Annotated in this window: 379 protein-coding genes, 2 tRNA genes, 3 rRNA genes and 1 other RNA gene (2 of these 385 running past the window's edge); 127 read left to right on the forward strand and 258 right to left on the reverse strand. The window is 75.4% G+C overall.

Translation table 11 applies throughout. The features are described 5' to 3' along the window. On the forward strand, positions 1-415 hold the 3' end of the coding sequence (locus tag E5225_RS17755) for an NYN domain-containing protein (protein WP_208543831.1). The gene continues 980 nt to the left of window position 1, outside the view; the window shows 415 of its 1,395 coding nt (coding positions 981-1,395); its start codon lies beyond the left edge, outside the window; it ends in the stop codon at positions 413-415. Positions 416-528: 113 nt separating this feature from the next. Here E5225_RS17755 and E5225_RS11690 read toward each other — a convergent pair whose 3' ends face one another. The 7 genes from E5225_RS11690 to E5225_RS11720 form a co-directional block, all read right to left on the reverse strand. Then, a complete protein-coding gene (locus E5225_RS11690) occupies positions 529-948 on the reverse strand; it encodes a DUF5684 domain-containing protein (RefSeq protein ID WP_135971850.1) in 420 nt (139 codons plus the stop codon). Positions 949-1,042: 94 nt separating this feature from the next. Further along, positions 1,043-1,780, reverse strand: a complete 738-nt coding sequence (locus tag E5225_RS11695; protein WP_135971851.1) for an alpha/beta fold hydrolase — start codon at positions 1,778-1,780, stop codon at positions 1,043-1,045. Positions 1,781-1,854: 74 nt separating this feature from the next. After that, a complete protein-coding gene (locus E5225_RS11700; RefSeq protein ID WP_135971852.1) occupies positions 1,855-2,922 on the reverse strand; it encodes an LLM class flavin-dependent oxidoreductase in 1,068 nt (355 codons plus the stop codon). Positions 2,923-2,935: 13 nt separating this feature from the next. Beyond that, positions 2,936-4,096: a 23S rRNA (uracil(747)-C(5))-methyltransferase RlmC gene (gene rlmC / locus E5225_RS11705; RefSeq protein WP_135971853.1), complete on the reverse strand. Its 1,161-nt coding sequence runs from the start codon at positions 4,094-4,096 to the stop codon at positions 2,936-2,938. 92 nt (positions 4,097-4,188) lie between these two features. Beyond that, positions 4,189-4,884, reverse strand: a complete 696-nt coding sequence (locus tag E5225_RS11710; protein ID WP_135971854.1) for a DUF3618 domain-containing protein — start codon at positions 4,882-4,884, stop codon at positions 4,189-4,191. After that, positions 4,881-5,378, reverse strand: coding sequence for a phage holin family protein (locus E5225_RS11715; RefSeq protein WP_135971855.1), 498 nt, complete (start codon positions 5,376-5,378; stop codon positions 4,881-4,883). Before E5225_RS11715 ends, E5225_RS11710 begins: the two co-directional genes overlap by 4 nt. Then, a complete protein-coding gene (locus E5225_RS11720) occupies positions 5,375-6,340 on the reverse strand; it encodes a hypothetical protein (RefSeq protein ID WP_135971856.1) in 966 nt (321 codons plus the stop codon). Before E5225_RS11720 ends, E5225_RS11715 begins: the two co-directional genes overlap by 4 nt. A 406-nt stretch (positions 6,341-6,746) precedes the next feature. Between E5225_RS11720 and E5225_RS17955 the strand changes: the two genes are divergently transcribed. Next, positions 6,747-7,223, forward strand: a complete 477-nt coding sequence (locus tag E5225_RS17955) for a DoxX family protein (protein ID WP_135971857.1) — start codon at positions 6,747-6,749, stop codon at positions 7,221-7,223. A 20-nt stretch (positions 7,224-7,243) separates the two neighbouring features. Here E5225_RS17955 and E5225_RS11730 read toward each other — a convergent pair whose 3' ends face one another. After that, positions 7,244-7,732, reverse strand: a complete 489-nt coding sequence (locus E5225_RS11730) for an SRPBCC family protein (RefSeq protein ID WP_135971858.1) — start codon at positions 7,730-7,732, stop codon at positions 7,244-7,246. Next, complete coding sequence (locus E5225_RS11735) at positions 7,729-8,133, reverse strand: ArsR/SmtB family transcription factor (RefSeq protein ID WP_135971859.1); 405 nt, start codon at positions 8,131-8,133, stop codon at positions 7,729-7,731. Before E5225_RS11735 ends, E5225_RS11730 begins: the two co-directional genes overlap by 4 nt. Before the next feature lie 122 nt (positions 8,134-8,255). On the opposite strand from E5225_RS11735, the gene dinB reads away from it, so the two are divergent. Beyond that, the gene (gene dinB, locus E5225_RS11740) at positions 8,256-9,452 is read left to right on the forward strand and encodes a DNA polymerase IV (protein WP_208012429.1); all 1,197 of its coding nucleotides are present in this window, start codon (positions 8,256-8,258) and stop codon (positions 9,450-9,452) included. A gap of 40 nt (positions 9,453-9,492) precedes the next feature. On the opposite strand, the gene E5225_RS11745 is transcribed toward dinB, so the two are convergent. From E5225_RS11745 to E5225_RS11780, 8 genes are all read right to left on the reverse strand, one after another. Then, positions 9,493-10,086 carry a GNAT family N-acetyltransferase gene (locus tag E5225_RS11745; protein ID WP_135971861.1) on the reverse strand — a complete coding sequence of 198 codons (594 nt, stop codon included), beginning with the start codon at positions 10,084-10,086 and terminating at the stop codon, positions 9,493-9,495. A 47-nt stretch (positions 10,087-10,133) separates the two neighbouring features. After that, the gene (locus tag E5225_RS11750; RefSeq protein WP_243738021.1) at positions 10,134-11,966 is read right to left on the reverse strand and encodes a sensor histidine kinase; all 1,833 of its coding nucleotides are present in this window, start codon (positions 11,964-11,966) and stop codon (positions 10,134-10,136) included. Then, positions 11,963-12,166, reverse strand: a complete 204-nt coding sequence (locus E5225_RS11755) for a hypothetical protein (RefSeq protein WP_135971862.1) — start codon at positions 12,164-12,166, stop codon at positions 11,963-11,965. The genes E5225_RS11750 and E5225_RS11755 overlap by 4 nt, the downstream gene beginning before the upstream one ends. Continuing rightward, positions 12,163-13,650, reverse strand: coding sequence for a glycosyltransferase family 2 protein (locus E5225_RS11760; protein ID WP_135971863.1), 1,488 nt, complete (start codon positions 13,648-13,650; stop codon positions 12,163-12,165). Before E5225_RS11760 ends, E5225_RS11755 begins: the two co-directional genes overlap by 4 nt. After that, a complete protein-coding gene (locus E5225_RS11765; protein WP_243738023.1) occupies positions 13,647-14,405 on the reverse strand; it encodes a PHP domain-containing protein in 759 nt (252 codons plus the stop codon). Before E5225_RS11765 ends, E5225_RS11760 begins: the two co-directional genes overlap by 4 nt. Continuing rightward, entirely contained in the window at positions 14,402-15,370 is a 969-nt protein-coding gene (locus E5225_RS11770) for an ATP-grasp domain-containing protein (RefSeq protein WP_135971864.1), read from the reverse strand. The genes E5225_RS11765 and E5225_RS11770 overlap by 4 nt, the downstream gene beginning before the upstream one ends. Next, a complete protein-coding gene (locus E5225_RS11775; RefSeq protein WP_135971865.1) occupies positions 15,367-16,437 on the reverse strand; it encodes a response regulator in 1,071 nt (356 codons plus the stop codon). Before E5225_RS11775 ends, E5225_RS11770 begins: the two co-directional genes overlap by 4 nt. Positions 16,438-16,620: 183 nt before the next feature. Beyond that, positions 16,621-18,027, reverse strand: coding sequence for a dicarboxylate/amino acid:cation symporter (locus E5225_RS11780; RefSeq protein ID WP_243738041.1), 1,407 nt, complete (start codon positions 18,025-18,027; stop codon positions 16,621-16,623). A 551-nt stretch (positions 18,028-18,578) separates the two neighbouring features. Between E5225_RS11780 and E5225_RS11785 the strand changes: the two genes are divergently transcribed. Then, positions 18,579-19,451 (forward strand): alpha/beta fold hydrolase, encoded by an 873-nt coding sequence (locus E5225_RS11785; RefSeq protein ID WP_135971867.1) that lies wholly within the window; start codon positions 18,579-18,581, stop codon positions 19,449-19,451. A 62-nt stretch (positions 19,452-19,513) separates the two neighbouring features. On the opposite strand, the gene E5225_RS11790 is transcribed toward E5225_RS11785, so the two are convergent. The 5 genes from E5225_RS11790 to E5225_RS11810 all read right to left on the reverse strand — a co-directional run bounded on the left by E5225_RS11790 (position 19,514) and on the right by E5225_RS11810 (position 27,357). Continuing rightward, the gene (locus tag E5225_RS11790) at positions 19,514-20,020 is read right to left on the reverse strand and encodes an FBP domain-containing protein (protein ID WP_135971868.1); all 507 of its coding nucleotides are present in this window, start codon (positions 20,018-20,020) and stop codon (positions 19,514-19,516) included. A 499-nt stretch (positions 20,021-20,519) separates the two neighbouring features. Further along, the gene (locus E5225_RS11795; RefSeq protein ID WP_425267379.1) at positions 20,520-21,977 is read right to left on the reverse strand and encodes a DEAD/DEAH box helicase; all 1,458 of its coding nucleotides are present in this window, start codon (positions 21,975-21,977) and stop codon (positions 20,520-20,522) included. 210 nt (positions 21,978-22,187) lie between these two features. Then, on the reverse strand, positions 22,188-25,811 hold the full coding sequence (uca, locus tag E5225_RS11800) for an urea carboxylase (protein WP_135971870.1): 3,624 nt from the start codon (positions 25,809-25,811) through the stop codon (positions 22,188-22,190). Beyond that, positions 25,811-26,494 (reverse strand): urea amidolyase associated protein UAAP2, encoded by a 684-nt coding sequence (locus E5225_RS11805; protein ID WP_135971871.1) that lies wholly within the window; start codon positions 26,492-26,494, stop codon positions 25,811-25,813. The genes uca and E5225_RS11805 overlap by 1 nt, the downstream gene beginning before the upstream one ends. Next, positions 26,491-27,357 (reverse strand): urea amidolyase associated protein UAAP1, encoded by an 867-nt coding sequence (locus E5225_RS11810; RefSeq protein ID WP_135971872.1) that lies wholly within the window; start codon positions 27,355-27,357, stop codon positions 26,491-26,493. Before E5225_RS11810 ends, E5225_RS11805 begins: the two co-directional genes overlap by 4 nt. A 149-nt stretch (positions 27,358-27,506) precedes the next feature. Here E5225_RS11810 and E5225_RS11815 point away from each other — a divergent pair, with 149 nt between their 5' ends. Further along, entirely contained in the window at positions 27,507-28,178 is a 672-nt protein-coding gene (locus E5225_RS11815; protein ID WP_135971873.1) for a TetR/AcrR family transcriptional regulator, read from the forward strand. A gap of 171 nt (positions 28,179-28,349) precedes the next feature. Then, on the forward strand, positions 28,350-29,876 hold the full coding sequence (locus tag E5225_RS11820; RefSeq protein ID WP_135971874.1) for a high affinity choline transporter 1: 1,527 nt from the start codon (positions 28,350-28,352) through the stop codon (positions 29,874-29,876). Between the two features lie 7 nt (positions 29,877-29,883). Here the strand turns inward: E5225_RS11820 and E5225_RS11825 are convergent, their stop codons facing one another. Together E5225_RS11825 and E5225_RS11830 are read right to left on the reverse strand one after the other, a co-directional pair. Further along, the gene (locus E5225_RS11825) at positions 29,884-30,498 is read right to left on the reverse strand and encodes a nucleoside/nucleotide kinase family protein (protein WP_135971875.1); all 615 of its coding nucleotides are present in this window, start codon (positions 30,496-30,498) and stop codon (positions 29,884-29,886) included. Positions 30,499-30,643: 145 nt separating this feature from the next. Further along, a complete protein-coding gene (locus E5225_RS11830) occupies positions 30,644-33,178 on the reverse strand; it encodes an MMPL family transporter (RefSeq protein WP_135971876.1) in 2,535 nt (844 codons plus the stop codon). A gap of 167 nt (positions 33,179-33,345) precedes the next feature. Between E5225_RS11830 and E5225_RS11835 the strand changes: the two genes are divergently transcribed. The 5 genes from E5225_RS11835 (at position 33,346) to pxpA (ending at position 38,553) form a co-directional block, all read left to right on the forward strand. Continuing rightward, the gene (locus E5225_RS11835; RefSeq protein ID WP_135971877.1) at positions 33,346-33,996 is read left to right on the forward strand and encodes a TetR/AcrR family transcriptional regulator; all 651 of its coding nucleotides are present in this window, start codon (positions 33,346-33,348) and stop codon (positions 33,994-33,996) included. Positions 33,997-34,164: 168 nt separating this feature from the next. Further along, positions 34,165-34,824, forward strand: coding sequence for a GntR family transcriptional regulator (locus tag E5225_RS11840; protein ID WP_135971878.1), 660 nt, complete (start codon positions 34,165-34,167; stop codon positions 34,822-34,824). Positions 34,825-34,925: 101 nt separating this feature from the next. Next, complete coding sequence (locus E5225_RS11845) at positions 34,926-36,260, forward strand: cytosine permease (RefSeq protein ID WP_135971879.1); 1,335 nt, start codon at positions 34,926-34,928, stop codon at positions 36,258-36,260. A 71-nt stretch (positions 36,261-36,331) separates the two neighbouring features. Further along, positions 36,332-37,810 carry an amidase gene (locus E5225_RS11850; protein WP_208012430.1) on the forward strand — a complete coding sequence of 493 codons (1,479 nt, stop codon included), beginning with the start codon at positions 36,332-36,334 and terminating at the stop codon, positions 37,808-37,810. Further along, positions 37,807-38,553 (forward strand): 5-oxoprolinase subunit PxpA, encoded by a 747-nt coding sequence (gene pxpA / locus E5225_RS11855; RefSeq protein WP_135971880.1) that lies wholly within the window; start codon positions 37,807-37,809, stop codon positions 38,551-38,553. Before E5225_RS11850 ends, pxpA begins: the two co-directional genes overlap by 4 nt. Before the next feature lie 150 nt (positions 38,554-38,703). On the opposite strand, the gene gad is transcribed toward pxpA, so the two are convergent. The 4 genes from gad to E5225_RS11875 form a co-directional block, all read right to left on the reverse strand. Further along, positions 38,704-40,110: a glutamate decarboxylase gene (gene gad / locus E5225_RS11860; RefSeq protein ID WP_135971881.1), complete on the reverse strand. Its 1,407-nt coding sequence runs from the start codon at positions 40,108-40,110 to the stop codon at positions 38,704-38,706. Between the two features lie 716 nt (positions 40,111-40,826). Next, positions 40,827-42,074: a BaiN/RdsA family NAD(P)/FAD-dependent oxidoreductase gene (locus E5225_RS11865; RefSeq protein WP_135971882.1), complete on the reverse strand. Its 1,248-nt coding sequence runs from the start codon at positions 42,072-42,074 to the stop codon at positions 40,827-40,829. 185 nt (positions 42,075-42,259) lie between these two features. Continuing rightward, positions 42,260-42,626, reverse strand: a transfer-messenger RNA (tmRNA) gene (gene ssrA / locus E5225_RS11870). A gap of 185 nt (positions 42,627-42,811) precedes the next feature. After that, a complete protein-coding gene (locus E5225_RS11875; RefSeq protein ID WP_135971883.1) occupies positions 42,812-43,447 on the reverse strand; it encodes a hypothetical protein in 636 nt (211 codons plus the stop codon). A gap of 287 nt (positions 43,448-43,734) precedes the next feature. Here E5225_RS11875 and E5225_RS11880 point away from each other — a divergent pair, with 287 nt between their 5' ends. Beyond that, entirely contained in the window at positions 43,735-44,799 is a 1,065-nt protein-coding gene (locus E5225_RS11880) for an ATP-dependent DNA ligase (RefSeq protein WP_135971884.1), read from the forward strand. A gap of 92 nt (positions 44,800-44,891) precedes the next feature. Here E5225_RS11880 and E5225_RS11885 read toward each other — a convergent pair whose 3' ends face one another. Further along, positions 44,892-45,140, reverse strand: a complete 249-nt coding sequence (locus tag E5225_RS11885; RefSeq protein ID WP_135971976.1) for a DUF6480 family protein — start codon at positions 45,138-45,140, stop codon at positions 44,892-44,894. Between the two features lie 438 nt (positions 45,141-45,578). On the opposite strand from E5225_RS11885, the gene E5225_RS11890 reads away from it, so the two are divergent. Next, positions 45,579-46,910: an NAD(P)/FAD-dependent oxidoreductase gene (locus E5225_RS11890; RefSeq protein WP_135971885.1), complete on the forward strand. Its 1,332-nt coding sequence runs from the start codon at positions 45,579-45,581 to the stop codon at positions 46,908-46,910. Between the two features lie 10 nt (positions 46,911-46,920). Here the strand turns inward: E5225_RS11890 and E5225_RS11895 are convergent, their stop codons facing one another. The 6 genes from E5225_RS11895 to prfB form a co-directional block, all read right to left on the reverse strand. Continuing rightward, on the reverse strand, positions 46,921-48,885 hold the full coding sequence (locus E5225_RS11895; protein WP_243738024.1) for a DUF2207 domain-containing protein: 1,965 nt from the start codon (positions 48,883-48,885) through the stop codon (positions 46,921-46,923). Continuing rightward, positions 48,882-49,355: an SsrA-binding protein SmpB gene (gene smpB / locus E5225_RS11900; protein ID WP_135971886.1), complete on the reverse strand. Its 474-nt coding sequence runs from the start codon at positions 49,353-49,355 to the stop codon at positions 48,882-48,884. The genes E5225_RS11895 and smpB overlap by 4 nt, the downstream gene beginning before the upstream one ends. Before the next feature lie 218 nt (positions 49,356-49,573). Continuing rightward, positions 49,574-51,043 (reverse strand): M23 family metallopeptidase, encoded by a 1,470-nt coding sequence (locus E5225_RS11905; protein WP_135971887.1) that lies wholly within the window; start codon positions 51,041-51,043, stop codon positions 49,574-49,576. Position 51,044: 1 nt separating this feature from the next. After that, positions 51,045-51,959, reverse strand: a complete 915-nt coding sequence (gene ftsX, locus E5225_RS11910) for a permease-like cell division protein FtsX (RefSeq protein WP_135971888.1) — start codon at positions 51,957-51,959, stop codon at positions 51,045-51,047. 9 nt (positions 51,960-51,968) lie between these two features. After that, positions 51,969-52,658: a cell division ATP-binding protein FtsE gene (gene ftsE, locus E5225_RS11915; protein WP_135971889.1), complete on the reverse strand. Its 690-nt coding sequence runs from the start codon at positions 52,656-52,658 to the stop codon at positions 51,969-51,971. A 184-nt stretch (positions 52,659-52,842) separates the two neighbouring features. Further along, positions 52,843-53,964, reverse strand: coding sequence for a peptide chain release factor 2 (gene prfB / locus E5225_RS11920; protein WP_135971890.1), 1,122 nt, complete (start codon positions 53,962-53,964; stop codon positions 52,843-52,845). 268 nt (positions 53,965-54,232) lie between these two features. On the opposite strand from prfB, the gene E5225_RS11925 reads away from it, so the two are divergent. Both E5225_RS11925 and E5225_RS11930 read left to right on the forward strand, forming a co-directional pair. After that, entirely contained in the window at positions 54,233-54,541 is a 309-nt protein-coding gene (locus tag E5225_RS11925) for a hypothetical protein (RefSeq protein WP_135971891.1), read from the forward strand. A gap of 96 nt (positions 54,542-54,637) precedes the next feature. Then, complete coding sequence (locus E5225_RS11930) at positions 54,638-55,711, forward strand: LacI family DNA-binding transcriptional regulator (RefSeq protein ID WP_244243663.1); 1,074 nt, start codon at positions 54,638-54,640, stop codon at positions 55,709-55,711. Positions 55,712-55,720: 9 nt separating this feature from the next. Here the strand turns inward: E5225_RS11930 and E5225_RS11935 are convergent, their stop codons facing one another. The 8 genes from E5225_RS11935 to E5225_RS17555 all read right to left on the reverse strand — a co-directional run bounded on the left by E5225_RS11935 (position 55,721) and on the right by E5225_RS17555 (position 60,938). Then, positions 55,721-56,215, reverse strand: coding sequence for a pilus assembly protein TadG-related protein (locus E5225_RS11935; protein ID WP_243738025.1), 495 nt, complete (start codon positions 56,213-56,215; stop codon positions 55,721-55,723). Next, complete coding sequence (locus tag E5225_RS11940) at positions 56,212-56,709, reverse strand: pilus assembly protein (protein WP_425267380.1); 498 nt, start codon at positions 56,707-56,709, stop codon at positions 56,212-56,214. Before E5225_RS11940 ends, E5225_RS11935 begins: the two co-directional genes overlap by 4 nt. Beyond that, positions 56,706-57,053 carry a TadE/TadG family type IV pilus assembly protein gene (locus E5225_RS11945; protein ID WP_243738026.1) on the reverse strand — a complete coding sequence of 116 codons (348 nt, stop codon included), beginning with the start codon at positions 57,051-57,053 and terminating at the stop codon, positions 56,706-56,708. The genes E5225_RS11940 and E5225_RS11945 overlap by 4 nt, the downstream gene beginning before the upstream one ends. A 23-nt stretch (positions 57,054-57,076) precedes the next feature. Further along, positions 57,077-57,286 (reverse strand): hypothetical protein, encoded by a 210-nt coding sequence (locus tag E5225_RS11950; RefSeq protein ID WP_135971893.1) that lies wholly within the window; start codon positions 57,284-57,286, stop codon positions 57,077-57,079. A 57-nt stretch (positions 57,287-57,343) separates the two neighbouring features. Continuing rightward, positions 57,344-58,273 (reverse strand): type II secretion system F family protein, encoded by a 930-nt coding sequence (locus E5225_RS11955; protein ID WP_135971894.1) that lies wholly within the window; start codon positions 58,271-58,273, stop codon positions 57,344-57,346. Beyond that, a complete protein-coding gene (locus tag E5225_RS11960; protein ID WP_135971895.1) occupies positions 58,270-59,130 on the reverse strand; it encodes a type II secretion system F family protein in 861 nt (286 codons plus the stop codon). Before E5225_RS11960 ends, E5225_RS11955 begins: the two co-directional genes overlap by 4 nt. Before the next feature lie 2 nt (positions 59,131-59,132). Continuing rightward, entirely contained in the window at positions 59,133-60,356 is a 1,224-nt protein-coding gene (locus tag E5225_RS11965; RefSeq protein WP_135971897.1) for a TadA family conjugal transfer-associated ATPase, read from the reverse strand. 117 nt (positions 60,357-60,473) lie between these two features. After that, complete coding sequence (locus E5225_RS17555) at positions 60,474-60,938, reverse strand: hypothetical protein (protein WP_166435857.1); 465 nt, start codon at positions 60,936-60,938, stop codon at positions 60,474-60,476. 133 nt (positions 60,939-61,071) lie between these two features. Here E5225_RS17555 and E5225_RS11975 point away from each other — a divergent pair, with 133 nt between their 5' ends. After that, positions 61,072-61,980: an aldose 1-epimerase family protein gene (locus tag E5225_RS11975; protein ID WP_243738027.1), complete on the forward strand. Its 909-nt coding sequence runs from the start codon at positions 61,072-61,074 to the stop codon at positions 61,978-61,980. Between the two features lie 99 nt (positions 61,981-62,079). Here E5225_RS11975 and E5225_RS11980 read toward each other — a convergent pair whose 3' ends face one another. From E5225_RS11980 to E5225_RS11990, 3 genes are all read right to left on the reverse strand, one after another. Continuing rightward, positions 62,080-62,952: a M15 family metallopeptidase gene (locus E5225_RS11980; protein ID WP_135971900.1), complete on the reverse strand. Its 873-nt coding sequence runs from the start codon at positions 62,950-62,952 to the stop codon at positions 62,080-62,082. 186 nt (positions 62,953-63,138) lie between these two features. Continuing rightward, the gene (locus tag E5225_RS11985) at positions 63,139-64,182 is read right to left on the reverse strand and encodes a hemolysin family protein (protein WP_135971901.1); all 1,044 of its coding nucleotides are present in this window, start codon (positions 64,180-64,182) and stop codon (positions 63,139-63,141) included. Next, on the reverse strand, positions 64,182-65,501 hold the full coding sequence (locus tag E5225_RS11990) for a hemolysin family protein (protein WP_135971903.1): 1,320 nt from the start codon (positions 65,499-65,501) through the stop codon (positions 64,182-64,184). The genes E5225_RS11985 and E5225_RS11990 overlap by 1 nt, the downstream gene beginning before the upstream one ends. 311 nt (positions 65,502-65,812) lie before the next feature. On the opposite strand from E5225_RS11990, the gene E5225_RS11995 reads away from it, so the two are divergent. The 3 genes from E5225_RS11995 to E5225_RS12005 all read left to right on the forward strand — a co-directional run bounded on the left by E5225_RS11995 (position 65,813) and on the right by E5225_RS12005 (position 71,787). Beyond that, positions 65,813-66,580: a response regulator transcription factor gene (locus E5225_RS11995; protein ID WP_135971904.1), complete on the forward strand. Its 768-nt coding sequence runs from the start codon at positions 65,813-65,815 to the stop codon at positions 66,578-66,580. Beyond that, complete coding sequence (locus E5225_RS12000; protein ID WP_135971905.1) at positions 66,577-67,680, forward strand: HAMP domain-containing sensor histidine kinase; 1,104 nt, start codon at positions 66,577-66,579, stop codon at positions 67,678-67,680. Before E5225_RS11995 ends, E5225_RS12000 begins: the two co-directional genes overlap by 4 nt. Positions 67,681-67,893: 213 nt before the next feature. Next, positions 67,894-71,787 carry a multifunctional oxoglutarate decarboxylase/oxoglutarate dehydrogenase thiamine pyrophosphate-binding subunit/dihydrolipoyllysine-residue succinyltransferase subunit gene (locus E5225_RS12005; RefSeq protein ID WP_135971907.1) on the forward strand — a complete coding sequence of 1,298 codons (3,894 nt, stop codon included), beginning with the start codon at positions 67,894-67,896 and terminating at the stop codon, positions 71,785-71,787. Positions 71,788-71,893: 106 nt separating this feature from the next. Here E5225_RS12005 and E5225_RS12010 read toward each other — a convergent pair whose 3' ends face one another. After that, complete coding sequence (locus E5225_RS12010; RefSeq protein ID WP_135971909.1) at positions 71,894-72,946, reverse strand: GlxA family transcriptional regulator; 1,053 nt, start codon at positions 72,944-72,946, stop codon at positions 71,894-71,896. Positions 72,947-73,039: 93 nt separating this feature from the next. Here E5225_RS12010 and E5225_RS17560 point away from each other — a divergent pair, with 93 nt between their 5' ends. Continuing rightward, positions 73,040-73,213 carry a hypothetical protein gene (locus tag E5225_RS17560; protein ID WP_166435858.1) on the forward strand — a complete coding sequence of 58 codons (174 nt, stop codon included), beginning with the start codon at positions 73,040-73,042 and terminating at the stop codon, positions 73,211-73,213. Between the two features lie 119 nt (positions 73,214-73,332). Next, positions 73,333-73,929 (forward strand): GDSL-type esterase/lipase family protein, encoded by a 597-nt coding sequence (locus E5225_RS12015; RefSeq protein ID WP_135971910.1) that lies wholly within the window; start codon positions 73,333-73,335, stop codon positions 73,927-73,929. Between the two features lie 21 nt (positions 73,930-73,950). Here E5225_RS12015 and E5225_RS12020 read toward each other — a convergent pair whose 3' ends face one another. Beyond that, positions 73,951-75,036, reverse strand: a complete 1,086-nt coding sequence (locus E5225_RS12020) for a type IV pilus twitching motility protein PilT (protein ID WP_135971912.1) — start codon at positions 75,034-75,036, stop codon at positions 73,951-73,953. Positions 75,037-75,181: 145 nt separating this feature from the next. Here E5225_RS12020 and E5225_RS18280 point away from each other — a divergent pair, with 145 nt between their 5' ends. After that, a complete protein-coding gene (locus tag E5225_RS18280) occupies positions 75,182-75,256 on the forward strand; it encodes a 50S ribosomal protein bL37 (RefSeq protein WP_099052597.1) in 75 nt (24 codons plus the stop codon). A 118-nt stretch (positions 75,257-75,374) separates the two neighbouring features. Here E5225_RS18280 and rsrA read toward each other — a convergent pair whose 3' ends face one another. Then, entirely contained in the window at positions 75,375-75,692 is a 318-nt protein-coding gene (rsrA, locus tag E5225_RS12025; protein ID WP_135971913.1) for a mycothiol system anti-sigma-R factor, read from the reverse strand. Next, positions 75,689-76,414: a sigma-70 family RNA polymerase sigma factor gene (locus tag E5225_RS12030; protein WP_243738029.1), complete on the reverse strand. Its 726-nt coding sequence runs from the start codon at positions 76,412-76,414 to the stop codon at positions 75,689-75,691. Before E5225_RS12030 ends, rsrA begins: the two co-directional genes overlap by 4 nt. A gap of 229 nt (positions 76,415-76,643) precedes the next feature. Between E5225_RS12030 and E5225_RS12035 the strand changes: the two genes are divergently transcribed. The 4 genes from E5225_RS12035 to E5225_RS12050 all read left to right on the forward strand — a co-directional run bounded on the left by E5225_RS12035 (position 76,644) and on the right by E5225_RS12050 (position 80,532). Continuing rightward, entirely contained in the window at positions 76,644-77,189 is a 546-nt protein-coding gene (locus tag E5225_RS12035) for a DoxX family membrane protein (RefSeq protein WP_135971916.1), read from the forward strand. Between the two features lie 65 nt (positions 77,190-77,254). Further along, positions 77,255-78,565, forward strand: coding sequence for a 3-phosphoshikimate 1-carboxyvinyltransferase (gene aroA, locus E5225_RS12040; protein WP_135971917.1), 1,311 nt, complete (start codon positions 77,255-77,257; stop codon positions 78,563-78,565). Next, complete coding sequence (rsgA, locus tag E5225_RS12045) at positions 78,565-79,638, forward strand: ribosome small subunit-dependent GTPase A (RefSeq protein WP_135971919.1); 1,074 nt, start codon at positions 78,565-78,567, stop codon at positions 79,636-79,638. The genes aroA and rsgA overlap by 1 nt, the downstream gene beginning before the upstream one ends. 81 nt (positions 79,639-79,719) lie before the next feature. Next, the gene (locus E5225_RS12050; RefSeq protein WP_135971920.1) at positions 79,720-80,532 is read left to right on the forward strand and encodes an inositol monophosphatase family protein; all 813 of its coding nucleotides are present in this window, start codon (positions 79,720-79,722) and stop codon (positions 80,530-80,532) included. 12 nt (positions 80,533-80,544) lie between these two features. Here the strand turns inward: E5225_RS12050 and E5225_RS12055 are convergent, their stop codons facing one another. From E5225_RS12055 to E5225_RS12070, 4 genes are all read right to left on the reverse strand, one after another. After that, the gene (locus E5225_RS12055) at positions 80,545-81,318 is read right to left on the reverse strand and encodes an HAD family hydrolase (RefSeq protein ID WP_135971921.1); all 774 of its coding nucleotides are present in this window, start codon (positions 81,316-81,318) and stop codon (positions 80,545-80,547) included. Then, positions 81,315-82,814, reverse strand: a complete 1,500-nt coding sequence (gene gltX, locus E5225_RS12060; RefSeq protein ID WP_135971922.1) for a glutamate--tRNA ligase — start codon at positions 82,812-82,814, stop codon at positions 81,315-81,317. The genes E5225_RS12055 and gltX overlap by 4 nt, the downstream gene beginning before the upstream one ends. A gap of 35 nt (positions 82,815-82,849) precedes the next feature. Beyond that, a complete protein-coding gene (locus E5225_RS12065; RefSeq protein ID WP_135971923.1) occupies positions 82,850-84,313 on the reverse strand; it encodes an alanine/glycine:cation symporter family protein in 1,464 nt (487 codons plus the stop codon). A gap of 107 nt (positions 84,314-84,420) precedes the next feature. After that, a complete protein-coding gene (locus E5225_RS12070; RefSeq protein WP_135971924.1) occupies positions 84,421-85,203 on the reverse strand; it encodes a fumarylacetoacetate hydrolase family protein in 783 nt (260 codons plus the stop codon). A 137-nt stretch (positions 85,204-85,340) separates the two neighbouring features. Between E5225_RS12070 and E5225_RS12075 the strand changes: the two genes are divergently transcribed. Then, positions 85,341-86,405 (forward strand): GNAT family N-acetyltransferase, encoded by a 1,065-nt coding sequence (locus tag E5225_RS12075; RefSeq protein ID WP_135971925.1) that lies wholly within the window; start codon positions 85,341-85,343, stop codon positions 86,403-86,405. Between the two features lie 37 nt (positions 86,406-86,442). On the opposite strand, the gene E5225_RS12080 is transcribed toward E5225_RS12075, so the two are convergent. Continuing rightward, complete coding sequence (locus E5225_RS12080) at positions 86,443-87,258, reverse strand: methyltransferase domain-containing protein (protein ID WP_135971926.1); 816 nt, start codon at positions 87,256-87,258, stop codon at positions 86,443-86,445. A gap of 144 nt (positions 87,259-87,402) precedes the next feature. On the opposite strand from E5225_RS12080, the gene E5225_RS12085 reads away from it, so the two are divergent. Further along, positions 87,403-88,548 carry a heparan-alpha-glucosaminide N-acetyltransferase domain-containing protein gene (locus E5225_RS12085; protein ID WP_243738030.1) on the forward strand — a complete coding sequence of 382 codons (1,146 nt, stop codon included), beginning with the start codon at positions 87,403-87,405 and terminating at the stop codon, positions 88,546-88,548. On the opposite strand, the gene E5225_RS12090 is transcribed toward E5225_RS12085, so the two are convergent. Further along, positions 88,497-89,144, reverse strand: coding sequence for a pyridoxine/pyridoxamine 5'-phosphate oxidase (locus E5225_RS12090; protein ID WP_243738031.1), 648 nt, complete (start codon positions 89,142-89,144; stop codon positions 88,497-88,499). The genes E5225_RS12085 and E5225_RS12090 overlap by 52 nt on opposite strands. Positions 89,145-89,248: 104 nt before the next feature. Here E5225_RS12090 and E5225_RS12095 point away from each other — a divergent pair, with 104 nt between their 5' ends. After that, positions 89,249-90,157 (forward strand): 3-methyladenine DNA glycosylase, encoded by a 909-nt coding sequence (locus E5225_RS12095; protein WP_135971929.1) that lies wholly within the window; start codon positions 89,249-89,251, stop codon positions 90,155-90,157. A gap of 8 nt (positions 90,158-90,165) precedes the next feature. On the opposite strand, the gene E5225_RS12100 is transcribed toward E5225_RS12095, so the two are convergent. From E5225_RS12100 to E5225_RS12120, 5 genes are all read right to left on the reverse strand, one after another. Then, positions 90,166-90,870 (reverse strand): alpha/beta hydrolase, encoded by a 705-nt coding sequence (locus E5225_RS12100; RefSeq protein WP_243738043.1) that lies wholly within the window; start codon positions 90,868-90,870, stop codon positions 90,166-90,168. 83 nt (positions 90,871-90,953) lie between these two features. Beyond that, the gene (gene rnhA / locus E5225_RS12105; protein WP_135971982.1) at positions 90,954-91,385 is read right to left on the reverse strand and encodes a ribonuclease HI; all 432 of its coding nucleotides are present in this window, start codon (positions 91,383-91,385) and stop codon (positions 90,954-90,956) included. A gap of 73 nt (positions 91,386-91,458) precedes the next feature. Continuing rightward, on the reverse strand, positions 91,459-91,848 hold the full coding sequence (locus E5225_RS12110) for a type II toxin-antitoxin system VapC family toxin (protein ID WP_243738033.1): 390 nt from the start codon (positions 91,846-91,848) through the stop codon (positions 91,459-91,461). Then, entirely contained in the window at positions 91,845-92,066 is a 222-nt protein-coding gene (locus tag E5225_RS12115; protein WP_135971930.1) for a type II toxin-antitoxin system Phd/YefM family antitoxin, read from the reverse strand. Before E5225_RS12115 ends, E5225_RS12110 begins: the two co-directional genes overlap by 4 nt. 54 nt (positions 92,067-92,120) lie before the next feature. Further along, positions 92,121-93,818 carry an AMP-binding protein gene (locus E5225_RS12120; protein ID WP_135971931.1) on the reverse strand — a complete coding sequence of 566 codons (1,698 nt, stop codon included), beginning with the start codon at positions 93,816-93,818 and terminating at the stop codon, positions 92,121-92,123. Positions 93,819-93,906: 88 nt separating this feature from the next. On the opposite strand from E5225_RS12120, the gene E5225_RS12125 reads away from it, so the two are divergent. From E5225_RS12125 to ybaK, 4 genes are all read left to right on the forward strand, one after another. After that, positions 93,907-94,713 carry an aminoglycoside 3'-phosphotransferase gene (locus E5225_RS12125; RefSeq protein WP_135971932.1) on the forward strand — a complete coding sequence of 269 codons (807 nt, stop codon included), beginning with the start codon at positions 93,907-93,909 and terminating at the stop codon, positions 94,711-94,713. 58 nt (positions 94,714-94,771) lie between these two features. Then, positions 94,772-97,354 carry a DEAD/DEAH box helicase gene (locus tag E5225_RS12130; protein WP_135971933.1) on the forward strand — a complete coding sequence of 861 codons (2,583 nt, stop codon included), beginning with the start codon at positions 94,772-94,774 and terminating at the stop codon, positions 97,352-97,354. An 86-nt stretch (positions 97,355-97,440) separates the two neighbouring features. Continuing rightward, complete coding sequence (locus E5225_RS12135) at positions 97,441-98,037, forward strand: VIT1/CCC1 transporter family protein (protein WP_135971934.1); 597 nt, start codon at positions 97,441-97,443, stop codon at positions 98,035-98,037. 34 nt (positions 98,038-98,071) lie between these two features. Next, a complete protein-coding gene (gene ybaK, locus E5225_RS12140; RefSeq protein WP_135971935.1) occupies positions 98,072-98,569 on the forward strand; it encodes a Cys-tRNA(Pro) deacylase in 498 nt (165 codons plus the stop codon). Between the two features lie 4 nt (positions 98,570-98,573). Here ybaK and E5225_RS12145 read toward each other — a convergent pair whose 3' ends face one another. Together E5225_RS12145 and E5225_RS12150 are read right to left on the reverse strand one after the other, a co-directional pair. Then, positions 98,574-98,972 (reverse strand): YccF domain-containing protein, encoded by a 399-nt coding sequence (locus tag E5225_RS12145; RefSeq protein ID WP_135971936.1) that lies wholly within the window; start codon positions 98,970-98,972, stop codon positions 98,574-98,576. A gap of 100 nt (positions 98,973-99,072) precedes the next feature. Next, positions 99,073-99,627 (reverse strand): YqgE/AlgH family protein, encoded by a 555-nt coding sequence (locus E5225_RS12150; protein WP_135971937.1) that lies wholly within the window; start codon positions 99,625-99,627, stop codon positions 99,073-99,075. Between the two features lie 36 nt (positions 99,628-99,663). Between E5225_RS12150 and E5225_RS12155 the strand changes: the two genes are divergently transcribed. Genes E5225_RS12155 through E5225_RS12165 form a run of 3 tightly spaced genes read left to right on the forward strand, consistent with a single transcriptional unit; the run spans position 99,664 to position 101,227 of the window. Then, positions 99,664-100,464: a YggS family pyridoxal phosphate-dependent enzyme gene (locus E5225_RS12155; RefSeq protein WP_135971938.1), complete on the forward strand. Its 801-nt coding sequence runs from the start codon at positions 99,664-99,666 to the stop codon at positions 100,462-100,464. A 59-nt stretch (positions 100,465-100,523) separates the two neighbouring features. Then, entirely contained in the window at positions 100,524-100,907 is a 384-nt protein-coding gene (locus E5225_RS12160) for a YidH family protein (protein ID WP_135971939.1), read from the forward strand. Further along, a complete protein-coding gene (locus tag E5225_RS12165) occupies positions 100,904-101,227 on the forward strand; it encodes a DUF202 domain-containing protein (RefSeq protein WP_135971940.1) in 324 nt (107 codons plus the stop codon). Before E5225_RS12160 ends, E5225_RS12165 begins: the two co-directional genes overlap by 4 nt. Before the next feature lie 77 nt (positions 101,228-101,304). Here E5225_RS12165 and lplB read toward each other — a convergent pair whose 3' ends face one another. The 3 genes from lplB to cimA form a co-directional block, all read right to left on the reverse strand. Beyond that, on the reverse strand, positions 101,305-102,387 hold the full coding sequence (gene lplB, locus E5225_RS12170; RefSeq protein WP_135971941.1) for a lipoate-protein ligase small subunit: 1,083 nt from the start codon (positions 102,385-102,387) through the stop codon (positions 101,305-101,307). Between the two features lie 64 nt (positions 102,388-102,451). Further along, complete coding sequence (locus tag E5225_RS12175; RefSeq protein ID WP_135971942.1) at positions 102,452-103,354, reverse strand: sensor domain-containing protein; 903 nt, start codon at positions 103,352-103,354, stop codon at positions 102,452-102,454. A gap of 133 nt (positions 103,355-103,487) precedes the next feature. Next, the gene (cimA, locus tag E5225_RS12180; protein ID WP_135971943.1) at positions 103,488-105,101 is read right to left on the reverse strand and encodes a citramalate synthase; all 1,614 of its coding nucleotides are present in this window, start codon (positions 105,099-105,101) and stop codon (positions 103,488-103,490) included. A 401-nt stretch (positions 105,102-105,502) separates the two neighbouring features. Between cimA and E5225_RS12185 the strand changes: the two genes are divergently transcribed. Continuing rightward, the gene (locus E5225_RS12185; RefSeq protein ID WP_166435860.1) at positions 105,503-106,159 is read left to right on the forward strand and encodes a DUF6069 family protein; all 657 of its coding nucleotides are present in this window, start codon (positions 105,503-105,505) and stop codon (positions 106,157-106,159) included. Between the two features lie 78 nt (positions 106,160-106,237). Here the strand turns inward: E5225_RS12185 and E5225_RS12190 are convergent, their stop codons facing one another. The 7 genes from E5225_RS12190 to E5225_RS12220 all read right to left on the reverse strand — a co-directional run bounded on the left by E5225_RS12190 (position 106,238) and on the right by E5225_RS12220 (position 114,027). Further along, complete coding sequence (locus E5225_RS12190) at positions 106,238-107,371, reverse strand: branched-chain amino acid aminotransferase (protein WP_135971944.1); 1,134 nt, start codon at positions 107,369-107,371, stop codon at positions 106,238-106,240. A 160-nt stretch (positions 107,372-107,531) separates the two neighbouring features. Next, positions 107,532-108,590, reverse strand: coding sequence for a 3-isopropylmalate dehydrogenase (locus tag E5225_RS12195; RefSeq protein ID WP_135971945.1), 1,059 nt, complete (start codon positions 108,588-108,590; stop codon positions 107,532-107,534). A gap of 87 nt (positions 108,591-108,677) precedes the next feature. After that, on the reverse strand, positions 108,678-109,202 hold the full coding sequence (locus E5225_RS12200) for an ASCH domain-containing protein (protein ID WP_135971946.1): 525 nt from the start codon (positions 109,200-109,202) through the stop codon (positions 108,678-108,680). A 144-nt stretch (positions 109,203-109,346) separates the two neighbouring features. Continuing rightward, positions 109,347-110,375 (reverse strand): ketol-acid reductoisomerase, encoded by a 1,029-nt coding sequence (gene ilvC, locus E5225_RS12205; RefSeq protein WP_135971947.1) that lies wholly within the window; start codon positions 110,373-110,375, stop codon positions 109,347-109,349. A gap of 63 nt (positions 110,376-110,438) precedes the next feature. Then, on the reverse strand, positions 110,439-110,963 hold the full coding sequence (gene ilvN, locus E5225_RS12210; RefSeq protein WP_135971948.1) for an acetolactate synthase small subunit: 525 nt from the start codon (positions 110,961-110,963) through the stop codon (positions 110,439-110,441). A 13-nt stretch (positions 110,964-110,976) separates the two neighbouring features. Beyond that, a complete protein-coding gene (locus E5225_RS12215; protein ID WP_135971985.1) occupies positions 110,977-112,836 on the reverse strand; it encodes an acetolactate synthase large subunit in 1,860 nt (619 codons plus the stop codon). 306 nt (positions 112,837-113,142) lie between these two features. Then, on the reverse strand, positions 113,143-114,027 hold the full coding sequence (locus E5225_RS12220) for a UbiA family prenyltransferase (RefSeq protein WP_243738034.1): 885 nt from the start codon (positions 114,025-114,027) through the stop codon (positions 113,143-113,145). A 67-nt stretch (positions 114,028-114,094) separates the two neighbouring features. On the opposite strand from E5225_RS12220, the gene E5225_RS12225 reads away from it, so the two are divergent. The 5 genes from E5225_RS12225 to E5225_RS12245 all read left to right on the forward strand — a co-directional run bounded on the left by E5225_RS12225 (position 114,095) and on the right by E5225_RS12245 (position 118,376). Then, on the forward strand, positions 114,095-115,171 hold the full coding sequence (locus E5225_RS12225; protein WP_135971949.1) for a type III polyketide synthase: 1,077 nt from the start codon (positions 114,095-114,097) through the stop codon (positions 115,169-115,171). 40 nt (positions 115,172-115,211) lie between these two features. Beyond that, a complete protein-coding gene (locus E5225_RS12230) occupies positions 115,212-115,736 on the forward strand; it encodes an isoprenylcysteine carboxyl methyltransferase family protein (RefSeq protein WP_135971950.1) in 525 nt (174 codons plus the stop codon). Positions 115,737-115,741: 5 nt separating this feature from the next. Next, a complete protein-coding gene (locus E5225_RS12235) occupies positions 115,742-116,776 on the forward strand; it encodes an NAD(P)/FAD-dependent oxidoreductase (RefSeq protein WP_135971951.1) in 1,035 nt (344 codons plus the stop codon). Positions 116,777-116,958: 182 nt separating this feature from the next. Then, positions 116,959-117,591 carry an AMIN-like domain-containing (lipo)protein gene (locus tag E5225_RS12240; RefSeq protein WP_135971952.1) on the forward strand — a complete coding sequence of 211 codons (633 nt, stop codon included), beginning with the start codon at positions 116,959-116,961 and terminating at the stop codon, positions 117,589-117,591. Between the two features lie 98 nt (positions 117,592-117,689). After that, the gene (locus E5225_RS12245) at positions 117,690-118,376 is read left to right on the forward strand and encodes an AMIN-like domain-containing (lipo)protein (protein WP_135971953.1); all 687 of its coding nucleotides are present in this window, start codon (positions 117,690-117,692) and stop codon (positions 118,374-118,376) included. 22 nt (positions 118,377-118,398) lie between these two features. Here the strand turns inward: E5225_RS12245 and E5225_RS12250 are convergent, their stop codons facing one another. The 7 genes from E5225_RS12250 to E5225_RS12280 all read right to left on the reverse strand — a co-directional run bounded on the left by E5225_RS12250 (position 118,399) and on the right by E5225_RS12280 (position 129,757). Further along, positions 118,399-120,141: a glycoside hydrolase family 13 protein gene (locus tag E5225_RS12250; RefSeq protein ID WP_135971954.1), complete on the reverse strand. Its 1,743-nt coding sequence runs from the start codon at positions 120,139-120,141 to the stop codon at positions 118,399-118,401. 96 nt (positions 120,142-120,237) lie between these two features. Further along, a complete protein-coding gene (ilvD, locus tag E5225_RS12255; RefSeq protein ID WP_135971955.1) occupies positions 120,238-121,956 on the reverse strand; it encodes a dihydroxy-acid dehydratase in 1,719 nt (572 codons plus the stop codon). A gap of 43 nt (positions 121,957-121,999) precedes the next feature. Beyond that, positions 122,000-123,862 carry a dihydroxy-acid dehydratase gene (ilvD, locus tag E5225_RS12260; RefSeq protein ID WP_135971956.1) on the reverse strand — a complete coding sequence of 621 codons (1,863 nt, stop codon included), beginning with the start codon at positions 123,860-123,862 and terminating at the stop codon, positions 122,000-122,002. 215 nt (positions 123,863-124,077) lie between these two features. After that, entirely contained in the window at positions 124,078-126,360 is a 2,283-nt protein-coding gene (locus tag E5225_RS12265; RefSeq protein ID WP_481752980.1) for a beta-xylosidase/alpha-l-arabinosidase, read from the reverse strand. 156 nt (positions 126,361-126,516) lie between these two features. Next, a complete protein-coding gene (locus E5225_RS12270) occupies positions 126,517-127,398 on the reverse strand; it encodes a carbohydrate ABC transporter permease (protein WP_135971957.1) in 882 nt (293 codons plus the stop codon). Beyond that, positions 127,395-128,447: a carbohydrate ABC transporter permease gene (locus E5225_RS12275; protein ID WP_243738036.1), complete on the reverse strand. Its 1,053-nt coding sequence runs from the start codon at positions 128,445-128,447 to the stop codon at positions 127,395-127,397. The genes E5225_RS12270 and E5225_RS12275 overlap by 4 nt, the downstream gene beginning before the upstream one ends. A gap of 5 nt (positions 128,448-128,452) precedes the next feature. After that, the gene (locus tag E5225_RS12280) at positions 128,453-129,757 is read right to left on the reverse strand and encodes an ABC transporter substrate-binding protein (protein WP_135971958.1); all 1,305 of its coding nucleotides are present in this window, start codon (positions 129,755-129,757) and stop codon (positions 128,453-128,455) included. 141 nt (positions 129,758-129,898) lie between these two features. Between E5225_RS12280 and E5225_RS12285 the strand changes: the two genes are divergently transcribed. Beyond that, complete coding sequence (locus E5225_RS12285; RefSeq protein ID WP_135971989.1) at positions 129,899-130,879, forward strand: LacI family DNA-binding transcriptional regulator; 981 nt, start codon at positions 129,899-129,901, stop codon at positions 130,877-130,879. A gap of 22 nt (positions 130,880-130,901) precedes the next feature. Here E5225_RS12285 and E5225_RS12290 read toward each other — a convergent pair whose 3' ends face one another. The 22 genes from E5225_RS12290 to E5225_RS12395 form a co-directional block, all read right to left on the reverse strand. Beyond that, positions 130,902-132,434, reverse strand: coding sequence for a peptide MFS transporter (locus E5225_RS12290; protein WP_243738037.1), 1,533 nt, complete (start codon positions 132,432-132,434; stop codon positions 130,902-130,904). A 111-nt stretch (positions 132,435-132,545) separates the two neighbouring features. Next, positions 132,546-133,487, reverse strand: coding sequence for a 2-hydroxyacid dehydrogenase (locus E5225_RS12295; RefSeq protein WP_135971960.1), 942 nt, complete (start codon positions 133,485-133,487; stop codon positions 132,546-132,548). Positions 133,488-133,557: 70 nt separating this feature from the next. Further along, the gene (locus tag E5225_RS12300; protein WP_135971961.1) at positions 133,558-134,103 is read right to left on the reverse strand and encodes a GNAT family N-acetyltransferase; all 546 of its coding nucleotides are present in this window, start codon (positions 134,101-134,103) and stop codon (positions 133,558-133,560) included. A 154-nt stretch (positions 134,104-134,257) separates the two neighbouring features. Further along, positions 134,258-135,769 carry an Asp-tRNA(Asn)/Glu-tRNA(Gln) amidotransferase subunit GatB gene (gene gatB, locus E5225_RS12305; protein ID WP_135971962.1) on the reverse strand — a complete coding sequence of 504 codons (1,512 nt, stop codon included), beginning with the start codon at positions 135,767-135,769 and terminating at the stop codon, positions 134,258-134,260. Then, positions 135,769-137,298 carry an Asp-tRNA(Asn)/Glu-tRNA(Gln) amidotransferase subunit GatA gene (gene gatA, locus E5225_RS12310; protein WP_243738039.1) on the reverse strand — a complete coding sequence of 510 codons (1,530 nt, stop codon included), beginning with the start codon at positions 137,296-137,298 and terminating at the stop codon, positions 135,769-135,771. Before gatA ends, gatB begins: the two co-directional genes overlap by 1 nt. Next, positions 137,295-137,594: an Asp-tRNA(Asn)/Glu-tRNA(Gln) amidotransferase subunit GatC gene (gatC, locus tag E5225_RS12315; protein WP_135971963.1), complete on the reverse strand. Its 300-nt coding sequence runs from the start codon at positions 137,592-137,594 to the stop codon at positions 137,295-137,297. Before gatC ends, gatA begins: the two co-directional genes overlap by 4 nt. Before the next feature lie 45 nt (positions 137,595-137,639). After that, positions 137,640-138,062, reverse strand: coding sequence for a pilus assembly protein CpaE (locus E5225_RS12320; RefSeq protein ID WP_135971964.1), 423 nt, complete (start codon positions 138,060-138,062; stop codon positions 137,640-137,642). A gap of 61 nt (positions 138,063-138,123) precedes the next feature. Beyond that, positions 138,124-139,449, reverse strand: coding sequence for a GNAT family N-acetyltransferase (locus E5225_RS12325; RefSeq protein WP_135971965.1), 1,326 nt, complete (start codon positions 139,447-139,449; stop codon positions 138,124-138,126). Positions 139,450-139,482: 33 nt separating this feature from the next. Beyond that, entirely contained in the window at positions 139,483-140,442 is a 960-nt protein-coding gene (locus tag E5225_RS12330) for a hypothetical protein (protein ID WP_135971966.1), read from the reverse strand. Continuing rightward, positions 140,439-141,137 (reverse strand): hypothetical protein, encoded by a 699-nt coding sequence (locus tag E5225_RS12335; protein WP_135971967.1) that lies wholly within the window; start codon positions 141,135-141,137, stop codon positions 140,439-140,441. The genes E5225_RS12330 and E5225_RS12335 overlap by 4 nt, the downstream gene beginning before the upstream one ends. Beyond that, a complete protein-coding gene (locus E5225_RS12340) occupies positions 141,134-142,789 on the reverse strand; it encodes a hypothetical protein (RefSeq protein WP_135971968.1) in 1,656 nt (551 codons plus the stop codon). Before E5225_RS12340 ends, E5225_RS12335 begins: the two co-directional genes overlap by 4 nt. After that, positions 142,786-143,121: a hypothetical protein gene (locus tag E5225_RS12345; RefSeq protein WP_135971969.1), complete on the reverse strand. Its 336-nt coding sequence runs from the start codon at positions 143,119-143,121 to the stop codon at positions 142,786-142,788. The genes E5225_RS12340 and E5225_RS12345 overlap by 4 nt, the downstream gene beginning before the upstream one ends. A gap of 46 nt (positions 143,122-143,167) precedes the next feature. Continuing rightward, positions 143,168-143,590 carry a YbaB/EbfC family nucleoid-associated protein gene (locus E5225_RS12350; protein WP_135971970.1) on the reverse strand — a complete coding sequence of 141 codons (423 nt, stop codon included), beginning with the start codon at positions 143,588-143,590 and terminating at the stop codon, positions 143,168-143,170. A gap of 113 nt (positions 143,591-143,703) precedes the next feature. Next, positions 143,704-146,082: an NAD-dependent DNA ligase LigA gene (ligA, locus tag E5225_RS12355; protein WP_424945111.1), complete on the reverse strand. Its 2,379-nt coding sequence runs from the start codon at positions 146,080-146,082 to the stop codon at positions 143,704-143,706. A gap of 108 nt (positions 146,083-146,190) precedes the next feature. Further along, positions 146,191-150,096 (reverse strand): type VII secretion protein EccCa, encoded by a 3,906-nt coding sequence (eccCa, locus tag E5225_RS12360; RefSeq protein WP_243738040.1) that lies wholly within the window; start codon positions 150,094-150,096, stop codon positions 146,191-146,193. 49 nt (positions 150,097-150,145) lie between these two features. Continuing rightward, the gene (locus E5225_RS12365) at positions 150,146-151,459 is read right to left on the reverse strand and encodes an FHA domain-containing protein (RefSeq protein WP_136225434.1); all 1,314 of its coding nucleotides are present in this window, start codon (positions 151,457-151,459) and stop codon (positions 150,146-150,148) included. Continuing rightward, entirely contained in the window at positions 151,456-152,814 is a 1,359-nt protein-coding gene (locus tag E5225_RS12370) for a hypothetical protein (RefSeq protein ID WP_135975617.1), read from the reverse strand. The genes E5225_RS12365 and E5225_RS12370 overlap by 4 nt, the downstream gene beginning before the upstream one ends. A gap of 239 nt (positions 152,815-153,053) precedes the next feature. Continuing rightward, complete coding sequence (locus E5225_RS12375; protein ID WP_136225436.1) at positions 153,054-154,556, reverse strand: hypothetical protein; 1,503 nt, start codon at positions 154,554-154,556, stop codon at positions 153,054-153,056. Between the two features lie 67 nt (positions 154,557-154,623). Further along, positions 154,624-156,048: a S8 family peptidase gene (locus E5225_RS12380; RefSeq protein WP_135975223.1), complete on the reverse strand. Its 1,425-nt coding sequence runs from the start codon at positions 156,046-156,048 to the stop codon at positions 154,624-154,626. After that, a complete protein-coding gene (locus E5225_RS12385) occupies positions 156,048-156,464 on the reverse strand; it encodes a hypothetical protein (RefSeq protein ID WP_135975225.1) in 417 nt (138 codons plus the stop codon). The genes E5225_RS12380 and E5225_RS12385 overlap by 1 nt, the downstream gene beginning before the upstream one ends. A 117-nt stretch (positions 156,465-156,581) precedes the next feature. Next, positions 156,582-156,878 (reverse strand): WXG100 family type VII secretion target, encoded by a 297-nt coding sequence (locus tag E5225_RS12390; protein ID WP_135975227.1) that lies wholly within the window; start codon positions 156,876-156,878, stop codon positions 156,582-156,584. A gap of 28 nt (positions 156,879-156,906) precedes the next feature. Beyond that, positions 156,907-157,221: a WXG100 family type VII secretion target gene (locus E5225_RS12395; RefSeq protein WP_135975229.1), complete on the reverse strand. Its 315-nt coding sequence runs from the start codon at positions 157,219-157,221 to the stop codon at positions 156,907-156,909. Positions 157,222-157,501: 280 nt separating this feature from the next. Here E5225_RS12395 and eccD point away from each other — a divergent pair, with 280 nt between their 5' ends. Genes eccD through E5225_RS12410 form a run of 3 tightly spaced genes read left to right on the forward strand, consistent with a single transcriptional unit; the run spans position 157,502 to position 161,592 of the window. Then, complete coding sequence (gene eccD / locus E5225_RS12400; protein WP_135975231.1) at positions 157,502-158,836, forward strand: type VII secretion integral membrane protein EccD; 1,335 nt, start codon at positions 157,502-157,504, stop codon at positions 158,834-158,836. Positions 158,837-158,839: 3 nt separating this feature from the next. After that, entirely contained in the window at positions 158,840-160,222 is a 1,383-nt protein-coding gene (gene eccB, locus E5225_RS12405; RefSeq protein ID WP_135975233.1) for a type VII secretion protein EccB, read from the forward strand. Then, a complete protein-coding gene (locus E5225_RS12410) occupies positions 160,219-161,592 on the forward strand; it encodes a S8 family serine peptidase (protein ID WP_135975235.1) in 1,374 nt (457 codons plus the stop codon). The genes eccB and E5225_RS12410 overlap by 4 nt, the downstream gene beginning before the upstream one ends. Before the next feature lie 42 nt (positions 161,593-161,634). On the opposite strand, the gene E5225_RS12415 is transcribed toward E5225_RS12410, so the two are convergent. The 12 genes from E5225_RS12415 to E5225_RS12470 all read right to left on the reverse strand — a co-directional run bounded on the left by E5225_RS12415 (position 161,635) and on the right by E5225_RS12470 (position 180,502). Beyond that, positions 161,635-162,390, reverse strand: a complete 756-nt coding sequence (locus tag E5225_RS12415) for a hypothetical protein (RefSeq protein WP_136225438.1) — start codon at positions 162,388-162,390, stop codon at positions 161,635-161,637. Next, positions 162,387-163,208: a PP2C family protein-serine/threonine phosphatase gene (locus E5225_RS12420; protein WP_136225440.1), complete on the reverse strand. Its 822-nt coding sequence runs from the start codon at positions 163,206-163,208 to the stop codon at positions 162,387-162,389. Before E5225_RS12420 ends, E5225_RS12415 begins: the two co-directional genes overlap by 4 nt. Next, on the reverse strand, positions 163,205-164,476 hold the full coding sequence (locus E5225_RS17565) for an FHA domain-containing protein (RefSeq protein WP_167306020.1): 1,272 nt from the start codon (positions 164,474-164,476) through the stop codon (positions 163,205-163,207). The genes E5225_RS12420 and E5225_RS17565 overlap by 4 nt, the downstream gene beginning before the upstream one ends. Next, positions 164,473-167,034, reverse strand: a complete 2,562-nt coding sequence (locus E5225_RS12430) for a cytochrome d ubiquinol oxidase subunit II (protein ID WP_136225442.1) — start codon at positions 167,032-167,034, stop codon at positions 164,473-164,475. Before E5225_RS12430 ends, E5225_RS17565 begins: the two co-directional genes overlap by 4 nt. Continuing rightward, complete coding sequence (locus E5225_RS12435) at positions 167,031-168,413, reverse strand: DUF58 domain-containing protein (protein ID WP_135975157.1); 1,383 nt, start codon at positions 168,411-168,413, stop codon at positions 167,031-167,033. The genes E5225_RS12430 and E5225_RS12435 overlap by 4 nt, the downstream gene beginning before the upstream one ends. Position 168,414: 1 nt before the next feature. Further along, the gene (locus E5225_RS12440) at positions 168,415-169,380 is read right to left on the reverse strand and encodes an AAA family ATPase (RefSeq protein ID WP_135975158.1); all 966 of its coding nucleotides are present in this window, start codon (positions 169,378-169,380) and stop codon (positions 168,415-168,417) included. Between the two features lie 32 nt (positions 169,381-169,412). Beyond that, positions 169,413-175,475 carry an Ig-like domain-containing protein gene (locus E5225_RS12445; RefSeq protein WP_135975160.1) on the reverse strand — a complete coding sequence of 2,021 codons (6,063 nt, stop codon included), beginning with the start codon at positions 175,473-175,475 and terminating at the stop codon, positions 169,413-169,415. Further along, positions 175,472-176,608, reverse strand: a complete 1,137-nt coding sequence (locus E5225_RS12450) for a serine/threonine-protein kinase (protein ID WP_135975162.1) — start codon at positions 176,606-176,608, stop codon at positions 175,472-175,474. The genes E5225_RS12445 and E5225_RS12450 overlap by 4 nt, the downstream gene beginning before the upstream one ends. A gap of 183 nt (positions 176,609-176,791) precedes the next feature. Further along, complete coding sequence (locus tag E5225_RS12455) at positions 176,792-177,196, reverse strand: hypothetical protein (RefSeq protein ID WP_135975163.1); 405 nt, start codon at positions 177,194-177,196, stop codon at positions 176,792-176,794. Next, positions 177,193-178,212: a uroporphyrinogen decarboxylase/cobalamine-independent methonine synthase family protein gene (locus E5225_RS12460; RefSeq protein WP_136225444.1), complete on the reverse strand. Its 1,020-nt coding sequence runs from the start codon at positions 178,210-178,212 to the stop codon at positions 177,193-177,195. Before E5225_RS12460 ends, E5225_RS12455 begins: the two co-directional genes overlap by 4 nt. After that, complete coding sequence (gene mnmA / locus E5225_RS12465) at positions 178,209-179,348, reverse strand: tRNA 2-thiouridine(34) synthase MnmA (protein WP_135973831.1); 1,140 nt, start codon at positions 179,346-179,348, stop codon at positions 178,209-178,211. The genes E5225_RS12460 and mnmA overlap by 4 nt, the downstream gene beginning before the upstream one ends. Next, complete coding sequence (locus tag E5225_RS12470; protein ID WP_243738271.1) at positions 179,348-180,502, reverse strand: cysteine desulfurase family protein; 1,155 nt, start codon at positions 180,500-180,502, stop codon at positions 179,348-179,350. Before E5225_RS12470 ends, mnmA begins: the two co-directional genes overlap by 1 nt. A gap of 214 nt (positions 180,503-180,716) precedes the next feature. Between E5225_RS12470 and E5225_RS12475 the strand changes: the two genes are divergently transcribed. Further along, positions 180,717-181,706, forward strand: coding sequence for a phosphotransferase (locus tag E5225_RS12475; RefSeq protein WP_135973829.1), 990 nt, complete (start codon positions 180,717-180,719; stop codon positions 181,704-181,706). A 36-nt stretch (positions 181,707-181,742) separates the two neighbouring features. Here E5225_RS12475 and E5225_RS12480 read toward each other — a convergent pair whose 3' ends face one another. Beyond that, positions 181,743-182,723 (reverse strand): electron transfer flavoprotein subunit alpha/FixB family protein, encoded by a 981-nt coding sequence (locus E5225_RS12480; protein ID WP_135973828.1) that lies wholly within the window; start codon positions 182,721-182,723, stop codon positions 181,743-181,745. Positions 182,724-182,841: 118 nt separating this feature from the next. Beyond that, positions 182,842-183,636 (reverse strand): electron transfer flavoprotein subunit beta/FixA family protein, encoded by a 795-nt coding sequence (locus tag E5225_RS12485; protein WP_135973827.1) that lies wholly within the window; start codon positions 183,634-183,636, stop codon positions 182,842-182,844. A 154-nt stretch (positions 183,637-183,790) separates the two neighbouring features. On the opposite strand from E5225_RS12485, the gene glgX reads away from it, so the two are divergent. Beyond that, on the forward strand, positions 183,791-186,022 hold the full coding sequence (gene glgX, locus E5225_RS12490; RefSeq protein WP_135973826.1) for a glycogen debranching protein GlgX: 2,232 nt from the start codon (positions 183,791-183,793) through the stop codon (positions 186,020-186,022). A gap of 15 nt (positions 186,023-186,037) precedes the next feature. After that, positions 186,038-187,690, forward strand: a complete 1,653-nt coding sequence (locus tag E5225_RS12495; RefSeq protein ID WP_135973825.1) for an FAD-binding dehydrogenase — start codon at positions 186,038-186,040, stop codon at positions 187,688-187,690. Positions 187,691-187,704: 14 nt separating this feature from the next. Here the strand turns inward: E5225_RS12495 and glgP are convergent, their stop codons facing one another. Next, on the reverse strand, positions 187,705-190,275 hold the full coding sequence (gene glgP / locus E5225_RS12500; RefSeq protein WP_135973824.1) for an alpha-glucan family phosphorylase: 2,571 nt from the start codon (positions 190,273-190,275) through the stop codon (positions 187,705-187,707). A gap of 467 nt (positions 190,276-190,742) precedes the next feature. On the opposite strand from glgP, the gene E5225_RS12505 reads away from it, so the two are divergent. The 3 genes from E5225_RS12505 to E5225_RS12515 all read left to right on the forward strand — a co-directional run bounded on the left by E5225_RS12505 (position 190,743) and on the right by E5225_RS12515 (position 195,921). Next, entirely contained in the window at positions 190,743-192,749 is a 2,007-nt protein-coding gene (locus tag E5225_RS12505) for an alpha-1,4-glucan--maltose-1-phosphate maltosyltransferase (RefSeq protein ID WP_135973835.1), read from the forward strand. A gap of 209 nt (positions 192,750-192,958) precedes the next feature. Next, positions 192,959-194,620 carry a maltose alpha-D-glucosyltransferase gene (gene treS / locus E5225_RS12510; protein ID WP_243738270.1) on the forward strand — a complete coding sequence of 554 codons (1,662 nt, stop codon included), beginning with the start codon at positions 192,959-192,961 and terminating at the stop codon, positions 194,618-194,620. Next, positions 194,617-195,921: a phosphotransferase gene (locus E5225_RS12515; protein ID WP_135973823.1), complete on the forward strand. Its 1,305-nt coding sequence runs from the start codon at positions 194,617-194,619 to the stop codon at positions 195,919-195,921. The genes treS and E5225_RS12515 overlap by 4 nt, the downstream gene beginning before the upstream one ends. A gap of 25 nt (positions 195,922-195,946) precedes the next feature. Here the strand turns inward: E5225_RS12515 and E5225_RS12520 are convergent, their stop codons facing one another. Continuing rightward, positions 195,947-197,188 carry an ROK family transcriptional regulator gene (locus E5225_RS12520; protein WP_135973822.1) on the reverse strand — a complete coding sequence of 414 codons (1,242 nt, stop codon included), beginning with the start codon at positions 197,186-197,188 and terminating at the stop codon, positions 195,947-195,949. Between the two features lie 225 nt (positions 197,189-197,413). On the opposite strand from E5225_RS12520, the gene E5225_RS12525 reads away from it, so the two are divergent. Genes E5225_RS12525 through E5225_RS12535 form a run of 3 tightly spaced genes read left to right on the forward strand, consistent with a single transcriptional unit; the run spans position 197,414 to position 200,543 of the window. Next, positions 197,414-198,739 carry an ABC transporter substrate-binding protein gene (locus E5225_RS12525; RefSeq protein ID WP_135973821.1) on the forward strand — a complete coding sequence of 442 codons (1,326 nt, stop codon included), beginning with the start codon at positions 197,414-197,416 and terminating at the stop codon, positions 198,737-198,739. Positions 198,740-198,750: 11 nt separating this feature from the next. Further along, on the forward strand, positions 198,751-199,725 hold the full coding sequence (locus E5225_RS12530) for a carbohydrate ABC transporter permease (RefSeq protein WP_135973820.1): 975 nt from the start codon (positions 198,751-198,753) through the stop codon (positions 199,723-199,725). Next, positions 199,722-200,543 (forward strand): carbohydrate ABC transporter permease, encoded by an 822-nt coding sequence (locus E5225_RS12535; RefSeq protein ID WP_135973819.1) that lies wholly within the window; start codon positions 199,722-199,724, stop codon positions 200,541-200,543. The genes E5225_RS12530 and E5225_RS12535 overlap by 4 nt, the downstream gene beginning before the upstream one ends. Positions 200,544-200,610: 67 nt before the next feature. On the opposite strand, the gene E5225_RS12540 is transcribed toward E5225_RS12535, so the two are convergent. Then, entirely contained in the window at positions 200,611-202,791 is a 2,181-nt protein-coding gene (locus E5225_RS12540; RefSeq protein ID WP_135973818.1) for an alpha-galactosidase, read from the reverse strand. 256 nt (positions 202,792-203,047) lie between these two features. On the opposite strand from E5225_RS12540, the gene E5225_RS12545 reads away from it, so the two are divergent. The 3 genes from E5225_RS12545 to glgB all read left to right on the forward strand — a co-directional run bounded on the left by E5225_RS12545 (position 203,048) and on the right by glgB (position 208,775). Then, complete coding sequence (locus E5225_RS12545) at positions 203,048-205,591, forward strand: glycoside hydrolase family 2 protein (protein WP_135973817.1); 2,544 nt, start codon at positions 203,048-203,050, stop codon at positions 205,589-205,591. A gap of 63 nt (positions 205,592-205,654) precedes the next feature. After that, on the forward strand, positions 205,655-206,503 hold the full coding sequence (locus tag E5225_RS12550) for a LacI family DNA-binding transcriptional regulator (protein ID WP_243738269.1): 849 nt from the start codon (positions 205,655-205,657) through the stop codon (positions 206,501-206,503). A gap of 85 nt (positions 206,504-206,588) precedes the next feature. After that, entirely contained in the window at positions 206,589-208,775 is a 2,187-nt protein-coding gene (glgB, locus tag E5225_RS12555) for a 1,4-alpha-glucan branching protein GlgB (protein WP_135973816.1), read from the forward strand. A gap of 427 nt (positions 208,776-209,202) precedes the next feature. On the opposite strand, the gene rrf is transcribed toward glgB, so the two are convergent. The 6 genes from rrf to E5225_RS12585 form a co-directional block, all read right to left on the reverse strand. Then, positions 209,203-209,319: ribosomal RNA gene (gene rrf / locus E5225_RS12560) — 5S ribosomal RNA — on the reverse strand. Positions 209,320-209,421: 102 nt separating this feature from the next. Continuing rightward, a 23S ribosomal RNA gene (locus E5225_RS12565) occupies positions 209,422-212,526 on the reverse strand. Positions 212,527-213,019: 493 nt separating this feature from the next. Beyond that, a 16S ribosomal RNA gene (locus E5225_RS12570) occupies positions 213,020-214,539 on the reverse strand. The 16S, 23S and 5S rRNA genes sit together here, the layout of an rRNA operon. Before the next feature lie 820 nt (positions 214,540-215,359). After that, positions 215,360-216,301, reverse strand: coding sequence for a tetratricopeptide repeat protein (locus E5225_RS12575; protein WP_135975594.1), 942 nt, complete (start codon positions 216,299-216,301; stop codon positions 215,360-215,362). A gap of 124 nt (positions 216,302-216,425) precedes the next feature. Then, the gene (locus E5225_RS12580; protein WP_208012655.1) at positions 216,426-217,445 is read right to left on the reverse strand and encodes a DUF8094 domain-containing protein; all 1,020 of its coding nucleotides are present in this window, start codon (positions 217,443-217,445) and stop codon (positions 216,426-216,428) included. Then, positions 217,442-219,403 carry a hypothetical protein gene (locus tag E5225_RS12585; RefSeq protein WP_136225446.1) on the reverse strand — a complete coding sequence of 654 codons (1,962 nt, stop codon included), beginning with the start codon at positions 219,401-219,403 and terminating at the stop codon, positions 217,442-217,444. The genes E5225_RS12580 and E5225_RS12585 overlap by 4 nt, the downstream gene beginning before the upstream one ends. 276 nt (positions 219,404-219,679) lie before the next feature. Between E5225_RS12585 and E5225_RS12590 the strand changes: the two genes are divergently transcribed. After that, positions 219,680-221,854 carry a hypothetical protein gene (locus E5225_RS12590; RefSeq protein ID WP_243738424.1) on the forward strand — a complete coding sequence of 725 codons (2,175 nt, stop codon included), beginning with the start codon at positions 219,680-219,682 and terminating at the stop codon, positions 221,852-221,854. A gap of 6 nt (positions 221,855-221,860) precedes the next feature. Next, entirely contained in the window at positions 221,861-222,322 is a 462-nt protein-coding gene (locus E5225_RS12595; protein WP_136225448.1) for a hypothetical protein, read from the forward strand. Positions 222,323-222,358: 36 nt separating this feature from the next. Here the strand turns inward: E5225_RS12595 and E5225_RS12600 are convergent, their stop codons facing one another. The 5 genes from E5225_RS12600 to E5225_RS12620 form a co-directional block, all read right to left on the reverse strand. Further along, positions 222,359-223,108, reverse strand: a complete 750-nt coding sequence (locus E5225_RS12600) for an alpha/beta hydrolase (RefSeq protein ID WP_135974180.1) — start codon at positions 223,106-223,108, stop codon at positions 222,359-222,361. Between the two features lie 92 nt (positions 223,109-223,200). Further along, positions 223,201-224,070: an HAD family hydrolase gene (locus E5225_RS12605; RefSeq protein ID WP_135974181.1), complete on the reverse strand. Its 870-nt coding sequence runs from the start codon at positions 224,068-224,070 to the stop codon at positions 223,201-223,203. Then, on the reverse strand, positions 224,067-224,369 hold the full coding sequence (locus E5225_RS12610; protein WP_135974182.1) for a hypothetical protein: 303 nt from the start codon (positions 224,367-224,369) through the stop codon (positions 224,067-224,069). The genes E5225_RS12605 and E5225_RS12610 overlap by 4 nt, the downstream gene beginning before the upstream one ends. Positions 224,370-224,471: 102 nt before the next feature. Next, the gene (locus E5225_RS12615) at positions 224,472-225,920 is read right to left on the reverse strand and encodes a GH1 family beta-glucosidase (protein WP_135974183.1); all 1,449 of its coding nucleotides are present in this window, start codon (positions 225,918-225,920) and stop codon (positions 224,472-224,474) included. 162 nt (positions 225,921-226,082) lie between these two features. After that, positions 226,083-228,104, reverse strand: coding sequence for a beta-galactosidase (locus E5225_RS12620; RefSeq protein WP_135974184.1), 2,022 nt, complete (start codon positions 228,102-228,104; stop codon positions 226,083-226,085). A 261-nt stretch (positions 228,105-228,365) separates the two neighbouring features. Here E5225_RS12620 and E5225_RS12625 point away from each other — a divergent pair, with 261 nt between their 5' ends. Next, a complete protein-coding gene (locus E5225_RS12625) occupies positions 228,366-229,373 on the forward strand; it encodes a LacI family DNA-binding transcriptional regulator (protein WP_135974185.1) in 1,008 nt (335 codons plus the stop codon). 64 nt (positions 229,374-229,437) lie between these two features. On the opposite strand, the gene E5225_RS12630 is transcribed toward E5225_RS12625, so the two are convergent. The 24 genes from E5225_RS12630 to argS form a co-directional block, all read right to left on the reverse strand. Beyond that, a complete protein-coding gene (locus E5225_RS12630; protein ID WP_135974201.1) occupies positions 229,438-230,664 on the reverse strand; it encodes an N-acetylglucosamine-6-phosphate deacetylase in 1,227 nt (408 codons plus the stop codon). A gap of 62 nt (positions 230,665-230,726) precedes the next feature. Beyond that, entirely contained in the window at positions 230,727-231,308 is a 582-nt protein-coding gene (locus E5225_RS12635) for a DUF1990 family protein (protein WP_135974186.1), read from the reverse strand. An 88-nt stretch (positions 231,309-231,396) separates the two neighbouring features. Next, the gene (gene nucS, locus E5225_RS12640) at positions 231,397-232,092 is read right to left on the reverse strand and encodes an endonuclease NucS (RefSeq protein WP_135974187.1); all 696 of its coding nucleotides are present in this window, start codon (positions 232,090-232,092) and stop codon (positions 231,397-231,399) included. A 96-nt stretch (positions 232,093-232,188) separates the two neighbouring features. Further along, a complete protein-coding gene (locus tag E5225_RS12645; protein ID WP_166435994.1) occupies positions 232,189-232,623 on the reverse strand; it encodes a DUF2550 family protein in 435 nt (144 codons plus the stop codon). 23 nt (positions 232,624-232,646) lie between these two features. Beyond that, complete coding sequence (locus tag E5225_RS12650; RefSeq protein WP_135974189.1) at positions 232,647-232,931, reverse strand: F0F1 ATP synthase subunit epsilon; 285 nt, start codon at positions 232,929-232,931, stop codon at positions 232,647-232,649. A 44-nt stretch (positions 232,932-232,975) separates the two neighbouring features. Then, positions 232,976-234,457, reverse strand: coding sequence for a F0F1 ATP synthase subunit beta (gene atpD, locus E5225_RS12655; RefSeq protein ID WP_135974190.1), 1,482 nt, complete (start codon positions 234,455-234,457; stop codon positions 232,976-232,978). Between the two features lie 78 nt (positions 234,458-234,535). After that, positions 234,536-235,432 (reverse strand): F0F1 ATP synthase subunit gamma, encoded by an 897-nt coding sequence (locus E5225_RS12660; protein ID WP_135974191.1) that lies wholly within the window; start codon positions 235,430-235,432, stop codon positions 234,536-234,538. A gap of 1 nt (position 235,433) precedes the next feature. Continuing rightward, positions 235,434-237,062: a F0F1 ATP synthase subunit alpha gene (gene atpA / locus E5225_RS12665; protein WP_135974192.1), complete on the reverse strand. Its 1,629-nt coding sequence runs from the start codon at positions 237,060-237,062 to the stop codon at positions 235,434-235,436. A gap of 70 nt (positions 237,063-237,132) precedes the next feature. Continuing rightward, positions 237,133-237,945: a F0F1 ATP synthase subunit delta gene (locus E5225_RS12670; RefSeq protein ID WP_135974193.1), complete on the reverse strand. Its 813-nt coding sequence runs from the start codon at positions 237,943-237,945 to the stop codon at positions 237,133-237,135. Then, positions 237,945-238,526 carry a F0F1 ATP synthase subunit B gene (locus E5225_RS12675; protein WP_135974194.1) on the reverse strand — a complete coding sequence of 194 codons (582 nt, stop codon included), beginning with the start codon at positions 238,524-238,526 and terminating at the stop codon, positions 237,945-237,947. The genes E5225_RS12670 and E5225_RS12675 overlap by 1 nt, the downstream gene beginning before the upstream one ends. After that, the gene (gene atpE / locus E5225_RS12680) at positions 238,523-238,753 is read right to left on the reverse strand and encodes an ATP synthase F0 subunit C (RefSeq protein ID WP_135974202.1); all 231 of its coding nucleotides are present in this window, start codon (positions 238,751-238,753) and stop codon (positions 238,523-238,525) included. Before atpE ends, E5225_RS12675 begins: the two co-directional genes overlap by 4 nt. Before the next feature lie 103 nt (positions 238,754-238,856). Beyond that, a complete protein-coding gene (gene atpB, locus E5225_RS12685; RefSeq protein ID WP_135974203.1) occupies positions 238,857-239,642 on the reverse strand; it encodes a F0F1 ATP synthase subunit A in 786 nt (261 codons plus the stop codon). A 161-nt stretch (positions 239,643-239,803) separates the two neighbouring features. After that, positions 239,804-240,283: a Cg1360 family ATP-synthase-associated protein gene (locus E5225_RS12690; RefSeq protein WP_243738320.1), complete on the reverse strand. Its 480-nt coding sequence runs from the start codon at positions 240,281-240,283 to the stop codon at positions 239,804-239,806. Then, entirely contained in the window at positions 240,280-241,392 is a 1,113-nt protein-coding gene (locus E5225_RS12695) for a glycosyltransferase family 4 protein (protein WP_135974195.1), read from the reverse strand. Before E5225_RS12695 ends, E5225_RS12690 begins: the two co-directional genes overlap by 4 nt. Further along, on the reverse strand, positions 241,389-242,162 hold the full coding sequence (locus E5225_RS12700) for an L-threonylcarbamoyladenylate synthase (protein ID WP_135974196.1): 774 nt from the start codon (positions 242,160-242,162) through the stop codon (positions 241,389-241,391). Before E5225_RS12700 ends, E5225_RS12695 begins: the two co-directional genes overlap by 4 nt. Beyond that, positions 242,159-243,076 carry a peptide chain release factor N(5)-glutamine methyltransferase gene (gene prmC / locus E5225_RS12705; protein ID WP_135974197.1) on the reverse strand — a complete coding sequence of 306 codons (918 nt, stop codon included), beginning with the start codon at positions 243,074-243,076 and terminating at the stop codon, positions 242,159-242,161. Before prmC ends, E5225_RS12700 begins: the two co-directional genes overlap by 4 nt. Next, positions 243,073-244,164, reverse strand: a complete 1,092-nt coding sequence (gene prfA, locus E5225_RS12710; RefSeq protein ID WP_135974198.1) for a peptide chain release factor 1 — start codon at positions 244,162-244,164, stop codon at positions 243,073-243,075. The genes prmC and prfA overlap by 4 nt, the downstream gene beginning before the upstream one ends. Positions 244,165-244,333: 169 nt before the next feature. After that, positions 244,334-244,549 (reverse strand): 50S ribosomal protein L31, encoded by a 216-nt coding sequence (gene rpmE / locus E5225_RS12715; RefSeq protein ID WP_135974199.1) that lies wholly within the window; start codon positions 244,547-244,549, stop codon positions 244,334-244,336. Positions 244,550-244,743: 194 nt separating this feature from the next. Further along, positions 244,744-246,900 (reverse strand): transcription termination factor Rho, encoded by a 2,157-nt coding sequence (rho, locus tag E5225_RS12720; protein ID WP_136225449.1) that lies wholly within the window; start codon positions 246,898-246,900, stop codon positions 244,744-244,746. Between the two features lie 351 nt (positions 246,901-247,251). Then, on the reverse strand, positions 247,252-248,247 hold the full coding sequence (gene thrB / locus E5225_RS12725) for a homoserine kinase (RefSeq protein ID WP_136225451.1): 996 nt from the start codon (positions 248,245-248,247) through the stop codon (positions 247,252-247,254). Between the two features lie 3 nt (positions 248,248-248,250). After that, positions 248,251-249,342, reverse strand: a complete 1,092-nt coding sequence (gene thrC / locus E5225_RS12730; RefSeq protein ID WP_135973788.1) for a threonine synthase — start codon at positions 249,340-249,342, stop codon at positions 248,251-248,253. 47 nt (positions 249,343-249,389) lie between these two features. After that, positions 249,390-250,712 carry a homoserine dehydrogenase gene (locus tag E5225_RS12735; protein ID WP_135973789.1) on the reverse strand — a complete coding sequence of 441 codons (1,323 nt, stop codon included), beginning with the start codon at positions 250,710-250,712 and terminating at the stop codon, positions 249,390-249,392. A 140-nt stretch (positions 250,713-250,852) separates the two neighbouring features. Next, positions 250,853-252,238, reverse strand: a complete 1,386-nt coding sequence (gene lysA, locus E5225_RS12740; protein WP_135973790.1) for a diaminopimelate decarboxylase — start codon at positions 252,236-252,238, stop codon at positions 250,853-250,855. Continuing rightward, on the reverse strand, positions 252,235-253,914 hold the full coding sequence (argS, locus tag E5225_RS12745) for an arginine--tRNA ligase (protein ID WP_135973791.1): 1,680 nt from the start codon (positions 253,912-253,914) through the stop codon (positions 252,235-252,237). The genes lysA and argS overlap by 4 nt, the downstream gene beginning before the upstream one ends. 220 nt (positions 253,915-254,134) lie before the next feature. Between argS and E5225_RS12750 the strand changes: the two genes are divergently transcribed. Together E5225_RS12750 and E5225_RS12755 are read left to right on the forward strand one after the other, a co-directional pair. After that, on the forward strand, positions 254,135-254,788 hold the full coding sequence (locus tag E5225_RS12750; protein ID WP_135973792.1) for a FadR/GntR family transcriptional regulator: 654 nt from the start codon (positions 254,135-254,137) through the stop codon (positions 254,786-254,788). Between the two features lie 84 nt (positions 254,789-254,872). Further along, a tRNA-Arg gene (locus E5225_RS12755) sits at positions 254,873-254,948 on the forward strand. 90 nt (positions 254,949-255,038) lie between these two features. On the opposite strand, the gene E5225_RS12760 is transcribed toward E5225_RS12755, so the two are convergent. After that, positions 255,039-255,986 carry a ribose-phosphate diphosphokinase gene (locus tag E5225_RS12760; protein ID WP_135973793.1) on the reverse strand — a complete coding sequence of 316 codons (948 nt, stop codon included), beginning with the start codon at positions 255,984-255,986 and terminating at the stop codon, positions 255,039-255,041. 116 nt (positions 255,987-256,102) lie between these two features. Between E5225_RS12760 and E5225_RS12765 the strand changes: the two genes are divergently transcribed. After that, positions 256,103-257,365, forward strand: a complete 1,263-nt coding sequence (locus tag E5225_RS12765; protein ID WP_243738263.1) for an MFS transporter — start codon at positions 256,103-256,105, stop codon at positions 257,363-257,365. A 43-nt stretch (positions 257,366-257,408) separates the two neighbouring features. Here the strand turns inward: E5225_RS12765 and E5225_RS12770 are convergent, their stop codons facing one another. The 3 genes from E5225_RS12770 to E5225_RS12780 all read right to left on the reverse strand — a co-directional run bounded on the left by E5225_RS12770 (position 257,409) and on the right by E5225_RS12780 (position 261,017). Next, positions 257,409-258,080, reverse strand: a complete 672-nt coding sequence (locus E5225_RS12770) for a VOC family protein (RefSeq protein ID WP_135973794.1) — start codon at positions 258,078-258,080, stop codon at positions 257,409-257,411. Positions 258,081-258,177: 97 nt separating this feature from the next. Continuing rightward, positions 258,178-259,767 (reverse strand): SPFH domain-containing protein, encoded by a 1,590-nt coding sequence (locus tag E5225_RS18135; protein WP_135973795.1) that lies wholly within the window; start codon positions 259,765-259,767, stop codon positions 258,178-258,180. A 224-nt stretch (positions 259,768-259,991) separates the two neighbouring features. After that, positions 259,992-261,017, reverse strand: a complete 1,026-nt coding sequence (locus E5225_RS12780) for a serine hydrolase domain-containing protein (RefSeq protein ID WP_243738264.1) — start codon at positions 261,015-261,017, stop codon at positions 259,992-259,994. 224 nt (positions 261,018-261,241) lie between these two features. On the opposite strand from E5225_RS12780, the gene adhE reads away from it, so the two are divergent. From adhE to E5225_RS12800, 4 genes are all read left to right on the forward strand, one after another. Continuing rightward, the gene (gene adhE / locus E5225_RS12785; protein WP_208012555.1) at positions 261,242-264,001 is read left to right on the forward strand and encodes a bifunctional acetaldehyde-CoA/alcohol dehydrogenase; all 2,760 of its coding nucleotides are present in this window, start codon (positions 261,242-261,244) and stop codon (positions 263,999-264,001) included. A gap of 298 nt (positions 264,002-264,299) precedes the next feature. After that, entirely contained in the window at positions 264,300-264,848 is a 549-nt protein-coding gene (locus E5225_RS12790) for a hypothetical protein (protein ID WP_135973796.1), read from the forward strand. Positions 264,849-264,938: 90 nt separating this feature from the next. Then, positions 264,939-265,064, forward strand: coding sequence for a molybdopterin oxidoreductase (locus E5225_RS12795; protein ID WP_135973797.1), 126 nt, complete (start codon positions 264,939-264,941; stop codon positions 265,062-265,064). 26 nt (positions 265,065-265,090) lie between these two features. Further along, positions 265,091-266,329 carry a pyridoxal phosphate-dependent aminotransferase gene (locus E5225_RS12800; protein ID WP_135973798.1) on the forward strand — a complete coding sequence of 413 codons (1,239 nt, stop codon included), beginning with the start codon at positions 265,091-265,093 and terminating at the stop codon, positions 266,327-266,329. Positions 266,330-266,383: 54 nt separating this feature from the next. Here the strand turns inward: E5225_RS12800 and E5225_RS12805 are convergent, their stop codons facing one another. Next, positions 266,384-267,688 carry a multidrug effflux MFS transporter gene (locus E5225_RS12805; protein WP_166435974.1) on the reverse strand — a complete coding sequence of 435 codons (1,305 nt, stop codon included), beginning with the start codon at positions 267,686-267,688 and terminating at the stop codon, positions 266,384-266,386. 141 nt (positions 267,689-267,829) lie between these two features. Here E5225_RS12805 and E5225_RS12810 point away from each other — a divergent pair, with 141 nt between their 5' ends. Next, a complete protein-coding gene (locus tag E5225_RS12810; protein WP_135973800.1) occupies positions 267,830-268,588 on the forward strand; it encodes an SOS response-associated peptidase in 759 nt (252 codons plus the stop codon). A gap of 44 nt (positions 268,589-268,632) precedes the next feature. Here E5225_RS12810 and E5225_RS12815 read toward each other — a convergent pair whose 3' ends face one another. Together E5225_RS12815 and E5225_RS12820 are read right to left on the reverse strand one after the other, a co-directional pair. Continuing rightward, positions 268,633-269,838, reverse strand: coding sequence for an adenylate/guanylate cyclase domain-containing protein (locus E5225_RS12815; RefSeq protein WP_135973801.1), 1,206 nt, complete (start codon positions 269,836-269,838; stop codon positions 268,633-268,635). A gap of 88 nt (positions 269,839-269,926) precedes the next feature. Further along, the gene (locus tag E5225_RS12820; RefSeq protein ID WP_208012556.1) at positions 269,927-270,793 is read right to left on the reverse strand and encodes a biotin--[acetyl-CoA-carboxylase] ligase; all 867 of its coding nucleotides are present in this window, start codon (positions 270,791-270,793) and stop codon (positions 269,927-269,929) included. 146 nt (positions 270,794-270,939) lie between these two features. Between E5225_RS12820 and E5225_RS12825 the strand changes: the two genes are divergently transcribed. From E5225_RS12825 to E5225_RS12840, 4 genes are all read left to right on the forward strand, one after another. Then, complete coding sequence (locus tag E5225_RS12825; protein ID WP_135973802.1) at positions 270,940-272,535, forward strand: acyl-CoA carboxylase subunit beta; 1,596 nt, start codon at positions 270,940-270,942, stop codon at positions 272,533-272,535. Continuing rightward, a complete protein-coding gene (locus E5225_RS12830) occupies positions 272,532-273,077 on the forward strand; it encodes a hypothetical protein (RefSeq protein WP_341765663.1) in 546 nt (181 codons plus the stop codon). Before E5225_RS12825 ends, E5225_RS12830 begins: the two co-directional genes overlap by 4 nt. Beyond that, complete coding sequence (locus E5225_RS12835; protein ID WP_135973803.1) at positions 273,074-273,349, forward strand: acyl-CoA carboxylase subunit epsilon; 276 nt, start codon at positions 273,074-273,076, stop codon at positions 273,347-273,349. Before E5225_RS12830 ends, E5225_RS12835 begins: the two co-directional genes overlap by 4 nt. Positions 273,350-273,435: 86 nt before the next feature. Further along, positions 273,436-275,145, forward strand: a complete 1,710-nt coding sequence (locus E5225_RS12840) for a DUF885 domain-containing protein (RefSeq protein ID WP_135973804.1) — start codon at positions 273,436-273,438, stop codon at positions 275,143-275,145. 18 nt (positions 275,146-275,163) lie between these two features. Here E5225_RS12840 and E5225_RS12845 read toward each other — a convergent pair whose 3' ends face one another. From E5225_RS12845 to E5225_RS12860, 4 genes are all read right to left on the reverse strand, one after another. Further along, entirely contained in the window at positions 275,164-275,889 is a 726-nt protein-coding gene (locus E5225_RS12845; protein WP_243738265.1) for a vitamin K epoxide reductase family protein, read from the reverse strand. 133 nt (positions 275,890-276,022) lie between these two features. Continuing rightward, entirely contained in the window at positions 276,023-276,358 is a 336-nt protein-coding gene (locus E5225_RS12850) for a YnfA family protein (protein ID WP_135973806.1), read from the reverse strand. A 49-nt stretch (positions 276,359-276,407) separates the two neighbouring features. Beyond that, positions 276,408-276,875 (reverse strand): SRPBCC domain-containing protein, encoded by a 468-nt coding sequence (locus tag E5225_RS12855; RefSeq protein ID WP_135973807.1) that lies wholly within the window; start codon positions 276,873-276,875, stop codon positions 276,408-276,410. Next, positions 276,872-277,201 (reverse strand): ArsR/SmtB family transcription factor, encoded by a 330-nt coding sequence (locus tag E5225_RS12860; protein ID WP_135973808.1) that lies wholly within the window; start codon positions 277,199-277,201, stop codon positions 276,872-276,874. The genes E5225_RS12855 and E5225_RS12860 overlap by 4 nt, the downstream gene beginning before the upstream one ends. An 84-nt stretch (positions 277,202-277,285) precedes the next feature. Here E5225_RS12860 and E5225_RS12865 point away from each other — a divergent pair, with 84 nt between their 5' ends. The 4 genes from E5225_RS12865 to E5225_RS12880 all read left to right on the forward strand — a co-directional run bounded on the left by E5225_RS12865 (position 277,286) and on the right by E5225_RS12880 (position 281,912). After that, positions 277,286-277,966: a Maf family protein gene (locus E5225_RS12865; protein ID WP_135973809.1), complete on the forward strand. Its 681-nt coding sequence runs from the start codon at positions 277,286-277,288 to the stop codon at positions 277,964-277,966. Between the two features lie 187 nt (positions 277,967-278,153). Then, positions 278,154-279,977, forward strand: coding sequence for an ATP-binding protein (locus E5225_RS12870; RefSeq protein WP_244243664.1), 1,824 nt, complete (start codon positions 278,154-278,156; stop codon positions 279,975-279,977). 17 nt (positions 279,978-279,994) lie between these two features. After that, positions 279,995-280,501, forward strand: coding sequence for an NUDIX hydrolase (locus E5225_RS12875; RefSeq protein ID WP_243738406.1), 507 nt, complete (start codon positions 279,995-279,997; stop codon positions 280,499-280,501). 112 nt (positions 280,502-280,613) lie between these two features. Then, entirely contained in the window at positions 280,614-281,912 is a 1,299-nt protein-coding gene (locus tag E5225_RS12880; RefSeq protein WP_135975358.1) for a hypothetical protein, read from the forward strand. A 63-nt stretch (positions 281,913-281,975) separates the two neighbouring features. Here the strand turns inward: E5225_RS12880 and E5225_RS12885 are convergent, their stop codons facing one another. Next, complete coding sequence (locus E5225_RS12885; RefSeq protein WP_243738407.1) at positions 281,976-283,472, reverse strand: NAD(P)H-quinone dehydrogenase; 1,497 nt, start codon at positions 283,470-283,472, stop codon at positions 281,976-281,978. Between the two features lie 157 nt (positions 283,473-283,629). Between E5225_RS12885 and E5225_RS12890 the strand changes: the two genes are divergently transcribed. Next, positions 283,630-284,520: a purine-nucleoside phosphorylase gene (locus E5225_RS12890; RefSeq protein ID WP_135975355.1), complete on the forward strand. Its 891-nt coding sequence runs from the start codon at positions 283,630-283,632 to the stop codon at positions 284,518-284,520. 193 nt (positions 284,521-284,713) lie between these two features. Beyond that, positions 284,714-286,576, forward strand: coding sequence for a phospho-sugar mutase (locus E5225_RS12895; RefSeq protein ID WP_135975359.1), 1,863 nt, complete (start codon positions 284,714-284,716; stop codon positions 286,574-286,576). 39 nt (positions 286,577-286,615) lie between these two features. Here E5225_RS12895 and E5225_RS12900 read toward each other — a convergent pair whose 3' ends face one another. The 12 genes from E5225_RS12900 to E5225_RS12955 all read right to left on the reverse strand — a co-directional run bounded on the left by E5225_RS12900 (position 286,616) and on the right by E5225_RS12955 (position 301,583). Continuing rightward, complete coding sequence (locus E5225_RS12900) at positions 286,616-289,132, reverse strand: DUF6055 domain-containing protein (protein ID WP_136225454.1); 2,517 nt, start codon at positions 289,130-289,132, stop codon at positions 286,616-286,618. A gap of 251 nt (positions 289,133-289,383) precedes the next feature. Continuing rightward, the gene (deoC, locus tag E5225_RS12905; RefSeq protein ID WP_135974289.1) at positions 289,384-290,103 is read right to left on the reverse strand and encodes a deoxyribose-phosphate aldolase; all 720 of its coding nucleotides are present in this window, start codon (positions 290,101-290,103) and stop codon (positions 289,384-289,386) included. Beyond that, positions 290,100-291,233, reverse strand: coding sequence for an adenosine deaminase (locus tag E5225_RS12910; RefSeq protein ID WP_135974290.1), 1,134 nt, complete (start codon positions 291,231-291,233; stop codon positions 290,100-290,102). The genes deoC and E5225_RS12910 overlap by 4 nt, the downstream gene beginning before the upstream one ends. A 22-nt stretch (positions 291,234-291,255) precedes the next feature. Next, the gene (locus E5225_RS12915; protein ID WP_135974291.1) at positions 291,256-291,501 is read right to left on the reverse strand and encodes a hypothetical protein; all 246 of its coding nucleotides are present in this window, start codon (positions 291,499-291,501) and stop codon (positions 291,256-291,258) included. Positions 291,502-291,580: 79 nt separating this feature from the next. Further along, positions 291,581-292,876 carry a thymidine phosphorylase gene (locus E5225_RS12920; RefSeq protein ID WP_135974292.1) on the reverse strand — a complete coding sequence of 432 codons (1,296 nt, stop codon included), beginning with the start codon at positions 292,874-292,876 and terminating at the stop codon, positions 291,581-291,583. Then, positions 292,873-293,346, reverse strand: a complete 474-nt coding sequence (locus E5225_RS17765; RefSeq protein WP_279536560.1) for a cytidine deaminase — start codon at positions 293,344-293,346, stop codon at positions 292,873-292,875. The genes E5225_RS12920 and E5225_RS17765 overlap by 4 nt, the downstream gene beginning before the upstream one ends. Beyond that, complete coding sequence (locus E5225_RS17770; protein WP_135974294.1) at positions 293,343-294,632, reverse strand: ABC transporter permease; 1,290 nt, start codon at positions 294,630-294,632, stop codon at positions 293,343-293,345. The genes E5225_RS17765 and E5225_RS17770 overlap by 4 nt, the downstream gene beginning before the upstream one ends. Further along, on the reverse strand, positions 294,629-295,882 hold the full coding sequence (locus E5225_RS12935; RefSeq protein WP_135974295.1) for an ABC transporter permease: 1,254 nt from the start codon (positions 295,880-295,882) through the stop codon (positions 294,629-294,631). Before E5225_RS12935 ends, E5225_RS17770 begins: the two co-directional genes overlap by 4 nt. Further along, the gene (locus tag E5225_RS12940; RefSeq protein ID WP_135974296.1) at positions 295,879-297,507 is read right to left on the reverse strand and encodes an ABC transporter ATP-binding protein; all 1,629 of its coding nucleotides are present in this window, start codon (positions 297,505-297,507) and stop codon (positions 295,879-295,881) included. Before E5225_RS12940 ends, E5225_RS12935 begins: the two co-directional genes overlap by 4 nt. Before the next feature lie 187 nt (positions 297,508-297,694). After that, positions 297,695-298,804 carry a BMP family lipoprotein gene (locus E5225_RS12945; protein ID WP_243738331.1) on the reverse strand — a complete coding sequence of 370 codons (1,110 nt, stop codon included), beginning with the start codon at positions 298,802-298,804 and terminating at the stop codon, positions 297,695-297,697. A gap of 251 nt (positions 298,805-299,055) precedes the next feature. Next, positions 299,056-300,282, reverse strand: a complete 1,227-nt coding sequence (locus tag E5225_RS12950; RefSeq protein WP_424945143.1) for an amidohydrolase — start codon at positions 300,280-300,282, stop codon at positions 299,056-299,058. 176 nt (positions 300,283-300,458) lie between these two features. Continuing rightward, positions 300,459-301,583, reverse strand: coding sequence for a mannose-1-phosphate guanylyltransferase (locus E5225_RS12955; RefSeq protein ID WP_135974297.1), 1,125 nt, complete (start codon positions 301,581-301,583; stop codon positions 300,459-300,461). 243 nt (positions 301,584-301,826) lie between these two features. Here E5225_RS12955 and sdhC point away from each other — a divergent pair, with 243 nt between their 5' ends. The 5 genes from sdhC to E5225_RS12980 are packed head-to-tail and all read left to right on the forward strand — an operon-like array spanning position 301,827 to position 306,249. After that, complete coding sequence (sdhC, locus tag E5225_RS12960; protein WP_135974298.1) at positions 301,827-302,225, forward strand: succinate dehydrogenase, cytochrome b556 subunit; 399 nt, start codon at positions 301,827-301,829, stop codon at positions 302,223-302,225. Between the two features lie 2 nt (positions 302,226-302,227). Next, entirely contained in the window at positions 302,228-302,686 is a 459-nt protein-coding gene (gene sdhD, locus E5225_RS12965; protein ID WP_135974299.1) for a succinate dehydrogenase, hydrophobic membrane anchor protein, read from the forward strand. A gap of 41 nt (positions 302,687-302,727) precedes the next feature. Beyond that, complete coding sequence (sdhA, locus tag E5225_RS12970; protein ID WP_135974300.1) at positions 302,728-304,566, forward strand: succinate dehydrogenase flavoprotein subunit; 1,839 nt, start codon at positions 302,728-302,730, stop codon at positions 304,564-304,566. Further along, positions 304,566-305,351: a succinate dehydrogenase iron-sulfur subunit gene (locus E5225_RS12975; protein WP_135974301.1), complete on the forward strand. Its 786-nt coding sequence runs from the start codon at positions 304,566-304,568 to the stop codon at positions 305,349-305,351. Before sdhA ends, E5225_RS12975 begins: the two co-directional genes overlap by 1 nt. Then, a complete protein-coding gene (locus tag E5225_RS12980; RefSeq protein ID WP_243738332.1) occupies positions 305,341-306,249 on the forward strand; it encodes a phosphotransferase in 909 nt (302 codons plus the stop codon). Before E5225_RS12975 ends, E5225_RS12980 begins: the two co-directional genes overlap by 11 nt. Here the strand turns inward: E5225_RS12980 and E5225_RS12985 are convergent. The 7 genes from E5225_RS12985 to sigE all read right to left on the reverse strand — a co-directional run bounded on the left by E5225_RS12985 (position 306,168) and on the right by sigE (position 312,565). Continuing rightward, a complete protein-coding gene (locus E5225_RS12985; RefSeq protein ID WP_135974302.1) occupies positions 306,168-307,253 on the reverse strand; it encodes a YihY/virulence factor BrkB family protein in 1,086 nt (361 codons plus the stop codon). The two genes, E5225_RS12980 and E5225_RS12985, sit on opposite strands and share 82 nt — an antisense overlap. Before the next feature lie 9 nt (positions 307,254-307,262). Beyond that, complete coding sequence (locus E5225_RS12990) at positions 307,263-307,862, reverse strand: 2'-5' RNA ligase family protein (protein WP_135974303.1); 600 nt, start codon at positions 307,860-307,862, stop codon at positions 307,263-307,265. Then, positions 307,859-308,920, reverse strand: coding sequence for a tryptophan--tRNA ligase (gene trpS / locus E5225_RS12995; RefSeq protein WP_135974304.1), 1,062 nt, complete (start codon positions 308,918-308,920; stop codon positions 307,859-307,861). The genes E5225_RS12990 and trpS (E5225_RS12995) overlap by 4 nt, the downstream gene beginning before the upstream one ends. A gap of 142 nt (positions 308,921-309,062) precedes the next feature. Further along, positions 309,063-309,458 (reverse strand): twin-arginine translocase TatA/TatE family subunit, encoded by a 396-nt coding sequence (locus E5225_RS13000; RefSeq protein ID WP_136225456.1) that lies wholly within the window; start codon positions 309,456-309,458, stop codon positions 309,063-309,065. 79 nt (positions 309,459-309,537) lie between these two features. Next, the gene (locus E5225_RS13005) at positions 309,538-311,028 is read right to left on the reverse strand and encodes a S1C family serine protease (protein WP_244243665.1); all 1,491 of its coding nucleotides are present in this window, start codon (positions 311,026-311,028) and stop codon (positions 309,538-309,540) included. Next, a complete protein-coding gene (locus E5225_RS13010) occupies positions 311,025-311,957 on the reverse strand; it encodes a zf-HC2 domain-containing protein (protein ID WP_135973186.1) in 933 nt (310 codons plus the stop codon). The genes E5225_RS13005 and E5225_RS13010 overlap by 4 nt, the downstream gene beginning before the upstream one ends. Further along, entirely contained in the window at positions 311,954-312,565 is a 612-nt protein-coding gene (gene sigE, locus E5225_RS13015; RefSeq protein ID WP_135973187.1) for an RNA polymerase sigma factor SigE, read from the reverse strand. The genes E5225_RS13010 and sigE overlap by 4 nt, the downstream gene beginning before the upstream one ends. A gap of 276 nt (positions 312,566-312,841) precedes the next feature. On the opposite strand from sigE, the gene E5225_RS13020 reads away from it, so the two are divergent. Then, positions 312,842-313,474 carry an O-methyltransferase gene (locus tag E5225_RS13020; protein WP_135973218.1) on the forward strand — a complete coding sequence of 211 codons (633 nt, stop codon included), beginning with the start codon at positions 312,842-312,844 and terminating at the stop codon, positions 313,472-313,474. Positions 313,475-313,531: 57 nt separating this feature from the next. Here E5225_RS13020 and E5225_RS13025 read toward each other — a convergent pair whose 3' ends face one another. The 6 genes from E5225_RS13025 to dapE form a co-directional block, all read right to left on the reverse strand. Next, positions 313,532-315,067, reverse strand: coding sequence for a leucyl aminopeptidase family protein (locus E5225_RS13025; RefSeq protein ID WP_135973219.1), 1,536 nt, complete (start codon positions 315,065-315,067; stop codon positions 313,532-313,534). 124 nt (positions 315,068-315,191) lie between these two features. Continuing rightward, complete coding sequence (locus tag E5225_RS13030) at positions 315,192-315,359, reverse strand: DUF3117 domain-containing protein (protein ID WP_013772033.1); 168 nt, start codon at positions 315,357-315,359, stop codon at positions 315,192-315,194. A 205-nt stretch (positions 315,360-315,564) separates the two neighbouring features. Next, positions 315,565-316,905: a hypothetical protein gene (locus E5225_RS13035; RefSeq protein ID WP_208012521.1), complete on the reverse strand. Its 1,341-nt coding sequence runs from the start codon at positions 316,903-316,905 to the stop codon at positions 315,565-315,567. Further along, on the reverse strand, positions 316,902-317,879 hold the full coding sequence (folP, locus tag E5225_RS13040) for a dihydropteroate synthase (protein WP_424945131.1): 978 nt from the start codon (positions 317,877-317,879) through the stop codon (positions 316,902-316,904). Before folP ends, E5225_RS13035 begins: the two co-directional genes overlap by 4 nt. Further along, positions 317,873-318,748: an LOG family protein gene (locus E5225_RS13045; RefSeq protein WP_135973188.1), complete on the reverse strand. Its 876-nt coding sequence runs from the start codon at positions 318,746-318,748 to the stop codon at positions 317,873-317,875. The genes folP and E5225_RS13045 overlap by 7 nt, the downstream gene beginning before the upstream one ends. A gap of 69 nt (positions 318,749-318,817) precedes the next feature. Then, complete coding sequence (gene dapE / locus E5225_RS13050; protein ID WP_135973189.1) at positions 318,818-319,930, reverse strand: succinyl-diaminopimelate desuccinylase; 1,113 nt, start codon at positions 319,928-319,930, stop codon at positions 318,818-318,820. Between the two features lie 119 nt (positions 319,931-320,049). On the opposite strand from dapE, the gene dapD reads away from it, so the two are divergent. Beyond that, the gene (dapD, locus tag E5225_RS13055) at positions 320,050-321,018 is read left to right on the forward strand and encodes a 2,3,4,5-tetrahydropyridine-2,6-dicarboxylate N-succinyltransferase (RefSeq protein ID WP_135973190.1); all 969 of its coding nucleotides are present in this window, start codon (positions 320,050-320,052) and stop codon (positions 321,016-321,018) included. Between the two features lie 59 nt (positions 321,019-321,077). Further along, positions 321,078-321,935, forward strand: coding sequence for a hypothetical protein (locus E5225_RS13060; protein WP_135973191.1), 858 nt, complete (start codon positions 321,078-321,080; stop codon positions 321,933-321,935). Between the two features lie 113 nt (positions 321,936-322,048). On the opposite strand, the gene E5225_RS13065 is transcribed toward E5225_RS13060, so the two are convergent. The 3 genes from E5225_RS13065 to fdxA all read right to left on the reverse strand — a co-directional run bounded on the left by E5225_RS13065 (position 322,049) and on the right by fdxA (position 325,081). Then, positions 322,049-323,359, reverse strand: a complete 1,311-nt coding sequence (locus tag E5225_RS13065) for a citrate synthase (RefSeq protein WP_135973192.1) — start codon at positions 323,357-323,359, stop codon at positions 322,049-322,051. 205 nt (positions 323,360-323,564) lie between these two features. Further along, positions 323,565-324,713, reverse strand: a complete 1,149-nt coding sequence (gene dapC, locus E5225_RS13070) for a succinyldiaminopimelate transaminase (protein ID WP_135973193.1) — start codon at positions 324,711-324,713, stop codon at positions 323,565-323,567. A gap of 41 nt (positions 324,714-324,754) precedes the next feature. Next, the gene (gene fdxA / locus E5225_RS13075; RefSeq protein ID WP_135973194.1) at positions 324,755-325,081 is read right to left on the reverse strand and encodes a ferredoxin; all 327 of its coding nucleotides are present in this window, start codon (positions 325,079-325,081) and stop codon (positions 324,755-324,757) included. Between the two features lie 103 nt (positions 325,082-325,184). Between fdxA and E5225_RS13080 the strand changes: the two genes are divergently transcribed. Continuing rightward, a complete protein-coding gene (locus tag E5225_RS13080; protein WP_135973195.1) occupies positions 325,185-325,481 on the forward strand; it encodes a hypothetical protein in 297 nt (98 codons plus the stop codon). A 75-nt stretch (positions 325,482-325,556) separates the two neighbouring features. Here the strand turns inward: E5225_RS13080 and E5225_RS13085 are convergent, their stop codons facing one another. The 7 genes from E5225_RS13085 to E5225_RS18140 all read right to left on the reverse strand — a co-directional run bounded on the left by E5225_RS13085 (position 325,557) and on the right by E5225_RS18140 (position 337,410). Then, positions 325,557-329,213: a VanW family protein gene (locus tag E5225_RS13085; RefSeq protein WP_135973196.1), complete on the reverse strand. Its 3,657-nt coding sequence runs from the start codon at positions 329,211-329,213 to the stop codon at positions 325,557-325,559. 134 nt (positions 329,214-329,347) lie between these two features. Beyond that, a complete protein-coding gene (locus tag E5225_RS13090; RefSeq protein WP_243738185.1) occupies positions 329,348-329,920 on the reverse strand; it encodes a flavin reductase family protein in 573 nt (190 codons plus the stop codon). A gap of 23 nt (positions 329,921-329,943) precedes the next feature. Further along, positions 329,944-330,336: a hypothetical protein gene (locus E5225_RS13095; RefSeq protein WP_135973197.1), complete on the reverse strand. Its 393-nt coding sequence runs from the start codon at positions 330,334-330,336 to the stop codon at positions 329,944-329,946. A gap of 5 nt (positions 330,337-330,341) precedes the next feature. Then, positions 330,342-331,310 carry an N-acetyl-1-D-myo-inositol-2-amino-2-deoxy-alpha-D-glucopyranoside deacetylase gene (gene mshB, locus E5225_RS13100; protein WP_135973198.1) on the reverse strand — a complete coding sequence of 323 codons (969 nt, stop codon included), beginning with the start codon at positions 331,308-331,310 and terminating at the stop codon, positions 330,342-330,344. Then, positions 331,307-333,238, reverse strand: coding sequence for a translational GTPase TypA (gene typA / locus E5225_RS13105; RefSeq protein WP_135973199.1), 1,932 nt, complete (start codon positions 333,236-333,238; stop codon positions 331,307-331,309). Before typA ends, mshB begins: the two co-directional genes overlap by 4 nt. Positions 333,239-333,382: 144 nt before the next feature. Next, positions 333,383-335,296 carry an ABC transporter substrate-binding protein gene (locus E5225_RS13110; protein ID WP_166435941.1) on the reverse strand — a complete coding sequence of 638 codons (1,914 nt, stop codon included), beginning with the start codon at positions 335,294-335,296 and terminating at the stop codon, positions 333,383-333,385. A 269-nt stretch (positions 335,297-335,565) separates the two neighbouring features. Continuing rightward, entirely contained in the window at positions 335,566-337,410 is a 1,845-nt protein-coding gene (locus E5225_RS18140) for an ABC transporter ATP-binding protein (RefSeq protein WP_135973201.1), read from the reverse strand. Positions 337,411-337,488: 78 nt separating this feature from the next. On the opposite strand from E5225_RS18140, the gene E5225_RS13120 reads away from it, so the two are divergent. Further along, a complete protein-coding gene (locus E5225_RS13120; protein WP_135973202.1) occupies positions 337,489-338,112 on the forward strand; it encodes a hypothetical protein in 624 nt (207 codons plus the stop codon). 17 nt (positions 338,113-338,129) lie between these two features. On the opposite strand, the gene E5225_RS13125 is transcribed toward E5225_RS13120, so the two are convergent. The 6 genes from E5225_RS13125 to E5225_RS13150 all read right to left on the reverse strand — a co-directional run bounded on the left by E5225_RS13125 (position 338,130) and on the right by E5225_RS13150 (position 346,668). Next, positions 338,130-339,224 (reverse strand): ABC transporter permease, encoded by a 1,095-nt coding sequence (locus tag E5225_RS13125; protein WP_135973203.1) that lies wholly within the window; start codon positions 339,222-339,224, stop codon positions 338,130-338,132. Then, positions 339,221-340,741, reverse strand: coding sequence for an ABC transporter permease (locus tag E5225_RS13130; RefSeq protein WP_135973204.1), 1,521 nt, complete (start codon positions 340,739-340,741; stop codon positions 339,221-339,223). Before E5225_RS13130 ends, E5225_RS13125 begins: the two co-directional genes overlap by 4 nt. Before the next feature lie 199 nt (positions 340,742-340,940). After that, positions 340,941-342,806, reverse strand: coding sequence for an ABC transporter family substrate-binding protein (locus E5225_RS13135; RefSeq protein WP_135973205.1), 1,866 nt, complete (start codon positions 342,804-342,806; stop codon positions 340,941-340,943). Between the two features lie 274 nt (positions 342,807-343,080). Next, on the reverse strand, positions 343,081-344,166 hold the full coding sequence (ychF, locus tag E5225_RS13140; protein WP_135973206.1) for a redox-regulated ATPase YchF: 1,086 nt from the start codon (positions 344,164-344,166) through the stop codon (positions 343,081-343,083). 73 nt (positions 344,167-344,239) lie between these two features. Beyond that, positions 344,240-345,799, reverse strand: coding sequence for a hypothetical protein (locus E5225_RS13145; protein ID WP_135973207.1), 1,560 nt, complete (start codon positions 345,797-345,799; stop codon positions 344,240-344,242). Beyond that, positions 345,775-346,668, reverse strand: coding sequence for an ABC transporter ATP-binding protein (locus E5225_RS13150; protein ID WP_135973208.1), 894 nt, complete (start codon positions 346,666-346,668; stop codon positions 345,775-345,777). Before E5225_RS13150 ends, E5225_RS13145 begins: the two co-directional genes overlap by 25 nt. A gap of 140 nt (positions 346,669-346,808) precedes the next feature. On the opposite strand from E5225_RS13150, the gene E5225_RS13155 reads away from it, so the two are divergent. Beyond that, the gene (locus E5225_RS13155) at positions 346,809-348,149 is read left to right on the forward strand and encodes a DNA recombination protein RmuC (RefSeq protein ID WP_243738186.1); all 1,341 of its coding nucleotides are present in this window, start codon (positions 346,809-346,811) and stop codon (positions 348,147-348,149) included. 66 nt (positions 348,150-348,215) lie between these two features. Here E5225_RS13155 and E5225_RS13160 read toward each other — a convergent pair whose 3' ends face one another. Further along, positions 348,216-349,253, reverse strand: coding sequence for a 4-hydroxy-3-methylbut-2-enyl diphosphate reductase (locus E5225_RS13160; RefSeq protein ID WP_135973209.1), 1,038 nt, complete (start codon positions 349,251-349,253; stop codon positions 348,216-348,218). A gap of 151 nt (positions 349,254-349,404) precedes the next feature. On the opposite strand from E5225_RS13160, the gene xseA reads away from it, so the two are divergent. The 4 genes from xseA to E5225_RS13180 all read left to right on the forward strand — a co-directional run bounded on the left by xseA (position 349,405) and on the right by E5225_RS13180 (position 352,896). Continuing rightward, a complete protein-coding gene (gene xseA / locus E5225_RS13165; protein ID WP_135973210.1) occupies positions 349,405-350,697 on the forward strand; it encodes an exodeoxyribonuclease VII large subunit in 1,293 nt (430 codons plus the stop codon). A gap of 176 nt (positions 350,698-350,873) precedes the next feature. Beyond that, entirely contained in the window at positions 350,874-351,203 is a 330-nt protein-coding gene (locus E5225_RS13170) for an exodeoxyribonuclease VII small subunit (protein ID WP_135973211.1), read from the forward strand. Further along, on the forward strand, positions 351,200-352,234 hold the full coding sequence (locus E5225_RS13175; RefSeq protein ID WP_135973212.1) for a carbohydrate kinase family protein: 1,035 nt from the start codon (positions 351,200-351,202) through the stop codon (positions 352,232-352,234). Before E5225_RS13170 ends, E5225_RS13175 begins: the two co-directional genes overlap by 4 nt. Then, the gene (locus E5225_RS13180; protein ID WP_135973213.1) at positions 352,231-352,896 is read left to right on the forward strand and encodes a carbonic anhydrase; all 666 of its coding nucleotides are present in this window, start codon (positions 352,231-352,233) and stop codon (positions 352,894-352,896) included. Before E5225_RS13175 ends, E5225_RS13180 begins: the two co-directional genes overlap by 4 nt. Positions 352,897-352,973: 77 nt before the next feature. On the opposite strand, the gene E5225_RS13185 is transcribed toward E5225_RS13180, so the two are convergent. The 4 genes from E5225_RS13185 to E5225_RS13200 are packed head-to-tail and all read right to left on the reverse strand — an operon-like array spanning position 352,974 to position 357,379. Further along, positions 352,974-354,251, reverse strand: a complete 1,278-nt coding sequence (locus tag E5225_RS13185; RefSeq protein WP_135973214.1) for an ABC transporter ATP-binding protein — start codon at positions 354,249-354,251, stop codon at positions 352,974-352,976. A gap of 34 nt (positions 354,252-354,285) precedes the next feature. After that, positions 354,286-355,122 carry a carbohydrate ABC transporter permease gene (locus tag E5225_RS13190; protein WP_135973215.1) on the reverse strand — a complete coding sequence of 279 codons (837 nt, stop codon included), beginning with the start codon at positions 355,120-355,122 and terminating at the stop codon, positions 354,286-354,288. Then, complete coding sequence (locus tag E5225_RS13195; RefSeq protein WP_243738187.1) at positions 355,122-356,096, reverse strand: carbohydrate ABC transporter permease; 975 nt, start codon at positions 356,094-356,096, stop codon at positions 355,122-355,124. The genes E5225_RS13190 and E5225_RS13195 overlap by 1 nt, the downstream gene beginning before the upstream one ends. Further along, the gene (locus E5225_RS13200; protein ID WP_135973216.1) at positions 356,093-357,379 is read right to left on the reverse strand and encodes an extracellular solute-binding protein; all 1,287 of its coding nucleotides are present in this window, start codon (positions 357,377-357,379) and stop codon (positions 356,093-356,095) included. Before E5225_RS13200 ends, E5225_RS13195 begins: the two co-directional genes overlap by 4 nt. A gap of 104 nt (positions 357,380-357,483) precedes the next feature. Here E5225_RS13200 and E5225_RS13205 point away from each other — a divergent pair, with 104 nt between their 5' ends. From E5225_RS13205 to E5225_RS13235, 7 genes are all read left to right on the forward strand, one after another. After that, positions 357,484-358,971 (forward strand): class II fumarate hydratase, encoded by a 1,488-nt coding sequence (locus E5225_RS13205; protein WP_166435942.1) that lies wholly within the window; start codon positions 357,484-357,486, stop codon positions 358,969-358,971. A 201-nt stretch (positions 358,972-359,172) separates the two neighbouring features. Further along, a complete protein-coding gene (locus tag E5225_RS13210; protein ID WP_135973217.1) occupies positions 359,173-362,487 on the forward strand; it encodes an FtsX-like permease family protein in 3,315 nt (1,104 codons plus the stop codon). Further along, positions 362,484-365,270 carry an FtsX-like permease family protein gene (locus tag E5225_RS13215; protein ID WP_136225458.1) on the forward strand — a complete coding sequence of 929 codons (2,787 nt, stop codon included), beginning with the start codon at positions 362,484-362,486 and terminating at the stop codon, positions 365,268-365,270. The genes E5225_RS13210 and E5225_RS13215 overlap by 4 nt, the downstream gene beginning before the upstream one ends. A gap of 232 nt (positions 365,271-365,502) precedes the next feature. Beyond that, positions 365,503-368,796 (forward strand): FtsX-like permease family protein, encoded by a 3,294-nt coding sequence (locus tag E5225_RS13220; RefSeq protein ID WP_135975443.1) that lies wholly within the window; start codon positions 365,503-365,505, stop codon positions 368,794-368,796. Beyond that, on the forward strand, positions 368,793-371,567 hold the full coding sequence (locus E5225_RS13225) for an FtsX-like permease family protein (RefSeq protein WP_136225460.1): 2,775 nt from the start codon (positions 368,793-368,795) through the stop codon (positions 371,565-371,567). The genes E5225_RS13220 and E5225_RS13225 overlap by 4 nt, the downstream gene beginning before the upstream one ends. A gap of 25 nt (positions 371,568-371,592) precedes the next feature. Continuing rightward, positions 371,593-372,576 carry an ABC transporter ATP-binding protein gene (locus E5225_RS13230; protein WP_135973580.1) on the forward strand — a complete coding sequence of 328 codons (984 nt, stop codon included), beginning with the start codon at positions 371,593-371,595 and terminating at the stop codon, positions 372,574-372,576. Continuing rightward, complete coding sequence (locus E5225_RS13235) at positions 372,573-373,295, forward strand: ABC transporter ATP-binding protein (protein WP_135973581.1); 723 nt, start codon at positions 372,573-372,575, stop codon at positions 373,293-373,295. Before E5225_RS13230 ends, E5225_RS13235 begins: the two co-directional genes overlap by 4 nt. A 63-nt stretch (positions 373,296-373,358) precedes the next feature. Here E5225_RS13235 and phoH2 read toward each other — a convergent pair whose 3' ends face one another. Together phoH2 and E5225_RS13245 are read right to left on the reverse strand one after the other, a co-directional pair. Beyond that, the gene (gene phoH2 / locus E5225_RS13240; protein WP_243738236.1) at positions 373,359-374,648 is read right to left on the reverse strand and encodes an RNA 5'-3' helicase PhoH2; all 1,290 of its coding nucleotides are present in this window, start codon (positions 374,646-374,648) and stop codon (positions 373,359-373,361) included. Positions 374,649-375,128: 480 nt separating this feature from the next. Continuing rightward, a complete protein-coding gene (locus E5225_RS13245) occupies positions 375,129-375,890 on the reverse strand; it encodes an isoprenyl transferase (RefSeq protein ID WP_135973583.1) in 762 nt (253 codons plus the stop codon). A 157-nt stretch (positions 375,891-376,047) separates the two neighbouring features. On the opposite strand from E5225_RS13245, the gene trhA reads away from it, so the two are divergent. Then, positions 376,048-376,803, forward strand: coding sequence for a PAQR family membrane homeostasis protein TrhA (gene trhA / locus E5225_RS13250; protein ID WP_135973584.1), 756 nt, complete (start codon positions 376,048-376,050; stop codon positions 376,801-376,803). 43 nt (positions 376,804-376,846) lie between these two features. On the opposite strand, the gene trpS (E5225_RS13255) is transcribed toward trhA, so the two are convergent. The 4 genes from trpS (E5225_RS13255) to mca all read right to left on the reverse strand — a co-directional run bounded on the left by trpS (E5225_RS13255) (position 376,847) and on the right by mca (position 380,399). Further along, entirely contained in the window at positions 376,847-378,019 is a 1,173-nt protein-coding gene (gene trpS / locus E5225_RS13255) for a tryptophan--tRNA ligase (protein WP_135973585.1), read from the reverse strand. 258 nt (positions 378,020-378,277) lie between these two features. Next, positions 378,278-379,120 (reverse strand): carbon-nitrogen hydrolase family protein, encoded by an 843-nt coding sequence (locus E5225_RS13260; protein ID WP_135973586.1) that lies wholly within the window; start codon positions 379,118-379,120, stop codon positions 378,278-378,280. Beyond that, a complete protein-coding gene (locus E5225_RS13265; RefSeq protein WP_135973587.1) occupies positions 379,117-379,515 on the reverse strand; it encodes a hypothetical protein in 399 nt (132 codons plus the stop codon). The genes E5225_RS13260 and E5225_RS13265 overlap by 4 nt, the downstream gene beginning before the upstream one ends. Beyond that, entirely contained in the window at positions 379,512-380,399 is an 888-nt protein-coding gene (gene mca / locus E5225_RS13270; RefSeq protein ID WP_243738234.1) for a mycothiol conjugate amidase Mca, read from the reverse strand. Before mca ends, E5225_RS13265 begins: the two co-directional genes overlap by 4 nt. 100 nt (positions 380,400-380,499) lie before the next feature. Here mca and E5225_RS13275 point away from each other — a divergent pair, with 100 nt between their 5' ends. Continuing rightward, positions 380,500-380,904, forward strand: coding sequence for a DUF4307 domain-containing protein (locus E5225_RS13275; RefSeq protein WP_135973588.1), 405 nt, complete (start codon positions 380,500-380,502; stop codon positions 380,902-380,904). A gap of 244 nt (positions 380,905-381,148) precedes the next feature. Then, complete coding sequence (greA, locus tag E5225_RS13280) at positions 381,149-381,634, forward strand: transcription elongation factor GreA (RefSeq protein ID WP_135973589.1); 486 nt, start codon at positions 381,149-381,151, stop codon at positions 381,632-381,634. A gap of 73 nt (positions 381,635-381,707) precedes the next feature. On the opposite strand, the gene ilvA is transcribed toward greA, so the two are convergent. From ilvA to E5225_RS13295, 3 genes are read right to left on the reverse strand one after another with little or no spacing between them, the layout of a single operon-like run. Next, positions 381,708-382,913 carry a threonine ammonia-lyase gene (gene ilvA, locus E5225_RS13285; RefSeq protein ID WP_135973590.1) on the reverse strand — a complete coding sequence of 402 codons (1,206 nt, stop codon included), beginning with the start codon at positions 382,911-382,913 and terminating at the stop codon, positions 381,708-381,710. Next, a complete protein-coding gene (locus tag E5225_RS13290; RefSeq protein WP_424945136.1) occupies positions 382,910-384,214 on the reverse strand; it encodes an AI-2E family transporter in 1,305 nt (434 codons plus the stop codon). Before E5225_RS13290 ends, ilvA begins: the two co-directional genes overlap by 4 nt. Then, positions 384,211-385,488 (reverse strand): cystathionine gamma-synthase, encoded by a 1,278-nt coding sequence (locus E5225_RS13295; protein ID WP_135973591.1) that lies wholly within the window; start codon positions 385,486-385,488, stop codon positions 384,211-384,213. Before E5225_RS13295 ends, E5225_RS13290 begins: the two co-directional genes overlap by 4 nt. A 98-nt stretch (positions 385,489-385,586) precedes the next feature. On the opposite strand from E5225_RS13295, the gene msrA reads away from it, so the two are divergent. Then, a complete protein-coding gene (gene msrA / locus E5225_RS13300; RefSeq protein ID WP_135973592.1) occupies positions 385,587-386,264 on the forward strand; it encodes a peptide-methionine (S)-S-oxide reductase MsrA in 678 nt (225 codons plus the stop codon). 128 nt (positions 386,265-386,392) lie between these two features. Beyond that, positions 386,393-387,949, forward strand: a complete 1,557-nt coding sequence (locus E5225_RS13305) for an ATP-dependent DNA ligase (RefSeq protein ID WP_135973611.1) — start codon at positions 386,393-386,395, stop codon at positions 387,947-387,949. Positions 387,950-388,001: 52 nt separating this feature from the next. Here E5225_RS13305 and E5225_RS13310 read toward each other — a convergent pair whose 3' ends face one another. Genes E5225_RS13310 through E5225_RS13325 form a run of 4 tightly spaced genes read right to left on the reverse strand, consistent with a single transcriptional unit; the run spans position 388,002 to position 391,154 of the window. After that, positions 388,002-388,553: a hypothetical protein gene (locus E5225_RS13310; protein WP_135973593.1), complete on the reverse strand. Its 552-nt coding sequence runs from the start codon at positions 388,551-388,553 to the stop codon at positions 388,002-388,004. 8 nt (positions 388,554-388,561) lie between these two features. After that, a complete protein-coding gene (locus E5225_RS13315; protein ID WP_135973594.1) occupies positions 388,562-390,331 on the reverse strand; it encodes an alpha/beta hydrolase in 1,770 nt (589 codons plus the stop codon). Further along, complete coding sequence (locus tag E5225_RS13320) at positions 390,328-390,630, reverse strand: hypothetical protein (RefSeq protein WP_135973595.1); 303 nt, start codon at positions 390,628-390,630, stop codon at positions 390,328-390,330. Before E5225_RS13320 ends, E5225_RS13315 begins: the two co-directional genes overlap by 4 nt. Further along, entirely contained in the window at positions 390,627-391,154 is a 528-nt protein-coding gene (locus tag E5225_RS13325) for a hypothetical protein (protein ID WP_135973596.1), read from the reverse strand. Before E5225_RS13325 ends, E5225_RS13320 begins: the two co-directional genes overlap by 4 nt. Positions 391,155-391,228: 74 nt before the next feature. On the opposite strand from E5225_RS13325, the gene E5225_RS13330 reads away from it, so the two are divergent. The 3 genes from E5225_RS13330 (at position 391,229) to E5225_RS13340 (ending at position 394,551) form a co-directional block, all read left to right on the forward strand. Beyond that, complete coding sequence (locus tag E5225_RS13330; RefSeq protein WP_135973597.1) at positions 391,229-392,275, forward strand: DUF2776 family protein; 1,047 nt, start codon at positions 391,229-391,231, stop codon at positions 392,273-392,275. 204 nt (positions 392,276-392,479) lie between these two features. Further along, the gene (locus E5225_RS13335) at positions 392,480-393,229 is read left to right on the forward strand and encodes a CPBP family glutamic-type intramembrane protease (RefSeq protein ID WP_243738238.1); all 750 of its coding nucleotides are present in this window, start codon (positions 392,480-392,482) and stop codon (positions 393,227-393,229) included. A gap of 44 nt (positions 393,230-393,273) precedes the next feature. Further along, positions 393,274-394,551 (forward strand): FAD-binding protein, encoded by a 1,278-nt coding sequence (locus E5225_RS13340; protein ID WP_135973598.1) that lies wholly within the window; start codon positions 393,274-393,276, stop codon positions 394,549-394,551. A gap of 52 nt (positions 394,552-394,603) precedes the next feature. Here E5225_RS13340 and E5225_RS17570 read toward each other — a convergent pair whose 3' ends face one another. The 3 genes from E5225_RS17570 to E5225_RS13350 all read right to left on the reverse strand — a co-directional run bounded on the left by E5225_RS17570 (position 394,604) and on the right by E5225_RS13350 (position 396,321). Beyond that, entirely contained in the window at positions 394,604-394,774 is a 171-nt protein-coding gene (locus E5225_RS17570) for a hypothetical protein (RefSeq protein WP_166435960.1), read from the reverse strand. A 95-nt stretch (positions 394,775-394,869) separates the two neighbouring features. Beyond that, the gene (locus E5225_RS13345; protein WP_208012542.1) at positions 394,870-395,805 is read right to left on the reverse strand and encodes a transglutaminase domain-containing protein; all 936 of its coding nucleotides are present in this window, start codon (positions 395,803-395,805) and stop codon (positions 394,870-394,872) included. 111 nt (positions 395,806-395,916) lie between these two features. Then, positions 395,917-396,321 (reverse strand): FKBP-type peptidyl-prolyl cis-trans isomerase, encoded by a 405-nt coding sequence (locus tag E5225_RS13350; protein ID WP_135973599.1) that lies wholly within the window; start codon positions 396,319-396,321, stop codon positions 395,917-395,919. A 102-nt stretch (positions 396,322-396,423) separates the two neighbouring features. Between E5225_RS13350 and E5225_RS13355 the strand changes: the two genes are divergently transcribed. Both E5225_RS13355 and E5225_RS13360 read left to right on the forward strand, forming a co-directional pair. Further along, a complete protein-coding gene (locus E5225_RS13355; protein ID WP_135973600.1) occupies positions 396,424-397,290 on the forward strand; it encodes an alpha/beta fold hydrolase in 867 nt (288 codons plus the stop codon). Beyond that, positions 397,291-397,905: a TetR-like C-terminal domain-containing protein gene (locus E5225_RS13360; RefSeq protein ID WP_208012543.1), complete on the forward strand. Its 615-nt coding sequence runs from the start codon at positions 397,291-397,293 to the stop codon at positions 397,903-397,905. Between the two features lie 20 nt (positions 397,906-397,925). On the opposite strand, the gene E5225_RS13365 is transcribed toward E5225_RS13360, so the two are convergent. From E5225_RS13365 to E5225_RS13375, 3 genes are all read right to left on the reverse strand, one after another. Then, on the reverse strand, positions 397,926-398,921 hold the full coding sequence (locus tag E5225_RS13365; RefSeq protein ID WP_135973601.1) for an acetylxylan esterase: 996 nt from the start codon (positions 398,919-398,921) through the stop codon (positions 397,926-397,928). 165 nt (positions 398,922-399,086) lie between these two features. After that, positions 399,087-400,493 (reverse strand): cystathionine beta-synthase, encoded by a 1,407-nt coding sequence (locus E5225_RS13370; RefSeq protein ID WP_135973602.1) that lies wholly within the window; start codon positions 400,491-400,493, stop codon positions 399,087-399,089. Positions 400,494-400,619: 126 nt separating this feature from the next. Further along, positions 400,620-401,465 (reverse strand): Bax inhibitor-1/YccA family protein, encoded by an 846-nt coding sequence (locus tag E5225_RS13375; protein ID WP_135973603.1) that lies wholly within the window; start codon positions 401,463-401,465, stop codon positions 400,620-400,622. Between the two features lie 215 nt (positions 401,466-401,680). On the opposite strand from E5225_RS13375, the gene E5225_RS13380 reads away from it, so the two are divergent. Next, a complete protein-coding gene (locus tag E5225_RS13380; RefSeq protein ID WP_135973604.1) occupies positions 401,681-402,625 on the forward strand; it encodes an ATP-binding cassette domain-containing protein in 945 nt (314 codons plus the stop codon). After that, the gene (locus E5225_RS13385) at positions 402,622-403,491 is read left to right on the forward strand and encodes an ABC transporter permease subunit (protein ID WP_135973605.1); all 870 of its coding nucleotides are present in this window, start codon (positions 402,622-402,624) and stop codon (positions 403,489-403,491) included. The genes E5225_RS13380 and E5225_RS13385 overlap by 4 nt, the downstream gene beginning before the upstream one ends. A 115-nt stretch (positions 403,492-403,606) precedes the next feature. Here the strand turns inward: E5225_RS13385 and E5225_RS13390 are convergent, their stop codons facing one another. Further along, positions 403,607-406,768: an efflux RND transporter permease subunit gene (locus E5225_RS13390; protein ID WP_135973606.1), complete on the reverse strand. Its 3,162-nt coding sequence runs from the start codon at positions 406,766-406,768 to the stop codon at positions 403,607-403,609. Positions 406,769-406,962: 194 nt separating this feature from the next. Between E5225_RS13390 and E5225_RS13395 the strand changes: the two genes are divergently transcribed. After that, on the forward strand, positions 406,963-407,856 hold the full coding sequence (locus E5225_RS13395) for a siderophore-interacting protein (protein WP_341765649.1): 894 nt from the start codon (positions 406,963-406,965) through the stop codon (positions 407,854-407,856). 34 nt (positions 407,857-407,890) lie between these two features. Here the strand turns inward: E5225_RS13395 and E5225_RS13400 are convergent, their stop codons facing one another. The 4 genes from E5225_RS13400 to E5225_RS13415 all read right to left on the reverse strand — a co-directional run bounded on the left by E5225_RS13400 (position 407,891) and on the right by E5225_RS13415 (position 411,681). Then, positions 407,891-408,649, reverse strand: a complete 759-nt coding sequence (locus E5225_RS13400) for an iron ABC transporter ATP-binding protein (protein WP_135973608.1) — start codon at positions 408,647-408,649, stop codon at positions 407,891-407,893. Beyond that, positions 408,646-409,653 carry an iron chelate uptake ABC transporter family permease subunit gene (locus E5225_RS13405; RefSeq protein ID WP_243738235.1) on the reverse strand — a complete coding sequence of 336 codons (1,008 nt, stop codon included), beginning with the start codon at positions 409,651-409,653 and terminating at the stop codon, positions 408,646-408,648. Before E5225_RS13405 ends, E5225_RS13400 begins: the two co-directional genes overlap by 4 nt. Then, the gene (locus E5225_RS13410) at positions 409,643-410,602 is read right to left on the reverse strand and encodes an ABC transporter permease (protein ID WP_166435961.1); all 960 of its coding nucleotides are present in this window, start codon (positions 410,600-410,602) and stop codon (positions 409,643-409,645) included. Before E5225_RS13410 ends, E5225_RS13405 begins: the two co-directional genes overlap by 11 nt. A gap of 113 nt (positions 410,603-410,715) precedes the next feature. Then, entirely contained in the window at positions 410,716-411,681 is a 966-nt protein-coding gene (locus E5225_RS13415; protein ID WP_135974761.1) for a siderophore ABC transporter substrate-binding protein, read from the reverse strand. A gap of 269 nt (positions 411,682-411,950) precedes the next feature. On the opposite strand from E5225_RS13415, the gene E5225_RS13420 reads away from it, so the two are divergent. The 4 genes from E5225_RS13420 to E5225_RS17990 all read left to right on the forward strand — a co-directional run bounded on the left by E5225_RS13420 (position 411,951) and on the right by E5225_RS17990 (position 413,505). Next, entirely contained in the window at positions 411,951-412,361 is a 411-nt protein-coding gene (locus tag E5225_RS13420; protein WP_135974759.1) for a PLD nuclease N-terminal domain-containing protein, read from the forward strand. Between the two features lie 148 nt (positions 412,362-412,509). Beyond that, the gene (locus E5225_RS13425) at positions 412,510-412,875 is read left to right on the forward strand and encodes a VOC family protein (protein WP_135974757.1); all 366 of its coding nucleotides are present in this window, start codon (positions 412,510-412,512) and stop codon (positions 412,873-412,875) included. 61 nt (positions 412,876-412,936) lie between these two features. Continuing rightward, positions 412,937-413,140 carry a ribbon-helix-helix protein, CopG family gene (locus tag E5225_RS13430; RefSeq protein WP_208012613.1) on the forward strand — a complete coding sequence of 68 codons (204 nt, stop codon included), beginning with the start codon at positions 412,937-412,939 and terminating at the stop codon, positions 413,138-413,140. A 167-nt stretch (positions 413,141-413,307) separates the two neighbouring features. Next, positions 413,308-413,505 (forward strand): hypothetical protein, encoded by a 198-nt coding sequence (locus E5225_RS17990; protein WP_244243700.1) that lies wholly within the window; start codon positions 413,308-413,310, stop codon positions 413,503-413,505. 139 nt (positions 413,506-413,644) lie between these two features. On the opposite strand, the gene E5225_RS13440 is transcribed toward E5225_RS17990, so the two are convergent. Beyond that, positions 413,645-414,664 carry a LacI family DNA-binding transcriptional regulator gene (locus E5225_RS13440; RefSeq protein WP_135974755.1) on the reverse strand — a complete coding sequence of 340 codons (1,020 nt, stop codon included), beginning with the start codon at positions 414,662-414,664 and terminating at the stop codon, positions 413,645-413,647. A gap of 265 nt (positions 414,665-414,929) precedes the next feature. Here E5225_RS13440 and E5225_RS13445 point away from each other — a divergent pair, with 265 nt between their 5' ends. The 4 genes from E5225_RS13445 to E5225_RS13460 all read left to right on the forward strand — a co-directional run bounded on the left by E5225_RS13445 (position 414,930) and on the right by E5225_RS13460 (position 420,026). Further along, positions 414,930-416,225, forward strand: a complete 1,296-nt coding sequence (locus E5225_RS13445; protein WP_135974753.1) for a sugar ABC transporter substrate-binding protein — start codon at positions 414,930-414,932, stop codon at positions 416,223-416,225. Between the two features lie 59 nt (positions 416,226-416,284). Then, positions 416,285-417,223: a carbohydrate ABC transporter permease gene (locus E5225_RS13450; protein ID WP_135974751.1), complete on the forward strand. Its 939-nt coding sequence runs from the start codon at positions 416,285-416,287 to the stop codon at positions 417,221-417,223. Continuing rightward, positions 417,223-418,041: a carbohydrate ABC transporter permease gene (locus E5225_RS13455; RefSeq protein ID WP_135974749.1), complete on the forward strand. Its 819-nt coding sequence runs from the start codon at positions 417,223-417,225 to the stop codon at positions 418,039-418,041. Before E5225_RS13450 ends, E5225_RS13455 begins: the two co-directional genes overlap by 1 nt. 62 nt (positions 418,042-418,103) lie before the next feature. Further along, positions 418,104-420,026 (forward strand): glycoside hydrolase family 127 protein, encoded by a 1,923-nt coding sequence (locus E5225_RS13460; protein ID WP_135974747.1) that lies wholly within the window; start codon positions 418,104-418,106, stop codon positions 420,024-420,026. Positions 420,027-420,147: 121 nt separating this feature from the next. Here the strand turns inward: E5225_RS13460 and E5225_RS13465 are convergent, their stop codons facing one another. The 11 genes from E5225_RS13465 to eno form a co-directional block, all read right to left on the reverse strand. Beyond that, positions 420,148-422,406: a DUF6055 domain-containing protein gene (locus tag E5225_RS13465; RefSeq protein WP_135974746.1), complete on the reverse strand. Its 2,259-nt coding sequence runs from the start codon at positions 422,404-422,406 to the stop codon at positions 420,148-420,150. A gap of 131 nt (positions 422,407-422,537) precedes the next feature. Further along, positions 422,538-422,611: transfer RNA gene (locus tag E5225_RS13470), tRNA-Leu, on the reverse strand. A gap of 116 nt (positions 422,612-422,727) precedes the next feature. Continuing rightward, a complete protein-coding gene (locus tag E5225_RS13475; RefSeq protein ID WP_135974744.1) occupies positions 422,728-424,257 on the reverse strand; it encodes an NAD(P)/FAD-dependent oxidoreductase in 1,530 nt (509 codons plus the stop codon). A gap of 85 nt (positions 424,258-424,342) precedes the next feature. Further along, positions 424,343-425,755: a hemolysin family protein gene (locus E5225_RS13480; protein WP_135974742.1), complete on the reverse strand. Its 1,413-nt coding sequence runs from the start codon at positions 425,753-425,755 to the stop codon at positions 424,343-424,345. A gap of 253 nt (positions 425,756-426,008) precedes the next feature. After that, complete coding sequence (locus tag E5225_RS13485; protein WP_166436029.1) at positions 426,009-426,467, reverse strand: ricin-type beta-trefoil lectin domain protein; 459 nt, start codon at positions 426,465-426,467, stop codon at positions 426,009-426,011. Positions 426,468-426,624: 157 nt separating this feature from the next. After that, positions 426,625-427,866, reverse strand: coding sequence for a hypothetical protein (locus E5225_RS13490; protein ID WP_136225462.1), 1,242 nt, complete (start codon positions 427,864-427,866; stop codon positions 426,625-426,627). After that, a complete protein-coding gene (locus E5225_RS13495) occupies positions 427,863-428,192 on the reverse strand; it encodes a PadR family transcriptional regulator (protein WP_135975567.1) in 330 nt (109 codons plus the stop codon). Before E5225_RS13495 ends, E5225_RS13490 begins: the two co-directional genes overlap by 4 nt. A 555-nt stretch (positions 428,193-428,747) precedes the next feature. Next, on the reverse strand, positions 428,748-429,701 hold the full coding sequence (locus E5225_RS13500) for a Ppx/GppA phosphatase family protein (protein WP_135975565.1): 954 nt from the start codon (positions 429,699-429,701) through the stop codon (positions 428,748-428,750). A 68-nt stretch (positions 429,702-429,769) separates the two neighbouring features. Beyond that, positions 429,770-430,249, reverse strand: coding sequence for a DUF501 domain-containing protein (locus E5225_RS13505; RefSeq protein ID WP_243738423.1), 480 nt, complete (start codon positions 430,247-430,249; stop codon positions 429,770-429,772). 215 nt (positions 430,250-430,464) lie between these two features. After that, positions 430,465-430,968 (reverse strand): FtsB family cell division protein, encoded by a 504-nt coding sequence (locus E5225_RS13510; protein ID WP_136225464.1) that lies wholly within the window; start codon positions 430,966-430,968, stop codon positions 430,465-430,467. A 551-nt stretch (positions 430,969-431,519) separates the two neighbouring features. Beyond that, positions 431,520-432,800 (reverse strand): phosphopyruvate hydratase, encoded by a 1,281-nt coding sequence (gene eno / locus E5225_RS13515; RefSeq protein ID WP_135974891.1) that lies wholly within the window; start codon positions 432,798-432,800, stop codon positions 431,520-431,522. A gap of 129 nt (positions 432,801-432,929) precedes the next feature. On the opposite strand from eno, the gene E5225_RS13520 reads away from it, so the two are divergent. Further along, positions 432,930-433,832, forward strand: a complete 903-nt coding sequence (locus E5225_RS13520) for a putative protein N(5)-glutamine methyltransferase (protein ID WP_135974889.1) — start codon at positions 432,930-432,932, stop codon at positions 433,830-433,832. Between the two features lie 77 nt (positions 433,833-433,909). Here E5225_RS13520 and E5225_RS13525 read toward each other — a convergent pair whose 3' ends face one another. The 7 genes from E5225_RS13525 to mfd all read right to left on the reverse strand — a co-directional run bounded on the left by E5225_RS13525 (position 433,910) and on the right by mfd (position 445,531). Then, positions 433,910-435,997: an endo-1,4-beta-xylanase gene (locus E5225_RS13525; RefSeq protein WP_135974887.1), complete on the reverse strand. Its 2,088-nt coding sequence runs from the start codon at positions 435,995-435,997 to the stop codon at positions 433,910-433,912. A 108-nt stretch (positions 435,998-436,105) separates the two neighbouring features. Then, entirely contained in the window at positions 436,106-437,500 is a 1,395-nt protein-coding gene (pntB, locus tag E5225_RS13530) for a Re/Si-specific NAD(P)(+) transhydrogenase subunit beta (RefSeq protein WP_135974885.1), read from the reverse strand. 4 nt (positions 437,501-437,504) lie between these two features. Continuing rightward, entirely contained in the window at positions 437,505-439,070 is a 1,566-nt protein-coding gene (locus tag E5225_RS13535; protein WP_135974883.1) for a Re/Si-specific NAD(P)(+) transhydrogenase subunit alpha, read from the reverse strand. A 103-nt stretch (positions 439,071-439,173) separates the two neighbouring features. Continuing rightward, positions 439,174-440,382 carry a MazG nucleotide pyrophosphohydrolase domain-containing protein gene (locus E5225_RS17995; protein ID WP_243738375.1) on the reverse strand — a complete coding sequence of 403 codons (1,209 nt, stop codon included), beginning with the start codon at positions 440,380-440,382 and terminating at the stop codon, positions 439,174-439,176. After that, positions 440,379-440,954, reverse strand: a complete 576-nt coding sequence (locus tag E5225_RS13545; RefSeq protein ID WP_135974881.1) for a SurA N-terminal domain-containing protein — start codon at positions 440,952-440,954, stop codon at positions 440,379-440,381. The genes E5225_RS17995 and E5225_RS13545 overlap by 4 nt, the downstream gene beginning before the upstream one ends. A gap of 207 nt (positions 440,955-441,161) precedes the next feature. Then, on the reverse strand, positions 441,162-441,785 hold the full coding sequence (locus tag E5225_RS13550; protein ID WP_135974879.1) for a dihydrofolate reductase family protein: 624 nt from the start codon (positions 441,783-441,785) through the stop codon (positions 441,162-441,164). A 113-nt stretch (positions 441,786-441,898) separates the two neighbouring features. Further along, entirely contained in the window at positions 441,899-445,531 is a 3,633-nt protein-coding gene (mfd, locus tag E5225_RS13555; RefSeq protein WP_136225466.1) for a transcription-repair coupling factor, read from the reverse strand. A gap of 882 nt (positions 445,532-446,413) precedes the next feature. On the opposite strand from mfd, the gene E5225_RS13560 reads away from it, so the two are divergent. The 3 genes from E5225_RS13560 (at position 446,414) to E5225_RS13570 (ending at position 451,957) form a co-directional block, all read left to right on the forward strand. Next, the gene (locus E5225_RS13560; protein WP_135973257.1) at positions 446,414-448,783 is read left to right on the forward strand and encodes a right-handed parallel beta-helix repeat-containing protein; all 2,370 of its coding nucleotides are present in this window, start codon (positions 446,414-446,416) and stop codon (positions 448,781-448,783) included. A 244-nt stretch (positions 448,784-449,027) separates the two neighbouring features. Next, positions 449,028-450,830: a tyrosine-protein kinase domain-containing protein gene (locus tag E5225_RS13565; protein ID WP_135973256.1), complete on the forward strand. Its 1,803-nt coding sequence runs from the start codon at positions 449,028-449,030 to the stop codon at positions 450,828-450,830. Beyond that, on the forward strand, positions 450,827-451,957 hold the full coding sequence (locus tag E5225_RS13570; protein WP_135973255.1) for a glycosyltransferase family 4 protein: 1,131 nt from the start codon (positions 450,827-450,829) through the stop codon (positions 451,955-451,957). The genes E5225_RS13565 and E5225_RS13570 overlap by 4 nt, the downstream gene beginning before the upstream one ends. On the opposite strand, the gene E5225_RS13575 is transcribed toward E5225_RS13570, so the two are convergent. The 3 genes from E5225_RS13575 to E5225_RS13585 all read right to left on the reverse strand — a co-directional run bounded on the left by E5225_RS13575 (position 451,915) and on the right by E5225_RS13585 (position 460,062). Beyond that, entirely contained in the window at positions 451,915-453,183 is a 1,269-nt protein-coding gene (locus E5225_RS13575) for a hypothetical protein (protein WP_135973254.1), read from the reverse strand. The genes E5225_RS13570 and E5225_RS13575 overlap by 43 nt on opposite strands. Positions 453,184-453,335: 152 nt before the next feature. Then, positions 453,336-459,203 (reverse strand): PKD domain-containing protein, encoded by a 5,868-nt coding sequence (locus tag E5225_RS13580; protein WP_135973253.1) that lies wholly within the window; start codon positions 459,201-459,203, stop codon positions 453,336-453,338. Positions 459,204-459,354: 151 nt separating this feature from the next. Next, complete coding sequence (locus E5225_RS13585) at positions 459,355-460,062, reverse strand: hypothetical protein (protein ID WP_135973252.1); 708 nt, start codon at positions 460,060-460,062, stop codon at positions 459,355-459,357. 179 nt (positions 460,063-460,241) lie between these two features. On the opposite strand from E5225_RS13585, the gene E5225_RS13590 reads away from it, so the two are divergent. Next, positions 460,242-461,373, forward strand: partial view of a glycosyltransferase gene (locus E5225_RS13590; RefSeq protein ID WP_135973251.1) — the 5' portion only. It continues 167 nt past the right edge of the window; the window shows 1,132 of its 1,299 coding nt (coding positions 1-1,132); its start codon is at positions 460,242-460,244; the stop codon falls past the right edge of the window.

The following is a 461,373-nucleotide window of genomic DNA, read 5'->3' on the forward strand; positions in this document are numbered from 1 at the left end:
CGGCGAGGCGGACCTGCCGGGAGCGGTGGCCGACACCGACCCGACCGACCTGCAGCGCCAGGTCATCGCCGTGACGGACACCCCCGGCCTGAGCCAGGCCCAGTACCGCGTGCTGCTCGAGACGCTCGCGCACGACGTGACGGCGCACCCGTTCGACCGCGTGACGACGTCGCGCCGGGTGCACGAGGCCTGCCAGCAGGCGGGCGCGAAGGTCGGCCGGTCGACCGTGAACTTCGTCATCTCGGGCGTGCTGTACGTGGGGCTGTCCCTGACGGAGCCGCGCACCCCGCGGGACGTCGCGCGCGCCTGGTCGGACAACGTCATCGGCCTGTGCCGCGGCGCGCGCATGGAGCTGACCTCGGGGGACGCCGCGGCGATCCGCTCGTGGGTCGGCGGCGGCCTCGCGGACGCCTGAGCACGCCTGAGCACGCCTGAGCACGCCTGACGAGCGCTGCGCACGAGGACAGCACGACGACGGCCCGGCCGCCCGACAGGGCGACCGGGCCGTCGTGTGCCGGTGCGGTGGCGTCAGGCAGCGACGGGCGGGGCCACACGCTCGCCCGCGGCCGGCCCCCGGTACGTGCTGCCGTCGAGCCACAGGACGTAGAGGAAGACGAAGGGCAGCAGCACGAGCCCGACGGTGAAGCCGGTGCCGTGGCCGAAGGACGTGGACAGGTCGTTCCACAGGATGACGGCGACGACGACGTTCACGACGGGCACGAGCATGAGCAGGACCCACCAGAGCGGGCGCCCGGCGATCTTGAGCAGCACGATCGTGTTCAGGATGGGCACGAAGCCCTTCCACCCCGCCTCGCCGGCCTTGGTGAAGATGCCGTAGAGAGGCAGGCCCATGATGACGATGCCGAGGACGAGGCCGATGAGGGAGCCGACGCCGGCGCCGGCCGCGACGGCGGCGGGGTCGGTCGTGGTGGTGAGCGCGGTGAGCATGGCGCGAAACGTAACGGCCACGGTCGCGTCCGCGCCGGTCGGCGTCCGGATCGGTCCCTCGATCGGCGTAGCCGGGCACCCGACCGCCGCCGCGTCAGCGCAGGAAGCCCTCCACCAGCGCCGCGAGCTCGCGCGGGCGCCGGGTCGGCAGGAAGTGCCCCGCGCGCGGCACGACCGCCAGGCGCGCGTCCGGGAGGGAGTCCACCAGGAGCGCGGTGTGCTCGGGACGGACGGCGTCGCGCTCCCCCACGACCACCAGCACGGGCACGGTCACGCGCACCAGGTCGGCGGGGTCGATCTGCGGGTGCTCCGTCATGAGCGCCGTCCGCTCGGCCACCGCCCCCAGCGCGGGCACGACCCGGGACAGCCCGCGCAGGAGCCGTTCCGCCACCACCGTGGCGCGCAGCGTGGCCGCGGTCAGACCGGCCGGGAACAGGTTCGCGCCCACGGCGACGAGCCGCCCGACCAGCCCGGGCCGGCGCAGCGCCAGCTCGAAGGCCACGTTCGCGCCGTCGCTGAAGCCCAGCACGTCGACGTCGCGCAGCCCGAGCAGGTCGAGCACGACGGCGACGTCGTCCGCCATCGACGCGATGGACAGGGGCCCGCCGCCACGCAGGGAGCGCCCGTGGGCCCGCGAGTCGAGACCCACGAGCGTGCGCCCCCGGCCCAGCAGCGGCACGAGGCGGTCGAACACGTGGTGGTCCTCCGCGTTGCCGTGCAGCAGCACGAGCGGGCGGCCCGACCCGCGCGTGACCACCCAGAGCGGACCGACGCGCCCGCCGGGCGCGGCGAGGTCGCGCAGGGACGGTCGGGGCGCGCCGGGCTCGGTCATCCTGGCAGGCTAACGCCGCCCGACCAGGGCCGGCGGGGCGCCGCTCGCGTCCACCGCGACCCCCGTCGGCCGACTCAGCGCAGCGCCTCGGCGAGCAGGCGCAGCGTGTCCTCGCGCGCCGGGGCGCGGTCGGCCGGGGTGTCGCGGAACGCACCCGTGACGGGCGAGACCATGAGCTCGTCGGTGCCGAGGTGGGCCGCGAGGTCGCGCACCTGCGCCGCCGCGGACGCCGGGTCGCCGATGATCCACGACGCGGTCTGCGCCGCGAGCAGCTCGTCGGCGGCTGCCGGCAGCGGGCTCGCCTCGGCGTCCTCGACGAGCTCCTGCGGTGCCAGGGTCTGGCCCGCGCGCAGGCGCCACATCGTGCGGACCTGCGGCAGGGCGAGCCGGCGGGCCTCGTCCTCGGTGGCGGCGACCGCGACGTTCGCGACCGCGATGGTGCGGGGCTCGGCGAGCTCCTCCGACGGCACGAACGTCGACCGGTACAGCGCGACGGCCTCGCCCGTGCCGCGGCCGGCGAAGTGGTGGGCGAACACGTACGGCAGGCCGAGCCGCCCGGCGAGCTGCGCCGAGTACGAGGACGACCCGAGCAGCCACAGCTGGGGCGCCGACGTGGCGAGCGGCGTCGCGCGCAGCGGGTACGTGCCCGAGCCGACGCGGACCTCGACGCCGCCGGGCCGCACGAGCGCGCGCAGGGTCGCGACGTCGTCGTCGAAGGTGTCGACCGCGTCGGCGGACTGCCCGCGCCGCAGCAGGTGGCTGGTCACCGGGTCCGACCCGGGCGCGCGCCCGATGCCGACGTCGACGCGCCCCGGGTACGCCGCCTCGAGGAGGGCGACCTGCTCGGCGACGACCAGCGGCGAGTGGTTCGGCAGCATGACACCGCCCGAGCCGACCCGGATGCGCGACGTCGCGGCGGCGATGAGCGCCATGAGCAGCGGCGGGTTGGTCGCGGCCACGGCCGGCATGTTGTGGTGCTCGGCGACCCAGTACCGGCGCGCCCCCACCTCGTCCGCGACGCGGGCCAGCGCGAGCGTGGCGGCCAGCGCGTCGGCGGTGGTCTGGTCGGAGCGGACGGGGACGAGGTCGAGCACGGAGAGAGCGGTCACGTGCGTGCCAACCCCCGGGGCCCGCCCCGGCATTCCGGGACGTGCGTCACGGCGCGGCGGACGTCCCCGGTCCGGCGCCGTCCCCGTCGCGCTCGAGCAGCGTCAGGACCTCGTAGTGGCCGGTGTGCGGGAACATGTCGAGCACCTGCGCCCGGCGCGGTCGCAGCGACGGCATCGCGGCGAGGTCCCGCGCGAGCGAGCCGGCGTGGCACGAGGAGTACAGGACGCGCCGCACCCCCGACGCCTCGAGCCACCGGCTCAGCGGCTCACCCAGCCCGCGCCGCGGCGGGTTGACGACGACGAGGTCGGGGACGTCCCGCGACGCGAGCGCGAAGCCCGTGGCGTCACCGGCGAGGAACCGCGTGCCCGGCAGCCCGGCCTCGCGCGCGGACTGCTCCGCGCTCGCGACGGCCTCCGCGCTCGTCTCGACCCCGACCACCGTGCGCCCGGGGCGCGCCAGGTGCAGCGCGAACCCGCCGACGCCGCAGTACAGGTCCCACACGGTGCGGGGGTCGAGCTCGTCCGCCCACGCGGTGGCCTGCCGGTACAGCGCCGCGGCGACGTCCGTGTTGGTCTGGAAGAAGCTGCGGGGCCGCAGGTGCAGGTCGAGGCCGTTGACGCGCATGCGCAGGGTGTCGCGCTCGGTCAGCACCTCCTCGCGCTCGCCCTCGAGCACCGCCGCGTGCGCGGGCTGGACGTTCACCGACGCCACCGCGAGCGCGGGCACCTCGGCACGCAGCCACGGCAGGTGCTTGCGCACGCGCGCCAGCGCCTCGGTGCTGCGCAGCACGAGGCGGACCATGAGCTCGCCGTCCGGGCTGACGGTGACGAGCAGGTGCTTGAGCTCCCCGCGGCGGGTGGGCACGTCGTACGGCGCGAGGCCCGCGCGCGTGACGAACGCGGCGAGGGGCGCGAACGCGTCCGACAGGGCCGCGGGGTAGAGCGGGCAGCCCTGCAGGTCCACGCCGTGACCGTGCGGGTCGAGGATCCCGAGCGTCGGCGCGTCGGGGGTGCCGGCGACCACCATCTTGGCCTTGTTGCGGAAGCCCGCCTCGGCGCTCGTGACCGGCGGCAGCCACGTCAGCCCGCCCCGGTCCCCCAGCAGGACGCGCACGCGGCGGTCCTTGTCGGCGACCTGCGCCGGGTACGGCTGCGGCAGGAGCGTGCACGAGCCGCACACGCCCGCGTCGTAGTAGGCGCAGCGCACGGGTCCAGGGTAGGCGCCCGGGGGCGCGCACACGGCGCGGCGGCCCGGTCCTGGTGGACCGGGCCGCCGCGCCGTGACGTGCGGGAGGAGCGTCAGTAGCCCTGGGGGCTGTACGCCTGGCTCCCCTGGTCCTCGTCCTGGCCGGAGCCGCCCTGGACGCGCTCGCGCGCACCCTGGGCGTCGTCCTTGACCGAGGCCACCTCGTCCTGGCTGACGTCCTTGACCGACTGGACGCCCTCCGTCGCGCGCTCCTTGAGCGCACCGGCCGCCTCCTGCGCGGGCTCCCGCAGGTTCTCGGCGGCCTCCTGGGCGGCGCCCTTCACCGCGGGCGCGAGGTCCTGCGCCTTGTCCTTGACCGCCGAGGCGGCCTGCGTCTCCCGCTGGCTGGCGGGCAGCAGGGAGCCGACGATCCAGCCGATGCCGAAGGCGACGAGCCCGGCGGCGAGCGGGTTGCCCGCGGCCGCCTCCCTGGCACGGGCGGGGGCGGCCGCAGCCGCGTCCCGCACGTTCCCGGGGGCGCCCGCGATGGTGCCACCGACGGACGAGCCCGCCGACGACGCCGAGTCCTTGACGCCGTGCGCCTTGTCCGAGACCGACTGGCCCGCGTCGCTGACCGTGCCCATGACCCGCTCCTTCACGTCGGCGAGCCGACCCTTGACCTCGTCGGCCTTGCGGTGCGCGACCGTCTTGGGGTTGACGCTGTCCGTCAGCTGGTCGACGTTGGCGGAGAGGTCCGCGCGGGTGCGCTCGATGTCGGCGCGGATCTGGTCCGGGTCGCTCGTGCTCATCGGTTCTTCTCCTCGTGTCCTCGGGCGGCGTTGGGGATCTTCTTCAGGGTCTCGGCCGTGCGCGGAGCGCCACGGACCTCCTTGACCTGCTTCTGCCCGCGCTTGACCAGCACGTACGCGACGACTCCCCACAGGATCGCCACGACGAGGGCCGACCAGCCCCGGTTGATGAGCGCGCCGAGCGCCCACCACAGGGAGATCGACACGAACACCAGCGCGAGCTGGGCCGCGACGAGCGCGCCGCCGAACATCCCGGCACCCGCCCCGGCCTTCTTCGCCTCCTCGGTGAGCTCGACCTTGGCGAGCTCGACCTCCTGGCGGAACAGCGTCGACAGGTCCTCGGTGATCTCGCTGAGGAGCGTGCCGATCGACGGACGGTCGTCCGCGTCGGGGGCTGCCTCCGTCGCGCCGACCGGCGTGCTCGCCGGGAAGCCGGCCGACCCCGCGGCGCCGGGGGCGCCGAGGGGGTCGGTGGCCCCGTAGCCGGTGGTCATCGCTGGTCCTCCCGCTCGACGCCGGTCCACGGCTCACCCGTCGCGGTACCGCCCACGCCGGGCTGGTCGTCCGGGATGCCGCCGGGCGTCGTCTGCACGGGTGCGGGGCCGCCGACGGTCTCGTCGGACGCGGCGCCCTCCCCGTAGACGGCGCGCGACGCGGCGAGGTACTCGGGCTCCTCGGCGGCGGGCGTGGGCGTCCCCCACGCCCCCTCGGTGCCGACGGTCGAGGCGTCGTCCGCGACGGACCCGGTCGGCAGCGTGCCGCCCAGGTCGTCGTCGGCCGTCGTCGCCGCACCCGCGTAGCCGGCACCCGTGGCGTAGCCGGCACCCGTCGCGTAGCCGGCGTCCGTGGCGTAGCCGGCGTCCGTGGCGTAGCCGCCCGTCGTGGTGACGTCGGTCGTGGTGCCCGTGGTCGTCGAGTCGGTGCCGGAGGCCGCGCTCAGACCGCGCGTCAGGCGACCGGCCAGGAGGCCCGCACCGGCCGCGACGGCCAGGAAGACGCCCGGCCGGCGGCGTGCGAAGTCGGAGACGGCCGTGAGCAGGTCGGCCGGCTCGCGGTCCTCGAGCCAGGACGCGGCGGTGCCGGTCCGGTCGGCGAGCTCGCGGGCGAGCCCCGTGGCGAGGCCGCCGCCCTGGGCGTTGTCCGCCATGGTGCTGAGCTCGTCGCCGAGCCCACGCAGGCCCTCGGCGAGCCGCTGCTGCTGCGCGCCGGCCTGGCCGCTCACCTCGGTGCGTGCCTGGTCGAGGAGGGTGCGGGCCTGCTCCTTGGCCTCGGCCGTCACCTGGCGTACCTGGTCCTTGGCCTCGTGCGCCACGGTGCGGCCGCTCTCGGCTGCGCTCTGGGCGACGCCTGCCGCCTCCTGCTGCGCCGCCTGAGCGGTCTCCTTGGCGGTCTGCGTGGCCGATCCCGTGCCGCTGCTTGCGCCGCCGGCCTGGCCGGCTGCGTAGTCGGTGCTCATGTCGTCGTCCTCTCACCACGGGTGCGCGTGCACCCGTCGGACCGCTGGGGTCGTTCGATCCGTCCCGCTGCGACCAGGGGGGGCCGGCGCGGCGACCGGGAGGTCGCCGTGCGGGACGGATGTGCTGATGGCCGTGTTCTCGACCTGTCGACGCGGGGACCGCGCCGTCCTCCGGGGTGCGCACCCCGGCCATGCATCCGGCCCACGGGATGCGCATCACCGTGGCCGGCGTCGTAGTGCGACGCTAGGCACACCGTCCAGGTCTCGCCACCGGAACGGGTCCGTCCGTACCGAAGCGGACGGCGCCGGGACCGGCCGGAGGGCCACCGCCCGGGCGCTCGCCGGGCGCGCCGGCTCCCGCGCCCCTACGGTCGTAGCCGGACGTCCGTCGAGACCGGGAGGCGCCGTGCCAGACCGCCGATCCGCGAGGACGAGCGCCACGCGCGACCCCGCCGCACCCGGCCGGGACGACCCGGCCCGGACCGTCGGACGCGTGCTGCTGGGCGCGGTGCTCGCGCTGGCGGGCACGGGCCACCTGACGTTCGCACGCCAGGACTTCCAGGCGCAGGTGCCCGCGTGGGTGCCCCTGGACCCGGACGTGACGGTCGTGGCGTCGGGCGTCGTCGAGGTGGCCCTCGGGACGGCGCTGGTCGTGGCGCCGCGGCGCTGGCGGCCGCTCGTCGGCGGGGTCGTCGCCGCCTTCTTCGTCGCGGTCTTCCCGGGCAACGTCTCCCAGTACGTCACCGGCACCGACGCCTTCGGGCTCGACTCGGACGCGCGGCGCCTCGCGCGGCTGCCGTTCCAGCCGCTGCTCGTGGTGTGGGCGCTGTGGTCGACCGGTGCGTGGCGCGCCTTCCGCGGGTGGCGGCGCGCGCGACGCTGAGCCGACGGCCGGCCCGCGCGTCAGGCCGCGGCGAGCGCCGCGTCGATCTGCCCGAACGCCTGCGCCATCCCCTCGGCCATGCCGGTGGCGAGCATCTGCTCCATCACGTCCGCGCCGGCGAACTGCGTCGTCACGGTCATCGTCGTGCCGGCCCCGGCGGGCTCCAGCGTGACGACCATCCGCATGGCGGGGACCGTGGTCGTCGGCTCGCCGTCGTCGTCCGCGAACGCGTCGTCGAGCTCGAGCCGGTGCGGTGCGTCCACCGCGACGAACCGCCAGTGGCCACGGGCGACCTCCCCCGCCGGGCCGGTCATGTGGTACTTCGCCACGCCGCCCGGACGCAGGTCGTGGCTGTCGAACGTGGCGGGCCAGGTCGGCGGTCCCCACCAGCGCTCGAGCCGGCGCGGGTCGGCCCACAGGTCCCAGGCGCGCTCGGGCGGGGCGGCGAGGTCGGCGACGAGGGTGAGCGTCAGCGCCTCGGGGTCGGTGGTCGTGCGGGTGACGGTCATGCGGGGACTCCGTCCGGTGCGGCGGGAGGTGCGGGAGCGTCGGGCGGTGTCCCACCGTCCGGGTCGAGCTCGGCGAGGACGGCCGCCATGCGGTCGGCCCGTCCGCGCCAGAGCTCCTCGAGGGCCGCCAGCAGGCGCGCCGCCCGGCGCAGGGCGTCCACGTGCCCGTGGACGATCTGCTCGCGCCCGCGCCGCTGCTTCACGACGAGGTGCGCGCGCTCCAGGACGGCCACGTGCTTCTGGACCGCCGCGAAGCTCATGGCGTAGTGGGCCGCGAGCGCCGAGACCGACGCCTCCTGCACGAGCACGCGGCGCACGATGTCGCGCCGGGTCGCGTCCGCGAGGGCGTGGAAGAGCAGGTCGGTCTGCTCGTCCTCGCACGGTAACTCATCTACAACCATGTGGTTGTACGTTACGCGCGCGGCGCACGCGGGACAAGGCGACGTCATGCCGGCTGCGGACCCGGCGCGCGCGTCGGGCCTCGACCAGGGCCCGTGTCGGTGGCAGGGTCGAACATGTGTTCGTGCCCGAGCCGCGCGCCGCGATCCTCCACGCCGACCTCGACGCGTTCTACGCGTCGGTCGAGCAGCGTGACGACCCGCGCCTGCGCGGGCGCCCCGTCGCGGTCGGCGGCGGGGTCGTGCTCGCCGCGTCGTACGAGGCGAAGCGGCGCGGGGTGCGCACGGCCATGGGCGGGCGGGCCGCGCGCATCGCGTGCCCCGACCTGATCGTGGTGCCGCCCCGGTTCGAGGCCTACGTCGAGGCCAGCCGCGCGGTCTTCGAGGTGTTCCACGACACGACCCCGGCCGTGCAGGGCGTGTCGATCGACGAGGCGTTCCTCGACGTCGGAGGCCTGCACCGCCTCGACGCGACACCGCCCGTGGACGTCGCCGCGCGGCTGCGCGACCGCGTGCGGGACGAGGTCGGCCTGCCGATCACCGTGGGGGTCGCCCGCACGCCGTTCCTGGCGAAGGTGGCCAGCCGCGTCGCCAAGCCGGACGGCCTGCTGCTCGTGCCGCCCGACGGGGAGGACGCGTTCCTGCACCCCCTGCCGGTCGAGCTGCTGTGGGGCGTCGGCGACGTCACCGCGGGCCGGCTGCGCGCCTACGGGCTGCACACGGCCGGTGACGTGGCCGCGCTGCCGGAACCGGTCCTCGTCGGCGTGCTGGGGCCGGCGGCCGGGCGCCACCTGCACGCGGTCGTGCACGGGCGCACGCCCGAGCGGGTGGTCACCGACCGGCGGCGGTCCTCGATCGGCGCGCAGCGCGCGCTCGGCCACGGTCCGCACTCCCCCACGTTCGTGCGCTCCGCGCTGCTGGGTCTCGTCGACCGGGTCGCGCGGCGCATGCGCGGCGCGCACCGGACGGCGCGCACGGTCGTGCTGCGGCTGCGCTTCGACGACTACACGCGGGCGACGCGCTCGCACTCCTTCGCGCACGCCACCGACTCGGGCGAGCAGCTCGCCGCGGCCGCGACGGCGCTGCTCGACGACGCGGCCGGGCTCGTGCGCGAGCGCGGGCTCACGCTGGTCGGGGTCGCGCTGACGAACCTCGGCTCGGACGCGGCCGTGCAGGACACGCTGCCCCTCGAGCACGCCGACCGCTCCGCCCTCGACACCGCGGCCGACGCGGTCGCGCAGCGGTTCGGCAGCGGTGCGGTGGTGCGGGCGAGCCTGCTGCGGTCGGGCGACGGGGTCGCGGTGCCCCTGCTCCCCGACTGACGGCCGACCGCGCGCCGGCGAGGGCGCACGGGGCGCAGGCTCAGGTCCCGCCGTCGGTGGTGCCCGCGGGCACGCCGAGCTCGCGGCGCATGAGCCACCGCTCGCGGTGCCCGCTGTGCGCAGCCGTGGGTGCGGCGCGGTGGAACCCGGCCGCCTCGAACAGCTCGACGGTGCCCACGTAGCCCGAGACGACGTCGAGGCGCGTGCCCCCGGTCTCGGCCGGATACCCCTCGACCACCTGCGCGCCGTGCGCCCGCGCGTGCTCCACCGCGCCGGCGAGCAGCACGTGCATGAGTCCCCGCCGCCGGTACGGCGGCCGCACGACGAAGCACACCACGCTCCACGCGTCGCGCTCGTCGAGGAACGGGATGGTGCGTGAGCGCATGAGCCGGCGGTAGGTGCTGCGCGGCGCGACCGAGCACCACCCCGCGACCTCGTCGTCGACGTACGCGAGCACACCCGGTCCGGGCTCGGCGGCGCACAGCGCCCGCACGGCCGCGGGCCGCTCGAGGTTCGGCACGCGGGAGTCCCGGTAGGACATGCACCAGCACCCGCCCGCGTCGGGCCGGCGCGTGCCGACGACGGCGGCGAGGTCGTCGAACCGGCCGACGGCCGGGCGGACGTCCGGGGTCATGTCGTCACCCTAGGCGCGCGCACCGACACCGTCCCGGGCGGCACCCGTCAGCGGTCGCCGGGCGGCACCGCCGGCAGCGACACGACGAACGTCGTGCCCTCGCCGACCGTGCTCTGCACGTCCAGCTCCCCGCCGTGGGCGTCGATCACCGCCTTGGTGATCGACAGGCCCAGCCCGACGCCCGGGATCGCGCGACGCGCGGCGTTCGACGCGCGGAAGAACCGCGCGGTGAGGTCGCCGAGCTCGTCCGCCGGGATGCCGATGCCGGTGTCGGAGACGGCCAGGAGGGCACCGCCGTCCGGCAGCGGCGCCACCTCGACCCGCACCGAGCCACCCGGGGGCGTGAACTTCACGGCGTTGGACACGAGGTTGTCGACGGCCTGCCCGAGCCGCACGGGGTCGGCCACGAGCGGGGCGTCCTGCACGGCCGGGACGAGCGTCACGCCGGCCTGCTCGGCGGCCGGTGCGGCGGAGGCGAGCGACGCGCGCGCCACCGCACCGAGGTCGGTCGGCTGGGGCGTGATGGCGAACGTCCCCGCGTCGACCTGCGCGGACAGCAGGAGGTCGCTGACGAGCCGCAGCTGGCGCCGGGCGTTGCGCTCGACCACCTGGAGGTACTCGCGCTGCTCGTCGCTGAGGGGCTCCGTGCCGTCGAGGAGCAGCTCGAGGTAGCCCAGCACCGACGTGAGCGGCGTGCGCAGCTCGTGGCTGACCAGGCCGAGGAACTGGTCCTTGAGCAGCGCGGCCTCGCGCTCGGCCGTGACGTCGGTCGCCACGACCACGTACCCGCTCACCGACCCGTCGGGCTCCACCCGGCGCGTCACCGCGAGGCGGACGATGACGGTGGTGCGGTCGCCGCGCACGTACGTCCAGTCGCGCACGTCGGCGCTGCCGGCGCGGGCGGGCGCCACGAGCGCCTCGACCAGCTCGCGCTGCTCGGCCAGCGCGTCGCTGCCGCCGCGCGGCGGCGAGCCGCGGTGGCGCGGACGCCGCTCGTCGATCTCGGCCCGCACGTGGAAGTCGGTGAGGTGCATGCGGCCGACGACCTCGCCCTGCGCGTACCCGAGCAGGCGCTCCGCACCGGGGTTGAAGACCTCGACGCGCCCCTCCCGGTCCGTCGCGATGATCGCCTGCTCGGTGGCCGAGTCGATGACGGAGATCAGCTGGTCACGTGCGGCGCGCCGCGTGCTCGCCACCCGCTGCAGCGCCACCGCCGACTCGCGCGTGCGCTCCAGCAGCTCGGTCTGCGCGACCTGCAGCCCCTCGAGGCGGGCGCTGTACGCACGCTGCCGCTCGGTCGTCTCGTGCACGAACACGCTGATGGCGAGCGCGCTCGCGGCGACGAGGAAGCTGCGCAGCACGACGACGTCCTGGTCGACGGTCGGGTCCAGCCACGACGAGGCCGCCACGGTGGCGGCGGTCGCGAGCGTGGCCACCAGGATGCGGGCCCGGCCGGGGCGCGCGCTGAGGGTGATGACCGGCAGGTAGACGAGGGCGGCGTACGGCGAGCCGAGCCCGCCCGTGCCCATGCGCAGCGCCGCGACGGCGGCGATCTGCAGCAGCGGCAGCACGTCCTGGGCGCTGGGCCGCAGGCGCCGCCACGGCACGACGAGCGCGAGCACGAGGGACGCCAAGGTCAGCCCGCCCGCGACGACGACGGGCGCCACGGCGGTGACGTCGATGCCGGGCAGCCCGAGCGTCACGGCCGCCGCGGCGGACAGCACGGCGAACGGCAGCTGCCGTTCGAGGACGGTGCCGTCCGGCCAGAGCCGTCGGGTGAGCGCGCGCGGGAGGGGCGAGGCCGACGGCGCGCGGTCCGCTGCGACCCTGCCGCCCGGCGGGAGCGCGTGACCCGTGGTCAGCGGGGCGCGGTCCGTCACCGCGTCACGGCCTGGAGCACGACCGCGACCGCGGTGACCGCCGCGCCGGACGCCGACGCGACGACGACCCACCGCTCGGAGCGCCGGTTGGCGTCGATCTCGTCCCGGAGCGCCTCGGGGGTCAGCGTGGCCCACCGTCGGGTGCGCGGGGCGGCCGGCTCCTGCGCCCCGGCGTCCGGCGTGGGCGTCGGCGCGCTCACGCCGCCACCTTCCCCGTCTTGACGGTCTTCTCCCACACCATCGCGGCGCCCCGCCACTCCTGGACGTAGGCGTCGAGCGTGATGGCGCACAGCAGGGGCCCGTAGCCGACGACGTACAGCAGCGGGCGGGACAGCCACCCCACCGCGCGCCGACCCTCGAGGGCGCGCACGACCCGTGCCATGACCATCGAGACCGCGGGCCAGGAGTACAGCAGCAGGAGCCACGCCTCCCGCCCGTCCGGGCTGAGGCGCAGCCCGAACCAGCCGGGCACCACGACCTCCCAGAACTGCGGGAACCCCGCCGCGACGATGAGGACGAGCGCACCGAGGCCGGGGAACGTGAGCCCCTCCAGCCACGACCGCCGCGCGGTCTCGAGGTCGACGAGCAGCGCCGTGACCGTGAGGTACACGTACGCGGCGATGCCGACCCACCACAGGTTGCCGAACAGGCGCCCGGCCAGGGCCGGTTCCACGAGGTGCAGGCCGACCAGCCCGACCGACGACAGGATCAGCGTGAACGGCAGCACGTACGTCGAGAACCACACGAGCCCGAAGCCGAACGACCCGAGGCGGTGCGTGCGCGACGGACGGAACCACACCTTGCGGAACCGCTTGGTGACCTGCACGTTCCCGCGTCCCCAGCGGGCGCGCTGCTTCCACAGCGCCCGGACGGAGTCGGGCTCCTCGGCGAGCACGACCGCGGAGCCGTCGAACACGACGCGCCGCCCGTCGAGCTGCGTGAGGAACGTCGTCACGGTGTCCTCGGCGAGCGTGGTGGTGTCGATCCGCCCGCCGAGCGCCTCGAGGTTCGTGCGCGTGTGCAGCTGTGCGCCGCCCGCGAGGCACGCGAGCGCGCCGATGACGTTCTGCGCGCGGCGCGCGCACGCCTGGGCGGTCACGTACTCGTACCCGATGTACCGCGCCACGCCGCCGGGGCGCCGGCTGCCCTCCCGGATGTAGGCGGTCACCGCACCGATGGTCGGGTCGGCGAGGTGGCGGGTCATGCGGCGCAGCGCGTCGGGCCGGAAGATGACGTCGGCGTCCGTGATGAGCAGCGCCTGCATCCAGTCGTCGGCGAGCACCTCCCGGATGCCGTGGTTGAGCGTGTGCGCCTTGCCCTGGCCGCCCTGCGCGCGGCGCAGGTGGATGACGCGGCCCGGGTAGCGCTCGGCCTCGGCGCGCACCACGTCGGGCGTGTCGTCGGTGCTGGCGTCGTCGATGACGTACACGCGCAGCCGCTCGGGCGGGTACTGCAGCCGCATCAGCCGCTCGATCGACGCGTGCAGGACCGCGCCCTCGTTCCAGGCGGGGATGAGGACGGCCACGTTCGGCAGGTACGGCGCGGCCTCGCCCAGGTGGTTGCGCCACGCGTGCACGGGCAGCAGCGCGTACTGGTAGAGGCCACCGATCGCCGGGAAGACCCCGGCCATGACGCACGCGACGAGCAGGACGACGAGCGCGTCGTGGAGCAGGTCGCCGGTCATGCGGCGCCCCCGCCGAGCGGTGCCGGTGCGAGCGTGCGGTAGACGCCCACGTCGCCGGCGACGTGCGCGTCGGTGGACGCGACGAGCAGGACGCCGGCCCGTTCCCACCGCGCCCGCACGCGCGGGCCGGGGCACGCCCACTTCTCGTTCACCTCGGCGGGGGTGCCGGTGGCGACGAGGACGGCCGCGAGCGCGTCGAGCAGGTCGTCGGGCACGTCGTCCTCGGTGAGCCCCACCTTGGGGAGCACGGAGAAGGGGTGCGCGAGCTGGGCGCGCCCGGTGCGCTCCACGGCGCGCGCGGTCGCCGTGACGAGCATCTCGACGACGTCCCCGGGGCGCAGCGCGCCGGCGTGGAGCCGCTCGCGGACCGTGCGCGGGCTCCACGGCCCATCCGGACCGGGGAGCTGGTGGTCGGCGAGCAGGACGCGGTCGGGGCCGTCGGGCGTGCCGAGCGCGGCGAGGACGGAGGCGGGGGCGTCGACGCGTCCCGCGACGTCGAGCACCTTCGCCTCGACGCCGGTGAGCACCTCGAGCCCGTCGACCGGCGGCAGCGAGCGGACGGCCGCGAGCATGTCCGGCACGTGGGTCGACGTCACCCGCACGTGGTCGACCATGCGCACCCGCCGCAGCCCGGCGCGCCGCGCGGCGGCGAGGTTCTCCGCGGGCGTGGAGACCGCGTCGTCGGAGAACGTCGAGTGGACGTGGTGGTCCTCGTCGAGCGCGGGCACGGCGACGGGACCGGCGGCGGCTCTCACCGCCGCCCCAGGACGTCCTCGACGGGCAGGAACACGTCCTCGAGGTAACGGACGTTCGCGATCGCGCGGTGCGCCACCCGGTCCGGGACGGGCCGCCCGAGGACGGCGTCGAGCACGAGCGACGGCATGTCGACGCCGGACGCGATCGTGAGCGGCATGGCGCCGGGGAACCGCGGGTTGACCTCGAGCAGCGCGGGCGCACCGTCCGCGTCGCGCTTGAGCTGCACGTTCGCGACCGAGGTCAGCCCGACGGCGCGGGCGACGGCCGACGCGGTCTCCACGAGCTCGTCGTCGTGCAGCGTGACGCCGGCGACGGCCACGCCCGAGTCGACCCGCATCCGGGCCCGCGGGACGGCCGCGACGACGTGGCCGTCGGGCGCCGCGAGCACGTCGACCGAGTACTCGTCGCCCGGCAGGAGCTCCTGCACGAGGAGGTCCTCCTCGGCGTGCACGGCGTCGAGCTCGGTGGCCGAGCGGACCGTGCGGACCCCGCGCGAGCCCGCGCCGCGGCGGGGCTTGACGATGACGGGGAACTGCCACCCGCCCAGCGCCTGCGGTGTGCCGAGCAGCTCGGTCCGCGGCACGCGCACCGTCCCCCGGCACGCGGCCGCCAGGGCGAGCTTGTCGAGGCACGTCTCGATCGTCGCGAGCGACGGCGACGCCAGCAGCGTGCCCGCCGCGGCGAGCTCGTCCCGCACGGCGGCGAGCCGCGGGAGCTCCACGTCGACGGTCGGGAACAGCACGTCGACACCCTCGTCGCGGCACAGGGCCCGCACGACGTCGACGAAGTCGTCGGCGCGGCCGGCCGGGACGAGGCGCCGGTTCCCGGCCTGCACGAGGTAGAGCCCGCTGGCCCAGCGGTCCATGTCCGCCGCGACGACGTCGACGTCGCCACGGCGCAGCAGGGAGCGGATGACCGCGACGCCCGCCGGTCCGCCGGCTCCCGTGACCAGCACCCGAGTCATGCCACCACCCCGTCGTCGTGCTGCTGTGCGCGTGCGGCGGGTGCCGCCGCGCGGCCCGTGCCGCCGACCGCGGTCGCGGCGCGCACCGTCTCCAGCGGCTCGGCGTACGCACCCGCGCCGAACCGCGACCAGTACCGAGCCGTGGCCCGCACGACGTCGGGGGCCATGTAGTCGCGGTGCGCCTGCGACGCGAACGCGGCGAGCATCTCGAGCTTGGCGTCGAGGAACCCGTCGACGGGCACGAACCGGTCCGGGCGGTAGTCGATCGTCCCGGACGGGCTCTGGAAGCAGGCCAGCGACGGCACCTGCCGCGTCGCGACCGCGACGGCCTCGTGCACGGCCCGGTGGTCCTGGTGCCGGTCGTTGCGGGAGTGCGTGTAGCAGATCGTGGGTGCCACGTCGGCGACGGTCCGCTCGACGACCTCGATGAGCCCGTCGGCCTGCGCCATGCGCGTGTCCGGGAAGTCGTGCAGGAACAGCCGCGCGCCGATGACGGCGGAGGCGGCCAGCGCCTCGCGACGTCGCGCGTCCGCGTCCCCGCCGACCGCGCCGCCGGACATGGTCAGGACGACCACCGTGTCGCCGGCCGCGCGGTGCGACGCGAGCGTCGCACCGATGCCGATCTCGACGTCGTCGGGGTGCGCACCGACGGCGAGCACGACGGCGCCGGAGGACACGGTCGCGCGGCGGCGGCCCTCGGCGGCCAGGGCGGTCACCCGCTCGAGGAGCACGGCCGCGGCGAGGGGCTTGACGAGGAACTCGTCGGCGTCGCGCCGCAGCGCCTCGACCGCGTAGTCGACGCTCGCGAAGGCCGTCATGACCGCGACCGGCACGCCCGGCGCGCGGGACCGGAGCTCGACGAGCAGCTCCAGGCCGCTCATGCCCGGCATCTGGATGTCGGTCACGACCGCGTCGAACGTGCGCTGCGCGACCTCGGCCAACGCGGACACCGGGTCGTGCACGACGGTCACGGACATGCCGCCGCGCCGGCTCAGCACCGTGCGCACGTACTGCGCGGTGTCGACGTCGTCCTCGACGACGAGCACCTCGTACTGCTCCCCCGCCACCCTGGCTCCCCCCACCGGCTGGCGCAACGCTAACCCGCCCGAGCGGCCGCGGCACACCGCGCCCGTCCGGCGCGCACGCCTCTGACCAGGCACTTCGGGACGTTCGGGGACGAGGCGGGCACGCCGCGCACGCCCCGGCGCCGCGGGTGCGGCGGCCGGGGCGCGCGGTCGAGGCCGGGCGCGTCAGGGGCGCAGGCCCGCTGACTCCTCCCGCGCCGGGACGGTCGCGTCGGTGACGTCGGTCGTGGCCCGCTCGTCGCGTGCCTCGGCGACCTCGTCGCGGAACAGGTCCTCCGCCGACCCCGACTCGTACCTCGCCACGTCGAGGATCCCCTCCCGCTTGGCGACGATCGCCGGCACCAGCGCCTGTCCGGCGACGTTCACCGCCGTCCGGCCCATGTCGAGGATCGGGTCGATCGCCAGCAGCAGGCCGACGCCGGCCAGCGGCAGGCCCAGCGTCGACAGCGTCAGGGTCAGCATCACGACGGCCCCGGTGAGCCCCGCCGTCGCGGCGGAGCCGACCACCGACACGAACGCGATGAGCAGGTAATCCAGGACGGACAGGTCGACGCCGAACAGCTGCGCGACCGTGATGGCGGAGATCGCGGGGTAGATCGAGGCGCAGCCGTCCATCTTGGTCGTGGCGCCCAGCGGCACGGCGAACGCCGCGTACGAGCCGGGGACCCCGAGGTTCCGCTCCGTGACGCGCTGCGTCACGGGCAGCGTCCCGATCGACGAGCGCGACACGAACGCGAGCTGGATCGCCGGCCAGGCGCCGCGGAAGAACGCGCCGACCCGCAGGCCGTTGGCGCGCAGCAGCACCGGGTAGACGACGAGGAGGACGACCACGAGGCCCGTGTAGACCGCGACGGCGAACGTCGCGAGCGGCCCGAGCAGGTCCCAGCCGTAGGTGGCGACGGCGCGCCCGATGAGGCCCAGCGTCCCGAGCGGCGCCAGGCGGATGACCCACCACAGCACCTTCTGCACGACCGCGAGCGCCGAGCGGCTGAACGCGAGGAACGGCTCGGCCGCCGTGCCGGTGCGCAGCGCGGCGATGCCCACGACCAGCGCGATCACGACGATCTGGAGCACGTTGAAGTCGATCGACGTGTCGGCGCTCAGCGCGCCGTCGGCCCCCGCCTCGACGCTCGTCTCGCCGCCGAGGCCCAGGAAGTTGCCCGGGATCAGGCCGTTGAGGAAGTCGAGCCAGCTGCCGGTGGTGCCGGGCTCGACGGCCTCGTCGGTGCTCAGCGTCGTGCGGGCACCGGGCCGGAAGACCAGGCCGAGCGTGATGCCGACGGCCACCGAGATCGCCGCGGTGATCGCGAACCACAGCAGGGTCTGGCCGGCGAGGCGCGCCGCGTTCGTCACCTGCCGCAGGTTCGCGATGGACGCCACGATCGCCAGGAACACGAGCGGCGGGACGATCGCGCGCAGGAGCGTGACGAACGCGGAGCCGATCTCGCTCAGCGTGGTGGTCAGCCAGTTGGCGTCGCCCTCGGCGTTGACGGGGCCCATGCGCAGGGCGATCCAGCCGAGCAGGACGCCGAGGCCGAGACCGAGGAGCACCTGGACGGTGAAGGACGGCATCCGCAGGCGACGCCTCGGCTGCGCGGACGTGGTGGTGGGGCTGGAGGACACGGTGGGGCGCCTTTCGAGCGGGCGCGCGACGGCGCCGGTCGGCATGCGTGCCCGGTCTCGGCACGCGGCGTGCGGGGCGCCCGGGGCGGGCGCGTGGCTGTCCGGTCGCGCCGGACGGCGTCGGCCGAGCGCGCGGCTCGGCGCCGTTCAGCGCGGGAGATCAGCGCGGGAGGTCAGCGCGGGAAGGCGCGACAGAGCGCGCTGGCGACCCGGCGCAGGTCGACGGCGCGGCGCTCGATCGCGTGCCACGTGCTCACGTGGGTGTTCCCCCGGTCCGTCGTGACGGGCCGCACTGCCGTGGCCCCGTCCAGTGCCAACAGCGTCCCACCGGCGCGCATTCCGTGCGGCCGGGGCGGCCGGGCCGGCGGTCCCCGACGGGGCGCGTCCTGGTGTGCCCGCCCGCCCCGCTCCGCCCCTCCCGATGAGTTGGCGGCGGCGCGCGGGTCGGACGCAGGTGGACGCACGACGCGTCGAGCGATGCACCCACGAAGGAGCCACCCATGACCGAGACCGCCACCCACCGCATCCTCGAGGTGCCCGGCGCACGCATCGCGTACGACGTCCGTGGCCCCCTCCCCACGGCGGGTGAGCCGCCGCTCGTCCTCATCGGCCAGCCGATGGACGCGTCCGGCTTCGGCACGCTGGCCTCGCACTTCCCCGACCGCACGGTCGTCACGTACGACCCGCGGGGCCTGGGCCGCAGCACGCGCAGCGACGGGACCACGACGCAGGACCCGCGCCAGCAGGCGGCGGACCTGCACGCGCTGGTCGCGGAGCTCGGCGGCGGCCCGGTCGACCTGTTCGGGTCGAGCGGCGGCGCCGTGACCGCGCTCGCGTGGGTGACGGAGCACCCGGGCGACGTGCGCACCCTCGTGGCGCACGAGCCGCCGCTCCTGGGCGTGCTGCCCGACGCGGAGCACGCCCGCGCGGCGAGCGCACGCGTCGACGCGGCGTACCAGGCGCACGGCTGGGGCCACGGCATGGCCGCGTTCATCGCGCTGACGTCGTGGCAGGGCGAGTTCCCCGCCGACTTCCTCACGGAGCTGCCCGACCCCGCGGCGTTCGGCATGCCGGCCGAGGACGACGGGGGCCGCGACGACCCGCTGCTGTCGGGCGCCGCCGCGGCCGTGACGGCGTACGAGCCGGACGTGGCGCGGCTGCGGGCCACGTCGACCCGCGTCGTGCTCGCCGCGGGCATCGAGAGCCGCGACATCATCACGTGGCGCACGACGCACGCCCTCGCCGACCGGCTGGGCACCGACGTCGCCGTCTTCCCGAGCAACCACGGCGGGTTCCTCGGCGACGAGTTCGGCATGCCCGGCCAGCCCGAGGCGTTCGCGACGCGCCTGCGCGAGGTGCTCGCGGAGGGCTGACGCCCCACCGCACCGGGCCCGCCGCAGCACGGCGACGGGCCCGGCGGGCGTGCCGTGCGCCGTCAGCGCGTGCTGAGCACCTCGCCCACGAACCGCGCGGACCGCTCGCGCAGCCCGGCGACCCGGCGCGCGACGATCTCCTCGCGCACGGACTCGACGTCCGAGCCGGCCTCCGTGCGCGTCGGCGGGCGCCGCACGTTCGCGGAGCACAGGAAGTCGGTGCAGATCAGCGTGCCGATGGTGTTGCCGCGCCGGCCGGACGCGCCGCCGCGGCGGGCGACGTACAGCGTGACGTCCTCGGTGACGACGACGTCCTCGCACCACGCGCACACGGCGCGGCGTCGCACGCGTGCGGTGCGCTCACCGGAGCGCAGCAGCACGCCGGTCGGCTCGGCGTCGACCTCCAGGACGACGTACGCGGACAGGGGCGCCTTGCGGTCGCGCCAGCCCAGGTAGTCGAGACGGTCCCAGTCCAGGGCGTCCAGGTCGGGCAGGGTCGCCTGGGTGGCCTCGCGGCGGCTGGCGTTGACGAACGAGCTGCGGATCTGCTTCTCGGTCAGGGGGTGCATGTCGGGCTCGGCTTCCGTGGGTGCGGGCAGCCGCCGAGGGCCGCGGGCCTGCGTGCGCAGACCGACGGGCGCGCGGGTGCGCTGTCCGGAGGCAGCGCCGGGCCGGCGGTTCGGCGGCGGGGACGGACGTGCCGCGTCCGCTCCCCCGACGCGCCCGGGCCGTGCCGACGGCCGACGGCGGCACGCAGGTGCTGCCGCGGTCGGCGCCGTCACCGTGGCGGCGTGCGCGGCGGAGCCGTCGTCACGTCACCGCGGGAGGCGGTGGGTCCGGGGTGTCAGGGGCGCGCGACGCGATCGCGCGCGGACACCGAGCAGGCCTGCACGGCCACCTCGCGCTCCGCGGTCTCGTCCCGCACGTCTCGCTCCCGGTTCTCGGTCCTGCCCGTGCCGTCCGGCGAACGTGAGGGACGCGCGGACCGGACGAGTGTACGCCGCACGCACCGCGGCCCCTCCCGGAGCACTCCGGGAGGGGCCGCGAACGTGCGGTTCTGCGCTGAGGTCAGCGGCTGCGGCGCGAGCCGGCGCGGCTGCCCATCGACATGCCGACGGCTCCACCGCGCGACGCGGGCGCGCCCTCGCGGCGACGGCCGCCGTCAGCGCCCTGCCCGCCACCCGCGGTGCCGGCGCGACGGGCGTCTCCGCCCGGACGGCCACCGGTGCGCGCACCACCGGAGGTCGCGCCACCGGAGGTCGCGCCACCACCGCGGCGGCCACGACCGCCCGCGGCACCGCCGCCGCCACCGCCCCGGCGACCGGACGACGTCCGGACCGGCTCGGCGACGACGGGCGCCGGAGTGACGTGGGCGGCCTGCTCGCCGACCAGCGCCGTGAGCGCGGGGTCGCCGGCACGCACGCGGCGGGGCGTCACCTTGATGCCGGCGAGGCGCGTGAGCGTGCGGACCTCGGACTCCTCCTGCGGGAGGACCAGGGTCGCGACCGCGCCCTCGGACCCGGCGCGGGCCGTGCGGCCCGAACGGTGCAGGTACGCCTTGTGCTCGGCCGGCGGGTCGACGTGGACGACCAGCTCGACCTCGTCGACGTGGATGCCGCGGGCCGCGATGTCCGTCGCGACGAGCACCCGCACGCCGCCGTTGGAGAACGCCTCGAGGTTGCGCTCGCGCGCACCCTGGCTGAGGTTGCCGTGCAGGTCGACCGCGGGCACGCCCGCCGCCGTCAGCTGCTTGGCGAGCTTCTTGGCCTGGTGCTTCGTCCGCATGAACAGCACGCGACGGCCGGTGCCGGACGCGAGCTGGTGGACGACGTCCTTCTTGGCGTCGACGCCGTCGACGAGGAACACGTGGTGCGTCATCGCCGAGACGGGCGACTCGGCGCTGTCCACGGCGTGCCGCAGCGGGTTGCGCAGGAACCGCTGGACGATCAGGTCCACGCCGTTGTCGAGCGTGGCGGAGAAGAGCATCCGCTGCCCGTTCGGGTCGGTCGCGGCCAGGATCCGCTTGACGCCCGGGAGGAAGCCGAGGTCGGCCATGTGGTCGGCCTCGTCGAGCACGGTGATCTTGATCGCGGCGAGCGAGACGACGCCCTGCTTCATCAGGTCCTCGAGGCGGCCCGGGCAGGCGACGACGATGTCGACGCCGGCCTTGAGGACCGACTCCTGGGGACGCTGCGAGACGCCGCCGAAGATGGTGGTGACGTGCAGGCCGGCGGCCTTGGCCAGCGGCTCGAGCGTCGCGGCGATCTGCGACGCGAGCTCACGCGTCGGGGCCAGCACGAGCCCGCTGGGGCGGCCCGGCACGCGGCGCACGCCCTGCACGCCGGCGACGAGGCCGGCCAGGCGGGCGACGAGCGGCAGGCTGAACGCGAGCGTCTTGCCGGAGCCGGTGCGGCCGCGGCCGAGGACGTCGCGACCCGCGAGCGTGTCGGGCAGCGTCGCGGTCTGGATGGGGAAGGCGTCCGTCAGGCCACCTTGGGCGAGGGAACGGACGAGGACCTCGGGCACGCCGAGGGAGGAGAAAGTAGGCACAGGTTGGTCGCCTTTCGCGGCGTTCGTGGGGGCGTCCGCCAGCACCACGAGCCGGGACGCGGGCCTGCTCCCGAGTCGTTACCGGGGCGGGGCCGTGACCAGTGTGCCTCATGTTCGACCTGGACGCACCGACGACTCGCTCACACCACGGCCCCGCACCGGGCGGCGAGTGGGCGCGGGCCCGCCTCACGCGGCGTCCTCGCCCCGCGCGGTCCCCCACGCCGCGTCGTCCTGCTCGAGCACGACCAGCACGCTGCCGGGGCCGACCTGGGCGCCCGGCGAGGCGACCACCTCCCGCACCCGGCCGGCGGCCGGGGCCACGACCGGTGCCTCCATCTTCATCGCCTCGACGGCCAGGAGCGTCTGCCCCGCCTCGACCGTGTCCCCGGGACGCACGTCGACGCGGACGACGTTGGCGGCGAACGACGCCTCGACGGCCGTGCACCCCTCCGGCACCACGACCTGCGGCTCGGCGGGCGGCGCGGCGACGTCGTGGACGCGGTCGAGCTCCCCCGCCGCCGCCCACGCGTCGCGCTCCGCCCGGAACGCCGCGGCCTGCTGCTCGCGGAACCGCGCGATCGACGCCGCGTTCTCGGCCAGGAACCGCTCGTGGTCGGCGAGGACGAACTCCCCCTCCTCGACGCGCAGCGCCAGCCGCCCCGCCGCCATGTCGGCGCGCATCTCGAGGAGCTCGTCGGGCGCGACCTCGTACCAGCGGATGCGGTCGAAGAACCGCAGCAGCCACGGCGTGCCGGCCTCGAACGCGCCGCGCTGGCGCAGCGTCGACCACACGGGCACCGTCCGGCCGACGAACTGGTAGCCGCCCGGCCCCTCCATGCCGTAGATGCACAGGTAGGCACCGCCGATGCCGACGGCGTTCTGCGGCGTCCACGTGCGGGCCGGGTTGTACTTCGTGGTGACGAGCCGGTGGCGCGGGTCCAGCGGGGTGGCGACGGGCGCGCCGAGGTAGACGTCGCCCAGACCCAGCACGAGGTACTCGGCGTCGAACACCGTGCGGTGCACGTCCTGCACCGACGCGAGCCCGTTGACGCGGCGGATGAACTCGATGTTCCACGGGCACCAGGGCGCGTCGTCCCGCACGCCGTTCATGTACCGCTCGATCGCCTCGCGCGTCGACGGGTCGTCCCACGACAGGGGCAGGTGCACCGTGCGGCTCGGCACGCGCAGGTCGTGCGTGGGCGGCAGGGCGTCGTCCGCGGCGCGCACGACGTCGACGAGGGTGGCGACGCTCGTGACGGCCGGGTCGAGGTGCACCTGGAGGGACCGGATGCCCGGCGTGAGCTCGACGACGCCGGCGAGGTCCCCCGCGTCGACGCGCGCCTGGAGCGCCGTCATGAGGGCGTGCACGCGGATGCGGACGCCGAGGTCGAGGCGCATGGGCCCGTACTCGGCGAGGACGTTGGCGTCCCCGCTGCGCCGCAGCGTGAGCTCGGGCACGTCGTCGGTCGCGGCGCGGCGCGCGAGGATGCCGCCGTCGGTCACGGGGGCGCGGTCGGGGACCGCGTCGGTGAGCGGGGCGTCGGCGAGGCGCGCGGCCTGCGCGTCGGTGACGGGCACGAAGCGCACGGTGTCGCCCGGGCGCAGCTGCCCGAGCTTCCACAGGTGCCCGGTCGCGACGGTCGCCGGGCACGTGAACCCGCCGAGGCTCGGCCCGTCCGGCCCGAGCAGGATCGGCAGGTCGCCCGTGTAGTCGACCGCGCCGACGGCGTACGGCGTGTCGTGGATGTTCGACGGGTGCAGACCCGCCTCGCCGCCGTCGGGGCGGGCCCACCGCGGCCGCGGCCCGACGAGCCGCACGCCCGTGCGCGCGGAGTTGAAGTGCACCTCCCAGTCCGCGGCGTGGAACGCCTCGACGTCCTCGGGCAGGAAGAACTCGGGGGCGGCGTGCGGGCCCTCGAGCGCCGCGAGCTCCCACCGGTCGCCGATCGCCGGGCGCTCGGCCGGCGGCACGGGGGCGACGTCGTGCGGCACCGCCGGCGTCGCGAGCGGGACGAGGTCGCCCGTGCGCAGGGCGCGGCCCGTGACGCCGCCGATCTCGCCGAGGTCGAACGTGCTGGCCGAGCCGAGCACCGGGACGACGTCGAGCCCGCCCTCCACCAGCAGGTACGTGCGCATGCCCGCGGTCGCGGTGCCGATGCTCAGCACGGCGCCGGCGGGGACCTCGACCGGCTCCCACAGCGGCACGGGCGTCCCGTCGACGTCGACCGGTGCCGGCGCCCCCGTGACCACGACGCGCGCGGCGGTGCGGAAGCGCAGCGCCGGGCCCGTCATCGTGCACTCCAGGCCCGGGGCGCCCGGGGGGTTGCCCAGCGCCCGGTTGCCGGCCGCGAACGACCACGTGTCCATCGGCCCCGACGGCGGGATGCCCACCGGCCACAGCCCCACGCGGCCCGGCAGGTCCTGCACGGTCGTCAGCATGCCGGGGCGCAGCACCTCGAACCGCGGCGTGGCGTCGACCAGGCCGTCGAGCGTGCGCGTGCTGTGCGCGGCCGCGGCGACGTCCGCGTGGGCGGCGGCCACCCGCAGCAGGCCGAGGTTCGTCGCGACGCCGTCGACGCGCGTGGCCGCGAGCGCCGCGCGCAGGCCCGCCCACGCCGCCTCCCGGTCCGGCCCGTGCACGACGACCTTGGCCAGCAGGGGGTCGTAGTGCGTGCTGACCTGCGTGCCGACCTCGAGCCACGTGTCGACGCGCACGCCGTCGGGCAGCGCGAGGTGCGTGACGGTGCCGGCGCTGGGCACGCCCCCGAGGTCCGTGTTCTCGGCGTACACGCGTGCCTCGACCGCGGCGCCCACCAGCGCGGCCGGCGCCTCGTCGAGCACCGCGCGCTCCCCCTGCGCGAGCCGCAGCATCCAGGCGACGAGGTCGATGCCGTGCACGGCCTCGGTGACCGGGTGCTCGACCTGCAGACGCGTGTTCACCTCGAGGAACGCGGCCTCCTCGCGGTCGGGGTCGTAGACGTACTCGACCGTCCCGGCCGAGCGGTAGCCCACCGACGCGCACAGGTCCCGGGCCGCGTCGGTGATGCGGGTGCGCACGGCGTCGGGCAGGCCCGGGGTCGGCGTCTCCTCGACGACCTTCTGGTTGCGCCGCTGCAGCGTGCAGTCGCGGTCACCGAGCGTCACGACCCGCCCCGCGCCGTCGCCGAAGACCTGCACCTCGACGTGCCGGGCCCGCGCGACCAGCCGCTCCAGGAACACGGCGCCCGACGCGAACGCCGCGCCCGCGACCCGCCGGACGTCGTCCCACGCGCCCCGCAGGTCGTCGGGGCCGTGGCACGCGCGCATGCCGATGCCACCACCGCCGGCCGTCGCCTTGAGCATGACGGGGTACCCGACGGCGTCGGCGGCGGCGAGCGCCTCGTCGAGCGAGCCGAGCAGGTCGGTGCCCGGCAGCAGGGGCACGCCCGCGGCGTGCGCGGCGGCGCGCGCGGTGTGCTTGGCGCCGAAGACCTCGAGCTGCTCGGGCGTCGGGCCGACGAACACGAGCCCCGCGGCCTCGCAGGCGCGCGCGAACCCGGCGTTCTCCGAGAGGAAGCCGTACCCGGGGTGCACCGCGCCGGCGCCGCTCGCGAGCGCCGCGCGCACGACGCGGTCCACGTCGAGGTAGCTCTCCGCCGCGGGTGGCGGGCCGAGCAGGACGGCCTCGTCGGCGAGCTCGGTGTGCAGGGCGCCGCGGTCGGCCTCGGAGAAGACGGCGACGGTGCGCAGGCCCAGGTCGCGCGCGCTGCGCAGGATCCGCACGGCGATCTCGCCGCGGTTCGCGACGAGCAGGGTGTCGAAGCGTGCCATCACGCGGCTCCCTCGTCCGCGCCGGCGTCCTCGCCCGACCACACGACCATCTCGGCGCGGCTCGGGTCGAACCCGTTGCACGGGTTGTTCACCTGGGGGCAGTTCGAGACGACGACGAGCACGTCGCGCTCGGCGCGCACGCTCACGCGCAGGCCGGGCGCGGAGATCCCGTCCACGATGCCGAGCGCGCCGTCGGCGTCGACCGGCACGTTCATGAACCAGTTGACGTTCGACACCTGGTCGCGCTTACCCATCCCGTACCGCGACAGCTCGGCGAGGAAGTTGTCCGCGCAGGCGTGCTGCGCCCACGTGTGGTGGCCGTAGCGCAGCGCGTTCGACTCCTTCGAGCAGGCCCCGCCGAGCGTGTCGTGGCGCTCCACGTCGTCGTCGACGACCGTCAGGAGCGCGTCGCCGTCCGCCGTGCGCAGCACCGAGCCCCGCACGAGGAACACCGACCCCTGCTCCGCGAGCGTGGCCTGCGCGCTGTAGGCGTTCGCGGTGTCGTGCGCGTCGTAGGCGAGGAAGTCGACGGCCTGGTTGCCGTCGACGTCGACGACCGTCAGCACCTGCCCCCGTCGCAGCACGTGCGACCAGGGCGAGCGGGGCGCGACGGTCTCGCGGTGCAGCACGCGGCCGAAGGTGTGGCGCCCGGCAGCGCTCGCCGGGCTCGTCGTCGTGGTCATGCGATCCCCCGGGCGGTGAGGTGGTCGGTGGTGGCGAGGAAGGCGCGGCGACCCTCGGGCGTGGCGTCCCAGAGCGGGTCGGACGGCGCGGTCGGGGCGCCGCGCCAGGCGACGACGTCGACGGGGCCGCAGCTCCAGCGCTCGCGCGGGTCCAGCGGGTGCGCGGTGGCGGCCAGCAGCAGCACCGCGGGCATCTCGAGGCGGAGCACGACGCTCGCACCCGGCCCCGCGGAGCCGGTCGGCTCGGCCGTGCCGTCGGGCGCCACGCGCACGCCCTGGAAGAACGTCACGCACGGCGGCACGTCGCGCCGCGACAGCCCCTGCTTGGCCGCGGCGAGGACCAGCAGCTCGCGGCCGGCGGGCGACCCGCCGTGCGGGCCGGCGTCGCCGTACCGGCGCTCGTTGCGCGCGCGTGACGACGTGCCGAACACGGCGTCGTGGTGGCCGGACGTGTCCTCGACGACCGTCGCGAGCACGCGGCCCTGGTCCGACAGCAGCAGCTGCCCCACGCCCGTGTAGACCTGCCACTGCACCTTGACGGTGTCGGCCACGTTGAGGCGCTCGTGCGTCCGACCGGCGCTGTGCAGGACGACCGCGACGCTCGCGTCGCCGGTGACGTCCGTGAGGCGCACGTGCGTGCCGCGGGCGAGCTCGCGGTGGGCGTACCCGCCACCCGCGACCCGCTCCGCCCAGACGAGGTCGTCCGCCCCGGGGCCGACGGGCAGACCGCCCGCGAGCGCGGCGGCGGGGACGGCGGACGCGGGCAGCCACGGCCGCTCGGCGACGACCGTGCCCTCCTGCGCGCGGGCGTGGGCGCGGGCGCCCGCGGTGGTCGACGTCCCGGCCTCGCTCGTGGCGCTCATGCGCTCACCCCTTTTTCTGTCGGTGGACAGAAAGGAGCGAACACCGGTGCCGTGACGTCCCGATGTGCGCGGTGTTGCGCGGCTGTTACCGATGGCACGGGCGTCGTGCGCGGAGGTCCGCGCGGGCACGGCTGCTAGCGTCGGCGCCCATGCCCCGCCGCACCGGACGCCCGCGGACCGCGGGCGACTCCCCCACCGGCCTCGGCACGCGCGAGGACATCCTGCACGCGGGGGCGCGCCTGTTCTGCACGGTCGGGTACGGCAGCACCAGCACGCACGCGCTCGCCGAGGTCGCCGGCGTGCGGCAGGCCACGCTCTACCACCACTTCCCCGGCAAGCACGCGGTGCTGCTCGAGCTGCTGCTGGGCACGGTGCAGCCGTCCCTCGACGCCGCCCGTGCGCTCCTGCGCCGCGACGAGCCGGCCCCCGCCCGCCTGTGGGCGCTCGCGGCCGGCGACGTCCGGCTGCTGTGCGCGGGCGAGGACAACCTCGGCGCGCTGTACCTGCTCCCCGAGCTCGACGACGAGCGGTTCGCCGCCTTCCACGCCCGGCGCACCGAGCTGGAGGCCGCCTACCGCGAGCTCGTGGCCGCGTGCGGCGTGGCCCCGGACGACGTCGTGCGCACCGCCGCGCTCGTGCTCGGCCTGGTCGAGAGCGTCATCCTGCAGCGACGGCGCTCACCCGCCACGCTCGACGCGCGCACACCGGACGCCGTCGCCGACGCCGCGCTGGCCCTCGTCGGCCTCGAGCCGGCGCACCGTGCGGCGCACGCGGCGGCGGGGCGTCGCCTGACGGCGACCGCGGACGTCGCCGCGGGCTGAGCCCGCTGCCGCCCGCACGACGGGCGTGGACACCGTGCGCGACCGCCTTAACACGATCGTTTCGTGCGGGACGCGGGCCGGTCACACCCGCGCGGATGAATACGGGTCGAACGACAGAAACGCCGCGCTCGCCCGCCACCCGATCTCCGCCGCATCCCGCCGGGAGCCCTCATGATCATCGCTGGAGTGGGTCTGACCGTCCTGGTCGTCCTCGTCGTCGGCGTCGCCGTGGCCCGCAAGGTCGACGGGGACAGCGCCAACTACCTCGTGGCCGGGCGGCGCCTCGGCGTGCCGCTCGTCGCCGTCTCCCTCACCGCGGCGGCCGTCGACTCCAACGCCACGGTCGGCAACACCGACCTGACCTCCCAGTTCGGCTTCTGGTCGGGCGCCTCGCTCGCCCTCGGGCTGAGCATCTGCCTGCTGCTCACCGGCCTGTTCCTGGCCAAGCCGATCAACCGCATGAAGCTGTTCACGCTCGGCGACTACTTCCGCATCCGGTACGGACGGCCCACGGAGGTCGTGGCGTCGGTCGTCATGCTGCTCTCGTTCGTCACGCTGCTCGCGGGCAACCTCGTCGCGTGCGGGTTCCTCCTCGAGCGGTTCGCGCGCATCCCGTACGCCTGGGGCGTGCTCCTGTCGGTCCTCCTCGTGCTCGCGTACACGGTCGCCGGCGGGCTGTTCTCCGACGCCTACACGGCCGTGATCCAGACGGCCATCACGCTGGTCGCCGCGGTGAGCCTGCTCGCGTGGGTCGCCCTGAGCTTCGGGATCGTCGTGCCCGCGGGCATGGGCCCGTTCGACCTGGGCCAGCTGACCGACAGCGCGCAGGGAGCCCCCGTCAACTGGGCGACGCTCGTCTCGCTCGGCATCGGCGACATCGTCGCGATCGACTTCATGCAGCGCATCTTCGGGGCGAAGAGCCCCGAGGTCGCCCAGCGCTCCTGCTTCGCGGCGGCCGGCTTCACCGCCGTGATCGGCACCGTCTTCGCCCTGGTCGCGCTCACGGCGTCGGCCGTCCTCGGCATCACGACCGCCGACGGGCCCGTCCTCTACACGCTCCTCGCCGAGCACGCGCCGCCCCTCTTGGCGGTGGTGGTGCTGTCGGGCATCGTGGCCGCGTCGTTCTCGACCGCGTCCGGCGCGATCCTCGCCACGTCCGCGATCGCCGTGCGCAACCTGTGGGGCCGCCGGCGCATCGTCGTCGGGGGCGCCGACCCCCTGCTGCGCTGGACGCGGCTGGCCATGGTCCCGATCTGCGCGCTCGGCGCCCTGCTGGCGATCCGCGTCTCGCAGACCGGCATCCTGCTCACCCTCGCGTTCGACCTCATGCTCGCGTGCCTCGCGGCGCCGTTCGTGCTCGGGGTGTTCTGGCGGCGTCCCGGTGCGGTCGCGGCCCTGACCGCGGCCGGCGTCGGGCTCGTCGTCCGGCTGACGCTCCTCGCGCTCACCCCCACGCTCTACGGCGTGCCCAACGACCTGCTGTACGTGCCGAACACCCTGGTGGGCCCCGGGTTCGACGGGTGGGCCACGCTCGTCGCGGCGGTCGTGGGGATCGGCACGTACGTGCTGGTCGGGTGGCTGCGCCCGCGGCCCGCCGACGAGCGCGCGTCCGAGGCCGAGCAGCTCGCGGCGCTCGACCGCGAGCTCGCCGACGTGGAGCAGGGCACCGCACCCGCGGCGGCGGGAGCGGCCGCGTGACCGCGCGTCAGCGCTCGACCAGCGCCGGGTGGCGCGGGTCGTCGACGCGCGCCACGACGTCCGCGACGTCCTGCGGCGCCACCTCGTCCTCGTAGCGGGCGAAGGCGGGCAGCTGCCAGGCACGCTCGTCCCCGAGGCGCCGCGCGAGCGTCGCGGGACGCACGGTGAGGTGCACGGTCAGCTCGGCGTCGAACCACCGGCCCAGCAGCAGCTCCCCGTCGACCACCAGCACGGCCCGCTCCGGCGCGGCCGCGTAGGGCGCGCGGGTCGCGCGGTCGCGCCCGGCGTCCCACAGGCTCGGCAGGTAGCGGCCCTCGGCGGCGAACGGGTCGAGCACCTCGCGCGCGAGCGCACCGGCGTCGAGCCGGTCCTCCAGGTACGCGTCCGGGTCCTCGCGCCCGAGCTCGTACCGCACGGACGCGGGCCGCAGGAAGTCGTCGGCGTGCACGCGCGCGACGGCACGGCCCGCCGCGCGCAGCGGCTCGACCAATGCGTCCGCGAGGTTCCCAGGGGCCAACGGCGCCGCGCCGTCGACGAGCACGCGCCGGCGTCCCTCCCCCGCGAGCACCAGCGCGACGACGTGGTCGACGAGCGCGGACGGGCTGACGGGGCGGACGCGCACGGCACCCACCCCATCACGCGCGCCCCCGCCGGCGCCCGCCGGCCGCACCGTCAGCCGCGCCGACGGGCGGATTGACGGCCGAACGGCTGAGGGCACGGCACCGCGCCTCGTGGCGTGGTGCCGTGCCCTCGCGGCGGCGCGGTCGTCAGCCGGCCCGCGTGGTCTCCGGCTCCCCGGCCGAGACCGGGTGGTCACGCTCGAGCTTGGCGCCCTCGACGTCGACGTCCGGCAGCAGCCGGTCGAGCCAGCGCGGCAGCCACCACGCCTTCTCGCCGGCGAGGTGCAGCACCGCCGGGACGATCGTCATGCGGACGACGAACGCGTCGACGAGCACGCCGAACGCGAGCGCGAAGCCCATCGGCCGGATCACGGCGATGTGCGAGAACACGAAGCCGGCGAAGACGGACACCATGATGATCGCGGCCGCGGTGACGACCGCGCGGCCCGCACGGACGCCCTCGGCCACCGACTGCCGCGCCGTCGCGCCGTGCGCGTACGCCTCACGCACGCCGGACGTGAGGAACAGCTGGTAGTCCATCGCGAGGCCGAACAGGATCCCGATGACGATGGTCGGCAGGAAGCTGATGACCGGGCCCGGGTCGTGCACGCCGAACAGGTTGCCGAGCCAGCCCCACTGGAACACGGCCGTGACCGCGCCGAACGTCGCGAGCAGCGAGAGCACGAACCCGAGCGTCGCGACGACCGGCACGAGGATCGAGCGGAACACCATGACGAGGATGACGAGCGAGAGCCCGACGACGAGCGCGAGGTAGCCGGGCAGGGCGTCGCTGAGCTTCTCGGAGACGTCGATGTTCGCGCTCGCGACGCCGGCCACGGAGAACTCCGCCTCCGGCTCGTCGAGCGTCAGCGCCCGCACGGTCTGCACGAGCTCCTCGGTGGACACGTCGTTGGGGCCGCCCTCGGGCAGCACCTGGAAAGCGAGCACGGTGCGGTCCTCGTTGGCGCCGATCGGCGCGACCGCGCGCACGTCGTCGAGGTCGGCGACGGCCGTGCCGACCTCGGCCTGCACGACCGGCAGCTCGTCCTCGGACACGCCCGCCGGCAGGTCCGCCACGACGAGCAGCGGCCCGTTGGCGCCCTCGCCGAACTCCTCGGCCGTGGTCATGTACGCGCGGTACTGCGTGGTGTCCGTGGCCTCCTGCGACCCGTCGGGCAGGCCGAGCCGCATGGACGCCGCCGGCAGCGCGGCGACGAGCAGCACGGCCGCGCCGAGCAGCAGCGACAGGACCGCACGCGGCGTCGACATCGGACGGACGGCGACGTGGTGCTCGCCGCCCGTCGTCGTGCGCTGCCTGCGGGGCAGCACGCGCGTGCCCGCCAGCCCGAGCAGCGCGGGGGTCAGCGTCACGGCGAGCAGCACCGCGACGGCCACGCTCGCCGCCGCGGCGGTGCCCATGAGGCCGAGGAAGGGGACGCCGGTGACGTTGAGCGCGAGCAGCGCGATCAGCACGGTGCTCCCCGCGAACACCACCGCGTTGCCCGACGTGCCCGTGGCGAGCCCGACGGACTCGATGACGGACATGCCGCGGCGCAGCTGCTGGCGGTGCCGGTTGAGCAGGAACAGCGAGTAGTCGATGCCGACCGCGAGGCCGAGCATGAGGCCGAGGACGGGCGTGACCGACGACATCTCGACCACGCTGGAGAACGCGAGCGTGCCGAGCGCCGCCACACCCACGCCGATCAGCGCGTTCAGCAGCGGCAGCCCCGCCGCGACGACCGAGCCGAGCATGACGAGCAGCACCACGACGGCCACGGCGACGCCGACCGCCTCCGACGCGCCGCCGAGGACGGGCACGCCCGACGCGAGCTCGTTCGAGAACGCGACCTCGACGCCCTCCGGGGCGGCGTCCTGGACGGCCGCGATGACGGCGTCCTTCGTCTCCGGCGTGACGTCGAACTGCGGGTCCTCGAACACGACGGTCGCGAGCGCGGCCGACCCGTCCTCGGAGACCTGCCGCAGCTCCGTGGCCAGGTCGAGCAGCGTGCGTCCGGCCTCGAGCTGCGGCTCCTGGCTCTCCAGCGCCTCGCGGCCCGCGTCGAGCTCCGCCTGCCCCGCCTCGAGCTGGGCACGCCCCGCGTCGAGCTGGGCCTGCTGCGCGTCGAGCTGGGCCCGGCCGGCGGCCAGCGCCGGCTCCGGCACGCCCTGTGCGGCGCTCGCGTCGAGCTGCGTCCGGGCTGCGTCGAGCTGCGCCTGGCCCGTGTCGAGCTGGGTGCGGCTCGCGTCGAGCTGCGCCTGACCGGCGGCCAGCTCGGCACGCCCCTGCTCCACCTGCTCGGCACCGGCGGCGAGCTCCTGCGCCTGCTCCTCCCGCTGCGCCTCGGTGGCGAACGGGTCCACAGCCGCCTCGACGCCGTCGACCTCCGCCGCGTCGGCCAGCGCCGCCGCGACGCCTTCCCGCTGCGCGTCGTCGAACGCCTCGCCGTCCTCGGTGGAGAACACGACCGTCCCGGTGCCGCCGCTCGTGTCGGGCAGCTCCTCCTGGAGGCGCTGGGTGAGCCGGTCCGTCGCGGTGCCCGGGATGCTGACGGTCGAGACGAGCGTCCCGCCGAGGCCGACGTAGGCGCCCGCCGCCACCAGCAGCGCGACCAGCCAGACCGCGATCACGCGCCACGGGTGCCGTGCCGACGACCGGCCGAGCCGGTAGAGCAGTCCTGCCATGGGGGGTCTCCCTGGGGTGGAGCGGGGGCCGCGCTGCGCGGCGTACGGCGGCCGGAGCCGGTACCGGTCATCGGGATCGTAGGTGCTGAACTTGATGCCTGGCATCCGGATCCGGGGAATGGCGCCGTGTGAAGTTGATCGCTCCTATCAGGGGTAGCGTGCCGCCCATGACGGACGACGCGGACGGCGCGGCGGCGCGCACCCTGCGCCGCGACGCGCAGCGCAACCGCGAGCGGATCGTCGAGGCGGCGCAGGCGCTCTACGCCGAGCGCGGCCTGGCAGTCGGGTTCAACGAGATCGCGCACCGGGCCGGCGTCGGCGTCGGGACCGTCTACAACCGCTTCCCCGACAAGGACGAGCTGATCCGGGCGGCCCTGCAGCAGCCCGCGCTCGAGGTGCTGCGCGTGGCCGAGCACGCGCGCGGCGCCGAGCGCGCGTCGGACGGCCTCGTCCTGCTGCTCGACCAGATCGCCGTGCTGCTCGCCGCGAACCTCGGCCTGCGGGACATCGCGCTCACGTTCGACGAGCACACCGTGCCCGAGCCCGGCCACGCCATCGCCACGGTGATCGCCGACCTGCTCGCGCGCGCGGCCGCCGAGGGCGACCTGCGCGACGGCGTGACGATCCACGACCTCGTCGTCGTGCTGTGGATGGTCACCGAGGTCGCCCGGCACTCCCCCCGCCACCCGGCCCTGTACCGGCGGTACCTGCAGCTGCTCACCGACGGCATGACCACCGGGGGCCCGCCGCTCGACGTGCCGTCCGCACCCGACGCGACCGGGCCCCTGTCCCAGCACTGGGCGGCCCGCGGCCGCTGACGCGGCGTTGCCGTGCGCGCCCCGCGGACCTCCGCGAGCACCTGCCGCGACGTGCGCCGGCCGGCCGGGCCGTCCGGCGTAACGTCCCCGCAACACCCAGCACGTCTGCGCGTCACGCGCCCCACCTACTGTGATCACAGATCACAGATCACGGATCCGGAGGGGCGCATGGACGAGAAGTTTCGCGGGGTGATCGACGTCCCGACCGTGGCCGACGAGGTGTACAGGCGCCTGCGTGCGGCGATCACGTCGGGTCACCTGGCGCCTGGCGCCCTGATCTCGCTGCGGCAGGTCGCCCAGGCGTACGGCGTCAGCACGATGCCGGTGCGGGACGCCGTGAACACGCTCCGCGCCGACGGCCTCGTCGTCGTGGAACGTCGCAGCGTGACCGTGACCCGGCTGCACGCGGAGGAGATCCACGAGATCTTCCAGATCCGGCTGCGCCTCGAGCAGCTGGCCTCGCAGTGGGCCCTGGACAACGTCACCGACGAGGACGTCGCCGACCTGACGGAGATCCTCGACCGGATGGCAGGCGGTGCGGTCGACGTCGCCCGCTGGCGGCAGCTCAACCAGGAGTTCCACCGCAGGTTCTACGACTGCTCGCGCAGCGCGCACCTGCTCGAGCTGCTGCAGAACATCTGGGACAAGGTCGAGCCGTACATGGCGATCTACGCCTCGACGGTCGACGACTTCCGGGAAGCCGACCGCCAGCACCGGCTCATGCTCCGGCACATCCGGGCCCGGGACCTGTCCGCCCTGCTCGTGGAGCTCTCCGAGCACCTCGAGCACACCGAGGCGACCGTCGTCGCCGCACTGCGCGCGGGCTGACCCGCCCGCCGACCACCACCGCCGTGCCCTCCAGGGACGGTCCCCCACCGGGACCGGCCCCGGTCCCGCACACCCTCCGACCGAGCGACCGAGGAGTTCCCATGCCCGACGACGAGCGCCCTGCCGGTGCCACCAGCACGGTGACGCCCGCGGACCCGACCGCGACCACCCCCACCGCACCGGCGGTCCACGCGGACGCCGAGTTCGAGAACGCTCCTGTGCCCGCCGACCGTCGCCGCGGCGTGCTGTCGGTGTCCGCCGTCTGGGCAGGGTTCCCCCTGATCCTGACCAGCGCGCTGACCGGCGCCACCCTCGTGAACGGCCTCGGCTTCCAGCGCGGGGCCCTGGCCATGGTGCTGGGCAACCTCCTGCTGTTCGTCTACGTCGGAACGCTCGGCGCACTGAGCGCACGCACGGGCCACAACTTCTCGCTGCAGGCGTCCCGCACGCTGGGGAGCAAGGGCTACGTCGCGGCGTCCGGCCTGCTCTCGACGCTCGTGCTCGGCTGGTTCGCCGTGCAGACCGGCCTGGTGGGCTCGAGCGTGACCGAGCAGTTCGACGTGAGCGGGGTGCTCGTCACCGTGGTGGCCGGCGCGCTGTTCACCGTGGGGACGCTCGCGGGCATCCGTGCGCTCACCGTGATCGGCGCGATCTCCGTCCCGCTGTTCCTCGTGCTCGGGGTGGTCGCCACGATGCGCGCCGCGACCGACGGCGGCGCCGTGTGGAACTACGCCGGCACGGGTGACGCCCTCGCCCTCGGCGCCGGCGTGAGCCTGGTCTTCGCGCTGTTCGCCGACTCCGGCACGATGGCCGCCGACTTCAACCGCTGGTCGCGCAGCCCGCGCCAGGCGTGGGTCTCGGTGGCGACCGCGTTCCCGGTCGGCTGCCTCGTGGCGATGCTGCTGGGCGGGGTCGTCGCGGCTGCCACGGCGGGTGCCGGCGACACGTTCGGAGTCCTGACCGGGATGGGCGGCGCCATGCCGGCGATCGCCGTCGTGCTGCTGTTCGTCAACCTCGGCTCGGTCTGCATGCACTGCCTGTACAACGCCGCGGTGGGCTGGTCGAACCTGACCCGGCGGACCATGCGCCAGGCCACGGTCGTGCTGGGCGCGCTGGGCATCGTGCTCGCCGTCGCCGGCATCGCGGACCACTTCGTCGACTGGCTCAACCTGCTCGGCGTCATCGTGCCGCCGATCGGCGCGGTGCTGATCGTCGACCAGGCGCTGCTCGCCGCCCGGCGGCGCGTGCCGCCCGACGCCGCCTCGCCGGCCGTGCGCTGGCAGGCGTTCGCGGCCTGGGGTGTCGGCTCGCTGTGCGCCCTGCTCGCGCAGTACCTGGCGCCGGGCCTCTCGGCCGTCGTCGTCGGCCTCGTCACCGCGGGCCTCGGTTACGCACTGATCACCCGCGCGACCACCCCCACGACGACGGCGGCCTGAGCCGCACGTCCCGCACCCCACCCGGGCGGCCCCGCGCGGCCGCCTCCGCACCGACGAGAGACGAGATCATCGTGTTCGACGAGCTGACCATCGACGCCTACCACCGGGCGCTGCGCGACCGCACCACCACCGCCACCGCGCTCGTGCAGTGGTACCTGGACCGGATCGAGGCCCACGACCGGTCGGGCGCCGCGCTGAACTCGGTCGTCACCGTCAACCCCGAGGCCCTCGCGCGGGCCGCGGAGCTCGACGCGGAGCTGGCCCGGACCGACGAGCTCTCCGGACCGCTGCACGGCGTGCCCGTGCTCGTGAAGGACCAGGCCGAGACTGCTGGGCTCCGCACCACCTTCGGGTCCAAGCTCTTCGCCGACTACGTGCCGGAGCAGGACGCGACGCTGGTCACGCGGCTCAAGGAGGCCGGCGCGATCGTGCTCGGCAAGACCACGATGTGCGACTTCGCCGCCGGCTGGTTCTCGTCGTCGTCGATGACGGGCCACACGAAGAACGCGTACGACTCCGAGCGCGACTCCGGCGGTTCCAGCGCCGGCAGCGGCACGGCGACGAGCGCGAACCTCTGCCTCGTGGCGATCGGCGAGGACACGGGCGGGTCGATCCGCATCCCGACGTCGTTCAACAACGTCGTCGGGATGCGGGTCACCACCGGGCTCGTGCCGCGCACCGGCTTCTCACCCCTGGTCAAGTTCCAGGACACCGCGGGCCCGGTCGCCCGCACGGTGACGGACGCCGCCCGCCTGCTCGACGTGCTGGTCGGCTACGACCCGGCCGACGAGTACACCGTGGCGGCGACACTGGCACCGGACGCCGGGCGGTACCACGAGTCGCTCGCGTCGGCCCCGGAGCTGGCGTCGTTCAGGCTCGGCGTCCTGGAGTCCGCCTTCGGGTCCGACGACGACCCCGAGTCCCGCCCGGTCAACGTGGTGCTGCGCGGCGCGCTGGAGCGCGCCGCCGACGCCGGTGCCACGGTGCGCCGGGGCCTGGCGATCGATGACCTGCCGGGGTGGGTCGCCCGCACGTCGGCGTACAGCCGCGTCGCCCGCGCCGACATCACCCGGTTCCTGGAGTCGCGGCCGACGGCGCCGGCGTCGAGCTTCGCAGCGGTCTACGAGTCGGGGGTCTTCCACCCGGAGAACGACCTGTTCCACGACATCGCGACCGGCCCCGAGCACGCGGACGACGACCCGGCGGCGCTGGCTGCCCGCGTGGCGCAGGACGCGTTCCGCCGCGCCGTCCTGCGGCTGTTCGCCGAGGACGACCTCGACGTCCTGGTCTACCCGACGGTCCAGGTCGTGCCGCCGACAACCGCGCAGCTGGCCGACGGCACCTACACCGCGCTGCGGTTCCCCACCAACACGGTGATCGCCTCGCAGACGTCCCTGCCGGCCATCACCGTGCCCGCCGGCTTCACGGCCGAGGGCCTGCCCGTGGGCCTGGAGGTCCTGGGCCGACCCTTCAGCGAGGCGCGCCTGCTGCAGGTCGCGCTGCGCCTGGAGGAGCTGTTCGCCGCCCGCCGTGCCCCCGCGCTGGCATGACCCGCCGGATCGACCTGAACTGCGACCTCGGCGAGAGCTTCGGGATCTACCGGCACGGGGCGGACGAGGAGATGATGCCGCTGATCACGTCGGCCAACGTCGCCTGCGGCTTCCACGCCGGGGACCCGGTGGTCATGCACGACGCGGTCGCGTCGGCGGCGGCGCACGGCGTGGCCGTGGGGGCGCACGTGGGCCTGCCGGACCGGCTCGGTTTCGGCCGCCGGTACATGCAGCTGTCCGCCCGGGAGGCGTACGCCTCCACGGTCTACCAGCTCGGCGCGCTCGGAGGGTTCCTCGCCGCGGCGGCCGTGCGGATGCAGCACGTCAAGCCGCACGGCGCGCTCTACATGATGGCGGCTGAGGACGCCGACGTGGCCGACGCCGTCGCTGCGGCCACCGCCGCCTACGACGCACGGCTGGCCGTCTACACGCTGCCGGGCTCGCAGCTCGCGGTCCGCGCGCAGGCCTACGGCCTGGCCGTCGTCGAGGAGTTCTTCGCCGACCGCCCGTACGGGCCCGACGGGGTCCAGATGTTCGGCTGGACGTACGACCAGCTCGGTGGACCGGCCGGCACGGCGGACCGCGTCGCGGCCATGCTCGCGGATCCCGCGGCGGGGTCGGTCGAGACGGTGTGCGTGCACAGCGACACGGACGACGCGCCCGCACTGGTCCGCGCGGTGCGGGACCGCCTCCACCGCGAGGGGGTCACCATCGGACGCGCAGGCACCCCGGACGCGGGCTGACCGACGGTGCCGACGAGGGCCGCACCCCACCCGGGGCGCGGTCCTCGTCGGTGGGCGTGCGCCGGCCGACCGGCCGGGCCGTCCCGGCAGCCGTGGGCCGTGCGGTGACGACGGCCCGGGCCCGAGGGATGCCGCACCGCGCGAACGCCCTCAGTGGTGGAACCCCGAGCGCCGGCGCTCGGCCGGCATCGGGCCGGTGAGCGCGTCGAGGTACTCCACCTCGCCGGCGAGGTCGGCGAGGAACGCCGACGCCAGGTCGCGGCTCAACCCGTTGCGCACGACGACGCGTTGCACGGTCAGGTCCGTCAGGTCGTCGGGCATGGGGTACGCGGGCACCAGCCAGCCCTTCGTCCGCAGCCGCTCCGACAGGTGGTACAGGTCCCAGTTCTCCGTGTAGCCGTCGCGCAGGTGCCAGGCGAACACGGGGATGTCGGACCCGTCGTTCCACAGCTCGAACGCCGGCATCTTCGCGATCTCGCCCGAGAGGTACAGCGCGACGTCGCGCGACGCCCGTTGCACGGCCTCGTAGCCCGTCCGTCCGAGGCGGATGAAGAGGTAGTACTGCAGCAGCACCTGCACGCCCGGCCGCGAGAAGTTCAGGGCGAACGTGGGCATGTCACCACCGAGGTAGGACACGCGGAAGACGAGCTCCTCCGGGAGCGACTCCACGTCCCGCCACACGACCCAGCCCAGCCCCGGGTAGACCAGCCCGTACTTGTGCCCGGACGTGTTGATCGACGCGACCCGCTCCACCCGGAAGTCCCACTCGAGGTCCGGCTGCACGAACGGCGCGATCATGGCCCCCGAGGCACCGTCCACGTGGATCGGCACGTCGACGCCGGTCGACTCCTGGACCCGGTCGAGAGCCGCGGCGATCTGCGCCACCGGCTCGTACATCCCCGTGTACGTGACGCCCATGATCGCCACGACGCCGATCGTGTTCTCGTCGACGTACTTCTCCAGCTCGTGGCCGTCCAGGACCTTGTGCTCGAGCGAGATCGGCACGTACCGCGGCTCGACCTCGAAGTAGTTGCAGAACTTCTCCCAGCACACCTGCACGGCGCTCGACAGCACCAGGTTCGGCCGGTCCGCAGCCTTGCCCGCGGCCCGCCGTGCCAGCTGCCACCGACGCTTGAGCGCGAGGCCACCGAGCATGGCGGCCTCCGACGAGCCGATGGTCGACGTCCCGATGGCACGCTCGGGGTCGGGCGCGTGCCACAGGTCCGCGAGCATGGTCCAGCACCGCGTCTCGACCGCGGCGGTCTGCGGGTACTCGTCCTTGTCGATCATGTTCTTGTCCGCGGCCTCGAGGTAGAGGCGGGACGCGTACTCGTCCATCCAGGTGCCGACGAACGTCGCGAGGTTGAGCCGCGCGTTGCCGTCGAGCATCGCCTCGTCGTGGACGATCTGGTACGCGGTCGACGGCAGCGACTCGTCGTCGGGCATCCGGAACTTCGGCACCGAGGTGGCCTCACCCGGCCTGGCGAAGACGGGGTTGACCTCGACGACGTCGGGCTCCCCCCTGCGGCGTGCGGCCCTGCGCGTGTTCGTGACCATGGTGCCCCCTCGGCTACCAGCGGCCCGGCCCCCCCGGGACGTCCACCCTCACGCTAGGCGCGCGTGTGATCTGGCGCGCACCGCCGGGGGCCGCGCCCGCGGGGGCGATGCCCTCACGCCATCCGCCACCGCACGGCGAAGCGGCAGGCACACACGCAGAAGGCCGCCGTCCCGAGGGACTGCGGCCTTCTGACCAGGGGTGGGGTGTTCGTGGATCCCTATCCCTACAGGTCAGGGCACCCGTTCTACGAGAACCATCTTCGACTTGCACCCTCGCGTCGTGAGATCAGCACCGGGACACTCTGGACACGCTTTCCCGGCTCCACCCGAACGACGGTGAGAAGACCCGTGCACCGGGTCCCCGCACGGGCAGGTCTCACGTAGGGAATCCGGGCGCGCCGGGGTGAAGTCGAGTGACCTACCCAGGCAGGCAAGGCCGGTCTTGTCCTCCCAGTCCTCTGGCGGTGCCGCTTCAGGAGCTCCTGGACGTCCCACCCCGCCAGAGCGCGCTCGCGGACGCCGTCACCTCCGCGGTGGTCGCCGGGCGGCCGAGCACCTGCCGTACCGCAGGTCCACGACGCGGTCGACGTGCGCCGGGAGTACACGATGTCGTAGACCGCCGTGGGGCGGCCGTTCGAGCCGATACGGGCGACGCCCGGGCTCACCCCGGAGACCGACGCCGCCCGGGGCTGTCGGCCTGACGGCGCCGACCGCCGTCAGACGTGCGCGGGGCCGTCGAGCCCGTGTCCCGACGGCGCCGTCCCGAGCCGCGCCAGCGCACCCCGGGCCGCGACGACACCCGTGCTGAACGACGCCTGCAGCAGGTAGCCGCCGGTCGGCGCCTCCCAGTCGAGCATCTCCCCGGCGACGAACGTGCCCGGCAGGGCGCGCAGCATCAGCGCCTCGTCAACCTGGGACCACGCGATGCCGCCCGCGGTCGAGATCGCCTTCTCGATCGGCATGGTGGCCGTCACCACGACCGGCACGGCCTTGATCCGCTGCGCCATCCCGGAGGACGGCAGGGTACCCGCGTCGGCCTCGCGCAGCAGCCCGATCGCGGCAGGGTCCAGTCCGACCGTGCGGCGCAGCCAGGACGAGCCCGAGTCCTTGGGGCGGCGGCGCCCGAGCCGTTCGTCGAGCTGGGCGACGGTCAGGTCCGGCCGCAGGTCGATCTCGACGACGCAGCGACCGTCCGTGTCGAGCGCCTCGCGGATCGCGGCGCCGATGGCGTAGACCGGGCCGCCCTCGAGGCCGGTGCGGGTGAGCATCGCGTCCCCGCGGCCCCGTGCCGGGCGCCCGCGGACGGTGAGCGCGACGTTCTTCAGCGGCGTGCCGGCGAACCGCTGCGCGAGCACATCCGTCCATCCCACCCGGACGCCGACGTTGGCCGCTCGCAGCGGCGTGACCGCGATCCCGCGGTCCATGAACGGCCCGGCCCAGCCGCCGTCGGCGCCCAGCCGCGGCCAGGACGCGCCACCGAGGGCGAACACCGTCACATCACCGCCGACCTCGACAGTCGTGCCATCAGCGCCGGTGAACAGCGACGCACCGTCGTCGGACCATCCGTCCCACCGCTGCCGCTTCTCGATCCGCACCCCGAGGTCGGTCAGGCGTGCGAGCCACGCGCGCATGAGGGGCGTCGCCCGGAACGAGCGTGGGAAGACCCGCCCGCTCGTCCCGACGACCGTCGGCTCCCCCAGCCCTGCGCACCATGTGCGCAGGTCCTCCGGGCCGAACACGTCGAGCATCGGCCGCAGCCGGGGCGCCGACTCGCCGTACCGCTCGGCGAACGCGTCCCGCCCCTCGGTGTGCGTGATGTTCAGACCGCCGTGGCCGGCCAGCAGGAACTTGCGTCCCACCGACGGCATGCGGTCGTGCACCGTGACGTCCACGCCCGTACGTGCCAGCACCTCGGCGGCGATGAGCCCCGCCGGCCCGCCGCCGACGACGGTCGCGGTGCTCATCGGCGGGAACGTCCGCGTCCGTGGTGTGTCGGCACCGGGCGAACCTAGCCGACCGGCGGACGACAGCCGTCACCCCGGGGGCGTCACCGACACGCATGCCCTGGACAGCACTGAGGCCCGACCCAGGACGGGACGGGCCTCAGCACAATCTACGAAGAGCGCCTTCGCGTTCTACGAAGACCTCGGGGTGGAGGTGGCGGGAATCGAACCCGCGTCCGGTGGCGAAAAACCAGGTCTTCTCCGGGTGCAGTCCGCTAGGGAGTTTCTCGGCCCCCACGCTCACGCGGACAAGCCGTGGACGGGCCCAGTCGGCTAAGAGTCCCGCCCGCCCCACCGACGAGGACGGACAGCAGTGGCTCTCTAGATGACGCCAGGAACTAAGCCGAGAGCATGCTTAGGCTGACGGACTTCGGAGCTCGCTCAGGCGGCGAGGGCGAAGTCGGTGCGCTGAGTATCGGCACCTATAAGTTGCACGGATCGTTTACGAGATAACCGTGCGTCCTCGACCCGCTTCTCCTGGATCGACGACCACCGTCGAAACCGATCACCCCCAGGGGTGTGTTCACTTGTCAACCACCGTCCCGCTCCCCGTGGGGGCGGACCGGCGGGCTCCAGCGTACGGCACAACCTCGGAGCGGTCTCGCTGATTCCGCCGGGCGTGACGGCCCCACGCTCGGAGGGTGGGGTCGTGGCGGGAGGCCGGCACGGGCGTGCCACGCCCGGCCGGCCCTCGCGCGTCACTCGGTCGGGGTCTGCGGCGCGGCGTCGTCCTCCGGGGTCGCGTCCGGGGTGGCCTCGCCCTGGCCGGAGCGGTCCTGCCGCGCGTCGCCACGCTCCGGACGCTCCTGCGTCGAGTCGTCGTCCTGGCCGTCCTGGCCGTCCTGGCCCCCGCGCTCCGGCGCAGCGCCCTGGCCGTCGGACCGACCGGGGCCGGGCCGGCCGTCCTGCTGCCACCCGTCCTCGCCGTGCCGCCCGTGCGGGCCACCCCGGTCGAAGCCGTCGGGCCCGCGGACGTCACCGTCCTCCTGAGCCACACCGGGACGCGCGTCCGCGTCGTCCCCCTGCCCGTTCGCCAGCGCCACCGCGCCGCCGCCGAGCAGCAGGCCGACGACCAGCGCGCCGGCACCGATGCCGGCCGCGACACCGGCCTTCACCGGCCGCTCGCGGCGCGGGACACGCGCCTCCTTCGCGGCCGGGCCGTCGGCCGAGGGCTGCGCCATCGCCGGCGCGTACGGAGCCTGCCCGTACGTCCCGGCGGCGGGCGCCTCGCCCCGCGCCGCGGGCCGCGGGCCCGACTGCCCGGTGGGCGGCAACGGCTGCGTCGGGGCCTCCGCGGGCCGCTGCCTGGGGGTCTTCCCCTTCTGCTCGTCCATGGTCTCCTCCTCGTCGGGTGCCCCTCGGCTCCCGTCGTCGGGGACCACTCCACCCCGCCGACCTCAGCGCAGGCTGGGACGCACCCAGGTCCGCGCTGTGAATCCGGCGGCGCCGATCACTGCAGTCTCGACGTACTCACTCGGCGCGGTCCGGTGTGCGGAGCCCGTCGAGGCCCCCGAGATCGGGCCCTGCGCCAGGCGGCCGGCCTCGACGCGATGGCGCCGCGAGCACCCCGCCCGCCGTGCGTCGCGCTGACACGCGGCCCTGCAGCCGACACGATGGCCCGATGGACCTGCCCGTGATGCCGCCCGTCGCGCCGATGCTCGCGAAGTCGGTCAAGGAGATCCCCGACGTGGGGCACGTGGAGCCCAAGTGGGACGGCTTCCGCACGATCGTGTTCCGCGACGGCGACGACGTGGAGCTGGGCAGCCGCAACGAGAAGCCGATGACCCGGTACTTCCCCGAGCTCGTGGAGGCCCTGAAGGCGAACCTGCCCGAGCGGTGCGTCGTCGACGGGGAGATCGTCGTGGTCACCGGCGACCAGCTCGACTTCGACGCGCTGCAGCAGCGCATCCACCCGGCGGCCTCGCGCGTGCGGCTTCTCGCGGAGCAGACGCCGGCGTCCTTCGTCGCGTTCGACCTGCTCGCGCTCGGTGACGAGGACCTCACGCGCACGCCGTTCCGCGAGCGCCGCGCGCGGCTCGTCGAGGCGCTGGCGGGTGCGCGCCCGCCCGTCCACGTGACACGCGCGACGGGCGACATGGCCGAGGCGCAGCGCTGGTTCACGCAGTTCGAGGGCGCAGGGCTCGACGGCGTGGTCGCCAAGCCGCTCGACGCGCCCTACCAGCCGGACAAGCGCGCGATGTTCAAGATCAAGCACGAGCGCACGGCGGACTGCGTGGTCGCCGGGTTCCGGTGGCACAAGTCCGGTGACGTCGTCGGGTCGCTGCTGCTCGGGCTGTGGTCGGACGACGGGCACCTGCAGCACGTCGGCGTGAGCGCGTCGTTCCCGATGGCGCGGCGCAAGACCCTCCTCGACGACCTCGCGCCGTACCGCGACGTCGACCTCGCCGACCACCCGTGGGGCTCGTGGGCCGACCAGTCGGCGCACGCCGACCGCCGCATGCCCGGCGCCGTCAGCCGGTGGAACGCCACGAAGGACCTGTCGTTCGTGCCGCTGCGCCCCGAGCTCGTCGTCGAGGTCGCGTACGACCACATGGAGGGCGACCGGTTCCGGCACACCGCCCAGTTCCGGCGCTGGCGCACCGACCGCGACCCGCGCTCGTGCACGTACGCCCAGCTCGACGAGCCGGTGCGGTACGACCTCGCGGACGTCCTCGGCCCGGCGTGACGTGACCGCCCCCGGCGCGTCGGAGCGCGTCGGGCGCGACCTGCGCGGCTACGTCGCGTTCTCGTCGGACGTCGCGGTGCGCTGAGCCGGCGTCAGTCGAGCAGACCCACCGCGTAGCCGATGAAGAAGAGCGCGCACAGCGCGACCACCGCGCCGACCCCGGCGTAGACGAGCCAGTTGGAGCCGGTCGAGCCGACCTTCGGCTGGTGCGCGGACAGGCCCGCCGTCGCCGAGGACTCCCCCGGCGGCGTGTCACCGGGCGCGACGCCGCCACCGGGCTCGAGACCCGGCGTGTCGGCGGGCTCGGGATCGGGCGTGCTGGCTCCGGGCGACTGGCTCATGCGTTCCCTCTCGTCGGGCGTGCTCGTCCCACCGTGGTGCGGCGGGCGCCGCTCGGCAACCCGAGCCGCCGGACGCGACGCGGCTCCCCCACGCCCGGACCAGGCCTCCGGGGTGAACAGCTCCGCGTCGAGGGCGACGGCGGTGTCGAGGGTGACGTACCCACGCTCCTCGAACAGCGCGGTGATGCGGTCCCCCTCGACGACCCACCTCTCGTCCGGACCGCTCCGGCGGCGGCCCCGCACCTTCTGCCGATCTGCACCCGGTTCCGCCCGCCCAGAGGAAGGCCCCGTCCGGCCGACGCGTCGAGCGCCGACCGGCTCCGGACGGGCCGTGGCCGGCGAGCGGGCACACCCCGGCGCACGTACGGTCGAGGCGTCCCCCACGCGTGCGTCCCCCACCCACGGACCGCGCCCCACGCCGCCCCACCGGAGGCCCGCATGAGCTCGTCCCGCCCGCACGACGTCGTGGTGGTCGGTTCGGGCTTCGGCGGGCTGTTCACGACGCGCGCGCTCGCGTCGGTGCCGGGCGTGCGCGTCACGGTGATCAGCGGGACCAACCACCACCTGTTCCAGCCGCTGCTCTACCAGGTGGCGACGGGCGTGCTCTCCTCGGGCGAGGTGGCCCCGGCGACGCGTGACGTGCTGCGCCGCCAGCGCAACGCCCGGGTCCTGCTCGGCGTCGTCGAGGACGTCGACCTCGACGCCCGGGAGGTCGTGCACAGCTCACCCGCCGGCGTGACCCGTACGCGCTACGACAGCCTCGTCGTCGCCGCGGGCGCCGGGCAGTCGTACTTCGGTCACGACGAGTTCGCCGAGCACGCGCCGGGCATGAAGAGCCTCGACGACGCGCTCGAGATCCGCGGGCGCATCTACGGCGCGTTCGAGCTGGCCGAGGTGACGCGCGACGAGGCCGCCGTGGAGCGCCTGCTCACGTTCGTGGTCGTGGGCGCCGGACCGACGGGGGTCGAGATGGCCGGCCAGGTCGCCGAGCTCGCGCACCGCGTGCTGCCGGGGCAGTTCCGCCACGTCGACCCGCGCCGCACGCGCGTGCTGCTGGTCGACCCCGTGGACCACGTGCTGCCGGGCTTCCCCGAGCGGCTGAGCGAGGCGGCGACGCGCGAGCTCGAGGCGCAGGGGGTCGAGATCCGGACCGGCTGGAAGGTGGTCGACGTCGACGCCGAGGCCGTCGAGATCGAGGACGGCGACGGAGGGCGGCAGCGGGTGCCGGCCTCCTGCAAGATCTGGGCCGCCGGGGTGCAGGGTGCGCCCATCGGCCGCGTGCTTGCCGAGCGCGCGGGCGTCGAGACCGACCGGTCCGGCCGTGTGCCCGTGGAGGCCGACTGCACGCTGCCGGGGCACCCGGAGGTGTTCGTCGTCGGCGACCTCATGCGGATGGACGGGCTGCCGGGGGTCGCACAGGTCGCCATGCAGAGCGGGCAGCACGCCGCCGACCAGATCCGCCGCCGCGTCGACGGGCGGCCCACCGGGCAGCCGTTCGCGTACCGGGACAAGGGCAGCATGGCGACGGTGTCCCGCTTCTTCGCCGTCGCGCAGGTCGGCCCCGTGCAGACCTCGGGCTTCGTCGCCTGGCTGCTGTGGCTGGGCGTCCACCTGGTCTACCTCGTCGGCTTCAAGAACCGCCTGACGACGCTGCTGCACTGGGCGGTGTCGTTCGTCGGCCGCGGCCGGGCCGAGCGGGCCGCGACGTGGCAGCAGGTCGTCGGCCGCAACGCGGTGCGTCAGGACGCCGGCGCGTCGTTCGCACCGTGACCCGCGGCGGTCACCAGCCGCCGCCACCGCCGCCGCCGACCCCGCCGCCGGCGGACCCGCCGCTGAACCCGGAGCCGCCGGACGAGCCGGGCGTCGGGGCGCTGATCGCCTCGGTCGCCACCTGCTCGAACCGGTCCACGGCCCCCGCGAAGCCGGTCCCCCAGAAGTAGGGCCCCGCCGCCCACGTGCCGACGTACCAGCCCGGCTCGTCCACCACGCGGCCCTGTGCCGCGAGGTCCGCGAACACGCGCGCCCACCGGTCGGCCAGCCCGAACACGATCGCGTACGGCAGGTAGCGCGAGAACAGGTCCTCGCCCTCCTCGAACCGCAGCTGCTCGGCCTCCGCGGTGGCGAGGTAGCGGCGGAACCCGAGGGTCTGCGCGAGCACCGCGGTGCCGTCGGGCGTGCGCGCGGGGGCCGCCCCGGACAGCGCCAGCACGAGGACGCCCACCAGCGCGACCGCGACCGGCACGAGCGCGAGGCCCGGCACCTGCGACGCGGCGCCGACGACGAACGCCGCGCCGATGCCCGTGACCAGCAGCGCCACCCCGACCACGGCCCACGCCGTGCGCACGGCCTTCGGGTTCGCGCGGAACCAGCGCTTCTCGGTCACGTGCGCGTAGAGGCCGTCCTGGACCTTCGCCATGGCCGACGCGAACGTCGTGCGCAGGTCGGACAGCCGGACCTCGTCGCGCCCCTCGAAGAGCTCCCCGAGCAGGGTCGTCTCGAAGGGCAGCAGCCCCTCGGTGTCCCGGCGCAGCCGGATGAGGTTCCAGTCCTCCGGCTTCGCCTCGGGGTCCGTCCGCGGCACCTCCTCGATCCGCAGCCACCCGCGCACCGCGAGGTCGATGACGGTCGCGGTGACGTCGACCGGGTCGGCCTTCTCGTCGACCAGCGTGCCGATCTCGCCCGGGCGCGTCCCCTCCGGCGGCGTGAACTGCACCGCGACGGCGTCCCGGCGGTCCCGGGGCCCCGTCGCGGCCTCCTGGCCGGCGGCCGGCCGCAGCCCGGGCGTGAGGCCGAGGTACGCGCGGTCGCGGCCGGTGCGCCGCACGCGCGCCACGGCGAGGAACGACCCGAGCGCCAGGACGCCCGCCGCGACCCCGCCGCCCACGCTCAGCGGCCGCACGGGCGCGAAGGGGTCGAGCTTCTCGCGCAGGATCGGGTCGGCGCCCGCGAACGTGCCGCCGGGCCAGCCCGTGACGGTCGTGACGCGGTCGCCGACCGGGACGACGTCCTGGACGAACGTCGCGGACGTCCCGTCGGCCTCGGCCGCGGTGCACGGCGTCGTCGCGCCCTCCGGTCCGGCGAAGCAGGCCACGCCCTCGACGGCCGCGGGCCCCGACACCGCGACCCGCACGTCCGAGACCGGCACCTCCCAGCCGCCGCCGATGACGTCCCAGTACAGCTCGTCGCCGGTGTGCTGCGCGTTGGCGGGGTTCAGCCACCCGCGCACGCTGAACGCCACCCGGTACGTCTGCACGCCCGACACGTCGTCGACGTCCTCGTCGCCGATGCGCAGCACCATCGCGCTGCCCTCGTCCTCGCGGTCGAGGTCCGCGGGCGCCCCGGTGGGGCTCTCGACGCTGACGTCGTCGTACTCGAAGACGCGGTCGAGCTCGTCGTCGTACGGCACGCGCGTCGGGTAGGTCAGGTACGGGCCGTGCCCGGGCTCGTCGCCGAAGTCGAAGTCGAGCTCGATCTCCACGCGGACGGACCCGTCGGTGGCGACGTCGGCCTGCGCGTCGTACCGCGTGATCTCCCGGCCGGATGTCAGGTCGCCCGGCGTCGTACGCACGGCCGACGTGGCGGGCGGCGGCGCGAGCAGGATGACGCCGACGGCCAGGACGAGCGCGAGCGCGACCACCGCGAGGCGTCGCAGCGCGCCCGTCAGGGTGCGGACCTCCGCACGCACGTCGTCCCGGCCGCGCGGAGGCACCCCCGCCGGCCGCTGGGCCGCGTCGTGGGGCGTCACCGGTCGCGCTTCTCCCGGATCGCGCGCTGCGCCTCGAGGTTGTCCTGCCGCTCGCGCAGCGTCTGGCGCTTGTCGTACTCGCGCTTGCCGCGGGCGAGGGCGATCTCGATCTTCGCGCGCCCGTCGAGGAAGTACAGGGCGAGCGGCACGACCGTCTGCCCCTTCTCGCGCGTCTTGGACTCGAGCCGGTCGATCTCGTCGCGGTGCAGCAGCAGCTTGCGCTTGCGCCGCGGCGCGTGGTTCGTCCACGTGCCCTGCGAGTACTCGGGGATGTGCACGCCGTGCAGCCAGGCCTCGTGCCCCTCGATCTCCACCCAGCCGTCGATGAGCGAGGCGCGCCCGGCACGCAGGGCCTTCACCTCGGTGCCGGACAGGACCATGCCGGCCTCGAAGACGTCCTCGATCAGGTAGTCGTGCCGCGCCTTGCGGTTGGCGGCGACCATGGTGCGTCCGGTCGTCGCCTTGGCCACGGCTCGGCCCTCCTCGTGTCTGCTGGGGTCGTGTCTGCTCGGTCGTGTCTGCTCGGTCGTGTCTGCTCGGTCGTGTCTGCTCGGTCGTGTCTGCTCGGTCGTGTCTGCGGGGGTGCTGCGGCGGATGCGAGCCGGGCACGGGCCCGCCGCTCGACCGGCGTGCCGCACGAGCGTACCCGCGGGCACCGACGCACCCCAGGCGAATGCGGGTGCGGGCGTCAGAGCCCGAGGTAGGGCCGCGGGTTCTGCGCCGCTCCGTTGACGTACACCTCGAAGTGGAGGTGGCACGCGGCGGACGTCCCCGTGTTCCCCGCGTAGCCGAGCAGCTGCCCCGCGGAGACGTTCGACCCGGCGCCCACGACGAACGACGACATGTGGTTGTAGCTCGACATGAGGGACGAGCCGTTGACCCAGCCGTGGTCGATCATGACCTGGTTGCCGTACCCGCTGCGGTAGCGGGCCCACTGCACGCTGCCCGAGCGCCCCGCGTACACGGGCTCGCCGCAGCGGTCGCGCAGGTCGATGCCGGCGTGCATGCGGTGGTAGCCGAGCACCGGGTGCAGGCGCATCCCGTACTCGGACGTCACGTAGAGCGGGCTGTGCGCGGTGGGGTTGGCGAACATCGCGCCCGGCTTCGCACCGCCCGGCTGGGGGCTGGTGCCGCCGCCTCCGCCGCCACCTCCACCGCCGCCGCCCGTGCTGGGCCGGCCGGCGGCCGCGGCGGCGGCCGCCGCCGCGGCGCGCTCGGCCTCGACCCGGGCACGCTCGGCCCGCTGCTGCTCGACGATCTGCGCGAGCTCGGACGCCACCGCCTGCCGCTCGGCGTCGACGGCCGCCGCCTGCGCGGCGGCCTCCGCCTTCTGCGACTCGATGACGGCCTTCTTGGCCTGCTGCTCGGCGAGCAGCCGCTCGACCTCCGCCTTCGCCACCTCGGCCGCGGCCTGCGCCTGCTGCGCCTCGGCGAGCTTCTGGTCGGCCGCCGCCTTGATCTCGGAGACCTTGTCGCGCACGGCCGTCTGCCGGGCCTGCGCGTTCTTGTTCTTGGCGACGATCTCCTGCAGCTCGTCGAGCACCTGCGACTGCGTGCGCATGGCGGTGGAGACCATGCCGTAGCGCTCGACGAAGTCCTGCGAGCTCTCGGCGTCGAGCATGACGCTCATGCCCGACACGTCGCGGCCGCCCTTGTACGCCTCACGTGCCATCTGACCGATGGCGGCACGGATCTCGACCTCGCGGGCGTCGTCGACGACGATCTGCTCCGCGATCGCCGCCTCCTCGTCCTCCGCCGCGGCGAGGCGGGCCGCCTGCAGGTCGGCCTCGCGCTGCGCCGCCTGCGCCGCGGCCACGGCCGCGTCGAGCGCGGCCTGGGCCTGCGGCAGCTGCGCCTCCACCGCGGCCAGCTCCTCGACGGCCGCCCGCAGCGCGCCGTCGAGCTCGTCCATCGCCTCGGCGAGGTCCGCGGCACGCTGCTCCGCCGCGGACGCGCGCTGCTCGGCGGCCGCGCGGCGGTTCGACAGGTCGTCGGCGACCGCTGGCCCCGCGACGCCGAGCAACGTCGGCACGGCCACGGCGAGGGCCGCGAGCGCGGCGACGAGCGGACCGCCGCGGCCGCGTGCGCGCAGGGCGGCGAGGCGGCCGCCGATGCCGGTGCCGGCCGTGCGGGCGGTGCGGTCGGTGCGTCGTCGCATGTCAGACCTTCGTGTAGCGGCTCAGGGTGACGAGGGACGAGATCGCGGCGAGCACGACGGCCACCACGAGCAGGAGCGGCGCGATGCCGAGCACGTCCGCGGTGCTGACGTACGGCACCCACGTCACGGTCTGGCCCAGCCAGTCCGTCACGAGGTACTCGACGCCGAACCACAGCGCGGCGACGGACAGCGCACCACCGACGAGCGCCGCGAGTGCCCCCTCCAGCATGAACGGCAGCTGGATGAACAGGGTCGACGCACCCACGAGCCGCATGATGCCGGTCTCGCGGCGCCGGCTCAGCGCCGACAGCCGGATCGTGGTCGTGATGAGCAGGACCGCCGCGAGCAGCATGATCGCGGCGATGCCGCCCGCGGCCCACGTCGCGCGGTCGAGCACGAGGAAGAGGTTGTCGAACAGGCGGCGCTGGTCCTCGACGTCCTCGACGCCGGGCCGGCCGGAGACCACGTCCGCGACCACCTGGTACTGCTCGGGGTCGGTGAGCTTGATGCGGTACGAGGCGTTCATGTCGTCCACCGTCGCGGCCGACGCCCAGAACTGGTCGCCGAACTGCCGCTGGAACGACTCGTAGGCCGCCTCCTTGGTCTCGGTGAAGACCTCCTCGATGTACGGCGCGACCTCCGGCGCCTCGAGCGCGCCGAGGATGTCCTGGCGCTGCTCCTCGGTCACCTCGCCCGCGGCGCACGTGCGCTCGGCGGAGTTCGCGGGGCAGAGGAAGACGGACACCTCGACCTTGTCGTACCAGTCGTCCTTCATCTTCCCGATCTGCGTCTGCAGCAGGGCAGCGGCGCCGAGGAAGGTGAGGCAGACGAACGTGACGAGCACGACGGAGATGGTCATCGAGAGGTTCCGGCGCAGGCCGATGCCGATCTCGGACAGGATGAACTGGGCGCGCACGGCGGCCTCCTAGCGGTCCGAGCCGTAGACGCCGCGCGACTGGTCGCGCACCATCTCGCCCGTGCTCAGCTCGACCACGCGCTTGCGCATCTGGTCGACGATCTCGTCGTCGTGCGTCGCCATCACGACCGTGGTGCCGGTGCGGTTGATGCGGTCGAGCAGGCGCATGATCCCCAGGGAGGTCGTCGGGTCGAGGTTGCCGGTGGGCTCGTCGGCCAGCAGGATCGACGGCCGGTTGACGAACGCGCGCGCGATCGCGACGCGCTGCTGCTCACCGCCGGACAGCTCGTGCGGGCGGCGCTTCTCCTTGCCGGCGAGGCCGACCATGTCGAGCACGTCGGGCACCGTGGTGAGGATGTGGTGCCGCGGCTTGCCGATCACCTGCAGCGCGAAGGCGACGTTCTCGAACACCGACTTGTTCGGGAGCAGGCGGAAGTCCTGGAACACCGCGCCGATCTGGCGGCGCAGGTGCGGGACCTTCCAGCTCGACAGCGAGCCGAGCTCCTTGCCGGCGACGAACACCCGCCCGGCGGACGCCCGCTCCTCGCGCATCACGAGCCGCAGGAACGTCGACTTGCCGGAGCCGGACGCACCCACGAGGAACACGAACTCGCCCCGCTCGACGTCGAGCGACACGCGGTCGAGCGCGGGGCGGGCGCCCCGGGCGTAGACCTTCGTCACGTTCTCGAAGCGGATCACGGCACGAACCTCGTCCTCGGTCGGGCCGGCCGCGGGCGCGACGGGCCACCCGCAGGGTCGCGGGCCTCATCGAGGGTAGGAACCCCGCCCCGGCACCCGGGGCAGGACACGCCGCCCGCGGGCCGGCGAATCGGTACGCCCGTCCGGGTGGTGCCCGGCTCGTCCCGGATCGTCCCGGGACGCCTCACGCGTCGGCGGGTGCGACCTGCTGACCGCGGCGCCAGCGGACGCCGGCCTCGATGAAGTCGTCGATGTCCCCGTCGAACACGGCGGCCGGGTTGCCGACCTCGTGCTCGGTGCGCAGGTCCTTGACCATCTGGTACGGCTGCAGGACGTAGGAGCGCATCTGGTCGCCCCAGCTCGCCTTGATGTCGCCGGCCATCTCCTTCTTCGTGGCGCGCTCCTCCTCCTGGCGCTGCAGGAGCAGGCGGGACTGCAGGACGCGCAGTGCGGCGGCGCGGTTCTGGATCTGCGACTTCTCGTTCTGCATGGACACGACGATGCCGGTGGGGATGTGCGTCATGCGGACCGCGGAGTCGGTCGTGTTGACGGACTGCCCGCCGGGGCCCGACGACCGGAAGACGTCGACCTTGATCTCCGACTCCGGGATCTCGATGGAGTCGGTCTGCTCGATCAGCGGGATGACCTCGACCGCGGCGAACGACGTCTGCCGGCGGCCCTGGTTGTCGAACGGCGAGATGCGCACGAGGCGGTGGGTCCCGGCCTCGACGGACAGGTGCCCGAACGCGTACGGCGCCTTGACCTCGAAGGTCGCGGACTTCAGGCCGGCCTCCTCCGCGTAGGAGGTGTCGAGCACGGACGTCGCGTAGCCGTGCCGCTCGGCCCAGCGCAGGTACATGCGCATGAGCATCTCGGCGAAGTCGGCGGCGTCGACGCCCCCGGCGCCGGCGCGGATGGTGACGACGGCGTCGCGCTGGTCGTACTTGCCGGCCAGCAGCGTGCGCACCTCGAGCTCGCCCATGTCCTTGCGGATGCCGACGAGCTCGGCCTCCGCCTCCGCGAGCGTGTCGGCGTCGTCCTCCTCGGCGGCCATCTGGACGAGAGTCTCGAGGTCGTCGATGCGCGAGCGCAGGCGGTTGACCCGGTCCAGCTCGGCCTGCGAGGACGACAGGGCGCTGGTGACCTTCTGCGCCGCGTCGGGGTCGTCCCACAGGTCCGGGGCGGACGCCTGCTCGGAGAGCTCGGCGATCTTCGCCCGGAGCGTGGCCGGGTCGCTCACCGACTGGATGGAGTCCAGCGTGGTGCGCAGGTCACGGAGCTCGGCGGGGAAGTCGGTGGTGGCCACGACCGTCCAGGGTACCCGGTGCGCACGCCCCGATCGGCGCCCGGGCGAGCCCCGGCGCGGGGCTCGGGCCGCTGCGGCGACGGCATCCGGGCGGGTCGCGGGTGTCGACATCCGGGGGTCGCGTACGTCGAGGAGGCGTGCCGGGGTGCCGGGCAGCCGGTGCCAGCGGCGGCCGTCCCGATCGTCCGGACGGTCGGCGCGATTTATCTCTTGACCGGTCCAGGTGGGGCCTGTCACTGTACTGGTACAGCACTCTGGAGCGGTACAGATGACACGAGACGAGGAGACGACCATGGACGCGACGGGCATGGGCGTAGGGGCACTGGGGGTCCGGTTGACGCAGGTGCACGCGGAGAGCGCGCGGCCGTGGGCGCCGGAGGTGCCCGAGTCCGCGTACGAGCGGCGGGTGGCGCACCGGGCGGCCCGCCGCGCCGAGCGGGTGCTGCAGCGGGCGCAGGCGCCCGTGCGGGTGGGGACGCCGCGACGGGTGACGGCCGGCGTCCTGCACCGCCTGGCCGACGCCATCGCGCCGGCCGAGCCCGGCGGTGCGCACGGCGCGGGCCGGCCGGTGCGCTGACGTGGCCACCGCCTCTCGCGCGCGCCGGGCCGCCCCGTGACCGCGGAGACCTACGCTGGGACGCATGACGTGCCGGACGGGGTCGCCGTGGGACGAGTGACGCTGCAGACCGTGGCCGACCGGGTCGGCGTGAGCCGCATGACCGTGTCGAACGCGTTCTCGCGGCCGGACCAGCTCTCGCCGGCGCTGCGCGAGAAGATCCTGGCGGCGGCGGCCGCGCTCGGGTACGTGGGGCCCGACCCCGCGGCCCGGGCGCTGGCCCGCCGCAGCTCGGGTGCCGTGGGGGTCGTGCTCACGGACTCCCTGGGCGAGGCGTTCCTCGACCCGGTCGCGGCGGCGTTCTTCGGCTCGCTCGCCGAGTCGCTGGCACCCACCGGCCTGGCGGTCTCGCTCATCCCGGCGGAGAACGTCGGCGGCCACGTCCCGGCGCGGGACCTGCCGTTGGACGCGGCGGTGATCTACGCGTGCGCGGGCGACACCGAGGCGGTCGAGTGGCTGCACAAGCGGCGCCTCCCCCTGGTGTTCGTCGACCAGGAGCCGCTGCCCGGCAGTGCGGGCGTGCTCCTCGACGACCGTGCGGGCGGCCGGCTCGCCGTCGAGCACCTGCTCGCGCTCGGCCACCGCGACGTCGCCGTGCTGACGATGAACAGCGACCGCACGGGTCCCGGCTGGGCCCCGGACCCGCGCGCACCCGGCTCCAACCACGTCTCGCACGAGCGCGTGGCCGGCGCCCTCGACGCGCTCGAGGCCGCAGGGCTGGCGGGCCGTGTGTACGAGGTCGTCGACAACCACGACGAGCTGATCGTCCCGGGCGTCGCGGACCTCGTGGCGAGCCCCGACCGGCCGACGGCGGTCGTCTGCTTCTCCGACCTCATGGCGGCGCACCTGGTGCGCGCCGCGCAGGCGGCCGGGCTCACGGTGCCTGACGACCTCTCGGTGGTCGGCTTCGACGACAGCGTGCACGCACAGACGGTGCGCCCCGCCCTGACGACGGTCCGCCAGGACTTCGCCTCGAAGGGACGGCTGGCGGCGAAGGCGCTCACCGAGGCGGTCGCCCGCGCACGGGAGGCCTCCGACGACGCGGCCGAGGAGCGCACCCCGCCGATCGAGCGGATCCCGGTCGACCTGGTCCTGCGGGACAGCACCGCTCCCCCGCGTCCGCGGGGCTGACGTCGCCCGTCACGAGGCCCGCGCGACCGACTCCGCCTCGAGCGCGATCCCGTCCGACCACGGTGCCAGCAGCCACGTCGGCAGGGCGGGCCGGGTCACCGCCCCGAGCCGCACGACGACGGACCGGCCGTCGGGCGTCGACGCCCCGAGTACGGCCACCCCGTCCCACCGCGCCGCCTCCTCGGGGTGCGCGGCGAGGTAGTCCTCGACGGCGGACCGCACGCTCGCGTCGGTGAGGGGCACGCCGGCGGGTCCGCGCGCGGCGGCGCCGGCGAAGTACCGGTCGTCGGCGACCTCGTCGGCGGCCGCGAGCGCGGCCAGGTCGGCGAGCGCGAGCAGCCGCTTGCGGTCGAGGTGCACGCCCGTGGCGGACACCGTGACCGTGACGAGGAGCAGTGCCAGCACCGCCAGCCCGAGGGCGAGCACCGTGACCTGCCCGTCGTCGCCCGACGCCCGACGGCGCCGCGGCACCGTGCCGCGGCGCCCCTCGCGCCCGGACGTCACGGCGCGACCACGCGGTACGCGTCCACCGCGGCTGTGCGCTCGGCGCGCACCGGCACCTCGAGCGGCACGACGTCGCGGACGAACGCGGGCACGAACGGCAACGGGACCCGCACCTGCACCGTCGCGGTGACCTCGGCGCCGGGCTGCAGGCACGAGGCGGCGGAGCAGCCCACGGCGAGCGCGGCCGACGCGTCGTCGTCGAAGTCCTGGTCGCGCAGCGCGACGCCGACGGCCGTCACGGCCCGCGCCTCCCCCGTCGACGCGTCGGGGGCGGCCACGTAGACGCGCGCCGCCTCGCGCGCCGCCCCCTCGGCCGCGAACGTCGCCGCCTGCAACCGGCCGAGCACGAGCACGAGGTACACGACGGGGACCAGGAGGACGAGCGCGACGCCGAGGAACTCGACGAGCGCGCTCCCGGCGTCGGACGCACCCGCCTGCACGCGTCGGCGCACGGCTGCCCGTGCCCGGGCGACCGCGCGCCGGACCGACCTCACGGCGCCTCGACGGGCGCGTGCCCGTCGACCTCGAGGGTGCCCGCGGGCCCCAGCAGCCCGACGAGCGGGAGCGGCGCCCGGACGGTCACGCGCACGAGGGCGAGGCCGTCCGCGTCCACGCGGTGCGCACTGACGTCCCGCGCGTACGCGTCCGACAGGGACGCACGCAGGAGCGCGACGGTCCGTGCCGCCGCGTCGCCCGGCTCCCGACCGAGGTGTGCCCCGTACCTCGCCCCCTCGGCGGCGGCGTCGATGCAGGTGGCGCGGACGTGCTGGACGATCGCCAGCTGCAGCACCGCCATGAACAGGACGACGACGAGCCCGCCCACGAGGACGAAGTCCACGACGGCCGACCCGCGGTCGCCGGTCAGCCGGCGCTGGGCGTCACGGAGCGGATCGCGGTCTCGAAGAGCTCGGTCAGCGCGTTGCCGGCCACGAACCACAGCACCGAGACGATGCCGGCGGTCATGAGCGTGATGAGCACCCACCCCGGCACGTCGCCCCGGTCCGGCTCGTCCGTCATCGCGAGCAGCCGTCGCTGCACCCGCACCGCGCAGGCGTGCGCCCACCCCGTCATCGTGCACTCCCGTCGTCGCGGGACGGCCCGGTGGCCGCCCCTGCACCGTTGCGCGGGTCACAGACCGACCCGCAGGACCACCACGCTGGGGAAGACGGCGAACAGGACGGTCACCGGGAGGATGAGGAACACCACCGGGATCATCATGAGCACCTCCTTGCGCCCACCGGTCTGCATGAGCGCGCGCCGCCCCTCCTCGCGCACGTCCTGCGCCTGGGCGCGCAGCACGTCGGCCAGCGGGGACCCCCGCTCGACCGCGACCGCGACGCCCTCCGCGAAGCGGGCGAGCGCGGGCATCCCCGTGCGGTCGGCGAGACCGTGCAGCGCCGTCGTGAGCGGTGCGCCGGCGCGCGCCTCCGCGAGCGTGCGCGCCAGCTCGTCGGTGAGCTCCCCGCGCGTCTGCCGCACGACCCGCTCGAGCGCACCGACAGCGCCCTCGCCGGCGCTCACCGCGAGCGCGAGCAGCTCGGTGACGGTCGGCATCTGCGCGAGCATCCGCTCCTCGCGTCGCCGCACCTGGCGGCCGAGCAGCCAGTCGGGCACGAGCACACCCGTGAAGCCGACGACGAGCACGAGCGCCAGCAGCGCCGGCGCCGCACCGCCGCGGCTCGCCGCGAGCGCCAGGGCGAGCACCAGACCGACCGCGAGCCCGAGCGCGCCCCACACGACCTGCTGCGCGCGGAACTGCTCCACGCTCTCGCGTCGTCCCGCGCGCTCGAGGCGACCGCGCAGCTGCGCCGCGGGGGACCCGATGCGCGCCAGCAGACGCACGGCGTCGCCGAGGAACGGGGCGACGAGCCGGTCGAGCGTCCCCCACGGCCCGCGTGCGGCCGGCGCGCGCAGCAGCGCGGAGGTGCCGCGCACCCGCAGATACGGGGCGACCCGCTGGTCGAGCGTGGTCCGGCGCGAGCCGAGGCGCCACACCACGAGGGCGAGCCCCGTCCCGCCGACGAGGCCGACGAGCGCCCCGAGCACCGCGGGGCTCACCGCAGCACCCTCGGGTCGTCGGGCAGCCGCGCGACGCGGAGCATCAGCCGGTACGCCACCACGGTGGCGACGCCGCCGGCGAGCAGCACGAGAGCGCCGGCCGTGGAGTCGTACGCCCGCAGCGCCTCGGGGCGGGTCGCCAGCATCGCGAGCACCGCCCACGGAGCGGCGACCGCGAGCCGCGCGGCGTACACGGTCCAGCTCTGCCGCGCCTCGATCTCGCCGCGGGTCCGCAGGTCGTCGCGGAGGAACGAGGACAGGGTGCGCAGGAGCCGCCCGAGGTCCGTCCCGCCGACGTCACGCGTGAGCCGCAGCGCCGCCACCACGCGATCCGCCACGGGGTCGGCGAGCCGCTCCTTCAACGCGTCGAGGCTGTCCGCGAAGCGGCCGGTCGCGCGGTAGTCCTCGGCGAACGCCCGGAACGGCGCCCGGAGCTCGGCGGGGCCGCGGTCGCCCACCTGCGCGACGGCCTCCGGCAGCGAGAGCCCGGCGCGCACGCCCGAGGCGAGGTGGTCGACGACGTCCGGCCACAGCGCCCGCGTGCTCGCGAGACGTCGTCGTGCGCGGCCGCGCACGAGCGCCCACGGCGCGGCGGCGCCGAAGGCGCCGAAGCACGCGGCGACGGCCGGCACCGGCACCACGAGCAGGGCGACGGCGCCGACCAGCAGCCCGACGAGGACGCTGACCGCCACGAGCCCGCCCGGGGTCACACCGGTGACCTCCGCCTGCGTCAGCGTGTCGCGGACGGTCTGCGACCACGCCACCGCCCGGTCGCCGCCGCGGTCCCGGACCGGCCAGAACGACCACCACACCGACGCGAGGCCGGCCCCGAGCAGCAGTCCCGCGACGACGCCCACGATCAGCCCTTCCGCAGGAGGGCGACGACGTCGACGCCCGCGCGCGCGAACCGCTCGACGTGCGGCGGGAACCCGTCCGCGCGCACGAGCACGCCGTCGCGCGTGGTGAACACGTCGGCGGTCTCGACGACGCCCGCCTCCACACGCCCGGGCACCGCGACCACCTCACGGGTCCGCCGCCGCCCGTGGCGGTCGAGCTCCAGGTGCACGACGAGGTCCACGGCCGACGCGACGGTCGGGAGCACGAACCGGTCGGTGATGTTCTCCCCCGCGAGCAGCGGCAGCGTGCACAGCTTGACGAGCGCCTCCCGCGCGGAGCTGGCGTGGATGGTGCACATCGCCGGCACGCCCGCGTTCAGGGCGATGAGCAGGTCGAGCGCCTCCGCCTCCCGCACCTCGCCGACGAGGATGCGGTCCGGGCGCATGCGCAGCGCCTCCTTCACGAGGCGGCGCAGGGGGATCTCGCCCGTGCCCTCGAGATTCGGCTGCCGGCACTGCATGGCGACCCAGTCGCGCACGGCCGGCCGCAGCTCGAAGACCTCCTCGCAGGTGATCACGCGCTCGCGCGGCGGGATCGCCCCCGCCAGCGCGTTGAGCATCGTCGTCTTGCCGGCCTGGGTCGCCCCCGACACCAGCACGTTCAGCCCCGCCCGTACCGCCGCCCGGAGGAAGGCCGCTGCCTGCGGCGTCAGCGAGCCGAGCCCCACGACGTCGTCGAGGCTGGTCGCCCGCACGACGTACTTGCGGATGTTGACGCTCCAGTGCCGCCGGGTCACGTCGGGGATCACGGCGTGCAGCCGCTCCCCGCCGGGCAGCGACGCGTCGACGAACGGTGAGGACAGGTCGAGGCGCCGGCCCGAGACCTTGAGCATCCGCTCGACGAGGTCGTGCACCTGCTCCTCGGTGAGGATCGTCGTCGTCAGCTCCGGCTCGCCGCGGCGGGCGACGAACACCTGCGAGGGGTTGTTGATCCAGATCTCCTCGACCTCGTCGTCGTCGAGGTACCGCTGCAGCGGCCCGAGTCCCGCGACCGCGTCGAGCACGGCCTTGTGCGCGGCGGCGGCGTCGGGCAGCCGCGGCACGGCGCCGAGCAGCGACCGTTCGTCGTAGTCGGCCATCACCGCCTGCACGAGCTGGTGCACGCCGGCGCGGTCCCGCACGGGGTCGACGCCACGCCGGCGGATCAGCTCGCGCACCTCGCCCTCGAGGATCGCCACCCCGTCCATGCCTCACCCCGCGCCACGATGTCGGTTTCGTCCGGTTCGAGGCGTTACGGTAGGGCATGACGGTGCGCGCCGGCGCGCACCGTCCACAGGGTGCGCCGGACCCCGGCGGCGGCGGGCCTAGGAGCCGATGGACCCCAGCGTCCACCCGTCGAGGCGGTCGAGGCGCACGCGCCACAGGCCCAGCCACGTCCCCGACGGGACCAGGACCGCGTCCTTGAGGTTGACGTACCCGAAGGCCGGTTCGGCGCCGCTCTCGCGCGCCGCCACCTCGCGCTCCCTGCCGTCCGCGTCGACCGTGCGCAGGCCGTCCGCGACGTCGTCGCCCACGGGGCTCGGCAGCACCTCGCGGAACTCCTCGCCGAGCAGGTGGACCCACGTCTCCTGCGGGACCGCGATGCCGGCGACCACGGTGCCGCTGCACGAGAGCGTCAGGGGGATCTCGTTGCGGGAGTCGCCGCCCAGGAACACGCGGGCGAGGTACTCGAAGAACGGGTCGGGCGGGTCGGTCCGGGGCGTCGGCGCACCGTCGGCGCCGCGTGCGTTCGTGCTCACCTCCGGCACGGGGGCATCAGAAGCCGTCATGCTCGCGAACATAGGGCACGAGCGGGCCGGACGCCGGGGAAGGGGCGGGGGCGCGTCGCCACCCGGTGCGCCACGGCGGCCGCGACCGCGGTCGCGGCGCGTGGTCCCGCGCGCCCCCCGCTACGGTGGACGGGTGACCAGCCCCTACCCCACCGGTGACCAGCACGAGCTGCGCCTCGGCGCGCAGGTCGCCGTCATCACGTCCGTCGGCGCGAGCATCCGCGAGTACCGGGTGGGCGACCGTGACGTCGTCCTGCCGTTCGCCGCCGAGTCCCTCGCCCCCGCGTTCTCGGGCGCGGTGCTGGCGCCGTGGCCCAACCGCATCCGCGACGGCGTCTACGCCTACCGCGGGACCACCTACCAGCTGCACCTCAGCGAGCCGCCGCGCGGCGTCGCCATCCACGGCCTGGTCGCGTACGCGCGGTTCGACGTCGTGGAGCGGTCGGACGACGCCGTCACGCTGCGCCACGACCTCGTGCCCACACCGGGCTACCCGTGGTCGCTGCGGATCGAGCAGACGTACCGCCTGACGGATCGCGGCCTCGACGTCACGACCGTCGCCACGAACCTCGGTGACGACGTCGCGCCGTACGGCGTCGGGTACCACCCGTGGCTCTCCCCCGGCCCCGGCACGGTCGACGAGTGCACGCTCCAGGTGGACGCCGCGCGCCACGTCGACGTCGACAACCGTCTGCTGCCCACCGTCACGGAGCCCGTCGCGGGCGTGTTCGACCTGCGCCAGCCGAAGCCGCTCAAGGGCGTCCAGCTCGACGACGCGTGGGTCGAGCCGATCCGCGACGCCGACGGCCTCTCCTGGGTCCGGCTGACCGGCTCCGACGGCCGGACGGTCGCCATGTGGGCGGACGCGACCCTGCCGGCGTGGCAGGTCTGCACCGGTGACGGCCTCGAGGGCATCCAGCGCGGCGGGGTCGCCGCCGAGCCGATGTCCTGCATCGCCGACGCCTTCCGCACCGGCGACCTGCTCGTCGAGCTCGAGGGCGGTGGCACGCACGAGGCCCACTGGGGCCTCGGCCTGATCTGACGCGTCGCCCCGACACGCGAGGGCCGGCGGTGCACCTGCACCGCCGGCCCTCGTCACGTCTGCCCTCGTCACTTCTTCCCGGGTCACCGGGCGGAGGCGTCAGCCGTAGTACTCGCCGTCCGCCTTCACGCCCTTGATGTACTCCCAGTGCCACGGCTCGTACGGGCCCGAGCCGCCGCGCTTCGCCCACGTCGGGTTCTCCCACCCGTAGATCGGCGCGTTGTCGTTCATCCAGGCGAAGCGCGTGCTGTTGTCCTGCAGCCCGCACAGGTCGAGCGCGAGGCCCCACCCGTGGTTGCTCTTGCCGGGCGTGGCCGCGAGGCCGCCCTTCTGCGCCTTCACGGACTTCTGCTGCGCGAGCGTCCGGTAGCCGGAGGTCAGGCAGATGTCCGTGCCGAACCGGGCGACGTACGCCGTGTTGAGCTCCGCGAGCGCGACCGCGGCGTCGGCGCGGATCTGCGTGCGCCCGTCCCAGAGCTCGCACAGGTCGTCGGTCGAGAGCTGGCCGTTCGCGCCGGAGGGGCGGGCCACGCCGTCGCAGCCGGGCAGCACCGAGCGCTCGGCGGCACGGGACACGTCCATCGCGGCACGCAGGCGGGCCGAGCCGTCGGCGGAGACGAGCGACGTGGGCGGCAGGTCCGAGAGCGGCAGCGCCGTGAGGGCCGTGACCGTGGAGGGGTGGTGCACCTCGGTCGTGGTGGCGCCGAGGACCATCTCGCCGCGCTCCAGGCCCTGCGTGACCGGCACGACGAGCGTCACGCCGGCGAGCGCGGCCAGCACGGCGAGGCGTCCGACCACGGTCGTGGACCGGCGCCGGGCCGGCGACGCACCACCGTGCGCGGCGACCGGGAGGACCTCGACCACGTCCTGCGCGGCCGGGACCTCGACGCGGCGCGAGCGCGGCCGGGCCGCGTCCGTCTCACGAAGGGAACGACGGGTCCGGGGAGTCGGCTCCATTGCGTGCGACTCCACGACACCTCCGCTGCGACCCTGCTGTCGACTCGTTCCTGGCGGAGCGGTCACGGAACCATAACGGCCCCTGTGACAGCGCGTCCAGGGCCCCCGCCACCGCCCACGCCGTGGCATAACCGGACAGAACGCCCGACACGCCGCACGACACGCCGCGAGCGCCGGACGTACGTCACACCGGTGCGCGTCCTACGGGATCTGCCCGCGCTGCATCGCGTCCCGGACCTCGCCGACCAGCTCCTCGAGGATGTCCTCCAGGAAGACCACGCCCACCGCCTGCCCGTCGACGTCCACGCGCGCCAGGTGCGACCCCGACCGCTGCATCGCGGCGAGCGCCGTCTCCACTTCGTCGTCGGGGCCGACCACCGCGAGCGTGCGCACGCGCCACGTCGGCACCGGCAGGGTGCGCGAGACGTCGTCGGCGTAGAGCACGTCCTTGATGTGCAGGTACCCGGTCGGCGCCCCCGCGGCGTCCGCGACGGCGAACCGGCTGAACCCGGTCCGCGCGACGAGGTGCTCGATGTCGTCCGGGGTCGACCCCTCCCCCACGGTGACGAGGTCGCCGACGGGCACCATGACCTGCGCCGCCGTGCGGTCCGAGAACTCGATCGCGCCCGCGAGCAGACCCTGCTCGTCCGCGAGCAGACCCTGCGCCTGCGACTGCTCGACGATGTGCTGCACCTCCTCCGCGGTGTACGCGGAGGCGACCTCGTCCTGCGGCTCCACGCGGAACAGGCGCAGGACGTGGTTCGCGAGCCAGTTCAGCCCGGAGATCACGGGACGCACCACGCGGGCGACCCACACGAGCGCGGGGCCGAACAGCAGCACCGCGCGGTCCGGGCCGGCGACCGCGAGGTTCTTGGGGACCATCTCGCCGAGCACCACGTGCAGGTACACGACGACGAGCAGCGCCACCACGAAGGCGATCGGGTGCGTGAGCGTGTCCGGCACGCCGAGCGCGTGCAGCGGGTCCTCGATCAGGTGGGCGATCGCCGGCTCGGCGACCAGGCCGAGGCTGGTCGAGCACACGGTGATGCCGAGCTGCGCGGCCGCGAGCATGAGCGACACGTGCTCCATGGCCCACAGCACGGTCACGGCGCGCTTGTCGCCCGCCTCGGCCAGCGGCTCGATCGCGGAGCGGCGGGCCGACATGAGCGCGAACTCGGCACCGACGAAGAACGCGTTCGCGGCCAGCAGCACGACCGCGAGGAGGAGCGCGAGGGAGCTGTCCATCAGGCGTCCGCCTCCTCGGTGTCGGCGACCTCGACCCGCACGCGCTCGACGCGCCGGCCGTCCATCCGCTCCACGTGCAGCCGCACGGCGCCCTCCACGACCTCGTCACCCTCCGCGGGGATGCGCCCCAGCCGCGCCATCAGCAGGCCGCCGAGCGTCTCGTAGGGGCCGTCGTCGGGGACGCGCAGCCCCGTGGCCTCGCGCAGCTCGTCGGGGCGGGTGACGCCCGGCAGGACCCACGCACCGTCCGCGCGGCGCGCGGCGGTGCTGCGCGTGCGGTCGTGCTCGTCCGCGACCTCGCCGACGAGCTCCTCGACGACGTCCTCGAGCGTGACGACCCCGGAGGTGCCGCCGTACTCGTCGACCACGACCGCCATCTGCAGGCCCTGCGCGCGCAGCTCGACCAGCAGCGGGCCGAGCCGGACGGTCTCCGGCACGCGCGGCGCCTCGACCATGAGGGCGGCCGCGGGCACCTCGGACCGGCGGTCGTGCGGGACGGCCATCGCCTTGCGCAGGTGCACCAGCCCGACGACGTCGTCCGTCGAGTCCCCGATCACCGGGAACCGCGAGTGCCCCGTGTGCCGGGCGAGGGCCATCACGTCGGCCGCGGTGTCGTCGTCGCGGCGCACGACGACCATGCGCGTCCGGTCGGTCATGACGTCGACCGCCGTGAGCGTCGTGAAGTCGATCGAGTTGGTCAGCAGCGTCGCGGTCGACGCGTCGAGCGTGCCCTGCTCGGCGGAGCGGCGGACCAGCGACGCCAGCTCGGCCGGGGACCGGGCGCCGGACAGCTCCTCGCGGGGCTCGACGCCGACGCGGCGCAGCAGCGCGTTGGCCGTGCCGTTCGTCATCGCGATGACGGCGCGCAGGGCGGTCGTGAACCCGAGCTGCAGGGGCGCGACGAGCCGGGCGGTGCGCAGCGGCGCGGCGATCGCGAAGTTCTTCGGCACGAGCTCGCCGAACAGCATCGAGAAGCCGTTGACGAGCAGCACCGCGAGCGCGCCGGCGACGGCCCCCGCGACCGCGCGACCCAACCCCGACGACTCGAGCGGCACGCCGAGCAGCCGCACGACCGCCGGCTGGGTGGTGTAGCCGAGCAGGACCGTCGTCACCGTGATGCCCACCTGGGCGCCCGACAGCTGGGTCGAGAGGCGGCGCAGGGACCGGACCACGGCGCGTCCGCGCGCGTCGTCCTGCCCCTCCTGCTGCTCGACGAGCGTCGGGTCGAGCGTGACGAGGGAGAACTCCGCGGCGACGAAGACGGCGGTGCCGACCGTGAGCAGCACGCCCAGGCCGACGAGCAGCCAGTCGGTCAGCACGTGCGCCTCCGGGGGGACGCGGCACCGGTCCGGACGGCGCTTGCGGGCGCTGCGTCACGGGAGGCGGTGCGGGGCGCCGCGCAGGCGTGCGCGCGGACGGGCGGAGGGTGGCCGGCGCGGACGCGTCCCGTCCCCGACCCGGCGGACCGGGGCGTCCGCGACGCCCGGGGACGACCCGGAGCGGTACGGACGAGGTGGGGGGCGACGCGATGCCGGCAGCGACTTGAGCTGCTCATGGTGGCGACCATCCTACGGATGCGCGGGCGCCTCGCCCCACGGGAACCGGTCCGGCGGTGTGCCACGCTGGCCCCATGGGCAACAGCGGGCAGCAGCCGGGCTCCACCACGGTCCTGGTGGTCGAGGACGAGCCGGCGATCGCGCAGGCCATCGTGCACCGCCTGTCGGCGGAGGGCTGGCACGTCGAGTCGGTCGGGGACGGGTACGGCGGGGTGGCGGCGGCGGCTCGCCTGCAGCCCGACGTGGTGGTCCTCGACGTGATGCTCCCGGGCATCGACGGGCTGGAGGTCTGCCGCCAGATCCAGGCGGAGCGCCCCGTGCCCGTCCTCATGCTCACGGCGCGCGACGACGAGACCGACATGCTCGTCGGCCTGGGCGTCGGCGCCGACGACTACATGACCAAGCCCTTCTCGATGCGCGAGCTGGTGGCACGCACGAAGGTGCTGCTGCGCCGCACCGAGCGCGCCGCGCGCGCCGCCGAGCTGGCCGTCGTGCAGCAGCCCGACCCGCCGCTCGTCGCGGGCGACGTGACGATCGACCGCGCGCAGCGGCGCGTGCTGCGCGGCGAGCGGGAGGTGCACCTGACGCCCACCGAGTTCGACCTGCTGCTCACGCTCGCCCAGACGCCGCGCACGGTCCTGACGCGCGAGAAGCTCCTCGCCGACGTGTGGGACTGGGTCGACGCGAGCGGGACGCGCACGGTCGACTCGCACATCAAGGCGTTGCGCCGCAAGCTCGGCGCCGACCTCATCCGCACGGTGCACGGCGTCGGCTACGCGTTCGAGCCCGCGGGCGACGCCGACGGCACGGACGACCGGGCCGGCGGCCCGTCGGGCGCGTGAGCGAGCCGTCCGGCCCCGCGGCGCGCCACGCCCGGGACGGCGCCCGGGGCTGGCAGCTGCCCGACGTGCGCCCGCTCGACCGCCTGCGCAGCATCAAGATCAAGCTCGGCGTGCTCGTGGCCGCCACGGTGACGCTCGCCGCGGTCATCATCTGGCTCGGCTACGGGCAGGCCCTCGGCCCGAGCCGCACCCTGCCGATCGCCATCGTGCTCTCCCTCGTGCTGACCCAGCTCCTCGCGCGCGGCATGACGTCGCCGCTGCGCGAGATGACGGCGGCGGCGCGCGCGATGGCGGCGGGCGACTACAGCCGCCGCGTGCGCTCGACGAGCCGCGACGAGGTCGGCCAGCTCGCCGACGCGTTCAACACGATGGCCGACGACCTGCAGCAGCTCGACACGTTCCGGCGCGAGCTCGTCGCGAACGTCTCGCACGAGCTGCGGACCCCCGTCACGGCGCTGCAGGCCCAGCTCGAGAACATGGTCGACGGCGTCAGCGAGCCCGACCCGGCGACGCTGCAGACGGCGCTCGCGCAGACCGAGCGGCTGTCCCGGCTGGTGTCGTCGCTGCTCGACCTGTCGCGGGTCGAGGCCGGCGCGGTACCGCTGCGCCTGGAGGAGGTCGAGCTGTCGTCCCTGCTGGGCGAGGCCGCCGAGGAGGCGAGCCTCGTGGGCGCCCAGAAGCAGCTGACGTTCGCGGTCGACGTGGACCCGCCGGACCTCACGGTGCCGGCCGATCCCGAGCGCCTGCACCAGGTGGTCGCGAACCTCCTGCACAACGCGGCGCGGCACTCCCCGCCGGACGACGAGATCCGCATCGAGGCCCGTCGCGCCGGCGGCGACGTCCTGATCGACGTGGTGGACCACGGCCCCGGCATCGCACGGGAGCAGCGTGCGCACGTGTTCGAGCGGTTCGTGCGCGGCAACACCCCCGCACGCACGGGCCAGGGGTCGACGGGCGGGACCGGCCTGGGCCTGTCGATCGTCCGCTGGGCCGTCGAGCTGCACGGCGGCCACGTGGAGGTCGCCGACACCCCGACGGGCTGCACGATGCGGGTGACGCTGCCCTCGGTCCCGACCGGCGCGGGGCCCGCCCGGCGCTGAGGGACGGCCCCCGGCCCGTGCTTGAGCCCCGGCGGAACCGCGCTTTGGGTGCCGTTGACCGGGGCGCCGCGCCCGGGTGAAGACGTCGCGCAGATCGCCCTGGGCGGACGTCCGCCACTCGGTCGGCGGCGCCGGGAGCACGTAGTGTTGCCATCAACAGAACTGGCGACGGCGCGGTCCCGGTACCGCGCACCGGAAGTGGGCGATCCCAGCGTGACCCAGAAGGCGCAGTCCGACCCCACCCGTGCCGACTTCGGTGCGAACGAGTGGCTCGTGGACGAGCTGTACGAGCAGTACCAGAAGGACCGGAACGCGGTGGACCCCGCGTGGTGGGACTTCTTCGAGGGCTACCAGCCGGGGACCCCGTCGCCGGCCGGCGAGGGCCGTCCCACCACCGCACCTGCCACGGCGCCCACCGGCGCGACGGCGAGCACGGCGACCCCGGCCACGGCGACTCCGGCCACGGTGACGGTGGCCACGGCGACGGCAGCCACGGGGACGAGCGCGCCGGTGGCCCCGGCGCCCGCCCCGGCCGCCACCAACGGCGCCCCGACGACGCCCCGGCAGGCGAGCGGGCCGGCGCCCGAGCCGAAGGCCGTCGCCGTCGAGGACCCGTCCCCCGCGGCGCCGCCGAAGGCGCCCACGGCCGCTCCCTCCCCGGTCGCCACGGCGCAGCCGGCGACCGCCCCGTACGCGGCCGTCGCCGCCCGCCGCGCCGACGAGCCGGTCGAGGCCGTGGACGACGTGCAGAAGCTGCGCGGCCCCGCCGCCCGCGTGGTCACGAACATGGAGTCCTCGCTCGAGGTGCCGACGGCCACGTCGGTGCGCGCGGTGCCGGCCAAGCTCATGGTCGACAACCGCATCGTCATCAACAACCACCTCAGCCGCGGCCGCGGCGGGAAGGTGTCGTTCACCCACCTCATCGGGTTCGCCCTGGTCGAGGCGCTCGGCGAGATGCCCGCGATGAACGCCGCCTACACGCTGATGGACGGCAAGCCGGGCATCCTGCAGCCCGCGCACGTGAACCTCGGCCTCGCGATCGACCTCGCCAAGCCCGACGGCTCGCGCCAGCTGCTCGTGCCGTCCATCAAGAAGGCCGAGACGCTCGACTTCGCGCAGTTCTGGACGGCCTACGAGGACGTCGTGCGCCGCGCGCGCGCCAACAAGCTGGCGGTCGACGACTTCGCCGGCACGACGATCTCGCTCACCAACCCCGGCACGATCGGCACGGTGCACTCGGTGCCGCGCCTCATGCAGGGCCAGGGCACGATCGTCGGCGTCGGCGCGATGGACTACCCCGCGGAGTTCGCCGGCACGTCGGCCGAGCAGCTCAACCGTATGGGCGTCTCCAAGGTCCTGACGATCACGTCGACCTACGACCACCGCATCATCCAGGGCGCCCAGTCGGGCGACTTCCTGCGGATCCTCGGCCGCAAGCTGCTCGGTGAGGACGGGTTCTACGACCGCGTCTTCGCCTCGCTGCGCGTGCCGTACGAGCCGGTGCGCTGGGTGCGCGACGCGGACCACGACCCGGACGCCGAGGCCATCAAGCCGGCCCGCATCGCCGAGCTGATCCACGCCTACCGCTCGCGCGGGCACCTCATGGCGGACACCGACCCGCTCGCCTACCGCCAGCGCAAGCACCCGGACCTGGACGTGCAGAACCACGGCCTGACGCTGTGGGACCTGGACCGCACGTTCCCCACCGGCGGCTTCACGGGCAAGAACCGCGCCACGCTGCGCGACGTGCTCGGCCTGCTGCGCGACTCGTACTGCCGCACGGTCGGCGTCGAGTACATGCACCTGCAGGACCCGCGCCAGCGCCGGTGGCTGCAGGAGCGGCTCGAGTCCGGCTACGCCCGCACGCCGCGGGAGGACCAGCTGCGCATCCTGCGCCGGCTCAACGCGGCCGAGGCGTTCGAGACATTCCTGCAGACGAAGTACGTCGGGCAGAAGCGCTTCTCGCTCGAGGGCGGCGAGTCGCTCATCCCGCTGCTCGACGCGGTGCTGTCCAAGGCCGCGAACGGCGGGCTCGACGAGGTCGGCATCGGCATGGCGCACCGCGGGCGCCTCAACGTGCTCTCGAACATCGCCGGCAAGTCCTACGGCCAGATCTTCAGCGAGTTCGAGGGCAACCAGGACCCGAAGTCGGTGCAGGGCTCGGGCGACGTGAAGTACCACCTGGGCACCGAGGGCCGGTTCACGGCGGAGTCGGGCGCCACCACGGCGGTCTACCTCGCGGCGAACCCGTCGCACCTCGAGGCGGTCGACCCCGTGCTCGAGGGCGTCGTGCGGGCCAAGCAGGACCGCATCGACCTGGGCGGCGACGGCTTCTCCGTGCTGCCGATCCTCATCCACGGCGACGCGGCGTTCGCCGGCCAGGGCGTCGTCTTCGAGACGCTCAACCTCGCGCAGCTGCGCGGGTACCGCACGGGCGGCACGATCCACGTGATCGTCAACAACCAGGTCGGGTTCACGACCGGTCCGTCGTCGTCGCGCTCGTCGCAGTACGCCACGGACGTGGTCAAGGGCCTGCAGGTGCCCGTCTTCCACGTCAACGGGGACGACCCCGAGGCGTGCGTGCGCGTCGCGGAGCTGGCCTTCGAGTACCGCGAGCAGTTCGCGCGCGACGTCGTCATCGACATGGTCTGCTACCGCCGTCGCGGTCACAACGAGGGCGACGACCCGTCGATGACGCAGCCGCTCATGTACAACCTCATCGAGGCGAAGCGCTCGGTGCGCAAGCTCTACACCGAGACGCTCGTGGCGCGCGGCGACATCACGCTCGAGGAGGCCGAGCAGGTCCTGCGCGACTACCAGGCGCAGCTCGAGCGGGTCTTCACCGAGACGCGCGAGGACGGCTGGACGCCGCCGCAGACCGACGTCGAGACCGTCGCCGGGCTCGAGCGGCCGGAGTCGCAGCAGGAGGACGCCGGCGTCATGGTCGGCTGGAAGACGGCGGTGCCGTCGTCCGTCCTCGAGCGCATCGGCCAGGCGCACGTGCGGGCGCCCGAGGGCTTCACGATCCACCCGAAGCTCGCGCAGATGCTCGCCAAGCGCGAGCAGATGAGCCGCGACGGCGGGATCGACTGGGGCTTCGGGGAGATCCTCGCGTTCGGCTCGCTGCTGATCGAGGGCACGCCGGTCCGGCTCGCCGGGCAGGACTCCCGCCGCGGCACGTTCGTGCAGCGCCACGCGGTGCTGCACGACCGCGAGACGGGCGCCGAGTGGACCCCGCTGCTGTACCTGTCCGGCGACCAGGCGAAGTTCTGGGTGTACGACTCCTCGCTGTCGGAGTACGCCGCCGTCGGGTTCGAGTACGGCTACTCGGTCGAGCGTCCCGACGCGCTGGTGCTGTGGGAGGCGCAGTTCGGCGACTTCGTCAACGGCGCCCAGACCGTCATCGACGAGTTCCTCTCGTCGGCCGAGCAGAAGTGGGGCCAGCGCTCGTCCGTCGTCATGCTGCTCCCCCACGGGTACGAGGGGCAGGGGCCGGACCACTCGTCGGCGCGCATCGAGCGCTTCCTGCAGCTCGCGGCCGAGGACAACATGACGATCGCGCAGCCGTCGAACCCCGCGTCGTACTTCCACCTGCTGCGCCGCCAGGCGTACCAGCGCCCGCGGCGCCCGCTCGTCGTCTTCACGCCCAAGTCGATGCTGCGCCTCAAGGCCGCGACGTCGGGCGTGGAGGACTTCACGACCGGCACGTTCCGCACGGTGGTGCCGGACGAGCTCGCCGCCGCCAAGGCGGACCAGGTCAGCCGCGTGCTGCTCTGCTCGGGCAAGATCTACTGGGACCTGCTCGCGCACCGCGTCTCCTCGGGCGACCAGCAGACGGCGATCCTCCGGTTCGAGCAGCTGTACCCGCTCGAGCCCGAGGCGATCCGCGAGGCGCTCGCACCGTTCGACGGCGCCGAGCTCGTGTGGGTCCAGGACGAGCCGCGGAACCAGGGCCCGTGGACGTACATGTCCTCGCACCTGCCGCAGGTGGTCGAGCGCCCGCTGCGGGTCGTCTCGCGCCCGGAGTCGGCGTCCCCGGCGGCCGGCTCGGCCAAGAAGCACGCGGCCGAGCAGAAGGAGCTCGTGGAGACGGCCTTCCGCCGCTGACCTGCAGCCGCGCGCACGCACCCGACGCCCCGGCCTCCGCCCCTGCGGACGCCGGGGCGTCGCGCGTCGGGGGCCGTGCGTGCGGGGCGCGGCCCGGATCCCGGCGTCAGGCGCCGACGAGCGTCCCGGACGTCCCCGCGGCCGCCTCCTGGGTGAGTGCCGCGGCGCGCGCGAGGGCCGCGCCGTGGGCGGCCGTCGCGTCGTCGGGCCGGTCGTCGCGGCACGCGAACCGGCGGCGGTACGCCTGCGGGCTCGTGCCGAGCGTCCGCGCGAAGTGGTGGCGCAGCAGCGCGGCCGACCCGAGGCCGCACAGGCGCGCCACCTCGTCGACGGGGACGTCGGTGCGCTCGAGCAGCTCCTGCGCGCGTGCGACGCGCTGGCGGGCGACCCAGGCGGCGGGCGTCGTCCCCGTCTCGGCGCGGAACCGCCGCGCGAAGGTCCGCTCCGACATCAGGGCGCGCGCGGCCAGGGCGGGCACCGCCAGGTCGCCGTCGAGGTGCGCGGTCATCCAGGTGAGCAGCGGCGCGAGCGTGTCCGCCTCGGGCAGCGGGGTGTCGATGTACTGCGCCTGGCCGCCGTCGCGCTGCGGCGGGACGATCATCCGTCGTGCGACCGCGGTCGCCGCCGCGCCGCCGAGCTCGCGGCGCACGAGGTGCAGGCACGCGTCGATGCCCGCCGCGGTGCCCGCGCTCGTGATCACCCGGCCGTCCTCGACGAACAGCACCGACGGGTCCACGGTGGCGGTCGGGAAGCGCGCCGCGAGGTCCTCGGCGTGCATCCAGTGGGTCGTGCAGCGCCGGCCGTCGAGCAGGCCGGCCTCCCCCAGGGCGAACGCCCCGCCGCAGATGCTCAGCACCCACGCGCCGCGATCGTGCGCGTCGCGCAGGGCCTGAAGCACGTCCGCGCCGACCGGCCCCGCCCCGCGGTACGCCGGGACGACCACCAGGTCGACGTCCCGCGTCGCCTCGAGCCCGTGCTCGACGACGAGGGAGAAACCTGCTCCCGTCGGGGTCGCGACCCCGGGCGTCGGGCCGCAGACCCGGAAGTCGAACGTGGGGCCGCCGGTGTCGGAGCGGTCGATGCCGAACACCTCGCACGCGGTCCCCAGCTCGAAGGGGGAGGCGTCGGGGAGCGCGAGGACGGCGACGGAGCGGAGCACGGTCCCAGCGTCGCATGCGGCTGGCAGGATGTCGACGCCCATCGGCTTCTCCGCCACTCGTGGCGAGTGCCGCACGAGCGGAGGATCTCCGCCATGGACATCGTCTCGCTCGCCCTGCCCGTCCTCGCACTGGCGGGCTGGCTCGCGTGGCTGCGGCACGCCGTGGCGCGCGACGGCCTCGGCGACGGCCGCCCGCCCGCCTCGCACGAGCCCTGGGACGACCGCCGGGGCGGCTGGCCGTCCGCTCCCCTGCGCACCCCGCGCTGAGCCCGCCCGCGGCCGGACACGCGGAGCGACGCAGCGCGCACGTCGCGCGGCGCCTTGCTGCGAGACTGTCCCGGAGCGTCGGCACGGGCCGCCGCCGGACGAGCGCAGGAGGACGGGACGTGGGTGAGCTGCCGCTCCGCCTCGCGGTCATCGGCGACGAGCTGGTCGCGGGCGCCGGGGACCCCCGGTGCCTGGGCTGGGTCGGCCGGGTCGCCGCGCGCACGCCCGCGCCGGACCCCGTCACGGTGCTCACCCTGGCGGTGCCGGGCGAGAACAGCACCGAGCTCGGGGTGCGCTGGGACGCCGAGGTGTCGCGGCGGCTGTCCCCCGAGGCGGACAACCGGCTGGTCGTGGGGGTCGGCCGCGCCGACGTGACCGCCGGCCTGTCGCTCGCGCGCAGCCGGCTCAACCTCGCCAACGTCCTCGACGTCGCGGACCAGCGGCGGATGCCGGCGTTCGTCGTGGGCCCGCCGCCGGGCGCACCCGAGGACGGCGACAAGATCGCCGAGCTGTCCGCGGCGCTCGGCGACGTCGCGGCGCGCCGCCGCGTGCCCTACGTCGACATGTACTCGCCGCTCGCCGCGCACGACCAGTGGCTCGCCGACATGGCGACGTCCCGCGGGCACCTGCCCGGGCAGGCGGGGTACGGGCTGATGGCGTGGCTCGTGCTGCACACCGGCTGGCACGCCTGGCTCGGCCTGCCCGACGACGCCTGAGCGCCGGCGGGCGGGCGGGGCTCAGCCGACCAGACCCGCCGAGCGCAGCTCGAGCGTGAGGTCGTGCGGGTTCGACGCCGCCGCGAGCGCGTCCTCGTACGTCACCACCGCGTCCCGCACGAGCGTGAACAGGTGCTGGTCGAACGTCTGCATCTTGTAGAAGTCGCCCTCCTTGATCAGCTCGGCCAGCGGCGGGTTCTCCTGCGGCTCGACGATCGCCTCCGCCGTGCGGCCGGTGTTCACCATGACCTCGATCGCGGAGACGCGACCCGTGCCGTCGGCGCGGCGCAGCAGACGCTGCGAGACGATGCCGCGCAGCGCCTGCGCGAGCGCGATCCGGACCTGCTTCTGCTCGTGCGGCGGGAAGAAGTCGACGATGCGGTTGACCGTCTCCGCCGCGTCGATGGTGTGCAGCGTCGACAGCACGAGGTGGCCGGTCTCCGCCGCGGACAGCGCCGCACGGACCGTCTCGACGTCACGCATCTCCCCGACCAGGATGACGTCCGGGTCCTGCCGCATCGCCGCGCGCAGCGCGACCGTGAAGTTGTCGGTGTCCTGGCGGACCTCGCGCTGGGAGACGATCGCCTTCTTGTCGGCGTGCAGGATCTCGATCGGGTCCTCGATCGTGACGATGTTGACCTCGCGCAGCGTGTTGATCAGGTCGACCATCGACGCGAGCGTCGTGGTCTTGCCCGACCCCGTCGGGCCCGTGACCAGGACGAGCCCGCGCGGCTCGAGCGCGAGCTCGCCGATCACCTCGGGCAGGCCGAGCTCGCTCATCGCCTGCGCGCCGATCGCCACCCGACGGAAGACGAGGCCGAACGTGCCGCGCGCCTGGTACGCGTTGACCCGGAACCGCCCGACACCCGGAAGCGAGTAGGCGAAGTCCGCCTCCTTGGTGGTGCGGAACGTGTCCACGAGGTCGTCCGGGAGCACCTCCTCGAGCATCCGCTCGGTGTCGGCGGGACGCAGGTCGGGCGCCTGCAGGCGGCGCAGGCGGCCGTCGACGCGCACCCGCGGCGCCGAGCCGACCTTGCAGTGCAGGTCGGAGCCCTGGGTGCTCGCCAGCGCGTGCAGGAACGGGATCACGGACTGGGTCTCTGCCACGCGGAGTAGATCGGCCCGCGGGGCCGCGCACTTGAGCCGCGACCCCGTGGCCGACGGCACGCGCCGGGTCCGCGGTGTGGGACGATGGGGCGACCCATGGTGCGTGCACGCGTGCGCGCGCCCGCACGACGCGAGGAGATCACCGATGAGCAAGCGTGGCCGCAAGCGCCGCTCGCGCAAGGGCAATGCCGCGAACCACGGCAAGCGTCCCAACGCCTGAGCGGTCGACGCCCCGACGTACGAGGGCCCCGGAGCACGTGCTCCGGGGCCCTCGTCGTCTCTCGTCCCGCGGCTCTCGCCCCGCGTCGCTCGGCGGCGCGGTCAGGCCTGTCGGCCCGTCACGCCTCCGGGCCGGCGGCCTCGCGCAGGCGCAGCACGCTGATCTGCTCGTGGATCCGCACCCGCAGCGTGGCGGGCGCCTCCTCCTGGCAGCAGCGCCGCACGAGCTCCTTGATCACGACCTCGACCTGCTCCTCCTCGAGGCACGGCGTGCACTCCGCGAGGTGGGCCGCGATGCGGTCGCGGTCGAGCTCGTCGACCTCGGCGTCCACGTACTCCCACAGGCGCGCGACCGCCTCGGAGCACCGCATGTCGCCGCTCGCGCAGGGGTCGGCCGGCAGCGGGGCGCCGCGGCGCTCGTCCTCGAAGGCGCTCATCGTCCGGCCTCCGGTCCCGTCGGAGCCGCGCCGGCGAGGCCGCGCCCGCGCGCGTAGCCGGAGAGGAGCTCGCGCAGCTGCGCGCGGCCACGGTGCAGTCGGGACATCACCGTCCCGATCGGCGTCCCCATGATCTCGGCGATCTCCTTGTAGGCGAACCCCTCGACGTCCGCGAGGTACACCGCGATGCGGAAGTCCTCGGGGATGCTCTGCAGGGCGTCCTTCACGTCGGAGTCGGGCAGGTGGTCGAGCGCCTCGGCCTCCGCGGAGCGCAGACCGCGGGACGTGTGCGACTCCGCCCGCGCGAGCTGCCAGTCCTCGATCTCCTCCGACCGCGACTGCTGCGGCTCGCGCTGCTTCTTGCGGTAGGAGTTGATGTACGTGTTCGTCAGGATCCGGTACAGCCACGCCTTGAGGTTCGTGCCCGGCCGGTACTGGTGGAACGCGGCGAACGCCTTCGTGAACGTCTCCTGGACGAGGTCCTCGGCGTCGGCCGGGTTGCGCGTCATGCGCAGGGCAGCGCCGTAGAGCTGGTCCAGGTGGACCAGCGCCTCGGCCTCGAACCGGTCGGTGCGGGCTGCGTCGCCCTCGGCCTCGGGGGCGCGGGTGGTCCCTCCGCCGTCGGTCGCTGCGGAGCTGTTCCCTGCCGAGTCGGTCCGTACGGAACCGGCCTGTGCGTGGCCGGTCCGTGCCGAGTCGGTCGCTGCGGTGTCCTCGCTCATCACCCACGAGCCTAGTGGTCCGGGCTGGGGGGCACCTGGGAGGCCGGCGAACGCCGGACCGGCCGCCGGCGGGCAGAGCCCGACGGAGGCGGGGGCCGCCGCACGGACCTGGAGGAGGACGGTCATGCCCGGCTCAACGCCGTCCGCCGTCCCGGGCATTCCCGCCGCGCCGAGCGGCCGCGCCCGGGCTAGCGTGAGGGCGACCGCCCGTCCGCGTCCGGAGGAACCCGTGCTGCTGCGCCGTGCCGCCCGCCCCATGTTCGCCACCTGGTTCGTCTCGCAGGGCCTCGACGCGCTGCGGCACCCGCAGGGCCACGCCCGCATCGTGCGCGACGCGCTCGACGGGGTGCGGTCGCGCGTGCCCGACCAGGCCCGCGCCGCGCTGCCCGGACCGGTCGGCGCCGCGGTCGAGGGTCGGCTCACGGACCCGCAGCTCGCGACGGCCGCGCGCGTGCACGGCGCCGCGCTCCTGGTCGCCGGCGCCGCGCTCGCCGTCGGGCGTGCACCGCGGACCGCGGCGCTCGCCCTCGCGGGGCTGACGCTGCCGATCGTGCTCGTCAACCTGCCCCTCGGGCGCAAGCGCTCGGAGGAGGAGGAGCGGGAGCGCACCGCGCGCCTCGTCCGGGCGGTCGGGTTCACCGGCGGGGCGCTCATCGCCGGCGTCGACCTCGAGGGCCGGCCCGGCGTCGGCTGGCGCGTCCAGCACGCGCGCGCCGACCGCGCGGCGATGCGCCAGGCCCGCGCCCGCTGGGCCGCCAAGCACGCCGACGCGTAGCCGCGCCGCCGGCGCCGGTCGGACCCGCCCGACGGACGTCCGCGCCCGCCGATAGCCTGGCCGCCATGACCACCACCTCCGCCGCGCCGCACCTCTGGGCCGCACCGTCCGCGACCGGCCCGCTCGACGCGACGGTGGAGGTCCCCGGCTCGAAGTCGCTGTCGAACCGGTACCTGGTGCTCGCGGCGCTCGGCGACTCCCCCAGCCGCCTGCGGGGTGTGCTCGCGAGCCGCGACACGCAGCTCATGGCCGCGGCGCTGCGCTCGCTCGGCGCCCGGGTCGAGGAGGACGGGTCCGACTGGACCGTCACCCCCGGTCCGGTGCGCGGCGGCGTGGACGTCGCGTGCGGCCTGGCCGGCACGGTCATGCGGTTCCTGCCGCCGGTGGCGGCCCTGGCCGACGGCCCCGTGCGCTTCGACGGCGACCCGCAGGCGCGCGTGCGGCCGATGGGGCCCGTGCTGTCCGCGCTGGAGCAGCTCGGCGTGCGCGTCGAGTGGCACGGCGAGCCGGGCTTCCTGCCGTTCACCGTGCACGGCCGGGGCGGGCTCGCGGGCGGCTCGGTCGACGTCGACTCGTCGGGCTCCAGCCAGTTCGTGTCCGGCCTGCTGCTGACCGGCGCGCGCTGCACCGACGGTCTCACCGTCCGCCACACGGGTGCGACCCTGCCGAGCCTGCCGCACATCGCGATGACCGTGGAGGTGCTGCGGGCCGCCGGGGTCGTGGTCGACGACTCCGCGCCCGCGACGTGGCGCGTCGAGCCCGGCGCCATCGCCGGCCGCGACGTCCGCGTGGAGCCGGACCTGTCCAACGCCGCGCCGTTCCTGTGCGCCGCGCTCGTCGCCGGCGGCACGGTGCGGGTGCCGGGGTGGCCGTCGAGCACGACCCAGCCCGGGGCGCTCGTGCCCGGCATCCTCGAGCGCATGGGCGGCACGGCGTCGCTCGACGGCGACGTGCTGACCGTGACGGGCACCGGGACGGTCCACGGCGTCGACCTCGACCTGCACGCCGCGGGGGAGCTCGCGCCGACGATCGCGGCGCTCGCCGCGCTCGCCGACTCCCCCACGCGGCTGCGGGGCATCGCGCACCTGCGGGGTCACGAGACCGACCGGCTGGCCGCGCTGGCGGCCGAGATCACGCGCGTCGGCGGGCACGCGGAGCAGACCGAGGACGGCCTCGTCGTCACCCCCGGCCCGCTCACGGGCGCCGCGTGGCGCTCGTACGCGGACCACCGCATGGCCACCGCGGGCGCGCTGGTCGGGCTCCGCGTCCCGGGCGTGGCGGTCGAGGACGTCGCGACGACGTCGAAGACGCTGCCCGACTTCGTCGGCATGTGGTCGCACATGCTCGCGGGGTCGCGCGCGGGGGCCCCCGCCTGATGGCGGAGCGGCGCTACGACGAGCGGGACGTGCGGATCCGTCCCGGTCGGGGGTCGCGGCCGCGCACCAAGCAGCGGCCCGCCCACGAGGACGCCCGCAGCGCCATGGTGGTCGCCGTCGACCGCGGGCGGTACACCGTCCTGGTCGAGCCGGGCACGCCGGACGAGACGCGCGTGCTGGCGATGAAGGCGCGCGAGCTCGGCCGCCAGCGCGTGGTGCCGGGTGACCGGGTGGACGTCGTCGGCGACACCTCGGGCGGCAGGGACACGCTCGCCCGCATCGTGCGGATCGGCGAGCGGCGCACGGTGCTGCGGCGCACGGCCGACGACACCGACGCGGTCGAGCGGGTCATCGTCGCGAACGCCGACCGGCTCGTCGTCGTCACGGCCCTCGCGGACCCGGAGCCGCGCACCCGCATGATCGACCGCTGCGTCGTCGCCGCCTACGACGCGGGCATGGACGTGCTGCTCGCGCTCACGAAGGCGGATCTCGCGCCGCCCGACGAGCTCGTCGCGCTGTACGCCCCGATCGGCGTCGAGGTGGTCGTGACCCGGCGCGCCGAGGACCCCGTGACGGGTGAGCGCACGATCACCGGGCTCGACGAGCTGCGCGCCGCGCTCGACGGGCGCCTGTCCGTGCTGGTCGGGCACTCGGGCGTGGGCAAGTCGACCCTCGTCAACGCGCTGGTGCCGGACGCGCACCGGGCCACCGGCGTCGTCAACGACGTGACCGGGCGCGGGCGGCACACGTCGACGTCGGCCGTCGCGCTGGAGCTGCCGGGCACGTCCACGCCGACCTGGGTGGTGGACACCCCGGGCGTGCGGTCGTTCGGTCTCGCGCACGTGGAGCCGGAGCGGCTGGTGCGCGCCTTCCCCGACCTCGCCGCGGTCGCGCGCGAGTGCCCGCGCGGCTGCACCCACCTCGCCGGCTCCCCCGACTGCGGGCTCGACGACTGGGTCGCGGCCGCCCCCGACGACGTCGTCCGCGCCGCCCGCGCGGCGCGCGTCGACTCGTTCCGGCGCCTGCTCGTGAGCAGGCTCGGCGCCCCCGAGCCGGAGGAGCCGACGCGCTGACCCCGGCGCGCGGCGGCGCGCCCCGGCCGGCGGGTCGCCGCACCGGTACGGTGGCGCGCGACCACCGACGAAGGAGCACGCATGGCGACCGCGTACGACGACGACCTGCGCCTGGCCCACGTGATCACCGACCAGGTCGACTCCGTGACGATGGCGCGGTTCAAGGCGCTGGACCTGCGCGTGGAGACGAAGCCGGACCTGACGCCCGTCTCCGACGCCGACCGCGCCGCGGAGGAGCTCGTCCGCACCGGCCTGTCGCGCCTGCGGTCGCGGGACGCCGTGCACGGCGAGGAGATGGCGGACACGGGGCACGGACCCCGCCGGTGGATCGTGGACCCGATCGACGGGACGAAGAACTTCGTGCGCGGGGTGCCCGTGTGGGCCACGCTGCTCGCGCTCATGGACGGCGACGAGGTCGTGCTCGGCGTGGTGAGCGCGCCGGCGCTGGGCAAGCGCTGGTGGGCCGCGAAGGGCACGGGCGCCTGGACGGGCCGGTCGCTGGCCGCGGCGACGCGCCTGCACGTGTCGTCGGTCGCACGGCTCGAGGACGCGTCCCTGTCCTACTCCAGCCTCACCGGCTGGGAGGAGGAGGGACGGCTGCAGCCGTTCCTCGACCTGACGCGGCGGGTGTGGCGCACCCGGGCGTACGGCGACTTCTGGTCCTACGTGCTGGTCGCCGAGGGTGCGGTCGACGTCGCGACCGAGCCCGAGCTGGCGCTGCACGACATGGCGGCGCTCGTGCCGATCGTCACGGAGGCGGGCGGGCGGTTCACCTCCGTCGACGGGGTCCCCGGACCGGGCGGCGGCAACGCCCTCGCGACGAACGGCCTGCTGCACGACGAGGTGCTGGCGGCGCTGGCGGCCCGCACACCGGTCGACGCCGAGGGCGCCTGACCGCCGTCCCGCTCAGAGCCCGAGCACGCCCGGCAGGGCCGCCAGCGACGTGACGACGTGCACGCCGGCGGCCCGCGCGGCCGCGAGGTCCTCGTCGCTCACCGGGACGCGGCGCACGCCCGGCCGGTCGAGCCACACCCCGACGAGACCCGCCGCGACGGCGGCGCGCGCGTCGACGTCCAGCTCGTCGCCGACGTAGGCGGTGCGGGCCGGGTCCGTGCCGAGCCGCCGGCACGCCTCGACGAACACGCGCGCGTCGGGCTTGCCGACGCCCAGCGTGTCCACGCCCACGAGCACCCGGAGGTGGGCGTCGAGCCCCGCGCGCACCAGCTTGTCCGTCTGGTACGCCGAGGCGGCGTTGGTCAGGGCGCCGACGACGACCCCGGCGTCGAGCAGCGCGCGCAGCCCCGCGACGGCGTCCTCGTGGGCCACCCAGCCGGCGCGGAACGCCGCGTCGAAGCGCGCGTCCCAGGCGTCGTACGCGACGTCGTCGAGCACCGGCCCGCCGAACGCGGCGTGCAGCTCGTTGGCGCGCGCCATCCGCTGCGTGCGGTGGTCCACCTCGCCGCGCGTGTATGCGCGGTAGTGGCCGTTGACGTCCGCCCGCCACGCCGCGAGGGCCGCGTCGACCGTGGCGTCGTCGACGTCCCCGACGTACGCCGCGAGCGTGTCCGCGATGGCCGCGCGGAACGCCGCGCGCGTGTCGACGAGCGTGTCGTCGATGTCGAGGAGCACGCCGTCGACGAGCCGCTCCCCCGCCGTGCCGGCCGGCCGGGCGCCCGTCACGCGTCGAGCGTGGCGCGCAGCCGGGCGATGCGTGCGAGCGTCGCGTCCTTGCCGAGGATCTCCATCGACTCGAACAGGGGCGGCGAGACGCGGCGGCCGGTGAGCGCCACGCGCAGCGGCGTGTACGCGAACCGCGGCTTGATGCCGAGCCCGTCGACCAGCGCCTCCTGCAGCGCGGCCTGCGTCGCGTCGGTCGTGAAGCCGTCGGCGGGCAGGTCGGCGAGGACGCGGGCGGCCGCGTCCAGCACGTCGCCGGCCTCCGGCCGCAGTGCGCCGCGCGCGTCCTCGGCGACCTCGAGCGCGTCGTCGGTGACGAACAGGAAGCCCAGCATGCCGACCGCCTCGCCGAGCAGCGTCATGCGCTCCTGCACGAGGGGCGCGGCCGCGTCGAGCAGCGCACGGTGCTCGTCCGACAGGTCCGCGTAGGTGGCGGCGGGGACCAGGCCGGCGGCGTGCAGGTACGGCACGAGGCGGGCGCGGAAGTCCTCGGGCGCGAGCAGTCGCACGTGCGCGGCGTTGATCGCCTCGGCCTTCTTGACGTCGAAGCGCGCGGGGTTCGGGTTGACGTCCGCGACGTCGAACGCGGCGACCATCTCCTCGACGGAGAACACGTCGCGGTCGGGCGCGATGGACCAGCCCAGCAGGGCGAGGTAGTTGAGCAGGCCCTCGGGCGTGAAGCCCCGGGCGCGGTGCAGGAAGAGGTTCGACTCCGGGTCCCGCTTCGAGAGCTTCTTGTTGCCCTCGCCCATGACGTAGGGCAGGTGACCGAACTGCGGCATCACCGTGGCCACGCCGAGGTCGAGCAGCGCCCGGTAGAGCACGACCTGGCGGGGCGTCGACGACAGCAGGTCCTCGCCGCGCAGCACGTGGGTGATGCCCATCAGCGCGTCGTCGACCGGGTTGACCAGGGTGTACAGCGGGTGGCCGTTGCCGCGGACGATGACGAAGTCCGGCACGGACCCCGCCTTGAACGTCACGTCGCCCCGGACGAGGTCCGTGAACGTCACGTCCTCGTCCGGCATGCGCAGGCGCAGGACCGGCTCGCGGCCCTCGGCGCGGTACGCGGCCTTCTGCTCGTCGGTCAGGGCGCGGTCGTAGCCGTCGTAGCCGAGCTTGGGGTCGCGTCCCGCCGCGCGGTGGCGGGCCTCGACCTCCTCCGGCGTCGAGAACGACTCGTACGCGTACCCGCCCTCGACCAGCCGGCGGGTGACGTCCCGGTACAGGTCGTAGCGCTGCGACTGCCGGTACGGCTCGTACGGGCCGCCGACCTCGACGCCCTCGTCCCAGTCCAGCCCGAGCCAGCGCAGCGCGTCGAGCAGCTGCTCGTAGCTCTCCTGCGAGTCGCGTGACGGGTCGGTGTCCTCGATCCGGAACACGAACGTGCCGCCGACGTGCCGGGCGTACGCCCAGTTGAACAGCGCCGTGCGGATCAGCCCCACGTGCGGCGTGCCGGTCGGCGAGGGGCAGAAGCGGACGCGGACGGCACTGCTGGGCACGGGTCACCTCGGGGTCGGGACGGGTGGGATCCTCCTCAGCCTAGCGAGCGCGGGACCTGCACCCCGTCCCGGACGCCCGCCCCCCAGACGTCGCCGGGCACGTCACCGGGCAGCAGCGCGTTGCCCTGCCCGACGAACCGCGCGTCGGTGCCGCCGGCGCGCGCCGCCCGGTAGTCCGCGAGCGCGCCGAGCGCCCACCGGGACAGCAGCAGGATCGCGACGAGGTTCACCATCGCCATCAGCGCCATCGCGATGTCGGCGACCGCCCACACGGTCGTCAGCGCGAGCAGCGAGCCGAGGCCCACCGCCGCGAGGACGAGCGTGCGCAGCGCCGTGAGCGCACGCCCGTGGACGCCGAGGAACGTGAGGTTGACCTCGGCGTACGCGTAGTTGCCGAGCACCGAGGAGAACGCGAACGTGAACACGACGACGCTCATCAGCCACGTCGTCCACCCGCCGAGCTCGTGCGCGACGGCGGCGGCGGTCAGCGCCGCGCCGGCGCTCGCCCCCGTCTCGCCCGGCGAGTAGACGTCCGGACCGGCGAGCAGGACGAGCATCGCGGTCGCCGAGCACACGAGCATCGTGTCGACGAACACGCCGAGCGACTGGATGAGCCCCTGCTTGACGGGGTGCGACACGGTCGCCGTCGCGGCCGCGTTGGGCGCCGACCCCATCCCCGCCTCGTTCGAGAACAGGCCGCGCTTGGTGCCGTTGAGGACCGCGGCGAGGACGCCGCCGCCCGTGCCCGCGAGCGCGCTGTCGAGCCCGAACGCACCGCGCAGGATCTGCGCGAACGCGTCGGGCACGGCACCCAGGTTCAGCACGACGACGACGAGCGCGACCAGCAGGTACAGCGCCGCCATGAGCGGCAGCGCGACCTCCGCCACCCGGGCCACCCGGCGGACCCCGCCGAAGAGGACCGGTGCCGCGAGGACCACGAGCGCCACGGCCGTCCACGCGACCGGCAGGCTGTGCCCGGACGCCAGCGTCTCCGCGATCGTGTTGGCCTGGACCATGTTGAAGGCGAAGCCGAAGGTCACGACGAGCAGCACCGCGAAGACGACGCCCCACCGGCGCGAGCCGAGCCCGCGCTCGATGTAGTACGCCGGCCCGCCGCGGTACGAGCCGTCGTCGGCGCGCACCTTGAACACCTGCGCGAGCGTCGCCTCGACGAACGCCGTCGCCATGCCGATCAGCGCGACGACCCACATCCAGAAGATCGCGCCGGGGCCGCCCAGCGTCAGGGCCACCGCGACGCCCGCGATGTTGCCCGTGCCGACGCGCGACGCGAGCCCGACGGCGAACGCCTGGAACGACGAGATGCCCCCGGCGGCGTCGTGCCGCGACGACAGCACCTGGCGCAGCATCGCCGGGAAGAGCCGCACCTGCACGAACCCCGTGCGCAACGTGAACCAGAGCCCCACGCCGACGAGCAGGTAGACGAGCCAGTACGAGTAGAGCGCGTTCGTCAGCCAGTCGATGCCGACCTGCAGGTCCATGCGCAGCCCCCCGGTACGCCGATCAGCCGAGCGTAGGAGCCTCGGCCGCGCGCCGCACCGGCTGGTGCCGCGGGCCCGTCGGGTCGCGGGTCAGCCGGGGTGCCCGGTCAGCGGCGGACGACCGGGTTGCGCAGCACGCCGATGTCCTCGACCTCGACCTCGACGACGTCGCGGTGGTCGATCGGCCCCACGCCCGCGGGCGTGCCCGTGAGGATGACGTCCCCCGGCAGCAGCGTGAACACCTCGGACGCGTAGGAGATCAGGAACGCGGTGTCGAAGATCATCTGCGACGTGCGCCCGTCCTGGCGGGTCTCGCCGTTGACGCGCGCGGACACGCGCAGGTCGTCCACGTCGAGCCCCGGCACGACCCACGGGCCGATCGGGCACGACGTGTCGAAGCCCTTGCCGCGCGTCCACTGCGCGTCCGACTTCTGCACGTCGCGTCCCGTCACGTCGTTCGCGACCGTGAAGCCGAAGACGTGGTCGAGGGCACGGTCCGGCGTCACGTCCTTCGTCACCTTGCCGATGACGACGGCGAGCTCGGCCTCGTGCTCGACGCGCTCGGTCCAGTCGGGCAGGACGATCGGGTCGTCGGGGCCGATGACGGAGGTGTTCGGCTTGAGGAACAGCAGGGGCGCCGTCGGCACCTCGTTGCCCAGCTCGGCGGCGTGCGCCGCGTAGTTGCGGCCGACGCCGACGATCTTCGAGCGCGGGATGACCGGGGCGAGCAGGCGGACGCCGTCGCCGTCGAGCCGGACCCGCTCGCCGGTCGGCTGCACGGGTGTGTAGATGGGGTCGCCGGTGATGACGACGAGCTCCTCGTGGCCGGGGTCGCCCTCCACGAGGGCGTAGCGGGGGTCGGAGCCGGTGGTGAACCTCGCGATGCGCACGGCCCCAGCCTAGGCGCGCGTCGGCGGCGCGCCCGGGCACGGCGCCGACGCCGCACCGTGCGAGGGGGCCGGGTGACGGGCAGCGTCACACCCGCCCGACGTGCTTTCACGGCGCGCCGCGCCGACGATAGGGGGCGATGTCCTCCTCTCCCCGCCTGCCCGCGCCCGCCGACCCGCCGCTCGAGGGGCTCCCTCCCGGCTGGACCGCGCGTCCCGCGGACGCGGCCGACGCGCCCGCGCTGCACGCGCTCCTCGGGCGGCACGAGGCCGCCGCCACCGGGGCCGCGTCGAGCCACCGCAGCGCCGTGGACGCCGTGCTCACGGACGGGGCCGCCACCCACCGGCACGTCCTCGCCCTCGACGAGCGGCGGGAGGTGCGGGCCTGGGCGTCGGCGCAGGACCGCGCCGAGGGACGGGTCCTCGTCCAGGTGCTCGTCGACCCGGCGCTGGACGACGCGACGGCCGACGCGGTCGCCGCCGCCGCCTTCGACTGGGCCGACGCCGCCGCACGGCACGTCGCCGCCGGCCGGGGCCTGACCGTGACGCAGGTGGACAGCGGGGCCTTCGCGACGGACGACCGTCAGCAGCGGTGGTTGCGCGCGGCCGGCTACGCCCAGGTGCGCACGTGGCTGCAGATGACCCGCCCGACCGTCCCGGCGGACGCCGACCCCGCGCCGGGTGCGTCGCCGGAGCGGGTCCGCGTCCGGCGGGTCCGCCGGGGCGACGACGGCATGCCCGACGGGGCCGACCTCCTCGCGGTGCACGTGGTGCTCGAGGAGTCGTTCACCGACCACTTCAACTACCGTCCCGAGCGGTTCGACGAGCTCGTCTCGCGGCTGCGGGCGGACCCGGGCCACCGCTGGGACCACTGGTGGCTCGCCGAGTCCGTCGACGCCGGCGAGCCGTCACGACCGGTGGGCGCGCTCGTCGCCAGCGTCTCCCCCGGCCGCGACGGCGCACCGGACGGCACGTACGTCGCGTACCTCGGCGTCCTGCGCAGCGCCCGCGGGCGGGGCGCCGCCCGGGGGCTGCTGGGGGCGGCGATCGCGGACGCGGCCGCACGCGGGCGGTCGTACGTCGCGCTCGAGGTCGACGCCGACTCGCCCACCGGTGCGGACGCGCTGTACCGCTCGCTCGGCTTCGGCACGTCCGTCGTCACGCAGTCCTGGCACCGCGACGTGCGGGTGGACGACCTGCCGTAGCGCGGGCGGTCGGGCGCGGGCGGTCGGGCGCGGGCGGTCAGGCGCGGGCGACGACCTCGCCGTGCAGGATCGAGAACCAGCCGTCCTCCTGGTTGCCCCACGCGTGCCACGCGTCGGCGAGCTGCTCGAGCCCGACCTCGTCGGCCAGGCCGTGCTCGATGGCCTGCGCGGCGAAGTGCGAGCGCACGCAGCGGTCGGCCCAGAGGTCCGCCCACCACACGCGGTCGTGGGGCGTCGCGTAGCACCAGGCGCTCGCCGTCGGGTCGATGCCGGCCGGGTCGAAGCCGGCCTCGCGCACCCAGGACAGGAGCTTGCGGCCCGCGTCCGCGTCGGCGTGGTTGGCCGCCGTGACCTCCTGGTAGAGCGTGAGCCAGTCGTCGAGCCCGTCGGACTGCGGGTACCAGGCCATGCCGTCGTAGTCGGCGTCCCGCACCGCGACCACACCACCCGGCTTCGCGACGCGGCGCATCTCCCGCAGCGCGGCGACGGGGTCGGACAGGTGCTGCAGCACCTGGTGGGCGTGCACGACGTCGAACGTGTCGTCCGGGAAGTCGAGCGCGTACGCGTCGCCCACCTGGAACGTGACGTTCGGCGTGCCCGCCTCGGCCGCCGCCTTCGCGGCCGCCTCGATGACGGCCGAGGACATGTCGACGCCGACGACCTCGCCCGGCGCGACGCGGCCGGCGAGGTCGATCGTCACCGTGCCGGGGCCGCAGCCCACGTCGAGCAGGGCCTGCCCGGGGGCGAGGTGGGGCAGCAGGTACGCCGCCGAGTTCTCCGCTGTCCGCCACCGGTGCGAGCGCAGGACGCTCTCGTGGTGGCCGTGCGTGTAGACGTCGGATCGCGAGGTCACACGTCACTGTAGATCGGAACAACCGTCCAGTTCACCTGCCGGGACGACGCCATCCGAATGGTGGTCCGTGAGTCGGCCGCACCGCACGGGCTGGCCGCCCGCCCCCGCCGCCGGCCCGCGCCCGCCCGCGCCGGGACGCCTAGCATGCGCAAGGTGCGACGCATCGTGGGGCTGGACACCGCCCGCGGCCTGGCCGTGCTCGGCATGGTCGCCGCGCACGTCGGCCCCGACGACACGTGGCGGACCGTGCCACCCGGCGGGTTCGCCCAGCTCGCCGACGGGCGGCCGTCGGCGGTGTTCGTCGTGCTCGCCGGTGTCGGTCTCGCGCTGCTGTCCGGCGGGGACCGGCCGGTGACGGGCACGCGGCTCGTGCAGGCGCGGCTGCGGATCCTGGTCCGGGCGGCGCTGCTCGTGGTCCTCGGCGCGGTGCTCGTGGAGCTCGGCACGCCTGTCGTCGTCATCCTCGTCGTCTACGGCGCGATGTTCGCCGCGGGGACGCTCGCGCTGCGCTGGTCGCGCCCGGTGCTGGCCGCGGCGGCCGTCGCCGTCGCGGTGGTCGGCCCCGTCGTGCGCCCGTGGTTCGACGCGTTCCCGGTCGTCGCCGAGCGGCCCGTCGACCCGATGACCGTGCTCATCGGGCACTACTACCCCGCGATCGTCTGGATGTCCTACGTGCTCACCGGCCTGGCCGGCGGGCGCAGCGACCTGCGCTCCCCGCGCGTCCACGCGTGGCTCGCCGCGCTCGGGCTCGGGCTCGTCGTCGTGGGCCACGGCGGTGCGGCGGCGGTCACCGCGGCGCTCGGCCGGTCCACCGAGCTCACGACGGCGGAGCCGCACTCGTCGTCACCGTTCGAGATCGCGGGCAACACCGGCACGGCCCTGCTCGTGCTCGCCGTGTGCCTGGCGGTCGGGCTGCGGTGGCCGCGCGCGCTCGCCCCCGTGTCGGCGACGGGCGCGCTCGCGCTCACCGCGTACTCCGGGCACCTGCTCGTCATCGCCGCGCTCGGCACGGATGTCGTCTGGGCGCCGACCACCGCGTCGTGGCTGTGGTTCACGGGCGTCATCGTGGTGGCGTGCTGGGCGTGGCGGGCGTGGGTCGGCCGTGGGCCCCTGGAGTGGGTGCTGCACGCCGTGTCGACCCGCGCGGCCGACGTCGCGCCCGACGCCCTCCCCCCGCGCACGGACGCCCCCCGGGAGGCCGCGCCGCCGTCGCCGGGCGCCACCGACGTCCCGGTGCCTCAGGGCCAGACGAGCGAACGCGCCCATGACCCGTCACCCGAGCGCCGGTAGACGAGCCGGACGTGCGCCCGGTCGGCGCTGCCCTGCCAGAACTCGACGACCTCCGGCACGACGACCCACGCCTGCCACTCGGGCAGCACGAACCCCGGCTCGGCGTCGGTCCGCCGGCGGGCGGCCGCCATCGACGCCCGCAGGCCGGCGACCGACCCCAGCGGCTCCCCCGGCCGCACGCCGAGCGCCGCGGCGCGTGACGCCGGCGAACGGGCCAGGTAGTCCGCGGCGGACACCTCGGGCCCCAGGTACCGCGCGGCGCCCGCGACCCGCACCTGCCGCACGACCGGCTGCCACCAGAACGTGAGCGCCGCCCGCGGGTTCGCCGCGAGGTCGCGGGCCTTGCCGCTGCGTGCGTCCGTCGCGAACGCGAACCCGTCGGGCCCGACGTCCTTGAGCACGAGCACGCGGGCCGACGGCCGGCCGTCGGCGTCGGCGGTCGCGAGCGTGACCGCGTGCGGCTCGGGCACGCGGGCGTCGACGGCGGCGGCGAACCAGTCGGCGAACAACGTCAGGGGGTCGTCCGGCGCCGTGCCGGGCTCGAACGGCAGGACGTCGCCCGAGAGGGCCGGCAGGGACCGCAGCAGCTCGCGCACGGCGCCACTGTGCCGCGGCGGGACGCGGGACGCCATCACCCGCCCCGCCCCCGAGGCGCCCGTCGCCCTGCGGAGCCCGGGGCAGCGCGACCTACCCTGGTGCGGTGAGCACGACGACCCCCGCGACCGCACCGGCGGACGTCGTCGTGCTGCCCCCGGCGACGTGGCGCGCCGCGGCGGACGCCCACGCGGCCCGCGCCGACGCCCTCACCGCCGGGCACCGCGCGCGCCGGTCCCGCCACGAACGGCACGCGATCGAGGACTTCCTCTACGAGTACTACCCGACCCGGCCCGCGCAGCTGCGCCGCTGGCACCCCGGCGTGGGCGTCGCGCTCGCACCGGACGCCGACGGCCCGGCGCCGCACACCGCGTGGCGGTGGTACCGCACCGGCGACGACGGGACGGTGACGCTCGACGTGCCGGCCTTCCTCGCCGCGCGCGGGGACGCCGTCCGGTTCGTCGCCGGGCTCGTCGGCGCGACCGCGTCCCGGCCGACGGCGACCGGCTGCTTCGGGCTGCACGAGTGGGCGATGGTCTACCGCGAGGACGACGGCGAGCACCGGCACCCGCTCCCCCTGCGGCTCGGGCGCGCGGGCACCGACGCGGTCGTCGAGGGCCACCGCATCCGCTGCACGCACGTCGACGCGTTCCGCTTCTTCACGCCCGCCGCGGTGCCGCGCAACACGCTGCAGCCCACCCGCGCGACCCAGGTCGCGCTGGAGCAGCCGGGGTGCCTGCACGCCAACATGGACGTCTACAAGTGGTGCCTCAAGCTGGGCCCCGCGGTGCCGGGCGACCTGGTGCTCGACGCGTTCGAGCTCGCCCGCGAGATCCGGCTCGTCGACATGCGGGCGTCGCCGTACGACGTGCGCGGCTACGACCTCGACCCGATCGCGATCGAGACACCGGACGGCAAGGCCGACTACGTGCGCCGGCAGCGCGCCTTCGCGGTGCGCGCCAACGCCCTGCGCTCCCGCCTGCTCGCGGTGTGCGAGGCGCTGCCCGCGGCCTGACGTCCGGTTCAGGCGTCCGGCGCCCGCCAGCCCAGCTGCGTGAGCCACGCCGCGCAGGCGTCGGCCCAGCGGGCGACGTGCACGTCGTCCGTCGCCAGGCCGAGGCCGTGCCGGCCGGTCGGGTACACGTGCAGCTCGGCGGGCACGCCGACCGCCCACAGGGCCTGCGCGTACCGGACGGCGTGGGACACGGGTACCGCGTCGTCGTCGGCGGTGTGCCACACGAAGGCCGGGGGCGTCGCCGCCGTCACCCGGCGGTCCGCCGAGAGTGCGGCCCGCGCGTCGGCGTCGGCGCCCGTGCCGAGGAGCGCGTCGACCGAGCCCACGTGGGGCTCGGCGACCAGCGAGACCACCGGGTAGCAGAGCACGGTCGCGTCGGGGCGCGCGCCGGCGTCCTCGACCGTCGACAGCGTCGCGGCGAGGTGCCCGCCGGCCGAGAACCCGAGGACGCCGACGCGCCCCGCGTCCACGTCGAGGCCGGTCCCGCCCGCGCGCACCCAGCGGACCGCGGCCGCGGCGGCGTCGAGCGGCGCCGGGTGCAGCGGACCGGTCGCGCCCTCGGGGGCCACCGGGTAGGGCAGCACGACCGCGTGGAGCCCCAGCCCGGCGAGCCACCGCGCCACCGGCTCGGCCTCGTGGTCGGCCGTCATGCGGTAGCCGCCGCCCGGCAGGACCAGTACGAGCGGGCGGGGCCCGTCCCCGTCCGCCGCCACGACGGTGACCCGGCCCGCGAGCGCGGCCGGGAGCGTGGCGTCGGCGTCGCGCGGCGCGCCGCCAGGGCGCGCGGCCTCCCGCGTCACAGCGCGCCCGCCCGCACGGCGTCGACACCCTTGTTGGCGAGCCCGTCGGCGCGCTCGTTGCCGGGGTCGCCGGCGTGCCCCTTCACCCACACCCACGTGACGTGGTGCCGGGCCACCTCGGCGTCGAGCGCCTGCCACAGCTCCTGGTTCTTCACGGGCTTCTTGTCCCCCGTCCGCCAGCCGTTGCGCTTCCACCCGGCCAGCCACTTCGTGAGCCCGTTCATGACGTACGTCGAGTCGACGTGCAGGCGCACGGCGGAGGGTCGCTTGAGCGCGCGCAGGCCCTCGATGACGGCCGTGAGCTCCATGCGGTTGTTGGTCGTCAGCTCCTCGCCGCCGAACAGCTCGCGCTCGTGCGGGCCGGAGCGCATCCACGCGCCCCAGCCGCCCACCCCGGGGTTGCCCTTGCAGGCGCCGTCGGTCCACATCTCCACGCGGGGCAGGTCGTCCGTCGTCGGCTCGTCGTCGCTCACGCGCACACGGTACGGCGGCGGTGCGCCGTCACCACGTCAGCACGGCGGCGCGACCGTAGGCGCGCACCCGCGCGTCGACCGTCACGAGGGTGGCGTTCTCGACGACGGCCTGCGCGACCAGCAGGCGGTCGAACGGGTCGCGGTGGTCCCACCCCAGCCGCCCGGCCAGCAGCGCGTGGTCGGCACCGACGGGCAGCTCGGTGCCGCCGATCTCCGCCACCCGGCGCGCCCAGACGTCGACGAGGTCGCCGACGTCGAGCCTCCCGAGCCGCTGCTTCGTGGCCACCTCGAGCGCGGAGGCCGCCGAGACGAGCAGGGTGACGCCGGGGTCGGCGAGGTCGGCACGGACCGGCTCCGGCACCCGCTCGGCGTCACCCAGCAGCCACAGCAGGACGTGCGTGTCGAGCAGGTACCTCACTCCCAGGCCGCCAGCTCGTCCTCGTCCAGCGGTGCGTCGAAGGACGCGGGCACCTCGAGCCGCATGACGCCGAAGCGCCGCCGTGGCGGCTGTACCGGCACGAGGCGCACCACCGGGCGGCCCGCGCGCGCGATGACGACGTCCTCGCCGTCCTCCGCCCGGGCGATGAGGTCCGACAGGCGCGCCTTGGCGTCCTGCACGTTCATCGTGGTGGTCACGGGCTGATCGTATCCGGCCCGGTCCACCTGGACCAGGCCAGTCGGACCAGCGACTCAGCCGTGCCGGCGCAGGACCGTCTCGCGCACCACGCGGCGTAGGACCTTGCCCACCTGCGAGCGCGGCAGCTCGGTCATCACGACGAGCCGGCGCGGGAGGGCGTAGCGGGCGAGGCGGGTCTCGCACCAGGCGCGGACGGCGGCGAGGTCGACGCCCGTCGCCCCCTCGTCGAGCACCACGGCGGCGACGACGCTCTCGCCCAGGTCGCCGGCCGGCTCGCCGACGACGGCGACGTCCTGGACGCCCGGCATGCCGCGCAGGTGGTCCTCGACCTGTGACGGGTACACCTTGAAGCCGCCGGTCACGATCATCTCCTTCATGCGGTCGACCAGGACGACGAAGCCGTCCTCCTCGACCTGCACGACGTCACCCGTGCGCAGCCAGCCGTCGGGCAGGAGCTGGTGCGCCGTCTCCTCGGGACGGTTCCAGTACCCGGCGAAGACCTGCGGCCCGGAGATGAGGAGCTCGCCGCGCTCGCCGGGTGCGACCTCGCGCGTGGGGTCCTCCTGGTCGACGACGCGCACGCGCGTGGACGGGAACGGCAGCCCGAGCGCCCCGGGGCGCCGGTCCGCGGTCATGGGGTTCCCGAGCGCCACGGGGGACGTCTCGGTCATGCCGTAGCCCTCGATGACGAGCCCCTGCGTGACGCGCTCCCAGCGCTCGGCCGTCGCGCGCGGCAGCGCCATCGCGCCGCTGATCGCGTACCGGAACGACGTGAGGTCGGCCCCGGACTCCTCGGCCGCCGCGGCGAGCCGGTCCAGCATCGGCGGGACGGCGGGCAGGAAGGTGCCGGGGCGCCGCTTCTGCGCGGCGAGGACCCGCACCGGGTCGAAGCTCGGCAGCACGACCAGCGTCGCGGCGATGCGCGTCGCGTACGTCAGGCACAGCGTCAGCCCGAACGCGTGGAAGAACGGCAGCACGGCGTAGACGACCTCGGTGCCCGGCCGGGCCTTCGTCCACGCCTGGCCCTGGATGGCGTTGGCCAGCAGGTTCCGGTGCAGGAGCACGGCCCCCTTGGGCGTGCCGGTCGTGCCGCCGGTGTACTGCAGCAGCGCGACGTCGCCCGAGGCGGGGCCGGGCACGGAGGCGTCGAGCGGGCGCGCCGCGCGCACGAGCCGGTGCCAGTGCGGCACGTCGGCGGGCACGGGCCCGCGCATCGCCGCGCGCGTGCGGCGGGCGGACGGCACGGGCAGGCTCAGCGCCAGGCGCGCGACGGCCCGCAGGTCGGCGCTGAGGTCGACCGCGACGACGTGCTGCAGGGCCGTGCGGTCACGCGCCTCGAGCACCCGCGGCACGGCCTGCTCCCACACGACCGCGACCGTGGCGCCGCTGTCGGCGAGCTGGTGCGCGAGCTCGTCCGCGGTGTACGTCGGGTTGTGCTCGACGACCACGGCACCGAGCCGGAGCACGGCCCAGAAGGCGACGAGGTGGGTCGTGCAGTTGGGCAGCACGAGGGCGACGCGGTCGCCGGGGCCGACGCCGAGGTCGCGCAGCACGGCGGCGCCGCGGGCGGCCTGGTCGGCGATCTCGGACCACGTGGTGGTGCGGCCGAGGAAGTCGACGGCGATGCGGTCGGGGTGCTCGCGCGCGGTGCGCTCGAGCGTGGCGGTCAGGGGCTCGTCGGGCACGTCGACGTCCCGGGGGACGCCGTCCGGCCAGGCGGCGGGCAGGGGCGCGTCGGTGGGGCTCGTCACGGCTCCAGGCTAACTTACGGCCCCGTAGGTTACCTGCCCGTAGGTCCCACCCCGGCGGGAGCAGGACGCACCGTGCGACGATCACGCGGTGCCCGAGCAGTACGTCCCCGCCGCCGAGGTCCCCACCGGCCCCGTCGAGGTGCCCGCGGCCGTCGCCCGGATCGCCGGCGCGGCTCCCGTGGTGCCGGTGTGGGTCAACGAGCTCGGCGGGCTGACGTTCCGCGTGGGCCGCGACCGGTACGTCAAGTGGGTGGCCGCCGGCACGCGCGGCCTCGACCTGGCCGCCGAGGCCGAGCGCCTCGCGTGGGCCGCGCCGTTCACGTCCGTCCCCCGCGTGCTCGCGAGCGGCGCCGACGACGCCGGCTCGTGGCTCGTCACCGCCGCCCTCGACGGGCGCAGCGCCGTGGACCCGTACTGGCTCGCCCGGCCGGTCGAGGCGGCCACCGCGATCGGCCGCGGGCTGCGTGCGCTCCACGACGCCCTGCCCGTGGGCTCCTGCCCGTACGCGTGGTCGGTGCGGGACCGGCTCGGGCGCGCCCTGGAGAACCTCGACGCGGGCGACACGCCCGCGTCGTGGGCGCCGGAGCACCGGGCGATGACCGCCGCCGAGGCGCGGTACCGGCTCACCGACCCGCCCGACGCCGACGTGCTCGTGGTGTGCCACGCCGACGCGTGCGCACCCAACACGCTCCTCGCCGACGACGGCTCGGTCACGGGTCACGTCGACCTCGGCCGGCTGGGCGTCGCCGACCGGTGGGCGGACCTCGCGGTCGCCGCGTGGAGCGTCGACTGGAACCACGGCCCCGGGTACGACCACCACGTCTACGCCGGGTACGGCGTCGAGCCGGACCCCGAGCGCATCGCCTACTACCGCCTGCTGTGGGACGCCTCCTGACGCTCGCCGGCGCGCTGCCGCGGGACTCCACCGCGCTGCCTCGTGGGAGAATCGCCCGGTGCCCGACGCCCCCACCCTGACCGCCCGCCTGCCCCGGGGCGAGGCGGCGCACGACCCCGACGCCCTCTACGAGGCGTTCACCGGGTGGGCCGCCGACCAGGGCCTGCGCCTGTACCCCCACCAGGAGGAGGCGCTGCTCGAGCTCGTCTCGGATGCGCACGTGATCCTCTCGACCCCCACGGGTTCGGGGAAGTCCCTCGCCGCCGTGGCGGCGCACGCGGTGGCCCTCGCGCAGGGCCGCCGGTCCTTCTACACCGCGCCGATCAAGGCCCTGGTCAGCGAGAAGTTCTTCGCCCTCGTCGAGGTCTTCGGGTCCGAGAACGTCGGCATGATGACGGGCGACACGGCGGTCAACGCGCACGCGCCGATCGTGTGCTGCACGGCCGAGATCCTCGCGAACCTCGCGCTGCGCGACGGACCGGACACCGACGCCGGCCTCGTCGTCATGGACGAGTTCCACTACTACGCCGACCCGCAGCGGGGCTGGGCGTGGCAGGTGCCGCTGCTCGAGCTGCCGCGCACGCAGTTCCTGCTCATGTCGGCGACCCTGGGCGACGTCACGTTCTTCGAGGAGGACCTGCGTCGGCGCACCGGGCGCGAGGTGGCGGTCGTCGCGAACGCCGAGCGGCCCGTGCCCCTCACGTTCTCCTACGTGGTGGAGCCGCTGCACGAGCTGCTCGACGAGCTCGTGCAGACGCAGCGCGCACCCGTGTACGTCGTGCACTTCACGCAGAAGGAGGCGGTGGAGCGCGCGCAGTCCCTGATGTCGACGACGCTCGCGAGCCGCGCCCAGCGCGACGCGATCGCCGCCGAGCTGGGCGGCTTCCGGTTCGGCCCCGGCTTCGGCCGCACCCTCTCGCGCCTGCTGCGCCACGGCGTCGGCGTGCACCACGCGGGCATGCTGCCCAAGTACCGCCGGGTCGTGGAGCGGCTGACGCAGAAGGGCCTGCTGCCGGTGGTGTGCGGCACCGACACCCTCGGCGTCGGCATCAACGTGCCGATCCGCACGGTCGTGCTCACGTCGCTCGTGAAGTACGACGGGACGCGCATGCGGCACCTCAGCGCGCGCGAGTTCCACCAGATCGCGGGCCGGGCCGGCCGCGCCGGGTTCGACACCGTCGGCGAGGTCGTCGTCATGGCGCCCGAGCACGTGATCGAGAACCGCAAGGCGCTCCTCAAGGCCGGCGACGACCCGAAGAAGCAGCGGAAGATCGTCCGGAAGCAGGCCCCGGCGGGGCACGTGAACTGGACCGACAAGACGTACGAGCGGCTGCGCGACGCGCCCCCCGAGCCGCTGACGTCGAGCTTCCACGTCTCGCACGCCATGGTCCTGCACGTGCTGCAGCGCGGCCGCGACGGACGGGCCGACCCGATCGCCGTCATGACGCACCTGCTCACCGAGAACCACGAGCCGGAGGGCGCCCGCGCGCGGCACGTGCGGCGCGCGGTCGACGTGTACCGCTCGCTGCGCGCCGGCGGCGTGGTGGAGCGCCCGTGGGTCGACGACCCGTCGGCGCCGAAGGGCCGGCGCCGCACCGTGCAGCTCGTCGCGGACCTGCCCGCGACGTTCGCGCTCGACCAGGCCCTCTCGCCGTTCGCGTACGCCGCGCTCGACCTGCTCGACCCCGCGGACCCCGGGTACGCGCACGACGTGGTCTCGGTCATCGAGGCCACCCTCGACGACCCGCGCCAGGTCCTGGCCGCGCAGGAGAACCGGGCGCGCGGCGAGGCCGTCGCAGCGATGAAGGCCGACGGCCTGGAGTACGACGAGCGCATGGCGCTGCTCGAGGGCGTGACGTACCCGCGCCCGCTCGCCGAGCTCCTCGAGGCCACGTTCGCGACGTACCGGCGCACGAACCCGTGGGTCGCAGACCTGACCCTGTCGCCCAAGTCGGTCGTGCGCGACATGCACGAGCGCGCCGCGACGTTCGCCGAGTACGTCAGCCTCTACTCGCTCGACCGCACCGAGGGCGTCCTGCTGCGCTACCTCGCCGACGCGTACCGCGCGCTGCGCCGCACCGTGCCCGAGGACCGCCGCACCGAGGAGCTCGAGGAGCTCGTCGCGTGGCTCGGCGACCTGGTGCGCCGCACCGACTCGAGCCTGCTCGACGAGTGGGAGCGCCTCGCCAACCCCACGGACGACACCGAGCCGACGGCTCCGGACGACGACACCCCGCCGCCGGTCACCGCCGACCCGCGGGTGTTCCGCGCGCTCGTGCGGGGTGCGATGTTCCGCCGCGTCGAGCTCGTCGCGCGCGAGGCGTGGGGCGCCCTGGCCGCTCTCGGGGACGTCGACGGGGACGACCGGCCGTGGACGGCCGACCGCTGGGCCGACGCGGTGGACCCGTACTGGGACCTGCACGACGAGGTCCTCACCGGCCCGGCCGCCCGCGGCCCCGCGCTCTTCCAGGTGACGCCGTCCGAGGGCCGCGGCCCGGGCGCCGGGACCTGGCGCGTGCGCCAGGTGCTCGACGACCCCGCCGGGGACCACGACTGGCGGATCGACGCCCTCGTCGATCTCGCCGCCTCCGACGAGGCCGGTGAGGTGCGCCTGCGCGTCCTGGAGGTCGGCCCGCTCTGAGCCCGGCCGGCCGGGACGCCGTCCCGCCCACCCCGGGCGTCCGCCGCGCTGCGACAGCCCGCACCGGCGGCCCTAACGTGGGTGGCATGCCCCGCACCGGCCGCACCCACGTGCCGCCCGCCGGCCGCACGCCGTCCGGCGCACCGTCGGCGAGCGGCCTGAACCGGCTGCGCGCCGCGGTGCTCGGCGCCAACGACGGCATCGTCTCGATCGCCGCCACGGTCGTGGGTGTCGCCGGGGCGGAGAGCACGCCCCGCACGATCGGCCTCGCCGGCGGCGCCGCGCTGGTCGCCGGTGCCCTGTCGATGGCCGCCGGCGAGTACGTGTCGGTGAGCAGCCAGCGCGACGCGGAGCGCGTCGCCGCGTCCGAGGGGCGGCCGTTCGCGGGTGCGACCGACGAGACCGCGTTCACGAACCCGTGGCAGGCGGCCCTCTCGTCGTTGGTCGCGTTCACCGTCGGCGGGCTGCTGCCCCTGCTCGTCGTGCTCGCGCCGTGGCCCGTCGCGGCCCGGGTGCCCGTCACGTTCGGGGCCGTCGTGGTCGCGCTCGTGCTGCTGGGGTGGGCGTCGTCGCGGTTCACGCACGCGTCCACCGCGCGGTCCGTCCTGCGCAACGTGGTCGGGGGCTCGGTCGCCATGGGCGTCACCTACGGGATCGGGGCGGCGGTCGGCGTCGCGCTCTGAGCGGCGCGCCCGGCACGGCGCCTAGCCTGGCGCCGTGCCCCGCAAGGACGCCCGCCCGACGGGCACCCCCGCCCTCGCCGCCCTCGCCGCGGCCGGTGTCGCCCACACCCCCCGCACCTACGCGCACGACCCGTCGTCCGGCCTCGGCTACGGGCTCGAGGCCGCGCACGCGCTGGGCGTGGCGCCCGAGCAGGTCTTCAAGACGCTCGTCGCCGACGTCGAGGGCCGCCTCACGGTCGCCGTGGTCCCGGTGACCGGCCGGCTCGACCTCAAGGCGCTCGCTCAGGCCGTCGGCGCCAAGCGGGCCGTCATGGCGGAGCCGCACGCCGCGGAGCGCGCCACCGGCTACGTCGTCGGCGGCATCTCACCGCTGGGCCAGCGCACGCGCCTGCCGACGGTCGTGGACGAGACGGTGTGGCTGTTCGACACGGTGCTCGTCTCGGGCGGGCGGCGCGGGCTCGACGTGGAGCTGGCACCCGACGACCTCGTGCGGCTCACCGCCGCGGTCGTCGCGGCGGTCGCCACGGACTGAGGCGTCAGCGTCCGTAGGCGGCGAACGGGCGGTCCGTCGGCACGATCTCCTTGCCCAGCGGCACCAGCGAGACCGGGATCAGCTTGAGGTTCGCGATGCCCATCGGGATGCCGATGATCGACACGAACAGCGGGATCGCCGTGGCGACGTGCCCGGCGGCGAGCCAGATGCCGGCCACCAGCACCCAGATGACGTTGCCGACGGTCGACCACGCACCGGCGGTCGGCTTGTCGACGACGGTCCGGCCGAACGGCCACAGCACGTAGCTCGCGATGCGGAACGACGCGATGCCGAACGGGATGGTGATCACGAGCAGGCAGCACAGGACGCCCGCGACGACGTAGCCGAGGGCCAGCCACGCGCCCGCGAACACGAGCCAGATGACGTTGAGCAGGGTGGTCACGGCACCACCGTCGCACAACCGGCCGGCGCGGGCGCATCCGGGACCTCCCCGAGCCGACCCTGGTCCCCGGCCGTCGCGCGACGTGCTCCGGCCCGCGGCGTCAGTTCAGCGCGGGGTCGTCGGGCGCCGTCCAGAGCAACGCGACCTCGTCCGGCTGGCGGCGCAGCACGCGCCGCCACAGCGTGCCCGGGTCGAGCGCGAACGGGTCGTCGGGCATCGCGTCGACGACGATCCAGCCCTTCGCGTGGATCTCGTCGTCCAGCTGCCCGGCCGACCAGCCGGCGTACCCCACGAACACGCGCAGCCCGCGCACGCCCTGCGCCACCACCTCGGGCGGCGCGTCCAGGTCGACCAGGCCCAGGCCCGGCGTCAGCGGGCGCACGCCCGGCGGTGGGGTGGTGGTCACGGGCAGGCCCGCGAGGGCCAGCGCCGCGTCGCGGCCCACCGGGCCGCCGCCGAACAGCACGCCGGGGGCGCTCACGTGCGGGTGCCACTCCGGCAGCACCGCGGCGACTTCCACGTCGAGCGGCCGGTCGAGCACGACGCCGAGCGCGCCGCCCGAGCTGTGCTCCAGCACGAGCACGACCGCGCGCCGGAAGCTCGGGTCGCGCAGACCCGGCGTCGCCACGAGCAGTCGTCCCGCCGAGCCGTCCATGCGGCCCATCATCACCCGGCGGTACGGTCGGGACCCGTGGAGCCGCAGGACGACCCCCAGGAGCGCGCCCGGCACGTGGCCGCGCGCCTCGCCGCGCTGCGCGACCGCGTCGCCCGGGCCGCCACCGCCGCGGGGCGCCCGGTCGACGACGTCCGGGTGCTGCTGGCCAGCAAGACCATGGACGCGGTGACGGTGCGCGCGGCGCTCGCGGCCGACGCCGCGGCACGTGCGGCGGGGTCCGGCACCGCGCCCGTGCTGCTCGGCGAGAACCGCGTCCAGGAGCTCGTGGCCAAGGCGCCCGTGCTCGCCGACGCCGCGCCGGTGTGGCACGTCATCGGCCCGCTGCAGTCCAACAAGGTGAACGCCGCCCTGCGGTGGGCCGCGGCGGTCCAGTCCGTGGCGGACGACGACCTCGCGCTGCGGCTGAGCGCGCGCGTGCGCGAGCGCGACGTCCCGCTGGACGTCTGGGTGCAGGTCAACGTGTCCGGGGAGCCGACCAAGCACGGTGCCCGGCCGCAGGATGCGCGCGACCTCGCCGCCCGGGTCGCCGCCCTGCCCGGGCTGCGCCTCGCCGGGTTCATGACCGTGGGCGCCCGCGGGCCGGACGAGGACCGGGTCCGCGCGGGCTACGCGCTGCTGCGCGCCGTCCGGGACGACGTGGTGGCGTCCGGTGCGCCCGGCACCGGCGACGCGCGCGGCCTGTCCATGGGGATGAGCGGGGACCTGGAGCTCGCGGTCGCCGAGGGGGCGAGCGTGGTGCGCATCGGCACCGCGGTGTTCGGGTCGCGTCCGGCGACCGGCGGGGAGCCGCCGGGCGGCGGCACGCCCGCGCGGTAGCGCGCCCCGCCGGTGCCGCCGGTGCCGGCCCTGCCGCCGGCCGCTGGGAGGATGGCCGCATGGACGCCCCCGCGCCCCGCCCCGCCCGCCGCCGCTTCCCGGCCTTGGTGTACGCCACCGGCGGCGAGCCCGACGCCCGCTTCTCGCTCGCGAACGAGCGCACGTTCCTCGCGTGGGCCCGCACCGCCCTCGCGTTGCTGGCCGGCGGCGTCGCGCTCGAGGCGCTCGACCCGCCGGTCGAGCCGCGGCTGCGACTCGCCGCCGCGGTGCTGCTCGTCGCGCTCGGCACGCTCGCGCCCGTGCTCGCCTGGGTCGGCTGGGCGCGGGCCGAGCGGGCGATGCGCCGGTCGGAGCCGCTGCCCGCGCCGTCGGCGTTCGGGCTGCTGGTCGTCGGGGTGGCCGTCGCCGGGCTGCTCGTGCTGGTCGGGCTGGTGCTCGCGTGACGGGCGTCGCCGCGGACTCCCTCGCCGGCGAGCGGACCGCGCTCGCGTGGCGGCGGACCGCGCTCGGGCTGCTCGGCGGGTCCGTGGCCGCCGGCCGGCTCCTCGCCGAGACGTGGGGGCCTGCGGGCTGGTCGGTCGCCGCGGGCGGCACCCTGCTGGCGGTGCTCGTGCTCGTCGCGTCGCACGAGCGGCGCAGCGCGGCCCGGCACGGGTCCGACGGCCGGTCGACTCCCGGCGGCCGGCTCGTCACGGCCTGCGCGGCCGGCCTGGTCGCGGTCGGCGCCGCGGCCGCCGCGATCGTCCTCACCTGGCGGCACTGAGACGCGACGACGCCCGCCCGGGTGCTCGCACCCCGGTCCGCCCTCGCCGGGCGGCACGCGGCGGCCCGCCCCCGACCTCAGGGCACGCGCGCCGTCCAGGCCGGGTCGGAGAACTTCGTCGCCACGAGCTCGCGGGCCCGCTCCAGCTCCGCGGGCCGCAGCTCGCCGTCGACGGTCCGGTACCGGGCGCGGAAGTGCGCGACGAACGCGTCGATCACCTGCTCACGCGGCAGCCGCGTCTGCGAGCGCACCGGGTCGACGCGCTTGTTCGCCGAGCGGGTGCCCTTGTCCGACAGCTTCTCGCGGCCGATCCGGAGCACCTCGAGCATCTTGTCCGCGTCGATGTCGTAGGACATCGTCACGTGGTGCAGGACGGCGCCGCCGCCGCTCGTGAGCCGCTTCTGCGCCGACCCCGCGAGCTTGCCCGCGGGCGACGAGATGTCGTTCAGCCCCGTCGTGGTGGCCTGCACGCCGACGTCCGCGAGCGCGCCGAGCACCCACTGGTTGAGGAACGTGTACGAGTCCTCGAACGACATGCCGTCCACCAGGGACGGCGGCACGACCAGCGAGAACGTGATGCAGTTGCCGGCCTCCATGAACATGGCCCCGCCGCCGCTGATGCGGCGCACCACGGTGACGCCGTACCGGGCGGCCGCCTCGGCGTCCACCTCGTTCGCGAGCGACTGGAACGAGCCGATGACCACGGCCGGTTCCTCCCACTCCCAGAACCGCAGCGTCGGCCCCCGGCGCCCCGCGGCGAGCTCCTCCGTGAGCACCTGGTCGAGGGCGGCGTGCACGGCGGGCGGCACGACGCCCGGGTCGAGCAGCGTGAACTCGTGGTCCGCCCACGCGGTCGACAGCCCGAGCGCACGGTGCACCGCGACCGCGACCGCACGCGTGTCGAAGCCGACCATGGCGACCGGCCCGGCCACGCGCCCCTCGTCCTGCGCGCGCGTCAGCGCGTCGTCGAGCACTCGGGTCAGCGACCCGACCGAGGCGTCGCGCGGGACGCCGGCGAGCGCCTGGTCGAGCACGTCGAGGGCGTCGTCCGGCTCGAGGAAGAAGTCGCCGGAGACCCGCACGTCCGCGAGCCGGTCGTCCCGGACGTCGAGGTCGACCACCACGAGCTTGCCCTCGGGAACCTTGTACTCACCGTGCACGGGTCCACCCTAGGCCGGGCGGCGCACGCACCCGCCGTGCGGCGCGGCACGCCGCCGGTCGGGGTCAGGCCAGCGCCCGGACCGCCGTGAGGGCCCGCTCCTCGATCATCGTGCTGAGCGCCGCCGTCGTCCCGAGCACCTCCGACGCGTCCTCGCGCGCGGCCGGGTCGAGCGCGGTCGCCGTCCACGTGACGATCGCGTTGCCGACGAGCGTGTGCCCGACGTACCGGGCGCGCGCGTCCTCGTCACCCACGCGGACCGTGACCTCCTGCGCGACCTCGGGCAGCACCCCCTGCCCCTCGATCGCGGGCTCCGTGACCCACTGCTCGCGCCCGCCGGCCGCGTCGACCACCGTGTACTCGGCGCAGACGTCGATGGTCGTGACGAGCGCGGCGAACGCGTCGCGCGCCGCCGCGGGATCGGGCAGCAGGACGACGTCCTGCGCGACCCGGACGTCCTCGTTCGCCCACGCCAGCGCGTCGTACGCGACGGGCGGCCCGGGCACGACCGTGACCGCCGTCGTGCACGTCGCCGGCTCGACCGCCACGCCCGCGGGCAGGCCCCACGGCGTCTGGCCGGGCCCGAGGCCCTGGGTCACGCCGCTCCGGGCGCCGGGGACGGCGTCCTCGATGTCGGAGCGCGTCAGCAGCAGGCCGGGCAGCGTGGTGGCGTCGAAGACGGCGTCGGCACCCGCCGGGCCCGCGGGCGACGTCGCGCTGTCGGGTGCGGTCGGGGACGGCGTCGTGGGGGTGCTCGGCGCCGCGCTGGTGGGCGCGGGGGTCGCCGCGGGCGGGGCCGGCCCCCACGGCCGGACGACGAGGAGCACCGCCGCGACGACCACGGCGACCAGGACCCCGGGCCACCACCGCCGCCGCGGGTGCACCGCGTCGGCGGCCGGGACGTCCCCCGGGGGCGCGCCCGCACCGCCGTCGGCGTGCGGGCCGTGCTGCGGGTCCGTGCCGGGCACGCGGGCTCCTTCCGCCTCGCCGGGGGCCCGACGTGGGGCCACCCCCGAGGCTAGGACCCCGTGACGCCCCGCGCAGGCCGTCGGGTCGTCGGCGCGCGGGCCGGGCGGACCGCGCGGGCGACGCGACGCGAGGTCAGCGCGCCGGGACGCCGGCGTGCCGCAGACCCCAGATGGCCGAGTCGGTCAGCGCCTCCCACGACGCCTCGATCAGGTTGGGCCCCACGCCGACCGTGCTCCACGACGTGTGACCGTCCGAGGTCTCGATCAGCACGCGCGTGACCGCGTCCGTGCCGTGGGTCTGGTCGAGGATGCGGACCTTGAAGTCGATGAGCTCGAACGACTCGAGCTCGGGGTACACCCGCAGGAGCGCGCTGCGCAGCGCCTGGTCCAGCGCGTTCACGGGGCCGTTGCCCTCGGCCGTGGCGACGATCCGCTCGCCGCCCGCGTGCAGCTTCACGGTCGCCTCGGCGACCGCCGGCGTACCGCGCCCGCCGTTGCGCTCGACGATGGTCCGCCACGACTCGACGCGGAAGTACGCCGGGCGCGCGCCGTCCATCTCCTCGACCAGCAGGAGCTCGAAGGAGGCGTCGGCGGCCTCGAACGTGTACCCGTTGGCCTCGGCGTCCTTGACGCGGCTCGTCACGCGGGACAGCACCTCGGGCCGCGCCGCGAGCTCGTGGCCGAGCTGGCGGCCCTTCAGCTCGATCGACGCGCGTCCCGCCATCTCCGAGACGAGCATGCGCATGTCGTTGCCCACGAGCGCCGGGTCGGTGTGCTGGTACAGGTCCGGGTCGACCTTGATCGCGGACGCGTGCAGCCCCGCCTTGTGCGCGAACGCGCTCGCGCCGACGTACGGCTGGCGGGCGAACGGCGAGATGTTGGTGATCTCGCTGATGGCGTGCGCGATGCGCGTGAGCTCGGGGAGGCCGCCGTCGCCGTCGGCCGCGCGCGCGAGGACCGGCCGGCCCCGCTTGAGCTCGAGGTTCGCGACGACCGCGAGGAGGTCGGCGTTGCCCGTGCGCTCGCCGTAGCCGTTCACCGTGCCCTGCACGTGGACGCAGCCCGCGTCGACGGCGGCGAGCGTGTTGGCGACCGCGCACCCCGAGTCGTTGTGGGCGTGCATGCCGAGCACCGCGTCCGGCCCGGCCGCGGCGCGCACGTCGAGCACGACGTCCCGCACCTGGTCGGGCAGCATGCCGCCGTTGGTGTCGCACAGCGCCACGACCTCGGCGCCCGCCTCGAACGCCGTCAGCACGGCCGCGCGGCTGTAGGCGGCGTCGAACGCGAACCCGTCGAAGAAGTGCTCCGCGTCGACGAACACGCGGCGCCCCTCCCGGCGCAGGAACGCCACGGTGTCGGCGATCATCCCGAGGTTCTCCTCGCCCGTGGTGCGCAGCGCACGCTCGGCGTGCCGCAGGTCGCTCTTGGCGACGAGCGTGACGACCGGCGCCTCCGAGTCGAGCAGGGCCCGCACCTGGGGGTCCTCCGACGCGCGCGTGCCCGGCTTGCGCGTGGCGCCGAACGCCGCGAGCTCGGCGTTGCGCAGGTCCAGCTCCTTGGCCGCCCGCTGGAAGAACTCGGTGTCCTTGGGGACCGCACCCGGCCACCCGCCCTCGATGAACCCCACCCCGAGCTCGTCCAGCAGCAGCGCGATCGTCAGCTTGTCGGCGACGGACAGCGCGATGCCCTCCTGCTGGGCGCCGTCGCGCAGGGTCGTGTCGTAGACGTGGAACGAGCGGTCGGTCACGGGGACTCCTCGGGCGGTGCGGGCATGCGTCGGCGGGCGGAGCGGCGGGTGCCGCACGACCGGCCGTGGGTGGGGCCGGCGCCGGGTCGACGTGCCGCCCGGCGGGGGTGGTGCCGGGCGGGTGCGGACCAACAAAAAGACCCCCCGGGGTACGGGAGGTCTGCGCGTCGGCTGGTCGGCCGACGCGCTACACGATGATGAGCGTGAAGCGGGTCACAGGGGCGATGGTGGCACAGGTCGACCCGCACGGGCGCGGTGTCCACGATCCGGACCGCGCGAGGGCGCGCGAGGGCGCGTCCCCCGGGAGGGGGGCAGACCGTGCCGAACCGGACGGCGAGGGCTAGCGTGTGCTGCGCCCGTGGACCGGTCACGGCACGGGCGACGGAGACAGGAGCCCGGCCATGTCCCACCCCTCCCCCGGCGGCCCCGCCGAGCCGCAGACCCCCACCTGGTCGCCGCCGCCGACGGTGCCGCCGGCGACCGCCGGCGCGCCCGCACCGACCGCTGTGCCCGCACCGACCGCTGTGCCCGGATCGACCGCTGCGCCCGCACCGACCGCCGTGCCCGCACCGGCCGCCGTGCCGGCAGCGACCACGCCGGCACCCGGGGCGCCGGGCCCGGCGGCACCCGGCCCGGGCGCGACGCGGCTCACACTGGAGACGCGCCGGTTCTGGTCCGGCGCGGCCGCGACGGCGCTCGTGGCGGCCCTCGTCGGCGTCGTGGGCGTGCTGGTGCTGGAACGGATCCTGGGCGTGGAGCTCACCGTCGGGGGCTCGTCGGGGTCCGCCATGGCGACGTACGTGCTCGGGGGCTCGTTCGCCGCGCTCGTCGCCGCGGGGCTCCTGCACGCCCTCGTCCTGACCACACCCCGGCCGCGCGCGTTCTTCGGGTGGATCCTCGCGCTCGCGACGCTCCTCGCGACGCTGCTCCCGCTGACGTCGTCCGGCGGGTTCGGCTCCGGGATCGCGACCGGCGTCGTCAACCTGCTCGTCGGCGTCGCGGTCTGGTCGCTGCTGTCCGGCGTGCTCGGGTGGACGGTCCGCCGGGTGCCCGCCTGACGCGCAGCACCGCACGCGCACCGACGGCGACGGTCCCCGGGCTGCGGGGACCGTCGCCGTCAGCGGACGTCGCGACCGTCAGAGGAGCCGGGTGAGCCAGCCGTGCCGGTCGGCGGCGCGGCCGTACTGGATGTCCGTGAGCTCCGCACGGATGCGCGTGGTGACCGGGCCGGCCTGGCCGTCACCCACGACCAGGTCGAAGTCGTCGCTCGCGAGCCGCCCGATCGGCGTCATCACGGCGGCGGTGCCGCACGCGAACACCTCGCTCACGCTCCCGTCGGCCAGCCCGGCGCGCAGCTCGTCGAGGAGGATCGGGCGCTCCGCGACCTCGTGGCCCGCGTCGGTGAGCAGCCGCAGGATCGACGAGCGCGTCACGCCCTCGAGGATCGTGCCGGACACCGGCGGCGTCGCCACCGAGCCGTCCGCGTACACGACGACGACGTTCATGCCGCCCAGCTCCTCGAGCTGCGTGCCCGTGCGGTCGTCGAGGAAGCAGACCTGCTCGAAGCCCTTGGCGTACGCCTCCTGCTGCGGCAGCAGGCTGGCGGCGTAGTTGCCGCCGCACTTGGCCGCCCCCGTGCCGCCCGCACCGGCGCGGTGGTAGTCGCGGCTCACCCAGATCGACACCGGCTTCACGCCGCCGGCGAAGTACGGGCCGACGGGCGAGGCGATGACCAGGAACTCCGCCTCCAACGACGCGCGCACCCCGAGGAACGCCTCGGACGCGTACATGAACGGGCGCAGGTACAGGCTCGTCTCCTCGCCCGTGGGCACCCACGCACGGTCGACGCCGACCAGGGCGCGGATCGCGCCCAGGAAGTCGTCCTGCGGGAGCTCCGGGAGCGCGAGCCTGTGCGCCGACTGCCGGAACCGTGCCGCGTTCGCCTCCGGGCGGAACGACCAGACGGAGCCGTCGGCGTGCCGGTACGCCTTGAGGCCCTCGAAGATCTCCTGCGCGTAGTGCAGGACCGCCGTGGCGGGGTCCAGCTGCAGCGGGCCGTACGGCTCGACGCGGTGGCCGTGCCAGCCGTCGGCCTGCGACCAGCTGATGCGGGTCATGTGGTCGGTGAAGACCGTGCCGAACCGGGGCGCGGCCAGCGCGGCGGCGCGCTCGTCGTCCGGCACGGGGTTGGCGGACGCGTGGACCTCGAAGGTCGGTGCGGAGGTCGGCGCGGTGGTCTGCGCGGTGGCAGGTGTCGCGAGGGTGCTCATGGGAGGGCCTTTCACCAGGGTCGACGTCGACGGTACCGGTGCGGACGGCCGGGTGGACAGGCGGAGCGGCGCGTGCGGGCGCACGGACGCCGGGTGCCTGCGGGACAGGACTCGCGGCCGGCGCGCGCGCCGTGCCGGGACGCCTCGACGCGAGGGGTCGTCAGCCGGCGACGCGGGCGGCGATGTCCTTGCCCACCTCGGCCGTCGACCGTACTCGCTCGGCTGAGCCGCGCTCGGCCAGGTCGGCCGCCACGGCCGCCTCGACGCGCCGGGCGGCGGCGCTCTGCCCGACGTGGTCGAGCAGGAGCGCGACCGACAGCACGGTCGCCGTCGGGTCCGCCTTGCCCTGGCCCGCGATGTCCGGTGCCGAGCCGTGCACGGGCTCGAACATGCTCGGCGCCGTGCGGTCGGGGTTGATGTTCGCGGAGGCGGCCAGGCCGATGCCCCCGGTGATCGCGGCGGCCAGGTCCGTCAGGATGTCGCCGAACAGGTTGTCGGTGACGATCACGTCGAAGCGCGACGGGTTCGTCACGAGGAAGATCGTCGCGGCGTCGACGTGCAGGTAGTCCACCGTCACGTCGGGGAAGTCCGCGTTCACGGCCTCGACCGTGCGGCGCCACAGGTGACCCGCGTGCACCAGGACGTTGTGCTTGTGCACGAGCGTGAGCTTCTTGCGCGGGCGGGCCGCGGCGCGGGCGAAGGCGTCGCGCACGACGCGCTCGACGCCGAACGCCGTGTTGACGCTGACCTCGTTGGCGACCTCGTGCGGCGTGCCGGCGCGGATGGCGCCGCCGTTGCCCACGTACGGCCCCTCGGTGCCCTCCCGGACCACGACGAAGTCGACCTCGCCCGGCTCGGCGAGCGGCGAGCGCACACCCGGGTACAGCCGCCCCGGGCGCAGGTTCACGTAGTGGTCGAGCGCGAAGCGCAGCTTGAGCAGCAGGCCGCGCTCGAGCACGCCCGACGGGACGCCCGGGTCGCCGATGGCGCCCAGCAGGATCGCGTCGTGGCGGCGGACGGCCGCGAGGTCCGCGTCGGTGAGGGTCTCCCCCGTCGCGTGCCAGCGGCGCGCGCCGAGGTCGTAGTCCGTCGTCGTCAGCGTGGGGCCGTCGGCGTCGAGCGCCGCCTCGAGCACGAGCAGACCCTGCTCGACGACCTCGGTGCCGATGCCGTCCCCGGCGACGACGGCGAGGTCCAGGGTGCGCGTGCTGTCCGACATGCTCGTCACCCTACGACCGTCCTGCCAGTCGGACCGCCGCTTTCCACGACGTGGACACCTGACCGCCCAGCGGCGGCGCCGCGCCGCTCAGTCGACGGCCGGCGCGGGCCCGTCCGTCGGGTACACGACCTCGAACCGCTCGAGCACCACGTCCCCGAGCACGGCACCGTCGACGCCCGCGTTCAGGGCCCGCCACCGCTCCACCACGTCGTCCGCCGGCGACCCGAGCTCGGCCGCCGCGTGCGCCGCCGTCACGTCGGCCGCCGCGACCACCTGCACGTCCGTCACCCGCACCAGGGCACGGGGCCGCCGGGCGCCGTCCAGCACGATGCCGACGTCGCCCACGCCCGGCAGGTCCTCGAACGCCGACCGGGGGCCCGACGTCGCCGTCTTGCGCCCCGCGAGCACCGCCTCGACCTCCGCGTCCGCCTCGGCCTCCGTGACGCCGAACGACCACGCCGGCGGCGTCACGACGTCGTCCGACGTGTCACCGGTGACCATGCCGAGCCTGCCGAGGCCGAGGTGGCCCTGCGCCGCCTGCCAGAAGGCCAGCAGCCCGTCGTCGTCCTGCACGTCGGCACGGTCCTGCGCGGTCGTCCGCGGCTCGTCCATCGGCTTCTCCTCGGCTCGGGGTCGCGGCCCATCCTGCCGTCGAGGTGCCGACCCGGCGACCGCTGCGGGGCCGTGACCTGCCGGGACGACGACGCGGGCCGCCGCGCACGAGGCGCGACGGCCCGCGGCCGTGGAGGGAGGGCGTCAGCGCGCGGCGCTGCCCTCGCGGTAGTCCGAGTCGGACGGCTTCACCCACGCGAACAGCTGGCGCAGCTCGCGGCCGACCGGCTCGATCGGGTGGTTCTGCCCCTTCTCGCGCAGGGCCTGGAACTCCGGGGCGCCGGCGTCCTGGTCGGCGATGAAGCGCTGCGCGAAGGCACCGTTCTGGATGTCCGCGAGGACGGCCTGCATGTTCTCCTTCACCTGGGGCGTGATGACCCGCGGGCCGGAGACGTAGTCGCCGTACTCGGCCGTGTCCGAGACCGACCAGCGCTGCTTGGTGATGCCGCCCTCGAAGATGAGGTCGACGATCAGCTTGAGCTCGTGCAGCACCTCGAAGTACGCGACCTCGGGCTGGTAGCCCGCCTCGGTCAGCGTCTCGAAGCCGTACTGGACGAGCTGCGACACGCCGCCGCACAGCACGGCCTGCTCGCCGAAGAGGTCCGTCTCCGTCTCCTCGGTGAACGTGGTCTTGATGCCGGCCGCGCGCAGGCCGCCGATCGCCTTCGCGTACGACAGCGCGAGCTCCCACGCGTGGCCCGACGCGTCCTGCTCGACCGCGACGATGACCGGCACGCCGCGCCCGTCCACGTACTCGCGGCGGACGAGGTGGCCGGGGCCCTTGGGGGCCACCATGAGCACGTCGTGCTCCGCCGAGGGCTTGATGTAGCCGTAACGGATGTTGAAGCCGTGGCCGAACACGAGCGCCGCGCCGTCCTTGAGGTTCGGCTCGATCTCGTCGCGGTAGACGAGGCGCTGCACCTGGTCGGGCGCGAGGATCACGACGACGTCGGCGTCACGGACGGCGTCGGCCACCGTGGCGACCGCGAGGCCCTCGTTCTCCGCCTTCTCGCGCGACGGCGAGCCCTCGCGCAGGCCGACGGTGACGTCGACGCCGGAGTCGCGCAGGTTGAGGGAGTGCGCGTGCCCCTGGCTGCCGTAGCCGATGACGGCGACCTTCTTGGACTGGATGACCGACAGGTCGGCGTCGTCGTCGTAGAACAGCTCAGCCACGGTGGATCTCCTCGGTGTGCGTTGCGAAGGGGGACGAAGTCGGGACGGGTGCGGGCGCGGCGGTCACGCGGACCGGGACACGCGCTCGAGCGCGCGGTCGGTGATGGACCGCGGTCCGCGGCCGATGGCCACGGTGCCGGACTGCACGATCTCACGGATGCCGAAGGGCTCCAGGGCCGCGAGCAGCGCGTCGAGCTTTCCGGGGCCACCGGTCGCCTCGACGACGACGGTGTCCGGCACGACGTCGACGACGTGCGCGCGGAAGAGCTGGACGACCTCGAGCACGCCGGTGCGCTGCGTCGAGTCGGCCTTGACCTTGACGAGCAGCAGCTCGCGCTGGACGGACGCGGCGTCCTCGAGCTCGACGATCTTGATGACGTTGATGAGCTTGTTCAGCTGCTTCGTCACCTGCTCGAGCGGGAGGGCGTCGACGTCCACGACGACCGTGATGCGGCTGATCTCCTCGTGCTCGGTCGGGCCGACCGCGAGGGAGTGGATGTTGAACGAGCGCCGGGCGAACAGGCCGGCGACGCGCGTGAGCACGCCGGGCTTGTTCTCGACGAGGACGGACAGGGTGTGGCGGGTCATCGCTGCGTTCCTCTCAGTCCTCGCGGTCCCACGCCGGGCTGATGCCACGGGCGTACTGGATGTCGTCGTTGCTCACGCCCGCGGCGACCATCGGCCACACCATCGAGTCGCGCGAGACGGTGAAGTCGACGACCACCGGGCGGTCGTCGATCTCCAGCGCCCGCTTGATCGTGGCGTCCACGTCGGCCGTCGTCTCGCAGCGCAGGCCCACGGCCCCGTACGCGTCGGCGAGCTTGACGAAGTCCGGCACCCGCACGGTCCCGTGCCCGGTGTGGAGGTCGGTGTTGGAGTAGCGCGACTCGTAGAAGAGGGTCTGCCACTGCCGGACCATGCCGAGCGAGCTGTTGTTGATGACCGCGACCTTGATCGGGATCTCGTTGATCGTGCAGGTCGCGAGCTCCTGGTTGGTCATCTGGAAGCAGCCGTCGCCGTCGATGGCCCAGACCGTGCGGTCCGGGTCGCCGACCTTCGCGCCCATGGCCGCGGGCACGGCGAAGCCCATCGTGCCGAGGCCGCCGGAGTTGACCCACGAGTTCGGCCGCTCGTAGCGGATGAACTGCGCCGCCCACATCTGGTGCTGCCCGACGCCGGACGCGTAGATCGCCTCGGGTCCGGTGAGCTCGCCGATGCGGCTGATCACGTGCTGCGGTGCGAGGTGCCCGTCGGTCGGCTCGTCGTACCCGAGCGGGAACGTCTCGCGCCACGCGTCGAGCTGGCGCCACCACGCCTCGAGGTCCGGCCGGCCCTGCTGCGCGTGCTCGCGCTCCAGCTCGGGCAGCAGGTCGGCGAGGACCTCGCGCAGGTCACCGACGATCGGCACGTCGGCCCGCTTGTTCTTGCCGATCTCGGCGGGGTCGATGTCGGCGTGCACGACCGTCGCGTTGGGCGCGAAGCTCGACAGCTTGCCCGTGACGCGGTCGTCGAAGCGGGCGCCGAGCGCGACGACGAGGTCGGCCCGCTGCAGCGCCGCGACCGCGGCCACCGTGCCGTGCATGCCGGGCATGCCCAGGTGCTGCGGGTGGCTGTCGGGCAGCGCACCGCGCGCCATCAGGGTCGTCACCGCGGGTGCGCCGGACAGGTCCGTGAGCCTGCGCAGCAGGTCGGCCGCGCGGGCGCGGATCACGCCGCCGCCGACGTACAGGACCGGGCGGCGCGCGGTCGCGAGCAGGCGCGCGGCCTCGCGCACCTGCTTCGCGTGCGGCTTGGTGACCGGGTGGTAGCCCGGCAGCTGCACCTCCTGCGGCCAGCTGAAGGTCGTCTCGGACTGCATGGCCGACTTCGCGATGTCGACGAGCACGGGGCCGGGACGCCCGGACGAGGCGATGTGGAACGCCTCGGCGATCGTCCGCGGGATGTCGTCCGGGTCGGTGACGAGGTAGTTGTGCTTGGTGACGGGCAGCGTGATGCCGACGATGTCGGCCTCCTGGAACGCGTCCGTGCCGATGAGCGCGGCCCCGACCTGGCCCGTGATGGCCACCATCGGCACCGAGTCCATGTTCGCGTCCGCGAGCGCCGTGACGAGGTTGGTCGCCCCCGGGCCGGAGGTCGCCATCGTGACGCCGACCTTGCCCGACGAGTACGCGTAGCCGGCCGCCGCGTGGCCGCCGCCCTGCTCGTGCCGCACCAGGATGTGCCGCACGCGCGTGGAGTCCATCAGCGGGTCGTACGTGGGCAGGATCGCGCCGCCGGGGATCCCGAAGACGACGTCGACGCCGACCTCCTCCAGGGACCGGACGATCGACTGGGCGCCCGTGACCTTCTCGGGGCCGATGCGGCGCGCCTCGGCGTCCGCCGGACGTGCGGCCGGCTCGCCGGCGGGCCGGACGGGGCGGACCGGCGTGCGCGGCGGTGCGGGGTGGGGGCCCTGGACCATCGTCGTCTCCTGGTGCTGCTCGGTGCTGTCGGGCGTGCGGCGGGCGCACATCCGGTGCGGTGCCCGGCGCTCAGGCGCGCCGGGCACGAAAAAGCCCCTCGACCCGAGGCACCGGGATGGACGAGGGGCGAGCGCGCGGACGAGACCTGGCGGTGTCGGCCTCAGCCGGCGCGCTCAGGAAGTACTACGAGGATCGTCTGCACGGCCGTGAGACTACGCCCGCAACGGGGGCGTGTCACCTCGCCCTCTCGCGATCTCACATGATGGTTCACGGACCACCCCGTGGACACGCCGGCGCCTCGGTGCTCAGACGGCGGCGCCGCGCCCTCCGGCCGCCACGAGCACGACCACGCACAGCACCGCGACCACCATGGCGAGCGTGAACGGCAGGCGGCTGCGCTCACGCCGCAGCCCGGCCGCGCCCGCGGTCACGGCGATGACCACGGCGAGCGCCCCGGCGGCCGCGGGCACGGCCCCCGGTCGCCCCGGCGGCCCGAGCACCGCCACCACGACCGCGCCGGCGAGGACGGCCGGCGCCAGGACGCCCGTCCGCCGGCGCCCGAGGCGGTGCGGCAGGCCCCGGACGCCGGTCGCGGCGTCGTCCTCGAGGTCCGGCATGACGTTGGCCAGGTGGGCGCCCACCCCGAGCAGCGCGCCGACCCCCAGCAGCCAGCCGGCGGGCCGCTCGTCGCCCGGCAGGGCCAGCACGACGAAGGCGGGCAGCAGGGCGAACGCGACCGCGTACGGGACCCACGACGCCACGGTCGACTTGAGGCGCACGTTGTAGGCCCACCCCATCGCCACCGCCCCCAGGTGCGCGCCGGCGGCCGCGGCCCCCGTCGGCAGGGAGACCAGGACGGAGGTGGCGGCCGCCACGACGGCCGCGGTCCGCAGCGTCCCCGGTGCCACCGCCCCGGCGACCACGGGCTTGTCCGTGCGCCCGACGGCCCGGTCGCGCGCGGCGTCGAGCCAGTCGTTCGACCAGCCGATCGACAGCTGCCCGGCCAGGACCGTCACCAGCACCAGCACGACCCGCCCCGCCGGGGCACCCACGCCGGCGGCGAGTGCCGTGCACAGCGTCGTGACGACGACCGTGGGGCCGGGGTGGCAGGCGCCCGCGAGCGCGGCGACCGTCCGGACCGCCCCGCGGCGCACGCGCGAGCCGTCTGCGGGTGCGGGGGCGTCGGGCACAGCTGCGACCGTAGCGGCTGATGCGGCCCCCCGCGCCGGGCGAGGGAGTGCGTGACACGATGCCGAGATGTCGCGCGTGCTGGCCGTCGCACCGGCTCTGCCGGGCCCCCCGCACGCCCAGGAGGCGATCTCCGACGTGGTCGTCCCGCTCGTCGCGGGGGCCGACGCGGGCACGGCGCGGCTCCTGCGGCGCCTGCACCGCAACAGCGGCGTGCGCACCCGGCACCTGGCCCTGGCGCCCGAGGAGTACGCGGGCCTGCGCGACTTCACCGACGCGAACGACCTGTACCTGACGGTCGGCACCGAGCTCGCGGCGCGCGCCGCGCGCGACGCCCTGACCCGGGCCGGCATCGCCCCCGAGGCGGTCGACTTCGTCCTGTTCACCTCGGTCACGGGGATCGGCGCGCCGTCGGTCGACGCGGCGCTCGTGCCCCTGCTCGGGCTGCGCACCGACGTCAAGCGGCTGCCCTCGTTCGGGCTCGGCTGCGCGGGCGGGGCCGCGGGCCTGGCCCGCGTGCACGACTACCTCACCGGCCACCCGCACGACGTCGCGCTGCTCGTGTGCCTCGAGCTGTGCTCGCTGACGCTGCAGCACGGCGGCACCGAGCCGGCCGACCTCGTCGCGAACGGCCTGTTCGGCGACGGAGCAGGCGCAGCCGTGCTCGTCGGCCGCGACCACCCGGCCGCCGCGACCGCGGCCGGCCCCGAGGTGGTGGCGAGCGGCAGCCGCCTGTACCCGGGCACGGGCGCGGACCTCGGCTGGCGCATCGGGGCGTCGGGCTTCCGCATCGTGCTGTCCGCCAACCTCCCCGCCGTGGTCCACGCCGAGCTCGCCGGCGACGTCGAGGGACTGCTCGCGGCGCACGGGCTGAAGCCCGGTGACGTGACGCGGTGGGTCGTGCACGCCGGCGGGCCCAAGATCCTCGACGCGGTGGAGCAGACGCTCGGGCTGCCCGACGACGCCCTCGCCGCGAGCCGCGCCTCGCTGGCGGCGGTCGGGAACCTGTCGTCCGCCTCGGTGCTCGACGTGCTCGACCGCACGCTGCAGGCCGGTCCGCCCCCCGGCTCGCCCGGTCTGCTGCTCGCGTTCGGGCCCGGCGTGAGCGTCGAGATGGTGCTCCTGCGCTGGTCTGCGGCGGGCTGACCCCTGGTGCTCCCGCGGTGGTCCACGGCAGGCTGACCCCGTGCTCACACTCTTCGTCGTCGTCGTCGTCCTCACGGGCGTGGAGCGTCTCGTGGAGCTCGTCGTCTCGTCCCGCAACGCGCGGTGGTCGTTCGCCCGCGGAGGCGTCGAGAGCGGCCGCGGCCACTTCCCGCCCATGGTCCTGCTCCACACCGGCCTGCTCGTCGCGTGCGTCGTCGAGGTGCTGGTCGCGCCCCGGGCCTTCGTGGCGTGGCTCGGCTGGACCGCGCTCGTGCTCGTCGTCGCGAGCCAGGCGCTGCGCTGGTGGTGCATCGCGACGCTCGGGCCGCGCTGGAACACGCGCGTCATCGTCGTGCCGGGGCTCCCGCTGGTGGACCGCGGCCCGTACCGCTGGATCCCGCACCCCAACTACGTGGCGGTCGTGGTCGAGGGCGTCGCCCTGCCCCTCGTGCACAACGCGTGGGTGACCGCGCTCGCGTTCACGGTGCTCAACGCCGTCCTGCTGCTGCGGTACCGCATCCCGGCCGAGGAGCGGGCCCTGCGGGCGGCGACCGTCCCGGCGTAGGACGCGTGCCGGACACGGACGTCCTCGTCGTGGGCGGCGGGCCCGTCGGGCTCGCCGCCGCCGTCGAGGCGCGCCGCCGCGGCCTGGAGGTGGTCGTCCTCGAGCCCCGGGCCGGGACGGTCGACAAGGCGTGCGGCGAGGGCCTCATGCCCGGCGCGCTGCGTCTCCTGCAGGAGTGGGACCTCGACCCGGTGGGCCACACCCTCGCAGGCATCAGCTACCGCTCACCCGCCGGGCACGTGGACCACCGCTTCCGCGGCCCCGCAGGCCGTGGCGTGCGGCGCACCACGCTGCACGACGCGCTGCGCGAGCGGGCGGCGGCGCTGGGGGCGACCACGGTGGCCGGGCGCGCGACCGGCGTCCGCGTCACGCCCGACGGCGTCGTCGTGGCCGGCATCTCCGCGCGGTACCTGCTGGCGTGCGACGGCCTGCACTCGACCGTCCGGCGCCTGCTCGGGGTGGAGCGCCCGGTGCCGGCCGGCCGCGACCGCGTCGACCGCCGGCGGTACGGCCTGCGGCGGCACTACCGCCTCGCGCCGTGGACGGACCTCGTGGAGGTGCACTGGTCCCGCGACGCCGAGGCGTACGTCACCCCGGTCGCGCCGGACCTCGTCGGCGTCGCCGTCCTGGGCCGACGCGGGGCGGGCCTGGACGCGGCCCTCGACGGGTTCCCCGAGCTGGCCGGGCGCCTGCACGGCGCGCTGCCCGCGGGGCCCGTCCGCGGCGCGGGACCGCTGCGCCAGCGCAGCACGCGCCGCGCCGTCGGTCCGGTGCGACTGGTCGGCGACGCGTCCGGCTACGTCGACGCGCTGACCGGCGAGGGGTTGCGGGTCGGCTTCGCGCAGGCGCGCGCCGCGGTCGCGACGCTCGACGACCCGGCGGCCTACGAGCGCGCCTGGCGGGCCGCGTCCCGCGACTACCGGCTGATCACGTCCGCGTTGGTGGCGTGGGCGACCTCGCCGATGCGGCCGGCGCTCGTGCCCGTGGCGCGCCGGTCCCCCGCGCTCTTCGGGGCCGTGGTGGAGCGTCTCGCCCGGTGAGGCGCCCGGGACGTACCCGGCGACGCGCGCACAGCGGTCCGGCGCCGGGAGGGCGCTCCCCCGTACGGTGGGCCGGAGACCCGACACGACGGCGAGGGCGGTGGACCGTGCGCACGACGGCAGGTGGGACGGCGGGCACGACGGCAGGGTGGACGACAGGCGCGGCGGCAGGCAGGACGACGGTGACGGCGGTCGTCGGTCTGGTGGTCCTCGCGACCGCAGCGTGCGGCGACGGCGGCGCGGGCACGACGACGCCGTCGGCCACGCCGACACCGACCGCCACCGCGACGCCGTCGCCGGGCGAGTCCGCCACCGCGTCCCCCACCGCGCCCCGGCCGACGGCGACGGGGACCCCCGAGCCGACCGCGGGTCTCGGGGACTTCACGCCGCCCGGCACCGAGCTCACCGCCGAGCCGGTGGACGGCCGGCTCACCGTCGTCGCCGTGCGCACGGGCGAGCACGACGACTACGACCGCGTGGTCTACGAGCTGGCCGGCGAGGGTCTGCCGGGCTGGCGCGTGGGCTGGGTGGACCAGGCCGTCGACGACCCGTCCGGCGAGGTGGTACCGGTCGAGGGTGACGGGATCCTGCAGGTGTGGATCACCGGCACCGCGTACCCGCACGACAGCGGGCACGACGAGTTCGCGCAGGACCTGCACCCGGACGACGGCGACGTGGAGCAGGTGACCCGGCCGCTGACGTTCGAGGGGATGACGCAGTCCTTCATCGGCGTCGACGACGGACCCCGACCGGTCCGCGTGCTGCTGCTGCAGGACCCGGTGCGGGTGGTCGTGGACGTGGCGGACGACGCCTGACGACCGCGGCACGTACGCCCGGGTGCCCGGTTCGTCCGTGCGAGGGAAACGTGGGAGCGCTCTCGTGGAATCGCTCCCATCTCCGCTACGGTCCTCCCATGACCACGCGACCCGTCCTCCCCACCGCCGTCCGCGTCCCCGCACCGGGACGCCGCCACGGCGCCCGGCGCACGCTCGCCGCGGCCGGTGCGGCCGCCGTCGTCCTCACGCTCGGCGCGTGCACCAGCACGAGCGCGGCCGCGCCGCAGGAGTCCGCGCCGCCCTCCGCGGCGCTGTCCGGCACGTCGCAGCCGGACCCCTCCGCGACCCCCACGTCCGTGCCCGCACCCGCCCCGGCACCCGGCGCGGAGCCGGTCGGTGTGCCGCCCTTCCAGGAGGACGTCATGGTCCTCCAGGCCACGGCGACGGAGTGGGTGAGCGTCGACGACATCGTCGTCACTCCGTTCGACGGGTTCACGCGGGTCGAGTACGTGCTCAACGGGCCCGGTGCCGCGTCGTACGAGGTGACCTGGGTCGACCGGGCCCTCGACGAGGCGACCGGTCGCGACCTGCCGATCGAGGGCGACGCCGTGCTCCGCGTCGCCATCGGGTCCGTCCCGCTGTCCGGCATCGACGCGACCCGGGACGAGGCGGTCGAGGCCGGGTCCGTGCGCTCCGTGCTCGCCCCCGTCGCCCTCGACGACGTCGCCGTCGGGTACGTCGGCGCGACCGCACCCGTGCCGGTCCGCGCGTTCTTCTGGCCCGAGGGTCACCGCCTGGTGGTGGACCTGCTCGACGAGGGGTGAGAAGCCTGCGGCGGCCGCTGCGTCAGGACGCCGGGCCGCGCCGCCGCAGCACGAGGGCCTCCCACGGCCGCAGCGTGACGACCCCCGCGGTGACCGCGGCCGGGTCGGCGTAGTTGCCGAGCACGCGCTCGGCGTCGTCGTCCCACCCGGCCGGGACCTCGACCGTCTGCTCCTCGCCCGAGAAGCTGCCGAGCACGAGCAGCTGCACGTCGTCGAGGGTGCGGGTGAACGCGTACACGTGGGGGTGGTCGGGCAGCAGCATCCGGAAGTCGCCGAGCGCGACGACGGGCTCGGCGTGCCGCAGCGCGATCAGCCGGCGGTGGTGGTGGAACACCGAGCTGGGGTCCGCACGCTCGGCCTCGGCGTTGACCGTGCGGTGGTTCGGGTTCACCGCGATCCACGGCTCACCGGTGGTGAAGCCGGCGTGCCGCGTGGCGTCCCACTGCACGGGGGTGCGGGCGTTGTCGCGGCTCATCGCCGCGAGGCCGGCGAGGAGCTGGTCGTCGCTCGTGCGGCCGAGCGCGCGGGCGTGCTCCACGTACCGCAGCGCCTCGATGTCGCGGTACCGGTCGAACGACGTGAAGTGCGCGTTCGTCATCCCGAGCTCCTCGCCCTGGTAGACGTACGGCGTGCCGCGGTGCAGGTGCAGCACCGTGGCGAGCATCGTCGCGGACTCCCGCCGGTACTCGCCGTCGTCCCCGAAGCGCGACACCGCCCGCGGCTGGTCGTGGTTGTCCCAGTAGAGCGAGTTCCAGCCGACGTCCTGGAGACCGGCCTGCCAGCGGTGCATCGTCGCCTTCAGGTCGCGCAGGTCGAGCGGGACGGGGTCGTACTTGCCGCCCGGTCCGTGGTCCAGGCCGACGTGCTCGAACGTGAAGACCATGTCGAGCTCCGCACGGTGTGGGTCCGTGAAGAGGACCGCGTCCTCGACCGTCGCGCCGGGCGTCTCCCCCACGAGCAGCAGCGACTCGCGCCGGCCGGCGAAGACCTCGCGGTGCATCTCCTGCAGGAACTCGTGCAGGCGCGGGCCGTTGTTGGTGCCGGGCCCGGCGTCGCCGAGGACGCCGTGCGTGACCGGACCGTCGTGGAGGGCGCCGTCGGGGCCGACGACCTTCGAGATGAGGTTGATGACGTCCATGCGGAACCCGTCGACCCCCCGGTCGAGCCACCAGCGCATCATCGCGTAGACCGCCTCGCGCACCTCCGGGTTCTCCCAGTTGAGGTCGGGCTGCTTGCGGCTGAACAGGTGCAGGTAGTACTCGCCCGTGGCGTCGTCGAGCTCCCACACCGACCCGGAGAAGAAGGAGCCCCAGTTGGTGGGCTCCGCGCCCGGCTCGCCGGCCGCCATGCCGTGCCGGGGCGGGCGCCACCAGTACCAGTCCCGCTTCGGGTTGTCGACGGACGAGCGCGACTCGACGAACCACGGGTGCTCGTCGCTCGTGTGGTTGACGACGAGGTCCATCACGACCTTGATGCCGCGCGCGTGCAGCGCGTCGACGACCTCGTCCAGGTCCTCGAGGGTGCCGAACAGCGGGTCGACGTCCTGGTAGTCGCTGATGTCGTAGCCGTTGTCGTCCTGCGGGCTGCGGTACAGCGGCGAGAACCAGACGACGTCGACGCCGAGCTCGGCGAGGTGGTCGACGCGCTGCAGCACCCCGCGCAGGTCGCCGACGCCGTCACCGTCGGAGTCCTGGAAGGAGCGGGGGTAGATCTGGTAGACGACCGCGGTGGTCCACCACGGTGCGTCCTCACGTGTGAAGGTCACGTGGTTCCTCTCGGCGTGCGGGGAGCGGTACTCCGACCCTCGCACCCGACGCGCGCAGGCGCACGCCGTCCCCGGCGGGGTCCCGCCCGCCGCGGCTCAGCCGAGCACCGCGCCCTTCGACGCCGACTGCACGAGCTTCTGGTACTTGCCGAGCACGCCGCGCGTGTACCGGGGCGCGAGCGGCGCCCACCCCGCACGCCGGGTGGCGAGCTCCGCCTCGTCGACGAGCAGGTCGAGCGTGACGTGCGCGACGTCGAGGCGGATCCGGTCGCCGTCGCGGACGAAGGCGATCGGCCCGGCGTCGACGGCCTCGGGCGCGATGTGCCCGACGCACAGGCCCGTCGTGCCGCCGGAGAACCGGCCGTCGGTGATGAGCAGGACGTCCTTGCCGAGCGCCGCGCCCTTGATGGCGCCGGTGATGGCCAGCATCTCGCGCATACCCGGGCCGCCCTTCGGGCCCTCGTAGCGGATGACGACGACGTCGCCGGCCTGGATGGTGCCGTCCTCGAGCGCGTCGAGGGCCGCACGCTCGCGCTCGAACACGCGCGCGGTGCCCTCGAAGACGTCGGAGTCGAAGCCCGCGGACTTCACCACGGCGCCGTCGGGCGCAAGCGAGCCGCCGAGGATCGTGATGCCGCCCGTGCGGTGGATCGGGTCGTCCAGCGCCCGCAGGATCTTGCCGTCCGGGTCGGGCGGCGCGATGTCGGCGAGGTTCTCCGCGACCGTGCGGCCGGTGACGGTGAGGCAGTCGCCGTGCAGCAGGCCCGCGTCGAGCAGCGCCTTCATCACGACCGGGACGCCGCCGATGCGGTCGACGTCGTTCATCACGTACCGGCCGAACGGCTTGAGGTCGCCGAGGTGGGGGACGCGCTCGGCCACGCGCGAGAAGTCCGCCAGCGTGAGGTCGACCTCGGCCTCGTGCGCGATCGCCAGCAGGTGCAGCACGGCGTTGGTCGAGCCGCCGAACGCCATGACGACCGCGATCGCGTTCTCGAACGCCTCCTTCGTCATGATCTGCCGCGCGGTGATGCCGCGGCGCAGCAGCTCGACGACCGCCTCCCCCGACCGGCGCGCGAACTGGTCGCGGCGCCGGTCCGCCGACGGCGGCGCGGCCGAGCCGGGCAGCGACATGCCCATCGCCTCGGCCACCGACGCCATGGTGTTGGCCGTGTACATGCCGCCGCACGCACCCTCGCCCGGGCAGATCGCGCGCTCGATGCGGTCGACGTCCTCACGGCTCATGAGCCCGCGCGCGCACGCGCCGACGGCCTCGAACGCGTCGATGATCGTCACGTCCTTCTCGGTGCCGTCCGAGAGCTTCACCCAGCCGGGCATGATCGAGCCCGCGTAGAGGAAGACGCTCGCGAGGTCGAGCCGGGCCGCGGCCATCAGCATGCCGGGGAGCGACTTGTCGCACCCGGCGAGCAGCACGGACCCGTCGAGCCGCTCGGCCATCATCACCGTCTCGACGGAGTCGGCGATGATGTCGCGGCTCACGAGCGAGTAGTGCATGCCCTCGTGGCCCATGGAGATGCCGTCGGAGACCGAGATGGTGCCGAACTCCAGCGGGAACCCGCCGCCCGCGTGCACGCCGTCCTTGACGGCCTTCGCGAGCCGGTCGAGCGAGAGGTTGCAGGGCGTGATCTCGTTCCACGAGCTCGCGACGCCCACCTGCGGCTTCGCGAAGTCCTCGTCCCCCATGCCGACGGCGCGCAGCATGCCGCGCGCGGCGGTCGCCTCCAGGCCGTCGGTGACCTGCCGGGAGCGGGGCTTGATGTCGACGCCGGGGGCGGTGTCCTGCTGCACGTCCGTCATGTGCCGAGACTAGGCAGCCGCGGCTCCCCCGGCACGCCGCCCGTCAGGAGCGGCGGAGTCGGTTCACGTCGCGGACGGCGCCGCGGTCGGCGGAGGTCGCCATCGCGGCGTACGCCTGGAGGGCCGGGGAGACGTAGCGGTCGCGGTTCAGCGGCTGCCACGGGTTCTCCGAGGCCTCCATCTTGGCGCGGCGCTCGGCGAGCACCGCGTCGGGGACGTTGACGCGGATGAGGCGGGTCTCGACGTCGATCTCGATCTCGTCGCCGTCCTCGATCAGGCCGATCGTGCCGCCCGCGGCCGCCTCCGGGCTGACGTGGCCCACGGAGATGCCGCTCGACCCGCCGGAGAACCGGCCGTCCGTGATGAGGGCGCACACCTTGCCCAGGCCGCGGCCCTTGATGAAGGACGTCGGGTAGAGCATCTCCTGCATGCCGGGGCCGCCCGAAGGGCCCTCGTAGCGCACGACGACGACGTGGCCGGGCTGCACCTCCTTGCGGAGGATCTTGTCGACCGCCTCGTCCTGCGACTCGCACACGAGCGCGGTGCCGACGAAGTGGAAGACGTCCGGGTCGATGCCGGCGGTCTTGATGATCGCGCCGTCCTGCGCGAGGTTGCCGCGCAGGACCGCGAGCCCGCCCTCGACGGTGTAGGCGTGCGCGACGTCGCGGATGCAGCCGCCTCCCGCGTCGACGTCCAGGGACTCCCAGCGGTTCGACGTCGAGAACGCCTGCGTCGTGCGGACGCCGCCCGGCGCCGCGTGGAACAGCTCGAGCGCGCGGTCGGTGGCCCGCCCGCCACGCACGTCCCAGTCGTCGAGCCAGGCGCGCAGCGTGGGCGTGTGCACCGACGTGACGTCGTGGTCGAGCAGGCCCCCGCGGTCGAGCTCCCCCAGCAGGGCGGGGATGCCGCCGGCGCGGTGCACGTCCTCCATGTGGAAGTCCGGGTGGTTCGGCGCGACCTTCGCCAGGCAGGGCACGCGGCGGCTGATCGCGTCGATGTCCGCGAGCGTGAAGTCGACCTCGGCCTCCTGCGCCGCGGCGAGCACGTGCAGCACCGTGTTGGTCGAGCCGCCCATCGCGACGTCGAGCGCCATGGCGTTCGCGAACGCGGCCTTGGTCGCGATGCCGCGCGGGGCCGCCGTGTCGTCCTCGTCCTCGTAGTACCGGCGGGCGAGGTCGACGACCGTGCGGCCGGCCTCGAGGAACAGCTCGCGGCGGGCGGTGTGCGTGGCGAGCGTCGAGCCGTTGCCGGGCAGCGACAGGCCGAGGGCCTCGGTGAGGCAGTTCATCGAGTTGGCGGTGAACATCCCGGAGCACGAGCCGCACGTGGGGCACGCGTTCTCCTCGACCTGCGCGAGGGCGGCGTCGTCCACCGCGTCGTCGGCCGAGTAGTTGATCGCGTTGATGAGGTTCAGCGGCGTGCGCGCGACGCCGTTCGCGACGACCGCCTTGCCGGCCTCCATCGGCCCGCCGGACACGAAGATCACCGGGATGTTCAGGCGCAGCGCCGCGTTGAGCATGCCCGGCGTGATCTTGTCGCAGTTCGAGATGCACACGAGGGCGTCCGCGCAGTGCGCGTTGACCATGTACTCGACCGAGTCCGCGATGAGGTCGCGGCTGGGCAGCGAGTAGAGCATTCCCGCGTGGCCCATCGCGATGCCGTCGTCCACGGCGATCGTGTTGAACTCCTTCGCCACGCCACCCGCCTCGCGCACGGCCGACGCGACCAGGTCGCCCATGTCCTTGAGGTGCACGTGCCCGGGGACGAACTGCGTGTACGAGTTGGCGATCGCGACGATCGGCTTGCCGAAGTCCTCGCTCGTCATGCCCGTCGCGCGCCACAGCGCGCGAGCGCCGGCCATGTTGCGGCCGTGGGTCGAGGTACGAGAGCGCAGGGGACGGCTCATCGCGGGACTTCTCCTTCATGCGGACGGGGCCCCGGCTGACGCCAGGAGCCCCGTCACACTACGTCGCCGTCGCGGCGGGTCGAACGTACGTCCGACCCGTGGTCCGCGCGTCGATGCCCCGCCCGCCCGCCCGCCCACCCGCCGCGACGGGCGGACGGGTGGGCGGACGTCGCGCGCGGCCGGGTGGACGAGCGCCCGCGCGCGGCCGGCCGCCGTCAGCGGACGGTGACCGACGTCCAGCGGGGGTCGGCCGTGGTGACGGCGTGCACGTCCCCCGTGAGGGTCGTCCGCGCGGACGCCTCCTTGTCGGCGCACGACGCCCCGACCCACAGCTCGAGCTCGCCCGGTTCGACGATCTTGCGGCCCTCGCGGTCGGTGAACGCCACCCGGGTCGTCGGCACGACGAGCTCGACCTCGACGGACTCCCCGGCCGCGAGCGCGACCCGCCGGTACCCGACCAGCTGCGCCACCGGGCGGCTCACGCTCCCGACGACGTCGTGCGCGTACAGCTGCACGACGTCCGCGCCCGCACGCTCGCCCGTGTTCGTCACGCGGACGCGCGCGGTGATCGTGCCGTCCGTGCGGGGCGCCGGGTCCACGACCAGGTCGCTGTGCGCGAACGTGGTGTACGACAGGCCGAACCCGAAGGGCCGCACCGGCACGGTGCTCAGGTTCGTCACGTCCCCGTCGCCGCCCAGCGCCGGGTGCAGGTAGCTGTACGGCTGCGCACCCGACGAGCGCGGCAGGCTCACGGGCAGGCGCCCCGAGGGGTTCACGCGGCCGGACAGGACGCCCGCGATCGCGCGCCCGCCCTCCTCGCCGGGGAAGAAGGCCTGCACGACCGCCGCGCACCGCTCGAGCGCCCAGTCGAGCACGTAGGGCCGGCCCGTGAGCAGCACCAGCACGACCGGGGTACCCGTCTCGAGCACGGCCTCGACGAGCCCGCGCTGCACGCCCGGCAGGTCAAGGTCGTCCCGGTCGCAGCCCTCACCGACCGTGCCGCGGCCGAACAGGCCGGCGTGGTCGCCCATCACGAGCACGGCGACGTCCGCCGACGCCGCCGCGGCGACCGCCTCGTCGAAGCCGGACCGGTCGTCGTCGTCGACCGCGCAGCCGCGCACCGCCACGACCTCGGTGTCCGCGAGCTCCTCGACGAGCGCCTCGCGCACCGTCGGGACCTCCAGGCCCACCTCCGCGCCGGGGTGCTGGGCCAGCACGTGGTTGAGGAACGAGTAGCAGCCGAAGAGGGCGTGCGGGCGGTCGGCGTTGGGGCCGACGACGGCGACCCGACGCGGCCGCGCGAGCGGCAGCGTCCCGTCGTTGCTCAGCAGGACGAGCGACTCCTCGGCCAGGCGCGCGGCGACGCGACGGTGCTCCGGGCTGTCCAGGTCGACGCCGCTCGGCGGCTCGTCCTCGAACGTCGCACCGAGCAGGCCCAGCTCCTCCTTCTGCCGCAGCACGCGCAGGACCGCACGGTCGACCAGGGCCTCGTCGACCGTGCCGGCCGCGACCGCCGCGGCCAGCGGCTCGAGGTACGCGTCGCCCGTCGGCAGCTCGATGTCGACACCCGCCGTCAGCGCGAGCGCGGCGGCCTCGCCGAGGTCGCCCGCCACGTGGTGCAGCAGGTGCAGGAACGCGACGCCGAAGTAGTCGGCCACGACCGTGCCGTCGAAGCCCCACTCGCCGCGCAGCTTGTCCGTGAGCAGGCGCGGGTCGGACGCCACCGGCACGCCGTCGATCTCGGCGTACGAGTGCATGACCGAGCGCACGCCGCCGTCGAGGACGGCCATCTCGAACGGCGGCAGGAGCACGTCCGCCACCTCGCGCGGACCCGCGTGCACGGGAGCGAAGTTCCGCCCGGACCGCGACGCCGAGTAGCCGACGAAGTGCTTGAGCGTCGCCAGGACGCCGGCCGACTGCAGGCCGCGCACGTACGACGTCCCGACGGTGCCGACCAGGTACGGGTCCTCGCCGATGCACTCGTCGACGCGCCCCCAGCGGGGGTCGCGCACGACGTCGAGCACCGGGGACAGGCCCTGGTGGATGCCGAGGTCACGCATGGAGCCGCCGATGAGCGCAGCCATCTCCTCGACCAGCTCCGGGTCGAACGACGCGCCCCACGCGAGCGGCGTGGGGAACGTCGCGGCCTTCCAGGCGGACAGCCCGGTGAGGCACTCCTCGTGGACGATCGCCGGGATGCCCAGGCGCGTGCCCGTGACGAGCCGGCGCTGCTGGCCCCACAGGCGCCGCGCCTGCGCGTCGGCGTCCACGGGACGGGTGCCGTAGACCCGGGTGAGGTGCCCGAGGCCGTGCCGCGTGATCTCGTCGTACCCGCGCTCCGCCTCGAACTCGCCCTGCAACGGGGCGACCGCCTCGCCGTCCTCCTTCTCCCAGAAGCCGACGATCTGGGCGAGCTTCTCCGCCAGGGTCATCTCGGCCAGGAGGCTCTCGGCGGTCCGGCTCGTGGCCGGGACCGCGGGCACCTGCAGATCCGTCACGGATCCCACTCCTTCGATGGTGCGACGGGACGGGTGGGCGCACGCAGCTCACGTGCACCCACCCGTCCATGGGTCGTGCGGCGCCGCGCCGGTGGCGCGCGGCGGGTCAGGCCCCGACGGCGCTCAGCCCACGAGGCACTCAGCCCTTGACGGCACTCAGCCCTTGACGGCGCCCTGGAGGCCGTTGACGATCCGCTTCTGCATCGTCAGGAAGAACACCAGCGCGGGGATGACGGCCAGCGACGTGAAGGCCAGCACGCCCGCGGTGTCCGAGGCGTACTGCGTCGAGAAGTCCGCGACGCCCAGCGGCAGCGTCTTCATCGCCTGGTCGTTGAGGATGAGCAGCGGCAGCAGGTACGCGTTCCACGAGCCGACGAACGCCAGCACGCCGACGGTCACCATGCCCGGCCCGGACAGCGGGAGGAGGATCCGCCAGAAGAACCCGATGCGGGACGCGCCGTCGATCGACGCGGCCTCCTCGAGCTCCTTGGGCAGCGCCTGGAGGAACGGGCGCAGGATGACGACCGTGACGGGCAGCGCGAACGCCGCCTGCGGCAGTGCCACGCCCCAGAACGTGTTGACCAGGCCGAGGTCCCGGATCTGCAGGAACAGCGGGATGATCGCGACGGTCGCCGGGAACAGCAGGCCGAGCACGAAGACCATGTACAGGCCCTCGCGTCCCTTGAACTGGTACCGGGCCAGGGGGTACGCGGCCATGACGCCCATGACGACGACGACCGCGGTCGTGATGAGCGCGATGATCGACGAGTTGAGCGCGTACTGCCAGAAGTTGCTCTGCGTCAGGACGTTGATGTAGTTCTGCACGACCCACGGGCTCGGCAGACCCACCGGGTTCTCCGCGAGCTGCCCGTTGGAGCGGAAGCCGCTGATGACCGCGTAGACCACCGGGGCCAGCGTCGCGACCGCGACCACCACGGCGGCGACGTAGACGAGGGGGCCGACGCGGCGTCGGTCGGCGCGCGCACGGGCGGCGCGCGGCGGGCGCGCGCCACGGGGCGGGGCTGCCACGGCGGTCATCGGGTCACCTTCCTGCGGCGACGGACCACGGACGCACCGTCGTTGTCCGGCCGCTGCACGAACGTCTGGTAGAGGATCGCCAGGATGAAGGAGATGGCGAAGAGGATCACCGCGACGGCGGACGCGTAGCCGTACTGGCTGCGCTCGGTGCCCTGGTTGATGAGGTACGTCGCCATGGTCACGGTCGCGTTCGCGGGCCCGCCCTTGGTGAGGATCCACACCATGTCGAACAGCTGCAGCGAGCCGATCATCGACAGGAAGATCCAGGTGCGGATCGTCGGGCCGAGCAGCGGGATCGTGATCTTGCGCTGTACCTGCCACCACGACGCGCCGTCGATCGACGCGGCCTCGTTGAGCTCCTCCGGGACGCTCTGCAGGCCGGCCAGGAGCAGCACGATCGCGAGACCGACGTACTTCCACGTCAGCACGCCGATGACGGTCCACAGCGCGAAGCCGGGGTCGCCGAGCCAGACCTGCTTGACGAACCCGAGCCCCACCGCGTCCAGCACGGCGTCGAGGGGGCCGTTCGGCTGCAGCAGCAGCGCCCACACCACACCGGCCACGACCTCGGCGAGGACGTACGGCACGAAGACGATGACGCGCATGGCCGTGCGGCCGGCGAACTTGCGGTTGAGCAGCAGCGCGATCGCGAGCCCGATGGGCAGCTGGATCGCGATCGACAGCACCACGATCAGGAGGTTGTTCGTCACGGCCCGCTGGAAGATCGCGTCCGCGAGCGCGTTCGCGTAGTTCTGGAACCCGACGAAGTCGTCCATCGGGCCCAGGCCGTTCCACTTGAACAGCGAGTAGCGGCCGGCCTGCACGATCGGCACGACGACGAACACCGCGAACAGCACGAGAGCCGGGGTCACGAAGAAGGCGATCTCGAGCCGCTGGCGCCACTGGCGGGAGCGGTGCTGGGCGTCCGCGTCGCGCGGACCGGCCGCCGCCGGCCAGGACGATCCCTGGCCGGCGGCGCCGGTGCGTGCTCGCGCGGCTGCGCCCCTGGTTCCCGTCCCCTGCATGCGGGGGGTCAGGTCGCTGGCCACGTCGCTCACTCGTTCGCGGCGGCGGTGGTCATCGCGTCGACGACGTCCTGAGCAGAGCCCTGCTCCGCGAAGACGGCGGCGATCGCGTCGTTCATGGCGCCGCCGATGTTCTCGCCGAGCTCCGTGTCCAGGTAGAGCTGGATGTACGGGGCGTCGTTACGGACGGCCAGCAGGCCGGCGAGCGCCGGGTCCTTGACGAACGCGCTCGCGGAGCGGTTCGTCGGCAGGCCCATGTCGTACTCGGCGAAGCCCTTCTGGATCTCGTCCGAGAGCAGGTACTCGATGAAGTCGACGCAGACGTCGGGCGCCTCCTGCGAGCAGGCCCACGCGTCGCCGCCGCCGAGCTGCGCGGACTGGTCGCCCTCGCCGCCGTCGACCGCCGGGAACGCGAACCAGCCGGTGTTCTCACCGAGGCCCAGGTTGTCCTCCGTCAGGCCCTTCATGACGCCGGGCTCCCAGTGGCCCGCCAGCTCCATCGCGACCTTGCCGGTCGCGAGCAGACCCGACGCGGAGGCCGGGCCGGTCTGCGCCACGGTCGCGAGGAAGCCGGTGTTGAAGGGCTTCGTGCCGACGAGCGCCTCGAGGTCCGCACCCGCACGCGTGAAGCACTCGTCCGAGAAGTCGAGGTTGGTGATCGCCTCGCCCATGACGTCCTTCGAGCACTCGCGCAGCGCGAGGTAGTACCAGTAGTGCGCGGCCGGCCACTTGTCGCCGGCGCCGACGGAGATCGGCTCGATGCCCGCGGCCTTGAGCTTGTCGTTGGCCGCGTTCAGCTCCTCCATCGTCGTGGGGGTCGCGGTGATGCCGGCCTGCTGGAAGAGGGCCTTGTTGTACCAGAAGCCGACGACGCCGATCGAGAACGGCAGCGCGTAGACCTTCTCCTCGTACGTCCAGCCGTCGACGACGCCGCCGATGTTGGCGATCGTCTCGGACGCCGGCTCGGTCAGGTCCTTGACGAGACCGGCCTCGACGTGGGCGGCGAGCTCGCCGCCGCCGCGCTCCATGAAGACGTCGGGGGTGTCCCCGGTCTGGAACGCCGCGTCGAGCTTCGTGAGCATGTCCTCGTGCTGCAGGGCGCTCACCTCGATCGTGACGCCCGGGTTGTCCTGCTCGAACTGGTCGGCGACCTGGTCGTAGTAGTCCTTGCCTTCGCCGGTGTTCGAGTTGTGCCACCACTGGAGGGTGACGTTCTCGCCGTCGGCGCCGGCGGTCTCGTCGCTGCCGCCGGTGCCGCCAGAGCTGCAGGCGGTGGCGAGCATCGCGATTCCTGCGCCCAGCGCCACGGCGCGGAGGGCGGTAGTCCGCATCATCTTCGATCTCCTCGTCGTCCTTGAGAGGGAGGGACGTCGCTAGGTAATCAGCCGTCCAGAAGGCGTGTCAATCGATGTCGATAACGTTATCGACACAGTTGCTCTACGATCACCCACGTGGACCTCGCTCCCCGCGTCAAGATGGCCGATGTCGCCCGAACTGCCGGGGTGTCGGTCGCCACCGTGTCCAAGGTGGTCAACGGCCGGTACGGCGTCTCGCAGAGCACCCTCGAGCGCGTCCAGGGCGTCATCGCCCAGCTGGGCTACGAGGCGAGCCTCGGCGCCCGCTCGTTGCGCAGCTCCCGCACCAACGTGCTCGGGATCCTCGTCGCCGAGTTCGAGCCCTTCTCGACCGAGCTGCTCAAGGGTGCCTCCGGGGCCGTCGGCGCCACGGGCTACGAGCTCCTCGCGTACTCCGGTGGCGGCGGTCACGCAGACGTCGGGTGGGAGCGCCGCTACCTCTCGCGCCTGTCGGGCACCCTCATCGACGGCGCGATCATCGTCACCCCGACCGTCGTCGAGGCCGTCCCGGGCATCCCCGTCGTGGCCGTCGACCCGCACGCCGGCCCCTCGGGCCTGCCGACGGTCGACGCCGACAGCTTCGCCGGCGCGGTCGCCGCCACCGAGCACCTGCTCGGGCTCGGGCACCGGCGCATCGGGTTCCTCGGCGGCCGCCCGGACCTGGAGTCGGCCCGCGAGCGCGAACGCGGCTTCCGCCACGCGATGGCCGCCGCCGGCGTCGACGTCGACGAGTCGCTCGTGCGCAACGGCGGGTACCGCCCCGAGACGGCGGCCGCACCCGCCCACGACCTGCTCGACCGCGCGCAGCGCCCCACCGCGGTCTTCGCCGCCAACGACCTGTCGGCGATCGAGCTCGTCCGCGTCGCGCAGGAGCTCGGGCTGGACGTGCCGCGCGACGTCTCCGTCGTCGGCTTCGACAACGTCCCCGAGTCGGCGCTGTGCACGCCGCCGCTGACGACGATCAACCAGCCGCTGCAGCAGATGGGCGCCGAGGCGCTCCAGCTGCTCGTGGACCTGGTCGCCGGGCGTGAGCGCGAGTCGCACCTGCGCCTGCCGACCGAGCTCGTCGTGCGCGCGTCCACGGCGGCGCCCGTCGGCTGACGCCCGGCCCCGCGGCGCCCGGTCAGGCGCGCGCGGCGACCTCGTCGTCCGTCTCCGCACCCGCGGCGATGTGCCGCGTCACCCACGGGGCGAGCGCCGCCATGACGCCGGCCAGCACCAGCGCGACCAGGCCGATCCCGCCGAAGTACGTCACCACGGGGACGTCCTGCGTCGCGCCGACGAGCTGGGCCGTGATCGCGTTACCGGCGGCCGGGGCGAGGAACCACAGCGCCATGGCCTGACCACGGAACGCCTGCGGCGCGAGCAGCGTCGTCGCGGCCAGGCCCACGGGCGACAGGCACAGCTCGCCGAGGGTCTGCAGCAGGTACACGACGACGAGCACCCACCACGGCGCCTTCCCGTCGCCGACGGCGGCGGTCGCGCCCGCGAGGAAGAGGAAGCTGAGCGCCGCGAGGCCGAGCCCCAGGGCGAACTTCGCCGCCGTGGACGGGCGGTCCCCCGTCCGCAGCCACAGCCAGGCGAACACCGGCGCGAGCACGATGATCGCCGCGGGGTTGACCGACTGGAACACCTCCGGCGAGATCGTCGTCCCCAGCACCTCGAGGTCGGTGCGGTCGCGCGCGTACGCCGCCAGGGTGCTCGAGGCCTGCTCGAAGATCATCCAGAACAGCGTCGCGGCGACGAACAGCGGCACGTACGCCCGCAGGCGCGACCGCTCGGCGGCGTTGACCTTCGGCGAGCGGAACATGACGGCGAACATCGCGACCGGGGCGGCGAACGCCAGGTACGACAGCCCGTTGATGACCACGTCGAGCGGGCCCTCGGCGCGGTCCGTCGCCGTGGTGGCGAGCCACCCCAGGGCGACGGCCGCGAGGACCGCGGCGAGCAGGAGCAGGCCCGTGCGCACGAGGCCCGGCCGGTCCGCGGCCGTCAGCGGGTTCGGCGGCTCCTCCCCCGCACCGTGCAGCAGACCCCGGCCCACGACGAAGACCCCGAGCGCGAGCGCCATGCCGACCGCGGCGACCGCGAACCCGGCGTGGTAGCCGCCGATGCTGCGCGCGAGGCCCACCAGGATCGGCGCGGCGACAGAGCCGATGTTGATGCCCATGTAGAAGATGGAGAACGCGGAGTCGCGCCGCGGGTCGTCGCGCCGGTACAGCTCCCCGACCATGCTGGACACGTTGGGCTTGAGCAGACCCGTGCCGATCGCCACGAGCACGATGCCGAGGTACGCCGTCGTGGCCGTCGGCAGCGCCAGGCACACGTGCCCGGCCGCGATGACCACGCCGCCGTAGAGCGTGGCGCGGCGCGCGCCGATGAGCCGGTCCGCCACCCACCCACCGACGACCGTCAGGAGGTAGACGGCCGACCCGTACACCGCGACGAGGCCCAGGCCGGTGGCCTCGTCGATCCCGAGGCCGTCGTTCTCGACCGTGTCGGTCAGGTAGTAGAAGAGGATCGCCCGCATGCCGTAGTAGCTGAACCGCTCCCACAGCTCCGTGCCGGAGAGCGTGAACAGCCCGGCCGGGTGCCCCAGGATCGACCGCCCGTCACGCGGAGCGGGCTGCGTCGGCAGATCGGCGGCATTGCTCATGGTTCCCATCGTCACCCCGTCGGCTCCCGGGTGCGCACGCAGGCTCGACGTGTGCTCGGCCACACGGCGCGGGCGGCGCGGGCAGGGTGGGCAGCGCGCACGGTGCCGGCGTCAGGTGCGCGCGACCTCGTTGTCCGGGTCGCGGCCGGCGAGCAGCGCCACGAGCTGGCGGCGCACGAGCGCGGCGACGCGCGGGAAGGTGGCGTCGGTGTTGCCGCCCTGGTGCGCGGTGATCAGCACACCCGGCGCCCGCCACAGCGGGTGGTCGGCGGGCAGCGGCTCGGGGTCGGTGACGTCGAGCGCGGCCCGCAGGCGCCCGGCAGCGAGCTCGGCGACCAGCGCGTCGGTGTCGACGACCTTGCCGCGCGCGACGTTGACCAGCAGCGCGCCGTCCTTCATGCGGCCCAGCGCCTCGCCGTCGAGCAGGTGGTAGGACGTGCGGGACAGCGGGATCGCGAGCACCACGACGTCCGCGTCGGGCAGCAGGTCGCCCAGCTCGTCGACGCCGTGCACGTGCCCGTCCGCGTCGTCCCGCGCGGTCGACGCGACCCGTACGAGCTCGACCTCGAACGGTGCGAACCGCGCGCCGATGGCCCGGCCCACCGAGCCCTGCCCCACGACGAGGACCCGCCGATCTGCGAGCGACGGCCCGAACGGGTTCTCCCAGCGGCCGGCGTCCTGTGCGCGCACCGCGCCGGGCAGGTCCCGCTGCACCGCGAGCGTGAGCGCCACCGCCAGCTCCGCGGTGCCCGCGTCGTGCACGCCGCGGCCGTTGAGCAGCGTCACGCCGGGCGGCAGGTGGGGCAGCGCGTGCTCGTACCCGGCGCTCGGCAGCTGCACCCACCGCAGGCGCGGCAGGTCGCGCAGGACCGCGAACCCGCGCGCGCCCACGAAGTAGTGCGGCACGACCACCATGTCGACGTCCGCCGCGTCCGCCGGGTCGAGCGGGCCGCGCAGGTCCCAGGGCACGAGCCGCAGGTCGTCGAGGTGGGCGGCGGCGAGGTCGGCGAGGCGGCCGAGCAGGTCCTCGTCGGGGATCGTGACGGTCAGCACGTGCGGGGGGTCCCTACGGTCGTGACGGGGTTCGGGCAGGTCGGACGCGCGGGCGCGGGCGGCGCCGAGGTCAGTCGGGCTGCCGTGCGCGGAACTCGTCCTCGAGCATCGACATGACGATCGCGTCGCACCAGCCGGGGCCGTCGCGGTAGCCGTCGCGACGGCGGCCCTCGACCCGGAAGCCGATGTTCTCGTACAGCGACACGGCGCGCGCGTTGATGCTCAGCGCCTCGAGCTCGACGCGGTGCATGCCCAGGCCGTCGAAGGCGAACCCGAGCACCAGCTCGATCGCCTCCGTGCCGTAGCCGCGGCCGCGGTACATGGGGCGCATCGCCAGGCGCAGGCCGGCGCAGCGCACGTCCTCGTCGACCTCGTCGAGGACGATCTCCCCGCGGTACTCGTCGGAGCCGTTCGCCGTGACGGCGAAGTCGTACCGGCCCTCGGCGGCCTCCCGGCTCGCGCACCACGCGGCGACCTCCTCGCGCGTGACCGTGCGGGTGGTGCCGGTCAGCCGGTTCCCCTCGGGGTCGGTGAGCATGTCCCACATCGCGTCGACGTCGTCGGCGCGGACCGGCCGCAGGACGATCATCTCCCCCTGCAACGTGGGTTTCTGCATCCCGTACCTCCGCCGCTCGTGCGCCCGTCCGGGCGCCGGGACGGCGCCGTCGCGTCATCGTAGGGCGGGCGTGTGACCCGGATGTTGCGCCGCGGCGCCGGGGCCCTGCCCTCGCGGGCGGGTCCCGGCGCCGTGCGGACGGCCGTGGCGGCCCTCAGCCCTGCACGCGCTCCAGCACGAGCTCGCGCACGCGGCCGGCGTCGGCCTGGCCGCGGGTGGCCTTCATGACGGCGCCGATGATCGCGCCGACGGGGCCGAGGTTGCCGCCGCGGATCTTCGCGGCGATGTCGGGCTGGGACGCGAGCGCCGCGTCGATCGCCTCGAGCAGCGGGCCGTCGTCCGAGACGACCCCGAGCCCGCGCGCGACGACGACCTCCTCGGGGTCGCCCTCCCCCGCGAGCACGCCCTCGAGCACCTGGCGCGCGAGCTTGTCGTTGATGCGGCCGGCGTCGACGAGCTGCTGCAGGGACCCGATCTGCGCGGGCGTGATCGGCAGCTCGGCGAGCTCGACCTCCTGCTGCTTCGCCGTGCGGGCGAGCTCACCCATCCACCACTTGCGGGCCGCGGCCGGCGAGGCGCCCGCCGCGACGGTCGACTCGATGAGCTCCACGGCGCCGGCGTTGACGACGTCGCGCATCTCGGCGTCCGCGTAGCCCCACGCCTCCTGCAGGCGGCGGCGCCGCGCGGCGGGCAGCTCGGGCAGCGTCGCGCGGATCTCCTCGACCCAGGCCGGGTCGGGGACGATCGGCACGAGGTCGGGCTCCGGGAAGTACCGGTAGTCCTCGGCGTCGGACTTCACGCGTCCGGACGTCGTGCTGCCCGTGTCCTCGTGCCAGTGCCGCGTCTCCTGGACGATCGTGCCGCCGGCGTCGAGCACGGCCGCCTGGCGGCCGATCTCGTAGCGGACGGCGCGCTCGACCGAGCGGAACGAGTTGACGTTCTTCGTCTCCGTGCGGGTGCCGAGGGCCGACTCGGGCGTCGGGCGCAGGGACACGTTGACGTCGGCGCGCACGTTGCCGCGCTCCATGCGGGCCTCGGAGACCCCGAGCGCGCGGAACAGGTCACGCAGGGTCTGCACGTACGCGCGCGCCACCTCGGGCGCCCGCGCACCGGCGCCCGTGATGGGCCGCGTGACGATCTCGACGAGCGGCACACCGGCCCGGTTGTAGTCCACGAGGGAGTACTCGGCGCCGTGGATGCGGCCCGTGGAGCCGCCGACGTGGGTGTTCTTGCCCGCGTCCTCCTCCATGTGCGCGCGCTCGATCTCGACGCGGAACGTGGTGCCGTCCTCGAGCTCGACGTCGACCCAGCCGTCGTGCGCGATGGGCTCGTCGTACTGCGACGTCTGGAAGTTCTTCGGCACGTCCGGGTAGAAGTAGTTCTTCCGGGCGAACCGGCACGACGCCGCGATGGAGCAGTTGAGCGCGAGGCCGATGCGGATCGCGTACTCCACCGCGGTGCCATTGACGGCGGGCAGCGCCCCCGGCAGCCCCAGGCTCACGGGCGTGATCTGCGTGTTGGGCTCCTCGCCGAAGAACTGCTCGGCGCCGTCGAACATCTTGGTCCGCGTGCCGAGCTCGACGTGCACCTCGATGCCGATGACCGGGTCGAACCGGGCCACCGCGTCGTCGTAGTCGACCAGGTCGACGCTCGTCGTCGTGCTCATCAGGCGACCTCTCCCGTCAGCTCGGGCGCGCGGCGCAGCAGCGGGCCCTCCCAGCCGAACTCCAGCAGCGCCTCGAGCGCGGCGCCCACGCGGTACAGCCTGGCGTCCTCGCGCGCGGGCGCGAGGATCTGGAACCCGACCGGCAGGCCGTCGTCCGACAGGCCGTTCGGCAGCGACATGCCGGGCACGCCCGCGAGGTTCGCGGGGATCGTGGCGACGTCGTTGAGGTACATCGCGAGCGGGTCGTCGAGCTTCTCGCCGAGCTTGAACGCCGTGGTCGGCGCCGTGGGCGAGACCAGGACGTCCGCCTGCGCGAAGGCGGCGGCGAAGTCGCGCTGGATCAGGGTGCGGACCTTCTGCGCCGAGCCGTAGTACGCGTCGTAGTAGCCCGCCGACAGCGCGTACGTGCCGAGGATGATGCGCCGCTTGACCTCGTCGCCGAAGCCCTGCCCGCGCGTGGCCGCCATGACGCGCTCGGCCGTGACGGGCCCCTCGGACGGCTCGACGCGCAGGCCGAAGCGCATGCCGTCGAACTTCGCGAGGTTGCTCGACGCCTCCGCCGGGAGGATCAGGTAGTACGCGGCGAGCGCGTACGTGAAGTGCGGGCAGGAGACCTCGACGACCTCGGCGCCGGCGTTGCGCAGGGCGTCGAGCGACTCCTCGAACCGCGCGAGCACGCCCGGCTGGTAGCCCTCCCCCTGCAGCTCCTTGACGACGCCGACGCGCAGGCCGCGCAGGTCGCTGCTCATGCCGTCCTTCGCGGCGGCGACGAAGCCCGTCGCGGGGTCCGGCAGCGACGTGGCGTCGCGCGGGTCGTGCCCGCCGATGAGCTCGTGCAGGAGCGCCGCGTCCAGCACGGAACGCGTGCACGGCCCCGCCTGGTCGAGGGACGACGCGAGCGCGATGAGCCCGTACCGGGACACGCTGCCGTACGTCGGCTTCACGCCGACCGTGCCGGTCACGGCGGCCGGCTGGCGGATCGAGCCGCCCGTGTCGGTGCCGATCGCCAGCGGGGCCTCGTAGGCCGCGATCGCCGCGGCCGAGCCGCCGCCCGAGCCGCCGGGGATGCGGTCGAGGTCCCACGGGTTGTGGGTGTTGCCGTATCCCGAGTGCTCGGTCGACGACCCCATGGCGAACTCGTCCATGTTGGTCTTGCCGAGGATGGGCAGGCCCGCGGCCTTGATCCGCTCGACGAGCGTCGCGTCGTACGGCGGCACCCAGCCCTCGAGGATGCGCGAGCCGGCCGTCGTGGGCAGGCCGCGCGTGACGACGACGTCCTTGACGGCGATCGGCACGCCCGCGAGCGGGTGCAGCTCCTCGCCCGCGCCGCGGCGCGCGTCGACGTCCGCCGCGGTGGCCAGCGCCTCGTCGGCCGAGACGTGCAGGAACGCGTGCACCTGCGGGTCCACGGCGGCGATCCGGTCGAGGTGCGCCTGCGTCAGCTCGACGCTGCTCACCTCGCGCGCGCCGAGCCGCCGGGACAGCTCCGACGCGGGCAGGTGGGTCAGGGGGCTCTCCACGGCGCTCACGCCTCCTCCCCCAGGATCTGCGGGACGAGGAACTTGCCGTCCTGGGCGGCCGGCGCCTGGGCGAGCACCTCGTCGCGGTCCAGCGGCGCGACGGGCTCGTCGGCGCGGAACACGTTGGTCAGCGGCAGCGGGTGGCTGGTCGCGGGGACGTCGGGCGTCGCGACCTCGGACACCCGGGCGACCGACTCGACGATGACGTCGAGCTCGCCGGCGAGGCGGTCGAGCTCGCCCGGCGTCAGGTCGATCCGGGCGAGCGCGGCGACGCGCGCGACCTCGTCGCGGGAGAGGGTGGACATGGGGGCGAGTCTAGACGTGCGGGCACCGGCGCCCGCCGCCCCACGTCAGGCCGTGCGGTCCAGCGCGGCGGAGACGAGCGCGAGCAGCGCCTCGCCGTAGGCGTCCGCGGCGGTGCCGGCCGTGAACACCCGGGCCGGCTGCCCGGCCAGCTCGATGAGCACCTGGTAGGAGCCGTCGGTCGAGCGCGCGAGGCTGCGGAACGTGCCGCCGAGGAGCTCACGGAGCTGGTCCTCGCGCGGCAGCCACAGCGCGTCCTCCTGGCGCACGGAGTCCAGCGCCCACTCGGTCGTGCCGTTGAACCCGAGGATCGTCCCCGTGGGGTACTCGTGGGGCTCGACGACCATGTCGGAGATCGTGAAGACGTCCCCGGACAGGTCGGCGCCCTGGATGGTGAAGCGGTCGCCGGGGCGGGGCTGCCAGCGCAGGCCGGCGGCCTGCAGGGCGATCGCCAGGTCCGTCGAGATCATCCGTCCAGTATCGGCGCCGGCGCCCGCGGCGCCACCGCGCGAGGGCGCCCGGCCCGGTGCGTCAGCAGGTGGCCGGGCCGGCCGCGACCAGCCGGCGGCGGTACGCGTAGCGGTGCGCCGGCGCGAAGCCGAGCCCGGCGTAGAGCACCCGGGCCGCCGCGTTGTCGGCCTCGACCTGGAGGAACGCCCGCCGTGCGCCCCGGTCGCGCGCGGCCCGCAGCGCCGCCACGGTCAGCGCCGTGCCCAGCCCCCGGCGGCGCGCCGCCGGCGCGACCTGCAGGCACGACAGCGCGGCCCAGCCGTCGGCGAGCGCGACGCGGACGATCGCCACGGGGGCGGCGTCGGCGCCCGCCGCCGTCAGGTACAGGGCGGGCGCGCCCGTCAGGAGCCGGCGACCCGTGTCCCGCCGGCCGCCCGTGGCGCCGACCCACGTGCCGAGCCACGCGTCGTCCGGCTCGTCGGCGACGTGCAGGGCGACGGCCGCGTCGGGCAGCGCGCCGGGGCCGTACCCGACGCCGGCGTCGAGGAGGTGGTGGACGTCCCGGACCAGGACGTCGGTGACGGCACCGCACGCGTACCCGCGCCGGTCGAGCTCGTCCGCCAGACCGGGCGCGGCGTCGGGGTCACCGACCCGGAAGACGGCCGGTCGGCCGGCCGCGGCGTACACCGCCTCGACGGCGTCGACGGCGGCCGCGAGGTCGGCCGGGCTGCCGAGCGGGAGGACGGAGTTGGCGCGCTGCGTGAGCCCGTCGGAGAGGCCCGCCCGCCACGGCCCCACGTGCTCGACCCGGACCGGCGGCCACGTCGCCGCCTCCGTCAGCGCGCCCGGCGCCGCGGGGACGTCCCAGGTGTAGACGAGCATCGCCAGGCCCCGGACCGCCCAGTCGCGCCCGGGCGTGCGGACCCAGCCGAGCCGCTCGTACAGCCGCTGCGCGGTGCGCATCGCGTCGAGCGTCGTGAGCACCGCCCGGCGCGCACCCGTCGCGGCCGCCTCGGCCAGGGCCGCACGCACGAGCTCGGCCGCCAGGCCACGGCCGCGCGCGTCCGGGCGCACGACGAGCATCCGCAGCTCGACCTCGCCGCCGGTCGCGATCTCGGCGTACGGGGTGCCCGCGGCCGCGAGCGTGATCGTGCCGACGACGTCCTCGGCGCCGTCGCCGGCGGGGACCGTGGCGACCAGCACGTGCGCGTGCGCGACCCGGCGGGCGGCGTCCCGCAGCTGCACCAGGTAGGGCGAGTCGGCGGGGACCAGGCCGTCCGCGACGTACACGTCGCCCACCAGCGCGGCGAGCTCCGCGGCGTCCTGCGGGCCGGCCCGGCGCACGCGTGCCGGCCCCCGCAGGGACGCGCGGCCGCGCAGCGTCGCGGCGTCACCCCGCGCGCTCATCGGTCCCCCTCGGTCGTGCCGGCCGCCACGTCGTCAGCGGGCTGCGCCCGTGCGCAGCGTCACCCACTCCGCGAGCTCGGCGACCGCCCGCTCGACGGAGACGGGCGCGCTGTCGAGCGGGATGCGCCCGCCGAACAGGGCGTACAGGTGCCGGTCGGCGCCGACGTCCACGGACCGCGCGAGCGCCCGCTCCGGGCCGCGCACGGCGAGGTGGGCGCTGAACCGGTGGCGCACGCCCAGGGCGAGCCCGGCGACGTCCTCGTCCTGCCGGCGGCCCAGCACCGCCCAGTCCTCGCCGAGGAAGCGCGTGAGCGCGGCCTCGAGGCCGGGCAGGCCGGGGTCCGGCTCGTACCCGCGCACGGCCACGCCCGCACCACGCGGGTCGCGGCGGTACCGCGCGAGGTAGGCGTCGGGCAGCGTCGCGGCCGCGCGGTCACGTGCCTGCACGAGCACGTCGCGGACCGCCGCGGAGACGTCCTCGCCCTCGGCGCTCAGCTCGACCGGCGGGAGCCCGAAACCGTCCACGCGAGCCCACGCGCCACCGGCCCGCACGCCGACCGTGACGACGTACGCCCCCAGCAGCACACCCTCGGCAGCCGCCGACGCGGAGCGCAGCCGCGGCTCGGCGACGTCGTCGCCGAGCACCGCGGTCGCCGCCTCCGCGCACCAGCCGGCCCACTGCAGCGCGGGCGACGCGGCGCGGTCCTCGGGCCGGACGGCGTGCCACAGGCCGTCCTCGTGCACGTCGCGGTCGACGAGCAGGCCGTGCGCCGTGAGCACCTCGAGCTGGCGGGCCAGCACACCGTCGTCCGGCACCGTGCACGGGTCGACCGGGAAGGTCACGGGCTTGCCGGAGGCGATGGCGTCCTCGACGAACGGCACGACGTACGCGTCGACGTACTGCTCCACCGACAGGGCCTGCTCGGCGCGCACACGCTCCGCCCGCGGCAGGTCGAAGAAGGCGGCCGGCTGGTCGGCGCCGGGAACGGTCACGGGGTCTCCTCGTCGTCGGCCCGCGGAGGCAGGTCCAGGCGGGCACGGCAGTACTCGTCGAGCACACGGTAGGCCCGGCGGACCGACCCCGGCGTCGTGCCGGACCACCTGGGCTCGCCGGGGAACGTGCCCAGCGCGAAGCCCTGCGGCACGCGCAGGGCACGGAAGAAGTTCCCGCGCGGGCGCTCCAGCCCCGTCCGCAGGTCGAAGACGTCGTACAGGCGGGTGCGGACCGTGTCGTCGCCGCCGTCGCCCGTGGTGACCTCCGGCTCGGACATGACGTCGCCGAAGCGCTCGCGGACCAGCGCCAGCACCTGCTCGACCGACGTGACGTCGGGCGCGTCGTGCAGCGCCTCGTCCGGCGGCATCGCCGAGCGCGCGGCGAACCAGTCGAGGTACCGCGCCGGCAGCGCGTCCCGCACGCGTGCGGTGGCGCCCGCGACGAGCTCGGGGACCGACTGCTGCCAGCTCCCGGTACCGCGCAGCACGTCGGCGCCCTCGGGGCCGTTCAGCTCGAGGACCGCACCGTCCTCCTCCAGCCGGAGGGTGAACGCCGCCGCGAGGTACAGCAGGCCGCTCGCCGAGCGCGCGTCGCCCGTCGCCGCCGCCTGCGACACGACGTGCGCCGCCACGGCGTGCGGCGGGGCGACCAGCCGGAAGAGGTCACCGGGGTGGTCCGGCCACGGCCCGGTCACCGGAGCCCGCTGCCGGGCGGCACCATCGTCCAGGTGGAGCCGTTGTCGATGAACTCGTAGTTGTTCGGCGGGCCGAGCAGGAACTCGTACTCGTCGCCGAGCGCCGAGCCGATGTAGCCGCGCGGGTCGTGCGAGAAGTCGATCGGCTTGCCGCTGGCGACGGCGTCCTCGAGGAACGGCAGGTTGTACGCCTCGAACATCCCCCTGTCGTCGAGCCCCTGAGCCGTCTTGATGTCGTCCCACTCGGTGCCGAGCGAGAAGTACGTGTGGTCGTCGCCCGCCTCGGTGACGTAGCTGCGCCCGTCGGCGTTGAACTTCCCGAGCATGTAACGGTCGGAGTCGGCGTTGTGCACCGACTCGTCCCGCACGCGCAGGTAGTCCTCCTCGCTGACGCCCTCCGGCTTGTGGGCGAGGGGGTCCGGCGCCGTGCCGTCCGCGGGGTTCGTGCCGTCGGCGGGGTCGGTGCCGTCCGCCGGGTCGGCGGGGTCGGTGCCGTCCGCGGGGTCGGTGCCGTCCGCGGGGTCGGTGCCGTCGCCCGGGCGGCCGCCCTCGGGGCCGTCGGGCGGCCGCGGCGGGTCGACCTCCGGGACCTCGAACCCGACCTCGGGGTTCCGCGGCGGCATCGGCGGGGTGCCGACCGAGGGCCCACCACCGGCTGAGCCGCCACCACCGGACGTGCCACCGCCACCCGCGGAGCCGCCACCACCGGACGTGCCACCGCCACCGGCGGAGCCACCACCACCGGGCGCCCCACCGTCGGGAGTGCCACCGCCTCCCGGTGCCTGCGGGGTCGCCGGCCCGCCGGGCGTGCGCGGGTCCGGGACGTCCGGGCCGTTCGGTGCGTCCGGGCCGTTCGGCGTCGAGCGACCGAACCCGGGCAGGGTCAGCTTCTTCAGCGTCTTCAGCAGCGACCCGAACAGCTCGCCGGCGCCGCGGAACAACGTGCCCAGCTCGTCGAGGATGCCCCGCAGGCTCCCGATCGACCGCACCAGGCGCGTCATCGTCGTCATCAACCGCGCCGAGAGCGCCGCCGCCTTCGACGACGCCTGCGCCGCCACGTACGGCGCCGCCGCACCCAGCGTCAGCACCAGCTCCGCCGCGTACGAGACCACCGACCCCACGACCTGCGCGATCGCGTCCCGCACGAGGTCGTGCACGATCTGCACGATCGTCGAGGCCACCTGCATGCCCGTCGACATCGCCGACGCCCAGTCCCCCGCCGCAGCGACGTGGTCGGCCGCGTCCTGCTGGAAGCGCCGGTACGCCTCGATGGTCGCACCGTCGCACGCGTCCAGGTCACCCAGCACCCGACGCAGCTCGGCTGCCGAACCCGCCAGCGACGTCGACACGTTGCCCCAGGTCCCCGCGAACGACATCACCTCGTCGGCGTCGCCCGTCAGGTCGTCGAGCCAGCCCTTCAACGGCTCGATGTGCTCCATCACCCAGCCCAGACCCGCGGCGACCAACGAGCCCAACGGGTCCATCGCGGTCGCGACGGTGTCGAGCGCGAGGGTGAACGCGGCGAGGCCGCCCTCGATCCACGACTCGTTGTTGATCGCCGTGACCAGCGCCTCGCCTGACTCGAGGATGAACGCGCCCTGGAACGGGGTCGTCGTGTCGACGACGGGCGCGACCAACGGGTTCGCGGTCACCGGTACTGCACCGCCTGCACGGCCGAGGAGATGGGCTCCAGCTCCGCGCGGATCTCCTCCTCGAGGGCCGCGAAGTCCGCGACGACGGCCGCGATCTGGTCGGCGCTGCGGTCGACGAGGTCCTGCGCCTCCTGGATCGCGCCGAGCGCACGCTGCGAGACGAGCTGCGCCGGCGGCACCAGCACGGCGCACAGCACGCCGAACGCGCCACCGCCGAGGTTCAGGCCTCCCGCGGCGGAGTGCGCCGTGCCGATGTCGGTCGACACCGACCGGACGCGCCCCACGTGCGCGTTGATGACGTCGCTGTCCAGCACGATCCGGTCCTGGCTCATGCGTCCCCTCCGCTCGGCCGACGACCCGCGGTCCGCGGGCGCGGGGTCATGACCACCGGATCTCGTCGCGCTGGGCGCGCGGGTCCTCGGGCGGCGCCATGCGCGCCAGCTCGGAGCGCAGGTTCGCCGCCACGCCGGACTCCGCGCCGAACGTCCCCTCGACGAGCGCGATCGACTCGGTGGCGGCCTGCCGCTGGGCCGTGGCGACCGTCTCGAGGATCAGCGCCGCGAGGTCGCGCGCGTCCAGCCGGAGCGCGTCGTCGGCGAGCTCGAGGGCCGTCATGCGGCCCGTCGTCTCCACGGTCACGCGCACCTCCCCGTGCGGCGAGGCCGCGCGGCCGCGGACCTGCTCGAACTGGTCGCGGACCTGCTCGGCGCGGCGGGCGTTCTCCTGGGCCTGAGCCACCTGCTCCTCGATGCGGGCCACGAGGCCGTCCGTGTCGAAGCCGTCGCCGAGGGGAACCGTCATGGTCCTGGAGGTTACCGACGGGCCGGCAGATCGCGCGGGCCGCCCGCGCACCGGACACGCACATCACCCGCACGGCCGAACCTCGGCTCGCGGCGTGCGCCCGGACGGGTGCCTCAGCCGTCCGCCGGCTCGGCGACGGCCGCGGGCCCTCCCGCCAGGAGCGCCACGAAGCCCGCCTCGTCGAGGATGCGCAGGCCCAGCTCGAGCGCCTTCGCCTCCTTCGACCCGGCGTTCTCCCCGACGACGACGTAGTCCGTCTTCTTCGACACGCTGCCCGACGCCTTGCCACCGCGCGCGATGATCGCCTCCTTGGCGCCGTCGCGGCTGAAGCCCTCGAGCGAGCCGGTGACGACCAGCGTCAGCCCCTCGAGCGTGGGCGCCGGCGCCTCGTCCCGCTCGTCGCGCATCCGCACGCCCGCGGCGGCCCACCGGTCGACGACCTCGCGGTGCCAGTCGCCCTCCGGGCCCGTGAACCACTGCACGAGCGACTCGGCGATCACCGGGCCGATCCCCTCGACCTGCGCCAGGTCCGCCACGGCCTGCGCGGGGTCGCCCTCGACGACCGCGCGCAGCGCCTCCATCGAGCCGAACCGCGTCGCGAGCGCGCGAGCCGCCGTCGGGCCGACGTTGCGGATCGACAGCGACACGAGCACGCGCCACAGGTCCTTGGTCTTCGCGACGTCGAGCTGGTCGAGCAGCGTGCGCGCCGACTCCGACGGCTCCCAGCCCGGCAGCGTGCGGCCCTCGGCGGCGGCGGCCGCCAGGGCGGCCTTCGTGTGCTTGAGCGTGCGCCGGAAGGGGGCGCGCCGCCGGACGCGCCCGTCCTCGTCCTCGCGCGGCAGCCCGGTCTCGGGGTCGCGCACGACGACCTCGACCTGGGCGAGCAGCGCGGTGCTGCGCCCGCGCACGCGCGCGACCTCGTCCGCGGGCGCGTCGAGCGGGTACCCGACGAGGTCGAACAGGTACGCCTCGTTGGGCACGGGCGGGTCGGCGGGCACCTCGGGCTGCGTCAGCGCGGCGGCGGTGACCTCACCGAGCGCCTCCACGTCCAGGCCGCCGCGCGAGCCGATGTGCTCGACGCGACCGCGCACCTGCGCCGGGCACGTGCGCGCGTTCGGGCACCGCAGGTCGATGTCCCCCTCGCGCATCGGCCGCAGCGGCGTGCCGCACTCGGGGCAGTCCGCCGGCATGTGCCAGGTGACGCGCGGCACGTCGTCACCCGGCGCGGCGGGCGCCGGGCCCACGATCTCCGGGATCACGTCGCCCGCCTTGCGCAGCACGACCATGTCGCCGACCCGCACCCCCTTGGCGGCGACCACCTCCTGGTTGTGGAGCGTCGCCTGCCGGACCGTCGACCCCGACACCACGACGGGCTCCATGACGCCGAACGGGGTCGCCCGCCCGGTCCGGCCGATGCCCACCTCGATGGCGAGCAGCCGGGTGTTGACCTCCTCCGGCGGGTACTTGTACGCGATGGCCCACCGCGGCGCCCGGCTCGTCGCGCCCAGGCGGCGCTGCGCGGAGCGCTCGTCGACCTTGACGACGACCCCGTCGATCTCGTGCTCGACGTCGTGCCGGTGCTCGCCGTGGTGCGCGACGAACGCCTGCACGTCGGCGAACGCGTCGACCACGCGCGTGTGCGGCGACACGGGCACGCCCCAGCCGGCGAGCAGGGCGTACACCTGCGACTGCCGGGTGATCTCCGGCCCGCCGCGCAGCGCGCCGATGCCGTGCGCGTACATCCGCAGCCGGCGCGACGCCGTCACGCGCGGGTCCTTCTGCCGCAGCGAGCCCGCGGCCGCGTTGCGGGGGTTGGCGAACGGCGGCTTCCCGGCGGCGACCTGGGCCGCGTTCAGCGCCTCGAACGCCTCCACCGGGAAGAAGACCTCGCCGCGGACCTCGATGAGCTCCGGGTGCGTGGCGGGGTCGCCCGCCAGCACGTGCGGGATCGTGCCGATGGTGCGGACGTTGAGCGTCACGTCCTCACCCGTGCGGCCGTCGCCGCGCGTCGCGGCGCGCACCAGCCGCCCCCGCTCGTACAGCAACGCGATCGCCAGGCCGTCGATCTTCGGCTCGCACAGCCAATGCACGTCCTGCGTCTCGAGGTCCCGCACGACGCGGTCCGCCCAGGCGGCCAGCTCCTCCGCCGAGAAGACGTTGTCCAGCGACAGCATCCGCTCGACGTGGTCGACCGCGGCGAACTCCGTCGAGAACGTCCCGCCCACGCGCTGCGTCGGCGACCCCGGGGTGCGCAGGTCGGGGTGCGCGTCCTCGAGCGCGGCCAGCTCGCGCATGCGGGCGTCGTAGTCGGCGTCCGACGAGGCCGGCGCGTCCTGCACGTAGTACGCGAACTGGTCGGCCTCGAGCGACGCCGCGAGCTCGGTCCAGCGGCGCCGGGCCTCGGGTGAGGCGGGCGCCGGTGCGGCGGGCGCCGGCGCGGCGGCGGGCTCCGCTCCGGTCACGTCCGTGCTGGTCAGGTCCTCGTCGGTCACGTCTCCACCGGATGCTGCGCGTGCGTCGTCCACGGCCCCATCCTGACGCACGGCACCGACACCCGCGTCGACGGGACGGGCGGGCGCGTGCACGCCCGCCCGTGCCCGTCAGCCGTGCCGGGACGGCTGGAACGCCAGCTGGCCCTGGAACAGCCCGCGGTCGCGGCTGACCACCTGCACGCGCCCGGGCGGGCCCTGCACGGGCTTCACGCGGCCGATGAGCTGACCCTCGTCCGGGTTGCCGGACAGCAGGATGCCGGTCGTGCCGAGGTCGGTGAGGCGCTGCAGCACGGGGTCGTACGCCGCGCGGCTGGCGCCACCGGTGTGCCGCGCGATGACGACGTGCAGCCCGAGGTCCGCGGCCTGCGCGAGCAGCGGGACGATCGGCAGCATCGGGTTGCCCTGGGACGTGGCGACGAGGTCGTAGTCGTCGACCAGCACGAAGCCCTCCGCGCCCTTCCACCACGACCGCGTGCGCAGCTGGTCGGGCGTGAGGTCGGGACCGGGCACGCGCGTGCGGAAGAAGGCCGCGAGGTCCTCCATACCGCCCTGCGTCATCTCGGCCGTCGTCAGGTAGGCGCCGACGTACTCCTGCGGGATCTCGTCCAGCAGGCCACGCCGGTAGTCGACGACGAAGAGCTTCGCCTCCTGCGGCGTGTACAGCCGCTGGACCTCGGCGGCGAACGTGCGCAGCAGGGCCGTCTTGCCGGCGTCGGACTCGCCGTAGAGGTACAGGTGCGGCTCGTCGGTCGGGTCGAGCCCGAACGGCGCGAGCGCCTCCTCGTCGACGCCCAGGAGGATGCGGCGGTCGTCGGCGCCGGCGGTCGCGCGCAGCTCGTCGAGCGCGAGCACGGTCGGCAGCAGCCGCAGGCGGGGGCCGGCCGGCCCGCGCCAGGCGGCCCGGGTCCGCGCGACGAGGTCCGCGACGCCCTCGGCGAGCGTCGACGGCTCCCCCGACCCGTCGATGCGAGGCAGCGCGCCCAGCATGTGCAGCTTGCCCGGCGTGAGGCCGCGACCCGGCATGGCGGCGGGCACGTTGGCCGCCGCCCGGCGGTCGACCTCGGAGTCGCCCGCGTCGCCGAGCCGCAGCTCGAGACGCGTCCCGATGAGGTCCTTGACCTGGGGGCGGATCTCCATCCAGCGCGTGGCCGAGACCATGACGTGCACGCCGTAGGACAGTCCGCGCGCGGCGATCGACTGCACGGTCGCCTCGAGGGCCTCGAACTCCCCGCGCAGGGTGCCCCAGCCGTCGACGACCAGGAACACGTCGCCCCAGCCGTCGTCGGCCGTGCCGGCCGCGCGGCGCGCCCGGTAGGTCTCGATGGAGTCGATGCCCTGCTCGCGGAAGTACTGCTCGCGGCGGTCGACGACGCCCGCGACCTCGGCGACCGTGCGGCGCACGGCCTCCGCCTCGGTGCGGGTCGCGACGCCCGACACGTGCGGCAGGTCGCGCAGGCCGATGAACGTGCCGCCGCCGAAGTCGAGGACGTAGAACTGCACCTCGAGCGGCGTGCGCGTCAGCGACAGCGCGACGACCGTCGAGCGCAGCAGCGTGCTCTTGCCGGACACCGGGCGGCCGACGACCGCCATGTGGCCGGCCGAGCCGGACAGGGACACGACGAGCGGCTCGCGGCGCTGCTCGAGCGGCACGTCGATGACGCCGACGGGCACCGTGAGCGTCCCGGCCTCGCGCCAGCGCCGGCTGACCAGGCCGAGCGACGGGTCCGGGGCGAGGTCGCCGAGCAGCTCGTCGAGCGGGTCGGGCGTCTCGAGCGGCGGGAGCCAGACCTTGTGCGCCTGCGGCCCGCGGCCCGTCATCCGGTCGACCGCGATGTCGAACGTCACGCGCTCGTCGCGGCCCTCCGCGACCACGGCCGCGGGGTCCAGCACCTCCGCCTGCTCGGACTCGACGGGCGAGGCCACGGGCGCCGCGGTGAACGACGTGACGGCACGCACGCCGCCGCCGTCCGCACGCCGCGTGATCTCCTGCCGCTGGGGCGGGCGGCCCGAGACGTACGCGGCCTTGAACTGCGTCATGCCCTCGGTGCCGACCTTCAGGTAGCCGACACCGGGCTCGCGCGGCAGGTCGACGGCGTCCGGGACGCCCAGCACCGCGCGGGACTCGGCGCCCGAGAACGTGCGCAGGCCGACGCGGTACGACAGGTAGGTGTCGAGGCCGCGCAGGCGGCCCTCCTCGAGCCGCTGCGACGCGATGAGCAGGTGCACGTGCAGCGAGCGCCCCACGCGGCCGATCGCGACGAAGCTGTCGACGAACTCGGGCTTGGCGGACAGCAGCTCGGAGAACTCGTCGACGACGACGAGCAGCGCGGGCAGCGGGGCCAGGTCGGTGCGGCCGCCGCGGCGCGCCTTCTCGTAGTCCCCGACGTTGGCGAAGTTGCCCGCGGCGCGCAGCAGCTCCTGGCGACGCGTCATCTCACCGGTCAGGGCGTCCTGGAAGCGGTCGACGAGCGACAGCTCGTCGGACAGGTTCGTGATGATCGCGGACACGTGCGGCATGCCCGCCATGCCGGCGAACGTCGCGCCACCCTTGAAGTCGACGAGGACGAAGTTGAGCTCCTCCGGCGAGTGCGTCAGCGCGAGCGCCAGGACGAGCGTGCGCAGCACCTCCGACTTGCCGGACCCGGTGGCGCCGATGAGCACGCCGTGCGGGCCCATGCCCTGCTGGGCGGACTCCTTGAGGTCGAGCACGAGCGGCGCGCCCGTGGTGTCCTGCCCGATCGGCACGCGCAGGCGGTCCCGCTCGAGCCGGCCCCGCCACGCGACGTCCAGGTCGACGTCGCGCACGTCCGGCAGGCCGAGGAGCTCGACGAGCTCCGCCTGCGCGGACCCGCGCGCCTCGACCGCCGCCGGGCCGGAGTACAGCGGCATCAGGCGACGGGCCGTGGCCTCCGCCTCCACCTCCGTGCACGCGTCCGGCGTGAACGGCGCACCCGCGCCGCGTGCCTGCACGAGCTCGGCGCGCAGCCGGTCCCCCACGCGGGAGAGCGCGACGCGCGCGGCCGCGTCGTCCTCGAGCGCGCCCCAGCGGGCCGGCAGGTCGAGGACCGTGACGCCCTGCACGCCGCCCTCGCGCAGCCCCGGGTGCGCAGCGTTCAGCGGCACGCCGTCCACGACGACGAGCACGTGCGGCGTGACGCCGCCGCCGGGCGCGAAGCGCGGTCGCTGCCCGAGGTCCGTGGGCAGCAGGTCGTCGAGCGCCGCGAAGGAGCTCACCACCATGCGGGCCGGGCCGGCGCCGTCCTGCACGCGACGCGAGTGCGCGTGCGGCAGCCACTTCACCCACTCCCAGCGGGGCAGTACGGACTCGTCGGCGACGACCGCGACGACGAGGTCCTCCGGGTGGTGCAGCGCCGCGGCGCCGACGAGCACGGCGCGGGCCAGCGCGCGCACGTCGTCCTCGGGGCCGGTGACCTCCAGGCGCGACCAGCCGTCGAGCCGGACGCCGAACGGCAGCTCCGGCACGTCCTCGTGCGTGAGCATGAAGCGGTGCGCCGCGGACGCCGCCACGGGGTCGAGCTGCGCGAGCGGCGGCAGCTCCGGGGCCTCGAGGACGAGCGCGGCCGGCTGGTCGGCCACGCCGAGCCGCACGTCGAGGAAGTCGGCGTCCTGCGAGCCCCGCTCCCACACGCGCGTGCGCTCCTCGGCGAGGAACGGCAGCGTCGCGGGCGCCGGGTACTGCCAGTGCGCGGCGCGGCGCTGCTGACGCGCGGCCGTGCGCACGGTCGCGCGCATCTCGGTGAGGTACGCGAGGTACTCGCGCCGGGCGTCGAGCAGCTGGGCGGCGCGCTGAGAGCGCTGACGCCACCCGTTCGCGGCGACGAAGCCGAGCGACGACAGCAGGAACATGCCGCCGGTGAGGAAGCCGGTGGGGCCCGCGTTGGAGATGGTCACCATGACGATGGCGCCCACCGAGCCGAGCATCGGCAGCAGGGACGTGAGCATCGACGACGTGTCGTCGGCGGCCGCGAGCTCCGGCGGCGGCTGGAGCGTCACGCTCCCCGAGGGGACGCGGGGCGGGGCGAGGCGGGAACCGGGCACGGGGTCAGGCCTCCGGGACGACGGACGAGACGGTGAACACGCGCCGGCCGACCCGGACGCGGTCGCCCTCGACGAGCAGGACGGTCGTGTGCGCGGGCAGGACGGCGACCTCGCCGTCGTCGCCCAGGACGGCGGTGCCGTTGGCGGAGCCGAGGTCGGTCACGCGGACGCCGTCGCGCGTGTGCTCCAGGCGCAGGTGCCGGCGCGAGACGGTGCTCTCGGGGTCCTGCAGGACCACGGGCCGGTCGCCGGCCGCGACGGCCTCGGGCGAGCGCCCGAGCACGACCGCGGCCCCCATCGCGACGAGCTCGCGCTGCCCGGTGTCGACGACGAGCAGCACCGCGGCGCCCGTGACCGCCACCGGCGCGGCGCCGGCGCCGGGGCGCCCGACGACCGCGAGCAGCGCCCCGGTCTGCGGGCCGGCGGGCGAGGCGTCCGTGCGCTCGGGCGCACGCGACCCGGTGTGCTGCGGCACGACGACCGGGTCACCGAGGACGCCGCCGCCCCCGGACGCGGGGGCGTGCCAGGGCGCGGCCGGGGCCCCGCTCGGCGCGACGGCGGGCACGCCCGCGGCCGACGTCGCCGGCGGGGGGCCGGGCGGCAGCGGGCCGGGACCCGTGCGGGGCCGCCCGGCGTCGGGCTCCTGCCACGGCAGGGTGAGGTCGGGGGTCGCGGCACCGGCACCGGCCGCCATGACGGTCAGGCCGGGCGCGACCGGCGGGACGACGGCGGCGGGTGCGGCCCGGCGCCGGGGCACGGCGACGACCACGGTGCCGGCGGCGCGGTCCGCCCACGAGCGGCGCCGCCCCGTCCGGTCCAGCGCGGCGGACGCGACGACGCCCCAGGCGCCCACGACCGCGACGAGCGCACCGAGGCCCACGACGAGCAGCCGCACGAAGGAGCGTCCGGCACCCGGTGACCACGGGCGGTCGTCCTGCGCCGTCCGCAGCCGCAGCACCGCGTTGCCGACGGTGAGGCCGGTACGGGCCTGCCACACCCAGAGGGCGACCACGGCCTCGACGGCCACGATCGCGGTGAGGACGACCGAGCGCGTCGGCAGCCACACCGCGGCGGTGACGAGCGCGAGCGCGAGGACGTCGATCGTGAAGGACGCCAGGCGCGCGCCGACGCCGGCCGCACGGCCCGCGAGGTGCTCGCCGAGGTCGCCGTCGGTGTGGCGCCGGCCCGCGCGGCTGCCGGCGTCGGCCGCGGGCTCTCCCCCGCTGCCGCGAGGCAGCGCGCCGCAGCTCGGGCACGGCCCGTCCGCCGGTGCGGGTGCACCGCAGCACCAGCACGCCGTCGTGGTCACAGTCGTCATCCCGACACCGCCGTCCGCACGAGCTCCAGGCCACCCGCCGCGAGGAGCGCGGCGGGCAGCGCGAGGACCGTCGCCATGCCCTGCAGCACGTCGCCGGTCCGGGACAGTCCGAGCGACCGGGCGCCGCGCCCCAGGGGCACGGCCACGACGGCCGCGCCGACGCCCACGAGCGCCAGCAGGCCCGCCACCAGCAGCTCGGTGCCCGGGCCGGCGGTCGCAGCGAGCGCGCGCAGCCCGACGACGGCCGCCACGACGGTCGACGCCCGCACGACCCAGCGCAGCGCCGGCATGCTCTCGGTGCGCTGCAGCAGCAGCAGGCCCAGCAGGTAGCACAGGACGAGGGCGACCGTGCCGCCCACCACGAAGCCGCCCGCCGGGTGCACCGGGACGGCCGCCGGCAGCGCCAGGGCACCGACGAGCGCGAGCGCGACCGTCGCGGTGACCCGCGCGGCGGACGCCGCCGCGACGTGCGCGCGGATGTCGGCACCGTCGATCGGGCCGGGGTCCGCGGGCACCGTGCCGCGCACCGACCAGCGGTTGCGCAGGTAGCGCGCGTAGTCCATGAAGTACCCCTCGTCGATCTGCAGGAGCGCCGCCGGTACGGCACGCAGCGCCACCGGGACCGCGCCCGCCGTGATCGCCGCGGCCGCCTGCACGGGCCAACCGAGCAGCAGCGTGAGCCCCCACACCGCGGCCACGCCGGCCGCGATCGCCGCGACCGCGCCGAACGCGGCGCGCCACGGGCCCGCGTCGGCGAGCGCGACGCCCGCGACGCCGAGCACCCCGACGGTCATGGCGGCGGTCAGCACGTCGAGGACGCTCGCGCCGTACCAGGCGTCCGGGACGAGGGTCAGGGCCGCACCCACGACGAGGGCGACGGGCGTGGCCACGCGCAGGGGCGCGGGCAGGTCGTCGCTGCGGCGGGCGGCGAGGGCGGCGGTGCCGAGCGCGGCCACACCCAGGAGCGCCGCGACCAGCAGGGACGTGCGGTGGTCGAGGAGGCCCGGGGCCGCGACGTCGAGCGCCGCAGCGACGGCGGCGAGCGCGAGCAGCGCCCACCACGCGGCGGTGTCGGCACCACGGCCGGCGACCCGGCGGGCGCGCGCCGCGCGGCGCGGGTCCGGGACCGACGCGACCGGGTCGACGACCGTCAGCAGGACGCCGTCCTCGAGGTCGGTGACCGGCGTCGCCCGGTCGGCGGGGCGGTCCCCCACGAGGACCGTCAGGCGCGGGTCGTCGAGCAGGACGCCGGCCGCGCCGAGCGCGTCGCCGAGCGTTCCCGTCGCGGGGAGCGCGACGTCGAGGCGCCGGTCGCCGTCGAGCACGGCGAACCGGCGCGGAGGTGCGGTGCTCACGGGCGGGGCGACCGTCCCCCGGCCGGGCGGAGGGGACGCGGATGCCGACGGGCCGGCTCTGTCCAGCTCACGTGCACACCTCCGTCGTCACCACTTCCGTCGCCGCGCGACCGTCCCGCGGGTGGGCACGCGCCGCACGTCCGCGTCACCGCGGGCCGTGCGGACGCGCACACCGTACGCCTTGCACGTATCGGCAGACGTGGCCGCCCACTGGAGCACCTCCGGTGGGCGGCCCGCCGTCACCGCTTGCCCGGACCCGCCGACTCCGGGCGCGGGGCGATCTCGTCCTCGTCCTCCAGCCGGGGGGCCAGCGGACCGCCGAGGCCCGAGCGCCGCTCGCGCTTGGACCCGCCGGCACCACCGGCGCCACCGCCGCCGGCCATCATCCCCGTGCCGCCACCGGTGCCGCCCGCGCCACGCGCGCCCGCACCCGCGGTTCCGCCGTCGGCGAGACCGGCCGCCCCGCGCACACCGGCCGCGCCCGTACCCGACGCGCCCGTGCCACCGGCGCCGGCGCCGGCGCCCGACAGCCCCGCACCGAGGCCGCGCCCGCCGGCGCCGCCCGCGCCCGTCGCGCCGGCGTAGCCGCCGGACGCACCGCCGTAGCCGCCCATGCCGGCGCTCGCGCCGAGGCCGGCCATGCCGCCGCGCGCACCGGTGAGCCGTGAGCCGGCACCGAGTGCCGCCGCACCGGCGGCACCGCCGACGAGGCCGGCGGAGCCGCCCGTCCAGCCGCCGGCACCGGCGCCACCGCCCACGCCGCCCGCACCGCCGGCGCCGCCCGGGCCGCCGTGGCCGGGCAGCCCGCCGTCGAGGTCGCCGTCGACGTCGACCCACCCGGGCGGGTCGACCACGACCGGCGGGTTCGTCGGCGGCAGGACCGGGGGCAGGGGCGGGCCGACGACGACCGGCGGCTGCTCCGTCACCGGAGGCTGCGGGAAGGTGGGCGGGGTGGGCTCCCAGGCGCCCGGGCCCGGGACCTGCTCCCAGCCGCCCGGGCCCCCGCCGGGCACGGGCTGCAGGCCGCCGCCGGGCGTCCCGCCGCCCGGGCTCCCCGGGTTGCCGCCGCCGCCCGGGTAGGACGGGGTCATGGGACCGCTCGGGACCCCCGGCCCGACGGGCGGCTGCTCCCCCGGCCCCTGCGGTCCCTCGCCACCGGTGCCCTTGTCCCTCAGAGCGTTGCGGATCTCCGCGGCCGGCGGCTGCATCTCGCCCCGCAGCTGGACCACCGACTGCTCCGCCTCCTGCTTGCGCGCCGCCACGAGCGCGGCCTCGGCCTCCTCGATGCGGCGCTCGGCCTTGCGTGCGGCCGCCGAGGCGACCAGACCGGTCACGACGACGCCCGCGGGCAGCGCCAGCAGCGCCGTCTTCTCCTCGTCGGCGTAGATCATGGCCTTCTGGGCGAAGGTGAGCTCGACCGGCATCGCCTGGACGCGCTCGAAGTGCGCGCGCGCGGCCGTCTGGCGGGTCGAGTCCGCGGACTCCACGGCCGTGTTGACGGCGACGAGCCTCTGGTCGTACGCCTCGATCTTGCCGCGGATGTCCTGGAGGCGGGCGCGCGCGGCGTCCGCCGCGGCGCCGGACGCCTCGGAGCCGAGCATCTCGTCGACGTCGGCGATGGCGGACTCCACCACCGCGTACGCCTCGCGCAGCCGCTCGGCACCGGGAAGCTTCCACGGCGAGGCCGTCGACAGCTCGCCGAGCTGGGCCTCGGCGTCGGAGTACGTCGATGCGTCGGTCATGCGTGCACCTTCTTCGTCGTCGTCGGGGACCGGCGTCCACCGCTCGGGGAGGCGTGGGGATGGGTCATCACGGGGCCGTCGTCGGGGCGCCGGAGGACCGGCGCCGGGCCAGCAGGACCGCCACCACCGCGAGGGTGGCGACGGCTGCGCCGCCCGCGGCGACCGCGCCGGCGGGGACGCCGCTGCCCGTGCCGTCGCCGGCGTCCGTGTCGGGCGGCGCGGCGCCGGCGGTGGGCGCGTCGGTGGGCGCGTCGGTGGCCGGCTGCTCCGCGTCGTCGGCGGGTGCGTCCGGGTCGCCGGGCCAGACCGGACGGGTGGCCTCGGCGACCTCCCCCGGCGTGATGGGGTCCGAGCGTCCGCCGTCGTTCTCGGCCACGTCGAGCAGCAGGGGGTTCTCGTCGGGGAACGTCGTCGGGTCCTCGCGCAGCATGTGCCGCAGGCCGACGACCCCGTAGCCGTAGACGGGGTCGTAGTCGAGCTCGTGCTCCTCCGCCCCGGTGTTGTGGACGAGGCTCTGCAGCATCTGGTTGCCCGTCGCCTGCGGGTGGGCGGACCAGACGGCGGCGAGCGCGCCGGCCGTGATCGGCGCCGCGAACGAGGTCCCCCAGCCGAGGCCGGTCGACGTCGCGTCCCCGTCGCGCGACCCCTGCACCAGCAGGTCGACACCGGGTGCGCACACCGTCACGCGGTCGTGCTCCATGGGCGCGCCCGAGCCGGGTTCGCCCTCCATCGGCTCGAGCTCGGCGTCGCAGGCCTCGACGGCCACGACGCCGTTGGCCAGCGCCAGGTCGTCCCCGACCGGGACGACGTCTCCCGGCTGGTACTCGCCGAGCGCGGCGACGACGACCACTCCCTCGCGCAGGGCCCAGGTGAGCGCCTCGCGCACCTCGAGGTTGTAGACGAACGCGTTGCCCACGCTGATGGTGATGATCTGCGCCCCGTCGTCGACGGCCTGCCGCAGCGCCTGCGCCACGTAGTGCGCGTCCACGGCGTCCTGGGCGAGGGACTGCTGGCAGGTGAACCCGCTGACCGCGCCCGGCGCCCGCGTCCCGTCGCTCACGGCGTAGAACAGCACGCGCGCATCCGGTGCGACGCCGGCGATCGACTGGCCACCGTCGGCGCCCCGGCCGTTGCCGACGAGGAAGCCGGTGACGGTCGTGCCGTGCCAGGCGACCTGCTCGAGCGGGCGGGCGGCGGGGATGGGTGTGTCGGTGTCGTCGGCGCAGAACGAGGGCTCGTGCACCTGCACGTCCGCGTCGGCGAGGTACGACATCCCGGGGAAGATGCCGTCGTCGATGACCGCGACCGTCACCCCGGCGCCCGTGGCGCCCTGGGCGTGCACCTCGGCGACGCCCATGCCGGAGTACCACCACGTGCCGTCCTGCGTCGCCGCGGCGGCCGGCGCTGCCAGTCCCGTGCCGAGCAGGGCAGCCGCGGCCAGGGCGGCGCCCGTGCGCCGGACGGACGGACGGCGGGGACGGCGAGCCGTCATCACATCCCGCTCGTCTTGGCGGAACGGCCCGCATCCGTGGTCGGTGCCGGGGACGGCGTCGTCGGGGAGGGGGTGCCGGGCGTCGTCGCGTCCTCGGTCGCGGCGGCCTCGACCTCGGCGGTCAGCGAGGTCAGCTGCGTGACCGAGGCCTGGTCCGCGCCCTCGAGGATCGCCGCCGCCTCCGTGAAGGCGGTCGCGCACTCGTTGAGCAGGTCGCGCAGGTCGTTGCGGAGCTTGACGAACACCTCGGGCGCCTTCTCCAGCACCTGCGTCACCGGCGCCACCGCGTCGTACTGCGTGGCGCGCGGGCCGTAGAAGCCCTCGAGGCGGCCCTCGGCGGGGAGCATGTCGGCCTCGGCCGTGAGGCGGGTCGAGTAGCCGCGCATGGCGTCGGGGATCATGTGGATCGCGGGCATCGTGCGCTCCTGGTGCGGGGTCGTGCGGGACGGTGCGGGGTGGGGCGTGACGTCGTGCGGTCGCGAGTGTGGCGGGGGCCGTCGGCCCCCGCCACCCTCACGTGCGACCCGGTCGGGTCAGGCGCCGAAGCGGCCCGCCGACTGGCGGTCGGCCGACGTGTAGTTCTGCGCGATCTCGTTCGTGCTGGTGGCGATGCGGTCCAGCAGCTGCTGCAGCTCCGTCAGCGACTGCGTCCACTGGCGCTGCGCGAGCGAGTAGGACTCCTGCGCCTGGCCGGACCAGCTGGCGCGGAGCGACGAGACCTTGTTGTCGAGCTCGTCGAGCTCGGACCGGATGCCGGAGGCACCCGAACGGATGTTGCCCGACAGCGCGATGACCTGCTCGGGGGTGACGGAGAACGAACCCAGCGACATCTGCATGCTCCCTGTTCCGGGTGCGCCCTCAGGCGCCCATCATCGAGTTGAGACCGGAGATGGTCTGCTGCGTCTGCTCGTCCGTGGCCTGCTGGTCGCGGGCCGTGCCGGTGAGCGAGGTCTCCAGCTGGTCGAGGACACCGTTCAGCTTCTTCGTCTTGGTGTCCCACTCGGCCATGAGCTGCGTGAAGCGGCTCGCGGCGGGGCCGGTCCACATGCCGCCGACCGTCTCGATCTCGCGACGGACCTGGGCGACACGCTGGTCGATGCCCTGACGGGCGTCGGCCACGGCCTGCGCACCGCGGGCGAGGGCCCCCTCTTCGGCGGAGATGTTCTCTGCCACGTCACACTCCTTCACTCGACGCCGTCTGGCGACCGCCCGTGTGACGGGCGGCACGTGCGGGTCACAGTAGCGTGGCGCACGTCATCGCTCTCGGGGCAGTCCGGCACCGTGGGGCGATACCGGAGAGATCACCCGCACCGGTGCGGCCGATCGGGTGATGCGGCACCCGACCGGGCCAGCACGGGGGTCCACGGACCGCCCGCGTCCCGGCCCGGCACGCCGCGCGCGCTAACCTCACCTGCGTTCCGCGCGCCGCAGGCGCGCCCTCCCGGGGGACCCGATGCCTCAGACCACGACCGCCGCACGCGCCCTGCTGCACCTGACGATCACGAGCGAGGACCGTCGGCTGGACCTCGGCGTGCCCGCCCAGCTGCCGCTCGTCGAGCTCATGCCCGGCGTCGTGCGCAGCCTCGGCGTCCTCGACCCGACGCTCGTGCACGCCGGCTACGGGCTGCGCCGCTCCGACGGCGGCCTCCTCGACCCCGCCCAGAGCTGCGCCGCCCAGGGGGTGCAGGACGGCGAGCTCCTGACGCTCGTGCGGGGCGCCCTCGTCGCCGAGCACCGCCGGTACGACGACGTCGTGGAGGCGGTCGTCGACGCCACGCGCGACCGCGCCGCGTGGACGGCCGCCGACCAGGCGCGGACGGCGCTCGCCGTCAGCCTCGTGCTGCTCGCCCTCGGCGCGGGCCTGCTGCTGTCCTCGCCGCACGGGCTCGGCACCGGCGCGATCGTCGCGCTGGGTGCCGCCGTCGTCCTCGTCACGACCGGTGCGGTGCTCACGCGCACGGGTGCGGCGGAGGCCGGGCACGGGCTCGGGCTCGCGGCGGCCGTGTGGGCGGCCGTCGGCGCCTACCTGCTGGTGCCGCAGGGCGACCTGTGGGGATGGCCGCTGGCCGCCGCCGGGATGGCGGCCATGGTCGTCGGCGGGCTCGCGCTCGCCACGGTCGCGTCGGCACCGCAGGTGCACGTCGTGCCCGTCGCGGCCGGCGGCGCCGTCGGCCTCACGGGGATGGCCGCAGCGCTCCTCGCCCCGGGGGACGTCGCGCCGTGGGCCGTGCTCGTCGCGGTCGCCGCGACGCTGTCGAACCTCGCGCCGTGGCTCGCGCTGTCCTCCACGCGCCTCGACGTGGTCTCGCCGCACAGCGACGCGGAGGTGCTGGCCGCACCCCCCGCCGTCGACGGCACCGACGTGGCGCGGCGCGCGCTCGAGGGTCAGCGCCTGCTGCTGTCCGCCCGCGTCGCGGCCGCGGTCTGCGTCGCGGTGGCGACTCCGCTCGTGGCGTCCTCGGGTGCGACCGGTGCGGCACTGTGCGCGCTCGCGTTCGTCGGCCTGCTGTTCCAGTCGCGCCAGGTGCACGCCCGCAGCGGCGTGCTCACGCTCATGGCCTGCGGCGCCGTCGGGATCACGCTGACCGGCACCGTCGTCGCCGTCTCGGGCTCCGTCCCGCCCGCGGTCCTCACGATCGTGCTGCTCGGCTCCGTCGCCGCGCTGGTCGCGCTGACGATGCTGCGCCCCCGCGCCCGCATGCGCATGGTCCGGCTCGCCGACACCGCCGAGCTGGCCGTCCTGACCCTCCTGCTGCCCCTCGGCGCCCTCACGGCAGGGCTCGTCTGACCCGTGGCCAGCAAGAAGGACCTCATCGAGGCGCAGACGTTCAGCCGTCGCCGCCTGCTCACCGCCTTCACGTCCGGCGCGCCCGGCGGCAAGGAGCTCGAGCCGACCAAGCCCATGCGCGGCGTCGTCGCGGGGCTGGCCCTCACGGCGCTCGTCGTCGTGGGCGGGCTCTTCTACGGCTTCCTGCGGCCCGGCCTGCCCGCGGGGTGGGACAACAACCGGCTCGTGGTGGCCGAGGACACGGGCGCCCGGTACGTCAGCGTCGGCGGCACCCTGCACCCCGTCGCGAACACCACGTCGGCACGGCTGATCGTCCCGGCCGGTGAGTTCGACGTCGTGACGACGAGCGCGGGGCGCCTCGCCGACGCCCCGCTCGGCCAGCCCGTCGGCATCGTCGGCGCGCCCGACCAGCTGCCGCCGACCGACCGGCTGCTCGGGACGGGCTGGGCCGCGTGCCTCGTCCTCGAGGGCACGGAGGGGGCCGCCGGGGTCGCCGGGGTCGCCACGACGCTGTCCGCCACGGCGCCCGCGGTGGCGACCGACGGGGCCGCCGTCGTGCGGACCGAGGCCGGCACCGCCGTGCTCGTCGGCGGCACGTCCTTCCCGGTCGACGCGGACGGCACGGACGCGGTGCTGCGTGCCGTCGGGCTCGGCGACGCCGACGTGCGCGACGTGACGGCGGCGTGGCTGCGCCTGTTCACCCCGGGCACGGAGCTGTCCGCCATCGTCGTGCGCGACGCGGGCGGAACCGTGGAGGGCACCGAGCTGCGCGTCGGGCAGGTCGTGCACCCGCAGGGCTCCCCCGCCACGACGCGCTTCCTCGTGCGGGAGGACGGCTCGCTCGCCCCGCTCAGCCCCCTCGCCTACCAGCTCTACCTGCTCGGCACCGGCGCACAGCTCGGGGAGGCGCTCGACGTCCCGTCCGCCGCCATCGCCGCCCTGAAGACGTCTCCCACCCCCGCGGGCGCGGCCGACTGGCCCACCCGCGAGATCGCGCCCGTCCCCGACGCGGACGCACCGTGCGCGCTCGCGACCGACGCCGACGGCGAGCCGGGCACCGTGCTCGGTGTCGCGTCGGACGACGCCGCGGTCCGGACCGTCGGGCAGCGCGTCGACCACGGCGCCGGCGCCCTGGTCCGCGCCGGTGGGCGCGGCGCGCAGTCCAGCGGCGGCCTCTACCTGGTCGACGCGACCGGCACGGCCTTCCCCGTCGTCGGCGGCGCCGACACCCTCACGCGCCTGGGGTACGCGACCGAGGACGTCGGCGGGGTCACGGACGCCTGGATCGCCCTCCTGCCCACCGGCCCCGTCCTCTCGACCGAGGTCGCGACGCGCGGGGTCACGGTCGCTGACGCCGGGGCGACCGCGGAGGCGGGCACGGGGTGAGGCGCGTCCCCGTCGCCGCCACGCTCGCCACCGCCGCCGCGGCGGGGCTGCTCGCGGTGGTCCCCGCGGCCGCCGCCGCCGGGACGCCCGTCACCACCGGCGCCGTCACGGCCGGTCCGGTCACGGCCGGTCCGGTCACGGCCGGCCCCCTCGCGGCCGGTCCCCGCACGGCGGCCGCCGCCACGGGCTGCGAGCCCGGCAACGTGCAGTGGACGCCCCAGACGCCGCCCGCGCTCGACATGCTGCAGGCACGGCTGGCCTGGACCGTCACGCGCGGCGCGGGCGTGCTCGTCGCCGTCGTGGACTCCGGGGTCGACGCGGCGAACGCGCACCTGACGGACGCGCTGACGGGCGGTGTCGACCTGGTCGGCGACGGGCTCGGTGCCAACGGCTACGCCGACCTGCACGGGCACGGCACGGCCGTGGCCGGCACGATCGCCGCCCGCGAGCACCCCGGCTCGGGCGTCGTGGGGCTCGCGCCCGAGGCGCGGCTGTTCTCCGTGCGCGTGTTCGCGTCCGACGACCAGAAGGCGCGCGAGGCCGGCGTCGGACCCGACGCGACGCGGCTGGCGGACGGCATCCGCGCCGCCGCCGACGCCGGGGCCCAGGTGGTCGCCGTCGCGATGTCCAGCCCCGACGACACGCCCGCGCTGGCCGAGGCCGTCGCCTACGCCGCGGGGCGGGGCGCGCTCGTCGTCGCGTCCGGGGGGAACGCGAGCACCGAGGAGGGCACGCGCTACCCCGCCGCCGCGCCCGGTGCGCTCGGCGTTACCGCCGTCGACGCCGCGGGCAGCCCCTCGCTCGCCACCCACCACGGGCCGCACGTGCGCGTCGCGGCGCCCGGGCAGCAGGTGCTCACGAGCGCCGTCGCCGCCGGGGACTGCATGTACGCGCAGCAGGAGCCGCGCGCGAGCTTCGCGACCGGCTACGCGGCCGGCGCCGCCGCGCTGGTGGCGGCGGCGCACCCGGACGAGACGCCCGCGCAGTGGGCGCACCGGCTCGAGGCCACCGCCGTGCGCCCGGACCCGGACCACCGGGACGACGCGATCGGGTGGGGCGTCGTCCAGCCGTACGAGGCGATCGTGCTCGTGCCCGACGGGTCGATCCGCGGCCCGGCGGACCCCGTCACGGGTGCCGCCCCCGCGCCGCTGCGCCCGGAGGTCGCCGCGCCCCGGGTGCACCGCTCGCAGGACCCGTGGGGGCCCGTGCGTGGCATGGGGACGGTCGTCACCGTGCTGGCGCTCAGCGCCGTGGGCGTGCTCGGTGCCGTCGCGGTGCTCCGCACGCGCCGGCACGCTCCGGCCGTCGACCCGGTGGGCGAGCCGGGCGACGCGGCGCGCGACGAGGACGCCGACGACGCAGCGCGCTGACCGCCCCACCGGGCGGTCACCGGCCGCCCCGCGCGCCGGTGCTCAGCCGAGCAGGGTGCGGACCACCAGCACGAGGCCGCCGACGCACGCGACGGACACCACCACCACCGCGGCGACGGCGCCGCGCGCCCACGAGCGGGCGGCCAGGTCGACCGACCGCATCGCGGCCGCCTCCCCGCGCAGCGCCGCGGTGCCCTCGAGGGGTGCGGCGTCGGCCGGCGGCGGCGGCACCGGACGGGGCCGGTAGCGCTCGCGCTGAGGCGTGGGGGCGTCGGCCGGTGCCGCCCACGCGCGCGACGCCGACGGCTGCGGCGCCGGCGACGCGTCCGTGCGGGGCGCGCGCACCACGGTGCGCTCGTCGGGCAGGTCGTCCGGCCGGTCGCCGCCGGGGCGCGGCGCTCGGACGGAGGTGCGGTCGTCGAGCGGCTCGGCGGGCGCGGCGGCGCGGCGCACCACCGTCCGGTCGTCGGGGGCGCCGTCCCCCGCGGGTGCCGGCGACGCGGGCGTCGCGCGCACCACGGTGCGGTCGTCGAGGCCGTCGCCGGCCCCGGTCCCCGCGCCGGCCCCGGTGACGGCGCCGCGCACGACCGTGCGCTCGGCCGCCGGCGGGCCGTCCGGTGCGGTGGGCGCCGCGGCGGGCCGCACGACGGTGCGGTCGTCGAGCGGCTCGTCCTCGACGGTGGCGGCCGGGGACGGCGCGGGCGTCGGCGGCGGGCCCTCCGGGGCGGTCGACGGCGGCCCCCCGGCCTGCTGGTCGGGTGCGGGCGTCGTGCGCCGCGTGCGGCGGAACAGGCTCATCGGCGGACCACCCGGGTGTCGTCGTCCACGGTGTCGGTGCGGGTGCCGGTCCCCCGCGAGGTGTCGTCGAGGCCCGGCGACCGCCCGCCCGACAGGACGTCGACGACCACGACGGTCACGTCCTCCCCGGTACCGGCCCGGGCGGCGTGGCCGACGAGCGCCGACGCGGCCGTGGCGGGGGCCCCGCTCAGCGCGAGGACCGCCTGGACGGTCTCGTCGGCGAGGTTGCGCGCGAGACCGGCCGAGCACAGCAGCAGCCGCTCCCCGTCGACGACCGGCAGGAGCCACGAGTCGGCGGTGGCGTCGGGCGCCCCGACGGCCCGCGTGAGCGCGGCTCGTCCGCCCGGGCGGCGCGCGCCCGGCCGCTCGGACCGGGCCTCGTCGGGTGCCTGCGTGTGGTCGACCGTCAGCAGGTGCAGCTCCCCGCGCAGCAGCCGGTACACGCGTGAGTCGCCGACGTTGAGGACGAGCCAGTGCGGCCGCCCCTCGTGCAGGGTGAGCACCGCACCGGTGACCGTGCTGCCGGTGCGCCCGCCGGTGTCGCGGGCCAGCGCCCCGACCTCGACGTGCGCGCGCTCGAGCGCGCGGCGGACCTGGTCGAGCGTCGCCGGTGCGCCGGCGGGGACCTCGGCGGTGAAGGCCGCGACGACGGCCGCGCTGGCGGCGGCACCCGTGGCGTCGGCGCCGGTGCCGTCGGCGACGACGAACACCGGTGGGGCGACCCGGCACGCGTCCGCGTTGCCCGCGGCGAGCCGCCCGGTCTCCGTCGCGGCCGCCGTGACGAGCACGACGCCGCCGACCTCGTGGCGGCCGGTCACCGGGCCCGCCCCGTGCGCTGCTCCAGCACCATGCCGACGTCGCCGAGCCGCACGCGTGCGGGGACCCGCGCCGGCTCCCCGCGCGGGAGCAGGCGCTGCGCGCCGTCCGCGTCCGCGACGACGACGCCGTTGGTCGAGCCGAGGTCGGTGACCCACCACGTGCCGTCGCGCAGCTCGAGGCGCGCGTGGGTCTTCGACAGCGTGCGGGTCGTGTCCGGCAGCGCGACGACCTGCGTCGTGCCGTCCGTCTCGGGCGGACGACGACCGATCACCACGAGGGGCCGCTCGAGCGGCACGACGCGCCCGTCGTCGAGGCGCAGGCGCCAGCGGACGGCACGTGGGCGGACCACGGTGCGCTCGGCGTCGGCCTCGGCGTCGTCCGTCGCGGGGAGCCGCGGCGCGCCGAGCGTCGTCGGGACGTCCGCCGCCGGCGGCTCCGCGACCGTGGCGAGCGGGTCCGGCACGGGGAGAGCCGCGTCGACGCCCGCGCGGGGCGGCGTCGCCGGCACGGTGGCCGCGGGCGCCGGGTGCTGCGGCGGCAGCGGGAGCGCGCCGGGCGCCGCGAGTGCGGGCTGCGCGGGCACCGCGGGTGCCGGCTGCGCGACCGCGGGCGCCGCGGGTGCGGGCTGCGCAGGCGCCGTGGGCGCGGGGGCGGGCCGCGCGGCGGCGGGCGGCGCAGTGGCGGGCGGCAGCGGCGCGGGCGGCCGCGCAGCCGTCGCGTCGGCCGCCGCCGCTCGGGTGCCCGGCGCGGGCCCGGTGTGCCCCGCTCCGTCCCCGAGCGTGTCGCCCCGCACTCCGCCGGGCGTGCCCGCGGGGGACGCCTCCGGCGCGGTGGCGTCCCGCGGTGCCCGCGCCCAGCCCACCACGCTCGCCCACACGGGCGGCAGCAGGACCGCGAGCACGGTGCTGCCCGCACCGCGGCCGAGGTCGCGCCCGATCCGGTGCGCCGCGACGCCGCGCAGCGCGACGCCCCACAGCTGCACGACGGGCACGAAGAGGTACACGACGGACCAGCCCGGCACGCCGCCGCGCTCGTACAGCTCGGCCTCCTGCACGACGGGCGTCCACGCCTTCCACGTCGGTGCGCCGAGGCGCCGGAACAGCGCCGCGAGGGCCGCGCTGTACCAGACCCAGCACGCGAGGGCGACGAGCAGGCCGACGCCGCCGAGCACGACGAGGGTCGCGCGGGCGGCCTCGGCGGCCGCCGCCTCCTCGGCCGGGGTGGCGGTCGGCAGCATCAGCACGAGCGACGCGAGCGGCACGCTCACTCCTCCTCCGCGTCGGGCGCCTGCGCGCCGGTCCGGTGACGTCCGGGGGCGAGGGCCCGGCCGAGCGACGCACCGCTCAGCGCGGCGCCGACGCGCCGCCACGGCGGGTGCTCCTGCGCGAGGGCCGCCACCTCGGCGTCGGTCGCCGCCCACGCGGCGGCGGCGTCGTCGGGGCCGGGCGGCACGGCCGCGAACACGGCACGGTCCACGATCCTCGCGAGCTCCACGGCTCCGGGGCGCCCGGACGCGGCCGCGGCGGCGGCCCGGGTGGGCCCGGCGAGGGGACGCCCGAGGTCGGTCGAGCGGTCGACGAGCTCGGCCCACGCGCCGACGACCGCGACCTCGGGCACGGCGGCGCGCCGGCGCCGGCGGCGCCGGACGGCCTTCGCGACGGGAAGCACGAGCAGGGGCGCCACCAGCAGGGCGAGCCCGCCGGCGACGAGGCCGACCGTGCGCAGGACGGCGAGCCAGGGGCTGTCGCCGAAGCGCGCCTCGTCGTCGCCGTCGCTCTCGTCGGTGCCGGACCCGTCCCGGCTGAGCACGGGCGGGTCGACGACGGGCAGCTCGGGCGGCTCCACCGTGGTCGGGTTCTGCGGCGCCTGCGTACCCTGCTCGACGCGCACGGGCGAGTGCGCCACCTGCGGGTCGACGTCGAAGGTGACCCAGTCGCCGCCGGCGCTGCGGACCTCCACCCAGGCGGCGAGGTGCGCGCCCGTGCAGACCTCGGTGCACGCGGGCACGGTCGCGCCCGGGACGTCGTCGAGGCGCACGCCCATGACGACGCGGGACTCGTACCCCAGGTAGCGCGCGACGAGCGCCGCCGCCGCGGCGAGCTGCTCGGCGTCCGCCACCGCGGCCACGAGGGCGGCGTCGTCGGCGCCGGCCCCGAGCGCCTCCTCCTGCTCGATGAGCTCGGTGAAGACCTCCTCGACGCGGGCCCGGGAGTGCCCGGCGTAGCTGGTCTGGAACACGTAGGGAGCCTGCGCCTGCAGCGCGGAGATCCACGCGTCGGCAGCGGCGTCGTCCGCGACGGCGTGGCTCAGGTAGCTGCGTGCGCGCAGGCGGTCGACGAGGGTCACGAGGCCGTCGGCGTCGCGGGCGACCTGCTGGGCGTCGACCCAGGCAGCGAGCTGCGGGTGCTGCTCGGCGAGCGCCTCGGTGTCGACCTGGCCGGGCGCCGCGAGCACGTCGGCGTCCGCGCGGGCCGTCGGGGCGGCGGCCACCCGGTAGGAGTCGCCCGGGGCGAGCCCGCGCCCGGCGGGCCCGCCGTCGGCCACCGTCACCGCGGAGCCGTCGTCGGGACCGAGGTAGAAGGCCGCCGCGAGCGCGTCGGCGCGCAGCCCGGCGAACCGGGGCGCCGCCACGACGCCCGACGGCACCGGCACCCAGATGCCGGACCACGCGTCGCCCACGACGACCTCGACCTGCGCGGTCGCGCCCGCGGTGGACGAGCGCGGCAGGCGCAGGAACCGGCCGGACGCACCGTCGGTGCCGACGCGGAACGACGCGCCGTCGTACGCGTCGAGGACGGCCGTGCGCAGGCGGTCCACGCCCGTGCCGTCGACGTCGACGCGGAACAGCTCGGTGTCGTACGCGTCGGTGCGGAACGACGCGCGGTACGACGTCAGGGGGCTGGGCTGGCGCTGCACGGCGAGGACCGGCTCGACGTCCTCGCGCAGCACGTGCCGCTGCGCCCAGCCGGGCGTGCCCGGCGCGGCCCACGCGGCCGCCCCGGCCGCGAGGCCGACGAGCACGAGCCCGGCGACGACCCGGCCGGCGGTCGTGGCCACGCCCCGCCGGCGGCGGCGCGCCTGGGCGCCGCTGCCGACCCGCACGGCCTGCCGCCGGGCGAGGGCCGCGCGCAGCACGGCCCACAGGACGGACCACACGACGAGGCCCACCAGGCCGAGGGTGGTCCGCGCGTCGGGCACGCGGACGGGGCCGAGGTCGAGCGCGGGCTCCGGCGCGACCGGGCCGAACGCGGGGCCGAGCAGCGCGAGCACGGCCAGGACGGGGACGGCGAGGACCGCCCGGGCGTCGCGGCGCACGGCCAGCGGCGCGGCGACGGCGGTCGTCACGACGACCGCGACGAGGAACGGCACGAGGACGGCCTGGTACTCCTCGACGGGGAGCTCGAGCGTCAGCAGCTGCTTCCAGCCCACGACGACCCCGGCGAGCGCCTCGACCACACCGACCGGCAGGCCGCGCACGTCGGCGCGCCACGGCACCGCGACGGGCACGGACACGACGACGAACCCCGCCGCCACGACGAGCACGCGGCGCAGCACGCTCCACCGGCGCGCGCGGCCCAGCAGCACGACGCCGGCCCCGACGAGAGTCCCCGCCGCCGCGACGACGGCCAGCCGCCACGTCCCCCACACGGGCCATGCGAGGACGACGGCGATCGCGACCGCGCCGACCAGCCACAGGACGCCGAGCAGCCGGTCGGCGCGCCCGCTCCCCCGGCCGGCGGCCGGGGGCCGCCCGGGACGGCGCGCCGCGGCGGGCGCGGGCGCGGCGGGGCGCTCGCGCACGGGGGCGTCGAGGAGGGCGCTCATGCGCGGGCCGTCCGGTGGATCAGCGGGCCGAGGTCGCCCAGCGCGCCGATGGTCACGACCGTCACCTCGCGCAGCGTCCGCGCGGACGGGTCCGCGTCGCGCTCGCAGCGCAGCGCGATGACGGTGGTGCCGGCCGGCAGCGCGTGCGCGGCCGCGCGCAGCCGGTCGGCGCCCGGGACCGAGCCGACGACGAGGAACGCGACCGACATCTCCGGGCACGTCCCCGCCGCGAGGGACGCGACGTCCTCCAGCGGCGTCGCGCGCTCACCCGCCGCGAGCGTGCAGGTCGCGTCGAGCAGCGCCCGCGGCGTGGCCGTGGGCAGCGTGCGGAGGGACACGACCGCGCCGCGCGTGACCCGGGGGGCCTCCTCGCTCGTGGCGACGTACGCGTCCTGGCCGTCGCGCAGCGCCTGCACGCCGAGCGACGCGAACACGCTCACCGCGAGCTCGAGCTCCTCCTCGTCGGCGAAGTCGTCGGTGGCGAGCCCCAGCAGCAGCGCGAGCCGCGAGCGCCGGGTCTCCTCGAACTCGCGGACCATGAGCCGGCCGACCTTCGCCGTCGACTTCCAGTGCACGTTGCGGCGCGAGTCGCCGGGCTGGTACTCGCGGATCGCGTGGAACGCGAGGTCGGACGCGACGATCTGCGCCGACGGCATGCCCTCGAGGTCGCGCACCACGCCCGCGCTCGTCGACGGCACCACGGTCGTCACGGGGTGCACGTGGATCGTGCGCATGACCGGCCAGCGCTGCTCACGGCGCAGCAGGCCGACCGGGTCCGAGCGGGTGAGCGTGAGGGGCCCGACGTCGATGACGCCACGGCGGTAGGCGGCGACGTGCAGCGGCTCGTCGTGCGCGCGGCCCGGGCCGAGGAGCGGCACCTGCACCTCGACGAGGCCCTCGCCGACGGGCACGTCGACCAGCACGGGCAGCGCGGGCCGCCCGCCGGTGTTGACCAGCCGCACGGAGCCCGTGACCTCCCGGCCCGCGACCGCGCGGTCCTTGTCGAGCACGAGGTCGACGTCGTAGTCGTGCCCGCCGAGCAGGAACGGCGCCGACAGCGCGAGCAGGACGGCACCCCCGACGGCGAGCACCCAACCGGCGGTCCACCCCGCGAGCGGCCCGAGCACGAGGCCGAGCAGGACGGCGCCGAGCACCGTCCAGCCGGCCGGCGTCAGCGTGCGCGTGACGGCGCCCCACGTGCGCGCGAGGGCCCGGCGCACCCGCTCGGCGGCGCGGCGCAGCACGAACCACGCGGTCGCCCAGGGGCCGCGCCGCGTCTCGACGACGCGGGTGATCGTCACCCCGCGCGTGCGGGTCGCGGCCCAGGTGCCGGTGCTCTCGAGCGTGCGCCGCTCGTGCGGGGAGTCCTGCGGAGCCACGTCAGGCCGTGCCGTTCTCCGCCGGTGCCGGGACGTCGAGCAGGATCTGGCCCATGACGGCGCTGGCCGTGACGCCGTCGAACTCGGCCTCCGGCTCGAGCATCAGGCGGTGGGCCAGCACCGGCTCGGCGAGCGTGCGCACGTCGTCCGGCGTGACGAAGTCGCGGCCGTGGACGGCCGCCCACGCGGTGACCATCCGGGACAGCGCGATCGCCCCGCGGACGCTGACCCCGAGGCGCACCTCGGCCGCGTGCCGCGTCGCGTTGACGAGCCGCAGCACGTAGTCGTGCACGATCGGGTTGACGTACACCTGCCCGGCCAGCTCGCCCATCTGCACGAGCGCCGAGGCGTCGGCGATGCCCTGCACGTCGCGCCGCGGGTGCGCCGAGCCCTGCAGGATCCGCATGGTCGACGCGTCGTCGGGGTAGCCCAGCGACGTCTTGATCATGAAGCGGTCCAGCTGCGCCTCGGGCAGGCGGTAGGTGCCGGCCGTCTCCACCGGGTTCTGCGTCGCGAGGACGACGAACGGCAGGCCGACCGACCGCGTGACGCCGTCGACCGTCACGTTGCCCTCCTCCATGACCTCGAGGAGCGCCGCCTGCGTCTTCGGGCTCGCGCGGTTGATCTCGTCGGCGAGCACGACGTTGGCGAACACCGGGCCGGCGTGGAACTCGAACTCGCCGGCCTTCTGGTCGAACACCGTGATGCCCGTGACGTCGCCGGGCAGCAGGTCGGGGGTGAACTGGATGCGCGTCGAGGTCCCGCGGATCGTCTGCGACACCGCGCGGGCCAGGGCGGTCTTGCCCGTGCCGGGGAAGTCCTCGAGCAGCACGTGGCCGCCGCTGACGGCGGCGGCGAGCACCAGCTCGACCACGTGGCGCTTGCCGAGGACGGCGTGCTCGACGTTGTCGACCAGGGCGCGGAAGGAGTTCGCGAACCAGGTCGTCTGCTCGGGCGTCAGGGGCATGGGGGGGCGTCCAGCTCTCGTCGCAGGGGCGCTCAGGGCGCGGGGGGCGGGGTCGGGGTGGGAGTGGGGGTGGGGGTGGGTGTCGGCTCGGCCGGCGGGGAGCAGCGCGCCCCGGCGTTGTCGCGCGTGACGTCCTCGAGGCCGTCGAGCGCGCCGGTCCACCTCAGCGCCCACGTCGTGACGAGGGCGCCGCGGCGCTGCTCCTGCGTCACGGTGACCTGTGCGGCTCCGCGCGCCCACTCCGGCAGCTCGACGTCGCGCGCCGACGGCTCGGCCACGCAGGCGTCGACCGGGAAGCGTGCGGTGAGCGTGCCCGGCACCGAGCCCTCGCGGGGGACGGCCACGGCCGGCGAGCAGTTCGCGGGGCGGAACCTGCTGCACTGGCGGGCCTCGACGGACGGGTTCGCGGCGTTGCGGGGCAGCTCGAAGCGCGCCGGGTCCGTCCAGTCGCCGCCGGCGACGCGCACCTGCGCGACGGTGTTCCACAGCGTGGCGTCGACGCGGGGGGCCCGCGCGTCGAGCCAGCCGACCTCGCCACCGCGCAGGTCGGACGCCCGGTCGCCGACCGACCAGCCGTCGCCGACCGTGGGCGGCTCGAAGCCCGTGAAGACGAGGACGCGGCCCAGGTCGACGCGCGCGGCGCCGAAGCCGTTGGAGCCGCACACGACGACCGAGTACTCCTCGTCGTTCTCGAGCCCGCCGATCGTCGCCGACTCCGAGACGACCCCGCGCCCGCCGAGCTGGGCCCGGCCGTCGCGGCCCATCGTGCAGGACGCCTGGTTCGCGTCGAGGAACGCGCCGTAGCGCAGGGACGTCGGCGCGGCGCTGCCGTTCGCGTTCACGGAGGCGCCGTCGACCGTGATCGAGCGGTCCCCCGGGCGGGCGGCACCGCCGGCGACCACGGGCGCGCCGGCGACCGTGACCTGCGCCTGCGACGGGCTCCCCGACGCGTCCGTGCCGCCGTTGGGCGGCGCGAACCGGCTCAGCGGCGTGACGGTGACCGTCTGCGCGCCGACGGGCAGGACGACCTCGACGGTCGTGTCGGCACCGCGCCGCGGGACCTCGCCCTCGACGCCGGTGACGACGAACGCACGGGCGTCGTCGGCCGCGGCGATGGTGACGCGCGCGACGCCCGCGGACGTCGTGGTCCGGGCCGGGTCGTAGATCGTCTCGGCGCTGACGCGGCTCACGGCGGGCGACGCGTACGCCCACGCCTGCACGGGCGTGCTGTCGGGCGACTCGCCGACCGCGTTGCGCACGCGGGCGGTGTAGGCGTGCGGCTCGCCGTTGCGCAGCCCGCCGACCGTGCAGCGGTAGGTGCTCGCGCCGGCGGCGGAGCACGAGGCCCCGACGGGCGCGCCGTCCTGGTAGACGGTCACGCCGCTCACGGCGGGGTGCGCCCGCGCGGCCTCGCCGAGCTGCAGGTCGAGCACCACCGACGACGCCGCGTACGACGACATCGTCAGCGAGCCGGGCTGAGCCGGGAAGCCGAGCACGTCGAGGTCGACGCGGCCGGAGCCGAGGCGGCCCTGCGCGTCGCGCACGGTGAACGGCACGGCGCACGTGCCGCCCGAGGGCCGGCTGCCGGCCGGCCACGAGACGCGCACCGTGCCGCGGTCGCCCGCGCTCACGGTCGCCACGGCGCACGCGACGGTCCCGCCCGCGCCGACCTGCGCCAGCTCGAGGCCGGACCCGGGCTTGCCCGCGAACGGGTCGTACTCCCCCGCGACGCCGACGACGGGGATCGTGCACCCGGCGCCGTCGGCGACGTTGCAGGTGGCGGCGATCGTCGCGCCACGGGGTGCGTCCGTCGGCGCCGCGCCGACGAGCAGGTCGACGGTCGACTGCAGGCCGCCGTACTGGGCCACGCGGACCGTGACGGTCGCGCGGGTGCCGGGCACCGCGCCCGCCCGGGCCGTGACCGCCAGCGTGCGGCCGTCCTGGCTGGACTCCAGCGTGCCCGCGGCGCCGGACAGGGTCGTGGCGTAGACGATCGACGCCTCGTCGCCGACGCGCCCGCCCTCCCAGGACAGCATCTCGCCGAGGTCGATCGTCTCGGTCGCGCCCGGGGCCACCGTGCGGCTCACCGGCGCGAGCACGGCCTGCGGTGCCGCCGGGCGGATCTCGACGGGCACGAGCACGTCGGTCCACGTCTCCTGGCCGACGACCCGCACGCCCGCCGTGCACGTGTCCTGCCAGGGCGAGCCCGCGCCGGCGGCGTACCGGAGGGTGCCGTCGCCGGTGACCGTGCACCGCGCGGCCGCGCGCTGCACGACGGGCGTCGCGTCGGTGCGCACCTCGAGGCGGTCGCCCGGGCCCGCGTCGACGACGTCCGACAGCCGCGTCTCGGCGGTCGCGTCCTCGTCCACGGCGAGCGGCTCGAGGCCGTCGAACGTGGTCAGACGCATGTCGTCGAACGCGGGCACCCGGAGCAGGCCGTAGGCCCGCACGTCGGTGTCGCGCGCGTCCGTGCCCTCGAGGACGAACGGCACGACGGCACCCGCGCGCGGCAGCGGCCCGCCGATCCGCGTCCCGTCGACCGTCCACGTGTCCGCGGCGTCGCCCCAGACGGACAGCGTCAGGTCCCCCGGCCGGCCGTTGGCCCACCGGACCTTCCCCTCGACGACGTCCACGCCGCCGGCGGCGAGCTGGTCGCGGTCGCGCAGCGTCACGACGGTGTCCGCCACGAGCGGCTGCTCGCCGGTCGCGTCGGCCACGACCTCGACGACGACGAGGCCCTCCGCGGTGCTCACGCCGTCGGCGGCCGTCACGGTGTAGACGTACGCGTGCACGCCGAGCACGTCGCCCGCGCCGAGCACGACCACGCCGTCCTCGAGGGACGTCTCCCGCTCGTCGACGAGCCCGTCGAGCCGCTCGGCCTCGGCGGTGCCGGGCAGCGCGTCGGAGCGCATCGCCGTCAGGGTCAGCGCGCCGCCGTTCGGCTCGCGGTCGTTCGCGAGCGGCTCGAGCGTCACGGGCTCGGCCTGCCCGGCGGTGACGCGCACGTAGTCGACGTACGCGACGGGGGCGCCGCTGCGCGCGCCGGCGGGCAGCACGCCGACCCGGACCGTGCCGGTCGACGACGCGCCCCGGCTGTCGCGCACGACGTACGTGAAGGCCACCTGCTGGCCGGGGGTCAGCGTGGGCGGCGCGACGAAGCGGACGCCGTCGCCGGTCTCCTCGACGGTCGCGGAACCCTGCCCCGGCTCCGGCCGCCCCACGCCCACGAGCGTCACGGCGTCGCCGTCCGGGTCGGTCCCCGCGGCCTCGAAGGGGATGCGCACGGTGCTCCCCGCGACCACCCGCCCCTCGAGGACCGGCGCGACGGGCGGCCGGTTCGCGGTCGCGTCGACGACCGTGACGGTGACCGTCGCGGACGACGTGCGCGAGGTGTCCTGGCTCCAGGCGACGTCGTAGCCGACGGTGTACGTGCCCGGCGCCTCGGGCGCGACGTAGCGCACGGTGCCGCCCGAGACGAACGCGAGCTCGCCCGCGGTGCCCGACGTGACGAGGTCCGGCAGCAGCGTCGTGCGCCCGCCCATGGGGGCCACGTCGTTGTCGGTGACGGGGATGTCGACGGTCCCGCCGGCGCGCACGGTGGCGACGTCCGGCTGCGCGACGACGCCCTGCCCCGTGACGGCGCCGACGAGGAAGACCGCGACGCGGCCCTCGGTGCGCACCTCGGCGCCGTCCGTGACCGTCACCGTGACGGTGCCGAGCAGGCCGGGTGCGGCGTCGGCGCTCGTGGCGCGCAGGCGCAGCGCGGTGGCGTCGATGACGTCCACGCCGAGCCCCGGCGAGTCGGAGGTCGCGAACGACACCATGAGGACGTGGCGCGCGGCGCCCTGCACGGCGGACACGACGTCGACCGTCGTGTCCTCGTGCGCCCAGACGTACGCGGTCGTGGGTGGCAGCACGACCGCGCGGTCGTCCGCCGGCACGCGCACGCGCAGCAGCGCCGCGCGCTCGACGCCCGTGACGTCGTCGTGGACCGTGAACGTCACCGGGTGCTCGCCGGCGGTGTTCGCGGTCACCTGCACGCGCATCCCCGCGCCCGTCGCGGCCACCGTGACACCCGCACCGCCGTCGACGCCCACCGGGACGACGTCCCGCAGGCGGTAGCGGCCCGAGCCCGCGGCGACCTGCGGCGCGAGGTCGACCGTGGTGGTGCGGGCCTCGCCCAGCACGAGCGCGGTGCCGTCGACGACCAGGTCGGGCGCCTGCTGGACGGCCACGTCGAGCGTCCGCTCGGTCGTGCCGCCCCGCGCGTCGGCGACGACGACGGTCAGCGCGGTCGACGTCGCGGCGGCGTTCGCATCGGTGTGCCGCACGGTCAGGGACCCGTCAGGTCCGGCGGCGACCTGCAGCGGCGCCGTGGGGTCGCCGACCTGCACCGACTGCAGCACGAACGGGTCGCCCTGCGGGTCGACCCAGGCGTCGAGGATCCCGGTGCGCGCGGTGCCGCCCGGGGCGAGCACCACGGTCGGCCACGTCTGCGTGCAGCCCTCCACGTCGCACCACGCGGGCGGCCCCTGCGCCTCGTCGGGGACCACCGTGAGCGTCACGGTGACGGGCTCGGAGCGGTCGGTGCCGTCCGTCACCGCGTACGTGAAGGTCGCGGACCCCTCCAGCGCCCCGATCGACGCGACGACCACCTGGTCGTCGTGGGCGAGCCGCAGCGACGCGAAGGCGGGGTCCGACGTGGGGCTGAGCGACTCGGCGTCGACCGTCAGCACGTCGCCCGTGTTCGGGTCGTGGTCGTTGAGCAGGACGGGCAGCCGGACGTCGGCCCCCGGGCGCACGCCGAACGCGTCGGGTGCGGCCACCGGTGGCATCTGCTGCGTGACCTCCTCGACCGCGTTCGTGCCGGTCGTGCGGTCGTCCTCCTGCGTGGCCGTCCACTGCGACAGCGGGACCGCGCGACCGTCGGGCACGGTCCACAGCGCACCGGACCCGGTCTCCTCCAGCACGGCACGGCCGCCGTTCGTGCGGACCACGGGGTGCAGGTCGGGCAGCGCCTCGAGCGCCTCGGCGTCGACCTCGAGCGCGACGGGCTCGGCGCCCGACGTCCACAGGGTGCCGGCCGTCCCGCTGAGCCAGGCGGCGACGCGCGTGCCGTCGGAGAGCCGCACGGGGGGCGCCGGCGAGCCGTCGGCGCTCTGCGTCCGCCGGGCGGCGCCCTCGGTCAGCGGCACCTCGACGAGGCCCTCGCGGTCGGCGACCAGCACGGACGTGCCGGTGGCCGTCGGCTCCTGCAGCACCGCGCCGGCGCCCGCCTCGGTGGGGACGGGCTCGTCCCGCGCACCGGTCCACAGCCGGCCGTCGGAGGCGTCCAGCAGCACCCAGTGGCCGCCCACGAGCGTCAGGCGCACGTCGACGACCTCGGCGGGGCCGTCGGCCACCTCGACGGGCCCCTCGAGCAGCTCGCCGTCGGCGGCGTCGAGCACGCGCAGCGTGCGGTCGGACGCGGCGTAGAGCGCGACGCGCCCGCGGTCGTCGACCGTCGCGGCGTCGGCGGCCCACGGCTCCTCGGGCTCGTCGTCCTCGGCGTCCGGCGTGGCCGACGCGGCCTGCACGCCCTCGGGGTCGAGCGGCGTCGCGGGCGTCGTGGGATCGGCGTCGAGGCGCCGCACGGAGGCGGTGCCGGTGTCGTCGAGGAACACGACCCACTCGCCGGACGCCGCGACCTGCTGCGTCCCGCCCGGCGTGGCGAGCGCCTCGGCACCCTCCTCGCCGTCGCCGGCGTCCTGGCGCAGGTCGGCGGGCACCGCCGGGTCGACGGTCCACAGCTGCTGCATGCCCTGCGCGACGACCGCGGCGCGCGCACCGTGCTGCAGGACGGTCGTCGGGTCGTCGACCGAGCGCACCGTGTCGATCTCGCCGAGCTCGGTGTCGAAGCGCGCGTACTGGCCGGCGTCGCGCGTGACCCACACGGCCGTCTCGACCGCCGGCGTGCGCTGCGCGTCGTAGCCCTGCGCGAGCACGGCGCCCGTGACCACGAGCGCGCCGACGACGACCACGGCGGCGGCACGCAGGCGCGCGGGGAGCCGGCGGGCACCGGGGGCCGGGGCGGGCGGCGCGGCGGGGCGGTTCACCCGAGGACCCCGGAGACGACCAGCAGCAGCACCACGGCCGCGACGGCCGCGGCGCCGACGAGGGCGCCCACGACGCCCGCCTGCCACGCGGCGCGCCGCGCCGGCCCGTGCACGACGAGCCCGTCGCGGTCCACGGCGAGCTCGGCGGACACCCGCTCGGCCCGCGCCTCGGCACGGCTGCGGGCGCGCACGCGCGAGACCACGGGCCCGCGGGCGCCGTGGTCGGCGACCTCCACGGGGCTGGCGCCGGCGGCCCACTCGGCCGACGGGACCTCGAGCGCCGTGGGCGGCTGGCCCAGGTCGTACTGCGCCCAGCGCAGCTCCTCGGCGAGGGCGAGCATCGACGGGTGCCGGTGGGACGGGTCCTTCGACATGGCGCGGGCGAGGATCTGCTCGACGCGCTCGGGCACGTCGGCGCGGCCCAGGGGCGCCAGCTTCGCGCGCACGATGCGGCCGGCCATCGCCTCGCGCCCGTCGCGCGCGCGCTCACCGACCTCGAACGGCGCGCGGCCCGTCAGCAGCGTCCACAGCGTCGCCCCGAGGCTCCAGACCTCGGCCGCCACGGACCCGGCGACGCGCTCCTCGAGCACCTCGGGCGCGCTCCACGGCACCGACATGGCGATCGCGGGGATGCCCGTGGAGCCCGAGACCGCGGCGGCGATGCCGAAGTCCGCGAGCGCGGGCGTCCCGAGCGACGTGCGCAGCACGTTCGACGGCTTGATGTCGCGGTGCAGGACGCCCGAGCGGTGCGCGGTCTCCAGCGCGGAGGCGAGCCGCACGCCGACGTCGAGCACCTCGGGCACGGCCAGCGGCCCGCGGCGCGCCCGGGCGCCGTACGTGTCGAGGCAGTACTCCATGACGATGTAGGGCCGGCCGTCCGCCGAGACGCTCGCCTGGTGCACCGTCACGACCGCGGGGTGCACGGACAGGCGCGCGAGCACGTCGGCCTCCGCCTCGAACGCCCGCTGCGCCACGGGGTCGTGCAGCCCCTCCGCGAGGACCTTCACCGCGACGACGCGGCGGGGCATGTCCTGCTCGTAGCAGAAGACGTCGGCGAACCCGCCCACGCCGAGCGGGCGCACGTAGGTGTAGCCCGGCAGCACCGGGGGGGTCCCCGCCACACGACGTGCCACAGCTGGCTCCCCCAGGGTTCGATCGGCCGACCTCGCGCCCGCCGGTCGTGCGTGCGCGCGCGCACGGCCGGACCGACGCGGAAGCGTACCTGTTCGCGCCCCCGCCCCGGCGGGACGCCCACCGGCACGGCGCCACGTGCACCCCGGTGACCTGCGCGGGCGCGCGTGGCCAGCCGGCCGTGGTCATCCGTTCGGACGAGCGCCGCCCGCGGCGCGGGCGCCGGCCACGAGGGTCCCCGCGACGCCGGCCACCCCGAGGAGGGCGAGCGACCAGGCGCCGAGGGCGAGCGCCGTCGGTGCGGACGCCACGACGACCTCCTCCCGGCTGCCGCCGACGTCCCAGGTGCAGACGCCCCGCGGGGGCAGCACCGTGTAGTGCACGCGAACGGACGCGTCGTCCTCGTACGCGACGAGGCACGGCTCGTCGCCCGCGACGGACGCGCGCATGGTGGTGACCCCGATGCCCGCGTACACGACGCCGAGCGTGACGAGGCCGACGAGGGCCAGCCCCGACGTGAGCAGGAGCGCGAGCGCCCGGCGGCGGCTGGGCGCGCGGCGCCGGCGCGGCGCGACCGCCGGGCCGCTCACGCGTCGCCCCGCTCGGCCACGACGCCGGCGGCCCGCACGAGTCCCGCGAGCGCGCCGCGGGCGTCGTCGGGCGTGGCACCGGCGTCGGGCGGAGCCGCGACGAGGACCAGGTCGCGCAGGCCGGCCGCGGGGAGGCCCACCGTGCGCCACGGCCGGGTCACGGCGTCGGCCTGGCCGACGACGTCCGGCCCCGCGCACTGCGACGTCGCCTGCGGCGGCGGCTCCGGCCAGAACGTGCGGCCGTCCTCGACGAGGCCGGCGACCTCCTCCCACCCCCGCTCGCCCAGGCCGGCGACCGCGAGCGCGGCGCCGTCGGCGGACGAGGCGCGCACGGCCGGCAGCGCGGCCCACGCCGTGCCACCGTGCACGACCAGCGCCTCGGCCCCGGCCGCGCGGGCGGCGTCGGCGACCGCGCCGAGCCCCTCGGCCGCGGTCGGCCCGGGCACGCGGCGCAGCCGGTCCCGCCCGGAGAAGCTGGGGACGACGCCGGCCAGGACCGCGGCGAGCATCGGCTCGTGCAGCAGCACGCGCACCGTCGCGCCCGGGACGGTGCGGCGCACGTCGGCGAGCCGGGCCGCGAGCCCCGCCGCGAGCGAGGCCACGACGTCGCGCAGCGCGCCGGGGTCGGACAGGACGCGGTCGCCGCGGGCGAGGTACACCTCGGCGGCGAGCGTGTGGGGCCCGAGCACGGGCAGCACGAGCGGGCCGGCGTACCCGTGCGCCGCGACCGCGAGCGCGTCGAGGTCCTCCCGGGCGCCTGCGCGGGCCCGGGTGAGGTCCCCACCGGGCCGGTCGGTGAGCTTCCAGCCGTGCGGCCCGAGCTCGGCGGGCAGGTCCTCGAGCAGCGCGAGGGCGGCGCCCGCACGGTCGCCCCACGGTCCGCGTGCCGGCAGCAGGGGCGCGAACGGCAGGCCGTCGACCTCGGACGGCGTGGACGTGAGGTCCCCGACGACGGTCGTCGCGGCCTCGAGCGCGTCGGTGCCCGGCCAGGTGCCGGAGCCGGTGACGGCGGTCATGCGGTCACCCGCGCACCGTCGACCGCGCGGGGCCCCGCGGGCGCCACCGTCGCGCGCACGGTGCCCTGGCCGACCACCCGCGTGCCGTCGTAGAGGACCAGCGACTGGCCGGCGGCGACGCCGCGCAGGCCCGCCCCCGTGCCGTCCCCGGCCACGTCGACCGTCACGGTCCCGTCGTCGGCCGCCAGCACGCGCGCGCCCACCGGCGCGCCGTGCGCACGCACCTGCACCGTGCAGGACGTGCCGGGCGGTGGCACGGGCCCGTACCAGACGGCCTCGTCCGCCTGGACGTGCGCGACGGCCAGCCGCTCGGCCGGCCCGACCACGACGCGCCGCTGCACGGGCTCCACCGCCAGCACGTACCGCGGACGCCCGTCCGGCGCCGGGCGCCCGAGGGCCAGACCCCGCCGCTGCCCGACGGTGTACGCGTACGCGCCGTCGTGCGCCCCGACGACCGCGCCCGTCTCGTCGACCACGTCCCCCGGCTGCGGTCCGAGGCGGTCCCGCAGGAAGCCCTGGGTGTCCCCGTCCGCGACGAAGCAGATGTCGTAGGAGTCGGGCTTCGCGGACACCGACAGCCCGCGGGCGGCCGCCTCGGCGCGCACCTGCGCCTTCGACGCCGCGTCCCCGAGCGGGAACAGCGAGCGCGCGAGCCGGTCGGGTCCCATGACGGCGAGCACGTAGGACTGGTCCTTGGCGACGTCGGCGGCGCGGTGCAGCTCGCGCCGGCCGTCCGGGTGCGTCACGACGCGCGCGTAGTGCCCGGTGCACACCGCGTCGAAACCGAGCGCGAGGGCCTTGTCCAGCAGCGCGGCGAACTTCACGTGCTCGTTGCAGCGCACGCAGGGGTTGGGCGTGCGGCCCGCGGCGTACTCGGCGAGGAAGTCCGCGACGACCGTCCGCTCGAACCGCTCCGACATGTCCCACACGTAGTAGGGGATGCCCAGCACGTCGGCCGCGCGCCGCGCGTCACCGGCGTCCTCGATCGAGCAGCACCCGCGCGACCCGGTGCGCTCCTGCGCGGGCGTGCGCGACAGCGCCATGTGCACGCCGACGACGTCGTGCCCCGCGTCCACGGCCCGCGCCGCGGCGACGGCCGAGTCCACGCCCCCGGACAGGGCGGCGAGCACGCGCATCAGACCCCCACCCCCGCGGACGCGAGGCCGGCCGCCCGGGCGCGCTCGACCGCGCCGGGCAGCACGTCGAGCACCGCGTCGACGTCCGCGGCGGTCGACGTGCGCCCCAGGCTGAACCGCAGCGCACCGCGCGCGTCGTCCTCGCCGACACCCATCGCGAGCAGCACGTGCGAGGGGCGCGGCACGCCGGCCTGGCACGCCGAGCCGGTCGACGCCTCGACGCCCGCGGCGTCCAGCAGGTAGAGCAGCGAGTCGCCCTCGCAGCCGCTGAACGTCAGGTGCGCGTTGGCGGGCAGCCGGCGGGCGGTGTCCGCCGGGCCGCGCAGCACGGCGTCCGGCACCGCGTCGAGGACCCGGCGCACGAGGTCGTCCCGCAGCCCGCCCACCCGGGCCGCGTGCTCCGCGCGGTCCGCCACCGCCGCCTCCACCGCGACCGCGAACGACGCGAGCAGCGGCGCGTCGAGCGTCCCCGAGCGCACCCCGCGCTCCTGCCCGCCGCCGTGCAGCACGGGCGTCAGGTCGAGCCCCCGGCGCACGAGCAGCGCCCCCGTCGACCCGGGGCCGCCGACCTTGTGCGCGCTCACCGTGAGGGCGTCGACGCCCGACGCGGCGAGGTCCACCGGCACCTGCCCGACCGCCTGCACCGCGTCGACGTGCACGGGCACGCCGTGCCGGTGCGCGAGCGCGACGACCTCCGCGACCGGCTGCAGGGCGCCGACCTCGTTGTTCGCCCACATCATCGAGACGAGCGCCGCCTGGTCGGGGTGCCGCTCGAGCTCCTCGCGCAGCGCCTCGACCTCGACGACCCCGTCGCCGTCCACCGGCAGCAGCACCAGCTCGGCACCGGCGTGCGCGGCCATCCAGAACGCGGGGTCGAGGACGGCGTGGTGCTCGACCGCGGACACCAGCAGGCGCCGCCGCGCGGGGTCGGCCGTCCGCCGGGCCCAGAACAGGCCCTTGACCGCGAGGTTGTCCGCCTCGGTGCCGCCCGCCGTCCAGACGACCTCGCTCGGCCGTGCGCCCAGCGCGGCGGCGAGCCGCTCGCGCGCCTCCTCGACGGTGCGCCGGGCGGCGCGGCCCGCCGTGTGCAGGGACGACGGGTTGCCGACGTGCGCCAGAGCGGCCGTGAGCGCGTCGACGGCCGCGGGCAGCATCGGTGTGGTGGACGCGTGGTCCAGGTAGGCCGCGCGCGGGCGGGGAGCGCTCACGCGGCCAGTCTACGAACGCCGCCGCGTCCCGCCGCCCGCGCGACGTCCGCGACCGCCGCGCGCACCCACCGACGCGGACGTCGTGCGAAGGACGTGCGCAGAGCCCGTGGCCCCGGACGTTCACCCGGACCCCGCGGCTCGTTGCTGACAAGATGTGCGGGTGAGTGCCGACGATGTCATCGCGCTACCGCTCGCCTTCGGCGGCCAGCGGCTCGACTGGCGCGACCTCCCGCGCCACGTGCGGGAGCGCATCCAGGTGCTCGCCGGCGCGCGCGTGACGGCGGAGTCGACCCTCACGAGCGGCTTCTCCCCGGGTTTCGTGGCCGTGCTCGAGCTCACCGACGGCCGGGCCGTCTTCGTCAAGGCCGTCTCGCCGGACCAGAACCCCCAGTCGCCCGACCTCGCGCGCGCCGAGATCCGCGCCGCCCGCGCCCTGCCGCCCGAGGTGCCGGCGCCGCGGCTGCGCTGGTGGGATGACGACGGCGAGTGGGTGATCCTCGGCTTCGACGCCGTGCACGGCCGCCAGCCCGAGCTGCCGTGGCGCACCGACGACCTGCAGCTCGTGCTCGCGGCGGTGGACGCGCTCGCGGACGCCGAGCCGCTGCCGGGCCACGACCTGCCGCGCACCGACGACCGGCTCGCGGACGACTTCACCGGCTGGCGCTCGCTGCACCGCCTGGCGCCGCAGGACCGCGCCGAGGTCGTCGCGGGCGTCGGCGAGCCGGGCCGCTGGGCGCTCGAGCACCTCGACGACCTCGTGCGGTTCGAGCAGGACGCGCTGCGCGTGTGCGCCGGCGACAGCCTCGTGCACGGCGACCTGCGCGCGGACAACGTCATGGTCGAGGACGGGCACAGCCGCGTGTGGCTGATCGACTGGCCGCACGCCTCGGTCGGCGCGCCGTGGCTGGACCTGGCGTTCATGCTGCCGAGCGTCTCGCTGCAGGGCGGCGGCGACCCGGCGCGGATCTTCGCGGGACGGCCCGTCTCGGACGGCGTCCCCCGAGAGGACCTGCGGGCGGGCCTGACCGGGCTGGCCGGCTACTTCGCGTGGGCGTCGGGCCAGCCGGCGCCCCCGGGGATCCCGAACCTGCGCGCGTTCCAGGCGGCGCAGGCGGCCGCGACCCTGCGCTGGCTGCGCGACCTCACCTGATCCGACCCGCCGGGCTCCGCCCCGCGGCGGCCGGGCTCAGGCCTGCAGCCGGCGCAGCTCCGCGGCGGCCTGCGGCAGCACCGTGAACAGGTCCCCCACGACGCCGAAGTCGGCGATCTCGAAGATCGGTGCGTCCGGGTCGGAGTTGACCGCGACGATCGTGCCCGACGCCTGCATGCCGCCCCGGTGGTGCACGGCGCCGGAGACGCCCGCCCCGATGTAGAGGCGCGGCGAGATGGTGACGCCCGTCTGGCCGATCTGCGCGTCGTGCCCGATCCAGCCCTCGTCGGTGGCCACGCGCGTCGCCCCGACCGCTCCGCCGAGCACGTCGGCGAGCTCCTCCACGGGCGCGAAGTCGCCCTCGGTGCCGCGGCCGCCCACGACGACGACGTGCGCCGAGCCGAGGTCCGGGCGGCCGGAGTCGGCGCGCTCGGTCCGCTCGACGAGGCGCACGCGGCGCGCCGCGTCCGACACCGGCACCACGTGCTCGACGACCGCGGGCAGGGTCGGCGTCGCGACGTCCTCGGCGGTGACCGAGTTCGCCTTGACCGTCACCAGGGCGACCGGCGTGGTCACGGCGCAGCGGGTCGTCCACGAGCCGGCCAGCACGGTCTTGCGGGTCACGACGCGGCCGTCCTCCACCGCCACGCCGTCCGCGTCGGTGACGACCCCGGCACCCGTACGGACCGCGACGCGCGCCACGGCCTCCTTGTTCTCGAACGAGGACACCGCGAGCAGCAGCCGCGCACCGGTCGCGGACAGGACCGCGACCAGCCCGTCGGCGAGCACCGCCGACAGGTGCAGGTCCGCGTCGGCGACGAGCCGGTGCACCGTGCTCACCCCCTGCGCGGCGAGCACGGGCAGCGCGGCCGTCGGCTCCTGCGCGCCGGCCCACACGCCCTCCACCGGGGCCTCCCCGGCGAGCGTGCGGGCGAGCGTCAGCAGCTCCCGGACCGGCGGGCGCAGCGTGCCGTCGGCGGCGTGGTCGAGCAGGACGAGCACGGGGGTGGCGGTCACGTCGGTGTCCTCGGGGTCTGTGCGGCGGCGGCTGTGCGGCGGTGACTGTGCGGCGGTGACGGTGCGGCGGGTGTCGTGCAGCGGGTGGCTGTCGGGCGGGCGGCGGGCGGGCGCCCGGTCAGACCAGCCGGCGGTCGACGAGCCAGGCGGCGAGGCGCGTGCCGGCGTCGCCCGTGTCGGTCAGCAGCACCCGGTCCTCGCGCGGCGGGCGCGGTGCGGCCTCGAGGACCTGCGTGCGGGCGCCGGCGGCACCCACGGTCGCGGGGTCCACACCGAGGTCGGCGAGCGAGAGCGTCGTGACGGGCTTCTTGCGGGCGGCCATGATGCCCTTGAAGTTGGGGTACCGCGGCTCGTTGCTCTGGTCCGTGACCGAGACGAGCGCGGGCAGCGACGCGGTGAGCACCTCGGACGCGTGGTCGAGGTTGCGCGTGACGGTCACGGTGCCGGCGTCGGGGTCGACCGTCAGCTCCGCGGCGAGCGGGAGCGCGGGGAGACCGAGGTCCTCCGCGAGCGCGGTCGGGAGCAGCGACGTCAGCCCGTCGAGGCCGGCCATGCCGGTGAGCACGAGGTCCACGGGCGACGCCGCGGACAGGTGGCGCACGGCGGCGGCGAGGATCGCAGCGGTGCCCAGGGCGTCCGACCCGGCGGCCGCGTCGTCGAGCACGTGCACGGCCTCGTCGGCGCCCATCTGGAGCCCCTTGCGGACCGCGTCGACCGCGTCCTCGGGGCCGAGCGTCAGCACGACGACCTCGCCGCCGTGCTCCTCGACGAGGGCCAGCGCCGCCTCGACCGCGTTCTCGTCGAGCTCGTTCAGCGTGCCGTCGCCCCCGTCCCGCACGACGTACCCGTCGGGGCCGAGCTGCCGGTCCGACTGGATGTCCGGGACGAACTTCACGCACACGACGATCCTCACGCGCCGAACGTTACCGCTGACCCCGGCCGCAGGAGCCGGTGACCGGTCCGTGGGCAGGCCGTGGGCGGGTGGCGCGGGCCCGTCCGGGCGGTGGCGCCGTCCACCCGACGCTGCGGCGCCGCCCCCCGGACGTCCGTCCTGGCACGATGGACGCGTGAGCGCTCCCCCGACCCCCCGAGCGGCGTCGCGGCCGTACCGGCCGGGCGTCCACGTCACCGACCACGGCGTCGACGTGGCCGTGCTCGCCCCGCACGCCACCGCCGTGGAGCTGTGCCTGCTCGACGGGCCGCGGGACGCCCCCACCGAGCGCCGGGTCCCCCTCGGCGGTCCCCACCTCGGCATGTGGTGGGCGTCCGTGCCGGACGTACGGCCGGGGCAGCGGTACGGGTTCCGCGCGCACGGCCCGTGGGAGCCGGCGCACGGCCTGCGCTACAACCCGGCGAAGCTGCTCGTCGACCCGTACGCCCGCGGGCTCGTGGGCGACCTCGGGTACGGCCCGGAGACGTACGGGCACGTCGTCGGCGACGACCTCGCGGGCGACCCGTACGGCGCGGCCGACGGCCGCGACTCGGCGGCGCACGTGCCGCACGGCGTGGTCGTCGACACGCGCGCGCTGCCGGGGCCCGACCCGGCCGCGAACCGGCCGTGGACGCCGTGGGACCGCACGGTCGTCTACGAGGCCCACGTCAAGGGCCTCACCCACCTGCACCCCGACGTGCCGCCCGAGCTGCGCGGCACGTACGCGGCGCTCGCCCACCCCGCGGTGCTGGCCCACCTCCTGGGGCTCGGCGTCACGGCGGTCGAGCTGCTGCCCGTGCACGCGTTCGCGTCGGAGCCCCACCTCGTGGCCAGGGGCCTGACCAACTACTGGGGCTACAGCACGCTGGGGTTCTTCGCGCCGCACGCCGCCTACGCGACCGCGGCGGCCCGCGCGGGCGGACCGGCGGCCGTGCTCGACGAGGTCCGCCGCACGGTCCACGCCCTGCACGAGGCGGGCCTCGAGGTGCTCCTCGACGTCGTCTACAACCACACCTGCGAGGGCGGGCTGCCCGGTCAGCACGTGGCGTGGCGGGGCCTGGACAACGCCTACTACTACCGCCACCTCGGCGGCGTGCCCGCGGCGCTCGACGACGTCACGGGCACGGGCAACTCGCTCGACTTCGCGCGGACCGGCGTCGTCGCGACCCTGCTGGACTCGCTGCGGTACTGGGCCGGGGTCGTCGGCGTCGACGGGTTCCGGTTCGACCTCGCGGTGACGCTCGGCCGCAGCCGCGACGGCTACCGCGCCGACCACGCCGCGCTCGTGGCGGCGGCGACCGACCCGGTCCTCGCAGGGCTCAAGCTCGTCGCCGAGCCCTGGGACGTGGGACCGGGCGGCTGGCGCACGGGTCAGTTCCCGCCGCCGTTCGCGGAGTGGAACGACCGGTTCCGCAACGCCGTGCGGTCCTTCTGGCTGGCCGACCCCGGTCGGGCCGCGCACGGGCTGCCGGGGCACCGGGTGCGCGACCTCGCGACCCGCCTGTCGGGGTCGGTCGACCTGTTCGGGCACGGCACGCCGCCGCTGCTGCGCGGCCCCGGCGCGTCGGTCAACTACGTCACCGCGCACGACGGCTTCACGATGGCGGACCTGGTCGCCTACGACCACAAGCACAACTTCGCGAACGGCGAGCAGAACCGCGACGGCTCGGACGACAACCGGTCGTGGAACCACGGCGTCGAGGGGCCCGTCACGTCGGACTCCCCCGCCGCCAGCGTCGCCCCGCTGCGCCGCCGCTCGATCCGCAACCTCTTCGCGACGCTCGTGCTGGCGGCGGGCACGCCGATGGTCACCGCGGGCGACGAGATGGGCCGCACGCAGCAGGGCAACAACAACGCCTACTGCCAGGACAGCGCGATCTCCTGGGTGCGCTGGGACCTGAGCGACTGGCGCGGCAACCAGCTCGCCACCGCCCGGCACCTGCTGGCGCTGCGGCGCGAGCACCCGGCCCTGCGCTCCGAGCGGTTCTACTCCGGCACCCCCGTGCACGAGGGCGGCCCGCCCGACCTCGCCTGGTACGACGCCGAGGGCACCGAGTTCGACCACGCGCGCTGGCACGACGCGTCGATCCGCACGTTCCAGATGGTCCGGGTCGCGCGCGACCCCGACGTCGACCGGGTCCTGCTGGTCGTCAACGGCGCGCTGGACCCGGTAGAGGTCACGCTCGCGGGCGACCCGGAGCACCCGTGGTGCCTCGCGTGGGACTCCGTGTGGGAGCACCCCGCGGAGGCGCGCACCGCCGCGATCGGCGGTGCGCTGCACGCCCCGGCCGGCCAGGTGACGGGGCTCGAGCCGCTGAGCATGCGGGTGTACGTGCTGGCCGCAGCCGCCGGCCGGCACCCCGGCTGACCTAGGGTGCCGCCCATGAACCGCCACGACGTCGTGGTCGTCGGTGCCGGCCTCGCGGGCCTGGTCACCACCGCCGAGCTGCTCGCCGCGGGGCGGCGCGTGCTGGTGCTCGACGCCGAGCCCCCCGCCGGCCTGGGCGGGCAGGCGTGGTGGTCGTTCGGCGGGCTGTTCCTCGTCGACTCCCCCGAGCAGAGGCGCCTCGGCGTGCGCGACGGCGCCGACCTCGCGCTCGCGGACTGGCTGGGGTCGGCGGGCTTCGCCGACGACGGCTCGGACCGGTGGGGCCGCGCGTGGGCCGAGGGGTTCGTCGACTTCGCCGCCGGCGGGATGCGCGACTGGCTGCACCGCCTCGGCGTGCGGTGGTTCCCGCTCGTGCAGTGGGCCGAGCGCGGCGGGTACCTGGCGGACGGGCACGGCAACTCGGTCCCGCGCTTCCACGTCACGTGGGGCACCGGGCCGGGCGTGCTCGAGCCGTTCGTGCGCGCGCTGCTCGACGGGCACCGCGCCGGGCGCGTCGAGGTCCGGTTCCGGCACCGCGTCACGGGGCTGGTCGTGACCGACGGACGCGTGACCGGGGTGCGCGGCGACGTGCTGGCACCCGACCCGGCGCCGCGCGGGGCGCCGTCGGGCCGCACCGCCACGGGGACCTTCGAGGTGGCCGCGCCCGCCGTCGTCGTCGCGACGGGCGGCATCGGCGCGAACCACGACCTGGTGCGCGCGACGTGGCCGGCCGACGCGGGCCCGCTGCCGGCGCGCATGCTCTCGGGCGTACCGGACCACGTGGACGGGTCGGGCATCGCGGCGGCGCGGGCGGCCGGGGCGCACGTCGCGCACGCCGCCCGCATGTGGCACTACCCCGAGGGGATCGCGCACCACTCGCCGGTCTGGTCGCGGCACGGCATCCGGATCCTGGCCGGGCCGAGCTCGCTGTGGCTCGACGCGGACGGCAGCCGCCTGCCGGCGCCCCTCTTCCCCGGCTTCGACTCCCACGGCGCGCTGCGGCACGTCACGGGCCGCGGGGACGACCACTCGTGGTTCGTGCTCGACCGCACGGTCCTGGGCGCCGAGCTCGCCCTGTCCGGGTCGGAGCAGAACCCCGACCTCACGGGGCGCAGCGTGCCGCAGCTCCTGCAGCGCGTGCTGCCGGGCGCCGTCGGGCCGGTGGAGGAGTTCGCGCGGCGCTCGCCGGAGTTCGTGACGGCGGCCACCCCGGCGGAGCTCGCGGCCGGGATGAACGCGCTCACCGGGACCGCCCGCATCGACCCCGACCGGCTCGCGCGGACGATCGAGGCGCGCGACGCGCAGGTCGCCACGGGGCTGGGCAAGGACCTGCAGGTGACCGCGACCGCCATGGCGCGGCGCTACGTCGTGGACCGGCTGGTGCGGGTCGCGCCGCCGCACCGGATGCTCGACCCCGCGCACGGGCCGCTCCACGCCGTGCGCCTGTCGGTCCTCACGCGCAAGACGCTCGGCGGGCTGGCGACCGACCTCGAGGGGCGCGTGCTGCGCCCCGACGGCGAGGTCCTGCCGGGGCTGTGGGCCGTCGGCGAGGCCGCGGGCTTCGGCGGCGGCGGCGTGCACGGCCACCGCGCGCTCGAGGGCACGTTCCTCGGCGGCTGCCTGTACACCGGGCGGGTCACCGGACGCGCCCTCGTCGACGCGCTCTGACCGTCGGCCGGCGGTCAGCCGGCCGCGGCGACCAGGCCCAGCTCCGCCGGGGAGGTCAGCGACGGGTGCCGCGGCACGACGCGCACGGTGTACCCGAAGGCGCCGGTGGCGGCCAGCTCGACCTCGCCGGCGTACGCGTACCGACCCGCCTCGAACGCGTCCGTGACCGCGAGCGCGTCGGCCGTGAACGAGGTCAGCTCGTCGTCGGCGCCCACCGGCCCGTGCACCACCTGCACCTCGACGTCGTCCGGCGTCAGGTCGCCGAGGCCCACCCACGCCTGCACGTGCAGGCGGTCGCCCACCTGCGCCGCCCCCTCGACGCCGCCCGAGTCGACGTGGTCCACGTGCACGGCGGGCCACGCCGCCCGCACGCGGGCCTTCCACGCCGCGAGCGCGCGCGCTCCGGCGAGGTCGTCGGCCCGCAGGTCGGCGCCGGCCGACGCGGCGGGGACGTACAGGTGCGCGACGTAGTCGGCGACCATGCGCGTGGCCTGCACCTTCGGCCCCAGCGTGGCGAGCGTGTGCCGCACCATCGCCAGCCACCGCCGCGGCACGCCCCGCTCGTCGCGGTCGTAGAACCGCGGGACCACGTGGTGCTCGAGGACGTCGTAGAGGGCCGTCGCCTCGAACGCGTCGCGCGCGACGGGGTCGTCGACGCCGTCCGCCGTGGGGATCACCCACCCGTTCTCGCCGTCGTACCACTCGTCCCACCAGCCGTCGAGGACGGACAGGTTGAGCCCGCCGTTGAGCGCGACCTTCATGCCGGACGTGCCGCAGGCCTCCAGGGGGCGCAGCGGGTTGTTGAGCCACAGGTCGCACCCGGGGTAGAGCGTCGACGCCATGCGCATGTCGTAGTCCGGCAGGAACACGATGCGGTGGCGCACGTCGTGCTGGTCGGCGAACGCGACGAGCTCGGCGATGAGCTTCTTGCCGGGCGCGTCGTCCGGGTGCGCCTTGCCGGCGACGACGACCTGCACGGGGTGGTCCGGGTGCAGGAGCAGCGACCGGAACCGGTCGGGGTCCGCGAGCATGAGCGTGAGCCGCTTGTAGGTGGGGACCCTGCGGGCGAAGCCGATCGTGAGCACGTCGGGCGACAGCACGTCGTCGGTCCAGCCGAGCTCGACGTCGGCGGCGCCGCGGTGGCGCCACGACGCGCGGACGCGGTCGCGCGCGTCCGCGACGAGCCGGCCCCGCAGCCACCCGCGCACGTCCCACAGCTGCTCGTCCGTGACCCCCTGCCGGCTCGTCCAGCCGGTCCCGGTCGCGAGCTCCTGCGCGCTCATCCGCCCGGCCGCGAGCTCGGTGAGCTCGGGCGCGACCCACGTCGGCGCGTGCACGCCGTTGGTGACCGACCCGATGGGCACCTCCGCCGCGTCGAACCCGGGCCACAGCGGCGCGAACATCTCCCGCGAGACGCGCCCGTGCAGGTGCGAGACGCCGTTCGCGCGCGCCGCGAGCCGCAGGCCCATGACGGCCATGTTGAACGTCAGCGGGTCGCCGCCCTCGTGGTCCTCCGCGCCGAGCGCCAGCACGTCGGCGGTCGGCAGGTCGTCGTGCTCGACGAGCGCGTCGACGTACCGGCCCACGACCGTCGCCTCGAAGCGGTCGATCCCCGCGGGCACGGGCGTGTGCGTGGTGAACACCGTCGTCGCGCGCACCACCTCGAGCGCGGTCGGCACGTCGGCGCCGTCCGCGACGAGCTCGCGCATGCGCTCGACGCCGAGGAAGCCCGCGTGCCCCTCGTTCGTGTGGAAGACGTCGGGCGCCGGTGCCCCGGTCAGCCGCGACCACGCGCGCAGCGCGCGCACCCCGCCGACGCCCAGGAGCAGCTCCTGCTGCAGCCGGTGCTCCCCGCCGCCGCCGTACAGCCGGTCGGTCACGCGCCGGCCGGCGTCGTCGTTGGCCGGCACGTCCGAGTCGAGCATCAGCAGCGGGACGCGCCCGACCTGCGCCACCCAGACCTGCGCGTCGAGCGTGCGCGCGCCCGGCAGCGCGAGCCGCACGGCCGCGGGTGTGCCGTCGTCCTCGCGCAGCAGGGTCAGCGGCAGGTCGTCGGGGTCGAGGACCGGGTACGTCTCGGTCTGCCAGCCGTCGCGGTCCAGGGCCTGCCGGAAGTAGCCCGAGCGGTAGAGCAGGCCGACGCCGACGAGCGGCACCCCGAGGTCCGACGCGCTCTTGAGGTGGTCGCCGGCGAGGATCCCCAGCCCGCCCGAGTACTGCGGCAGCGCGGCCGCGAGCCCGAACTCCGGGGAGAAGTACGCCACCGAGCCGGGCAGGGGCCCACCCGCCTGGCGCTGGTACCAGCGCGGCTCGTGGCGGTACGCCGCCAGGTCCGCCGCGGCCGCCCGCACGCGCGCGACGAACCGCTCGTCGGCCGCCAGGGCCTCGAGCCGCTCCCGCGTGAGCGCACCGAGGAAGGCGACGGGGTCGCCGCGGACGGCGTCCCACAGCGCCGGGTCCACGTCGGCCAGCACGGCCCGCGTCGCGGGGTGCCACGACCAGCGCAGGTTGCGAGCGAGCGTGTCCAGGGGCGCCAGCGGGGCGGGCAGCACGGTGCGGACGGTGAACCGGCGGATCGCTCTCACCTGCCGCACACTACGCATTCACGACCATTCGCACAGCCCTCCGGACCGGTCGATCCGGACATATGTCCGAGTGCGGCGCGGCGCGCCCCCTGCGGATGCCGGGGGCCCGGAGGGACGGATAGGTTCGTGGCGTGAGGACTCCCCAGCGTCCGCGTCGCACGTCTGCCGCGACGCCCCCCGGTCGGCCCCGCGCCTCCGTGCCCGTCCCGTCGAGCCCCGAGACCGCTCCCGGCCCCGAGCCGGCGTCGACCCCGCCGGCCGCACCGCCCACCGCACGTGACGTCCCCGCCGACGCAACCGCGGACCGGACCCCAACCGCGGCGCCCGCCCGCGGGCCGCAGGCGCCGGACGCCCGGCACGTCGCCCCCACCTCGTCCGCACCCACCCCGTCCGCCCCCACCGCGTCCGCACCGACGCCGTCCGTACCGACGCCGTCCGTACCGGTCGGCGCCCAGCTCCCGCCCGCGCTGCCCATCGGCCGCATCCCCGTCGTCGAGGTGTCCCCCGTCGCGGAGGAGGGCCGCTTCCCCGCGAAGGCGGTCGTCGGCGAGGCCGTCCCGGTGCGCGCGACCGTGTTCCGCGAGGGGCACGACGCCGTCGGCGCCACCGCCGTGCTCACGCGCCCCGACGGCACGGACCACTCGTGGGCCCGCATGGTCGACGTGGCCCCGGGCCTCGACCGGTTCGAGGCCCGCCTGGTCCCGGACGCGGAGGGCGACTGGACGTTCCGCGTCGAGGGCTGGTCCGACCCGTACGGCACCTGGTCGCACGACGCCGCCATCAAGGTCGAGGCCGGCGTCGACGTCGAGCTCATGCTCACGGAGGGCACCCGCGTGCTCACGCGCGCCGCCCGCCGCACGGGCGCCGACGCGATGCCCGAGCGGGACACGCGCACGCTGCTCGACGCCGTCGCGGGGCTCCAGGACACGACCCGTCCGCCGGCCGCGCGGCTGGCCGCCGGGCTCGCCCCCGACGTGCGTACCGCGCTCGCCCGCACGCCGCTGCGCGACGTCGTGACGGCGTCCCGCTCCTACCCGCTCGTGGTGGACCGGCCCCTCGCGCTCGCCGGCGCCTGGTACGAGATGTTCCCGCGCTCGCACGGCGCCACGTACGACGAGGCCACCGGCCGGTGGACGTCGGGGACGCTGCACACCGCGGCACGCGAGCTGCCGCGCATCGCCGCGATGGGCTTCGACGTCGTGTACCTGACCCCGATCCACCCGATCGGCACGTCGCACCGCAAGGGGCGCAACAACGCGCTGACGGCCCAGCCGGGCGACCCGGGCTCGCCGTACGCGATCGGCTCGCCCGACGGCGGGCACGACGCGATCGAGCCCTCGCTCGGCACGTTCGACGACTTCGACGCGTTCGTGGTGCGCGCCCGCGACCTCGACCTCGAGGTGGCGCTCGACCTCGCGCTGCAGGCGTCCCCGGACCACCCGTGGGTGCACGAGCACCCGGAGTGGTTCACGACGCGTGCCGACGGGACCATCGCCTACGCCGAGAACCCGCCGAAGAAGTACCAGGACATCTACCCGCTGAACTTCGACAACGACCCCGAGGGCATCTACGCGGAGATCCGCCGCGTGGTGCAGGTGTGGATCGACCACGGCGTGACGGCGTTCCGCGTCGACAACCCGCACACCAAGCCGCTGTGGTTCTGGGAGCGTCTGCTGGCGGACGTGCGCCGCGACCACCCGGAGGTCATCTGGCTGTCCGAGGCGTTCACGCGCCCCGCCATGATGCTCACGCTCGCCAAGATCGGGTTCCACCAGTCGTACACGTACTTCACGTGGCGGAACACGAAGGCCGAGCTGGAGGAGTACCTCGCCGAGGTCGGCGGTGACCAGGGCGCGTGGATGCGCCCGAGCTTCTGGCCGACGACGCACGACATCCTGCCGCCGTACCTGCAGGCCACGGGCAGGACGGGCTTCGCCGTGCGCGCCGTGCTCGCGGCCCTCGGTGCACCGACGTGGGGCGTCTACTCGGGCTACGAGCTCGTGGAGAGCGTGCCGCGGCCGGGCGTCGACGAGCAGATCGACAACGAGAAGTACGAGTTCCGGCCCCGCGACTGGGCGCGCGCCGACGAGCTCGGCATCGCGCTGCTGATCGGCCGCCTCAACGAGATCCGCCGGGCCCACCCCGCGCTCCAGCAGCTGCGCGACGTGCGGGTGCACCCGACGACGGACGACGCCCTCGTGTGCTTCTCGCGGCACCTCGACGCCGAGCACTCGCCCACGGGCCGTGCCGACACGGTGGTCGTGGTGGTCAACCTCGACACGACGGGCGCGCGGGACGGCGTGGTCGAGCTCGACCTCGCGTCGTTCGGCCTGCCGACGGACCGTGCCGTCGTCGCGCACGACGTCCTGTCGCGCGAGACCTACGCGTGGACGTCCCACCCGTACGTCCGCCTCGACCCGTCGGTCCGCGTCGCGCACGTCGTCCACCTCGAGCACCCGGGCGTGGCGGCGTGAGCCCCGACGTCCGTCCCCCCGGCAGCGGCACCGCCCCGGGGGACGCGTTCACCCGGCACGGCGACCCCTCCCTCGTGGTCCCGGGCGGCCCCCTGGTGCCGGCCTCGGCCACCACGACGGCACCCCTGCGCGAGCCTGCGCCGACGACGGGTGCGCTCGCGCTCGGCGGGCTGCCCGCTCGCCGCCAGCCCGCCGTGCCGGAGCCGAAGATGGTCCGCGACGGCCGCGACGACGACCCGGAGTGGTACCGCACGGCGGTCTTCTACGAGGTCATGCTGCGCACGTTCTCCGACTCCTCGGGGCAGGGCAGCGGCGACCTCGCGGGGCTCGTGGAGCGCCTCGACTACCTGCAGTGGCTGGGCGTCGACTGCCTGTGGCTGCCGCCGTTCTACCCCTCGCCCATGCGCGACGGCGGGTACGACGTGTCCGACTACACGGCCGTCGCGCCGCAGTACGGCACGATCGACGACTTCCGCACGCTCGTGCAGGAGTGCCACCGCCGCGGCATGCGGGTCGTGGTCGACCTCGTCATGAACCACACGAGCGACCAGCACCCGTGGTTCCAGGCGTCCCGGTCGGACCCCGACGGTCCGTACGGCGACTTCTACGTCTGGAGCGACGACAACACGCGCTACCAGGACGCGCGCATCATCTTCGTCGACACCGAGACGTCGAACTGGACCTTCGACCCCGTGCGCCGGCAGTACTTCTGGCACCGGTTCTTCTCCCACCAGCCGGACCTCAACTTCGAGAACCCGCGCGTCGTCGACGCGATGTTCGACGTGGCCCGGTTCTGGCTGCACATGGGTGTCGACGGGTTCCGTCTGGACGCGGTGCCGTACCTGTTCGAGGCCGAGGGCACGAACTGCGAGAACCTCCCGGAGACGCACCGGTTCCTCGCCGACCTGCGCCGCATGATCGACGAGGAGTTCCCCGGTCGCATCATGCTCGCCGAGGCGAACCAGTGGCCCGAGGACGTCGTGCACTACTTCGGCACCGAGGACGCGCCGGAGTGCCACATGTGCTTCCACTTCCCGGTGATGCCGCGGATCTACTACGGCCTGCGGGACCAGCGGGCCACGCAGATCGTCGACATCCTCGCCGACACCCCGCCGATCCCGACGTCGGGCGGGCAGTGGAGCACGTTCCTGCGCAACCACGACGAGCTCACGCTCGAGATGGTGTCCACCGAGGAGCGCGCGTCGATGTACGGGTGGTACGCCCCCGACTCGCGCATGCGCGCCAACGTGGGCATCCGCCGCCGCCTGGCCCCGCTGCTCGACAACTCGCGCAAGGAGATCGAGCTCGCGCACGCGCTGCTGCTCTCGCTGCCGGGCAGCCCGTGCCTGTACTACGGCGACGAGATCGGCATGGGCGACAACATCTGGCTGCCGGACCGCGACGCGGTGCGCACGCCGATGCAGTGGACGCCGGACCGCAACGCGGGCTTCTCGGTGGCCGACCCGGGCAAGCTGTACCTGCCGGTGGTGCAGTCGCTCGTCTACCACTACGGCAACATCAACGTGGAGTCGCAGCTCGCCCAACCGACGTCCCTGCTGCACTGGGTGCACGGCATGCTCGCGGTCCGCCGCAGGTTCAAGGCGCTCGGCCGCGGCACGTTCGAGGTCGTACCGTCCGACAACGACGCGGTGCTCACGTTCCTGCGCCGCACGGAGGACGAGACGATGCTGGTCGTGGCGAACATGGCCGCGACGGCCCGCGCCGCGACGCTCACGATGCCCGCGCAGGCCGGCTGGCGGGTGCGGGACGTCTTCGGCGGCTCGGCGTTCCCCGACGTCGGTGCCGACGGCACCGTGTCCGTCACCCTCGGCTCGCGCGACTTCTACTGGCTGGAGCTGACCGCACCGTGATCCTCGACGCCCGGGACCCCGACGACCTGGACGCCGAGCTCGTCGGGCTCCTGCGCGCGTGGCTGCCCGACCGCCGGTGGTTCCCCGTCAAGGGCGCGGCCGCCGAGCTGACGGCCGTCGCCTCGGTCGACCTCGCCGACGACGTGCGGGTGCTGCTCGTGCGCGCCCGCGCCGGCTCCGTGGACGTGCTGCTGCAGGTGCCCGTCGTCCTGGTGGACGGCGTGACGGGCGGGACCGCGTCGGTCGTCGGCACGGTCGGCACCCGCACCGTCCTCGACGGTGCGGGGCACGCGGCGTTCCTCGGGGCGCTGCTGGCGCACGCCGACGGGCCGGGTGCGGACGTCGACGTCACAGCGGCGCGCGTGGTGACCGGCGAGCAGTCGAACACCTCGGTGATCCTGCCCGACCGGGCGACCGGCGCGCCGGCGGGCATCCTCAAGGTCCTGCGCACCGTCGCCGCGGGCGAGAACCCCGACATCGACGTGCCGCGCCGGCTCACCCGGCAGGGCTGGGGCGGCGTGCCGGAGCCGTTGGCGTGGGCGCAGGTCCGCTGGACGCCGGCCGCGGGCGCGGAGCGTGCCGTCGGCTACCTCGGCGTCATGAGCACGTTCGTGCCCGGCGCCGAGGACGGCTTCGAGCTCGCCTGCCTGCACGCGCGGGAGGGCCGGGCGTTCGGCGACCTCGCGCGGGAGCTGGGCGAGGTCGTGGCGGGCATGCACGGCGCGCTCGCCGCGGCGTTCGGCACGACGGACGACGCCGCGGGCCCCGCCGCGGTCTCCGAGGCGCTGACGACGCGTCTCGCGTGGGCCACGGCCGCGGTGCCGGGGCTCGCGGACCGCGCCGAGGGCGTGCGTGCGGTGGCCGCCGAGGTCGCGGCCCTGCCGGCCACTCCCCCGCGCCAGCGCGTCCACGGCGACCTGCACCTGGGCCAGGTGCTGCGCTCGCGCGGCCGCTGGTTCGTCATCGACTTCGAGGGCGAGCCGCTCGCCCCGCTCGCCGAGCGCACCCGGCCGGACCTCGCGCTGCGCGACGTCGCCGGCGTCCTGCGCTCGTTCGACTACGCGGCGGCGGTGGGCGGGCTCACGGGCGACGCGGCGGCCGCGTGGACCGCCGACGCGCGCGAGGCGCTCCTGGCCGGGTACGCGGCGGGGGCCCCGACCGACGTCGACGACGCCACGCGCACCCTGCTGCTGCGGGCGCTCGAGCTCGACAAGACGCTCTACGAGGTCGTCTACGAGGCGCGCAACCGCCCCACGTGGGCGCCGATCCCCGCGGCGGGTCTGGACCGGCTGCTGACCTGAGCCGGCGCGGGGCCCGTCGCGCGCGTCAGGCGCCGGTCGGCAGCTCCGTGAGCGCCTCGACCACCATGCGGGTGCCGGCCTGCCGGGGGGCGAGCTCGCTCTGCAGCACGAGCGCGGCCCCGCCGACGGCGGCCGCCTCGGACGCGTGCGTCGAGATCGTGACCCGCACGGGGTGCGCGCCGCGCGCGAAGAAGCTGCGCGCGAGCCGTTCCTGCACGACCGGGAGGTAGAGCGAGCCCGCGAGCGCGAACGACGGCCCGGTGAGGACCACGAGGTCGAGGTCGAGGACGTTGGCGAGGGTCTGCGCCGCGACGCCGAGGTACTCGGCGGAGGCGCGCAGCAGCCGCATCGGCTCCGCCTCGCCGCGCGCGGCCGCCCGGGCGAGCGCCGCGAAGTCCTCGGACACCCCGCGCCCGGGCAGCACGACGCCGGCCGCGCGGGCCTGCGCGACGACGGCCGCGGGGCCGGCGAACGCCTCGACGCAGCCCCGGCTGCCGCACCAGCACTCGGGCCCGTCGAGCGCGACGCACACGTGGCCGATCTCGCCGGCGTTCGAGCTGCGGCCGCGGTACACCGTGCCGTCCACGACGATCCCCGCGCCGATGCCGGTGCCCATGTAGAGCGTGGCGCACGCCGCCCCGGTGGCGACCCCGCCGGACCAGTACTCCCCCACCGCGGCGGCCGTCGCGTCGTTGTCGAGCAGGACGGGCAGCCCCGTGGCGTCGCCGATCGCCGCGGCGAGCGGGAACTCGGCCCAGTGCTGCATCACCGGCGGGGTGAGCGTCATGCCGGTGGTCATCGAGATGGGCCCGGGCGACACGACGCCGACGCCGAGCACGAGGGCGGGGTCGATGCCGGTGCGGGTCACGGTCGTCGCGATCTCCGCGGCGATGCGGGCGACGACGTCACGGGGGTCGTCGGCACCCGCGCCGGGCCGCCGCCAGCGGGCGACGACGGCGCCGCCGAGGTTCGCGATGACGTAGGTGATGCCGGCGTGGTCGAGGTGGACCCCGACCGCGTAGCGCGCGTACGGGTCGAGCCGCAGGAGCATGCGCGGCTTGCCGCCGGTCGACTCCGCACGCCCGGCCTCGACGACCAGCCCCTCGTCGATGAGGCGGCGCACGACGGTGGACACCGTCGCGGCGGTCAGGCCCGTCGCGCGCGTGAGCTCCACCCGGCTGATCGTGCCGGCGGCGCGGATGACGTCGAGGATCGCCGCCCCGCTGCTGGCGTGGGCGGCGCCGAGTCCCGGCTGCGCACCGTTCACGCGTCCTCCCGTCGTCCTGCTCGTCCACCTGCGTCGTCGCGCGATCCCGGCGGAGCGCGCCCCTAACGATATGGACACGGCGACGGGTCGGCGGCGACACGCCCGTTGACTTACTTTGTTCAGCGGCCTAAGAATCGACTCCGGCGCGCGGACCGGGCCCCGGCCCGGCCGCCACGCACCTGCGGCCGGCACACCGAGGTGGCGGCCACGACGAGAGGACCAGGGATGTTCCTTCACCAGCGACGTGCGCGCGTCGCCGCGGCGTCCGCGGCAGTCACCGTGCTCGCCCTCACCGCGGCCTGCTCGAGCGGCGGGTCGGGCGGCGAGGAGAACACGAGCGGCGAGCCGGCCGGCGAGATCACGGTCCTCACGTGGCGCACCGACCTCGTCGAGGACGGCACGTTCGACGACTACGTCGAGCAGTTCAAGGAGAAGTACCCCGACGTCACCGACGTGACGATCGAGGGCCTCACCGACTACGAGGGCGAGGTGAAGACGCGCATGAACACCGACGAGTACGGCGACGTCCTCGCCATCCCCGGCTCGGTGACCCCCGACCAGTACGCGCAGTTCTTCGAGCCGCTGGGCTCGCAGGAGGAGATGGCGGAGAAGTACAGCTGGATCAACGACAAGTCGTTCGAGGGCCAGTCCTACGGCATCCCGGTCGTCGGCAACGTGCAGGGCGTCGTCTACAACACCCGGGTCTGGGAGGAGGCCGGAGTCACGCAGTTCCCGACGACGCCCGAGGAGTTCCTCGCGGGCCTGCAGGCGATCAAGGACGGCGGCATCGAGGTCGCGCCGCTCTACACCAACTACAAGGACGGCTGGCCGCTGTCGCAGTGGGACGGCTGGCTGGGCGCCGTCACGGCGGACCCCGACTGGAAGAACGCGCTCGTCACGTCCGACGAGCCGTGGGCCGAGGGCACCGACTACGGGGTCGTCGACGGGCTCATCTACGACGCCGTCGCGCAGGACCTGGTCGAGGTCGACCCCACGACGACCAACTGGGAGGAGTCCAAGCGGCTCCTCGGCACGGGCGAGGTCGCGACGATGGTGCTCGGCTCGTGGGCCATCCCGCAGATGCAGGCCGCCGCGCAGGACGCGGGCGCCGGCGCCGAGGACATCGGCTACATGCCGGTCCCGGTGCAGGTCGACGGGAAGTTCCACGCGGTCGCCGGCGGCGACTACAACCTCGGCATCAACGTGAACTCCGACAACAAGGTCACGGCGCGCGCCTGGATCGACTGGTTCAACGAGGAGTCGGGGTACTCGGAGTCGCAGGTCGGCCTGTCCCCGCTCAAGGACGGCACGGTGCCCGAGGCCCTCGCGAGCTTCATGGAGCAGGTCGAGCTCCTCACGCTGAACCCGGCCCCCGAGGGCGAGGAGTCCCTGTTCGCGGACATCGACACCGCGTCCGGCATCGTCACGACGGACCCGAAGTTCCGCCAGGACACGATCGACGCGGCCCGGTCGGGCGCGAAGACGAAGGAGCAGATCTTCACCGAGCTCAACACGGCGTGGGCCGAGGGCCGCGCCGAGGTCGGCGACTGAGGACCCACGCCATGACGACCGCTCCGTCGAGCCTGCAGGCCTCGACCACGGCGGCCACGGCGGCGGACGGCGTGGCCCGTACCGCCCGGCGCAGGCCGGGCGGTACGGGCCACGGCCCCACGTGGTCGCGTCCGCTGACGCCCTACCTCTTCCTGCTGGTCCCGCTCGCGCTGCTCGTGCTGCTGACGTACGTGCCGGTGGCGAACATGTTCTGGTACTCGGTCACCGACTGGGACGGGCTGGACAAGGTCAAGAACGTCGTCGGCACCGAGAACTACGCCGAGGTCTTCACCGACCCGGACAACGTCCGGGTCTTCTACGTGTCGCTGTACTACTTCGCCGCCTCGTTCGTGCAGATGGCGCTCGCGCTGTACTTCGCGACGATCCTGTCGTTCAAGGTGCGCGCCAAGAACCTGTGGAAGGGGATCCTGTTCTTCCCCTACCTCGTCAACGGCGTCGCGATCGGGCTCATCTTCCTCAACTTCCTCAAGCCCGGCGGCGGCCTGGACACCGTGCTGCTCACGGCGGGGGTCGACAGCCTCGTGCAGCAGTGGACGGGCGACCCGGCCATCGCGAACTACTCGCTCGCCGCGGTCTCGGTGTGGCGGTACATGGGCCTGAACTTCGTCATGTTCCTCGGCGCGATCTCGTCGATCAACAGCGAGATCTACGAGGCCGCAGAGATCGACGGCGCGACCCGCTGGCACCAGTTCCGGCACATCATCGCGCCGTCGATCCGGCCGATCCTCGGCCTGTCGTTCATCCTCGCGATCTCGGGCGCGCTGTCGGTGTTCGAGATCCCGTACGTCATGACGAACGGCGGCAACGGCACCGAGACGTTCGTCATCCGCACCATCTGGATGGCCTTCAACCGCAACACCGTGGGCCTGGCGTCCGCGATGGCGGTCGTGCTGCTGGTGATCGTCCTGCTGGTGACGTGGCTGCAGCGCCGGCTCGTGCCGGAGCGGGAGGTGGACCTGACATGACGCGCGCGGTCACCGGCACGCTGAAGTACACGTCCCTCGTCGTGGCGTCCGTCGTCACGCTGCTGCCGCTGGGGCTGATCCTGTTCGGCTCGTTCAAGACCGGTCAGGAGTTCCTCGCGACGAACCCCTTCGCCCTCCCCGAGAGCTGGACGTTCGACAACTACGTCACGGCGTTCACGCGCGGCGGCATGGCGCTCGGCTTCCTCAACACCGTGATCATCTTCGCCGCCGCGATCGCCGGCACGATCCTGATCGGCGCCGCCACGGCCTACGCGATCGACCGGTTCTCGTTCGTCGGCCGCGGCGCCGTGCTCAACCTGTTCCTGCTCGCCACCCTCGTGCCGGGCGTGACGACGCAGGTGGCCACGTTCCAGATCGTCAACGGGCTGGGCCTGTACAACACGCGGTGGGCGCTGATCCTGCTGTTCATGGGCACCGACATCATCTCGGTGTACATCTTCCTGCAGTTCATGCGCGCGATCCCGCGCTCGCTGGACGAGGCCGCGATGATCGAGGGCGCCGGCCACCTGCGGATCTTCTTCCAGATCATCCTGCCCAACCTCAAGCCCGCGGTCGCGACCGTGGTGATCATCAAGGGCATCGGCATCTACAACGAGTTCTTCCTGCCGTTCCTGTACCTGCCGGACCCGGACCTGCGGCCGATCTCGACGTCCCTGTTCGCGTTCAAGGGCCCGTTCGGGTCGCAGTGGGAGATCATCTCGGCCGGCGTGGTCATCACGATCGTGCCGATCCTCGTGCTGTTCCTGTTCCTGCAGAAGTACATCTACAACGGGTTCACGGCGGGCGCGACGAAGTAGCGGCGCCCACCGTGCGGCGAGGGCCGGTCCGCACCCGCGGACCGGCCCTCGCCCTGCCGGCGCGACGTCAGACGCGCGTCGCGCGCACCAGCACCAGGCGCTCGGAGGACAGCACCGGCGCGCGGACGCCCACGCGCTCGAGCACGCGCCCGGGCAGCCGGACACCCTCGGGGGTCCACCACGGGCACGCCAGGCCGTGCGTGACCACGTCGCCGGGTGCCTGCGGGCGCACGTGGTAGGTGGCGTCGGGGTCGAGCCCCGGCAGCGGGACGTGCCCGGGCGGCATCTGCGCCGACATCGCCGTCGCCGCGATCGCGAACAGCGCGTCGGACCCGTCCTGGGCGACGACGCCGTGCACGGCGAACGCCGGGTCGGGGACGTCCGCGTGCACGCTCGCACCCGTGTGCAGCAGCCCGCGCAGGTCCTTGTAGAGCGCGACCCACGCCGCGAGCTCGGCCCGCTGGGCGTCGTCCGCCTCGCGCAGGTCCCACTCGATGCCGAGGTGACCGAACAGGGCCGTCCCCGCGCGGAAGCCGAGCTCGTGCGACCGGCCCGTGCTGTGCGCGTGCCCGGACCCGATGTGCGCGCCGATGAGCTCGAGCGGGATGAGCAGGTTCGTCCACGGCTGGATCTGCTGCCGCTCGAGCGCGTCGATGCAGTCGGAGGCCCAGACGCGGTCCGTGCGCTGCAGGATCTCCAGGTCCACGCGCGCACCGCCCGACGAGCACGACTCGATCTCCACGCCGGGGTGCCGCCGGCGCAGCTCGTCGAGCAGCCGGTAGACCGCGAGCGTCTGCCCGTGCACCCCGGGGGTGCGGTCGGCGCCGTGCCCGGCGTCGACGAGGTCGCGGTTGTGGTCCCACTTGAGGTAGGCGATGTCGTACTCGGTGAGCAGCGCGTCGAGCCGCTCGAGCACGTGCTGCCACGCGTCGGCGTTCGCCAGGTCCAGCACCTGCTGGTGCCGCGACGGTCGCGGCAGCCGCCCCGGCACCTGGAGCATCCACTCGGGATGGGCGCGCGCGAGGTCGGAGTCCGGGTTGACCATCTCCGGCTCGACCCAGAGGCCGAACTGCAGGCCCAGGCCCGTGACGTGGTCGACGAGCGGGTGCAGACCGTCCGGCCACACCTCGTCGGAGACGTACCAGTCGCCCAGGCCGGACCTGTCGTCGCGGCGCGAGCCGAACCACCCGTCGTCGAGCACGTACCGCTCGGCACCGATGGCGGCGGCGGCGTCCGCGAGCGCGGTGAGCCGCCCGAGGTCGTGCTGGAAGTACACGGCCTCCCACGTGTTGAGCGTGACCGGGCGGGGCGTGCGCGGGTGCTGCGGGCGCGCCCGCATCCACCGGTGGAACCGGGACGCGAGGTCGTCGAGACCCGCGGCGCCGTAGGACCCGTAGACCCAGGGGCTGGCGTACTCCTCCCCGGGCGCGAGGCGGACCTCGCCCGGCTCGAGCAGCTCCCCGCCACCGAGCAGGCCCTCGTGGTAGTGGTTCCGCTCGGCGAGGCTGCGGTGGTTGCCCGACCACGCGACGTGCAGTCCCCACACCTCGCCGCGGCGGTGACCGTACCCGGGCGTGCCGGCGGCCAGCACGTACGGCGAGTCGAACCCCGTGCGGCCGCGGCGGTTCTCGCGCAGGCGCGTGCCGTGCGTGAACGCGGTGCGCAGCGGCGAGCGCTCGCGCGCCCAGTGCCCGCCGAGGTCGAGCAGCTCCGTGGCGCGCATCGGGACGGGGAGCGTCAGCAGCAGACCGGCGACCTCGTAGGCGTCCTCGCCCGTGTTGACGACGGTCGCGCGCTGGCGCACCAGGCCCTGCGGCGTCAGCTCGACGCGCACGCGCAGGTCCAGGGCCGCGTGGGCGTCGCTGCCGCGCACCTCCACGACCCCGCCGCCCGCGACGTCGCGCTGCACGACGACGTCGTCCGGGCCGACGGCGAACGCGACGCTCCACGCGCGCCCCGCCCGGCTCCCCGCCAGGCCGGGGCTGCCCAGCCACCCGGCGGACTGCTCCGGGACGACGCCCGGCACCACCTCCCCGTCGACCGGGAAGCCACGCCGCGCCGCGCTGCCGGCGGTGCGCAGGGCGGCGAGCGCGGCGTCGTCGAGGTCGCCGAGCGCGGCGCCCCAGTGCAGGACGCGCGGCAGCCGGCCGCCGCCGACGTCGATGACGAGCGACACGTCGCCGGCCTGCAGGTGGACGGGCGCGGCGGCGTTCGTCGCGGGGGTACGGGGGTCGACGTGCTCGGGCACGGTGCTCCTGGTGTGCGGCGCGAGGCCGCGGTCGGCGCGGGCGGCTCACGCCGGCGGCCACGCGGTGGGGTCCGCGGCACCGCGCGCGGCGATGCGCACGGTCCGGCCGCGGGGGCGGGTCGCCGGTGACTCTACTGGTTGACTAACTTTGTTAATTTGCTTAAGGATGTTCCGGGTGCCTCGCGTGCGGCAGCGCCGCGCCGGCCTGCGCGACGGCGTGCGGTGCGACGAGGCCCGGGACTGCGAGGAGCACGCCGTGACCCACACCGACCTCCACGACGGCTGGACGCTGACCGCGACCGCCGGCGACGTCCCCGTGCACCTCGCCGACCGGCTGCGCACCGGGCTGCGCGTGCACGTGCCCGGCACGTCGCACACGCACCTGCTCGACGCCGGGCTCGTCGACGACCCGTACCTCGACGACAACGAGCAGCACCTCGCGTGGATGAAGCGCGTCGACTGGGCGTACGAGCGCGAGCTCGTCCTCGACCTGCCGGCCGACGACGAGCGGGTGGACCTGGTCCTCGAGGGCGTCGACACGGTCGGCACCGTGCTGCTCGACGGCGAGGTCGTCCTGCGCACGCGCAACATGCACCGCAGCCACCGGGTGGACGTGCGCGCGCGGGTCCGTCCCACCACGCAGCGCCTGCGCATCGAGCTCGCCGCCGCGCTGACGTACGCGGAGGCGGAGGCGGAGCGCCTGGGACCGCGCCCGCTCGCCTACTCCCAGCCGTTCAACATGGTGCGCAAGATGGCGTGCTCGTTCGGCTGGGACTGGGGCCCCGACCTGCAGACGGCGGGCCTGTGGAAGCCCGTGCGCCTCGAGCGCTGGCGGGTGGCGCGGCTCGCCGGCGTCCGCCCGCTCGTGACGGTGGACCCCGCCGGCACGGGTGTCGTCGAGCTGCACGTCGACGTCGAGCGCTCGGGCCTGCCCGGCGGTGACGTGCCGCTCGTCGTGCACGCGTCGGTGGCCGGCACCGACGTCGTGGGGCGCGTCGGCACCGGCGCGAGCTCCGCCGTGCTGCGGCTCGAGGTCCCCCGCGCACCGCTGTGGTGGCCCGTCGGCCAGGGCCCCCAGCCCCTGCACACCCTGGACGTCGAGCTGCGCACCGCCGACCTCGAGGCGCCCGCCGGCGCCCGCGGCACCGGTCCGCTGCTCGGCACGTGGACCCGCCGCATCGGGTTCCGGACCGTCGAGCTCGACACGTCCGCCGACGAGCACGGCAGCGCGTTCACGCTGCGCGTCAACGGCCGGCCGCTGTTCGTGAAGGGCGCCAACTGGATCCCGGACGACCACCTGCTCACGCGGCTCACGCGCGAGCGCGTCGCGCGCCGCCTCGACCAGGCGGTCGGCGCGCACCTCAACCTCCTGCGCGTGTGGGGCGGGGGCGTCTACGAGTCGGAGGACTTCTACGACCTGTGCGACGAGCGCGGGCTGCTCGTCTGGCAGGACTTCCTGCTGGCGTGCGCCGCCTACCCCGAGGAGCAGCCCCTGCGCGACGAGCTCGAGGCCGAGGCCCGCGAGCACGTCGCCCGCCTGACGCCGCACCCGTCGCTCGTGCTGTGGAACGGCGGGAACGAGAACCTCTGGGGCCACGAGGACTGGGGCTGGAAGGCCGAGCTCGACGGGCGCACGTGGGGTCGCGCCTACGCGGCCGAGGTGTTCCCCGCGGTCGTGGCGGAGCTCGACCCGACGCGCCCGTACGCGGCCAACAGCCCGACCTCGCCGGGCTTCGCCCCCGAGGACGTGCACCCCAACGACCCCGACCACGGCACGCACCACCAGTGGGACGTGTGGAACCGCGTCGACTACACCGTCTACCGCGACGAGGTCCCGCGGTTCTGCTCCGAGTTCGGCTTCCAGGGGCCGCCCACGTGGGCGACGCTGCGCCGCGCCGTGCGCGACGAGCAGGGGGCGGTCGCCGGCAAGGAGCACCCCACGTTCCTGCTGCACCAGAAGGCGGACGACGGCAACGGCAAGCTCGACCGCGGCATGACCCCGCACCTCGGCGTGCCCGACGCGTTCGTCGACTGGCACTGGGCGGCCCAGCTCAACCAGGCACGCGCGGTCCGGTTCGGGGTCGCGCACTACCGGTCGTGGTGGCCGACCACCGCCGGCGCGATCGTCTGGCAGCTCAACGACTGCTGGCCCGTCACCTCGTGGGCCGCCGTCGACGGCGACGAACGGCCGAAGCCGCTGTGGTTCGCGATGCGGGCCGCGTTCGCCGAGCGTGTCGTCACGGTGCAGCCGCGCGGCGACCGGGACGCGCTCGTGGTCGTCAACGACACCCCGACGCTCTGGAAGGGCGTCGCCCGTCTCGAGCGGCAGCGGCTCGACGGTGCCGTGCTCGCGTCGGCCGACCTGCCGCTCACCGTGGGCGCGTGGTCGACCGGCACGTTCGCGCTCGCGAGCCACCTGGCCGTCCCCGACGACCCGGCGCGGGAGGCGCTCGTCGTCACGCTCGACCACGCGCGCACCGTGCACACCTGGGTGGAGGACCGCGCGCTCGACCTCGACCCCGAGCCGCTCGCGGGCAGCGTCACGCCCACGCAGGACGGCTACGAGGTGGAGGTGGTGGCGCGGTCGCTCGCCAAGGACGTGACGCTCCTCGTCGACCACCTGGACCCGGACGCCCGCGTCGACGACGCGCTCGTGACCCTCCCCGCCGGGGCGCGCGCCCGCTTCCGGGTCCGGACGTCGGCGCGCATCGACCCGCACGACCTGCTGCGTGTGCCCGTGCTGCGCACCGCGAACGACGTCGTGGTCCCCGCCGCGCGGGGCGCGGCGCTCGCCGGCTGACGCGCGGCGCCCGACGTGCCGGCCGGCCGGGCACACGCAGCGGCCGGCGCTACGCTGACGCGCGTGACCCAGGGCTCGGACGCGATCGGCCTGGTGCTGGCGCGGCCGGCCCGGATGCTCGGCCTCGAGCCGTTCTTCATGGAGCTCATCGCCGGCATCGAGGAGTCGCTGTCCACCGACGGACGCTCCCTGCTGCTGCACGTCGTGCCTGACCACGAGGCCGAGATCCGCGCGTACCGCCGGTGGGGCGAGGGCGAGATGGTCGACGCGGTCGTCCTGGTGAACCTCGTGCAGGACGACCCTCGGCTGGCGGTCCTGCGCGAGCTCGGCATCCCGACGGTCGTGGTCGGCGGCCCGCAGCGCGCGCTCGACGGGGTCGCGCACGTCTGGATTGACAACGCCCAGGCCATGCGCGACGCCGTGGGCTACCTGGTCGGCCTGGGCCACACCACGATCGGCCGGGTCTCCGGCCCGTCGGCGCTCGCCCACACGCAGGCCCGCACCGCCGCCCTGCTCGACGAGTGCGCGGCGCTCGGGGCACGCGGTGTCGTCGTCGAGGGCGACTACGGGGAGGAGTCGGGCACCCGCGCGACCCGCGCGCTGCTCGGCCGCGGCAACGCGCCGTCCGCGGTCGTCTACGACAACGACGTCATGGCCGTCGCCGGGCTCGGCGTCGCGCACGAGCTCGGCCTGTCCGTGCCGGAGGACGTCGCGCTGCTCGCGTGGGACGACTCGGCGCTGTGCCGCCTCTCGCACCCGCCCCTGTCGGCGATGAGCCTGGACGTGCACGCCATGGGCGTGCAGGTCGCCGACTCCGTGCTCAACCTGCTCGCGTCCGGGCGTCCGACCAGCTCCATCGCGCCGCTCCCCCGGCTCGTCGCCCGCGACAGCACCGCCCGCCGGCGCCGCTGACGGACGCGGGCGCTGTGAGCGGCGTCCCACCCCGGGCTCTGCCCTCCCACCTGCGCGGACGTGGGTGCAGTGGTTGGGTAGGGACATGAGTGCGGCTGATCCCACACCGGTCCCCGTCGACGCCGACACGCTGCGCGCCGTCGCCGCGGGAACCCACTACGACCCGCACGGCGTGCTCGGCCCCCACGTGGGGCACGGCGGCGTCACCGTCCGGACCGTGCGTCCCCTCGCCGACCGCGTCACCGTGGTGACGCCCGACGGCGGCGTCGACGCCCGGCACGAGATCGACGGCGTCTGGGTCGCGGTCCTGCCCGGCACGGAGGTGCCCGACTACCGGCTCGAGGTCACCTACGACGGCTCGGTCTCGATGACCGACGACCCCTACCGCTTCCTGCCGACGATCGGCGAGCTGGACCGCCACCTCCTGCGCGAGGGCCGCCACGAGCAGCTGTGGGACGTGCTGGGGGCGAACCTCCACACGTACCCCGGCACCCTGGGCGAGGTGAGCGGCACGTCGTTCGCCGTGTGGGCGCCGAACGCGCGTGCGGTCCGCGTCGTCGGCGACTTCAACCACTGGCAGGGCGCGACGCACGCCATGCGGTCGCTCGGGGAGAGCGGCGTCTGGGAGATCTTCATCCCCGGGGTCGCCTCGGGCGCCCGGTACAAGTTCGAGATCCTCGGCCCCGACGGCTCGTGGCGGCAGAAGGCCGACCCGCTGGCCAAGGCCACCGAGGTGCCGCCCGCGACCGCCTCCGTCGTCGTCGAGTCCCGCTACACGTGGGAGGACGACGACTGGCTCGCCGGGCGCGCGGCCGGCGACCCGCACTCCGGCCCCGTGAGCATCTACGAGGTGCACCTCGGCTCGTGGCGGCAGGGACTGTCCTACCGCGACCTCGCGCACCAGCTGACCGACTACGTCGTCGAGATGGGCTTCACGCACGTCGAGCTGATGCCGGTCGCAGAGCACCCGTTCGGCGGCTCCTGGGGCTACCAGGTGTCGTCCTACTACGCCCCGACGGCGCGCTTCGGCCACCCCGACGACTTCCGCTACCTCGTCGACTGCCTGCACCGCGCGGGCGTCGGCGTCCTGCTCGACTGGGTCCCCGCCCACTTCCCCAAGGACGAGTGGGCGCTCGCCCAGTTCGACGGCACGCCCCTCTACGAGCACCCGGACCCGCTGCTCGGCGAGCAGCCCGACTGGGGCACGTACGTCTTCAACTTCGGCCGCCCCGAGGTGCGCAACTTCCTCGTCGCGAACGCCACGTACTGGCTCGAGGAGTTCCACGTCGACGGCCTGCGGGTCGACGCGGTGGCCTCGATGCTCTACCTCGACTACTCCCGTCAGCCGGGCCAGTGGCGTCCCAACGTGTACGGCGGCCGCGAGAACCTCGAGGCGATCTCGTTCCTCCAGGAGGCCAACGCGACGTCGTACCGCCGCACCCCGGGGATCATGATGATCGCCGAGGAGTCGACGGCCTGGCCGGGCGTCACGGCGCCCACGTCCGCCAACGGCCTGGGGTTCGGGCTGAAGTGGAACATGGGCTGGATGAACGACACGCTGCGCTACCTGGGCGAGGCGCCCATAAACCGCCGCTACCACCACCACGAGATCACGTTCTCGATGGTCTACGCCTACTCCGAGCACTTCGTGCTGCCGATCAGCCACGACGAGGTCGTGCACGGCAAGGGCTCGCTGTACGAGCGCATGCCCGGTGACCACTGGCAGAAGCTCGCGGGCGTGCGCTCCCTGCTGGCCTACCAGTGGACGCACCCCGGCAAGCAGCTGCTCTTCATGGGACAGGAGTTCGCGCAGCAGCACGAGTGGGCGGAGGGCCGGTCGCTCGACTGGTACACCCTCGACGACGGTGCCCACCACGGCGTCCAGCGCGCCGTCCAGGACCTCAACGCCCTCTACCGTGCGACGCCGGCGCTGTGGCAGCTCGACCACTCGCCGGAGGGCTTCGAGTGGCTCGCGTCGGACGAGGCGGACCTGAACCTGCTCGCGTACCTCCGCAAGGGCACCGACGGCCCCCAGGTGGCCGTGGTGGTCAACTTCGCCGGCGTGCCGCACGAGGGCTACCGCCTGCCGCTCCCCCACGGGGGCCGTTGGCGGGAGGCCTTCAACTCGGACGCCACCGTGTACGGCGGCTCGGGCGTGGGCAACCTCGGCGGGGTCGACGCCGAGCCCGTCGAGCACTACAGCCGGCCGTACTCGGCGCCGGTCCGCGTGCCCCCGCTCGGCGTCGTCGTCTTCGTCGCCGACGAGGACTGACCCGGGAGAGACTCCCCAGCCGGACGGAGAAGGCCCCGCACGCGTCGCGTGCGGGGCCTTCTGCATGCGGGAAGCGGCACTGCCGCACGGGAGCGCGGCAGGCGTCGGTGGCGAACGACGAGGGTCTGGCCCCGAGGGCAGGGCGCCGGCCGCGAGGGCTGCCCCACCGCGGAGCGCACGGAAGCGGAGGACCCGTGCACTACGCCGCACGCGACGACTCCGGCAGCGGGACACCGGGAAGCACGACACCGGAAACGCAACACGAGACCGGGTGACGCCGCCACCACTGCGCCCCGGGCGCACATCGGTGACGGGCCCGCAGGCGGGTCTCCCGCAGGACGCCGCGTGAATGCGCGATAGCGGCCCGAAAGTGCCGTGGAATGCACGAAGGCCCACCCCTGGTGGGGTGGGCCTTCGTGGAATGGTTGTCCGGCGGCGTCCTACTCTCCCACACCCTGGCGGGTGCAGTACCATCGGCGCTGAAGGGCTTAGCTTCCGGGTTCGGAATGGGACCGGGCGTTTCCCCTTCGCTATGACCGCCGTAACGTCGTCGAGATGACGAACAGGCCCTCCCACACACGAAGGTGGGGAGGGGGCCCGTTGGTTTCTCGGGAACCGCACAGTGGACGCGTAGCAATGAATGGTGTTAGTCAAGTTGTCGGCTTATTAGTACCGGTCAGCTGCGGCAGTCTTTCGTCCTGCCTTCCACATCCGGCCTATCTACCCAGTGGTCTAGCTGGGAGCCTCTCACCCCGTAGGGCATGGAAACCTCATCTTGAAGCAGGCTTCCCGCTTAGATGCTTTCAGCGGTTATCCCTTCCGAACGTAGCCAACCAGCCGTGCTCCTGGCGGAACAACTGGCACACCAGAGGTTCGTCCGTCCCGGTCCTCTCGTACTAGGGACAGCCCTTCTCAAGTTTCCTGCGCGCGCAGCGGATAGGGACCGAACTGTCTCACGACGTTCTAAACCCAGCTCGCGTACCGCTTTAATGGGCGAACAGCCCAACCCTTGGGACCTACTCCAGCCCCAGGATGCGACGAGCCGACATCGAGGTGCCAAACCATGCCGTCGATATGGACTCTTGGGCAAGATCAGCCTGTTATCCCCGGGGTACCTTTTATCCGTTGAGCGACGGCGCTTCCACAAGCCACCGCCGGATCACTAGTTCCGACTTTCGTCCCTGCTCGACCTGTCAGTCTCACAGTCAAGCTCCCTTGTGCACTTGCACTCGCCACCTGATTGCCAACCAGGCTGAGGGAACCTTTGAGCGCCTCCGTTACATTTTAGGAGGCAACCGCCCCAGTTAAACTACCCACCAGGCACTGTCCCTGATCCGGATGACGGACCGAGGTTAGATATCCAGAGCGACCAGAGTGGTATTTCAACGTTGACTCCACCGACACTGGCGTGCCGGCTTCACAGTCTCCCACCTATCCTACACAAGCCGCACCGAACACCAATACCAAGCTATAGTAAAGGTCCCGGGGTCTTTCCGTCCTGCTGCGCGTAACGAGCATCTTTACTCGTAGTGCAATTTCGCCGAGTTCGCGGTTGAGACAGCGGAGAAGTCGTTACGCCATTCGTGCAGGTCGGAACTTACCCGACAAGGAATTTCGCTACCTTAGGATGGTTATAGTTACCACCGCCGTTTACTGGGGCTTAAATTCTGAGCTTCGCCTTGCGGCTGACCCGTCCTCTTAACCTTCCAGCACCGGGCAGGCGTCAGTCCGTATACATCGTCTTGCGACTTCGCACGGACCTGTGTTTTTAGTAAACAGTCGCTTCTCCCTGGTCTCTGCGGCCCTCCACGCTTCCCGGGCAAGCCGGTACACGCTTGAGGCCCCCCTTCTCCCGAAGTTACGGGGGCATTTTGCCGAGTTCCTTAACCACGATTCTCTCGATCGCCTTGGTATTCTCTACCTGACCACCTGAGTCGGTTTGGGGTACGGGCGGCTAGAACCTCGCGTCGAGGCTTTTCTTGGCAGCATAGGATCACCCATTTCCCGCATACGCGGTACCCGTCGGTTCTCAGGCTGATGAGGTGCGGATTTGCCTACACCTCGCCCTACGGCCTTGGACGTGGACTACCATCGCCACGCTGGGCTACCTTCCTGCGTCACCCCTGTTAATACGCTTACCTACTACCGGTTCGGGTCCCGTGCTCCGACCCGCGATGTCCCCGAAGGGACGGTGCGGACCATCGGACGGTTAGCATCACCGGGCTCGGTATGGGCGGTTCTTCGCCGGTACGGGAATATCAACCCGTTGTCCATCGACTACGCCTGTCGGCCTCGCCTTAGGTCCCGACTTACCCAGGGCGGATTAGCCTGGCCCTGGAACCCTTGGTCATTCGGCGGACGGGTTTCTCACCCGTCTTTCGCTACTCATGCCTGCATTCTCACTCGTGTGGGCTCCACCACTGGGTTCCCCCGCGGCTTCACTGCCCACACGACGCTCCCCTACCCATCCACACGACTGAACCACGAAGGCTTGTCTCGAGTGTGAATGCCACAGCTTCGGCGGTGTGCTTGAGCCCCGCTACATTGTCGGCGCGGAATCACTTGACCAGTGAGCTATTACGCACTCTTTCAAGGGTGGCTGCTTCTAAGCCAACCTCCTGGTTGTCTGTGCAACTCCACATCCTTTCCCACTTAGCACACGCTTAGGGGCCTTAGCTGGTGGTCTGGGCTGTTTCCCTCTCGACTACGGAGCTTATCCCCCGCAGTCTCACTGCCACGCTCTGGCTTACCGGCATTCGGAGTTTGGCTAACGTCAGTAACCTGGTGGGGCCCATCGGCTATCCAGTAGCTCTACCTCCGGCAAGAAACGCGTGACGCTGCACCTAAATGCATTTCGGGGAGAACCAGCTATCACGAAGTTTGATTGGCCTTTCACCCCTAACCACAGGTCATCCCCCAGGTTTTCAACCCTGGTGGGTTCGGGCCTCCACGCGGTCTTACCCGCGCTTCACCCTGCCCATGGCTAGATCACTTCGCTTCGGGTCTAGAGCACGCGACTCAAACGCCCTGTTCGGACTCGCTTTCGCTACGGCTTCCCCACACGGGTTAACCTCGCCACGTACCACTAACTCGCAGGCTCATTCTTCAAAAGGCACGCCGTCACCCCTGCTAGGGAGGCTCCGACGGATTGTAGGCACACGGTTTCAGGTACTATTTCACTCCCCTCCCGGGGTACTTTTCACCTTTCCCTCACGGTACTTGTCCGCTATCGGTCACCAGGTAGTATTTAGGCTTACACAGTGGTCTGTGCAGATTCACTCCGGGTTTCTCGGGCCCGGAGCTACTTGGGATCCCCATCGGGAGGCCACGCCATTTCGTCTACGGGGGTAACACCCTCTGTGCCGGGCCTTTCAAGACCCTTCGACTATGACGCGACTTTCTGACTCCCTGTCGGTTCGGCAGAACCAACTGACGGGTCCCACAACCCCGTACGTGCAACACCTGCCGGCTATCACACACGCACGGTTTGGCCTGATCCGCTTTCGCTCGCCACTACTCACGGAATATCTCTTCCTGCCGGTACTGAGATGTTTCACTTCCCGGCGTTCCCTCCACACACCCTATATATTCAGGTGCGGGTCACCACACATGACTGTGGCGGGGTTTCCCCATTCGGAGATCCTCGGATCACGGTTCGTTTGCCAACTCCCCGAGGCTTATCGCAGGCTACAACGTCCTTCTTCGGCTCCTGGTGCCAAGGCATCCACCCTGTGCCCTTATAAACTTGACCACAAAAGATCATTCAAAGATGCTCGCGTCCACTGTGCAGTTCTCAAGCAACCACCGGACCCCGCCGGCACCCGGGCACGCCTACCCCCACGCTCAACAAGCGCGGGAGCGGTTCACACCCACCGACGGACCCGAAGGTCCCTCCAGCCCCCACCCCTTCCCATCCCGCCCACACACGTGGACGGACAAGAAGCAGCAGGGACCTTCACGACCCCGAAGCAACACCCCGAACCGGGCTGTTCCCTCAGGACCCAACAGCGTGCCAGGCCAACCCTTCCACCAGCAGGACATCCGTTCCCTCCCACCCGGCGCACACCCCGAGCAAGCTCGAGACGCAACACCAGGCGGCGTACTAGGCACCCACCAGCCTCCAGGCCGGCCGTAGTCGATGTTCCACCCGTGAGCACCACCCCCCACACGAACGGTGAAGGCATGGGCCTGGACACCGACCGCCCGCCCATGACAGGCGGACCCCGATGCCAGATGCTCCTTAGAAAGGAGGTGATCCAGCCGCACCTTCCGGTACGGCTACCTTGTTACGACTTAGTCCTAATCGCCAGTCCCACCTTCGACGGCTCCCCCCAAAAGGTTGGGCCACCGGCTTCGGGTGTTACCGACTTTCATGACTTGACGGGCGGTGTGTACAAGGCCCGGGAACGTATTCACCGCAGCGTTGCTGATCTGCGATTACTAGCGACTCCGACTTCATGGGGTCGAGTTGCAGACCCCAATCCGAACTGAGACCGGCTTTTTGGGATTCGCTCCACCTCGCGGTATCGCAGCCCTTTGTACCGGCCATTGTAGCATGCGTGAAGCCCAAGACATAAGGGGCATGATGATTTGACGTCATCCCCACCTTCCTCCGAGTTGACCCCGGCAGTCTCCCATGAGTCCCCGGCATAACCCGCTGGCAACATGGGACGAGGGTTGCGCTCGTTGCGGGACTTAACCCAACATCTCACGACACGAGCTGACGACAACCATGCACCACCTGTGCACCGACCTTGCGGGGCACCCATCTCTGAGTGTTTCCGGTGCATGTCAAGCCTTGGTAAGGTTCTTCGCGTTGCATCGAATTAATCCGCATGCTCCGCCGCTTGTGCGGGCCCCCGTCAATTTCTTTGAGTTTTAGCCTTGCGGCCGTACTCCCCAGGCGGGGCACTTAATGCGTTTGCTGCGGCACGGAATCCGTGGAATGGACCCCACACCTAGTGCCCAACGTTTACGGCATGGACTACCAGGGTATCTAATCCTGTTCGCTCCCCATGCTTTCGCTCCTCAGCGTCAGTTGCGGCCCAGTGACCTGCCTTCGCCATCGGTGTTCCTCCTGATATCTGCGCATTCCACCGCTACACCAGGAATTCCAGTCACCCCTACCGCACTCTAGTCTGCCCGTACCCACTGCAAGCCCCAGGTTGAGCCTGAGGTTTTCACAGCAGACGCGACAAACCGCCTACGAGCTCTTTACGCCCAATAATTCCGGACAACGCTTGCGCCCTACGTATTACCGCGGCTGCTGGCACGTAGTTAGCCGGCGCTTCTTCTGCAGGTACCGTCACTTGCGCTTCTTCCCTGCTGAAAGAGGTTTACAACCCGAAGGCCGTCATCCCTCACGCGGCGTCGCTGCATCAGGCTTGCGCCCATTGTGCAATATTCCCCACTGCTGCCTCCCGTAGGAGTCTGGGCCGTGTCTCAGTCCCAGTGTGGCCGGTCGCCCTCTCAGGCCGGCTACCCGTCGTCGCCTTGGTAGGCCATTACCCCACCAACAAGCTGATAGGCCGCGAGCCCATCCCCCACCGATAAATCTTTCCAGACGCTCCAGATGCCCGGGCGCCTCATATCCGGTATTAGACCTCGTTTCCAAGGCTTATCCCAGAGTAGGGGGCAGGTTGCTCACGTGTTACTCACCCGTTCGCCACTGATCCGGTCAGCAAGCTGACCTTCACCGTTCGACTTGCATGTGTTAAGCACGCCGCCAGCGTTCGTCCTGAGCCAGAATCAAACTCTCCGTAAATGTCACACAGCCACCCACCAGGCGAACCCGGCAGGCAACAGACACAACAAAGAACCCCAAACCAATGGGGCCGAAACTGGTCTCTACCCCAGACCACCACCCACAGGGGCGCGGATGCGAGATCTGGGCTCGACACCAAACAAATGGCATCGACTACTTGGCACACTGTTGAGTTCTCAAGGAACAGACGCTCATCCTCGATCAGCCTTTCGGCATCCCGCAGGAGGCTCGTTCACCATCGTAGCGGAACATCTCCGCTTCCCTGACCACCGGAGTGGCAGTTCCGCAATTCCGCCGAGGCTGCTTTCCGATCGGAGTTTCCGCACGTCCTGCGTCGTCTTGATCGTGACGCGAACGGCGTTCCGTCCTGCCCGGAGGCAACCTCTCTAACTTAGCGAAGCCGTCCCTGCCCGTCAACTCCCGGTCCGTGCCTGCTCCGGAGAGCAGTCCTCGGACCGGCGAGCTGACCGCCGTGCGGTTCCGCTCCCCCGGGGCGTCGCCGTCCGCCGGCGATCAGCCGGTGGTGGTTCAGCTCGGGGGTGCCGTCCCGGGGGACCGACCACGCGTCGTTCTCGACTGCGTGTCCGTTCCTCCCTGCCGGGCGGCCTCGAGTAAGTTACGCAGCCCGCGCGCCGGATGCAACTCGCGTGACCGCGGCCTGCATCACACCCGCGGGCCGGGACGCGGCCCTGTGGGGCAAGCCCGCCGGCGGGGCGCCCGCCCCGGGGAGCGCGGTCGTGCGGGCGGCGCCTCCTGAGGACCGCGCGGTCCTCAGGACAGCGCCGTCGGGTACCGCGCCGCCGTCAGTACAGCGCGTTCGTCAGTACAGCGCCGAGGTGAGCGCCCGCCGCGCTGCCACCACCCGCGGGTCGTCCGTGCCGATGACCTCGAAGAGGTCGACGAGGCGCATGCGCACGCGCTCGCGCTCGTCGCCGCCGGTGCGCCGCACGACGTCGACGAGCCGCGCGAACGCGTCCTCCACGGCCCCCCCGAACACGTCCAGGTCGGCCACGGCGAGCTGGGCGTCGACATCGGCCGGATCGGCGGCCGCCGCCTCGCGCACGGCTCGCAGGTCCGCACCGGCCGTCCGCTCCAGGAGGCCGACCTGCGCCAGCCCCGCCTTCGCCATCGTGTCGCGCGGGTTCTCGCGCAGCGCCTGCTCGTACGCCTCGCGGGCGGCCGGCAGGTCGTCCCGCTCGATCGCCTCGTACGCCGCCTGGTGCAGCGGCGGCAGCGCGGGCTCCGGCTCGGGCTCGGCCTCGGCCCCCGGATCGGCCGGGGCGACGCGGCCGGTGATCCCGTTCGCCTCGGCCGCGGCCAGGAGCTGGTCGAGCACCGCGCGCACCTGCTCGCGGGGGTACGCACCCTGGAAGAGCGGCAGCGGCTGGCCCGCCAGCACCGCGACGACGGTCGGCACGGACTGCGCCTGGAAGGCCGCGGCGACCTGGGGGTTGGCCTCGGCGTCGACGCGCGCCAGCAGCCACCGGCCGTCGTCCTCCTGCGCGAGCGCGGCGAGGTCCGCGACGACCTGCTGGCTGACCTCGCTCCAGGGCGCCCACAGCGCGACGACGACCGGGTGCTGGGTGGACGCCTGCACGACGTCGCCGAACGTCGACTCGTCGACGTCACGGACGTACGACGCCGGCGCGGGCAGGCCGCCCGGGGTGCCCGGCGCGGGCGTCGCGGGGCGGGCCAGCGCGGACAGGTCCACGGCGCCGCGCACGTCCAGCCGGGGCCGGGGCTCGGGCGACTGCTGCGACATCACGGTCTCCTCGGGTCGGGTCGTCGGGGGTCTCGGCACCAGTGTCGCGGACAGCCGGGGTCGTACGGGCGCACGACCGCGTTGCGCGCCGGGCCCCGCTCGACTGCGGGGCCCGGCGCGGACGTCACTGGGCGGAGGCGGAGGTGACGGTGTGCTCGGCGGCGAGGACCTGCGCCTGCGCGCCGCTGTCCGCGGGCGGCACGTACACCACCAGCACGTCCGTGAACACCCGGCTGAAGCTCGTGCCGGCCGACGTCGTGCCGGCGAGCGCGGCGTAGAACGGCTCGATCGCGATGGTGCCGCCGGCCGACGTGACGCTCACCGTCGACGTGGTGGTCATCTCGGTCACGACGAGGGCGCCGCCGTCCACCGTCCCGAGCGTGACGACGGGTGCGTCGGCGGCCACGTAGGTCTCGGCCAGCGTCGCGGCGTCCTGCAGCGCCGCGGTCGTGTCCGCCCGGGCCTTCTCGACGGCGGCACGGAAGCTGTCGAGCGCGAACGTCGGCGCGTGCTCGGACGCGTCGCCGTTCGTCAGCACGTCGGCGTAGCGCGCCCCGACCTCTGCCGGCGGCACGACGAGGCCCTCCGCGTCGGCAGGCAGCTCGGGGCTGCCCTCCTCGGGGGCGGCGGTCGGCGGCATCTGCACGCCCTGGAGCAGGCGCGCCCAGCCCCACAGCTTGTACGGCTCGCGGGGCGAGGCCTGCTGCAGCACGAGGACCCGCGGCGCCTGCAGGTCGTCCGGCTGCTCCGAGACCACGAGCTGGGTGCGGGGCCACGTCGCGGTCTCGGGGACGACGAGCGCCTGCTCGTCGAGCGGCAGCGCCGTGGGCTGGCGTGCGCCGCCGGTCGCGTTCGCCCACACGTACTCGGCCGTGCGCGTGGCCAGCGCCGGGCCGACCAGACGGTCCGGCAGCCCGGCGGGGTCCTTCGTGGCGTCCGCGTGGGTGAGGACGTCGCCCAGCGACGCCAGGACACGCTGCGTCTGGTCCACGCTCACCGCGGGCGGCGGCACGGCACCGGCGGGCTCGGGCGCCGGCTCGGGCAGCGGGGCGGCACACCCGGCGAGCGCGAGCGTGGCGGCCGCAGCGACGGCGGTCCGGGCGACCCGGCGCGTCGTCCGGGGGGTGCGGGTGTCGCGGGTCATCGGTCCTCCTCGCGGTCGGTCGGCTCCTCGTCGGCGGGCAGCGGTGGCAGGCCCCACGCGCGGCGCCACGCGTCACCACGCGATCCGCCCGACGCGTCCGGCGCCGCCGGGCCGGTGCCGGGTGCGGCGTCCCGCAGCCACGCCGGGCGGGCGGCGGACGCGCCCGGTCCCGGCGCGCCGTGACCCGTGGGAGCGGGCGTCGCGGCGCCGGCTCCCCCGCGGCCCCGGGGGTCGGGACGCGCCGCCACGTCGGGGTGCGTGCCGCCCTGCGCCGAGCGCACGACGGCCCCGGGCGGCGGGGGCACGGGCGTCCAGCCCTGAGGCTGCTGCCCGGCGCCGGCGCGCGACGGTCCGCCGGGCGCGCCGGGCCGCGGCGGGCCGGCGGGCAGCCGCGCCGACGGCGACGCGGTGGTGGGAGGAGGCACGGGACCCGAGGCCGGGCGGGAACCCGGCGCCGACGCGGCGGACGACGGCCCGCCGGAGTGGGCCCCGGGCGCGCCGGGCCGGGCCGGGCCGGCGGAGCCGGTCCCGAGCCACGCGGGACGCGCACCGGCCGCCTCCCCGGCCCGCGCGGCCGGCGCACCGGACGCGGGGTGCGGGCCTGATGCGGCCGGAGCGTCCGGACCCCCGCGCGACCACGCGCTCGGCGCGCCGGGGCGACCGGTGGCGGAGCCGGCCGGGGGTGCAGCGGCCGAGCCGGGCGGGCGGGCGGCGGATCGCGCGGGCGCGGGCGCGCCGGTCGGCGCGGCGCCCGACGGGGGTCCGGTGCGCGCGGGCGGCGTGGCGCCGGCACCGCGAGGGGCCGAGCCGCCGGCAGCCGGCGCAGCGGCGGGCGGAGTGCGCGTCGGCGACGAGCCCGCGGGTGCGGATCCCGTGGGTGCGGATCCTGACGGTGCGGAGCCCGACGGCGCGGAGCCGGACAGCCCGGAGCCGGGGCGGGAGGCGGACGCCGCCCCCGGGCCGGCGGTGCGGCCGAGCGGGGCGCCGGGGCCGGCGGACGTCGCGACGGGCAGCGTGGTGGTGGCGGTCGCGTCCGCGTCCCGGGCGGAGGGGCCGACTGCCTGGCGCGCACCGGTCGACGCGTGCGTGACGTCGCCGGCGGGCGTGGACTCGTCGCGGCCGGCGCGGACGCCGGCGTCGGCGCCCCGCGCCTGCTGCTCCCGCATCTGCCGCCGCGTGAGCTGGACGGGCACCCCGTCGGCGTCGACGACGGGCAGGGGCCCGGTGAGCACGGGCGTCCAGTCCTGCTCCGGACGCCGCCGGCCGCGCAGGAGGCCGCGCGCGAGCAGGGCGAGGGAGATGAGGAGGAGCAGCGAGCCCACGACGACGCACGGCACGAGCCACGGCGTCGTCACCACCTGGGGCCACGCGAGCGACAGCTGCAGCGGGGCCTCTCCGGTGCCGACCGCCAGGACGCTCCAGCGGCCGGGCTGCGCCGTCCACGTGAGCTCGGCGGACCCGGCGCCGGACGCCTCGGCGACCCAGAGGTCGGACCCGGTCGGGTCGGGCACGGGTACCGGGGCCGCGTCGGCCGCCGGCTCCTCCGCGGGCGCGTCGGTCGCGGCCGGGTCGGCGGGGGCGGCCGCGTCGGTGGCGGCAGGGTCGGACGGGGCCGCGTCCGACGGCGTCGGTGCGGGGACGTCCTCGACGGCCAGCTCGTGCCAGCCCGACAGCCCCGTGACGCGCTGGTGCGCGTCGGTGCCGACCCACCCGGTCACGTCGGTGTCCCGCCCGACGGCGAGGACGACGGGTTGGTCGTCCTCCGCCTCGACGGTGACGGTCACCTCCGTGGCCGCGAGCTCGAGCACACCGGGGTCGGTGACCAGGATGTGCTCGTCAGCGGAGACGGTCGCGACGAGGACGTCATCGGCACGCCAGACGGTCGCCGACGCGACGCCGAGGCCGATGACCACGACGCCGACGACGCCGACCAGGGCGACCAGAAGTCGCTTGATCACACAGGTTCCTCTCGACGGCGGACGGTCCAGGATAGGCGCGGGTCCACCGCAGGATGCGAACCGGGAGCACTCCGGCACCCCTGTCACCACCCACTCCGCGCAGCCTGTGCACCGCCTCGTCGCACGCCCTCCACGACCCCGACCGGTCGGTGGAAGGCACCAGGACGGCCCTGGTCACGGGGCCGCGCGCGCGTATCCTGGCCCCGGAGCACCGGCCCGCCGAGGACGCCCTCGGCCACCTGCGACCGCCGGGCCCCCACCCTGGAGGATGCCCTCGTGCCCGATGCCCGGCCCACGTTCCCCGTCGTCAGCTTCCGTGGCTACGACCGCGAGGCGGTCGACCAGGCCATCACGTCCCTCGAGCAGGCGCTCGCCGAGGCCCGGTCCCGGGTGGAGGCGCTGGACGCCCAGAAGCTGCAGGTGGCCGGCGAGCTCTCGGAGGCGCAGCGCCAGCTGCGGGAGGCGGACCGGCCCACGTACGCGGGACTGGGCTCGCGGATCGAGCAGCTGCTGCGGTCCGCGGAGGAGCAGTCGTCGGACGTCGTCTCCCAGGCCAACGCGCAGGCCGCGGACGCCCTGGCGCGGGCCAAGCTCGCCGCCGGCCAGCTGCGGGCACGCGCGGAGAGCGAGGTCGCCGAGCTGCTCGCCACGGCGCGCCGCGAGGCGGACGAGGTCCGCACGACGGCCGCCGCGGAGGCCGAGAGCTCGCTGCTCGCGGCCCAGCGCCGGGCCGAGGAGCTCGTCGGCTCGGCGGAGCGGGAGGCGGCTCGGATCCAGAGCGCCATCACGACCGAGGAGAGCGAGCGCCGCACGTCGCTCGAGCGGGAGCTCGGCACGCTGCGGGCGCGCGTCGAGAACGAGGCGACCCAGCTGCGGATCGCGACGGAGCGCACCGCCTCCGAGCTGCGCAGCCGCACCGAGGCGGAGACCACGGCGGAGCGCACGGAGGCCGAGCGCTACGCGCAGGACCTGCGCCAGGACGCCGACCGCGACACCACCGAGCTGCGCCAGCGCACCGAGGCGGAGGCCGCCCAGCTGCGCGCCGACGCCGACCGGTACGCCGCCCGCGTGCGCTCGGAGACGAACGCCGAGGTCGCCGCGTGGCGCCAGGGCGCCGCCGAGGAGACCACCGCGCTGCGCGCCGCGGCCGCCGAGTACGCCGACGCCACCCGCGGCGCCGCCGAGCGCGACGCCACGGCGCTGCAGCAGCGCGTCACGGCCGAGGTCACGGCACTGCGCACGGAGGCCGAGCAGTACGCCGCGCACGTGCGCGCCACGGCCGAGCGCGAGGCAGGCGAGCTGCGCGCGGCGACGGGTGACGAGGTCGCGCGCATGCGCGCGGAGGCCGAGGACGCCGTCGCCACGCTGCGCACGGAGTCCGAGCAGTACGCCGCACAGCTGCGCGCCCTGGCGGACCGCGAGACCGCGGAGCTGCGTGCGCGCGCGCAGCACGAGACGGCGCACCTGCGCGAGACGACGCTGCGCGAGGCGGAGGAGCTGGCCGCGACGACCGCGCGCGAGACGGGCGAGCTGCGCGGTACGGCCGAGCGCGAGGCCACGGAGCTGCGCGAGCGCACGCGGCTCGAGGTCGAGCGCCTGCAGACGGAGGCCCGGCGAGCGATCGGCGAGGCGACGTCGCACGCACGGGCGCGCGCCGACGAGCTCGTCCGCACCGCCGAGCAGCAGCTGGCGGACGCGGAGCTGGCCATCGCGTCGCAGCACGAGATCGCGGAGCAGCAGGACGCCGACCGCCACGACGCCGCACGCGCCGAGACCGAGCGGCTCGTCGCCGACGCCGAGGCGCACGCCGCGGAGGCGGAGGAGCGGGTCGCGAAGGCCCTGGCGCACGCGGAGCGCGTGCGCGTCGACGCCGAGAAGCAGGCCGCCGATCTCGTCGCGAACGCGCGCCGCAACGCCGACCGCGTCGTCGCGGAGGCGCGCGAGCACGCGGAGAAGTCGCTGTCGGACGCGCTCGGCGAGTCGGAGCGCGAGCGCACGACGGCCGCCCGGCAGGTCGAGGACCTGCACCGTCAGCGCGAGTCCATCACGTCGTACCTCGACGAGCTGCGCGACCTGCTCGGCACGAACCCCGACCGGGCGGCGATCGAGCAGGCCGGGCGGATCGAGGCGGCGTTCGCACGCGAGCAGGCGGAGCAGGCCCGGGCGCAGGAGCAGGAGGGCGCGGAGCGGCACGCCGGCGAGGCGCACGGCGACACCCCGTCGCGTACCGGCGGCCCGGCCCCGGCGACCGCGCCCTCGCGGCCGGCCCGCCCCGTGCGTGCGTCGAAGGCGCGACCGGCACCCGTGTCGGCGGCCGTCCCCATCGTCCCGTCGCCGGCCGTCGCGGGCTCGTCGCGCGTCGGGGACCGCGAGCCGGCGGAGACGACCGGCACCGACGACGCCCCGGCCGCCGGCGACGCGCCGCGCGACGCCTCGGCCGGCTCGCACTGACCCGGCGTGTCCGGCACGACGGGACCCGGGGACCACGCCGCGGACGACGCCGGCTCGGCGGCGAGCTGGCGCGACCGGCGCCGTGAGGCCGCGGCGGCGCACGCCGAGGCGCTCGCCGCGCGGCAGCGCGCGGAGGCCGCCCGCGCCCGGGCGCTGATCGAGGAGTTCCTCGACGGCGTCCGCGCCGGCGGGCCCGCGCCCGTCCCCCTGCACGTGCGCAGCTACGACGGCCGCGCGCGCTACCGCACGCCGCTGCAGGGCTGGTACCTGCGGCGGGACGAGACCGTCGGCATCGACACCGACGGCGCCTTCTACGTCCTCACGGCGCCCGGCAGCCTGGCGGCGCGCTTCCGCGGCGTGCAGCCGACGCCGCAGGACCCGCCGCTCGTGATCGGCGCCGGGGGCAAGGACGGCGAGTCCATCGACCTGGCGGACGCGCTCCGGCGCGTCCTGACGGGCGAGGTCTGACTTCTCCGACGCCCGGTCGTCCGCGCCGGTCCTGCCTCAGGCGCCCGCGTCGACCCGCTGCGCGAGCTCGGCGAGCGCCGCCGCGACGCAGGCCGGGTCCTCCACGGCGGTGAGGTGGCCGGCGCGCGGCACCACGACGAGGGGCGCACCGCCCGCGGTCTTCGCCAGGTCCTGCGCGGCGTCGACCCCGGTCACCTGGTCCTCGTCGCCGACGACCACCACGACCGGGCCCGCGAACCGGCGCAGCACCTCGGTGCGGTCGGGGCGGGCCGCCATCGCGCGCTGGCTCCACGCGACGCGCGCGGGCGGCTGCTCGTCGATCCACGCCCTCACCCGCTGCACGAGCTCGGGGTGCGCGGTGCGGGTCGTCTCCCCGAGCACCGTGTCCACCATGCCGCGCACGGCGTCGACGGAGCCGGACTCCTCGACGCGCGCCGCGACGTCGAGGCGCTTCGCCCGGGCGTCGGGCGCGTCCGCCGTGGACTTCGTGTCGACGAGGGCGAGGCCAGCGACGAGGTCGGGGTGCCGCTCGAGCAGCGCCAGGGCGACGTAGCCCCCCATCGACAGGCCCGCCACGACGGCCTGCTCGGCCCCGGCGGCGCGGACCGCGTCCGCGACGCGGTCGGCGGCCGCGTCGAGCGTCGGCTCGACGCCGTCGAGCGACTCCGCGGGCCCGGGCAGGTCGGGCGCGAGCACGGTCCGGCCGGACGACAGCTGGGCGACGACGTCGTCCCACATGCGGTGGTCGAGCGGGAAGCCGTGCAGCAGGACGATCGGGATGGTCATGGTGCTCCTCGGGTGTCGCGGGACCCGGCGCGCCGGCCCGTGCGCGGGTGCGCTGACGTGCGATGACGTCGTTCCGGCGTGCCGGTTCGACACTAGCGAGCGCGGCCCGCGGCCACCCGCCGGGCGAGCCCGGCCGCACGCTCGAGCACGTGCGCGACCCCGTCGTCCGCGTTCGACGGCACCACCTCGTCGACGACGGCCCGCACGTGCGGGTGCGCGTTGGCGACCGCGAACGACCGGCCGGCCCACGTGAGCATCGGCAGGTCGTTGGGGGCGTCGCCGACGGCCCAGACGTCGTCCGCGGGCACGTCCTGGCGGGCGGCCCACCGCGCGAGCGTCGCGGCCTTGGTGACGCCCGGCGCGGCGATCTCGCCGAGTGCCTCGGTACCCGTGCCGGACACCGAGGTGGACACGTGCGCCAGGTCGCCGACGGCCTCCTGCAGCGCCGCGACGAACCCGTCCGGGCCTGCGGCCGGGACGGCACCACGCACGCGGACGAGCAGCTTGAGGGTCGTGGGGTCCGCGACGTCCTCGATGCGTGCGGCGACCGGGCTGCCGGCCGGCCGCTCGTGCGCGGACACGAAGGCGCGCTCGGCCGCGAAGCCCCGCGCGCTCTCGGCGGCGAGGTGCACGTCGGCCCCCCACACCGCGCGCAGCCGTGCGGCGACGGCCGCCACCCGGTCGCGGTCCATGCCGTGCTGCTCGAGGACGCGTTGTGCGCCGACGTCCACGACCGAGGCGCCGTTGGCGCAGATCGCGACCCCGTGCCCGGCGACGTGCGGGGCCAGCTCGACGAGCCAGCGGTGCGGCCGTGCGGTCACGAACACCACGACGACGCCGGCGTCCGCGCAGGCCGCGAGGGCCGCGACCGTCCGCGCGGAGACCGTGCCGTCCGGTGCGAGCAGCGTCCCGTCGAGGTCGCTGGCGACGATCCGCGGTGCGGTGCGCGGCGGCGTCGTCATCGGCGCGTCGGGCCGCGCCGGCCCCGGGCCTGCCAGCACGCGGCGTGCCAGTGCCGGCGCTCCTCGACGCCGTCGCGCCAGACGTCGGTGCGCCACGCGACGACGTGCGCCGTGCCGGGCGCGACGACCTGGTCGCAGCCCGGGCAGCGGTACGCGCGGTCGGAGCCCCGGACGCTCTGCACGACCCACTCGCCGTCGGGCGCGCTCTCCGCGCGCCGCCCGCCCGTGGCGCGCTCGACGTCCAGCGGTGGCGGCTCGGTGCCGTACGGGCGGCGGAGGGAGCGGCGGCTGCGGGGCACGGACCCATCCTCCCGCGGGCGCGCCGTCCGGCGCCCCGCACGACCGCGGCCGGGCACCACGGCATTCCGCCCCGGTGCCCGGCCGCCGCGCCGGTGGGCCGCTCAGAGCGTCGCGGCGGACTCCTGCGTCGGGATGACGCGCGTACGCACGAGCTCGCGGTACCAGCGGCCCGAGTCCTTGACGGTGCGGACCTGGGTGTCGTAGTCCACGTGGACGACGCCGAAGCGGCGGTCGTAGCCGTACGCCCACTCGAAGTTGTCGAACAGCGACCAGACGAAGTAGCCGCCGACGTCGACGCCCTTGTCCATGGCCTCACCGACGGCGTCGATGTGGTCGTGCAGGTACGCGACGCGGTCGGCGTCGTGCACGCGGCCGTCCTCGGTCACCGTGTCGTAGAAGGCGGCGCCGTTCTCCGTGACCGCGAGCGGCAGGCCCGGGAACCGCTCGTGCAGCTCGAGCAGCAGGTCGACGAGCCCCTGGGGCTCGATGTTCCAGCCCATCGCGGTGTGCGGGCCCGGCTGCGGGAGCCACTCGACGCGGTCGGCCCCCACCCACGCGCTGACCTCGGACGAGCGGTGCCCGTCCGGGCCGGGCGTGCCGTCGCCCTTCGGCGGGGTCCCGCGCCGCACGCGGCCCGTCGAGTAGTAGTTGACGCCCAGCACGGTGAGGGGCTGGTGGATGATCTCGAGGTCGCCGTCCTGCACGAACGACCAGTCGCTGATCGACGCGGTGTCGGCGAAGACGCGCTCGGGGTAGGCGCCGCGGAGCATCGGGCCGACGAACACCTCGTTGGCGATCATGTCGATCTGGTCCTTGGCGTCGACGTCCTCGGGGGCGTCGGTCGCGGCGCGGGTGACGTGGAGGTTGAGCGTCACGGAGACCGGCGTCCCGGCGCCGAGCTCCTCCCGGACGGCGCGCGCGGCGAGGCCGTGCGCGAGGTTGAGGTGGTGCACGGCCGCGAGCGCGGCAGCGGCGTCCTGCACGCCGGGGGCGTGCACGCCGGACCCGTAGCCGAGGAAGGAGGAGCACCACGGCTCGTTCAGCGTGGTCCACAGGTGGACCTTGTCGCCGAGGGCCCGCGCGACGATGCGTGCGTACTCCTCGAAGTGGTATGCCGTCCGGCGGTTGGTCCAGCCGCCCGCGTCCTCCAGGGCCTGCGGGAGGTCCCAGTGGTAGAGCGTGACGACCGGCTTGATGCCGGCGGCGACGAGGCGGTCGACGAGCTCGGCGTAGAAGGCGAGGCCCTCCGCGTTCGGCTCGCCCGTGCCCGTCGGCTGGATGCGCGGCCACGCGACGGAGAAGCGGTACGCCTCGAGGCCGAGGTCGGCCATGATCGCGACGTCCTGCTCGAGCCGGTGGTAGTGGTCGACGGCGACGTCACCGGTGTCGCCGTTGAGGACCTTGCCGGGCGTGCGCGAGAACGTGTCCCAGATGGACGGGCCGCGCCCACCCTCCTGCGCCGCACCCTCGACCTGGTAGGACGCGGTGGCGGAGCCCCAGAGGAAGTCCGCGGGGAACGGGCGGCCGGACGGCCGGGTGGTGCTGATCATGACGGGCCCTTCGAGCTCGGTCCGGGGCGGGGGCCCCGGTGCGTCGCGGCCTCGGTGCCGCGCGGGTCGAATCGATACGATACACGTCGTGGGATCGCTCTCGCGCGCCCGGGCACGCCTCGTGGGCGTTTTCGGGACGAGCGTCCCACGACCGCGTGGACCTCAGGGGGTCCTCGCGGTCAGGGCCAGCACGCCGTGCGGGGCGAGGGACACCCGGCCGGCGACGTCCGTGCCGGTCAGCAGGTCGTGCCACGCGCCGTCGAGCACCACGGCACGCTCCCCGTCGGCCGCGTTCAGGCAGAACGTGACGTCGCCGCGGCGCACGAGCTCGACGTCCTTCTCACCGGCCACGCCGGCGGGCCCGGTCACGCCGGCCGCGGCGACGCACGCCGCCACGACGCCCGCCACGACGTCCGGGGGCGGGGTCGAGGCGACGTACCAGCCCTCCCCGCCGCTCGGGTGCCGCCGGCGCACCACCGCGGCGCAGCCGTCGAGGTCGCCGCCGGCGACCGTGGCGACGGCCTCCCCGTCGTCCACCCGCACGCGCTCCGCCCAGTCGCGCACGACGTGGTCGCCGAGCAGCGCCGAACGCACCGGCACGCCGGCGTCGGCCAGCGGCACGTACTCCTCGCCGGAGCCGCCGACGAGGTCGGCGAACGGCACGGGGAAGCGCCCGGTGCGCACGTGCCCGTCCCGGTCCGCGACGCCCGAGAACGGCCCGAGCAGCAGCACGCCGCCCCGCTCCACCACTGCGCGCAGCCCGGCGACGTGGGCGTCGTCGAGCAGGTACAGCTGCGGGGCGACGACCAGGTCGTAGCCGGACAGGTCCGCACCCGGGGGCACGACGTCGACCGCGACACCCGCGCGCCACAGGGGCTCGTAGTAGGCCAGGAGCTGTGGCAGCACGCGCAGCCGGTCGGACGGCTGTGCCGGCTCCTCGGCCGCCCACCAGCTGGACCAGTCGAAGACGAGCGCGGTGCGCGCGGGCACGCGGGTGCCCGCCACCGCCCGCAGCCGGCGCAGCTCGGCGCCGTGCGCGGCCACCGCCCGGTGCAGCACCGTGTCGGGCCCGGCGTGCGGCACGAGACCCGAGTGGAACCGCTCGGCGCCGAACACCGAGGCCCGCCACTGGAAGAAGCAGGAGCCGTCGGCGCCGCGCGCGACCGCGCGCAGCGAGTCGAGGCGCATCTGCGCGGCCGTCTTCGGCACGTTGTGGGCACGCCAGTTCACCGCGCCGGCGGCCTGCTCCATGACCATCCACGGGGCACCGCCGGCGAGGCCGCGCGCGAGGTCGTGCGTGAGCGCGAGCCGCACCGGCGAGGCAGGGTCGGCCGGGTCGCCGTAGACGTCGTCCGCCACGACGTCGACCTCCGGCGCCCAGCGCCAGTAGTCGGTCGGCGCGTGGAAGCCCATGAGGTTCGTCGTGACGGGCACGTCCGGCGCCGCGGCACGGAGCAGGTCCCGCTGCTCGCGGTACAGGTCGAGCAGGAGGTCCGACGCGAACCGGCGGTGGTCGAGGTTCTGGGTCGGGTTGATCAGGTACGGCGCGGCGCGCGGCGGCACCACCTGCGACCACTCGTCGTAGCGCTGGCTCCAGAACGTCGTGCCCCACGCGCGGTTCAGCTCGTCGAGGCTGCCGTACCGGGTCCGCAGCCAGGCGCGGAACGCCTGCGCGCACTGCTCGCACCAGCAGACCTGCCCGTACTCGTTGCCGACGTGCCACATGCCCACGGCCGGGTGGTCGGCGTACCGGTCCGCCAGCACCCGCGCGACCTGCAGCGCCCGCTCGCGGTACTGCGGCGACGAGGGGCAGAAGTGGTTGCGCGAGCCGTGCGACAGGCGCACGCCGTCCGCCGTCACCGGGCGCGTGCCCGGCCACAGCGCCCCGAGCCACGCGGGCGGGGACGCCGTCGGGGTCGCGAGGTCGACCAGGACGTCGTGCTCGTGGGCGAGGTCGAGCACGCGGTCGAGCCAGTCGAGGTCGTACCGGCCGGGGCGCGGCTCGAGCTGGGCCCACGAGAAGACGCCCACGGTGACCAGGTTGACCCCGGCGGCGCGCATGAGCGCGACGTCCTCGCGCCAGACGTCGGGGGGCCACTGCTCGGGGTTCCAGTCGGCGCCGTAGAGCAGGCCCGCGTGCGCCGTCAGCGCACCCAGGTCGGGGCGGGGGTTCGTGGCGGTCACGCGACGTCTCCTCGGACGCGGGCGGGCGGGGGTGCGGCGGTCGTCGAAGCGAGTCGACGCACGATCGATCACGATATCGATCCAGACGGCCCGTCAACACCCCCGCCTGCGCCGATGCCGAGACGTCAGCGGTGAAGCGCTTCGCCACCGCCGCGCCGGTGCCGGCCTGACGGGCCGGCTGACGGCCACGCGCTAGGGTGAGCGCCGTCACGAGGCGCGCGCGCGAGCCCTCGGGGCGCAGCACGTGACGAACGGAGCACCGTGGCGACGACGATCGACGACGTGGCGCGCGCGGCGGGGGTGTCCACCTCGACCGTGTCCTACGTCCTGTCCGGCAAGCGACCCATCTCGGCCCCCACGCGCCAGCGCGTCGAGCGGGCCGTGCGGGACCTCGGCTACCGCCCGCACGCCGGCGCCCGTGCCCTGGCGTCGAGCCGCACCAACGTGCTCGCGCTCATGGCTCCCCTGCGCGTCGACGTCAACGTCAACGTCATCATGCAGTTCGTCACCGGCGTGGTGACCGCCGCCCGCGCGTACGACCACGACGTCCTCCTCCTGACGGCCGACGAGGTCGCGGGCCTGGAGCGGGTGGCCTCCAGGTCCATGGTCGACGCGCTGGTCATGATGGACATCGAGGCCGACGACCCGCGCGTGCCCGTGCTCGTGGGGCTGCGCCAGCCCGCCGTGCTCATCGGCCTCCCCCGCGACCCCGCGGGCCTGTCGTGCGTCGACCTCGACTTCGAGGCCGCGGGCCGGCTGGCGGTGCGCCACCTCGCGCGCCTCGGCCACCGCCGCGTCGCGCTCCTCGGCTCGCCGCGTGCGGTGCTCGAGCGGCACACGTCGTACGCGGAGCGCATGCTGCGCGGCTTCACGCAGGAGGTGGCGGACGCCGGCCTGGAGGGCGTGTTCGAGCCCTGCGAGTCCGACATGGCGGGTGCCGTCGCGTCCGTCGACCGCGTGCTCGAGCGGCTGCCGGACGTCACGGGCCTCGTCGTGCACAACGAGGTCGCGCTCCCCTGGGTCGTCGCGACGCTGCGCGAGCGCGGCCGGCGCGTCCCGGACGACGTGTCGGTCGTGGCGGTCTGCCCGGCCGACGTCGCGACCAACCAGCCGCTCCCCCTGACCAGCGTCGACATCCCCGCGCACACCATCGGCAAGGTGGCCGTCGAGATGGCGACGGCCCGCATCGAGGCCGACCAGCCCGCGGAGACGCGGCTGCTCACCCCCGTGCTCGTCGAGCGCGCGAGCACGGCCGCCGCCCCGGGCTGACACGCCGCGGGCGATCGCCGCGGGCTGACCCGCCATGGGCTGACGCGCCGTGGGCCGACCCGCCTCAGACGCCGGCCGGGGCGCCCGCGACCCAGCGCCCGGCCCGCGCGACGGCGACCGGCCGCAGGTCGTGCGTCGCGACCACGAGGTCGGCGCGCCGGCCCGCCACCAGCGCCCCCACGTCGTCGCGGCCGAGCACGGTCGCCGGCGTCGTGGCGGCGGCACGGACGGCGTCCACGAGCGGCACGCCGGCGGCGACGACGTGCCGGACGACGTCGATCAGGTGCGCGACGCCGCCCGCGATCGCGTCCGGCGTGCCGTCGCCGTCGACCGTGCGCGCGACGCCGTCGACGACGCGCACGGCGAGCGGGCCCAGGCGGTACTCGCCGTCGGGCATGCCGGCCGCCGCCATCGCGTCGGTGACGAGCGCGACGGCGTCCGCACCGACGAGCTCGAGCACCGTGCGCACCGTCACCGGGTCGAGGTGCGTGCCGTCGGCGACCAGCTCGACGACGAGCCGTCCCCCGGCCGCCGCGGCCAGGCACGCCGCGACCGGTCCCGGGTCGCGGTGGTGCAGCGGGCGCATGCCGTTGAACAGGTGCGTCGCGGTCGGGCGCACCGAGCGCGCGCCCGGGGTCGCGGCGAGCAGGTCGAACACGCGCTCGACCGCCGACTCGGTGACCTCCGCCGACGCGTCGGTGTGCCCAACCGACGGCACCGCCCCCACGGCCACGAGCGCGGCCACGACGTCGTCCGTGCCGTCGGCGACCCCCGGCACCTCGGGCGCCACGGTCATCGTCACGAGGTGCCCGCGGGCCGCCGCGGCGATCTCCCGCACCAGGTCCGGGTCGCCCGGCAGCATGTCGGCCGGGCTCTGCGCACCGCGGCGCGCCGCCGAGAGGAACGGCCCCTCGAGGTGGATGCCGGCCAGGACCCCGGCGTCCACCGCGTCGGCGAGCAGGGCCGTGCGCGCCACCAGCACGTCGCGCGGTGCCGTGACGAGCGACGCGACGAGCGACGTGGTGCCGTGCCGCAGGTGCTCCTCGGCGGCCCGCAGGACGTCGTCGGCGTCCAGCGCGTCCGGGAACCCGGCGCCGCCGCCGCCGTGGCAGTGCAGGTCCACGAGCCCCGGCAGCAGCGTGCGCACCGGCCCGCCCGGCGGGGCGGGCGGACCGCCCGGCGTGGCGTCGGCGGGCCCGACCCAGGCGATCGTCGCGCCGTCGACGAGGACCGCGCCGTCGTCCAGCACGCCGGCCGGCGTGACGACACGGCCGCGCAGCGCCCGGGGCAGCGCCTCGGCCCGGGCCCCGGGGGACGCGGCGGCGCGGGCTCGACCGGGGCGTGCGGGTCCGCTCACGCGGGCATCGTCCCACCGGTGGCGCCCCCGGTACCGCGGCCGGCGCGCCGCCGGTGCAGGCTGCGCGCCGCACGCGCGAGGTTGCGGACGTACGCACGCTGCGCCACCCGCAGGAGCGGACCCGCGAGCCGTGCCCACACCAGCACCGGCCGGCTGTAGGCCTCCACCTCGAGCCAGACGTCGCCGGCCGCGTCGCGCGTGATGCGGAACGCCTCCTCGCCCGCCACCGGGTGGCCGGGCAGCGTGCCGTAGCCGAAGCCCTCGTCGTCCGCCCAGAGCACACGGCACGGACCGCGCATCGCGACCCGCCCGACGCCGAGGACCGAGACGACGCGCACGCCCGGTGCGGCAGGGCCGGTGGCCTCGATGCCGACCCCGGCGGTGCGGTGGACGCGCCAGGCGCGCAGGTCCGCGGCGAGCGCCGCGCGGTCGCCCTCGCTCCCGCCCCGGACGACGCGGTGGCGGACGGCGAGCACGCGGTAGGTCCCGCCCACCCCCGCGCGCCGCCACCCGTCGCCCGCACCGGCGCGCGTCCGCGTGACGCCCACCGGGGTGTACGTCAGCGTGTCGTCGTCCATGGTCCTCGCCCTCCGTCCGTCGCCACGTCGGCCGTCCCGTCCCGGTGCGACCCGCGGGTGAGGGTCCTCGCGCGGGCGGCGCGGCCCGTCAGAACAGGCGCGAGTCGACGTCGTCCACGCCGCGCATGGCGTCGTAGTCGAGCAGGAGGCAGGCGATGCCGCGGTCCTTCGCGAGCACGCGGGCCTGCGGCTTGATCTCCTGCGCGGCGAACACCCCGCGCACGGGCGTCAGCAGCGGGTCGCGGTTGAGCAGGTCGAGGTAGCGCGTGAGCTGCTCGACGCCGTCGATGTCGCCGCGCCGCTTGATCTCGACGGCCACGGTGCCGCCGTCCGGCGCCTTCGCCAGGATGTCGACCGGCCCGATGGCCGTCGGGTACTCCCGGCGGACCAGCACGTGGCCGCTGCCCAGCAGCGCGATCTGCGCGGCCAGCAGCTCCTGCAGGTGCGCCTCCACGCCGTCCTTCACGAGCCCGGGGTCGACCCCGAGCTCGTGCGTGGAGTCGTGCTGGACGCCGTACAGCTCGACCACGAGCCGGTCGTCGGACTTCGCGTGCTGCACCGTCCAGACCTGCGTCACCCCCGCGGCCGCCTGCTCCGCGTCGGGCTCGGTCACAGCCGTCGAGCAGGGCGGGCTCATCCAGTTCAGCGGCTTGTACGAGCCGCCGTCGGAGTGCAGCAGCACCGACCCGTCGGCCTTGACCACCAGCAGGCGCGTCGCGCGCGGCAGGTGGGCCGACAGTCGGCCGGTGTAGCGGGCGGCGCAGTCGGCGACGACCAGGCGCATGGTGGGCTCACTCGTCCTTCGTCGTCGGGGTCGCGTCGTCGGGTCGCGTCGTCGGGCCGCGTCGTCGGGCGGGCTGCGAGCCCGACGCCGACGGGGTCAGATGATCGTGCCGACCCGCGAGGGCGTCGCCTCGAGCCACGACGTCAAGCCGGCGTACGCCTCGGTCGACATGCGCAGGTGCACCTCGTACGGCGCGCCGTGCCGCTCGCGCGTGACCTGGCAGCGGGCGACGACCACGCCGGTCGGCGCGTCGTCGACCCTCACGATCTCCCGCTCGAGCACCACGATCCCGCCCCTGGTCCACACGCACGCGGCGCGCGGCAGCAGGGACGCCCGCCGCCACCAGTACAGGCGCGTCGCGCCGTACTGGGCGACGCCGCGGGACCAGGGGCCGTCGCGCCCCTCGGACCGCGCGCACGCGAACGACCCCACGCGCCGGCGGAGCGCCGTGGTGCGGGAGCCCCACAGCGCCGCCACGAGGACGAGCAGGAGGGCGACGCCCACGACGACGGCCCATGCCGCACCGCTCACGCCGCCCTCCTGCGTCTGTCGTGTCAGTGGGCGGTCGTCGAGCGGGACCCCTCGGTCACCGCGTCGACGACCACCGTCACCTGGTCGGAGTCGACGGACAGGAACCCGCCGTCCACGTGCCACTGCAGCGGCGCGCCGCCGTCGGCGGGCACGACGCGCACCTGACCCGCGCGCAGCACGGACAGGATCGGCGTGTGACCGGCGAGGATGCCGATATCGCCGTCGGCCGCGGGGGCCGACACCTGCCGCGCGGGGCCGGACCAGATCTTGCCGTCCGCCGCCACGAGGTCCACCTCGAGCTGTGCCACTGTGCTCCCTTCGCCGTCAGTACGTCGTCCCGCGCCCGCAGGCGTCAGACGCCGTACTCCTTCTGGATCCGGGCCCAGTTGCGCTCGAGGTCCTCGAGGCCACCGATATTGAAGAACGCCTGCTCGGAGATGTGGTCGAACTCGCCGTCGGCGATCCGCTTGAACGCCTCGACCGTCTCGGCGACGGGAACCGTCGAGCCGACGACGCCCGTGAACTTCTCGGCCATGTACGTGTTCTGCGAGAGGAACTGCTGGATGCGGCGCGCACGTGCGACGACCGTCTTGTCCTCCTCCGACAGCTCGTCCACGCCGAGGATCGCGATGATGTCCTGCAGCTCCTTGTTGCGCTGCAGGATCGACTTCACGCGCGTGGCGACGTCGTAGTGGTCCTGGCCGACGTACCGCGGGTCGAGGATGCGCGACGACGAGGCCAGCGGGTCGACGGCCGGGTACAGACCGCGCGACGCGATCTCGCGGGAGAGCTCGGTCGTCGCGTCGAGGTGCGCGAACGTCGTGGCCGGGGCCGGGTCGGTGTAGTCGTCGGCCGGCACGTAGATCGCCTGCAGCGAGGTGATCGAGTGCCCGCGCGTGGAGGTGATGCGCTCCTGGAGGAGGCCCATCTCGTCCGCGAGGTTGGGCTGGTAGCCGACCGCGGACGGCATGCGACCGAGCAGCGTCGACACCTCGGAGCCGGCCTGCGTGAACCGGAAGATGTTGTCGATGAACAGCAGCACGTCCTGCTTCTGCACGTCGCGGAAGTACTCCGCCATCGTCAGGGCGGACAGGGCCACGCGCAGTCGCGTGCCCGGCGGCTCGTCCATCTGGCCGAAGACGAGGGCCGTCTTGTCGAAGACGCCCGCCTCCTCCATCTCGACGATCAGGTCGTTGCCCTCACGCGTGCGCTCGCCGACGCCGGCGAACACCGACACGCCGCCGTGGTTCTGCGCGACGCGCTGGATCATCTCCTGGATCAGGACGGTCTTGCCGACCCCGGCGCCGCCGAACAGGCCGATCTTCCCGCCCTGGACGTACGGGGTGAGCAGGTCGATGACCTTGATGCCCGTCTCGAACATCTGCGTCTTCGACTCGAGCTGGTCGAAGGCCGGGGGCTTGCGGTGGATCGGCCAGCGCTCGGTGATCTCGAGCTTCTCGCCCTCGGCGAGGTTGAGCACCTCGCCGATCACGTTGAAGACGCGGCCCTTGGTGACGTCGCCGACGGGCACCGAGATGGGCGCGCCGGTGTCGCGCACGGCCACGCCGCGCACGAGGCCGTCGGTCGGCTTCAGGGCGATCGCACGCACGAGCGAGTCGCCCAGGTGCTGCTCGACCTCGAGCGTCATGGTGAAGGCGCCCTCGGCCTCACCCTGCGCCGAGAGGTCGATGTCGACCTCGAGCGCGTTGTAGATCTCGGGGATCTGGTCCGGCGGGAACTCGATGTCCACGACGGGCCCGATGACCCGCGCGACCCGGCCGACGCCGGGCGTGCGGGCGTTCGCGGCCGTCGCGTCGACGGTGGTGGCGGTCATGTCTGCCTCGCTTCGCTCGTCCGGGCGGGTCCGTCGCCCGGATGGAATCGGTGTGCGGTCGGGTGAGGTCGGCGTCGCTCAGGCCGACGCGAGCGCGTCGGCACCGGAGACGATCTCGCTGATCTCCTGCGTGATCTCACCCTGGCGCGCCTGGTTGGCCAGTCGCGTGTAGATGCGGATCAGGTCCTCGGCGTTCTCCGTCGCGGTGTGCATGGCTCGCTGCCGGGCGGCGAGCTCGGAGGCCGCGGCCTGCAGCAGGTTCGCGTAGATGCGGGTGCGGACGTACCGCGGCAGCAGCGCGTCCAGCACCTCCTCCGGGCTGGGCTCGAACTCGTACAGCGGGAGCGCGTCGTTCTCGCTCGGCGCCGTGACGCCCTCGACGACCTCGAGCGGCAGCATCCGCACGACGGTCGGGCGCTGCGTCACCATGTTGACGAACCGCGTGTAGACGAGGTGGACCTCGCCGACGCCGCCGTCCCCCGGCTCGCCCTGGAACGCCTCCAGCAGCGCGTCGGCGATCTCGTCGGCCACCTCGGGCGTGGGGGCGTCGGAGAACCCGGTCCACTGGCCCGCCAGCTCGCGCTGGCGGAACGTGTAGTACGCGACCGCGCGCCGGCCCGAGACGTACAGGGCGACCTGCTTGCCCTCCGACTCGAGGCGCTGCACGAGGCGCTCCGTCTCGCGGATGACGCTCGCCGAGTAGGCGCCCGCCATGCCGCGGTCCGACGCGATGAGCAGCACCGCGACCCGCTTCGTGTCCTCGCGCTGGACGAGGAACGGGTGCGACACGTCCGAGTGGGTGGCGACGGCCGACACGGCGCGCGTGATCGCGCGCGAGTACGGCGTCGCCATGCTCACCCGGTCGCGCGCCTTGCCGATGCGCGAGGCCGCGATGAGCTCCTGGGCGCGGAACATCTTCTTGAGCGACTGCGTGCTCTTGATCCGCGCCTTGTAGACCCGCTGGGTACCTGCCACGTCAGCCTCGCTTCTGGCGGACGATCTGCTCCTGCTCGACGTCCACGTCCGCGTCCTCGTCGGCCTTGCCGACGAGCGGGGAACCGTCCGCGGTGAGGAAGCTCATCCGGAAGTCGTCGATCGCGGCGCCGAGCGCCTCGACGGTCGCGTCGTCGAGCTTGCCCGTCGACCCGATGGTCGTCAGCACGTCCGTGTTGCGGCGCAGGTGCTCGAGCATCTCCGACTCGAACCGCCGCACGTCCGCCACGGGCACGTCGTCGAGCTTGCCCTTGGTGCCGGCCCAGATCGACGCCACCTGGTCCTCGACCGGGAACGGCTGGTACTGGCCCTGCTTGAGCAGCTCCATGAGGCGGGCGCCACGCGTGAGCTGGGCGCGCGAGGCCGCGTCGAGGTCGGACGCGAACATCGCGAACGCCTCGAGGGAGCGGTACTGCGCGAGGTCCAGCTTCAGCGTGCCGGAGACCGACTTCATCGCCTTGACCTGCGCGGCGCCGCCGACGCGGGAGACGGAGATGCCGACGTCGACCGCGGGACGCTGGTCGGCGTTGAACAGGTCCGACTGGAGGAAGATCTGCCCGTCGGTGATGGAGATGACGTTCGTCGGGATGTACGCCGAGACGTCGTTCGCCTTCGTCTCGATGAACGGCAGGCCGGTCATCGAGCCGCCGCCCAGCGCGTCGGAGAGCTTCGCACAGCGCTCGAGCAGGCGGGAGTGCAGGTAGAACACGTCGCCGGGGTAGGCCTCGCGGCCCGGCGGGCGGCGCAGCAGCAGCGACACGGCACGGTAGGCCTCGGCCTGCTTGGACAGGTCGTCGAAGACGATGAGGACGTGCTTGCCGCCGTACATCCAGTGCTGGCCGATGGCCGAGCCGGTGTACGGGGCGAGGTACTTGAAGCCGGCCGGGTCGGACGCGGGAGCCGCGACGATGGTCGTGTACTCGAGCGCGCCGGCCTCCTCGAGGGCGCTGCGCACCGAGGCGATCGTCGAGCCCTTCTGGCCGATCGCGACGTAGATGCAGCGCACCTGCTTCGTCGGGTCGCCGGACTCCCAGTTCGCCTTCTGGTTGATGATCGTGTCGATCGCGATCGCCGTCTTGCCGGTCTGGCGGTCGCCGATGACGAGCTGACGCTGACCGCGCCCGATCGGGATCATCGAGTCGATGGCCTTGATGCCGGTCTGCAGCGGCTCGTGCACCGACTTGCGGGCCATGACGCCGGGAGCCTGCAGCTCGAGGGCACGCCGGGCCTCGGTCTCGATGGCACCGAGGCCGTCGATCGGCTCGCCCAGCGGGTCGACGACGCGGCCGAGGTAGCCGTCACCGACGGCGACCGACAGCACCTCGCCGGTGCGGCGGACCTCCTGGCCCTCCTCGATGCCCGTGAACTCACCGAGCACGACGACGCCGATCTCGCGCACGTCGAGGTTGAGCGCCAGGCCGAGCGTGCCGTCCTCGAACTTCAGCAGCTCGTTGGCCATCGCACCGGGCAGGCCCTCGACGCGGGCGATGCCGTCGGCGGCGAACGACACGCGCCCGACCTCCTCGGCCGCGGCCCCCGTCGGCTCGTACGACTTCACGAAGCTGTCCAGCGCGGCGCGGATGTCCTCCGGCCGGATCGTCAGCTCTGCCATGACGTTCTCCTCAATCTGACGCACGCGGCGGGCGTGCGGTGTGTCGTGGGCCGGTGCTCCGGCGTGGATGTCAGCCGGCCAGCTGCCGGCGGGCGTCGGCGAGTCGGGCGAGGACGGTCGCGTCGATGACGTCGGCCCCGGCCTGCACGCGCAGGCCCCCGACGACGTGCGGGTCGACCACGACGTTGAGCTGGACCGCACGGCCCAGGGCGCGTCCCACGAGGTCGGTCAGGCGCTCGCGCTGACCGGCGGACAGCGGCGCTGCGGTGAGCACCGTCGCGACCTGCCGGTTGCGCATCTCGGCGAGCAGGTCGCCGACGTGCTGCAGCGTGGTCACGAACTGCCGGCCGCGGGGCGCCACCGCCGCGCGGCGCACGATCGCGTGCGTCACGGCGGTGCCGGCGCCGCCGAGCAGGCCCTCGGCCAGCGTGCCGCGCGCCTGCGCGGGGTAGGCCGGGTCGAGCAGGCTGCGGCGCACCTCGCGCTGACCCGCGAGGGCCCGCACGACGATGAACAGCTCCTCCTCGACCGTCCCGAGCAGGCCCTCCGCCTCGGCGGAGTGCAGCACCGCGCGGAACGCCAGGCGCTCGGCGGCGTCCGCCAGGTCGGCGTCGGCCGACCAGCGGGACCGGACGAGCGCCTGCACGACCTCGACCGTCCGGGCGTCGGCGCGGGCCAGCAGCCGGGCCGCGAGATCCGCCTTGGCATCCGGGGCGAGCGACGGGTCGGCCAGCGTGCGGCGCAGCGACCCCGACGCGTCCAGCGCGTCGACGAGCTGGAAGAGCTCGTCGCCGAGGGTGCGGGCCTGCGTGCCGGCGGCCCGCAGGACCGGCTCGAACCGGTCCTCGACCGCCTGCAGCGAGGCGCTGCTCGTCCCGCGCATCAGCTCCCCTTGCCTGCGCTCGTCGCCGTGCTCGACTCGAGGTCGTCGAGGAACCGGTCCACGACGCGCGAGCGACGTGCCTCGTCCTCGAGCGACTCGCCGACGATCTTCGACGCGAGCTGCGTCGCCAGGGCGCCGACGTCGGCGCGCAGCGAGACGGACGCCTGCTGACGCTCTGCCTCGATCTGGCGCTGCGCGTTCTCGACGACGCGGGCGGCCTCCGCCTGCGCCTGCGCGCGGGCCTCGGCCTTGATCTGCCCGCCCTCGGCACGCGCCTCCTCGCGGATGCGTGCGGCCTCGGCGCGGGCGTCGGCCAGCAGCTGCTGGTTCTCCGCCAGCGCGGCGGCCGCCTCGGCCTGCGCGGTCTCGGCCAGGGCGATACCGCCCTCGATGCGACGGGTGCGCTCGTCCAGGACGGCCTGGAACTTCGGCAGCACGTACCGGTAGAACGGCACGGCGATGCCGACGAGGACGACGATCGACCAGAAGATGTCGTACCCGGCGGGCAGCAGCAGCTGGATCCCCGCGGGCGCCTCTCCCTCGGCGGCCGTCACGACGGCCGCGAACGCGGCCGTGCTCACTGGAAGAGGAAGCCGGTGATGAGGCCGAGGAGGCCGAGGACCTCGACGAAGCCGATGCCGATGAACATGGTGGTGCGCAGCTGGCCGGCGACCTCGGGCTGGCGCGCCATGCCCTCGACGGTCTTGCCGATGAGGATGCCCAGGCCGATGCCCGGGCCGAGCACCGCGAGGCCGTAGCCGACGGTCGCGATGTTGCCGGAGACGGCGTCGGCGGCGGCGAGGATCATGCTGGTGTCTGCCACGGTGGCTCGTTCCTTCCGTTGGGTCCCCGGCCGGTCGGCCGGGGGCTCGTAGGACCGCCCGGCGCGAGCCCGGCGGTGGTCGGTGGGGTCAGTGCTCGTCCGCGATGGACAGGCTGATGTAGACGGCGGTGAGGACCACGAAGATGTACGCCTGGAGGGCGGCGACGAAGACCTCGAACAGCGTGATGGCGAACCCGCCGAGCAGGCTGGGGACCGCGAAGACGGTCATGCCCGACATCGAGCGGACGAAGAAGTCCGTGGCGGAGAAGCAGAGCACCAGCATCAGGTGCCCCGCGACCATGTTCGCCATGAGCCGGATGGCCAGCGTGGCCGGCCGGAGGATGAAGACGGTGAGGAACTCCACCGGCGTCAGCAGGACGTAGAGGAACGGCGGGACGCCCGGGGGGAACAGGCTGGTCTTCAGGTACCCGCCGAGCCCGTGGTGCCGGATGCCGGCGCCGATGTACATGACGTACACCCACAGGGCCAGCATGATCGGCAGGCCGATCAGCGCGGAGCCCGCGATGTTCAGGCCCGGGACGATGCCGGTGATGTTGAACGCGAGGATCGCGAAGAAGATCGTCGTCAGGAGGGCGACGTACTTGTGGCCCTTGTCCTTGCCGATGATGTCCTCGGCCACGTTGACCCGGACGAAGTCCAGGAGGAGCTCGGCGACGTTCTGGCCGCGGCTCGGCACCAGCTTCGCGCGGCGCGCGGCGACGACCATGACCACCACGAGCACGAGCGCCGCGAGGACACGGACGAGCTGCATGCGGTTGAACTCGGCGAAGGTGCCCTCGAAGAGGATCGGCGCCGGGAAGAAGTCCGCGATGGTGGGGGCGTGGAACCCGCCCTCTTCCGCGGCGAGCGGCACGGTCGTCGCGATGCTGAACAGGGCGGTCTCCTGTGGTCGTGATGCGCGGTGCCGCCTCGTCGCGGGCACACCGGTAGCACCTGGCCGTCGTGGATGGGGTGAAGCCTAACTCATCGCCCGCGCGCTTCAGGACGCCCCGTCGTGCCTGCGCGGGTGACGCGTCAGCGCGTCGTCGCGCCCGGTTCGACGTACGGGACGCGGCCGCCGTTGACCGCCCGGAAGTCGAGCACCGCGGACCCGATGACACCGAGCGCCAGCACGCCGGCGAGCACGCCGCGCGAGTAGAAGTCCATGTCGCGCACGAGTGCCAGCACCACGATCACGACGAGCACCTTCGCGAGCCACGTGCCCATCACCACGGCCGCCATGGTGTTCGGCGACGCGTCGAGCGTGCGCAGCATCGCGACCACGGTGGTGCCCGAGAAGACGAGCGCGAGGCCCACCGCGATCAGCGCCCCCCACACGCCTGGCATGCCCGCGACCAGCGCCCCGACGCCGACGCCGAGGACGGCGAGCACGGCGAGGAGGACGAGGGTGTCGCGCAGCGCGCGGCGGAACACGGCGCGCGTGGCGTCCTGCGGCCGCGCGGGGGCGGCGGGTCGGTCGGCCGGCTCGACGGGTCCGGTCGGGTCGGTCGTCACGGTGAAGCCTCCACGGGGGTCGGGGTGCGCCCGCGCAGCGGGCCGAGGGTGAGCAGGGCGGCGACGACGACGCCGACGCCGGTCACGACGACGACCGTCGCCGTGGACCAGACCGCGAGCGCCGCGACGCCGAACGCGAGGACGCCGGTCCACACGTACATGATCGCGACCGCGCGGCGGTGGCTGTGCCCGAGGGCGAGCAGCCGGTGGTGCAGGTGCAGGCGGTCGGGGTGGAACGGGCTCTTGCCCTGGACGACCCGGCGCAGGATGGCGAGCGACATGTCGAGCAGCGGCAGCACGAGCACGGCCAGCGGGAGCACGATCGGGACGAACGCGGGGAACGAGACGCGGTCGGAGACGGCGAGGGGGTCGATCTGGCCCGTCACGACGATGGCGGCGGCCGCCATGACGAACCCGAGGAGCATCGAGCCGGAGTCGCCCATGAAGATGCGCGCGGGGTACGCGTTGTGCGGCAGGAAGCCCACGCAGATGCCGACCAGCACGGCGAGCACCAGCGTCGCGAGGCTCGCGTAGTCGCCCTGGCTCGTCCCGCGCGTCAGCAGGTACGCGTAGAGGAAGAACGCCGCTCCCCCGATGGCCAGCACGCCCGCGGCCAGCCCGTCGAGCCCGTCGACGAAGTTCACGGCGTTCATGGCGACGACCACCGACACGACGGTGATGAACACCCACGTGCGCGGGGAGCCGACGAGGACCCCCGCGATGGGCAGCTGGTAGAGCAGCACGCCCTGCCACGCCAGGAAGCCCGCGGCCAGCACCTGCCCCATCAGCTTGGTCAGCCAGTCGAGGTCCCAGATGTCGTCCGCGACCCCGAGCGCGCAGACCAGCGCGGCGCCACCGACGATGCCGAGGATCGGGCGGGGGTTGTCGAACAGCCCGGAGAGGAACGGCAGCCGGCTCGCCATGAGGAACGCGACCAGCAGCCCGCCGAACATCGCCATGCCGCCGAGTCGCGGCGTCGGGATCGCGTGCACGTCCCGGTCGCGCACCGCGGTGATCGCGCCCCAGCGCAGGGCGCACCACCGCGCGAGCGGCGTCAGCAGGTAGGTGACGACCGCCGCGATCAGCAGGACCAGCAGGTACACCCTCACCGGGCCGGGGCCTCCGGGGTGTCGGCGGCGGCTCCGTCGGCGGGCGGCGCGGGCGCCTGGTCGGCCGGGGCGGGCGCGTGATCAGACGGGGCGGGCGCCGTGCCGGTCGGGGCGGCCGGTGGCGGGGGCGCCATGACGGGCGCCACCGCGGCGAGCGCGGCGAGGTCGATCGCGCCGAGGCGCACGACGCGCAGCACGTCGCCCGTGGCGTCGACGATGGTCGAGGCGACGCCGCCCGGGGCCTCGCCGCCGTCGAGCACGACCGGCACGTGCGCGCCCAGCTGCCGGTACGCCTCCTGCGCCGTCGTCGCCGCCGGGCGGCCCGTCCGGTTGGCGCTCGAGACCGCGAGCGGACCCGTGCGGCGCAGCAGGGCGAGCGCGACCCGGTGGTCCGGTACCCGCAGTGCGACGGTGCCGTGCGTCTCGCCCAGGTCCCACGCCAGCGACGGCTGCGCGCGCAGGATGATCGTCAAGCCACCCGGCCAGAACGCGTCGGCGAGGGCGCGCACGCCGTCGGGCACCTCCGTGGCGAGGCCGTCGAGCGTGCGCACGTCCGGGATGAGCACGGGCGGGGGCATCTGCCGGCCGCGGCCCTTCGCGTCGAGCAGGGCCTGCACGGCGCGGGGGTCGAACGCGTCGGCCGCGATGCCGTAGACCGTGTCCGTCGGCAGGACGACGAGCTGGCCGCGGCCGATCACGTTGACGGCCTCGTCGAGCGCGGGCCCCCAGGTGCCCGGGTCGGTCGCGTCCTTGATCCGGATGAGGCTCACGCGGGCGAGTCTCCCACGCCCCCGCGGGCGACTCGCCGGGCGACGAGCGTGCGCGGCCGGCCCGTCAGGTCCGGTGCGGTGGCGACCTGCGTGAACACGCCCGTGGCGAGCGCGACCTCCCGCGCCGGGGCGTCCTGCACCTCGGCGTGCTCCATGACGAGCAGGCCGCCCGCGGCCAGCAGCCGGCCGGCCGCGGCCACCACGGCGCGCGGCACGTCGAGGCCGTCGGCACCGCCGCCGTACAGCGCGAGGTCGGGGTCGTGGTCGCGCACCTCGGGGTCGGTCGGCACGGCGTCGGGCGGGATGTACGGCGGGTTGGACACGACGACGTCGACCATGCCGGCGAGGTCGGCGAGCAGGTCCGGGTCGCGCACGTCGCCCTGCACGACCCGCACGCCGTCGGCGCCGACGGCTCGCGCGTTGTGCCGGGTCAGCCCCACGGCCTCGGGCGAGAGGTCGACCGCGACGACGCGTGCGCCCGGCACCTCCGTGGCGACGGACAGCGCGATGGCCCCGGTGCCGGTGCACAGGTCCACGACGACGGGTGCGCCGCCGGCCGCCAGCAGGCGCCGGGCCTCGTCGATCGCGAGCTGCGCGACCGTCTCGGTCTCCGGCCGCGGCACGAACACGCCGGGCTCGACCCGCAGCGTGAGGTGCCGGAACGCCGTGTGCCCGGTGATGTGCTGCAGCGGCTCGCGCGAGCGGCGCCGCTCGACGAGGGCCGCGTACCGGGCGGCGAAGCCCTCGGGGAGCGGCGGCGGGAGCACGAGCTCCACGCGCGGGAGCCCGAGGGCGTACGCGGCCAGGGCGGTCGCGTCGTGCCGCGGGGATCCGACGCCCGCCTCGGCGAGCACGCGCGTGGCCCCGTCGACGTAGGCCCGCAGCGTCACGGCGGCCGCAGCACCGGCGCTCATGCGCCCGCCGCCGCCAGCCGGGCCGCCTCGTCCGCCGCCACGGCCGACGCCACGACGGGACCGAGGTCGCCGTCGAGCACCTGGTCGAGGTTGTACGCCTTGTAGCCCGTGCGGTGGTCGGCGATCCGGTTCTCGGGGTAGTTGTACGTCCGGATGCGCTCCGAGCGGTCCACCGTGCGCACCTGCGAGCGGCGCGCCTCGCTGGCCGCGGCCGCCGCCTCCTCCTGACGCGCCGCCAGCAGCCGCGCCCGCAGCACGCGCATCGCCTGCTCGCGGTTCTGCAGCTGCGACTTCTCGTTCTGCATCGAGACCACGATGCCGGTCGGCAGGTGCGTGATCCGCACCGCCGAGTCGGTCGTGTTGACCGACTGCCCCCCGGGGCCCGACGACCGGTAGACGTCGATCCGCAGGTCGTTCGCGTCGATCGCGACGTCACCCTCGTCGTCGGCCTCGGGGAAGACCATGACGCCCGCCGCCGACGTGTGGATCCGGCCCTGCGACTCCGTCACCGGGACGCGCTGCACCCGGTGCACACCGCCCTCGTACTTCAGGTGCGCCCACACGCCGTCCTCCGGGGCGCCCGCCGACCGTGCCTTCACCGCGACCTGCACGTCCTTGTAGCCGCCGAGGTCGGACTCGGTCGCCTCGAGGACCTGCACGGCCCAGCCCTGCCGCTCGGCGTAGCGCGTGTACATGCGCAGCAGGTCGCCCGCGAACAGCGCGGACTCCTCGCCGCCCTCCCCCGCCTTGATCTCGAGGATGACGTCCCGCCCGTCGTCGGGGTCGCGTGGGACGAGCACGCGTCGCAGCCGGTCGGTCGCCGCGTCCGCGGCGGCACGCAGGGCCGGGAGCTCGGCGGCGAAGGCCGCGTCGTCGACGGCCAGCTCGGCGGCGGCGCCTGCGTCGTCGGTGGCCGCGCGCCACTCCCGGTACGCCTGCACCACGGGTCCCAGCTCCGCGTACCGGCGGCCGAGCCGGCGGGCGCGGCCGGCGTCGGTGTGCACCGACGGGTCGGCGAGCTGCGCCTCGATGTCGGCGTGCTCCGCCAGGAGCGGGACGAGGGCCGGCGGGGTGCCGTCGTGGGTCACGGGTGGCGGGTCTCCTGCTGAGGGGTCGGACGCGACGTGTGCCGTCACGGACGGGGTCGTCCCCGGTACGCCGGCGGGCGCCCGGAACGACGCAGCGCCGGTGCACGGGCGGCGGACACGACCATGGAGGGCCGTCGTCCGCGCCGTGCACCGGCGCTGGGCGGAAGAGCTACTTGCCGGACTTCTTGCCGTAGCGGGCCTCGAAGCGGGCGACGCGGCCGCCGGTGTCGAGGATCTTCTGCTTGCCCGTGTAGAACGGGTGGCAGGCGCTGCAGACGTCGGCGTGGATCTTGCCGTCGGTGACGGTCGACTTGGTGGTGAACGTGTTGCCGCAGGTGCAGGTGACCTCGGTGAGCACGTACTCCGGGTGGATACCAGACTTCACGGTTCTTCTCCTCGCGGGGGGTGTCTCCGGGTCCGGACGCGCTTGCCGCGCCGGTGAACCGCAGACCAGCGGACCATTGTGCCAGAACATGGCGGGGCCCCGAAAACTTCCCTCGCCGAGCCCTCTCGGCCCCGCGACGGCGACGGCCCCGCACCTCGGGGGGTGCGGGGCGTCGGCGACGTGCGACAGCGGGGTCAGACGACCTTGCCGACGCCCTCCTCGAGCGCGGGACCGTTGTGCCCCGGCGTGGTCTTCTGCACCTGCAGCAAGAACTCGACGTTCGACTTCGTCTCGCGCAGCTTGCCGAGCAGGAGCTCGATGGCCTGCTGCTGGTCGAGCGCGCCGAGCACGCGGCGGAGCTTGTAGATGATCTTCAGCTCGTCGTGGCTCATGAGCACCTCCTCGCGGCGGGTGCCGGACGCGTTGACGTCCACCGCGGGGAAGATGCGCTTGTCGGCGAGGCCGCGCGACAGGCGCAGCTCCATGTTCCCGGTGCCCTTGAACTCCTCGAAGATGACCTCGTCCATCTTCGAGCCCGTCTCCACCAGCGCGGAGGCGAGGATCGTCAGCGAGCCGCCGTTCTCGATGTTGCGCGCCGCGCCGAAGAACCGCTTCGGCGGGTAGAGCGCCGAGGCGTCCACGCCGCCGGAGAGGATCCGGCCCGACGCCGGCGCCGCCAGGTTGTACGCGCGCGACAGGCGGGTCAGCGAGTCGAGCAGCACGACGACGTCCTGACCCAGCTCGACCAGGCGCTTGGCGCGCTCGATCGCGAGCTCGGCGACGATCGTGTGGTCCGACGCGGGGCGGTCGAACGTCGAGGCGATGACCTCGCCCTTGACCGTCCGCTCCATGTCCGTGACCTCCTCGGGGCGCTCGTCGACGAGCACGACCATGAGGTGGACCTCGGGGTTGTTCGCGGTGATCGCGTTCGCGATCTGCTGCATGACGATCGTCTTGCCCGCCTTGGGCGGCGCGACGATGAGACCACGCTGCCCCTTGCCGATCGGGGCGACGATGTCGATGACCCGCGGCGTCAGGCGGCCCGGCTCGGTCTCGAGACGCAGCCGCTCCTGCGGGTACAGCGGCGTCAGCTTGGAGAACTCGGGCCGCTGGGCGGCGAGCTCGGGGTCGGCGCCGTTGACCGTGTCCAGGCGCACGAGCGCGTTGAACTTGCTCGGGCGGTTGCCCTGCGGCTGCGGGTCGCCCTCGCCCGGCTGGCGGACGGCGCCCGTGATGGCGTCGCCGCGGCGCAGCGCGTGCTTCTTGACCTGGTTCAGCGAGACGTAGACGTCGCCCGGGCCCGGCAGGTAGCCGGACGTGCGGACGAAGGCGTAGGAGTCGAGGACGTCGAGCACGCCCGCGACGGGCAGCAGGACGTCGTCCTCGTTGAGCTCGACGTCGTCGGGACCGGGCAGCTCGCCCGGGCCACGGCCGCGGCCGCGCTTGCGGTCCCGGTCGCGGTAGCGGTCCCGCGACCGGCGGCGGCGGCCGCCGCGCTCGTCGTCGTCCTGGGCCTGGCGGTCGTCGCGCACCTGGCGGTCGTCGCGGGCCTGGCGGTCGTCGCGCGTCTGACGGTCGTCACGGGCCTGGCGGTCGTCACGGGCCTGCCGGTCGTCCCGGGCCTGGCGGTCGTCGCGGGCCGGCCGGTCGGCGCGCTCGGGCTGCGCCGCCTGCTGGGCGTCGCGACCCTGCTGGGGCCGGTCGCCCCGGCGGCCGTCGCCCTGCTCCTCGCGGGGCGCGGCCTCGACGGGCGCACCCGCGCTGCGGCCCGCGCGGCGCGAGCGGCGCTCACCGGTCACGACGCCGACGGCGTCGGCGGCACGCGCGGCACGGTCGTCGCGCTCGTCGCCGGCCGGGGCCAGGCGGGCGTCGAGCGCGGCCTCGAGGCCTGCGAGGACGTCGCGCGTGGGGCGCTCCTCGGAGCGCTGCTCGCCCTGCGGGCGGTCGGTCTGCGGGCGGTCGATCTGCGGGCGGTCGGCCTGCTCGGCGCGCTGCACCTGCTCGGCCTGCTCGCCGCGCGCCCGGTCGGCGCGGGTGGCGCGCACGCGCCGCGGCGCGCGGTCGGCACCGTCGCCCGTCTCGGCGGGGCGCTCGGCGGCCGGCGCCTCGACGACGGCCTCGGCGCGGCGCGTGCTCGCGCGCGACTCGAGGGCCTGCGGGCGCTCGGCGGGGCGGTCGCCCGAGCGGGCGGCGGAGATCGCCTGGACGAGGTCGCCCTTGCGCATCTTGCTGGTGCCCTTGACGCCGAGCTGGGAGGCGAGCGCCTGGAGCTCGGGCAGGCGCATCGCGGAGATGCTGCCCGTGCCCGAGCCGCCGGCCGTGGTCGCCGCGGCGTCGATGGTGTCTGTCACGAAGGATCCTTCCCCCTCGGCGGGGCCCCTCCGGTCCTCCCGGTCGGGGGTCTGCGTCCGACCGGCTGCGGTCGGAGCGGTGCTGCCACGCGCGCCGCGTACGACGGCGTCTGCTCACGCGTGGCGGGGCGTTCCCCTCGTCGTCGACTCTGTGGCAGTGGCGGCGGGATCGCGGTGACGTCCGGCGACCGTCGGGCGCCCGCGAGGGCGGCTGATCCGTGGGGTCGGGGTTCCGGAGGTCCGGGTTCCGCAGTCGATCCGGAGCGGTCGATGCACAGGGGGCCGGAGGACGAGGTCCGGGGAACTCGTCGATGCTACCACCGGGGCACCCGCCCCGGAGCGGCGTTGGCGTCAGTCGAGGAGCGTGCGGACCGTGGCCCCGTCCGCGTCGACCGGCAGGCGCAGGACGCGCCACCCGGCCATCACGCCGCCGAACGCGTCGGCGACCGCCGCGTCCGCGTCGGTCGCGGGGCCGTCGGGCTCGCCCGCGCGGCCGCCCGCCGCGCTCCCGGCCGTCCCGTCCGCCGCCGCGGCCCGCCGGGCGAGCGCCAGCACGGTCGGGCCGGCGCCGGACACGACCGCGGCCACGCCGCGCGCCCGCAGCGCGTCGACGAGGGCGAGCGACTCGGGCATGACGGACCGGCGGTAGCCCTGGTGCAGGCGGTCGCCCGTCGCGTCGAGCAGCAGGTCGGGCCGCCGGCCCAGCGCCTCGACCAGCAGCCCGGCGCGAGCGGCCTGCCACGCGGCGTCGGCGTGCGGAACGTGCGCGGGCAGCACGCCGCGCGCGGCACGCGTCGAGAGGTGCTGCTGCGGCACGACCGCCACGGGGACCACGTCCGGGTGCACGGGCAGGCGCACGGCGCGCACGCCACCGTCCCGCTCCCCCGCCCACGCGAGGGTGAACCCCCCGAGCAGCGCCGGCGCGGCGTTGTCGGGGTGGCCCTCGAGCTCCGTCGCGAGCGCGAGGGCGTCGTCGTCGCCGAGCACGTCGGGGTCGCCGACGAGCCCGCGCGCCGCGAGCACACCCGCGACGACGGCGGCCGCGGACGAGCCGAGGCCGCGCCCGTGCGGGATCCGGTTGCGGCAGACGAGGTGCAGGCCGGTCTGCGGCGCGCCGACGTGGTCGAGCGCCGCACGCAGGGCCCGCACGACCAGGTGCTGCTCGTCGGTGGGCACCTCCCCCGCTCCCTCGCCCTCGACGTCGACGCGCACGCCCGCGGAGCCGAGGGCGCGCACCTCGAGGTCGTCGTGCAGGCCGAGCGCCAGCCCCAGCGCGTCGAAGCCGGGCCCGAGGTTGGCGGAGGTGGCAGGGACGCGCACCCGCACGTGCGCCGCGCGCAGCCGCACGGCTCAGCCCAGGCCGAGGGCGTCGGCGATCGAGACGACGTCCGCGGTGACGCGCACGGGGACGACCTCGTCGCCGTCGGCCGTCCGCAGCGCCCACTGCGGGTCCTTCAGCCCGTGGCCGGTCACCGTGACGACGATGCGCGCACCGGCCGGGACCTGCCCCGCCTCGGCGCGCGCGAGCAGGCCCGCGACGCCGGCGGCCGACGCGGGCTCCACGAACACGCCCTCCTCGGCGGACAGCACGCGGTGCGCGGCGAGGATCTGCTGGTCCGTGACGGCCGCGATGACGCCGCCCGAGGTGTCGCGCGCCTCCTCGGCCTGCTGCCACGAGGCGGGGTTGCCGATGCGGATCGCGGTCGCGATGGTCTCGGGCTCGTCGATCGGGTACCCGGCCACGATCGGCGCGGCGCCGGCGGCCTGGAAGCCCCACATGGCCGGCGTCCGCGTGGCCACGGCGGGCAGCGACTCCCCCGCGTCGAGGCCCGCGTACTCGCGGTAGCCCCGCCAGTAGGCCGTGATGTTGCCGGCGTTGCCGACCGGCAGGACGTGCACGTCGGGCGCGTCGCCGAGGGCGTCGACGACCTCGAACGCCGCGGTCTTCTGCCCCTGGATGCGGTCCGGGTTCACCGAGTTGACGAGCTCGACGGGGTAGGCCTCGGCGAGCTTGCGCGCCGCGACGAGGCAGGCGTCGAAGTTGCCGTCCACCTGCAGCAGGCGCGCGCCGTGCGCGATGGCCTGCGAGAGCTTGCCCATCGCGATCTTGCCGTCCGGGACCAGCACCGCGCAGACCATGCCGGCCCGCGTCGCGTACGCGGCCGCCGACGCCGACGTGTTCCCCGTGGACGCGCACACGACGGCCTTCGCGCCCCGCCCCGCGGCGGCCGACATCGCGGTCGTCATGCCGCGGTCCTTGAAGGACCCGGTCGGGTTCATCCCCTCGACCTTGAGGTACACGTCCGCGCCCGTGCGCTGCGACAGCACCGGGGCGGGCACGAGCGGCGTGCCGCCCTCGCCCAGCGTGACGACGCGCTCCTGGACGTGGGCGGGCAGGCGGTCGGCATACTCGGCGATGACGCCGCGCCACTGGTGGGCCATGGGTGATCCTCGGTTCTCGCCGCTCGGTCGCGGGGTGTCGGTACGGGTCAGAGCACGGGCAGGACGGACACGACGCGGTGCACGACGTCGAGCCCCGTGACGGCCTCGACGGTGGCGCGCAGCGCCCGCTCCGTCGCCGTGTGCGTCGTGATGACGAGCGTCGCGACGCGGTCGGCGCCGGGCGTGGCCGGGTCCGTCGGGGGCGTCTGGCGGACGGCCTCGATGGAGACGTCCTGCGCGGCGAGCTCGGTGGCGACGCGCGCGAGCACGCCCGGCCGGTCGGCGACCTCGAGCCGCAGCTGGCAGCGCGTGCGCGCGTCGCCCGGGTCGAGCACCCGCAGGTCCGCGTGCGAGGACTCGACCGGCCCCTTGCCCCCCAGCACGCGGTGCCGCGCGACCTGCACGAGGTCGCCGAGCACCGCGGACGACGTCGGGGCGCCGCCCGCGCCGCGCCCGTAGAACATGAGCTCGCCGGCGGCCTCCGCCTCGACGAAGACGGCGTTGAACGCGCCGCGGACGCCCGCGAGCGGGTGCTCGGACGGCACCAGCGCCGGGTGCACGCGCACCAGCACGCCGTCGCCGTCCGCGCCCCGCTCGGCGATCGCGAGCAGCTTGACGACGTGGCCGGTGCGGGCCGCCCACGCGACGTCGTCGGCGGTCACGCCCGTGATGCCCGTGCGGTCGACGTCGTCGATCGAGACGCGGGTGTGGAACGCGAGGGACGCGAGGATCGCCGCCTTCGCGGCGGCGTCGTAGCCCTCGACGTCGGCCGTCGGGTCGGCCTCGGCGTACCCGAGCGCCTGCGCCTCGGCGACCGCGGCGTCGAGGTCGAGCCCGTCGGTGGCCATGCGGTCGAGGACGTAGTTCGTGGTGCCGTTGACGATGCCGAGCACGCGCCGCACGGTGTCGCCCGCGAGCGACTCGCGCACGGGCCGCACGATCGGGATGGCGCCCGCGACCGCGGCCTCGAAGTACAGGTCGACTCCCGCGGCGTCCGCCGCGGCGTACAGCGTCGGGCCGTCCTGCGCGAGCAGCGCCTTGTTGGCGGTCACCACCGAGGCGCCGTGCTCGATCGCCCGCAGCAGCAGCGTGCGCGCGGGCTCGGTTCCGCCGATGAGCTCGACCACGACGTCGGCCTTGTCGACGAGGGCGTCGGCGTCGCCGGTCAGCAGCGCGCGGTCGACCACCGGGTCGCGCTCGGCGTCCACGTCGCGCACGGCCACGCCGACGAGCTCGAGCGGTGCACCCACGCGGGCCGCGAGCTCGTCCGCCTCGGTGACCAGGCGCCGCACGACCTCCGTCCCGACGACGCCGCAGCCGAGGACGGCGACGCGCAGGGGCGGGTGGGCGGACGACGAGGGGTGCGGCACGTCAGCAGCCTTCCGGTGGGGCGGACGGGGTGCCGTCCCGCGCAGGAGGGCCGGGGCCGGCGGACCTCAGGATAGGGGCGCGCCGCAGCGCGCCGTCCCGGTGTCCGCGCGGCGGTGGAGCGTCCCGGCGGCGGGCGCGCTCAGTCGGCGCCGACGTCGAGGGCGAGCAGGTCCTCGACGGTCTCGCGCCGCACGAGCACGCGGGACGCGCCGTCGCGCACGGCGACGACGGGCGGACGCGTGAGCAGGTTGTAGTTGGAGGCCATCGACCGCCCGTACGCACCCGTGGCCGGCACGGCGAGCAGGTCGCCGGCGCGCACGTCGGCGGGGAGCTGCACCTCGTGCACGACGATGTCGCCGCTCTCGCAGTGCTTGCCGACGACGCGCGCGAGCACCGGCGCGGCGTCCGGCTCCCGGCCGACGACCTCCGCGTGGTACGCCGCGCCGTACAGGGCGGGACGGATGTTGTCGCTCATGCCGCCGTCGACCGACACGTACGTGCGCACGCGCCCGTCGTCGAGGCGCACGGGCTTCACGGTGCCCACGCGGTAGAGGGTCAGGCCCGCCGGTCCGACGATCGCCCGTCCGGGCTCGATCGACAGGCGCGGCAGCGGGGTGCCGAGCGTCGCGGCGGCCTCCGCCACGGCGTGCGCGACCTCGGTCGCGATGCGCGCGGGCTCGAGCGGGACGTCGCCGGGCAGGTAGGCGATGCCGTAGCCGCCGCCGAGGTCGACCTCCTCGACGAGCACGCCCGTGCGCGCCGCGAGGTCCGCGCGCAGCGCGAGCACCTTCTGCGCGGCGACGGCGAAGCCCGAGGAGTCGAGGATCTGCGAGCCGATGTGCGAGTGGATGCCGAGCAGGTGCAACTCGGGCCGCGCGAGCACGCGCAGCAGCGCGGCGACCGCGGGGCTGTCGCCACCCTCCGGCCCGGCCGTCAGCGACAGGCCGAACTTCTGGTCCTCGTGCGCGGTCGAGATGAACTCGTGCCCACCGGCGTGCACGCCCGTGGTGACGCGCACCATCACGGGTGCGGGCGGGGTGTCCCGGCCGTCCGCCCGGCGGGCCGCGACCAGGTCCGCCAGGTGCTCCACCTCGGCGAGCGAGTCGACGATGACCCGGCCGACACCCGCGTCGAGCGCCACGTGCAGCTCGCCGTCCGACTTGTTGTTGCCGTGCAGCCCGAGGTGCGCGCCGGGCACGCCGGCCGCGAGCGCGACCGCGAGCTCTCCCCCGCTGGCCGTGTCGACCCGCAGGCCCTCCTCGTGCACCCACCGGGCGACCGCCCGCGAGAGGAACGCCTTGCCGGCGTAGTAGACGTCGACGCCCGTGCCGATCTCGGCCGCCGCGGCCTCGAACGCCTCCCGGTACGCGCGGGCCCGCGCCCGCAGGTCGGCCTCGTCGAGGACGTACGCGGGCGTGCCGTGCTCGGCCGCGAGCGCGTGCACGTCGACGCCCGCGACCCGCAGGGCGCCGTCGTCGCCGCGGGCCGCCCCGGTGGACCAGGGCGCCCCGAGCGGGGTCGTCACATCCGCTCCGGCGCGCTCACGCCGAGCAGCGCGAGGCCGTTGGCGAGCACCTGGCGCGTGGCGTCGTTGAGCCACAGGCGCGTGCGGTGCGTGTCCGTGACCTCCTCGTCGCCGAACGGCGTGACGCGGCGCTGGTCGTACCACTTGTGGTACGCCCCGGCGAGCTCCTCGAGGTAGCGCGCGACGCGGTGCGGCTCGCGCAGCTCCGCCGCCTGCGCGACGACGCGCGGCAGCTCCGCGAGCTGCCCGAGCAGCACCGACTCCGACTCGTGGTCGAGCAGGGCGGCGTCGAAGCCGTCCTCGCGGCGCACCCCCGCCTCGGCCGCGTTGCGCGCGACCGAGACGGTGCGCGCGTGCGCGTACTGCACGTAGTAGACGGGGTTCTCGTTGCTGGCCCGCGTGAGCAGGTCGAGGTCGAGGTCGATCTGCTGGTCGCTCGACGAGCGCGCGAGCGAGTACCGCGCCGCGTCCACGCCGACCGCGTCGACGAGGTCCTCGATCGTGACGACCGTGCCCGCGCGCTTGCTCATGCGGACCGGCTCGCCGTCCTTGACGAGGTTCACCATCTGGCCGATGAGGAGCTCGAGGTTGACGTGCGGGGTGTCGCCGAACGCCGCGCACACGGCCATCATCCGGCCGACGTACCCGTGGTGGTCCGAGCCCAGCATGATGACGACGCGGTCGAAGCCGCGCTCGCGCTTGTCGAGGTAGTAGGCGATGTCGCCGGCGATGTACGCCGCCTCGCCGTCGGACTTGATGACGACGCGGTCCTTGTCGTCGCCGAACTCGGTGGTGCGCAGCCACGTGGCGCCGTCCGCCTCGTACATGTGGCCCGCGTCGCGCAGCCGCTGGACCGCGCGCTCGACGGCCCCCGACTCGTGCAGCGAGTCCTCGTGGAAGTAGACGTCGAACTCGACCCCGAAGTCGCGCAGCGACGCCTTGATCTCCTCGAACATCAGGTCGACGCCGCGCACGCGGAACGCCTCGGTCGCCGCCGCGTCGTCGAGCGTGCGGGGGTCGGGCTCGCCGGCGGCGGCCGCGTCGGCGACGATCCGGTCCGCGATGTCGGCGATGTACTGACCGCCGTACCCGTCCTCGGGGGCGTCCTCGCCGCGGGCCCGCGCGAGCAGCGAGCGCGCGAACCGGTCGATCTGCGCACCGTGGTCGTTGAAGTAGTACTCCCGGGTGACCTCGGCGCCGGACGCCTGCAGGACGCGCGCGAGGCTGTCGCCGACGGCCGCCCAGCGCACGCCGCCGATGTGGATGGGCCCCGTCGGGTTGGCCGAGACGAACTCGAGGTTGACCTTCACGCCCTCGAACGCGGTGTTGCGCCCGTACGCGTCGCCCTGCTCCACGACCGAGCGCGCGAGCTCGCCCGCGGCGGCCGTGTCGAGGCGGATGTTGAGGAAGCCGGGGCCGGCGATCTCGACCGCGGCGATGCCGGGCACGTCGGCGAGCCGGCGGGCCAGCTCCTCGGCGAACGCGCGCGGGTTCGTGCCGGCCTTCTTCGCCAGCTGCAGCGCCACGTTCGTCGCCCAGTCGCCGTGCTCGCGCTGGCGCGGACGCTCCAGGTGCACCTTGGCCGGCACCGCGGCCGGGTCGAGGGCGAACGTGCCGTCGTCGACGGCGTGCACGAGGGCGGCGCGCAGGGCGTCGGCGAGCTGGTCGGGAGTCACCCTCGGATCGTACCGAGCGGGCCCGCACCCGCTCCCGCCCATGGCCGCGCGTGGACGGTGACGCCGCGCACGCCGCCGCCGGGCACCCCGGACGGGGGTCTGGTCGGATCGTTCCGAGACGTGTTGACTGCACACCACGCGTCGACGCGCCGGTCAGACCCTGCCCGCACACGGCGCGCGACCTGACCGCACCGACCAGCCCGCGAGGAGGCCGCCGACGATGGCGCGTCGTACCGGACTCATCGACACCGCCGTCGACGCCCTCCGGTCGCGCATCGCGTCGGGCGAGTGGCCCGTCGGCTCGCGCATCCCGCCCGAGCCCGCTCTCGTCACGCTGCTCGGCGTCGGCCGCAACACCGTGCGCGAGGCCGTGCAGTCGCTCGTCCACGCCGGCCTGCTGGAGCGCCGGCAGGGCTCGGGCACCTACGTCCTGTCGGCGTCCGAGCTGGCGGTGACGATGGGCCGGCAGATCGCCGACGCCCGCCAGCGCGACGTCGTCGAGGTCCGCCGCGCGCTGGAGATGGAGGCCGCGCGCCTCGCCGCGCAGCGCCGCACCGCCACGGACGTCGGTGAGCTGCTGCAGCACCGCGACGCCCGCGCCGAGGCCTACCGCGCCGGTGACCTCGAGCGCATGGTCGCCACCGACCTCGCGCTGCACCGGACCATCGTGCGCACCGCCGCGAACCCGGTGCTGCGCTCGCTGTACGACAACCTGCTGGACGCCATCGGCGAGAACATCCGCTTCAACTTCGTCACCGACGCGCACGGGCACGACTCGCACGACGGCCTGGTCGAGGCGATCGTCGCCGGCGACGAGTCCCGCGCGGTCGCCGAGACGTCGGGGTACCTGACGGCACTCATCCCGGAGCGCTGACGCCGCACCGCGGGTGCCGTCGCACGCCGGCCTGCTGGTAGTGTCGGGGATCGCGTCGACGGCCCTGCGCCGATCGCACGCCGCGCGCCCGTAGCTCAGCGGATAGAGCGTCTGCCTCCGGAGCAGAAGGTCGAAGGTTCGAATCCTTTCGGGCGCACCAGCCACGAGAGCCCTGCCCCCACCGACGCGGGGCAGGGCTCTCGTTGTATGCGCACTCGTGCTCTGCGTGCTCGTGCTCTGCGTGCTCGGGTCAGGAGAGCGGTGCGAACAGGGCGCTCACCGACTCGCCGCTGTGGATGCGGCGGACGGTCTCCGCGAACGCCGGCGCGACCGACAGGACCGTGAGCTTCGGGTGCGCCAGGCGCGCCGCCGTCGGCACGGTGTTCGTCGTGACGATCTCGCGCACCTCGGCGAACCCGCCGATCCGGTCCACGGCGCCGTCGGCGAAGATCCCGTGCGTGCACGCGACCACGACGGACAGGGCGCCGCTGCGGCGGAGCAGCTCCAGGACCGCGACGACCGTGCTGCCGCTCGCGATCTCGTCGTCGAGGACGATGACGTCGCGCCCGGCGACGTCGCCGATGATCGAGGTGATCTCGACCCGGTCGCCCCCGGAGCGCTCCTTGGCCGCGGCGGCGACCGGCGTCCCGAGCATCTTCGCGAAGGCGGTCGCCGTCTTCGCGTTGCCCAGGTCGGGCGACAGCACGGTCGTGCGCGAGAGGTCGCGACCGGCGAAGTGGTCGGCGAGCTCGCGCAGGGCGTTGAGCTGGTCCGTGGGGACGCGGAAGAACGCCTGCACCTGGGGCGCGTGCAGGGTCATCGTGAGCACCCGGTTCGCACCCGCCGTCACCAGCAGGTCCGCGACGAGCCGGCCGCCGACGGACACGCGCGCCGCGTCCTTCTTGTCCGAGCGCGCGTACGCGTAGTGCGGCATGACGGCCGTGATCCGCTGGGCCGAGGCGCCCTTCGCCGCGTCGATCATCAGCAGGAGCTCCATGAGGCTCTCCTGGGCCGGGGAGACGACCGGCTGGACGAGGTACACGTCCCGCTCGCGGCAGTTGTCCAGCAGCTGCACCTGGAGGCAATCGTTCGCGAAGCGGGACACGGTGGTCGAGCTGAGGGGCACGCCGAGCTCGCCACACATCTCCGCGGCGAAGTCGCGACCGGCGGTGCCAGCGAACACCCGGATCTCCCGCACGCGGTCAGCATAGGGGGAGTGCCCCGGCCGACCGTCGCGCCGCACGTCCTGACCGGGTCCGCGTGCGCGGCGTGCGAGAGTGGCGGATCCCGCCGCCGCACCACCAGGACTCCCCCGTGCCCACGACCCTGACGTACACCGCCACCCGACGCTCCGCCCACGCCGGCTACGTCGTGCAGGCCGTGGTCAACACCCTCGCCCCGCTGCTCTTCGTCGTCTTCCACACCCGGCTCGACGTCCCCGTCGCGCAGCTGGGTGCGCTCGCGGGCCTGAACTTCGCCGTGCAGCTGCTCACCGACCTGGCGGCGGTGCGGGTCGTGGACCGGATCGGCTACCGGCGGCCCCTGGTGGCGGCGCACGCGTTCGCCGCCGTCGGGCTCGTGCTGCTGGCCGTGCTGCCGCTGGTGACCCCGTCCCCGTTCGTCGGGCTGTGCATCGCCGTCGTCGTGTACGGCGTGGGCGGCGGGCTGCTCGAGGTCCTCGTGTCGCCGGTCGTGGAGCACCTGCCGCAGCCGGAGGAGGCCAAGGCGGCGGGGATGGCGCTCGCGCACTCGTTCTACTGCTGGGGACAGCTCGGCGTCGTCGTCGTCACCACGGGCCTGCTGGCGGTCGTCGGCACCCGGCTGTGGCCCGTGCTGCCCGTGCTGTGGGCGCTCGTGCCGCTCGCCAACCTGGTCGTGCTGCTGCGGGTGCCCCTGCCGCCGACCGTCCCGGACGAGCACCGCACGTCCCTGCGGTCGCTGTTCGGCACGCCGCTGTTCCTCGCGGCGCTCGTGCTCATGGCCACCGGCGGCGCCGCGGAGCTGACGCTCGCGCAGTGGGCGTCGTTCTTCGCCGAGGAGGGCACCGGCATCTCGAAGGAGGCCGGCGACCTGCTGGGGCTGGGCATGTTCGCGTTCCTGCAGGGCGCCGGACGCGTCGCGTACGGGCTGTGGGGACAGCGCCTCCCGCTGCGTCCGCTGCTCGCGGCGTCGGGCGTCGCGGCCGCCGCCTGCTACGTCGTCGCCGCGACCGCGTCGGCGCCGGCCCTCAGCCTGGCGGCGTGCGCGCTGTGCGGGCTGGCCGTGGCCCTGATGTGGCCCGGCACGTTCTCGCTCACCTCCGCGCGCTTCCCGCTCGGGGGCGCCGCGATGTTCGCCGTGCTCGCGCTCGCGGGCGACGGCGGCGCCACCGTCGGGCCGCTCGCCGCCGGCGTGCTCGCCGACCTCACGCACGGTCCGCTGGCCGGTCTCGCGGCGGCCCTGCCCGACGACAGCGGCACGGGCCTGCGCGCCGGGTTGCTGCTCTCGGCCGTCGTGCCGGCCGCGTTCGCGGTGACGGTGCTGGTGTCCGGGCGAGCCCGGGCGGCCCTGCCCCGGGAGCAGACCGTCAGCGCGTGAGCGAGCGGGGTCGACCGCGGCAGCAGGGCCGGCGCAGGTCGCGTCAGGCCGTCGGCCGCGCCTGCCACGTGCACACGCACGCCTCGTTGCCCTCGGCGTCCGCGAGCACCCAGAACGCGGGGACCGCGTGGTCGCTGACGAGCCGGCCGCCGGCGGCGAGCGCCGCGGCGACGCGCTCCTCGGCGAGGTCGTGCGGGACGGTCACGTCGAGGTGGATGCGGTTGCGCTGCGGCCGCGGGGCGTCCATCTGCTGGAACCACACCGCCGGGCCGGTGCCGGCGGGGTCGACGAGCGCGCCGGGGTCGGTGGGCACGTCGCGGTACGCGAGGACCGCCTTCCAGAACGGCCGGACCGCGGGGATGTCGAGCGCGTCGATCGCGACCTCGAGCACCTCGCTGGCCGGCACCGCGGGCACGAGGCCGAGCTCGTCCGCGAGCGCCGCGACGGTCGCGGCGAGGTCGACGTCGCGCGACGTGAGACCGCCGACGTCGTGGCTCGTCGTCGTCACCGTCACCTGGCCGTAGCGGAGCAGGACGTCGGGGTGGTGGCCGGCCGCGTCGGCGGCCTGCGCGACGCGCGCGACGAACGCGGCGCCGGTGGCCCAGTCGGGCGTGCGGTAGGTGGCGCGCAGCGTGCCCAGCAGCACGCGCCAGTGCCGGGCGTCGACGGCGTCGGTGACGGCGGAGTGCGGGAGGACGTCGCTGGCGGCGGTCATGGCAGCACCCTGCCAGCGACCACCGACATCCGCCGGGCGCGCACGACGGCGCGCAGCACGGCGCCCGGCGGCGGGGACCGCCGCCGGGCGCCGGGCGTCAGGCCCTGCTGGCGTCCGCACCCTCGGAGCCGGCGTCGCCGGCGGCCACGGCGGCCGGCGCCGGACGCGTGGTCCCGTCCCGCCCGTCCGCACGCCACCCGTCGCCGCGACCGCGCACGAGCTCCATGAGGTCGATGCCGGTCTGCGCCTTGAGCAGCACCGCCAGCTCCTGCACGCCGGTCGCGACGTGCCCGGTGACGTTCGACGCCCCGCCCTTGTCGATGACCGTGATGCCGTCGATCGACGCGAGCGCGTCGGCGTACGGCTGCGCCACCTTCGGGAGGGCGTCGAGGACCATCTGCAGACGCGCCGACTCCGGGAACGTCTGGTAGGCGTCGGCCTCGGCCTTGATCGCCGCGGCGCGCGCCTCGCCCTTCGCCTGCTCGGCGGCCGCCTCGGCCTCGCCGCGCGCGCGGGTGCCGTCGGCCTCGGCCCGCGCGATGGCGAGCGCACCCTCGGCACGGCGCTGCTGCTCGACGAGCGCGGCCTCCGCGCGCGACCGCGCCGCGGACGCCTCCGCGTCGGCCTGCGCGGTCGTGCGCTGCGCCTCGGCCTCCGCCGCCCGGATCGCCGACGTGCTGGCGGCCTCGGCCTCCTGCTCGGCGGCGTACCGGCGGGCCTCGGCCTCCTGGGCCTGCTCGTACTTGCGCGCCTCGGCGGGCTTGCGGACCTCGGTCTGCAGCTCCTGCTCGCGCAGTGCCGCGCGCCCCTGCGCCACCAGCTCCTGCTGCTCCAGGACGGACTGCTGGGCCTCGGCCTCGGCCCGCTCCTTGGCCGCCTCCGCCTCGGCCTGCGCCGTGGCGGTCTCCCGCGCGATCTGCGCGTTGCGCAGCGCGACCGCCTTGTTGGACTCGGCGATCTGCACGGCCGCCTCGTTGGAGCGCTGCGTGCTCTCCTGCCGCGCCTGCGCCTCGGCGATCTCGGCGTCGCGCGCCACCGCGGCCGCACGGGGGCGCCCGAGGTTGCGGATGTAGTCGCCGGAGTCCTCGACGGTCTGGATCTCGAAGTTCTCCAGGACCAGGCCGCGCTCGGCGAGCATCGGCACCGCGATGTCCTTGACCTCCTTCGAGAAGTCCTGCCGCTCGTACAGGATCGACTCGACGGTCAGGGTCCCGGCGATGGTGCGCAGCACGCCGACGAGCACCTCGCTCGTCTGCTGCTCGATGACCTGCTCCTGGCTGCGCCCGGCGAACCGCTGCGCCGCGGCGCGCACCATGCGCTCCGTGCCGCCGACCTTGACGACCGCGATGCTGCGCAGCGTCACGCCGACACCGCTCTTCGTCGTCGCGTCCTCGGCGGCCACGGAGAAGCTCTGGGAGGCCAGCGACAGGCGCACGACCTGCTCGAAGATCGGCTTGACGAACGTGCCGCCGCCGATGACGACGCGCTGACCCGACAGGTCCGTCGTCTCCTCCCCGGTCTCGGGGTTGATGACGGGCGTGCCGCTCTTGCGGCCCGTGATGATCAGCGCCTCGTCGGGCGTGGCGATCTTGAAGCGGACCTTCGCGTACACGGCGCCGACGACGGCGAGCACGACCAGGGCCACGATCGCCGCCGCGACGGTCGCGAACGTGCTCACGACCTCCATGGGACTCCTCGTGCCAGGACCTCCGCGGACGGAGGCCAGGGGTGGTGCGGTGCGGGCAGCGGCCCGACCGCGGGGGCGTGCGCCACGACGCGCGGGAGACCGGGCGGCGGTGGCGGTCCCCGCACCCTAGAGGGGCGCGTCCGGGGGACGGGAGCCGTTCCGCCGCGGACGACGCGGAACCACTCCCGCGGCCGAGCCGCACCGGGGCCACCGCCCGGCGGCCGTCAGCCGGCGAGCGCCTCGCGCAGGGCGCGCGCCACGGGCCACGCCGCGTCGGCCGTCGTGCCCGCCACCGTCCGGGTGGTCGCCGTGCGGGGGTCGCACCACGAGGAGAACGACACGCCGGTGTCCTGGCCCGCCAGCCCGACCGTCCCGTCGTCGAGCAGCCACACGCCGAGCCCGTAGGACTCGTCGTCGCCGGTGGGACGCGGCTCCCGCATCCGCGCCACCAGCACGTCCGGCACGATCCGCCCGCCCAGGAGCGCGTGCCAGAACCGCTCCATGTCCGCGGTCGTCGTGTACGCGCCACCGTCCCCGCCGCCCACCACAGGCAGGTGGTGCACGTTCGTCAACCAGCCGTCGTCGGTCCGCACGTAGCCGACGGCCGCGTCGCCGGGCAGCGCGTCCGACCGGGGGTAGCCGGTGGACGTCATCCCCGCCGGGTCGAGCACGCGCTCCTGCACGAGGGCGTGGAACGGCACGCCCGACGCCCGCTGCGCGAGCAGGGACAGCAGGACGAACCCCGCGTTGCTGTAGGCGAACCGCTCCCCCGCGGCGAACCCGGCCGGGTGGCCCTCGAGCAGCGGCAGGTAGTCCTCGGGCGAGACCAGCCGGTGCACGGGCACGGGCATGAGGTACTCCGCCAGGTCGGCGTCGTCGTCGAGGTACTCGCCGACGCCCGAGCGGTGCGCGAGCAGGTGCTCGACCGTGACGTCGTCGGCCACGAGCGGCAGGTCGTCGCCGAGCAGCGAGCGCGCCGTCGTGCCGGGCGTCAGCGTGCCGTCGGCGACGAGCGAGAGGACCGCGAGCGCGGTGAGGCCCTTGCTCCCGCTCGCCGTGGCGAACCGGTGCGTGGGCGTCATCGGCAGGCCGTGCCGCCGGTCCGCGAGGCCCCACGCCGCGTCGAGCAGCACCTCGCCGTCGCGCACGACCCGCGCGACGACGCCGCCGACGCCGTCGGACGTGTCGGTCCCGGAGCGGACGGCGTCGGTCGCGGCGTCCAGCAGGGCGTCGGGGGTCAGCGGTGGCACGACGGCCACGGTAGGCCGCAGCCGCACGCACGTCTCGGCCTTTGTCGCGCCCGCCGGACCGGGACGCAGGTCCCGGGCTGTGACCCGAAGGACCCCGCGGGGAGACGCCCGTCACACGAAAAGGACTTTCATCCCATCTATTCCGGACCGCCCGTTCCTAGCGTCGTAGACAGCGACGGACGACTCCAGCGTCCGCCACCCGCCACCGACCAGGGAGGACCCTCGTGTCCCAGACCACCAGGAAGAACACCCCGGCGACGGCCGGGGGCACCGACGTCGCGACCGCACCGGCCGTCGCGACCGCAGCCCCCGGGACCGCGCTGGGCGCGGCCGACGAGGGGAGCGTCGCCGCCGCCGTCGACCAGCTCGTCGCCAACGCGACGAAGGCGCTCGCGGAGTTCGAGCGCATGACCCAGGAGGACGTCGACCGCTTCGTGAAGAAGGGCGCGGTCGCCGCGCTCGACCAGCACGGCGTGCTGGCGAAGCTGGCGGTCGAGGAGACCGGCCGCGGCGTCTTCGAGGACAAGGCCGTCAAGAACATCTTCGCGTGCGAGCACGTGACCAACTCGATGGCGAACCTGCGGACGGTCGGCGTCATCAACGTCGACGAGCTCAACGGAATCACGGAGATCGCCGAGCCGGTCGGGGTGATCGCGGGCATCACGCCGGTGACCAACCCGACGTCCACCGCCATCTTCAAGTCGCTCATCGCGCTCAAGACGCGCAACCCGATCGTCTTCGCGTTCCACCCGAGCGCGCAGCGGTGCTCGATCGCCGCGGCCCGCGTGGTGCGCGACGCGGCCGTCGCCGCCGGCGCGCCGGAGCACTGCATCCAGTGGGTCGAGACGCCGTCCCTCACCGCCACGAGCGCGCTGATGAACCACCCGGGCGTGGCGACGATCCTCGCCACCGGCGGCAACGCGATGGTGAAGGCCGCGTACTCGTGCGGGAAGCCGGCGCTCGGCGTCGGCGCGGGCAACGTCCCGGCGTACGTCGAGAAGACGGCGAAGCTCGGGCGGGCCGTCAACGACATCGTCCTGTCCAAGGCGTTCGACAACGGCGTGATCTGCGCGTCCGAGCAGGCGGCGATCCTGGACGACGAGATCTACGACGCCGCGATGGCCGAGTTCGCCCGCCTGCACGCGTACCGCACGAACCCCGCCGAGAAGGCCATGCTCGAGCGGTTCGTCTTCGGCGTCGAGGCGGACGGCGAGAACTGCGGCGGCGCGAAGCTGAACCCGGCCGTGGTCGGCAAGAGCCCCGTGTGGATCGCCGAGCAGGCCGGCTTCACCGTGCCGTCCGACACGTCGATCATCCTCGCCGAGGTCTCCGGCGTCGGACCGGCCGAGCCGCTCACGCGCGAGAAGCTCTGCCCGGTCCTGGCGGTGCTGCGCGCCACCAGCACGGAGCACGGCATCAGCCTCGCCGAGCAGATGGTGGAGTTCGACGGCCTCGGCCACTCGGCCGCGATCCACACGCAGGACGACGACCTGACGGTCGAGTTCGGCACGCGCGTCAAGGCGGTCCGCGTCATCTGCAACGCGCCCTCGTCGCTCGGCGGGATCGGCGACATCTACAACGCGTTCATCCCGTCCCTGACGCTGGGCTGCGGCTCCTACGGCCACAACTCCGTCTCGAACAACGTGTCGGCGGTCAACCTCGTGAACATCAAGCGCGTCGGCCGGCGCAACAACAACCTGCAGTGGTTCAAGGTCCCCGCCAAGACGTACTTCGAGCCGAACGCCATCCGCTACCTCGCGGACATGGCGGGCGTCGAGCGCGTCACGATCGTGACCGACTCGACCATGACGACCCTCGGGTTCGTCGACCGCGTGATCGACGTGCTGAACCGGCGGGGCAACCGGGTCGCGCTGCAGATCATCGACCAGGTCGAGCCCGAGCCGTCGGTGCGCACCGTGCAGGCCGGGGCCGCGCAGATGCGCCACTTCCGGCCCGACACGATCATCGCGCTGGGCGGCGGGTCGCCCATGGACGCGGCGAAGGTCATGTGGCTGCTGTACGAGCACCCCGAGATCGTCTTCTCCGACCTCAAGCAGAAGTTCTTCGACGTCCGCAAGCGGGCGTTCAAGTTCCCGGTGCTGGGCGAGCTCGCCAAGCTCGTCTGCATCCCGACGACGTCGGGCACCGGTGCGGAGGTCACGCCGTTCGCGGTCATCTCCGACCCCGACGCGGGCAAGAAGTACCCGCTGGCCGACTACGCGCTGACGCCGACCGTGGCGATCATCGACCCGATCCTGACGTCGCGGATGCCCCGCAGCCTGGCCGCCGACTCCGGCTTCGACGCGCTCACGCACGCCACCGAGGCGTTCGTGTCGGTGTACGCCAACGACTTCACCGACGGCATGGCGCTGCAGGCGATCCGGCTCATCTTCGACAACCTCGCGCAGTCGGTGAACGGCGACCCGGCCGACCCGGCGACGAAGGACGCGCGGGAGAAGATGCACAACGCCGGGACCATCGCCGGCATGGCGTTCGGCAACGCGTTCCTCGGCATCGTGCACGCGATGGCGCACGTGATCGGCTCGACGTACCACCTGGTGCACGGCCGGACGAACGCGACCCTGCTGCCGCACGTGATCCGGTACAACGGCACGGTCCCGACCAAGCTCACGAGCTGGCCGAAGTACGAGCGCTACGTCGCCCCGGAGCGGTTCCAGCAGATCGCGCAGATGCTCGGCCTGCCGGCCGCCACCCCCGAGGAGGGCGTGGAGTCCTACGCCCGGGCCGTCGAGTCGCTGCGCGCGAAGGTGGGCATCCCCGCGTCGTTCCAGGCGCAGGGCGTCGACGAGCAGGAGTTCCTGCGTCGGCTGGACGAGGTCGCCATGGGTGCCTACGAGGACCAGTGCGCCCCGGCCAACCCCCGCATGCCGATGATCGGCGACATGAAGGACCTCATGACCGCGGCCTACTACGGCACGTCGCTGGAGGACGTCCGGGGCCGCAGCGAGCGCGCGGAGGCCTGACCGGCTCCCCGACGGTCGTCCACCCCTCCCCGGGGGTGTCTCCGTCGACGCTCGCCCCGACGCCCCCCGCCCGCACGGGCGGGGGGCGTCGTCGTCCCCGGACGGCCCGGTGCGCCGCCACCAGGACCCGCGTGACCTGCGCGGATGAGACCTGGATGAGGACGACGGGCGGGGTGTCGGTGCGACCGGCAGACTGTGGCGCCGGCCGCCCCTCCGCTCTCCCCCCCTCTCCCCCGCTCTCCCTCCCCAGCCCCGCGGGTGGCCGTGAGCCGCACGACGACGACCCCAGGAGGTCCCCGTGGCAGCGACCCGTCCGTCCGTCCGCCCCACCCGCCCGCTCCGCGCCCGCGCCGTCGGCGCCGCCGCCGCCGGTCTGCTCGTGCTCGGCCTGTCGGCCTGCACCGACGCCGACGTCGACCAGGTCGCCGACGAGGTCGGCGAGGCCGCCCAGGGCGCCGCCGACGACGTCAAGGACGCCGGCGACGCGCTGCAGGAGGCGGTCGCCGCCGCCGAGGGCGACGTGGCGGCCGCCCGCACGCGCATCGACGAGGCCCGCGCGGCGCTCGGGTCGCTCGACGACCAGGCGCGCGCCCAGGCCGACGAGGCCGTGACGTCCGCACAGGTCGCCGTCGACGAGGCCGAGGCCGCGCTCACCCAGGTGAAGGACCAGGGCGAGGCCGCCTCCCAGGAGGCCGTGACGGCCGCGCGCGAGAAGGTCGCCGCCGCGGAGGCGGGGCTCGACTCCGCGACCGCGAACGCCGGCGCGGAGGGCGGCGACGCGCTGCGCTCGCTGGCCGACGAGCTCGCCACGCTCGGCAACGACCTCGAGGCCGCCGCCGCCGGCTGACCTCCTCCGTGCGGCGGCGTGCGCGGGTGAAATCCGCGACGCGCCGCCGCACGACTGCACCCGCTCCCGACACGTGCCGATGGTGGAGACATGGCAACACGCAACCCGGTCCGCGAGGTGCCGCACCACCACGCCGAGTGGTGGGTGGTGGCGGCGTGGTCGTCGCTCGCCCTGCTCGTCGTCAGCGGGCTCGTGGCGGCGGCCGGCCTGGTCTGAGCCGCTCGCGCCTACGCTCGGGAGGCGTGAGCACCTCCTCCGGTCACCGCCCCCCGCCGCGCTGGCACCAGGTCGCCGCGGCGGCCGGTCTCCTCGACGCGGACGGCGGCGTGCGCGCCACGGTCTTCGCCGAGATGTCGGCGCTCGCCGCACGCACCGGTGCGCTCAACCTCGGCCAGGGGTTCCCCGACGTCGACGGGCCGTCGGCCGTCGCACGCGCTGCGGCGGACGCGATCCTGGCCGGTCACAACCAGTACCCGCCGGGGACCGGCATCCCGGCGCTGCGCGCCGCCGTCGCCGCGCACCAGGCGGCGCGGTACGGCATCGGGCTCGACCCGGACAGCCAGGTGCTCGTCACCACGGGAGCGACGGAGGGGCTCGCCGCGGCGGTGCTCGCGCTCGCGGGGCCCGGCGACGAGGTGCTCACCCTGGAGCCGTTCTACGACTCGTACGCCGCGGTCGTCGCGATGGCCGGCGCCCGGCACACCACCGTCCCGCTGCGACCGGCGCCCGACGGGTTCCGCCTCGACGCCGACGCCCTGACGGCCGCGGTGACGCCGCGCACGCGTCTGCTGCTGCTGAACTCGCCGCACAACCCGACCGGCGCGGTGCTGCGCCGGGACGAGCTCGAGGCGGTCGCACGCGTCGCGGTCGCCCACGACCTGACCGTCGTGACGGACGAGGTCTACGAGCACCTCGTGTTCGGCGTCGAGCACGTGCCCGTCGCGACCCTGCCGGGCATGGCCGAGCGCACCCTGACCGTGTCCTCGTCGGGCAAGACGTTCTCGTTCACCGGCTGGAAGATCGGCTGGGTCACCGGGCCCGCGGCGCTGGTCACGGCCGTGCGGACCGTCAAGCAGTTCCTGACGTACGTGTCGGGGGCACCGTTCCAGCCCGCGGTCGCCGCTGCGCTCACCGACCCCGCCGCGCTCGCGTGGGTCGACGAGCTCGTGGTGTCGCTCGCCGAGCGCCGCGACCTGCTCGCGGCGGGCCTGCGCGAGGCCGGCTTCGACGTCGTCCGGCCCGACGGCACCTACTTCGTCCTCGCCGACGCGGCGCCGCTGGGGTACGGCGACGGCGTCGCGCTGTGCCGCGAGCTGCCCGCCCTCGCCGGCGTCGTCGGCGTGCCGGTGCGGGCGTTCACGCGACCGGGCTCGGTCGCCCACCACGCGCTCGGGAGCTACGTGCGATTCACCTTCGTCAAGCGCCGCGAGGTGCTCGAGGAGGCGGTGACCCGCCTGGCGCGCCTGCGCGGCGTCCGCTGACGCCGGGACCGGGTCGGGACCTGCGCGCCGTCGACGTGGTGCGCCGCCGCCGCGTCAGGTCAGCTGCCACGCGCCGCCGCGGCGGAAGGCCGGCGTCGCGAGCGCGAGCACGGCCAGCGCGGCGACCGACGCGGCCGCCATCACGCCCGTCATCGCCAGCGCGTCCCCGCCGAGCAGTCCCGACACGGGGCTGACGAGGCCGGACACCCCGGCCTGGCACGCGCCGATGAAGGCCGCCGCGGTGCCGGCGACCTCCCCGTGCCGGCCGAGCGCGATGCTCGAGGCGTTCGGCGGCGCGAAGTTCACGAGGGCGAGCACGAACCACAGGACGACGAGCAGCGCCCACATGCCGCCGGCGCCGGTGATGCCGAGCACCAGCAGGACGCCCGAGAGCAGCACGACGGCGACCTGCGAGGCGCGCAGGATGCGGATGGGCGCGACCCGCCGCACGATCGCCGCGTTGATCTGCGCGCCGAGCACCAGGCCGACACCGTTGACGGCGAACACCAGCGAGAACTGGTGCTCCGACAGCCCGTAGCCCTCTCGGAGCACGAACGGCGACGCGACGACGTAGCTCATCAGCACGGCCATGTTGAGGCCCGGCAGCACCGCGAGCGCCACGAAGTGCCGGTCCCGCAGCAGGGCGCGGTACCCGGACAGCGCCGTGCGGATCCCACCGCCACGGCGACGCTCGGCGGGCAGGGTCTCGGGCATCTTCGTCAGCACGACCACCCAGAGGCCGACCCCGAAGACCGCGAGCGCGTAGAACACCGCCCGCCACCCCCACTGCCCCGCGATCAGCCCGCCCACCGACGGCGCGAACATCGGCGCGACGCCGATGACGAGCATGAGCCGCGACATCAGGCGCGAGGCGTCCGAGCCGACGAAGCGGTCGCGGATGAGCGCCATCGCGACCACGGAGGCGGACGCGTTGAAGAAGCCCTGGAGCATCCGCAGCGCGATCAGCGGCACGATCGCGGGTGCGACGGCGCACAGCACCGACGTGACGACGTGCAGCGCGACGCCCACGAGCACGGGCCCGCGCCGCCCGAACCGGTCCGACAGCGGGCCGATGACGAGCTGGCCGACGGCGCCGCCGAGCAGCATGCCCGTCATCGTCAGCTGCGCCGCGGCCGCGGACGTGCCGAGGTCCCGGGCCACGTCCGGCAGGGACGGCAGGTAGATGTCGGTCGACACCGCGGGCAGCGCGGTCATCGAGCCGAGGAGCAGGACGTACCGCCAGTCCGGGCGGTACGCCGGGTCCCCCGGGCCGGGCGTGGGTGCGGCGGGTGCGGCGGGTGCGGCAGCACCCGCACCGTCGGCGACGGAACGCGGAGCAGGGTCGGGCTGGAGAGACATCCCCACCATCGTCGCACCGCCCGGCGAGGGCGCGCGAATCGATTCGAGGAACTGGCCCCGGCGGCGTCGGCCGCACCCGCCGACCCCGCACCCGCCGACCCCGCCACCGGCCGTGTCGGCGGTCGGTGAGAGGCTGGTCCCATGTGCGGCCGCTACGCGTCCTTCCGGGAGGACGAGCAGATCGCCGACGAGTTCGCGGTCGCCACGATCGCCGACGACGTCCGGCTCCTCCCCCCGTCGTGGAACGTCGCGCCCACGGACGGCGTGCGCATGGTCGTGGAGCGGGCCGACCGCACCACCGGTGAGATCACGCGCCAGCTGCGCGTGGCCCGGTGGGGCCTCGTGCCGTCGTGGGCGAAGGACCCGTCGGTGGGCGCGCGGATGATCAACGCACGCGTGGAGACGATCGCCGACAAGCCCGCGTTCGCCAAGCCGTTCGCGGTGCGGCGGGCGCTGCTCCCGGCGGACGGCTACTACGAGTGGCAGCGGCTCGAGGCCCCCGAGGGCGCGCCCCGCAGCCGGCGCACCGCCAAGCAGCCGTACTGGATCCACCCCGCCGACGGCGACCTCGCGGCGCTGGCGGGCCTGTACGAGTTCTGGAAGGACCCGACCAAGGACGACGACGACCCCGGCCGCTGGGTGGTCTCCGCGACCGTCGTCACGCGTCCGGCCGCGACCGAGCAGCTCGCGGCGATCCACGACCGGCAGCCGCTCATGCTCCCGCGGGACCGGTGGGCGGCCTGGCTCGACCCCGCGGTCGGCGCGGACGAGGCGCGCGCGCTGCTCGACGTGACGCCGCCGGACCTGGTCGCGACGCCGGTGTCGACCCGGGTCAACACCGTCGCGAACAACGCCCCCGACCTCCTGGAGCCCGTGGGCGAGGACGTGCACGCGACCTGACGCGGGCCCGGCGACGCGGCCGGGCCGCGCCGGGGGCCGGACGGTCAGGCGCCGGCGGTCGACAGCCGGTAGGGCGTGACCTCGCCCACCCCGGCGAGGTCGCGCGCGGGCAGCCGCTCGAGCACGAACCTCGGGTCCCCGCCGAGCACCGCGGCCGTGCCGGCGTCGACGAGGACGGTGCTCGGCTCCGCCACGTCCGTCAGCCGGGCCGCCAGGTTCACGACCGGGCCGAACACGTCGCCGAACCGGGACAGGACCCGCCCCCACACCATCCCGACGCGCACCGGGGTGACACCGCGCGCGCCCTCGGCCAGCCCGCCGGCGCCGCGCTCCGCGTCCACGTCGAGCGACGCACCGAACGCGTCGGCGAGCCCGAGCGCCACGCGTGCGCCGACGCCGGGGGTGTCGGCGATGAACAGCACCGCGTCGCCGATCGTCTTCACGACGCGCCCCCCGGCGCCGACCACGACGTCGCGCGCCGCCGCCTCGAACCGCTGCACGAACTGCGACAGGTCCGTGGACCCGAGGCCGGCGGTGCGCCGCGTGAACGAGACCATGTCGGCGAACCCGACGGCGCGCGCGAGCGGCAGCCGCCCGACCTCGCCGGAGTCCTCGCGGACCTCCCCGAACTCCGTGGCGTACCGGTCCGCGACCGCGGCGAGCTGGCGGCGGTAGGAGTGCAGCAGCTGCTGCTCGAGCACGGGCGCGAGGTCCTTGAGCCGGTCGAGCACGAGCAGCCGCGCGCTCGTGTCGTCCAGCGCGTAGCGGGACGCCATGTCCTCCACGAGCGCCTCGACCTGCCACAGCGCCAGCCGGTCGGAGGTGTGTCCGAACGCCCGCACGACCGTGACGACCGTGGGCAGGGCCAGCCCGTACGTGCGCAGCAGCGACCCCGCGAGGCGGATCGCCTCGGCGTCGCGCTCGGTGTACAGCGGCTCGTCGTCCCCGCCCGCCGGGAGCCCGAGCGTGCGCCAGAACGTGCGGACCAGGTCGATCTCGATGTCGTAGCGCCGGGCCAGGTCGGCCGCGGTCAGCGTGCGGGGGCCGCCGAGCAGCAGGTCGTCGAGCTCCCGGGTCGTGCCGGGCGGCTGCGGCGCACGGGTCGGGGCACCGGTGGCCGGCTCGGGCGTGGGGCGGGAGGCCGGCTCGTGCGTGGCGCAGCCCGTCGGCTCCTGCGTGGGGTCGGCGGCGGGGGCCTCCTGGGGTGCGGTCGCCCGGGAGCCGGGGACGCCGCGGACGCCGTCGTGCACGCCACGAGACTAGTTCACCGCTCCGCCGTGGCCCGGGACCCGCGGCGCCGGCGCCCGGTGCGCGCACGGGGCGCAGCGCCCCGCGGGCTCACGCGCCCCGGACGTGCCGCACGTCGCCGGCGTGCACGGTGCGCTCCCGGCCGTCACCGTCCGCGACGACCAGCGCACCGTCGGCGTCGAGCCGCCGCGCGGTCCCGCGCAGCGTCGAGCCGTCGGGCAGCTCGACGGCCACCGCGCGCCCGAGCGTGGCGCACACCGCGGCGACCTCGTCCGCCAGGCCGGTCGCGGCCGCGTCGCCGCCGCCCTCCGCCCATCGGGACGCGACCTCGTCCAGCGCGCCGACGAGCGCCGTGAGCACCGTGGAGCGGGCGGTGTCGCGCGCGCCCGCGAGCGCGAGCGACGTCGCCCACGGGACGGGCAGCTCGTCGGCCGCCTGGTCGACGTTCACGCCGATGCCGACGGCCACGGCGGGGCCCGGCCCCGCGTCGGGGACCACCTCGGCGAGGATGCCGGCCACCTTGCGGGCCGTCCCCCAGCCCTCGAGGTCGTCCGCGTCGGGCCCGAGGTCGACGAGGACGTCGTTGGGCCACTTCAGCACGGCGCGCACGCCCGTGGTCGCGCGCAGCGCGCGCACGGTCCCCAGGCCCGCGAGCAGCGGCAGCCAGCCGTACGTCTCCGGTCCCGACCGCGGGCGGGCGACGAAGGTGCAGGTCAGCGCGGACCGGGCGGGGGTCAGCCAGGTGCGGCCGGTGCGGCCGCGGCCGTGCGTCTGGTGGTCGGCGACGAGCAGGCTGGCGTGCGGCCACGCCACGGGCTCGCGGCGCAGGGCGGCGACGACGTCGGCGTTGGTCGACGCGGTCGCGTCCACGACGTCGAGCCGGGCCAGCGGCCCGGCCGGGGCGAGCAGCAGCGCGCGCAGCGCGGAGACCTCGAGCGGGGGGCGTGCGTGCGTCACCCGGTCATCATGGCCCAGCGGGTCGGCGCCGGGCAGCGTGAGCGGTCCGGCCGGCGCGCGCTTGTGGGGTCCCCACAGCCGGTTCCGGGCAACACGGTCCGTGGTGTGCACACGGCTGGTCGACACCGACAACTAGCCTTCCTCGGGTGACCTCGACCGATCCCGCAGCACCCGGCCGCACGACCGCGGACCTGCTCGCCGACCTGGAGGCCCGCCGCACGGCGGCCGTCGACGCCGAGGAGGCCGCCGCCGGCAAGCAGCACGCCCGCGGCAAGAAGTCCGCCCGCGAGCGCATCCACCAGCTCCTCGACGACGGCTCGTTCACCGAGATCGACGCGTTCGTGCGGCACCGCTCGACCAACTTCGGCCTCGGCGGCCGGCGCATCCCGGGCGACGGCGTCGTCGTCGGGCACGGCACGGTCGACGGCCGGCCCGTGGCGGTCTACTCGCAGGACTTCACGGTCTTCGGCGGCAGCCTCGGCGAGGTGCACGGGCAGAAGATCGCGAAGGTCATGGACCTCGCGCTGCGCACGGGGGTGCCGCTCATCGGCATCAGCGACGGCGGCGGCGCGCGGATCCAGGAGGGCGTCGCGGCGCTCACGCAGTTCGCGGAGATCTTCCGCCGCAACGTCGCCGCGTCGGGCGTCATCCCGCAGATCAGCCTCATCCTGGGGCCGTCGGCGGGCGGTGCGGTGTACTCCCCCGCACTCACGGACTTCATCGTCATGGCCGACGGCACGTCGAACATGTTCATCACGGGGCCCGACGTCATCCGCGCCGTGACGGGAGAGGACGTCGGCTTCGAGGAGCTCGGCGGCGCGACCACGCACTCCACCAAGTCGGGCGTCGCGCACTACATGGCCTCGGACGAGGACGACGCCATCGACTGGGTCCGGTCCCTGCTGTCGTACCTGCCGCAGAACAACCTCTCCGACCCGCCGCTCTACCCCCACGAGTCGCCGACCGAGGTCACCGAGGACGACCTCGTCCTCGACACGCTCGTGCCCGACTCCGACAACCAGCCGTACGACATGCACACCGTGCTCGAGCACGTGCTCGACGACGGCGCGCTGCTGGAGGTGCAGGCGCTGTACGCCCAGAACGTGGTCGTCGGCTTCGGGCACGTCGACGGCCGGCCCGTCGGCGTGGTCGCGAACCAGCCCCAGCGGATGGCGGGCACGCTCGACATCGACGCGGCCGAGAAGGCCGCGCGGTTCGTGCGCACGTGCGACGCGTTCGGCGTCCCGGTGCTCACGTTCGTCGACGTCCCGGGCTTCCTGCCCGGCACCGACCAGGAGTGGAACGGCATCATCCGGCGGGGCGCGAAGCTCATCTACGCGTACGCGGAGGCGACCGTCCCGCTCGTCACGGTCATCACGCGCAAGGCCTACGGCGGCGCGTACATCGTCATGGGCTCCAAGCAGCTCGGCGCGGACGTCAACCTCGCGTGGCCCACCGCGCAGATCGCGGTCATGGGCGCGGGCGGGGCCGTGAACATCCTGCAGCGGGCCGCGCTCCGGGGCGTCGCCGACGCCGGCGGCGACGTCGAGGTGGAGCGCCGCCGGCTCACGGCGGAGTACGAGGACGCGATCGTGCACCCCTGGGAGGCGGCCGACCGCGGCTACGTCGACGCGGTGATCGCGCCGTCGCAGACGCGCAGCGAGATCGTCAAGGCGCTGCGCCTGCTGCGGACCAAGCGCGCGAGCATGCCGCCCAAGAAGCACGGGAACATCCCGCTGTGAGCACCGAGCCGGAGCCCATGGGCGCGCCCGACGAGCACGACCCCGCCTCGCACGGACGCCAGCCGCTCGAGGGCGTCGACGCGACGGACCTGCACGCGGCGGTCGACGCGCTGTCCGCCGCGCTGCACGCCTACGTCGAGACGGCGGTCGGTGTGCGCGCCGAGTTCGGCGCCCGCGAGGCCGACGAGGACCCGCGCGTGCTGGCGCTCGAGGCACGCGTCGGCGGGCTCAACGCGGGCCTGTACGACCTGCTGCACAGCCGCCTCGGCCTGCACGCGGACCTCACCGGCATGACGTGGGACGACCGCCCCGACCCGGCCGCCGAGCCGGGCGAGCGCGACACGTTCCACCTCGGGTTCGTCGTCGAGCTGCCCGGCGGCGTCACCGACCTCACGCTCGAGTCCGTGCTCGACGTCGTCGACGACGGGGGCGCGCAGATCACGCAGACCCTGGTCGACCGCGGCTTCGTGGTGGGCGAGTGGGGCGCCGGGCGCGGCGCGCCCGTGCTGCTCGACGACGACGACGAGGAGGACGACGAGTGAGCGCACCGGACGACGCCCTCGCGGCCCGGACCGGCGGCACGCACGTGCACGTCGTGCGCGGCACGCCCGACGACGTCGAGCTCGCCGCCCTCGTCGCCGGGCTGGTGGCCACCTCCGCCGGCCCGGGCGACGACGAGGGCGACGCGCTCGCCGTCGCCCGGGACGACGCCGCGCGCGCCGCCCGCGCGCGCTGGACGGCCACGGGCGGGCCCCGCGGCACGACACCGCAGTCCCCCGACCCGGACGCGTGGCGGTGGAGCCTGCACCCCTGACGCGACGGCGTCGGACCGCCCCGCCCCCGACCCGCCGATCGCCCCGCGCACGGGCCTCGCAGGACCCGGGCCCGTAGGGTTCCGGGGTGAGCACGCTGCCCCCGTCCGGACCCGCCCGCACCGCCACCCCCGTCGACGCCGTCGCCGACGCCTACGTCGCCGCGCTGGCCCGGCTGCACCCCATCGAGGCCACCCACCTCGGCGTCCCGGGGCACGAGCGCGAGCTGCCCGACTTCTCCCCCGACGGTCACGCCGCCCGCGCCGAGCAGCGCCGGTCGACGCTCATCGCGCTCGAGGGCCTCGCCCCGGCGGACGACGTCGACACCGTGACGCTGGCGGCCATGCGGTTCGCGCTGCGCAACGAGATCGAGCTGCACGACGCGGGCGAGGACGAGCGGCGCCTGAACAACATCTCCTCCCCCGCGCAGTCGGTCGCCGAGGTGTTCGACCTCATGGCGACCGGCACCCCGGAGGGGTGGGACGACGTCGCGGCCCGCCTGCGCGCCGTGCGCGGGGCGCTCGCGGGCTACACGGTGTCGCTGCGGACGGCCGCCGCGCGCGGTCACGTCGCCCCGATCCGGCAGGTCCGTGCGGTGGTGGAGCAGGCGCAGGGGCTCGCCGACGCGGAGGGCTCGGCGCTCGCGCGGCTCGTGCGCGGGCCCGAGGCCGAGGCGGTCCTCGGCGGCGACCACCCGCTGCGCGGCGACCTGGAGCGGGCGTCGGCCGACGCCCGCGCGGCGTACGGCGAGCTCGCGCGCTTCCTCGCCGAGGAGCTCGCACCGCAGGCGCCCGAGGCCGACGCCGCCGGCCGCGACCGGTACGCGTTGTGGTCGCGGCACTGGGTGGGCGCGACGCTGGACCTCGAGGAGACGTACGCCTGGGGGCTCGAGGAGCTCGCGCGCGTGCAGGCGGAGCAGACGGAGCTCGCCGCGCAGGTCGCGGGGCCGGGTGCGACCGTCGAGGAGGCCGTCGCGCTGCTCGACGCCGACCCGGCGCGCACCCTGACGGACACCGACGCCCTGCGGGCCTGGATGCAGCGCACGTCCGACGCCGCCATCGACGCGCTCGACGGGACGCACTTCGACATCCCCCTGCCCGTGCGCACGCTCGAGTGCCGGATCGCGCCGTCGCGCACGGGCGCCATCTACTACACGGGCCCCAGCGACGACTTCAGCCGGCCGGGTCGCATGTGGTGGTCCGTGCCCGAGGACGTGACGACGTTCCACACGTGGCGCGAGCTGACGACCGTCTACCACGAGGGCGTCCCGGGCCACCACCTGCAGATCGCGCAGGCCGTGCACGAGCGCTCGACGCTCAACCAGTGGCGCCGCCTCGCGGCGTGGACGTCGGGCCACGGCGAGGGCTGGGCGCTCTACGCCGAGCGGCTCATGGCCGACCTGGGCTTCCTCGACGACCCGGGCGACCGGCTCGGGATGCTCGACGGGCAGCGCCTGCGCGCCGCGCGCGTCGTGTTCGACATCGGGGTGCACCTGGGCCTGCCCGCGCCCGCCGGGTACGGCGGCGTGTGGACGCCCGAGAGCGCGTGGGCGTTCCTCGCGGCGAACGTCAACATGTCCGAGTGGTTCGTGCGGTTCGAGTACACGCGCTACCTGGGCTGGCCGGGGCAGGCGCCGTCGTACAAGGTCGGCCAGCGCCTGTGGGAGCAGGCGCGCGACACGGCGCGCCGCACGTCCGCGGAGCGGGGCCACGCGTTCGACCTGCGCGACTTCCACGCGCGTGCCCTGCGGCTCGGCTCCGTGCCGCTGGAGATCCTCCCCTCGGCGCTCGGCGTCTGACGCCGAGCGGCCGGGGCCTCAGCCCAGGATCGCCCAGCCGTACTTGAGCAGCACCAGCGCCGCGAGCAGCACGAGGAACGCGACGGTGACGAACCAGTCGTTGCCGGCCGCGACGAAGCGCCGCGCCCACGGCCCGGCACCGCCCGGCAGCCGCAGGTGGCCGTCGCGCACGTTGATGCGGGTCAGGCCCGCCCAGACGAGCGTCGTCGTCACCGTGATGAGCAGGCACCACGGGCACAGCGCGCCGATCACCGTGTACGCCTGGTGGAACAGCCACAGCGCGAACACCAGCCCGAGCGTGTAGACGACCTGGGCCGTGAGCATGAACCAGCGCGGGAACCGCACGCCGCCGATCATGGCGACCGCGAGCGTCAGCACGACCGCCTCGGCGGCGATGCCCAGGAACGCGTTCGGGAAGTGCTCACCCAGCAGGTTCGCCTGCCACGACCGCCCGACCGTGCCGCAGCTGATCACCGCGTTGAGGTCGCACGACAGGTCCGCGTCGGGGTCGCCCGCGAGGACGACCGCCTCGATCGACAGCACGAACGACGCGTACAGGCCGATGAGCCCGGACACGACCATCTCGATCGCGGTGCGGCGCCGCCACGGCAGCGGGGCCGGGCCGGAGTCCAGCGGGTCGGCGGGCGCGAGGTCGGCCGGGTCGAGCTCGTCGTACGCGTCGTCCGCGTCGCGGCCGGGCGGCGTCGTCGCCGTCCGACCCGTCGGGGCGCTGGGCTGGTTCACGGGGGTCCTCCTGCGCGGCTCACCGGCGGACGTGGTCGGGACCTGCATGGTGTCACGCCGACCTGTGCCACGGGCAGACCATGGTCCCGGCCGCCGTCGTCGCCGGTGCGGGGCGCCCGCGGTAGCGCCGCCGTCACGCCGGGCGCGGCGCGTACATGATCAGGCCCACGCCCACGAGGCACACGAGCGCACCGGTCACGTCCCACCGGTCGGGCCGGTAGCCGTCGACGACCATCCCCCACGCGAGCGACCCGGCGACGAAGACCCCGCCGTACGCGGCGAGGATCCGGCCGAAGTGCGCGTCCGGCTGCAGGGTCGCGACGAACCCGTACGCCCCCAGCGCCAGCACGCCCGCGCCGATCCACGCCCACCCGCGGTGCTCGCGCACGCCCTGCCACACCAGCCACGCGCCGCCGATCTCGCACAGCGCGGCCACGACGAACAGCAGGAGGGACCGGGTCAGCGTCATGGCGCCGAGCCTGGTGGGGCACCGGCCGGGCGTCCACCCGGCGTGCCGGTCACGCCGCCTCGAGGTGATCCTGGAGCGCGCCGACCAGGTACGCGGAGCCCTCGGCCGTCTCGGCGCCGTGCCCGCCCGCGTGCACCAGCGTGATGCGGCAGCCGTCGCCCTCCGCCTCGACCGTCCACGTCAGCACGCCCTGGTCGTCGGGCTCACCCGCCCAGACCGCGACGAAGGTGTGCGAGAGCGTGCGGGGCGGGTCGTGCGCCAGCACCACGCCGCGGATCTGCGGGGTGCCGTCGCCGTCGACGTACTCGACGGTGGACCCCACCTCCCACGTGGTGACGGCGGCCGTGCCGAAGTACCAGGCACGCGTGCGGTCCGGCTCGGTGAGGGCGGCCCACGCGGCCTCCGGCGACGCGGCGACGTGCACGCGGTAGACGCGGTCGGTGCCGGTCGGGGTGCTGGTCTCGGTGCTGGTCTCGGTGCCGGTCTCGGTGCCGGTCTCGGTGCTGCTCTCGCTCATGTCACTCGTCCCTCGTCCTCGAGCTGGCGCTTCAGGGCCGTGAGCCCGGACGCGGTGCGCGCGCCGAAGTCGTCGATCCACCGCTCGGCGAGCTGGACGATCGGCACGGGGTTGAGGTGGCACAGGCGCCGGCGTCCGACCTTCTGCGTCACCACCAGCCCCGCCGCCTCCAGCACCCGCACGTGCTTGAGCACGACGTGCGGTCCCAGCGGGGCCACGGCCTCGGTGAGCTCGCGCACCGAGCGCCCGTCGCGCTCCCGCAGCGCGTCGAGCAGGCGCCGCCGGGTGGGGTCCGCGATCGCGGCGATGACGGCGTCCGTGCTCACCCGGACGACATTAGGTGACTCGACGGTCACCTGTGAAGCCCTCCGGACGGATGACGGGTCCCCGCCGGGCTAGGGTCGGGCGGCGTGACCCGCCTGCTGCTCGCCTCTGCCTCCCCCGCCCGCCGCGCGACGCTCACCTCCGCCGGCCTCGACCCGCTCGTGGCCGTCTCGGGCGTCGACGAGGACGCGGTGCTCGCCGCGGCCCGCGAGCGCTTCGGCGACCTCGACCCGGCCGACGCGGTGCTCGTGCTCGCCCAGGCGAAGGTCGAGGACGTCGCCCGTCGGCTGTCGGCGGACGTCCCGCCGGACGTGCCGGGCTGGGACGGCGAGGACGACCTCGTGCTGCTGGGCTGCGACTCGATGCTCGAGCTCGACGGCGAGGCCCTGGGCAAGCCGCGCGACGCGGCCGACGCGGTCGCCCGCTGGCAGGCCATGCGCGGGCGCTCCGGCGTCCTGCACACCGGGCACTGGCTCGTCGACGACCGGCCGTCGGGCGCCGACGGCCCCGGCACGGGCGGGACGCTCGGCGCGACGGCGTCCACGGTCGTGCACTTCGCCGACGTGTCGGACGACGAGATCGCGGCGTACGTCGCCACCGGCGAACCGCTCGCGGTCGCGGGCGCGTTCACGGTGGACGGGCTCGGCGGCCCGTTCGTCGAGCGGATCGAGGGCGACCACCACGCGGTCATCGGCGTGAGCCTGCCGCTCCTGCGCGAGCTGCTCGGCCAGATCGGGCTGCGCGTGCCCGACCTCTGGCGCCGCTGAGGGTGCGGGCGGGGCGGCCCCGGTTGTCCGACCCGGACAACCGGGGGACGTCGTGACCGCGCGACGGCCGCGTGGGCGTCGTGGGTTCCTACAAGCATCTCCCGTGGGGCCTTGGTCCCTTCCCCAATCTTCGCCGGCGCTCGTGGAGGGGCTCCGGCGCCGCCGCGCCCGCGCGCTACGGTGAGCCGTGCCCGAGTCGACGACGTCCCTGAGCAAGGTGCTCATCGCCAACCGCGGCGAGATCGCGGTCCGCATCGCCCGTGCCTGCCGCGACGCCGGACTGGCGTCGGTGGCCGTGTACTCCGACACCGACCGCGAGGCCCTGCACGTGCGCACCGCGGACGAGGCGTACGCGCTCGACGGCGCCCGCGCGGCCGAGACGTACCTCGACATCCCCAAGCTGCTCGACGTGGCCCGCCGGTCCGGCGCCGACGCCGTGCACCCGGGCTACGGGTTCCTCGCGGAGAACGCCGACTTCGCGCGCGCCGTGCTGGGCGCCGGCCTCGTGTGGGTGGGCCCGCCGCCGTCCGCGATCGAGCAGCTGGGCGACAAGGTGAGCGCACGGCACATCGCGCAGCGCGCCGGCGCCCCCCTCGTCGCCGGCACCCCCGAGCCCGTCACGGACGCGTCGGAGATCCACGAGTTCGCCGCCGAGCACGGCCTGCCCGTCGCGATCAAGGCGGCGTTCGGCGGCGGCGGGCGCGGACTGAAGGTCGCGCGGACCGCCGACGAGATCGACGAGATGTACGAGTCGGCGGTCCGGGAGGCCGTCGCCGCGTTCGGCCGGGGCGAGTGCTTCGTCGAGCGGTACCTCGACCGGCCGCGCCACGTCGAGACGCAGTGCCTCGCCGACGCGTACGGCACGGTCGTCGTCGTCTCGACGCGCGACTGCTCGCTGCAGCGCCGGCACCAGAAGCTCGTCGAGGAGGCGCCCGCGCCGTTCCTCACCGACGACCAGCGCCGCACGCTCGTCGAGTCGTCGAAGGCGATCCTGCGGGAGGCCGGGTACGTGGGCGCCGGCACGTGCGAGTTCCTCGTCGGCGCGGACGGCACCGTCTCGTTCCTCGAGGTCAACACGCGCCTGCAGGTGGAGCACCCGGTCACGGAGGAGATCTCCGGCATCGACCTGGTCCGCGAGCAGCTGCGCGTCGCCGCGGGCGAGCCCCTCGGGTACACGGAGGTCGCGACGCGCGGGCACTCGATCGAGTTCCGCATCAACGGCGAGGACCCCGCCGCGGGGTTCCTGCCGGCCCCGGGCCGGATCACGCGGCTGCGCTTCCCCGCGGGGCCGGGCGTGCGCGTGGACTCGGGGGTCGTCGAGGGCGACACCGTGTCGGGCATGTTCGACTCGATGATCGCCAAGCTCATCGTCACGGGCGCCGACCGGCGCCAGGCCGTCGAGCGCGCCCGGCGCGCGCTCGCGGAGCTCGAGGTCGTGGGCATCCCGACCGTCGTCCCGTTCCACCGCGCCGTCCTCGAGGCCGACGCCTTCGTGCCCGCCGACGCGGCGGCACCGTTCCGCGTGCACACGCGCTGGATCGAGACCGAGTTCGCCGAGACCGTCGCCGGGCTCGGCGGGTCGCCCGCCGCACCGGCGGAGGACGGCGCGCTGGACATCACGGCGCTGGAGCGCGTCGTGGTCGAGGTCGGCGGCAAGCGCCTCGAGGTCGTGCTGCCGGTCGCGCTGGGGCTCGGCCGCGGGCCCGGCACCGGTCCCGGCCGTGCCGGCGGCGCGCGTCCCGGCGCCGCGCCCCGCCGCACCGCCCGCCCGCGCGCGACGCGGGCCGGCGGCAACGGCACCACGCTCGCCTCCCCCATGCAGGGCACGATCGTCAAGGTCGCCGTCGCCGAGGGCGCGCTCGTCGCCGAGGGCGACCTCGTCGTGGTCCTGGAGGCGATGAAGATGGAGCAGCCGCTGGTCGCGCACCGCGCCGGCACCGTGCAGCAGCTCACCGCCGGCGTCGGCGCGAGCGTGAGCGCGGGCAGCGCGATCTGCGAGATCGTCGGCTGACCGCGCCCGGCGCCCACGTGCCGCCCGACGCGGTGCCACCGGAGGCCCGCCGGCACCGCGTGCCCGGCGACGGGTGGGTGACGTGCGGCTGCGGCCGCCGGCACTGGGGGCTGCACGGTGCCGCCGGGCTGCTGCTCGTGCGGCGTGACGCCACCGCCCGCGCCACCGACGTCGTGCTGCAGCACCGCGCCCTGTGGAGCGACGCGGGCGGCACGTGGGCCCTGCCCGGCGGCGCGCGCGCCGAGGACGAGTCCCCCGAGCAGGCGGCGCTGCGGGAGGCGCAGGAGGAGGCCGGCGTCGACCCCGGCGCCGTGCGCCTCCTCGGCACGCACGTGCTCGAGCACCCCGACTGGTCCTACACGACCGTGCTCGCCGAGACGATCGTGCCGTTCACCCCGACGGCCACCGACGCCGAGAGCATCGAGGTCGCGTGGGTCCCGCTCGACCAGGTCGAGGACCGGCCGCTGCTCCCCGCGTTCGCCGACGCGTGGCCCACGCTGCGCGCGCGGGTCGACGCCGGCTGACCGCTCGCTTCGCGGGCGCCGGACGCCGTCCGCTCCCTCCCCCCGACGACGTGGGCGTCCGCGCGCCGCGACCGGCCGCGGTGCGCCGGCGCGCCGGGTAGCGTGCCGCCTCGTGACGTCCCCCGAACCCGCCTCCGTGCCGCGGACCGCGCCCGACCTGGGCATCCCGTCGCGCGCGTGGCTGGTCGCGGTGCTCACCGCGCTCATGGCCGCCACGTGGTCGTCGCTCGTCCTGCCCGGGACGCCGGGCGCCGGACCGGCCGTCGCCGCCGTGGTCGTCGTCGTCCTGGCGGGACTCGGGACGGCGCTCCTCCTGCGGGGTCCCGCCACGGGGGTCCCCGGGGTGCCGGACGCACGGCAGGTGCTGGTCGCGGCCGTCGTGGCGGTGGCCCTCGCGGTCCCGGCGTTGCTGTCCACCGGCGCGCTCGCCGTCGTGCTGTCCGTACCCGCCCTCGCGGCGGCGCTCGCCGCGCTGACCCTCGCCGTCGTGCACGCCTCGGCGCGCCTGGGCGGCGGACGCCAGGCCGCGACCGGCCTGCTGCTGGGTGCGGGGCTCTGGACGGCCCTCGGCACGACCCTGCGGCGGACCGACGCGACGCCGGTGGCCGACCTGGGCGCCGACCCGTGGACCGCACCGTTCTGGTCCGGGGTCCTCCTGGTGGCGCTCGGGGCCAGTGCGGTCGCGGCGGCCGTGGGGCTCGGTCACGCCGATGCGCTCGCCGAGGAGCCGCCGTCGGGACGACCGCGGCGCACCTGGGTGGTCGGGCCGGCGGTGCTCGTGCTCGGCATCGTCCTGGCCGACCCGACGTCCGCCGCCGCGGCCGCCGGGGTCGGCGTGGGCGTCGCCGGTCTCGTCCTCGTGCTCGCCACCAGCGTCGGGGTCTGGCTGCTGCTGCGGCCGGACCCGTGGTCGCCCGCGGCCCGCGTCGTCGCGACGGTGGCCGTCCCCGCCGGGGTCGTGGGGACGTACTCCCTGTCCGGCCCGCCCGCGCTCGCGGCGGCCGCCGTCGCGCTCGTGGCGGCCGGTGCGGTCCTCGCGAGCGCCCTGAGCGCCCACCGCCCCGCGCCGCCCGGTGCTCGCCGCACCGCGCTGGCGACCGCTGCGGTCGCGGCGACCGCGCTCGCGCCCTGGCTGCTCTCGGCGCTCGGCCAGCACCCGGTCGGCCTGGTGCTCGCCGTCGGTCCGGGCGCCGCGCTGGCGCTCGCCGCCGCGGGGCTGCGCCGCCGCACGCCCGACCCCGTCGGCGCGGGCGCGGCCGCACCCGTCCGCGCGTCGTCGGCCGCGCGGATACCGGCGCGGGTCAACTCCGCGCGGCTGCTCCTGCTGCCCGCCCTCGTGCTCGCGCTCGTCCACGCCGTCGCCGGGGCCGGGGAGCCGCCGCCGCCGCGCGAGTACGTCATAGCCCCCTGACGCGGCCCCCGGACGCCGCGCGTGCGCCGGGACACCCGACCGGGGGCCGCAGACCGCGGTGTGTCAGTCCTCGCTGCGGTGGTGCATCATCCGGGCGACCTCACCGATGGTGCCCGACATCGACGGGTACACCGTCGAGGTGTCGGCGATCTGGTCCGCCGTCAGCCGGTGCGTGACGGCGAGCGTCAGCGGGAAGATCGACTCGCTCGCGCGGGGGCCGACGACGACGGCACCCAGCACCGTGCCCGTGCCCGCGTGGGCGAACACCTTCACGAACCCGTCCCGGACGCCCAGCATCTTCGCGCGCGGGTTGCGCGCCAGCGGCAACATGCTCGTCTGGTACTGCACGCCCCGCTCACGCAGCCGGCTCTCCGAGTCGCCCACCGTCGCGATCTCCGGGGCGGTGAAGATGTTGGCGGAGATGCCCCGCAGCGCCAGCGGGCGGACCGCGTCCCCGAGCGCGTGCGACATCGCGATGCGGCCCTGCGTCGCGGCGACCGACGCGAGGGGCAGCACGCCCGTGCAGTCGCCGGCCGCGTAGACGCCGCGCACGTTCGTGCGCGAGACCTTGTCGACCGCGACGTGACCCGACGACGTCAGGGCGACGCCCGCCTCCTCGAGCCCGAGGTCGCGGGTCGTCGGCACGGCGCCGACGGCCAGCAGCACGTGCGACCCCTCGACCTCGCGCCCGTCCTCGAGCGTGACGACCACGCCGTCGGCGGTGCGGCGCGCCCCGGACGCCCGCGAGCGCGACATCACCGTCATGCCGCGCTGCGTGAAGATCCGCTCGATGAGCTCCGCGGCGTCCTGGTCCTCGCCCGGCAGCACGCGCTCGCGGCTGGAGACGAGCACCACGTCCGCGCCCAGCGAGGTGTACGCGCCGGCGAACTCGGCGCCGGTCACGCCCGACCCCACCACGATCAGCCGCTCCGGCAGCGACGTGAGGTTGTACATCTGCGTCCACGTGAGGATCCGCTCGCCGTCGGGCCGCGCCTCGGGCAGCACGCGCGGCGTCGCCCCGGTGGAGACCAGCACGACGTCGGCGTCGATCGTGTGCTCGCGCCCCTCGGGGGTGCGCACGGCCACGTGCTGGGGGTCCAGCAGCCGGCCGGTGCCGGTGACCACGTCGACGCCCTCGCGCTCGAGGCGGGTGCGGATGTCGGCGGACTGCGCGGCCGCCAGCGCCTTGACGCGCGTGTTCACCGCGTCGAGGTCGATGCGGTGGTGCAGCGCGTCGCGCACCGCCGAGCCGGTGCCGCCGGGCGGCCGGTCGTCCGCGCCGTCGACGTCCTCCTCCGGGCCGAGGCCCGCCGCGAGCCGGTCGAGCCGGATGCCCAGCTCGGGGGCGCGGTCGGCGATGGTCATCCACTCGGCCGTGGCGATGAGCGTCTTGGACGGGACGACGTCGGTCAGCACGGCCGCGCCGCCGAGACCCTGCCGCTCGACCACCGTGACCTGTGCGCCGAGCCGGCGCGCGACGAGCGCCGCCTCGTAGCCGCCGGGGCCGCCGCCGACGATCACCACGCGGCCGGCGGGCGGTCCGTCGTCGGTGCGGCGCACCGTCGACGCGGCGACGGCGGCGGCGACGGCGGGCTGGGCGGGGGTGGCGGACGGGGCGGACAGGTCGGGCTCCGGGCGGCTCACGGCCCCCATCCTGCCCGACCGGGCGCGCCGTGCGAGCACCCGGCCCGGCCGGCGCCGCGGATAGCCTGGTCGCATGACCGACGCCGAGCGTGACCTGACCGCCCCGCACCCCCTCGACGGCGCCGGCGACGTCCCGGAGCTCGACGACCCCGCGACGGACCCGTTCGACGTCGCGCAGCAGGCCGCGGCTGTCCTCGCCGAGCGCACGGGCGTCGCGCGGCACGACGTCGCGCTGGTCCTCGGCTCGGGCTGGGGCGGTGCCGCCGACCTGCTCGGCGAGACGGTCGCGGAGATCCCGAGCCACGAGGTGCCGGGCTTCTCGGCGCCGGCCGTCCTCGGCCACGTCGGCACGCTGCGCTCCGTGCGGATCGCCGGCACGGACGCGCGTCCCGAGCGGTTCGCGCTCGTCCTCGGGTCGCGCACCCACCTGTACGAGGGCCGCGGGGTGCGGCGCGTCGTGCACGGCGTCCGGACCGCGGCGGCGGCGGGGGCGTCGACGGTCGTGCTGACGAACGGGTGCGGGGGCCTGAACCCCGCGTGGGGGCCGGGCACGCCCGTGCTCATCCGGGACCACATCAACCTCACGGCGACGTCGCCGCTCGAGGGTGCGACGTTCGTCGACCTCACGGACCTGTACTCGCCGCGGCTGCGCGCGCTCGCCCGGGAGGTCGACGCCTCCCTCGACGAGGGCGTCTACGTGCAGTTCCGCGGACCGCACTACGAGACGCCGGCCGAGGTCACGATGGCGGGGCGGCTGGGCGGTGACCTCGTCGGCATGTCGACGACGCTCGAGGCGATCGCGGCCCGGCACGCCGGCCTCGAGGTGCTCGGCATCTCCCTGGTGACGAACCTCGCCGCGGGCATCGGTGCCGAGCCGCTCGCCCACGAGGAGGTCCTCGCGGCGGGCCGCGCGGCCGGGCCGCGGATCAGCGCGCTGCTCGCGGACGTCGTCCGCCGGCTCTGAGCGGGCGGGCGGTCCCGGACGACGCCGTCGCCGCCCGCACGTCGCGTCGCACCCCTGTACCGGCCAGTACGTTGGAGGGGTGAGTGCAGCGAACGACGCCCAGGACGTCCGCGCCGGCGGCGCACCCGACCACGCGCCCGGCGGGGCGTCGCCCGACCCGGCGGGGGACGACCGCCACGACCGGTGGGCCGACCTGCAGCAGCGCGTCGAGGCGTGGGTCGCCGACGACCCGGACCCCGAGACCCGGCAGGAGCTGACGGACCTCCTGCGCACGGCCCGCGACCGCCCGGTCGGCTCCGAGGTCCGTGACCCCGGCGCCCCGCTCGACCCCGAGGAGCGGCAGGCCGTCGACGCCGCGGCCCGGGCGCGCACCGACCTCGCCGACCGGTTCTCGGGCCTCCTCCAGTTCGGCACCGCGGGCCTGCGCGGCGAGCTCGGCGGGGGTCCGCACCGCATGAACCGGGCCGTCGTCGTCCGCGCGGCCGCGGGACTCGCGGCGCACCTGCTCGGCGAGCTCGAGGGTGACGCGCGCCCCCCGCGCGTGGTCGTGGGGTACGACGCGCGCCGCAACTCCGACCGCTTCGCGCTCGACACGGCCGCCGTCATGACGGCCGTGGGGATCGAGGTGCTGATGCTGCCGCGGCCGCTGCCCACCCCGGTGCTCGCGGCCGCCGTGCGCCGGTACGACGCCGACGCCGGCGTCATGGTGACCGCGTCCCACAACCCGCCGCGCGACAACGGCTACAAGGTCTACCTCGGCGGCCGTGTCGTCACCGACGCCGGCCAGGGCGCCCAGATCGTGCCGCCCGCCGACGCCGCCATCGCCGCGGAGATCGCGCGCGTGCCGTCGGTCGCGTCGGTGCCGCGGGCCGACCGCGGCTGGACCGAGCTCGGGGAGGAGGTCGTCGCCGGGTACGTCGAGGACGCCGCGGCGGTCGTGCCCGCACCCGACGGGACGACCGCGCACCGGCGCGCGTCCCTGCGCGTCGTGCTCACCCCGCTGCACGGCGTCGGCGGCGCCGTCGCGCTCGAGGTGCTCGCCCGCGCCGGCTTCACGGGCGTGCAGGTCGTGCCCGAGCAGGCCCGGCCGGACCCCGCGTTCCCCACCGTCGCGTTCCCCAACCCGGAGGAGCCGGGCGCCATCGACCTGGCGCTCGCGCGGGCGAGCGTGGAGCGGGCGGACGTCGTCATCGCGCTCGACCCCGACGCCGACCGGTGCGCGGTCGCGCTCGTCGACGCCCGGTCCCACGTGCCGGGCGCCCCGACGACGCCCCAGGCCGACGGCTGGCGCATGCTGCACGGGGACGAGGTGGGCGCCCTGCTCGGCGCCGACGCCGCCGCGCGCATGACCGCCGGCGGCCCGGTCACCGTCGCCGACGGCGCGGCGCCGCCCACGCTGGCGTGCTCGATCGTCTCCTCGCGGCTGCTCGCGGCCGTCGCCGCCGCCGCCGGCCTGCGCTCCGCCACGACGCTCACGGGGTTCAAGTGGATCGCGCGGGTCGACGGCCTCGTGTTCGGGTACGAGGAGGCGCTGGGCTACTGCGTCGACCCGGCCCACGTGCGCGACAAGGACGGCATCTCGGCCGCCGTGCGGGTGCTCGACCTCGCCGCGCGCCTCGCCGCGGAGGGCCGCACGCTGGTCGACGCGCTCGACGACCTCGCGCGGGCGCACGGCCTGCACGTGACCGACCAGGTCAGCGCCCGGTTCGCGGACCTGTCCCGGATCGGCGCGACCATGGCCCACCTGCGGGCGCAGCCGCCGCGCACGCTCGCGGGCTCTCCCGTGACCGAGGTCGTCGACCTCGCCGCGGGCACCGACGACGACCGGGGCGGCCTGCCCGCGACCGACGGCCTGCGCCTGCTCACGGCCGACGGCACGCGCGTCGTGGTGCGCCCGTCGGGCACCGAGCCGAAGGTGAAGTCGTACCTCGAGGTGGTCGTGCCGGTGGCCCCGGACGCGGACCGCGGCGCGCTCGACGCGGCCCACCGGGACGCGCGCGAGCGGCTCGAGCGGCTGGCGGACGACGTGCGCGCCGCCCTCGGCCTCGACGCCTGATCCGCGCCGGCGCCCGGCGGCCCCGGACGCGGCCGTGCGTCAGCGGGTCCGGGTGCAGCGCAGCTGCGGGATCGTCGCGGCCGCGCCGTCGTCGGCGGTCCCGGTGAAGCCGAACACCACCGACTGACGGTCGGCGACCGTGCCGTTCCACGACAGGTTCTCGGCGCTGACGGTGCCGCCGCTCGTCCCGATGTCGGCGCCCCAGCGGTCGTTGATGCCGAGGCCGGGCACGGCCGGCCACTGGACGAGCCAGCCCGTCACCCCGGACGTGGTGGCGGTGACGGTCACCTGGGCCTGGTACCCGCCGGGCCAGGACGTCACGAGCTCGTACCGCGCGGTGCACGCGCCCGCGGGCACGGCCGACGGCGGCGCGACCACCCCGGGCGACGGCGCCGGGGGCGGGGGCGCCGGCGCGCGCGTGGGCTGACCACCGGCGCCACCGCCGCCGCCACCGGTCCCGCCGCCACCGGTCCCGCCGCCACCGGTCCCGCCGCCACCGGTCCCGCCCGCACCGGTTCCGCCCGCACCGGTGCCGGTCGGCGGCGCCGCCGGCTCCCCGGCCCCGTCGGCCGGTGCGGGCGTCGGGGCGCCGGGCACCGCCGGCCCCGGCCCGGGTGCGGCGGGGGCCGGAGTCAGGACGAGCTCGTCGGCGCTGAACGGCGTGACGGTCGGGTTGACGTCGCCGTCCGCGGCGGCGTCCTCGCACGTCGCCCCGGGCCGGTACGAGGTGTGCACGCCCGCGGTGCAGACGCCGTCGGCGACCGCGTCGCCCCCGACGACGACCGTGCCGGACAGGCGTGCCCCGGGGCGCACGACCGCGGCGTCGCGCACGACCGCACGGTCCTGCACGACGGCGCCGTCCTCGACCCATGCGCGCCCCTCGAGCCGGGCGTCGCCGCGCACCTGTGCGGCGCCGCGCACGACGGCCTGCGGGCCGACGTAGACGGTCGGGTCCACGCTCGCGCGGTCGTCGACCCAGCCGCCGCCGTTCGCGTGCCGGTGGCCACCGGCCGCCGGCTCCGCGCCGGCGGGGTCCGCCACGGCGGCGCCCGCGACACGGAACTCGTAGGGGTAGCGCGTCGTCGTGGCGAACGCCTCCCCCGCACGCTCGGGCACGGTGCCCGGCGTCGCCGTGACGACCAGCAGGACCGCGGCGTCACCGGTGCGGGGCGTGAGCGTCACGTCGCCGTCGACGGTCTCGGTCACGGGTCCGTACCGGACGCCGTCGGGCCCGAGCGCGACCATGCCGACGCTCCAGCGGGCGTCGCCGGCCGCGACCGTCTCGGCGTGCCCGCGCACCCGGACGCGCACGTCGCCACCGGACCCGTCGGGGACCAGGCGGACGACCGTGAACCCGTACGCCGCCGGTGCGAACGCACCGGTGACGCGGTGGTGGGACGGGTCGCCGGGCGCCGGCTCGGTCGGCGTCGTGCGGTCCGCGAGCAGCACGGGGTCGATGCCGTCGAGGAGGCCGACGCCGGTCCCGTCGGCATCGGTGCCGGCGGCGTCGCCCGTCGCGGCGCGCATCGCGTACTGCGCCACCCGGCGGTTGAGGGCCTCGGGGCTCGCGGACGTGAGGCGGGCGTACGCGGCGAGCACGGCCTCGCCGTCCCGCGCGTCGGTCCACAGCTCCGCCACGAGCGCCGGGTCGGCGCGCGCGACGAGGGAGTCGAGCAGCAGCCACCCCGCGGCGGCGTGCCGGGTGCTGCCCCAGGCGAGGTGCGGCGCGCGCAGGAGCTCGGTGACGTCGGCGTGCCCGCTCGGCACGGCCAGGGTCGCGAGGTACGCGGCGCTCGCCGAGAGGAACGCCGTGGCCGCGGGACCCGCCGGGCCGCCGCGCTCCGCGGCCGTGATCCGCAGCGCGGCCTCCGCCGACCCGCGCGCGAGCTCCCACGACGTGCCGGCGACGACCGTGGGTCCGGCCTGCACCGCTCCGTCGTGCCCGGGGCCGTCATGCACGGGGCCGTCGCGGGCAGGGCCGTCGCGGGCAGGGCCGTCGCGGGCAGCGCCGTCGGCGGTCGAGCCGTCCGCAGCGGGCGGGTCCGCCGTCGCGCCGCCGTCCGCCGCCCGGTCTGCACCGAGCACGGCGGGAGCCACGCGCAGCACGGCGACGCCGTCCACCACGTCGGCACTCGTCCCGTCGCCGGCCGGCGGTCCCTGGCCGGTGCCGTCGCGCGCTCCGGGACCCTCGCTCCACGTGCCGTCGACCACCACGAGGAGCTTGCGCTCGGCGAGCGGCCCGTCGCGCGCGCCGAGGCCCAGCTCGTCCACGTGCAGGGCGTGCAGGCGCTCGAGCCGGGCGAGCGCGGCGCCCGGGTCGAACGCGAGGTCGCCGTCCGCCGCGCGCGGGTCGGCGCCGGCCCGGTCACCCCACGCGAGGGCGACGCGGTCGCCCTCGCGCACGTGCGCCACGTCCCACGCGGTGCGCCACGCGGCCGGCACGACGAGGTCCCGGGGGCCGCCGGCGGTGGTGCCCAGGGCCGTCGCGAGCACGGCGCCGAGGACGAACGGCACGAGGAGGGCCACGACGAGCGTGCCGCGTCGGATCCTCGCCATGGCGCGTGCGTCTCCTCCCGCCGGATGCGCACGCCGAGGTCCGTGGACCGTGCCCTGCCGTGCTGTCGTCGCCCGAGCCGCGGGCGGCGGGTCGGACGGGTGTCCACCATCGTCGCGCGCCCGAGGGCGAGTCAACGCCCGGATCGTCGCCTCCGGGGCGGTTTCACCCGATGGAGAGGTGGATTCTCATGCGGCTCTCACGCTGCCGCAGCGGTCCGCCCCGATGCGTGCGGGGCGGCCTGCCGGCCGCGTCAGTACCCGGCGTCGGCCGTGAGCCCGCCCAGGACGGCGGCGGTGCCGGACAGCCCGAGCCGCGTCGCCCCGGCCTCGATCATCGCGACGGCGTCCTGCGCCGTCCGGACCCCGCCGGAGGCCTTCACCCCGAGCCGCCCGCCGACCGTGCGGGCCATCAGGCGCACGGCGTGCACGGTGGCGCCACCGGCCGGGTGGAAGCCGGTCGACGTCTTCACGTAGTCCGCACCGGACGCCTCCGCGGCCTCGCACGCCGCGACGATCTCCTCGTCGCTCAGCGCCGCCGACTCGATGATGACCTTGAGGACGGTCGGCGCGGGCGCTGCCGCCCGGACGGCGGCGATGTCCGCCGCGACGTCCGCGAACCGGCCCGCCTTCGCGGCGCCCACGTCGATCACCATGTCGACCTCCGCCGCGCCGTCGCGCACGGCACGGGCAGCCTCGGCGGCCTTGACGTCGCTGTGGTGCTTGCCGGACGGGAAGCCGCAGACGGTCGCGACGAGCAGGTCCGGCTCGCCGTCGAGGCCGACGGGGACCTCGAGCGGCAGGAAGGACGGCGAGACGCACACCGCGTAGACGCCGAGCCGGACGCCCTCCGCGACGAGCGCCTCGACGTCGGCCGTGGTCGCCTCGGGCTTGAGGAGCGTGTGGTCGACGTACCGCGCGAGCGTGACGGCGTCGAGCGGGGCGCCCGTGGTGGGCGTGGGGTCGGTGGTCATGCGCGGTGCCTCCCGGGCCGTGCGGTGCCCGGCGAGACGGCCGGGCGGACGATGCGGTCGACGAGCGCGCGGCGCTCGTCCTCCTGCAGGAACGCGTGCCGTGCGGCGGCGACCGTGACGGCGACGAGGTCGTCGTGCGTCCAGCCGGCCTCGCGGACGAGCAGCTCGAGCTCGCGCGACGGCGACGTTCCGGACTGCAGGCGGTTGTCCGTGCTCACCGTCACCTCGAAGCCGAGGCGCAGCAGCATCGTGACCGGGTGCTCGGCGACGGAGCGCGCGGCACCCGTCTGCACGTTCGAGGACGGGCAGACCTCCAGGGCCAGGCGCCGGTCCCGGACCCAGTGCGCGAGCCGGCCGAGCCGCACCTCGCCGCCCGGGCCGACGTGCACGTCGTCGGCGATGCGCACGCCGTGCCCGAGGCGCAGGGCGCCGGCCCGGTGCACAGCGTCGCCGATCGACGCGAGCCCCGCGGCCTCGCCCGCGTGCACCGTGACGGGGAAGCTCGCGTCGCGCAGCGTGCGGAACGCCGACGCGTGCCGCGACGGCGGGAACCCCTCCTCCGGCCCGGCGAGGTCGAAGGCGACCACGCCGGCGTCGCGGTTCGCGAGCGCGAGAGCGGCGACCTCGTCGGCGCGGTCACCCTGGCGCATCGCGCACAGCACCTGCGTGACGCGGATGTCGTCCCCGGCCGAGCGGGCCTGCGCCATGCCCTCGTCCAGGCCGCCACGGACCGCGTCGACGACCTCCTGCAGCGACAGTCCGCCGCGCTGGTGCTGCTCCGGCGCGTACCGCTCCTCGGCGTGCACGACGCCGTCCGCCGCGAGGTCGAGCACGGCCTCCCTGGCGACGCGACGCAGCGCGTCGGCGGTCTGCAGCACGCCGACGGTGTGGGCGAACGTCTCCAGGTACCGCTCGAGGGAGCCCGACGCGGCGGACTCGACGAACCACCGACCGAGGGCCTCCGGGTCGGTCGTGGGCAGGACGTGCCCGGTCTGCGCCGCGAGGTCGACGACCGTCGCGGGGCGCAGACCCCCGTCGAGGTGGTCGTGCAGGAGGACCTTCGGCAGTGCGCGGACGGCCGCGCCGAGGTCGGCGCCGGGCGTGCCCGACGCCGGGAGGTGCGCGGTCATGCCCCCACCGTAACGGGGTGTCTCACTCCCCCTCGGCCTCGTCGTCGAGCGGGACCTCCTCGGCCTGCTCGACGACGTCGGCCTCCTCCGCCGCGCCGACCAGGTCGGGCCGCGGTGACAGCGGGGCGTAGTCCTCGGGGTCGGGGCGCTCGACGAGCTCGTCCTCGCCGGCCGCGGCGTCGGGGTCCGTCAGCTCCACCGGCAGGTCGGTGTCGGCGGGCACCAGCCCCGCGTCGCGCCAGGCGTCGTTCCCGGGCACCGTGCTCATGGCTCCTCCTCCGGTCGGCCGGTCGGACGTCCCCATCGTGCAGTCCGCCCGCGGGGGCCGCCACAAGAGGCGGACCGCGTCAGTCGGCGGCGACGCGGTCCAGGACGATCCGGCGCGGCGTCGCGGCCCCACCGTCGCGGGCCACCTCGATCGCACCGGCGAGGGCCTCGCGGGCGCGGCCGAACCGCTCGGGGGTGTCGGTGTGCAGCGTGAGCAGGGGCTGCCCGGCCCGCACGCGGTCGCCGGGGCGTGCGTGCAGCTCGACGCCGGCGCCCGCCTGCACGGGGTCCTCCTTGCGGGCGCGCCCCGCACCGAGGCGCCACGCCGCGACGCCGACGGCGTACGCGTCGAGCGTCGTCAGCACGCCGTCGGCCTCAGCGACGACCTGCTCGCGCTCGCGCGCGACGGGGAGCTCGGCGTCGGGGTCGCCGCCCTGCGCGGCGATCATCCGGCGCCACACGTCCATCGCGCGACCGTCGGCGAGGGCGGCCGCGGGGTCCGCGTCCGTGCGCCCGGCCGCGTCGAGCATCTCCCGCGCGAGGGCGACCGTGAGCTCGACGACGTCGGCGGGGCCGCCGCCCGCGAGCACCTCGACCGACTCGCGCACCTCGAGCGCGTTGCCCGCGGTCAGGCCGAGGGGGGTCGACATGTCGGTGAGCAGCGCGACCGTCCGCACGCCCGCGTCGGTGCCGAGCGCCACCATCGTGCGCGCGAGCTCGCCCGCACGGTCGGCGTCCTTCATGAACGCCCCGGAGCCGACCTTGACGTCGAGCACGAGCGAGCCGGTCCCCTCGGCGATCTTCTTGCTCATGATCGAGCTCGCGATGAGGGGGATCGCCTCGACGGTGCCGGTGACGTCGCGCAGCGCGTAGAGCTTGCGGTCGGCGGGCGCGAGGCCGGACCCGGCCGCGCAGATCACGGCGCCGACGTCCTCGAGCTGGCGCATCATCTCGTCGTTCGACAGCGCTGCGCGCCAGCCCGGGATCGACTCGAGCTTGTCCAGCGTGCCGCCGGTGTGGCCGAGGCCGCGCCCGGACAGCTGCGGGACCGCGACGCCGAACACCGCGACGAGCGGCGCCAGCGGCAGCGTGATCTTGTCCCCCACGCCGCCGGTCGAGTGCTTGTCGGACGTCGGGCGCGACAGCCCGGAGAAGTCCATCCGCTCCCCGCTGGCGATCATCGCGGCCGTCCACCGCGCGATCTCGGCGCGGTCCATGCCGTTGAGCAGGATCGCCATCGCGAGCGCGGCCATCTGCTCCTCGGCGACCACGCCGCGGGTGTACGCGTCGACCACCCAGTCCACCTGGGCGTCGGACAACCGCCCGCCGTCCCGCTTGGCGACGATGACGTCGACGGCGTCGAACGGCTCGCTCACGTGCCCTTCCCCTCCTCTGCGGCGTCCCCGGCGGGGACGTCCGCGCTCGCTCGTTCCACGAGGTCCACGGGCCCGAACGCGTCGGGCAGCACCTCGCTCATGGGGCGCACGCCCCGCACGGTCTCGACCAGCAGGCCCGGCCCGCCGTGCTCGTACAGCAGCTGGCGGCAGCGCCCGCACGGCGCCAGCACGTTGCCGTGCCCGTCGACGCACGTGAACGCCACCAGCCGGCCGCCGCCGGTCACGTGCAGCATCGAGACGAGGCTGCACTCGGCGCAGAGCGTGACACCGTACGACGCGTTCTCGACGTTGCAGCCCGTCACCACACGCCCGTCGTCGACAAGCGCGGCGACCCCCACGGGGAAGCGCGAGTACGGCACGTAGGCCCGCTCGAGCATCCCGCGCGCCGCCGCCCGCAGCGCCTCCCAGTCGACGTCGCTCTCGCGCACGGCCACCCCCTGCTCGCTCACTTGACGTACGGGACGCCCTCGGCGGCGGGCGCACGCACCCGGCCGGCGAACCCGGCGACCGCGAGGATCGTCACGATGTACGGCGTCATCAGCAGCAGCTGCGGCGGCACGGAGCTGCCGATGGTGCCCAGCACGGTGCGCAGGTTGTCGGCGAAGCCGAACAGCAGCGCCGCCGCGACGGCGCCCTTGGGGCTCCACCGGCCGAGGATCATCGCGGCGAGCGCGATGAAGCCGCGGCCGCCCGTCATCTCCTTGCCGAACGCGAGGCCCGACGCGACCGTGAAGAACGCGCCGCCGAGCCCGGCGACCGCCGAGCCGAGCAGCGTGTTGCGCACGCGCGTGCGGTTCACGTCGATGCCGACCGTGTCGGCCGCCTTGGGGTGCTCCCCGACCGCGCGCAGGCGCAGGCCCCACCGGCTGCGGAACAGGTACACCTGCAGCGCGATGACGATCACGTACATCAGGTACACGAGCAGCGTCTGGCGGAACAGGATCGGCCCGATCACGGGGATCTGCGACAGCACCGGGACCGGCAGCACCGGCAGCGCCTGGCGCGCGTTCCAGGTGTCCGGGGCCTCCGCCAGCACGGTGGAGAACAGGAAGCTCGTCAGGCCCACGACCAGCACGTTCAGCACGACGCCGACGATGATCTGGTTGACCTGGTACCGCACGGCGAAGAACACGAGCAGCGTGCCGACGAGCGCCCCCGCGACCGGCGCGGCCACGAGCCCGAGGTACGCCGACGCCGTCAGCGAGCCGACGACGGCCGCCATGAAGGCCCCGGCCAGCAGCTGCCCCTCGATCGCGATGTTGACGATCCCGACGCGCTCGCACACGACGCCGGACAGCGCACCGAAGATCAGGGGCGTGGCCAGGAACAGCGTGCCCGTCGCGATGGAGGTCAGCGGGATCACCGCGGCGCGCCCGGCACCCGCGAACGTGAGGAACGCCAGCAGCAGCGCGACGCCGAAGACGACCGGCAGCCACAGGCCCGTGCGGCGGCCCGTACGCGTCCACCAGAACGCGAGCGCGGCGAGCGCCACCGCGACGAGCACCAGCACCCACACGGTCGGGCCCGCGGGGACCGCGAACGCGGGGATCTGGGCGAAGTCGGTCTCGGTCGACAGGCGGAAGCGGGTGTCCCCCGCCGGCGTGCGCAGCGGCATGGCCAGCAGCGCCACCAGGGCGATCGCCGCGTAGGCGATGGCGGCGCGGTAGGTCGGGCGGGCCGGGACGGGGGCGTCCGGCGCCGGCGCGGAGGCGGTGGTCGGGGTGGCCAGGCTCATGCTGCGGCCTCCACGGCGGAGCGGCGGCGCGCACCCGGTACGGGCAGCCGGAAGACCGCGCGCACCAGCGGCGGGGCCGCGATGAACAGGACGATGAGGGACTGCAGGACCAGCACGATGTCGATCGGCGTGCCGGTGCGGGTCTGCATGAGCCGGCCGCCCGCGGCGAACGCGCCGAACAGCAGGCCGGCGAGCACCGTGCCGAGCGGCTTGGAGCGGCCGAGCAGCGCGACGGTGAGGGCGTCGAAGCCGATGCTCCCCGCGATCGCCCCCGTGAGGCTGCGCTCGGTGCCGAGCAGCTGCGCACCGCCGGCCAGGCCCGCGAGCCCACCCGCGACCGCCATGACGAGCACCGTCACCCAGGGCACCGAGATGCCGGCGGTGCGGGCGGCGTGCGGGTTGGACCCGACGGCGCGGAACCGGAAGCCGAGCGTCGAGCGCTCCATCAGCCACCACACGCCCACCGCGGCGAGCAGCGCGAGCGGGAAGCCGAGGTGCAGGCGGAACGCGTCGCCGAGCAGCGGCGGCAGCATCGCGCTCTCCGCGACGGGCCGCCCGACCTGCGGCGTCGCCGACGCGAAGACGCCGGTGGTGAGCAGGTACAGCACGAGGAACACGGCGATGTTGTTGAGCATGATCGTGACGATCACCTCGTGCGCGCCCGTGCGTGCCTTGAGCACGCCGGCGATCGACGCCCACACCGCGCCGCCGACCGCGGCGCCGACCATCGCGAGCAGCAGGTGCAGCACGGGCGGCAGGTCCCAGGTGAAGCCGATCCACGAGGCGACGATCGCGCCGAGCGTGATCTGGCCCTGCGCACCGATGTTGAACAGGCCCGCGCGGAAACCGATGCCGACGCCGAGGCCCGCGAGGATCAGCGGCACCGAGATCGTCAGCGTCTCGGTCAGCGGGCGGACGGCCCGCTGCGGGCTCGTCGCCCCCCAGTCGAACACCGCGCCCTGGAAGAGCGCCGCGTACGCGCCGGACACCGTCTGCCACAGCGCCGTGAAGAAGTCCGACGGCCTCGCGAAGAGGTACCCCGCCGTGCGCTGCACGTCCGGGTCGGCGGCGGCGATGAGCACCGCGCCGATGACGAGCGCGAGCACGATCGCGCACACGGTCATGAGCCACGACGACGCGAGCACGTCCTGCAGGACGCCGGCACCGGACGGCCGGCGGTCCCGCTCGGCGGGCCGGGGCTCCGCCTCGGCGGACGGCCGGTCCGCGGGCGGTGTGCCCTGCTGGCTCATCGGCCCTCCTCCTGCTGGTCGGTGACGTGCACGGCGCGCGGGGCCGCGGCGGGCGGGGCGGGCTGGTCGGCGAGGTCCGCCGCGCCGAGCGTCGTGTGGTGGTGGGCCGCCTGCGGGACGGCCTCCTCGAGCGGCACGCCGGCCATCATGAGGCCGAGCACGTCGCGGTCCGTGCTGCCGGGCACGACCCCGACCACCCGGCCGCGGTACATCACGGCGATGCGGTCGGCGAGCGCCACGACCTCGTCGAGCTCGGTCGAGACGATCACGACGGCGGTGCCGTTGTCCCGCTCCTGCACGATCCGCTTGTGCACGAACTCGATCGACCCGACGTCGAGCCCGCGCGTCGGCTGCGAGGCGACGAGCAGGCGCAGCGGGCGGGACATCTCCCGCGCGAGGACGACCTTCTGCTGGTTGCCGCCGGACAGCGTGCCGGCGTGCGCGTCGACCGACGGCGTGCGGACGTCGAACTCGACGACGCGGCGCTCGGCGTTGCGGCGCAGCTCGCCGCGGTCGATCGCGCCGCGACGCGAGTACGGCGCGGTGTCGACGAGGTCGAGGACGAGGTTCTCCTGGATGGAGAAGTCCACGATGACGCCGTCGGTGCTGCGGTCCTCGGGCACGAAGCCCAGGCCGGCGCGCAGCCGGTCGCGCACGGACAGGCCCGTCAGGTCGGTCCCGTCGAGGTGCAGCGACCCGGCGGTGGGGTGCACGAGGCCGAGCACGGCCTCCGCGAGCTCGGTCTGCCCGTTGCCCTGCACGCCGGCGACGGCGAGGATCTCGCCGCCCGCGACCTCGAGGTCGACCTGGTCCACGACCGCCGTGCCGACCGCGTCGAGCACCGTCAGGCCCGCCACGCGCAGCACGACGTCCCCCGGCGCGGCGGCCTCCTTGTCGACGCCCAGGGAGACGGCCCGGCCCACCATGAGGGAGGCGAGCTCCGTCTCGGGCGCCGACGGCTCCGCCGTGCCGACGACCGTGCCGCGGCGGATGACCGTGATCCGGTCCGCGACGGCGCGCACCTCGCGCAGCTTGTGCGTGATGAACAGGATCGACGTCCCGGCCGCCTTGAGCTGACGCATGATCTCGATGAGCTCGTCGGTCTCCTGCGGCGTCAGCACCGCCGTCGGCTCGTCGAGGATCAGCACCTTGGCGTCGCGCGACAGCGCCTTGATGATCTCGACGCGCTGCTGCACCCCGACGGGGAGCTCCTCGACCGTCGCGTCCGGGTCGACGTGGAAGCCGAAGCGGTCCGCGACCTCGGACACCTGCCGGCGCGCACGCCGCAGGTCGAGGAGCCCGGCGCCGCCCGTGGGCTCGTGCCCGAGGGCCACGTTCTCGGCCACCGTGAAGACCGGCACGAGCATGAAGTGCTGGTGCACCATGCCGATGCCGGCCGCCATCGCGTCGCCCGGCCCGTCGAACGTCACCGGCTCGCCGTCGAGCAGGATCTGCCCCTCGTCGGGCCGGTACAGCCCGTAGAGGACGTTCATCAGGGTGCTCTTGCCGGCACCGTTCTCGCCCAGCAGGGCGTGGATCTGTCCGGGCTCCACGACGAGGTCGATCGCGTCGTTCGCGGTGAACGACCCGAACCTCTTCGTGATGCCGCGCAGCTCGAGCCTCATCCGACCCGCTTCCCGTTCGTCGTCCGCCCGCCCGACGTGCGTCCTCGCACGTCACCCGTCTGCCGCCGGCCTGTCCTCTCGCCGACCGTACACGCCGGCGAACGTGCGGGTCCGTCGCACGCGACGGCCCGGGTGGTCGCCCACCCGGGCCGTCGTCCGTGCACCGCGCCTCAGGGCGCGGCGTGCGTCACGGGGTGTTCGGGGACTCGACCACGAGGTCGCCGGAGACGATCTGCGACTGCAGCTCCTCGACGCGGTCCTTCACGTCCTGCGGGACGGCGTCCTCGAAGTCGTGGAACGGCGCGATGCCCACGCCCTCGTTCTCGAGCGTGCCGACGTAGGGCTCGTTGGTGAACTCACCCTCCGACGCCTGCTGGATCGAGTCGAAGACGGCCTGGCCGATCTCCTTCATGACCGAGGTGAGGATGATCGAGCCGTACTCGGTGGACTCGAAGCCGTCGGAGTCGACCCAGATGATCTTCGCGCCGGGCTTGCCCTCGGCGGCGGCGGCGGCACCCTGACCGACCGGGCCGGCGACCGGCATGATGATGTCGGCGCCCTGGTCGAGGAAGCCCTGCGTGATGTTCTGGCCGTTCGCCTGCGTCTCGAAGTCGCCGGAGAACTGGCCCTCCTGCGTCTCCTTGTCCCAGCCGAGGACCTGGACGTCCTCGCCGGAGTCCTCGTTCCACTGGGCGACGCCGTCGACGAAGCCGTCCATGAAGATCTGGACCGACGGGATCGGCAGGCCGCCGAAGGTGCCGACGATGCCGGTCTCGGTGGTCGCGCCGGCGACGTAGCCGGCGAGGAACGCGGCCTCGGCCGTGTTGAACAGCAGCGGCTTGGCGTTGTCGAGCTCGATCGTGTTGAACTCGTCGTCCGAGAACGCGGAGTCGATGAGGCCGAACTGGATGTCCGGGTTGGCCTCGGCGGCCTCCTGGATGGCGGGCTCGAGCAGGAAGCCGACGCCGATGATGTAGGTGCAGCCGTCCTGCACGAGGGAGTCGATGTTGGGGCCGTAGTCGGCGTCCGCGGTGGACTCCACCGCGTTGACCTCGACGCCCAGCTCCTCCGCCGCGCGCTGCAGGCCCTCGTAGCCGGACTGGTTGAACGACTGGTCGTCCCAGCCGCCCTGGTCCGACACCATGCACGCCTTGAAGTCGGAGGCTGCCGCGGTCTCGCCGCCGCCCGCCGTCGACTCGGTCTCCTCGGGGGCACTGCCACAGGCCGTGAGGGCCAGGACGACGGCCCCGCCCAGCGCGGCCGCTCGCATGATCGTCTTCACGAAGGTCGTCTCCATGTTCTCGTCGTCGCACCGGGGTGCCGGTCCCGGCGGCGCACCGCGCAGGGGACGCGCAGGTGCACGAACTCGCCTGCGCCGTCACCCGGACCCTAGGCACGCGGGCGTGACGGAGAGGTTACCGACGCGTATCGGCGCAGGTTCCGTGATGAGATCGCAACCTGGTCCCGAGCCACGGACCCCTCGTCCGGGTCGCAAGACGGACGAACCGCGCGTCCGGCGTGCCGCAGGCCCCGACCGTCCGCGCCCGCTCAGTCGTGGCGGGCGGTCTCGGCCGGCGTGCGCCCGGCCAGCTGCGCCGCGCGGGCCAGCAGCAGCGCACCGGCCTCGACCGCGCGCTCGTCCACGCGCAGGTCGCCCTGGTGGATGTCGTACGTGTGGCCGCCGGGCGTGCGCGTGCCGAGCCGCGCCATCGCGCCCGGCACCTTCTGCAGGTACCAGGCGAAGTCCTCCCCGCCCAGGGACTGCTCGGTCAGGCGCACGGACGCGGGGCCCAGGACGTCGCGCGCGGCGGCCTCGAGCACGCCCGTCGCGCCCTCGGTGTTCTGGACCGGCGGGACGCCGCGCGCGTGCTTGACCTCGACGTCGAGCCCGAACGGGCGGACGACGTCGTGCACCGCCTGCTCCAGCACCTGCGACGCCTGCTCCCAGGCACGCACGTCGAGGCAGCGGAGCGTGCCCAGCAGCGTGCCCGTGGACGGGATGGCGTTGTGCACCGTGCCGGCGCGCACGGCGCCCCACGTCAGGTTGACGCCCGAGCGGGGGTCGAGGCGCCGCCCCAGCACCGCGGGGACCTGCGTGACGACCTGCCCGAGGGCGAACACCAGGTCGCCCGTCAGGTGCGGGCGCGAGGTGTGCCCGCCGCGGCCCGTGAGCGTCACCGTGACCTCGTCGGACGCCGACGTGATCGGGCCGATGCGCGTGCCGACGAGGCCGACGTCGAGCTTCGGGTCGCAGTGCACCCCGAAGATCCGGGAGACGCCGTCGAGGCCGCCGGCCGCCATCACGTCGAGCGCGCCGCCGGGCTGCACCTCCTCCGCGGGCTGGAAGATCAGCCGGACGCCGCCCCGGAGCGTGTCCGCCACCTGCGCGAGCGCCAGCCCCGCACCGAGCACGGCGGCCGTGTGCACGTCGTGCCCGCACGCGTGGGCGACGCCGCGCACGGTCGACGCCCACGGCAGGCGGCACGCGTCGGGCACGGGCAGCGCGTCCAGGTCCGCCCGCAGGGCGACCCGGCGCGTCCCGAGCGGGCCGACCGTCGGGCCGATGTCGCACCACAGGCCCGACCCGGGCAGCAGGTGCGGCTCCAGGCCGGCGGCCCGCAGGCGCTCGGCGACCACGCGGGTCGTGCGCTCCTCGGTCCGGCCCAGCTCCGGGTGCGCGTGCAGGTCGCGCCGGACCTCCACGAGCTCGTCGCGCAGCCCGGCCACCACGTCTGCCAGCGCGCGCGCCTCCGCGTCGACCGCCTCGGGGGCCAGCGACCGCAGGGACGGCACCACGTGCTCACGCGCCACGTCCGCCCCGTCACGACCGTCGACGGCGGCCTGCGGCACGGGCGGCCCGGGGTCTCCCGCGGCGGGCACGGCGGGCACGTCGGGCGTGGCGGTGCGGTCGGAGGGGTGCGCGGACACGGCCCCGACTGTATCCGGCGCCCTCAGAGCAGGTCGTCGCGTCCGCGCGCACGCCAGGCGTCGACGGCGCCCTTCACCTGCTGGGCGTGCGCACGCGTCGTGACGAGCACGGCGTCGGGGGTGTCGACGACGACGGCGTCCGGCACGCCGACGACGCTGACCGTCCGCCCGCCCGCCACGACGACGCTGCCCTCGGCGTCGAGGCGCAGCACCGTGGTCGCGTCGCCCAGGGTCGCGTCGCCCCCGGCGGCGTCGAGCAGCCCGCCGAGCGACGCGAAGTCGCCGACGTCGTCCCAGCCGAAGCCGCCGGGCACGACCGCGACGCCGCCCGCCGCGGCGACGGGCTCCGCGATGGCGTGGTCGATCGCGATCTTCGTCAGCCCCGGCCACGTGTCGGCGAGGCGTGCGTCGCGCTCCGGGGTGTCCCACGCGGCCGCGATGCGTCGCAGGCCGTCGTGCAGCGCCGGGAGCTGCGCGGCGAGGTGGTCGAGCAGCACGGCGGCGCGCACGACGAACATGCCGCCGTTCCAGCTGTACTCCCCCGTCGCGAGGTACGCCGCCGCGGTCTGCGCGTCCGGCTTCTCGGCGAAGCCGGCGACGTGGCGCGCGCTCGGTGCGCCCGCGACCCCCAGGGGCGCACCCCCACGGACGTAGCCGAACGCGGTCGACGGCTCCGTCGCCTCGATGCCGACGGTCACCACGTACCCCGCCCGCGCGGCCTCGACGGCCTCGCGCACCGTGGCCTCGAACACCTCCGTGCCGGTGATGACGTGGTCGGCCGCGAACGAGCCGAGCACGACGTCGGCCCCGTGCCGCTCGAGCAGGACGGCCGCGGCGAGGCCGATGGCGGCCATGGAGTCGCGCGGGCTGGGCTCGGCGAGGACGTTGTCCGGACCGAGCCCCGGGAGCTGCTCCGCCACCGCGGCGGCGTGCCGGGTGCCCGTCACGACGAGCACGTTCCCCGGCCCCGTGAGCGGCAGGAGCCGGTCGACGGTCGCCTGCAGGAGCGTGCGACCGCTCCCCGTGAGGTCGAGCAGGAACTTCGGCCGGCCGGCGCGGCTCAGCGGCCACAGGCGCGTGCCGGCACCCCCGGCGGGGACGACGGCGTGGAAGCCGGGGACCGGGGTGACGGTGGGTGCGGGCTGCATGGCGCCACGGTAGCGAGCGGCGGCGCACCCGCGGGGACGCTCCCGAGGGCGGGATCGCCGGGCCCCGCGAGAGCACTCCCGGGCCGTCGGCGTACCACCGTCTCAGCGTGTGGACTTGGTCACAAAGTCCCTGCCCAGGGGTCGGGATGCCTCGTGACGGCGGCCGGCGCACCACGCGGTCACTAGAGTGAGGGCAGACCCGGACAACGCCGTCCACGCCGACTCGCCCCAGGAGGCACCCACGTGTCCACAGCGCCCACCGCGCCCACGCGGCCGGCCGGAACGCTCTACCGCGGGCGCGAAGGCATGTGGTCGTGGGTAGCCCACCGCATCACCGGCTTCGCGATCTTCTTCTTCCTGCTCGTCCACGTGCTCGACACGGCCCTCGTGCGCGTCTCGCCCGAGGCGTACAACGACGTCATCGGGACGTACAAGAACCCGATCATGGGTCTGGGCGAGGCGGGCCTGGTGCTCGCGATCGTGTTCCACGCCTTCAACGGCCTGCGGATCATCCTCGTGGACTTCTGGTGGAAGGGGACGCGCTACCAGCGCGTCATGCTCTGGGTCGTCATGGGCCTCGTCGTCGTGACGATGGCCGGCTTCCTCCCCCGCCACCTCATGAACGTGTTCGGAGGCCACTGACCATGACGACCATCGCGGACCCCAAGGCCCCGCGGCCCTCGCGGCCCGGCCCGACCCGCCGCTCGACGCACGGCAACACCGAGCTCTACGCGTGGGTGTTCATGCGCGTCTCGGGCGTCGTGCTGGTCGTGCTGATCTTCGGCCACCTGTTCGTCAACCTCGTCGCGGGCGAGGGCATCAGCGCCATCGACTTCGGCTTCGTGGCCGGCAAGTGGGCGTCGCCGTTCTGGCAGGTCTGGGACCTGCTGATGCTGTGGCTCGCCATGCTGCACGGCACCAACGGCGTCCGGGTCATCATCAGCGACTACGCCGAGAAGGACTCCACGCGGCTCGTGCTCACGAGCCTGCTGTACCTCGCGACGGTCGTCGTGGTCGTGCTCGGCACGCTCGTCATCTTCACGTTCGACCCGTGCCCCCCGAACAGCCCGGCGGACCTGCTGCCGTCGTTCTGCACGGCCTGACACCGGCACCGGCGCCCCACACCCAGGAAGGCATCGCCTCGATGCAGACCCACCAGTACGACGTCGTCATCGTCGGCGCGGGCGGCGCCGGCATGCGCGCGGCGCTCGAGTCCTCGACCCGCGTGCGCACCGCCGTCATCTCCAAGCTCTACCCCACGCGCTCCCACACCGGCGCGGCGCAGGGCGGCATGTGCGCCGCCCTCGCCAACGTCGAGGAGGACAACTGGGAGTGGCACACGTTCGACACCGTCAAGGGCGGGGACTACCTGGTCGACCAGGACGCCGCCGAGGTCATGGCCAAGGAGGCCATCGACGCGGTGCTCGACCTGGAGAAGATGGGCCTGCCGTTCAACCGGACGCCCGAGGGCCGCATCGACCAGCGCCGGTTCGGCGGGCACACCCGCAACCACGGTGAGGCCGCGGTGCGCCGGTCCTGCTACGCGGCGGACCGCACGGGTCACATGATCCTGCAGACCCTGTACCAGCAGTGCGTGAAGAACGACGTCGAGTTCTTCAACGAGTTCTACGTCCTGGACCTGCTGGTCGACCACGACCTCGCCGCGACCACGGTCGCCGACGGCGAGGAGGTCAACGTCTCCGGCGTCGTCGCGTACGAGCTCGCGACCGGTGAGATCCACGTCTTCCAGGCCAAGTCGGTCGTGCTCGCCACGGGCGGCGCCGGCAAGATCTACAAGACGACCTCCAACGCGCACACGCTGACGGGCGACGGCATGGCCCTGGCGTACCGCCGCGGCATCCCGCTCGAGGACATGGAGTTCTTCCAGTTCCACCCGACGGGCCTCGCGGGCCTCGGCATCCTGCTCTCGGAGGCCGCGCGCGGCGAGGGCGGCATCCTGCGCAACTCCGAGGGCGAGCGCTTCATGGAGCGCTACGCCCCGACCATCAAGGACCTCGCGCCGCGCGACATCGTCGCCCGCTCGATGGCGAACGAGGTGCGCGAGGGCCGCGGCGCCGGGCCGAACAAGGACTACGTCCTGCTCGACCTGACGCACCTGGAGCCGGCGCACATCGACGCCAAGCTCCCGGACATCACGGAGTTCGCGCGCACCTACCTCGGCATCGAGCCCTACACGGAGCCCGTCCCGGTGTACCCGACGGCGCACTACGCGATGGGCGGCATCCCGACGAACATCGAGGGCGAGGTCCTGCGCAACAGCACCGACGTCATCAAGGGCCTGTACGCGGCCGGCGAGGTCGCGTGCGTCTCGGTGCACGGGTCGAACCGGCTCGGCACCAACTCGCTGCTCGACATCAACGTGTTCGGCAAGCGCTCGGGCCGGTCGGCCGCCGCGTACGCCGCGACGGCGCCGTTCGTGGAGCTCCCCGAGAACCCCGCCACGACCGTCATGGCGGAGCTCGAGACGATCCGCACGCGTCCGGACGGCGAGCGCGTCGCGGACATCCGCCGCGCGCTGCAGGAGACGATGGACGCGAACGCGCAGGTGTTCCGCACGCGCGAGTCGCTCACGCAGGCGCTCGACGACATCCACGTCCTGCGCAAGCGGTACACGGCCGTGAGCGTGCAGGACAAGAGCCGCACGTTCAACACCGACCTGCTCGAGGCGGTCGAGCTCGGCTTCCTGCTCGACATCGCCGAGACCGTGGTCGTCGGCGCCCTCAACCGCAAGGAGTCGCGCGGCGGGCACTTCCGCGAGGACTTCCCGGACCGCGACGACGCGCAGTACATGCGGCACACGATGGCGTACCGCCGCCCCGTGGGCCTCGACGGCGGGTCGGCCGAGGGCGGCGACGCCGCCGGGACGTTCGCGCACACCGAGCCGTTCGACGGGTACCAGCTCGTCCTCGGGTCCAAGCCCGTCACCATGACCCGCTACCAGCCGATGGAGCGCAAGTACTGATGACCGCCACAGTCGAAGCACCAGCACCCGAGGTCGGTGCCGTCCCCTCGTTCGAGGTCACGCTGAAGGTCCGGCGCTTCCTCCCCGCGGACGAGGACGTCCCGGCGTTCGGCGAGGCCTTCGAGGCCGAGCCCCGCTGGGACGAGTTCACGGTCACCGTGCACGGCACGGACCGCGTCCTCGACGCCCTGCACAAGATCAAGTGGGAGCACGACGGCTCCCTCACGTTCCGCCGCTCGTGCGCGCACGGCATCTGCGGCTCGGACGCCATGCGGATCAACGGCCGCAACCGCCTCGCGTGCAAGACGCTGCTCAAGGACCTCGACCCGAGCAAGCCGATCGTCGTCGAGCCCATCAAGGGCCTGCCGGTGGTCAAGGACCTCGTCGTCGACATGGAGCCGTTCTTCGCGTCCTACCGCGAGATCATGCCGTTCCTCATCACCACGGGCACGGAGCCGACCAAGGAGCGCCTGCAGTCGGCGCAGCAGCGCGAGCGCTTCGACGACACCACCAAGTGCATCCTGTGCGCCGCGTGCACGTCGTCCTGCCCGGTCTTCTGGACGGACGGGCAGTACTTCGGCCCCGCGGCGATCGTCAACGCGCACCGGTTCATCTTCGACAGCCGGGACGAGGGCGGCGCGCAGCGCCTCGAGATCCTCAACGACAAGGAGGGCGTGTGGCGCTGCCGCACGACCTTCAACTGCACCGAGGCGTGCCCGCGCGGCATCGAGGTGACGAAGGCGATCCAGGAGGTCAAGCGCGCGATGATCACGCGTGCCTTCTGAGCCGCCCCGCACCGTGCACGACGACACGACGCCGCCCGACCCGACGCCCGGCCCCGCCCGGTACGTCGAGCCGGGCGGCGTCGCGCGTGAGGAGACCCTGCCGGGCGGCAACGTCGGCGGGGCGGTCCGCCGGGGCGCGACGGTGCGCCGCCCCGCCGGCCCGTGGACGCCCGCCGTGCACGCGCTCCTCGCGCACGTGCGCGCCCGGGGGCTGGACGGCGTGCCGGACCCGCTCGGCGTCGACGAGGCCGGCCGTGAGGTGCTGGCGTTCCTGCCCGGCGAGCCGGTGGACCTGGCGGAGGTCACGGACGCGCGGCTCGCGTCCGCGGCGCGGTGGCTCGCCCGCTACCACGCGGCCGTCGCCGACTTCCGGCCCGGGCGCCGCCGGTGGCGGTTCGAGGAGCGGGACCTGCGCCCCGGCGAGATCGTCTGCCACCACGACGCGACGCTCTACAACATGCTCGTGCGCGCCCCGGGGGCCGACGACGTCGTCGGCGTCGTCGACTGGGACGTCGCGGGGCCGGGCGTGCCCCTCGACGAGCTCGCGATGCTCGCCTGGAGCGGCGTGCCGTTCTACCTCGACCCCGGTCCGCAGGAGGGCGCGCGCCGCCTGCGCCTCCTCGTCGGCGCGTACGGCGCCCAGGGCGCGGACGTGGGGCTGGCGGCCCCCGCGGCGCCGGACGTGGCGCGGCACGTCGTCGTGCGGATGACCGCGGCGTGCGACCGCATCGCGGCCGGCCAGGCCGCCGGCGACCTGGGCATGCGCAACCTCGCGCACGTCGGCGAGCCGGCGCGCACGCGGGCGGGGGTCGCGGCCTACGCCGAGCGGCTGCCCGGCCTGCTCGCGGCGCTCGCAGCCGCGGCGGCCGCCGCCGCGGCGGCGTCCTCGTCCGCCTGAGCGTTCGGGTCCACGTACGGCGGGTCGGCGGTCCACGCGGCCGCGAGCAGCACGATCCGCGCGATGAGGTTGACCCACAGCAGCAGCACCGCGACGACCGCGAACGAGGCCAGGACGGGGTTGTCCTGCACGGAGCCGGACACCGCCGTGGTCCCCAGCAGGCGGACCACGCCGAGCCCGGCCGCCGCGATGGCGGCCCCGCCGAGCAGGTCGCGCCGCGGCGGCGCCTGCCCGGCGAGCGCCCGCACGATCAGGACGAACAGCGTCGCGTCCATGACGAACGCGACGGCGACGCCGAGGACGCGCACCACGATCCCCGAGCGGTCGTCCCACCCGACGAGGCCCATGAGCCAGTCCGCCGCGGTCGTCACGCCGAGCCCGACCAGGGCGGTCACGAGGACGGCCACGCCGACGCCGACGAACCCCCCGAGCTCGCGCAGCTTGCCGACCACGAGGGTGTCCGCGCGGTACACCCCGAACATCGCCTGCACCCCCGTGCGCAGCGCCGCGATCGCCCGGATGCCGGTGAACACCAGCACCACGACGGCGACGAGACCGGCGACGGACAGCCCGGTGGAGAGCTCCAGCTGGTCGGGTCGCAGCAGGCCCTTCCCGTCACCGGTGTCGAGGAGCCCGGGCAGCGACGACGCGATCGTGTCCAGCACGGTCGCCCGCAGCTCCGCGTTGCGGCCCAGCAGCGCCATGAAGACGGTGTACCCGAGCGCAAGCCCGGCGAACACCGAGAAGAGCGCGGCGTACGCGATGCCGCCCGAGAGCACGGCGCCCCCCGTGCGGCCGAACCGCGCGACGGTCCGGCCCGCCCGCGTGTGGTTCCACCAGGCCAGGAGCGCCTGCCCGCGCGCCACCAGGCCACGGAACCCGGGCGCCCAGCGCGGGGCCGTGACCGGGTCGGGCGCGGCGGCAGCCGCGGCCACGTGCGCCTCCCCCGACCCCGCGGCCGGGCGTACGACGGTGCGCTCGGGCGTGGTGCGGGTGCGTGCCATGGGCCGAATCTAGGTCGGCCGCACCACCGCGGCATCCGGGCGCCCGCGGTACGCGACCCCGGCCGGGGGCGTACCACCACGCAGCGGGTACGCACGCTCCTGCTGCCACGCGCGTCCGTCGTGGACGAAGCGGTGCAGGTGGGTCACGAGGAACGTGGCCTCGTACCCCTCCATCGCCTCCTGCGCGGCGTCGAGGGCCGGCTCGTCGAGCTCGTGCGCCACGGTGACGTGCGGGTGGTAGTCGTAGCGTGGGTCGTGCGCGAGCGGCCCCGCCCGCAGGGCCCGCTCGATCGCGGTGCACTCCCGCGCACCGCGCGCGAGCGGCACGAAGACGACGGGCGTGACCGGGCGGAACGTCCCCACCCCGCGCAGGTGCACCTCGAACGGGCCGTGGGCGTCGGCGACGGCGCGCAGGTGGTCGTCGAGCGACGCCCGGGCCTCGTACGGCACGGGCGTCGGACCGACGAGCGTGACGTGCGGGTGCACGTGCTGCGCGTCGGGGTCCCCCGACCGCGCCCGGGCCTCGAGGAGCTCCGTGCGGTACGGCTCCGGCACGGCCACGGCGACGCCGACGAGCCGCTCGCCGGGACCGCACGGCGGGAGCCTCATGGGCGCGTCCGCCGCCGCGGCAGCAGGCCCGACCGGTCGTACACGCGCTCGAGCGTCGGGACGGCGAGCGCACGCGCGCGCTCCGCCCCGTCCGCCAGCACGTCGTCGAGGGCCGTCGGGTCGGACAGGTAGTGCCGGACGCGCTCCTGGAACGGCGCCAGGAAGTCCACCACGACCTCGGCCAGGTCCTTCTTCAGGTCGCCGTAGCCCTTGCCCGCGTAGTCCGCCTCGAGCGACGGGACCGTCCGGCCGGACAGCGCCGAGAAGATCGTCAGCAGGTTCGAGACGCCCGGCTTGGTCGCCGGGTCGTAGCGGATCTCCCGCTCGGCGTCGGTCACGGCCGAGCGGATCCGCTTCGCGACGACCTTCGGGTCGTCCAGCAGCTCGATCAGCCCGTTGGGGCTCTCGGCCGACTTGCTCATCTTGGCCGTCGGCTCCTGCAGGTCGTAGATCTTCGCCGTCGCACCCACGATGTACGGCTCGGGGACGACCACCGTGCCGGCACCGAAGCGCGAGTTCAGCCGCTGCGCCAGGTCCCGCGTGAGCTCGAGGTGCTGGCGCTGGTCCTCCCCGACCGGCACGAGCGCCGTGTCGTACAGCAGGATGTCCGCGGCCATGAGCACCGGGTACGTGAACAGCCCGACCGTCGTGCCCTCGGACCCCTGCTTGGCGGACTTGTCCTTGAACTGCGTCATGCGCGCGGCCTCGCCGTAGCCGGTGTGGCACGACAGGACCCACGCGAGCTCCGCGTGCTCGGGCACGTGCGACTGCACGAACAGCGTCGACCGCGCCGGGTCGACCCCCGCAGCGAGGTACTGCGCGGCCGTCCGGCGGGTGCGCTCGCGCAGCACCGCGGGGTCGGGCGCGACCGTCAGCGCGTGCAGGTCGACCACGCAGTAGATGGCCTCGTGCGTCTCCTGCAGCGCCACCCAGTGCGTCAGGGCCCCGAGGTAGTTGCCCAGCTGCAGCGAGTCCGACGTGGGCTGCATGCCGGAGAAGATCCGGCCGGCGGCCGGCGTCGTGCGCTGCGGCGGCGACGTGGGCAGCACCTGGGTCATGCGGGGCCTCCTGAGGGGGACGAGCCGGAGGGCTCGGGTCGAGGTCGGGCACGGGACGACGTGCGGGACGAGAGCGGTCGGACGGTGCTGTCGCGGCGGCCGGGGCGTCGCGAGGGGTGCGGGGCGCGGGCCCCGACGGCGGTCAGGTGGCCTCGTCGTCGAACGGCGCCGGACCGGCCCACGCGGCCGCGGTGCGCGGCGCGGCGGCACGGGGTGCGGCGGCACGGGCCGTGCCCGCGGCGCCCGCCGTCGCGGCCGCCGTGCCCGTGGCGCGGGACGGCGCGACGTCGTCGAGCAGGGCGTCGCGCACGATCCGCCGCGGGTCGTAGCGGCGCGGGTCCAGGGCGGCCCAGTCCACGTCGCCGGCGACGTCGCCGAGCTCCTCGTCGACACGCTGGCGCGTGTCCCGCACGACGTCGCGCAGCCGCCGGACCCAGCCGGCCAGCTGCTCGGCGTACGCGGGCAGGCGTTCGGGCCCGATCACGAGGGCGGCGACGAGCAGCAGGATGAGCAGCTCACCACCGTTGATGCCCAGCACCCCGACAGGGTACCCCCGCGGCCTGGACCACCGTCCGAGGACGGCGGCGCCCGGCCGGCGCGTTCTCGTCCGTCCGACGTCAGTCGGACGTCAGTCCGTCGAGCCGGACCCGCACGGCACGCTCCCGCTCGCCCGTGCGCACGCGGAGCTCGACGGTCTCGCCCGGCTCGCGTGCCCGGATGTCGACGATCAGCTCCTCCGAGGCGGTCACGGGCCGGCCGTCGACCGACAGGATGACGTCGCCGCGGCGGACGCCGGCGCGGTCCGCGGGACCGTCCGGCGTGACGGCGGGCCGCCCGTCCGGATCCTCCTCGAACACGCGGACACCCTCCCCCGTGTACTCGGGGTCGAGCAGGACGCCGATCACCGGGTAGGTGGCACGGCCGGTCGTGATGAGCTGCTCCGCGGTGCGCCGCGCCTGGTTGGAGGGGATGGCGAAGCCGAGCCCGATGCTCCCGCCGGCGGCGCCGAGCCCGCCCGGGAGCTGGGCGATCGCGGAGTTGATGCCGACGACCTGACCGCTCGCGTCGACGAGGGGGCCGCCGGAGTTGCCCGGGTTGATCGCCGCATCGGTCTGCAACGCGTTGATGAACGTCTGGTCGTTGCCCTCGCCCGCGACGACCGGGCGGTTGCGGGCGCTGACGATGCCGGTCGTGACGGTCCCGACGAGGCCGAGCGGGGCGCCGACCGCGACCACCGGGTCTCCGACGACCACGGCGTCGGAGTCACCCAGCGGCAGCGGCGTCAGACCGGTCGCGTCCACCTTCACCACCGCGAGATCGTACTCCGAGGTGGCCCCGACGACCGTCCCGTCGAGCTGGGTGCCGTCCGCGAAGACCACGACGAGGCGACCGTCGCCCGCACCGGCGACGACGTGGTTGTTGGTGAGCACGTAGCCGTCCTCGCGCAGGACGAACCCGGAGCCGGAGCCCGCCCCCTCCGCGTTCTCGACCTCGATCGAGACCACGCTGGGCAGCACGCCCGCGGCGATGCCCGCGACGGACGACGCGTCCCGCTGCACCGGTGCGGCGGCCGGCGGCGGGGCGGACGGCAGGTCCGCGGTCGCCGGTCGGCCGTCGTCCCCCCACGTCCGGGCGCCGACGGCGCCGCCGAGGAAGCCCGCCACCAGTGCGAGGAGGATCAGCGGCACGACCCACGCGACGGACAGCGCGCGGCGGCGCGGCCGGCGCCGGGGGACGGGACCGGAGGCGGCCACCGGCCACGGCGGGGCCGCGGAGCCGGCGGGGGCGGCGGGATCCGCCGGGTGCGCGCGGTCGTGAGGGCCGGGTGCGGCGACGGGGGCGGTTGGGCGGGCACCGCCGTCGGGTGGTTCCGGGACGCCGCGCATCGGGGCTGTGGCGTCCACGGGCTGGGCGCCCGTGGGGGGCTCGGTGCGCCGGTAGGCGGACGGCGCCGCGAAGAGCGCCGCGGGCGCGGGCGCCGAGGCGGGTGGCACGGGCGCGGCGGCAGCCGGCACGGGCGCAGCCGGCGCGGGCGCCGGGGCCGCGGCGTCCGGGGCCTGCCCCGGCGGTGTCACCGCGTCGGCGGGCTCGCGGTCGTCCGGCGTCACGGGGCCTCCAGCGTGCTCGTCACGGTCTGCCACCCCCGGCCGATGCGGCCGACGACCGTGTCGTCGTAACCGCCGGCGGGGAACGCCCCCACGATCGCGTCGACGTCCTCGTCGTCCTCCGGGCCGACCACCTGCACCACGGTCGACTCCGACTGCCACGCGACGAGCAACGGCTCGGTGGACAGCACGTGCACCTGCCGGCCGCCGACCGTGCGCACGGGCGCGCCCGCGAGCGCGGCCGTGTCGAGCCGGCCCTGCTGCTCGGTCACCACGACCGTGCCGGACGGCGCGTCGAGCTCGACCTCGAGCACCCGGCGGTCGTCCCCCGACCACCGGATCGCGCGCACGCGCCAGTCGGCGGGGAGCTCGCGCGGGAACGTCCAGCCGTGCCCGCGCAGCCAGGTGACCGAGTCCGGCGACACCGGGACCGCGTCGGTGCCCGCGTCCCGGCCGTCGGCCGCCAGCAGACCGAGCACCGCGGCGGGGTGCGACGACGGCGCGACGGCGGGTCGGGCGCCGAGGGCGAACAGCATCGCGGCGACCGCGCCGACCCCGGCGACCGACCCGAGCACGAGGCGTCGCGACGCCCGCCGGCCCACCACGTCGCCCCGCAGGGCGTGCGTCGCGTCGCGCGGCAGCGCCTGGCCACGGTGCGGCGACCCGGACGCCGGGACCGCGAAGGGGTCCCGCGCGGCGGGGCCGGGCGGGACCGCGGGCTCCTGGGCGCAGAGGGAGAGCAGGCGGGCGGTCAGGTCGTCCGTCGGGCGCACCTCGTCGGCCGCGGCGAGGGCGCGGCGCGCGGCGCGCGCGGCGGCCAGCTCACCGGCGCACAGCGGGCACCGCGCGACGTGCGCGAGGGCCCGCTCCGTCGCGGCGGCGTCCAGCTGGCCGTCGACGAGCGCGCTGATCCACGACCCGAGGTGCGTCATCCCACCTCCACGACGGACGGCGGTCCCGTGACCGCGGGCTCGGGGTCGCCGTCCGCGGCGGACGGCTGACCGACCGGACGGGGCCGGCGGTGCTCGAGCGAGTCGCGCAGCCGGGCGCGGGCGCGGTGGATGCGCGAGCGGACCGTGCCGAGCTTGATGCCGAGCGTCACGGCGATCTCCTCGTACGACAGGCCCTCGATGTCGCACAGGACCACGGCGGCGCGGTACTCGGGGGGCAGCGCGTCGAGCGCACGCTGGACGTCGTGGTCCAGGTTCGCCGCCTCGAACGCCCGCTCGGGGGTGCTCAGCGCGTCGGGTGAGGACCAGCGCTCGGTGTCGTCGCCGATCGTCTCGATGCGCACGCGCTGGCGGCGACGCGCCTGGTCGAGGAAGAGGTTCGTCGTGATGCGGTGCAGCCAGCCCTCGAAGGTGCCCGGGCTGTACGTGTGCAGGGACCGGAACACCCGGACGAACGTCTCCTGCGTGAGGTCCTCGGCGTCGTGCCGGTTCCCGGTCAGCCGGTACGCGAGGCGGTAGACGCGGGCGGAGTGCGTGCGGACGATCTCCTCCCACGACGGGACCTGCCAGTCAGCGGGCGGCGTGCTCATCGGTGGGTGATCGTCTCCTCGCGTGCCGGCGGGACGGTCCGGCCGGACGTGCACCGCCAGTGTCCCAGGTCGCACCCCGCCGCTCGACCCGTGTTCGTCGTGGGCGCAACAGTGGCAGAACGACCGGCGCGGCCGCCCGGTTCCCCGGGCGCGCCCGCGTGCGGGACTACGCTGGCGGCGGGCCGGCGCACCCGCACGCCGCTCCGGGCCGCCACCCGGCCCCCGCGCCGACCGGCCCCGCACGCTCCCACCCGAACGCTCCCGCAGGAGGACGCCATCTCCACCGACAAGGCCCAGAGCTGGGTCTACTGCGAGGAGTTCCTCACCGAGGACGACGTGCTGGTGCGCGCCCGTGAGCGCGCGTCCCACCTCGGCTGCACGCCCGTGCTGCCCGGGACCGGTGCGGCCCTTCGCGTCCTGGCGGCGGCCGCGCAGGCACGTGCGGTCGTCGAGGTCGGCACGGGCGCCGGCGTGGGTGCGCTGTACCTGCTGCGGGGCATGCCCGCGGACGGCGTGCTGACGACCATCGACATCGAGCTGGAGCACCAGCGGGCGGCCAAGGAGGCGTTCGCCGAGGAGGGTGTGCGCAGCACGCGCACCCGCACGATCTCCGGCCGGGCGTCGGACGTGCTGCCGCGCCTGACGGACGGCGGCTACGACATGGTCGTCGTCGACGCGGACGTGGAGGGGACGCCCGGCTACGTCGAGCAGGCGGTGCGGCTGCTGCGGCGCGGCGGCGTGCTCGTCGTCGACGACGCGCTGTGGCACGACCGCGTGGGCGACCCCGCGCGGCGCGACGAGGCCACGACGACGATGCGTGACGTGGGCCGGCAGGTCCGGACCGACGACCGGCTGATGCCCGCGCTGCTGCCGACGGGCGACGGCCTGCTGGTGGCCGTGCGGCGCTGACCGCACGACCCGCGGCTGACTGCACGACCCCGTCCCTCGCGGGGACGGGGCCGCGGCTCAGGCCAGCCGCGCGAGCCAGTCCAGGAGCAGGCGCGCGCCGTACCCGGTGGCTCCCTCGGTGACCTCGTGCTTGTCCGCGGGCGCGCGGCCGGGACCGGCGATGTCGAGGTGCGCCCACGCGCGGTCGCCGACGAACCGCCGCAGGAAGAGGGCCGCGGTGATCGAGCCGCCGCCGATCGCCCGGTCCACGGGGACGTGCCGCAGGTCCGCGACGGACGAGAGCACCGCCTCGTCGTAGTCGTCCACGAGCGGCATGTGCCACGCGAGCTCGCCCGTCCGCTCCGCGGCCGCGAGCAGCCCGGCCACGACGGCCTCGTCGGTGCCGTACAGGGCGGCGTGCTGCTTGCCCAGGCCGAGGGTCGCGGCACCCGTGAGCGTCGCGACGTCCACGAGGACGTCCGGCTCGAGCGTCGCGTCGGCCCACGCGAGGCCGTCGCCCAGCACCAGGCGGCCCTCGGCGTCGGTGTTCGCGATCTCGACGGTCGTGCCGCCGTAGAGCCGCAGCACGTCGCCGGGGCGGTAGGACGCGCCGCCCACGTGGTTCTCCGCGAGCGGCAGCACCGCGGTGACGCGGTGCCGGACGCCCGCCTCGGCGGCGCCGAGCACGGTCGCGAGCGCGACCGCCGCGCCCGCCATGTCGGTCTTCATCGGCACCATGGCCTCGCGCGGCTTGATGGACAGCCCGCCCGTGTCGTACGTGATGCCCTTGCCGACGACGACGACGTGCCGCCCGTCCGCGGCCGGCGGCGTGTAGCTGACGCGGACGAGCCGCGGCGTGGACGCCGAGCCGGCGCCCACGGCCAGGATGCCGCCGAAGCCGCCCGCCGCGAGCTCGCGGGGGCCGAGCACCTCGACCTCGAGGCCCGCGCGGGACGCGAGCCGGCGCGCACGGTCGGCCATCCACGCGGGGTTCTTCACGCTCGACGGCGTGTTGGCCAGGTCGCGGACCAGCCAGGTGGCGGTCGTGGCGATGCGCGCGGCGTCGACCGCCGCGGCCACGGCCGCACCGTCGCGGCCGAGCAGCACGAGCTCCCCGGGCGTCTCGGCGCTCGGGGCCGAGCCGGTGCGCGGCGTGCTGTAGGACGCGAGGAGGTACCCCTCGGCGACGGCGCGCGCGGCCTCCGCGGCACCCGACGCCGCGTGGTGGGTCTGCGCGCCCACGGTGGCGGCGACGCGCCGCAGCCCCCGGGTCGCACGGGCCAGGGCGGCACCCGCGCGGCGCAGGGCGGTCGGGGTCTCGTCGCCGACGCCGACGAGCACGATGCGCGGGGGCAGGCCGGCCCACGGCAGCACGACGGACGAGCCGACCGGCTGCGGGAGGTGGACCGTGAAGGCCTCCCCCGCCGCACCCGTCAGACCCGCACGCTCCGCCAGCTCGGCGAGGTCGACGCCGTACCGGGCCGCCGCCTGGGGCGTGCCCGTGCGGGGCTGCAGCGCGTCGTCGCCCTCGCGCGCGGGTGCTACCTGGACCGCCACGGCGTCGACCGACCCGTCCGTGAGGAGCGGGGAGTCGACGACCGTGGCCGCGTGCAGCGTGACGACCGGCGGGGTGCGTGCGGCGCCTGCCGCGGACGCCGCCCGACGGGTCGTCGTGAGACCGGCGGGGCGTGCACCCGTGCCGGTGCGCCGGCCGGTGGTGCGCGGGCTCACGGGGTCGTCAGCTGACGACGGAGGTCAGTGCCTCGCCCAGCTCGGCGGCCTCGGTCGCGTTCAGCTCGACCACCAGCCGTCCGCCGCCCTCGAGCGGGACGCGCATGACGATGCCGCGACCCTCCTTGGTGACCTCGAGGGGTCCGTCGCCGGTCCTCGGCTTCATCGCGGCCATGCGGCCTCTCCTTCGCTTCGTGCGTGACCGGCCGACGGGTCGCCGGGCCGGCCCGACCCTCGCTGGATCAGTCCCTGATCAGCCGGATGTCCGCCGACCATCCTAGGTCACCGGGGCGACCGTCGGGCCGGTGGTCCAGGTATCCGCGCCCGTCAGGGGCACGGGGCGCACCCGGACGGGTACACGGCGCTCCCGGCACGGCGGGTCACGGCGGCCAGTCACCCCCGGGGTTGAACTCCCACATCTGCCGGATCCACAGCACCTGGAGACCGAGCATGAGCGCGAGCACCGCCCCGAACCAGACCCGTCGGGCCCACGCGGGGCGCGTCACGACGCCGGCCGTGACGGCCCCGAGGGGGAACGCGAGCAGCAGGAACCGCGCGAGGCTGCTGCCCGGTTCGATGACGGCCAGGATGTAGACGACGTACGCGGCACCCCAGGTGTGCAGCTCGGGGCCGAGGCGCCACGCGGCGGGCACGAGCAGCACGGCAGCGACCAGCAGGAAGCCGGCCACCGTCAGCCACGGCCCCCGGTCGCCCAGCCAGAACTGCGGCACGTACCCCCAGCCGGAGAACGGCACGACCTCGCGCACGCCGCGCCACGCCTCCTGCGTCTGGAGGTACCCGTCGGGCACCCCCGTCCTCCAGCCGCACACGGCCGGCCACGCGAAGCCCGACACGCCCGCCCACACCGCGAGCGCCGCGAGCCCCGCCGTGCCGGCCGGGCGCAGGTCGTCCTCGCCACGCCGCGTGCGCCACCACCGCACCGCGAGGTGGACGACCACGACGGCCGCCATCGGCAGGGCGACCGCGCGCGTGAGGCCGAGCGCGAGGACCACGAGCGCCGTCCACGCGTACCGGCGCCGGACGAGCAGCAGCAGCGCGGACGCGACCAGCAGGAGCGCGAGGGACTCGGTGTACGCGACCTGCAGCACCGCGGACGTCGGGAACGCGCACACGAGCGCCACGGTCGCGAGCGGCAGCCCGGGCCGCGCCGCGACCGCGCGCGGCGCGCCGTGCACGACCGCCTGGTGGACGACGAGCGCGGCCCCCGCGCCGAGCAGCAGCGCGACCGTCGGCGCGAGGACGACCCACGTCCCGCCGGTCAGCTCCATCAGGCCGCGGACGAGCATCGGGAAGAGGGGGAAGAAGGCCCACGCGTTCTGCTGCACCAGCCCGTCGGCGCCGCGCGGCAGCTCGGACGGGTAGCCCTGCTCGGCGACCTGCCGGTACCAGGAGCCGTCGTACATCAGGGCGACGAACGGCTGGTAGTCGGGGTGCGCGTCGGTCCAGAGGTTCGCCTCCTGGACCCCCGAGGTCCACACGAAGACGGCTGCGGCGAACGCCCGGCTCGCGACGTAGAGGAGGAGGACGTGCGCCCACCACGGCCACCGGCGCACGCGCTCCCAGGGCGACGCGGCGGGGGACCTCGCGGCCCGCGTCGCGTCCTGCGTCGCGCCCTGCGTCGCGTCGTGCGTCGCGTCGTGCGTCGCGTCCCGCGTCGTGCCGTGCGCGACGGGGCCGGGCCCGTCGGCGCCCGTGCTCACGCCATGCCCCGCACCGCGACCGCGGGCGCACGCTCCGCGCGGACCGCGGCGACCATGTCGACCGCGCGCCGGGTCGCGGCCACGTCGTGCACGCGGAACACGCGCGCCCCCAGCCAGGCCGCGACGGCGGTGGCCGCGAGCGTGCCCTCGAGGCGCTCCTCGGGCGGCAGACCCAGGGTCTCGCCGACGACGTCCTTGCGCGACACTGCCATGAGCACAGGGTGCCCGATCTGCACGATTCGCGGGGTCCTTCTCAGCAGGTGCAACGAGTGCCACGTCGTCTTGCCGAAGTCCAGGGTCGGGTCCACGAGCACGGACGCGGGGTCGACGCCGAGCGCGACCGCCCGCCGGGCCGCCGCGGTGAGCGTCGCGACGACGTCGTCGACCACCGCGTCGAGCGGGTCGCCGCCGTCCCCTCCCGTGCCGTCGGCGCGCGGCAGGTAGGCCACCCGCCACGGGTCGGTGCGGGGCGCGGCACCGCCCGTGTGCGAGCAGACGACGCCGAGCCCACGCTCCGCCGCGACCTCGACCAGCCCCGGGTCGTGGCCCGCCCACGTGTCGTTCACGAGGTCCGCGCCCGCGTCGGCCGCGGCCCGCGCGACCCGCGCGCGCCACGTGTCGACGCTGACGAGCAGCCCCGGGTGCCGCGCACGCACCCGCTCGACGACCGGCACGACCCGCGCGATCTCCTCGGCTGCGTCGATGCGCGGCCCGCGGCCCGCGCGCACGCCACCGACGTCCAGGACGTCGGCGCCCTCCGCGACGGCGCGGTCGACCGCCGCGTCGATGCCGTCGGCGTCGTGGCGCGCCGCCGCGTAGAACGAGTCGGGGGTGCGGTTCACGACCGCCATGACCACGGGGTGCTCCGGGCCGAAGGTGCGCCCGCGCAGGCGCAGCGGCGCCGCACCGGCGGGGACGCCGCGCAGCGGCGGCGGGGCGGGCCCGTCGCCGTGCACCTGCGGGTCCGTCACCAGCCCGCGTCCGACTCCGAGCGCGTCGCGCCGTCGGTCCCGGCGGGCGTCCCCTCCGACGCGCGCGCCGCCTCCGCCTGCGCGCGCTGCGCCGCGCGGAACGCGGCCTGCTCCTCCGCGCGCAGCTCGGCGCCGCGGCGCACCACGACGTCGACGGCCTCCTCCGGCGAGTCGGTCACGTGCAGCAGGTCGAGGTCGGCCTCGGCGATCATCCCGTGCGCGTGGACGGTGTCGCGCAGCCAGCTGATGAGACCCGACCAGTAGTCGGTGCCCACCAGGACGATCGGGAAGCCCGTCACCTTGTGGGTCTGGACCAGCGTGAGCGCCTCGAACAGCTCGTCGAACGTGCCGAAGCCGCCCGGCAGCACGATGAAGCCCTCGGAGTACTTCACGAACATCGTCTTGCGGGCGAAGAAGTAGCGGAAGTTCACGCCCAGGTCGACCCAGCGGTTCATGCCCTGCTCGAACGGCAGCTCGATGCCGAGGCCGACCGAGAGTCCGCCCGCCTCGGACGCGCCGCGGTTCGCGGCCTCCATGATCCCCGGGCCGCCGCCCGTGATGACGCCGTACCCGGCCTGCACGAGACCCTTCGCGACCTCGCGCGCGAGCGCGTAGTACGGGTCGTCGGGCAGCACCCGGGCGGAACCGAACACGCTCACGGCGGGGCCGACCTCGGCGAGCGCACCGAAGCCCTCGACGAACTCGCTCTGGATGCGCATGACGCGCCAGGGGTCGTCGTGGAGCCAGCGGCCACCGTCGCCGCGGAGCAGCAGGCCCTGGTCGGACGTGGTCGCGGGGATCTGGTCGCGCCGCATGAGCACGGGGCCGCGGCGGTACTCCGGCTCGGGTGCCGACATGTCGTCGTGGGTCATGCGCCGACTCTAGGTCGCCGGGCGCCGGCACTCAGCCCGAGCAGTGCGGCGGCGGCCCGGACGGCGCCGTCAGGACAGGCCGAGCGGCAGGTCCTCGGGCCGTGCGCCGCTCAGCCACGCCGCCAGCGCGGCGCGGCTGCGCACGATCTGGTCGACCGGGCAGCGCTCGTCGCGCGTGTGCGCGAGCAGCGGGTCGCCGGGGCCGAAGTTGACGGCGGGCACGCCCAGGGAGGAGAACCGCGCGACGTCGGTCCAGCCCTGCTTCGCCGCCGGCGCGCCGCCGGTGACGGCGAGCACGGCGGCCGCGAAGTCCTGCGCCAGCGGGTCGTCGAGGCCGGGGCGCGCGCCCGGTGCGGCGTCCACGACCACGACGTCGTACCCGGCCAGGACCTCGCGCACGTGCGCGGTCGCCTCCTCGACGGACCGCGACGGCGCGAAGCGGTAGTTGACCGTGACGACGCACTCGTCCGGGATGACGTTGGTCGCACGCCCGCCGGCGATCAGCACGGCGTTGAGGCCCTCGCGGTACGTGAGCCCCTCGACGTCGAGCGTCGCGGGCGCGTACGCGCCGAGCCGGCGCAGCACCTCCCCCGCCGCGTGCACCGCGTTGACGCCGGTCCACGCCCGCGCGGAGTGCGCCGCGACGCCGTGCAGCCGCACCTCGGCGCGCAGCGTGCCGTTGCACCCGCCCTCGATGCCGCCGGCCGTCGGCTCGCACAGCACCGCGAAGTCGCCCGCGAGCCAGTCCGGGTGGTTCCGCGCGACGCGGCCGAGGCCGTTGAGCGCCGCGTCGACCTCCTCGTGGTCGTAGAAGACCCACGTGACGTCGTGCACGGGCGCGTCGAGCGCCGCCGCGAGCGACAGCTGGACCGCGACGCCGGCCTTCATGTCCACGGTGCCGCGGCCCCACAGCACGTCGTCCTCGAGGCGGGTCGGCAGGTTGTCCGTCACCGGCACGGTGTCCAGGTGGCCGGCGACGACGACGCGGCGGGCCCGGTTCAGCCGCGTGCGGGCCAGCACGGCGTCGCCGTCGCGCAGGACCTCGAGGTGCGGGTACCCGCGCAGGGCGGCCTCGACGGCGTCCGCCAGGCGCGTCTCGTCGCCCGAGACGGAGGGGATGTCGCACAGCTCCCGGGCGAGCGTCACGACGTCGGCGGACAGGTCAAGGGAGTCGACGGCCACCCGGCGACCCTACGCCGCGGCCCGCGGCGGCCGGGCACCGCTCCCGGCAGGGCGTAGGCGCCGCGCACGGGTGCGGCGGACGGACGGGCGTCCGGGTCCAGACCGTAGGCTTGACGACCATGACCGACCGCACGGCCTGGGGCCACGGCCTGGCCACCCTCACCGACGACGGCACGACGCTCGACGTCTGGTACCCCGCACCCGCCCTGGGCGCACCGCCCGCCGACACCGCCGTCCCGGACGACCTCGGTGCCGCCGAGCGTGACGACGCCGCGCGCGGGGTGCGCGTCCGCGTCGTGACGACGGTCGTCGACCTGGACGCGCCGCCGGCCGACACCGCCGACGCCTACCTGCGGCTGCACCTGCTGTCGCACCGGCTCGTCGCACCGCACGGCCAGAACCTCGACGGCGTCTTCGGGGTCCTGCCGAACGTCGTGTGGACGGACCGCGGACCGTGCGCCGTCGAGGGGTTCGAGGCGACCCGCCTACGGCTGCGCGTCGCGACGGGCGCTCCGGTCACGGTCTACGGCGTCGACAAGTTCCCGCGGATGGTCGACTACGTCGTGCCGACGGGCGTGCGCGTCGCCGACGCCGACCGCGTGCGCCTCGGCGCGCACCTCGCGCCCGGCACGACCGTCATGCACGAGGGCTTCGTGAACTTCAACGCCGGCACGCTGGGCACGTCGATGGTCGAGGGCCGCATCTCGGCGGGCGTCGTCGTGGGCGACGGCTCGGACGTCGGCGGCGGGGCGTCGATCATGGGCACCCTGTCCGGCGGCGGCCGGGAGGTCGTCTCCGTCGGGCGGCGCAGCCTGCTCGGCGCCAACGCCGGGCTGGGCATCCCGCTCGGCGACGACTGCGTCGTCGAGGCCGGCCTGTACGTCACCGCGGGCACGAAGGTACGGCTCGTCGGCTTCGACGTCCCGGACGCGGCGACGGCCGAGGACGGCGCCCGGGTCGTCAAGGCGCGCGCGCTCGCGGGCGCGGACGGCGTGCTGTTCCGCCGCAACTCGCAGACCGGCGCCGTCGAGGCCGTCGCACGCTCCGGCGCCGGGGTGCAGCTGAACACCGCGCTGCACAGCAACTGACGGTGGCCGGGCCGTCGTCGTCCCGTCGCCGCCGCCGCCCGAGGGTCGCGGCGGCCCTCATGGCGTCCCTCGTGCTCGTCGGCGTGCTCGTCGCCGCCGTGGCGGGCGTGGTCACGCTGCTGGACCGCACGCACCCGGCCGCGCCCACGGCGGAACGCTGCGTCGCGCACCTCGACGGCACGGACTGGCGGCTCAGCCCCGACCAGGCGCAGAACGCGGCGCTCGTCTCGGCGCTCGCGGTCCGGCGGGGTCTGCCGGCACGCGCCGTCACCATCGGCATAGCGACCGCGCTGCAGGAGTCGAAGCTCGTCAACATCGACTACGGCGACCGCGACTCGGTCGGGCTCTTCCAGCAGCGGCCGTCGCAGGGCTGGGGGACGGTCGAGGAGATCATGGACCCCGTCTACTCCACGGGGCGGTTCTACGACGGGCTCGTCGAGGTGCCCGGCTACGGGGACATGCCCATCACCGAGGCGGCGCAGGCCGTGCAGCGCTCCGGGTTCCCCGACGCGTACGCGCAGCACGAGGGGCGCGCCCGCGCGTGGGCGTCCGGCCTCACCGGGTTCTCCCCCGCCGCCGTGACGTGCGACCTGCGTCCCGCCGACGGCGCGGCCGGCACCGACCCGTTGCTCGGCCGGCTCGTGCGCGACCTCGGCGAGCTGCCGGTGGCCGTGCGCCCGGCGGACGCCGCGCAGGCGACGCCGCACGCGGTCGACGTCACCGCCGACGCGCTGGCGCCGGGCGACCCGCCGCGGGCCGCCTGGGTCGCGGCCCACTGGGCCGTCGCGGTGGCGGCCGAGGTGGCCGTCGACGAGGTCGCGGTCGCCGACCTCGTGTGGTCGCGTGGCGCGCCGACGTGGGGCCCGGCCGAGGCCCCGCTGCCCGCGGGACAGGTCCGGATCGTCGTCGCCGGCTGACGGGCGCACGCCCGCGCGGGCACGGACGACGCGCCGGCACGGACGACGGAGCCGGTGCCGCCACGACGGGCGGCACCGGCTCCGGTGCTCGTGGGTCGGCCGCGGCCGGCCGGTCAGCGCTCCGCGACGTCCACGTAGTCGCGCGCGGTCGCGCCGGTGTACACCTGGCGCGGGCGGCCGATCTTCGTCTGCGGGTCGTTCATCATCTCGCGCCACTGGGCGATCCAGCCGGGCATGCGCCCGAGCGCGAACAGCGGCGTGAACATGCGCTCCGAGAAGCCCATCGCCTTGTAGATCAGGCCCGTGTAGAAGTCGACGTTCGGGTAGAGCTTGCGGGAGACGAAGTACTCGTCGCCCAGCGCGATCTCCTCGAGGCGCATCGCGATGTCGAGCAGCTCGTCGTTGCTGCCGAGCGCCTGCAGGACCTCGTGCGCGCTCTCCTTGACGATCGCGGCGCGCGGGTCGTAGTTCTTGTAGACCCGGTGGCCGAAGCCCATGAGCCGGACGCCGTCCTCCTTGTCCTTCACGCGCCGCATGAAGTCGGTGGCGTCCCCGCCGTTCGCCTTGATCTCGTCGAGCATCGTCAGCACGGCCTCGTTGGCGCCGCCGTGCAGCGGCCCCGACAGCGCGTTGATGCCCGCGGCGACCGACGCGTAGATGTTCGCGTGGCTCGACCCGACGATGCGCACGGTCGACGTGGAGCAGTTCTGCTCGTGGTCGGCGTGCAGGATGAGCAGCTTGTCCAGGGCGTTGACGACGACCGGGTCCGGGTCCCACTGCTGGTACGGCACCGCGAACGTCATGCGCAGGAAGTCCTCGACGTACCCGCGCGAGTAGTCCGGGTAGAGCAGCGGCTCGCCCTTGGACGTGCGGTGCACGTACGACGTGATCGTCCGCGTCTTCGCGAGGATCAGGACCGTGGCGAGCTCGACCGTCTCCGGGTCGAACGGGTCGAGCGACTCCGGGTAGAACGTGGACAGCGCGTTGAGCGCGGAGCCCATGACGGCCATCGGGTGCGCCGCGCGCGGGAACGAGCCCAGGAACGTGCGGAAGTCCTCGTGCACGAGCGTGTGGCGGTTGACCCGCTCCTCGAAGGCCGCGAGCGTCGGCGCGTCCGGGAGCTCGCCGTGGATGAGCAGGTAGGCGACCTCGAGGAACGAGGACTGCGCCGCGAGCTGCTCGATCGGGTACCCCCGGTAGCGCAGGATCCCCGCGTCGCCGTCGATGTAGGTGATCTGCGACTCGCACGCGGCGGTGTTCATGAACCCCGGGTCGACCGTGACCATCCCGGTGTCGCGCAGCAGGGAGGACACGACGATGCCGTCGTTGCCCTCCGTGGCCGGCACGACGGGGAGGTCGCGGGTCTGCCCCTCGACGACGAGCTGCACGGGAGCCTGGACCGGGGCGGTGACGACGTCCGACATGGTGTTTCCTTCCTGCGCCGACCAGCGGCAGCGGCCCTGCGGTTGCTGGGCTCCTCGACGACCGACGCGAGGGGTGACCCCCGTCGGTCCGCAGCGACGGTACCCGTGCCGCGGTGATCTTGACGAGCGAGCGACCCGCCCTTGGGCCGCCTGTGACCTTCCTCACATCCGCGGCCACACTGTACGGCCCGCGGGTGCTCCCCGACTACGCCCCCTGGAGCCGAGCCGCGGCCTCCGCGACCCGCTCGTCGGGGGCCGTGAGCGCCGCGCGCACGTGCCCCGCCGCGGCGGCGCCGTAGAACGCGCCGGGTGCGACGAGGACGCCCAGGCCGGCGAGGTCCTCGACCGTGCGCCACGCGTCCTGTCGCGGTCCGTCCGGCCGCACCCACAGGTACAGCCCCGCGTGCGAGTGGTCCACCACGTAGCCCGCGGCCTCGAACCCGGCGCGCAGGACCCGGCGGCGGCGACGGTAGCGCTCGCGCTGCTCCGCGACGTGCGCGTCGTCGCCCAGCGCCGTGGTCATCGCCGCCTGCACCGGCGCGGGCACGATCATCCCGGCGTGCTTGCGGGTCTCGAGCAGCCGCGCGACCAGTTCTGGGTCACCGGCCAGGAACGCCGCCCGGTAGCCCGCGAGGTTCGACTGCTTCGAGAGCGAGTAGGTCACCAGCAGGCCGGTCAGGTCGCCGCCCGTGACCCGGGGGTCCAGCAGGCTGGGCACCCCTGCCGACGCCCACGGCTCGTCCCACACCAGCTCGGCGTAGCACTCGTCGGACGCGACGACGACGGGCCGGCCCGTCCGGCGCCCCGCCGCACGGGCCGCCGCGACGACCGCGCGCAGCTCCTCCACGGCGAGGACGGCGCCGTGGGGGTTCGCGGGCGAGTTCAGCCACACGAGCCGCACGTCGTCCCGGCGCGCGAGCTCCGCGGCCGGGTCGTCCGTCGGCACGGGCAGCGCACCGGCGAGGCGGGCGCCGACGTCGTACGTCGGGTACGCCGTCGCGGGGTGCAGGACCACGTCGCCGGCACCTACGCCCAGCAGCGCGGGCAGCAGGGCCACGGCCTCCTTGGAGCCGACCGTGGGCAGCACCGCGGCCGGGTCGAGCCCGGGCACGCCCCGGCGCCGCGCGAACCAGTCGACCACCGCGGCGCGCAGCGCGGGCGTGCCGTGCGTCGTCGGGTAGCCGGGCGCGTCGGCCGCCGCCGCCAGCGCCTCACGCACCAGCGCGGGCGTCGGGTCGACCGGCGTGCCGACCGACAGGTCGACGATGCCGCCGGGGTGCCGGCGGGCGAGGTCCGCGAAGGGCGTCAGGGTGTCCCAGGGGAAGTCCGGCAGGTCACCGGTGGCCAGCCCCACGGGTCAGCCCCGCCGCGGCGACGCGGACGGGCGCAGGGCCCTCACTCGCCGTGGACGCGCAGCGGCAGCGTGGCGATGATGGGGTGGTCGTGCTCGATCTGCCCCATCTTCGCGGCACCGCCGGGCGAGCCGACCTGGTCGAAGAAGTGCACGTTCGCCTCGTAGTACTGGCTCCACTGCTCGGGGACGTCGTCCTCGTAGTAGATGGCCTCGACGGGGCACACCGGCTCGCAGGCGCCGCAGTCGACGCACTCGTCGGGCTGGATGTAGAGGGAGCGCTTGCCCTCGTAGATGCAGTCGACCGGACACTCCTCGATGCACGCCTTGTCCTTGACGTCCACGCAGGGCTCGGCGATCACGTACGTCACGGGCGGTCCTCCACGGGTGCAGCGGTCGACCTAGTATCCCCCACGTGGCAGCGACGACGAGCCGACGTCCACCGTCCGACACGCCACACGGGCGGTGGCCCGCGTGACCGGCGCGGCACTCCCCCCGTGGCGCGCGTGGCCGCCGGGCGCGCGCGTGGTCGTGCGCCGGCGGCGCGACGACCTGCCGCCGGCCGGTGCCGCCCCGGTGGGCGGTCCCGACGAGCCGCCGTACACCGACGTCCTCGGTGACCTGCTCGCCGTGGACGACGACGGGCTGACGGTCCGCACGCGGCGCGGCGACGTGCACGTGCCCGCCGCCGACGTGCTGCTCGGCAAGCTCGTCCCGCCCGCGCCCGTGCGCCGGCGCCCGCGCGCGCCCGGCGCGGTCGCCGAGGGCTGAGCCCGCTCCCTCCACCCACGCGACGACGCCCGCCCCCCGAGGGGGACGGGCGTCGTCGTCGGCCGCGCTCGCGCGTCAGGGCGCCGGCGCCGTCGGCGCGGCCCCGCAGACGATCTTGTTCTGCGGCTTGTACCGCCACGTGTCGGACTCGGTGTCCACGACCTGCCCGTTCAGCAGGACGCGCCGGGTATTCGTCACCGTGAAGCCGGGGTTGCCGGCGCTCTGCGGCTCGCACGTCGGCGACTGCGAGTACACCGTGGTGGGCGCGACGACGCCCGACCGGCCGCTCTTCGACGTCTCGACCGTGAAGTGCTTCGTGCCCCAGATCGCCACGTGCGCACGCCCGTCGGCGACCCAGCCCTGCACGAGCGCGCCGTACGGCGTGTTGTTCTTCCACCGCATGTCGAGCACGCCGGTGAAGATCGTGGCCTCGCGCCCCTCGGGGTAGCGCTGGAACCACTCGCTGTGCGGCGTGTGCTCGACGTCCTCGAACCCGGCGAAGTAGGCCGCGTTGTACACGGTGGTCGACACCTGCGACAGGCCGCCGCCCCAGGCGTCCTTGTGCTCGCCGTTGACGATCGCGCCCGCCTCCACGAACCCGTGCGCGGCGTCGACCGGCCCGAGCGCGTCCGTGAGGCTGAACGTCTCGCCCGGCCGCACGAGCGTGCCCGTGATGTTCTGCAGGCCCGCCGCGATGTTGGCCGTACGCCGCGGCTCGCTGGTCAGGGGGGTCGAGAACTCCGACACCACCTCCTTGACGCCCAGCGCCTCCAGGGCGGCGGTCGTCTGCGCGGGGTCGGACGCCACGAGGTCGACGGGCGCGACCCGCTGCTCCGAGGTGACCGACGCCGCGACCGAGGCGGCCAGCGCCGCCGGGTCGAGGCTCGTGCCCGGCGTGCCGCCGACGATCGCGGGGGCGCCGTTCTGGAACTCGAACCGCGCGTCCGACGCGGCCGTCACCACGTCGGGGACCTGCGCCAGCACGGCCGCCGCGAGCGCCTCGCCGTCGAGCTGCAGCTCGAGACCGCCGGCGACCGGGACCATGCTCGCGTTCGCCGTGAGGGTCGCCACGTCGAGGACGGCCTGACGGTCCGCGACCTGCACCGTGATCGGCGCCGCCGCGAGCCGCTGGGCGACCTCCGTCAGCGCGGCCTGCGTCTCCGCCTGCGTGATCGCCGGCTCGACCGGCGTGGTGGGCAGCGTCAGCGGGCGCTCCCCCACCAACCACTCCTCCTGCACCGTCTCGGTCGCCCCCTGCACGTCGAGCTCCCAGCCGTCGGTGGCCTCCGTGGCGTGCGCGGCGCCGTCCGCGAACACGACGGACCCGTCGACCGGCGCCAGGCGCACGGACTCCGACAGCGACGCCAGCGACGCCTCCAGCGCGTCGTCGTCCACGCGGGTCACGGGCGGCTGCACGTCGACGCCGACGAGCTGGCGCCACAGGCGCACGGGCTCGGTGAGGTCGACGCCGGTGAGCCGGGCGACGGTCGCGTCCGCGTCGAACGTCAGGCCGGCGGCCGCCGGGTCGAGCTCGGCCTGCGCGTCCTGCGCGACGACGGGCACCGGCTGCGCCGTGCGCTCCTCGAGGCCGGTCGTCAGGGCCGCCCGCGCCTCGTCGGTCGTGAGACCGCCGATCTCGACGCCCGCGACGGTGGCACCCCGCGGCACGCGGTCCGCCAGCGCGTACGACGCCCCCACGTAGGCGCCGCCGGCCAGCAGCACGACACCGCCCACGACGGCGAGCGTGCGGGGCCAGCGGCGACGCCCGTCGTCGGGCTCGAACACGTCCAGGGGCGACGGGTCGCGCTCGGACTCGGGCGTCGGGGTCACGGGGCCACCGGGGGCCTGCCGGCCCTGGTCCGCGTCCGTGGCGGGACCGGTGGCCGGCCAGGGGCGGGTCGGGGCGGCAACACCGGTCGCGGCCGCAACACCGGTCGCGGTGGCCGCCGGCGGGAGGACCTCGGTGGCGGCGGGGTGGGCGGGCGGCGCGACCTCGGCCGGGCCCTGCGCCGTGGCGGCGTCGACGGGCGGGACGACGCGCGTCGCCGTGGCGTCCGCGGGGTCGGCGTCCTGGTCCTCGTCCTCGTCCTCGTTCGGGGTGGCCCCGGGCTCCGGGGACGGCGCTGCGCCGGACGGGGTCGCGTCAGACGGGGTCGCGTCAGACGGGGTCACGTCAGACGGGGTCGCGTCCGACGGGGTCGCGTCCGACGGGGTCGCGTCCGACGCCGCTGCGTCAGACGCCGCTGCCTCGGACGGGGCGGCTTCCGCCGGTCCACCGGCCGACGACGGGCCCGACGGGGCGGCCGACGGCGTGGTCGACGGCTCCCCGCCCGCTGCGCGGCGGGAGGCGTCGGTGGGGTCGATGTCGCTGCGGGGCAGCGCGTGGGCGGGGACGCCGACGGCCGCCGCGTTGAGGGCCGTCATCGCGAGCGCGGAGAGGCCGCCGAAGCCCCGGGTGCCCTGCGGTGCGGGCGGCCGCGCCGCGTCGTCCGTGGGCGGCGCCGCCGGGGCGGCCGACCCCTCGTCGGGTGCGGGCACCGACCCCGGCTCGGCCTCGGGTGCGGCGGCCGACGCCTCGTCGGGCGCGGGCACCGACCCCGGCTCGGCCTCGGGTGCGGCGGCCGACCCCGCGGACGGTGCGGCCGTCGACCCGGTCGTGGGCGGTGCCGTCACCGCCACGTCCTCCCAGGACGGCCACGCCCAGACGGCGGGGGCGGAGCCCGTCGGGCGCGGGCGCTCGGCGCCAGCGGGACGCGCACCGGTCGCGCCCGGGCCGGGGCGGGACTCGCCGGGACCGGCCGGCGGGCGCGTGGCGGCGGCGTCCGTCGCGACCGCGTCCGTGGCGGCGGCGTCGGTGGCGACCGCGTCCGTGGCGGCGGCGTCCGTGGCGACGCCATCCGTGGCGGCGTCCGCGCGATCGGGGCTGGATGCGTCGGCACCCGCCGGGGGCGGGCTGAATGCGTCCGCGCCCGACACGTGCGCGCGCGGCTCGACGGTGTCGGCCGGGTCTTCGGCCACACGCCGAACGTCCCCACCCGCGTCGCCGACCGCGGTCGGAGCAACGTCCGCCGGGTCATCGGTCGCACGCGGAACGTCCCCGCCCGCGGTCGGAGCAACGTCGGCCGGGTCATCGGCCACACGCGGAGCGTCCTCACCCGCGTCGCCGGCCGCCGGCGGAGCAGCGTCGCCCGGGTCCTCGGCCACACGCGGAACGTCGACGTCCGCGTCGCCGACCGCGGTCGAAGCAGCGTCGCCCGGGTCGTCGGCCTCGCCCGCAGCGGCATCGGCCTGGTCGCGGTCGTCGCGCGGCTCGGCGGCGTCCGCGGCCGGAGCATCGTCCGCCGGGTCGTCGACCGCGTCGGCCGGGTCGTCGACCGCGGGCACGGCCGCGTCGGCCTGGTCGTCGACCGCGGGCACGGCCGCGTCGGCCGGGTCGTCGACCCCGGGCACGGCAGCGTCGGCCGGGTCGTCGACGGCGGGCACGGCCGCGCCGGCCGGGTCGTCGGCCTCGCCCGCAGCAGCATCGGCCGGGTCGCGGTCGTCGCGCGGCTCGGCGTCGTCCGCGGGCGTCGGCCCCGGGTCCTGCGCGGGGCCGGCCGGCACGCGGGGCGCGGGCACTGCCGCCGTCTCCCCGCTGCCGCGGGCACCCTCGGGGGCGGGGCGCGCGCCGGGCACGTCCCGGTCGTCCGTCGTCCCGTCGGCCGTCGTGCCGCGGTCGGTCCCGTGCGTCATCAAACCCCCGTCTGCTCCATGCAGCGCGCAGACCGCGCCCGGGCGAGTCTACGGCGCGGCGCCGCCCCCCGGATCGCGTTCTCGTCCCCCGGAGGGAGGATCACCCGCCCGCCGCGCGCGCCCGCGCCTGGTGCTCAGCGGACGCCGCGGACGCGTCCCCGCAGGTGCACGAGCCCGCCCGCGGCGGCACCGCCCTGCGCGACCGCCCGGACCGCCCCGACGACGACGTCGTGGTCCCCGGCGCCGTGCACGGCGACGGTGCGGCAGTCGAACCACGCCGCGGCACCGGCGATCCACGGCGCGCCCGAGACCGGGGCGGCGGTGTGCGGGACGCGGTCGAGCTGCCCGACGGCGGGCCGGCCCGGCGAGGCGAGCCAGTCGGCGACGTCGGCCTGGTCGTCGGCGAGGACGCTGACGGCCCAGCCGTCGACGTCGTCCAGCACCTCGCGCAGCCGTGAGTCCGCGTGCACGGAGAACAGCAGCAGGGGCGGGTCGAGCGAGACGGACGCCACGGAGTTGACCGTGGTCGCGTGCGCGACCCCGCGGCGCACGACGGTGACCACGGCGACGCCGGCCGGGAGCCGGCCGACCGCGGCGCGGAACGCGTCCTCGTCGACGGGCGGCGAGTCGGGACCGGCAGCGCGGTCCGCACCGGTCGGCACCGCGCCGGTCGGCACCGCACCCGTCGGCCCTGCACCGGTCGGCACAGCACCCGTCGGCTCCGGGCCGGTCACGGCAGCGGGTGCCCCGGGCTGCCGCCGGGCGCCGGGTCGTCCTGGACCCAGCGCCGCGGGACCAGCGCCACGAGCACCACGGCGAGGAGGGCGCCGAGGAGCCACCCCCAGCCCCACAGGTCGGTCCCCGGCACGAGCACGTCGCCACCGGGGCCCTCGCCGGCCAGCACCTGCGTGCTCAGGAACAGCCCGCCGACGGCCCCCACGTAGGTGGGCCAGCCGCCCCACGCCCGCGCGGTCAGCACCGCCACGAGCACGAGCAGGACGCAGAGGACGAGCCCCCACGGGCGGATCGCGCGGTGCATCAGCGTGCCCAGCACCCCGACGACGGCACCGAGCAGGAAGGTCGCGGCGCCGCGGGCGAGGAGCGCGGTGGTGGGCGGCTGCACGGGCGTCACGCTACCGGGCGCACGCCGGCGGGCCACGTGACGCGCGCCTGCCCCGCCCGCGGGCTGCCGGGCGCGTAGCGGTACGCCTCCACGGGCAGGACGGGTGCGAGGACGCGGTTGCTGAGGGCGTAGCAGCCGACCAGCGCGGCGTCGCCGTCCACGGCCCGCACCGCCTGCACCTGGGTTGCGTGCGCGCGCAGCGCACCGAGCACGCGCTCGCGCACGGGCAGCACGTCGACCTCGACGTCGAGCGCGTCGTCGGGCACCGCGACGCTCGCGGGCTCACCCGCGGCGTCCGGGAGGTCGAGGTCCTCGACCGCACGGCCCAGCGCGGCGCGCACCTCGGGGCCGGCGAGCGCGGCCTGCGCTCGTCGCAGCGCGGCCCGGCCCTGCGCGGCCCACAGCACGACGGGCACGACGTGCGCGGACCCGGCGTCGTCGCCCTCGCGCGCGGCGAGCTCCAGCGCCCGCCGCGTCACCTCGTGCGTGCGCACGTGGTCGGGGTGCCCGTAGCCGCCGCCGGGCTCGTAGGTCGCGACGACCTCGGGGCGGCGGCTGCGCAGCACGCGCGCGAGGGCGCCGGCGGCCTCCTCGAGCGGCACGCCGACGAAGGCACCCGGCGGGACGTCGTCGGGTGCGCCCGCGCGCGTCGCACCGACCCATGCCATGCCGGAGTCCTCGTAGCGGGCGCCGCCGTCCGCGACCTCGTCGAGGAACCGGTGGTCGCGCACGCCGAGCGCGGCCAGCGCACCGGCGAGCTCCCCGACGCGGTGGCCGGCGAGCGCCGGGCCGTCCCCCTCGAGGTGCGCCCACCGCTCGCCGATCACCTCGCCGCGTTCGCCGCGCGTCGCGGTGACGACCGTGACCGGGCGACCGGCGGCCGCCCACGTCGCCAGCAGCGCACCGGTCGCGAGCGACTCGTCGTCCGGGTGCGCGTGGACGGCGAGCAGCCCGCCGGTGCGCGTCGGCGTCACGCGCGCTTGTTGCGCGCCGTCTGCCGTGCCCGCTCGGTCTGGTCGAGCACCACCTTGCGGATGCGCACGACCTCGGGGGTCACCTCGACGCACTCGTCCTCGCGCGCGAACTCGAGGGACTCCTCGAGCGTGAGCTTGCGCGGCGGCACCAGGTTCTCGAACGACTCCGACGTGGAGGAGCGGATGTTGTTGAGCTTCTTCTCCTTGGTGATGTTGACGTCCATGTCCTCGTTGCGCGCGTTCTCGCCGACGACCATGCCCTCGTACACCTCGGAGGTCGCCTCGACGAAGAACGTCCCGCGGTCCTGGAGGTTGAGCATCGCGAACGGCGTCGCGACACCCGACCGGTCCGCGACGAGGGACCCGTTGACGCGCGTCTCGATCGGGCCGGCCCACGGCTCGAAGCCCTCCGCGATGGACGACGCGATGCCGGTGCCGCGGGTGTCGGTGAGGAACCGCGTGCGGAAGCCGATGAGGCCGCGCGCCGGGACGACGAACTCCATGCGCACCCAGCCGGTGCCGTGGTTGCTCATCGTCTCCATGCGGCCCTTGCGCTGCGCGAGCAGCTGCGTGACGGCGCCCAGGTACTCCTCGGGGACGTCGATGGTCATGCGCTCCGTCGGCTCGAGCACCTGGCCGTCGACCTTCTTCGTGACGACCTGCGGCTTGCCGACGGTGAGCTCGAAGCCCTCGCGGCGCATCTGCTCGACGAGGATCGCCAGCGCGAGCTCGCCGCGGCCCTGGACCTCCCACGCGTCGGGACGCTCGGTGGGCAGCACGCGCAGCGACACGTTGCCGATGAGCTCGCGGTCGAGGCGGTCCTTGACCTGGCGGGCCGTGACCTTGTGGCCCTTGCCGCCCTTGCCAGCCAGCGGGCTGGTGTTGATGCCGACCGTCATCGAGATCGCCGGGTCGTCGACCGTGATGAGCGGCAGCGGGCGCGGGTCGTCCGGGTCCGTGAGCGTCTCGCCGATCGTGATGTCCTCGATGCCGGCGACGGCCACGATGTCACCGGGGCCGGCCGCGTCCGTGGGGACGCGCTCGAGCGCCTTCGTCTCCAGCAGCTCGGTGATGCGCACGTTCTGCAGCGTGCCGTCGTGCCGCGCCCACGCGACCGTCTGGCCCTTGCGCAGGGTGCCGTTGTGGATGCGCAGCAGCGCGAGGCGGCCGAGGAACGGGGACGCGTCGAGGTTGGTGACGTGGGCCTGCAGGGGGGCCTGCGGGTCGTACGTCGGCGCGGGGATCTTCTCGAGGATCGTCGCGAACAGCGGCTCGAGGTCCGGGCTGTCCGGGAGGCCGCCGTCGGCGGGCTGCGTGAGCGACGCGCGCCCGACCTTGGCGGCCGCGTACACGACGGGCACGTCGAGGATCGCGTCGAGGTCGAGGTCCGGGACCTCCTCGTGCAGGTCGGAGGCCAGGCCGAGCAGCAGGTCGGTCGCCTCGTGCACGACCTCGTCGATGCGCGCGTCGGGGCGGTCGACCTTGTTCACGAGCAGGATGACCGGCAGCTTCGCCGCGAGCGCCTTGCGGAGCACGAAGCGCGTCTGCGGCAGCGGGCCCTCCGACGCGTCGACGAGCAGGACGACGCCGTCGACCATCGACAGGCCGCGCTCGACCTCGCCACCGAAGTCGGCGTGGCCCGGGGTGTCGATGACGTTGATCGTCACGCCGTCGGGCTGGCCGACCGCTGCGGCCGCGGGACCGGCGTACCGGATCGCGGTGTTCTTCGCGAGGATCGTGATGCCCTTCTCGCGCTCGAGGTCGCCCGAGTCCATCGCGCGCTCGTCGACGTGGTCGTGCGCGCCGAACGCGCCCGACTGCCAGAGCATGGCGTCGACGAGGGTGGTCTTGCCGTGGTCGACGTGGGCGACGATCGCGACGTTGCGCAGGTCGGAACGCACGGCGGCGGCCTGGCCGGTTGCGGGCATACGGGTAACTCATCTCAGCGAGGAGGAGGGGACGCGCCGACAGCGGCGCGCACCCATCTTACCGGCCGCACCCACGAACCACGTCAGTGACGCCTGTCTCCCCCGCCCGGGCGCAGGCGGCGGCGCGGCGGGCCGGCGGCGCGGTCAGCCGTCCGTCCGGGCCCAGTCCCACCACGACGTCAGGTCCGCCCGCGCCGGCGCGAGGACGTCGACTCCCGTGACGACCGGCAGCCCGGCGTCGTCCTCCGCGTCCCGGTCCGCGACCAGCAGGACGGCCGGCGTGCGCACGAGCGGCAGCACCGCGCCCGCCGCGACCAGGTCCCCCGAGGTCTGCGCCAGGATCGCCGGCAGCGCCGCCGGGTCGACCGTGACCGCCGCCGCGTCGAGCGCCGCGTCGAGCGCCGGGTCCGCGTGCCCCGTGACGTTCGCGGCGCCGTCCCCGCGCCAGCGTGCGACCCACGACGCGACGGGCAGGTCGCCCTGGGCGACCGGGACCAGCGCGGCGTCCCACGCGGCCGCCTCGCCGCGCAGCGCCTGCACCGGGTCCTCGACCTGCGCCGGCACGACGTCGAGGCCCGCCTGCTCCGCGGCGCGCGTGAGCACCTCGACGGCGCGGGCGCGGACCGGGTCGTCCGTCGCCGCGAGCAGGCGGACGGTCACGGGCGCGTCGTCCGGCGCCGCGTCGGGCTCCGGCGGCAGCGCGGCGTCGACCTCGGCCGCGGGCGCGTCGGGGCCGGCCTGAGCGGCGACGACGTCCGACGGCCGGGCGTCGTCCCACAGCGGCGCGACCGCCGCCGCCACCACGTCCGCGCGCGGGACGGCCGCCACGAAGGCGGCACGCAGCGCGGCCGCCGCGGCCGCCGGGTCGGGGGCGTCGGCGTGGGCGGCCGGGTCGAACGGGCCGCCCGCACGCTCCTGCAGGACCAGCTGCAGCACCGCGTCCCCGCCGGTGCGCGTCGCGACGCCGTCGGCGTCGGCCGCGGCGGCCAGCACGTCGGCCGTGCTCAGCGGTGCCGCGACGTCCACGTCGCCGGCGGCCACGGCGTCCACCTGCGCGAGCGGGTCCAGGTCCGTGCGCAGGCGGAGCCGGTCCCAGCGCGCGGCACGGTCACCCGCGTAGGCGTCGTTGGCGACCAGCTCGACGCCGTCCTGGTCCACCCGCTCCAGGACGTACGGGCCGGTCGTGGTCGTCAGCGTCGGGTCGGCGGCGACGTCCCCCGACGCGCCCGCCGCCCGCCAGACGCGCGAGACGGGCACCAGCGCGGCGCGGTCCTGCTGCTGCACGGCCGTGGTGACGGCGGCGGCCCACGTCGCGGCCTCCGCCGTGGGGTCGGCCGACGGGGTCGGCGTGGTGGAGGCGGACGACGTGCCGGTGGCGGCCGTTGTCGGGCCGGGCGTGGGCGTCGCGGTCGCGGACGCCGTGGGGGCGGCAGCCGCGGGCAGGGCGGGCGCCGCCGGGTCGAGCGCCAGGCGGCCGACGACGTGCGCCGGCAGGTTCACGTCGAGCGCGAGCTGCCAGTCGGCCACCGGCCGGTCGTACACGACCGTGACGGTCGCGCCGTCGACGACCGGCACGGCCGACGCGTGGGCCAGCGCCGGCGACGTCGCGGCGAACGCGACGACCTGGTCGAGCGCGGCGGGGTCCGCGGGCAGGCCGCCCGCGTCGAGCTCCGGGACGACCTCGTCGAGCTGCCCGCTGCGCGCGGCCCACTCGAGCAGCAGGTCCGCCGGCGTCACGGGCACGCCGTCGGACCACCGGGCGGTCGGCGCGATCGTGTAGCGGACGGTCAGTGGTGCGTCGGCGACCTTCTCGACCGTGCCGAACGACGGGTCGGGCGTGACGGTGCCGTCCGGCTCGAGCGCGACGAATCCCGCCTGCACGAGGCCGCGCACCAGCACGCTCCCCGGCGCCCGGCCCGCGACCGTCCCGGCGTTGAGGGACGCGAACGGCAGGTCCGCGGCCACGACGACCGTGCCGGCGCGCGCCGGGTCGACCGGGTCGGCGCTGCACGCCGCCGTCAGCGCCAGGAGCAGCGCGCCCGCTGCCACGACGCGCACTCGCCCACCACGCGCCCGACCCGTCCCGTCCGTCCGCACCGTTCCTCCGCTCCCGCGCACGCGCGTCCACCCGTCCGGCCGTCACCCGTCCGCAGCCGTCGTCCCCCTATCGGCGTGACCGGGTCAGGACTGAAGTGGCAGAACGGACGGAACCCTCCGGACCGTAGCGGACCACCACGAGAGGGTGCGCCGGCGGGCCGGCCGGCCCGCGCCCCGCACGCGCAGACGCCCGGCCCCGCTGGGGGACCGGGCGTCCGGCGTGCGCGGGCTCAGATGCCGGGGCGCTGCGTCCGCTCGTTGTCGATCTCGTCGATCCCGAGGGCCTCGGCGCGGCCCGCCTGCTCGGCGTGGCGCGCCTCCTCCGCCAGGACCTCGGCGTGCTGCGCCTCGAGGAGGGCGTCGCGCGCCATGCGCCGCTCGCGCTGCGCCTCCGGGTCCGGCACGGGCACCGCGGCGATGAGCCGCTGCGTGTACGGGTCCTGCGGTGCGTTGACGACCTGCGCGGTCGGCCCCACCTCGACGAGCTTGCCGTTGCGCATCACCGCGACGCGGTCCGCGAGGATCTCCACCACCGCGAGGTCGTGGCTGATGAACAGGCACGCGAAGCCGTGCTCGCGCTGCAGCTCCTGGAACAGGTCGAGCACCGCCGCCTGCACCGACACGTCGAGCGCGGACGTGGGCTCGTCGGCGACGAGCAGGCGGGGCTCCAGCGCGAGCGACCGGGCGATGCCGACGCGCTGGCGCTGACCACCGGACAGCTCGTGCGGGTACCGGTTGCGCATGGCGCGCGGCAGGCGCACCTGGTCGAGCAGCCGCTCGATCTCCCGCTGCAGCTCCTGCCCCTTGACGCCGCGGTGCAGCAGCAGCGGCTCGGCGATGGACTCGCCGATGGGCAGGCGCGGGTTCAGCGACGAGCCCGGGTCCTGGAAGACGATGCCGACCTTGGTCCGCAGCGGCCTGAGGTCCTTCATCGACGCGCCGACCATGTCGTGCCCGACGATCCGGAGCTGCCCGCCCGTGACCGGCAGCAGACCGACCGCGGCGCGGCCGATCGTCGTCTTGCCCGAGCCCGACTCGCCGACCAGGCCGACGACCTCGCCCTGGCGGATCTCGAGCGAGACGCCGTCGACGGCGCGGAACGCCGGCGTGCGGCGCCGGCCCGGGTACTCGATGACCATGTCGCGTGCGTCGAGGACGACCTCGCGCTCCGCGTCCGGGCTCAGCGGCGCGGCGGCGCCGGCGCGCGCCGGCTCCGACACGGTTGCGCGCGCGACGGGCGCCGCCGTGGTGGCCGTCCCCCGCCCGAGGTGCGGGACCGCGTCCAGCAGGCGCTGCGTGTACTCGTGCTGCGGGTTGCGGAAGACGTCCAGGGCCGCGCCCTGGTCGACGACGCGCCCGTCCTTCATGACGATGATGTTGTCCGCCATGTCGGCCACCACGCCCATGTCGTGGGTGATGAGGACGATGCCCGCGTCGATGCGCTCGCGCAGGTCCCGCATGAGCTTGAGGATCTCCGCCTGCACCGTGACGTCGAGCGCCGTCGTGGGCTCGTCCGCGATCAGCAGCCGCGGGTCGCACGCGAGCGCCTGGGCGATCATCGCGCGCTGCCGCTGCCCGCCCGAGAGCTGGTGCGGGTAGGAGTCCACGCGCTTCTCGGGGTTCGGGATGTCGACGAGCCGCAGGAGCTCGACCGCGCGCTCGCGCGCCTCGGCCGGGCCGATCTCGAAGTGCGCGCGCAGCGTCTCGACGATCTGGTACCCGATCGTGAACACGGGGTTCAGCGCCGTCATCGGCTCCTGGAAGATCATCGAGATCTCCCGTCCGCGCACGCGGCGGAGCTTGCCGTGCGGCATGCCGACCAGCTCGCGGTCGCCCATGAGGGCCGAGCCGCGCGCACGGCCGTTCGCGGGCAGGAGCCCGAGCAGCGCCATGGACGACTGCGTCTTGCCCGAGCCGGACTCGCCGACGATGGCGAGCACCTCCCCGGGGCGCACGTCGTAGCTGACGTCGACGGCGGCCGGGTGCCAGCGCCCGTCGACGTAGAAGTCGACGCACAGGCCGCGCACCGAGAGCACGGGCGTCGTGGTCGGTGCGGGAGGGGTCTCGAGGGCCACCGTTCAGCGTCCTTCCTGCTCACCGACGGTCCGCCCGGTCGGGGCGGCCGCGGTGCGCGGGTCTGCGAGCATGGCCACGTGGGTGCCACGCAGGAGTTCACATCGGGGTACGGACGAGGTCTGACCGTCGCGGCGGCCGCGACGGGGGTCGTCACGCTGGGCGCGGTCGCGGTGCAGGACGGCGCCCGTGAGGCGCTGCGCCTGCTGCCGCTCGTCGCGCTGGTCGTGCTCGCCGTCTGGGCGCTGCTCTGGCGCCCGGCGGTCGAGGTCTCGGACGGCGAGCTGGTGGTGCGCAACGTGCTGAGCACGGTGCGGGTGCCGTGGCCCACCTACCGCGGCGTGACGCGCGGCTGGTCCCTCGTGGTGCACACCACCGACGGCGACGTGCAGGTCGCGGTGGCCCCGCGCGGGAGCGCCGCTGCCGGCGCGCTCCGCCGACGCGGTGCGGACGACGACGTCGCACCGACGGGCGGGCCGCCGGCCGGCGACCGGCCCGTCCGCTCCTACCGGCCGACCGCCGAGACCGTCGGCGACGCGATAGAGGCCCGGCACGACGCGCTGGTGCGTGCCGGGTACCTCGACGGCGCGGAGCGCGCGAGGACCGAGCACGGTCTGCGCCCGACGCGCCGGGTGCACGTGCTCGGCCTGGGTGCGGCCGTGGTGCTGGCCGCGGCGGGCGTCGCCGTGCTCGTCACCGGCTGACGCGGTGCGGGGGCACGTCACGTGCCGCTGCCCGAGCCGGTGTCGGTGGCCTGGTCCCCACGGACGCTGCTGACGCGGGCGCGCTCGGCCGTGCTGTCCGCCTCCATCGCCTGCGCCATCTTCCGCTCGGACGGGATCCGCTTCTGCCGGGGGTCGAACGCGTCGCGCAGCCCGTCACCGATGAAGTTGATCGTCAGGGCGATGACCACGATGAACAGGCCCGGCCACCAGAACAGCCAGGGGCGCGTCGAGAACGCCTGCTGGTACTCGTTGATGAGCTGCCCCAGCGAGATCTCCGGCCGGACGATGCCGAACCCGAGGTAGGACAGCGCCGTCTCGAGCAGGATCGCCGAGCTCATGAGCAGCGTGACCGCCACGATGAGCGTGCCGATGGCGTTGGGCAGGATGTGCTTGAAGATGATCCGCAGGTCGCTCGCCCCGGCCACACGGGCCGCGTCCACGAACTCCCGTTCGCGCAGGGAGAGGAACTCCCCGCGCACGAGCCGCGCGAGCGTGGTCCAGAGGATGAGTCCGAGCGCGAGCGCGAACACCACCCCCGAGACGCCGCCGGCGAGCTTGCCGACCACCGCACCGATGACGATCGTCGGGATGGTGATGACGAGGTCCGTCGCGCGCATGAGGAGCGTGTCGACGCGACCGCGGAAGAAGCCCGCCGCGGCGCCGACCGCCACGCCGATGAGCGCGGCGACCCCGCCGATGATGACCATGACCATCAGCGACGTCTGCACGCCGGCCATGACCCGCGCGAAGATGTCGCGCCCGATCTCGTCCTGACCGAACGGGTGCGCGCCGATCGCGAAGCCGTCGCCGCCCAGCCAGGTCGGCATCGACAACGTCGGTGCACCGCCCGGGTTGACGACCGGGCCGTGCTCGTAGGGCGTCCACTGCCACCACCCCGGCACGGGCCCGACGCCGACGGAGGTCAGCGCGAGCAGGGCGGTCAGGGCGAGGACGGCCAGGCCGATCATGGCGCCCTTGTGGCGGAAGAACCGGCGACGCACGATCTGGCCCTGCGAGAGGCCGGCGACGTCCTGGAGCTCGATGGCGTTCTCGAGCCGCTCCTCGGGCTGCGGTGTCGTGGAGGTGCTCATGCGTCCAACCGGATCCGGGGGTCGATCGCCGCGTACACGAGGTCCGCGACGATGTTGGCGATGATGGCGAGGGACGCGACGACGAGCAGGTAGGCCATGACCGGCTCGATCTCCGCGTGATCCAGGGAGCGGACGAAGAGCTGCCCCATACCGGGCCGTCCGAACACGTTCTCGGTGATGACCGCGCCGCCGATCAGCGTGATGACGTCGATCGGGACGATGGTCGCGAGCGGGATGAGGGCGTTGCGGAACCCGTGGCGCACGATGACGAGACGCTCCGGCAGGCCCTTGGCCCGGGCGGTGCGCACGTAGTCCTGGTTCATCACCTCGAGCATGCTCGAGCGTGCGTAGCGGGTGTACGACGCGAACGCGATGAGGACCAGCGTCGCCGTCGGCAGGATCAGGTGCGTGAAGGAGTCGAGCACCTGCACCCAGTAGTTGCCGCCGAGGTTGGGCGTCCGGTCACCGAAGGTCGGGATCGGCCGGCCGCCGAGGGCGTCGAAGTAAGGGCCCCAGACGCTCATCACCTGGTCCACGAAGATCAGCGTCCCCATGACGAGCGCCACGGCCGCGCCGGTGCGCGCCGACAGCCGCCAGTCCGGCCCGCCGTACAGGCGGCCGATGCCGTAGCCGACGGCGACCGTGACGAGCGCGAGGAGCGCCGTGAGCCAGTGCGACTCGGTCATCTGGTCGAAGGCGACCTGCATCGGGAAGTAGAGCGCCACGCCCAACGCCACGACCGTCAGGCCCGCGTACAGCGCGCGCCGGTTGTGCAGGCCCGCGAAGACGCCGGCGACGGCGAACGCGGACCCGGCCCCCAGCAGCGCGAGCAGCACGGGCCCGATCTGCGGACGCTCCCACCAGCCGGTCAGCTGCACGTAGGCGAGGAGCGCCACGTTGGCCGCGGCGGCGATCGCGAACACCTGCACGCGCCGTCGCGCGGTCCCGCCGATCGCGAGCGCCCACAGCAGCCCGACGAGCAGCGAGGCCCCGATGATCACCGGCCAGGCGATCACCGGGTCGCGCAGGAAGTCGTTGAAGCCGATCGCACCCCACTGCTTGAGCAGCACCGCGACCCAGAAGGACGGCAGCGAGAACAGGAGGAACGAGAAGAAGATGATCACGTAGTCGAACGCGCTGTACTGGCGCAGGGCCGACACGATCCCGACCGTGACGCCCACGAGCAGCGACAGCACGGTCGCGGCGGAGACGAGCTCGATGGTCGACCCGATCGCGCGGGTCAGCTGGTCGCTCACGGCCTGGCCGGACTGCCACGCCTCGCCCATGTCGCCGGTGAACAGGGCGCCGATCCACCAGAAGAACCGGATGACGACGTTGACGTCCAGGTCGAGCTGCTCGGTCCGCTGCGCGATGAGCTGCTCCTTGTTGGCAGCGGTGCTCTCGATCAGGTCGGCCAGGGGGTCGATGGCTGCGTTGACCAGGATGTACATGAGGAACAGCGCCACGAACAACGTGACGAGTCCGGCCGCGAGGCGGCGCAGGAGGAAGTTCAGCACAGGGCTACCTCGCAGGGACAGGAAGCCGGACGACGGGGATCGTATCCCGGCGGCTTCCGCTTGAGGTGGGCGGGGGTGTCACGGTGGGGCAGCGTACGCGCACGACGGAGGGCGCCGCGGTCGGAGCCTCGGCGCCCTCTGTCGTCGAGCACTGTCGGGGCCCCGGCGCGGGGCTTCACCGCGCCGGGGACCCGACGACTCACTCGGTCGCGTCGTCGGTGGCCGCGTCGCCCGCGGACCACTCCCAGAAGCCGTAGAAGATCGTGGGCGCGATGCCCAGCTTCTGGACGTTGCTGATCTTCTCCGGGTTGTAGGCCGTGATGCCCGGGTGCTGGTAGATCGTCACGCCGAACGCGTCGTCCACCAGGTGCTTCTCGACCTCGCCCAGGATGCGCTCCTGCTCGGCGGGGTCGGTCTCGACCTGGAGCTCGTCGAACAGCGCGTCGACCGCGGGGTTCGAGTAGCCGTAGTAGTTGTTCGTCGCGTCGGTGCGGAAGTTCGCGTCCGGCTCGGTGACGGCCGTCGAGGTCGACTGCCAGCCGAACAGCGCCGCGTCGTAGAACGCCGTGGCGTTCGACAGGTCCGTGCCCCAGTCGGTCTGGACCGTGTAGGGGATCACGTCGAAGCCGGCCTCGGCGGCCGACGTCTTGATGAGCTCGAACGTGTTCGAGCGGCGCGTGTTGTTCGGGTCGAACAGCAGGCGGACCTGGACCGGCGTCGTGACGCCGACCTGCTGGAGCAGTGCCTGCGCACCCGCGATGTCCACGTCGGCGTACTCGGCGCCCTGGCCGCTGGCCTCGGCGATCCCCTCGTACATCGGCGAGTCCGGGACCTGCGTGAAGGAGTTGCGGACCTCGGCCTCGGGGTTCAGGGGCTTGATGAGGTTCTCGACGATCTGCTCGCGCGGGATCGTCTTGAGGAACGCCTGGCGGACCTGCTTGGCCTTCTCGGCGTCGCCGCCGTAGGTGGCCGGGTCGAACGGGCCGCCGTTGGCCTGCTGCATGTCCACGTGCTCGTACGTGCCCTCGACGTTCGTCTCGACCTCGATGGTGTCGATCGCCTCGAGCGCGGTCAGGACGTCGGCCGTCGACTGCGGGCTGATGAGGTCGACCTCACCGTTCTGCAGCGCCTGGACCTGGCCCATCGGGTCGCCGTTGTAGCGGACCGTGATCTGGTCGAAGGCCGCGGGGCGGTCGCCCTCGTAGTTCTCGTTGGCCGTGAGCGTGAGGTACTGCTCCTCGACGAAGTCCGTGATGGCGTACGGGCCCGAGGTGACCAGCAGGTCCTCGTCCTCCGGCAGCGAGGCGAAGTTCCAGTCCTCGCTCCAGACCTTCGCGATCTTGGAGAGCTCCTCGGGCTTGTTCTCCGTGATGGCGGCGACGAGTGCCTCGGTCGCCTCCTCCGGGTCCTCGATGCCGAGGGCGCGCTGCGCGACGATGTGCGCGGGGAGGTTGCTGTCGAGCGACGTCTCCCAGTCCGCGAACGGCTTGGAGTAGACCATCGTGATCGAGTTGTCCTCGATCGTCGGCGTCTCCTCGATGAGCGCCACGGAGGGGCTCGCGGCGTCGAAGTACACGCCGGCGTCGACCGCCTCCTGGTTCGTGACGTTGCCCTCGTCGTCGAGCTCGGGCTCCACGTTGTTGAACTTGCCGCTCTGGGCCGCCCACTCGAGGAGCAGGTCGGCCGGGCCGGCCGCGACGCCGTCGGACCACATCGCGCTGTCCGCGTAGGTGAACTCGACGGTCAGCGGGTCGTCGTTGACCTTCTCCATGGTGCCGAAGGACTCGTCGGCGACGAGCTCCAGCTCCATGTTGTAGTCGACGAAGCGCGAGTTGGCCATGTACGTGATGATGTTGTTGGCCGTCGCGTTGCCCGTGATGCTCTCGCCGTTGAAGGAGTAGAACGGCTGGTTCCAGGCGATGTTGATCGCGGTGTTGGCGTTGATGCCCGCGTTGTCGCCCTCACCCTCGGCGGTGTCGCCACCGTCCGAGCCGGAGCAGGCCGCGAGCGCAAGGACGCTGACTGAAGCGACCGACGCGAGGACAGCCTTGCGTGTAATCCTCAATGTTCCTCCTGAGACGTGGAGGGCGCGGCCGCAGCAGTCCCACGTCTGGCGCGGGGTGCCCGCGGAGCCTTACTCGCCCGCCGGGAATTGCGCCAACGCTAGCCCCGCGCCAACGGACATATCGGGCATGGACAGGTGCCCAGGTCGATCGTTACCTGATTGATACTGGTGAGTACCGTCCATCATACGAGACGCGCACAGCCGCAACGCGCCGGAAACACGCGTGATACTTACCACGTCCGGGTGACGTCGCGCCAGCGGCCCCCGCGGAGGGTCAGACGTTGAAGCGGAACTCCACGACGTCGCCGTCCGCCATCACGTAGTCCTTGCCCTCGATGCGCGCCTTGCCGGCAGCGCGCGCCGCGGCGACCGAGCCGGTCTCGACGAGGTCGTCGAAGGAGACGACCTCCGCCTTGATGAAGCCCTTCTGGAAGTCGGTGTGGATCACGCCCGCCGCCTGCGGTGCCGTCCAGCCGCGGCGGATCGTCCACGCGCGCGACTCCTTGGGGCCCGCCGTCAGGTACGTCTGCAGGCCGAGCGTGTGGAAGCCGACGCGCGCGAGCTGGTCGAGACCCGCCTCCTCCTGGCCGTTCTCCCCCAGCATCTCCCGCGCCTCGTCGGGCTCGAGCTCGACGAGCTCCGACTCGAACTTGGCGTCGAGGAACACCGCGTCGGCGGGCGCGACGTACGCGCGCAGCTCGTCCTGCATCGCCGTGTCGGCCAGACCCGCGTCGTCGGTGTTGAACACGTAGATGAACGGCTTCGTCGTCATCAGCTGGAAGGACGCGAGGTCGGCCAGGTCGAGGCCCGCGGCCGCCGCACCCTGGAACAGGGTCGTGCCCTGCTCGAGCAGCCCGAGCGCCTGCTGCGCCGCGGCGAGCTCGGCGGCGTCGGCCTTCTTGGCGCGCACCTCCTTCTCCAGGCGCGGCACGGCCTTCTCGAGCGTCTGCAGGTCCGCCAGGACGAGCTCCGTGTGGATCGTCTCGATGTCGTCCTTCGGGGAGACCCGGCCGTCGACGTGCACGACGTCGGGGTCCGCGAACGCCCGCGTCACGACGCAGATCGCGTCGGCCTCGCGGATGTTGGCGAGGAACTTGTTGCCCAGGCCCTCGCCCTCGCTCGCGCCGCGCACGATGCCGGCGATGTCGACGAACGAGACCGTCGCCGGGAGGACGCGCTCCGAGCCGAAGATCTCCGCCAGCCGGTCCAGCCGCGGGTCCGGGAGCGGGACGACGCCGACGTTCGGCTCGATCGTCGCGAACGGGTAGTTCGCCGCGAGGACCTGCGCGCGCGTCAGCGCGTTGAAGAGGGTGGACTTGCCGACGTTGGGCAGGCCGACGATGCCGATGGTGAGCGCCACGTCGGACGAGTCTACGGGCGCGCCGCGGGTCGGTCGTCGCCGGGCGCCGTCCCGGCACCGGCCGGCGCCACCGTCACGGGAACGCGCGCATGCGCCCCAGCAGGTCCGGGCCCGTGCGGTCCAGGATCCGCCCGCCCCACACCACGCCGCCCACCAGCAGGCCCGTGCCGAGGACGAGCCCCACGGCGAGGGCCACCCAGCCGAGCGCCGTCGAGCCGCGGACGACCGCGAGGACCGTGAGCACGAGGGTCGGGGCGGCGAGGGCCAGGACCGCCGTACCACCCACGAGCTGCGACGTGAACGCGGCCGCGCCCACGCCCTGCTTGGTGGAGAACGGGTTGTCGCCGGGCTGCTGCACGGGGTAGACGACGAGGGCCGAGACGACCGAGGCCCCGCCGAGGGACGTGAGCAGCAGGCCCAGGCCCGCGCCCAGCAGCGCCGGCAGGTGCTGGACCGCGTCCGCGTGGACCGCCGTCCCGACCGTCACCGCGACCGTCGCGACCGCGCCCAGCGTCCCGGCGACGACCACGCGTCCGCGCCGGTCCACGACCCCGCGCACCGGCGCGGCCAGGTGGGTCCAGAAGGCCGTGCCGTCGTAGGCGACGTCCGCCGAGACGCTCCACCCCACCAGGACACCGGTGAGCGGCCCGCAGACCAGCAGCATGTCGCCCGCCCCCGACAGGCCGAGGACGACGGGGAGGACCGGCACGATCGCGACCGCCGTCGCGTAGCGCGGGTCGCGCAGCCAGTACGTCGCCGCGCGCGCCGCGATCGCTCCCGCGGGCGTCGCCGGCAGCCGCCCGAACCAGCCCAGGCCGCGCGCCTTCACCTCGTGCGACGCCGCCACGGGCTGCACCAGGCTGCGCGTGAGTGCGCGGTCCCACACGAGGTAGGCGAGCGCGACGGTCGCGACCGCCACGAGCAGGCGCAGCGCGGCGGCGCCGGCGTCCCCCGCCGCGACCGCCGCCCCCAGGCCCCACGCGGCGCCCGGCGGCGTCCAGCCGAGGACGTCCACGACGCGCCGCAGCCCGCCCTCGCCGAGTGCCGCGACGCCGTTCGTGAGCCCGGCGAGGATCGGACCCGTCAGGGCGAGGAGCAGCACCGCGAGGACCGCGACGAGCTCGCGGACGCGCCTGCGGGCGATGACCGGCGCCAGTGCCGCCGTCGTCGCCCGTGCCCCCACGAGGCACGTCGCGAGCGCGAGGACCGCACCGACGACCGCCGCCAGCGCCGCGAGCGGCTCGCGCCACCAGACCGCGGCCGTCCCGAGCGCCACGAGTGCCGTCACCACGCCCGGCACACCGACGAGGCCCGCGAGCGTCAGCCCGACGAGCAGGTCGCGGCGCGGCACGCCGTACGTCACGAACCGGCGGGGGTCGAGGGTCGCGTCGACGCCGAACGCGACGAGCGGCACGACGCACCAGCCGAGCACGAGCGCGGACCCGAGCAGCACGAGCACCGTCTCGCGCAGCGCCGCGTCCTGGAACGACAGCGCCACGAGCCCCGCCGCCACGAGCGCCAGCACGAGCACCCCGTACAGCGCCGCCGCGACCAGCCCGAGCACCTGCCAGACGCTGCGCCGCAGGCTGTTGCGCAGCAGCGTGAGCTTCAGACGGACGAGGTGCCCAACCACTCCAGCCCCTCCCCCGTCACGCGGCCGCCGACCAGGTCGACGAACCGCTCCTCCAGCGACCGGCCCGCGCGCACCTCGTCGACCGTGCCCGCCGCCAGCACGTGCCCGCCGGCGATGACGGCCACGTGGTCGCACATGCGCTGCACGAGGTCCATGACGTGCGACGACACGACGACCGTGCCCCCGCCCGCGACGTAGCGGGCGAGGATCTGGCGGATGTTCGCGGCGGACACGGGGTCGACCGCCTCGAACGGCTCGTCGAGCACGAGCAGGCGCGGCGCGTGCACGAGCGCGCAGGCGAGCGCGACCTTCTTCGTCATGCCCGCCGAGTAGTCGACGACCAGCGTGTTCGCGTCCGCCGCGAGGTCCATCGCCGTGAGCAGGTCCCCCGTGCGCGACTCGACCGTCGGGCGGTCCAGGCCCTGCAGGAGCCCCGCGTAGGTGATGAGCTGCGCACCCGTGAGGCGGTCGAACAGCCGCACGCCGTCGGGCAGCACGCCCAGCGAGCGCTTGACCTCCACCGGGTTCGCCCACAGGTCGACGCCGTGCACGTGCACCGTGCCGTGGTCGGGCCGCAGCAGCCCGGTCGCCATCGAGAGGGTCGTCGTCTTGCCGGCGCCGTTCGGCCCCACGAGGCCGTAGAACGAGCCGGCGGGGATCGTGAGGTCGACGCCGGCCACGGCCACCTTCTCGCCGAACCGCCGCCACAGGCCGCGCAGCTCGAGCGCGGGTGCGCCCGGGACGACGTCCCCGGCGGGGGCGGGGACCGGCGCACCGGTCGGCGGGGCGGTCGGCGGGGTGGTCGGCGGGGTGGTCGGCGGGGCGGCGGGCGCGCGGTCGGCCGGCTCGGGCGGGTGCTCGGTCGCCATGGCGGCCAGCATAGGTGCAGGTCCGTAGGGGTCCGGGCTGCGTGGGGGCGACGCCGGCGCCCGTGGGGCGCGGGACGCGCCCGTGGCTCCGGGCGCGGCGCGCGGCACCGGTGTCGGTGGGCCCTGGCAGGGTGCGCGCCATGGTGCAGATGTCGGTCGGTGCGCTCGTCCTCACGCTGCTCGCGGGCGTCCTCGTCGGCGCGCTGCTCGGCGGCGCCGTCGCGTGGGTCGCGGCGGGGGCGCGGTCGGCGCGGACGGCGGAGCGCCGCATCCGCGCTGCCGAGGTCGAGGCGATGCGGGCACGGTCCCTCCTCGAGGCGCGCGGCGACGGGGACGACGAGCGGTTCCGCGCGCTCGCGGCGGACGCGCTCACCGCGACGAGCGAGCAGTTCCTCGCGCTCGCGCACCAGCGCATGGCGGCCGAGCACCAGACCAGCGCCGCCGAGCTCGCCCGGCGCGAGGAGTCCGTCCGGACGATGGTCGAGCCGATCGCCCGCACGCTGGAGCAGGTGCGCGGCGAGCTCGCGACCGCGCAGCGGGCGCGCGCCGCCGGCGACGCCGCGCTCGGCGAGCAGGTGCGCGCCATGCGCGAGGCGTCCGAGCACCTGCGGGGGCAGACGTCGCAGCTCGTCACGGCCCTGCGGTCGTCGCACGTGCGGGGGCGGTGGGGCGAGGTGCAGCTGCGCCGGGTGGTCGAGGCCGCGGGGATGCTCGCCCACGTCGACTTCGTCGAGCAGGCGTCGGTGCGCACGGACGACGGCGTGCTGCGCCCCGACATGGTGGTGCGGTTGGCGGGTGGCAAGAACGTCGTCGTCGACGCGAAGGTCGCGTTCCTCGGCTTCCTCGAGGCGAGCGAGGCGACGGACGAGCGCGTCCGCGCGGAGCGGATGGCGGCCCACGCCCGGCACCTGCGCGCCCACGTGGACTCCCTCGCGGCCAAGCGCTACTGGGACCAGTTCGCCCCCGCGCCGGAGTTCGTCGTCATGTTCGTGCCGGCCGAGTCCTTCCTGCACGCCGCGCTCGAGCAGGACCCGGCGATCGTGGAGTACGCGTTCGAGCGCAACGTCGTGCTGGCGACCCCGACCACGCTGCTCGCCCTGCTGCGCACCGTCGCCTACGCGTGGAAGCAGGACGCCCTCGCGGCGAACGCGCAGCAGGTCCTCACGCTCGGCAAGGAGCTGCACGGGCGCCTCGCCACGCTGGGCGGGCACCTCACCCGCCTCGGCCGCGCGATCGACACGGCAGCGGGCGCCTACAACCAGACCGTCGCGTCGCTCGAGACCCGGGTGCTGGTGAGCGCCCGCCGCTTCGCGGACCTGCACGTCGTGGACGAGGACCTGCCGACGCCCCCGCCCGCGGACCCGCGCCTGGCCGCCGTGAGCGCCCCCGAGCTGGTCGCCTTCTCGACCGCGCAGGCGGTGGTGCTCGACGAGCGGGCGCGCGACGGGCACGACGCCGACGCCCGCACGGGTGCGGGCTGACGGGCGCTGACGGGCGCACCATCTCGCCGTGCGCCCAGGGCCGGACGGGCCCGGACGCCGGACGGGTCAGACGGGCTGGACGGACAGGGCGCGGCGCCCGCCGCGGCGCGGCCGCGGGTCCGGGGCGCCGCCGGCCTTCAGGTCCGCGCGCAGCTCGCGGGGCAGCGAGAACATGAGGTCCTCGGTGGCGGTGCGGACCTCCTCGACGTCGCCGAAGCCGAGCTCGGCCAGGCGGGCGAGGACCTCGTCGACCAGCACCTCCGGCACGGAGGCGCCCGACGTCACGCCGACCGTGACCGCCCCGTCGAACCACGCCGGGTCCATCTCGGTCGCGTTGTCGATCCGGTAGGAGGAGCGGGCGCCCGAGTCGAGCGCCACCTCCACGAGCCGCACCGAGTTCGAGGAGTTGGCGGACCCGACCGTCAGGACGACGTCGCACGCCGGCGCCAGCTTCTTCACCGCGACCTGGCGGTTCTGCGTCGCGTAGCAGATGTCGTCGCTCGGCGGGTCCTGCAGGAGCGGGAACCGCTCGCGCAGCCGGCGCACCGTCTCCATCGTCTCGTCGACCGAGAGGGTCGTCTGCGAGATCCACACGACGCGCTCCGGGTCGCGCACGACGACGGCGTCGACCGAGTCCGGTGAGTTCACCACCTGGATGTGCTGCGGCGCCTCCCCCTGCGTGCCCTCGACCTCCTCGTGCCCGTCGTGGCCGATGAGCAGGATGTCGAAGTCGTCCGACGCGAACCGCACGGCCTCCTTGTGCACCTTGGTCACGAGGGGGCACGTGGCGTCGATCGTCTGGAGGCTGCGGGCCTCCGCGGACGCCCGCACCGCCGGCGAGACGCCGTGCGCGGAGAACACCAGGCGGGCGCCCTCGGGCACCTCGTCCGTCTCGTCGACGAAGACGGCGCCGCGGGCCGCGAGGGTCTCGACGACGAACTTGTTGTGCACGATCTCCTTGCGGACGTACACCGGCGCGCCGTAGTGGTCGAGCGCCTTCTCCACGGCGACCACGGCACGGTCGACGCCCGCGCAGTAGCCGCGCGGGGCAGCGAGCAGCACGCGTCGGCGCACGTCGGGCCGGTCGGTCGCGGGAGAAGTCACCGCACCAGTCTAGGTGGCCGCCCGCGCGCACTCCCGGGGACGCTGGTGCCGCTCGGGTGGGCACGTCGTGGCGATCGTGTGGGCGCGCCGGCCGGGCGGTCCGGCCCGCCGACCGGACGGGGACGTCGGTGCAGTGCGGCAGGCTGGTGGGGTGGACGTCGACAGCAGCCCGGGCACCGGTGAGCGCAGCGGCGCGAACGGCACGGCGGACGCCGCGCCGGAGCGCCTGCCGCTGCCCCTCAAGGCCGGGGAGACCACGCCGGAGCGCCCCTGGCCCGTGCGCCACCTCGCCCCCAAGGTCGCGGACTACGTCGCCCGGATGCCCGCCGTGTGGGTCGAGGGGCAGGTGCTCAACCTGCGCCGGTGGAACTCGCTGCTGTTCCTGACGCTGCGTGACACCGACCTCGACATGTCGCTGTCGGTGACGCTGCCCGCCGTGGCGGCGATGTCGCTCGGCGAGCGGTTCCACGACGGCGCGCACGTCGTCGTGCACGCGAAGCCGCAGTTCCAGCCGAAGAAGGGCTCGCTCGGCTTCTCCGCCGACCGCGTCCGGCTCGTCGGCCTCGGCGAGCTGCTCGCGCGCATCGAGCACCTCAAGGGCGTGCTCGCGGCCGAGGGACTGTTCGACGCGAGCCGCAAGCGGCCGCTCCCGTTCCTGCCCGGCGTCATCGGGCTCGTGTGCGCGCAGCAGGGCGACGCGGAGCACGACGTCGTGTCGAACGCCCGCGCCCGCTGGCCCGCCGTCCAGTTCGAGGTCCGCCGCGTGACCGTGCAGGGCCCGTCGGCGGTCCCCGAGGTGACGGCGGCCATCGCCGAGCTCGACGCCGACCCGCGCGTGGACGTCGTGGTCGTCGCGCGCGGGGGCGGGTCGTTCGAGGACCTCCTGCCGTTCAGCAACGAGACGCTCGTGCGCGCCGCCGCCGCGTGCCGCACGCCCCTGGTCAGCGCGATCGGCCACCACATGGACTCCCCTCTGCTCGACCTGGTGGCGGACCTGCGGGCCTCGACGCCGACGGACGCGGCCAAGCGGGTCGTGCCGGACGTCACCGAGGAGCGGGCGCGCCTCGTGCAGGCCCGCACGCGCGCGCACGCCGCGTTGCAGCACCGGCTCGCGCGCGAGGAGCACCACCTCGCGCAGCTGCGCTCGCGGCCCGTCCTCGCGCAGCCGTGGACGCTCGTCGACCCGCACGAGGTCCGGCTGCACCGGGCGGTCGACCGCGGGCGCGGGATCCTCGACGGCGCGCTCGGCCGGGCGGCCGGCGAGGTGGGTCGGCTGGCGGCGCAGGTGCGCGCGCTGTCGCCCGCGGCGACGCTCGAGCGCGGGTACGCCGTCGTGCAGCGTGCGGACGGCCACGTCGTGCGCTCCCCCGACGACGTCGCGGCCGGCGACGCCCTGCGCGTGCGGCTCGCCGACGGCGAGGTCGCGGCGACCGTGGACCGCTGACGCACCGGGTACGACGCGGACCCGCGCGGGCGTGCCGGGCCCGTCGGACGCGCCGCCCGCCCGGGCCGGGCGCCACCGGACAGCAGCCGCCGTCGCACAGCGGGGCAGCCGGCGGAGGGCGCCCGGCGCGCGGACGGCGCCGCGCCGGTGTCCGGGGCTGCTGGTTGACTGTGCCCGTGGCACGCCCGACCGACAGCAGCCCCGACCGCAGCTCCGCCAGCACCACCGACCGCAGCCCGGACCGCGCTCCCGCCTCCGGGGGCTCCCCGGCGGCACCCGACCCGGCGGCCCTCACCTACGAGCAGGCGCGCGACGAGCTCGCCCGCGTCGTCGACCGGCTCGAGACCGGCGCCGCGACGCTCGAGGAGTCGCTCGCGCTCTGGGAGCGCGGCGAGGCCCTGGCCGCGCGCTGCCAGGAGTGGCTCGACGGGGCGCGCGAGCGCCTCGCCGCGGCGCGCGGCGAGGGACGCGACGCCGGCGGCGCGCGCGACGCGGACGCGTCGTGAGCGTGGCGGGGCAGGGACGCGCGCTCGTCGTGGGCGAGGCGCTGGTCGACGTGGTGCACCGGCAGGACGGCACCCGGGACGAGATCGCGGGCGGCAGCCCCGCGAACGTCGCGGTGGGGCTCGCCCGGCTGGGCCGGCGCGCCGACCTCCTGACGTGGCTGGCGCCCGACGCCGAGGGCGACCTCGTCCGCCGGCACCTCGAGGGCTCGGGCGTGCGCGTGCTCGTCGGCGACCGCACCCCGGTGCGGACGCCGGTCGCCACGGCGCGGCTGGACGCGGACGGCGTCGCGACCTACGACTTCGACCTCGAGTGGGACCTGCCGGGCGCGTGGGACGAGGACGACGACGACGCGCTCGTCGTGCACACCGGCTCGATCGGCGCAGTCCTGGAGCCGGGCGGCAGTCGCGTCGCCGACCTGCTCGAGGCCCGCCGTGCCACGTCCACCGTCACCTACGACCCCAACCTGCGCCCGGCCCTCATGGGCGACCCCGGGGACGTGCTGCCGGTCGTGGAGCGCCTGGTGCGCGCCGCCGACGTGGTCAAGGTCAGCGACGAGGACCTCGCGTGGCTGCTGCCCGGCGTGGCGCCGGCGGAGGTCGCCGAGGACTGGAGCCGCAACGGGCCCGCGCTGGTCGTGGTCACCCACGGGGGCGACGGCGCCTTCGCGTGCACGGCCGCCGGCGCGCGCCTCCAGGTCGCCGCGCCGCGCGTGCGCGTCGTGGACACCGTCGGCGCCGGGGACTCGTTCATGGCGGGGCTCGTCGACGGCCTGTGGTCCGCGGGGCTGCTGGGCGCGGACCGCCGCGCGGCCCTGCAGGACGTCGCCGCGGCCACCGTCGAGGACGTCCTGGCGCGCTGCGCGCGCATCGCCGCCATCACCGTGTCCCGCCGCGGCGCGAACCCGCCGCGGTCCGCCGAGCTCGACAACCCGGCCGTGCTGGCGGCCGCGCTCGCCGACGCCGCTACCGACCCCGCTACCGACGCGGCCACCGACGCCGCCACCGACGCCCCGACCGGAGGAGCAGCATGACCACCGTCCCGCCCCTGACGCCCGCCGAGGCCTGGGCCTCGCTCGCCGCGGGCAACGTCCGCTTCGTCGAGGACCGGATGGAGCACCCGTCGCAGGGCATCGACCGCCGCACCGAGATCAGCGCCGAGCAGCACCCGTTCGCGGTGGTGTTCGGCTGCTCCGACAGCCGCGTGGCCGCCGAGATCATCTTCGACCAGGGGCTCGGCGACGTGTTCGTCGTGCGCACCGCGGGGCACGTGCTCGACACGACCGTCATCGGGTCCATCGAGTACGGCGTCGAGGTGCTCGGCGCCCCGCTCGTCGTGGTGCTGGCGCACGACCGCTGCGGCGCCGTCGCGGCCGCCTCGGACGTGCTGCACGGTGGGCAGATGCCCGCCGGGTTCGTGCAGGCGGTCGTGGACCGCGTCATCCCGTCGATCATCGGGCTGTCCCAGAACGGGCGCCCGCTCGACTCGTTCGACGCCGCCGAGCTCGGCCACGAGCACGTGCTGCACACCGCGAAGACGCTGCACGGGTACTCGGTGTCCCTCGCCGACGCGGTCGCCGAGGGCCGCTGTGCCATCGTCGCCGTGGAGTACACGCTCGCCGACGGCCGAGCGCGGCTCGCCGACGTCATCGGGGACATCGGCGTCCAGCCGGACGCCGCGCCCGTCCCCGCCTGACCGCGCGGGCGGGGCCCGTCGTCGGCGGCACACCGCCGCGGACGCCGGCACAAAGCCGACCGGTCAGGCCCCCGGCGTCAGGCCGCCGGCGTGCTGCTCTCCGCCCGCCGGTCGGCGCGCTTCTGCACCCGCTCCAGCGCGCGGGCCCGCTCCGACTCGCTCTCGGCGTCGGCGGCGCGCGCCGCCTCCTCGTCGTACGTGAGGTTGTCGCCCGTCTCGGGGTCGAACACCATCAGCCGCGTCGGGTCGAACCACAGCTCCGAGACGTCGCCGTCCCGTGCGCGGCTCTCCGCCCCGAGCGCGGCGACGAGCTGGGTCCGCATGCCCTCGCCGTCGAGGTCGCGGTCGAGCTCCTCGAGCGTGCCGGCGACCTCCTCGCGCGTCTCGAACGGCACGTACGCGTACAGCTCGGCACCGAGCCACTCGACGACGTCGACGTCGGCCTCGAACGTGACGCCCTTGGCGACCATCGCCTCCTCGAGGGTGTCGACGTCCTCGAGGTGCTCGGGCCGCAGGCCGACGATGACGAGCTCGCGGTCGCCGATCCGGCGGCGGAGCTCGTCCGACAGCGGCACGTCGACGAGCGGCATGCGCAGCACGTCGCCCTCGACCTGCCCGGGCAGGAAGTTCATCGGCGGGGAGCCGATGAACCCGGCGACGAAGAGGTTGACCGGGTGCTCGTAGAGCGCCCGGGGGCTGGCCGCCTGCTGGAGCACCCCCTTGCGGAGCACCGCGACGCGGTCGCCCAGTGTCAGCGCCTCGGTCTGGTCGTGCGTGACGTACACGGTCGTCGTGCCGAGCCGGCGCTGCATGCGCGCGATCTCGGTGCGCATCTGACCGCGCAGCTTCGCGTCGAGGTTCGACAGCGGCTCGTCGAACAGGAAGGCGCGCGCCTCCCGGACGATCGCGCGGCCCATCGCGACGCGCTGCCGCTGCCCGCCGGACAGGTTCGCGGGCTTGCGGTCGAGGTGCTCGCGCAGCTCGAGGGTGTCGGCGGCCTTCTCGACGCGGCGGCGGATCTCGTCGTCGGAGTACTTGCCCTTCTCCAGCCGCAGGGGGAAGGCGATGTTCTCGAACACCGTCAGGTGCGGGTACAGCGCGTAGTTCTGGAAGACCATGGCGAGCCTGCGGTCGCGCGGCGCCTTGTCGTTGACGACGTCGCCGTCGATGAGGATCTCGCCGTCGGAGATGTCCTCCAGGCCGACGATCATCCGCAGCAGCGTCGACTTCCCGCAGCCGGACGGCCCGACGAGGATGACGAACTCCCCGTCCTTGATGTCCAGGCTGACGTCGTTGACGGCCGCGAAGCCGTCGCCGTACTTCTTCACCACGTGGCTCAGCGTGATCGCGGCCATCTGCGCACTCCTTACGCGGGACGGGCGGCGGGCGTCAGCCCTTGACCGCGCCCTGGGTCAGCCCGGCGACGATCTGGCGCTGGAACAGCAGCACGAGGACGACGACAGGGATGGTGACGATGACCGCGGCGGCGGACGTCGCACCGGTCGGCTCCTCGAACTGGGAGGCGCCGGTGAAGAACGCGAGCGCCGCGGGCACCGGCCGCGCGGCCTCGGTGGACGTGAGCGAGATGCCGTAGACGAAGTCGTTCCAGGCGAGGAAGAACGCGATGATCGCCGTCGTCGCGACGCCCGGGCCGGCCAGCGGGACGATCACCTTGCGGAACGCCTGCCACGTGGTGGCGCCGTCGACCTGCGCGGCCTGCTCCATCTCCCACGGGATCTCGCGGAAGAACGCCGACAGCGTCCAGATGGACAGCGGCAGCGTGATCGACAGGTACGGGATCACCAGGCCGGGCCACGTGTCGTACAGCCCGATCGAGCGCCAGATGTTGAACAGGGGCGTCACGATCGAGATCACCGGGAACATCGACACCGCGAGCGAGAGCCCGAGCACGAACGCCTTGCCGGGGAAGTCGAGCCGTGCCACCGCGTAGGCCGTGAGCGCGGCCAGCACGACCGCGATGGCGGTGGCGATGAGGCAGATGCCGACCGAGTTGCGCAGCGCCGGCAGGAACAGGTCCGACGCGGCGCCGGTGAGGATGAGCTCGTAGTTCTGCCACGTCACGCGCGTGGGCAGGAACGAGCCGTTGTCGAGGTCCGACGGCGCCTTGAGGCTCAGGGAGACGATCCAGGCGACCGGGAACAGGCAGTACAGGATGATGGCGAGCCCCCCGACCCACCACCAGATCCTCGTGCGCGCGGCGGTCATCAGCCACCCCTCGTCGACGCGGCGAGGTTCACGTTGAACCCCTTGACGAACAGCACGGCGATCAGCGCGACGAGGATCGTCAGCAGCACCGACACGGCCGACCCGACGCCGATCTCCAGGCGCTGGATGGTCTGCCGGTAGGCCAGGAACGCGACCGACTCGGTGCCCGCGGCGCCGTTCGTCATGATGAAGATGTTGTCGAAGATGCGGAACGCGTCGAGCGACCGGAACAGCAGGGCGACCATGATCGCGCCCTTCATGTTCGGGATCGTCACGCGCCACAGCCGCTGCCACGCGGTCGCGCCGTCGACCTTCGCGGCCTCCGCCAGGTCCCCGGGCACCTGCGCCAGGCCCGACAGGAGCAGCAGCGAGATGAACGGGGTCGTCTTCCAGATCTCCGACAGGATGATGACGCTCACCGCCGAGCCGAACGACGCGAACCAGTCGGTGTCGTCGGGGACGAACGGCAGCCACGCGTTCACGAACCCGCTCGTGATGTCGAACATGTAGAGGAACGCGAACGCGGAGACGACCGTGATGATCGCGTACGGGATGAGGATCGCGGTGCGCAGCGCGGGCCGCAGCGTCGTCAGGGCGTGGTTCATGACCAGGGCCAGGCCGAACCCGAGGACGAGCTCGACGGCGACCGTCACCACCGTGATGAGCACGGTGACGCCGAGCGCACGCCACCAGAGCGGGTCGGACAGGATGAGCAGGTAGTTGTCGAGGCCCACGAACGCGCGCGCGTCCGGGTTGGTCAGGCGGTAGCTGTACAGCGAGTCCCAGACGGCCTGCAGGATCGGGTAGCCGACGACGGCGACGAGCACGAGCACCGCGGGCGCGCACAGCATCATGCCGAGGCGCGCCTCCTGACGGGCGCGGTCGGAGCGGCGCGGGGCACCGCTGCGGGCGCTGCGCCCGCGCGGGCGCTCGTCCTTCGCGAGGGCCGGGGGTGCCCCGGCGAGAGAGCTCACAGCAGCGCCTCCCCGGTCAGGACGGCTCGGATGAGCTCGTCGGCGTCACGCGGGCTGGTGTCCGGGCTGACCGCGCGGGGCGGGTGCCACGTGCGCTGCAGGCTGGACGAGACCTCGTTGTAGAACTGCGTCTGCGGGCGCGGCGCCGCGTTCTGCAGCGACTCGCGGATGACGTCCGCCATGGGGAACGCCTCCTGGACCGCGGGGTCGTCGAACGCGACGAGGCTCGACGGCGGGTTGCCGTCGGTGACGAAGTACGCCGCCTGCTTGGCCGGGTCCGCGATGCACTGCGCGGCATCGAACGCGAGGTCGACGTGCCGGCTGAACGCCCCGACGCCGAGGTTGATGCCGCCGTACGGCGGGCGCGACTCCTCGCCCTCGTCGACCCGCGGGTACAGGGCCCAGCCGAAGTCCTCGACCACCGAGGGGTCGAGGGTCCCGGCCTCCACGGCGGCCTTCGCGCGCGGCCAGACGAACGGCCAGTTGACCATGAAGCCCGCGTTCTCGGCCTCGAACATGCTCGCGTCGACGTCCTCGTTCGCGTTGGCGAGCTGCGGGCCGCCCACGCCGGCGTCCGCGAGGTTCCGGATCACCTCGGCTGCGCGGCGGCCCGCCTCGGAGTCGAGGGTGGGCCGCACGTCGGCCGGGTCCTCGTCCTCACCGTCCTCGAGCACCTGCCCGCCCGCCGACTCGACCAGCGCGTTGACCCACACCGTGAGCGACTCGGCGCGCACGCCCTGCACGGCGACCGTGACGTCCTGGGCCGCCGCGACCTCCACGACCTGGTCCCACGTGACCGGCTGCGTCATGTCCAGGCCCGCCGCCTCGGCCACCGACCGGCGGTACCAGAGCAGCTGCGTGTTGGCCCAGAACGGCACGGTGACGAGCTCGTCGCGGAACGTCGCGCCGGCGATCGCCCCCTCCGCCACGTCCTGCGTCACGGCCTCGGCCACGTCCGCGGGGACCGGCGCCAGGAACCCCGCGTTCGCGAACTCCGGGATGTAGGGCGGGTCGAGGCTCATGAGGTCGATCGACGCGTCGTTGGCCGCCAGCCGCCGGATCAGCTGCTCGCGCTGCCCGGGGGCGTCCCGCGGGAGCAGCGTCGTCGAGAGCCGGTACTCGCCGCCGGACTCCTCGGTGCACTGCCGGGCGATCTCGGCCTGGCCGCCGGAGTCCGGGTTGATGTACCAGGTGAGCGTGGGCGGCCCGGCCTCGGCCGTCGCGCACGCAGCGAGCGGCGCCACGAGAGCCGCCGTGGCGAGCAACGCTGCTCGTCGTCTCACCGTCGCCACCTTCCTCCCGGGACGGGGTGAAGACCATCCGACTACCAGTCGGCCGGTCCCGCCACCCGAGCGGACGCCGGCCCTCGGAGTGGGAGGATCGGGCCATGGCTTCCAGCACCGGTCCCGACGTCGCGGCTGGCCCCGACGGGTCGGCCACCTCCCCCGACACCCGCTCCGGCGGCTCGTCCGCCGACGCGCAGCCCGCGTACCGCATCGAGCACGACACGATGGGCGAGGTCCGCGTCCCCGCGGACGCGCTCTACCGTGCGCAGACGCAGCGCGCGGTCGAGAACTTCCCCATCTCCGGCAGCACGCTCGAGCGCGGCCACGTCGAGGCGCTCGCACGCGTGAAGAAGGCCGCGGCCCGCGCGAACGCCGAGCTCGGCGTCCTCCCGCAGGACGTCGCGGACGCGATCGTCGCCGCGGCGGACGAGGTCGCGAGCGGCGTGCACGACGCGCACTTCCCCGTGGACGTCTACCAGACGGGCTCGGGCACGAGCTCGAACATGAACACGAACGAGGTCCTGGCGACGCTGGCCACGCGCCGGCTGGGCCGCGCCGTGCACCCGAACGACCACGTCAACGCGTCGCAGTCCTCGAACGACGTCTTCCCGACGTCGGTGCACGTGGCCGCCACCGCCGGCGTCGTGCGCGACCTGGTGCCGGCGCTCGAGCACCTCGCGGGTGCGCTCGCGGAGAAGGCGTCCGCGTGGGCCGAGGTCGTCAAGGCCGGTCGCACGCACCTCATGGACGCGACCCCGGTGACCCTCGGCCAGGAGTTCGGCGGCTACGCGGCTGCCGTGCGCTACGGCGTCGAGCGGCTGCAGGCCGCGCTCCCCCGCGCCGCGGAGGTGCCGCTGGGCGGCACGGCCGTCGGCACGGGCATCAACACGCCGGCGGGCTTCCCGCAGCGGGTCATCGCGCTGCTCGTCGAGGACACGGGCCTGCCGCTGACCGAGGCGCGCGACCACTTCGAGGCGCAGAGCTCGCGCGACGGGCTCGTCGAGCTGTCGGGCGCGCTGCGCACCATCGCGGTGAGCCTGACGAAGATCTGCAACGACCTGCGCTGGATGGGCTCGGGCCCGAACACGGGCCTCGGCGAGCTGGCGATCCCCGACCTGCAGCCGGGCTCGTCGATCATGCCCGGCAAGGTGAACCCCGTCGTGCCCGAGGCCGTGCTGATGGTCTGCTCGCGCGTCGTCGGCAACGACGCGACGGTCGCGTGGGCGGGCGCGAGCGGCTCGTTCGAGCTCAACGTGCAGATCCCCGTCATCGCGTCGGCCGTGCTGGAGTCGGTGCGGCTGCTCGCGAACGCCTCGCGGGTGCTCGCGGACCGCACGGTCGCCGGCCTGACGCCGAACGTGGCGCACGCCCGGGAGCTGGCCGAGTCCTCGCCGTCGATCGTCACGCCCCTCAACCGTGTCATCGGGTACGAGGCCGCCGCGGCCATCGCGAAGCACGCCGTGAAGGCGGGCGTCACGGTCCGCCAGGCGACGATCGACCTCGGCCACGTCGAGCGCGGGGACCTCACGCTGGAGCAGCTCGACGCGGCGCTCGACGTGCTGGCGATGACGCGCCCGCCGCAGGCCTGACCCGCTCGACCCGACGGCCCGCCCGGTACCACCGGGCGGGCCGTCGTCGTCCGGCGCAGAAAGTTTCTGCGACCGCACCCCAACGTTTCGCCCGTGTCCGGACCGTGACCCGCACGCGCCCCTGCGCCCGCGGGCCGGTCCCTAGCCTGGTCGCGACCACGCCGGGCGACGTCGCCCGGGCCGACGCGAGGGGGGGACCACGTGGGCTGGCGGCTGCGCGTGCTGACCGGCCGGCTGCGGGACCAGGCGGCGGTCGTCGCGACGGTCACGCTGGTCGCGCTCGTCGCCACGACGCTGCTCGGCACGTTCGCGCTCCTGCTCGACGGCGCGTCGCACGACGCCCTCGACGAGGCGCTGCACCGGGCGGACGAGGAGGACGTGCGGATCGACGCGGTCGTGCGCGTCAACGGGGGCGACGTCGGGTCCGTCCTCGCCACGGCGCACGACACGCTCGGCCGGGTGCTGGGCGCGCTGGACGCCGACGAGCAGGTCTGGCTCACCGGCGGGCTGCACTGGCTGCCCGGCCTGGCACGCGAGGACCGCATGGCGCCGCTCGCGTACGCGGCCGACTACCCCGCCGCGCCCGAGCACGTCGAGCTCGTGGCGGGCGCGTGGCCGGACCGCGCGCGCGACGACGCCGGGCGGCTGCTCGTCGCCGTGCCCGCCGTCGCGGCCGAGGAGTACGGCTGGGCGGTCGGCACGGAGATCGCCGCGGGCGCCGGCCCGCGCGAGGGCCCCGACACGTGGGTCGTCGCGGGTGTGCACGCGCTCGTCGGCCCGCCCGGCACGTGGGACCGCGACCGCCTGGGCGGGCGGATGCACGACCCGCGGCACCCGGTGCCCGGCGGGGGCGGCGTCGTGACGACCGACGGGTGGGGGCCGATGCTCGTCGCGCCCGGCGCGCTCACGGCCACGGGCGCCGTCGAGACCGTGCAGACGACCGTGGTGCCGCGCCTGTCGGGGGCGCCGCGCGGGGCCGTGGCCGCGCTGCGCGCCGCGGTCGACGACGCACAGCTCGCGATGACGTCGGCCCTCGACGCCACGCCCGCCAACGCCCGCGTCAGCACGGTCGTGCACCGCACGATCGACGCGACGTGGCGCGAGCTGGCGGTCACCCGGGTCGCCGTCGTCGTCGTCGGGCTGCTCCTGGGCGTCCTCGCGGCGACCGTCATGCTGCTCGCCGCCGGTCTGCTCGGCGAGCGCCGCGCCACGGAGAGCCTGCTGCTGGTCTCGCGCGGCGCCGCCGCACGCCAGCTGCGCTCGCTCGCCGCCCTCGAGGCCGCCGCGCTCGCGGCCGGGACCACGCTCGTCGCGCCCTGGCTCGCGCTCGGCACCTACGGGTGGCTCGTGTCCCGCGGGCTGCTCGGCCCCGCGGGCTTCCGCGTCCCGGCGGTCCCGCCCCTCGCCGCGGTCGCGACGTGCGCGGTCGTCGCGGCCGTGCTGGCGGTCGCCGTCGTGCTGCCGCAGTGGCGCACGGCCGCGTCGACCCGCGCCGGGCGGGCGCGCCTCGCACGTGCCGGCGCGGACCTCGCGCTCGTGGTCGTCGCGGCCGTCGCGCTGTGGCAGCTGCTCTCGTACGGCGGGCCGCTGCCCGGCGGCGTGCCCCGCGTGGACCCGGTGCTCGCCGTGGCACCCGCGCTCGTCGCCGTCGGCGGCGCCGTGCTCGCGCTGCGGCTGGTGCGGCCCGTCGGCGCCGCGGCCGACGCGCTCGCCCGGCGCAGCCGCTCCCTCGTCGGGCCCGTCGCCGCCTGGCAGGTGGCGCGCCGGCCCGCGACGGCGTCGGGCGCCGTGCTCGTGCTCGCCGTCGCGGTGGGGTGCGCGACGTTCGCGCAGTCGTTCCAGGCCACGTGGCGCACGTCCCAGGTCGAGCAGGTCGACCTGGCCGTCGCCGCCGACGTGCGCGTCGACGACCTGGGCGGCGACGGCGTCGCGAGCGCCCGGACCGTCGACGACGTGCTCGCGGCGCACCCGGGCGCCGTGGCGGTCCCGGTCCTCGACCGCACCGCGATGATCGGCGCGGCCGTCAGCGCCGGCGACGACGTCACGGCCTCCGGCCGCGACGCGCACCTGGTCGCCGTCGACACGACGCGGCCCGAGCTGCTGCGCGGGCGCACCGACGTGCCGTGGGCGGACGTGCTCGCCGACCTCGCCCCACCACCCCCGCCGGCCGAGGACGACCCGTCGCTGACCGCTCCGGTGCCGCTGCCGGGCGACCCGCGGTGGATCGTCCTCGACGTCACCCCCACGGCCACCCTGCCCGCGACCGGCCAGGTGTTCCTGTCGTTCGCCCTGCGGGACGCGCGCGGCGTGCACGCGTGGACCCACGCGACGCTGCCGGCCCTCGACGCGCCGCTCGAGGTCGCGATGGGCGTGCCGGCGCTCGCCCTGCCCGTGGAGCTGGTGGGCGTCACGGCGCGCGTCGTGGTCGAGGAGCCGGCGGCGCCGCCCGGCGGCGGCTACTCGGAGGACGAGGTGCACCTGGCGCTCACGTCCGTGCGCGCGGTGGACCGGGCGCAGGACGCGGACTGGCTGGACGCCGGGACCGTCCCGTCGACCCCCGTCGCGATCGGGGCCGTCCGCTGGGGCGGCACCGCCACGACGGCGCTCGACGACGCGCCGCTGCGGCTGCGCCCGCAGGCCCCCGACGCCACGACGATCGGCGGGCGGGTCGACCTGACGGGCACGTGGTCCGACGCGGGCGGCACGCTCGCCGCGACGGCATGGGAGCCGGCGCGAGGTGTGCCCGCCGTGCTCGCGCGGCCGCTCGCCGACGAGCTCGCGCTCGGCACGGGCGACGCCGTCGTGCTCAGGGTCGGAGAGACGCGCGTGCGGGCGCTGGTCGCGCGCGTCGTGCCCCACCTGCCCGGTACGCCGCGCGGCACGGACGTGCTCGTCGACTCCGGGTCGCTCGCACGTGCGCTGGCCGACGCCGGCAGCATCTCCCAGCAGGTCGACGGGTGGTGGGTGGCCGCGCCGCGGGTCGGCGACGCCCGCGCCGTCGGCGCGGACCTGGTGGCCGCCGCGGCCGGCGAGGTGACCGTCCGTGCCGACGCCGCGGCCGCGGCGACCCGCGGCCCCCTGCGCGTCGCCGTGCCCGTGGCCCTCGTCCTGGTGACGCTCGCCTCGGGGGTGCTCGTCCTCGTCGGCATGGGCGCGAGCGCCGGGGTGGCGCTGCGCGGGCGGCGGCTCGAGCTCGCCCGCCTACAGGCGCTCGGCGCCGACCGGCGCGCCCTCGTCCGCGCGCTCGTGCTCGAGAACGCCCTGCTCGTGGGCCTGGGCGCGGCCGCCGGGCTCGCCGTCGGCGCGCTCCTCGGGCACGTCGTCGGGCCGGTCCTGACGACGTCGCCGGAGGGGCGGCGCCCGCTCCCGCCGCCCCGCGTGGTGTGGGACTGGCTCGCGCAGGGCGGGCTCGTGAGCGCGCTCGCGGTCGGCGCGTGCGTCACCGTCGCGGTCGTCGGGACGCTGCTCGTGCGGCGTACGACAGGTGCGCTGCTGAGGCTGGGGGACGACCGATGACGACCCCGGGGACCCGCGTGCGCGCCACGACCGCCGGCGCCCTGCTGCTGGGCCGGCGGCGGGCGGCGCAGGACGCGGGCCTGCTCGCCGGCACCGCGCTGCTGCTGCTCGGGGCGCTGCTGCTGGCGCTGGCGCTGCCGCGGCTCGTCGACCGCGCCGCCGACAGCGCTGCGCGCGTCTCCGTCGAGCGCGCGGGCACGGCCGCCGACGTCGTGGCCAGCCCGCAGGGCACCGCGCGCGACCTGCTGGGGCCGGCATCGGCGACCGCCGGGTGGCTCGCCGCCGAGTTCCCCACGGGGCTCGGCCCACGCACCGCGTCCGCGCGGTCGGCGACGTTCGTCGTGCCCGGTCCGCGCCACGAGTTCCTCAGCCGGGTCGCGCTCGTCCTGCCCGTGGAGGACGAGGACCGCGACGCAGGCCTCGTGCGGTGGGTCGCCGGCACCGCGCCGCAGCCGGTGCCCGAGGAGCTGCTCCCCGGCCCCGAGCGCCCCGACCTGCCCTCGCGCGTCGAGGTGGGGATGAGCGCCGCGGCAGCGCAGACCCTCGGCGTGCGCGTGGACGACGGACCGTTCCTCGTCGAGCGGAGCCGGACGCGTGACCGCGTCGACACCCTGCTCGTCGTCACGGGGCTGTACGAGCCCCTCGACCCGGGCCACACGGCGTGGCGGGACCTGCCCGAGCTCGTCGACGTCGTGCCCGTCAGCACGGCGTCCGACGTCGACACCCTCGTGGGGCTCTACGTGCCGCCGGAGGTGGTGTCCGACCTGACGACCGTCGTGCCCGTGGAGCAGCTGCGCACGACCGTGCGCGCGCCCGTCGACACGACGCACGCCACGCTCGCCGACCTGCGCGCGCTGCGGCGCACGGTGCTGCACGTCGCCGCGACGTCCGGCCGGGTGAGCACCGACCTGCCCGCGGTGCTCGACGCCTTCGAGGCCCGGCTCGTCGCGGCGCGCGCGCAGGCGTCGCTGACGATCATCGGGATCGCCGCCACGGCCGCGCTGTGCCTCGTGCTCGCCGGCGGCCTGCTCGCCGGGCGGCGCCGGGTGCTGCTGGCGGCCGAGCGGGCGCGCGGTGCGTCGCTCGCGTCGGTGGTCGTGCGGGCGCTCGCCGAGACCGTGCCGCTCGTGCTCCTGACCGCCGCCGTGGCCGTCGCGGTGGTCCTCGCGACGCTGCCCGGCGCGACCGGCACCGCGGCGGTCGCCGTCGGGGTCGCGGCCGTCGCGGTGCTCGCGCCGGCGGTCCTCGCCGCGCACGCGGCCGCGTCCGCGTGGACGCGCCGCCGGGTGCCGACGGACGCGGAGGAGCGCGCGCACCTCGCGACGCTGCGCACGGCGCGGCGCGTCACCCTCGAGCTGCTCGTGGTCGTCCTCGCCGCGGCCGCCGTCGTCTCGGTGCGCCGACGCGGGCTCGTGCCGGTGGGCGACGGTGACGTCGACCCGCTGCTGGCGGCGGCCCCGGTGCTCGCCGCCGCGGCGGCCGCGCTGGTCCTGGTGCGCGTCGCGCCCGCGGCGGTCCGGGCGGCGGGCCGGGTCGCCGCCCGGTCGCGCGGCCTCGCGGCACCGCTCGCCGCGGCGCGGGCGCAGGGCGCGGCCACGGCCGTGACGCCGCTGCTCGCCGTGACGGTCGCGGTCGCGCTCGTGGTGCTGTCCGGCACGCTCGTGCAGAGCGTGCGCGCCGGCCAGGAGGACGCGGCGGACCTGCGCGTGGGCGCCGACGTCCGCCTCGACGGACGCCTCGACCGCGAGGTGGGACGGGCTGCGCTCGCGGCGCTGCCCGACGCGCCGGGCGTCGACGCGGTGGTGCGGGGCAACCAGCTCACCGGACGCACGGTGGGGTCCGGCCTGGGGCTGAGCGCGACCCTCCTCGTGGTCGACGCCCCCGAGCTCGCCCGCGTCCGCGCGGCCCGCGGCCTGCCCGTCGACCCGGGCCTGGCGGCGCTCGGCACGCCCGGCACGGACGCCGGCACCCCCGTGCCCGCGCTCCTGAGCCCGGCGCTCGTCGAGCGGCTCGCGGCCCACCCGACCGAGGGCGGCCTGCGCATCGGCGTCGTCAACGACGCCGTCACCGTGGACGTGCGCGGCACCACCGACCTGCTGCCCGACGGGGGCGCGCCGCCGCTCGACGCCCGCGCGGCCGCGCCCGTCCCCCTCGAGGACGACGGCGTCGTGGTCGTCGACCGCGACGCGCTGGCCGCCACCGGCGTCGCGGTGCCCACCCCGGACCGCGCCTGGGTGAGCGGCCCGGGCGCCGAGGCCGCCGTCGACGCGCTCGGACTGCCGCCCGCGACCGCCTCCGGCATCACCGTCACGACGCGGGACGGCTGGGCGCGCGCGTGGGCCGGCGACCCGCTGACCGAGGCGCTGGCGACGCTGCAGACCGCGGGCGTGGGCGTGCTCGCGCTGCTGCTCGTGCTCACCCTCGTCCTCGTCGTCGTCGCGACGTCCCGCGAGCGCGGCCGCACGCTGTCGACCCTGCGCACGCTCGGCCTCGACGCCCGCACGGCGCGCGCCGCGACGCTCGGGGAGCTGGCGCCGCTGGTCGTGGGCGGTCTGCTCGGCGGCGCCGTGATCGGCCTCGTCGTGCCGTGGCTCGTCACCGACGCGCTGGGCCTGCCGTGGCTGACCGGCGACCCCCGCGGCGGGCACGTCGTGCCGGCCGTGTGGCCGGTGCTCCTGGCCGCCGGCGCGCTGCTCGCCGCGCTCACCGTCGCGGTCGCGGTCGAGCAGCTGGTGCGCCGTCGCGACCGGCTCGGCGAGGTGCTGCGGGTCGGCGACCGATGAGCCGTGCACGGCGCCCGGTAGACCGCCCGGTGGACCGCCCGGCGGCACCGCCGGGCGGCGCACCGCCCGCTGCGCCCGGAACATCCGGCTGCGGCACCCCAACGTTTCGCCCGTGTCCGTACCGTGACGTGGCTCCCGGGCCGAATCGATCCAGGTGCTCCGACCCGGCTCCTAGCCTGAGCGCGCTGCAGGCCCGGCGGACGACCCCCGAGCCGTGACGAGGGGTGGCGACGTGGGCTGGCGAGGGCGCGTGCTGACGCGGCGGCTGCGGGACCAGTCCGCGGTCGTGGCCACGGTCCTGCTCGTGACGCTGGTGGCCACGACGCTGCTCGGCACCTTCGCGCTCCTGCTGCTGGGCAGCGCCGAGGACGCCCTCGAGGAGGCGCTCAGCCGCGCCGACCGCGACGACGTGACCGTCGAGGCCGCGCTGCGCGTGAACAAGAAGGACGCGGCACCGGTGGTCGACGCGGCGCGCGAGGCGCTGCACGCCGTCACCGGCGCCCTCGAGACGCACGACGAGACGTGGCTCGGCGGCTCGCTGTGGCGGCTGCCCGGCGCGTCCGCCAGCGGCAGCCCGCCGCTCGCCTACCCCGCGGCGTCGCCGCGGCAGCACGACTCCGCGCGGCTCGTCGAGGGCTCCTGGCCCGACCGTGCACGCGACGACGCCGGCCGCCTGCTGGTCGCGGTGCCGTCCGTCGCCGCGCGCGCGTACGGCTGGACCGTCGGCACCGTGGTGCCGGTGCGCGCCACCACCGGCGCCACGGCGGACGAGTGGCTCGTGACGGGGATGCACGAGCTGACCGGACGCCCGGGCACCTGGTCGCGCGACCGGCTGCTCGGCGGCTCGCACGACCCGCTGTTCCCCGTGCCCGGCTCGGGGGGCCGGCTCGTCACCGACGCGTGGGGTCCGATGCTCGTCGACCCGGCGGCGCTCGCCGGCGCCGACCGGGTGGAGACCGCGAACGTGGTCGTCGAGCCCGTGCTGGCCGGCGCGCCCGACGGCGCGGTCGCGGACATGCGCGCCGCCGTCGACGACGCGCAGGTCGCGCTCTCGGGCAGCCTGCGCGGCACGGGCGCCTACGGCAGCGTCCGCACCACGGTCGACCGCACCGTCGACGGGGCGTGGCGTGAGCTCACGGTCACCCGGGTCGGCGTCGTCGTGGTCGGCCTGCTGCTGACCGTGCTCGCGACGACCGTGATGCTGCTGGCGGCCCGGCTGCTCGGTGAGCGCCGGTCGGCGGAGGGTGAGCTGCTCGCCTCGCGCGGGTCGGCCCCGCACCAGCTGCGCTCGCTCGCCGTGCTGGAGGCGCTGGCCCTCGCCGTGGTGTGCGCGGCCGCCGCGCCGTGGCTCGCGCGCGGCGTGTGGTCGTGGCTGGTCGCCTCCGGCCCCCTGGCGCCGGCCGGGTTCACCGTGCCCGTGGGCGTGCCGCCCGCCGTCGTGCTCACGTGCGCCGTCGTCGCGGGCACCCTCGCCGTGGCGCTCGTCGTCCCGCAGTGGCACGTCGCCGGGTCGTCCGCGCCGTCCGCGCACGCGGGCATGGTGCGCACCGGCGCGGACCTCGCCCTCGTGGCGCTGGGCGGCGTCACGCTGTGGCAGCTGCTCGACTACGGCACGCCGATGACGGCGGGCCCCGCCGGGCCGCGGCTCGACCCGCTGCTCGCGACCGGACCGGCGCTGGTGGCGCTGGCTGCGTCGGTCCTCGCGCTGCGGCTGGTGCAGCCGGTCGCCGCGGGCGCCGACGCGCTCGCCCGTCGCTCGCGCTCCCTCGTCGCACCGCTCGCCGCCTGGCAGGTCGCCCGTCGTCCCGCGGCGGCGTCCGGCACCACGCTCGTGCTCGTCCTCGCGGTCGCGTGCGCCGTGTTCGCGCAGTCCTTCCTCCAGACGTGGCGGCTGTCCCAGCTCGAGCAGGTGGACCTCGCGACGGGCACGGACGTCCGCGTCGACGAGCTCGGCGGGAACCGGGCCGACGGCAGCCGGACCGTCCAGCAGGTCCTCGCGGCGCACCCGGGCGCGAGCGCGCAGCCGGTCGTCGACCGTTCCGCGTCCGCCGGCAAGGTCGCCGGCGCCGACGCGAGCGCCACCACCCGCGGCGTGCACCTCCTCGCCGTCGACACCACGCGCCCCCAGGCGCTCCGCGGCCGCACGGACACGTCGTGGCGCGCGGCCACCTCCGCCCTGGCGCCGGACGACCGCACGGCGCACGTCGCGCTGCCCGGCGACCCCCAGTGGCTCGTCCTCGACGTGGCCGTGACCCTGACGCCCCACGTCCCGTCCCGGGGCAGCCTCAGCGTCGTCGTCGCGGACGTGCACGGCGTCCGCACGTGGCTGGACGCGCAGCTGCCGTACATCGACCCGGGGACGACGCAGCCGTTCGCGATCGAGATCCCGCCGTCCGCCGGCCCGCTCGTGGTGGACGACGTCGTCGGGCGGTTCGCCCTGCTCGAGCCGCCGCCCGACGACACCGGGGCCGGCCCCCCCACCGACCAGGTCGTGCTCGACCTGACCCGCGTGCGGGTGGTGGACCGCTCCGTCGGTGCGGGCGCCGCCGCGGCGCTCGACGCCCCGGCGACCGCCGTCCCGCTCGCGGACGCCGCCTGGGACGGCCACGCCCTGAGCGGCGGCCTCGAGCGCCAGGTCACCGGCGAGGGCGCCGGCGACGCACTGCGGCTGGTGGGCGAGTTCGACTTCGAGACGATGGTGAACGCCAGCGCCCACCTCGTCGCCACGACGTGGCGGGTGCAGGGCTCCGCCCCCGCCACCATCTCGGCCGCGCTGGCCGAGGCGAACGACCTGCGGCCGCGCGACCGGCTGGCCCTGACCGTCGGCAACGTGTCCGTCTCGCTCTGGGTGGACACGATCGTGCCGTACCTGCCGGGGGCTCCGCGCGGACCGTCGGTGCTCGTGGACCGGGAGGCCCTCACGCGCCTGCTGCTCGCGACCGGCAGCGACCAGGACCTCGTCGACGGGTGGTGGCTCGCCGCTGCGCCCGGCGACGACGGCGTCGCGCTGGGTGCGGCCCTGCACGAGACCGGGCTCGGGGAGGTCACCGTGCGCACCGCGGAGCAGGACGTCGCGACCGGCGGGCCGCTGCGGGTGGGCGTGCCCGTCGCGCTCCGGCTCGTGGGCCTGGCGGCCGCGGCCCTGCTCGTGGTCGGCCTCGGCACGAGCGCCACGGTCGCGGTCCGCTCGCGACGGCTGGAGCTGGCCCGGCTGCAGGCGCTCGGCGCACCCCGCGGTGCCCTGGTGGGCGGGCTGGTCGCCGAGCACGCGCTGCTCGTGGCGCTGGGCACCGCCGCGGGCCTCGTGATCGGGTACGGGCTCGCCGCGGTCATCGCGCCGCTGCTCACCGTCTCGGCCGACGGCCGGTCCCCGGTGCCCGCACCCGCGCTGGTCTGGTCGTGGCTCGGCCAGCTCGGTGCCGCCGGCGCACTCGCCGCGGCGGCCTGCCTGACCGTCGCCGTCGTCGCCGTGCTGCTCGTGCGGCGCGCGTCGGGGGCGCTGCTGCGACTGGGGGACGACCGGTGACCACCCTGCACACGCGCGCCCGTGCGGCCACGGGGGACGCGCTGCTCGTCACGCGCCGCCGGGCCGCGCAGGACGCCGCGCTGCTCGCCGGCACCGCCGTGCTGCTGCTCGGCACCCTGCTGCTGACGCTCGCCCTGCCGCGCCTGATGGAGCGCAGCGCCGACGAGGCGGTGCGCCGGACGCTGAGCGACGCGGGCACCGCCGCCGACGTCGTCGGCCTCCCGCCCTACGCGGGCCCGTTCGTGAGCGACCGGGTGAGCCCCGTCTTCGCGACGGCCGACCTGCTGGACGACGAGCTGGGCGACCTCGTCGAGGCACCGGTCGCGGCCCTGCGCACGCCGACCTTCGAGGCGCGCACGCCCGCGGGTGCGTTCCTGACGCGGCTCGAGACGGTCGTCGAGTCCCGCGACCGCGACGCCGAGCACGTCCGCTGGGTCGCGGGCCGGGCACCGCAGCTCGTGCCCGCCGAGCAGCAGCCCCCCGGGGGCGAGGGCCCCCGCACCGTCGAGGCCGGCCTGAGCGCGCCCGCCGCCGCCGAGATCGGCCTCGACCTCGCGGGCGGCCCGGTGCGCATCACGATGGGGCGTGAGTCCGTCTCGGCGTACGTGCTGGTCACGGGGCTGTACGAGCCCCTCGACCTCGCGTCCCCGGTGTGGCGCGACGCCGCCGACCTCCTCGGCGCCATGCCCACCGACGAGGCCGCGTCGGTGGGCCTGCAGGCGGGGCTGTACGTGCCCCACGCGGGGCTCGCGGACCTGCGCGACCTCAACCCGACGGCGCGCCTGGACACGAGCGTGCGCGCCCGACCGGCGGCCGACTCGATGACGCTCGCGTCCGCCCGCTCGCTCGGGCGGCAGGTGGAGCGGCTCGCCGCGACGACCGGTCAGGTCGCGGGTGACCTGCCCGACGTGCTCGGCGCCTTCGAGACCCGGCTGACCGCGGCCAGGGCGCAGGCCTCGCTCGTGGTCGTCGGCCTCGCGGCGACGGGCTCGCTGTGCCTCGTGCTCGCCGCCGGGCTGCTGGCCGACCGCCGGCGCGCCGCGCTCGCGGGCGAGCGGGCCCGCGGCGCGTCCCTCGCGTCGGTGGTGCTGCGCGCGCTGGCGGAGTCACTGCCGGTCGTGCTCGCCGTCGGCGGGCTCGCGTGGGCCGTGGTGACCGCGGTGCTCCCCGCGCACCGCGGGTCCGTGTCGGTCGCGCTCGCGGTCGCCGCGGTCGCCGTGCTGGCGCCTCCGGTCCTCGCCGCCCGGACGGCCGCGGGCGCCTGGACGGGGCGCCGCGTGCCCGCCGACCGCCGGGTGCGTGCCCGCCTCGAGGCGGGCCGGCAGGTCCGCCGGGTCGTCGTCGAGGCGCTCGTCGTCGTCCTCGCCGTCGCCTCGGTCGTGTCCGTGCGCACCCGGGGCCTCGTGCCCGGCGCGGCACGCGACGTCGACCTCCTCCTCGCGGCGGCGCCCGTGCTCGTCGCGGCGGCCGCGTCGCTGCTGGTCGTGCGCGTCGCCCCGGCCGTCGTGCGCGCAGCCGGCCGGCCGGCCGCCCGGGCGCGCGGCCTCGCCGCGCCGCTCGCGGTGGCCCGCGCACAGGGCGCCGCCACCGCGCTCACGCCGCTGCTCGCCGTCACGGTCGCCGTCGCGCTCGTCGTGCTCTCCGGCGTCCTCGCGCACACGACCCGGGTCGGGCAGCGGGAGGCCGCGTCCGTCCACGTCGGCGCGGACGTCCGGCTCGACGGGCGCCTCGGCCCGGGCCGGGGCGCCGACGCCCTCGGCGCGCTGCGGGCGGCTCCCGGCGTCGACGCGGTCGCGACCGGTGTCCAGCTCCCGGCGCGGCCGTTCGAGAAGGGCACGGGGCTCTCGGTGACCGTCCTCGTGGTCGACGCCGCCGAGCTGGCCGCGGTCCGCGCCGCGGAGGGCCTCCCGGTCGACCCGGGCCTCGCGGCGCTCGCCGGCGCCGACAGCCCCGCGGGCACCGTCCCCGCGCTCGTGACCGGCGACCTGCTCGAGCGGGCCGCCGAGCACGTCCCGGTGGCGTCGCCACAGGTGTCGCTGCACCACGACGTGGTGCGGCTCGACGTGCGCGGGCCCACCACGATGCAGGCCGACCGCGGGGCACCGACCCTGGACGCGCGCGTCGCCCTGCCCGTCGAGAGCGAGGACGACGGCGTCGCCGTCGTCGACCGCGCGCGGCTCGCCGCCGCGGGGGTGACGGTCCCCGACCCCGACCGCGCCTGGGTGTCCGGCCCGGGCGCGGTCGCCGCCGTGGCGGCGCTGGACCTGGGACCGCAGCAGCGGACCGGCATCACCGTCACGTCGCGCCACGGCTGGTGGTCCGCCTGGGCGGCCGCACCGCTGACGGCGTCGCTCGTGGCGCTGCAGACGGCCGGCGTCGGGGTGCTCGCGCTGCTCGTGGTGCTCGCGCTGACGCTCGTCGTCGTCGCCACCGCCCGCGAGCGCGGACGGACGTTGTCGACGCTGCGCACGCTCGGCCTGGACGCGGCGACCGCGCGGGCCGCGACGCTCGGCGAGCTGGCGCCGCTCGTCGTCGGCGGACTGGTGGGTGGCACCCTCATCGGCCTCGCCGTGCCGTGGCTGATCGCCGACGCGCTCGGGCTCGGCACGGTGACGGGCCTGCCCGGCCCGGGACGCGTGGCGCCGACGGCGTGGCCCGTGGCCGTCGCGGCGGCGGCGCTGCTGGTGGCCCTGGTCGTCGCGGTGGGCGTCGAGCGGAGCCTGCGCCGGCGGGACCGACTCGGCGAGGTGCTGCGCGTGGGTGACCGATGAGACCGACGAGGGAAGGGGATCCGGCATGGACGCCGTGGACCAGCTGAGGGTGGAGGAGCCGCTCGCACCGAGCACGCTGTCCGCGCTCGAGGAGCGTGCCCGCGCCCGACCCGAGGAGTTCGGGCGCGCGGCGCTGATCGTGTGCGAGTCGCTCGTGCGCATCTACCAGTCGGAGGGCATCGAGGTGCAGGCCCTGCAGGGCCTGGACCTGCTCGTCGAGGCGGGCGAGATGGTCGCCGTCGTGGGCGCGTCGGGGTCCGGCAAGTCGACGCTGCTGTCGGTGCTGTCGGGGCTCGACGTCCCGACGGCCGGTCGCGTGCGCGTGGGCCCGTGGGACCTGATGGCGATGAATGCACGCGACCGGGTCCGCTACCGCCGCACGATGGTCGGGTTCGTGTGGCAGCAGACCGCCCGCAACCTCGTGCCGTACCTGACGGCGGCGGAGAACGTGGCCCTGCCGATGGCGCTCGCCGGACGCCCGCGCAAGCAGCGCGCGGCGGACGCGGCGGGCCTGCTGGACGTGCTCGGCGTCGGCTACTGCGCGGGGCGCCGGCCGGCGCAGATGTCCGGCGGCGAGCAGCAGCGCGTCGCGATCGCGACGGCGCTGGCGAACGCGCCGCAGGTGCTGCTGGCCGACGAGCCGACCGGCGAGCTCGACACCGCCACGTCGGCCGACGTGCTGGAGGCGCTGCGCGCGGTCAACCGCGACCTGGGCACGACCGTCGTCGTCGTCACGCACGACCCCGGCGTCAGCGAGCACGTGCAGCGCACCGTCGCGATCCGCGACGGCCGCACGAGCTCGGAGGTCCTGCGCCGCACCGCGACCCGCGACGACGGCACGGAGCACGTGGTCGCCGAGGAGTTCGCGGTGCTGGACCGCGCCGGCCGCGTGCAGCTGCCGCGCGAGTACCGCGAGACCCTCGACCTGGTGGGCCGCGTGCGGCTCGCGCTCGAGCAGTCGCACGTCGAGGTGCACCCCGACCGCAGCGCCGAGGAGGGCGACCGATGACCGCCACGACGACCGCCGCCGCACCCGGTGCGGCCGGCGCCGTCGACCCGATCGTCCGGGTCGAGCACGTGCACCGCACCTACGGATCCGGCCGCGGCGCCGTGCACGCGCTGCGCGACGTCTCGCTCGACGTGCGCCCGGGCGAGCTGGTCGCGATCGTCGGCCGCTCGGGCTCGGGCAAGACGACGCTGCTCAACGCGATCGGCGGGCTCGACCGGCCCGACGAGGGCCGCGTGCTCGTGGCCGGGCAGGAGGTGTCCGCGCTGGACGAGCGCGGGCTGGTCGCGCTGCGGCGCGACGTCGTCTCGTTCATCTTCCAGACCTTCGGCCTGGTGCCGGTCCTGACGGCCGCCGAGAACGTGGGCGTGCCGCTGCGGATGCGGCGCACCCCGGTGGCCGAGCGCGAGGCGCGGGTCGCGCTGCTGCTCGACCTCGTCGGGCTCGGCCCGCACGCGCGCCAGCGCCCCGGGCAGCTGTCGGGCGGTCAGCAGCAGCGCGTCGCGATCGCGCGGTCGCTGGCGAACTCGCCGCGCCTGCTCATCGCCGACGAGCCCACCGGACAGCTCGACACGGAGACGGGCCGTGCCGTCATGGCGCTCATCCGCGCGGTCGTCGAGGCCGAGGGCATGACCGCGATCGTGTCGACGCACGACCCGGTCATGGTCGCGCTCGCCGACCGCGTGGTCCACCTCGCGGACGGGCGGCTCGTCGAGGGCTGAGCGACCGGTCCCGCCCCGGGACCTCGCCGGCGGGCACCGACCGGTGCCCGCCGGCCGCCTCGGTCAGGCCTCGATGCCCTCGAACAGCTCCGTGACGAGCGCCGCGACCGGCGAGCGCTCGGACCGGGTGAGCGTCACGTGCGCGAACAGCGGGTGCCCCTTGAGCGCCTCGATGACCGCCGCGACCCCGTCGTGCCGCCCGACCCGCAGGTTGTCGCGCTGCGCGACGTCGTGCGTGAGCACCACGCGCGACGACTGCCCGATGCGCGAGAGCACCGTGAGCAGCACGTTGCGCTCGAGGGACTGCGCCTCGTCGACGATCACGAACGCGTCGTGCAGCGACCGGCCGCGGATGTGCGTGAGCGGCAGCACCTCGAGCAGGTCGCGGTCGAGCACCTCCTCGACCACCTCCTTGCTCACGAGCGCGCCGAGCGTGTCGAACACCGCCTGCGCCCACGGGTTCATCTTCTCCGCCTCGCTGCCGGGCAGGTAGCCGAGGTCCTGCCCGCCGACCGCGTAGAGCGGGCGGAACACCACGACCTTGCGGTGCTGGCGCCGCTCGAGCACGGCCTCGAGGCCGGCGCACAGCGCGAGCGCCGACTTGCCCGTGCCCGCGCGCCCGCCGAGGGAGACGATGCCGACCGACTCGTCGAGCAGCAGGTCGATCGCGACGCGCTGCTCGGCGGAGCGCCCGTGCACGCCGAACACGTCCTGGTCGCCCCGCACGAGCTGCACGTGCTTGTCCGCCGTCACGCGGCCCAGCGCGGACCCGCGCGGGCTGTGCAGCACGAGCCCGGTGTGGCACGGCAGGTCCTGCGGGGCACCCGCGAGCGCGGACAGGGGCGGGGCGACGTCGGCGAGCGGCAGGGACTCGTGCTCCCAGAGCTGCGCCATCTGCTGCTCGCTCACGTCGAGCGTGTCCATGCCCGTCCAGCCGGAGTCGACGACGAGCTCGGCGCGGTACTCCTCGGCGCGCAGGCCCATCGCGGACGCCTTGATCCGCATCGGCAGGTCCTTGGAGACGACCGTGACGTCGCACCCCTCGGCCGCGAGGTTGGCGGCCACCGACAGGATCCGCGTGTCGTTGTCGCCGAGCCGGAACCCGGCCGGCAGCACGCGGTCGTCGACGTGGTTGAGCTCGACGCGCAGCGTGCCGCCCTCGTCGCTCACGGGCACGGGCGCGTCGAGCCGGCCGTGCCGCACGCGCAGGTCGTCGAGCAGGCGCAGCGCGGTGCGGGCGAAGTAGCCGAGCTCGGCGTGGTGCCGCTTGGCCTCGAGCTCCGTGACGACGACCACGGGCAGGACGACGTCGTGCTCGGCGAACCGCCGGATCGCGCGCGGGTCGGACAGCAGGACGGAGGTGTCGAGGACGTACGTGAGCCGGTCGGGCCCGGCCGCGGTGCCCGGACGGGGAGCCGTGCCCGGACGGGAGGCGGTGCCGGCACGGGGAGCGGTGCCGCCCCCGGGGGCCGCGTCCGTCGGCGGCGTGCGGTCCCCCAGGTCGTGCTGCGAGGTGCGGTCCACGGCAGGCTCCCTCCGGCGCGTCAGCGCCTGGTCGGGTGCCTCCTGCGCGTGCGCGGCACGTGCCGCGTCCGGCAGTCGGCGACGGGACGGGGTCGGCCGGCCGAGGGCCGGGTCCGGCCCTCCTCCCGGAGCACTGGCTCCATGGGCTGGCCTCCCGGGACGACGGGTGTCGTCCTCTGGTGGGAACGTAACGCCGCCCACCGACAGGCACCCGCATGTGACGCGCGACACGCTCGCCCGTCACACGACGTTCATCAGCCGGAACCCGGGACGTCGCACGACGGCCCGCAGGGCCCGTGGACCCGCGCGTCAGCGCCCGAGCCGGCGCTCCCGCTGGGCGTACGCGCGCAGCGCGCGCAGGAAGTCGACGCGCCGGAAGTCCGGCCAGTACGCCTCGCAGAAGTAGAACTCCGAGTGGGCGCTCTGCCACAGCAGGAACCCACCGAGGCGCTGCTCGCCCGACGTGCGGATCACCAGGTCGGGGTCGGGCTGCCCCTTGGTGTAGAGGTGCTCGGCGATGTGGTCGACGTCGAACGCCCCGGCCAGCTCCTCGACGCTGGTCCCCACCTCGGCGTGGTGCCGCAGGAAGGACCGCACCGCGTCGGCGATCTCCCGCCTGCCGCCGTACCCGACGGCGGCGTTGACGTGCAGCCCGTCGACGTCCGCCGTCGCCTCCTCCGCGCGTCGCAGCGCCTCCGCGGTGCGCGTGGGGAGCATGTCGAGCGCCCCCACCGCCTGGATGCGCCAGCGGCGCTCGGCGGCGAGCTCGCCCACCACGTCCTCGATGACGGTGAGCAGCGGCTCGAGCTCCTCGGGGTCGCGCGAGAGGTTGTCGGTGGACAGCATCCACAGCGTGACGACCTCGACGCCGACGTCCTCGCTCCACGCGAGCACGTCGCCGATCTTGTCCGCCCCGCGCCGGTGCCCGTGCGCCGAGGAGACGCCGCTGCTGCGCGCCCACCGGCGGTTGCCGTCGAGGATGACGCCGATGTGCCGGGGCATCTGCGCCGGCGGCAGCGAGGCGGCCAGGCGGCGCTCGTACAGGCCGTACAGCGGGTGCGGCAGGCGCACGCGGACCCTCCCCTGGACGATCGGTGGACGCGCTCACGGTACTCGCCGCGGTCACGCCCCGGGGCTCCTCCGGACCGCCGGCCGCGTCGACACCGCTGCGACGTGTGCGTAACCTACGGTGACGTAGGTTCGACCCGGACGAAGGCGGGACAGACGTATGAGCTCCACCCCCGCAGGCCCCGGTGGCGACACCAGGCACGCCGCGGACGGCAGGGTCGGGCGCGCCGCCGAGGCCGTCGGTGACGCGGTCGGCGACGCCGTCGAGGCGGTCGTCGACGAGGTCAAGCCCCGCCTGCGCGGCTGGGTCCACGCGGGCGTCGCCCCGTTCGTGCTCGTCGCCTCGGTCCTGCTCGTCGCGCTGTCACCCACCCCGGCCGCCCGGTGGTCCACCGCCGTCTTCGGCGTCTCCGCCGTGCTCCTCTTCGGCACGAGCGCCGTCTACCACCGCGGCACGTGGACGCGGCGCGTGGCCGCCGTCCTGCGCCGCCTCGACCACACGAACATCTTCCTCATCATCGCGGGCACGTACACGCCGCTCGCGGTGCTGCTGCTGCCGGCGTCGACGGCGCGGATGCTGCTGACGGTCGTCTGGGTCGGCGCGCTCGTCGGGGTGCTCGCGCGCGTGTTCTGGCTGCACGCGCCCCGCTGGGTCTACGTGCCCATCTACCTGGCCCTCGGGTGGGTCGCCGTCGGCTTCATGCCCCAGTTCTGGCGCACCGGCGGCCCGCTCATCGTCTGGCTCATCGCCGGCGGCGGCCTCGCGTACACGGTCGGCGCGATCATCTACGCGCTGAAGCGGCCGAACCCCAGCCCGCGCTGGTTCGGCTTCCACGAGGTGTTCCACGTGCTGACGGTCATCGGGTACGGGTGCCACTTCGCCGCGGTCGCCGTCGCGGCGTCGCGCGCGGGCTGACCCGCCGCCGCGGTCCACGACGCGCGCCCGCAGCCCGGCGGCGTCAGTACGTCATGCCCATCGCCTCCTGGACCCGCTGCAGCGTGCGCGCCGCCACGGCGTTCGCGTGCTGGTTGCCGGCCGCCAGGACGCCCCGCAGAAGGTCGTCGGCGCCCTCGAGCTCCCGGCGGCGCTCCCGCAGCGGGCGAAGGTGCTCGTTGACGGCCTCCGTCACCGTCCGCTTGAGCACGGCGCCCCCGCCGGCGCCGATATCCCCGGCGAGCGCCTCCGGGGTGGTACCGGCGCACAGGGCCGCGGTGAGCAGCAGACTCGCCACCTCCGGCCGGCGCACGGGGTCGTAGGTGATGTGGCGCCCGGCGTCGGTCCTGGCCGAGCGGATCAGACGGGCGGTCTCGTCCTCGTCCGCGCGCAGCGCGACCGCGTTGCCCGCGCTCTTGCTCATCTTCGCGCCGTCGGTCCCCAGCAGCAGCGGGGCCGGTGAGAGCAACGCCTCCGGCTCGCTCAGCAGCCGCTCGCCGGAGCCGTAGCGGTCGTTGAAGCGCCGTGCGACGAGCCGCGTGGTCTCGAGGTGCGGCAGCTGGTCCTGCCCGACGGGCACCAGGTTGGCGGCGCAGAAGAGGATGTCCGCGGCCTGGTGAACCGGGTAGGTGAGCAGCAGGCCGCTCATCGACCGGCCGCCGGATGCCTTGGCCGCCGCCGCCTCCGCCTTGACGGTGGGGTTGCGCTGCAGCTCCGCGACGCTGACGAGGCTGAGGAACGGCAGGAGCAGCTGGTTCAGCGCCGGTACCGCGCTGTGCGTGAAGATCGTGGCCGAGCCCTCGCCGGCGCCGCCGTCCCCGCGCGCCGCGACGCCGGTCGCGAGGTAGTCCAGCAGCAGCTCGCGCACGTTGCCGCGCACGTCCCCGGCGACATCCCGGTCCGTGATGACCTGGTAGTCGGCGACGACGAGGAACATCTCCACGCCGGCACGCTGCAGGCGGACGCGGTTGGTCAGGGTGCCCAGGTAGTGCCCGAGGTGCAGCGGGCCGGTCGGGCGGTCCCCGGTGAGCACGCGGAACCGGTGCGGCTCCCTCGCCAGCTCCAGCTCCAGCTCGGCGCTGCGCCGCTGAGCGGCGAGCACGGACCGCGTGGGCAGCGCGGACGCGGGGGGTCGGGCGGCGGTGGACGCCGCACCGCCGGGCGAGGACACGGCGGCGGACGTGGTCGGGCGGGACATTCGGTGCTCCTTCGAGAAGGAGCCGCCCACCGCCCTCGTGCCGGTGCCGGGTGCCGGCACACGTCCGAGCCGCCGGGGGCAGCTCGGACAGGTCCGGTCGCAGCCGCCGCTACAGCGGCTGCCACCAGGTGCACGGGGTCATCAGCACGGACGCACCGTACCCGCGTCCCCGGCCCCGGCCCCGGCCCACCGACGACGCTGCGACGCGCGACCGTCGGCGCCGTCCCCTGCCGGCGTGGCGCGGGCGGTGGGGGCGCGTCAGGTGCGCGGGACGACCGCGTACCTGCGGTGGGTCAGCGAGGGGTTGCGCTCGCGCACCGCGACCAGCGCGTCCGCGTCGAGGTCCACCGTGCGCACCTGCGGCGTCTCGTCGAGCTCGAGGCCCACCACCCCGTCGGGTCCCACCACGAGCGAGCGGCCCACCACGCCGCGCCCCGCCTGGCCGACGGCCACGACGGCGGACGTGTTCTCGATCGCGCGCGCCGCGGCGAGCGTGCGCCAGTGCGTCGACTTCAGCGGACCCGCAGCCCACGCCGCCGGGACGACGAGCACGTGCGCGCCCGCGTCGACCAGCCGCCGGGCGGACTCCGGGAACCGCAGGTCGTAGCACGTCATCACGCCGAACCGCAGGCCGGCGACGTCGAGCACCAGCGGCGGCGCGTCGGCCGGCCCGGCCACGAACCGGTCGGACTCGCGCTGCCCGAACGCGTCGTACAGGTGCACCTTGCGGTAGACCCCGGCGAGCGCACCGTCGGCCGTGACGCCGACGACGGTGTTGACGGCACGCGGCGCCCCCGGCCCGTCGTCCTCGCCCGGCACGGTGGTGCCCGCGAGCACCGCGACGCCGGCGCGGGCGGCCTCCTCGCGCAGCGCCGAGACGAAGGGACCGTCGAGCGGCTCCGCGAGCTCGGGGCCGACGCCACGCGGGTCGAACGCCGACGCGTACTCCGGCAGGACCACGACGTCGGCCCGGGCGCGCCCCGCCTCACGGACCGCGTCGCGCGCGACCTCGACGTTGGCGCCGCGGTCCGTGCCGACCTGCAGCTGGGCGACCGTGACGCGCACGGCCGGGCGGACCGGCGCCGCGGGACGCGCGGTCACGGCGTGCGGCCGGTCCCCGGACGGTCGTCACCGGCCGGACCGGCCGACGGGCCGGCCGACGGGTCGCCCGACGTGCCCGTCGCCGGACCGTCGACGGGCGGCGCCGCGGGGCGCCCTGCCTCCTCGCGCGCGTCGAGCTCGGCGCGCGCGACGTCACCGTCGGAGGGCGCGTCCCCCGAGGCGTCGTCGCCGCGCAGCCGTGCGCGGTGGTCGGCGCGGCGCAGGCGCCGGCTGAGGGACACCGCGAGCGCGATGACCACCAGGGCCAGCAGGAAGGTCACGACGAACCCGAGGAAGCCGGGCGAGCCCTCCTCGGGCGACTCGATCGTCGGGCCGGGCAGCCGCTCGGCGTGCACGACGGCGGCCAGCACCGCGCCGGTCAGGACCCCGTTCACCGCGCCGCCTCCGTCCCGCGGATCCCCGCGAACAGGTCGTCCTCGGGCAGCGTCGTCGGCACCCGCGACTCCGCGAGCTCGAACTCCTCGGTGCGCCACTGCGCGAGCTCGACCTCGCGCGGGACGGCGAAGAACCAGCCCTCGGGGTCGATCTGCGTCGCGTGGGAGCGCAGGGCCGCGTCACGCTGCGGGAAGTAGTCGGCGCACTCGACGCGCGTGGTCACCGGGCGCTCGGGCACCTCCCGCGCCTGCCGCGAGTCGATCCAGTCGCTGAACGGCGACTCGCCGCCGGCCGCGACGATCGCGTCGTGCACGGTGCGCATGCGGGCCAGCGAGAAGCCGTGGTTGTAGTACAGCTTCAGCGGCGTCCAGGGCGCCCCGCGGTCGCGGTAGCGCTCGGGGTCGCCCGCGGCGGCGAACGCCTCGACCGCGACCCGGTGGCACATGACGTGGTCCGGGTGCGGGTACCCGCCGCTGGGGTCGTAGGTCGTGACGACGTGCGGGCGGAAGTCGCGGACCAGCTCGACGAGCGGCGCGGACGCCTCCTCGAGCGGCACGAGCGCGAAGCAGCCGTCGGGCAGCGGCGGCAGCGGGTCGCCCTCGGGCAGGCCGGAGTCGACGAAGCCGAGCCAGTGCTGGCGCACGCCGAGCGCCGCGGCGGCGGCCGCCATCTCCTCGCGCCGGACCGCCGCCATCTCCTCGCCGCCCGCGGGCGCCGGCCCGTAGTGCGGGTTCAGCACGTCGCCGCGCTCCCCGCCGGTGCAGGTGACGACGAGCACGTCGACGCCCTCGGCCGCGTAGCGCGCGGTCGTCGCGGCCCCCTTGCTGGACTCGTCGTCGGGGTGCGCGTGCACCGCCATGAGCCGTAGCCGCTCCGTGGTCACCCAGGGCCTCCCGTCACAGGTCGTCGGACGAGAGACAATGATCCCCCACCCGCACGCACGACCCGTACGACGAGCCCCTCGTCCCACGTCTGGAGGACCCGTGGTCGCACCGGCACCCCGCACGCCCGTCGGGCGCTACGGACCGGAGCCCACCGCCGCCACCCGCCGCGCGCAGCGATGGGCGATGGCCGCGCTCGTGGTCGTCGCCATGCTCGTGCTCGGGTGGATCGGCAGCGGTGTGCTGCGCGACCCGGTGCAGTGGAAGACGATCGGGTTCCGCGTCGACGGCGCCGCGTCCACGCAGGTCACGTTCGACGTGACGACCGACCCGGGCGTCGGCGCGACCTGCCGGGTGCAGGCGCTGTCGAGCTCGTACGCGCAGGTCGGGGTCCTCGACGTGGAGGTGCCCCCCGCCGCCGAGCGCACGCGCCGCGTGACCGTCACGGTGCCGACGGTGCAGGAGGCCGTGTCGGCCACCGTGGACGCCTGCAGCCCCCTGCCCTGACGGCCCGCTCCCCCGTCGCCGTGCACCCGACGGGGTGGTCCCGGACGTCCATTTTCGCCCCACCCGGGGCCGCCCGGCTACGATGGACGTTTACGCCGCCCCGGTCCGGCGTCGTACGACATGGTCGACGCGACCGCGGACAGACGGCGACACCGTCCCGCACCGCCGCGCCGTACCCGTGCGCGTCGGCGGGGCACCCGACCACCGCCGACTGCGGTGGACCGAGGCAAGGGAAGGAGCGATCGTGACCGACACGACTGCGGCCACGTGGCTGACGCAGGAGGCCTACGACCGCCTCAAGGAGGAGCTCACGCGCCTCGAGACGGTGGGGCGCAAGGAGATCGCGGACCGCATCGCTGCTGCGCGCGACGAGGGAGACCTCAAGGAGAACGGCGGGTACCACGCCGCGCGCGAGGAGCAGGCCAAGCAGGAGGCCCGGATCCGCGAGCTGCAGGCCAAGCTCCGCAACGTGCAGATCGGCACGCCGCCGGACGACGGCGTCGTCGAGCCCGGGATGGTCGTCACGGCCGTCGTCGCCGGCGACGAGATGACGTTCCTGCTGGGCTCGCGCGAGATCGCCGGCTCGGCCGACATCGACGTCTTCTCCCCCACCTCGCCGCTCGGTGCGGCGATCCACGGCCACAAGGTGGGCGACGCGACGACCTACCAGGCGCCGAACGGGCGCGAGATCCCGGTGGAGATCACCGGCGCGAGCCCCTTCACGGGCTGACGCCACCACCACGCGCGACGGCGCCGCCACCCCCGGGGTGCGGCGCCGTCGGCGCGTCCGGGCCCGCCGCGCGTCAGGCGTCGCCCAGGCGGTAGCCCGCCGCGCGCAGGCCCGCGAGGAGGTCGCCGCAGTGCTCGGGGCCCTTCGTCTCGATCTGCAGGTCGATCGCCACCTCGCTGTACGCGAGGTCACCGCCGGTGCGGGTGTGCGCGACGTGCACGACGTTGCCGCCCATCGCTGCCACGTCGTGCAGCAGCCCGGCGAGCGCGCCGGGCGCGTCCTCGACGCGCACGTGCACCTGCAGGTACCGCCCGGCCGACGCGAGCCCGTGCCGCACGACGCGCAGCAGCACCAGCGGGTCGATGTTGCCGCCGGACAGCACGCACACGACGGGACGCCCGTCCCGCGCGAGCCCCGGGTCCGCCATCAGCGCCGCGACCGCCGCCGCACCCGACGGCTCGACCACGAGCTTGGCGCGCTCCGCGACGAGCAGCAGCGCGCGCGAGAGGTCCTCCTCCGACACCGTGCGCACCGGCACGCGGTGGTGCGCGAGCAGCTCGAACGGCACCTCACCGGGGGTGCGGATCGCGATGCCGTCGGCCATCGTCCGCAGCTCGGGGGCGGGGACCGGCCGGCCGGCCGCGAGCGACGCCGGGTAGGACGCCGCGCGCGCGGCCTGCACGCCGACGACGCCCACGTCGGGCCGGTCCTCGAGCGCCGCCGCGATGCCGGCCGCGAGCCCGCCGCCGCCGACGGGCACGAGCAGCGTGCCGACGTCGGGCACCTGCTCGAGGACCTCGAGCCCGACGGTGCCCTGGCCCGCGTCGACGTCGGGGTGGTCGAACGGGTGGATGAGGACGGCGCCCGTGCGCTCGGCGTGCTCGCGTGCGTGCACGAGCGCCTCGTCGACCGACGTGCCGACGAGGTGGACGTGCGCGCCGTAGCCCCGGGTCGCGGCGATCTTCGGCAGCGCCGCGTCGACCGGCATGAAGACGACCGACTCGAGGCCCAGCAGCCGCGCCGCGAGCGCGACGCCCTGCGCGTGGTTGCCGGCGCTCGCCGCGACGACGCCGCGCGACTTCTCGGCGGGTGACAGGCGGGACATGCGCACGTAGGCGCCGCGGATCTTGAACGACCCCGCACGCTGCAGGTTCTCGCACTTGAGCCAGACGTCCACGCCGGCCACGTCGGACAGCGCCCGGCTGCGCTGCACGGGGGTGCGCTCGGCGACCCCGGTGAGCAGCTCCGCCGCGGCACGCACGTCCCGGGCGCCGATCACGGCGCGCTCGGGCCGGTCGTCCCCGCCGTCGGTGGGTCGGCCGGGGTGCCGCCGTTCCGTGCCGCGCGCTCCGCGAGCGCCGCGGACTCCGCCTCGGCGGCGGCCGCGAGCACGCGGTCGAGCACGGGGTGCTCACGGGGTCGGATCGGGACGTGGTCCCCCGTGCCGAGCTGCGGGAACTTGTCGTGCCCGTGCAGGTAGAGCATCACGGTGTTGAGCACGGCCGCGACGGGCACCGCGAACAGCGCGCCGACGATCCCGGCGGCGAACGAGCCGGACGCCACGACGAGCAGCACCGCCACGGGGTGCAGCGAGACGGCGTGCCCCATGAGGAACGGCTGCAGCACGTGGCCCTCGAGCTGCTGCACGCCCAGCACGACGACGAGCATGATCAGCGCCGACACCCAGCCCTGCGTCACGAGGGCGACGAGGACCGCGATGGTGCCGGTGGCGATCGCGCCGACGTACGGGATGAACGAGCCGAAGAACACGAGCACGGCGAGCGGCACGGCCAGCGGCAGCTGGAGCGCGAACGCCCCGAGGCCGATGCCGAGCGCGTCGACGCCGGCGACGAGGATCTGCGTGCGCGTGTACGCGCCGAGCGTCACCCAGCCGCGGCGGCCCGCCTGGTGCACGCGCTCGCGCGAGCCGCGCGGCAGCAGCCCGACGACCCACGCCCAGATGCGCCGGCCGTCGATGAGGAAGAACAGCGTGCAGAACAGCGCGATGAGCGTGCCGGCGAGCACGTGCCCGACGGTGAGCGTCACGGACAGCGCGCCCGTCGCGATCTGCCCGCCGCTGCCCGCCGCCGCCTCCTGCAGCTGGTCGACGTAACCCTCGAGGTCGGTGGTGCCGAGCTGGAGCGGGCCCTCGGACAGCCACCTGAGCAGGGTGTCGACGCCCTCCCGCGCCTGGCTCCACAGCTCGGTGATGCCCCGCACGATGGAGCGGCCCGCGAGCGTCAGCAGGCCGGCGACCACCCCGAGCAGCAGGATCAGCGCGACGCCCGCCGCCGCGCCGCGCCGCAGCCGGACCCGCCGCTGCAGGAACGAGACGAGCGGCGAGAGCAGGACCGTCAGCAGCACGGCCACGGCGACGGGGACGACGATGACCTTGAGGACCGCGAGCAGCCACAGGCCGACGGCGACGGCCGCCGCGATGACGAGCAGCCGCCACGACCACGACGCGGCCGCCTGCACCGACGGCGGCACGGGGTGCGGGCGCCGGTCCTCGAGGACGAGAGGGGCGACGGGGGGCTCCGCGGCGTCCGGGCCCTCGTCCGCCGGCACGTCCTGCGTCACGACTGGTGGTCCTCGCCCGCCGCGTGCCCACGTCCCGCACCTGTGGCGACGCGGCCCAGCCCCGCCGCGTCGAGCGCCTGCGCGAGGTCGGCGAGCAGGTCGTCGACGTCCTCGATCCCGACCGAGAGGCGGACGAGGTCGTCCGGCACCTCCAGCGCCGTGGCCGCCACGGACGCGTGCGTCATGCGGCCCGGGTGCTCGATGAGCGACTCGACGCCGCCGAGCGACTCGGCGAGCGTGAACACGCGCGTGTGCCCGCACACCGCGACGGCCGACTCCGCGTCGCCCGTCCGGAACGCGACCATGCCGCCGAAGCCCGTCATCTGGCGTGCGGCGACGTCGTGGCCGGGGTGGTCGGGCAGGCCCGGGTAGAGCACGTGCGTCACGCCGGGGTGGTCGAGCAGGAAGCGCGTGACGCGCTCGGCGTTGGACTGGTGGCGGTCCATGCGCACGGCGAGCGTCTTCAGGCCGCGCAGCGTGAGCCACGCGTCGAACGGCCCGGCGACGGCGCCCGACGCGTTCTGCAGGAAGCCGACGGCGTCGCGCAGGGCGGTGGTGCCGGTCGGGCCGTCGAGCCCCGCGGGCAGCTGCGCACCGTCCGCGACGACGACCGCGCCGCCGACCACGTCGGAGTGCCCGCCGATGTACTTGGTGGTGGAGTGCACGACCGCGTCGGCGCCGAGCGCGAGCGGCTGCTGCAGGTAGGGCGTCGCGAACGTGTTGTCGACGACGAGCACGGCCCCGGTGGACCGCGCGTGCACCGCGATGGCCTCCACGTCGGCGATGCCGAGCAGCGGGTTCGTGGGCGTCTCCGCCCAGATCGCGCGCGTGCGGCCCGGCTGGATCGCGGCCAGCACCGCGTCGGGGTCCAGCATGTCCACCGGCGTGTGGTCGATTCCCCACGGGCCGAGCACGCGCGCGATGAGCCGGTACGTGCCGCCGTAGACGTCGTTCCCGATGACGACGTGGTCGCCGGGGCGCAGCACCGCGCGCAGCAGCGCGTCCTCCGCGGCGAGCCCGGACGCGAACGCGAACGCCGCGGCGCCGCCCTCCGCGGCGGCGAGCGCCTCCTCGAGCGCGTGCCGCGTCGGGTTGCCCGAGCGGGAGTACTCGTAGCCGTCGCGCAGGCCGCCCACGCCGTCCTGCTTGTACGTGGACACCTGGTGGATGGGGGGCACCACGGCGCCGGTGCGGGCCTCGGGGGCCTGGCCCGCGTGGATGGCGCGGGTCGAGAAGCCGGCGGTGGACCAGTCGTGGGCGTCGGAGCTCGTCACGGGTCCCAGGCTAGGGCGTCCGCGCGGGGCGGCGGGGAACAGGCGGCACCCCGTCCCGGTTCTACGTGACGGATTCTGTAGGAGAAGGAGAGACGCTCATGGCCTCGTTGTTCGAGACGCTGCTCGGCACCTCGCTGCGCACGCAGATGGTGGACCCCGACAAGGCGCTGAAGGGCCGCGACGGGTACCCGTACGCGATCCCGGAGACGCACACCGTGCTGGGTACGCCCCTGCAGGGCCCGTGGCCGGAGGGCACCCGCGTGCTCTACCTGGCGTCCGGGTGCTTCTGGGGCGCCGAGAAGGAGGCGTGGCAGCTGCCCGGCGTCGTCACGACCGCGGTCGGGTACATGGGCGGCTACACGCCCTACCCGACGTACGAGGAGACGTGCACGGCCCGCACCGGCCACACCGAGACGGTGATGGTCGCGTACGACCCGCAGCAGCTGTCGGACGTCGACCTCATGCGGCACTTCTGGGAGGAGCACGACCCCACCCAGGGCTTCCGTCAGGGCAACGACGTGGGCACGCAGTACCGCTCCGCGGTGTTCTACACGACGCCCGAGCAGGGCGAGGCAGCGCGCGCCACGGCCGCCGAGTACGGCCCGCGCCTGAAGGCGAACGGCTACGGCGACATCACCACGGAGATCCGCCCCGCCGAGGAGGCCGGCCCGTTCTACTACGCCGAGGCCGCCCACCAGCAGTACCTGCAGAAGAACCCCGGCGGCTACTGCCCGGTCAACTCGACCGGCGTGGCCTGCCCGGTGCCGACGGCCTGACGCACCGCCGACCTCCCGACGAGACCGTCGGACCGGGGCACACAAGGCCCCGATCCGGCGGTCTCGTACGTGGCGGCGCCGGCGTCGTGCTCGTGCGGGTGTCGGTGGGTGCGGTGAGGATGAGCCGCATGCTGCTCGCCGACGTCGCCGCCGCGTCCACCGCCGTCGCCGCGACGCGGTCGCGGCTCGCCAAGCGGGCGGTGCTCGTGGACGTGCTGCGCCGGGCGGCGGCCGACGGGCCGCAGGACGTGGCGATCGTGTCCCGCTACCTCGGCGGTGAGCTGCGGCAGCGGCGGACCGGGCTCGGGTGGCGGTCGCTGACGTCCCTGCCCGAGCCGGCGGACACGCCGTCGCTGACCGCGGCCGACGTGGACGCCGCGTTCGCCGCGATGGCCGAGCTGGCCGGGCCGGGGTCGGCAGGGGCGCGGACGGCAGCGGCGGCGGAGCTGTTCGGGGCCGCGACGCAGGACGAGCAGCGGCTCCTGCGCGGGCTCGTGACCGGCGAGCTGCGGCAGGGGGCGCTCGACGCGCTGCTGCTGGACGCGGTGGCGGAGGCCGCGGGCGTGCCGGCGGGTGCGGTGCGCCGGGCCGCGATGCTCGCGGGCGAGACGGAGGCCGTCGCGGTCGCCGCGCTGGCGGCGCCCACCCCCGAGGCGGCGACCGAGGCCCTGGACGCGTTCACGCTCACGGTCGGGCGGCCCGTGCGGCCGATGCTCGCGCAGTCGGCGCCGGACGTCGCGACCGCGCTGGCAGGCCTGGCGCAGGGCGACGCGCCGGCCGGCGAGGTCGTCGTCGACACCAAGCTCGACGGCATCCGCATCCAGGTCCACCGCGACGGCGACGACGTGCGCGTCTACACCCGCTCGCTCGACGACATCACGGCGCGCGTCCCGGAGATCGTCGCGGCCGTCCGCCTGCTGCCCGCGCAGCGGCTCGTGCTCGACGGCGAGGCGCTCACCCTCGACGACGCCGGGCGCCCCCGCCCCTTCCAGGAGACCGCGTCGCGCAGCGCCACGCGCGACGCCGAGCTCGCGGGCTCCGCGTCGCTCACGCCGTTCTTCTTCGACGTCCTGCACGTCGACGGCCGCGACCTGCTCGACGCGCCGCTGCGCGAGCGGCTCGCGGTGCTCGACCAGGTCGCCGCCCCGCACGTCGTGGACCGCGTCGTCACCGCCGACCCCGCGGTGGCCGCCGAGCACTTCCGCGCGGTCGTCGCCGCCGGGCAGGAGGGCGTGGTCGTCAAGGCCTACGACGCGCCGTACGAGGCGGGCCGGCGCGGCGCCGCCTGGGTCAAGGTCAAGCCGCGGCACACCCTCGACCTCGTCGTGCTCGCCGTCGAGTGGGGGTCGGGCCGGCGCGCCGGGACGCTGTCGAACATCCACCTCGGCGCGCGCGACCCCGCCGGTGGGTTCGTCATGCTCGGCAAGACGTTCAAGGGCATGACCGACGAGATGCTCGCGTGGCAGACCGAGCGGTTCCTCGCGCTCGCGCAGTCGCGCGAGCCCTGGGGCGTGGTCGTGCGGCCCGAGCAGGTCGTCGAGATCGCCTTCGACGGCCTGCAGCGCTCGACGCGCTACCCCGGCGGGCTCGCGCTGCGGTTCGCGCGCGTGCTGCGGTACCGGGACGACAAGCCGGCGTCGGAGGCCGACACGATCGACGCGGTGCGCGCGCTGGCGGCCGGCTGACGCCGTCCGGACGACCGGGCCGCCCGAGCGAACGGACGGCCCGTCGCGCCGGTCAGCCGTCGGTCGCGGCGTCCTCGCGGTCCTCGGGGGCGACCTCCGGCACGAACGTCGGGTACGGCAGCCCGAGACCCTCCTGGCCGGCGCGCTCGGGACCGTCGTCACCGAGCGGCAGCCGCGGCCCGTCGACGGACACCCGGACGACGTCGGCGCGCACGGTCGCGGACAGCGTCAGGTCGCCGCGCTCACCGACGACGGTGTCGCCGCCGCCGTCGTCGACGGACCAGCCGAGGTCGGCGACGGCCGCGGCCACGTCGTCGCGGGTCGCGGGCGCCGCGATCTCGGCGTCCGCCTGGTAGGCGAGCGAGCGGTCGTCCTTGATCCCGTAGGCCTCGTACTCGCCGCGGGCCCAGCGGACCTCACCGCCGAGCGCCTCCGCGAGGGCCGGCACGACCTCCACGGCCGCGGCCCGCACCTCGTCGCGGGCGCCGGCGTGGTCCTCGGCGCTCGCGCCGCCGGAGCCCCCGCACCCGCCGAGCACGGCCGGCAGGAGGAGCACGCCGAGCAGCAGGGCCGTGCGGCGCCGCACCACCGCGCCCCTCGCCACCGCGCGCCTCACCACTCCGCCGCGCGGTCGCCCCGCGACGTCGGGTCACGGTCGTACTCCGGGTCGACCGGGCCGCGGTACCAGGGGTCGTACTTGTGGTCCGCCCCGAGGACCTCGTCGTAGTCGCCGACGACGATCTGGCCGATGTTGAACAGCGCCTCGGTGTCCTCGTCGAAGTACTTCGTGTGGTCGGCGAACGGGTCGAGCCCCTCGCCGCGGGTGGTGGACTCCGCGTCGAACCTGTTGGCCCCGAAGTCGTCCTCGCCGACGTCGTTGCCCAGGCCGGCGCCGAAGAGCGTGTGGCCACCCAGCCAGCCGTTGTCGGCGAGCCCCGCGACGGGGTCGCGGCTGTTGTTGCCGGCCCAGACGTGGTCGGCGCCGACCCCGAGGTCGGACGCGTGGTCCACCCCGCCCCCCGCACCCGGGCTGCCGACCAGCACGATGTCGTCGGCCGCGAGGCCGTGGTCGCTCGCGGCGTGCCCCGTCGTCGTCGAGCCGTAGGAGTGGCCGACCACCGTCAGGTGGGCGGGGCTGCCGTCGCGCGAGGCACGCAGGCCGTCGACGTAGCGCGCGAGGGCCTCGCCGCCGTCGATGGCGCGTCCCTCCCCCGCCACGGACGCCGAGTCCCAGTCGCTGGGCGCGTCGTAGCCGATCCACATGATGGAGGCGACGGACGAGCGCGGGTCCGAGAATCGCGACGACTCGTAGATGTTGAACGCCGCCTCGGCGTTGCCCTCCGCCGAGGTCCCCGTGCTGCTGTACCCCGGCACCATGACGGAGACGTGGTCGGCGGTGTCGGGGTCGCCGAACGCGATCGCGACCTTGCCGTCGCCCCCGAACGCGCGCGCGTCGTACAGGTGCAGCAGGGGCACGAGCGGCTCGCCCGTGATCGGGTCGACCTCCTTGGCGCCCTGCGCGAGCGCCGCGCGTGCCGCCCGGCCGTTCGCGAGGGCGTCACTGTCCGCCGGCGGGAGGATCTCCCCGCGCTCCTCGCGCAGCTCGAGCGCGTCGACGTCGGTCTCGAGCAGCAGGCGGTTGGCGCGGTCGCGCACCGTCGCGGGGATGCCGTCGGCGCTCCCCACGACCTCCGGATGAGCCGCCAGCACGGCCAGCTGCTCGTCCTCGGTCAGGCTGTCCCACCAGGCCGCGACCTCCTCGGGCGAGCCGCCCGAGGACGGCGAGCCCGGCTTCGCGAGCGCCGAGTCGGCCAGGTCGCGCCCGCCCGTGACCGCCGCCCGCGCCTTCTCGAGCGTCGAGTACGAGGTCATCGCGTCGAGCATCGCCTGCTCGGCCGCGGTCGTGTCCCTGCCCAGCTGGTCGACGTCCTCGACGAGGGTCGTCCGGCGGGTCGTCAGCGCGGCCGCACGGTCCTCGAGCTCGCGCACGGCCGCGGCGTCGGCCTCGGTGGCCGCCCGGATGTCCGCCAGGAGGTCGGCGCGTGCGGTGTGGAACCCGGTGCGGTCCTCGGCCAGCACGCCGCGGCGGCGCTGCAGGTCGGTGACGGCCTCGGCGTAGTCCTCCCCGGCACGCGCGACGCGGCGCACGGCGGCCGAGATCGCGTCCGCGTCGGCCGCGGCGGCCCGCACGTGCCGCCCGTAGGCGTCGGCGGCGGCGCCCGACCAGTCCTCCAGGGTCGCCGAGTCGCGCGCGAACGTGTCGAGGTCGTCGACGTTGACCGCCGACGCGAGCAGGTCGTCGACGAACACGCGCACCTGCGCGGGGTCGCCCTCGACCTCGGGGATCGCGTCGCACCGCGGCGGGACCACGATCGTCGTCACGGCGCACCGTCCAGCCACGTGTCGAAGCGCTGCTGCGCGTCGAGGTCGGCCGCGCCGTACGACGACGCGGCGGCGAGCAGCTCGGCGCCGATCGTGTCGGCGCCCGACGCCACGGTGCGGACCGTGCCGCCCCACGTCGCCGCCCACGACGTCGCGGCGGACGCCACGGCCGGCGCGAAGCCGGCGGTCGACACGTCGACGAGCCGGTCGCCCGCCGTCCGCGCCCGCGCGGCCTGGTCCCGCCACTGCTGCGCCGAGCGCGACAGCACGTACGGCTGCACCTCGTACCGGTCGCTCACGCCTCTCCCTCCACGCCCATGAGCCGGTGCTGCGTCGCGGTCGGCACGGGCAGCTCGCGCCCCCGCACGGTGACCACGACGACGTCCTCGACGGCGACGACCCGGACCGTCCGCTCACCGCGCGCGCCCTCGAGGTACCGCGCCGCGCCGGAGCGGCCGCTGCGCAGCGTCCAGCCGCCGCGCTCGAGCGCCGTGGCCAGCGGGCCGGCCACCGACGGGGCCTCGTCCGCGGCGGCCAGCGGCAGGCGCGCCTCCGCGACGGGGACGACGGTGTCGTCGACCCGCCCGGCGCGCCACAGCGTCCGCACCGCGGCCGCGTCGGCGGCTGTGCCGACGGCGTCGAGCAGCATGGCGAGCACGGCGTCCGTGGCGCTGCGCTCGGCGTCGAGCACGTCGTCGGGGACCGGGGGCTCGGGTGGCGCCGTGCGCTCGGGGGGCAGCACCACGAGCGGGACCTCGGGGTGCAGCTCGTGGAAGCGGCGCAGGTGGGGTGCGGCCGCGAGGGCGTCGTCGGGCTCGGACACGATGGTGAGCGTAGGGCAGCACCCGGGTCTACCGTGGTCAGCACGGCTGCGGCGCGTCCGGGGGGAAATTGCGCATGAACCCGTTCATCAGTGTCCTGTTCCGCGCCATCCCGTTGCTGATGGGGGCGGTGTGCCTCGCGTTCGGGCTGTACGTGCTGTCGAGCGGGGACGACGCAGGGCACTTCGTCGCCGGCCACGTCGACGTCGCCCTCACGGCGATCTGCATCGCGCTGTTCACCACCGCGGCGACGATCATCCTCCAGCTCGTGCACCGGTACGGGCGCGTCTGGGAGGTCGCGCTGCCCGCCCTCGGGTACACGGTCGCCGTCGCGACGGCGGTCTGGGGCGTCACCGTGATCGGGCGCGGCGACGAGCCCCAGTTCGTCGTCGCCGGCCACGTCCTGCTCGGGATCGGGTTCGTCGCCGCGTGCGTGAGCACGGTGGCCACCGCCTCGACGAAGTTCGTGCTCATCCAGGCCAGCGCAGCGCGCACCCCGGGCAGCGGCCCACCGGACGGTGCGTACTCGCGCACGGTCGCCGGCGTGCTGGTCGCGGTCCCCGCTCTGCTCGCGCTGACCGGCCTGACGGTGGCGGCGACGCTGTACGCGCGCGGCGGGACGCACGCCCTCGTGGCGGGCAACGTGCTGACCGGGCTGTCCGTCATCTGCTCGGCGCTCGTGGCGCTCGTGGCGAGCATCGTCCGCCAGGTGCGCAACGAGTTCGGTGACGCCGAGCGCTACCGCTGGACGTGGTGGGTCGCGGCGATGGGCACCGTGAACGTGCTCCTCGGGCTCGGCGTGCTGCTGGGCTCGGACGACCCGGCGCGGCTCGCGCCCGGGTGCGTGCTCATCGGCCTCGGGCTGATCTGCTTCAGCATCCTGTCGAAGGTGGTGCTGCTGGCGCTGGTGTGGCGCCGGACCTTCGCGCTCGCGAACCGCATCCCGCTGATCCCCGTCGGCACCGCGCTGGCGTGCCTGTTCTTCGCGGCGTTCCTCTTCGTGGCGGCGACGACGCAGCCCGGGTTCTTCGTCCCGGCGCACGTGCTCGTCGGGCTCGGGGCCGTGTGCTTCACGCTGTTCTCGATCGTGTCCATCCTCGAGGCCGGCACCGCGAAGGCGTAGCCGGCCGGCCCCGCCCACGCGCACCGTCCCGGGCGCGGACACGACCCGCTCGGTGCGCGCACCGCCCGCCCCGTGAGGCAGGGTGTGCGGGTGGACGAGACGGGGACCGTGCCGACGGGTGTCGACGACGCCCTGCCCGGAGCCGCTGCGCACACGGCCTGGCGGTACGTCGCCGCGGTGCTCGTGTGCGGGTCGGCGGTGCTGATGTTCGCGGTGCACGTCCGCCCGCTGGCGTACCTGCCGCTCGTCGCGGGCATCGCGCTCGGCTGGGCGGCGGACCGCGTGCTCGGCCGGGACCTGCTGATCATCGGCGCCGGCATGGGCATCGTCAGCACCATCCCGCTCGGCGCCGACCTGTCCGACCTGAGCATGCTGCGGTTCACGCTCGCCCTCGGCCTCGCCGTCGTCATCCCGTACGTGCTCTCGCGGTACGTGCTGGGCGACGACGTCATCCGGTTCCCGTGGCGCACGGGCCGCCGGTGGACGCGGACCCAGTGGGCGTACCTCATCGGCGTGCAGACGGCCGGCTACCTGCTGCTGCCGTACTACTTCCTGTCGTCCGGGGCCTACCAGAACTGGCCGACCGTGATCGAGGGGCAGGACGTCGCGCGGCTGTTCGTCGGGGTCAACGCCGTCGGCACGTGGGACGAGCTGTTCTTCGTCTGCACCGTGTTCGCGCTGCTGCGCCGGCACTTCCCGCTGTGGGCCGCGAACGTGCTGCAGGCCACCGTGTTCGTGTCGTTCCTGTGGGAGCTCGGCTACCGCGAGTGGGGGCCGCTGCTGACCATCCCGTTCGCGCTGATCCAGGGCTTCACGTTCTCCCTGACGAAGTCGCTGACGTACGTGCTGGTCGTCCACCTGCTGTTCGACGCCGTCGTGTTCATGGTGCTCGTGCACGCGCACACGCCCGAGCTGTTCGACATCTTCGTCACCGCCCCCGCGCGCGCCGGCTGACCCCCGGTCGCGCCCCTGACGTCCGACGAGCGAGGAGGCTCGACATGACCGACACCGACACCCCGGCCCTCACCACCTGGGCCGGCAGCCACACGTTCCGCGGCGGACCCGTGGTGCACCCGACGACCGTCGAGGAGGTCGCCGCGGTCGTCGCCGCCGCCCGGAACGTGCGCGCCCTCGGCTCCCGGCACTCCTTCCACGACCTCGCGGACGGCCCCGGCACGCTGGTCGCGCTCGACCGGCTCGACGTGCCGATCGAGCTCGACCCGGAGGCGGGCACCGTCACGGTGGGCGCGGGCGTCCGCTACGGCGAGCTCGCGCGGCACCTGCACGCCCAGGGGTGGGCGCTGCACACCATGGCGTCGCTGCCGCACATCGCCGTCGCGGGCACGGTCGCCACCGCGACGCACGGGTCCGGTGACCGCGCGTCGAACCTGTCCGCGGCCGTGCGCGGGCTGGAGCTCGTCGGTGCCGACGGGCAGGTCCGCACGCTGGGCGCCGACGACCCCGAGCTCCCGGGGTCCGTGGTCGCGCTCGGCGGCCTCGGCGTCGTCACCCGCGTGACGCTCGCCGTGGAGCCGACGTTCGACGTCGCGCAGGAGGTGTTCGTCGACCTGCCGTGGTCGGTCGCGCTCGACCGGTTCGAGGACCTGATGGGCTCGGCGTGGTCGGTCAGCCTCTTCACCGACTGGACCGGCGACACCGTCGGTCAGGTGTGGCGCAAGCACCGCGTCGACGCGGGCGTCCCGGCGGCCGGCCCCGAGCTGGCCGGTGCCCGCCCCGCCGGGCGGCCGATGCACCCCGTGCCCGGCCAGGACCCGGTCGCGTGCACCGAGCAGGGCGGCGTCCCCGGCCCGTGGCACGAGCGCCTCCCCCACTTCCGCCTGGAGTTCACGCCCAGCGCGGGTGCCGAGCTGCAGTCGGAGTGGCTCGTCCCGCGCGAGCACGCCGTCGCGGCGATCGAGGCGCTGCGCGGCCTGCGCGACCTCGTCCACCCGCTGCTGTTCGTCAGCGAGATCCGGTCCATCGCCGGGGACGACCTGTGGCTGTCGACCGCGCACGGGGGCGACCGCGTCGCCCTGCACTTCACGTGGAAGCCGCTGCGGGCCGAGGTCGACGCCGCGCTGCCCGCGATCGAGGCGGCGCTCGCGCCGTTCGACGCGCGCCCGCACTGGGGCAAGCTCTTCTCCGGCCCGGGCCCGGACCGCACGTGGCAGGACCTGTACCCGCGGTGGGACGACGCCCGCGCGCTGCTCGGGCGCCGCGACCCGGAGGGGCGGTTCGCCAACGACTTCCTGCAGCGCGTGGGGCTGCGCGGCTGACGCGTCCCGGTGGTGCGGGAGTGGGAGGTCGTGCGCGCCCGGCTGCCGAGGGCTACCCCCGGGAGCGCGCCTTGCCCTTGACCCACCCGTAGACGACGGTCGCCGCGAGCAGGACCAACCCGACCACCGCGAGCCACAGCAGGCCCTCGACGAGGGCTCCGAGGATGGTCAGGGCCAGCCAGATCAGCGCGAGCACGACGACGACGGTGATGACCGAGTTCATCGCCCCACGGTGGCACGCCACCCTCCGGACGGCACGTCGGGGCCGCCGTGGCCGCGCGGTCGGCGGCGGGTGCCGGACGGCCCGCTCGGGGCGTGTCAGCCGTCCCAGACCGTCGTGCGCGTGCGCAGGTCCGTCCACCCCTCGCGGCCCAGCGGCGACAGCGTGCGCACGCGCCGCCCCGGGTGCAGGCGCGGGTCGCTCGCGTACCGGCGGGCGAGCTCGTCCTCGGCGTCGCAGTCGCCGGCGTCGGCGCGCAGCAGCAGGTCGGCGACCTCGTCGGCGAGCGCGTCGGCCTCGCCGGGCGGGGTCGCCTCGTCGTTCGCGCCCCAGACGTCCCACAGCAGCAGCTCGTCGCGGCGGCGGTGCGCGAGCTCGAGCAGCACGTACCCGCGCACGAAGTCGGGACCGCACAGGTCCGGCATCTGCGGGGACACTCCGTACGCGGTGAGGTCGAGGCCGTCGCGGCGGTGCGCCGTCCAGAGCTCGGCGGCGGTGGGGAACGGGCCGTCGAGGCCGGCGGGCACGTCGAACGGGTCGAACGGGGCCCCCGCCGGCGGGGCGGCGCCGAACGCCGCGTCGACCTCCGGGTCGCTGCGCACCCAGCGGCGGCCGTCCCAGCGCTCCACGACGACGTGGTCGTGCGCGAAGCCGGGCGCGAAGTACCGCGCGAACCCGATGCGCGAGCGCGCCGCGACGCCGTGCTGACGCAGCAGCCCCACCACGAGGAGCGTGTGGTCGCGGCAGCAGCCGGCGACGCGGTCGGCGTGGGGGCGTCCGGCCAGCGGACTCGGCGAGAGCGCCAGCCCGGCGCCGAGGATCGCCTCCAGCCAGCGCAGGTCGATCGTCGTCATCCGCGGCGCGTCCAGCGTCTCGGCCTCCGCGCGGTAGTGCGCGATCAGGCCGGTGGCGGCGGCGTGCAGGTCCGGCGGGGCGGTCCCCAGGGCGGTGAGCACGTCCGCGTGCGCGCCGGGGTCGCTGTAGGGCGAGTGGCTCGCCCACTCGTCGAGCCCGCAGGGGTCCACGTCGCCCACCGGTCCTCCGTCCGCGGTGCCGTGCCCGCGGCCCTCGCGACCGCGCCGCCGGCGCCCTGGTGGGGTCGACCGGCGGCGCGGCGCGGACTCATCGGGCCGGTGGCGACCCGGTCAGCTGACGCCGACGATGTCGACGACGAACACCAGGGTGTCGCCGCCCTTGATGCCGGCCTGCGGCACGCCGCGGTCGCCGTAGGCGAGGTGCGACGGGATGGACAGCAGGACGCGCGAGCCGACCTGCTGGCCGACGAGGCCCTCGTCCCAGCCGGCGATGACGGCGCCGACGCCGATCGGGAAGCTGATCGACGACCCGCGGTCGTACGAGTTGTCGAAGACGCCGCCCTGCCAGGACTGGCCGAGGTAGTGCACCTCGATGTCCTGGCCGGCCTCGACGAGGTCGCCGTCGCCGCGGCTGAGCACCACGACCTCGAGCTCCTCCGGGGCGGCGCCGTCGGGGAACGTCAGCGTGGGCTTGCTGCCGTAGGAGCCCGAGACCTCGGGCAGGGCTGCGGCCATGTCTAGCTCTCCTTCGTGGGGTGACAGTGCCCGACCATCCTGCCCTGCCCGGTCCGGACCGACCTCTTGCCAGGTCTGGCTAATGGCATTAGCTTTGTCCTCATGACACCTTCCCCGACCGTGCTCCACCTCCCGATGCCGGAGGGCCGCGTCGCGTACGAGGTCACCGGCCCCCACGACGGCGCGCTCGTCGTCCTCGTCCCCGGCATGGGCGACCTGCGCTCGTCCTGGCGCGACGTCACCGCCCCGCTCGTCGCCGCCGGGCACCGGGTCGCCGTCACCGACGTGCGCGGCCACGGCGACAGCGACGCCACGTTCACCCACCACGGCGTCGCCGCGACGGCCGACGACGTCAGCGCGCTGCTCGACGCGCTGGGGGCCGACGCGGCCCGGCCCGCGGTCCTGGTCGGCGCGTCGTTCGCGGCCGGCGCCGTGGCACGCGTCGCCGCCCGCGAGCCCGCCCGCGTCCGCGGCCTGGTGCTCGTGGCGTACGCGTCCAACGACGTCGCCGCCTCCCGCGCGGTCCGCACCCAGGTGTCGGTGCTGCTGCGCCGCCCGTGGGGCCCGGCCGCGTGGGCGTGGTTCTACCGCTCGCTGCTGCACGGGCGCCGGGCGGCGTGGACCGGTGAGCACCTGCGCGACCTGCGGGCGGCGCTGCGCCGGCCGGCGTACCTCGAGCAGCTGCGCGCGCTGGCGGTCGGGCTCGTCGCGGGCGGCCACGAGACGCTGCTCGAGCAGGTCACCTCCCCCGTCCTCGTCGTCACGGGCGCGCAGGACCCGGAGACGTCCGACGCGGCGGCCGCGCACGCCGCCGTGCTGGCGAGCGCCCGCTCGGCGCAGGTCACCGGGCTGCTGGTCCCCGAGGCCGGGCACTACCCGCAGCACCAGCGGGCCGACGTCGTGGCGCCCGCCGTCCTCGCGCACGTGGCGGCCGTGACCACCGCGGCAGCCGCACCCGAGGACGCCTGAGTGCCGCGCGCCGGGCTGGACCGCGACGCCGTCACCGCGCTCGCGCTCGACGTGGTGGACGCCGGCGGGCCGGACGGCTTCCGCGCCCTGACGCTCGCGGCCGTCGCGGCGCGCGCCGGGGTCGCCGTGCCGAGCCTCTACAAGCACGTGGACGGCCTGCCGGGCGTGCGCCGCGAGGTCACGCTGCGCTGCGTCGCGGAGCTCGACGCTGTCGTCGCGGCGGCGGCGGACGCAGCCTCGGACGCGGACGACGACCCGCGCGGCCGCCTGCGGGCCGTCGCGCACGCGCTGCGCGCCTGGGCCCACGCCCGCCCCGGTCGCTACCAGGCGGTGCAGGACGACTGGCGCGGCCACCCCGACGCGGCCGCGCTGCAGGCCGCCGCGGCGACCCTGCTGGGCCACCTGTCGGCGCTGGTGGCCGCCGTCGGCGTGCCGCCGCGCCGGCACGTCGACGCCGTCCGCGCGGTGCGCGCCGCGGTGCACGGGTTCGTCGCGCTCGAGCTGGCCGGCGGGTTCGGCCTGGCGGACGACGTCGACGTCAGCTTCGACTTCCTCGTCGACGGACTGGTCGGCGGCCTGGCGGCGACCGCCGACCCGGGCGTCGAACCCGGCTGAGGTCCGCGGGTCGGGTCCGCTCAGCCGAGCAGGTCGCCCAGCCAGCGCAGCTGCTTCTCGAGCTGCACGGTCTGCCCGCCCTCGTGGGTGTTGTAGGCGTAGACCTCGATCTGCTTCGCGGGGTCCGCGCCGCCGAGGGTGCCGTAGTGGTGGTAGGCGGCGTAGACCGTCGACGGCGGGCACGTCGTGTCGCGCAGGGCGACGGAGAACAGGGCGCGGGCCGTCGCGCGGCGGGCCAGGTGGACGGCGTCGAGGTAGGACAGCGTGCGCATGACCTGCGCCTCCTGGCCCCGGTGCACCGCCAGGTAGCGCACGACCTCGTGGTACGGGTCGCTGTCGGTGATGGCGAGCGCGCGCGGGAAGTGGCACAGGAACGGCACGTCCGGCAGGACGGCGACGAGGCCGTCGACGAGCCCGCCGACGGCGAGGGCGAGCCCGCCGCCCTGGCTGCCGCCGGCGACGGCCACGCGCGCCGGGTCGACGCCCGGCAGCGCCCGCGTCGCCTCGACCGCACGGACGCCGTCGGTCACGACGCGGCGGTAGTAGTGCTCCGCGGGGTCGAGGATGCCGCGGGTCATGAAGCCTGACGTCGCCGGCCCGGAGCCGACGGGGTCCGGGGTGTCGCCGCCGGTTCCCCAGCCCGACCCCTGCCCGCGCGTGTCCATGAGCACGTGCACGTACCCGGCAGCGGCCCACGCGAGGTGCTCGTGCGGCCGGCCGCGCCCGCCCCCGTACCCGAGGAACTCGACGACCGCCGGGAGCGCCGACCCGTCCGACGCGGACCCGGCGGGGCGCGTCACCCACGCCCGCACGCGGTGCCCGCCGAACCCGGAGAACTCGAGGTCCTCGACGTCGATGAGCCGCAGGCCCGCGTCGTAGGGGCTGCTGCGGGGGTCGAGGTCGTGCGTGCGCGCGTCGTCGAGCGTCGTGGTCCAGAACGCGTCGAGGTCCGCGGGGACGTCGAGCTCGGGCACGTACCGCTCGAGCTCGGGCAGGGGCAGGTCGAACAACGCCATCGTCGGTCCTTCGTGCACGGCCACCCGGCGCGGCTGCGCGCCCGGTGGCAGGGGGGCGGCCGGCGGTCCCGACCGGGCGCGATGCTAACCGCGGCGGGAGCAGCGGGAGCACGGGCGCGCGGCGGGGCAGCACCGCGACGCGCGGCGGGCGCACCGCGACGCGCGTCAGCGCGCCAGGAACCCCAGCAGGTCGTGGCGCGTGACGACGCCGACGGGCTTGCCGTCGTCGACGACCATGAGCGCGTCGGCCTTCTCGAGCGCGGCCCGCGCGGACTCGACGGACTCCCCCGACCCGACGATCGGCAGCGCGGCCTCCATGTGCCGGTCGACGCGGTCCGCGAGCGACGCCGCGCCCGAGAACACCGCGTCGAGCAGCGTGCGCTCGCTGACCGCACCCTGCACCTCGCCGAGCATCACGGGCGGCTCGGCACCGACCACGGGCATCTGCGAGACGCCGTACTCGCGCAGGATCTCGATCGCGTCGCGCACCGTCTCGTTGGGGTGGGTGTGCACGAGCGCCGGCAGCCCGCCGTCCTTGGTGCGCAGCACGTCGCCGACCGTCGCCCCCTGGTCGGAGCCCAGGAACCCGTACGAGCGCATCCACGAGTCGTTGAAGATCTTCGACATGTAGCCGCGCCCGCCGTCGGGCAGCAGCACCACGTACACCGCGCGCGCCGCCGCCTGCGGGTCGCGCTCCTGCAGGGCGCGCGCGTGCCGCAGCGTCGCCTCGACCGCCATGCCGCACGAGCCGCCGACGAGCAGCGCCTCCTCGCGCGCCAGGCGCCGGGTCATCGCGAACGAGTCGGCGTCGGAGACGGGGACGATCTCGTCGGGCACCGACGGGTCGTACGCGCGCGGCCAGAAGTCCTCGCCCACGCCCTCGACCAGGTACGGGCGGCCGTCGCCACCGGAGTACACGGACCCCGCGGGGTCGGCGCCGACCACGACGACGCGCCCGCCGTCGGCCGCCGGGCGGTCCGCGGACACGTCGTGCAGGTACCGGCCGGTGCCGCTGATGGTGCCGCCCGTGCCGACGCCCGTGACGAAGTGCGTGAGACGCCCCTCGGTGTCCGCCCAGATCTCCGGGCCCGTCGTCGCGTAGTGGCTCGCCGGGCCGTTCGGGTTGGAGTACTGGTCCGGCTTCCACGCACCCGGCGTCTCGCGCGCGATGCGGTCCGACACCGAGTAGTAGGAGTCCGGGTGGTCCGGCTGCACCGCGGTCGGCGTCACCACGACCTCGGCGCCGTACGCGCGCAGCACGTCCCGCTTGTCCTGGCTGACCTTGTCCGGGCAGACGAACACGCAGCGGTAGCCCTTGCGCTGCGCGACGAGCGCCAGGCCGACGCCGGTGTTGCCGGAGGTCGGCTCGACGATCGTGCCGCCCGGCCGCAGGAGGCCCGCCTCCTCGGCGGCCTCCACCATCCGCAGGGCGATGCGGTCCTTCACGGACCCGCCCGGGTTCAGGTACTCGACCTTGGCGAGGACCGTGGCGGCGAGGCCCTCCGTCACGGCGGACAGCCGGACGAGCGGGGTGCCGCCGACGAGCTCGGAGACGTGCTCTGCGTACTTCACGGCGTCATCGTCCCACCTGCCGGGACGGGCGCGTCCCGGGCGCTGCCCCCGGGCGTGACGACGCCCCGCCGGCCGTGGCCGACGGGGCGTCGAACGGGGTGCAGGCACCCCGGTGAGGCCGGTGCGTCAGTCGCTGCTGCTGAAGATCGCGAACAGGCGCAGGAACTCGAGGTACAGCCAGACCAGCGTGACGATGAGGCCGAACGCCGCCGTCCACGCGAAGCTCTTCGGCGCGCCCTGCTCGACGCCGCGCTTGATCGCGTCGAAGTCGACGATCAAGCTGAAGGCCGCCAGGCCCACCGCGAACAGGCCCACGATGATCCCGATGGGCCCGCTGCGCAGCGGGCCGAACATCTCGGTGCTCGGCAGAACCCACATGAGCACGACGTTCACCAGCGAGAACAGGGCGTACCCGATCATCGCGATGAGGAGGAAGCGCGTCGACTTCGCGGTGACGCGGACGCGCCCGGAGCGGTACAGCCACAGCGACGCGACAAAGGTTGCGACCGTCGCAAGGACTGCCTGCAGGACGATCGGCTGCGCGTCGGCGACGAGGTTGCCGATCGGCCTGTTCTGGAACACGTAGCTGATGCCGCCGAGGAACACGCCCTCCGCGACGGTGTACGCGACGATCAGCGCCGGGCTGGGCTTGCGCTTGAACGCGTTCACCAGGCCGAGGACGAGGCCGACGATCGCGCCGACGATGTACAGGCCGGGCGCGACGAACCAGGTCACGGCCGCGACGGCCACGAGCAGCGCGAGCAGCCCGCCGGTCTTGATGATGACGTCGTCGTAGGTGAGACGGCCGGTGTCGCGGGTGGTCGCGGTCGGCCCGTCGTACATCGCCTCGAGCGACGCCGCGTCGACGGTCGGACCGCCGAACGTGGGTGCCGAGGGTGCGGGGCGGCCGCCGCGGCGCTGCTGCCGCGGGTCCGCGAAGACGGGACTGTTGTTGAAGACGGGATTCGCCATGAGGGCTCCTGGTCGTGATCGGCCGGGGTGGTGCTGGTCGACAACGTAACCAACGTCGGCGGGGGCCGCCGCGTTCCCTCATCCCCCTGAGTGTGGTGTCGTCCCCCGGGATGAGAGCCGCGGGTCCGAATCGTCCCCCGGACGGTGCTCCCCGCGGGCCTCCCGGGCCTACGTTCGACGTGTCCGCACACCGTCGACCTGGGGAGCCCCGCGCCATGATCGAGGCGCAGTCACTCACGAAGCGCTACGGCCGCACCACGGCCGTGGACGACATCTCCTTCACCGTCCGCCCCGGCGCCGTCACCGGGTTCCTCGGCCCCAACGGCGCCGGCAAGTCCACGACCATGCGCATGGTCGTCGGCCTCGACCGTCCGAGCCACGGGTCCGTCACCGTCTCCGGCACCCCCTACGGGCACATGCGCGCGCCCCTCACGGAGGTCGGTGCGCTGCTCGACGCGAAGGCCGTGCACCCGAGCCGCACCGCGCGCCAGCACCTGCGCACCCTCGCCGCCACGCACGGCATCGGCGCCACGCGGGTCAACGAGGTCATCGACCTCGCCGGCCTCGGCACGGTGGCCAACAAGCGGGTCAAGGGCTTCTCGCTCGGCATGGGGCAGCGCCTCGGCATCGCCGCGGCGCTGCTCGGCGACCCGCACACCCTGATCCTCGACGAGCCGGTCAACGGCCTCGACCCGGAGGGCGTCCTGTGGGTCCGCGGGCTCGTGCAGCACCTGGCGCGCGAGGGCCGCACCATCTTCCTGTCCTCCCACCTGATGAGCGAGATGGCGGTGACGGCGGACCACCTGCTCGTCATCGGCCGCGGGCGCATCGTCGCGGACGGGCCGGTCCGGGACGTCATCGGCCGCGCCACCCGCACCACCGTGCGGGTGCGCACGCCGCACGCCACCGAGCTCGCCGCGCTGCTCGCCGGCCCGGACGTCGTCGTCGACGCGCCCGAGCCGGGCCTGCTCGAGGTGCAGGGCCCGACCGCCGCCGCCGTCGGGGAGGTCGCCGCGGCGGCCCGTCTCGTGCTGCACGAGCTGACGCCCGTCACCGGATCCCTCGAGGACGCGTACATGTCCCTGACCAGCGACCTCGTCGAGTACCGCTCCGGCGGCGCCGCGGGCGCCGGCACGACCGCCACGGAGGTGGCCCGATGACCGCCACGACCGCCCCTGCCCCCGCCGCGGGTGCCCCGGCACCGGCGCGCCGCGCCGCCGACGGTGCACGCGTCACGTTCCCCCGCGTCGTGCACGCCGAGTGGGTCAAGCTGTGGACCCTGCGCTCGACCTACTGGACGCTCGCCGTGGCGTTCCTGCTCTTCGCGGGGATCGCCGCGCTCGGCGCGGTGAGCGTGCGCTCCTTCCCCGACCCGGTCGAGGGGATGCCCGCCGGGTCGGCCGAGGTCCTGCAGATGTACCTGATGCCCGCGATGATCCTCGGTCCCCTCCCGCTGATCGTGCTCGCCGCCCTCTCCGTCACCGGCGAGTACGCGACCGGCTCGATCCGCTCGACGTTCGCCGCCGTGCCGGCACGCCTGCCGGTGCTCGCCGCCAAGGTGCTCGTCGTCGCGGTCGTCACGTTCGTCGCCGTCGCCGTCGCCGTCGGGGCGTCCCTCCTGCTGGCCGGCGCGATCGCGCCGCAGCTCGCCCCGGACTGGGGCGCACCGCACGTCCCGCGCGTCGTCGTCGGCGTGGTGCTCTACTGCACCGGGATCTCGCTGCTGGGCCTCGCCGTCGGTGCCCTGCTGCGCAACAGCGCCGCCGCCATCACGTCCGTGATCGGGCTCGTCCTGCTCGTCGAGAACGTGCTGCTCATGATCAGCTGGGAGCCCCTGGAGTACGTGCGCCCGTTCCTGCCGTCGACGGCAGGCTCCGCGATCACGAGCACGCCCGAGCAGATCGAGAACAGCGGCTTCGGCATGGCCTTCACCCCCGGGCCCTGGGTCGGCTACGGGATCCTGCTCGGCTGGGTCGCGGTCCTGCTCACCGTCGCGGCGGTGCGCCTGCGCACGCGGGACGCCTGACCCCCGGCACCCGACCCCCTGCGTGGCCGGCCGGAGGGGCCGGCCGCGCGGGACGCACGACGACGCGCCGGCACCCCGGAGGGGAGTGCCGGCGCGTCGTCGTCGGGGGCGTGCGTCAGGAGGCGTGCTCGGCGGCGTGCCGCTCGGCCGTGCGCGCGGACCGCCGCTCCACCCGTGCCTCTCGGCGCGTGCGGCCCCGGTCCTGCGCCCGCACGAGCAGCGTGTACAGCACCGGGACGAGCACGAGGGTCAGCAGCGTGGACGTGAAGAGCCCGCCGATGACCACGATCGCGAGCGGCTTGGAGATGAACACGCCGCCGCCGGTGAGGCCGAGCGCCATGGGCAGCAGCGCGAAGATCGTCGCCGCCGCGGTCATGATGATCGGCCGCAGGCGCTTGCGGGACCCCTCCATGACGGCCTCGTCGATCCCGCGACCGCGCTCGCGGTACTGGTTGACGAGGTCGATGAGCACGATCGCGTTCGTCACGACGATGCCGACCAGCATGAGCAGCCCGATGAGGGCCGGCACACCGAGCGGCGTGCCCGTCAGCAGCAGGCCGCCGAGCGCACCCGTCGCGGCGAACGGCACCGAGACCAGCAGGATGAGCGGCTGCAGCAGCGACCGGAAGGTCGCCACCATGACCACGTAGACGATCGCGATCGCGATGAGCAGCGCGAGGCCGAGGTCCGCGAAGGCGTCCTCCTGGTCGGCGGCGACGCCGCCGATCTCGACGCTCGCACCCGGCGGCACGTCGACGTCCTCGAGGGCCGTCGTGAGGGCCGCCGTCAGGGCGCCGAGGTCGTCGCCCGCGGGCGTGGCCGAGACGGTCGCCGCGCGCCGGCCGTCGATGCGCGTGACCGACACCGGGACCTCGACGGTCTCGATGTCCGCGACCGCGGTGAGCGGGACGGCCCCCGTGGCGGTCGGCAGCACGAGCTGCTCGAGCTCCGCGACGGTCGCGGGCGGCGTGGTCGCGACGATCGTGACGTCGACCGGGCCGGTGCCCAGGTCGACCGTGCCCGCCGGCTGCGGGCTCATGAGGCCGGCGACGGTCCCGACGACCGCGGTCTCGGTGAGGCCCGCGGCGGCCGCCGCCTCACGGTCGACCGTGACGCGCACGGTCGGCTGGTCGGCCGCGAGGTTGTTCGTGACGTCCGTGGTGCCCTCGACGCCCTCGACGACCTCCTGCACCCGCGCCGCGAGCTCGGCGAGCTCGTCGGTGTCGTCGGCCTGGATCACGACGTCGACGGTCGAGGACCCGAACGCCGCGTCGGAACCGGCCACGACCACGTCACCGTGCGTGCCGCCCGTGACGTCGGCGACCGCGTCGCGCACGTCGGCCTCGACGGCGGCGTTGTCGCCGTCGGGCGTCAGCGTGAGCGCGAACGTCGCACGCGGGGCTCCCCCGCCGCCGAAGACCGACTCGATGCCGCCGGCGGAGCCGACGGTGGTCTGCACGGTCTCGATGCCGTCGACGTCGAGCAGGACCGACTCGGTCTCCTGGGCCGCCGCGTCCTGCGCGGCCAGGGACGTGCCGGCCGGGAACGTCTCGGTGACCGTGAGGGTGTCCTGCCCGGCGTCGCCGAGGAAGTTCGTCTCCAGGCGCGTGGACAGCCCCACGGTGCCGGCGAGCACCGCGACCGCGGCCAGGATCGTGATCACCGGGTGCGCGAGCGACCCGCGCAGCGTCGCGAGGTAGCTGCGCTGCAGCACGCCCCGGCGCTCCTTCTCCTCCGCGGCCGCGCGGCGGGCCTCCGCCTCCGCGCCGGCGCCGCCCTCGGCCTTCACGAACCAGTACGCGAGGACCGGCACGATCGTCAGCGACACCACCAGGGAGGCCGCGAGCGCGACGGCCGTCGTGATGGCGAACGGCCGGAACAGCTCGCCGACCATGCCGCCGACCAGCGCGATCGGCGCGAACACGGCGATCGTCGCGATCGTCGCCGACGTGATCGCGGCGGCGACCTCGCGCACGGCCGTCGTGATGGCCTCGCGCTTCGGCTCGCCGTACGACAGGTGCCGCTTGATGTTCTCGATGACGACGATCGAGTCGTCCACGACGCGGCCGATGGCGATGGTCATCGCGCCGAGCGTGAGGATGTTGAGCGAGTACCCGCCGACGCGCAGGCCGATGAACGTCACGAGCAGCGACAGCGGGATGGAGATCGCCGACACCAGCGTCGAGCGCAGCGAGCGCAGGAACAGCAGGATGACGACCACGGCGAAGACGAGGCCGAGGCCGCCCTCGGTGGCCAGGCCCTCGATGGACTCCTCGATGAACGGCGCCTGGTCGAAGACGACCTCGACGTCCACACCGTCGCCGAGCTGTGCGCGGAGCTCCTCGACGGCCTCCTGCGCGCCGTGGGACACGTCGACCGTGTTGCCCGCGGGGGTCTTCGTCAGGGCGACCGCGAGCGCGGGCGCGCCGTCGAGCCGGGAGAACGACGTCGCGGGCACGGGCGAGAGCACCACGTCGGCGACATCGCCGAGCGCGACCGGCCGACCCGTGGCCGACCCGAGCAGCGGCAGCTGCTCGAGCTCCTCGACCGACGTGATCTCCGAGCCCGCCTGCACCGACAGCGTCAGGTCGCCGTCGTCGACCGTCCCGGTGGGCAGCACCAGGCCGTTGTCCTCGAGCACCGACTGCACGGCCACCGGCGACAGGCCCGCCGCCGTGAGCGCCGGCAGGTCGAGCGTCACGGTGACGGCCTGCTCGGCCACGCCGGACACGGTCACGTCCCGCACGCCCTCGACCTGTTCGAGCCGCGGCACGACCGTCTCCTCGACGGCGCGCGCGAGCGCGGCGGCGGCGTCCTCGCCCTCCTCGACGTCCTCGGGCGTCCCGGCGACGGCGAGCTGCACGACCGGCAGGTCGTCGATCGACCCGGTGATCACCATGGGGTCGACGCCCTCGGGCAGCTGCGACCGGATGCGGTCGACCGCCTGCTGCACCTCCTGCGCGGCGGCGTCCACGTCGATGCCGTACGTGAGCTGGACGGTGGTCGTCGACACCGACGTCGCGGACGTCGACGTCACGGACTCCACGTCGTCGACCGCGGAGATCGCCTGCTCGATCGGCTCGGTGAGCTGGGTCTCCACCAGCTGGGGCGACGAGCCGGGGTCCGCGGCGATCACGACGGCCGTCGGGATCTGCAGGGACGGGATCAGCTCGGACTTCAGGGAGCCGAGGCTGATCCAGCCGAAGACCGCGATCGCGACGGTGATCAGCGCGACGACGGACCGGTTGGCGAGAGACAGCCGGGCGAGCCGGGACATGGGTCCTCCGGGAGGGGGCCGGCGCACGGCGCGGCACGTGGTCGAGTCGGTCGAACGCGGAACGCGTGCCCGGGGCACCGGGTTCCCCCCACAGGGGTGTGACCTACGTCGCCATGGTCGCACGGCGTGCTCCGGCACGGCCCGGGGCCCACGCCCACGCGGATGACCGACCCACCGAGGTTAGGCTCGCCTGTGTGACGCTTCCCGGCACCTCGTCCCTCCCCGCCTCCCCCGCGGCCCCGCCCGTGCGCCGCCGCCCGGCGCCCGTGCTGGCGCGGGTGGTGCGGACGCAGCGGCTGACCCCGCGGCTGGCGCGTGTCGTCCTGGGCGGTCCCGGCATGGCGCCGTTCGAGGCGCCGCTGCACGCGGACTCCTACGTCAAGCTCGGCTTCGCCCCGCCCGGACCCCGCCCGCTCGGCCCCGACGGGCGGGTCGACGCCGACGCGCTGCGGGCGGCCCTGCCCTCGGGCGAGGAGGTGCGGATGCGCGCGTACACGGTGCGCGCGTACGACCCCGCGACGCACCAGCTGACGCTGGACTTCGTCGTGCACGGCGACGAGGGTGTCGCCGGCCCGTGGGCCGCGCAGGCGCAGCCGGGCGACGAGGTGCTCGTGTTCGGGCCCGGCGGGGCGTGGTCGCCGGACCCGACCGCCGACGCCCACCTGCTGGTCGGGGACGCGAGCGCCCTCCCGGCCGTCGCCGTGGGCCTCGAGGCGCTGCCGCGCGACGCGGTCGGGCTGGCCGTCCTGGAGGTGCACGACGCCGACGAGGAGGTCGCGATCGACGCCCCGCCCGGGATGGAGGTCCGCTGGGTGCACACCGGTACGGGCGTGCCGGGCGTCGCCCTCGTCGACGCGGTGCGCGCGTGGCCGTGGCCGACCGGGCGCGTGTGCGCCTTCGTGCACGGCGAGGCCGGCGCGGTGCAGGAGCTGCGCGCGTACCTGCGTGCCGAGCTGCGCGTCGCCCGTGCCGACCTGTCGATCTCGGGCTACTGGCGGCTCGGCGCCGACGACGAGGGCTGGCGTGCGGCGAAGAAGGCCTGGGCGGCGCGGATCGAGGCGGCGGAGGCGGCCGCAGGCCTGGACTGACGGCGAACCGGCACCGTCCGTGCCGCCGTACCCGTCAGCGGTAGTACGTGCCGATCAGCTGGCCGTCGAGCTCGTGCACCGCGACGTCGAGCTCGTACACGTCGGACAGCACCTCGGGCCGGACCACGTCCGCGGGGGCGCCGTCGTGCGCGACGCGGCCGTCCTTCATCGCGACGATCCGGTCGGACCAGCACGACGCGACGTTGATGTCGTGCAGCACGACCACCACCGTCTTGCCCAGCTCGTCGGTGGCGCGGCGCAGCAGCCGCATCATCGCGACGGCGTGCTTCAGGTCGAGGTTGTTCAGCGGCTCGTCGAGCAGCACGTGGTCGGTGTCCTGGCACAGCACCATCGCGACGAACGCGCGCTGGCGCTGCCCGCCCGACAGCTCGTCGAGGAAGCGGTCCGCCAGCGGGTGCAGGTCCAGGAACTCCAGCGCCCGCTCGACGTGCCCGCGGTCCTCGAGCGTGTACCGGCCCTTGCTGTGCGGGTAGCGGCCGAACGTCACCAGGTCCCGGACGGTCAGGCGCGAGCCCACGTGCGCGTCCTGGCGCAGGATCGCCAGCCGGCGCGCGAGCACGTCGCTGCGCGTCGTGGCGACGTCCAGGCCGTCGACGAGGACGGTCCCGGCGTCGGCGGGCAGCAGCCGCGACATGATCGACAGCAGCGTGGACTTGCCGGCCCCGTTGGGGCCGATGAGCGCGACGAGACCGCCGTCGGCCACGTCGAGCGTGACGTCGTCGACGACGGTGGCCGACCCGTAGCGCTTGGTGACGCCCCGGACCTCGATCATCGGGCCGCCCCCCGCAGCAGCAGGACGAGGAACACGAGACCTCCCACGAGCTCGATGACGACGCCGAGACTGGTCGCGAACCCGAGCGCGTGCTCGAGCACCACCTGACCGGCGACGAGGAACAGGACCGACACGAGCGCGGCACCGGGCAGCAGCCACCGGTGCTCGTGCGTGCCGAGGACGACGTAGGCGACGTTCGCGACCAGCAGGCCGAGGAACGTCACGGGACCGACGAGCGCGGTCGACGCGGACACGAGGACGGCGACGACGACGAGCACCTCGAGGACCGTGCGCCGGTACGGCACACCCAGGCCCGTGGCGGCCTCGCGGCCGAGCGCGAGGACGTCGAGCGCCCGCCGGCGCCGCCACGCCACCGCGCACCCGGCCGCGACGAGGGCCGCCGTGACGCCGAGCAGCGTGTCGTCGATCGTGTTGAACGACGCGAACAGCCGGTTGGTGAGCACGGCGAACTCGTTCGGGTCCATGACGCGCTGCAGCATCGACGACGCCGCCCGCAGCAGCGTGCCGAGCACCACCCCGACGAGCAGCAGCAGGTGCAGCGAGCGCCGGCGCCCGCCGAACAGCCACCCGAACAGCGCCACCGAGCACACCACCATCACGGCGACCTGCCCCACGAACATCGTCGTCGCGTCGAGCGCCGCCAGCGCCGCGCCACCGAGGACGAACACGAGGACGGTCTGCACGAGCGCGAACATCGCGTCCATGCCGAGCAGCGACGGCGTGAGGATGCGGTTCGCCGTCACGGTCTGGAACAGCACGGTCGCCACCGCGACGGCGGTCCCGACGACCGCGAGGCTCGCGAGCTTGGTCGCCCGGAACGGGAGCACGAACGCCCAGGAGCCGGTCGCGCCGACCGTCAGGAACGCGACCGCACCGAGGGCCAGGACCGCCGCGAGCAGGAGCAGGACGCGCGCGGGGTGCGGGCGGCGGCGCGACGCGCCCGGCAGAGCGGTGCCGGCGCGGGCGTCGAGATCAGCCGACACGGCCCGCCCCCGTGTCCCGGCGCAGCAGCAGCCAGAGGAACAGCACCGAGCCGACGACTCCGACGACCACGCCCACGGGCACCTCGTACGGGTACCGCACGAGGCGGCCGATCAGGTCGCACGCGAGCACGAGCCCGGCGCCGAACGTCGCGACCCACGGCAGCGAGCGCCGCACGTCGTCCCCGCGCAGCAGGCTCACGACGTTGGGCACGACGAGCCCCAGGAACGGCACCACGCCGACGGTCACGACGACCACCGCCGACACGACCGACACGATCACCAGCCCGGTGCTCACGGTGCGCCGGTGGTTGAGGCCGAGGTTGGTCGTGAACGCCTCACCGAGGCCTGCCACGGTGAACCGGTCCGCGACGACGTAGGCGACCACCGCGAGCGCGCCCGCGACCCACAGCATCTCGTAGCGGCCGGCGAGGACCCCGGAGAAGTCGCCGGTGGTCCACGCGGCGAGCGACTGCAGCAGGTCGGTCCGGTAGGCGATGAACGTCGCGACCGCCGAGACGACGCCGCCCAGGACGATCCCGACGAGCGGCACGACGAGCGGCGAGCGCAGCGGCACGCGCCGCAGCACCGCGAGGAACAGTGCCGTGCCCGCCAGGGCGAACACCGTGGCGACCACCACCTTGCCGGCCACCGGCAGGCCGGGCGCGAGCAGGGTGACGACCAGCAGCCCCAGCACCGCGAACTCCACCGTGCCGGTCGTGGACGGCTCCGCGAACCGGTTGCGGGCGAGCATCTGCATGATCGTGCCGACCGCCGCGGTCGAGGCGCCCGCCAGCAGGAGCGCGGCGGTCCGCGGGCCGCGGCTCAGCGCGACGAGCCCCCACGCGTCGGCGTCGAGGCGCAGCAGGTCGGCTGGTGCGACGTCGGCGACCCCGACGAACAGGCTCACGACCGCCAGCAGGGGCAGCGCGCACGCCGCCGCGACGAGCACCCACCGCGCACGACGTCGCGGCGCGGCCGGCGCCGCCCCGCGCGCGGGCGCACGGCGCGGCCCGCCGCCGGTGGGTGCGCCGGGGGCGGGCCGCGTCGGGGTGGGCGTACGGGTCACTGCACGCCGAGGGCGGTGGCGATCTCGTCCGTCATGCCCTGCAGCGTCGGCAGCCCGCCGTTGATGACGTACCAGGCCGCGGGGTCGAGGTAGTGCACCTGCTCGGCCTGCCACGCGGGCGTGCCGTGCACGAGCGGGTTGTCCAGCACCTGTGCGGCGGCCTGGGCGGACTCCCCGGTGGCGGCGTCGCGGTCGAGCACGAACAGCCACTCGGGCGCCGCCTCGGCGACGAACTCGAACGAGATCGCCTCGCCGTGGGTCGCGGCCTCGACGTCCTCGACGGCCGGGGTCACGCCGAGCGCGTCGTGCAGGAACCCGAAGCGCGAGCCCGGGCCGTAGGCGGTGACCTTGCCGCCCGACGTGAGCAGGATGAGCCCCGTGCCGGCGTCGGCCGCCGCGGTGCGCACCTCCTCGATGGAGGCGTCGAGGTCCGCGGCCATCTCGGCGACCTCGTCCTCGAGGCCGAAGATCTCGCCCAGCACCTCGCTGTTGGCGACGACGGACGTGTGGAAGTCCGCCCAGTCGTTGGACAGGTCGATCGTCGGGGCGATCTTCGACAGCTCCGGGAGCGTCTCGGAGGACCGGCCGGCGACGATGATCAGGTCGGGCTGGAGCTGGTTGACGACCTCGTAGTCGGGCTCGAAGAGCGTGCCGACGTTCGTGTACTCGTCGCTGTCGAACCCGGCGAGCTCGCCCGGCAGGTTCTGCTTGGGCAGGCCGGCGACCTCGACCCCGAGGGCGTCCAGCGTGGTCAGGGACGCGAGGTCGAACGTCACGACGGTCTCGGGCCGGAACGGCACCTCGGTCTCGCCCTGGGCGTGGGTGACCGTGACCGTCGTGGGCTCGTCGGCGGTCGGGGTGGCGGTCGTGGCGTCGTCGGTGGCGCCGGCCGTCCCGGCGCACGCGCCGAGGACGAGGGCCGCGGCGACCGCGAGGGCAGCGCCGCGCAGGCGGGTGGGCACGGTGGGGACTCCTGGGATGGGTGGGGCGAGGCCGTGCCCGGTGCGCGCCCGGTCACAGAGGCGAACCTAACAAAGGTCTGCCTAACCTCAGAACCAGCACCGGACGTGACCTGTGCCACCCCGGACCGGGACGCCGTCCCGACGGTCGCGGGCCGATCGGGTGAGAGCGCCCGTCCGGCGCCGCCGCCCACGGCGAACCGGCCCCGCGGGACACCGGGAGGCGCTAGCGTCCGACGCGTCGTCCACGGCCGCTCGGGAAGGGACCCGTCGTGCTGCGCCTCCTGCCGTTCGTCGTCGAGCTGGCGCTGCTCGTGTTCTGCCTCATCGACTGCATCCAGTCCGACGGCGACCGGGTCCGGAACCTGTCCAAGGGCTGGTGGATCGCCCTCATCGTCTTCCTGCCGATCGCGGGCGGCGTCGCGTGGCTCGTCGCCGGCCGCCCCCAGAGCCCGCGCCGTCAGGTGGCGTGGCCCGCCACCGCGACCGCCGGGTACCCGGAGTACGAGCGACCCCGCCGGTTCACCGAGGACCCCACCGAGGAGGAACGGCGCCGCGCCGAGGAGCGCCGCTCCGACGAGCTGCACCAGCAGATGCTGCGCGACTGGGAGTCCCAGCTGCGCGCCCGTGAGCAGCCGGGCGAGCCGCCGAGCGCCCCACCCGCCGCGCGCGGCGACGCCTGACGCAGCACCGGACGGCCTCCCGCGCCCGCGCCGCGCCGCCGGCCCCGGGAGCGCGCACGGCCCGCACGGCGCGGCCGTAGGACCCAGATCCCCCGTATGCCGGGTGTGTCGGTACACAACGGGCGAATCGGCACCGCAAGATGGGGCCATGGACGTGTCGAGCGTGACGGTCGGGTTGCCGGTCGCGGACCTCCGGGTCGCGGTGGAGTGGTACCGGCGGGTGCTCCAGCTCCCGGCGCCGGACCTGGAGCCCGCCGAGGGGGTCGTGGAGTTCCGCGTCGGCACCGTGTGGCTGCAGCTCAGCGAGGAGCCGATCGCGCGCTCCGGCGCGGAGGTCGTCCTGGGGCTGGGCGTGACCGACGCCGCGCTCGAGCGCGAGCGCCTGGCCGCGATGGGCCTCGAGGTCGGGCCGCTGGTCCACGTCGAGGGCGCTGTGGACTACGTCGACCTCGCCGACCCGGACGGCAACCGGCTCAACCTGTACTCCATGGCACCGCAGGACCCGCCGACCTGACTCGTCGGCCGCACGCCCCCCCCGCCGACGCCGCCGATACCGTGAGCGATACCGTTGCCCGATGGCGATGACTCTCCGACTCGACACAGCCGAGACGGAAGCACTGAGGCGACGTGCCGAGGTCGAGCACCGATCGATGCAGGACGTGGCACGCCGGGCCGTGCGTGACTACATCGAGCGCACGTCACGCGACGACCTCATCGACGCCGTCATGGACAGCGAACTTCCTCGCTACGCCGAGGCACTCGAGCGCCTCGGCCGATGATCTAGCTGACCACCGAGGATCTGCTGGCCGTCGGGCGGCGCGTCGTCTGCGACCTCGCGGTGCGCGACCCCGGCCGCTCAAGTCCGCCGCCGCCCGGCTTCTGACTCAGATCGGCGGGACCGACGTACCCCGACCTCCTCACCAAGGCAGCCGCACTCCTCCACTCGCTGACGCGCAACCGAGCCCTCGTGGACGGGAACAAGAGGCTCGCCCTCGCTGGCACGATCGTGTTCCTGCGAGTCAGCGGCACCCGCCTCGGCGCCACCAATGATGAGGCTGCACGCTCATCATGGACGTCACTGCGGGGCGGGAGGAGGATGTGGAAGCCATCCGCCCCGGCTCTCGCGCCTGCCGAGGCCTGGTGAGCACGGGCGGGACACTCTCTGCCAACCCGAACACGGTCCCGCCCGCGACGCGGAGCGGCGAGCAGATGGTCGAGCAACCGCGTCTGCGCCTGCGACAGGTGAGCCGCCGGCGACGCACCCCGGCGCCGTGCGACCGAGCTCAGCCGCTCGCCGTCGACCCCCGCACGACCACGCGCGGCGCGATCGTCTCCACGCCCTCGTCCGGCGACCCGGCGATGCGCGCGAACAGCCGCGTGGCCGCCCGCCGGCCCATGGTCTCGAAGTTCATGTCGACGCTGGTCAGGGCCGGTCGTGAGCCGGCGATCATCGGCTCCCAGTTGTCGAAGCCGACGACCGCCACGTCGTCCGGGACGGTGACGCCGCGGTCACGCAGCGCGTCGAGGACGCCCCGCGCGATCTGGTCGCTGCCGGCGACGACCGCGTCGATGCCCGGGGCGGCGTCGAGCGCGGCGCCCACGCCCGCGCGTCCCCACGCCTCGCTCCACGAGCCGTACCGGACGGGCCCGACGAGCTCGAGCCCGGCGGCCGCGAGCGCCTGGCCGACGCCCTCGGCGCGGTCGCGCGCGGCGGCGTAGGTGGCGTCCCCGGACACGTGGGCGATGCGACGGCGGCCGAGCGTGAGCAGGTGCTCCGTGGCGATCCGCCCGGCCGTGACGTTGTCCGGCACGACGGAGGCGTCCCGGGGGTCGTCGGACGGCGCGTAGGCGTAGACGACGGGGACGGCGACGTCCGGCCCGAGCGACGGCCGGGGGTCGGTCTTCGACCCCACGACGATGAGCCCGTCGACGCGCCGGCCCAGCAGGGCGCGCAGGTGGTGCTGCTCGCGGATGGCGTCCTCGCGGGCGTCGCAGAGGAACACCGACGTGCGCCCGGCGCCGAACGCGTCCTCCGCGCCCATCAGGATCGGCAGGCTGAACCGGCCCTCGAGGTCGTGCGTCAGCAGGCCGACGGTGCCGGTCTGCCCGGCGGTGATCGCCCGTGCGAGCGAGTTCGGCGTGAACGCGAGCCGGTCGGCGACCTCCTCCACCCGGCGGCGCGTATCGGGGTGGACGTCGGCCTTGCCGTTGAGCGCCTTCGACGCCGTCGCCACCGACACCCCGGCGTGCTGCGCGACCTCGCGCAGGGTGACCGGTCGGGACCTGCCGCCCGTCGTCGTCATCGCCGTCCTCCGTCCCGCCCGGGCGTCGCAGCCGCGTCGCCGCGCTCATCATGCCCGAAAACGGGGTGCAGCATGCCCGGTTGCATGGACCAAAGCGCGGTGTTAACGTCCCGAAACGGGTTTCGACGATTTTCGTCGGACGGTGGAGACACCACCTGCCTGCCGCGCGCAGGCAGCGACGGGAACCCGGCAGTCAGCGCCCCCGACGACGCACGGGCCGGGTACCCCCCGACGGGCCTCGTCACGAGATTCAGGAGCCCGGTTGATGACCATCAACGGCAACGACGCACGGCCCACTCCTCGCCGCCGCCCCCGGCTGGCACTCACCTCCCTCGCCACCGTGAGCACGCTGCTGCTCGCGGCCTGCTCGGGCGGCACCAGCGCCGACGGCGGCGGCGACGACGGCGGGTCCGCCGGCGGCGACACCGTCACGGTGTGGCACTACTTCTCGGACGAGAACCAGGTCCGCCTCATGGACGAGCTCGGCGCCAAGTTCGAGTCGGAGCACGACGGCGTGAGCGTGGACAACGTCTTCGTCCCCTACGACCAGCTCAACTCCAAGCTGGTGTCCGCCGCGGGTGCGCAGACCGGCCCGGACGTCGTCGTGTTCAACGGCGCCGAGGCCTCCACCCTCGCGCTCGGCGGCGCGCTCGCCCCGCTGGACGACTACTGGGCGGACTACGCCGACGCGGACCAGTTCCCCGAGTCCGTCGTGCACACCATCGAGGACACCACCTACGCGGTGCAGGGGTACGTCAACCTGCTGGGCCTCTGGTACAACGCCGACATCCTGGCCGAGATCGGCGTCGAGCCGCCCACCACGATGGACGAGCTCGAGGACGCCATGGCGAAGGCGAAGGACGCGGGCTACGCCGGCATCACGCTGTCCGGCCTCCCCCAGTCGCAGGGCGAGTGGCAGGCCTACCCCTGGATCACGTCGGAGGGCTTCACCTACGAGGACCCGCAGGCCGACGCGCTCGCCGCCGGCCTCTCGCGCGTGCGCGGATGGGTCGAGAGCGGGTGGCTCTCGCAGGAGGCCGTGACGTGGGACCAGACGGTCCCGTTCCAGCAGTTCGCCGCGGGGAAGACCGCGTTCGCGGCCAACGGCAACTGGCAGATGGGGACCGCCGAGTCCGACGCCGAGTTCGAGTACGGCGTCGTCCCGCTGCCGCTGTCCGAGACCGGTGGCGTGTACCTCGGCGGTGAGGGCCAGGGCATCGGCGCGTTCAGCGAGAACCCGGACCTCGCGTGGGACTACCTGACCGCGACGTACCTCGACGCGGAGGGCCAGGCGCTGCCGGCCGAGATCGTCGGCTCGCTGCCGTCCCGCGCCGACGCCGCGGCCGACGAGGTCGTCACCGGCAACGCGCTGCTCCAGCCGTTCGCGCAGAGCATCACGCAGTTCGGCGCCAACTACCCGTCGGGCGTCATCCCGCCCGAGGCCGTCGCCGACGTGCAGCTCACGCTCGGCCAGGCCTGGAGCGCCGCCATCGGCGGGCAGAAGTCGCCGCAGCAGGCCGCCGACGACGCGATCGCGGCGATCAGCCCGCTGCTCGACTGACCCGTCCCACGCCCCCGCCCGCGCCAGGTCGTCGGCGCGACGTCCCCCAGGAGGTCCTCATGACCACCGCACTCGCGCCGACGGCCGGGCGGGCCGACACCCGCCCGGCCCCCCGGCCGCGCCGAGGCCGACCGCGCCAGACGCGCATGATCTTCCTGCTGCCGGCCGCCGTCTTCCTGGCCGTGCTGAGCATCTACCCGCTCGTCACGCTCGTGCGGATGGCCGTCTCCGAGGTCACCGCCGCGACGCTCAACGCCGACTGGGCGTTCACGGGCCTGGAGAACCTCGCCTCCGGGTTCGCGTCCGGCGAGACGACCGCCGCACTGACGCGCACGCTCGTCTTCGTCGTCGTGGTCACCGTGCTCGGCATGGGCCTCGGGCTCGGCGGCGCGATCGCCCTGCGCACCTCGGGCTGGTGGTCCGGAGCGCTGCTCGCGCTCATGGTGTTCGTCTGGGCGCTGCCGCCCGTCGTCAACGGCTCGGTGTGGAAGTTCCTGCTGGCCGACACCGGACTGGTCAACACGGTCCTGCTGTCGACGGGGCTGCGCGACACCCCCGTGCCGTTCCTCTACGACCAGTACTGGGCGCTCGCCGCCGTCGCCTTCGTCAACTCGTTCGCGGTCATCCCGTTCAACGCGCTGGTCTACCGGGCCGCGCTGCTGACCATCTCGCCCGAGGTGTTCGAGGCCGCGCAGCTCGACGGCGCCACCAAGGCCCAGCAGGTGCGCCACATCATGATCCCGTCGGTGCGCCCCACGACGCTCGTGCTGCTCATCCTCACGCTCGTGTACGGGCTGCGGAGCTTCGACTTCATCTACGTCATGACGTACGGCGGCCCCGGCACGGCCACCAACACCCTGCCGTTCCTGGGCTACCTGCAGGCGTTCGTCCGGTACGACTACGGCCTCGGTGCCGCGACGTCCGTCGTGGCCGTCGCCGGGGTGCTCGTCCTGGCCGTGCTGTACGCCCGCAGCATCCGCAAGGAGGAGTCGCACTGATGAACGAGGTCAAGGCCGGACCGGTCGCCGTCGCCACCAAGGCGCTGCTCACCCTCATGTACGGCGTGCCGATCGTGTGGATCCTCATCACGTCGATCAAGAGCTCCGCGGACGTCTTCGACCGCTCCGCGACGTTCGTGTTCACGCCCACGCTCGACGCGTACGCCGCCGCGATCACACCGGCCCTGTGGCAGGCGATGGGCCAGTCCGCGACGATCGCCATCGGCACCACGGCGCTCGTGCTGGCGGTCGCCATCCCCGCCGCCTACGGGCTGGCCCGCACGACCGGCTGGGCGCCGACCGTCGGGCTCGGGCTGCTGATCGTCCTGCAGATGATGCCGCAGACCGCGAACGTCATCCCGCTCTTCCAGATCTTCAGCAGCTGGCGCCTGCTCGACACCACGGCCGCCGTGATCCTGGCCGACGCGGCGCTGCTCGTCCCGTTCGCGACCCTGCTCCTGCGGCCGTTCTTCCGGGCCGTCCCGCCCGAGCTGGAGGAGGCGGCGTCCATCGACGGCGCCGGCATCTTCCGCACGTTCTGGCGGGTCGTGCTGCCGGTCGCCCGCAACGGCCTGTTCACGGTCGGCACGCTGATCTTCCTGCTCGCGTGGGGCGAGTTCCTGTACGCGGTCAACTTCTACCTCACGCCGAGCAGCTACCCGCTCAGCGCGCTGCTCGCGCAGCAGGTGTCGGCCTTCGGCATCGACTGGCCCGGCCTCATGGCCCTCGCCGTCCTGACCTCGCTGCCGATCCTCGTCGTCTTCAGCCTCACCTACCGCCAGCTCAAGGACGGCCTGACGGTCGGCGCGGTCAAGTAGCCCGCCCGCTCGTCCCCGTCCCTGCCCGGCCCACGAGGCCCGAGTCACCCCCGGAGTCCGCCATGCCCCCGTCCGAGTCCCACGACCTCCGCGTCGCCCCCCACCAGCACGGACGGCCCGCCGTCCCCTCCCGGTCGCGCTGGCGCCCGCTCGGCCTCGACGAGGTCACGCTCACCGGCGGGTTCTGGGGCGACCTCCAGGACCTCAACGCGTCCACGATGATCGCCCACGTCGAGGGCTGGCTCGAGCGCCTCGGCTGGAACGGCAACTTCGACGCCGCCGTCGAGGGGCGCCTGCCCCTCGACCGCCAGGGCCGCGAGTTCTCCGACTCCGAGACGTACAAGCTGCTCGAGGCCATGGCGTGGGAGGTCGGGCGCACCGGCGACGCCGACCTGGACCGGCGCCTGCGCGCGCTGACCGCCCGCGTCGCCGCCGCGCAGGAGCCGGACGGCTACCTCTCGACGATGTTCGGCCGCCCCGGCCAGCGGCCGCGGTGGTCGGACCTGGAGTGGGGCCACGAGCTCTACTGCATCGGCCACCTCGTGCAGGCCGGCGTCGCCCGGGCGCGCACGCACGGCGACGACGAGCTCGTGCAGGTCGCGGTGCGCGCCGCCGACCTCGTGTGCCGCGAGTTCGGCGCCGACGGGCCGCAGCAGGGCGTGTGCGGCCACCCCGAGATCGAGGTCGCGCTCGTCGAGCTGTACCGCGTGACCGGCGAGCAGCGCTACCTCGACCAGGCCCGTCTGTTCGTCGAGCGCCGCGGGCACGGCCTGCTCGGCGAGATCGACTTCGGCCCCCAGTACTTCCAGGACGACCTCCCGGTCCGGGACGCGCACGTGCTCGACGGCCACGCCGTGCGGGCGCTGTACCTCGCGTCCGGTGCGGCCGACCTCGCCGTCGAGGACGGGGACGACGAGCTGCTCGCGGCCGTCACCGCGCAGGTGCTCACCACGCTCGCGCGCCGCACGTACCTCACCGGTGGCATGGGCGCGCACCACGAGGGCGAGTCGTTCGGCGCCGACTTCGAGCTGCCGCCGGACCGCTCCTACTCGGAGACGTGCGCCGGCATCGCCTCGGTCATGGTCAACCAGCGCCTCCTGCTGCAGACCGGCGACGCCCGCCACGCCGACGCGGTCGAGCGCACGCTCTACAACGTCGTCGCGGCCTCCCCCTCGCAGGACGGCCGGGCGTTCTACTACACGAACACGCTGCACCAGCGCGTCCCGGGGCGCGAGGTCGCACCCGACGAGCTCAGCCCCCGGGCCGCGTCGAGCCTGCGCGCACCGTTCTTCGCGGTGTCGTGCTGCCCGACCAACGTGACGCGCACGGTCGCGTCGCTCGCGGCGTACGTCGCGACCGTCGACGACCACGGCCTCCAGCTGCACCAGTACGCGCCCGCGACGATCCGGGCCGAGCTGGCCGACGGGCGCGCCGTCGAGCTCGAGGTCACGACCTCCTACCCGGACGACGGCCGCGTCGTGGTGCGCACCGTCCGCGGCCCCGAGGACGGCTGGACGCTCACGCTGCGCGTCCCCGCGTGGGCCGAGGACGCCCGGGTGACGCGCGCCGACGGCACGACCGCGCAGGCCGCGCCCGGCTACGTCGAGGTCGCGGGCCCGGCACAGGGCGAGCAGCTCGTGCTGGACCTGCCGGTGCGCGCCCGCTGGACGTGGGCCGACCCCCGCGTCGACGCGGTGCGCGGTCAGGTCGCCGTCGAGCGCGGCCCGCTCGTCCTCGCGCTCGAGTCGACCGACCTCGGTGACGACGTCGCGAGCGCGGTCGTCTCGACCGCGCAGGCGCCCGTCGAGCGGGACGGCCGCGTGCTCGTCCCGGTCGCGTCGCGCGAGCTGCCGGACGGGCCGTGGCCCTTCCGCGGCGCGCCGGCGGGCGCACCGGACCCCGCGCGCGAGGTGCCCCTCGTGCCGTACCACGCGTGGGCGAACCGCGGCCCGTCCACCATGCGGGTGTGGCTGCCCGTGGAGTGATCCGCCGCCGACCCACCCGCGGCGCCGACGGGCGCCGAGCGCACGAGGGAGCCCGCGCCCCGGGACGGGTGCGTGGGCTCCCTCGTCGCACCGGGCCCGCACGGGCTCGGTGCGACGTGCGTCAGTGCGCGGTGCAGCTGACGGACGCCGCCTCGCCGGACCCGGTCCCCTGGAAGCCGACGTCCACGGCGCCCCGCGGTGCCAGGCGGGCGTTCCAGGCGGCGGCGCCGAGCTCGACCGGCGCCGCCGAGCGCAGCTCGGCCCCCCACGTGTGCACGACGGCGCCGGACGGGAGCGTGAGGCGCACGGTCCACCCCGCGAGCTGCCGGTCACCGGCCGTGACGCGGAGGTTCGCCACGAACCCGCCCGCCCACGAGCTCGTCACCCGGTAGTCCGCCGTGCACGACGCGCCCGGGCTCGCCGTCGCGGTCGGGGACGGTGTCGGCGGCACGGACGGGGCGGGGGTCACCGAGGGCGTGGGCGGCGCCGAGGGCGTGGGCGGCGCCGAGGGCGTGGGGGTCGCGGACGCCGTGGGCGTCGGTGCCGGCGTCCGCGTGGGGCTCGCGCTCGGTGTGGGCGAGGGTGCGGGCGTGGCCTCCGGTGCCAGCGCCAGGTCCGCGGTCGCGAAGCGCGCGAACGAGCGGTTGACGTCCGCCTCGCCCCCGCGCCCGTCGCAGCCGCGAGCCGGGTCGAAGAGCAGGTAGGTGCCGGAGCTGCAGGACCCCGTCGGCTCGGCGTCGCCGCCGACGACCGCGGTGCCCCCGATCGACACGCCGCCCTGGATCAGCGCGTTGTCCCGCACGACCGCGCTGCCGCTCACCGACCCGCCGTCGTTGACCCACGCCAGGCCCTCGATGCGGGCGTCGCCCGTGACCGACGCCCGCCCGTACACCGCGGCGTTCGGCCCGACGTAGGCCGTCGCGGCGACCGTCGCGCGCGCGTCGACCCAGCCGCCCCCGTTGGGGTGCCAGCGGCCCCCGCCGGGCGCCGCACCGCGCGAGCCGCCGGGGACGTGACCCTGCGGCAGGGCGCCGTCGAGCCGGAGCTCGAACGGGAAGCGGTAGCTCCTGGTCCATCCGTCGAGGAACGCGTGCTTGTGCACCGTGGTCGGCGTCCCCGTCACCACGAGGTACACCTCCTCGCCGGGCTGCGTCGCGAACGACGCCTGCGTGTCGACGCCCTGCACGACGTCCCCGTAGCGCGCCACCCCGTCGCGCACGGCGACGAAGCCGTAGCTCCAGCCGGACCCCGCCGCGGGGTCGACGTGCCCGCGGAGCCGGATGCGCACCGTGCCGCCGGGCGTGTCCGGGTACAGGCGCACCTTGGTGTACCCGTAGGCGCCCGGGGCGATGCCGGCCGGGACCGCGAACTGCCGGGCGGCCGCGTCCACGGCGTCCACCTGCACGAGGCTCTGCGCCACGACGAACGGGTACAGCCGGTCGATGAAGGGCTGCACCTGCGCCCGGTTGGCGTAGTCCCAGGTGACGTTGCGCATCGCGTACCGCGCGACCTCGGCGTTCAGCTGGTCCTGCGTGAGGCCGGCCAGGCGCCGGTACGTCTCGAGCGGGTGCTCGGTGCTGCGCGCCTCGTTCCAGATCCGGATGAACATCGTCATGCCGTGCGTCTCGACGATGTGCTGGATCAGCATCCACGCGCCGTAGTGGTGCCGGCTCGAGGAGTACGGGAGGTTCTCGGTGCGGACGAACCGCGTGAGGTCGCCGGCGCCCCTGCCGGGGAGGGCCTGCATCGCCATGAACTCGGCGCTCGCCTCCCAGAAGGTGCCCGCCGACGCGTGCGTGAACCCGTAGCCGGACCGGCCCAGGAACGTGTAGTTCTGCAGGACGTGCGCGAGCTCGTGCACCAGCCCCCATGACCCGGGCTGGGCGGCGCCCGGGGCGAGGTTGATCACGCCGACCCGGCCGTCGGTGGACCCGCCGGTCGCCCACGCGTTCAGCCCGGGGTTGCTCGACCACGTGCTCGTGATGATCACGATGATCTTGTGCTGCGCGAGCAGCCCCGCCTCCGGGGTGAAGCGCATGTCGTCGACGTAGAAGGCGTACGCGCTCTCGAGCTCGCGGAGCACGTTGGCCGGGTCGAACCGGTACTGCGTCGGCGCCGTCGTCGGCGACGTCCCGGCCAGCTCGCCCCACAGCACGACGAAGTTGTCGGACTCCGCGCTGCGCTCGGGCGCCCACGCGACCTCGCCCGTGCGCGCCCACCGCTCGGGGATCCACACGGTCTTGGGCGCGGCGTGCGCCGGGGCCCACGCCGCGGGACCGAGCAGACCGCCGACCACCGCGGTGAGGACCGCGAGGACCACCAGGAACCGGTGCCGCCAGCCGCGCCGCTCCCGCACCGAGCCGTCCGCACCGACCGTCACCGCCGCCATCGTGATCCCCGTCCGTCCGTGCGGCGCACGTCGCCGCAAGCGCGTCGAGAGTGTCGCAGCGAGCGCTTTCCGGGCACAGGGGGACGAAACGATTCCGGCGGGCGGCGCGGCGACCGGGACGGTGCCCCCGCCGGGGTTCGAACCCGGACTGGACCGGGTTTAAGCCGGTTGCCTCTGCCGGTTGGGCTACGGGGGCGCAGACGTCATCGTGCCAGCCGCGCCGGCCCGGGGTCGGCCCGCCATCCGACCGCCCGACGCACGACGGCCCCGGGACCGCGCGGTCCCGGGGCCGTCCTCACGCCGCTGCGGACGTCACGTGTTGTCGGCGTGCTCGTCCCGCTTCTCGGCGGGCGAGCCCGGCTCGGCCTTGTACGACGGCAGGGACGGCTGCGTCGTCGCACCGTCGGTGGGCGGCGTGTCCTGCGACGTCTGCTCGACCTTCGGCTTCGGCGGCACGGCGGCGCTGCGGAACTCCGCGCGCGGGTCGTGCAGCGAGCCGAGGGCGACGACCTCGCGGCGCAGCAGCAGCGACCCCGTCCACCCGGCCATGATGCGGATCTTGCGGTTCACGGTCGGCATGGCGAACACGTGGTACGTGCGGTGCAGCACCCACGCGGGGAAGCCGCGGACCTTGATCTTGCCGAACATCTGCGCGACGCCCTTGTACATGCCGAGCGACGCGACGGCGCCGACGTTCTTGTGCTTGTACGGGGTCGGCTCGCCCGAGCGGAGCACCACGGCGAGGTTGTCGCCGATGTGGTTGCCCTGGCGCAGCGCGTGCTGCGCGTTCGGCGGGCAGAACTTGCCCGGGTTGTACAGGTCGGGCACCGCGGCGCAGTCGCCGGCCGTGTACGCGTCGGCGACGACGGTGCCGTCCTCGGCCGTCACCTGCAGGTACTCGTTCGCGATGACCCGGCCCATCGCGTCCAGCGGCAGGTCCGAGTTGCGCAGCACCGGGTTGGCCTTGACGCCCGCCGTCCACACGAGCGTCTCGGCGTCGAACTCCGTGCCGTTCGACAGCACGACGTGCCCGTCGACGCACGAGCTGAGGAACGTCGACAGGAAGATCTCGATGTTGCGCTTGCGCAGCTGCTCGAGCGTGTAGCCGCCGAGCTCCTCGCTGACCTCGGGCAGGATGCGCGGGCTGCCCTCGACGAGGACGAACCGCAGCTCCTCGGGCTCGATCTGCTTGTAGTGCCGGACGGCGTAGCGCGCCATGTCCTCGACCTCGGCGAGCGCCTCGATGCCCGCGAACCCGCCGCCGACGAACACGAACGTCAGCATCTTGCGCCGCAGCTCGGGGTCCCACGTGCTCGACGCCACGTCGATGCGGCCCAGCACGTGGTTGCGCAGCGCGATGGCCTCCTCGACGTTCTTGAAGCCGATGCCGTACTCCGCCAGGCCCGGGATGGGCAGCGTGCGGGCGACCGAGCCGAGGCCGACCACGAGGTGGTCGTAGGTGACCCAGTACGGGTCGCCCTCGAGCGGCGTGATCTCGACGCGGCGGTTGGCGTGCTCGATGTGCGTCACGTGGCCCTGCAGCACGTCGATGCCCTTGAGCGCGCGACGGTGCGGGGCGACGACGTTGCGCGGGTCGATCGAGCCGGCCGCCGCCTCGGGCAGGAACGGCGCGTACGTCATGTACGGGCGGGGGTCCACGACCACGATCGCCGCGTCCCGCTTGCCCATGCGCTTGCGCAGCCGGCGGGCGGAGTACAGCCCGACCGTCCCCCCGCCGAGGACGATGACGCGCGGGACCTTGCGCGGCTTGCCCTGGGGCGCCGGCATGAGCGTGCCGGTCGCGGACGCAGCGCCGACCGCGGGAGTGGACGTCTGAGACATAGGTCCCACGGTAGAGCCGCGCGGGAGCCCACGCGTGCCTGGGGGCGGTGACGGTGCGCACACCCCCGGTGCGCCCGTGCGGGGTTCAGCCCTGCTCGTCGCGACCGTCGGCGTCCTGCGCGTCACGCTCGACCCGCACGCGCGTGATGCGGCGGCGGTCGACCTCGACCACGACGAGCCGGGTGCGCGCCGACGCCGCCGCGTCGTCGGCGTTGCGCTCGCCGGTGCCGGCGTCCCGGACCTCGACGCTCTCACCCACGACGGGGATGCGCCCGAGCTCGGCGAGCACGTAGCCGGCGACGGTCTCGTAGGCGCCCTCGGGCAGCGTCACACCCGTGCGCTCCGCGAAGTCCTCGAGGGTCAGGCCCGCGTCCACCGCCTCGCCGCCCCTGGCGACCGGCACGGGGTCGTACTCGTCGACGATCTCGCCGACCAGCTCCTCGAGCAGGTCCTCGAGCGTGACGATGCCGTCGGTGCCGCCGTACTCGTCCACGACGACGGCCATGTGCGAACCCGTGCGGCGCATGAGCGAGATCGTCGGCAGCACCGCGTTCGTGCCGGGCAGCGACACGATCGGGCGCGTCACGTCGCCGACCGTCGTGGTCGACACCTCCTCGATCGCCTCGACGACGCCGGCGCGGCCGTGGGCGTCGGGGTCCTCGTCCGCCTCGCGCACCGCACGTGCCACCGGTGCGAGCAGGTCGCGCACGTGCACGAAGCCGACGATGTCGTCGAAGTCCTCGCCCGTGACCGGGTAGCGCGAGTACGGCAGCGCGCCGACGACGCGCGCGGCCTCCGCGATGGGCGACGCCGCCGCGAGGAACTGCACGTCGGCGCGCGGGCGCATCGTCTCGGCGAGCGAGCGGTCGCCCGCCGAGAAGACGTCGGTGATGAGGCGGCGCTCGTCCTCGGGCAGGTCGGGGTGGGTGCGGACGAGGTCGCGCAGCTCCTCGTCGGTGATCTGCTCGCCCGTGGCCTGCGGGTCGAGGCCGAGGAGCCGCACGACCGCGTCCGTCGACCGCGAGAGCAGCCAGATCACCGGCGTCATGAGGATCGCGAAGCGGTCCAGCGGGGGCGCCACGGTGAGCGCGACCCGCTGGCTCTTCTGCATCGCGATGCGCTTCGGCGCGAGCTCGCCCAGCACCAGGGACAGGTACGCGATGACGAGCGTCAGCACGACCAGCGCGGCACCCTCCGCCGGGCCGGGGCGGAGCCCGAGCCCTTCGAACAGCGGGGCCACCGACGGCGCGAGCGCCGACGCGCCGAACGCGGCGGAGAAGAACCCGGCGACCGTCACGCCGATCTGCACCGCGGCGAGGAACCGGTTCGGGTTGCGGGCGACGGCGGCGACGCGGGCACCGCGCGCCGACTGCTTCTCGAGCTGCACGAGCTGCGACTCGCGCAGCGAGACCAGCGCCAGCTCGGTGCCGGCGAACACGCCGCCGACGAGGATGAACAGGAGCACGAGGCCGATGTCGGCCCAGATGTCGGCGGTCATGGCCTTTCCGGGGTGGAGGACGGGCTTCCAGCCTAGGGAAACACCCGTCGGCCGCATCCCGTTCCCCGCGCCACCCGCGCCGGGCGGCGCAGGGCCGGCGCCGGTCGTCGGCCGCCCGTGTCGAGGTCCTGGGTACCTCGACTTCGGCCTCGGTCGTTCGGCCACCTCGCGATGACCGCCGGGGCAGCAGCCCCGTGACGCGGCGCGGCACCGTGGCGATCCGCCACGGTGCCGCGCACTCGCGCCTCCAGGGTCAGACGGTCGCCAGCGACGACCAGACCTCGTTGGGGCTGTTGGTGCAGGCTCCCCAGGTGAGTGTGGCCGTGCGGAAGTCCTCGATGCAGCCCATGCCCCAGTCGAGCTGGTGGATACGGCCGTCGCTGGTCTGTCCCCAGCGCACCAGCAGGCCGCTGTCGCAGGCCGCGACGAAGATCCCGGAGGAGCTGCCGGTGGCGAGGCACCGGCCGTCCGGGGTGCGGATGGTCTGGTCCGCCGCCGAGTAGACCCAGCGCTGCGTGGCCGAGCCGTTGCACTTCGTGGTGAACGCCGCCACCGGCCGCTCGGGGTGCTCCCGGCGGTCGATGCACAGTCCGGTGTCCTTGTTGCGCAGCTCGCTGCCGGGAGCGGCGGCCTGGGCCGGCTGTACCGCGCCGAACAGGCTCAAGGCCAGCAGGGCGGATGCCGCCAGGGTCGAGATGATCTTTCGCACCATCGTCGGGCTCCTTCTCGCGAGGCTGAGTTCGGACCGTGGCGCCGACGCCCTGCGACGTCGGCGCCGACGTCGATCTGTGGAGATAGTGGAACTTTGCACCACTTCGGACATCCCCACAAGCCCGGCAAGCCCCGCGCCGGCGCCGGTCGTCCCCCGCTCAGCCGCCCGGCGCCGGCTCGGGCACCGCGTCCGCCGGCGCGACGGGCGCGTCGGGCGCGGGCGGCGCACCGGCGTCGCCGGCCGGGGCGGTCGCCCCCGGGTCCCCCTCGCCGGCCGACGGGCCGGGCGTCGGCGTCGCGGCGTCCTCGGTCGCGGCGTCCTCGGTCGCGTCGTCCTCGGTCGCGGCGGGACCCCACGCGGTCACGGCCAGCGCCTGGTCGAACGGCCAGGCCGGCGCCAGGAGGTCGTCCTCCGCACCGGGCCGCAGCGCCAGGTCGCCCGCCCACTCGTCGGTGTCGACGGCGCTCGACGGTGCGGTCCACAGCGGGTACGCGTTCCACCGGAGCGCGCCGCCGACGCCCGGCGCGCCGACGCGGTAGGCCACCTCGGAGTCGTCGTCGAGCCAGACGGTCCCCTGCCTGCCCAGCTCCCCGGCGTACCGCTCCGTGACCACCGGCCGCCCCTCCTGGTCCACGATCTGCGCGCCCTGCACGGGCCTGCCGTCGGCGTCGTAGACGAACAGGTTGGTCGCGGTCTCGCCGTCGACCACGACGCCGTCCACCGGCGCGGTGTCCAGCACCGCCTGCAGCTGCGCCTCCTGCTGCCGGTCCGCGGCCGGCAGCCACAGGAGCAGCACGGCGGCCGCCACGGCGCCGACCGCGCTGACCAGCGTCGCGACCGCGTGCCAGCGCCCGCGCACCACCCAGTGCCCGCGGCCCCACTGCACGCTCGCGACGACGGCCGCGGCGAGCACGACCCAGCCCACGAGACCGGAGGGCAGCCACCACGGCTCGGGCGGCTCGGCCCCGACCGACCGGAGCACGAGCTGGGCCAGCGCCCAGCCCCGCAGCAGCCACCCGGCGGGTCGCAGCGCCACGAGCACCTCCTCGACGGGGAGCCAGCCGCGCTTGGCGCGCAGCGAGGCGAGCACCGCGTCGTCGATCGCGAAGGCCTCGCGCCACCGGCCGGCGAGCGCGTCCCGGACCGGGTGACGCCGGCCTGCGGGTGCCAGCCCCGCGGCGGCGCGCAGCTCGGCCGCGTACGCCTCCGGCGTGCCGAACTCCTCCACCAGCCCGCCGCTGTGCGCGCGGCCGTCGTCCGCGAGCGCGTCGGCGAGATTCGCCTCGAGCCCGTCCGTCAGGTCGTCCACCTGGTCCGCGCCGAGGTCGGCGAGGGCCGCCCGCACCCGGGCGGCGTAGTGGGCGACGTCCTGCGCCACACCGGCGTCCAGCACGCTCATCGTCCTGCCTCCGTCCCGAGCAGGCGCGACATCGTGCCCGCGAACTCGTCCCAGTCCTTGCGCTGCGCGTCGAGCATCGCCCGGCCCTGCGCGTTGATCCCGTAGTACTTGCGGTGCGGCCCCTCGTCGCTGGGCACGACGTACGACGTCAGCGCCCCCGACGAGTAGAGCCGTCGGAGCGTGCCGTAGACGGACGCGTCCCCGACCTCCTCGATGCCCGCGGCGCGCAGGCGCCGCACGACGTCGTAGCCGTACCCGTCCTCGTCGGCGACCACGGCGAGCACCGCGACGTCGAGCACCCCCTTGAGCAGCTGCGTGGTGTCCACGCGACCTCCGCTCCCCCGCTCCCGCGGGACGTGTGGTGCGGGCGCCCCTCCGGCGCCCGCGGCTCGCACACTACTGTGCAGAACGCAGTACCGTCCAGACCGACACACCGGACGGTGCGCCGGGTGCGGGGCAACCCGCCCGACGCTGCCCCCGCCGCACCGTTCCCCTCCCGCCCACGCAAGCCCGCCGGTCCTGGCACCGCGGTCCCCGCGCACGCCCGTCACCAGCCCACCGCACGCAGCGAGTTCGCCGGTTGTGCACCCAGGTCGCCGGGCACGACCGGCGACCTCGGCGCAGAAGTGACGAACTCGGCGAGCGGGCGTCCGCACGCGCCGCTTCCTTGGCCGTGCCCGGCCGGCACACCGTTGCGGCGACCGCGCCCCGATGCCCCGGCGCCGCCTGCGCGGCGCGCTCGTCGCTCGTGCGGCGAGCCGTCGCCAGGTGCCGAGCTCGTCACTCGTGCGGCGAGCTCGTCACTCGGGAGGGACGAGGTCGCGCCGGGCCGACGAGGTCGCGGGGTCGACGGGGTCGTGGACGGACGGGCAGCGGCCGCCTCAGCGCTCCGCGACGCTCCAGGCGATGCCGTCGAGGATGTCGTGCTCCGAGGTCACGACGTGCGTGAGCGCACCGCCGGCCGCGGCGACCTCGTCGCGCACGCGCCGGACGACCTCGCGCCACACGAGCGCGCCCGCGCCGATCACGTCGACGCGGCCCGGGTGCAGGTACGGCAGGGCCGCGCGCTGGTCACGCGGGGCCCGCAGGAGGTCGTCGCACGCGGTGAGCACGTCCGCCACCGGCAGGCGCGAGCCGTCGATGCGGTCGCGGCTGTACGCCGGCAGGCGCAGCGCGTGCGCGGTGATGGTCGTGACGGACCCCGCCAGGCCGACCAGTGTCGCGGCGCGGCCGAGGGGCACGACGGCCGCGGCCGCGTCGAGGGCCGCGCGGACGTCGGCCGTGGCCGCGGCCACCTCGTCCTCGGTCGGGGGGTCCGTGTGGAGGTGGCGCTCGGTCATGCGGACGGAGCCGACGTCCATCGAGAGGGCAGCCTCCGGCGCGTCGGTGCCGAGCACGAGCTCGGTCGACCCGCCGCCGAGGTCGACGACGAGGAACGGCGCGTCGAACCGCCCCGCGAGCACGCCGGTGGCGCCGCGGAACGAGAGCCGGGCCTCCTCGTCGCCCCCGACGACCTCCGGGGCGACGCCGAGCGCGTCCTGCACGCCCTGCACGAAGTCGGCGCGGTTCTCGGCGTCGCGCGTCGCCGACGTCGCGACGAACCGCACCGCCTCGACGCCGAGCTCGGTGCACACGTCGTGGTACCGGCGCGCGGCGTCCAGCGTGCGGGCCAGTGCCTCGGGCGCGAGCCGGCCGGTGCGGTCGACGCCCTGGCCGAGGCGCACGACCTCGTTGCGGCGGTCCAGGTCGACGAGCGTGCCGGCCTCCGGGTCGACGTCCGCGACGAGCAGACGGATGGAGTTGGTCCCGCAGTCGATGGCAGCCACACGCGTCACGCGCTCATCGTGTCATCCCGCCGGACCCGCGACGTGCGGCGAGCACGCCTCCCCCGGCGTGCCGGGCGTCAGCAGCTGCAGCGGTCCGGGCGCCACCGGTCGGCGATCATCGCGAGCACCTCGTCGCCCACCGGGTTGACGCCCGGGCCGGCGGCCAGCGCGTGCGCGACGAGCACGTGCAGGCACTTCACGCGGTGCGGCATGCCGCCCGCGGAGATGCCCGCGATCTCCGGCACGTGCGCGATCGCCTCGCGGTCGGCGAGGTACGCCTCGTGCGCGCGTCGGTGGCCCGCGGCCAGCTCCTCGTCCTCCGCCAGCCGCGCGGTGAGCTCCTTCATGTACCCGCCCGCCTCGACGGTGCTCACCGCCGCGACTGCCTGCGGGCTCGTCAGGTAGTACGTGGTCGGGAAGGGCGTGCCGTCGTCGAGCCGCGGCGCCGTGCGCACCACCAGGGGCCGCCCGCACACGCACCGTGCGGCGACGCCCACGACGCCCCGCGGCGGGCGGCCCAGCTGCTCGGTGAGCACCTCGACGTCGCGCGGCGTCACGTCGGCCGCGGCCGGCGCCGGTGCGGCGGGCGCGCCGGCGGACGGGCCGGGCGTGTCGCGGTGCGCGGTCGGGTCGGGGAGGTCTGCAGCGGGCACGGCGGTTCCTGTCGTGGGACGAGGTGCGGGGACGACCGTCCATTGTCGCCGACGGACGCGGCGCCGGGCACGCCGGTGGCCGCGGGTTCGAGGCGCGGCCGCGGGTGCCGCGCCGGCGCTCAGGGCGTCGGGGCCGCGGGGTCCAGCACGGCGGCGTCGCGCGCCGGGTCGGCCGCGCCGGCGCCCGGCCCGCCGTCGGTCGGCTCGACCCCGGTCGGCGGCACACCGGCCGGCTCCGCGTCCGCGGGGGCCTCACCTGCCAGGCGCACCGAGTCCCACACCGTGCTGTACCAGGGCCGCGTCGAGCCCGCCGCCTCGCCGACGGCTCCCTGCTCGACGACGGGCACGTCGGGCACCGTCTCGGGGTCGACGACGCGGAAGGCCGTCTCCCCCGGCATGACGAACGACAGCCGCTCGCGGGCCTGCGCCACCACGTACGCGGGATCGTCCCAGCGGCGCAGCTCGGCCTCGAGGTCGTCGTTCTGCGCCACGGCGGCGTCCCGCTCCGCACGCAGCTGCTCCACCTCGGCGCGGTGCTGCACGAACGAGGACAGCGTCGGGTAGACGAGCACGAAGGCGATGAGCACGACCAGGGAGAACACCATGGTGCGGACCGTGAACATGCGCGGGACGCGTACCTGCGACGCCGCCGCACGGGGGGTGCCGCGCGGGGGCGTGCCGGAGCGTCCGCCGGCCCCGGACGAGCCCGGCGGCCGCCCGGCGGGGCGGTTGGCCCCCGGCCGGCTCGTGGCCCCGGGGCCGGGCGCGACCTTGGGCACCGGACCCGACCGCGGCGCGGCCGGCCGAGACGGGCGCGGCGTGGAGGGGCGCGGCGTGGACGGGCGCCCGGCAGCCGGGCGCGACCCGCCCGTGCGGCCGGCCTGCGGAACGGGCCCGGACGGCGTCTGCTCGCGCGGCGACCCGCGGCCCGGGCCACCGGGCGCGACGGGACGACGGGGCGCGGGCATGCCGACGATTGTGCGCCCGTCCCCGGTGATCCGCCGGGACGCCGCGCCCGGCGCGGGACGTCGCCACGGAACCTCCACGACCGGCTCCACCGGCACCCGCGCCGCGCGCACGACCCCCCGCCGACGCGCCCCGGCCCGGACACGCCGACGCCCGGCCCGCCACGAGGGCGGGCCGGGCGTCGGTCAGGTCCGGCGTCCTGCGGACGTCAGGCCTGGAAGCGCGGGAAGGCGCTCGCACCGGCGTAGATGCCGGCGTCGTCGAGCTCCTCCTCGATGCGCAGGAGCTGGTTGTACTTGTTGATGCGCTCACCACGGGCGGGCGCACCGGTCTTGATCTGGCCGGCGTTCGTCGCGACGGACAGGTCGGCGATCGTCGTGTCCTCGGTCTCGCCGGAGCGGTGCGAGGTCATCGTCGTGAAGCCGTTGCGCTGCGCGAGCGAGACCGCGTCGAGCGTCTCGGTGAGCGTGCCGATCTGGTTGAGCTTGACCAGCAGCGAGTTCGCCGCCTTGAGCTTGATGCCCTTGGCCAGGCGCTCGGGGTTGGTGACGAACAGGTCGTCGCCGACGATCTGGACCTTGTCGCCGATGCGCGACATGAGCGCGACCCACGCCTCCCAGTCGTCCTCGGCCAGCGGGTCCTCGATGGAGACCAGCGGGTAGTCCGCGACGAGCGCCTCGTAGTACTCGATCATCGCGGCCGACTGCAGCTTCTGACCCTCGAAGGCGTACTTGTCGTCGGAGAAGAACTCCGTCGCCGCGACGTCGAGCGCGAGCGCGACGTCGCGGCCGGGCACGAAGCCGGCCTTCTCGATCGCGACGATGATGAGGTCGAGCGCGTCGCGGTTGCTCGGCAGGTTCGGCGCGAAGCCGCCCTCGTCGCCGAGGCCCGTCGAGAGGCCCTTGCTCTTCAGCACGGACTTCAGCGAGTGGTAGACCTCGGTGCCGGTGCGCAGCGCCTCACGGAACGTGAGGGCGCCGATCGGGGCGACCATGAACTCCTGGACGTCGACGTTGGAGTCGGCGTGCGACCCACCGTTGAGGATGTTCATCATCGGCACGGGCAGGACGTGCGCGTTGGGGCCGCCGACGTAGCGGAACAGCGGCAGGTCGGCCGAGTCGGCCGCGGCCTTGGCGACCGCGAGCGAGACGCCCAGGATCGCGTTCGCGCCGAGCTTGCCCTTGTTGGGCGTGCCGTCGAGCTCGATGAGCGCGGCGTCGACGAGGCGCTGCTCGCTCGCGTCGAAGCCGACGAGCTCGGGGGCGATGTCGTCGATGACGGCGTTCACCGCACCCTGGACGCCCTTGCCGCCGTAGCGGGGCTCGTCGGAGTCGCGACGCTCGACGGCCTCGAACGCTCCCGTGGACGCGCCCGAGGGGACGGCCGCGCGGGCGATCGTGCCGTCGTCGAGGGCGACCTCGACCTCGACAGTGGGGTTGCCGCGCGAGTCCAGGATCTCGCGGGCGCCGACGGCCTCGATGCTGGCCATGGTGCTCCTTCGACAGACGGTGGGGATACGACCTCAGCCTAGTCGTGACCTGCAGGACCGCCCGGGGGACCTTCGACCGGTGGACGGAACGCCCGTGACCAGCACCGACGCGGGTGCGACGATCGGGGCGTGCACGCACGCGACGCGACCGGCGCCCCACCGCCCGGCGCACCGTCCCCGGGCCCTGCGCCGGCGCGGCTCGCGTCGGTCGTCACCCGCCTGCGCGCGGCCGGGTGCGTGTTCGCGGAGGACGAGGCCGCGCTGCTGCTCGCGGCGGCGCTGGCGGCGGGGCGGCACGGGACGACGGCCGCCGACGGCACGGTCCGCACGGCGCCCTCCCCCGCCACGGCCGACGAGGTCCTCGAGGGCCTGGTCGCGCGGCGCGTCACCGGCGAGCCGCTGGAGACGGTGCTGGGCTGGGTCGGGTTCGCGGGGCTGCGGCTGGCGGTGGGCGCCGGGGTGTTCGTGCCGCGCCGCCGCACCGAGCTGCTCGCGCGCACCGCGGTGCGACTGGCCCGTGGTGCCCGCCCGTCGCCCGTGGTGGTCGAGGCCTGCTGCGGCGTCGCTCCCGTCGCGACGCTCGTGGCGCACGAGGTGCCGGGCGCCGACGTGCACGCGGCGGACCTGGACCCCGCGGCCACGGGGTGGGCGGCCCGCAACCTGGCGGGCCGTGGCCGCGTGTGGACGGGCGACCTCCTCGACCCGCTCCCCGGCACCCTGCGGGGGCGGGTCGACGTGCTCGTCGCGAACGCGCCCTACGTGCCCCACGCCGCGATCGCGACCATGCCGCCCGAGGCGCGCGAGCACGAGCCGCACGTGGCGCTCGACGGCGGTCCGGACGGCGTCGCGGTGCAGCGCCGGCTGCTCGCGGCCGCGCCGGCGTGGGTGCGAGCCGGCGGGCACGTGCTGGTGGAGACGAGCGTGCGGCAGGCGCCGCTCACGCGCGCGGCGTGCCCGCCCGGCTGGACGGTCGACGTGCTGCGCGACGACGACGTGGACGGCACGGTCGTCGTGGCGCGGCGGCCGGGCTGAGCCGGCCAGGCTGAGTCCGCCCGGTGAGTCCGCGGGCCGGACTGTCCAGACGAGGGCCGGCTCCCGGAGGGGCGTGGTCAGGCCACCGTGCAGGGGGTGCCGTCGAGCGCGAACGAGGTGGGCCGCGGGTTGGCGCCGCCGTGCGTCCCGTTGAAGCCGATGTCGACCGAGGCGCCCGGCCTCAGCGCACCGTTCCAGGCGGCGTTGGTGGCGGTGACGGTCGCGCCGGCCTGGGACCACGTGGCCGACCAGCCCTGCGTGACGCGCTGGCCGCCGGGGAACGTGAACGTCAGCGACCAGCCGTCGAGGGGCACCGTCCCGGTGTGGGTGATGCGCACGCCCGCCGTGAAGCCGGTGCTCCAGTCGTGGGTCGTGTACGCGACGCGGCAGGTGGCGGACGGCGTCGGCGTGGGCGTCGGTGTCGGCGTCGGTGTGCGCGTGACCGTGGGCGTGGGCGTGGGCGTCGGCGTGACCGTCGGCGTGGGCGTGGGCGTCGGCGTGGGCGTCGGCGTGGGCGTCCGCGTCGGCGTGACCGTCGGCGTCGGCGTCGGCTCGATGCGGGAGGGGTCGACGATCCCCCAGTACGCCGGCTTGACCTGCAGGGCGCCGTCGAACAGCAGCGGCGCGGCGCCCGCGCGCAGCCACGTGCGCGAGTCCTCCAGCCCCCACACCGTGACGGACGTCAGCGACGACGCGTGGCGCTCGAGCATCGCGAACACGTCGCGGTAGTAGTAGCCCTGCTCGAGCAGCCGGTCGGCCGGCGGTGCGCCCCAGGACTCGCCGGCGTCGCGGTACGTCGAGACGTCGAGCTCGGTGACCGCCTGCGTGACGTCGAGCGCCTCGAAGGCCTCGATCGTGTCCTCGATCATGGCGATCGAGCGGCCGACCTCCACGTGCAGCTGGTGCCCGACCCCGTCGACGGGCACGCCCTGCGCGAGGAGGTCCGTGACGAGCCGAAGGTACGGCGCGCGCTTGTCCGGGTACTCGGAGTTGTAGTCGTTGATGAAGAGCAGCACCTCCGGGCCGAACGCCTCGCGTGCGTACCGGAACGCGTCGGCGACGTAGGACGGGCCGAGCACGCGGTACCACTCGCTGCGGCGCAGTCCGTCCGGCTGGCTCTCGTCGATCACCTCGTTGACGACGTCGAACGCGAAGACCGGGTTGCCGGCCGTGCCGTACTCGCCGTACGTCTCCCGGTAGTGGTCGGCGACGGCCTCGATGTGGGTGCGCAGCCGCTCGCGCAGCAGCGCCTGGTCCGCCGCGGACGTCGTCAGCGGGGACCCGTCGGCGCCCTGGAAGAACCACGCGGGGGTCTGCTGGTGCCACAGCAGGGTGTGGCCGTAGACGCGCATGCCGTGCTCGAGCGCGTAGTCGACGAGCCCGTCGGCGGCACCGAACGTGAACGTCCCCTCGGTCGGCTGCACCGCGTCGGGCTTCAGCTGGTTGCCCGGGGTGATCTGCACCGCGTGGTGGGCCAGGAGCTCGCCGCGGCCGCCGAGGGTGTCCTGCGGCTCGACCGCGATGCCGAAGGGGAAGGAGCCGGCGACGGCCTCGGCCACGGACGGCACCGACAGGTCGGGCGTGTACCGCACGCCCGTGACCAGCACGTCGTCGAGCATGACGTCGGTGCGGGACGAGGTGGACTCGACGTACAGGGACGCCGTGTCGAACGGGCCGGGCGTGTAGGTCGCGAGCACCTGCTGCCACTCGCCGGTCACGCCGGTCACGGTGGCGACCGTGTCGTAGGACGCCACCCCGTCGACGTCCCGCTGCACGGACACCCGCAGGTCGGCCGGCGCCGGGCCGTCCCCGGGCAGCTTGAGCCACAGCCCGATCGTGTAGGTCGTGCCCGGCTCGAACACGTCCGTCACGGGGACGGCCGCACCGTCCCACCACTCGGTCCGGCCCTGCACGAGCAGGCTCCGGTCCCCGCGCGGCCCGTCCTCGGTCGTCGTCGCGACGGTGACCGCGCCCCCGCGCGGCCCCCAACCGTCCGTGCCGGTCTCGAAGTCGCTCGACAGCACCACGGCCGGCGACGCCGCACGGGCCGGGGCGGCGAGCGTCGCGGCGAGCGCGCCGGCCGCGACGAGGACGGCCACGACGGCCGCCGCGACGAGGGCGACCGTCGACCGCGGGGTCACGGGTGCGGGACGGGCGGGCGACATGGGCGGGCTCCTCGCGACGAGGGGCCGTCACGGCACGGCCCCGCGCGACGCTAGGAGCCCGCACCGGGCCGGCGCACCTACCGAATCGTTTCCGCGGACCCGGTCGTCTCACCCCGCCGTCAGCGGCGCGACGATGCGCTCCACCTGGTCCTTCGCGTCGCCGAACAGCATCACGGTGTTCTCCCGGAAGAACAGCGGGTTCTGCACCCCGGCGTACCCGGTGGCCATCGACCGCTTGAACACGACGACCTGCTTGGCCTTCCACACCTCGAGCACGGGCATCCCGGCGATCGGCGAGGTGGGGTCGTCGAGCGCCGCGGGGTTGACGGTGTCGTTCGCGCCGATGACGAGGACGACGTCGGTCTGCGCCAGGTCGCCGTTGATCTCGTCCATCTCGAGCACGATGTCGTAGGGCACCTTCGCCTCGGCGAGCAGCACGTTCATGTGGCCGGGCAGGCGCCCCGCGACGGGGTGCACCGCGAACCGCACGTCGACGCCCCGGGCGCGCAGGCGCGCGGTCAGGTCGGCCACGGGGTACTGCGCCTTCGCCACGGCCATGCCGTAGCCGGGCGTGATGACGACGGTGCGCGCCTCGCGGAGCATGTCGGCGACCTCCGCCGCCGTGGTCTCACGGTGCTCGCCGTGCTCCTGCGCGCCGCCCGCCACGACCGTGCCGCCCTCGGCGCCGTAGCCGCCGAGGATCACGGAGACGAACGACCGGTTCATCGCCTTGCACATGAGCCACGACAGGATCGCGCCGGACGAGCCGACGAGCGCACCGACGACGATGAGCAGGTCGTTGCCGAGCATGAACCCGGCCGCGGCGGCAGCCCAGCCCGAGTACGAGTTGAGCATCGACACGACGACGGGCATGTCGCCGCCGCCGATCGCGGCCACGAGGTGCCAGCCGAGCGCGAGCGCGACGAGCGTCATGAGCAGGAGCGGCAGCACCGACGGCGCCGCGAGGAACCACGCGAGCAGCCCGCCGGACAGCACGAGCGCGCCGAGGTTGAGCAGGTTGCGGCCCGGCAGGGTCAGGGGCGCGGACCGGGTGCGCCCGGACAGCTTGAGGAACGCGACGACCGAGCCCGTGAACGTGACGGCACCGATGAGCACGCCGAGGAACACCTCGACGAGGTGCACGGCGTCCGGCTCCTCGGTGAGGAAGGAGTTGTAGCCGACGAGCACGGCCGCGAGCCCGACGAACGAGTGCAGGATCGCGATCATCTCGGGCATCTGCGTCATCTCGACGCTGCGTGCGCGCCACGTGCCGACGACGGCGCCGATGGCCAGGGCCATCGCGATCAGCAGGAGCGTCACGGGGACGGGCCGCTCGGAGACGTCGGCCGCCAGCAGCACGGTCGCGAGCAGGGCCAGGCCCATCCCGCCCATACCGAGCAGGTTGCCGCGCCGGGCCGTCTCCTGCTTGCTCAGGCCCGCGAGGGACAGGACGAACAGGAGCGCCGCGACCAGGTACACGGCCTGCGCCAGGGACGTGAGCACGGCGTCAGGCCTCCTTGCGGAACATGGTGATCATGCGGTTCGCGACGAGGAACCCGCCGAAGATGTTGATCGCCGCCACCGTCGCGGCGACGAACGCCAGCGTGGTGACGACCCAGGAGTCGTCGCCGATCTGCAGCAGCGCGCCGACGAGGATGATCCCGCTGATCGCGTTGGTGGTGGCCATCAGCGGCGTGTGCAGCGAGTGGCTCACGTGCGAGATGACGTAGTAGCCGACGACCACCGCGAGCGCGAAGACCGTCGCGTGGCCCACGAACGATGCCGGTGCCGCCGTGAGCGCGAGCGTCGCGAGCACCGCCGCGAGCGCGTACAGGACGCTGCGGCGCTGCGACCGGCGGCGGGCGTCCGCCTGCGTGGCCGCGGCGCGTGCGGCCGCCTGCTCGGACGTCTCGACCGGTGCGGGCGCGGCGGGCGGCGCGGGCAGCGCCGAGACGGCCACGGGCGGCGGCGGCCAGAGCACGTCGCCGGCGTGCGCGACGGTCATGCCGCGCTGCACCGGGTCGTCGAGGTCCAGGACGACCGTGCCGTCCTTGCCGGGCGTCAGCAGCGCCATGAGGTGGACGATGTTCGTGCCGAACAGCTGCGACGTGTGCTGCGGCATGCGGCTCGGCAGGTCCGTCCAGCCGAGGACCACGACGCCGTTCGCCGTGACGACCCGCTCGCCGGGCACGGTGAGCTCGCAGTTGCCGCCGCCGGACGCGGCCAGGTCGACGACCACCGACCCCGGGCGCATCGCGGCCACCATCTCCGCGGTGATGGTCGTCGGGGCCGTGCCGCGCACCAGTGCGGTCGTGACGACGACGTCGGCCCACGCGGTCTGCTCGGCGTACATCGCACCGGTCAGGCGCTCCTGGTCGGCCGTGAGCTCGCGCGCGTACCCGTCCGACGACACCTCCTGCGCGGCGCCCTCGGCGCGCACGAACTGCGCGCCCATCGACTCGATCTGCTCGCCGACCTCCGGCCGCACGTCGAACGCGCGCACCTGCGCGCCGAGGCTGCCGGCCGTGCCGATCGCCGCGAGCCCCGCGACCCCCGCCCCGATCACGAACACGCGTGCCGGCGGGGTCTTGCCCGCCGCGGTGACCTGGCCGGTGAACATGCCGCCGAACTCCTCGGCGGCCTCGATCACGGCCCGGTACCCGGCGACGTTCGACAGGGTCGAGAGCACGTCGAGCGCCTGCGCGCGGGAGATGCGCGGCACCGCGTCGAGCGCGAGGCCCGTCACGCCGCGCACCGCGAGGCGCGCGGCCAGACCGGGGTCGGCGAAGGGCTGCATCATCGCGACGAGGACGGCGCCGGGGCGCAGGTGCTCGACGTCCTCGGCCCGCGGTGGGTGCACCGCGGTGACGACGTCGCTCGCCCACACGTCGGCGGCGTCGGCGACCCGGGCGCCGGCCGCCTCGTACGCCGCGTCGGCGAAGGTCGCGCCGCTGCCGGCGCCGCGCTCGACCACGACGTCGTACCCCAGGTCCCGCAGGGCGGCGACCGTGCGGGGTGTCGCGGCGACGAGCCGCTCCCCCGGCCGGTGCTCGCGTGGGACGCCGATCCTCATGGCTGCTCCTCGCTGTCACGCCGCGCACGGGCGGTCGCCCGGCGCGCGTCCATCGTGGGGGGACGCGTCGCCGCACACCCCGGACCTCGGTCCCAGAAAGCGCTTACCGCCACGGCCGCGGGGCGCCGGCGGCCGCGTCGCCGCGCTCCGCCGCCCGCAGACCGACCTCCCACGCGGCGGCCGCACGACGCAGCGCCCCCTCGGCGTCCACGCCGTCGCGCTCGGCCTCGAGGACGAGCGCGAGCAGCCGCGCCCCGAGGGCCGACTCGACGGCGGCATCCGGGGAGGGGGTGGCGGCGACCGGGGTGCCGGCGGCAGGCGCGTCGGCGGCGGGTGCGTCGGCGGCAGGCGTGCCGGTGGCAGGCGTGCCGGTGGCCGGGGCGTCGGCGTGCGGTGTGCCGGGGACGGGCCTGCCCACGGCCGGCGCGTCGGCATCCGGGGCCGTGGCGGCCTCGACGACCGGGGCGGTGACCACGGCCACCGCGGCGTCGACGTCGTTCCGGTCGTCGGGGTGCACCGCGTCGGTGGAAAGCGGCACGGTGTCCGCCGGCGCCCCGGCCGGGACGTCGGCGCGTGCGGGGACGGCGGCCGCGGCCTGCGGGGCGGACGCGGCGGCACCCTCGTGCGGGGTGCCGCCGGCGGGTGCGTCGGGGGCGGCGGACGTCAGCAGGCCGGCCCGCGCGGCCTTGCCGGCGACCTTCTGCGTGCGCGCGAGCGCGCCGAGGGAGGCCGGCACGCCGTCGAGCGCCGAGACCCGCGCCGGCTTCTCCGCCCGCTTCGCCTCGTCCCAGCGGCGGTGCACGTCACCGGGGGCCGGGCTGCCGGCCTCGTCGCCGAACACGTGCGGGTGGCGACGGACGAGCTTGGCGACGAGCCGGTCGGCCACCTCGGCGACGTCGAACGGGTCGGCGGGGTCCTCCTGCGCGACGCGCGCGTGGAACACCACCTGCAGCAGCACGTCGCCGAGCTCCTCGCGCAGTCCCACGCGGTCGCCCGCGTCGACTGCCTCCGCCAGCTCGTGGACCTCCTCGAGCGCGTACGGCACGAGGCTGGCGTGGGTCTGCTCGGCGTCCCACGGGCACCCGCCCGGGGAGCGGAGCCGGTCCATGACCGCGACGAGCCGGCCGAAGGCCGCCGCCGCGGGCGCGGCGGCGGCGGCCACCTCCGCGGGGACGTCGGGTGCCGTCGCGTCGGGTGCCGCGGCGTCGGATGCCATCGCGTCGACGGCGCCCTCGGCCGGCTGCGCGTCCTCGGCCGACGCCGGGACGGCGTGCCGCCCTCCCCGGCGGCGTCGCGCCGGGTCGGACGTCATCGGGACGTCGGCGTCGGAGCCGGCCCGCCGTCACCGGCACCGCCGTCACCGGGCGTGGCCGGTGCGCGACCGCCGGCGGGGACGACCCACTCGGGCGTCGCCGGCGGCGCGACACCGGCGTCCTGGAAGGTGCCGAAGCGCGGGTTGACGTCGATGTCGGCCTCGGTCAGGAGCTCGCGGTACTCCTCGGCGGCCGCCTGCCCGTCGGGGGACCCCTGGACGGCGTCCGCGGCGACCGAGTAGCGCCCCACCACGAGCGCCTCCTCGCCGAAGTCGAGGGCCGCGGCCTCCTCCTCGCCGAGCTGCTGGGCCGCCTGCTGCACGAGGAAGGCGCGCGCCTGCTCGTCGCTGACGCCGAGCCCGCGCGCGGCGGCCACCTCGGCGAGGAACGGCTCGGTCACGAGGATCGTGAGCACGCCCTGCGCCGTGACGCCCGGGTAGACCGGGGCGAGGTCGTCGAGGGCCGACCGGAGCTCGTCGGTGCGGATCGCCTCCCCGTCGACGACCGCGGCCGCTCCCGGGTGCCCCGAGCAGGCGGCCAGCAGCCCGGCCACGAGCAGAGCGGTGCCCACCGTGCCCGTCCTGCGGGCCGGTGCCCGTCCGCGTCGCGTCCGCGTGCCTCGTCGCACCGTCACCAGAGCCTCCCGTCGTCGGAAGTCGTCGATCGACCGCGGCCATCGTAGGGCCCGCGGCCGACGGCGCCGACCGGGCGCTGCCGTGCGCGACCGGCCGCCGGTGGACGACCGCGGGGCGCGGGACGTCGCCCGCGGCCCCGCGGCTCAGGCGGCGCCGTCCTGCGGGAGGTGCTCCCGCACGTCCTCGTACGTCGCCTGCGCGGGCAGCGCTGCGGCCGGCGCGTAGACGAGGCGCACGACGCCCGCCGGGTACGGGTCGCAGCGCAGCAGGGTGAGCGGGACCAGCGGCCCGTCGGCGGGGAACAGTCGCTCGCCGTGGCCGGCGACCACCGGGTGGACGTACAGCCGCAGCTCGTCGAGCACACCGGCCGCGAGGAGCTGGCGGACCACCTGCAGCGACCCGGGCACGACGACCTTGCGCACGCCCTCGTCGGCCCGCAGCGCGGCGGCCACCTCCACGAGGTCCCCGTCCAGGTGCTCCGCGTTGCGCCAGCCCAGCTCGGGCCGGCCGCGCGTGACGACGATCTTGCGTGCGTCGCCCAGGTCCTTCGCGAAGGCCGCGTCCTCGCCGCCCTCTGCCTCCCGGTCGGGCCACGCGCCCGCGAAGCTCTCGTACGTGCCGCGCCCGAGCAGCAGCACGTCCGCATCCTCGTAGTCCTCCCCGACCCCCGCACCCATCTGCTCGTCGAAGTAGGGGAAGTGCCAGGCGGGGTCGACCTCGGCGACGCCGTCGAGCGAGAGGAAGAGGGTGGACACGAGGACGGCCATGGCGGGGCTCCGGAAGGTCGTCGGCGCCTGCCGCGGCGCCGGGCGGTGCGGGTCAGCGGAGCAGACCCGGGCGGGCCGCGGAACTCATCGGCCCGCCCGGACGCGCACCCGCGTCAGCGCGTCCCCACCTGCGCGGCCGCGCCGACGTCGCCCCGCACGATCGCGTCGACGAACTGCCGCGTCCACGCGAGCAGCTCCTTGCCGTGCAGCGGCTTGCCGCCGATGCGCGCCGTCGTCGGGAACGGCACGAGCGCGGTGCGGACGGCCGGCTTGAGCACCGTGCCGGGGTAGAGCCGCTTGAGCCGCAGCTGCGCCGACTCCGGCAGCTCGACCGGCGCGAACCGCACGAACCTGCCCTGCGCCGTGATGTCCGACAGCCCCGCATTCCGCGCGTGCAGGCGGAAGCGGGCGACGTCGAACAGGTTCTCGACCGCGGCCGGCACGGCGCCGTAGCGGTCCGTGAGCTCGGCGTGCACCTCGCCGAGCGCCGCCTCGTCCGCGGCCGCCGCGATCTTGCGGTACGCCTCGAGGCGCAGCCGCTCGTGCGCGACGTAGTCGTGCGGGATGTGCGCGTCGACGGGCAGCTCGATCGTGACGTCGGGCACCTCCTCGCGCTGGTCGCCGCGGAAGCTCGCGACGGCCTCGCCGACCATGCGCACGTACAGGTCGAAGCCGACGCCCTCGATGTGCCCGGACTGCTCCCCGCCGAGCAGGTTGCCCGCGCCGCGGATCTCGAGGTCCTTCATGGCCACGGCCATGCCGGCGCCGAGGTCGGTGTGCGCCGCGATCGTCTGCAGGCGGTCGTGCGCCGTCTCCGTGAGCGGCGCCTCCGGCGGGTACAGGAAGTAGGCGTAGGCACGCTCGCGCCCACGGCCCACGCGCCCGCGCAGCTGGTGCAGCTGCGACAGGCCCAGCCGGTCGGCACGCTCGAGGATGAGCGTGTTCGCGTTCGAGATGTCCAGGCCCGTCTCGACGATCGTCGTGCAGACGAGCACGTCGAACTTCTTCTCCCAGAAGTCGAGGATGACCTGCTCCAGCTGGTGCTCGCCCATCTTCCCGTGGCCGACCGCGATGCGGGCCTCCGGCACGAGCTCGCTCAGACGCGCCGCGGTCCGCTCGATCGTCTCCACCTTGTTGTGCACGTAGAAGACCTGGCCCTCGCGCAGCAGCTCGCGCCGGATCGCGGCGCCGATCTGCTTCTCCTCGTACGGGCCGACGAACGTGAGCACGGGGTGCCGCTCCTCGGGCGGCGTGGCGAGCGTCGACATCTCGCGGATGCCGGTCACGGCCATCTCGAGCGTCCGCGGGATCGGCGTCGCGCTCATCGCGAGCACGTCGACGTTCGTGCGCAGGGCCTTGAGCGTCTCCTTGTGCTCGACCCCGAACCGCTGCTCCTCGTCGATGATGACGAGCCCGAGGTCCTTGAACCGCACGCCGCCCGTGATGAGGCGGTGCGTGCCGATGACGACGTCGACCGAGCCGTCCGCGAGGCCCTCGAGGACCTCCTTGCTCTCCTTCGCGCTCTGGAACCGCGACAGCGCGCGGACCTTCACCGGGAACGCCGAGTACCGCTCGGCGAACGTGTCGAGGTGCTGCTGGACGAGCAGGGTCGTCGGCACGAGCACGGCCACCTGCTTGCCGTCCTGCACGGCCTTGAACGCGGCGCGCACGGCGATCTCCGTCTTGCCGTAGCCGACGTCGCCGCAGACCAGCCGGTCCATCGGGATCGGCTTCTCCATGTCCTGCTTGACCTCGTCGATCGTGGCGAGCTGGTCGGGCGTCTCGACGTACGCGAACGCGTCCTCGAGCTCGCGCTGCCACGGCGTGTCCGGCCCGAACGGGTGCCCGGGCGTCGCCATCCGCGCCGAGTAGAGACGGATGAGCTCGGCGGCGATCTCCTTGACGGCCTTGCGTGCGCGGCCCTTCGTCTTCGCCCAGTCGCCGCCGCCCATCCGGTTGAGCGTCGGCGCCTCGCCGCCCACGTACTTCGTCACCTGGTCGAGCTGGTCCGTCGGCACGAACAGCCGGTCGCCGGGCTGCCCGCGCTTGCTCGACGCGTACTCGATCACCATGTACTCGCGCGTCGCCGCGTTCGCACCCGTGCCGACCGTGCGCTGCACGAGCTCGACGAACCGCCCGACGCCGTGCTGCTCGTGCACGACGAAGTCGCCGGGGCGCAGCTGCAGCGGGTCGACGACGTTGCGCCGCCGGCTCGGCATGCGGCGCATGTCGCGCGTACTCGAGCCCGCACGGCCCGTGAGGTCGGCCTCGCTGAACACCGCGACGCGCAGGCCCTCGTGCACGAACCCGGGCCCGACCGGCGCCGGCGTGACCAGCACCACCCCGCCCTCGGGCTCGTCGTCGACCGTGCCGACCAGCCGCGCCGGCACCTCGGCCGCGCGCAGCTGCTCGACCATGCGCTGCGCCGGCCCGTGCCCCTCGGTGGCCAGCAGCAGGCGCCAGCCGTCCTGCTGCAGGCGGCGCACGTCCGCGACCGCCCGGTCCACCTCGCCGCGGTAGCGCTCGACCTCCCGGGCCGCGACGACCAGCGTCCGCACGCCGTCGACGTGGCCCAGCCCGTCGTCGGGCACGGTGTCCGCGTCGACCGCACCCGCGTCGAGCGTGAAGCCGCTGAGCGTCCACCAGCCGAGCCCGCGCACCTGCGCGCGCGCCCGCACGTCGGCGAACGACGCGAAGGACGCGGCCGACAGGTCGAGCGGCACCTGCGCGCCCGCGGCCGCCGACGTCCACGCGGCCGCCAGGAACTCCTCGGTGGTCGCGACCAGGTCGTGCGCCCGCCGCCGCACGCGCTCGGGGTCGACGAGCACGAGCAGCGACGCGTCGGGGACCAGGTCGACCACCGGGACCATGCGCTCCACGAGCACGGGCGCGAGCGACTCCATGCCCTCGACCGCGATGCCCTCGGCGAGCTTCTCCAGCATGTCCACCGCGCCGGGCAGGCGCTCCGCGAGCGCCGCGGCCCGCTCGCGCACGGCCGGCGTGAGCAGGATCTCGCGGCACGGCGGGGCCCACACCCCGTGCTCGGCCACCTCGAGGCTGCGCTGGTCGGCCACGGAGAACCAGCGGATCTCCTCGACGTCCTCGCCCCACAGCTCGACGCGCAGCGGGTGGTCCTCGGTGGGCGGGAACACGTCGAGGATGCCTCCGCGCACCGCGAACTCCCCGCGCCGCTCGACCATGTCCACCCGCGTGTAGGCGGCGTCCGCGAGGCGGTGCGCGACGTCCTCGAGGTCGACCTGCTGACCCGTCCGGATCTCCACCGGGACGAGCTCCCCTAGGCCCTCGACGACCGGCTGCAGCAGCGCCCGCACGGGCATGACGAGCACGCGCACCTGCCCCGTCGGGCCCGGCTCGGGGTCCGGGTGCGCGAGCCGGCGGAAGACGGCGAGCCGGCGCGCGACCGTGTCCGAGCGCGGGCTCAGGCGCTCGTGCGGCAGCGTCTCCCAGCTCGGCAGGACGGCGACGTCGTCGTCGGGGAGGTAGCAGCGCAGCGCCGCGGCCAGCTCGTCGGCGTCGCGGCCGGTCGCGGTGACGACGACGAGGGGGCGGCCGGCGTCGCCCGCGCCGCGGGCCGTGGCGTGCGCGCCCGCGAGCGCGGCGAGCAGGGGCGGCCGCACGCCGGCGGGGCCGACGACGTCCAGCTCGCCGCGCGCGCGGACGGACGCCACGGCGTCCGCGGCGGCGGGGTCGGCGAGGAGGGCGGGGAGGAGGCCGGTGAGGTCCATGGGGTCCTTCACGTGGTGCGGGACGGGACGGTCGACGGCCGCGCACGGCCCTGGACGGGGCGGCGCGGCCAGCACGACGACCCCGCAACCGTGGCCGGTGCGGGGTGGCTCCAGTCTACGGAGGGGTCCGACGGTGACCCCGACGGAGCCGTCCGTGGACCCCGGCATGCCGCGCTCGGCCGCCGCCGTACGCCCACACCGACATGCCCGCTCTCCGGGGTGCCGGAGGGCCCCGCCATGAACTCCGTCACACGTACACGTGTCCAACTGGTGGAAACTGGACGTCTGTCCGCCCCCCGGTGTCCATCAGTTGGACAGATATGCGGGTACGTTTCCCGTGCGATCCGGCGAGCGCGGCGCACCGGGGTCACCGGCACCGTCACCGGGCACTGACCTGCGCGGTCGCACACTCCGTCGCCCACCCGTCCGGGTGCTGCGTGGCACGGTCGGGACAGGCCCCGCGGAGGCCCTGGCGGAGCACCGAGTGCTTGCGCGGACGGCACTTCACCCACACTGGAACTGCGTCCACAAGCGGGTCTCCGGGTCTCGGCGTGGCTCACGGCCTGCGGAACACTCCCCGACCGAGAGGCAGCCGTACGTCGGTGCCCTTTCACCCGACCGGCTCTCACCCGACAGCCGCCTCTCCCCCTCGGAGGTCACATGGCCGCGCACCCGCATCCCTCCCGGCCTCGCACGCGACGGCCGGACCGCCCGCTCGACGGGACCGGCCGGACCGGTGCCGGCGCGGCCGCGCCGACGCAGGGGCGCCTCCGTCGGGCCGCCACCCTTCTCGCCGTCGGCGCGCTCGCTCTGGGCACTCTCGTCTCCGCCAGCCAGGCCGCCTCGGCCGCCCCGACCGCGTACCAGCTGGGATCGACGGTCGTGCAGGACGCCTTCTCCCGGACCGTGGCAGCCGGCTGGGGCACCGCGGCGAGCGGCCACAGGTACTCGGCCGAGGCCTCCGCGGGCGCGTCCGTCGCGTCCGGACGCGGCCAGCTCTGGATCACCCCGGGGCGCACGGGGCAGGTCGTCGCGTCCGGGACGTCCGCCACGGACGCCCGGGCCGCGGTCACCGTCTCCGTCGACAAGCAGCCGACCGCCGGGAACGGCGCCTCCGCATCGCTCCAGCTGCGCAGGACGGGGCCGAGCACCGCCTACCGCGCGACGCTGCGCTTCGGTAGGGACAAGAAGGTCAGCCTCAAGCTCGAGCGCGGCAACGGCGGGGACACCGTGCTCGTCGCCGACACGCTCCTGCCCCAGCGCGCCACGTCGGCGTCGACAGAGTTCCGGTTCGAGTTCCAGGTGACCGGTACGTCGCCGGTCACCCTGGCCGCCCGCGCGTGGCCCGTCGGCGCCTCCACCCCGGACTGGCAGGTCCGGACGCAGGACTCGAGCGCGCAGCGCCTCACGAAGGCGGGCACGGTCGCCGTGCGCGGCGGGGTCTCGGGGTCGACGGCAGCCACGGCGCTGCGCTTCGACGACCTCCTCGCACGCACGCTCGTGCCGGCGACGGCGACCCCCGCACCGACGGCCACCTCGGCCCCCACCGCGACGCCGAAGCCGACAGCCACCCCCACGCCGAAGCCGACCACGGCGCCTGCGCCCACACCGGCGCCTGCACCGGCCACCGGCGTCGGCTCGGCCCCGGTCGGCACCACCGCCTACGCCGTCCCCGCGAGGGCGCTGCACGTCCAGCCGCGCGGAGACGACAAGGGCGACGGCTCGGCCGCGTCGCCGTTCGGCAGTGCCGCCGCCGCGCTGAGGTCGGCACCGACCGGCGCGACGATCGTCCTGCACGGCGGGACGTACCACGAGAGCGTCCAGGTCCCGTTCAACCGGGCCCTGACGATCCAGGCCGCGCCGAACGAGGCGGTCTGGTTCGACGGCTCGCGCGCCGTCACCGGTTGGAAGAAGTCCGGCTACGGCTGGTACGTCGACGGGTGGGACCTCGACCTCGACCACCGGGTGTCGCTCAGCGCCGGCCAGGACGAGTCGAGCCGCTACGTCGACCCGGCGTACCCCATGGCCGGCTACCCCGACCAGGTCTGGGTCGGCGGGAACGAGCTGACGCAGGTCGGGTCGGCGGCACAGGTCGCGGAGGGCAGCTTCTTCGTCGACCGGGCGGCCGACCGGCTCGTCATCGGCACCGACCCGGGCCGCGGTGAGGTGCGCGCGAGCGTGCTGCAGAAGGCCATCCAGATCCAGGGCGAGGGCACGACCGTGCGCGGCATCGGCGTGCAGCGCTACGGCGACCACGCCGCCGTCCTCGGCGTCGTGAGCGCCGAGGTCCCTGACATCACGCTCGAGAACCTCGTCGTGCGGGACAACGCGAGCATCGGCGTCTACGTGTGGGCGAAGGGCAGCGCCTTCTCCCGCCTCACGCTGGAGGACAACGGCCTCCTCGGCCTCGTCGCGAGCAAGGCCGACGACCTGACCATCGACGAGTCCGTGCTCGCCCGGAACAACTCCGAGCACTTCAAGGCGGAGCCCGCGTCCGGCGGCGCCAAGCTCCACAACTCCTCGAACGTCACCGTGCAGCGTTCGGTGTTCGACTCGAACGTGACCCGAGGACTGTGGTTCGACGTCGACATGCGCAACTCCCGGGTCGTGCACAACACGGTGGTCGCGAACGGCGTGGACGGCGTCGAGATCGAGCTGAGCGAGAACATCGTCGTGGCCGGCAACTACCTGCACGCGAACGGCGAGGCGGGCCTGAAGATCTTCGACTCCGGCGCGATCGCGGTGTCGAACAACATGATCAGCGGCAACCGGGCCTACGCGATCCGGATGCTCCAGGACGAGCGGCGCGGCGACGGCTCCCACCAGCCGTGGATCCTGCGCAGGGTCGACGTGCGCAACAACGTCCTCGCCGGCGCGCCGGGCTCCACGGCGGTGATCCAGGTGCACGACTTCCAGCAGCAGGCCTACGCCAAGGACCTCGCGATCACCTTCGCCGGGAACCTCTACCAGCGGTCGACGGCCAAGGACCCGTCGCGCCTCGTGCAGTGGGCCGCGGGGCCGCAGCTCGTGTCGTACTCGACGCTGGCGGACTTCCGGTCCGCCACCGGCAACGACGCGACGTCGAAGCTGGTCGAGGGCTCCGCGGTCGTCGCCGCGGACCTGACGCTGGCGGCCACCGGGCGCACCGCGGCCCAGGGCGTGCCGGTCGCCGTCACGGACTCGGTGGCGGGCGCGCTCGGCGTCCCCTCCGGCTGGAAGGGACTCGGGCCCACGCAGCCTCCGCGTCCGTGACCTGCGTGCCGGTGACCCGTCACCGGTGAGGAGGACCACGAGAGGGGCGACCGCGTCCGGAGGGGACGGGGTCGCCCCTCTCGCGTGCCGGAGCGCGCGGGCACGGTCTGGCACGACACCCCTGCGGGCGTTATGTGCCGAGATGTCACCCCCCGAACCGACCCATTCGGCCCATTCCGGCGCCGAGTCGCCGGTGCCCCTGTGAGACGATCGGGCTCCGGTCGTGCACGAGGAGCGTCACCGCATGGAGCTCGACGAGTACCTGCTGGCCCTGCGCAAGCGGTGGTTCGTGATCGCCGCGCTCGCCCTCCTCGGTGGCGCACTGGCCCTGGCCTACGCCCAGACGATCGCCCCCGCCTACCGCGCCTCGGCGAGCGTCTTCGTCTCCGTCAACGAGGGCGGGTCGGCCGGCGAGCTCGTCCAGGGGTCGACGTTCGTGCAGAACTCCGTGACGTCGTTCGGGCGGCTCGCGAGCATGCCCGCGGTCCTCGAGCCCGTCATCGCCGATCTCGACCTCGACACCACGGCGAAGTCCTTGGGCAAGCGGGTGACTGCGGACAACCCGCTCAACACCGTCATCCTGGAGATCTCGACGACGGACGCCGACCCGGCCCGTGCGGCCGAGATCTCGAACGCCGTGGCCCGCCAGCTCGCGCTCACCGTCCAGGACCTGTCGCCGCGCACGCAAGCGGGCGACAGCGCGATCGAGCTCACCCTGGTGGCGCCGGCCGTCACACCCGCCGTGCCGTTCGAGCCCAACACCCGGTTCCTCACGGCGACGGGCATCGGCCTCGGCGCCGTGCTCGGGGTCGCCCTCGCGCTCCTGCTCACGGTCCTCGACACGCGGCTGCGTACCCGCGCCGACGTCGAGCGGGTCGGCGGGCTCCCCGTCCTCGGCACGATCGTGCGGACGCGGTCGGCGCGCGCGGCGTACTCGACCGTGCGCACCGAGCCGGGCAGCCCGCGTGCCGAGGCGTTCCGGCGGCTCCAGGCGAACCTCCAGTACCTGGAGAGCGGGCGCCCCCTGCGCACGATCGTCGTCACCTCGGCGATGGCAGGCGAGGGCAAGACGTCGACGTCGGTCAACCTCGCGACCGCCGTGGCCGAGAGGGGTGCGTCCGTGCTGCTCGTCGACGCGGACCTGCGGATGCCCGCGGTCGCGCCCGCGCTCGGGCTCGAGGGTGGCGCGGGCCTCACCACGGTGCTCATCGGGCGCGCGCGCCTCGAGGAGGTCGTCCAGACGTGGGGGCTGCCGAACCTCCACGTCCTGCCCGCCGGAGACCGGCCTCCCAACCCGAGCCAGCTTCTCGACTCACCCGCGATGCACGCGCTGCTCGACGAGGCCGCGCAGCGGTACGACCTCGTCGTCGTCGACTCCCCGCCCGTGCTGCCCGTCGTGGACGCGGCCCTGCTCGGCCGCCGCAGCGACGGGGTGCTGCTCGTCACCCGGCTGCGCACGACCCGGCGCCAGCAGCTGCGCGGCGCGCTCGCCGCTCTCGGGCGCGTGGGCGCGACGTGCCTCGGCTTCGTGGCCACGAACTGGAAGGACGACGGGACGGGCGTGGCGTACGGCCAGGGCTCCGCGCCCGGGCCGGGCCGCCGGCACGGTCGGTGGCGGCGGGTGACGGCCCGGCGGCGCGCGCCGGCGACCAGCGCCGCCGCCGCGGACCACGTGACGGACGTGGCGCGGCCGGACGCCCCGGGCACCCCGGGCACCCCGCAGCGCCCGACGGATCCGGCACGCCTGCCGGACGCCGGCGCGGCGGACGCCCGCGCGGCGGACGCCGAGGAGGCGAGCGCGGGCTCCGCGGCCCCGCCTCACGACCCGGCACCGGTCGAGAGCGGCATCCTCCCCGGGACGCACGATCCGGTCCCGACCGAGGCAGTCCACGGCGACGACGCGCCGGGGCCCGCCGCCGCCCCGGCCGGGGACGACCAGGTCGCCGGTGGCGAAGCAGGACCCCGTGACGGCGAGACGCGGGACGCGGAGCCGCAGGACGCGCCTGCCCCCGCCGAGGGCGCGGTCGGGGCGCACGGCCGCCGATGACGGTGTCGGCACAGGCCGGAGGAGCGGACGGGCCCCTGCGCGCGCACGTCCAGCTCTATGACCAGGCCCGCACGGCTCACCTCGAGCGGCAGCTGGCCGACCCCCGGCTCACCCTGCTCTACACCGCGCCGCGCTACGACTTCGACACCGACCTCGCCGGACGCATCGATGCCCGCCGGACGGGCACCGCGGCGGCGGCGCGGCTGATCTGGCGCTCGCGCGTCGAGGTCCTGGAGATCACCGAGCCGGCGTTCCTCGCCGGCGTCGTGCGGGCGGCGACGTGCCTGGCGACGCTGCGGCTGCGACACCTGGTGCTCCGCCGGCCGGTGCCGCGCGTCGTCACGTACGTCATCGGCAACAGCGACCCGCGCCGGGAGTACCGGCCGCGGTCCGCGCGTGAGCACGCGACGTTCCGCGCCAAGTGGTGGCTGTCCCGGGCGGTCGCCCGCACGGTCGACCGGCTCGTGTTCGGCACGCCGGAGGCGGAGGCGACCTACCGCTCGCTGTACGGGCCGCCGCGCCCCGGCCAGGAGGTGCGCACGGTGACCGCGCTGCCCATGCCGTGCACGTGCCCCGAGGCCGCGGGGGAACCCGGGCGCGTCCTCTTCCTCGGTGCGCTCGTCGCACGCAAGGGCCTCCCGGTCCTCCTCGACGCGTGGCCCGCCGTCGCGGCGGCCCTGCCCTCGGCCACGCTGACCGTGGTCGGCACGGGGCCGCTCGAGGACGCGGTCCGCGCGCTCGCCGAGGCGGACGAGCGCGTGCGACTCGTCGTGGACCCGCCGCGTGACCGGATCCACGCCGAGCTGCGGGCAGCCACGGTGCTCGTGCTGCCGTCACAGGCGTCGCCGACGTGGCGCGAGCAGGTCGGCCTGCCGATCGTCGAGGCTCTCCAGCACGGGTGCACGGTCGTGACGACCGACCAGACCGGGCTCGCCCCCTGGCTCGCGGAGCACGCCCACCGCGTCGTCCCGACGAGCGACGCGCCCGAACCCCTCGGCGCCGCGGTCCTCGCGGCGCTGCGCGCGCCGATCCCGCGCGCCGAGGTCCTCGCGTCGCTGCCCGACCGCGACGGCCGGGAGGAGGCTCACGCCTGGCTGTTCGCTCCCACCGGCTCCGCACGGGACTGAGGGCGGCGCGGACCGTCGCCCACCCACCAAGCCCCGAACCCGAGGCCCAGGAGCAGGACGAGGTTCGTCGTCGAGGAGACGAGCGGGCTGAACAGCATGTCCCAGAGGAAGCGGAACCCCAGGGCCAGGCCGAGCGCGACGCTGGTGCACGCGGCGATGCCCCGCGCCGTGTGCGCTCCGACGAGGACCACGAGGACGACCGCGAGCAGGAGCCCGGCTGCCCCCGCCCAGGCCCAGAGGTCCCCGACCCCGGAGTGCAGCTCGATCTGCCCGCCGAACATGTAGTTCTCGACGTACCCGTTGTTCGGCTCGTAGCCGACCGCCGCCATACCCTCCTTCGCGACGAGGATCTCCTCGCTCGTCAACGTCGTGCCGCTGCCGAACCCGATCGGGCGGTGCGCCAGCAGTGCCCTGAACGCGCCGATCTCGGGCCGGCCGCCGAGCAGCACGGAACCGGACTGGGCGATCTGCGCCTGCGTGCGCACCTGCGTCGCCTCCCCGAACGCGCCGTCCAGGATGAGCGCCTGGACGAGCCAGTAGGCGCCCGTGCCGAGGCCCGCCACCAGCGCGCCCGCCCGGAGCCCCGAGGAGCGGCGGGTGCCCGTGGTCGGCCGGCCCTCCCAGAGCATGACGACGGCGACCAGGAAGAGGATGGCGAAGGCGGACCGCGCGTCGTTCAGCGCGTGCACGGCGCTGATGAGCAGTGCCCCCGCCACCTGCACCGCACGCCGGCCCGACCACCACGCGAGCCCGAGCACCACGATCGTCACCGGCGTCGCGAAGCCGAACTTCCACGGGTTGCTCGCGAACGCGCCGCCGGACCGGACGGTCACGAGCATGGCCACGCCGAAGCACACGGCCAGCAGGGGTGGCGGCACCTGCCTGCACGCCCAGATCAGGAAGCCCACGAGCACGGGCAGCCCGATGACGAGGACGCTGTTGCGCACCGCGATGGTCGTGTTCGTCGTGTGGTCGGCGGCCGCGAGGCGCGTGAGCCAGAAGCCCGCGACGACGGCGATGCCGGACGTGGCGGTGAGCCACCGGTAGCCGACGAGCGACCAGGCAGGGCGCCACCACACGGGCGTGAGGGCGAGGGCGAGGAGCAGCCCGAGGGTCACCCCCTGCAGGAGGTCGATCCGCGCGCCGACGAGGAGGGTCCCCAGGACAGCGACCGCGCGCTGCGCGGGGACGCGCCAACGCGGGGCGTCCTCCCCAGCCCACCGCATCCGCCCTGGTCCCCCTCCGATGCCGCCGGTGACCGCGCGCCGCACCACTGTCCCACCGACCGGGCTCGCGACGGGCTGTTCGTCACCCGGCCGGCGGCCGGACGCCCGGGACCGGTCGGGCGTCCCGCGGTCCGGGCGTGCGCGCGCCGGGATCAGCCCGTCGCCCCGACGACCTTGAGGCCGTGCACCCGGATCCCGACCGGCCCGTTGGTCGACGTGCCACTGAGCAGCCCGTCCACGCCGACCCCGCCCGCGTCCTGGAGCTCCGGCGTCGTGTCGGTCGTCGTGAGCTGCCACGTGTCGGGCTCGGGCGTGCCCTCCTTCCACGTGCGCAGCCGCAACGTCGTGGGGTCCGCGCCGACCGCCTGGAGGCGGACGTTCAGCCGCTCACCGGGTGCCAGCGCGCCGCCGGCGACGTTCGCCTGGGCGAGGATCGTCTCGCGGGGGGCGATGCGCGTGATCACGACGTTGAGCGCACCGGTCGACTTCACCCAGACCGTGCCGCGGTAGAGGCTCGACCAGCTGCCGGAGCGGGCCGTCAGGCTGACGAACGTGCCGCCGCCGTCACCGACCTTCTCGAGCGAGACCTGCCCGAGGACGTCGACGTCCCGCGCCGACAGCCCGGCCCAACGGACCCGGGGCGCCGCCCCGGGCTGGAGCGCCTGCAGCGTCCCCGAGCCGGGGGCGACGGAGTACTGCGTCGCGGAGCCGAAGTGCGTCCACGGGCCGCCGGCGGCGGACGCGCCCCACCCGCTCGCGAGCGTGCGGTCGAAGACGTCCTGCGCGAGGACCTGCTCCTCGGTCGGCGGCGCCGCCACCGTCACGTCCTTCGTGAGCGTGTCCGTCGTGCCGTCCGGCCCGGTGACCGTGAGGGAGACGGGGTACGTGCCCGCCGACGCGTAGGCGTGCTGCGCCTGCGCGCCGGTGGCCTGCGTGCCGTCGCCGAAGTCCCAGGCCCAGGCGACGACGTCCTCCTCGCCCGCTGCGGACGCCGATCCGTCGACGCTCACGGTGAGGTCGAGCACCGAGGCCGCGAAAGCGGCCACCGGTGCGGCCGGCGGTGCCTCGGGCCGCGTCACGACGACGTCCTGCGTGGTCGACGCCGTCGCCCCGCGGTCGTCGGTCACCGTGAGGGTCACCGGGTAGGTGCCCGCGGTCGCGTACCCGTGCGTCGCCTGCGCCCCCGTCGCGGCCGCCGACCCGTCGCCGAAGTCCCACGACCAGGCCGTCACCGTCCCGTCCGGGTCGCTCGACGCGGCCCCGTCGACGGCGACGGCGAGCTCCGTCGTCGCCGCGGTGAACGCGGGCACCGGCACCTGGTTGGGGACCGTCGCGCCCGGCTGCCCCGCGAACAGGTCGTCGACCGTGACCCGCACGGGGGCGTTGGTCACCGAGCCGGCGAGGCCGGTGTCGAGGCCGACGGCGCCCGCGTCCTGCAGCTCGGGTGTCGCATCGGTCGTCTGCACCTGCCACGCGGCCGGTTCGGTCGGGCCCGTCCATGCCTTGAGGCGCAGGGCGGTCGGGCTCGACCCGTCGGTGCGGAACCGTACGTTGAGCGGCACCCCCGCAGTGAGCCTGAGCCCCGGCACGTTGACGGCCGCGAGCGTCGTCTCCGCCGGTGCGATCCGCGTGACGAGGAGCGTGACCGAGCCGTCGGCCCGCACCCAGGCCCGCCCACGGTAGAGGCTCGACCAGCCGCCCCCGCGGCTCGTGAGGGACACCGACGTCCCGCCGCCGTCCGCGATCCGGTCGAGCGAGAACCGGACCGTCTGGTCGGAGTCGGCGGCCGCGACGGAGCGCAGCTGCAGGCGCGGGGTCGACGCCGTCGTGCCGATCGTCACCCGGCCCGTGCCGTCGGCGACGGAGTACTGGCCGGCGCTGCCGAAGTGGGTCCACGCTCCCCCGGTGTCGGCCGTCCCCCAGCCCGTGGCCGTCGTGCGCGAGAACGTGTCGCGTGCCCACACCGACGGGGCGGTGGCGACGACGTCGCGGCTCACGGTCGTCTCGGCGCCGCGGTTGTCCCGGACCGTGAGCGTGACCGTGTAGGTGCCGCTCGCGGCGTACGTGTGCCGGGCGGTCGCCCCCGAGCCCTGCGTGCCGTCCCCGAAGTCCCAGGTGTGACCGACGACGGACCCGTCGGGATCGCTCGACGCGGACGCGTCGACCGCGACCTGCAGCTGCGTGACGGTGGGTGTGAACGCGGCGACGGGCGCGACGTTCGCGGTGACCGTGACCGCCTGCTCCGTGGTCGCCGTCGCCCCGAGGTCGTCGGTGACGGTGAGCCGGACGGTGTAGGTACCCGCCGCGGCGTACGTGTGCGCCGGGGCCTGGTCGACGGACGCCGTCCCGTCGCCGAAGTCCCACGCGTACGACGCGACCGTGCCGTCCGGGTCCGACGTGCCGACCGGCTGGAACGCCACGTCGAGCGCCGACGGCTGCGCGACGAACCCGGCGACGGGCGGCTGGTTCGGGGCGACCGTGACGTCCTGGGTCGTGGCCGTCGTCGCCCCGTCGTGGTCGGTGACCGTGAGGGTCACGGTGTACGTGCCGGCGGCCGCGTAGGTGTGGCCGGCGGTCGCACCGCTCGCCGTCGCGCCGTCGCCGAACTGCCAGGCGTACCCGGCGACGCTCCCGTCGGGGTCGCTCGACCCGGAGGCGTCGACCGCGACGTCGAGGTAGCGCGTCCCGGCCGAGAAGACGGCGACCGGTGGTGCGTTGACGACGGTGACGGACTGCGCGCGCGTACCCGTCGCGCCCCGGTCGTCCGTCACGGTGAGCGTGACCGTGTACGTGCCGGCGCGCTCGTACGTGTGCGCCGGGGGCGTCGGCCCCTCGGCCGTCGTGCCGTCCCCGAGGTCCCACGTCCACGACGTGACGGTGCCGTCCTGGTCGGCCGCCGCAGAGCCGTCGAGCGTGAGCGTGCGGCCGGTCAGCGTGGCGTCGAACGTCGCCGTCGGGGGGAGGTTGGGCGCGGCGCCCGTGGTGCCGAGCCCGTGGTGCAGGAGGGCGTCGTTCGCCGTCAGCGCACGCGAGTACACGGCGACCTCGTCGATCCGGCCCGCGAGCGCGCCCGACGTCGAGCCCCACGTCGCGTCGTTCGCGACCCGCCAGTAGCCCGTGTACGCCTGCGCGCCGGTCTGCGGGTGGGTGCCGACGGGTTGCCCGTCGACGTAGAGGGCCATGCCGTCGGGTCCCTGGGTGGCGAGGACGTGGTGCCACCCGCCGTCGTTGTAGGACCGGGCCGACGTGATGGTGTTCGACGCCCCCGTCCAGGTGCCGAAGACGAGCCGGCCGTCGTCCTGGAGGTAGACGTGCCGGTCGTAGTCGCCCGACGTACCGGTCTGCCGGCTGCCGAAGCCGATGACCTTGCCACCGCGCGTGCTCTCCGTGGAGAACCATGCCTCCAGCGAGTACGCGCGCGGGTTCTCGAAGGCGGTGGTGCTGTACGCCCCGGACGAGCCCTCGACGAAGAGCACGGACCGGTTGTCGGGGTGGGCGGCGAGCGCACCGCCGGTCTGACGGGTCCACCCGGTGCCGGCGAGCGAGCCGCCGTTGCCGGCCGTGCCGGCGTCGCTCAGCGGCGCGCCGAGCGCCTCGTCGAACCGCCAGTAGAGGTCCGGTTCGGCGGCGTACACCGCCGCGCCGTACGCGTCGGCGGGCGAGGCCGGCACGTCGGCCGTGTACCCCGCGGTGGTCACGTGGGAACGGACCTCCTGCACGGTCAGCACCCGGGGGTAGACCGCGACGTCGTCCACCGTGCCCGCGAAGTAGTCCGTCGACGGGCGGGTCGGCCAGCCGCTGAGCTGGTCGCCCCCGATCCGCCAGAACCCGGAGTAGGCCTGCCCGGCCGTCGTGTCGGTGCGCTGCCCGACGCGCCGTCCGTCGACGAAGAGCTGCATGCCGGTCGGCCCGAGGGTCGCCACGACGTGGTGCCACCCGCCGTCGTTGTACGACCCGGTCGAGGTCACGGTGCGCGTCGCACCCGGGTAGACGCCGAAGACGAGGCGCCCGGCGCTCGTCATGTAGACCTGCCGGTCGTACGAGCCGGAGCTCCCCGTGGCCCGGTTGCCGAAGCCGACGATCTTGCCGCCGGTCGTCGACGTCGTCCGGAACCACGCCTCGACCGAGAAGACGTCCGGCGCCGGGGCGGCGGTCCGTGTCGCGGCCGTGCTGGCGGCCGTGCCCGGGAACGTGACGGCCGTGTTCGCGTCGTCGACCACGGCGCCGGCGGCCCCGCGGGCGACGCCCGCGGTCGTGAGGTCGGACGTGCCGGCCCAGTCGTACGCGGTCGTCCCGTCGGCCTCGCCGAACCGCCAGTAGGACGTCGGCTCGTCGGCGAGGACCTCTTGGGCGTAGTCGCTCACGGCGACGTCGCTGACCGTCACGGTGAACCAGTCGGACATCGCCGTGTTGCCCGCCGGATCCGTCGCGACGACGCGGTAGCGCTGCGACGAGCCCGGCGGCAGTCCGGTGTCGACGAAGCTCATGGCCGGCTGCGCCCAGAACGGGGCGGTGACGGTGCGCGTGTGGATCGGCGGCGTCGACGTCGACTGCCGGTAGACGTCGTAGCGCAGCGTGGCGTCGTCGCGGTCGGGGTTGCCGGGCCACGTCAGGCGCACCTCGCCGCGTGCGTAGGACAGGCCGCCGAGCGTGAAGAACGGGCCCTTGGCGGCGGGACCGACCTTGTTCGGTGCGGACGACCGGTCCACGAACCGCACGATGCCCTGCTGCCCCGTGCCGTTGACCCGCGTGAACTCACCACCGAAGAGGACGTAGCCGCCGGCGCTCGACACGGTCCACGGCCCCTGGTCCGTCCCGGTGAACGTGCCGGGCGTGAAGCTCGGGTACCACTCGAGGAACTCGGGGCGCGGCGTGCCGGGGTGGTCCGGGTAGCCGTAGATGTCGGCGGTGTTGACCCCACGCACGTCGTTCGTCACGGCTGTGCCGTGGTAGAAGCTCCAGGGCTCCGTCTGGGGGAAGCCGCCGCTGTTGCCGCAGTAGTGCTTGTGGCTCGCGATGTAGACGGCGCCGCCGTGGGGCGCGGCCGAGTACGAGTCGCCGTGGCAGTCCTCGAGCCACACGAGCTCACCCGTGTCCCACGACGCCTTGAAGGTGCCCTCGAGCGTCCCGGACGCGGCGGTGTGCCAGCCAGCGCCGTAGAACCCCGTGGCGTCGCTGCTCAGCGAGGCGATCGCCGACTGCGCCCCGGCGTTGCGGACGGTCGAGGTCACGGGCAGCGGGAGCAGCGCTCCGGTGACCGCGTCGAGGCGCGCGAGCCCGTAGCTCTGCGCGGACTGGCCGCCGATGCTGGTGAAGTTCCCCGCGACGACGACGGACAGCCCGTCCGGCGCGACCTGCACCGCGTTCGCCTGGTTGTCGTCGACGGGCGCGGTGAACGGCTGCAGGGCGGCGGTGGTCGGGTGGAACGCCGCGACCTTGGGCCGCGGTGTGTTCCCGACGTGGGAGAAGTTCCCCGCGACGTAGACGGTCCCGTTCGGCGCGACGTCGACGCCTTTGGCGTAGCCGTTGAGGTTCGGCGCCCATGGCTTCAGCGTCCCGCTCGGCAGGTCGAAGGCCGCCGCGCGGTTGCGGGTCTGGCCGTTCACGGTGGTGAAGGAACCGACGGCGTAGAGGGTGCGCCCGTCCGCCGAGGCGACCAGGTCGTTGACCTGGCCGTTGAAGCGCGGCGCGAACGACGTGCTCAGCGCCCCGGTCGCGAGGTCGTACGCCATCATGTGCGCCCGCGCCACGGAACCGGCGCCACCGACCGCGACGCCGGCCGGGCGGGCGTTGGCGAAGTTGCCGCCGACGTAGACGGTCCCGCCGGCGGCGACCTGCTTCCACACGACGCCGTCGATCTGGGCGGTGGGCAGGGCGTCGGCGCTCACCGTCGCGGGCAGCGGCGCCGGCTCAGCGGCGGCGACGGGTGGGGCCGCCGCGACGGCGAGGCCCGCGAGCACGAGGGTCGCGGCGACGGCGGCGGCGAGGTTCCGGCTGAGGTCGCTCGTGAAGTGGCGCATCGGTGCCTCGATCGTGCGGAGCGGTGGGCGTCGCCGCGACACGCGGCGGGACCGGAGACGATCCGGACATTACGGGTCGAAGCGCCCGCGGCGACGGCGGCGCACGGGTGAACCTGGCGCCGGTGCGGGTGAATCTGGTCGGACGTCCGTCTCAGCGCGGGGCGGAACCCGTGAAGACCAGGACCGGGCCCACCGCCCGCGCGTCGAGCTCGACGCGCACGTCGTCGCGGTCGGCCGGCGGCACGGCGAAGACGAACGTGCCGGTCGCCGTCGCGCCGGGCTCGACGCCGGCCGGCAGCGGTGACCCACCAGGCTGCGTCAGGGCCACCGCGGGCGTCGCCTGCGGCCCGTGGTACAGGTTGACGACGGCCCCGCGCAGGTCGAGCGCCGCGGGCGTGCCGTTGACCACCTCGACCGTCACGCGGAGCGCGGGACCGCCGACCTCCCCCGGCTGCACGGCCTCGCCCGTCACGGCCTCCCACGCGCTCACGCGCGCGGTCACGGCCTCCGCCAGCTGGGCCACCGCGTCCACGGCGACGGTCGCGGTCGGCACCGCGTCGGGCTCGGCGGGATCCTGCGCCGCCGGCGCGTCGCTGGCGGGAGAGGCGGGTGCGACGCCGGTGGGGCCGGCAGCGGCGCCGGCGTCGGACGGGTCGCCGGTCCCGCCCGTCGCACCCGCGGCGGAGCCGGTGGAGGGGGCGGACGGCACCCGCGACCCATCGGCCCCCGGGGCGCCCCCACCCGGACCGCGGCCGAGCGCGACCGCCACGACGACCGCGACGACCACGAGAGCGAGCGCGGCGAGCCACCACCGGACCCGCACAGGGCCCGGACCGGCGGCCGAGACACCCTCGCTCATAGCGCTCCCCTACGCGACGCGCGCGCACGGCGGCAGCCGCACGACGCTGGGCAGACTATGCGCCACCGCATCGCGCGGTCGCCGTCAGGACGGGTGAACATGGCCGGTTTGTGCCGTTTCGTCCCGCGTCCCCGCCTACCGTGGCCGGTGCGGCACGGGCCGCGCGGACGGAGGAGCACGTGGGCGTCACCGGTGCGGCAGGCACGAGGAACCGTCCGCGCGTCCTCGTGAGCGCGTACGCGTGCGGACCGGGGGACGAGCCCGAGGCGAACGCCGGGTGGGCGTTCGCGGTGGCGGCGGCGACGCACCACGACGTGCACGTCGTCACGCGCGAGCGCTTCCGGCCCGCGGTCGAGCGGGCGCTCGCCGCCGACCCCGACCTCTCCCGGCACCTGACCGTCGAGCACCTCGAGCTCGGCCCCCGGCTCGTCGCGCTCAAGCGCGGCGCGCTCGGCGTCTACTGGTACTACGTCGTGTGGCAGCGGGCCTTCGCCCGGCGCGCCACGGCGATGCACGCGCGCACGCCGTTCGACGTCGTCCACCACGTGACGTTCGCGAACGACTGGCTGCCGTGCGGCGCCGCCACCCTCGAGGGTCCGGCACTCGTCTGGGGCCCGGTCGGCGGCGCCTCCGCGCTCCCCGTGCTCCGGCTCGCGCGCTGGCTCGGTGTCCGCGGGACCCTCGTCGAGGCCGTCCGCGTCGTCGCCACCGGTGTCCCTCGGGCGGTGTGGGGGGACCGCGCCGCCCGGCGCGCGGCCGTCGTCGTCGCCCAGAACGCCGACGTCGCTCAGCGCTTCCGGAGAGCCGCGCACGTCCTCGTCGAGCCCAACGCGGCGTTCGCCCCGCTCAGCACGCCGGACGGCGCCGAGCCGCGGGGCCGTCGCGTCGCGGTCCTCGCGGCCCGCCTGCTGGCCTGGAAGGGTGGACGGCTCGCCGTCACGGCGATGGCCGACCCGGCGCTCGACGGCTGGCGGCTCGACGTCTACGGGACCGGGTACGAGGAGCGGGCCCTGCGCCGCCTCGCGCAGCGGCTCGGCGTTGCGGACCGCGTGCACCTCCGCGGGCACCGCCCGCGCGCGGAGGTCCTGCGCGCCTTCGCCTCGGCGGACGCGCTGCTCTTCCCGTCGATGCACGACCAGGCGGGTTGGGTCGCCGCCGAGGCGAGCTCGCTCGGGACGCCCGTCGTGTGCCTCCCGCTCGGAGGGCCGCCGCTGCTCGCGGCGGACAACGCGCGCGTCGTGCCGCTCGACGGCGACGTGCCGGCCGCGCTCGCGGCGGCGGTGCGCGGCACGCTCGACCGGCCCGGGCACC

The sequence above is a fragment of the Cellulomonas shaoxiangyii genome (genome assembly GCF_004798685.1).
In the GTDB taxonomy this organism is placed as follows: Bacteria; Actinomycetota; Actinomycetes; order Actinomycetales; family Cellulomonadaceae; genus Cellulomonas; species Cellulomonas shaoxiangyii.

What these genes read in the sequence shown, in the direction of transcription:
- E5225_RS11690 (WP_135971850.1), bottom strand. Translation starts at nt 948, where the DNA reads ATGCTCACCGCGCTCACCACCACGACCGACCCCGCCGCCGTCGCGGCC.
- E5225_RS11695 (WP_135971851.1), bottom strand. Translation starts at nt 1,780, where the DNA reads ATGACCGAGCCCGGCGCGCCCCGACCGTCCCTGCGCGACCTCGCCGCG.
- E5225_RS11700 (WP_135971852.1), bottom strand. Translation starts at nt 2,922, where the DNA reads ATGCCGGGGCGGGCCCCGGGGGTTGGCACGCACGTGACCGCTCTCTCC.
- E5225_RS11710 (WP_135971854.1), bottom strand. Translation starts at nt 4,884, where the DNA reads ATGAGCACGAGCGACCCGGACCAGATCCGCGCCGACATCGAGCGCACC.
- E5225_RS11715 (WP_135971855.1), bottom strand. Translation starts at nt 5,378, where the DNA reads ATGACCACCGGCTACGGGGCCACCGACCCCCTCGGCGCCCCCGGCGCC.
- E5225_RS11720 (WP_135971856.1), bottom strand. Translation starts at nt 6,340, where the DNA reads ATGAGCACCGACTACGCAGCCGGCCAGGCCGGCGGCGCAAGCAGCGGC.
- E5225_RS11730 (WP_135971858.1), bottom strand. Translation starts at nt 7,732, where the DNA reads ATGACCGTCACCCGCACGACCACCGACCCCGAGGCGCTGACGCTCACC.
- E5225_RS11735 (WP_135971859.1), bottom strand. Translation starts at nt 8,133, where the DNA reads ATGGTTGTAGATGAGTTACCGTGCGAGGACGAGCAGACCGACCTGCTC.
- E5225_RS11745 (WP_135971861.1), bottom strand. Translation starts at nt 10,086, where the DNA reads ATGACCCCGGACGTCCGCCCGGCCGTCGGCCGGTTCGACGACCTCGCC.
- E5225_RS11760 (WP_135971863.1), bottom strand. Translation starts at nt 13,650, where the DNA reads ATGACCGGCGACCTGCTCCACGACGCGCTCGTCGTCCTGCTCGTCGCG.
- E5225_RS11770 (WP_135971864.1), bottom strand. Translation starts at nt 15,370, where the DNA reads ATGACTCGGGTGCTGGTCACGGGAGCCGGCGGACCGGCGGGCGTCGCG.
- E5225_RS11780 (WP_243738041.1), bottom strand. Translation starts at nt 18,027, where the DNA reads ATGCCGTCCTTCACCGTCCAGGTGCTCCTCGGTCTCGGCCTCGGCGTC.
- E5225_RS11785 (WP_135971867.1), top strand. Translation starts at nt 18,579, where the DNA reads ATGACCGAGACCGCCACCCACCGCATCCTCGAGGTGCCCGGCGCACGC.
- E5225_RS11790 (WP_135971868.1), bottom strand. Translation starts at nt 20,020, where the DNA reads ATGCACCCCCTGACCGAGAAGCAGATCCGCAGCTCGTTCGTCAACGCC.
- uca (WP_135971870.1), bottom strand. Translation starts at nt 25,811, where the DNA reads ATGGCACGCTTCGACACCCTGCTCGTCGCGAACCGCGGCGAGATCGCC.
- E5225_RS11805 (WP_135971871.1), bottom strand. Translation starts at nt 26,494, where the DNA reads ATGACCACGACGACGAGCCCGGCGAGCGCTGCCGGGCGCCACACCTTC.
- E5225_RS11810 (WP_135971872.1), bottom strand. Translation starts at nt 27,357, where the DNA reads ATGAGCGCCACGAGCGAGGCCGGGACGTCGACCACCGCGGGCGCCCGC.
- E5225_RS11815 (WP_135971873.1), top strand. Translation starts at nt 27,507, where the DNA reads ATGCCCCGCCGCACCGGACGCCCGCGGACCGCGGGCGACTCCCCCACC.
- E5225_RS11820 (WP_135971874.1), top strand. Translation starts at nt 28,350, where the DNA reads ATGATCATCGCTGGAGTGGGTCTGACCGTCCTGGTCGTCCTCGTCGTC.
- E5225_RS11830 (WP_135971876.1), bottom strand. Translation starts at nt 33,178, where the DNA reads ATGGCAGGACTGCTCTACCGGCTCGGCCGGTCGTCGGCACGGCACCCG.
- E5225_RS11835 (WP_135971877.1), top strand. Translation starts at nt 33,346, where the DNA reads ATGACGGACGACGCGGACGGCGCGGCGGCGCGCACCCTGCGCCGCGAC.
- E5225_RS11840 (WP_135971878.1), top strand. Translation starts at nt 34,165, where the DNA reads ATGGACGAGAAGTTTCGCGGGGTGATCGACGTCCCGACCGTGGCCGAC.
- E5225_RS11845 (WP_135971879.1), top strand. Translation starts at nt 34,926, where the DNA reads ATGCCCGACGACGAGCGCCCTGCCGGTGCCACCAGCACGGTGACGCCC.
- pxpA (WP_135971880.1), top strand. Translation starts at nt 37,807, where the DNA reads ATGACCCGCCGGATCGACCTGAACTGCGACCTCGGCGAGAGCTTCGGG.
- gad (WP_135971881.1), bottom strand. Translation starts at nt 40,110, where the DNA reads ATGGTCACGAACACGCGCAGGGCCGCACGCCGCAGGGGGGAGCCCGAC.
- E5225_RS11865 (WP_135971882.1), bottom strand. Translation starts at nt 42,074, where the DNA reads ATGAGCACCGCGACCGTCGTCGGCGGCGGGCCGGCGGGGCTCATCGCC.
- E5225_RS11875 (WP_135971883.1), bottom strand. Translation starts at nt 43,447, where the DNA reads ATGGACGAGCAGAAGGGGAAGACCCCCAGGCAGCGGCCCGCGGAGGCC.
- E5225_RS11880 (WP_135971884.1), top strand. Translation starts at nt 43,735, where the DNA reads ATGGACCTGCCCGTGATGCCGCCCGTCGCGCCGATGCTCGCGAAGTCG.
- E5225_RS11885 (WP_135971976.1), bottom strand. Translation starts at nt 45,140, where the DNA reads ATGAGCCAGTCGCCCGGAGCCAGCACGCCCGATCCCGAGCCCGCCGAC.
- E5225_RS11890 (WP_135971885.1), top strand. Translation starts at nt 45,579, where the DNA reads ATGAGCTCGTCCCGCCCGCACGACGTCGTGGTGGTCGGTTCGGGCTTC.
- E5225_RS11905 (WP_135971887.1), bottom strand. Translation starts at nt 51,043, where the DNA reads ATGCGACGACGCACCGACCGCACCGCCCGCACGGCCGGCACCGGCATC.
- E5225_RS11925 (WP_135971891.1), top strand. Translation starts at nt 54,233, where the DNA reads ATGACACGAGACGAGGAGACGACCATGGACGCGACGGGCATGGGCGTA.
- E5225_RS11950 (WP_135971893.1), bottom strand. Translation starts at nt 57,286, where the DNA reads ATGACGGGGTGGGCGCACGCCTGCGCGGTGCGGGTGCAGCGACGGCTG.
- E5225_RS11965 (WP_135971897.1), bottom strand. Translation starts at nt 60,356, where the DNA reads ATGGACGGGGTGGCGATCCTCGAGGGCGAGGTGCGCGAGCTGATCCGC.
- E5225_RS17555 (WP_166435857.1), bottom strand. Translation starts at nt 60,938, where the DNA reads ATGACGGCTTCTGATGCCCCCGTGCCGGAGGTGAGCACGAACGCACGC.
- E5225_RS11985 (WP_135971901.1), bottom strand. Translation starts at nt 64,182, where the DNA reads ATGGACAGCTCCCTCGCGCTCCTCCTCGCGGTCGTGCTGCTGGCCGCG.
- E5225_RS11995 (WP_135971904.1), top strand. Translation starts at nt 65,813, where the DNA reads ATGGGCAACAGCGGGCAGCAGCCGGGCTCCACCACGGTCCTGGTGGTC.
- E5225_RS17560 (WP_166435858.1), top strand. Translation starts at nt 73,040, where the DNA reads ATGGACATCGTCTCGCTCGCCCTGCCCGTCCTCGCACTGGCGGGCTGG.
- rsrA (WP_135971913.1), bottom strand. Translation starts at nt 75,692, where the DNA reads ATGAGCGCCTTCGAGGACGAGCGCCGCGGCGCCCCGCTGCCGGCCGAC.
- E5225_RS12030 (WP_243738029.1), bottom strand. Translation starts at nt 76,414, where the DNA reads ATGAGCGAGGACACCGCAGCGACCGACTCGGCACGGACCGGCCACGCA.
- aroA (WP_135971917.1), top strand. Translation starts at nt 77,255, where the DNA reads ATGACCACCACCTCCGCCGCGCCGCACCTCTGGGCCGCACCGTCCGCG.
- rsgA (WP_135971919.1), top strand. Translation starts at nt 78,565, where the DNA reads ATGGCGGAGCGGCGCTACGACGAGCGGGACGTGCGGATCCGTCCCGGT.
- E5225_RS12050 (WP_135971920.1), top strand. Translation starts at nt 79,720, where the DNA reads ATGGCGACCGCGTACGACGACGACCTGCGCCTGGCCCACGTGATCACC.
- E5225_RS12065 (WP_135971923.1), bottom strand. Translation starts at nt 84,313, where the DNA reads ATGGACCTGCAGGTCGGCATCGACTGGCTGACGAACGCGCTCTACTCG.
- E5225_RS12075 (WP_135971925.1), top strand. Translation starts at nt 85,341, where the DNA reads ATGTCCTCCTCTCCCCGCCTGCCCGCGCCCGCCGACCCGCCGCTCGAG.
- E5225_RS12085 (WP_243738030.1), top strand. Translation starts at nt 87,403, where the DNA reads ATGCGCAAGGTGCGACGCATCGTGGGGCTGGACACCGCCCGCGGCCTG.
- rnhA (WP_135971982.1), bottom strand. Translation starts at nt 91,385, where the DNA reads ATGTGGACCGACGGCGCCTGCAAGGGCAACCCCGGGGTGGGCGGCTGG.
- E5225_RS12135 (WP_135971934.1), top strand. Translation starts at nt 97,441, where the DNA reads ATGCCCCGCACCGGCCGCACCCACGTGCCGCCCGCCGGCCGCACGCCG.
- E5225_RS12150 (WP_135971937.1), bottom strand. Translation starts at nt 99,627, where the DNA reads ATGGACGGCTCGGCGGGACGACTGCTCGTGGCGACGCCGGGTCTGCGC.
- E5225_RS12160 (WP_135971939.1), top strand. Translation starts at nt 100,524, where the DNA reads ATGGACGCCCCCGCGCCCCGCCCCGCCCGCCGCCGCTTCCCGGCCTTG.
- E5225_RS12185 (WP_166435860.1), top strand. Translation starts at nt 105,503, where the DNA reads ATGTCCCACCCCTCCCCCGGCGGCCCCGCCGAGCCGCAGACCCCCACC.
- E5225_RS12190 (WP_135971944.1), bottom strand. Translation starts at nt 107,371, where the DNA reads ATGAGCACCCTCGCGACACCTGCCACCGCGCAGACCACCGCGCCGACC.
- E5225_RS12195 (WP_135971945.1), bottom strand. Translation starts at nt 108,590, where the DNA reads ATGTCGGACAGCACGCGCACCCTGGACCTCGCCGTCGTCGCCGGGGAC.
- E5225_RS12200 (WP_135971946.1), bottom strand. Translation starts at nt 109,202, where the DNA reads ATGGACGAGCCGCGGACGACCGCGCAGGACCGTGCCGACGTGCAGGAC.
- ilvN (WP_135971948.1), bottom strand. Translation starts at nt 110,963, where the DNA reads ATGACCCGCCACACCCTGTCCGTCCTCGTCGAGAACAAGCCCGGCGTG.
- E5225_RS12215 (WP_135971985.1), bottom strand. Translation starts at nt 112,836, where the DNA reads ATGGTCCAGGGCCCCCACCCCGCACCGCCGCGCACGCCGGTCCGCCCC.
- E5225_RS12225 (WP_135971949.1), top strand. Translation starts at nt 114,095, where the DNA reads ATGTCGCGCGTGCTGGCCGTCGCACCGGCTCTGCCGGGCCCCCCGCAC.
- E5225_RS12245 (WP_135971953.1), top strand. Translation starts at nt 117,690, where the DNA reads ATGACCACGCGACCCGTCCTCCCCACCGCCGTCCGCGTCCCCGCACCG.
- ilvD (WP_135971955.1), bottom strand. Translation starts at nt 121,956, where the DNA reads ATGACGGACGTGCAGCAGGACACCGCCCCCGGCGTCGACATCAAGCCC.
- ilvD (WP_135971956.1), bottom strand. Translation starts at nt 123,862, where the DNA reads ATGAGCCGTCCCCTGCGCTCTCGTACCTCGACCCACGGCCGCAACATG.
- E5225_RS12270 (WP_135971957.1), bottom strand. Translation starts at nt 127,398, where the DNA reads ATGACCGCCGTGGCAGCCCCGCCCCGTGGCGCGCGCCCGCCGCGCGCC.
- E5225_RS12280 (WP_135971958.1), bottom strand. Translation starts at nt 129,757, where the DNA reads ATGATGCGGACTACCGCCCTCCGCGCCGTGGCGCTGGGCGCAGGAATC.
- E5225_RS12285 (WP_135971989.1), top strand. Translation starts at nt 129,899, where the DNA reads ATGGCCGATGTCGCCCGAACTGCCGGGGTGTCGGTCGCCACCGTGTCC.
- E5225_RS12290 (WP_243738037.1), bottom strand. Translation starts at nt 132,434, where the DNA reads ATGAGCAATGCCGCCGATCTGCCGACGCAGCCCGCTCCGCGTGACGGG.
- E5225_RS12300 (WP_135971961.1), bottom strand. Translation starts at nt 134,103, where the DNA reads ATGCAGAAACCCACGTTGCAGGGGGAGATGATCGTCCTGCGGCCGGTC.
- gatB (WP_135971962.1), bottom strand. Translation starts at nt 135,769, where the DNA reads ATGAGCACGACGACGAGCGTCGACCTGGTCGACTACGACGACGCGGTG.
- gatC (WP_135971963.1), bottom strand. Translation starts at nt 137,594, where the DNA reads ATGTCCACCCTCTCCCGCGACGAGGTCGCGCGCGTCGCCGCGCTCGCC.
- E5225_RS12320 (WP_135971964.1), bottom strand. Translation starts at nt 138,062, where the DNA reads ATGATCTCGACGGACCTGGCGATCGCCCTGCAGGCCGCCGGCCTGCGC.
- E5225_RS12325 (WP_135971965.1), bottom strand. Translation starts at nt 139,449, where the DNA reads ATGAGCGCGCGGGGTGACGCCGCGACGCTGCGCGGCCGCGCGTCCCTG.
- E5225_RS12345 (WP_135971969.1), bottom strand. Translation starts at nt 143,121, where the DNA reads ATGAGCCAGGACCGGATCGTGCTGGACAGCGACGTCATCAACGCGCAC.
- E5225_RS12350 (WP_135971970.1), bottom strand. Translation starts at nt 143,590, where the DNA reads ATGACGGTTCCCCTCGGCGACGGCTTCGACACGGACGGCCTCGTGGCC.
- E5225_RS12365 (WP_136225434.1), bottom strand. Translation starts at nt 151,459, where the DNA reads ATGACGACTGTGACCACGACGGCGTGCTGGTGCTGCGGTGCACCCGCA.
- E5225_RS12375 (WP_136225436.1), bottom strand. Translation starts at nt 154,556, where the DNA reads ATGACCGACGCATCGACGTACTCCGACGCCGAGGCCCAGCTCGGCGAG.
- E5225_RS12380 (WP_135975223.1), bottom strand. Translation starts at nt 156,048, where the DNA reads ATGACGGCTCGCCGTCCCCGCCGTCCGTCCGTCCGGCGCACGGGCGCC.
- E5225_RS12385 (WP_135975225.1), bottom strand. Translation starts at nt 156,464, where the DNA reads ATGCCCGCGATCCACATGATCCCCGACGCCATGCGCGGCTACTCGACC.
- E5225_RS12390 (WP_135975227.1), bottom strand. Translation starts at nt 156,878, where the DNA reads ATGTCGCTGGGTTCGTTCTCCGTCACCCCCGAGCAGGTCATCGCGCTG.
- eccD (WP_135975231.1), top strand. Translation starts at nt 157,502, where the DNA reads ATGCCTCAGACCACGACCGCCGCACGCGCCCTGCTGCACCTGACGATC.
- E5225_RS12415 (WP_136225438.1), bottom strand. Translation starts at nt 162,390, where the DNA reads ATGAGCCTGTTCCGCCGCACGCGGCGCACGACGCCCGCACCCGACCAG.
- E5225_RS12430 (WP_136225442.1), bottom strand. Translation starts at nt 167,034, where the DNA reads ATGAGCGCCCTCCTCGACGCCCCCGTGCGCGAGCGCCCCGCCGCGCCC.
- E5225_RS12440 (WP_135975158.1), bottom strand. Translation starts at nt 169,380, where the DNA reads ATGCCCCTGACGCCCGAGCAGACGACCTGGTTCGCGAACTCCTTCCGC.
- E5225_RS12460 (WP_136225444.1), bottom strand. Translation starts at nt 178,212, where the DNA reads ATGACCGCCGTCACCGGCTCCGGCACCTGGCCGGGCACCGACGCGCTC.
- mnmA (WP_135973831.1), bottom strand. Translation starts at nt 179,348, where the DNA reads ATGCGCGTGCTCGCCGCCCTGTCCGGGGGCGTGGACTCGGCCGTCGCC.
- E5225_RS12470 (WP_243738271.1), bottom strand. Translation starts at nt 180,502, where the DNA reads ATGCTGCCCGCGGCCGTCGACGCGCTCACGGCCGCTCTGGCGCACGTC.
- E5225_RS12495 (WP_135973825.1), top strand. Translation starts at nt 186,038, where the DNA reads ATGAACCGCCACGACGTCGTGGTCGTCGGTGCCGGCCTCGCGGGCCTG.
- treS (WP_243738270.1), top strand. Translation starts at nt 192,959, where the DNA reads ATGGTCCGCGACGGCCGCGACGACGACCCGGAGTGGTACCGCACGGCG.
- E5225_RS12525 (WP_135973821.1), top strand. Translation starts at nt 197,414, where the DNA reads ATGTTCCTTCACCAGCGACGTGCGCGCGTCGCCGCGGCGTCCGCGGCA.
- E5225_RS12530 (WP_135973820.1), top strand. Translation starts at nt 198,751, where the DNA reads ATGACGACCGCTCCGTCGAGCCTGCAGGCCTCGACCACGGCGGCCACG.
- E5225_RS12535 (WP_135973819.1), top strand. Translation starts at nt 199,722, where the DNA reads ATGACGCGCGCGGTCACCGGCACGCTGAAGTACACGTCCCTCGTCGTG.
- glgB (WP_135973816.1), top strand. Translation starts at nt 206,589, where the DNA reads ATGAGTGCGGCTGATCCCACACCGGTCCCCGTCGACGCCGACACGCTG.
- E5225_RS12575 (WP_135975594.1), bottom strand. Translation starts at nt 216,301, where the DNA reads ATGTCGCAGCAGTCGCCCGAGCCCCGGCCCCGGCTGGACGTGCGCGGC.
- E5225_RS12580 (WP_208012655.1), bottom strand. Translation starts at nt 217,445, where the DNA reads ATGACCCGCGACACCCGCACCCCCCGGACGACGCGCCGGGTCGCCCGG.
- E5225_RS12600 (WP_135974180.1), bottom strand. Translation starts at nt 223,108, where the DNA reads ATGACCATCCCGATCGTCCTGCTGCACGGCTTCCCGCTCGACCACCGC.
- E5225_RS12605 (WP_135974181.1), bottom strand. Translation starts at nt 224,070, where the DNA reads ATGACGACGCCGCCGCGCACCGCACCGCGGATCGTCGCCAGCGACCTC.
- E5225_RS12615 (WP_135974183.1), bottom strand. Translation starts at nt 225,920, where the DNA reads ATGATCAGCACCACCCGGCCGTCCGGCCGCCCGTTCCCCGCGGACTTC.
- E5225_RS12635 (WP_135974186.1), bottom strand. Translation starts at nt 231,308, where the DNA reads ATGGACGACGACACGCTGACGTACACCCCGGTGGGCGTCACGCGGACG.
- nucS (WP_135974187.1), bottom strand. Translation starts at nt 232,092, where the DNA reads ATGCGCCTGGTCGTCGCCGACTGCGCCGCCCGCTACACCGGCCGACTG.
- atpD (WP_135974190.1), bottom strand. Translation starts at nt 234,457, where the DNA reads ATGACCGCCACCACCGTCGACGCGACGGCCGCGAACGCCCGCACGCCC.
- atpA (WP_135974192.1), bottom strand. Translation starts at nt 237,062, where the DNA reads ATGGCAGAGCTGACGATCCGGCCGGAGGACATCCGCGCCGCGCTGGAC.
- E5225_RS12670 (WP_135974193.1), bottom strand. Translation starts at nt 237,945, where the DNA reads ATGCGCGGGACGAGCAGCGCCTCGCTGCAGGCGGTCGAGGACCGGTTC.
- atpE (WP_135974202.1), bottom strand. Translation starts at nt 238,753, where the DNA reads ATGATCCTCGCCGCCGCCGACGCCGTCTCCGGCAACATCGCGACCGTC.
- prmC (WP_135974197.1), bottom strand. Translation starts at nt 243,076, where the DNA reads ATGAGCGCCGGTGCTGCGGCCGCCGTGACGCTGCGGGCCTACGTCGAC.
- thrC (WP_135973788.1), bottom strand. Translation starts at nt 249,342, where the DNA reads ATGGCCCACCAGTGGCGCGGCGTCATCGCCGAGTATGCCGACCGCCTG.
- E5225_RS12750 (WP_135973792.1), top strand. Translation starts at nt 254,135, where the DNA reads ATGGCGCGTCGTACCGGACTCATCGACACCGCCGTCGACGCCCTCCGG.
- E5225_RS12770 (WP_135973794.1), bottom strand. Translation starts at nt 258,080, where the DNA reads ATGACCGCCGCCAGCGACGTCCTCCCGCACTCCGCCGTCACCGACGCC.
- E5225_RS18135 (WP_135973795.1), bottom strand. Translation starts at nt 259,767, where the DNA reads ATGGAGGTCGTGAGCACGTTCGCGACCGTCGCGGCGGCGATCGTGGCC.
- E5225_RS12795 (WP_135973797.1), top strand. Translation starts at nt 264,939, where the DNA reads ATGGCAACACGCAACCCGGTCCGCGAGGTGCCGCACCACCACGCCGAG.
- E5225_RS12805 (WP_166435974.1), bottom strand. Translation starts at nt 267,688, where the DNA reads ATGTCTCTCCAGCCCGACCCTGCTCCGCGTTCCGTCGCCGACGGTGCG.
- E5225_RS12810 (WP_135973800.1), top strand. Translation starts at nt 267,830, where the DNA reads ATGTGCGGCCGCTACGCGTCCTTCCGGGAGGACGAGCAGATCGCCGAC.
- E5225_RS12850 (WP_135973806.1), bottom strand. Translation starts at nt 276,358, where the DNA reads ATGACGCTGACCCGGTCCCTCCTGCTGTTCGTCGTGGCCGCGCTGTGC.
- E5225_RS12855 (WP_135973807.1), bottom strand. Translation starts at nt 276,875, where the DNA reads ATGAGCGAGAGCAGCACCGAGACCGGCACCGAGACCGGCACCGAGACC.
- E5225_RS12890 (WP_135975355.1), top strand. Translation starts at nt 283,630, where the DNA reads ATGACCGACGCCGAGCGTGACCTGACCGCCCCGCACCCCCTCGACGGC.
- E5225_RS12900 (WP_136225454.1), bottom strand. Translation starts at nt 289,132, where the DNA reads ATGGCGAGGATCCGACGCGGCACGCTCGTCGTGGCCCTCCTCGTGCCG.
- deoC (WP_135974289.1), bottom strand. Translation starts at nt 290,103, where the DNA reads ATGACCACCGACCCCACGCCCACCACGGGCGCCCCGCTCGACGCCGTC.
- E5225_RS12910 (WP_135974290.1), bottom strand. Translation starts at nt 291,233, where the DNA reads ATGACCGCGCACCTCCCGGCGTCGGGCACGCCCGGCGCCGACCTCGGC.
- E5225_RS12915 (WP_135974291.1), bottom strand. Translation starts at nt 291,501, where the DNA reads ATGAGCACGGTGCCCGGGAACGACGCCTGGCGCGACGCGGGGCTGGTG.
- E5225_RS17770 (WP_135974294.1), bottom strand. Translation starts at nt 294,632, where the DNA reads ATGAGCCTGGCCACCCCGACCACCGCCTCCGCGCCGGCGCCGGACGCC.
- E5225_RS12935 (WP_135974295.1), bottom strand. Translation starts at nt 295,882, where the DNA reads ATGAGCCAGCAGGGCACACCGCCCGCGGACCGGCCGTCCGCCGAGGCG.
- E5225_RS12940 (WP_135974296.1), bottom strand. Translation starts at nt 297,507, where the DNA reads ATGAGGCTCGAGCTGCGCGGCATCACGAAGAGGTTCGGGTCGTTCACC.
- E5225_RS12945 (WP_243738331.1), bottom strand. Translation starts at nt 298,804, where the DNA reads ATGGAGACGACCTTCGTGAAGACGATCATGCGAGCGGCCGCGCTGGGC.
- E5225_RS12955 (WP_135974297.1), bottom strand. Translation starts at nt 301,583, where the DNA reads ATGCAGCCCGCACCCACCGTCACCCCGGTCCCCGGCTTCCACGCCGTC.
- sdhD (WP_135974299.1), top strand. Translation starts at nt 302,228, where the DNA reads ATGACGACCATCGCGGACCCCAAGGCCCCGCGGCCCTCGCGGCCCGGC.
- sdhA (WP_135974300.1), top strand. Translation starts at nt 302,728, where the DNA reads ATGCAGACCCACCAGTACGACGTCGTCATCGTCGGCGCGGGCGGCGCC.
- E5225_RS12975 (WP_135974301.1), top strand. Translation starts at nt 304,566, where the DNA reads ATGACCGCCACAGTCGAAGCACCAGCACCCGAGGTCGGTGCCGTCCCC.
- E5225_RS12985 (WP_135974302.1), bottom strand. Translation starts at nt 307,253, where the DNA reads ATGGCACGCACCCGCACCACGCCCGAGCGCACCGTCGTACGCCCGGCC.
- E5225_RS12990 (WP_135974303.1), bottom strand. Translation starts at nt 307,862, where the DNA reads ATGAGGCTCCCGCCGTGCGGTCCCGGCGAGCGGCTCGTCGGCGTCGCC.
- trpS (WP_135974304.1), bottom strand. Translation starts at nt 308,920, where the DNA reads ATGACCCAGGTGCTGCCCACGTCGCCGCCGCAGCGCACGACGCCGGCC.
- E5225_RS13010 (WP_135973186.1), bottom strand. Translation starts at nt 311,957, where the DNA reads ATGACGCACCTCGGGTCGTGGATCAGCGCGCTCGTCGACGGCCAGCTG.
- sigE (WP_135973187.1), bottom strand. Translation starts at nt 312,565, where the DNA reads ATGAGCACGCCGCCCGCTGACTGGCAGGTCCCGTCGTGGGAGGAGATC.
- E5225_RS13030 (WP_013772033.1), bottom strand. Translation starts at nt 315,359, where the DNA reads ATGGCCGCGATGAAGCCGAGGACCGGCGACGGACCCCTCGAGGTCACC.
- E5225_RS13045 (WP_135973188.1), bottom strand. Translation starts at nt 318,748, where the DNA reads ATGACCCACGACGACATGTCGGCACCCGAGCCGGAGTACCGCCGCGGC.
- dapD (WP_135973190.1), top strand. Translation starts at nt 320,050, where the DNA reads ATGACCGACCGCACGGCCTGGGGCCACGGCCTGGCCACCCTCACCGAC.
- E5225_RS13060 (WP_135973191.1), top strand. Translation starts at nt 321,078, where the DNA reads ATGGCGTCCCTCGTGCTCGTCGGCGTGCTCGTCGCCGCCGTGGCGGGC.
- E5225_RS13065 (WP_135973192.1), bottom strand. Translation starts at nt 323,359, where the DNA reads ATGTCGGACGTCGTCACCGCCCCGGTCCAGGCTCCCGTGCAGCTCGTC.
- E5225_RS13085 (WP_135973196.1), bottom strand. Translation starts at nt 329,213, where the DNA reads ATGACGCACGGGACCGACCGCGGCACGACGGCCGACGGGACGACGGAC.
- typA (WP_135973199.1), bottom strand. Translation starts at nt 333,238, where the DNA reads ATGCCCGCAACCGGCCAGGCCGCCGCCGTGCGTTCCGACCTGCGCAAC.
- E5225_RS13125 (WP_135973203.1), bottom strand. Translation starts at nt 339,224, where the DNA reads ATGAGCACCTCCACGACACCGCAGCCCGAGGAGCGGCTCGAGAACGCC.
- E5225_RS13150 (WP_135973208.1), bottom strand. Translation starts at nt 346,668, where the DNA reads ATGGCGACCGAGCACCCGCCCGAGCCGGCCGACCGCGCGCCCGCCGCC.
- E5225_RS13155 (WP_243738186.1), top strand. Translation starts at nt 346,809, where the DNA reads ATGGTGCAGATGTCGGTCGGTGCGCTCGTCCTCACGCTGCTCGCGGGC.
- E5225_RS13180 (WP_135973213.1), top strand. Translation starts at nt 352,231, where the DNA reads ATGACCACCGTCCCGCCCCTGACGCCCGCCGAGGCCTGGGCCTCGCTC.
- E5225_RS13185 (WP_135973214.1), bottom strand. Translation starts at nt 354,251, where the DNA reads ATGGCCGCGATCACGCTGAGCCACGTGGTGAAGAAGTACGGCGACGGC.
- E5225_RS13190 (WP_135973215.1), bottom strand. Translation starts at nt 355,122, where the DNA reads ATGACCGCCGCGCGCACGAGGATCTGGTGGTGGGTCGGGGGGCTCGCC.
- E5225_RS13205 (WP_166435942.1), top strand. Translation starts at nt 357,484, where the DNA reads ATGGCTTCCAGCACCGGTCCCGACGTCGCGGCTGGCCCCGACGGGTCG.
- E5225_RS13215 (WP_136225458.1), top strand. Translation starts at nt 362,484, where the DNA reads ATGACGACCCCGGGGACCCGCGTGCGCGCCACGACCGCCGGCGCCCTG.
- E5225_RS13230 (WP_135973580.1), top strand. Translation starts at nt 371,593, where the DNA reads ATGGACGCCGTGGACCAGCTGAGGGTGGAGGAGCCGCTCGCACCGAGC.
- E5225_RS13235 (WP_135973581.1), top strand. Translation starts at nt 372,573, where the DNA reads ATGACCGCCACGACGACCGCCGCCGCACCCGGTGCGGCCGGCGCCGTC.
- trhA (WP_135973584.1), top strand. Translation starts at nt 376,048, where the DNA reads ATGAGCTCCACCCCCGCAGGCCCCGGTGGCGACACCAGGCACGCCGCG.
- trpS (WP_135973585.1), bottom strand. Translation starts at nt 378,019, where the DNA reads ATGTCCCGCCCGACCACGTCCGCCGCCGTGTCCTCGCCCGGCGGTGCG.
- msrA (WP_135973592.1), top strand. Translation starts at nt 385,587, where the DNA reads ATGGCCTCGTTGTTCGAGACGCTGCTCGGCACCTCGCTGCGCACGCAG.
- E5225_RS13305 (WP_135973611.1), top strand. Translation starts at nt 386,393, where the DNA reads ATGCTGCTCGCCGACGTCGCCGCCGCGTCCACCGCCGTCGCCGCGACG.
- E5225_RS13330 (WP_135973597.1), top strand. Translation starts at nt 391,229, where the DNA reads ATGAACCCGTTCATCAGTGTCCTGTTCCGCGCCATCCCGTTGCTGATG.
- E5225_RS13335 (WP_243738238.1), top strand. Translation starts at nt 392,480, where the DNA reads ATGTTCGCGGTGCACGTCCGCCCGCTGGCGTACCTGCCGCTCGTCGCG.
- E5225_RS13340 (WP_135973598.1), top strand. Translation starts at nt 393,274, where the DNA reads ATGACCGACACCGACACCCCGGCCCTCACCACCTGGGCCGGCAGCCAC.
- E5225_RS17570 (WP_166435960.1), bottom strand. Translation starts at nt 394,774, where the DNA reads ATGAACTCGGTCATCACCGTCGTCGTCGTGCTCGCGCTGATCTGGCTG.
- E5225_RS13350 (WP_135973599.1), bottom strand. Translation starts at nt 396,321, where the DNA reads ATGGCCGCAGCCCTGCCCGAGGTCTCGGGCTCCTACGGCAGCAAGCCC.
- E5225_RS13355 (WP_135973600.1), top strand. Translation starts at nt 396,424, where the DNA reads ATGACACCTTCCCCGACCGTGCTCCACCTCCCGATGCCGGAGGGCCGC.
- E5225_RS13365 (WP_135973601.1), bottom strand. Translation starts at nt 398,921, where the DNA reads ATGGCGTTGTTCGACCTGCCCCTGCCCGAGCTCGAGCGGTACGTGCCC.
- E5225_RS13375 (WP_135973603.1), bottom strand. Translation starts at nt 401,465, where the DNA reads ATGGCGAATCCCGTCTTCAACAACAGTCCCGTCTTCGCGGACCCGCGG.
- E5225_RS13380 (WP_135973604.1), top strand. Translation starts at nt 401,681, where the DNA reads ATGATCGAGGCGCAGTCACTCACGAAGCGCTACGGCCGCACCACGGCC.
- E5225_RS13385 (WP_135973605.1), top strand. Translation starts at nt 402,622, where the DNA reads ATGACCGCCACGACCGCCCCTGCCCCCGCCGCGGGTGCCCCGGCACCG.
- E5225_RS13390 (WP_135973606.1), bottom strand. Translation starts at nt 406,768, where the DNA reads ATGTCCCGGCTCGCCCGGCTGTCTCTCGCCAACCGGTCCGTCGTCGCG.
- E5225_RS13400 (WP_135973608.1), bottom strand. Translation starts at nt 408,649, where the DNA reads ATGATCGAGGTCCGGGGCGTCACCAAGCGCTACGGGTCGGCCACCGTC.
- E5225_RS13425 (WP_135974757.1), top strand. Translation starts at nt 412,510, where the DNA reads ATGGACGTGTCGAGCGTGACGGTCGGGTTGCCGGTCGCGGACCTCCGG.
- E5225_RS13430 (WP_208012613.1), top strand. Translation starts at nt 412,937, where the DNA reads ATGGCGATGACTCTCCGACTCGACACAGCCGAGACGGAAGCACTGAGG.
- E5225_RS13440 (WP_135974755.1), bottom strand. Translation starts at nt 414,664, where the DNA reads ATGACGACGACGGGCGGCAGGTCCCGACCGGTCACCCTGCGCGAGGTC.
- E5225_RS13445 (WP_135974753.1), top strand. Translation starts at nt 414,930, where the DNA reads ATGACCATCAACGGCAACGACGCACGGCCCACTCCTCGCCGCCGCCCC.
- E5225_RS13450 (WP_135974751.1), top strand. Translation starts at nt 416,285, where the DNA reads ATGACCACCGCACTCGCGCCGACGGCCGGGCGGGCCGACACCCGCCCG.
- E5225_RS13455 (WP_135974749.1), top strand. Translation starts at nt 417,223, where the DNA reads ATGAACGAGGTCAAGGCCGGACCGGTCGCCGTCGCCACCAAGGCGCTG.
- E5225_RS13460 (WP_135974747.1), top strand. Translation starts at nt 418,104, where the DNA reads ATGCCCCCGTCCGAGTCCCACGACCTCCGCGTCGCCCCCCACCAGCAC.
- E5225_RS13475 (WP_135974744.1), bottom strand. Translation starts at nt 424,257, where the DNA reads ATGTCTCAGACGTCCACTCCCGCGGTCGGCGCTGCGTCCGCGACCGGC.
- E5225_RS13480 (WP_135974742.1), bottom strand. Translation starts at nt 425,755, where the DNA reads ATGACCGCCGACATCTGGGCCGACATCGGCCTCGTGCTCCTGTTCATC.
- E5225_RS13485 (WP_166436029.1), bottom strand. Translation starts at nt 426,467, where the DNA reads ATGGTGCGAAAGATCATCTCGACCCTGGCGGCATCCGCCCTGCTGGCC.
- E5225_RS13490 (WP_136225462.1), bottom strand. Translation starts at nt 427,866, where the DNA reads ATGAGCGTGCTGGACGCCGGTGTGGCGCAGGACGTCGCCCACTACGCC.
- E5225_RS13510 (WP_136225464.1), bottom strand. Translation starts at nt 430,968, where the DNA reads ATGTTCACGGTCCGCACCATGGTGTTCTCCCTGGTCGTGCTCATCGCC.
- eno (WP_135974891.1), bottom strand. Translation starts at nt 432,800, where the DNA reads ATGGCCAGCATCGAGGCCGTCGGCGCCCGCGAGATCCTGGACTCGCGC.
- E5225_RS13525 (WP_135974887.1), bottom strand. Translation starts at nt 435,997, where the DNA reads ATGTCGCCCGCCCGTCCCGCACCCGTGACCCCGCGGTCGACGGTCGCC.
- E5225_RS13535 (WP_135974883.1), bottom strand. Translation starts at nt 439,070, where the DNA reads ATGAGGATCGGCGTCCCACGCGAGCACCGGCCGGGGGAGCGGCTCGTC.
- E5225_RS17995 (WP_243738375.1), bottom strand. Translation starts at nt 440,382, where the DNA reads ATGACGTCCGACCCGGCGCGACGCCGCCGGGGAGGGCGGCACGCCGTC.
- E5225_RS13550 (WP_135974879.1), bottom strand. Translation starts at nt 441,785, where the DNA reads ATGGCCGTCCTCGTGTCCACCCTCTTCCTCTCGCTCGACGGCGTCGCC.
- mfd (WP_136225466.1), bottom strand. Translation starts at nt 445,531, where the DNA reads ATGGACCTCACCGGCCTCCTCCCCGCCCTCCTCGCCGACCCCGCCGCC.
- E5225_RS13565 (WP_135973256.1), top strand. Translation starts at nt 449,028, where the DNA reads ATGGAGCTCGACGAGTACCTGCTGGCCCTGCGCAAGCGGTGGTTCGTG.
- E5225_RS13570 (WP_135973255.1), top strand. Translation starts at nt 450,827, where the DNA reads ATGACGGTGTCGGCACAGGCCGGAGGAGCGGACGGGCCCCTGCGCGCG.
- E5225_RS13575 (WP_135973254.1), bottom strand. Translation starts at nt 453,183, where the DNA reads ATGCGGTGGGCTGGGGAGGACGCCCCGCGTTGGCGCGTCCCCGCGCAG.
- E5225_RS13580 (WP_135973253.1), bottom strand. Translation starts at nt 459,203, where the DNA reads ATGCGCCACTTCACGAGCGACCTCAGCCGGAACCTCGCCGCCGCCGTC.
- E5225_RS13585 (WP_135973252.1), bottom strand. Translation starts at nt 460,062, where the DNA reads ATGAGCGAGGGTGTCTCGGCCGCCGGTCCGGGCCCTGTGCGGGTCCGG.